Source organism: Gottschalkia acidurici 9a, from assembly GCF_000299355.1.
Taxonomy (GTDB): domain Bacteria; phylum Bacillota; class Clostridia; order Tissierellales; family Gottschalkiaceae; genus Gottschalkia; species Gottschalkia acidurici.
In genome coordinates this window covers 230,686-692,058 of the sequence record NC_018664.1, presented here as the reverse complement: position 1 = coordinate 692,058, position 461,373 = coordinate 230,686, and the positions used below count along the sequence as shown (strand labels likewise).

Here is a 461,373-nt window from a genome sequence, read left to right as displayed (position 1 = left end):
GTTCATACTCTACATATTCTAAATCTTTACCTTTCATTTCTTCTAATATTTCATATTCTGTATCACCAAATACTTTTTTAGCTAGTTCTTTTTCTACATAGAATATACCTTCATCTGTCTTAGCTTTTATATAAGTTAAATCAGCTCCCACAGTAAGAGATACGTTTGATGCAAGTGTCCAAGGTGTAGTTGTCCATGCTAAGAAGTATTCATCTGCATCTTTTCTTTTGAATTTTGCTATAACTGTATTTGACTTAATTTCTTCATATCCTTGTGCTACCTCATGTGAAGCAAGTCCTGTTCCACATCTTGAACAGTATGGTAATATTTTATGACCTTCATATATATATCCTTCTTTAAAGAATTTGTTTAATATCCACCAGACCGATTCTATATAGTTATTGTCTAATGTTATATATGGATTGTCTAGGTCTACAGCATATGCCATACGTTTAGTCATATCTTTCCAAAGACTTTCATATGTGAATACTGACTCTTTACATTTTTTATTAAATTTATCTAAACCATAGTTTTCAATCTCATGTTTATCTTTTAAATTTAGTTGCTTTTCAACTTCTATTTCTACTGGAAGTCCATGTGTATCCCATCCTGCTTTTCTTTTTACTTGATAACCCTTCATAGTCTTGTATCTACATACTGAGTCTTTAAGAGTTCTTGCTATAACATGGTGAATTCCCGGCTTACCATTTGCAGTTGGAGGTCCTTCATAAAATACGAATGGAGTTTTCCCTTCTCTTATTTCTATACTTTTATTTAGTATATCTATTTCATCCCAGAAATCTGATATTTGTTTTTCGTTCTCACTTACTGATAAGTTAGAGAGTTCTTTAAACTTTTCCATGTGATTCATCCTTTCAATATAGTGTTTCCTATAAATAAACTAAAAAAAGTCCCTAAGTTTATATCCTTAGGGACGAGTATATCGTGTTACCACCCATTTTATAGAAGTACACAGAACGACTTCTATTTCTCATTACACTTTAACGTATCTCTACGTGCTACTCTACTCCCCTTCAAGTAGCAGGCTCTAAGGTGATGTTCATAATAGTATAGTTGATAATCTTTCACCATATGATTATCTCTCTAAAAACTATTTTCTATTATTACTGTCCTCTTCATAGCTTTTTATATTCTTCTATTAATATTACTATAGTTCTATTTATTATTCAACTAAATTATAGTATTTTTTTAGCACCAATTCAAAACGTACTTCATAGTATGTATTAACGCTGAACTTATTGTACCTAAAAACTTAATCTTAATACGCACTAAAAATTATAATAAATATTTTTCAAAAAATTATGCACCAATTTAAAACTCCGTCATATATTGATATGGAGTTAACAAATTAAAAGGAGGTTTTTATAATGAGTGAAACTAAAGGACTATGGTGTGGTGGTGGAGGTAGAGGTATTGGTAGTGAATTACTATTCTTCTTCCTATTATTAGTAGTACTATTTTGCATCTGTGATGGTGGCTTTGGTAAATTCTAGTACATTTTGGAATATTCAACATTTAATTTTTAAAATTTAAAGGAGGTTTTTAGAATGAGTGAAACTAGAGCATCATGGTTTGGTGGAGGTTGTGGTGGTGGAGAACTACTATTCTTCTTCCTACTGTTAGTAATATTATTCTGCTGCTGTGGTGGAGGCTTTGGTAAGTGGTAATTACTTTTAAATATTGAGGACTTTTATCCTCTTTATTTAAATAATATATTGAATGCAAATTAAAGGGGGTTTTTAGAATGTCTGAAGTTAGAGCGAATAATTGCGGTGGTGGTGTAGGAGTAGGAAGTGAACTTTTATTCTTCTTCCTATTATTAGTAATAATATTCTGCATCTGTGATGGTGGATTTGGTAAGTGGTAGTTAATAATTAAAATAAACTATAATGATTCAGGAGAGTAGAAATACTCTCCTGAATTTTTTAAAATATATTTTCTATACCCCTACTACTTCTTTTTTATCCTTAATTCCATTTTCTATCAAATCTATTGCAGAATCTATAATTGAGTCGTAGTTTACATATCCATCTTTTTTCTTTTTATCTTTAGCATATTCTTTTATAATAAAACCTATATTTTCTAAAAGATATGATATAAACTCTATATCTACATTGTAGTATATACTTCCTTTGTCAACCCCTTCTTTAAGAATTGATTCAAAGGAGTAGTTATTTTCTAGGGATAGATCTTCTAATATTTCCTTTTTCAAATTTGAATCTGTATTTTTAGAAAATTTGTTTATTATAGATGACAATTTAGGTTTTTCAATAAAAAACTTTATATTTGCTTTGTAGCATTCTCTCATTATTCTAAAGTGATTTAAATAACTTTTGTTCTGATTGACTTCTTCTATGTATCTTACTCTCTCAGTTTCACAGATTTCAATCAAATATTTAAATAGATCTTTTTTATCTTCAAAATACTGATAGAAACTTCCCTTTGCTATTTCTGAGTTCTTAACTATTTTATTTATACTTGCACTTTCATATGGATTTTCAGCAAATTCATCTATAGCAGCTTCAAGTATTCTTTCTTTTTTTTCCTCTGAAAGATTAAAAAAAGTACTCTTTGGCATTTTCTCCCCCCTTCAATAGTTTGTTTTTATATATTTTATCACATTATAAGTCATATTTTTAAACATTTTAAAATAAAGTAGTATATAAGGGGTGATTTGGCTATGTCTAGAATAGTTGTCCTAACTAGAAAAACTCTATACATTATACTAGGAGTTATTTCAGTAGCTACACTTGCGATCTTATTTCTATCATTGCTTTAATTTTTTGTAATAGTTCTATACTTAAAAGCCCTAGATTTTTCTAGGGCTAGTTTTTTATTTTATTTAATCTGCTGGTGCAAGATCTGTTTTATTTTCTATTTCCAGATTTCTAAATGCTACAGATAACATTAATTTTATACGATTTATTTGATTTACTTCACTTGCTCCTGGGTCATAGTCTATTGGTGCCACATTTGCTAATGGATAGTTTCTTTTTAATTCTTTTATCATTCCTTTTCCTGTTATGTGATTTGGTAAACATGCAAATGGCTGTAAACAAAGCATATTAGGAACACCACTTTCTATTAGCTCTATCATTTCAGCAGTTAAGAACCATCCTTCTCCAGTTTGATTACATAAAGATAGATACTTACTTGCTTGTTTCGCCATCTCTTGTATCTCTATAGGAGCAGTAAATCTTTTGCTATTTCTTAATGCCTTTTTCATATCTTTTCTAAAATATTCTATAGTCTTTATAGCTAGATTCCCCATTACCATACTCTTATAAGTTCCTGATAACTTATTGTATTTAACTACATTATCATATGACGTATATAAGAAGAATTCTATAAGATCTGGAATTACTACTTCTACTCCTTCTTCCTCTAGCAATTCTACAATATGATTATTTGCCGCAGGATGATATTTTACTAATATTTCACCTACTATACCTACTTTTGGCTTTACTAAATCTTCGTTTATTTCTAAATTATCAAAATCTTTAACTATATTATATATGTTTTCTTTAAATTCGCTTCTTTTTCCATCTTTTATAGAAGCCTTGCATTTATCTACCCAATATTCATATAACTCATTAGCTGAATTTTTTTTCTTTTCATAAGGTCTTACTCTATAAAGTACTCTCATTAGTAAATCCCCATATATCATTCCCATCATTAATCTATCAAGCATAGATATACTTAATTTAAATCCTGGATTTTTCTCCATACCTACTGCATTTAATGATATAACTGGTATATGATCTATATTTGCATCCTTTAAAGCTTTTCTTATAAATGCTATATAGTTAGTAGCTCTACATCCTCCCCCAGTTTGGGACATTATAACTGATGTATGATTTAAGTCATATTTACCTGAGTTTAATGCTCTCATTATTTGACCTATGGTTATAATGGAAGGATAACATGCATCATTATTTACATATTTCAATCCCTCATTTATATCTTCTTTGTCCACGGTCTCTAGCACTTCTAACTTGTATCCATCATTTATAAGTGCTGCTTCTAAAAATTGAAAATGCATAGGAGACATTTGTGGACAGAGGATAGTATGAGTTTTCTTCATTTCTTTAGTAAATATTACTCTTTCATTATCTAATACATCTATCTTTGGCTCTATGTGTTTCTTATCTCTTTCTTCTATAGCAGCTATTAATGATCTTATTCTTATTCTTACTGCTCCTAAGTTATTGATTTCATCTATTTTTATAACTGTGCAAAGTTTTCCATGACTTTCTAAAATCTCATTTACTTGATCTGTTGTAACTGCATCTAGTCCACATCCAAATGAATTTAGTTGTATTAACTCTAAGTTATTTTCTCTTGATACATAGTTTGCAGCTCTGTACAATCTTGAATGATACATCCATTGATCTACTACTCTTAAAGACTGCTCTTCTTTATATAAATGACCTATAGAGTCTTCTGACAATACTGCAAATCCAAAAGAAGTTATGAGCTCTGGTATTCCATGATTAATTTCAGGATCTATATGATATGGTCTACCTGATAATACTATTCCTTTTATATCTTTCTCTCGGATATATTCTAATGTTTCTTCTCCTTTTTTCCTTATATCTTCTTTATATAGTTCTAACTCACCGTATGCTTTATCTAAAGCATCTGATATTTCTTTATACGTTAGTCCTTCTTCCTTTAGTTCTTCATAAGTTCTTTTTTTCATTCTCTTTATGTCATCTATAGGTAAAAATGGTTTGTATAACTTTACTTTATCAGACTTTATCTCGTCTATATTTGAATTTATAGCCTCTGTATAAGATATTACTATTGGACAGTTATAATGGTTATCCGCACTTTCCTCTTCTTTTATATTAAAAGGTATTCCAGGATAGAATATTTTATTTATACCTCTATTTATAAGATTAATTATATGTCCATTTACTATCTTACCTGGATAGCAAACTGATTCTGAGTGTATAGTTTCCATTCCAAGTTCATATATATCTTTTGTTGATCTACTTGATAGCTCTACCCTATAGCCAAGTTCATTAAAAAATGTAAACCAAAATGGATAGTCTTCATACATATTTAAAACTCTTGGTATACCTATAACACCTCGTTTTGCTTCTTCCTTTTTTAATGGCTTATAGCTAAATAGTCGTTTATATTTATATGCATAAAGATTTGGTAAGTCTTCTTTTTCTGACTTCTCTATTCCTAATCCTCTTTCACATCTATTTCCTGATATAAACTTTCTATCATTTGAAAATTTATTTATAGTTAAAAGACAGTTGTTTCCACACAGTCCGCATCTCGCCATAGATGAATCCGCTTTAAACTCCTTTAACTCATTTGAGTCTAATAGCTTTGTTTCATGACCTTCCACATATCTTTCTTTTGCTATTAAACTTGCTCCGAAGGCTCCCATTATGCCTGCAATATCTGGTCTTACTACCTCTCTTCCTATTATTTGTTCAAATGCTCTTAGGACTGCATCATTATAGAATGTACCACCTTGAACTACAATTTTTTCACCTAGTTCATCAGTATTTCTTATTCTTATAACCTTATATAGTGCATTTTTTATAACTGAAAGTGAAATACCTGCTGATATATCTCTTACACTAGCCCCTTCTTTTTGTGCTTGCTTTACTTTGGAGTTCATAAAAACAGTACAGCGAGTTCCTAAATCTACTGGTTTTTTAGACTTAAGCCCTTCCTTTCCGAATTCTTCAACAGGTACCTTTAACGAACTTGCAAAAGTCTCTATAAAAGATCCGCAACCAGATGAACAAGCTTCATTTAACATTATTGAGTCTATAGTTCCATTATTAATTTTTAGACTCTTCATATCTTGTCCACCGATATCCAGTATAAAGTCTACTCCTGGTAGAAAATGCTCTGATCCTTTGTAATGTGCAACTGTTTCTATTTCACCTATATCTATGTTTAATGCTGCCTTTAAAAGATGCTCCCCATATCCTGTTACCGTAGAGTTCACTATTTTAGTTTTATCATTCATATTAGAGTACATATCTTGTAAAGCACTTATAGTTGAATCTAGTGGCTTACCCTTATTACTTCCGTAGTATGAATATAGAAGGTTAGAATCTTCATCTATTAATGCCATTTTAGTAGTTGTCGATCCAGCGTCTATTCCTAAATAAGCCTTTCCTTCATAAGTTTTTAAGTCTCTTCTTTTTACTTTATGCTTATCATGTCTTTCTTTGAATACTCTATATTCCTCTTCATTTTCTATAAGTGGTGGTAAACCATCATCAAATATAGCCTCATCTTTATGAATTTGTGGAATTTTACTTAATAAATCATCAAAGTTTAACTCTTTTTCCGTTTTAGAGTACATGGCACACCCTAAAGCTACATAATATTGAGAATCTTCCGGGAATATTACATCTTCTTCTTTTAACTCTAATGTTTCTATGAATCTATTTCTTAACTCTGATAAAAAGTATAATGGTCCTCCTAGAAAAGCTATTTTACCTTTTATAGGTCTTCCCTGTGCTAAACCGCTTATAGTTTGATTTACTACTGCCTGAAATATAGATGCTGATATATCCTCTTTAAGTGCACCTTCATTTAAAAGAGGCTGTACATCTGTCTTAGCAAATACTCCACATCTTGATGCTATTGGATATATTGTTTTATATTTTTTAGCTAGGTCGTTTACTCCAGTAGGATCTGTCTGAAGCAGTGCTGCCATCTGATCTATAAAAGCTCCCGTTCCACCTGCACAAGTTCCATTCATTCTCTGTTCTATAGAATTGCCTAGGTAAGTTATTTTAGCATCTTCTCCACCTAGTTCTATTGCAACATCAGTTTCTGGAATAAATGTTTCTATGGCTCTAGTACAAGCTACTACTTCTTGAGTAAAACCAACGCCTAAATCTTCTGATATTCCTAATCCACCCGATCCTGTAATCATCATTGTAATGTTATTATCTTTTAAAACATCTTTTAGTTCTTTTAACATAGATATTACTGTATTTTTTACATCTGAAAAATGTCTAGAATACTTTTTATAAACTATATTGTTATATTCATCTATGACTACAATTTTAACTGTAGTTGACCCTACATCTAGTCCTACATTTAAAACACTTTTCATAATTTTCCTCCATTTCTAATGCATATAAACATGCAACCTATGAAAGCCTTCCTATTATATATGGAACAGCATTCTCTACTCTCAATATTCTATTTCCCAATGTAACTACTTCAAACCCTTGTTTTTTTAACATCTCTATTTCATAGTCTATGAAACCACCTTCTGGGCCTATAGCTAGTGTTACTTTAGAATTCATATTTCTTGGACATTCAATATCTGATATAGGATGACCAACTATTGCTTTAGTACCCTTTATTATATCAGGAATTTCATCCTCTACAAATGGTTTAAAAAGCTTTACTATCTCAATTTTGGGCAATATCGTATCTTTAGCTTGCTCTAGTCCTAGAATCATATGTTCAAATAATTTTTCTTCTTCTAATACAGGACTGTTCCAAAAACTTTTTTCAACTCGCCAAGTCTTTATTATATATATTTTTTTAATTCCCATAGTAGTAACATCTTGAATAATCCGTTTAAATACTTTAGGTCTAGGCATAGCTAATATTAATTGAATATTTGAAGGATCTGGTGGATCCTGTGTAAGTTCTATTTCCATTTCTATATACTCACCATTCATATTCACAATAGTGCCTGTTCCTATTTTTCCATTTAGCCTACCTACTCTTAAAGCATCTCCTATTTCCGCCTTATGAATATTTAGTATGTGTTCAAGTCTACGTCCTGATATATTAACTTTATTTTCACTTACAAAGTCTTCGTCTAATAATATTATTAAATTCATTTATAGATTCCCTTTCGACTTAATTATTAATCTAAATAAATTTCACACATCCTACCTTTATTTAATTAATTATAACACTTTTAATTTTTTTCAGTATTATATTTTTTTAATTACATTTATTACCTTAGCATTGATTTTGCTAAATTTACCTTACAATATATTGCTTTAGCTTGCTCCGTATCTGTTACAGCATGTAATTCAGAATTTAATACTACATATGAGTCATCTAATTTAATTGCACGATATAACTCTCCATCATATCTTACAGATATTTCATTTTTAAGTATTCTATCTTCAATTTGCTTCTTATATACTGCCTCTGGTAGTATATTCTCGAGATTTCTAGGATATCTATCATAAATTATTAGGCTAAAGAGTCCCTCAGATAATATATCCCATATATCAGCTAACTCTTCCTCTATTAAAATAGCCTTATCATCACTTCTATCATTGGATAGTATTGCTAGAACTTCTGATATATTTCCTCTCATATTTATAATTAAACTTTCAGATATTTTACCAGAGTAACTTATATTGTATTCAATTTCTCCTACATCATTTTCTATAGTATCAAATACAGCTAGTCTTGGTACTATGGTCATTTTATATGCAATAGTTTGAAAAATTAATTTAAGTTTTAAAATGTTTTTTATAGTGTATTTAACTAAATATTCTCTATAGTCCTTAAAGTATTCCTCAAAAGTCCATGACTCTGCTTTTCTTATGCTTATATCATAATCAAATCCTATTATATGCCTTTTTAGGATTTGGTCTTGATTATATTGTAAGCCTAATATTCCATTTTCATTTATAAACCCTTCTATTTTCAATATATTGTCCTTATTAGTAATATACTGAACTATATTTTCATTTTTTAAACCTAGTCTATCTATATAATTTTCCCAAGTATCAAGACTATATATTAGATACTGTTCTATAGTTTGTCGTTTAAGTTGATCCGTTAATTTATCTAGAAAACTATCTCCCATGCTAACCCTCCTTTACTATTTGATGTATCGTAGGACTATATTTAATGCAATAGATGTGCATATTTTGTAATTATCTCATCAAACTCTGGCAAGTCCATTTCAGTAAAAATTAGTCTGTTTATTAGTTCCTTATTTATTGAAGTTATTTGATGTATTCCTAAAACGAAATATTCTAATCCAATTTTTTCAGCAACATTGTTAAGGAACTTAACTATATTTAGCATATATTCTTTACCTTTTGGTCCAACTGTTTCTCCCATAAACTGATCTTTAGCTAAATCTATTAAGCTAGCTATAGTTAATGCTAGTTCATTTTCTTGATCTGATGTTATTGGTGCATATGGTCTTCCGTTCAATATGTCGTCTACGTTTGGTAGATTATTTCTACAGTGATAGAAATTTATAAACTGATTACCATGTATTGGTCCAACCGCAGACAGTACCATACCCTTAGCTTCTTCACTTAATTCCTTCTCTCCGCCTCTCTTTTTATCGAACTCTATTATGTCAGATAAAGCTGCCCATGATCTTGGAGTAGGAAATATAATCATACCTTCTTCATATAAATCTGGATCGAAGTCATGTAAACTTTTAGGAAACTTACGAACATATGCAATTATTTCTACCGAAATATTGTTTTTATATGCCCACCCTACCCATTCATCTAAAAATTCTGATCCTGAATTAGCAAGTTCGTATATTAGAAATCTATCTGCCAATGGCGCTGGCATAACATAAAACTCTCCATAATCCTCTTCTCTATTACCTGTTGCTACTACTAGCCATCCATCTGGTAACTTATATGTTCCTAGTTCTCTGTCTAGCACTAATTGGTACATAGTTGACATAAGATTTCTATTAGCAGATGTAAGTTCTTCTAAAAGTAGTATTCCTTCTTCTCCATCTCTCTCTGCATCTGGAAAAATATCCGGATGTAAAAATACTGCTTTTTTATTATCTTCGCTAGGAAAAGGTATTCCTTTTAATTCAGTCTCAGACATAGTTAAAAGTCTGAAGTCTATGAATTTACATCCCTTTTTCTTAGCTACACTTTGTGCTATTTGAGATTTTCCGATACCTGGTGCTCCTATTATTAATACAGCTTTTTTCTTTTCTTTAGGAAGAGATTTATTTAATTCCCAAATATAATCTAAACTTTTTTCCATTAGTCCTGTGTTAGTTGATTGAATTTTTACACCTGTATTCTTCATATTATCCCTCCACCTAATATTATCCTAGCTTACAAACCCTTGCCTTTTTAGCATAATCGCCTAATTTTTTATAAGCTTCATGTTTTCCAGATACAACCCATATTGTTTTCTTATCGTCATTTTTTGCTATAGATACTAGTTCTCTCTTTATAAAATATGCATCCGTTAGCATAACAAGTAACTCATACTTTATTTTATTCTTATATATATATTCATATACACTAGTTGGTCTTGTTCCACCTCTAGGTAACTCATATTCTCCATTAGGTTTAAACTTAGACAAATCTAAGTCAACTCCAACTTCTCCATCCCAAAGTAATACTCTTCCTTCTGCTTTATATTTCCTCATAATATTATTTATATGAAACCAAAACTTTTCCATAGCATCTTGATCTGACCAAACTGAGGCAGAGCAGTCCATAGCTATTATTATCGAATTGAGTTTATATGAGGTAGTCTTTGATGGTCCTTTATATATCCTTCTAGTATAAAGTAAACTCTTCTCAGGTGTACTATATGAGGTATCATATCTATATAACTTTTTTAAGAATCTATCAAAGTATATATACCATTTAGTCTCCGCTCTTTGCATACCTATCTCTTGTTCACTGAGTAATTCTGTTCCTATACCTGATAATTGTGAATGTACATTTGCTGAGGCACTCATTTCACTCATTTCTTTTATTAAGTCTGCAGAGCTTTCTCCAACATTTTCAGGCTTGATAATATCTGGATTATACTCTCCTAAGTTGAAGGTTTTAGATCCTGACTTGAGAGTTATACTATCATCCATTTTACCTTGACTACTATTATCTCCATTATTCTGCTCAGAGCCATCTTCAAAAGATGCGTTATTTTGTTGACTTTGTTTTCTGCTCTCAATTTGTTCTTTATATTGATCCATAAGTTCCTCATATATATCATCAACAGACATATCTGGTATTCTGTTATTATCTGAAAATAATTCGTCATCATATGGCTCATAGTCTATATCTCTACTTTCTTTATACTCTAATTGCTTCCTTTTTAATCTATCATTAACCCATAAGTCACTAGCCATATTCCATATCTTATCATTTCTTTCTATACCTCTAGCAGGATGCATTGCAATACAGTGCAACATTTGATGTAAAATGGCAAATAGAAATTGTTTAAAACTTAATTTATCTACATACTCTCTATTATAATAAAGCTTTGTACCAGTAGTAGCCATTGTTTTTAAATTCGCTAATGCAGAATAGTCATTTTTAGAATTATCTCCACCGCACTCTATAGGCTTATCTAGTAGTAATAAATACTTTCCTATAAATGGATCCCCTTTTAAAAGGACTATTCTAGCCCTAATAAACTTTTCTTCTACAGTCATGATCTCACCCATATACCTACCTCCTATATATCTAAGAGTCAAATAATAAATTTTATATAATTGTTTTAACTTCTTAATCTACCCTAGTACTTTATTACCTTTAGTCACATCTTACCACTCAATATACTGATGTCAAGTTGTAATTATATTCTTTATTATACACAAAAAGCGAACTTTTTAAAGTTCGCTTTTATATATTAATTTACTGTTTGGTTTTTTACTTTCTTTTATTAAGTCATTTATTTTATCTAAGAGTCTAGCAAGATTTTTCATAGATCTTATAGTATGGTATTTCTGATTTTAATATGCACGAGGTAGTTACAAGAAGAATGATTGTAGAAAGGTCAAAAAAGGTTTTTGTAGCTGCTGATAGTAGTAAGTTTGATAGAGATATAACTGTAAACATAGTAACTCTTGACAACATTGACTACATAGTTACGGATTCTAATTTAAATAAAAGTATAATAAATAAATTCAAGAAGTTAAAAACTAATATTATATTGGCTGAAGACTAGTGCCTTCAGCCAATTATTTTCTATCTTGCTTTTTCTTCTATTTCTTTTACTACTCTTGCTACAAATTCATCTACTTTTATAGATCCTATATCTCCTTCGTCTCTAACTCTTACAGAAACTTCTCCATTTTCAACTTCTTTTTCACCTATTATTAACATATAAGGAGTTTTTGCTATTTGAGCTTCTCTTATTTTATATCCTATTTTTTCAGCTCTAGTATCCATTTCTACTCTTATTCCTTTAGATTCTAATTGTTTTTTCACTTCGTTTGCATAGTCATTAAATTTATCTGATATTGGTAGTATATCTACTTGAACTGGTGCTAACCATGTAGGGAATTTACCTGCATAGTGCTCTATTAGTACTCCTATAAATCTTTCCATACTTCCTAGTATTGTTCTATGAATCATAACTGGTCTGTGTTTTTCATTGTCTTGACCTGCATATGTTAAGTCAAATCTTTCTGGCATTTGGAAGTCTAATTGTATAGTTGCACATTGCCAAGTACGTCCTATGCTATCTTCTAGATGGAAGTCTATTTTTGGTCCGTAGAATGCTCCATCGCCTTCATTTATTATATATTTTATTCCTTTTTCTTCTAAAGCTTCTCTTAAGTTATCTGTTGCTATTTCCCATTGTTCTTCAGTTCCCATAGAGCTTTCTGGTCTAGTTGAAAGTTCTACATGATACTTAAATCCAAATACCTCATACATATAGTCTGCTAGTTCTATTACTCCTATTAACTCATCTTTAACTTGTTCTGGTAGCATAAATATATGAGCATCGTCTTGAGTAAATGTTCTTACTCTCATAAGACCATGTAATGCACCTGCTAGCTCATGTCTGTGTACTTGACCTAGTTCACACATTCTAAGTGGTAAATCTCTATAGCTATACATTCCTGATTTGTATACAAGCATAGATCCTGGACAGTTCATAGGCTTAATAGCATAGTCACTTTCATCTATAGCTGTAGTATACATATTTTCTTTATAGTGATCCCAGTGTCCTGATTGAAGCCATAAGTCTCTATTTAATATAAGTGGTGTTTTTATTTCTCCATAACCTCTTTTTATATGCTCAGCTTTCCAGAAGTTTTGTATAGTGTTCCAAAGTACCATTCCTTTTGGATGGAAGAATGGGAATCCTGGTCCCTCATTATGCATTGAGAATAATCCTAGCTCTTTTCCTAGTTTTCTATGATCTCTTTTCTTAGCTTCTTCTAGCATTGTTAGATAAGCTTCTAGATCTTTATTCTTTTCAAATGAAGTTCCATATATTCTTTGAAGCATTGGTCTTTTTTCATCGCCTCTCCAATATGCTCCTGCTATTGAAGTTAATTTTACTGACTTAACTTTTTTAGTACTTGGTAAATGTGGCCCTCTACAAAGGTCTGTGAAATCACCTTGTTTGTAGAATGATATTTCAGTTCCTGCTGGTAAGTCTTGTACTAATTCTAGTTTATAGTCTTCTCCTCCCAGTCCCTTTAAATATTCAAGAGCTTCTTCTCTATCTAGAACAAATCTTTCTATTAAAAGATCTTCTTTTGCTATCTTTTTCATTTCTTTTTCTATTGCTTCTAAATCTTCTGGTGTAAATCTATGCTCAGTATCTATATCATAATAAAATCCATCTTTTATAGCTGGTCCTATTGCAAGTTTTGAATCTGGGAAAAGTCTTTTTACCGCTTGTGCTAGTATATGTGCACTTGTATGTCTGAAGATTTCTCTTCCTTCTTCATCTTCAAATTTTAATAAAGATACATCACTATCTTCATTTACTTCATCATTAAGACCTTTAAGCTCTCCATTAACTTTAGCTCCTAATACTACTCTTGAAAGTCCTTCACTTATATCTCTTGCTATATCTATAACTTTAACACCATTGTCAAACTCTCTAACTGATCCGTCTGGCAATGTAATTTTTATTTTTGACATTGAAATTCTCCTTTCTTAATAAAAAAACTCTCATCCCTAGAAGTTCTAGGGGTGAGAGTTATATATTCACACGGTACCACCCTAATTTAAAACTATATATTTTACATAGTTTTCTCTAATGATTATAACGTCATCAACGGATATCCCTTTCGGGCTCAACTCAAGGGTAGTTTTCAATCAGCTTCATCTAGGGTGCTTCCAGCCCAGGCAACCCCTCTCTATAGACTACATCTAATTTACTCGTCCTATCATAGCTTTAGCTTACTTTATATAATATCTTAAATTATAGATACTTTTTTTAATTATGTCAACCCTTCTATATACCCTTATTATTTTCACTTAAGTCGCTTCCTGGTCTTATATTGTCTTTAAATTTATCAACATAAAATTTTCCACTTCTATCTACTGTTGCATACATAACTTCAGAGACTTTATCTATTTTATATTTGTTTAGTTCTTTCATAAGCTGCTTTCCAGTTAGTTTTCTTTGTTTTAAATTTTCATATATTATTTGTCCACCTATTATTAATTCTGTAGGTATACTTTCATCTGATGGAGTTATATTTAAATCACCTAATGTTACATTCCTTTTCTCTCCTACTTTTATAATACTTAATGATCCGTTCATCTCTATTAAACCAAACTCAACATCATCAGGAGAGAAGCAGTCTTGCTGCCTTAATAACACCATAAGGTCATCTACGTTATATCCTAACCTTTTTAAATTTCTTTCTAATATCTGGCCATCCTGAATAACTAATACAGGTTCTCCTTGAAATACTTTGCTTAAACTTCTTTTTTTAAGTGCAACTTTATTTACAAAATAAGTAAGTGCTCCGAAAAGTATTACTCCTAACAAGTGTTGCCAAGTATGATTTTCTAAATCTGTAGCTAAGTTTGCAGCTATAGAACCAAATGTTATTCCATTTATATATTCAGCAACCGTAAGCTGAGACACTTGTTGCCTTCCTAAAATTCTAGTTATGTATAGTATCGAGAAAAAAGCTAAAAGTGTTTGTATCGTGATTTCAATTAATGACTTCATTTTCTCACCTCTCAATTTTATTTCATATATATTTTTATCTTATATTGCAAATACTATTCATAAGTAAGCAATTAGTTTTAACATATTGTAAGTTATATAAATGCCAACATCTTTTAGTTGGTATTAGTAAATTAGGATCTTTAGTATGGATTTCATTATATTTTAGAACTTGGTATCTAATTTCCTATCAAGGAAGTTAGTATCTAAATATCCCTATTTAATAATTAATATAACTATTATGTAAAAGAGGTGAAGTCATGGATTTAGTTTATGAAGTTATACTTTCAGCGTTGTTTATAGTTGTTGGTTTTGTAATAATTTGGATACTCTCTAAAAAGGAGATCATTTAGATGTCTCCCCGAGGATAAGATCAATTTGCATTTCTTTTTGCTCTCTTTTAACAGTAACTTTTATTTTATCGTTAGGATCGTATTTTTCTATAATAGAAGATAGTTCTACTGTACTTCTAACTCTATTAGTATTTATTTTTACTATTATATCGCCCACGGCTAAATTACTTTTGTCTGCTGGTCCATTTTTAGATATACCTCCTATGTATACTCCTTCTGGACTTTTGGAGTTTTTAAGTCCTAGTCCTAGCCATGGTCTTTTTATATAGCCGTTCACTATAAGTTCATCTACTATTGGTGTTACGGTATTTATAGGTATGGCAAATGCCATCCCTTCAATCTGTGATGATGCTATTTTTAAACTATTTATACCTACGATTTCTCCATTTTCATTGATGAGTGCTCCACCACTATTACCAGGATTTATAGCTGCATCAGTTTGTATTAAGTTTACTTTCCTATTACCTATATTTATACTTCTATTAGTGGCACTTATTATTCCTGATGTTACAGAGCCAGAAAACTCTTGGCCAATAGGACTTCCTATGGCTATGGCTCTTTCTCCTACTTTTAAGTCATCAGAATTACCAAAGTTACCTCTTTTAAGGTCATTTTTATCTATTTTTATAACTGCTAGATCCGTTTTAGCATCTTCTCCTATAATACGTCCTTCATATTCTTCTCCGTTATCTAGAACTATAGATATTGCTGAAGCTCCCCTTACAACATGTTGATTTGTTATTATATATCCATCTTTTTTATAAACTACTCCAGATCCAATTCCTCTATCTGTTAATATTTTTTGACCTTGTTTCTGAATATAAGCCTTATTTTTTACTACTACTATTGATGGAGATGCTTCCTTTGCTATTTTAACTATAGGATCCTGCTTAACATCTTTTTCACTTGAAGCTTCTAGAGCTTGTAATTGTTCCATATTGTCGCTTTCAACTAGTAAATATCCTAGAAAAAAACCAAATATAAATCCTGATATACATACCACTAGTAGTATGTTATTGCTATTTCCTTTTACGTACTCTTTGTATAATTTATTTACCTTACTTTTTATTTTCATATCTTTATACCTCCATATACTAGGATAGTATGTTCTATGCACTTATGATATGATTGTTGACTTATTTAGTTTTTCTATACAAAAAAGACCTACTTTCAATACTTCTTTGAAAATAGGTCTTCTATATATTTATATGATTATTTTCCTAATATATTTCTTGCAACTTGTAGTCCGTTAGCTGAGGCTTGTTGAAGTCCTCTTGTAATTCCAGCTCCATCTCCTACAGCATATAATCCTTTTATTTCTGTTTCAAATTTATCATCTACTACTACTTTACTAGAATAGAATTTAACTTCTACACCATACATTAATGTCTCATCACTTGCCATTCCTGGCACTACTTTATCTAGTGCCTCTATCATTTCCTCTAAATCTTTCATTATTCTATATGGTAAAACTAATGAAAGATCTCCTGGTACTGAATCTTTTAAAGTGTGATGTATATTGTTTCTTCTAAGTCTCTCTTCTGTTGTTCTTCTTCCTCTTTTAAAGTCTCCATATCTTTGAACTAATATTTTTCCACCTGAAAGCATGTTTCCAAGTTTAGCTATATGCTTTCCGTATTCTATTGGCTCTTCGAAAGGCTCAGTAAATTCTTTTGAAACTAATAGTGCAAAGTTTGTATTATTAGTTTTCATATCGTCAGATTTATATGCATGTCCATTTACTACTGCTAGTCCGTCATCATAATACTCTGTAGCAACTTCTCCTGAAGGATTTGAGCAGAAAACTCTAACTTTATCATCAAAAGTAGGAGTATAGTAAACTAGTTTACTTTCATAAAGTGTTTCGTTTATTTCCTTCATTATTTCATCTCTTACTTCTACTCTAACACCTATATCTACTGTACCAACTTTTACGTTGATTTTATTTGATTTACATACTTCTCTAAACCAACCCGCACCTTCTCTACCTATAGCTACAACTACTTTATCAGAATTATAAGTTTTTGTTTCTTCCTTACCTCTTTTAGCTACAACACCTTTAATTTCACCATTTTCGATTATTAATTCTTCTACCATTGTATCGAATAATATCTCTACTCCTTGGTTTAATAAATGTTTTTGTAGTTCTGAGTATATTCTATATCCTTCTTCCGTTCCTAAGTGACGAACTGGACAATCTATCAATTTTAAGCTTGCTTCTATAGCTTTCTTTTTTATAGCATTTATTCTTTCTTGATTATCTAACCCATATACGTTTGAGTCAGCTTCAAAGCTTAGATAGATTTTATCTGCTTCATTTATTAAATCTTGAGCTTTATCATATCCTAATATATCCGGTAACGTACCTCCAACGTCTGGTGAAAGTGATAATTTACCATCTGAGTATGCTCCTGCACCTGCAAAACCTGTAGTAATAGAGCATGGTTTACATTCTACACATCTGCCTAATTTTCTTTTAGGACAAATTCTTTTTTCTATACTTCTTCCTTTTTCTATCATTAAGACTTTTAAGTCTTTATTATTCTTAATTAGTTCATAAGCTGTGAATATACCTGATGGACCAGCTCCTACTATTATTGCATCATACATTGACATCTCTTCCCCTCCGTATTCAAACAGTATATATTAATATTACTAAAATAAGAGTATGAGGTCAATAGTATTACCGAATCTTTTTAGTACTTTTTTTATAAAAATTCATATAAACCCGAACTTTATAAGAATATTTCTTATTTAATGTTCGGGTTTTTGTTTTAAATTAGATTTATTATCTTTTCAGCTACTTCGTCTAAATTTTGTCCTACTATATCTGCATTTGGACTCTTTTTTCCAATTTTAGCTGTATTACATCCTGCATTTATTCCTGCATCGATATCAGTTTGTAAGTCTCCTACCATCCAACTATTTTTCATATCGATCTTATACTTATCTTTTAATTCCAAAAGCATACCTGGATTCGGCTTTCTACAATATGATTTTTTGTTGAAGTCTGGACAATACTTTATCTCTCTTATCTTGCAGTAGTCCTCTAGCTCTTTTTCCAACTTTGCATGTATCTTATCTAGATCACTTTCTATTAAGTGCCCCATTTCTATTCCACCTTGATTTGTGACTATAAATAATTCATAGCCTTTATCATAAAGCTTTTTCATACCTTTTTTGGCTTCCTCATATATAATAAGATCTTCCGGTTTATTCACATGCTTAGTATTATCGTTTATAACGCCATCCCTATCTAAAAAGATAGCTCTTGTCATTTAGGTCACTCCTTTTTGTATCTAATGCATGATACACCATACATATTTACTTTACTCAATCCATAATTGTAGTCAATAGTTTAATTACTTTATGATTATAGTTTAATACGTAATTTAATAATATTATGAACCAACTGAGGAAGCTTTGCCTCCTATTTATTTCAAATAAAAATAATTTCAAAATAAATTCTATAACTAATACATATCCTAAGTAGAGAAAGGAGTTTGTTTATATGATCAACAAATCCAGTAAAGTTCTCTTAATAACCCTTTGTATAGTCATTGTTTTTAGTTCCTTTAGCTTTAGCTCTAGCAGTCTTAGTGATGAATCTAAAGAGAATCTTTATAAAGACTTCCTACTAACTTTTCTTTCATCATATATAGCGGACTCTATTACTGAATACTATGGATATAGCAAGAGTTTTGACTTATGGGATGCAAAAGTCTTGTCTTTAGAAAGATTAGAACAAGGGTTATATTACTTTAAAATAATAGTTCAAGTTAAAACTTTTCAAGGGGCTCACAATCCTCCATATGGAATAGAAACAGTTACTATACAACAAGATGTTCATGGTATAAAGGTAATTGACTTTATACATGAAGATTTTAAAGATGATAAGAGTTAGCAAGCGAATATTTAAAAAGAAAAGACCATTTGTTTTTAGGTCTTTTCTTTTTTAAGAGAATATAAAGAAAAACCCTTAAGTTATCAATTTCTAACTATTGTGTACTTTACATCTGTTCATATAGCTTGCCCCTCAGAATTTCTAACTGCTCTTTTAACTTCATTAATTTTTACTTTTACTACTTTCGTAATTATATATATCCCTCTATAATCAGATTATATTTCATATATAAATTACTATAAAATTAATAATTATATATAAAGTAATCCATATTATATGTTTCCATAAGAGTGCTGCATAAAATACTATAGCTACTATTTAATTTCCTAAACTATATTTCTTATTCTTTATACTTTGAGTAGAATAATACTTTCTAGAGGCGGAACATTCACACATATATTTTCAGATATAGTTCTTATATTTTTATCGTCTAGAATACTATTCATATTTTCTATCTTATAATCCCTTACATCTATATTTACTTCTACTTCTTCTTTACTTCTATTTATAAGTATTATGCTTAGATTATCTTCTTTTTTCTGTTCAAAGGTATCTGTAGAGTTTTTTATCTCTCTTATATATCCATACACATCTTTGTTCAGATTTAACGATTTAAAACTTCCAGTTTTAAATATATCGTTATTGTTTCTAAGGGATGTTATTCTCTTATACCAATCTAATATCTCTTTATCCTCATTTCCCCATGGATAAGTTCTTCTATTTAATGGATCTGTGTAACCTTCTACCCCAGCTTCATCTCCATAATATATTGACGGAACTCCTGGAAATGTCATCTGAACTAATGTTATTAACTTTAGTCTCGATATGGCTAACTTTCTATTTTCCGTGTTTAATTTAAATCGTTCCTTTTCTTCTTGTGAAATATCATGTTCATTAGGTGATTCTCCTAATATAGTTAATATGCGAGGTGAGTCATGAGTTCCTACTAAATTCATCATAGAATAGAAGTGGTGAATCGGATAGTTTTCATAAATACTCATTATTTTAGAGTGAACATCATATGAGTCTATATTACCCATTATAAAGTTAATAAATATGTCTCTAAATGGATAATTCATAACAGAATCTAGTTCATCACCAAGTAGATATTCCCGTCTTTCTCCATAACTGATTTTATTTGATGCATCTTCCCAGACCTCTCCTATTAAAATAGATTCATCATTTATCTCCCTTAGCTTTCCTTTAAAATTCTTTATGAATTCTGCTGGAAGTTCATCTGCTACATCTAGCCTCCACCCTTTAATTCCACAATTCATCCACTTATTTAAAACACTGTCATCATTGTTTATTATATAATTCTGGTATCCTATATCTAATTCATTTACATTTGGAAGTACATCTACTCCCCACCAAGATTCATACTTGTTAGGATATTCCTCGAATCTGTACCAACTATAATATTCCGATTCTTTAGATTGGTAAGCGCCTAGTGAATTATATCTGTTTTCTTTATTAAAATAGATACTGTCACTACCTGTATGGCTAAATACACCGTCTAGTATTATACTTATTCCTTTTTCTTCTGCCGTTTTACAAAGTTCAATAAATGTTTCTTCATCTCCAAACATCTGATCAATTTTTTTATAGTCCCCTGTGTCGTATTTATGATTACTAGCTGCATCAAATATAGGATTTAAATAAATTATGTTTACACCTAGCTCTTTTAAGTAATCCAACTTTTTTATTATCCCTAATAAATTGCCTCCAAAGTAGTCAAAATATGTTACCCTGCCTTCATTATCTCTAATATACGATGGAGTATCGTTCCAGTCTGAACGTACTATCATATCTCTAGATGGTTTCAATAGTTTTCCGTCCTCATTTCCGTTATAGAATCTGTCCGGAAATATTTGATATATTACCCCATCTTTAAACCAGTTAGGTGTACTATTTTGTTTTTTATATACTGTTATTTGATAAGAAGGAGGAATAGAGCTGTATATTGCTCCTATTCCCCCTAATGAGTTTTTATTGTTTCCATAATAATAAGTGTTTCCGTCTCTTTTTATGGAAAAGTAATACCACAGTAATCCTGTTATCTCTCTTATATTTATATCACATGCGTATATATTAAAGCCGCCTTCAGTAGTTTCTAACTTCATACCTACTTCAGTTTTGTCTCCACCATCATTTGATATATTCAAGTTTAATTCTTCTATATTGTATGTTTTATTTATCTTTATTTTTATATTTATACTACTTCCACATTCCACCGCTCCAAATGGACTTCTGTAGAATAAGTCGTGAGAATTATGAAATATGTCTAACATTATTTTAGTACCTCTTCTATATTCCAAATCTCTTCAGCATATTCTTTAATAGTTCTATCACTAGAGAATATACCTGCATTAGCTATATTGACTATACAAGATTCCGCCCAACTGTTTTTATCCTTAAATTTTTGTTCTACTTTATTCTGAGTTCTTACATACTCTTCAAAGTCCTTAAGCACAAAGTATTGGTCATTATGATATAGTAGTGAATCATATATACATCTAAATCTGTCTTTCGTTCCAAATATACTTCCGTCTACTAAGCTGTTTAATATTCTCTTTATTCTAAAGTTTCTATCATATATCTCTCTAGAGTTATATCCTCCATCTGCATAATACTTCAGAACCTCTTGTACAGTTAAACCAAATTTGAAGAAATTTTCATCTCCTACTGCATTTCTTATTTCAATATTAGCTCCATCTAACGTTCCTATAGTAAGTGCACCATTTAGCATAAACTTCATATTTCCAGTACCTGATGCTTCTTTACTGGCTGTAGATATTTGTTCACTAACATCAGTGGCTGGAAATATTCTCTCAGCAAGAGATGCTCTATATCCCTCTAAATATATAACTTTTATTTTATCATTTAAGCTTTTATCATTATTTACTATCTTACCTACTGAATTTATAAGGTTTATAACTCTCTTAGCCATAAAGTAACCAGGTGCAGCTTTACCTCCAAATATAAATGTACGAGGATATATATCTAACTTAGGATTATCTTTTAATCTATAGTAAAGATCTAGTATGTGAAGTACATTTAATAGCTGTCTCTTATATTCATGTATTCGCTTTACTTGAACATCGATTATAGAATTAGTATCTATACTTATTCCATGCTTATCTTCTATTATCTTTTGTAATAACTCTTTATTTTCTTTTTTACTCTTCATTACTTGTTCTTTAAAAGAGTTATCTTCTTTAAACCTTAAAAGATCCGTAAGGTGAGATGGTTTAGTTATCCAAGTATCCCCTATTGCACTTGTAATTAATTTAGATAAACTTGGATTAGCTTTTAACAGCCAAGTTCTATGTGTTATTCCGTTTGTTTTATTATTGAACTTTTCAGGATAAAACTCATAGAAATTCTTCATAACTTGATTTTTTAGTATCTCTGTATGAACCTTAGCAACCCCATTTACGCTATGACTGCCGATTATTGCAAGATTAGCCATATGTACTTGCCCATGATACAATATTGACATTTCTCTTTTCTTGTTTTCATCTTGCCCATACTTTCTTTCAAGTTCTAAGTTAAATCTTCTATTTATTTCTTCTACTATCATATATATTCTAGGAAGTAATCCTTTGAACATATCTATACTCCACTTTTCTAACGCTTCTGGCATTATAGTGTGATTAGTATAAGATATAGTTTTAGTCACAATTCCCCAAGCTTCATCCCAACCTAATTTGTATTCATCCAGGAATATTCTCATAAGTTCTGGAATAGCTAAAGATGGATGTGTATCATTTATATGAATTGCTATATCTTTATAGAAATTTCTTATTGCTCCACCTTTTCTTCTATATCTTTTAATTATAGTTTGTAGTCCTGCAGATACTAAAAAATACTGTTGTTTAAGTCTAAGAACTTTCCCCTCGTGACTTTCATCATTAGGATATAGAGACTCTGATATTTTCTTTACTGCTACTTCATATTCTAGTGACTTTCTTGTTTCATCTCCGCTTAAAAGTGTATAGTCTACTTCTTCTTTTACTTCTGCACTAAATAACCTTAGTGTATTTACAGTATTGTTGTTGTATCCTATAACTGGCATATCATGAGGCACTGCTAAAACAGTATCATAATTTTCATGTATAAATACCGTTCTTCCATCCACATTATCCATTTTTACATTTCCACCAAATTTCACTTCTACAGCTCTGTTAGGTTTTCTTACTTCCCATACATTGCCATTCTCAATCCAATCGTCTATTACTTCAACTTGATCTTCTCCAATTATCTTTTGTCTAAAAAGACCATGCTCATATCTAATAGTACATCCATGTCCTGGTAGATTAGATGATGCCATTGACTCTAGGAAACAAGATCCAAGTCTTCCAAGTCCACCATTCCCTATACCAGGATCATTTTCTATACTTTCAAGCTCTTCTAAGCTTATATTTAAGTCTGATAATGCTTCTTTACATATATCTGTAAGCCCTAAATTTAGTAGATTAGTTCCTAGCTGTTTTCCTGGCAAAAACTCTATAGAAAGATAATATACTTGCTTAGCTTTAGCATCATTATATCTCTTATGTGTTTGAACCCAGTTTCTGTGAATATAGTCTTTTATCATGCTTGATAGTGCAGTGTATTGTTCTAAATCTGACGACTCCTCTAAAGATATTCCATATATTGTTTCTATCCTATCTACGAATATTTCTTTAAACTTCTCTTTACTTCTTAACATTAAACACACTCCTTATTTTACAGCTAATTTGTTGTATAGCTCTATATATTCAAGTGCTGAATTATCCCAACTATAATCCTCTTTCATAGCATTACTTATTATCTTATTCCACATATCTTCGTTTCTATAAGTATCTATAGCTTTCTTTATAGTAAATAACATATCATGAGCATTAAAGTTTTTAAACGTAAAACCGTTCCCTTCTCCTGTAGCTTTATTAAAAAACTTTACTGTATCATTAAGTCCACCTGTTTCTCTTACAATAGGTATAGTCCCATATCTTAAGGCTATAAGTTGACTTAGCCCACAAGGTTCAAGTCTTGAAGGCATCAAAAGCATGTCAGATGATGCATATACCTTATTTGCAAGTTCATTATTAAACATTATGTTTGCTGATATCCTGCCACTATATTTATACTCCATATATTTAAAAGTATCTTCATAGACTTTATCCCCTGTCCCTAATATAACTATCTGTACATCTAGTGTATTCATTATCTCCTCTATAACATGTATGACTAAATCCATTCCCTTTATGTCAACTAGTCTAGACACTATGCTAATAATCGGTGTGTTTTCATTTAAATTAAGAGATAGTTCCTCTTGAAGTTTCAACTTGTTTTTGACTTTATTCTCTATTGTTTCAAGATTATAATTATGGTAGATATATGGATCATTCTGAGGATCGTATAGCTTCTCGTCTATACCATTAACTATTCCCCTTAAGTCTCCTTCACGCTTTCTTAGTATTCCATCTAGTCCTTCTCCAAAGTAAGGGTAAGTTATTTCTTTAGCATAAGTTTTACTAACAGTACTTATTAAGTCAGAAAATACTATTCCGCCTTTCATACAGTTAACTGCTCCACTATATTCTAGTGTTTCTATTGTAAAGTTCTCTTCTCCCAAGTCTAAAATATCCCTTAGTATATCTTTTGAAAACACTCCTTGATAGTGTAAGTTGTGTATAGTAAAAAGTGTTTTCATATTTTTATAAAAGTCATTATGCATATAATGAGTTTTTAAGAACACACTTACAAGCCCAGTATGCCAATCATGACAGTGTAATATATCTGGTTTAAAGTCTAATATAGGTAATACATCTAAAACTGCCTTGCTATAGAATGCAAACCTTTCAGCATCATCATAATATCCATATACACCATCTCTTTTGAAATAGTATTCATTATCTATAAAGTAGAATATAACACCATCATATTCCATCTCAAATATTCCACAATATTGACTTCTCCATGAAAGTTGTACATTTTTATTAGTTTTGTATTTTAATTTTTCCCCATATTTAAAAATTATATCCTTATACAAAGGTAGCATTACCCTAACATCTATATTCTTATCTTTAAGTGCTTTAGGTAGTGATCCAATAACATCTGCTAGCCCTCCTGTCTTAATAAAGGGGACGGATTCTGATGCAACGATTAGAACTTTCAATTATCATACACTCCTCTTTTCATATTAGTATTTATATTGTAGTTTTCTTTCCTACCACTATTGGATAATTTAAGCATCCAATGATTTTTTGATTTTTACTTATATAACAATCTTTATCTACTATTACATTCTCTAAAACAACACCTTCTTCTATTTTGCATCCTTGCATTATTATACTGTTCTTAATTGATCCACCCTTTTCTATTTTTACTTCTCTAAACATTATACTGTTAGACACCTCTCCATCTATTACACATCCATTTGCCACTACAGTATTATGTACATTGGAGTACTTTCCATATTTAGCTGGCGCTAAGTCCTTCATCTTTGTATATATTAATCCAGACTTATAGAAAAGCTCTTTCCATATCCCAACATCTAATAATTCCATGCTGTGATGATAGTAACTTTGTATTGAGTTAATATTAGCGGAGTATCCATCAAATCTATATCCATAAACTTTTAATTTATTTAGATTCTTTACTATACCGTCTTTAACTAAATCATGCTCTCCTCTTCCTGTGCATCCATATACTATGTCTATAAGCAAATCTTTGCTCATTATATACATTTCTAATGAGACATTTCCTCCACTTATCTTATTAGTGTTTACTTCCATATCCATTATCTTTTCATCTTTATCTATTTTAATTTGAGTATAACTAGATATATCATTTATGTCTCCATCTAATTTCTTATATATAACTGTTATATCATTGTTATTTTCTCTATGAAATTCTACAGCTTTACTATAGTCTATATTGCATATTATATTAGCTCCCGTTATAAGAACGTATTGCTGTTTACTTCTTATTAAATAATCCATATTTCCTTGTAATACCTCTAAATCTCCTTTTAGATTAACCCATTCTTGATTTTCATTATCTGGTGGAAGTATAAAAATTCCATCTTTTTTTCTATCTAAGTCCCACTCTTTAGGTGAGCGAACATGTCCTAATAGTGATCTATAGTTCTTTCTGACTAATATACCCACATTTTGTATTCCTGAATTAACCATATTTGATAAGTGAAAATCCACTAATCTGTATCTTCCCCCAAATGGTATTGTTGCTAGTGATCTTCCTTTTATAATATCATTTAGTCTTTTTTCTTCTTTTGTGTTATTTATAATACTTAGAACATCATACACACTTTTTCCCCCTCAATTTAGACTCACTATATGATACTATTTTCTCCTATTACTAATATTCCACTTTGTGATATTTCATAGCTAGTCTCTTTATAGTCATTGTATTTTTGTCCAATTTTCTTTCCATCATAAATTTTACTATTTTCTCCTATTATAGCTTTCTCTATAGTCACGTTATCACCTATTTCTACATTCGGAAATATTAAAGAATCCTTTATCACAGAGTTTCTTCCAATACTAACTCCCTGAAAAAGAATAGAGTTTTTTACTTTACCTGAAACTGAACATCCTTCATTTATCAGTGAACTATTCACTTCGCTCTCTACGGCTATATGACTTGGGGGGTAGTTTGTGTTCTCAGAGTATATTTTCCAATTACTTTCATATAAGCTCAACTCAGGCATCTCAGATAGTAAGTCCATATTAGCTTCCCAGAAGCTTTCTATAGTTCCGACATCTTTCCAATATCCTTTGAACCTATATGCATAGATTTCTTTTCCGTCACTAACCATCTTAGGTATTATATCTTTTCCAAAGTCATGACTTGAATTGCTGTTATTTTCATCTTCTATTAGATACTGCCTTAGTACATCCCAGTTGAATATGTATATTCCCATAGATGCTAAATTATTTTTAGGCTCTTTAGGTTTTTCTTCAAATTCATATATTTTATCGTTGTTATCGGTATTCATAATTCCGAACCTACTTGCTTCGTCTAAAGGAACCTCTATTACACTTATAGTAGCATCTGCATTACTTTCCTTATGATAATTTATCATTTCTGAATAATTCATTTTGTATATATGATCTCCAGATAATACAATCACATATTCAGGTTTTATCTGATCTATATAATATATATTTTGATATATAGCATTCGCTGTTCCCTTGTACCACTCCCCACCTTTACCGTCTACATATGGTGGTAATAGTGTAACACCTTCTTTACGTCTATCTAAGTCCCATGGTCTACCTATCCCTATATGACTATTTAGTATAAGTGGCTGATACTGTGTTAAGATTCCAACTGTATCAATTCCTGAATTACTGCAGTTACTAAGTGTAAAGTCTATTATTCTATATTTACCGCCAAATGGTACTGCTGGTTTAGCTAAGTTCTTAGTTAGAGTTCCTAGCCTACTTCCTTGTCCCCCTGCCAGTATCATTGCTATGCACTCTTTCTTTTTAGTTTCCATTAAATATCCCGTTGCCAAAACCTTATAAAACTCTATAAAGCTTGTTTAATTCCCTGTTCATTATGTCCGATTTTATAGTTCTAAGAACCTACTACTTTCGTTTGATATAACACTCCGAGGGCTTAACTTCGGATACAACGTTTCCTACACCTCAAACATAACTGTTTTAGTAGTTATGCTGAATATCTGCTTAAATTAATTGATGCATTTAAATCTCTATCTATTATAGTTTTACATTCTTCACAGATATAGGTTCTTTCTGATAGTGATAATTTAGCTTTCAAATGACCACACTCACTACATGTCTTTGATGATGGATACCATTTATCAGCTTCAATAAATTCAATCCCATAGTATTCACATTTATATTGAAGTTGTCTTTTAAACTCATACAACCCTTGTTTGGCTATAGCTTTTGATAAATGTTTATTCTTCATCATTCCTTTTATATTAAGTGTTTCCATTACTACTCTTGATGGCTTGGTTTTCACTATCTTAGTAGTTGCCTGGTGTAAGTGGTTGTTTCTAATATTAGATAACTTTCTATGAAGTAATCTAATTTGCTTTTCAAGTTTTATAATGTTGCTTGTTTTGACGAACTTCCTCCCTTCTTTATTTAATTCATACTTTCTTGATACTTTACGTTGCAACCTACGTAATCTTTTTTCTAATTTCTTTACTAACCTTGTTTTATTAATATTTTTAAAAACCATTCCATTAGAGCATATGGCAAGATCTTTAATTCCAACATCTATACCTATGCTTTCACCAGTCAATTCTATTTTGGGATATTTTTTCTCAATTCCTACAGATATATACCAGTACTTCCCATCAAAACTTACTCTTGGATTAGTATACTTAACATCCATTGGTATTTGTTCTGATGTTTTAATCCAACCTACTTTTTCTATAAGAATCTGTTTATATTTAACTTTTAGTTTTTCATTGTCATTATAAAATGATGGCTTGCTTCTTCTTTTGCTTTTAAATCTTGGCTTATCTGCTAATCCTTTAAAGAATCTTTTATAAGCATTACAAGCATCTTTTACTGCCTGTTTTGCTATATTGTTAGACACTCCTTTAAGCCATTTATATTCTTCTGTTTGCTTCATTAAAGTGATTTCTTTTCTTAAATCTCCATCACTTATAAATTTATCACCATTTTCATAGTTCTCTTCTTGTCTTTTAAGTGTCCAGTTATATATAAATCTTGCAGTTCCAACAGATTTCCAAAGTTGTTGTTCTTCTTCTGTATTAGGTATAATTCTAACTTTCTTCGCCAGTATCATCCTCTAATAGCTCCTTAATCATTTTCTTTGCTTTATTTACTTTCTTACCTTCTAACTTACTAAAGAGTGTAACAGTTTGAACTAAATCCTAAACTAATTCTGTTCTTCTATCTTTTCAGTATTATCTATAATTTCAATAGTAGTATCATACTCATTACATAGATTTTCTATGATTTCAAAGTCAAATCTTAATTATCTATCTTTATATAGAATTACTATCTCTTCAACTTCTGAATTAGATATCATATATGTTTTAACATTTTCAATTTAACGTTCCAAATCATCTTTTTGTTCGTGAAAGCTGACTCTACAATACCCTATTATCTTTTTATTTAGTTGTCTTTCTCTTTTAATTCCCCCAAAATGATTAAGTTGTTCTTTGGAATATCATCTAAAACTACCTTTAGATATATGATGTAGCTTTAATTGTCCATCATTATCCAAACTTCTTAAAGTCTATACTGCCTTTACAGTTAATTTTGAAAACTCACCTATTGAATAATATTTCATTTGTATGACCATCTATATAAATAGCAAACAATAAACTTAAAATATTTATATAGTTTTATATATTTATCTTGACTGTTGCTTACCCCTTTTTTTCCGTACTCTTTTCAATTAAATTCTCTAGTTTGAAATAGGCTACCCCAAGAGGTGGTATATTTATTTCTAAGGAATATTTTTGATTATTCCATTTAGCATTATCTGATACTAATATTTCTTTGTTAATAAAGTTCGAGCCTCCATACTTTTCATAATCACTATTAAACACTTCTTGATATTCTCCTAGAAAAGGAACTCCTATCTTATATTTTTCATATACCTGAGGAGTAAAATTACACACTATAATTAATAAGTCTCTTTCTTTCTTACCTTTTCTCATAAAAGTGATTATACTTTGTTCACTGTTATTAGGATCTATCCATTCAAATCCCTCTTGCTTATGGTCTAATTCCCATAACGATCTTTCCTCTTTGTAAAGGGCATTTAAATCCCTAGTGTAGTTTTTAACTTTCTCATGCATATCATAATCTAGTAAAAACCAATCTAGCTCATCATCATATTTCCACTCTATAAACTGTCCAAATTCTCCACCCATAAATAACAACTTTTTACCTGGATGTCCCATCATATAACCATAGAGTAATCTTAAGTTAGCAAATTTCTGCCAATAGTCTCCGGGCATTTTATCTAGTAGTGATTTCTTACCGTGGACAACTTCATCATGAGATAATGGTAGTATGAAGTTTTCAGAGTACGTGTACATAATAGAAAAGGTAATCAAATTATGATGCCATTTTCTATGTATGGTTTCTTTCTCCATATACTCTAATATGTCGTTCATCCATCCCATATTCCACTTATAGTTATATCCTAGCCCTCCTAAATAAGTTGGACTACTTACCAAAGGCCATGCTGAGGATTCTTCTGCTATCATAAATGTGTTAGGATAATTTTCATATATTGTTTCATTCATTTTTCGCATAAATTCAATAGCCTCTAAATTTTCTCTTCCACCATATCTATTTGGTATCCATTGACCGTGCTCTTTACAAAAATCTAAATATAACATACTACTAACTGCATCTACCCTTAGTCCATCTATATGAAATACATCTATATAAAATATTGCATTAGATATCAGATAGCTAATAACCTCATCTCTTCCTAAATCGAAATTCAGTGTGCCCCACTGATAGTTTTCAGCTTTCATATGATTTCCATATTCATATAAACAAGTTCCATCAAATTTAGCTAGTCCATGTATGTCTTTACAAAAGTGGGCAGGTATCCAGTCCAATATAACACCTATACCAGCTTGGTGACACTTATCTACAAAGTACATAAAATCTCTAGGTTCACCGTATCTACTAGTCACTGAATAGTATCCGACACCTTGATAGCCCCATGATCCATCGTATGGGTGCTCTATAATAGGCATGATTTCTATGTGCGTATATCCCATGTCTAGTGTATATTCTACAAGTTCATCTGCTAATTCCCTATAAGTCATGAATTCTCCGTCCTTTTTCCTTTTCCATGATCCTAGATGAACTTCATATATATTTATAGGTCCTTCATACATTTTATTTACTCTTTTTCCTCTTCTGAACCCTACATCATTCCATTGATATTCAAATAAGTCGTATACTATAGAAGCTGTATTTGGTCTTTTTTCATGTAGAAATCCATACGGATCTGACTTTAAAACTCTTTTTCCATTTACATCTTCTATATCATATTTATATAAATCTCCTTCTTTTAATCCTGGTATAAATAGTGACCACATTCCAGTATCTTTGTCCTTTATCATTTTATGCTTACGACCGTTCCAATCATTAAAATCTCCAGCCACGCTTACTTGTCTAGCATTAGGAGCCCATACTGAAAATCTTACGCCATTCTGCTTGTTCTCAGTTCGTATGTGTGCTCCCATTTTCTTATAGTTTCTTATTTCTATATTATCCAATTAGTAACTCACACCCCTTTTGATCTAGCTTAGATGTATTCTCTTTCTAGTAAGTCAAACATATTTTTCTTATACTCTTCTACCCCTGGTTGATTAAATGGATTTATTCCTAATAGGTATCCGCTTACTGCACATGATTTCTGAAAAAAGTAGATTAGTTGTCCAATGTAATACTCATCAATTTTAGGTACATTTACAATTAAATTTGGAACTCCACCTGAAACATGGGCTTTTATGGTTCCTTCCATTGCTCTTTTACATATAAAATCTATGCTTTTTCCGCTTAAATAGTTTAGTTCATCTATATTGTCACTATCTTCAAACATATATATTTCTTTTTTAGGCTTTTCTATATTTATTAAAGTTTCAAATATATTTCTTCTTCCGTCCTGTATATATTGACCAAGTGAATGTAAGTCTGTTGTGTAGCATATAGATGCTGGAAATATCCCTCTTCCGTCTTTTCCTTCAGTTTCACCAAATAATTGCTTCCACCATTCAGAAAAAAAGTGCAAAGAAAATTCATGTGTTGCTAATAGCTCTATGTCCTTACCTCTTCTATTAAGAATATTTCTAATAGCTGCATACTTATAACAGTTATTTTTATGTAAGTCCTTTTCTTCATATTCCTTTACAGCATCATATGCACCTTCCATAAGTCTATCTATATCTACTCCTGCTACTGCTATAGGGAGAAGCCCTACAGGTGTTAGTACAGAATATCTACCTCCAATATCATCTGGTATAGTAAATGTTTGATATCCTTCTTGTATTGCTAACTGTCTAAGACTTCCACTCTCTTTATCTGTAGTAACATATATTCGCTCTTTAGCTCTATCTCCATAGATTTTTTTCATATAATCTCTTAATACTCTGAACGCTATAGCAGGTTCTGTAGTAGTTCCAGATTTAGATATAACATTTAGACTTATATCCTTTCCTTCTATAGATTCCATAAGTTCACTAATATAAGTGCTGCTTAAGTTATTTCCTACAAATAATATTTTAGTATTATTACTTTTTTCTTTTGGTAGTAAATCATGAAATGAATGTTGAAGTGATTCTATAACCGCTCTTGCCCCTAAGTAAGATCCTCCTATCCCTATTACAATCATAATATCAGAATCTTGCTTTATTTTTTCTGAAACCCTCTTTATATCTTCAAATTCTTTTTTGTCATAGTTTATGGGATAATCTACCCATCCTAAATATTCATTACCTATTCCGACTTTATTATGTATATTATCGTGTATAATATCTATTTGTTGTTTTAATGCTACAATCTCATGTTCTTTAATTAAAGAATTAGAATAATCAAATTCAACTGATCTCATGAGAAACATTCACCTACCTCTTTACATTTATTTTTAACTCTTATATTAGTATGCTATTATTCTAATTTTAATATCAATTTTTTAACGAACTGTGATTTTCTAAAACAATAAATCATTATATAGTTTAACTTGGATAAAATATACCCTATGTAAATAAGAGTAAACAGAGCTCTACATGTATACATTTGCTCTTCAAAGATTTATACTATATATTATTAGTGTAAATATTATTAGTTATGAGGTGATGTCTAATGAATAAAAATTATAAGTTTTTTCAAAATAAGAAATGCGAATATTTTCCTTGTCATAAAACTCATGACTTAGAACATTTTAATTGTCTATTTTGCTTTTGCCCGTTATATGCTCTTGGAAATAAATGTGGTGGTAATTTTAAATATAAAAATGATATAAAAGATTGCTCTGATTGCTTAGCTTCTCATGGTAAAAACGGATATGAGTTTGTTATGTCTAAGATAAAAGAAGTCATAGATTTAGGAAGTAAAAAGCAGTAGTTTTTTACTAAGACTTCTATTATGTTAATAGAATTTTTTCGTATATAAAAATAAAACTCCTTCTCAAATTATATTTTATTTGAAAAAGAGTTTTATTTTTTATATTTTTAAAAACTTTTCATTCTAATTTTTCTAAATATAAATTACTATTTAAATTTACACTTACTAAAAAACATGAATTTTATTTATTTTTAATTTTACTTTTCCTTTTATATTTTCTGAAGTCCAAGGTGTGACAGTAGTTATTGTTATGTCCTCTATTTTAATTATTAAATGTACTTCTTTACCTAACATCTGATAGTTTATAATTTCACCTTCAAAGTCGAAGTCATCACTTTTCACTATAGATATATCTTCTGGTCTTATCCCTATTTTAGTTACTGTATTATTTAATTCTGATTCCTCACAACAATTTCTTATATTTATGACTTTACTAAAACCTTTAACTTTTATTTTATCTTTATCTATTATTTCATCAACTTCTAGTAAGTTTATTTCTGGATTTCCTAAAAATCTAGCTACAAACTCATTTTTAGGTTTTAAATACATGTCTGACGGTGTATCAAACTGTTGAAGAACTCCATCTTTCATTAGTAGTATTCTATCTGATATACTCATTGCTTCTTCTTGGTCATGAGTTACAAACAATGTAGTTATATTTAACTCTTGTTGTATTCTTTTAATTTCATGTTTAAGTTGTATACGTAGCCGAGCATCAAGATTAGAAAAAGGCTCGTCCAATAATAGTATTCGAGGTTTCTTTATTAAGGCTCTTGCTATAGCTACTCTTTGTTGTTGTCCTCCAGAAAGTTGTGAAGGCTTTCTTTTAAGAAGTTCCGTTATATGTAAGAATTTCGACATCTCTTCCACTCTATGTTTAATATCATTTTTATTTAACTTTTGCATTTTTAACGGAAACCCTATATTTTTTTCTACGGTCATATGCGGATATAATGCATAGTTTTGAAATACCATTCCTATTCCTCTTTTTTCTATAGGAACATCATTTATTAATTTGTCACCAAAATATATATTTCCTGAAGTAGGAGTGTGAAGACCAGCTATTAAAAATAATGTTGTACTTTTTCCACATCCACTCGGTCCAAGGATAGATACTAGCTCTCCTTCTTTAATATTTGCATTTAAGTTTTTCACACCATAAACTTGATTGAACTTTTTTGTAAGATTTTGAATTGTTATTCCCATATACTTTTTACCCTCATATTTCTATATTATATTAGTTCTTTCTACATAAATACTTGTTTGTTTCCCTCTGCGTCATAATATCATGTATATCTACATTTATTCAAATATTTTATTCTTATCAACTTACATAAGTATATAGATTTTTCCTATTTTGATTCATTTAAACTATCCATCTCTTACTAAAAAACTTCTACAAATATTATTTCTATTGTAGAAGTCTTTTATATCTTTATGGTAGTCTTTTATAACATAAGTACCAATCTATACAATTTAGTCTAGGATCATTTTCTCTCTCTAATAATTCCTGATATGTCATTGGAGGTGGGACTAGTACATCATCACCTGGCATCCAATTAGCAGGTGTAACTACTTTGTATTTATCCGTAGTTTGTAAACCATCAACTAATCTTAGTATCTCTGTAATATTTCTACCATTAGTTAATGGATAAGTTAGTATAGCTCTTATAATCTGCTTGTCATCTATAATAAATACACTTCTAACTGTTTCCGTCGTACTAACATCTTCCGCTATCATCCCATAAAGTCTAGATATTTTACCATCTCTATCTGCTATTATAGGAAATGGTATTTTAACTCCTGTATTTTCATATATGTTATGAATCCATGCAAGGTGGGAAGGATTACTATCTATACTTAGTCCAAGTAACTCTACGTTTCTTTCTGTAAAACAATGATAATATTTAGAGAAAGAAATAAATTCTGTAGTACAAACTGGTGTGAAATCTCCTGGGTGTGAAAATAGAACTATCCACTTTCCACTTAAATTAGATAGTCTTAAAGAACCAAAAGTAGTAGTCGCTTTGAAATCAGGTGCTTTCATACCTATTTTAAGACATTTGCTACTATAACAATTTTCATTCAATCTAAAACACCTCCTGCCATATATTTTCTTTATATAATATGAACAGTATATGGTTATGTGATTATGTTACTTATTTTATGTTATAGTTATTAAAACACATATTATATTAGGAGTGATTCTATGGACATGAGATGGAGTATGGACGAACTATATAAATCTATCGATTCTAAAGAATTTGACAATGATCTTTCTTTATGTGATGAAAAGTTAAGCTACATAAGTTCTTGGACAAAATCTAATCTAAATTCATATAAGGATGCTAAAGACAAAATCGAAAATTTTTTAAAGATGAAAATTGACTTTTTAAAGGTATTTACTAAATTAATAACTTACGCTAACTTATCTATAAGTGTAAATGCTAGGAATGAAGAAGCTATTAAATCATTCGAAAAACTACAAATTAAGTATACTGAATTTACAAAGCCTTTAGTAACTTTTAAGTCTTGGATAAAATTATTAGATAATTTAGATTCTTTAGTAAATAGCTCTGACTTTCTAAAAGAACATGAATTTTATCTTAAAGAGATTAAACTTAAATCTAATTATCTTTTAAGTGATAGAGAAGAAATAATAATCTCTAAGATGATAAATACTGGTTCAAAAGCTTGGATGAAACTCTACGAGAAGTTAGTGTCTACATTATTAGTAGATATCGACAGTGAACAATTACCTTTATCTGTAGTTAGAAATCTGGCTTATGATAAAGACAAAGATATACGAAAAAAAGCTTATGAAATGGAGCTTAAGTCCTATAAAAGAATTGAGGATTCATCTGCATCATGTTTAAATGGAATTAAAGGTGAAGTAATAACTTTATCTAGTATGAGAGGTTTCTCATCTCCTTTGGAGGAAACTTTAATTAATTCTAGAATGGATGCAGAAACTCTAGATACAATGATGAGTGCAGTAGTCGAGGATTTATCTAGTTTCCATAAGTATTTTAAAAGAAAAGCTGAAATACTTGGTCATAAAAACGGACTTCCTTTTTATGATTTATTTGCGCCAATAGGAGATATCGATATAAAGTTCACTTATAAACAAGCTCAAGACTTTATAGTAGATAATTTTAGAACTTTTAGTACAAATTTATCTGATTTTGCCTATAAAGCATTTAAAAATAAATGGATTGATGCTGAACCAAGAGAAGGTAAAAGTGGTGGAGCTTTTTGTTCAAGTATTCATTCGATAGGTGAGAGCAGAATTCTTTCAAATTTTGATGGTAGCTTTAGTAGTGTAACAACTCTTGCTCACGAGTTAGGTCATGCTTATCATGGTTCCTTATTATCTGATCAGACAATATTAAATACTCGCTACCCTATGCCCATTGCAGAGACGGCTTCTACTTTTTGTGAAACTATAGTAATTAATGCTGCTCTAAGTGAAGCTAATGATAAGGAAGCTTTATGTATTCTTGAATCTTTAGTTTCTGATGCAGGACAAATAGTTGTAGATATCTATAGCAGATATCTATTTGAAAGTGAAGTTTTTAAAAGAAGGCAAGAGGCAGCTCTTTCTGTAGATGAATTTAAAGAAATTATGATTAATTCTCAAAAGACAGCTTATGGCTGTGGGATTGATGACAAGTATTTACATCCATATATGTGGATAGCTAAATCTCATTACTATAGTAGCTCTAGAAGTTTCTACAATTTTCCCTACACTTTTGGATTATTATTTGCTAAAGGACTATATAGTCAGTATTTAAAGTTGGGAAGTGATTTTGTAAAAGAATATGATAATTTATTGAGCTATACTGGGAAGGATAATATATATAATATATGTAAAACTGCAGGTTTCGATATTCATTCTATAGATTTCTGGAGAGAATCTCTTGCACTAGTTAAAGATAATATAGATAGTTTCATTATAAAAAGCAAATAAAAAATAAGGCTTTACTTTTATAAGTAAAGCCTTATTTTTTATTACCTATTATTTTTTATATAGTCTTCTACTAAACTTTCATATCCATTCATTATATTTATTATTGTTTTATTGTTCATCGAATCAAATTTAATATCATCTATAGTTACTATAGGCAATACTCCTATTGGCGTAGTTGACATAAATACACCATCTAAATCTTTTATTTCGCTTATATGAATATTCTTTTCTATGACATCTATTCTTAATTCTTTACATATATTCATTATCTTACTTCTAGTTATACCTATTAAAACATCTTTAGCTGGTGCCGTATAGACTTTATCTCCTTTTACAAAAAGCATATTCGATCTACTACCTTCTGTAATATATCCTTCCTCATTTTCTAATAGTGCCTCAAAGGCGTTATTTTCCTTGAGTGATTTGTTTATTTCCTCTCTCTGCTTTGCATTTATAATTTTTATGTTTGGATTATCTCTTTTAGTTCTATATACGATAGTGCTAGCACCTATTTTAGGAACGTCTTCTATGTTATAGCTAGATTTAGTAAAGTAAGTAAGAAAATTTTGATTTTCACTATCTAGGTTACTACATACCAATTTGATATTGTTATTTATAGCTTCGTTTATATTAACTAGTTTAATTATTTCCTCAGTTATTTCTTCTTTCGACTTTTTCATCTTATAACCTAGCATTTCCGCACTTTTTTCCATTCTGTTCAAATGTTCTTCCTTAAATAAAATAACACCATTTTTTACCCTTATTACTTCGTATATAGATAAAGTATCTGTTTTGTTGAATCCTTCGTTTTGTGAAGTATCATATACATTTCCGTTATATATATATTTCTTTAACATTGCATCGTTGTTCATATTATTTCCCACCTTTTTCACTATATTATATCAATTTATAGAGGAAAATAATACTACTGTCAATATATTAGTACAGCATAGTACTCTAAAATATATTATTCCCCAGGAAATACTTTATTTTTTATTTTTCTCTCATTGTTTTTATATTTTCATTTATAATCTCTTTCTTTATCTCAAGTAATTTTATGTCTTTGCTATTTAATGATTCTTTCATTGAATCTATTGCTAACCCTAGTTTTGATAACTGCTCTTTTTTCTTTTTATTTTCTTCTTCTTTCTTCTTCTTTTTCTTTTTTGCTTCTTCTTTTTCTTTTTTATTTTTAGGTTCTTTTTCTTTTTCAGCATTAGTATCCTGCTTTAATTTTTATCAAGTTCTTTAGAAACCTTTTTATATTGACTATCTACTTTTTTCATACTTTCATTAGTCTTATTCCAGTCGCCTTTAAGACCATCTATATAAACCTTATCTACATCATATTTCAGAGCTATAATCTCAGCATCATAATTCTCATATAATTTAAGAAAATAGTAAATTCCACTATACATCTCGTTATTATTTACTAAAGTTGATAAATAATCTTTTTTTCTGCGGATATAGTTAAATTATTTAATTTTTCTTCAAATTTTTTTACTTCTTCATTATTTGCTTTTTCTTTATTGCTTCTACCTTATAGTCACTCCATTTTTTATGAATACTTTCCACATTTCCATTTATGTCCTTCCACATATTATGAATTCTAACTTTTTGAATTTCTTCACTTTCCATTCCCTCTTCTTTGCTGCTTCCAGAGCTTCCAGAACTCGCAGGTGAACTACTTGAACCTTCAGAGCCTCCTCCTGAACTACCTTCCTCTCCGCCAGATCCACCTCCTGATTGTTCTCCACCTTGACCTTGCTGAGAACCACCTCCTGAACCACCTTCCTTACCAGATCGTAATTTCTGCTCTTCTTCTAACTTTTTTATTATTTTTTGTTTTTCCATTTCAATTTCTATTTCCGGAGATTTTTTCACTTTCTTTTTGTATTCCTTTTATTCCTTTCTCCACTTTCTCTATATCACCTAATATACTCCCTAATTTCTGTGGTACTTTATTCTCTTTTTTTACTTGATTTATCTTTTTCTGTTTTTGTTGACATCCCGATATAGATATAAGTAGAGTAATAGTTATTGCTATCATAAAAAGATTAATGATTTTATTTTTCTTATTCATAAACATCACCTCAGACTTATTATGTCCATAAGGTATTATTCTAAAACAATTCTAAATCATTTTATACTTGAAAATGAATGATATCTATAATACCATTTATGTTAAATTATAGTTTTAACTTTTATAGGAGGAGAAACATATGCAATTAATAGCTTTTTTAATTCTAAGTTTTATAGGATTCTTTATATCTTTGTCTATATCTGCAAATTTTGATGGAGGAAATGAAACAGCAGCTATAGTAATGTCAATTTGTATACTGATTGGAGTTATAGTAGGCTTCTCAACTTTAATACTTTGGAATTTGTCTGATATAAATAATGCTTTAAACAATAAAGATCAGAATAAAATAAAAAACGCAGAATAATATCTGCGTTTTTCATTATTTTTTTCTAGCTTTAGCTCTTAAGCTTTTATCTAGTATACTTTTTCTAATTCTTAAGCTAAGTGGTGTTACTTCTACTAATTCATCATCAGTTATAAATTCTAGTGCTTCTTCTAAGCTCAATACTTTTGGAGTTGTAAGTTTTAATGCATCGTCTGAACCAGATGCTCTAACGTTTGTAAGTTGTTTTTTCTTACAAACATTGACTTCCATATCTTCTGATTTTGCATTTTGTCCAACTATCATACCTGCATAAACTTTAGTTCCTGGCGTTATGAAAAGAGTTCCCCTATCTTGCGCTCCATAAAGACCATAAGCTACAGCTTCTCCAGTTTCAAATGAAATTAATGACCCTTGTGGTCTCATAACTATTTCACCTTTGTATGGCTCATACCCCTCAAATATAGTGTTTATTATACCATTTCCTCTAGTATCAGTCATGAATTCTGAACGATATCCTATAAGACCTCTAGCCGGCATCTTAAACTCTAGACGAGTATATCCTCCATTAGATGGAGTCATAGTTTCTAGTTCACCTTTTCTTTGTCCTAATTTTTCTATAACAGCTCCTACATATTCCTCTGGAACATCTATAATTGCTTTCTCAATAGGTTCACATTTTTTTCCGTCTATATCTTTGTATAGTACTTCTGGCTTAGATACTTGGAACTCGTATCCTTCTCTTCTCATATTTTCTATTAAAACAGAAAGATGTAGCTCTCCTCTACCTGATACTTTAAATGCATCTGTTTTCTCTGTATCTTCCACTCTTAATCCAACGTCTGTTTGAAGTTCTTTATATAGTCTATCTCTTACTTGTCTAGATGTTACGAATTTACCTTCTTGACCTGCAAGTGGACTGTCGTTAACTGAGAATGTCATAGAAAGAGTTGGTTCTGATATTTTAACAAATGGTAATGCTTCAGGATTACTAACATCACATATAGTGTCTCCTATATGAATTCCCTCTACTCCTGATACAGCTATTATATCGCCTACTGTTGCTTCTTTTACTTCAACTCTATTTAATCCTTCGAACTCATATATCTTAGTTATTCTTACTTTTTTGCTTTCGCCTTCTTTTTCTTTGTTTACTATAACTGCTTCTTGATTTAATTTTATAGTTCCTCTTTCTACTTTTCCGATCCCTATTCTTCCTACAAATTCATTGTAGTCTATCGTAGAAATAAGAAGTTGAAGTGGGTCTTCTTCACTTCCTGCTGGTGCTGGCACAAAATCTACTATCGTTTCAAATAGTGGCTTCATATCTTCTTCTTGTTTCTCCATATCTAATGAAGATGTTCCTTCTCTAGCTGATGCAAATATAAACGGACAGTCTAGTTGCTCTTCATTAGCTCCTAGTTCTATAAATAAGTCTAACACTTCGTCTATTACTCCATCAGGTCTTGCTTCTGGTCTATCTATTTTGTTTATACATACTATTACTGGTAAGTCTAACTCTAATGCTTTTTTTAGTACAAATTTAGTTTGAGGCATTGGTCCTTCAAACGAATCTACTACTAGTACAACTCCACTTACCATTTTTAATACACGCTCTACTTCTCCACCAAAGTCGGCATGTCCTGGTGTATCTATTATGTTTATTTTAGTATCTCCATAATAAATAGCTGTATTTTTTGCAAGTATTGTTATTCCTCTTTCTTTCTCTATATCATTAGAGTCCATTACTCTTTCTTCTACTACTTGGTTACTTCTAAAAGTACCACTTTGTCTCAATAATGCATCTACTAGTGTAGTTTTACCGTGATCAACGTGTGCTATTATGGCTATATTTCTAATATCTTTAATTTTATTCAAAATTACGCCTACTTTCTATTTTCAGTTTTCTTTTTTTACCATTGTTTATTCTAACATATTTACTTAGTATATTCAAAAGATTTTTGAGCAAATATCTGAAAAATCCCCATTTTTCGCAAAGTTAAAAAGTGTAGAACAATTACCTTTTCCTTCTATTTTTACTATCTTTAGTTCTACTAGTTTTTTTACTTCTATTATCCCTAACACTATTTTTCTTAGTGTTTTTGTTCTTTGTACCATTTCTACTGTCGGTATCATTAGGTTTGTTGTTATTTCTTGGTCTTATTAAGCATTTTGAACCAAAGCCTACTAAATCTAATCTTCCTGCTTTTCTTAATGCTTCTAAAACTAAATCATAATTTTTAGGATTTCGATATTGTATTAACGCCCTTTGCATTGCCTTTTCATGTGGAGATTTTGGAACATAAACTTTTTTCATAGTCATAGGGTCTAAACCTGTATAATACATACACGTAGAAAGCGTAGACGGTGTTGGATAGAAGTCTTGCACTTGCTCTGGCATATATCCAAGATCTCTTAAGTATTCAGCTAGCTCCACAGCTTCATTTAGTGTAGATCCTGGATGACTAGACATTAGATACGGAACTAGAAATTGGTTCATTCCTAATTCTTTATTTATTTTTTTATATTTATTTACGAACTTATCATATACTTCTCTATTAGGCTTTCCCATCTTTTCTAGTACTTTTGAAGATATATGCTCTGGTGCAACTTTTAGCTGTCCACTTATATGGTGTTCACACAATTCTTTAAAAAAACTATCATCTTTATCATGTATTAGATAGTCATATCTAATTCCTGAACGAACAAATACCTTTTTCACATTTGGAATATCTCTTAGCTTTCTTAATAGACTTAAATAGTCTTTGTGATCTATTTTTAAATTTTTACATGGTTCTGGGAAAAGACATTGTTTACTTTTACATACTCCATGTTCTATTTGCTTATCACACGCTCTATTTCTAAAGTTTGCAGTTGGTCCACCTACATCATGAATATATCCTTTAAAATCTGGCTCCCAAACTATTTGTTCAGCTTCCCTATATATAGATTCATGACTTCTAGATTGTAATACTCGTCCTTGATGGAATGCTAAAGCACAAAAACTACAGTTTCCAAAACATCCTCTATTACTTATCAAGCTAAACTTAACTTCTTTAATAGCAGGTATTCCTCCATCTTTTTCATATATAGGATGGTAGTCTCTCATGTATGGCAAAGAGTAAACTCTATCCAATTCTGACTGTTCCATAGGATCCTGTGATTTATTTTGTACTACATAAGTATTACTGTAGGATTCTATTAGTGGTCTACCTTGTATTGAATCTAAATTCTCATATTGAATTTTAAAACTTTCAGCATATTTTATCTTAGATTCTACTATTTCATCGAATGTAGGTAGAAATATAGGGTTATATGCTCTATCTTTGTCATTTGTTTTGTAAACAGTTCCGTTTATAAAAGTTATTTCTTCAACTGGAATTCCACTTGCTAATGCTTCTGCTATTTCTACTATAGGCTTTTCACCCATACCATATATAAGCAAATCTGCTGTCGAATCTAATATTATAGATCTCCTTATTTTATTATCCCAATAATCGTAATGACCAAGTCTTCTTAAGCTTGCTTCTATACCACCTATTATTATAGGAACTTTTTTGTAAGCCTCTCTTACTTTTTGGCAATAAACTATAGTGGCTCTATCTGGTCTGAGCCCACCTTTACCACCTGGTGAATATGCATCGTCTTTTCTTCTCTTTTTAGCTACTGAATAATGGTTTACCATAGGATCTATGTTTCCACCATTTATTAGAAACCCTAATTTAGGTCTTCCTAACCTTTTAAAGTCATTAGTATCTTTCCAAGAGGGTTGTGCTATTATACCTACTTTATAGCCATGTAGTTCCAACAATCTACTTATTATTGCAGTACCGAAGGAGGGATGATCCACATATGCGTCTCCTGTAATTAATACAAAATCTAACTGATCCCATCCCCTTTTTTTCATATCTTCTTTATTTATAGGTAAAAAGTCGTTCATCTTATCATCCTTACTTTTCTATCTTTTCTCATATAGTTTGAAATCTTATATATAAATTATGTTTTACTTATATATTGTTTTCTAATCTTATATATATTATTATAACTGTATATGTCTATCAAGTAAAATAGAAAGGAGTTTTCTCATGGATATTTTAAATCAATTTGTAAAATATATCGAGTTAGATGATGAAAAGAGAATTTTAGTGTCACTTCAAAGTCATCTAGAGCCTTATTTAAAAGATAAACAAACCAGAAGCATGCTTAAAGAATCTATTAAAGGTATATTAAAAGATGACTTTGTTCAACTTGAGGTTGGGAAAAACATCTGTAGAGTTACAGTTAAAGAAGGTACTGAGGAAAGTAATTTAGAACTTGTAAAGACTGAACTTATAAAAAATATTCAAATGGCTATGGAGTTCTTAAACCAAATGCAAGGTAATAAATAGTATTAATCTTGATATTAAAAAATACACCTATTTAAGTAAAAAACTCTTTTCTTAGAAAGAATTAGAATAACAATTCGAACTAGAAAAGAGTTTTTTATTATTATATTAACTAAGGGATCACCGAAATTTATAGTTGTAAATTTTAGTTTTAAGACACATTATAATTAATAAATTATTTAGACGGAATATTGATATTTATTTTTTCTATATTATACTTACCTGTGTCAGTATTACTACTGTCGATATCTAGTATTCGAATCTCATATTTTGAAGGATTCTTAGCCCAATTCATATCTTGTGAGAACAAAATTTTATTACTGTTATGGAAATATACAGGTCTACTAGCATGTGACTTAAGATCTGTTACTTGCTTAGATTCTTTTGTTTCTAAATTCATAATAAAGAGATCGTAATGGAAAATACCTCTTTCGTTCGAAACAGTAGAAAATGTTAAAAACTTATCATCTTGAGATAAAGCCGGATAATATAAACTACTTTTCTTAAGATTTTTTGGTTCAATAGTATCTATCTTTTTAGAACCATCTAATTGGAGTAAATAAATAGTCTCTTCATATTCTTCAAATTTAGTAAAAATTAAAGCATTCCCACCAGGCGTTATATTTAAACTTCCAAGATTATATGATTTATCAAATGTAAGTTGTTTTAAGTCTTTTCCATCGATACTTATAGAATATATATCAAAGCCATGATGGCTCTTACGAGCTATTGGTGAGAAATTTTTATAGCTTGTTGACTTTGAAAAGTATATACGATTTTGATCTGGCGAAAAGACAGCTTTGTTTATAAATCCATCAGCTTTCATAATCTCTTTTTTATTACTTCCATCTTGATCCATTATCCAAATAGAAGATTCTAAACTAGTCTGACTTTTTGGAGTTGATATAAACATAATCTTAGATCCGTCTGAAGAATAAACAGGATATAGATGAGAGTTTTTCTCTTCTTCATCCTTAGTCAGTTGAACAACATCCGTACCATCAATTTTGGAAGTATAGATGGATGCAACTCCTTTTTGATAATAAGAAAAAACTATTCTATCATCATTTGGAGAAATATCTATACTTGGATCTAATCCTACAAAGTTATTAGATGCAAATGTAATCGGCGATTGTAATATGCATACTATAGTAATAACAAAAATTAAAGTAAATGTAATATATTTTCTCATTTAACACTCCCCTTTTTGATTTTTACTTAATACTAAATGATAAGCAATAGATAAAAACCATATTTTAGACTAATTTACAGTTTACTCATGGTTAGTATATCAAATATATAAAAATAGTCAATCTTAAGAAGTGTGCTATTGAGAATAAGCTATGTTTTTACAAGGCGATTCACAAGCTTTTCATTTTAATAAAAATAAATAGAGATCATTAACAACCTCTATTTATTCTTTCACTATGAATCCATACTTCTCATATATTGCCTTACTTGTGTCTGTCTGTAGGTATTCTAATAATTTTTGTACTGTTTCTTTATCTTTACTAGAAACTATAATAGCAGCTGGATAAATTATTGGACTGTGTAAGTCCCCATCAAAAGTTTGTATTATAATAAAATTTAATTTCTTATTATTTTACTTGCCTCAACTACATCTGATTCATAAACTATTCCTGCCGCAGCTTCACCCTTATTTATTCTACTTATTACCTATCTAACGTTTTCTGTAAGTAATAAATTTGGCTGTTCCTTATCCCATAAATTTAAATTTCTACGAATTGTCCAATTTTCTCTTTTAAGGCTCTTTCATATATACGTCTAGCTGTAACTATATCAAGCACTCCACTGCCAACAGTTTTGAATAATGTGATTTCATCTTCATTTTCTCTAGACGATATTGAACCCATTATTAGTTCTCCCAGTTCCCCAGTAACTCTATCTTCAGAAAACTTATTTTGTCTTATTGGTATTATTAAATCACCACTCTCGTTTAAAGCACCATCCCTTGTATCTACGTATAATTTGTCAGCATTACATATTATATATTCATCTAATTCCTGCATGTCAGGTGTATATGATCCGACTCCATTTATGTGGGCACCTTTCTTAACAAGTTTACCATCGAATACTGGCTTTTTTGACGTAGTAACAGCAGTTATTATATCTGCATCTTTCACAGCTTCGTCTGGACTTTTAACAGAATTTATTTTGACCTTAAATTTATCCGCAAATTTTTCATTCATTGCTTTTACAAATGTCTCGGCATTTTCTGGATTAATATCATAAACCCTAACTTCTTCTATATCCCTAATCGTTAATACTGCTTCAAGCTGTTCTTCCGCCTGTCCACCAGTACCAAATAAACTAAAAATCTTCGAATCTTTTCTAGATAAAAGATCTGTAGCTGCTCCAGCTACTGCACCAGTTCTTATTCTTGTTAGATATGTTCCATCTATCAGAGAGCATACCTCTCCAGTCTCATTATCTAAAAGAACCATTGTAGCAGGTACTGTACTTATTCCTTTTTTTATATTGTTTGGATAAACAGATATTATTTTTACTCCCAATGCATTTGCATCAGCTGCATACCCTGGCATATAAAGACTCTGTGCATCTTGATTAGGTATGTCTATATTAATTCTTAAAGGTATGTCGCTTTTTCCTCTTGAATACAGTTCTAAAGCATCTTTACAAGACTGTATAGCATCTTTCATAGTAAATACTTTTTTATATCTTCCTTTTTTAAAACTATAATTTCCATTATAATCTATTCCTTTCACTAAACTGATTTTTTTATAAAGCTTCCCTCACTTATTTCTTTGAAGGCTAAATCTAGCTCTTCTTTTGTATTCATAACTATAGGCCCTCCCCAAGATATAGGTTCATTAAGAGGCTTTCCAGCTATAAGTAAAAATCTTCCTCCATTTTCTTTTGTATTTATTCTTACATAGTCTCCTTCTTTATAAAGTACACCTTTAGGATGACTTACAATTTCTTCTTTATCAGTGTTGAAATTAGCTTCACCACCTACTAAAAAAGTGAACACGTTAAAACTAGAATCTAATTGAAACTCAAACTCTGAATTTGGTACAAGTTCTACATCTAAAAATATTGGCTCTGCATCTATACCTTCTATTGGCCCTTCTATTCCTTTAAACTTTCCTGCTAAAACTTTTACAGTCATATTTTCATCTTTATACTCAGGTATCATTTCTTTTCTGATATCTCTGTACTTTGGATCTGTCATCTTATCTTTTTTAGGTAAATTGACCCATAGCTGTATTCCTAACATCTTCGGTGATGCCTTTGGCATTTCTTGATGCATTATACCTGACCCTGCTGTCATCCACTGGCAGTCACCATCATAGATAGTTCCTTTATTTCCGATACTATCTTCATGCTCTATTTCACCTGATATAAGATATGTTACTGTCTCTATACCTCTATGGGGATGCCAAGGGAACCCTTTTGTATAGTCTTCTGGGTTTTCTGAGTCGAAAAAGTCCATCATTAAAAATGGATCAAAATCTGGTATTTCATGATATCCAAATGTACGATACAGGCTAACCCCTGCTCCATCTTCAGCTTTATTTCCATTAAAATATCTATCTATCTTTCTTATCTCTCCCATTGTTATCTATCTCCTTTTTTTTAAAGTATTAATTAAATTATACCCAATATATCTATCGCTAATTAAATTAACACTTTAAATATAAAATGCACTGGTTTAAATTTAACTTTCAACCAATGCATAAGATACATAACTATAATACTTTACTGATAAAATAAGTAAAAAATAAGTACATAGTTTGTGATACCTCTATAGTAAATCCTATAGTGTCTCCTGTCATACCTCCTATTTTACCCTTTATATATTTAGTAAGGAATATAACTAAAATTTGAGTAAATAAAATTGGTATTATCATTAATAACTTTAGCTTTAATATTATAAAAACTAATAGAGTAAATGTAATCGCAAATATCACTTCTTTTCTCTTGCAATTCTCAACTATAATAGTTCCCATACCCATCTCACTTCTAGCATATTTGCTTAAAGAACAAGCTATTATAGAAGACAGTCTTCCAACTACAGGCGCTAGTATTAATATCTTATAATCTATATAGTAGCTTAGAGTTATATTAGACAATAAAATAAATAGTAAACCGATGACCCCGAAAGTTCCTATTCTACTATCTTTCATTATCTCTAAAATTCTCTCTTTATCTCTATTACTAAATATACCATCAAAAGTATCTGTGAGTCCGTCAATATGAAGCCCACCTGTTATCCAAATATAAGTAAGCCAAACTAGTATTATAATAATAGGTTTATCTAGATAACCTCTAAATAATGTTGGTGTGAAAATAGCTAGTCCTACTATTAACCCAATTACAGGGATTAACTTTACTCCTTTTATAAAGTCTTCATCTTTATATTCGTAAGGATATCTTATTGGTATCCTTGTAAGAAAAACTATCATAAGCAATAAACTTTTCATACAAAACCTCACTTAATTTTCATTGGTATTCCTGATACAGTTAAATATACTTCACTCGCAATACTTGCTAAATATTGATTTATTCTTCCTGCAATATCTCTAAATATAGATCCCAGTTTATATGATGGGACTATTCCCATACCTACCTCATTAGTAACTATTATGAGCTTCTTTTTATGTCTTTCCATAGTTGATATAAGCTCTTCTACCTCACTAAATATACTTTTCTCTATTTTATCTATCTCGTTATAGTCACAGTTATCGTAATCTATATTGTTCTCGAACATTAGGTTTGAAACCATCAAAGTCATACAGTCTAATAATATTAAGTCTGAGTCTATAAAACTCTCATGTTTATCTATCTCTTTAAACTCTTTATATTTTTCTATAGTATCCCAATCATTTGGTCTAGATTGTCTATGTTTTTTTATTCTATCTTTAGTCCCCTCATCAAAGGGTATTGATGTTGCTATATAAACTATACTTTTACCTATCTCTTTAGCCTTGCTTTCGGCAAATGTACTCTTTCCACTTCTAGCTCCACCTGTTACTAAAATAAAGTTTTTCATTTTTTCACCTTCTGATGTATTATACTTTACACTATCTAAATATGTCATCTATCAAACAAATATTATTTGATTTTTTTAAAAAAACATTTAATTTCTTTTAATAGTAATTCATTTTCCTCTCTTGTTCTTATAGCTAGTCTTAAATATTCTTGATTTAAACCATAAAAATCTTCACAAGTTCTAATATATATTTTTTTATCTAATAAGTACTCCTTAATCACTTTAGAATCTGACTTTTTTAACTTACATAAAAAAAAGTTACCATTACTTTCATATGTTTTTATATCTTCTATCTTTTCAAGATTTTCTTTTAAGTATTTCTTCTCAAATTTATACCAATCATTAGTTTTTCTAAAATAATTCTCATCCCCTAATAAAATAGGAATCGCTTCTAAGGCAAGTGAATTTATAGTCCATGGCTCTTTTTGTTTTTTCAACTTTTCTATAAGAGATTTATTTCCTAGCCCATATCCTAGCCTTAATCCTGGTATAGCGTAAGTTTTAGTCATTGAACGTAATATAAATGTAGGATAACTTTCTATAAATGATATATACGACTTTTTATCTGTAAAATCTATAAATGACTCATCTATAAATAAATACGAGTTTATCTCTTTTAACTTATTTAAAATTTTCATCATAGATTCTGCCTCTGTGAATATTCCTGTTGGATTGTTTGGATTGCACATTACTAGTAAATCTGGTCTTATCTTTTCTATTTCTTCTAGTAATCTCTCTATATTTATTTGAAAATTTTCTTTTTCTAGAGTTTCAAAATGATATATTTCACTTTCGTTTAGTTTAAACGCTCTTTCATATTCTGTAAACGTTGGTTCTATTATCATTACTTTTTTTGGCTTTAGTGCTCTAGAAAAAAGATATATAAGTTCAGTAGCTCCATTTCCAAGTATTATATTTTCAGTATTTATATTTAGTCTCCTTGATAGCTCTATCTTTCCAGATTCTCCATCTATCTCTGGATATCTTTCTAAATGTTTTAAACTTTCTTGAAGCCTATTTATTAATTTGTTTGGTACTCCTAGGGGATTTATATTAACACTAAAATCTATTATCTTGTTTTTATTTTCTCCAAAATAACCTCCATGTTTATTCACATTATCTCCTCTTTTCACATTGTAAATTTTAGTGACAGTATAGTCATGATTAGTATAACCAGTATAATTTCAGAAGCATACATTATTTTTATAGTATCTACTATATTGCTAGGGACAATTTCACTATTCTTGTCTCCAATAGTAGGCTTGTATACTTTTTCTCCAAAATAAGTATTTGTTCCTCCTAATTGAATGTTTAATAGTCCAGCTACTACAGATTCAGGATATCCGCAATTAGGACTCTTATGATTTCTATTATCTCTTTTTAATATTTTAAATCCATTTTTAAGATTGTATCCTAATAGAGATCCTCCTATTAACATTAGGAAACTGCCTAGTCTAGCTGGTATATAGTTAGCTATATCATCTAATTTTGCTGATGCAAAACCTATATCTTTATACTTTTCATTAATATATCCCACCATAGAATCTAAGGTATTTATAGATTTATATAAAAATGCAAATTGCACTGGCGCATCAAAGTACATACCCACCCCTATAAACATAAGTGGAGCTAGTACACCATCTATAGTATTTTCAGCTACTGTTTCAACAGCCCCTCTTGTAACTTCTTCCTTACTTAAACTAGTTGTATCTCTACCCACTAGATATGAAAGCATTTTTCTACTTTCATTTATATCATCCTCTGAAAGTGCTCTATATACTTTTCTAGTTTCTACGTCTAGGCATTTACTCGCGAGTGATGTATATAAAAAGTATATTGAGATTACAATGTTTAAGTTATGACTTATTTTTTCCGCCAACATAAGTATAGCTGTAATTACTCCTGTTACTGTTATTAGTGTTAATCCAGTTAGAAGGAATCCACCTATTTTTAAATTTATATTAGATTTTCTAATTATGTTTTCATACTTTTTTATGATCCATCCTATATATCTTATAGGATGTGGAAAATTTGGTGGATCTCCTATTATCATATCTAGTAGTACTGGTATTATTAATAGTAGTATATATTTCATAGTCTAAATCCCTATTATTTCTTTTATCATTTTAATATCTATATTGTTACTTATTATATCTGCTAGTTTGTCATACTCCTTATCCCTTAACTCGTCATCTTCTATTCTTTCGCCTCTTTTACCATCTACTATGCTGTCCTCTTCTTCTATATTAAGTTCGAAGTATGGCACAACACCTAAACATGGTTTATTTACTTTTTCCTCTATCATTTTTATTCCAGGCTTTAGAATTTCTATATCTCCTCTAAACTTATTTATTATAAATCCTTTTATCCTGTCCTTTTCACTTTCACTCATAAGCATTATAGTTCCATAAATAGATGCAAAAACCCCTCCTCTATCTATATCTCCAACTATTATAACCGGAGCATCTACCATCTCTGCAAGTCCCATATTTACAAAATCATTTTCTCTTAAATTTATTTCTGCTGGACTTCCAGCCCCTTCTATGACTACTATGTCATATCGTTCTTCTAGTGATTTATAAGACTGCTTTACTATTTCTCTGAACTTTGACTTTGTTTCATGGTATTCCCATGCATTAGTATTTCCGTAATCAATTCCATTCACTAAGATTTTACTTCCTGTGTCACTATTCGGAACTAATAATATTGGATTCATCTCAGGTAATGGCTTTGTCTTTGCAGCTTCCGCTTGAACCACTTGAGATCCTGCTATTTTAATATTTTCTCCTATGTCCACAGCATTTCTAGTCATATTCTGAGATTTAAATGGTGATACATTTATACCTTCATTTTTTAATATTCTACATAATGCTGTTACTAATGTACTTTTTCCAGCACTTGATGATGTTCCTTGAAACATTATATTTTTAGTCAAGACTATTCCTCCTTGAAGTACAAAATACATAAACAATTTTATACTCTTCTGTTTATGTATTCAAACAGTTGTTAAATATATTATAAACGTCTATATTCATCAATTATATACTTAACATCTTCTTTTTTTATATCACTGTACATTTTTCCGTTTATGCTTATAACAGGCGCAATTATACATGCCCCAGTACATTTAGTTGCTTCTATACTGAATCTTTCATCATTAGTCATTTCCCCTTCCCTTATATTAAGTAGGTTTTCAAGCTCACTAAGAATTTCTGGTCCACCTTTTAATTTACAAGTTGTACCTAAGCATACGCTTATATGAAACCTTCCTTTTGGCTCTTCTTTTAATGAATTATACTTTATTATTCCACGTACTTTTGCTTCTGGAATATCTAATTTTTCACAAATATAGTTTTGAACCTCTTTAGACAAACATCCAAATATTTGTTGAGCTTTAATAGTTATAGCTAAATAGTCTTCCTTATCCTCAATACTGTCTATATAAGTATCAAATTCTTTACGTTTTTTTGCTAACTTTCTATGACACATTTTTTCACCTCAAAGTAATAACGTATTTTAGTTAATTTAATCTATATGTATATTATTATCCTAATCTACTGGACTTAGTCTCTTTATAAATGCAAAGTTATTACTATATTCGATTTCTACAAATGAACAATTCTTACATTGAAAGTTCCACATCTTCTTTAAATCTAGATCTAGTAAATATGTTATTGCCACTTGCATAACCGCCGCATGAGTAACTAGTAGACAGTCTTTATCTCCTTGCTTAAGATTATCTATAAGGGGCCTTATTCTATCAAGTAAATCTATCAAATTCTCTCCTTGAGGTAGTCTAAAGTTAACATAATCTTTATGCCATGAATCCCAGTGTTCTCCATGCTCAGCTTGTATTTCCTCTCCTGTCTTTCCTTCGAATATTCCAAAGTTTACTTCCTTTAGATTATCTGTAACTATTATCTCTCTTTCTATAGACTTAGAAACTATATTAGCTGTTTTTAAAGCCCTGTCTAGTGGACTCGAGTATAGTTTATCTATGTTATAATTTTTTTTAAGCATATATCCCAATCGCTTTGCCTGCTTTATTCCCTTTTCAGTAAGAGGATAATCTGTCCATCCACTAAATATACGGTTTGCATTTGCCTCTGTTTCTGCATGCCTTGCTATTATAAATTTCAATATTTATCACCCTTTTATTTTTTTATCTATATATATATTATCATAAAGTAATAATTATTATATAACATAAAATAACTCCCCTTATAGTGTTAGATTTTTATTTTCAAATTTGTCTACTATAAAGGGAGAATATAATTTCCTATAAGTTTATTCTTTTAATTATCTTTGTTTATTTCTTTTAAAATGGCCTTTAATTTTTCAGGAATTGGTAACCCTATCTTAGATGAATTTTCTAATATACTTATTCCTTCATTTGAAATATAGAAAAAAACAATAGCTGTCCGAATAGTATTTCCATCTTTAATTAAATAGTCATCAATTACATTTCCTATCGCAATCATTGCAAATATTAAAACTTTTCTAAATATGCCCCTAAATCCTATATCACTTGATACTCGTTTATCTAATACTGAAACCATAACTCCTGTTATATAGTCAATTACAACAAACATTATCAGTGCATATATAAATCCATCGATTCCACCTACAACCCAACCTATATATCCGCCTATGGTTGTAAAAATGATTTGAAAGGTACTAATCATATCCTCCATTATTTCACCCTTTTATTTTCTTTATAGACTTAGAATATATTAAGTGCTTATACTGTATCTCAGAATTAATTTGAAGATAATTTTTCCATTTATAAATCCCCTTAATTATAAATATGCTCGTCTATAAAAAATGGTGACACTTTAAAGGTATAATTAATATGTATTTTGCTATATTCTATTTTCTATTTAATATATTATATATTAATACAGCTGCTTCATCTCTTCTTAAATTATCTTTCGGTCTGAAGTTTCCTTCTCCGCTTATAATTCCTAGTCCTTTAGCTATTGCAACATGTCCTCTTAGGCTACTATCAATCTGGTCTGCATCATTATAATCTATTCTATATATATCTCCCAAGTTACCCGACTGCTCTTGTCCAAAAGCTCTAACTATATACTTTATAGCTTCTTCTCTTGTTACTTTTCCTCCTGGGTTTTTTTCTTCATTACTTACAATATTTTCTTCTGCTAACACTTCATATAAATAGTCGTCATCATCCCAAATATAGAACATACCCTTAGTTTGTACAAGTAATTTTAGAAAATCTTTTTGTGTTATCTCTGACTTTGGTTTGAAGTCTTCACCTTTAAATAAAATTATACTTTCTTGTAATTTTTCTATCTGATTCTTTGCAAAGCTATTCCCTATATCTTTATATGCTTTATTACTGTATTTATCGCTAAACTCTTTTTTGTCGTCTATAATTTCTCCCGTTTTTGCATCTACTACTAAATGCTTATCTTTGAAGTCATAAACTAGTTTAATATTTTCTTTATCTTCATTTTCACCTTGATATTCTAACTCTAGTTCCTTACCATCGAATATTATTTCTTTGGCTTTGTCTTCACCTATAATATCCTCTGCTAAAGGAAACTCTGAATCATCCCAGCTATAGGAATAGTCAACTATGTTTCCTGTTACACCACTTATCATTACTCTAAAACCACTATTTTCAACTTTAATATCATTTAACTTTCTAATAAATATAAATTGATATATTTTATTTTCTTCATATGGATCTACATCAACACTTTCTATATACTCTATCTCTTTATATTTTTCAGGGCTATTCTTTTGTACGAAATCTTTTGCTTTTCTAAGTAACTCTTCCTTACTATATTTTATTTTTCCATTATCGGCTTCATTCCATGATCCTGGATCAGAGAAGTCTATAATCTCACCTGTCTTAGCATCTACTGCTGCACCTGTGGTACTACTTCCATTTCCTCTATATTTCGTGATCATTACTTCCCATATATACTGATCATCTTCTCGAACCTTTTCTAATTGAGATGTGTATATTTCATATCCATCTCCTAGATTAAATGTATCTACTATTTTTCTACTAGCATCTTCTTTACTTATTATTGATTTAGAGTTTATCAATTTACGTTCATCTTCACTTGATACGCTTTCTAGGCCTTTTTCGTATAAGGAGTACCTATCTAATGGATAATAGTATTTTTGAGAAGTACTTATTATTTCTTTAGTTTTAGCATCTATAGTCTTATCTGTATTAGTTATATTATATGCTAAATAACGTTCAAATTCATTATCTACACCTCTTAGTTTATATACTAGCTCTAATCCCACTTTTCCTTTATATAGTTCTTTAGCTTCATCTTCTGATATTATTCCTTCTTTACTTGGAAATTTTAAATCTTTTTGTCCATGAGAATAAAGACTTACTACTTCTCCACTCTGTCCGTCTACCATAACGTTTATAATTTCATCATTAACAGGAACTTTATTCTCAGTTCTTGTAAAGTTATAAGTATATCCCTCTAAATTATATCCGTCATACATTACATATCGTTCAGGATTATCTATAATTTCAATCTTGCCCGCTATTTCAGGCGATATTCTTTTTATAAGGTCTCTAGCTATTTTTTCTCCCTCTTCTTTGTTTATCTTAGGAAATCTATAAACTTTTTCATCTCTATTCATATTATGCTTCCAGTTATAGTACCTTAATATATTTCCTTCTGAATCAATAGATACATTTATTTCTCCTTTATCTCTACTAGACCATGATAGTTCTATTATATCTTCTCTTCTATATCTGTTTGTTCTAAAGTTATCGTAATCATCACTTATCTGAAAAATTGCTTTTATTTTAGGTATGTATTTATCAATATCTATACTTGAACTACTTATTATTGCTGTACTATTAGATTCCGCTAATGTTTGAACTGGAGATAGTGTAGTAAGCAATACCCCTACTGATAGTGCTAATGAAATTTTCTTTTTCATTTAAATCATTCCTCCTATTGTTACATATTTATATTACAGTTTTCTTATTCATAAATTGTATAATATTTCTATATACTTTTCAAACTTATGTAATATAAAAAACCACTATTTAAGAACTTTACATATCTTATCCTTAAATAGTGGCTCTTTATTACGTCATTGCTTAAAATCTCTGTACTAGTTACTTCTATTTAATATATTGTATATTAATACAGCTGCCTCGTCTCTTCTTAAATTATCTTTTGGTCTAAAGTTTCCTTCTCCACTTATAATTCCTAGTCCTTTAGCTATTGCAACATGTCCTCTTAGACTACTATCAATCTGGTCTGCATCATTATAATCTATTCTATATATCTCTCCCAAGTTACCCGACTGTTCTTGTCCAAAAGCTCTAACTATATACTTCATTGCTTCTTCTCTCGTTACTTTTCCATCAGGATTTTTTTCCTCATTTTTTACAATATTTTGTCTCACTAATACTTCATATAAATAATCTTCATCATCCCAACCATAGAACATCCTCTTAGTTTGTATAAGTAATTTGAAGAAATCTTTTTGCGTTATTTCCGACTTTGGCTTAAAATCTTCACCTTCAAATAAAGTTATATTTTCTTGTAGTTTTTCTATTTGATTCTTTGCAAAGCTATTTTCTATATCCTTGTAGGTTTTTTTACCGTATTTTCGCTCTAACTCTTTTTTATTATCTACAATTTCTCCCGTTTTTGCATCTACTACTAAATGCTTATCTTTGAAGTCATAAACTAGTTTAATATTTTCTTTATCTTCATTTTCACCTTGATATTCTAGTTCTAGTTCCTTACCATCGAATATTACTTCTTTGGCTTTGTCTTCACCTATAATATCCTCTGCTAAAGGAAGCTCTGAATCATCCCAGCTATAGGAATAGTCAACTACGTTTCCTGTTACACCACTTATCACTACTCTAAAACCACTATTTTCAACTTTGATATCGTTTGACTTTCTAATAAATTGGAATTGATACTCATTGCTATATCCATATTGATCTATGCCACTGATTTCTACATATTCTGTTTCTTTATATTTCTCTGGATTATTCTTTTGTATAAATTCTTTTGCCTTTTTTAATAGTTCTTCCTTGCTATATTTTACTTTTTCATTATCGTCTTCATCCCATGATCTAGGGTCAGAAAATCCTATAATCTCACCAGTCTTAGCATTTACAGCTGCATCTGCACTACTACTTCCATCTTTCTCGTATCTCATAATCGATACTACCCATATGTAATTATCTTCTTCTTTAATCTTTTCTATATGGGATGTAGATACTTCATATCCCTCACCTAGTTTAAATGTATCTAATATTTTTTTACTCGCATCATTCCTACTTATTATTGCTTTAGAGTTTATTAGTGTATTTTCCTCTGCACTTGATACATTCTCTACTCCTTTTTCGTATAAGTATTGTCTATATATTGGATACATATAATTTTCAGAAGTACTTACTATGTCTTTAGTTTTAGCATCTATTGTCTTATCCGTATTAGTTATGGTATATCCTAAGTAACGCTCAAAGTTATTATCTACTCCTCTTAATTTATACATTAACTCTAGCCCTACTTTTTCTCTATATAGTTCTTTAGCTTCATCTTCTGATATTATTCCTTCTTTATTTGGAAGCTTTAAATTTTTTTGTCCATATGGGTAATAGCTTATTACTTCCCCATTTTGACCATCCACTGTAACATTTATAGATTTATCACTAATAGGTACATTATTCTCGGTTTCTGTAAATATATAAGTATATCCCTCTAAACTATGTTCATTATATATTCCGTATCGTTCATAATCATCTTTAAGTTCAATTTTATCTGCTATTTCCGGTGATATTTTTCTTATAAAATCTCTAGCTATTTTTTCTCCCTCTTCTTTGCTTATCTTAGGAAATTTATAGACTTTTTCCTCTCTATTCATATCATTTTTCCAGTTATAATATCTTACTATATTTCCTTCTGAATCAATAGATACACTTATTTCTCCTTTGTCTGTAATATACCATGATAGTTCTATTATATCTTCGTCTCTATATTTATTCGTTCTAAAGTTGTCGTAATCATCACTTATCTGAAAAATTGCTTTTATTTTAGGTATATATTTATCAACATCTATACTTGAACTACTTATTATCGCTGTATTACTAGATTTTGCTAATGTCTGAACCGGAGATAATGTAGTAAGTAGCACCCCTACTGACAGTGCTAATGAAATTTTCTTTTTCATATTAATCGCTCCCTTTCATTGTAAAGTTTGTCTTATTACACATTTGTATTCCTAAATTGTATAATATTGCTAGAACGTTTTCAAGTTATTTAGTAAGAGGAATGCCAGATTAAGAGTTGTCTATATGCAAATCTTTAAATATATCTCTTTATTTCGCTATAAGTTGTAATCTTCTTAATGTTTAATCATTCATAATTTTATTTCATTTTTATTATAAAAATAGACTAACGAGTTTACCTTTACACTTCGCTAGTCTATACACTTAATTTAACTCTATTTTCTATTCAATATATTATATATTAATACAGCTGCTTCATCTCTTCTTAGATTATCTTTTGGTCTGAAGTTTCCTTCTCCACTTATAACTCCTAGTCCTTTAGCTATTGCAACATGTCCCTTTAAGTTTTCATCTATTTGATCTGCATCATTATAGTCCATTTTATAAATATCTCCTAAATTTCCCGACTGCTCTTGCCCAAAAGCCCTAACTATATATTTTATAGCTTCTTCTCTCGTTACCTTTCCTTCTGGATTTTTTTCTTCATTCTTTATAACATTCTCTATAATCAAAGATTCATATAAGTATTCTTCATCATGTGATAACCCTTTAACTTGTGCAAGTAAACTTAAAAAATCTTTTTGTATTATCTCTGACTTAGGTTTAAAATCTTCACCTTCAAATAGAACAATATATTCTTGCAGCTTATTTATCTGATCTTTTGCAAAGCTATTTTCTATATCCTTGTAGTCTTTTTTATCAAGTTTCTCCCCTAACTCTTTTTTATAATCTATAATTTCTCCTGTTTTTGCGTCTACTACTAAATGTTTATCTTTGAAGTCATAAACCAGTTTAGCACTACTCTCATCCTGATTTTCACTTTGATATTGTAGCTCTAGTTTATTACCGTTAAACAATATTTCTTTAGCTTTATCTTTGTCTATAATATTTTCTACTAAAGGAAGCTCTAAATCATCCCAATTATAATCATAGTCAACTATATTTCCTGTGATAGCACTTATTCCCACTCTAAATCCACTATTTTCAACTTTAATATCATTTAATTTTTTAATAAATTCAAATTGATATGTTTTGTTGTATTCATCTAGGATGTCTATACTCTCTACATACTCTACTTCCTTATATTTTTCAGGATTATTCTTTTGTATGAAATCCTCTGCTTTCTTAAGTAGCTCTTCTTTTTTATACTTTACTTCACCCTTCTTATCGTCTCCCCATGCTCCTGGATCAGAAAAGCTTATAATTTGTCCTGTTTTAGCGTCTATTGTTACTGTTGTACCACTGCCATTTCGTCCTTCATATTTCATAACATTTATGTCCCAGAAATATTTATCTTCTCCTTTAATCTTCCTTAGTTGACCTCCTGATACTTCGTATCCATCCCCTAAGCTAAATGTGTCTACTATTTTTTTGCTAGCATCTGTTCTACTTATTATTACCTTAGAATTTATTAAATTGCTTTCATCTTTACTTGATACACTTTCGACATAATTTGAATACCTACTTATAGGATATCGATATTGATATGAGGTACTTTCTATGTCTTTATTTTTAGCATTTATTGTTTTATCTGTGTCTACTATACTGTATCCTAAATAGGGTTCAAGATCACTGTCTATACCTCTTAGCTTATACATTAACTCTAGTCCTACTTTTTCTCTATATAGTTCTCTGGCTTCCTCTTCCGATATTATTCCCTCTTTGCCCGGGAACTTATAATTTTTTTGTCCGTGTAAATTAAAGTCTGTTACTTCTCCTTTTTGATTGTCTACACTAACATATATACTTTGATTATTAAAAGGTATATCATTTTCAACTCTTGTAAATTTATAAAAGTAACCTCTTAAGTTATACATATCATAGTCATAATTATCATTACTAATTTTTACCTTATCAGCCATCTCTGGCAATACCTTATTTACAAATTCCTTAGCTATTTTTTCTCCATCTTTTTTACTTAGTTTTGGGAATTGATAAAGTTCTCTATTACTATTTGTTCCATATTCGCTTTTATAATATCCTACTATATCTCCATCCTTATCGATAGATACCCCTATACTTCCACTACTGTTGCGCCATGTTAATTGAATTAAATTCATTCCATTAAATTGGTGTGTTTCAAATTCATTATATTCATCACCTATTTGAAAAATTGACTTTATTTTAGGTATGTATTTTTCTACATCTAATCTATCTACAACATTTGAAGTTCCTACTACTACTCTCACATTATCTGCATTCGCCACTGTTTGTAATGGAGATAGTGTAGTAAGTAATACCCCTACTGATAATGCTAATGAAATTTTCTTTTTCATTTTAATCGTTCCTCCTCTTGTAACATATTTAAATTATAGTTTTATTATCATAAATTGTATAATATTTCTATGTACTTTACAAACTTATGCAATATAAAAAACCATTATTTAAGAACATTACATATCTCATTCTTAAATAATGGCTATTTATTACGTCATTGCTTAAAATCTCTATACTAGTTACTTCTATTTAGTATATTGTATATTAATACAGCTGCTTCATCTCTTCTCAAGTTATCTTTTGGTCTGAAGTTTCCTTCTCCACTTATAATTCCTAATCCTTTAGCTATTGCAACATTGCCCTTTAGTTTCTCGTCTATCTGCTCTTCATCATTATAGCCTATCTTATAGATATCTCCTGGATCGTCTGATTGTTCTTGTCCAAAAGCTCTAACTATATATTTTATAGCTTCTTCTCTCGTTACCTTTCCTTCTGGATTTTTTTCTTCATCTTCTATAATGTTCCTCATAACCAATAATTCATATAAAAATTCTTCATCACTTCCTGGATAAAAAGATTCTTTAGTTTGTATAAGTAAACTTAAAAAATCTTTTTGTGTTATCTCTGACTTTGGTTTGAAATCTTCACCTTCAAATAAAACAATGTTTTCTTGTAATCTTTTTATCTGATCTTTTGCAAAGCTATTTTCTATATCTCTGTAATTACTTTTACCATATATATTCATTATTTCATTTCTATTATCTATAATCTCTCCTGTTTTTGCATCTATTGATAAGTGTTTATCTTTAAAGTCATATACTAATTTGATATTCTTTTGATCGTTATTTTCACTTTGATATTGAAGCTCTAGTGTTTTATCATCTAGTAATATACTCTTTGCTTTATCTTTGTCTATGATATTTTCTACTAAAGGAAGGTCTGAATCATCCCAATTATAATTATAGCCAACTATATTTCCTGTAACAGCACTTATCGTCACTCTAAATCCACTATTTTCAACTTTAATATCATTTAATTTTTTAATAAACTGAAAATCATATACTTTAATTTCACCGTCTACGTACATATCATTATTTTCTACATACTCTACCTCTTTATACTTTTCAGGATTACTCTTTTGTATAAAGTCTTTTGCTTTTTTGAGTAATTCTTCTTTACTATATTTCGAACTCTCTCTTTCGTAAACACCACTTGATCCAGGATCAGAGAAACTTATAATTTGACCTGTCTTAGCATCTAGCTCTGCTCTTGAAGCTGAACCATAGTTTTCTTCATTTTTTGAAACCATCATATACCATATATACTGATCTTTTTCTTTGCATTTTACCAGTTGATGTCCAGATACTTCATAACCTTCACCTAGCTTGAATGTGTCTATCATTTTTTCACTTGCGTCTTGCTTACTTATTATTACTTTGGAATTTACTAACTTACTTTCCTCTTCACTTGATAATTCTTCCTGTTGATTGTATTCATATAGATGATAATAGTATTGTTGTGAATTACTTACTATATCTTTTGTCCTAGCATCTACTACTTTATCTATGCTAGTTATACTGTATCCTAAATAGGGTTCAAATCCATTGTCTATTCCTCTTAACTTATACATTAACTCTAGTCCTACATTCTCTTTATATAACTCTTTAGCCTCATCTTCTGACATTATCCCTTCTTTACCTGGGAATCTAAGATTTTTTTCAATACTTGAGCTAAAACTAGTGACTTCACCTTTCTGATTATCTACTCGAACATATATAGTGTTATTTTCAAAAGGTACATCGTTTTCGGTTCTTATAAAGTTATATGAATACTCTCCTAAGCTATACATATTATAAGTGTCATAGCCATATTTCATATTTTTTTCAATTTTATTTGATATCTCTGGAAATACCTTATTTATAAGATCTTTAGCAATTTTTTCTCCCTCTTCTATAGTTATCTTAGGAAATTTGTAGACTCTTTCATCTCTATTTGTGTAGTTTTCATGCTTCCAGTAGCCTACTACATTTCCATCCCTATCGATATCTACACTTATATTTCCATTATCATTCACCCAATCTAGTCCAATTGTGTCACTTCTACCATTTCTAAGTACGTAGAAATTATCGTACTCATCACCTATTTGAAAAATTGACTTTATTCTAGGTATGTACTTTTCCACATCTACTTCTGAATTAAGTACTATTTCAGTATTATTGGTCTTTGCGAATCCTTGTACTGGAGATAATGTTGTAAGTAATACTCCTACCGATAGTGCTAATGAAATTTTCTTTTTCATGTTAATCACTCCTATTTTTATAGAATGTATGCATTATTACACTCATATTCCTAAATTGTATAATACTAGTACATGCTTTTCAAGTCTCCACGTTAATAAAAGCCACCGTTTAAGAAATTTATGTCTACTATTCTTAAACGGTGGCTCTTTATTATAATTTTTCTTGCTATTTAGAGTTTAGAACGTTATAAATCATTATAGCTCCTTGCTCTCTTGTAAGTTCTGATTTAGGATTAAAGTTACCTCCATTTGCTCCCTTAACTATATCTAAACCTGTAGCTATAGCTATATATCCTTTTAATTTTGGATCTATATTGTCTGCATCTTTAAAGTTTACATTATATATTCCTTGTATATCTGCTATTTTATCGTACTTTAACGATCTTATTATAAATTTAATAGCATCTTCTCTAGTTATAGTGGAATCAGCAGACTTCTCTCCTTTTCTTACTATATTTTCTCTAGAAAGAAATTTGTACAATTCCTCTGTGTCTTCATATTTAACATAATTATTTTTGCTTTTAGCTAGTAAATATAAGAAGTCTTTTTGAGTTATCTTTTCTTTAGGTTCAAACTTTTCTCCTGGTAGATAAATTTTTAGCTTTGCTAGCATCTCTATCTGGTTTTTAGCTATACTGTTCTCTATATCTGTATATTCAGATGCTTCTTCTATGTCTTCCATATATCCACCTAAGTTTATTGGCTTTCCTGTCTTAGCATCTATATCCAATTTATCTTTATTACTCAATACATATGCTAACTTCGTTTCTTTCTTTTTATTATCAGCATCTTCAGGAGATGTAATGTACTGTAATTCTAACTTACCTTCTTTTAGAAATGTATCGTATGCTTGTTCTTTGGAAACCACATTATCCTTTGAAGGTATTTCTCCTTTATACCATGATTGACTATACCCTAATATTTCTCCAGTTCTAGAGTCTACTCTTATGTAAAATCCGTCACCTTCAAATAGTACTCCATCTACACTTCTTGTAAATGAAAAATAGTACTCACTAGGTTCTTCTTCCCCATATGCTATCTCATTTAGAGAAGGTATATCAATATATTCTACTTGTCCTGATTTTTCTTTTTGCATTTTATTTAAATATTCTGTTGCTATTTTTAAGGCTTGATCTTTGCTATATTTAATTTTTTCTTTAGAATTATTGCCTCTATATTTATTAAAAGACAATACCTCTTTAGTTTTTCCGTCTACTAGAACATATCCAAAAGAATAGTTATCTTTCTCTTCTTTACTAAAGTGTAGATTCCATACATACTCATCACTTGATTTGTCCCTATCTAATCTTAAATAATTCAATTCAATGTCATTACTTATGTTAGCAAACTTTCTTGCTATACTTTCTGCTTCACTTTCACTCATTATCTTCTGAGACTTTTTAATAGCTTCTATCTCTTCCTTTGTTAGTTGTATTTCATTAGCTTGAGAAGATTTCAGATTATCAAACATTAAAGACTCTTTATATCTAAAATCATCTACTCCATAATAATCATTTGAATAGTCTAATACTTCTCCTGTTTTAGCATCTATTGATTTATTTTTGTCTCTAACAGAGTAAACCAATTGTGGTTTCATGTCTTTTCCATCATAATTATACTTATACATTAATTCTAAATTTACTTTTTCTCTATATGATTTTTCTGCTTCACTTTGTGATATAACTCCATCCTCACTGGGGAATTTTATATCTTTATCCCAGTTAAGTCTAAAACTTTTAACCTCACCTGTTATATTATCAACATTTACATTAACAGTGTCATTTACGAATGGAATATTCTTTTCTGTTCTTACATATCTAAAGTAATAGTCTGTTGTATATATTCCTATATCATATTTATTTCCTGTATATTTGATATTTTCAGCTATTTGAGGGTTTATTTTTTTTATAAATTCTTTAGCTATATTTAGTCCCTCTTCTTCAGTTATACTAGGTATTCTGTTTTCATAACTGTCATTATTACTATACTTATCGTAACTTAATATTTCACCTTCACTGTTTATGGCTGCCTCTATGTGACTTGTTTCATCAGCATTTAACCATCTTAAGTCATAAATAGTAGTTCCTTGATTTTTACTTATAGAATAGTCAAACTGTTCGTACTCTTCTCCTATTCCTAATAGTGATTTAGTCCTTTTAATAGCTGTCTGAAGTTGCTCATCTTGACTTGCCATCGAAATAACAGGCATAACCATAGTTATCAACATCACTATTACTAAGGATATTGAAATTCTTTTTTTCATTAGTTTCACTCCCTTTATTTATTTTTTTAAATTTGATTATTATACAACAGTTCTTCAAAGTAATTTATAGATTTTTTTATGATATTATCGGATTGTAATACTTAACTACCTCTACCCTATTACTTTCTATCAAAAGTTCATCACTTAAACCATCTACTATTACAAGTCCCCTTCCATTTGGGTTTAAATCTAAAGGATTGTATGCATTTTTATCATATGTAAAGCCTTCACCCTCATCTACTACCTCTACTTTTATAGAACTGTCATTTATCTCTATTTTTAATTCTATCTTCTTACTCTCATCTAAGTTGTTACCATGTATAGCACTATTTATCACTAGTTCATTTAGAATTAACCTTATATCAAAAATTAAATCTTCTTGTTTTAAAAATTCTCCCATGCTATGCAATATTCCTTCTATTGTATTTTTTATCTCTGATAAATTACTTCTGAGTATAACACTAGTCTTGAATTTCAAACTAATCACTTCCCATCATCTGCATTTTGTATTCATTTTTCTATTTTTTATTTTACCCACTATAAATACTATTAATCTGCATAGTAAACATAATTTCTTAAGAATTTTTAAATTTTTCTAAATAAATGTTTACAATCATTTATTTGGGATATTATTAGTATAGAAAATATATTTTTATGAGAGGAGAATTTTAATATGGATAAATACGTTTGTATACCATGTGGTTACATATATGACCCTGCTGATGGAGACCCAGATGGAGGTATAGCTCCTGGAACTGCTTTTGCTGATATTCCAGATGACTGGGTATGTCCTATATGTGGAGTAAGTAAAGACGATTTTGAATTATATCAAGACTAGTAAAAAAAGCTGCTCTTTAAATTATGAGCAGTCTTTTTTTATATCCCATTCCTTAGATTTCTATTCTATTCAGTTTCTTCTGTTATTTTCTCTATCTCAGCTAACGGATCATAGTCACTATTTATATCTAAAATTGTCTGTATAGTATCTAGAACTCCCTCAGTATTTTGCTTTTTCAACGATGAGAATGGTATTATAAAGTCTCTATCTTCTACACCTAGTTTTTTAGCTATTATAGATATATGTTTTTGCCAGTTACCTCTCGATATCTTATCTGATTTTGTTGCTACTATTATTCCATTAAACCCGCAAGCCTTGATCCAGTCATACATCATCTTGTCATGTTCTCCTGGCTCATGTCTTATGTCTAAGAGTAATATTACCTCTATTAAGCTCTTTCTATTTTTAAAATAAATTTCTATCATTTCTGCCCATTTTTGTCTTGCTGACTTAGAAACCTTAGCATATCCATAACCCGGTAAGTCAACTAATCTAAATTCTTCATCATTCATAGAATAGAAGTTAACTGTTTGAGTTTTTCCAGGCTGTCCACTAGTCCTTGCTAATCCTTTTCTATTCACTAAGGTATTTATAAGTGATGATTTTCCTACATTAGATCTTCCAGCAAACGCTATCTCTAATGGTCCTTCAGGTGGATATTGATCCAGTCTACCAGCAGTTATCAGTAGTTCTGCTTTTTTTATCTTCATTATTTATCATCCTCTTTAACTAAAGCATGTTCTAACACTTCGTCCATATTTTTAACAAACACAAACTCTATTTCTTTTTTTGTCTTATTAGGTACATCTTCCATATCCTTTTTACAGTCCCAAGGAAGTAGTATTTTAGTTATTCCTGCTCTATGTGCGGCTAGTACCTTTTCTTTTATTCCTCCAACAGGTAATACTCTACCTCTTAGAGTTATTTCTCCAGTCATAGCTACATTTTTATATACTGGTGTATTTGATAATGCTGATATTACTGCTGTAGCCATAGTTATACCAGCAGATGGTCCATCTTTAGGTATAGCACCTTCAGGAACATGGATATGGATATCTTTATTTTTATAGAATTCTACATCTATTCCTAACTCTTCAGCACGAGATCTTATATAGCTTATACCGGCCATTGCAGATTCTTTCATAACATCTCCAAGTTTTCCTGTTAGCTGTAGTTTTCCTACTCCATTCATTGGTGTTACTTCTATAGATAAAGTATCTCCTCCAACAGATGTCCATGCAAGTCCAGTTACTATACCTACTTGATTTTCTTCATTTATTGTATCATAACTAAATCTATATATTCCTAAGTAGTTTTGAAGGTTTGAACTATTTATTCTAACTACGTTTATATCTTCCTCTACTATTCTTTTAGCAGCTTTTCTACAAACATTAGCTATTTGTCTTTCAAGTCCCCTTACTCCAGCTTCTCTAGTATACTTACTTATTATATCTTTTATAGTATTCTCAGATATTTGAAGATTTTCTTCTTTAAGCCCATGTTCCTCTAATTGCTTTGGTAGTAAATATCTAATAGCTATTTGAAGTTTTTCTTCTTCTGTATATCCCGATACCCTTATTACTTCCATTCTATCTAATAGAGGTCCTGGTATAGTGTTTAGAGCATTTGCTGTAGTTATAAACATAACCTTAGATAAATCAAATGGAGCTTCTAAGAAGTGATCTGTAAAAGTATTGTTTTGCTCTGGATCTAATACCTCTAACAACGCAGATGCTGGATCTCCTCTAAAGTCACCACTTAGTTTATCTATTTCATCAAGTAAGAATACTGGGTTTTTAGAATCTACTTTTTTCATTGAAGATATTATTCTTCCTGGAATTGCTCCTACATAAGTTCTTCTATGACCTCTTATCTCAGCTTCATCCCTAACTCCACCAAGAGACATTCTTACAAATTTTCTACTTAATGCTGTAGCTATAGACTTTGCTATAGAAGTTTTACCTACCCCTGGCGGTCCTACTAAACATATAATTGGTGCCTTCATATTATTAGATAGTTTTCTTATAGCTAAATATTCTAATATTCTCTCTTTAACATCTTTAAGTCCATAGTGATCTTTATCTAGTACTTCTCTTGATTTTTTTATATCTACTGTATCTTTAGTTTCCTTATCCCAAGGTAACTCTATTATCCAGTCTAAATAATTTCTAATTATACCTACTTCTGATGAAGAAGGTGGTAACTTAGAAAGTCTATTTATCTCTTTTAATGCTTTTTCTTTAACTTCTTCAGGCATTTTAATCTTATTTATTTTTTCTTTTAATTCTTCAACTTCACTTAATATATCTTCGCCTTCACCTAGCTCACTTTGTATAGCCTTCAGTTGTTCTCTCAGATAGTACTCTTTTTGTACTTTATTTACTTGCTTTTTCACTCTTTCGCTTATCTTTTCTTCAAGCTTTAATATCTCTGTTTCTTCACTTAGTATCATTTCCAATGTTTCTAATCTTTCATATGGATGGAATGATTCTAGTATTCTTTGTTTATTTTCTGGAGTTAAAAATATATATGATGCTATAACATCGGCAAGTCTTCCCGGTTCTTGTATTTCTGACACCGAAACAAGTATTTCTCCCGATATTTTATTTCCGATGCTTATGTACTCTTCAAAGGAATCTACAACAATTCTCATAAGTGCTTCTGTTTTTCTATCTTTTTCAGTTTCCTCATCATAAATGAATTCTTCAATCTCTGCCTCAAAATAAGGCTCTTCTTCAATTATTTCTTTTATTTTCCCTCTATTTATTCCTTCTACCAATACTCTAATAGTATCGCCTGGTAACTTTAACATTTGTTTTATTTTACATATAGTTCCTGTCTCATAGAAATCACCTACTTCAGGTACATCTATTGTAGCTTCTTTTTGTGAAGTTAGAAAAACAAGTGAGTCATTTATCATTGCCTCTTCTAGGGCGTTGATAGATTTGTCTCTTCCTACATCGAAGTGTATTACCATATAGGGGAAAATTGAAAGCCCTCTAAGTGGTATCACTGGCATTTTTCTGAATTCAACTTTATAATTCATAATATCACTCCCTTAAAACTGTCTTTATCTTAAGTTTAAATAGTTTAAACCCTATACAGCACTATTATACATAGTAATGTAATTAAGAGTCTTTAGTCAATAGAGTATATTTACTTTGTGGTGAAATTTTATCATATGCCATTTTAGTAAATAAACAAAACACCTTCTATCCTAAATCCTATTTAAAAATAGAAGATGTTTTATATATTAGTATTAAATTATATCATACTACCCTAAGTTTTTTCTTAACAATTTAAGCTTACATCTTTTTTGAACTTATCAAGTCCTATTCGATCTATAAAGTCTCCCAATTTTTCACCTGGCTCTGCATTCTCCTTATAGTAATTAAATATATTGTCTATTAGAACCAGTGCTTTTTCCTCTGTTAAATCTCGTTCTACAATATCTGATAATCGTGGATTAAATCCTGCAGATCCTCCTGCTGTTACTATCAACAAACCATTAATATCTGCAACTACACCAATATCTTTACTATATACACTACCACACGCATTTCTACATCCTGCTACACCTATTTTAGTCCTACATGGTACTTCCATCTGGTGATACTTATTAAATAGCTTTACCCCTATACCAATAGTATTATACTTTACTCTTTTACAAAATCCTGCTGGACATATCTCAATATTTTTTACTGAGTTTTGAGTTACTACTGCTGGTTCCATATCCAGTTCATCCCATATCTTAGGTAGATCTTCTTCATTTAGGTTTGTTATAAGTATTCTTTGCCCTGATGTTAATTTTAATACTCCATTATATTTTTTAGCCACTTTTGCTATTCTCTCTAAATCTTCTGGCAATATGAATCCTCCTAATATATTTGGAGTTATACCATACTTTCTTTTTCCATCTACTATCCTCTGTAAGTTACCATAGTGTTTTTCCATAGTTTGCTCCTTTTGAATTATTATATTAATATAATTTAAAGCTTATTGTTGATGATTGAAGCTTTTATATAGCTTAAATATATCATCTTTGTGATTAATGAAACTTTCTACTATGTATGGATCAAAGTGTTTTCCTTTACCCTCAACAATAATATTAAAGGATTTCTCAAAAGAAAAAGCCTCTTTGTAAACTCTCTTACTTGTTAAAGCATCAAATACATCTGCCATAGCAACAATTCTAGCACTTAACGGAATATCTTCTCCAGATACATTATGAGGATATCCTGTTCCATCCCATTTCTCATGGTGACCTTCTGCTATCTCTATTCCTAACTTATAAAGACTTCTATGTTGCTTCATTATATTTTCTTCAGCAACTCTTAAAATTTCGCCTCCATAAATTGCATGATTTCTCATTGCTTTAAATTCTTCATCAGTTAATTTTCCTGCTTTAAGTAATATTCCATCAGGCACTCCGACTTTTCCTATATCGTGCATAGGTGCAAATTTCTCTAAGTCTTTAATATATGAAATAGTTAATTGTTCTAAATATAATCCGTCTTTTACTAAGCACTCGGCAATTAATTTAGTGTATTGTTTCATACCCTCTAAGTGTTCACCAGTGTCTTCATCTCTTGACTCAGCCATCTTAGCCAGTGCTAATGTACTACTATAAATAAGTTCATCTATGAATATACTTTTATTAAAGCTGATTGCAATACTGCTTGCAATAGTCTCTAAAAAGTTAATATGTTCTTCTTTATAAACATTTTTATTTACACTAGAGAAAAATATAACTCCTATAACTTTTCTATTAACCCTTAATGGTAAGCTAATTGAAGATTTTATACCTTCTGATAGCAATACTCTGTTATAATCTGTTTCTTTTCCATATACATACTTTTCTAAATCATTTATAGTTCTAGCCATACTGTTTTTTATAATATTCTCCAGGCTTGTATCACTTAATTTAGCTTTTATTCCAACTAATTTTTTTGGTAAATCGCCTATACTGGGTTCTGAAATACCATAAGAAGCCTCTAGCTCTTGTTTTTCTTCATTTAATAAAGCTATACCAATATGTTGATAAGGAATAAAAGGAGAGAATGAATTGTAAATATAGTTTAATACTTCATCAAAGGACATATCTTTACTTATATTTTCAATAAGCTCAATTAGCCCATTGAGCTTTTTAAATCCTTCATCAATTTCAGAAACTATAGGAGTTAACTCATTATTCACAAAATAATTATTTTTAAAATCCTTTTTTAAAACTCCTACCTTATCTATTTCTCCAAACAGCTTGTCCAATGGTGTAATAATATATTTTGTTAGTTCCCTTAAAGTTATAGTTATTAATACCGTAAATACAATAAGTAAAATAATCATTATACTTGTACTTTTATTTATTCTATCATTATTGTTCTCTAGTATTTTTTGAACTAAAAAGTCAGATTCATAAATTAACTTCTCACTATTTTCATTAATATATTCTAGTGCTTCTATTGTATCTTTACTAATTTCACTACTCTCTACAATTACTGAAACTGCCTCGCTATATTTCTCCCAATCCTTATTTATATGATCTAATATGTTTTCTGTATCATTAAGAGGATTATTAACACTAATAATACCCTTATTAGTGTTAATCTCACCTTTTTTTAATGAATCTAATGTAGAACTAAAGTCTCTTTTAGCTTTTTCAATTGAAGTGTTAGTTTCAATTATCTTGGCTTCAAGATCAGTTTTTGTTTCTATAGATAGTTCTCCTTCAAGTGCTTGAAGATTTTGAAATTTTTGATTTGCTTCCTTAGCAATTATCTGTGCTCGCATACTCTGTCTTCCAAATATATTAATTATATTCAACTGTCTCTTGCTATTATTGTTGTTTATGAAAAAGATTAATGACAATGTAGTAATAGTAATCAGGATCAATATGAAGATTATGTATAACTTTTTCCTTATTAATAATTTGAATTTTCTTCGATTAGCCATTTTGTCACTTCCTTTTACTTAAATTATTCATTTTCTTTTAGTAAACTTTTAAATTTAAGTGTGAAAGCAGCTACCGTAACTGTTGTTGCAATAACATCTGCGACGGGCTCTGCAAAAAATACAGCAAAAACTTTATTCGAGAAAAATAGTGGAAAAATATATATAAGTGGAATTAACAAAATGACTTTCCTTAAAAGTGCTAAGAAAAGTGAAATCTTAGCTTGACCAAGTGCTATAAATGTCTGTTGACAAGAAATCTGTGCCCCTAGTACCAAAGCAGCTCCTAAGTAAATTCTTATAGCCCAAACAGTAATCTTAATAAGTTCAGGATCACGAGTAAATAATGATACAAATACCTTTGGAAGCAACATCATAAGCAACCATAATACTGTTGAAAATACAATTGATGATATAAGTAATAATCTAAACGCTTCTTTTACACGACTATTCTTTTTAGCTCCATAGTTATAACTTATTATAGGTTGTGCTCCTTGTGTTAATCCTGTTAGAGGTAAAAACATAAGTTGCATTAAACTAGCTAATATAGTCATAGCACCAACTGCTATATCTCCTCCATATTTTTGTAATGAAGAGTTTAAGGATATATTCAATATACTTTCCGTACTCTGCATTATAAAAGGTGATATTCCTAGTAAAAGTATAGGAATTACTACTTCTTTTTTAATCTTTAAATTCTTTTTGCGAATTTTAAGTTTAGTTTTGTCTCCCACCATAAACTTAATAACCCAGATGGCCGATGCAGCCTGTGAAATTACAGTTGCTATAGCAGCTCCCTTAACTCCCATATTAAATCCAAATATAAGTATAGGATCTAGTATTATATTTATAATAGCCCCTATAATTACTGTTAGCATGCTAGTTTTAGCAAATCCTTGATTAGTTATAAAACTATTAAGTCCTAGTGTGGTCATTACGAATATAGTTCCTATTACATATATACTTAAATAACTATCTGCATATAATATGGTTTCACTACTTGCTCCAAATTTCATTAAAAGACTTTTTCCTGTAACTGAAAAGAAAACTGTAAGTATAATTGATAATAATACTATTAGTGAAACGCAGTTACCCAAGATCTGTTCAGCTTCTTCATCCTTTTTTTCACCCATTTTTATTGCAGCTCTAGGAGCGCCTCCCATACCTATAAGTGAACTAAATGCTGTTATTAATATAATAATTGGGAATGCAACTCCCACTCCAGTTAATGCAATTGCTCCTATTTCTGGTATATGCCCTATGTAAATACGATCAACTATATTGTAAAGCATATTTATTAGTTGTGCTATTATTGCTGGTAGTGCTAAGCTTAATAGAAGCTTTCCAATACTTTGTGTTCCTAATTTATCAGTTGTTTCATTACTCATTTAAAATATACTCCTATCTAATTTAAAATTCTTTTGCATACATAATTGTATCATAATTTCATGCTTGTATTTTCACAAATATATTTTTATTAATATATTTAAATTTATACTATAAAGTCTAAGTATATTAAAAAATAAAGAAATAAATCTCCCTTAGATACTCATAGGGAGATTCATTTCCGTTAAAACTTTAGCTTATATCATTAGCTTGCAAATATTATTTGTAAAGTCTATAGAATCTTCAACTGGTAGTCCTTCTATTAAAAGAGCTTGATTGTATAATAAGTTTGTATATAATTTTAACTTTTCTTTATCCTTATCATAAGCATCTTTTAAAGATTTATACACATCATGATTTACATTGATTTCTAATACCTTATCTGCTTTAACATCTTGGTCATTAGACATTGATTTTAATACCTTTTCCATTTCTATAGATATCTCGCCTTCATTTGAAAAACATACTGGATGATGTTTCAATCGCTTAGATACCCTTACATCTTTTACTTTGTCAGATAGTATATCTTTCATATATTCAAATAGTTCTTTACTATCGTCTTTATTATCATCATTTTTATCTTCATCTGTTTCGATGCCTAAATCACTACTTGACACAGATTTAAATTCTTTCTCTTTATAGTTCACTAGTGTCTTAATTATGAATTCATCTATATCTTCAACTAAGTATAGTATCTCATATCCCTCTTCTGAAACTAACTCTGTTTGTGGTAGTTTCTCAATTCTCTCGATTGATTCTCCAGATGCATAATATATATATTTTTGTTCTTCTGGCATTCTTGAAACATATTCATCTAGTGTTACAAGCTTTTTATCTTTAGATGAATAGAATAGCAGTAAGTCTTGTAGCTCTTCTTTATTCATTCCAAAGTCATTATATACTCCAAACTTTAATTGTCTACCGAAAGACTTAAAGAATGATTCATACTTTTCTCTTTCATTTTTTAATAATGATACTAATTCATTTTTGATTTTATTTTTAATATTTCTAGCTATTAACTTAAGTTGTCTATCATGTTGCAACATTTCTCTTGAGATATTAAGTGATAAATCTTCAGAGTCTACCATACCTTTAACGAAACTAAAGTAGTCAGGTAACAACTCTGAGCATTTATTCATTATAAGTACACCATTTGAATATAACTCTAAGCCTTTTTCATATTCTTTTGTATAATAATCGAAAGGTATTTTTTCTGGTATATATAAAATAGCACTATAGTTAATAGTTCCTTCTGCATCTATATGAATATGTTTTACAGGTTTATCAAATCCATAATGCTTTTCAGAGTAAAAATCTTCATAATCTTTATCTGTAAGCTCGTTTTTATTTTTTCTCCATATAGGAACCATACTATTTATAATTTGTTCTTCTTTATAGCTTTCGTACTCATTTTCACTACCATCTTTTAATTTACTCATAGTTACATCCATTTTTATTGGATATCTAATAAAGTCTGAGTATTTCTTTATAATGTTTTTTAATCTATATTCATTTAAATAGTCATCATAATTTTCATCTTCTGTATTATCTTTTATTTTTAATATAATTTCAGTACCAACTGAATCTTTTTCACATGGCTCTATAGTATATCCTTCTGCCCCTTCAGATTCCCATTTATATGCCTCATTACTACCTAAAGCTCTACTTATAACTATAACTTTTTCAGCTACCATAAAAGCTGAATAGAATCCAACTCCAAATTGACCTATTATATCATATCCATCTTTTAATTCATTCTCTTTTTTAAATGCAAATGATCCACTTCTAGCAATAGTTCCTAAGCTATCCTCTAGTTCCTCTTTAGTCATACCTATACCAGTATCTATTACTTTTAATTCTCTTTTTTCCTCATCTGAAACTATTTTTATATAATAATCATCTTTTTCAAAAGAAACACTATCGTCTACTAATGCCTTATAATAAATTTTATCAACAGCATCACTAGCATTAGATATAAGTTCTCTTAAAAAAATTTCTTTATGAGTATAGATTGAATTGATCATTAAATCTAAAAGTCTTTTAGACTCCGCTTTAAATTGTTTTGTTTCCAAGTAAAACTCCCCCTCTTAACTTTTGTAATAAAGTTATACTTATAATTTTCATCTGTTAGCACTCTGCGATATAGAGTGCTAAGTCTTAATCTTTATATATCATATTTTTTTAAACGTGTCAATAAAGTTTCTTAGTATATAAGTGCACTCTTAGATTACTTTTCCTAAACATATTTATTTGTTATCTGTATTATCTTTAGCCTTAAATCATAAAAGGATAGAGGAAGACTTATCAAGAGTAAATTTATAAAAAGTATTAAAATATAAAATCTTTAACGTATTATATATGTGTAGTATGTTGTGATAATAAAAAACTCCAATGAATTTAATCATTGGAGTTTTTGCTTTATATTTTTAATACTAATCTAGGGTATACTATCTTAATTTTTATTCTATTTTATTAGCTTTACTGATTTGTTTTTTGCTAAAATCATCAATATATTATCTTTATGTGCAAAGAAGTCAGAAACTTCATCTGTAACCGTTAATACCATCTGTCCATTTTCGTCAAATATTTTAATTCCATAGTCTTCTCCACTAACTAGTTTAGCTATCAGTTTTCCACTTAATATTTCAACTCTATCTACTTTTTCTTTAAGTAAAAGACTATCTTCTTTATCCATTTCTACTTTATATATACTTTGTTTGTTTTCTTCATTCGAAGTTGCATAGTATACATTTCCATTCAATTCTTCATACCATGCATCATACTCAGGCAAACTATTATCAGACAATTTTTTCTCACTCGTTCCATCTAGATTCGATGAGTAAAGATGTTTATCTATACTTTTTACGTAATAAAGTTTGTTATTTATAACTTTTAAACTCTCAACTCCAAAATCTGTAATCTGTAAAGTTTCATTTGTATTTATATTAACTTTGTAAATTTTATGTACCTTTTCACCTTCGAAAGGATACTTTGCTCCTAATACATATACATTATCTCCTTGTAGTGATATTTTGCTTCTATATAATAAACCTGTATCTCCTATTCTTTTCCCCTCTTCATAGTTTTTTCCTTTAGGTATATATATCAACATACTTCCTTGTGCTGTTGGTGGTTGACTTAAAGCTAAAGTACCTTCTGGTATTACTTCTATAAAGTTTATATGTCCTCTATATTCTTCTGTAGCTTTTCCATCATTATTTATCTTACAGAAGATATCTGACCCCATTACTGCTCCACCATAGTGATATGAGAACCAAAGTTCTCCATTTTTTATTTCAAATTTTAATAGATTTTGAAATCCATAGTGAGGGTCTATTTCATATGAGTATACTAATTCTTTTTTTGTAGTGTTACTCCCATGTACCCTATATATGTTATTTGTATGGTCTACTGTTTCCACAAAATAATAATATCCATCATACATAGCAACGCTGTTTTCTCCTGCATATTTAGGTAAATTTATTGTCATTAACTGTTTGTTATTAGAATTTATACTAAGTCCCTTTGAGTTGCTCCAATCATATTTCCAATTAAATTCATTGTGAGCAAATTTCCATGTAAGTGGAAAATAAGTTACATCTCTAAAGCTTAAAAGTGGATATTCTTCATTAGAGTTGTTTATCAACTTTCCATTTAATGTTATTTTAAAGTCTAGAGTTTTAGCATACTGTGTGTTAGCATTTTTTAATTTGGTACTATAGTCTTCAAAAGATGAAGTAATTTTCTTTTGTTCTATTTTAAGACCATTAGTCTGTGACCACTCTGTTTCAATTCCTAAAAGTCTAGAATCAAACCAAGTCATAGGAAAGTATGTGATATCTTTATACACTAAAAGAGGAAACTGTCTATACTGATTATTAACCTTATTTCCATTTAGTGTTACCGTAAAATTAGGTAGTGTAGTTTTTACAGTTTGCTCTTTTGCAAAACTCTTTTCTGTAGGTAATATAAGTATTGCACAAATCGTGACTATAATTGACATTGTAAATATTCTTTTTTCATAAGTATTACCCTCCTAGTTTCGTAATATCTTACTTTTGTGTACTACTATCATTTTAATTCTTTTCTTTCTTCTTTCTATATGTTTGCTTACCTTGTATTATATTTTTATGTCCTTAAAACTGTATGGTGCTTTTCTCTAACTGTCCATTTAATACTTTTCATATTATAATTAAATATAATGAAAGTTAGCCTTTCATTATATTTATTACTCGTACACAAAATCTTACTAATGCAAATTAATCCCTGCACTATAATTATAAAACAATTATAGTTATATATTCCATTGTATCATATGTTCTTATAAATATCTGCATAGTTGATTTTAACTTGCTCTTTGAGTTCTTTATTTTCTTCTTCTAATTTTTTAATTTTTCTTTTTAAACTTGATATGATAGCGTCTTTATTGTTATCATCCATTTCTCTTTTAACTTGTAATGGAGTAGGTACTTGTGATTGTTGATGTCTAAGATTTTTAAATACGTTCTCTAATATCTTTATTGTCATATAAAGTTTTTTAGTAACACCACTTTCACTTGCAACACTATTAAAATTAATAGGCTTTTGGGTTTTTATAAGCCTTTGAATTGCTTTATCTACCTTTTCTTGAGTTATAGCCTTACGTTTACTATGCAACTCTTTTAAATGCTCTGAACGATTATAGTCACTCAATTAATTCACCTTCTTTTTCAACTTATCTAATCTACTATAAATCATATTCCCTTGTGATATTTTAGAGTAAATATCTTCATATCGTTTTAGTAATTCTTCATTTTCACTTATCGTTTCAGTTCTATTATACATTTTAGCATTTTCAATCATATTTTTAGTTGAGTTAATCAATATCTCATATTTAATAATATCGCCTTCAAACGCTCCAACACACAGGTCTTTACAAGGATTTCCATTATTACAGGTTAAGCAAGGTGGTTGTTTTGCATAACTACATTTACCATTTGCTCTTTGCATACAAGTACCATAAGGTGTATCAAGAGCATTTAATTTATGGTTTGTATATAGCATATCTATAATATCATAAGGTATCTCACCATCATTTTCTTCTTTTAACTTATCACTTTCATCAAAACTAAATATGCCCTGTTTTACTGCTTTATCGAAGACTTTTCTCTTTGTATCATCAAGCAATTTAGCATATCGCATAGTCATCTCTGGTGAAGCATGAGCGAGTAATTCTTTAACTGTCAGTATATCAACACCACCATTAAGCATTTTGACAGCATAGGTATGCCTTAAAGAGTGATTTTTAAAGTGATATCTGTTGCCAAGTTCATCTGTTATATTATTATCTATTGCAAATAAATTAAGTTTGCCTCTATTAACTAACTTAATTCTATGACCTTTATTGTGGTCAAAAACAATATCTTCGATAAATAGAGATAAGGCTTCGCCTATTCTAAGTCCTGTTTCATACAATAATTTAATTAAAAATTCATCTCTTATGTTAGTAGTAGCATCATATACCTTTTGCATCTCTTCTTTAGTCAGAACTTTAACTTTACGTCTTGGTTCTTTTATTTTCAATATATTCTTGCTTGAAGGTTTATCTTTATTTACATGATATAGAAAGTCTTTATAATGTTTATGACCTCCTGCAAATACTTGCTTCATAAGTTTATCATCCATATCATTATTTATTTCTTCTGTTCTATATAAATAGTCATAAAAGTTTGTTACAACTGTTATAGTTAAATTTACAGTCTTTTCAGTCCTTTTTGCTTTAGTTGGTTTTAATGTAACGACTTTATTATTTTCGTATGGGTTTCTAAGCCATCCTACAAAGTTAGATAGTATATTGATATTAACATTCTTATAATCTATATCTATCTCTTGTAGGTACTCAAAATATAGTTTAAAAGAGTAAGCATATGTCTTTTGAGTATTAAAACTCTTTTCACTATTATCAATATACTTTAAATACTTTGCTACTGGTATTATTGGAAATCCATTATCGTCAACTAACAAATATCTTCTTTGGTTGTTGTCTAACTTAACCTCTTGTACTTTCAATAATCTTTCTCCTTTACAATATTATATATCTATTATGCAAACATATGTTCCTTGATACCATAAGTAAATTATACCAACTATACTATCTTTTTTACCTATATTTATTAAATATAATATAATAAAAAAAGATACAGAAAGTAGTGTATATTACACCATCTATTCTGTATCTATAATACTATATTTAAAACTTTCTCTATCCTTTTAGCTTTAAGTATATGTTGTTCTTAAATACTAAAATATTAAATAAATTATGATTGTTGTCCTAAGATTTTTATTAAATCTGCTCTACTCACTATTCCTACTAGTTTATCATCTCTTGTTATTGGAATACGATTAATCTTTTTATCTATCATAATAGACGCAATTTTATTTATATCTGTATCCTCTGATTCAGATATAACTTCAGTTGTCATAATCTCAGAAGCTTTCATAGCAGAAAGTTTCTTTATGTCTTCTTCATATTTTTTATAATCTCCTAAATAAGTAAAGCTTCCAAATGCAGATATAGGATAGATAGTTGGTATTCTTGGGTTAGCTTCTTTGTGTAGAAGATCTCCTTCGCTCACTATACCTACTATCTTATCATCGTCAACTACAGGAACTCCTGAAATATTATTATCTGATAATATCTTTGCTATTTCTTCTATCTTAGTATCTGGTCCTACAGTTATAACTGACGTTTGCATAATATCTTTTGCTTTCATAAAGAAATCATCTCCCCATAAGTATATATTATATGTTTACCCTAAAAGAAAGAATTTAAAGATATAATTACAATATTTTCACACAACGATTTTTATTTTCTACTCCAATCATTATTTCATTTAAGGTTATATATTATCCATGCGACCCCACTTCATTTCAATTCCTTCTTTATTATACTTTTTTCGTTTTCCAGTTATCTCTTTTATATCTATTCTTAGAACACAAGTCCTATTCAAACTAGCCTCTATAGCGTCTTCAAAATATGGCATATTTTCAGGTACATATTTTTCTGAAATTAGCTTCAAACCCAATATTTTTTCATTCTTATCTTCTACTATTTCTACAGTACCAAATATAACAGCAGATTCAAACTCAGTTGTGAATTTTTTACTAACTATCTTTCCAATTCCTCCGCCTTCACTTACAGCTTTTTCATACTCTTCTTTAGTTATTGGTGTTGGAACTTTTACATCTCCTACAAATGACATACTTATATTTGGATTTCTTTTTATATTTTCTATTTTTCTTCCTTGATAGGCGGAGTGAATATAGATTTTATCACCATATCTCGCAGTTGATATAGGAACACAGTAAGGAGTACCATATTCATTTAAAGTTGCAAGGGTTCCAAACTCAGATTTATCTATAATAGAGTATGCAAAATCTTTATCCATTTCACGATCTTTTCTTCTCATTTTACTTCTCCTCCTATATATTTATTTTTTAAATTTTAAAATCTATATCAAATGTATCTTGATCTAACTTTAATAATCTTTTTGCGGGCTTTGTTTCAGAAATTACTTTTCCTTTTCGAATTACGTACAAGCATTCGCTAGTAAGTCTTATAGATTCTTTTTCATCTCTAGCATCTAGTATTAAACAATCAGCTTGATTACCAACCTTTATATCATATTCTTCTTCATTAATAGTCTTAGCTCCATTCACGGTAATCATATCGAATAGTTTTAATATTTGCTCATTTCCACTTAAATGTGCAGTATGCAATAATAAATGAGCTGCTTGTAACATATTTCCCTTTCCTAAAGGTCCAAATGGATCCATAATATTATCATTTCCTATACTTACATTTACTCCTCTATCTATTAGTTCATCTACTCTCGTATGACCTCTTCTTCTTGGATATCCATCTAATCTATTCTGTAAGACTGTATTCGAAAAAGGATTTGTGACTATGTTTACATCTGCTCTTTTTAATATTCCTATTATTTTTGAAGCATAGTCATTATTATAGTTATGCATTGCAGTTGCATGACTTGCAGTAACTAGTCCTTCCATTCCACTACTAATTGTATGCTTAGCTATCACTTCTATAAATCTAGATTGATCATCACTAGTTTCATCTGTATGAATGTCTATGAGTTTGTTATATTTATTAGCTAGGTTAAAAATGTATTCAATAGATTTAATTCCATCTTCTCTTGTTAACTCAACTTGTGGAATTCCACCAACAACATCTGCACCCATCTTTAAGGCTTTCTCTATTTGCTTGTCCATATCTTTTATAGAGAAAATCCCATCCTGTGGAAAAGCTACTATTTGAATATCTACATACTCTTTCATCTCTTCTTTAACTTCTAAAATAGCCTCTAAAGTCATTAAGCTTGGTTCAGTTACGTCTGAGTGTGTTCTGATTCTAAGAACTCCATTTGCAATCTGCCACTTTATAGTTTCTATTGCATTTTTCTTAATATCTTCTTTAGTTAAAGTTCTTTTCCTTTCTCCCCAAATTTCTATACCTTCCAGAAGAGTACCACTTTCGTTATACCTTGGAACTCCTGCACTAAGTGCAGAATCTAAATGTATGTGAGATTCTACAAATGGGGATGTTAGTAAGTAGCCATTCGCATTTATTTCTTTTGAAGCTTTAGCGTGGATTTTCTCATTTATTTCTATAAATTTTCCATCTTTAATTCCTATATCTACTAAATTCTCCTGCCTTCTTATCTTCGCATTTCTAATAATTAGATCCATATAACTTCCTCTCCTTAATTAGTATCCTTTCTCTATTTTAACTACATTTAATAGTTCTTCATCATTCACATATCTCTTAAGATTTTCATAAAAAAGATTCCATCTTCGTTCCCCAATCATTTCGCTAATCCATGAATTATGAGAAGTTATTACTACTCTATCAATATCCCATAACCTACTCTTTTTAGATAGTGGCTCTTTTTCAAACACGTCTAGTGCAACACCTTTTAAGTTTCCACCATCTAAGTGTGAAACTAAATCATCTTCACTAATAATTGCACCCCTTGATACATTTATAAGATAAGCGTCTTTTTTCATCTTACATAATCTTTCTTTATTAAAAAGATGTTTAGTTTTATCAGTATTAGGTAAGCATATGACTACTATGTCACTTTCTTTTAAAACATCGTCTATATCATCAATTGAAAAGCATTTATCAAATCCATTTATATCTCTTCCATCTGTGTTGACTCCTAATATATCTACTCCGAAACCACTTAGTCTCTTAACAGACTCTTTTGCTATGTCTCCAGTCCCTATAAAAGCTATCTTTTTTCTATATACTTCTTTCACCGAAAAGTCCATATACCATCTTTTATTCATCTGATTTTGATAAGCACTTTTTCTATTCTTTATAAGCTCTAAAATATTAAGCACTACCCATTCACCCATAGGTATGCTATACCCGCCTTTATTATTAGTAACAGTTATATTTCTTTTTAATACTTCTTCTTTAGGAACTTGCTCAAACCCCATGCTAGTTAATTGAATCCATTTGAGAGAAGGAAAATCATTAATATCAGCCTTTTTAAACACGCTATGACACATCAATGCATCTATATCTTTCATATAGCTCTTATATTCAAATGTGGATTCATCCTCGTAATATACCTTATATCCTAAATCTTCTAAGATAGACTTTCTTTCTTCCATCTTTCCATCTTCGAATCCATATGTAAGTAATACTTTTTTCATATTTAAAGTCTCCTTTTTTTTGATTCTAACAATACTTTATCATTAAGGATGTTTTAAGTAAATCTCTTTACATAAATAGGTATATATTTTAGTTCATCATTTATTCTAGTACTCTCCATCCAAAAAATTTTATCTACTATTATATCTACGCTATCTATGTTGCTCTTTTCCTTTAACTTATGAAATTCTTCATTTAATACTACCTGTCTTCCAAGAGTAATGTGAGATGTAAAGCTCCTTTTTTCTTTTTTAATTCCTATTTTCTCAAGTAATGACTCTAAGCTCAAATGTATTTTTTCTAGATCGTTATTTAATTTTAGCCCAACCTAAACTACAGATTTGTTTCCTCTTAAAAATTGACCTATTTTATCTAACTTTAATTGAAAGCTTCTTTGGTTTAAAGATGCTCTATCAATGCATCCTTCTATTTTTTCTATATCAGATATTTTTACTTCTCTAATAAATTTAAGAGTTAAGTGAAAGTTTTCTTTACTAGTAAAGCTACCTCTTTTAGATTCCATGTAGAAAATCTTTTATGCTTTCTGTAAATTCTATTGCAATGAAAACTCTTTTAATATCATTAATAAGTAATTTGGACAATTATAATCACCTCTTTTATCTTTAATATTATCCACATTTGATGCTCCTATTCAGCTTATATTAAAACATAAAGTACTCGTCAAAGATTTAGTAATTACCTAGTATAGATAGTTAAGCTATGATATAATTAGTTTGATAATATAAAAAATAGAAAATATAGCTAGGGGAGCTTTTGCTGAGAAGGTTAAGTCCTGACCCTTTGAACCTGATGTGGTTAGTACCATCGTAGGGAAGCTTTTCATTTTATAAACGATAAAAGTATTTATATAGAAAATATAAGATTTATTACAATTTCTATACAATTAAACTCGTCTATAACAAATCAAAAGGCTTACCACTACGGTAAGCCTTTTTTTATTTTAATAATATAGGGGGAAGATAAAATGAGTTATACAACACAAATGGATGCTGCTAAAAAAGGAATATTAACTAAAGAAATGAAAATAGTAGCTGAAAAGGAGCAAATGGATTTAGAAACACTAAGAGAATTAATTGCAGAGGGTAAGGTAGTAATACCTGCCAACAAAAATCATAAAAGTTTAGATCCAGAAGGAATAGGGCAAGGACTTAAAACTAAAGTTAATGTAAACTTAGGTATATCTAAAGATTGTCAAAATATTGACTTGGAGATGAAGAAGGTAAAAAAATCTATAGAGCTAAAAGCAGAAGCAATAATGGATTTAAGCTCATTTGGAAAGACAGAAGAGTTTAGACAAAGACTTATAGACTATTCAAAAGCCATGATAGGTACAGTTCCTATTTATGATGCTGTAGGGTTTTATGATAAAGAACTACAGGACATAAGTGAGAAGGAATTCTTAAATGTGGTAGAAAAACACGCTAAAGATGGTGTAGATTTTATGACTATTCATGCTGGAATAAATAAAGCTACAGCTGAAAGATTTAAAAAGAACAAAAGAATTACACATATAGTATCAAGAGGTGGAAGCCTATTGTTTGCTTGGATGGAACTTAACAAGAAAGAAAATCCTTTTTATGAATATTTTGATAAAGTATTAGACATATGTGAGAAGTACGATGTAACACTAAGTTTAGGCGATGCTTGTAGACCTGGTAGTATAGCAGACTCTACAGATGCATCTCAGGTAGAAGAGCTTATAGTATTAGGAGAGCTCACAAAAAGAGCTTGGGAAAAAAATGTACAAGTTATGATAGAAGGACCAGGACATATGGCTATAAATGAAATAGCAGGAAATATGATGTTGGAAAAAAGATTGTGTCATGGAGCACCGTTCTATGTACTTGGGCCCCTAGTTACAGATATAACTCCAGGGTACGATCATATAACTAGTGCTATAGGTGGAGCAATTGCAGCATCTAACGGTGCAGATTTTTTATGCTATGTAACTCCAGCCGAACATTTAAGACTGCCTAATTTAGATGATATGAAAGAAGGTATTATAGCTAGTAAAATAGCAGCTCATGCAGCAGATATTGCAAATGGAATAAAAGGTGCTAGAGATTGGGACAATGAAATGAGTAAAGCTAGAGCAGATCTAGATTGGGAAAAGATGTTTGAGCTTTCTATAGATCCTGAAAAAGCTAGAAGATATAGAGCGGAGTCAACACCAGAGCATGAAGATAGCTGTACTATGTGTGGAAAGATGTGTTCAATGAGAAATATGAAAAAGATATTAAATGGCGAAGATATTAATATTTTAAGAGATTAGTCTAAAGTTTTATGAAGAGTGATATATTAAAAGTTCTACAAAAATTCGGAGCATTCCAAAGAGGACACTTTGTACTACCATCAGGAAAACATAGTGATATATATATACAATGTGCAAGATTGCTACAGTACCCTGATAAATCTATGGAGTTTATAGAAATAGTTGCAAAGAAAATTAAAAATTCTAATTTAAATTTCGATATTATTCTTGGCCCTGCAATAGGTGGTATTTTAATATCATACGAGTTAGCAAGGCAACTAAATAAACCTATGATATATATAGAAAAAGTATCTGGAAAAATGACTTTAGGAAAAGATTTTGAAATTAAGAATAGTCAAAAAATTCTTATAGCAGAAGATGTCATAACTAGTGGAAAAACAGTTTCCGAAACTATAAATCTAGTAGAAGAGTTGGGTGGAGAAGTTGTTGGGATCGCTTGTATGGTAAATAAAGAAAATATAACATTAGATAAGAAAATTTATAGCTGTATAAATCTAGATCTCAAAAGCTATGAAGAATACGAATGTCCTTTTTGTAAAAAAAACTTACCTATACAACCATGTAAAATATAGAACCGTGGAGTCAACTCTCCACGGTTCTATACTTTATTAGACTTTCTTTTATACTTTTATACTTTAGTGATAGTATTTGAGCAGCCAGTATTCCAGCATTATAACTATTGTTTATTCCTACTGTAGCAACAGGTATTGGTTTTGGCATTTGAACTATAGATAGTAGTGAATCAAATCCATTTAGCTCTACATTTATTGGCACTCCTATTACTGGTAGTATTGTATTTGAAGCTATAAATCCAGGTAAGTGAGCAGATAGTCCTGCTCCCGATATTATACATTCACAGCCTAACTTTTCAACTCTTTCTATAGTTTCTAATAGTAGTTTTGGATTTCTATGGGCTGAAATAACAAACACTTCATACTCTATACTAAACTTATCTAGTGCTTCACTTGCACCATTCATTACTTCTTCGTCTGACTTACTTCCGTATATTATTGCGACTTTCACTTCATCACCCCTAAATTCCATTCTGTATCTAGTGTTAATTAATAACCAAAATATTTTTTAATCTTAATATTTTAATGGAACTTTTTCAACTAAGAAACTTTTTTAACAATACCTTTATCTTTAGTTACATATATCTTATCATAATCATAAAGTATTTTTCGAACTTCTCCAGATAATATAAACAATGCTATAATGTTTGGTATGGCCATTATACCCATGAACATATCTGCTAACTTCCATACAAATGTAGCATCTATTAAAGTACCTATTACTAATGCTACTATAACTAAAAATTTAAATGTTTTTAATGTTTTAGCCTTAGAATTAAATACTAACTTAACATTGGATTCAGCAAAGAAGTAATATCCTCTGAACCAGAAATGTCTGTTTCCATATCTATATTTCAAGTCTGCAAATTTTTCAAATATCATAAGACTACTTTTTCCTTTTAAATATCATACAAAGCCTGACACACTCATCTTTGATGGAATAGATACTAACATATGTATATGATCTACACATGCATTAGCCTCAATTATTCGAACTCCTTTCCATTCACATAACTGTGTTAATATTTTTCCTATCTCTGTTTTCTTTTTACCATATATCACTTTTCTTCTAAACTTAGGTGCAAAAACTATATAGTACTTACAATTCCATTTTGTATGTACTAATTCTATTACTATCCACTTAGGATAACCTCCTTTTGATATTTGAATTGGTCGGTGAAACCTATTCTATTCTAATCAAATGGAGGTTTTTTGTGCAACGCTTAAGCTCTTCAGAACTCACCAGCATAGCTGGTGGTTTTCTTTATACAATAAAATAAAAACCACTTAACTTTTGTTAAGTGGTTAAAGTAGTATATAATTATTTATTCAAAACTCCAATTGATAATTGTCCATCTTCTGAGTAATCAACTTTGAAGTAGATATCACTATCTTCTTTTGAAAACTCAAGATATTTTTTATTTGTGTCAATCTTAATCCCTTGTTTTTCCGCTTCTTGTAGTTTTTCATTTGGAAGGTTACCATAAAAATCTTTAAACTCATAAGAATATGAATCAATATCTGAATACAAGCTTCCAATCATTGCTTTTGCTTGAAGAACAATATCTTCTTTACTCATTTCTTTATAGTTCTCATTCCAGTTATATCTGCCAACATGATGAAATTCACCTGTTGCATTATCAATATCAAATACAAATTTAAGACCATCTTTTTCTAATTGAATTGAACTCCAATTCATTATTTCATAATCTACTCTTCCTTCACCTGCATTAATACCTGTAATATCAAATTCTTTTAATTCAGGGAACGCTGTATAAATTTTGTTTAAAGCTGTTTGTTGAACAGAAGTAAGGTTAGAACTGTCTGGAATATATTCCGATAATTTCATATCAACATTTTCCTCTTGAATAATTACTGTTTTAAACGCTTCAATAATACGTGGCGCTGCAAGTGCCCCTAAAGGAAGTATTACTGCTATTGCTAAAGCTGCGGTACTTAATATAATTTTCTTTTTCATAAATCTTTGCTCTCCTTTTCTAATAACATTATTTATATACAAGTTTCGTGTTTTAAAATATGCTTGTTCAGGACACTCTATGCTGTCAGCATAGTTTGACAATTGTTCTTTTAATTTTTTTCAATATCCATTCTTTATCTTCGCGACCTCCATCCACATTATTTATTAAATCTATCCGCCTTTTTAACTGCTTCAAAGCCGAGTGATGTCTTGATTTTACCGTTCCCAAAGGTACTTCTAATATATCTGCAATCTCTTGCAGTGAATAATCATAACAGTATCTTAAAACTATTACTGCTTTTAGTTTATCTGATAAACTATTAATCAACTCCATTATTTTACTTTCTAATTCAGAGTGAACAATGTTTGGCTCATAACTCATATCCTCTCTACTTAGCATTGAACGTTGTTTTTCAAAGATCCGAAAAACACGCCAATTTTTTCTTCTAAAATTACTAATTTGACGAATAGTTATTCCATGAAGCCATGCTCGAAAAGGTTTATCTAAGTTATAATTATTAATTGAACTCCACAATTGAACATAAACTTCATTCATAATATCCTCTCTATCCATGTGATTATAAACAATCATTGAAATCAATCTATAAACATCACTACTAGTTTCATTATAAATAAAGTCAAAAGATTCGATTGAGCCATCTCTCATCTCTTTTATATGCTTATAAAGCTCGTAGTCTTTTTCTTTTGACTGGTCTGACAATATTTTTTCCTCCTTTCTAAGCATTTAAATTGAAAATTTGTTTTGCAAGCTGCTTACATAATGTATTGGTCTGATTTATATAAAAGGTTCACTTTTTATTTATTTTATAGGTTGTTAAATAATTTAACTTTTCTGAGTATAAGTTTTACTAATATAAATTGATTCTTATTTATTCAAAGAAAACTTATTACACTTAACCCCTTGATTTTTATCTAATAATTTTTCAATTAAATATAATAGTATAGTCCACATTACATGAGACTTATATTTGTTAAAACCATATAATCTTGGATTTTCTAATCCATAACTTATTCTTAAAATATTATATCCTGTTAAATAGCTAAATTTAGAAATAACGAAACGAGTAAATAACAATATTATATACTATAATTTTTTAAAGCTTTTATATTAAAGTTATGTAAAACTGTACTTTTACTGATGATAAAAATAGTTATTCAACAATCTAATTATATATAATAAAACCGCCTTTCCAAAAGTGGATTGGCGGTTTTGTTTATTAGTTTATTCAGAACGTAATGATTCAACAGGGTCTTTATTTGAAGCCATCTTTGCTGGAATAGCTCCACCAAGCATTGTCAGTAAAACACTGATAACAACTAGAAGAATAGCATGAAGCGGATTAAGTTGTGCTACATTAACTAAGTCTGTAACGTCTTCTAGTATTATATTAACTGGAATTGTCAGTAAATATGCAATTCCTATTCCTAGTAACCCGGAAAAAGTACCTATAATAAATGTCTCGGCATTAAATACACGAGTAATATCTTTCTTTCTACCACCGAGTGCTCTTAAAATACCTATTTCTTTCGTACGCTCGAGAACAGAAATGTAGGTAATAATACCAATCATGATTAATGATACTATAAGAGAAACTGCTGCGAAAGCAATTAACACTAATGTTATAGCATCCATAATCCCACCTGAAAGAGAAGAAAAAGTATGAGCCATGTCAGTATATAATACTTGCTCTTCAATAGGCTTGCCTTCATTCCAGTCATTAAGATACTTAATAACATCACCTTTTGCAGTAAAGTTTGTAGGATATAATGAAATCATATATGGAGTACCTTTTGCTCCAAGTACAGACAACATATCATCTTTTGTCATTGGTTTATTACTGCCACCAGCACTTTGCATCATTGTTACAGGGCTTCCTGATGGAATATTCGTATTTGCGCCTTTTAAATCTTCAGCAAAACTTTCTCCAGTTAAAACATTATAGTCAGCATTCATTTGACTTTTAACAATATCAGATTTTTTTGCATCTTCTATAAAAAACTTAGAAAGTTCATCAGAATAACTTATACCGGCTGGTAAAGCTTCTAACTTATTATCTTTGTTTGCACGAATTATACCTGAAATTTTTAGCGTAATAGCATTTTCACTATTATACAGTTCCTTCAATGCATCCGGAGAAGCATTCATTATAAAATGTGATCCGTTTTTAATATAAAAATCATCATTTAAAACTACTTTAAGTTCATGTCCTATAAGATCATCAAAACTAATACTTTCTGCATTAGAGTCTATACCCAATTCCTTTAAAACAGAAATATCTAACTTATTGTAGCCATCAACTATGAGCACTAAATCTTTCATATCCTTTGGATATTTTCCAGCAAGTAAATCATAATTCATTTCAAGATAACTTTTTTTGTTTTTATCAAGGTTTGTTGGATAAGCTGTAAAGTTAATTGAAGAAGATTTTACAACAGACACATCATCTCCACTTATATCCTTATTAAGCATATTCATATTTACAAGTCTTGTATAAGAAACTCCTGACAAAAGTGATGAATCTATGTTCTCTATATAATTCATATAATCATCTGTAATTACATTAGTGTGAATCATATTGTTGTCATTAGGATCGTATGGATAAATCACTTTATCAGTTGGATACTTGCCTTCTTTTTCAGTTTTTCCAAGTGCTTCTTTGTTTTGCTCTCTCATCTGTTCCATATCAATATTAGCAGTTGTCTGATTAATCATAATAGGAAAACCAGATAAAGTGGTAGATTCAAAGCTATCAATTTGCTTATTGAATCCATTTGATAAGGCTAGGACTAAAGCAATTCCAATTATTCCTATACTAGAAGCAAATGCAGTTAAAAACGTACGTCCTTTCTTAGTACGAATATTATTGAACGAAAGACTTAATGCCGTTAGAAAGTTCATGCTTGTTTTTTTCAGATTAAACCCTTCAGATTTCGTATCTTCCTTATATCGATTCGTATCAGATATAATATGACCATCTTTAAAACGAATAGTACGATCTGCATACTGTTCTGCTAGCTCAGGATTATGAGTAACCATAATAACTAGACGATCTTTTGCCACATTTTTAATAAGTTCCATGATCTGAACACTAGTCGCGGTATCCAGAGCTCCCGTTGGCTCGTCACATAGTAGAATTTCCGGATCGTTTGCTAGTGCACGAGCAATAGCAACACGTTGCATTTGTCCACCAGAAAGTTGATTTGGCTTTTTATGAAGATGATCCTTCAATCCAACTTGTTCTAATACTTCAATAGCACGTTCATTTTTTCTTTCTTTGGAAACTCCGCTTAGTGTCATACCTAACTCAACATTAGCAACGATACTTAAATGCGGAATTAGATTATAGCTTTGAAATACAAATCCTATAGAATTATTTCTATATGCGTCCCAGTCACTATCTTTAAAATCTTTAGTTTTCTTTCCCTTAATAATAAGGTCTCCCGAGTCATATCTATCTAGCCCTCCGATAATATTTAAGCATGTAGTTTTACCAGAACCACTTGTACCAAGTATGGCTACAAATTCTTTTTCACGGAATGCTACACTTATGTCATCGAGTGCCTTTGTTTCTATATCTCCTATTTTATAAGTTTTTCTAATATGTTTAAGCTCTAACATATCATCTATCCTTTCTAGCTTGTATTATCCAAAATGCATTGATTCCTTCAAATGATAACTACAGGTAGTATCATATGCTTTTGATATATGCTAAATTATATTTCATAAAGTTAAACTGAATATAAACTCAGCTGAAAATAATTATGAAATATTTTTAATATTACTCTTTAAATGGAAGAATTATAGTAAATGTAGTCCCAATATTAGGTTTACTTTGAACATCTATAGTTCCATAACATAAGTCAACAATACGCTTAACTAAGGAAAGACCAAGTCCATTTCCCTCTGTAGATCTATTATGATTTCCTTGGTAGAACTTTTCAAAGATATGTTCTTGTACTTCTGGTGACATGCCAACACCCGTATCTGAAAATATAATATATATATCATTATTCTGTACATATAGCTCAGCAAAAATTGATCCAAATTCGTTAGTAAATTTTATTGCGTTTCCAATGATATTTAGCCATATCTGCATCATTAAGTCAGCATTTCCACAATAAATAACTGGACTTAATTCAGGATAAACTCGAATATTCTTCTGACTCCACTGTGGCTCTAACATTAAAAATGCTTGTCTAATTTGCTCATCAAGTTGAAATGGAGCTTTATCCATCACGATTTCTTGATTCTCCAACTTGGATAAGCTCAAAATATTAGATGAAAGCTTAGAAAGCTGGTTAGTACTGTCTATAATCATTTGTGTATATTCATGCCGTTCCTCAGTTGAAATGTTTTCATCTTGAAGAAGAGTAGCGTAACCTTTAATTGAAGCAATTGGTGTCTTAAACTCATGAGAAACATTAGCTATAAAATCTGTTCTCAGCATTTCAATTCCCTTCAGCTCTAAAGCCATTTTATTAAAATCCTGAATCAGATGATCAAAGTTTATAGGTACAGGATATTCAGGTACAGAAACATCAAAGTTACCTTTTGCAATTTCTTTAGTAGCTTTTGTTAGTAAAATTATAGGAGACATAAGTCTTTTTCCCACTATAGCTGTCATAATTGTACCTAATAAAATACTAGTGATAGTAAAAGCAATTACGCCAGCAATAAAATTTGGCTCTCCTAGTGTGAACAGTTCAAGCTTTAATAGCATAAGTGAAACTCCAGCCATAATTAATGATGCTAGTATCATTAATACAAAGACATAGATAATCAGTGTCAACCACCAGTCAGGAAAAAGTCTATTAAATAGCTTCATTATGACCTCACCACCTTATATCCCAAGCCTCTAACAGTTATAATCTCAAATTCTTTACATTCTTTAAAACGTTCTCTAAGTCTATTAATATGGACATCTACTGTACGTATATCTGTTTCAGAGTCTATTCCCCAAATTTCATTCATCAGTGTTTGCCTAGTAAAAATCTTATTTGGATAAGACATTAGTTTATACAATAGTAGAAATTCTTTCTGTGGAAGTAATATCTCTTCTCCACTTGAACGGACTGTGAATGTATCATAATTTAACGTCAATTCTCCAAATGTAAGCTTATGTTCATTTGTAATCTTTGCCCTACGAAATAAAGCTCCTACTCTTAAAACCATTTCATTGACATCAATAGGTTTTACCATATAATCATCTGCTCCAACAAGAAATGCTTTCTTTTTATCCTGAAATGATTCTTTCGCAGTTATCATTAAAATAGGCATATTATAATTTGCTGATCGCAAGCTTTCCGTTAATTCAAATCCATTCATATTTGGCATCATAATATCTGAAACTATCAAATCAATATATTGCTTCTCTAAAATATTAAGTGCCTCCAATCCATCTTTTGCCGGAAAGGACTGATATCCATTTTTATTTAATACGGTACACATCAACTTTCTTAACTTAAAATCATCTTCTACAACAAGAATATTAAACACGTTATTACCTCTTTTTATTTTAAATTTATTAAATATAGTATTACCATATTTAATAATTCTAGTTAGTAATTGCATAATAGATTATAAAAATATAAAACCATGGTATTAAAATACCATGGTTTTATATTTTTGCTTTAATGTTATTTTCTATAAACATAATTTTTAAGTTTGAATTAACAATTTGTTTATTGTCCCTTATTATTTATACGATATTAGTCTTGGCTTTTCTGAAATCTTTGGTACTCCAAATCGTACTACCGCTGGAAAAGATGACGGTTTACATCCTTGGCAAATCTCAAAAGAACCTGCTGCTGACATATATAAGTAAGAGTCTGTTTTATCCCACCCATAAGCTTGAGATATTAACGTTTGTATTTGTTGTGATGAGTACTTTAAAGCCTTTTCAAATTCTTCATCACTTGCTATTGCATACCATGTATCTTCTGTTTCTAGTACTGGCCATTTTAGATCTAAGTCTTTTATTAGATCTAACTTTACAGTAACTTCGCCACCAATTTCAATTCCTGAACCACAAATTTCTCCATCTCCCATAGATGCGTGTAAATCTCCTAGTTGAAATAGAGCACCTTTTACATTTACAGGAAGATATAGTCTACTTTTTTCAATAACTTTATTACAGTCCATATTTCCGCCATGAGCCCCAGGAAGCCCACAAGGAATACTTTCTTCTTTTGGTGCAACTCCTATAACTCCTATCATTGGATTAGGTGTAATTTCAATATCATTAAATATTATCTTGTTATCTTGTATCGAGATTTTTTTAGTTCTAAGTCCATCTACTTCATCAAACAATGGGCCTGTTTCTGGTAAAGTAGATATAGTTCCTACATCTTCAACTTTAATTTCTAGTATATCTACTACTAGTACATCTCCCTCTTCTGAATCCTCTATAAACACTGGCCCTGTAGCTGGATTTACTTTATTAAAGTCAATTGATGTAACTAATTGTTCTTCTGAACGTACTTGATTACTAAAGCAATCTAGTGTTTTAAATATAACAACATCACCTTTCTTAACCCTTTTTACTGGTTTATTTTCTGAAGAAAAATGATATACATATTCTTTAATCATAAAATTTTCCCCCTTCTCTATTATTAAAGCTTTGTTTATAGTTATTTTATATATAATGTTTTTATATCTATATACATCCTTGTAGATTTTAATCTCTTGTTTTATTAGTTCTAATCTTTAGTTAACCTTCATTATATCACTCTTTCTGTAAAATAAAACCGTCTCTCCATAATGGATTGACGGCTTTGCTCATTATTCAATCATTTCAACCAAATATTTAACTCTTTTTTATAGTTTACATGCAAACTCTATTTTTCCCTTGGTTCTTTGCATTATAGAGTGCGACATCTGCTCGCTTAATTGCTGAGTTAAAGTCATTATCAAAATCATCAAAATAGGAAACTCCCATAGAGATAGTGACTTTATATTTGTTATCATTACTTTCATATTCAAACTGAGATATTGAATCTAATAATTTATTTGCAAATGAAAAGACATCATCAGCTTTTAATCTATCACAAATCAGTAAAAATTCTTCTCCTCCCCATCGACATAAGATATCTGTACTTCTTATATGCTTATTTAATATTTCAGCAATATTTATAAGGACAAAATCACCTGCATCATGTCCATAAGTATCGTTTATCTTTTTGAAGTCATCTACATCAATCATGATTATCGCAGGACTTAAACCTGTTTTTTTAAAATTTTTAAAAGCTGAGCTTATATGAGATACAGCTGCTCGTCTGTTATAAGCTTTAGTAAGAGGATCTATATATATTTCCTTATTTAGTGTCATATTATAATTTTTATAGTACCATTTTTCTAATAGTGTCAGAAAGAATATAATCAGTATTATTATCCATATGATCCATAAAGCTATGTGTGTAACCATTCTAGTAATAATCTGCTTACTTTCTGTTGTTGTCTTCTCGACATAAGATTCAATATCATCCATATAAACTCCCATTGCGATTATCCAATCATATTCTTTATATAGTTTTGCATAAGTTAACTTCTCTGAAATAATATTGCTATTTTTCTTTTGAAAATAGTAATTAAAGAATATCTCACCATTCTTTTTTACTCCATTAAGTTCAGTTAAGTACGGATGATTGCCTTTAATATCTTTTGTATTTGTAGATAATAATTCATTCTCTGTATCAGTTAAATTAGGATGTACACGTCGGATAGCATAATTGTCTCCACCCTCATAGTTCACAACCTCATTTATCCATATATAAGCATCATTTGAGAACTTTGAGTTATGAATTTCATCATGAATTTGCTTTTTTATTATATCGTCAATATAGTCTTTACTTACTCCCCAGAACACATCATACTGTCCATAACTATTTTGAAAGTATGAAGAGAGATTGTGTTTCATAAGACTTATTCTTTCAGTATAGCTGGCCTCTTTATTAGAGTTGGAGTAATCTCTATCATAAATTATTGTATTAGACACTTTATCTAATATTAAAACGGAAAAAATATCTTTATTATCTTTAAATTTAAAATATTCAATACATAAGTCTAAAAATATATTTTGTGAGTGTTGGTAGTATTCATCAAGTATTTCTGATGAATTATCAGTAAGCTGTTTATAATACTTAGTCTTCTTTTCTTTTTTTTGTTCAATATTTGATATTATATTATTTACATTATCTTTAATAAATGACTTTTTTACATCTATAATACTCTCTTCTGCGTATTGCTCATAGATATCTTCTACACTTTTCATACTATAAAGGTATATAACACCGATAATTATTCCCATAACTAATACTATAATTAAAATTAATATTTGATATTTTTTTCTGATATTATCCATGACATCACCCCTATGTACACTATATATAAAGTATATACTAATATAAACATAGTGATTTTTCCACTACATTTATTTTCAGGTAACAAATCACTATTTATAATTAATTTGTATATTTGATTTATCTGTAAACTTGGTATTCATCTCTTATATACTATTCTTTTTCATAAAAAATAGCATTTTTATACTAATTACAATGTGTATACTGACTATACTTGAAACCTATGAACTTAATACAAAGTATATGAATAACTATTTCATTTACTACCCTAGTACAAAAAATATAATTATATAATTTATTAAAACTTTTTCAACTACATGATGGTCTAATAAGTAGATAATAAAAATGAGCTCATATTTTGTTTATAAGGAGGAGGTTATCCTGAAAAAATTAGTTATTAAAGCAATAAAGGGAGACACTGAAAGCTTTACTACCCTTTTAAATAGTAAAAAAGAAGATTTATATAGAATTGCATATAGTTATGTGCACAATGAGCAAGACGCTCTTGATATTATCGGAGAAGCAGTATATAAGGCGTATATATCTATAAATAAGCTAAATCATCCAGAATATTTTAATACATGGCTTATCCGTATAGTTATTAATTGTTCAATAAACTTTATAAATAAGTCTAAAAAAACTTTATATTTAGATAATGAAACTATTGAAAATTTTAAAGATGAAGAAATAAATATCTTCGAAAATATAGACTTAAAAGAAGCTTTAGAAAAATTAGACTATAACTACAAGACCGTTATAACATTGAGATACTTTCAGGATTTGAAGCTGAAAGATATCTCCGATATTCTAGATATTCCTTTGAGTACGGTAAAAACTCGGCTTTATAAAGCTATTGAATTTTTACAGATAGAACTAAAGGAGGGCGAAAGTTTTGAAAAATAGTGTAGATGACTTAAAAAGAACTTACTCAGATATAAAAATACCTGATAACTTAGATGAAACAATTAACAGAGCAATATCAAAGGGGGAAAATGATATGAAAAAGAATACTAGAAATAAAAAAAGAATAGTTAATGGGCTTGTATCAGTAGCCGCATCAATAGGAATATTTACTCTAGGTATAAATGTCTCTCCATCTTTTGCACATAGTCTTGAAGATATCCCTGTTCTAGGCACACTAGTTAACATACTTCAATTTAATAATGGAAAATCCCAAGGCGGCAAAGTAACAGATGGCATTGATGTAAACTTTATATCTTTAGATCAAGAAAATAAGTCCGATATTATCACAATAAACTTTAGTGGGTTTGATAAAGAGAGTGAACAAATAGCTCCACATTTTAATGTTGATTATAAAAAAGCACCTTATACAATGGAGTTTTCTATATCTGGTGCAAGAGGATTTTCAGCAAAAGAATATTTTGAAGAACTTAAAAAAAGTAAATATATTAAAGATGTCTATGAGTTAATAACTCTAGATGATTCTCAACAGAGATTTAATATAGTATTTAATCAACCAGTTAATTTCAAAGTAGAAGAGTACAAAAATCCAGCTTATGTGCAGATAAAGATTTCAGAAAATACTGAAAAAGTTATAGAGCAAAAGCTATATTCTATAAGAACTAGTTCTTATGAACAAGGAGAAGAATTTGCATCTCTTGAGGAAGTATTATTTGAAATAGAGAACCTTAGAGTATTAAAGGATAACAAAGGAACATATCTCTATGAATTAGGTCAATATAGCTCAGATGAAGAAGCAAAAACAAAATTAAAGGATTATCAAAATATTCTTAAGGATAATGGCAAGTTGTATATTGAAGAAAGAAATCTTAATCAAATTCCTAAAAATATGAAGTAGGGAAATAAATAATTATTAACCTAAGAATCTTTATATTTTATTTTCAAAGTATATCTTTCTATATTCATTATATAAACTAAAAACACCTCAAAATCATATGATTTTGAGGTGTTTTTTTGTACTATACTTTATTGCTTATCTTTTAATTCCCCAAGTGACTCATGAATTTTAAATATAACTATCAGAAGTTCGCAATAAACTCTAACTATTATAGGTGAAATGACTAATACTATAATTCCAGTAAAAATTTGAATACTACCTCCACGAGAGGCTATTCCTGTAATAATTTGACCTAATCCTATTAGTACAGAAGCTGCCAAGCCTATGTAGAAAACAATTTGTATTATAGCAGGTGTAATCATTCTGTCAAATCTAAAAAAGTTCTTTAATGCTATATTTTCTTTCGAATCTTTTTTTACATCTTCCATATTTCACCCTCCTTTCTTACAACTATTGTATTATATGAGATTGTATCGAAATATAGAACATATAAACCTTTATAATCCTATTAGTTAGCATTTACTTATGACTGTCCTTTAATTAATCTCTAATGAAAAATCCCTCCAACTTAAGTAAAGTGGAGGGATTCTATATTAAAACTATAGTTTATAATTATAATTTGCCTTTATGATTATGCATGTCTAATATTTGTGAATTCTGAAATTTCTCTATTAATTGTACATAAGTCCTCAACTGACATGTCATGAATATTGTCATGTCCTGTTATTCTAGCAAAAGTTTTAAGCTCATTTAAGGAACAATTCAAGAAGTTTGCAACTCTCTTAGCTGCCGCTTCTCCTTTTAATCTTTCTCTTAGTTCTGGATCTTGTGTTGCCACTCCAACAGGACACATTCCTGTTCCGCAAATTCTATACTGCTGACATGCTGCTGCTATTAATCCAGCAGATGCTATTGCTACTGCATCAGCTCCCATAGCTATAGCTTTTGCAAAGTCTGCAGATACTCTTAGTCCACCTGTTATTATAAGTGAAATATCTGAACGAACTGAATCTAAGTATTTTCTTGCTCTGTATAGTGCATATATAGTTGGCATACTAGTAGCATCTCTAATTATTTTAGGACTAGCTCCTGTAGCTCCTCCTCTTCCATCTATAGTAATAAAGTCTGGATCTGCAAATACACAATACTCCATGTCTCTTTCAATACGTCCAGCTGCTATTTTAATTCCTATAGGTCTTCCACCAGACTCTGTACGCAGTTTTGAAACTAACTCCTTCAAGTCTTCTTTTGTATTAATATCTGAGAACTTTGAAGGGCTGATAACATCTTGTCCAAGTGGTTTATTTCTAATCTCTGCTATCTCAGGTGTTACCTTGCCACCAGGTAAATGTCCACCCATACCAGGTTTTGTTCCCTGTCCAATCTTAATTTCTATAGCATCTGCTTTTTGCAAATTTTCCTTCGTTACACTATAAAGGTTAGGTACATATTCAAATATATATTTATAGGATTCCTCCATCTCTTCTGGTAAAATTCCCCCCTCACCACTGCACATTGCAGTTTTAGCCATTGCACTTCCTTTTGCAAGAGCTATTTTAGTTTCTCTTGATAAAGCTCCAAATGACATGTGTGAAATATAAACAGGGTTACTTAATATCATTGGCTTTTTAGCATTTTTGCCTATCACTGTTGTTGTCATAACTGGAGCATGCTCATCTAGTGGTGGTGGGTTCAATTGTGCTCCTAATACTAAAATATCATCCCAACTAGGCATTGACATCTGTGTTCCCATTGCCTCAATAATTGACTCTCCTGTAACTGCCATCTTATGAATCTCTGACATATAGCGACATGATTTATCTTGACGAGCATATTCTTTTGGATATGATAAATCTGTAGTTTCCTCTGACATTATCTCTATATCTTCCTCAGACTTTTCTATGTCTTCTCCTACTTTTTCGAACACATTTACAGGTTGTTTGCAGATAGGACATTCCTCTAACTCCGAAAACGACCTTGATTCATTACTTTCATCGTGAATATGACCACAAACACTACACTTATATTTTGCCATGATATACCTCCTAGTATTTAATCCTTGTATTTTATTAATGTATTCACTACTGATGTGTTTTAGTAGTACAGCTATAAAGTTTAACCTTTGTTCTTAGCCCATCATATATGAACATTATAACAAAAATTTGATCTTTGTTTATAATGTTTACAACTATAAGTTCAATTAGCATGTAAACAATCCACTTGTACGTAATATGTCTTACATTTAAGGCTTATTGATTCACAAAATTATAATTTTAAAAGTAGCTATAAGATAATTTAAATTATCAGTAGCTACTTTTCATATAAAAATCAATAGAATATTCTTCTGTTATAAGTGCAATAACTCTTCAATAAGTTTTTTCTAGTTAAACACCTTTCTTAGCAAAATCTTTAGCTATATGCTTTTTATCGTAATCATCAAGTATTTTTCGAACCTCTTTAGATAATAGGAATAGTGCTATGATATTAGGTATAGCCATTATACCCATGAACATATCTGCTAGCTTCCATACAAATGTAGCATCTATTAAAGTCCCTATTACTAATGCTACTATAACTAAAAATTTGAATGTTTTTAATGTTTTAGCTTTAGAATTAAATACTAACTTAACATTTGATTCAGCAAAGAAGTACCATCCTACTATTGTAGTAAGTGAAAAAAATGATAAACATATAGATAAAAACATTCCACCAAACGAACCAAATCCTGAGGCAAATCCACTTTGTGTCATTATAGTTGCTGTTGCATTCATTTCAACTGCTGATATATTTGGATTATATGATTGTGATGTAAGATTAACCATAACTGTTGATAAGCAAATCAGGAATGTAGATATAAATACTCCTATCATAGCAGTAAAACCTTGTTCTGCTGGATGATCAGTATCAGCTACAGCATGTGAATGTGGAGTTGATCCCATACCAGCTTCGTTTGAAAAAAGTCCTCTTGATAAACCATATCTAATAGTTTGTTGAATTGTAATACCAAGTGCCCCTCCACCTATTGCTTTAGGTGAAAATGCTCCTATAAAGATACTTTTTATTGCAGGAATAAAATTTTCTATATTGAAAAAAATTATTAATAAACTTCCAAGTATATATGCCAGAGCCATAATTGGTACTACTGTTTCTGCAAAAGATGCTATTCTTCCCATTCCACCCATTAATATAAGCGCCACAACCATTGTAAGTACTATTGTAATACCAATAGTCGGTATTCCAAATGCATCACTAACTGATCCAGCTACTGAATTAGATTGTACCATGATACCAACTATACCTAATGCAAATATGCAAGCTATTGCGAAAAATAAGGATAATCCTTTAGAATTTAGACCATTTTTTATATAGTATGCAGGTCCACCTACTAATTGTCCATCTTTAATTTCTCTATACTTTTGAGCTAGAACTGCTTCACTAAATATAGTCGACATTCCAAAGAATGCAGATACCATCATCCAAAATGCAGCTCCAGGCCCACCTGATGCTATAGCTGTAGCTACTCCTACTATATTACCTGTACCAACTTGAGCTGCCACTGCCGTCGATAAAGCTTGAACAGGTGTCATTTTTCCTTCTTCTACTGGCTCTTTATTCATTAGTCCGGAAAACATTTTCCTCAACGCTGGAAATAACCTAGTAAACTGTGGAAACTTAAGTCTCACAGTCATAAAAATACCTATACCCATTAAAGCAACTATCAGTATATAGTCCCACAATATAGTATTTATGGAGTCAACTATTAGTTTGATTGTTTCCATAGTAGCAATCTTCCTCCCTTTTATAAATTTAAAACACGTTTTTTGAGATCTCAATTCAATTATAATTTATGACCTTCACAAACCTTCAAAAAGTTTCAAAAAATCACTCTAAATATTTATATCTTTTTGTAGTTAGCCATGTAATAAAAAAGTTGGATAAGAATTCTTGCTCTTATCCAACCTTTTTATTCATTTCTATTACTGTAGAAAACCATCCCATCAATAAATTTCTTCACGTTTACCGTTCCTCTTTTGTTACTCTTGCCCCTTATATAGTCCATCTCTATTTTTATTTGTTCAAAATTATATAATCCATTGGAGTATTCATTATATATCTCATTCATATAGTCCTCTATTCCTATATTTGCAAGATTTATCATACCAACAGTAGCTGTTCTTCTAATTCTTTGCTCCATAGTCTTGGGTTGGTCAGTGAATTTACTGCAAAGCTCTTTGGCAGTATATCCAAACGTACTTTGTTTTGTATCAATTAAATACTTCGTTATATTGATGATATCTTGACTTCCTGACTCACCCATAATTCCAATTCTTTGCATTATCTTTTTTATGTTTTCAACTCTATCAAATTCTTTTTCTATTTCACTATTGTTGTTGTCTTTAATAAACAAACTTTGGATTTGATTTAGTTTTCTATTCATATCTATTTTATCCTGTACTTTACGAATAACACTTTCAATCTCAATAGCGTTAATAGGTTTTGAAATAAAGTATTCTATCCCACTCTCATACGACTTACCTATCATATCTTTAGAGGATACTTGTGATATCATAATAAATTGTATATTAGGATGTATAGATCGTACTTCTCTTACTAAGCTTATTCCATCCTTACCTGGCATTAGTAAATCCACTAAAACTATATCAGGCTTTTGAGCTTGTATCTCTTCTAGACCAGTAACTCCATCATTAGCATAACCTAATAAAGTTCCTAATTCTCTATCTTTTATTATTTTCTCTAGAACTCTAATAATGTTATTATCATCTTCAACAATGAATATGTTCATCAGAATCCACCTCCACAGAGTTCCTTGGTATATAAACATGAAATGTTGTCCCTTTATCTTTTATAGAATCTACAGTAACTCTCCCCTCAAAGTGTCTTTCAACTATATCTTGAACTACACTTAAGCCTAGTCCTCTATTAATTTGACCCGTGTTATAATTTATCTTAGTTGAAAATCCAGGTGAAAAAATATGCTCTAAGTCTTCATAATCTATTCCACATCCAGTATCGGAAATTATGAAAATATGTTGTCCTTCTTGAACTTTATGAATAAAGTTAATCTTACCAACCTTGTCTGACTCAGGTATTGAATCTATAGCATTCATAATTAAGTTTCTAAATACTGACATAAGATAGTAGTGTTTTGAAGTATAAAAATTTTCTTCAACTTGAAAAACTAGTTCTATATTTTTATCTAAATGTCTTATTTCTCTCTTCATAGTCTCATCTAATATTCTAATGATATCTTTGAACTTCATTCCCTCATCTTGGAGTTTATTTTCTGTAAGTTCTTTTATACCACGAATAGCTAGTTCATATTCTTTTTTTATTTCATGAACATCTTTAGCAATAGTTACTGCTCTATTTGCCCAACTATCTTCATTTTCTCTAAGACTAATTTTTTCAAATAGTTCATAAGAGTTATACATAATTCTTTCTATATTATCCATATTCTTTTCCATCCAGTACATCTCTAGCTTTAACTGTGCAGTTAACCATAAAAGTTTTGTATATCTTTTCTCATGCTCTTCTTTTATAAGAAGCATTTTATAATACTTGAGTCCAGTTAATACAAGCCACACTATACTAGAACGTACTATGGCCACAAATAACAGGGTTATAATAATCTTCTGATTAAACTGTGCATCTTCTACTATAATTCTCACAAGGATCTCTATTAAGTTAGCACATAGATCACTAACTATTAAAACAAATACCAGTTTGTTGATTCTATCTCTATTGATTTTTTTAATTAATAATGAATATACAATTCCATAAAAAGTATAAAATAAAATCTCTAATTGGTATGAAAATATAACATCTTTAAGATCATCTTTTCCTAAGATACAAACTATCACTCTAAGAATGTACACTGCTATACCTGATATTAAACTCATTGGAATAGGTTTCATATCTTTATAGTGAAAAAGAAATAATGCAAAGAATATTATACCTGCTGAAACTCTAAAATCAGTATTTAGTATTCCAATATTAATTTGTGAAGCTAATGCAACTATAATTGAAGCACCTATTATTCTTTTTAAATGTTTCAAGTTACTCACTTCCAGTCTAATCTCTTGTTAAATTATGAATATACTTGTTATTTTAGTGGTAAGTTTTCTATTGCATAAATTAATTCCGATTCTCTTAAATCGTTTGTTACATTAAGCCTAGGAATTTCTCTAAGATCTTTTAAGTCTTTAAATTCACGCACCCCATTAGCTATAGTAACTGTTCCTTGAAATCCAAGCTTGGCCACAATATGCTCTGTATCTTTATTATATGCACCGTATGGATAAACTAAAAATGTCGGAGTATAGCCAAGCTTTGAGTTTATCTCCATATTAAGTTTCGTTAAATCTTCTTTTAGTCTTAATTCATATTCAGAAAACCCCTCATTTTGTAAAGGTAAGACACCTACTTCACAAGAATTAGAATAGCCATAACTTAATCCTGGTCGAGAATGTAAGTCAAATGTATGATTTTGAATATCTACTAACCCACTATCATACATTATCTTAGCTTGATCCCATGTGAAGTGAGGTGTTATAGGGTTACTATTATCAATAAAGGTACTTCTTCCTACAGACCAACCGATAATAGAAACTGTAAATTTCATTCCTGTTTTTTTAGCAACTGGAAAGGCATGTTCATAGTTTGAATAATATCCATCATCAAAAGTTATAACAATTGGTTTTTCAGGTAATTCTTTTGATCCTTTTAAATAAAGTGCTAGATCTTTTAGAAAAATTGCCTCATAGCCAGCTTCTTTAAGTGTAATCATATCTTCTAAGTATTTTTCTGGTGTAACTGCTAAAGTTGAATTTACTTCATTTGATATATGATGATACATCAATACAGGTATCTTTTTCTTTTCAACACTTTTAGTATCTTTCTTGCTATAAGCATCTACTTTTTTTTTCAGCATTAGCAGTATTTATGTACTTTCTATTAGCATTATTTCCTTCAGCAAAAGATACTCCAAAAAAAGATGCTGTTGTAATAAACACTGTTAATAAAATCATTATTTTTTTCAACTAAATCCTCCTCTTTAGTATGTAAACCATTATTCTTTTATAAAATAAGCCTAACTTTATGTATTTCTACAATAAAATTCTTATTCCTCTATTTATTCAGTCCTTTATTAAATATGACATATGTCAAATATGTATTAATTTTCTCTTTTACAAATTTGTATTATCCTATACAATGAATATATAATTGACTTTTCATATACTTTCGGATTGTCTTATAATTCTACTGTTTAAGAAAGTATCTATATTAAGTATATGAACAAAATAACATGACAAAGGAGTGTAAACATTGAGTAAATTTAGGATTAAGTTAAATTTATTAGCATTACTATTGACTTTGGTACTGTACTATATATTTCTACCACCAATTAATATATACTCGGAGAGCTTTTATATCAGTTTAATTCCTGTATTAGCTATCTTCGCAATAGTAAACTTACCAAATCCAACTTCAGCTGAAAGTAGCAGTCATCGAATATCAAAATATTTTTTTATAATTATTTTTGCTCTTATTATAGTTGTTGTATTTGGAAGGGTATTCTCATCACCTATATTTAATGCAAAGAAATATGCTAATCTATTAGATAAAAAAGAGAGTACGTTCTCAGAAGATGTTAAACAAGTTGACTTTAATCAACTACCTACTGTTGATAGAGATACAGCTCAAAAACTAGGTTCGAGAAAGATGGGAGAAATGGGTAATCTAGTCTCTCAATATAACATAGATAGTAGTTATAGCCAGGTAAACATAGCTGGAAAACCCGTAAGAGTTTCTCCTTTAGAATATTCAAGCTTGTTTAAATGGTTTTCTAATAGGAATAAAGGTATACCATACTATATAAGTGTTGATATGGTTACTCAGGAAGCTAATTTAAATAAACTAGATAAGCCAATAAAATATTCTTTTAGTGACAAATTTTCGAGAGATATATTAAGACATATAAGATTTGCTTATCCAACTTATATTTTTGAAGATGTAAACTTTGAAATAGATGATAAAGGAAATCCATACTGGATAGTTTCAGTATTAGAACCTAAGATAGGCTTATTTGGAGGTAAGGATCTAAAATCTTTACTTGTAGTAGACGCTACTAATGGAAAAATTGAAGAATATAATAAGGAGAATGTTCCAACTTGGATTGACAGGGTATATTCAGCTGATTTAGTTTTAGATCAATTAGAGTATAATGGAAAGTATCAAAATGGCTTCTTAAATTCAAAATTTAAACAAGAAGGAGTTACTGTTCCTACTGAAGGATATAACTATTTATCTATAGATGAAGATATATATCTATATACTGGTATAACTTCAGTTATATCTGATGAGTCTAACATAGGTTTTGTATTAGTAAACATGAGAACTAAAGAAACTAAGTTTTATCCTGTTTCATCAGCAGAGGAATACTCTGTAATGGATAGTGCCGCTGGATCTGTTCAAGAGAAAAATTATAAGGCAACTTTCCCTATATTAATAAATGTAAATGACAGACCGACTTATTTCATGTCTTTAAAAGATAATGCAGGATTAACAAAAATGTTTGCATTAGTAGATGCTCAAAGTTATCAGAAGGTAGCTACAGGCAACAGTATATCGGAAGTCGTTTCTAATTATAACAAGATAAACTCTTCGTTAGTTCAAGACAATAAGTCTGTAGAGGAAAAGACTATAGTTGTATCTGAGGTCAATAATGTAGTTATAGATGGAAATACAGTATATCTCATCAAATCACAACAAGATGATATTATATATATTACAAATATTTCAGTCTCAAAAGAACTAGCATTTATAAAGCCAGGAGATACAGTTAAGTTAAAAGGAGTTCTAGCTAAAAATCAATTTAATGTAACAGAATTTCTAAAATAGAAAGTTTAAAACACCAGTGACTACCGTTACTGGTGTTTTAGTATATTAGTTGAAAAGTTATTGGCTTGCTAAGTCTTTAAGTACATCTCCTGTAATTCTATATACCGTCCAATCCTCCATTGCCTCTGCACCAAGAGATAGATAAAAGTCAATGCTAGGTTTATTCCAATCCAAGCACCACCATTCTAAACGTCCACATCCTCTTTCTACCGCAATCTCGGCTAATTTCTTTAGAAATGCTTTTCCATATCCCTTACCTCTAAATTCTGGTCTTACATATAGATCTTCTAAGTAAATACCTGCACGTCCAAGAAATGTAGAAAAGTTATGAAAGAATAGTGCAAAGCCAACTGGAATTCCGTTAACCTTTCCAATAATAACTTCTGCTTTATTCTTTTCAAATAGCCATTCATGTAAGAGCTCTTCTGTAGCCACAACTTCGTCTAACATTTTTTCGTATTCAGCTAGTTCTTTTATAAATTTAAAAACTAGAGGTACATCTGCTCTTTCTGCATAGCGAAACTCAATTGTATTATTTTGCTCTACCTTACTCATGCTAGTTTACACCTCTTCCTATTAATAACTTGCTTTAATATAAAATCTTATGTTTTCTATACAAGTATACTATTCGAAAAAAGTTACTTCAACTCTAGCATATATCCTAGTAAAGACTAATAATTTAACTGATCTATTTTTTATTTAAATAATTATTTTTTCTAAATTATCTTATTTATAATCTTATTAATTCCACAAATTATTAGTGTCTATAATCTCTAGATCTTCGTTATAACAAACACTTCTACCTACTTTAGATAATGGATAGAATTTGCTATTCACTTTTACTCTTACAATATCTGCTGTATAATCATTATTTGTTCCGTTACAGCTAGAATTCTCAAGTAAACTTGATCCTACACCATAAATATCTACTGGAGCATTAATCTCTTCAAACCTGCTAATCTTATCTGCATTGAATCCACCTGTAACTGCTATCTTTATATCATTACAAAACACCTTAGCTAAAGCAGTTGCCTCACTCATATCAATATAGTTGTAATCCTTCACTAACTCTTCCCAATAAGCATCTATTGCCTTACGAATGTTATAAACTAATCTTGGAGTAACTCCGTTATCAAGTTCTTTAACGAATAAAGGCTCTACTGATTCGTCTCTCATATTTTGAGAAGTATCAGGTCTTACTCCAAACAATCTGTATCTTTCAGCTTCTTCCTTATTTCCTATCCTCCAATTTTTCCAAAATTCATTCCACATAGCTTTAATTACTTTTATACTTTCTCCTATGCAGTCATTATGAAAATCTACTAATGCTATTCTTGGAACTTCTATAGGCATTAGTCTTGCAAATTGTACCATAGTCTCAGCAGTATTTCCTAAAAAACAAGCTATTGTTGAATGAGAAATTGTTCCTCCTGCTTTTCCACCCCACCAGTCACCTTGCTCATGAGTGGATACAGAAGCTTTAGCATCTATTCCAAAATCCATTTTATATCTTTGAACTGCTATCCAGTAAGCGTATCCATCTATACCTTGCATTTTATAGTGATCAAATCTAGCAGGAAAAAATAATATTTGCTTTCCCTTAGACGCCATTAGTACATTATATACATTGGTAGCTACCCTTGTAGGTACTGACAATACCCCTAGTATAGTAGTTTCTAAATGTCCAAAATATCTATACTTTCCTCTTATTTTTAGTACTGGTTTTATATTTAGGGGATTTCCATCATAACTTACAATATTACCATCCTGGATAGCCTCTATCTCTAATTCTTCAAAGGTATTTATAAATATTCCATCTTCATCTCTATATCCTGTGCCCACTTTTAATATTGCTAAAGCTTCATCAACTCCTACAACTAAAGAAAATGGCTTTCTTCTTGTGAAAAATTGCATTTCTACAATAATGTCTCCATTTTCCACTTCTCTAACAGATACTATACCGTTCAAGTCATTTTCTTTATCTCCAAACTTATAGCCTTCTTTTGATAATGATGTTAATACTCTTAAAGTATTATTAAAGTACTCATCTGAATACCATCCACTTCTTATTTTATCTATAATCTCTTCTGTCATTTTAAATATTTCTATAGGCAATCTTTTCCCATTGAATACACTCATTCTCACTATCCCCCTTAGTTTTTTGATATTATCATATTGACAATATTGTTTTTCAAGAATAAGTATCAAACTTTTTATAAAATTATCTTATTATATGCTATTCATTAGAATCTGAGTGTATTTCTTTTCATTTAAAAATCTAATCATTAGACTAATTTGCTATTGATAAAATATTGCCGTAATTAAAAAGTTAGTTCCGTATTTTTCATTAGAGATTATTCCACATTCCGACCACTTTCCAAGTCCTGCTTCCACCGCCAAAGGTCTTAGATCTCCATATAATGAAAATATGCCTTTAGTCCAAACCTTATCATAACCATATAACTTTATAATCCTTTTTATTTCTTTTAAGTTTCTATTTGCAGCTCTGTTGACTTTGAAGGTATCACTAAGAACATTAAAAAATCTTTATAAAATAACGTACTCTTACAATAATGAGCAAATAATATACAATTAAGATCTCCTTTGATCTTGATATTTCCCTTTAATATAACATTATATTTATCACTAGTTTCATATACTTTTTTAATTAAATCATTGTTCTCCATTGTTAATCTCCTATTTAAACATTTGTTAGTAAATATAAATACTTTTATTATGTTTAGGATGAGCCTTTAACGTAGTTTTAATTCATATGACTTTCTTTGTTATATTTAAGGATTATAGTTAAAATTTCATATGTCAATATTTCCGTTCATTTTAAATGTGACATATATTCAAATGCTGTTACTCCATATATTCTTTTAAAGTGCTTATTTAAATGAGTTAAGTCAACAAAACCATATTCTGATATAGCAGAGTAAATATCTTTGTTCTTTTCTATTGATTGTTTTGCAAATTCTACCTTACAATTTAAGAAATATTGATATGGTGGGATTCCAGTGCTCGCTTTAAATAATCTAATAAATTTAAATTTTGACATATTAAGTTCTTTGCAAATGTCGTCCAGTCTTAGTGTACTTTCCAAGTTATAATATATCATTTCCTTTGCTTTTTTAATTGTAGCATCATCTTTTCTGTATACTGTACTAATGTCAGCCTTAGATAAATTGTCTGCAAGAGATAAAAGTAATTCACTGCATAAAGCTTCATCTTTTTCATTTAATATTGCATTAGATAAGTTTAATATACTCTGTTCAAGTCTACAGTCATAAACAATAGGAGAAGAAAAATAGACTATTTCTTTTTTCTCAAGTATATCTAGGAACATATTTGGATCAATATAAACCATTACATAGTCAATTCCTGTTTTGTCCTGTGATCTACCGTCATGAGACTGCTCAGGATTAAAAAGCATAATTCCACTTTGATATGATGACTGTAAGCTTCCATCTAAATTATATTGCTGTATACCGCGCAATGTTACACCTAGGGCGTACTCTTTATGACAATGTTTTTTATATGCAAAGTCCTTAAGGCTTGCTGATAGTACAGTAACCCCTGCCGACTTCTTATATATAAATTTCTCCATGCAAATCACCTCTTAAATAAGCTCAAATACTCCTGATATCATTATCGCAGAATAGACTAAAAATAACGCCATAATTATATTAATAATTTTTTCATATTTATTTAAAAATCTTTTGAATATTGTACCAAATAGCAACCAAGTGATAAATGATAGAAACCCAATAATTGTTATGGTTATAACAGATATACTTAGTATAACTGATGATTGATAGTATGGTGTAATAAACATTGGAATCACGGTCATTGTAAACATCAAAATTTTTGGATTAACAAACTGCATAAGAAAGCCAGACATAAAAGTAGCAGAATGTTTTTCAATTGATTTTGATGTATCATTTTTATATATTTTGTAAGCAAGATAAAGCATATATATACCTCCTATTATCTGCATAAAGACTAAAATCTTTGGTACTATAGTCATGAGGGTAGTATTTAATATAGCTGAAATAACAAGGAGTATACTAAAGGCAGTAGTGGCTCCATATGTGTATTCCATTGCCTTTCTCGCCCCAAAGTTATTTACTATATATAGTATCTCAATATTTGCGGGTCCAGGTGTGAATGTTACAATAATACAATATATTAAAAAAGATGTAATATTCATAAATAAAACTCCTCTCAAAGTATTACCATGAATTATACATCCTCGAATTTAAAACTGTATAGTACATTATTGCATTACTATAACTGCTGAATTTTAGCTTTCCCATTTCTATTTTTTTATTATTAGGTAACAATAGTGTCTTTTTTATATTTTCTTAATAATTCTATCTTTCTTTAAGATAAAGGATACAATATAGGATTTTAAAGAATTATTTCAATTTTAGTTCCTACTCCAATCTCACTTTCTATATTTATGACTCCACCGTGTGTTTCTATAATATCTCTTGCTATAGCCATTCCAAGCCCAGAACCTTTATGCCTTTTTCCTGTATTTGTTCCTCGATAATATCTTTCAAAGATATACTTAAGCTCTTCTTTTTTGATCCCTTTTCCATTATCTTTTATGAAAATATAAATTTTGTCTCTTTTCTCTACTCTAACTTCTATATCTACATTTTTATCATTATGCACTATAGCGTTATATAGCATATTAGTAATAACTCTTTTTATTAATATCTCGTCTACATCTTTTTCAATAACTTCCCTTGTTGCTGAAAAATCAATATTTACATTACTAGTTTGCGGATTATTTAGAATATCTATTATAGCTCCCCTAACTAAACTTACAATATTGGTGTTTTTTAAATTCAGAACAAGTACTTTATTCTTTAATCTAGTACTTAGATTTAGGTCATCTATAAGGTCTTTTATATAGTTAGACTTATCTTCTATTATTTTACTGTACTCTCTTACTTCCTCTTTAGTACAATTATATTCTTCACTAGATAAAATTTCAGCATAACCTTTTACTGATACCAGAGGGGTTTTTATATCATGAGAAATATTTGATATCCATTCTTCTCTCATTTTATCTAATTTTTTTCTTTCATCTTCGTTACTTCTAAGTTTTTCAGATAAGTTATTTATGCTGTAATAAATTTCTTTATAAGTTCCTCTTTCATCTCTTCTTAAATTATACTCTCCCTCTGACAGGGTCTTAACATCATCTATAATATTTACTAATGGTTTAGTAAGTCTTCTACTAAATAAATATCCAAATATTAAGGCTATAATTGCATCTACAAATAAAATTATATAAATTGCACTCTTAAAACTATTCCTTAAATTATACTTATCATAAGTAATAACATTTCGCTCTATCCTTTGGGATGGAAATCCTATGATATAACTATAACTTTTGTTTTCAAATTTCTTTTCTGCTACAAATATGGTAGACATACTATCTTTAGTAAGATATTTATATGAATGTATCAATTCCATAGGTGTATAGTGATCTTTAACTTTATCAGGCTTTTCATAACTATAAACTTCATTTCCTTCTTCATCTAGAATTTGTATCCATGCTTCTTCTTCTTTTAAAAACTTTTTTCCATCACTATTTACATATATTTTTTCTTTATCTCCTATCAGATACTCTGCAAACCCTCTTGTAAACTCCTCTGGTGAAGAATAGCTAGTGTCTTTTGTTATATTTATATCGCTTTTACTTTTCGTAATTAGAAAAGTGATTCCACCGATAATATTGATAACTATCACAATGATAGAAACTAAAGCTACAGTTATAATAAACCTTCCTGTTATCTTCCAGTTCATAATTATTCATCCTTTAAAACAAACTTATATCCTAAACCTTTTACATTAATAATATATTTAGGTTTAGATGGATCTTCTTCAACTTTCTCTCTTAACCTTCTTATATGCACCATTATGGTGTTATCAAAACCTATATAGTCTTCTCCCCATATTTCGTTACACAATTTCTCCTTACTCATAATTTGATTAGGATGCTTTGCCATATATAAAAACATTCTATATTCTTTTGGTTTTAAATCTATTAGTTCTCCATTTTTCCTTACTTCTATTTTCTCTTCATTTATTTGAAAAGGACCAAAATTTAATATAGTACTTTTATTTTCTTCTTCACCATTATAATTGCTTCTTCTTAAGTGAGCTTTTATTCTATAGGCTACCTCTTTAGTACTAAATGGCTTTGTTATATAGTCATCTCCACCTAGTGCAAATCCTAGCACCCTATCAATCTCTTCAGTTTTTGCTGATATAAATAGAATGGGAACATTAGATGTTCTTCTAATTTTTTTACAAACTTCATAACCTTCTGAGTCAGGTAGCATTATGTCTAAAAGAATAATATCTGGATTAACTCTTTCAAATAAATCAAGTCCGCTTTCTGCTTCTTCAGCTGTATATATATTTTCGAAACCTTCTTTTTTTAATACCATAGATAATAACTTCAGTATATCCTCTTCATCATCTATTATTAATATCTTTTTCTTATTTAGTGATGTTTCCATATTAAACACTCCTATTAATTTTTGTAATTATGTCCTAACATCATTATATCCTATAAAAAAAGAACCAAATAATATTTTTCAAAATCTGGCTCTTTTTCTTATTTTTTATGTTTTTAATAATTAATATGTTACCTTATTATTTATAAGGATAAAAAATATATACTAGCATTAATCCTAATATAAAAAATATGAAGCCTATGAGCAGATAAATTAACGTATTTCCATTCCATGCTTCCCTATTTGTAAAAGCTCTCCATCTATAGGATAGTCCACTCATTCCTATAAAAGCAAAACCTATAAATAGAATTATTAAGCTTAATAAGAATAAGTTATTTGCCATAAACACACCTCTTAACTTTACTATTTATCTTCTTCCTTCTTCAGTAAATGCATCATACGTTAGCTTAGGGAAGATTAAATATCCTGCTATAAACACAATCCCTTGCATTAATATTATTCCTATACTTGCTTTGTCCTTTATTAACTGGGAAGACATCATTCCCCATAATGGAGTCATAACAACAATTTTGCTAGGTAAGAGCCCTCCCAATACATACGGTATTCCCATGATTAAACCACCGAAGATAAATGGTACAGAAGCAGACTTACTTATAGATGACAAATACAGTCCTAACTGTGAAAAGAAAAAAGATCCTAAAACTACTGTAATGCTTACTATGATCATCATTTCTAGTACATTTAAATCTGAGTCTATCCCTTTAAAATACCAAAGATTTTTTAATGGCATTTCTAAATTTTTAAAATTTGTTTTTATAAGACCACTTAAATATATTGTAATTACGATAGATAAGTTTACTATAGATGTTGCTATACCAGATCCTATTCCTTTAGCCATAACTAATTTTTTCTTTCCGTTCTTCGTAGTATTTATTAAATCTCTCATGTTTGAATCATATTCTAGAGTATATGATCCAGATAAAATCATGAACATAATTAACCCAATTATCGGTGCATACCCATAACTTTTAGAAAAAATATCTGCATAGACTTCACTTGAAGTACCATTGTGAACTAGTAATGACCCTAACAGCAACGATGCTATCCAAGTTATTAAGATACTTTTCTTAAATAGCATCTTTCTTAATTCTGATTTTATAAGTGTGCTCATTTATTATACCTCCCTTGTATTTTCTAAGTCGAAGTAAAACATATAAACATCTTCAAATTTAGGCTCTATAATCTCTGCATTTGCATATGGTACAGCTTTATCACTTACAACTCTAAGTTCGGTAAAGTCTATTCCTCTTTGAAGATTTACAACTTTATATTTACGTTGTATTTCTGACAATTGACTTTCATCATTAGTTCTTATTCTATATACCTTTCCATTCATGTCAGAAAGAATTTCTCTATGGCTCCCTTGCATAATTACTTCACCATTTTTTATCATAATAGTTTCTTTAGCTATAGACTCTATGTCAGAAATTATATGAGTTGAAAGTATTATTATTTTATCTTTAGATATCTCTGATAGTAGATTTCTAAATCTTGTTCTCTCCTGAGGATCTAGCCCTGCAGTTGGTTCGTCCAATATTATAATTTGGGGATCATTCAATAATGCTTGGGCTATTCCTACTCTTCTTTTCATTCCTCCTGAAAATTTTCCAACAGCTTTATTTCTTACATCGTATAAACCAACTAATTTTAGCAATTCATCTATCTTTTTATCTGCATCTCTTTTATCTATACCTTTTAATGCTGCTACGTACTGTAAGAATTTTTTAGCCGAGAAGTTCTTATAAACTCCAAACTCTTGTGGTAAATATCCTATAACCCCTCTATATTGATCCTCTATATTATAAATATTTTTATCATTATAAATTATCTCTCCACTAGTAGGCTTATTTAGTGTGGCTATTTGCTTCATTAATGTTGTTTTTCCAGCCCCATTAGGACCTAAAAGTCCATATACACCATTTTCTAATGTAAGAGTTATGTTTTTATTTGCATTTTTATTTCCATAGCTTTTAGTCAAGCTTTTTATTTCAAGTTTATTCATAATTAACCCCTCCTAATTTATCTTGTTAAGAAACTTTTAAATATTCTCGTACATAAAAATATGCTTATAAATAAAATAGATATCATGATACCTATACATAAATTCGTTATATCTAAACTCATGTTAAATAAATTAATTCTTCCAAAGTACATTCCAGCAAATGTGTTGAAGTAAAACACCAAGTCTATATAATTAATTTTTGAGAATATTGCTAAGACTTCTTTTGGTAACACCTTCACTAAAGTTATTAACTTTCCTAAAATCACAAATATTAAAAATCCGCTCGTAGATTGAATAGAGTTTTTAGTAATGAAAGAAAATAAGCTTGCTACAACTCCTAAAGTCATTAAAATTATAAGAATTATACCTATTTTAAGTAGTATAAATTCATTTATCGTATATGCATCTTTAAGAAGAATTATATTATCTACTATTCTTATAGCCTGTAAGTCTCCATTGATAGGTTTTCCGTATTGTATATATGTGATTATAAATTGTGTCACTAAATGTACAATATATAGAACCGCCGGAATTCCTATACTCAAAGCTAGTTTTGAATACAAAGCTTTGCTTTTATTTCTTGATGATAAAATTAAATCATCAACATTTGATACAACTTCATCCGTATATATGTTAGAAAAAACTATTGTTATAATAACTAACATAATAAACATCATAAATGGATGAGACATCCTATGATTAAATACCTTCCAAAATTTAACATCCTTATATTCATTAGACTCTATTGCAGATAATTTCTTACTGGATATCTCTTTGATATCCTTTGAAACATCATCTTTTACTTCAGTTTTACTAAGTTCTCTTAGTTGTTCTACTTTCATCTCGAATTGCTCTTGCACTGTTATTGTCTTTCTATTTCCATCTTGAACTGACTGATAATTTTCATTTCCATAGTTATTTATATCTCCTGTTTGGGGCTTCATAAATACCATAGATACAGAAAGAATAAAGAATAATACTAAAGCAATTATTCCATTTCTTGACTTAAGTATTTTTTTTATCTCCCAAGTAATCATTATTTTTCCTCCTCCCTTTTCTTAACCGCAATACTATCTTAACTCCTCACTCTTAACTCTTAATAACATTAATCTTAATTAAATCTTACAATTTAAAAGTTATGATTTTATAAAATAAAAGGAGGTCGTAAACTAGTTTACGACCTCCTTTTATTTTATCTCTTCATCATTAAGCTTGAAGCAATGTAAAAAATATAAATGTGAGCTGGATAGAAAATATAGAATAAATACTTCATTCCTCTTCCTTTTTGACCATTATACAAATGCATTAGTGGTGCTGCGAAAACCATCATCCACTGATAATTATTAAATAGAATTGTTTTAATACTTAATTCGCCTGTAAACATAAGAGCTAAACTCATTATCGTGTATACTATAAATACGTTCTTTCTGTTTTCTCTTAATAAATACATGAATATACCTATAAGTATAAACAATGGTCCACCTTCAACAAGAATAGGTAATGGAATTAAACGCATTAAATATGATAAAATGCTTATGTTACTCATATTGCTCATAAGAATGATAAAAGCTACTGACAAAGCTATAGGTAATATGAGTAATACTACACCTAAAGCTATCTTCAAAGTGCTTTTTTTGTTCATAGCATTTTTAATAAAATCTATAATACATAAATACAAAGTAATTAAAAATAAAGTAGCAAATATATTATTTGATAATATTGCACCATCTGCTCTACTAAAGTATTTATAAACTAAATCATTTCCTATACTCATTAAAACTGATGCTAAATAAAGTCTAAGCATATATTTTTTCTTATTTCTGGTATGCACATACCCCTCTACTGTCATAAATATAAATATAGGTGCTACTATTCTTCCTGCCCATTTAAAAACTACAGGTATATTGCCTATAGCTCCAAAAAGCGAGTAAATATGATCAAATATCATAAGTATTAGTCCTATTATCTTTAATTGAAATCCCGTAAGTCCTTTTTCTTTCATTTTTATTATCCTCCTTCTAACTTATTATCTCATTTCAATTATAGATAAGTAAACTTAACTGATGATAACTTTAATATTAAATAAACCTTAATTATTTAACTAATAGTTGTTTAGGTTTAAAGTAGAGCTTAATTTTCCTATATTTATTTAAGTTATTCTATCTTTTAACGCTAAAAAACTCATGGGAAAACCCATGAGTTTAAAAGTAAAAACTTATTAATGCTTTATTATAATAGATACATTTTTATTACTGATTCTGTTTCATCTCTTGCTATTGCTATTAACTGTAGTGATTATTTCTGCTTGATATTCATAGTTTTAAGCTCCTTTGGCCATTCTCATAAATCTTTTTCCTCCAAAATACCCCATAATTAAGATACTTAGAACTATACCTAAAGTACTAAATTGTAATGGCATATGAGGTATTTGTGGAGTCAATATTGACCTTAAAGCTTCATTTACATATACTAAAGGATTAATTAATACCAACTTCTGAATAATTGGTGTTGCACTTAAGTCACTCCAAGAGAAGAATATAGCTCCTAAAAATACCATTGGCATTAAGAAACCCGGAAACATAGCTGCAATTTGCATTGGCTTAATAATAGTTCCTACCAGTAGTCCTAATGTTGCTGATGCAATAGATGTAAGCAATAATATAGGAATTAGGATTAGAATATTTTCAAGGTTTATTGTAACGTCTAAAGAACTTCCCATTAGAATTAAAGAAAAAGGTAGTACTATTAATCCACCAATCCAAGATTCTATAATACCTACAAACATTTTTGCTAGTGCAACTGTTCTAATATTAACTGGAGCCATCAGTCTATCTTCTATCTCCCTAGAGTTATTAAAATCCATTGTAAGAGGAACTCCAGTACCATGTATTCCTGTAACAATCATACTCATTCCAACCATTCCTGAGAACATTTGAGTTGGAAATGTGCTTGGTACTAAACCTATCTTTGGTAGTATATATCCGTATGCTAATATCAGTATGAATGGTAGCATTGCCACACGAAAAACAAACTCCCACTTATCGCGAGCCTGTATTACTAAGTCTCGTTTAACCATTGTTTTAAAAGACGTCCATGTCACATTTTTATATTTCTTATCATTATTTACTTTCGCCATTGCCTACACTCCCCTTTCCAGTTAAGTGAATAAACACATCATCAAGTGTACTTGTACTTAAGCTTATATTTTGTAATGAAGTATTTAGTGTTTTTACCCATTCAAGAATGTTATTGAAATCAGGATGTTCATTTTTCATATATAGAAGCAATAATCCATTTTGAATAACAGCATTTTTAACATCTGGTAATGTTTTAGCCTTTTTCACAAAATCGTTTTTCAATTCAGCTAATTTTATAGTTACTATATTGTTAGTAGGAATTAAAGCCTTCAATTCATCAGCAGTACCAATTCCCTTTAGCTCTCCCTGATCAACTATTGCAATTCTATCGCATAATTTCTCAGGCTCTTCCATATAGTGAGTTGTTAAAAATATAGTTGTACCTGCTTTGTTTAAAGCTAACATTTGTTCCCATAAAATAGTTCTGTAGCTAGGATCTAAACCAGTTGTCGGTTCATCTAGAAACAAGATATCAGGATTATGCATAATTGCTCTTGCAATCTTTAATCGTTGTGCCATTCCACCAGAATAACTTCTAACATAATCATGTTGACGATCTGTTAGACCAAACTTTTCAAGATATTCATCAGCTCTTTTATTTGCAGTTACATTATCTATTCCAAAATATTTCGCATGGTATATAAGATTTTCTCGTGCAGTTAATCCTCTATCTAAGTTATTATGTTGAGCTACGACACCAATCTTTCTACGGGCATGAGCTGGATTTTTCACTAAAGATTCTCCATCAATAAGAATATCACCAGATGTAGCCTCTTTCTGTGTTGTAAGCATACTTATAGTAGTACTTTTTCCTGCACCATTTGGTCCTAAAAATCCAAATACCTCTCCTCGTCTTACATCAAAGCTTATGCCTTTAACTGCTTTGATCTTTCGATCTTTACTTAATGTAAATTCTTTTCTTAAATTTTTTACTTCCAAAATATTGTTTGACATTATATCGCTCCTTTCTTATCTAGATAAATTTTATAGTTGAAGTTTTTATAATAATTTCATTTCGACCCCTCCCCCATAGGGGTCGGTGTTTATCTTTATAATAATACTTCTTTTTTCATATGTCAACAATTACTTTACATTTTTTATATCTGTATTCTAACCCTTATAGGTTATAAATATCCTACTATTGTTAATCATATATTCTCTAAATGATTAAGTTGTTTGCAATATCTTATTACTATAAAGTCTATAAATAACTCTAATCAAAACCGTCTTAATATTTTAAATCATCATCCACAAAAGCTACCCCTTCTAGATACAGCCTTATTGATAATTTTTATTCTAGTTTAATAAAATAAACAGAGTTAACTCTTTATACACATTGTATTAGGAGCTATTAGAACACTTTTAGTTTCTCATTCCATATCTCCTTTATTTAATTAATTACCTTGTTTAGTTTTAGACTCCTAAGTAAAAAAATAGTTTTTAGAGTAACTTAAACATTTCTAAACTATAAAGCACAAAAAACACCTATAGAAAAAACTATAGGTGTTTTTTATGAATTTTTATTATTTAACCAGCATCATTATCATAGGTAGTCACTCTATTTTACTTAAACTACGTGCGAAAAGTTCATAAGGAATATGAAATTTTTCATTATTAATCAGAAGCTCCTGAGTGTTACTAATAAAGTCATCGTCTTCCTTAATTTGCTTCATTTCCTTATGGATGTTCTCCATTTTTTGATCTAACTCTGCTACTGAGTCTGCTGCTCCCTTAAGTTCTATTAGCATTTTTTCAGGAATCTCTTTATCATACTTATAATAAATTTTATGCTCTAAGCTTGCCCAGAAATCCATAGCAATAGTACGAATTTGAACTTCAACACAAATATTCTCTACTCTATCAGACATAAAAATAGGAATTTCTAATATTAGGTGTAAGCTTTTATATCCATTAGGCTTAGGATTTTTTATATAATCCTTGCATTCTATTAATTTTATATCATTTTGTTTTTGTAGCATATTACTTATTTCATAAATATCAGAAATGAATGAACAAATAATTCTAATTCCAGCTATATCTCGAATGTTTTCTTTTATAGAATGTAATGAACACTCATATCCTTTTCTATAAACTTTTTTTAAAATACTTTCTGGTGTCTTAAGTCGCGAGTTTACATGTTCAATAGGATTATAGCTATGAATATACTGAAATTCTTGTTGTAAAATATTAATCTTTGTATTAATTTCATCCATTGCAAATTTATAATACATCATAAATCTAGTCAAGTCTGTTTTAAATGATTGTAGTTGCATAAGATCTATATCTTGAATCTCTTGCATTTTCAACAACTCCTTTATTCTTTACCATTTGTTATATTCTCTATATTTTTAATATTAAATTATATATCTTAACAATAGTCATTTTTCATGCTTTCTGGTTATTCTTTAGTTTATAAGGAATAGTATCTTTAGCTCTTAAGTAATATTTAATAAAAGTATGTTTCATAATTCTTCTCTCTAATATTAGCGTTATTCTACACAATTATTTTTATATATTTTCACTCACTATTTACTTATTTTAACTTAATATTTTTCAATTAATCATACAACAACCTATATTAGGACTCGACAACTATACTTCTATACTTCATATTAAGTATTTTTCTAACATTTCATGAATATATTGCTCATCCAATGTCATATACATAACTAAACCCCATATTCTAATCCCTAAATTTTTGCGCAGATCTAAACAAGTACATAAATAAGTTTAGTTCTGCGTAATTGTTATATCCAATAAAAAATGCTACTCTCGATATGCGGAAGTAACATTTTTATTCAAAAAGTTTATTACTTATCTTACCACTCTATATTTTTTCTTTACTAAGTACTTAATCTTTACAAGTTTCCTTTCATTAATCTTCGCAATTAATTTATCATTGATATTTATTCAATTTGTAATTAACTTAAATATTATTTCTTTCGATTAGATATATAATAGACTTATTTATTCTTCATCTTATCAATATTATAAAAGACCTCAGCTAACTCTAAATTTCTTTATCGTAAGCTGAGGTCTTTATATAGTATTAAACTAAATAACTATTCCTATAGTTTGGATAACATTTCACCAATTGTTTTTACACTTTTAGATTCTTGTTCAACAGATGTTTTAAGAACTTGTTTCTGTCTTTCTAAAGCTTCCTTTAATGACTTTAGCTCATCTGATACATCTGCATTTGTCTGATCGTATTTTTGTAAAAGAGAATTTATAGTGTCATATAAATCTTCATGATCTACTATTCTACCGTCACCCCACATTAATCTTTCTGAAGGTTGATCTAGAACATAATTAGTAAAGTAATTATAAACATCTTTATCAAAACTATATCCGTACCAGTTGTTATCGATCTTATATAAATGATCATCAACAGCAGTCTTTATATCACCTTTTTCTAATGATTCAATAGATAATATTAAATTCTCTATGTTACTCTGTGAATGCTGATGTGGAAAAATTGGCTCATCTTCCCATGTAAGTTTTACTAGATTATCTTGTGCAAATTTAAATACCTTTAAAAGTTCTTTGTTTAACGATCTACTTTCATCGTATAATCTTTTAGCAGTTTTAGTATCTCCACTATTTAATGATTCCATATATTCTTCATTTATTTTATTCACTTTACTATTTATATCTTTAGCAAATCCAGTTGCTTTATCTATTTCAGAGATAAGTCCATTTGAAGATACTTGAGATTTATCAAATATATCTTTATTTATACTATTCTTCAGTTCGCTTAATCTAACAGTAAAGTCCAGTGGAACCACTGCAGTTCTATCATAGTATATTGCTAACAACCCATATAGGTTTTGGTGGAACGATAGTGCATTTTGATTATAAGTATCTTCATTATCAAACTGTGAGTGATAATGAGTTCTCATAAATTCACTATCTTGAAAATCGTTTCTAAGTGCTGGAATACCTGCTATAGAAAATGAAAAGTCATCTGACCATGTTCTAAGTGGTGAAACTACTGATATTCCATCTTTATAAACTCCATCTATCTTAGGTACACTTGGTGTGAACTTCTCAAGATATTTTTGTAACTCATAAACTGATCGAATCTCATCAGCAGAAGTGTGCTCATAAGCTGGAAGTTCAAAATTCATATTTGCAACAGCTTTTCCCGCCCATTCTGGATGAACTCTGAATACTTGATTATATGCTCCAGTTGACCAGTCATAACGAGTATTTGATACTCCCCATTCTTCAGCTGCAAGCGCATTAAATATAATAGTTTTTTCTGGCTTATAACCACTATCTATAAGACCCTTTGCAACCCCTAACATAAGTCCAATAGCCGCATTGTCATCTTGAAAACCTGAAAAATAAGAGTCATAATGAGCTGATAAAATTATATATGAATCTGGATCCTTACCGATAATTTTACCATAGTGATTATATGTTTCTTGATTTAAAGTAACAGTTGATTTAGCATCGAAATTAACTGTTACTGAATCATTTTCACCTGATTCTATTGCGTCTTTTAGTACTTGTGAATCTACTTTAGACATAGAAAATGCTGGTGCATATGCTGGCCCACAAATATCTTGTGCGTTTAGTGCCTTTGGATCAATTTCAGCATATCCGCCTTCTTGCACAGTTATAACTGCAGCTGCTCCTTTTAAGTGAGCTTGATAGGTAGGATAATTTACCCACCATTCTTCATTTTGATTTATATCTATTAAAACTAGTTTATCTTTAACGTCAAGCTTTTCAAGATCATTTTTCGTACCTTTTCCAGCATAAATAATTTCATATTCTTTAACACCTTTAGTATCAAAATTAGTTTGATAACCTCCTAAAACAGCAATATGCTCTTTTCCATCCTTATCTTTAAACATCATTTCTGCTTTCTCAAATTCCCATTTATCAGTGTTAAACTTATCTCTTGTTACTTCTTCTAGTCCAATTTTTTTCATTTCCTCATAAATTTTATTTCCTGTTTTTATTTCTGCATCTGAACCAGATGTCCTATAACCTAGCTTTTCATTAGTTTTAAACTCCTCTAAACTTTTTGCAAAGCTAAAAGAATAGTCAACATCTACCTTTGATAAATAAGCTTTATTTACTTCCTCAATAGTTTTGCTCTTTGTATTGCTATTATTACATGCAGTAAAAAGATATGTTATGACAAGTAAAATAGCAATACCTTTTAAATTCTTTTTCAATTATTCACATCCTCCTAAATATAGTTTCATATTATTTAACTATATTTTTGTTTGGGTTTCAAGTTGTTTTTTGATGCTATAATAGATTTTTATTTGATCTTAATATTAGGCTATTCTCATAATTTTTCGTTCTATACTTCTATTGTTACTATCTAGAAGTATATATTCTAGAGTTATTTTAAAACTATATAAAGCAATAGCTTTTATTTACCTATCTATGATTTTTAAAAACCTTATTTTAATGTATTTTTCTTATAAGTATACAAGCATATATATGATACAATTAGGTAAATTATAATTATCAAGAAGGAAAATAAATCTATGAAATATATACCTAATTTAATTTCTTTTTTAAGAATCATTTTGTCATTTCTCATGATCTCTTCATTAAAAAAACCATTTTTTTTAATAACATTACTGTTTCTAGGTGGAATTAGTGATGTAGCAGATGGATATATAGCACGATCTTTTAATGTGAAGTCTAAACTAGGAGCAAAACTTGATAGCTTAGCTGATTTTTTCTTCTTCAGTGTTAGTCTATTCGTATTGTTATATAAAATGAAAGTAAAATTAGATAATTATATTTTTATATGGATAATTATAATTGCAGCAATTAAAGTATTTAATCTACTTTTGACTTTGTTTAAATTTAAGCAGTTAGGAAGCTTACATACCATTGGAAATAAACTTTCAGGTCTTGCTCTCTTTATAATTATAGCCACCAGTATTGCTCTTAACAATATTCATTATATACTCATGATAATAACTGGAGTTCTTGCTACTCTATCCTCTTTAGAGGAAAGCATATTATTATTAACTATGAAAAAGTATAGTGTGAACGTAAAGAGTATTTTGTCAGTAACAGATAAGTACCTTTAGTTCTAGTTTGGTATTGTCTTATGTTAAGTTTAGCTAAACCTCTTATAGCTTTTATTTTAAAAATAGTCTTACTTTGAATTATTGTTAATCTTAGTATAATAAATTCATTAAAAAGTAACTTTAGATATTATATTTTTTCGTATCCTATTACAAGAATAGCTTAAGTCTATATATAACATTAAGTATGCAAACAGCTTCACTGAAAGGCCTACTATAAAAGAATTAAACCTCTTCTAAATTTTCTGATATAAAAAAGGTTGTTATGTGACTAATAGTTTCATTAGTCACATAACAACCTTTTTTTCAATAGTTCAAATATTTTATTTAATACTAATACAAATATAATTTTTACTTTTTACATGACTTTGTTTCTTCCTGATTTTTTTGCCTTATAAAGATGATTATCAACTTCTTTTAAAATATAGTCAGAAGTAGGAAGATCATGAAATTGACTGAGTGTATAGACTCCAATACTACAAGTTGTCTTTATTTCATTTCCATCATAGACAAAGATTTTTTGCTCTATGGATTTTCTGATCTGATCCGCAATTGTTTTTGCTTTTGAGTTGTTTACTCCTATTAGGCACAGTAAAAATTCATCTCCACCGTAACGTGCTATCCAATCCACATCCTTACGAATGTTTTTCCTCAACTCTATTGCAAACTCATATAAAAAATAGTCTCCTGCTGAATGACCATAGTCATCGTTGATTTCTTTGAAATAATCTAAATCTGTAAATAGCACTGACAAGGGTATCTCCTGATTAACACAGTCAGCAATATCAAGTGGTAGAGTATGGTTAATATATCTTCGGTTATATAATCCTGTCAATTCATCAGTAACAGATAACCTATATGCGTTATTCAAAGCATTAGCACTTTCATCTAACGATCCATTTATTGTTATCCTTCCAGTTATATTAGCTATGCACTCCATAACAAGCTTCTCTTTATCTATGCTAACAGGTAGTACTGCAAAAAGCAGTAAAAGCTGTCCCTCTTGTTCAACTTGATAAATGGCTTTGTTTCTTGCAATACAATTGTTATATAACTCCTGTCTTTTTTTATAAACAAATGGTGGAACAGAAATTAAAGAAGAATTTATACGCTGTTCATAAAATACACTTTTATCTTTAATATCTATAATGCGTATATAATCAAACAGTTTGTCAACAGGCTCTATCTCCTTCAATTTTTCATAATATTCTTCCATTAGCTCCCTCCCTTCATATCATCAAAAGAAAGATACCATTTACTTTACTTCCAGACCTTGTAAGCTATTAGTTTATATTTTCTTATTATTCGAATATCTTCAGGAAATTCTATTTTTCTCTTAATTTCAGTATATTTCTTCCTATTTTTGTACATATTATTTATCTAATTATAAGCTATTAGCCTATTAAAATCAATATCTATAAGCTTATTTTGAAACTAATAGCTTAATATACAATATAGCTAAGGGGTGTTGAGATGAAAAAGAAAGATTTAGATATACAGATTGGACTTCGTGTCCGAGCTAAAAGAGAAGAACTAAAATTAAGTAGAGAGAAGCTCGCAGAAATCATTGATGTATCCCCACAATTTCTTGCACAAATTGAGCTTGGTAGAAGAGGTATGTCCTCAGCCACACTTTATAAAGTATGTAACTCTTTAAGCGCGTCAGCTGATTATATTGTTCTGGGCAAAAAAGGAAGCAACGATTTGTCTGTATTCAATGAAATGTTATCAAACCTTGACCCTAAATATCTCCCTTATGCAGAAGACCTATTAAAAACATTTATACTTGCAATTAACAAATAAAGAACCTTAACTAGCTATGCTAACTGTCTATGTATTTTCCTAGAGCATAAGAAAAAGGTTCAGATGTTTCAAAACACTCGAACCTTTCCCCTTTTTTATATCAATTTTAATTAATTTGATCTTATATCTAGTGAATTTTCACAAAATTAATTCTTTTTAATATGACTTCTATAGTAGACACCTATTGCTTATAATGCCTATCCATGTTTATTTCCTATTTCGATAAAATCTTTTCCTTTAAAAGTTCTCACTGCATTTCCTCTTTGTATATCTTTATGCTTTTTCCAACGAATTTTATCAAGATTTTTATCATTTTCAGCCTTTAATGCTTCAATCTTTTTAATTAATCTGGATATAGCAAGTTTTTTATTTTGGTATTGGCTTCTTTCTTCCTGTGCTATTGCAGTGATACCTGTTAGTATATGTGTAACCCTAACCCCTGTTTCTAGTTTATTCACATTTTGTCCGCCGTTCCCACTACATCTCATTGTTTCTATTTTAATGTCTTTGAAATCTATATCTATACTATCTTCTTCATCAAATATTTCAACTTCAATAAACCAGTTCTTTCTTTTGTTATTTGAACGAAATTCGCTTTTGCATATCCACTGTATACTTCCTTCAATTGACTTTGCATATTCTTTAGAATGTTCTCCACTTAACTTTAGAAATACAGACTTTATAGTTTCTTTTTTATCGTCTTCTATACAGTCAATAAGTTCTAACTTAATTTTTTTAGATTTGCATTCTTTCTCAACATATTTTAAAAACTTATATGCAAATCTACAACACTCTATTGGTGCTAATCCTGCACTTATCTGAACCCACATAATTACACCTTATAAGTTATAAGAGGATTTAAACTTGCTACAACTTTTATCATATTTTCATTAACCATATCCTCTATTACATTTTCAATATTCTTATAAGCTTCAGGTGCTTCTTCATACACTACAGATTTATCTTTATATATTAAATTATATACTAGTTTATTTTGTCTTACCGATTTTTTAGAGTACATATTCTCCAATTTTTCTTTGCATCCAAACCTCGACCACTTTCTTCCACTCCCATGAGAAATAGAAAAAGCATAATCGTAAAGATTTTCATAGGGTTTTACAATATAGGACTTAGTCCCTCTTGATCCTGCAACTATAACACACCCCTCATCTGATGGAGCTGTTCCTTTTCTATGAATATAGTGTTCTTGACTATCTATCTCTTTTTTACTTATACCGTTATGGACACTATCTAGTATCTTTTGATTATCTTTTGCACCAATAGCCTTCAAGATTCTATATGCTATCAACTCTCTATTTAATTTTGCGAACTCTAATGCCCTTTCATGATCTGCCATATACTTATTAAAAGCATCTGAACCTATATAGAGTCCATCTTGACAAGAGTAATCTTCTATAAACTTTCTTAGAATACTTTCTCCATAGCTTCTTGAACCACTATGAACTAATAGATATATTATAGATTTGTTCATAGATATACTATCTAGTTCTTCATTATCATATACTTCATCTATTTCTTGAAGTTCTGCGAAGTGATTTCCGCCTCCAATAGTTCCTAGCTTTTCTTTAAAAGGTAGATGTGTTTTTTCTAAAAAATCTTCTATACTTATATTTTCAATTCCATTTAAACCATCTAATTTCTTAATGATTTTATCTAGTTTAAATTTGTTTTTCTTTATACCTGTTGAAAAAATCCCCATTCCACATCCTATATCATTACCTATTATGTGAGGATAAATAATATCTTTAGTTATAAAACTTGCTCCAGCAGGAGTTTTTCCAGCATGTAAATCTGGTAGCCCTACACCTTTAAGAACTCCTTCTAAGTTAGTAACTTTAATAAGCTGTTCTACCGCATTGCTTTCGATCCAAGATTTATTACTTTTTACGATTTTAATTTTATTGTCCATATTCTCTCCTTTAATTTTTAAAGTCTGGTTTATGTGAGAGAATATAATTATTATTTACTTATATTTTCTCACCTTATTTTTTAATCTCATCATAAATACCACGTCCTTTCTGATAAATCTTAAATATAATATTAACATATATAGTAATATTATTCTATTAGTATAATTTATGTTTTGCTATAATAGCTTCTATGCATATTGAAGTAGTTTAATCAAATAATTAATTTTAAAAATCATTAAAATAAAAAAGACCATAGTGATACAAAGTCACTATAGTCTTTAAACCTTTAATTTATACAAAAGTATATCTTAATAATAACTATAAATTAAAAAAATCAAATAATTTATAGTTTTAAAATCATCTCATATTGACTAACACTATGCTTGAATCCTATTTTAGATAAAAAATCTTTAGTAGATTCAAATTTATTATCTACATTAAGAATACTTATTTTATGAGATTCTGTATTTTCTATCATATCTGTAATTATACTTCTAGCAATTCCTTTACGTCTATGACGCTTACTTACTGCTATCTGAGCAATATCTCCTGTTTTTTTATCAATAATTCCATAACCAACAATATCCTTGTCAAAGCGTACAATTGAATATATGAACGATTCCGATATAGCATCAATTGAATCAACAGAGTTCTGCCAAGAAGGTTTAAAGTCCCAAAATTCTATTAATTGACTCCATTCAATTCTGTCAACATGCTCAACCCTGTAGTTTTTTGTTGGACTATATTTATCTTTATCTAGCTGAAAGCACATGAACTCTCTTTGAATCTCGAATCCCTGTTTTTTGTAAAGTTGTACTGCGGATGTGTTAGATTTAATCACCTCAAGTAAATATTGATCTACTTGCTTTTCTTTAAACACTTCCTTAGCGCTCATAAGCATATTGCTAGTTATCCCTTGTCTTCTATACTCTCCTACAACACCTGTACCTATATCGTATGCAGTTCGATTTTCATTCCAGCTACGAAGTCCATTTAAAACAAATCCAACTAGTCTATCATTTTCAAATGCACCTATAGATATATCTGGCACATATCCTCTTCTTTTGAGCATTTGTTTAAACTTTAAAAGTGGCAAATCCATTTTAACTTGATAGTCAGAAAATGCATCTATGAATGTTTTATGAATTTCTTCAGCACTTGTTTTGTCCAATATTTTATAGCTGAACATTTCTCATCTTCTCCTCTATATTAACTAGAAAGTTTTTAAGTATTATCTTTAAAAATATGTATATAGTTATCTTCGGCTTATTTAATAGAATAAGCTAATATTAAGAATACCGTCTTTACTATGCATTCTCGTTACTCTTTTTAACAACAGGAATCCAAACTTCAAATTTTGCATTATGAGGATCTGGTGAAAGATATACCTCAATATCAGGTGCATTATCATATTCGTAACCTGATGTAGGAAGCCATTCTGTAACGATTCTCTTTTCAAGCTCTTGTATAGAATGTGGCATAGTGCCTTCTCCAGAAAAAACAGCCCAAATAAATAGTTATATGAGATTATTTGAACATCCCATAGTGATATAGCCTTATTGAACTCATTATATCATAGGTCTATTAATATCAAACATAACTTCATAAGCATTATAAATTATGATTATAGTATAAATATTAAAACAAATAAAATAAGGTAGATTATAAAATTTATAATCTACCTTATTCATATAGTTTTTATTTAAGAGTATACCACTATAGCTTGGTATCCCTTAGTCTTTAGTTCATTAACTAAACTATCTGCATTAGCTTTTACACTAAAAGCTCCAACTTGTACTTTATATAGTCCGTCTACTTGAACTACTATAGGGCTATATCCTTTAGTTTTAAGTTCATTTACAAGACTATCCGCATTTGCTCTTACACTAAAAGCACCTACTTGAACTCTATAAAGTCCTCCTGAACTTTCTTTGTAAGGTATTCCTAGATTATTTAATATTCCTTTTGATACTGCTATAGCTAATTCATTTTGTTTATTTCTTAGTATTTCGGCATCCTGAGCATTACTAATGAATGCTAACTCTACTAATGCTGCTGGCATATTAGTTAATCTTAATACTGCAAAGTTTGCTGTTTTAGTTCCTCTATTTGCGGTATATACTTTACTTGCAATTATACTATCTTGTATATTTTTTGATAACCTAGCTCCTGTTGTGCTACCTGGATAACTGTATGTTTCCACTCCTTTTGCTGATGAATCACTAAATGAATTGCAGTGGATTGAAACAAATGCGTTTACACCTAAACTATTTGCTTTTGCAGCTCTATCTGCGAGTTCTAAAAATACATCTGTAGTTCTAGTGTAACTTACACCTACACCATGATTTTTTAATATCTCTCCAATCTTTAATGTAACTGATAATGCTATATTTTTTTCCTGTAATCCATTACCTACTGCTCCTGGATCATGTGCACCATGCCCTGCATCTAAAAATACTTTTGCCATAAATAAAACCCCCTTAGTTTTTTTAAGACTATTTTAGTCGACTATTTTGTCTTATATATTAGAAAGCATTTCTAATAGTAAAAGTAAACTTTTCTATAAAATAAAAACACTTTCAATACGTATATAAGTATTAAAAGTGTTTTTTACTATCTTGATTTTCTTTTTATTTTAATTTGTTAAAATTCACTCGTAGTCTTCTCCTAAAAAAGTATCTTATTTATTACTAAAATATATACAGGACACTAGTGTTGCCTACTTAGGCTATATCCTTTCCATTGTTCATTTGTGTAGATGATTTCTTTCTATATATTTGAAATATTTTTTAAAACTATTATATTTCAAGTAACCACAAATACGTACATGCCTACTATAGTTTTAGAAGTCAATAGAACTCTATTATAATTATATTTAGACTTTCTATATAGCCATAGAGATATTGCTATGGGTACTAATATCTTTACGATTATAAACAATTTACTATCAACTATTAAGCTCATTATTGGATTAACTTCAGCTGCTCCTAAGTTTATAGCAATTTTTGTACTTATTAAATCCAAGATATTTAATATCACAATGAAAACTAAATAAAGCTTTAACAGCCATATCACCTCATTTTTATAATAAAAAGCACTCCTTATGGAGTGCACATTTCTAGATTAAGTCTTATACATATCACATTTTACCTATATGGTTAAGTTATCATTAATATACATTAAGTATTGGGAAACCAATATATGTATATATTAGAAAAGTAAAAAAGGATTAATTTCGTACCCTTTTTTATATAGCATTTATTCTTACTTTTTACTTAGCTTTGTTTTTTAATTTAATATTTCTATATTAAGTCCCACAAAAAGTTACATAAGGATGTGTAGATGATTCAGGCAACTTAGAATACTCGGCTTGTTCAGCCGAATGAGCATATGGAGTTGACAGAACATCAAGAAGACGATTCATCACGCTGTAATCTCCTTCTTTTACTGCTGCTTCTAATGCCTCTTCTACACGATGATTACGGGGAATTACAGCAGGATTAGATTTTTGCATTAATTGATTTGAGCAATCTTTTGATTCTTGTTGTCTATCTAATCTAGCTTGCCAAAGCTCATTCCACTTAGTAAATTCATCAGATTTAAAAACCTTCATATCTTCAAGTTTGCTGAAAGTTAATGCAAGAAAAGTATTTGTATAGTCAGCATTGTACTTATGCATTATACTAAGAAGGTCTTCAATAAGAGATTTATCCTCTAGCTCTTTATTAAATATTCCTAATTTTGCCCTCATTCCATCAAGCCAATCATTATGATATATTTCAGTGAAATCTGAGATTGCGTCCTCAGCCAATTTGATAGCCTGCTCATGATTAACATCTATTAATGGTAGTAGAGTTTCAGCAAATTGTGTAAGATTCCATATTGCAATGTGCGGCTGATTTCCATAAGCGTATCGACCATATCTGTCGATAGAGCTAAATACTGTTGATGGGTCATAGATATCCATAAAAGCACAAGGACCATAATCAATAGTTTCTCCACTAATAGTCATGTTATCGGTATTCATAACTCCATGAACAAATCCAACTAGTTGCCATTTTGCAATTAATTCAGCCTGACGTTTTATTACTTCCTTAAGTAAAGAAAGATAACGATTTTCGTCAGTATTAACATATGGAAAGTGTCTTTTTAATGTATAATCAGCAAGAGCTCTTAAGTCTTCAATACTTCCCCATTTCGAAGCATACTGAAAAGTACCTACTCGCAGATGACTGGCAGCCACCCGAGTCAAAATTGCACCAGGTTGTTCACTTTCTCGAATTATTAACTCTCCAGTTGTCACTACTGCTAGACTACGGGTAGTAGGAATACCAAGTGCGTGCATTGCTTCACTGATTATGTATTCGCGTAGCATAGGACCAAGTGCCGCTCTACCGTCACCTCCACGGGAATATGGTGTTCTACCCGAACCCTTGAGTTGAACATCAAATCTCTCACCTGAAGGAGTAATCTGTTCTCCAATTAATAAAGCCCTACCATCTCCTAACATGGTGAAATATCCAAATTGATGTCCTCCATAAGCTTGAGCAAGAGGTAAAGCTCCTTTAGGAGTTTGATTACCAGCAAGTACTTCCACACCATCATTGCTTCGTAGAATCTGAGCATTTAAGCCTAAAGATGTTGCCAACGAGTCGTTGAGAATTACTAACTCTGGTGATCTTACAGGGTTTAAACTAATGTTAGAAAAAAATGATTTAGGTAGACGAGCATAACTATTATCTAGATTCCATCCTGTTTCTATCTTTTCTTCTCTCTGTATCATGATATCTTCCTTTCTTCTGTCTTTCTGTATTCTATTTTTTATGTAAAATAAAAATCATAGATATTCTATAATGTTTGGATTTCTATATGATTTAGTATCTACTTCTATCAATTTATTATACCCTCGGTACCTTAAATACCATCATTTTCTTAATTACTTTAAGATATAAATATATGCAAAGTTTTCTTCCAAACTCCCCCTGTATAACTCTCTAAGAATAGGAGTCTAATACTTTAGTATGATGTATCTCTGTATCCTATATTGTTCTCTATAATTTTGTTTAATTTCTTAAATAAAGAAGTGTACCCGATCATCTACCTTATTTCAACCAATCTTTAACTTTGGTTTGCTGAATGAATTTACCCTTAGAAATAAATCTCAAATAATTCGGAGTAAATGTTTATCTATAACTCATACTAACCGGTTTGTATAAATATTTGACATACATATAAAAGCCTCTAAATTCAAATTTGAATTTAGAGGCTTTTACTATCTTATATTCAAAACATCTATTTTCGTAATGACTTTATTTTTATCTTACGTGGTAATTCATCATTTATACAAATATATTTGTTCTAACCTACTTCCAAGTCTGCTTAAAATTTCATTTGTTATAGTATTTGCTTGCTCTGCCATATCCATAGCTGTAATTCTTTCATCACCAGATTCTCCAATTATGGTAGCAATATCATTAGGTTGAACATCTGGAATGTCTGTAATATCAACTAACATTTGATCCATGCAAACGCGACCAATAATATTTGCACGTTTATTTCTTATAAGAACATGTCCCATACCATTTGATAAGCACCTTGGAATTCCATCAGCATACCCAATAGAAACAACAGCAACTTTCGTATTACGCTTTGCTGTAAATTGTAGTCCATATCCCATTGATTCACCACAGGAAAGCTGTCTCGTCATTTGGATCCTTGCTTTAACTGATAAAGCTGGTTTCAATGGAATACTATACTTTTCAGAATCATCCTTTTCACTAAAGACACCATATAGTGCAATACCTATACGAGCATAATCGCATTGTAAAAATGGGTAATTTATAGCACCATAACTACTTTGAATATGGACTTTAGGACATACAATACCTTGTTCTTCTATTGCTTGGACTACTGAATAGAACTTTTCAATTTGTAGCTTAGTAAATGCTTCATCATCAGATTGGTGACTATCTGACACACACAGATGCGTGTATATTCCTTTTACCTCTAAGTTCTTCATATGAAATATTCCCAGTATCTTAGGAATATGTTCACAGTTTTCACCCAAACGATGCATTCCAGTATCAATTTTAATATGCACTGGTAAGCTTTTTCCATAATCATTCAACTGATTTGCATAGTTATAGTCAATTACTGTTTGAGTTAAATGATATCTTTTAAGAAGATAAAACTGCTTTGGGTGGGTATATCCAAGTATTAATATTTCTCCACTAACTCCAGACTTTCTTAAAGAAATACCTTCCAAAATAGAAGCCACACAAAAAGCTTTTATCCCTAGTTTGTTTAGTTCTTTTGATACTCGTATTGCACCATGACCATATGCATTCGCTTTTACTGCTGCCATGAATTCACAACTTGGAGGCAATAGCTCCTTTATAGTATCTACATTGACCCTTAATGCATTTAAATCAATCTCTGTCCATGCTCTACCTTTATGAAAGGTATTCTTTTCACGGTGATTCATAGTGTAATAAATAAACGACGAAAAACATATAGAAAGACTGCTAACCGCTAGATAGTGCAGAAAGCTATTGTTAATCAAAATATTTCTTGTATTTGTAGCTTCAGCTATTCCTCGTACCACAACAATCATAATAGGATGAATTAAATAAATCCAAAGAGTAATACTTCTTATTGATTTTGACGTATTGCCTTTGTATTTAACCAAAAGTTGAAATAGAAAAAACATGCAAGGCAATAAGAGTAAATACATACTATTATGTCGTTGTATTTGAAATTTATATAATATCAAACCCTCAAGTACCATTAACAAAAGTGAAGTAAAGAAACAAGTCAAATATTTTGGCTTTGAAATTTTACTATCTCTTAATGCAATGATTTCACCCATTACCAGAAATATTGGTGCATAGAATATACCGTTTCTTGTGTAAGAAGATACTGAAAATATTCCATCATAAAATTTAGCTATATAAGGATTGTTACTGATTAAACCATAGTAACTATCTCCAAATAATCCAATCAAATATAGAAGTAAAGTAATAGTGAAGGTAGTTTTTAGGTTGAATTTTTTTCTAAAAAAATAAACAATTAAAACTCCAGTAATGACAGCAGGAAAGTACCATAGGTGATAAAAAGTACCATCAAATATGATTGCTTTTATTATATCTACTGGTAAGTTTCCTTGTACAAAATGTTTAGCATAAATATTGAGAGGAATATATAGTATGATAGCCATAAGATAAATCTTACTATTCTTTATTAGAAACTTAAGTAAAGTTTCCCTATCTTGTAAGCATTTATTCAGTGAAAAATATCCGGTAATCATTAGGAAAAAAGGAACAGCTATACGAGATATAACATACGTGAATATAAAATCAGCAGTAGTGTCTAGTGATGTAAATGGTGAGGTATGAATAGCCACAACCATAAGGGCTGCAACTATTCTAAAACTATCTAATCCATTGAAGCTATCATTTTTATTCATTAATGATCCCTCCAAATGGTTATAATAAAGCCATCAACGTTATTTCCAGAGATTAGGCAATTGTTAGTATTCCGAATATTTAGTGATATATCCTCTTGTGTCTTAACCTGCAAGTATGAAATTTCTATTAGTTCTTCTTGGTAGGCTATTTCTAAAGGATTCTTATCATGTTCATACTGTTTTATCCACTCAATATATTCCTCTAAACAAAACTTATGCTGTTCCATAATCATTGAATGTGGAAATCCAACATATCTAAAGTGCCAAGGCTCATGTGCTATTTTGGTTATATCTTCTTTTCCTAATGGATACCTCTCTATAAATCCAAATTGAATAGATTTCTTCCGGAACAAATTACATACTTCATTATACGGGAACTCTGGTCGTATAAAATCTATATTTGGTTTATCAATTGCTAGATCAACACAAAGTCCCGTTTGATGTTCACTATGATTGGGCAAAGCCACATATTTTTTTGTAAACTCTAATCCATTTTCTTTTATAGAATTTTGATATAAATTTTCTTGCTCTAATCTACTACGATATCCACTTACAGGTATTATTTTTCTAAAGTCCTCTGATTCTTCTAGTATATTCTTAAAAACAGTTGTGACTCTAGAGTTTAAAAGGATATTGCCAATTTTTGATAAGAGATTTTCAGGATAATTTGAATGAATAGGATACTTTTCATTTACTAAAATTAAATTACCAGTGAATATCTCTTCTCTAGTTAAAAGAACTTTTTTCATTCTTTCACCGCCAAGTCTAGAATATGTGCTATAACGTCTTCAAATGTCATTCCAATCCCCTTCATCATATTTGGATATCGGCTATGGGAAGTAAAACCTGGTATAGTATTTACTTCATTAAAAACTATTTCTCCATCTGGAGTTATGAACATATCTACTCTAGCAAAATCCTTACATCCTAAAGCTCTATATATTTTAACTGCTATGCTTTTTATTTCTTTTGACTTGCTTTCTTCAACTCTCGCTGGCATGTGGATTTCAGATGCCTTTAAGGTGTATTTTTGTATATAGTCAAAAAAACCATCTTCTACTTCTATTTCATCTAACTCTCCTACAGTCAAATCCTCATTCCCTAAAATCGCACACCCGACTTCAAACCCATATATATTTTCCTCTAATACTACCTCATTGTCATGCTGAAATGCTTCTAATATAGCAGGAATTAATTCATTCTCATTCTTTACTTTAGTAATTCCAAATGATGATCCAGCTTTAACTGGTTTTACAAAAAGAGGGTATCCTAGCTTTTTCGCCTCAGTATAAATTATATTTTCATCTATAATATTTTGTAATACATAGGATTCTGGCACTTTTATACCAGAAGCTTTTACAACTCGATGAGCCATATCCTTGTCCATGCATAGTGCAGAGGATAATGTATCGCACCCAATAATAGGTATGCCTGCCAGTTCACAAAGACCTTGTATCGTTCCATCTTCACCATTTTTCCCATGTAAAATAGGAAATGCCATATCAATCCAAACTTTTTTAATCTGATCCTTCTCAAATAATAAAATTCCATGATCCACTCTGTTTGGCGAAAACATTACAGGACAACAAGTATTATCTTCCATCCATGTGTTTTCAGCTATTTTTGATAACTCATTTTTGTAATGTAACCATGTTCCATCTTTCGTAATTCCTATTAAAAACAGATTATACTTATCTCTATCTATAGCCTGAATAATAGAGCTCGCAGACTGTAGTGATACTTCATACTCCGATGAACAACCTCCAAATATTATTGCTATCGTTTTTTTCATTTCTTATTACCTCCGCATTTTTATTATTGAGTAAATTTTTCATCCTGATAATTTATTGCTCATTGAATCGTATTTTTCATATAGGACTTAGATCTTACTGCCATCCTTATAGGCACTGATTAGTTTCATGCTACAGCTTCTTATAAAACTGTTATTAGTACATTCTCAAGAAGTCTCATCATAATTTATTAAAATATCTGGTGATAGCTCGTACCCTATTTCACAGTAATTATCATATAAATGGTCTCGAGCAATATACTCGCTTGAATCAACATGAATTTCATCTCTATAAATTGATACTTTTTCATAAACTTTATTTCTTTCTTTAATATAAGAAAGATTTTCAGTTCTTATTTCATACCTTTTATCAATAGATTTGTCAGTTAATAAGCTTCCATAAATCTTGTCTTTGTCAAATTCAATGCTAATTTGAAAAGTATAGCGTGTATTGTTAAGCAATTTTAAGTCAAGCCATCCCTCAGACACAGTAGCATCAACGCCTTTTGGAGTATCTATAGAAGGATCTGGAAACTTTTTTACTTTGTGTGTATGTCTTTCAACAATTACAAGTGGGGAATGTAGGAACATCCAGAATAATAAGTTACTCATTTGACAGATTCCTCCCCCATAAGTTGTTGTAAGCTTTCCATCTGTTATTGTTAGTCCATTTTTATAAGGTATTTCACGATCAGCATGTCTAACTGCTTGCCAGAATGAAAAAGTTTCATTAGGCTTTATGATCATGCCATTCAAAGTTTTAGCTGCTAATTTTAGATTAAAGACTTTATTCTTCTGATATGTCATATCAACACCTGTTTTATAATTGTAAAGAGGAGTGTTTGTTTCAAATAAAGTATGTGGTAATACAATAGATAGTAATGTTTTGGAATAATTCCTATTGTCTAGCTGCATTCCTAGATAAAAAGCTGCCTTTCTTTGAATTTTTCTAACAGGCAGTAGCCATGGAAATGTCTGTGTTAATCTTTTTCTTTTCACTTTATAAATCACTATCCTTTCAAAAAACAAAAAAGCTGCTTGTTTTAGTAATCTTATCTTACACAAAACAAGCAGGCTATTCTTTAATATAAAGTTGTTTAATTCCTAAGAATTTATTAAGAAAATATATATTTTTTATTAACATAGAATTTAAGACTGATTTTGCACTTAATCTAGACTTGTCAGTTTCCATGTTGAGAATATCTATCTTTAATCAATAGAACTTTACGAAATAGAAAATAGATTATATTCAAAAATTGTTTTTCCTATCCTTTTAGGTTAAATATATAGCCAAATCATCTTTTTTTATCTTTTAATCTATACATATATTTCATAACTTCTAATAATACATATTACTTTTTGTAGTTTTGTAAAAATATTTAATGGTCTAGGAAATAGTGCAGTAATAAATAATAAGAAAAATTAACAGAGTGATCACTCCTAATAGAATAGATAATTTTTGACGGAGAATCTATTAATAAATTACTCTTATCTCCATATTTATTAAACGGAAATTATTTTCTAAATAGCTTGATAAGTTAATTATCAAGTTTTTCTCTAAATAGATCTTTTAAAGCCATAGGAAATATTAAAATAAAGCTGTTATACAGAATTTTAGAAAGCAGTATACTTTTACTTCTCAATTTTATATCCTACTCCCCATATTGTCTTTATATATTTTGAATTTTCAATAGAGTCATTCATTTTTTCTCTTAAGTTCCTTATATGAACAGCAACTGTGTTATTACTTTTTGTAAAGTACTCATCTTTCCAAATTCTAATGAACAGTTCTTCCCCGCTCACTACATTACCTTTTTCTTCACATAAAATTCTTAAAATAGAGAACTCAGTTGGTGTAAGAATAAGGGGCTTTTCATTAAGTAAGCATTCATGTGTATTAACATTCAGAACTAATCCTGAATGAATAATTAATTTATCTTCTGGTTCTTGTGGAATATTATATTTTTTATATCTACGTAACTGAGCTTTAATTCTTGCCATCAATTCTAAAGGTATAAAAGGCTTATTAATGCAATCATCTGCGCCAAGTGTTAAGCCCATGATCTTATCTACTTCTTTTCTTTTTGCTGTAATGATAATAATAGGATAATTATATTTTTCCCTTATCTTTTGACAAATAGTAAGACCACTTATACCTGGCATAGTTATGTTAAGTATTACTAAATCAAGATCTGTAGTATCTATAAACTTCAAAGCTTGCTTTGCATCATAACATTTATATACAGTATAACTTTCATTTTGCAAATATAGATCAATTAAACCAGCAACTTCACGTTCATCATCAACTATAAGTATTTTATCGCTCATAAAATATCCTCCCAAGGCATTATAAAGTGATATTTAATTTTATCAAAACTAAGATAATAAAAACTGATTTAATTCTTAATAATTTATTAAGAATTTACTAAGACGTGTCATTCATACTATATCTTAATTATATCGAAAGAGTCATTTCTATGTATTTTATATGGAATAGAGTAAAGCATTCTAATGCTTATTTTAACTATATTTTAGTTAAACTCTAATAAAATGTACCTTTTCGTTTTTTTAATAGGGTAATGTTTGGAATAAGTTAAAGTGATATGGATTTATTGAAAATGCTAATATTATAACAGAGCATATAATATATTGAGGTAAAAGTAAGAAATATAATTTCATATTTTTTAATCATTTATACTTTAGTAATATCTATAATCATTGTTTTATGGTAATGAATAATAAAAAGCTATCTGTTCTGAAGAATTATTTTCCATATAGTAAATTATCCACAAGTATGGACACCTATTCTGAAGTTATTAACAAAATTAATCAGAATATTGTTAATACATTGGATTCTATCGTATCAAATATAAAAAAACTAAACTTCTACCAATCCAATTTTTCAATAAAGAATGGTAGAAGTTTAGCTTTTTTAGTCTCATCTAACAATTATAAGTTTGTATATTATAGTACTCGTTTATCTTCTCATAAAGTTAATCTGCCGGCATATGTTGGGTTATACAGTGTATTCCGCCTCCCCATAGATTTAAATCATCTGAATCAATACCAATAATATCCCGTCCAGGGAATACATCACGCAATATTTCTTTAACTCTATCTTCAGTTTGTTTTAGTTCACTTGATAATCCTGGTTTCCAATAAGTCTGCATAACTACGGATCCGTTCGTAACAGCATAGTTCAAATAACTTCGTATAGGTATTTTTCCTTCGCTATTTGGTCTTTGATAAATTGTAGAAGGCATTGGGACTCTTATTATATTAAAAGACTTACCGTCCTGATCCGTTGCATTTTTAAGAATGTTATAGTTTTCTTCAAGTCGTAAGTAAGATTCACTAGAAGCTTCATTTACATATCTGTCCTCTGGTAGAATTTGAGCTAAAAGTATCGTATTTTGATCTGTAAAACGTGCGATCTCATTGATGTGTCCACTTGTGATATGGTCATCCTCAGCTAGACCTTTTTTCAGCCATATTATTTTTTTTACTCCAAGAACCCTTTTATATTCATCCTCTATCTGTTGTTTTGTCATTTCAGGATTACGCTTTAAAACCACAGACTCTGTCGTCATTAATGTCCCTTGTCCATTTGACTCTATAGCACCACCTTCAGAAATAAGTTTTGTATCTACAACTGGCAGTTTATATAATTCAGCTACTGATTTGTCTATCTGACTCTCTATACGTATGTAGTCTTCACTACCACCTCTACTGTAATTATTAAAACCAAAGTCCACAACATTTAGTTTGTTTTCACTGTCTTTAATAAAAATAGGTCCAACGTCCCTTGTCCATATAGATGAGTGACTAATTTCATGAAAGTGTATGTTTGTACCAGAATAGCCACTGTTTTTAAGCATACTCTCTATTTTATTAATATCATCATTATCACGTACCATAACGTTGACCTTAATATATGACTCAAAAGCCTTCATGATATTAATAATAATAGGACTTACAGGATGAGCTTCATCTTGATCATATACTTCTGGTGGCCACTGCATCCAGATAGCCTGTTGCTTTTCGAATTCAGCTGGAAATCTATAAGTAGTCGGCTTCTCCTCTACATTTAATTCTAATTTACTATACTGGCTATAATCTTTATCATTTAGATTATTTTTAATATCTTTCTTGTTTCTACTACCCTGAGTATAGTTACATGCTCCTGCTAATAGTACTACAACTACACAAACAGAAGCTAATGCAATCATTGAATATTGTTTTTTCATTTTACTCCTACCTTAAATATATTTTTTATTAGTATACCTATTTTGAAGGTTATTAATGTATTGACTATTATTTAAGATAGACTAGTAAAATGAATATAATGTTCTGTTAATAGTAATTATTTATTTTATTTAATTTATTTAATTTGAATTTAGCTATTTTTCCTCATTTACTAACATAACTTATAATTAGCTTTAGCATGTATTTTCTGAATTCATTATTACAAAGTACATAAAAGACTGGACAAACACTTCCTATTTGTCCAGTCTCTTATATAAAAACGTATCATCTAATCTTTTTTCTAGTATCTTAAAATTCAATAATTTTATAAGACACCTCTACTATTAGTATTATAACTACTATATACTTTTGATTTTTACTATCTATGTATATACTTTTAATGCTTGTTTATGAGCAAATACTTTAACTTATCTACTATATTAATTTAAAAAATTCTATCTATTGAAATAATAAGAGTATCGATTGTTATAATGCCCTTATTATTATCTATCTCTTCAATTACTATATTTGTTGAATATATTTGTACAGTGATTCTAATTTTAAATTTATTTTTATAGTATCCTTTATATTTTTTACTTTTTAACTTCTTTCTTACTTATATTTATTTAATATCTCTTTTACATCATCTTTGGTAACTTCAGTATATCTATCGTCCATGTTTACACTAACAACAGGTGCCTTTCTACATCCTCCTCTACATCCCGATTCATACATGCTAAACTTACCATCCTTAGTTATCTCTCCTGGCTTTATGTCGAGAAGTCTTTTAAATTCTTCAAGATTTTCAGAATAACCTTTTCTAGTGCAGTGTAATCCCGTACATACTCTTATATCATATTTTCCTATTGGTCTTTCTTTTAGACGATTATTTTTTACCAGTCTTTGAATTTCCACTTCTGAAGCTCCTAGTTTTTGTGATATATAGTTCTGAACCTCTTTAGGTAAATATCCGAACATATCCTGTGCTTTTAAGAGAATAGATAAATAATCTTCTTCACTTTTATTATTATCTATATACTCACTAAGTTCATTATATTTTGTTTCTAAAGACTCATTACACACATATTTCACATCCTCTTTTAAATTTATATTAATTATTTCTATACTAGTTTTCCTCATTCCTTCTATGATAATTTTAAATTAATCATAGTGAATAGATTAAAACTTTAATCTTATGTTATCACATTTTTTATACCAATTTGCATTCCTTCCATAGAAGTATCTTACTTTATATATTGTTTTACATATCCCCAATATATCAGGCAGTAATACAAGTAGTAAATACATATAAGTTAAAATCCCGAATGTTTTGAAATTCGGGATTTTAATCAAATTATCTAACTCTATATACATTAAATAATTCCATATTCTTTTAATAACTCTTCAATTTCTGTTCCTGCTATTCGTTTTAAAACTTTACGTTTAGCCAGTGGTGATAATTTAATTTCTGGTTTTTCTCCATCTAGTAAGCTTTTACCTGCATTTAATAAATAACGGATATCATATCTCGAACCATATACTTCAGGAACTCCTTTTTCAACTCCAGTTAATACATATACTGCTTCCATTGCTGTACGTCCTGAGTACTCGATAGTAAATACAGTATCACGTCCTGGATCATCTAATGTTTCAGCAAATTGTCCGAGGAAAGCAAAGTTTACTGCATTCTTTGGTACAACATAAGGACGATCTCCAAATTCACGAGGCATAAATTGAGATGTTATAAATGGCATCATTACAGGAACTGCAGTACATGATTCTGCCAATTTCTCAATTTGATCTGTAGGAACACCTATATGATATAACCATTCTTTTGTAATTTCCTTACCAGTACAATCTCTCATAGGTTTTTTAATGTAGTCTCCAGAAACATCGGAAAATAAACCATATACCCAAACAGCAACATCTTTTTCAGGCTGTCCATAATATTGTTCTTGACGGTTTATAGTCCAACTCATCAGCCATGAAGAATCAAGAGCTGTAACTATACCACCTGTTACAGTACGTCCACCGTATGGCGAACGTTTTGTGATCTTTTCGATATACTTAGGGACACGTTCATCATGACAAGTTACTGTACAAGACTCCCAATTAGATTTTTCTGGGTCTGTACAGAATTTATCTGGATTCCCAAATTCATCTGATTGAGCCGCTATATTTCTCCACAACTCCCAACATCCTTCTGGTTCCTTATTGAATGGAGCAGGAGTATTGTCATCACCATATCCAGAGCCCTCAGTCATAGAACCATTAGTAATAAATACTAAGTCATTTTCTGTTAAGTCAATAGAAATATCCTTTCCATCTCTATCTGTTGCAACTATTCTCTTTGCAACCTTTTTATCATCTGAAATTGAGAACTCAACGTTATTGACAGTAATTCCATATTCAAATTTAGCACCATGATCTTCTAAATATTTAATCATAGGTTTTATAAACGAAGTATATTGATCATGTCTTGAAAATTGTAATGCCGAAAGATTTGGTAACCCGCCAACATGGTGAATGAAACGATTCATATATAGTTTCATCTCTAAAGCACTATGCCAGTTCTCAAAAGCAAACATCGTTCTCCAGTATGTCCAGAAATCACTATTTAAAAGTTCCTCAGAAAAAATATCTTCTATAGATTTATTTTGAAGATCTTCGTCTTTTATCATTACAAAAGCAGCTAATTCTTTTGCCAACTTTTGACCTAAATTAAATTTTCCATTATCATAGCGCTCACCTTGGTTTTTAGTAATACGACAATTGCTAAAGTTTGGATCATCATAGTTTGTATAATAAAAATGATCTAACACAGTCATATTAGGATCTTCTGTAGATGGTAGCGAACTAAATAAACTCCATAAGACCTCAAAATGATGTCCCATTTCACGTCCGCCACGTGACACATAACCCATATTCTGACGAACCTCAGCATCCAAAGATCCACCAGGAATATCTAATTGTTCTAGAAAGGTAATCTTACTACCATCCATATGGGCATCACGAATTAAAAAACAACCAGCAGCTAAAGCTCCAATTCCCGTACCAATCAAGTATGCTTTTTTGTCGTCAATTCCTTTAGGTTTTCTTGCATTTACTAAAGCATGATAAGTTCCATTTGTAAGTTTAAGTCTGTCATCATGTGTTTTTAATTTCATTTTATCTCCTTCTTTCTTAATTTTTTGATAGTTTTTTTAAATCTTCCTATTACACTTAGAGTTCTTCTATATTCACTCTATTAGTATTCCCCCAGGGTATAATAAATAATAAGCTCTTTTAACTTTGTGAATACTTATTATCTGTATTATTTGTATAAATACATAATATAGTTTTTTGGTGTCGTTTTCATTAGATAAACAAACTGCGGTGTTCGATTTTCGAACACCGCAGTTTGTTTATCTAACTTTTAGGCATTGAAGCTAAAATGTCTAATATAAAAGAAATATTCTATTATTTTTTAATAAACATCATTTAGATCAGCACTTCGTTTAAGAGACAACTCAATATTTCCATCAAAAAGTTGCCCGATTCGTCTAATAATAGTATTAGGGTCTTCCTTCATTCCTGAAGCAATCCAACGTAATACCATTTCAGTTAGGGCACACTGATAAAAGGAAGCAATCAGTTTTTTATCTTCTGAAGAAGCTGAGATACAATTACTTACTTTTTCAACGTATCGAATCATGACATTTCCTGATACATTGTATATATAGTCGACTAATTCTTCTCTCTGCATAGAATTATATACATGGTAGACAGCTGTTTTGTTTTCTAAAGCAAATTTAGCAGCTAAAACAAAGCTTTCCTCCCATGAAAATGTATCATTATATTCATCAATGACTGTCTGAAGTTCTGTTTGAAATATTTCTGACAGAAGTGCATATATATCTGTGTAATAATAGTAAAAAGTATTTCGGTTAATCTCACATAATGTAGAAATATCCTTAACCGTAATTTTATTAAGTGGACGCTCATTCAGCATCTTTATAAATACCTCACGAATCATCTTTCTGGTATATTGCTGTGCCAAGTGGCCACCTCCTTAACGCTTTATATGTATTAAAATTATAACATATGGTAAGTTATTTGAGAATAATCCATCATCATTATAATTCCTAGTAGTTAATACCTTTAATTTTCATGTTCTGTTTCCTCTAAAGCCCATATAGTGTAAGTCAAAGTAACCTTTCTATACGCTTTCCACATTTAGACTCAGTAAATTACTTCAAAAAACTAGCACTCTATTTTTAAATTTATTTTAGAGTGCTAGTCTTAAAATTACTAGTATTTATTATAGGTACTTTTTATAAAAATTATTATTCTATCTAGTGTTAATTCATTAAATTTACTATTTTGAATCTATATCAAGTATAGTAGATTTTTTTTCATTTTTAACAGTCAATTTACCATTTTTTATTACATATAATTTAGTTGCTTGACCTATTAGTGCATCAGCTGCAGATTCTGCATCGAGTATTACTATATCTGCTCTATCTCCAACCTTTAGTCCATAATTAGTATATCCCATTACCTTAGCTGGATTGTATGTTCCCATATCATAAACTGTATTTAGATCCGTTTTAGTTCCATACTGAATAATTTGTGCAGTAAGTAATCCCTCTTCTAGCATATCCCCATTACCAAATGGTCTGAATGGATCTCTAATATTATCAGAAGCATAGCTTACCGTAACACCTGCCTTTAACAGCCCATCTACTCTTGTAGGACCACGACGTATAATCCCAGTGTCACTTCTACCCATTAGATACATATTGCAAGATGTAAGTGAAGTTACATTTATTCCTGATTCTGCAGCTTTCTTTATTGCTTTAGCAGCTACGTCGTCATCAACTGCACTAAGTGCAGTTACATGACCTACAGTTACCTTTCCTTGCATTCCAGTCTCTATAGTCTTGTCAATAATATATAGAAAGCAGTCTATATTAGGCTCATCAGATTCATCTACATGGATATCTATTGGTAAATTATATTTTTGTGCTAACTCAAAAGCTTTATCTATAGTTCCATTTTCTATAGAGTTCCATTCAGGTTGTGCATAAGCACCTATACAATCTATCCATCCTTTTTCTATTGCTGGGCCTATTATATCCTCATCTGTTATATGTGTAGCAATTTGTATATCAATATAATCTTTGTATTTAACTTTTAGCTCGTGTACAGCTTCTATAGCCTCAATATGTAAATCTACATTTGTTCTTATTCCAGTAGTTCCATTTTTAATCATTCTTATAATAGTTTTTTCTGCTCTTTCTTTTACATCTTTTTTTATTTGTTCGCTATCTTTAAAGTTCTCCCAATATTCTTCAGTATCTTTTACAGCCTCCATTAAAGTCTTAGATTCTTTACCTGTATCAATGTTGGTTTTACCTAAATGATTATGTGTATCTAAATACCCTGGTGAAATAAATTTTCCATCAGCATTTATATTTAACTTAGCACTTCCTTTTATATTAGGCTTAACTGCAACTATAACTCCATCTTTAATTGCCATATCTAATTTATTGCCCTCTTTATACACATTTCCTGACTTTATAAGTATGTCGTAATCATAGCTATTACTTTGCTGTTGATTGTTTTGACTATTACTTGCTATTTGATAACTATCCATAACCAGAGCATTATCCGCAAAGCCAATAGTCGAAGTAAAAATCATAGTAGTAATTAACATTAAAATCCATAACTTTAATTTTCTCATATTATCCCCCTTTAGAATTTTTTAAAAGTATGTATATGTCTAAATTTTATCATTTTTATAAGTTTATGTAAACAAATGTTTTGTTTTTAATCATATATTTAGATAATTTAATATCCTCTTATTTAATTTCAATAAATATAATACTTTTAATACTATATTTTTCAGGAGCCATATAATTATAGTTACTAATGTTACACTAAAATAATAGTTATAATGTATGCTATATTTAAAGATTTCTTCATTATTAGTATTTTTCTACACTTATATATAAAGATTATAATCTTTTAAGTTTATTTTCTATTTACAATATATACATCTCAACACTATAATCGGCTTTAGCGATCTTAATGCTATGATTTTTATAATCCATAGTAAAGTTTACTATTGCTGATTGAAGGTCTATATTTTTCAAAAAATGAATTGTACAATAATTATTCTTATTATCATCTGTAAATCTTATAATGATATTTCTAACTTCTATAAGTTGAAATCTATCTGAAATATATTCTGGCATATTATTAATATGAAGGTTTACAACACGTAAATCTAATGGTATTAATAAGTCTATATCACTATTTTCCTCTCTAAGCTTTCTTATTTCAAAATCACTATGTATGACCAAATTGGATTTTTCATACTTATTCACTTTGATCCCTCATCCCTTTTAAAATTCTGTTTTGATAACGATATATAAAATGGTAATTTGAACTTAATTATAATCAGATACAGTATTTCTACTAATGGTAAAAAGCTTATTTTTTACACTATTTGCGTTCAACTATTTGAATCTCTATATATTTAAATTATTTTTAAAGAAAAAACTAATTGATGGATTTGAAGAAGTTATTATTCTTCTAATGATAATACCAATATATTTTGCATATACCATAGATAATACTTCTATAATCTACCTTCACAATAGTATATTATAGAAGTATTATCTATTTCATATAAATATCGTATATATAGTATTTATTATGCATTCTTTATTATTAAACCTTTTATTTCTCTTTTCTTCTTGTAAAATTTACTTTTTTTCAACATATTCAAATAAAAAAGAACTACCATTTCTATAAAATCTAGGATCATAAATACCAAGTTTATTTTGATCCTCAATAATTACTACAAAAGGTGACCACTGAGCTAAAACCTCTGCCTTTAAGTTTTCAGCGAATAAAGGTGTTAAGTCTGTTTCTTCTTTTGAATGTAATATCTGAATTTTTTTCTTCTCTGTCCAAACTGTCTTACTATAAATTTCTACAGTATCTCCATTTTTACCAATAATCGAAAAGTTCCATGGAACAAAACTAGCAGATATAGCAGACTTTTCATAGAATAACTTAGCTTCATTATGAATAATTTGTCCTTGTACAGATTGTATTGCAACATGAATAAAGATTACTATCCACACAATTCTCCAAATCTTATATTTCGGGTATGACTTCTTAACCTTAGTAAAAATAAGTCCAATAAGCATAATCACCCAAATAACCACATCTACTATTGGTATCAACCCAAGACTTACTCTAGTAGAAGCAAATGGTTCAAAAATTCCAGTTCCCCAGGTATTAAGTGAATCAAAACCAATGTGTAAAAAAACACTTAGCAATGCTATGCAAAAAATCATTTTATCTTTCACTTTCCATATAAGATAACAGATAGCATAAATTACTAAGGCCCAAATAGGAGCCATAATTAAGGAGTGACTTACTCCTCTATGCCACATCTGATACATTAGTCTTCCTTTTTCAGTGAGTTGAAGAATCATATCTATATCAGGAATTTGACTTCCAACAGCAGAAGCTACAAAAATTGACTTCTTTACTTTGGGATCTATATCTTTCTTCTTTACAGTACCATATACAGTAAGACCCATCAGCGTATGAGTTATCGAATCCATTACCATACCTCCTTCTAATCTATTAAAACTTTTTAGGTTTCCTATATGATTTTCTTATATTTTAACATAATAAGATTAAATAATAACTACTATGAATGAATACTTATATCTAATAGATTAGAATATACACCTATAAATTTAATTTATAATTGAAAAGCAGTTTACCAGTCTTTATCTCCAACTATTCATTAAAGTAGAAACAATGGAATATCTGAAAGTTTTTTTGACTCTATGATCTTTAAGTATTTAGATAAAATATCTTTATTATATACAAAAAGTAACAATAGCAGAAATATAAAAGATAGGCTGCAATAACATCAAGTCTTTCAGTAAATCTAACTTGTGGTAATGGATTATATCTTTTTTTCTTTATCATTATTCTTCTAATGTTTTTTCAGCCATTATAAGTCGTGGTATGTTCATTTTATCTATCTTTTATTTATATCATCTAAAAGATCTTTATAGTAAACTACCACTAGTACTATAAAAATAAAACACTCTTTTATAATTTGAATTTACATTTCAATTCTCGTTATAAAAGAGTGTTAATTTTCATATACTATTTTTTTGATTTCACTCTAATCTTCTTAACCTATACATATTCAAAATCTTCTTCTGCTTTAAACCATTTATTTCTATTAAGATGTAATATAAAGCTTATTACTGCGACAATTACATAACCAATTACAAATGGTGATTTAAAGTTGATGGTTAACTCAGCGCTATGAATAAATCCAAATAGTGAAAGTCCTGCTGCTACAAGTGCAGTCATTCCTACTTTATCTAATCTTCTATCAATGATAAATACAGTCATTGTACTTAATAATATACCAATAACAACTGCACCCGATTTAACTGCTGGGACTCCGTTCCACATTACTCCATTAGCAATAAGTGAGTCTGTTATTTCGCTATTATATCCACTTAAACCTGATGGAAGTGTTTCAGTCCAAATATTCGAAACTCCTAAAGCTCCTGTAACCTGTGTATACATGTAATCAGCAACAGGTGGAACCATAGCAATACCAACAGCTGCATAATGTTTTACATTACATGCTTTGAATGCTTGAGCTACCATTACAATAGAACACCATAAGAATGTAATTGCACATACTGCTGGTGGAACTAATCCACTTAATAGTGTAAAGAGTCCTAAAATACCCGCAAGCCCTAATATAACACCTGATACTAAAGAATATCCGATTCCTGCACCAGCTTTCTTAAGCCCTGCGTGACCTAACCATACTGTGTTTGGAACTACTCCACCAAATATTGCAGAAATCATAGTGCATATTCCATCTCCAAATAATGTTGCTCTTACTGGATAATTATCATCTGCAGCATGTGCAGCCTCAACATTATCCATAGTTTCTACAAAGTTATATATTTCGACAGGTATCACGATTGTTAAAAAAGGTATTACAACCACAAATCCATTAATTAATGCTTGTATTGAATTTACAGGGTTTGGGAAGTAAAAGCCTACTCCTGTAAAATCAACACTTGTTCTTCCTAAAAGGAAAGCATAAATTATTCCACCAACAATTGCAACAGTAAGAGGTGGTATTTTTTTAGGAAATAGGTAACCTCCAAAGACACCAAGCATAGCTATGATTAAAACTGGTAATCCAATCAATGGATCTGCATAAACATCAAGTACTCCTTGAGTCGCCATCCATATAAATCCAATACCTGCAACCGTTCCAAGAAGAGCTGCACGTGGTAGTTTATTCTTAAGCCAAGGACCAATAAACCCTCCCATAAACTCTATGAATCCACCGGTAAAGCATGCTGCCACTGCTGCTGACCATGCAAGTTCAGGATCATCTAGAGCATAATGAAGTGGCATTACAACACCATATAAAATTACAAACATCGCAGGAGTTGAAACTCCTGAAGGTAAAGCTGTGACATCACTTCTACCTTCTTTTACAGATAACTTATATCCAAGATAGGCATAGTATAATCCACCAACTAATAATCCTATTGACATCCCTGGTATTACTCTCCCATAAACTATTTCATCAGGCCAACCTAGTAAACCTGAAAGTGTGGCTATAACTATAAGATAGTTGATAATATTATTAGTTATAGTATATGTTAATCCCCCGATATCTCCTTTTCGAAAAAATGGTACTATCCCTGAATTTTCATCTTTTACTTTCGAACTACTACTCATAATTTAATACCCCCCTGTTTTCATATCACCCTTTAAGTGAGTTTACTTAAAAGTTATTTCATTAAATAACGTATTCTGTTTGGAAATCTACCTTTTGGCTATAATTGTTGAATTTTTTATTTCTCTATTAATTCAATAATAGGATCAAATGTTGTAAGTGCAACACAGTCAACAGGACCTACATCTGTAATAGCATAATCTTGTATAGCTGTTATAGGTAGAAAGAACATATACATTAAAGGCTCTGGTAATTCACACCCTAAACCACGAGCAGCCTTTGTCAGAAGATCTTCTCTATATGCAATTTCTTCAGGCTCTAAGTCACTAACAATCCCGCCAACTGGTAGTGATAGAAATTCAACAATCTCTCCATCTGATACAACAACTTGTCCTCCACCATTTTTAATTAAATGATTTACAGCAATTGACATATCTTCTGCATCAACACCCATTACAATTATGTTGTTATCATCTGGTGCAGCAGACGATGCCATAGCTCCTTTTTTTAGTTTCCAACCTGAACAAAAAGCTAAGGACTTATTCCCATTTCGTCCAAACCTCTCAAGAACCGAAACCATCGCAACATCTTGCTCAATATCTGGAAGTACAACTGAATTCTCTACTTTTAAAAGTACATCTCTTCTTTTTCTAACAAATGGTCCTTTTACATCCATAGAAAGAACTTTTGCTTGTCCATTTTTAATATCAACTTTATATTCAAAATCTTCTTTAGTTGTTGTTTTACACTTTAGTTCACTACTTAAAATAGGACTTCTTTTTGGTGCTTTAAGTTCAAAGGTAAGTTTTTTATCTCTTGCAACAAGTTTACCATTACTAATAACAGCTTCTACGTTGAACTTTTCTGGATCATCAACTATTAGTATATCCGCTAATCTTCCTGGAGAAATTGATCCAATAAGATGATCTATTCGATATGCCTCCGCACTATTTATCGTGCCCATTTGAATCGCTGTCATTGGCTCAACACCAGCTTTAATTGCTAATCTAACAACATTATCTAAATGGCCATTGTTAAGTACATCAGTAGCCGTAACATCATCTGTGCAGAAACTCACACGTCTTGCCATTCTTGGATTGACTTCTGTAATAGCTCTAATATTTTCTTCTAAGAAGTGCGTAACTGATGATTCACGAATAAGCATATGCATACCTTTTCTCATTTTCTCTACAACTTCTTCATGATCATAGCTTTCATGATCAAGTCTTACTCCAGAACATAAGTATCCATTTAAATCTTTTCCTCTAGCCATTGGCGCGCAGCCAAATACAGGTAATCTATTTTTATATGCTTCTACAACTGCACCTAAAGTATCTTCATCTTCTTCTATTATGAACTCTCTTACTACTTCCCATACTCCAAAGCACTCTTCCCATTTTTGAACTTCAGCATGAACTGATGGGTCAAAATTAAATGCAACTGTAGATTTTGGAATTGTATACGGTGTTTTGTAAGGTGCACCCCAAAATACTTTCAAAGGTGTCTGCTTAATTTCTTCAAAAATCTCTTTAAGTCCCTCAAGTCCTGAAACCGAAATGTATTCATCTAAACCTGAAATAATACTTGTTGTCCCACAAGGAACTACTGCTTTAGCAAAGCTTGTAATACTAAGTTTGCTGCATTCACTATGAATGTGTCCATCTATTAATCCCGGAGAAAGATATTTGCCTGTAGCGTCTATAACTTCAGTTTCTGAGCCAATATAGTCCTTCACATCTCCAGTCGCTACAATAGTATCACCATAAATAGCAATATCTGCTGGATAAATTTCACTAGTCATTACATTTATGAGTGTACCATTTAAAATTACTTTATCTGCGGGTATTATCCCCCTACCTGCGCGTATCAAAGTTTTAAGATTGTTTACTGTCTTTTCCATATTAAACCCTCCATATAAAATATTTGGTGCACTGACCTTATCTGGTGAGCCAGGTTTCCCGTCCTGCATATTGCACCTGAAGAATTTTTTAATATATAATTGACTATTCCTTGCTTCCCAACTTACAAGAAATAGTCAATAATATTCCAGTTATAACAGTAAAGATTTAAATTATATGTAACTATCTATACTTATAACAACTATGTTGACATCTCTTATGTAGCGAAATATATTATAAGTCCTCAATATTTTTGTAACATTATGTAATGTATTTAATATACTACCCTAATTGCAATTCTTTGTCAATAATGAAAGAAGATTCTTGCAGATAAACTAGTAAAATTTTCATAACTTATTTTTCATTTTGTAGAATTATGTATGCCTAAAATTAACTTTTCATAGTCTTAACAATAAAATATAAATGTTTATTTCCGTAATATATAGTAGTACAGAGCATTACATATATCACTAAAAAGTAATCTACAATGCCCATATCCATTAAATAATTTATTGCTATTATTCATATTTTGCTTTATATCCATTCCTTCATCGATAATAGTCTTATCAACACTTTAACTCATGTCATAATGGAATTTCTCATCTTCATCTAGCAATGCTTCTCTCAGTTCATTATCTTCTGAGCCATAAATAGTAACCTCTATTTTTGGTGAAAAACCATCATATTATAATCAACTCTTAGAACTCTTGCTCTCCAAGTCTTAAAATATACCACGAACATAAGGAATGTTAGATACTAAAAGAAACATACAAACTAAAATTAGCATATTTCTACTTTAAATTTAAATTCGACATGATATAAATTTCCCCTTCCATTATATCCAATTTTTTTACTTTTTCTAAAAAGTAACTATAATTTCTGCTATCATAACTGGTTCATTACATATTTCTGTAATTTTAACAACTGAGTAGTCATCACTTTCAAGTCTAAAATATCTTAGTCCAACAGAAAAATTAATTTTTTATGTTTTTAATAAAAAAGCCTAATTCAATTATTTATAAATAATTGAATTAGGCTTTCTTCTATAATCTGAGGAAAATTATTTTCATATTTACCTTTTTAGATTAACATATTATAAGTATTCTATCTTTTTCATTGCTAAATCACGTCTAGCATTCCATTTTACAAAATTAACTACTGCTATACTCAGTAAAAAAGTTAATACTAAGACATAATAAAGTTTAAAGTTAAAGTCTATTAATTGACCGTATATTAATTGTCCTGGTGCAATACTTACTGTAGCAACGGCAGTGGAAAAAGCACTGACTCTTCCAAGCATTTCTTCTTTAATTTCACTTTGAATATAAGTTAAAGACACAACATTTGACAATGCTAAAGATAACATTATTCCAAGACCACCCATTGAGTAAATACCTAGAATAACAAATTTACTTTCTGTAGTTAAATAAGTAGATATAGCCATAGCCATGATAGCGATTATCATAGGGTACATTGTTTTGTGTATGTCCTTCATCTTAAACATTTTCGGTTTAAAAGTTACTAATAATCCACCTATTATCATTCCTAAAACAAATATAGCTTCTACAAAACCATATACAGCTGAAGACATACTTAGTTCTACTTTTATAAAATATGGAGATACGATGCTTAAAATTGGCACTACAAATATATTTGTTAATCCATAAGAAGCAATGATTCCCAGTACAATTTTCTTTTTCTCTCTTAAATATATAAAGCTCTTTTTCATTTCACTGAACGACTTTAATATAGGATTTTTTATTTTTTCTTTTAATTCTAAGCTTGGAATTTGTAAAAACATTTCTAAAATAGCTGATATAAAAAAGCTAACAGCATTTATCATCACTATTACTTTGATATCAAAAAAACTATATAATATTCCAGCAACAATAGGCCCAAGTAGATTAACTATTGCTCCTACTTGTTGAATTATTCCGTTAGCTGATGCAAGTTTTTCTTTATCAACAATCTGTGGAATACATGCCGTAACAGAAGGGCTATACAGTGTATAGATAATAGATAATATAAACATTACAATTCCCACTATCATAACATTATCCATTCCGTTTATTAAGACTATTGAATATATTGCTAATAGTAAAGAACTAATAAAATCAAGATATACCATTATCTTTTTACGATTTACTGTATCAGCCAATAGTCCTGCAATGGGGGCAAACAATATATATGGAATATTTGATATCGCCAATATTGTTGAGAAAATAGCTGCGCTTCCTGTTAAATCTAAGATATATAAAGACATACAAAATCTTTGAATTGCATTACCAAATAAAGATATTATTTGTCCTATAACTACTATAATAAAGTTTTTATTTTTCATTTTACCCCCTTAATAAGCTCATAATCTACACATATAGGATATTTTTTATTCTCACTTAATTGTAATTTAGTCTCTATTCTATAGATTTCTTTTAAGTTTTCTTGTGTTATAACATCCATAGGATCCCCCTGGCAGATGACTTTTCCGTTTTTTAATCCAATAATGTTGCTTGCAAACCTACAAGCATTATTTAATTCATGTAATACCATAACAATAGTTATTTTCTTTTCTTTATTTAGCTTATCTAGTACTTGTAGAACTTCTAACTGATAAGACATATCTAAATAAGTTGTTGGTTCATCTAGCATAATAATGTCAGTCTCTTGTGCTAAAGTCATTGCAATCCAAGCTCTTTGTCTTTGTCCTCCAGATAGACTCTCCACTTCTCTATCTCTATAGTCTTTAAGTCCAGTTTCTTCAATCGCCCAGTCGATAATTTGCTTATCATGACTTTTCAATCCACCTATCATTTTCTGATGTGGAAATCTACCATATGCAACTAATTCTTTAACAGTCATTCCACTAGGACAGACTGGACCTTGAGGTAAGAAAGCAATTTGAGTAGCTAGAAATTTTTCTTTTTGATCCTTTATGTTTTTTCCATTAATAAAAATTTCTCCACCTTTAGGCTTTATAACTCTTGCTATACTTTTCAAAAGAGTTGATTTCCCACACCCATTTGAACCTATAATGATACTAACCTTTTCTTTAGGAATATCAAGAGTCATTTCATCGATTATTAAGTTGTCTTCATAGGCTACTGATAATTTTTTTACACTTATAGCTTCCATTTATTTCTCCTTCATCATTAAATAAATAAAATAAGGTACTCCAAATATTGAAATCATAATTCCTACTGGTATCTCAATTGGAGAAAACAAGTTTCTTGAAACAGCATCTGCAAGCAAAATGATAATTACACTTATCATTGCAGAGATTATTAAAAAGTTTTTATGATATGATCCTACTAACTTTTTAGCTATATTAGGAGATATTAGTCCAATAAATCCAACATTACCTGCAAAAGCTGTTGCTCCTCCAGCTAGTATAACTGAATAGGCTAAAAGCTTTTTTCTTTCATTATTTAAGTTTAGTCCAAGAGAAATAGCATGTTCATCAGATAAGTTAAGAACATCTAATTTTTTATAATTTAATAAAACTAAACTAAATAATATTATTACTAGTGGAACTATTACTTTTACATATTCCCATCCAGACCCCCAAAGACTCCCCGAAGTCCATATTAATACTCTATTATAGTCACCTACTCCACCTCTAAAAGTAAAAAACGTAATAAAGGCATTTAAACCGGCATTAATCGCAAGCCCCATAAGCAGCAATCTCTTTGGTCTTACTCTATCTCTACTTGATAAAGAATAGACTATAACTGCAGAAATTGCCGCACCTATAATAGCCATAAGTGGAAGTACATAAACTGATAATGAACCTAGTTCTCTGTAATAGTTTGCTGTTTTTAATGAAATAAATATAACAGCTGCTACCGCTGCACCAGCGTTAATTCCTATTATTCCTGGGTCTGCTAATTCATTTTTTGTTATTGTTTGCAATAATGCTCCTGCTGTAGATAAAGCTATTCCAACAGAAATACCTACTAACATTCTTGGAAATCTAATTTGCAAAATTGTTGCATTCTGAAATTTTGTTCCTCCACCAGTTAGTGTTTTTATAATGTCTAGTAAACCAACTTTATAGCTTCCCCAACTTAAATATATAGCTATAGACATTATTAGTAATATACCTAATACCAAAACCATTAGATTAAATCTGGTTTTCTTCATATTAGCCTCGCTCCTTTCTCGCAACAACTATAAAGAAGGGAACTCCAATTAGTGCTGTAAATATTCCAATTGGCACTTCATAAGGACTATATATAAGTCTTGCAGCTATGTCTGAATAAACTAAAAGAACTGCACCTAATAAGAATGATAATGGTATATTCTTTATATAGTCCTCACCAAATATTTTCTTACTATTTGTGGCATTATTAATCCTACAAATCCTATGTTTTTTCCAACTGCTACAGCCGCAGCACACATTGGTATCATTATAATAAATGTCAATAATCTGATTTTTTCTGGTTTTTCTCCAAGACTAATTGCCACATCATCACCTAAACTAAGTATGTTTATTTTCTTTGATAATAACATTGCTAAAATTAATCCTATTGTTCCAACAACCATAACTAATTTAAAATCTGACCAAGTTGCATTTCTAAATCCACCTGAAACCCAAAATGCAATAAATTGAGATTGATTTGATAAAAGTCCTATTATAGTTGTTAGTGAAATAAAAAAAGTACTAATAGCAGTACCTGCCAAAAGTATCTTCGTAATAGAACTGCCCTTTGTTTGCCTTGTTAGAAAACCTATTACTATTAGCCCGCTAAATACAGCTCCAATTAGTGAAGCAATCATAACATTTGTAGTATTTATTGTTATTCCTATTGCATAAAAAATAGCTATAACTAAGGTTGCTCCTTGACTAACCCCTAGTAGAGAAGGTTCTGCTATTGGATTTCTTGTAACCCCCTGAATCATAGCTCCAACTGCGCCCAAAATCCCTCCAGTAAATAGTACAGAGAGAACTCTTGGTATACGCACATCTCTAATTGTCATGAGATCAAGAGTTTCAGTATAGTTAAATATACTGTTCCATATATCTGAAATTCCAATATTAGTTGCTCCTAGCGTAATAGCTAGGAACAAACCAATTATTAAAAATATAATATTGAAGCTTACAAAAGCTTTTATACTATTTTGTTTCATTTAACATCTCCACAATCTCATCTAAAAGTAGATCTCTTCCTATAGGGCTATATCCTTGATTAAAATAAGGTGAAGCTCCTAGATGAATAACTTTTCCTTCTTTTACTTGAGGTAAGTTGTTCCAAATAGGATTTGCTTTAAGTGTTTCTAAATCTTCATCTGTTGCAATAGCAAATATATAATCTGATTTTATTGAAGCTAATCCTTCGTAAGTAACAACAGGTAAACTTATATCATTTTGTTCTGGCATACCTTCTGGTTTACTTAATCCCATGTCTTGATATAATACACTACCAAATCCAGCCCCATCAAATACATAGAATTGTCCACCACTTGCTAAAAATGCTAAATAGCTTGTATCCTCACCATAAGTTTCTTTTATTTTCTCTCCAGTTTCTTTTGCTTTTACATCATATTTTTCCAGCCATTCTTCAGCAACATCTAATTTATTAAATACTTTTCCTAATGCTTTCATGTCTTCTTTCCAATCTAATGCTTCTAACTGAACCATAACTGTTGGGGCTATATTACTTAATTGATCATACATTTTTTCTTGTACAGTAGATATAATAATTAAGTCAGGATTTAAGTTCATTATGGCCTCAACATCCATAGTGTCTTGCATACTATATCCAAGTATAGTAGCACCCTTTAATGTATCTTCTAAGTATGAAGGAAATTTTTTATAGTCGTAAGCATCACTATTTGCAGTTCCTGTTACCTTATATCCTAAAATTGATAAAATATCACTATTACCACTTAAGTCTACTATTCTCTGAGGTTTCTCTGGAATTTCAACTTCTCCTCTAACGTCATTTATAGTTATAGTTTTTTCTTCACTTAATTTTTCTTCAGCTGGACTGCTTGAACAACCTACAAAAGCAATCATTGCCATACAGATAAATAAAGCTATTTTAAAAGTTGAATTTTTTTTCATTTGATATCTTCCTTTCAAAATTTAAATTGTATATACTTCTGATAAAAGTTATTGTATATGATAACGATTATCATTTCAATTCATTCACCCAATTTAATTATTTTTGCATCTATGTGAATTATATTATTGAATAGTTTATATAATTTTTATATAATTTTATAAGAACTTGAAATTTATTTGTACGTAAAGGAGGACATTTATGATAGTAAAATCTAACGAGGAATTCAAAAATACAGTTTTAAAAGTACTGTCTTTTGATAAAACTGAGTACGATAACTATACCTTATTTACAAATAAAAAAGACCTGACCTTGGATACTTAATTAGCTATTCAAGAGACGGATACTATAATTTAGGCATTGCAGATTATACCATACCTAAAGATTTTTCCATCACTTTTGATAATCCCGAACATTTAATGCGCTTTGGTGTAGTGTATAAGGGTGTTACAAAATTCAAAATTGAAAACAATCCTGTGTCTTCTTTTAGTCCCTCCTCATTTTTTGTTATTGAGAAAGATTTAAAAGGACAACAAAGCTGGAAAAAAGGTCAGCATTTTCATGGAACTGAAATAACCATTTTCGAACGGTATTTTAAGGAGATCATAAAGCCTAGCTTTCCACATATAATAGATTTTGATACTTTTATGAAAAACTATACCTACACTTACCTTCCATTGGAGATTGTTGAAATTATTCATCAATTGCAAAGTTTAAATCATCAAAATTCTCTGAATAGTATTTATCTAGAGGGTAAGATTTTAGAGTGTATTGCTATTCTAATAAACGAAGTTACTAAATCTCCTAAAAATGCTTTTACTAATCAAATAGATTATGGAAATATTAATATTGGCAGTAATAGAGTAATCAAACTTACATCCTATGATATAAATGCTATACAGAAAGCTCATGATATTTTGCAAAAGAATTATATCAATCCTCCTAATATAAAAACTTTAAGTAAGATGGTGTTTTTAAGTGAACAGAAATTAAAGGCAGGTTTTTCAAAGCATTATCATATGTCTATTGGTGAGTATACTAATCATATAAAAATGACTGTTGCTGCAAACTTATTATCTACAACAGATCTAAGCATTGAAGATATAGCTAATAAAGTTGGATATAATTATTCCGCAAATTTTTCTAAGATGTTTAAAAAAACCTATGGAAAAACTCCTCTTAAGTTTAGGAAGACGAAATGAATTGTTAATAGTAAAAAAGATATTACCAGTGATTTTTCTGGTAATATCTTTTTTATAAATAGTATTATGTTATAAGAGTTTCAATTATTTTTACTTATGTTCAACTAGTTGAATCTCTATACCATTCGGATCATCTATAAAGAAAAATCTAGTTGTCGGAATTGGAGAAATAGGTCCTCTCTTAATAGAAATATTATTCTCTTTTACATACTCTATAGCTTTATCTAGTGAGTCAACTTCAAAGCCAATAGATATGCCATTACTTTGAACTTCAACTTTATTATCTTCACTGCATATTAGCTCTATTTTTGGCTTATCTTGTTCTCCAAGCATAACAATTTCTGTACCTTCTCCAGCATTAAATCTTTCTGAAATCTTTAAGCCCAGCAATTCATGATAAAACTTTAGTGATTCATCCATGTTTTTAACGTGTAACGTTATCCAGCAAAATTTCATAGTAAATACCTCCATAATATATTTCTTACCCTAAGCTTTTAATAAAATCTAATGTAATTCTATAACTATTAATTAATTATTTCAATAAGCTTTCCTTTTTATTAAACTTTTATTTTTCTTTTTTATTGAGTTAAATTGTTGAATAACTATTTTACTACTAAAAAACTACAAAAGGCAATTGGGAGCCATAAAACTATATTCTTTAATTACACCTTATTACTATTAACAGGTAATTTAATGTTTATTGTGATTATCTCTTCATCACGTTCAGCCCAAATCTGACCATCATGAAGGTCTACTATTTTTTTAGAAATTGCTAGTCCAAGTCCTGATCCCTTAACGTTACTTGACCTTGAAATGTCAACTCTATAAAATTTTTCAAACATTCTATTTAACTTATCCTGATCTATATGTCCGCCTCTATTAGATATAGATATTACAACATTAGATTCCTTATTATCTACCTTAACAATTATATCTGATGGTTTGGAACTATATTTTTCTGCATTGCTTAATATATTCTCAAAAACCCTAACCATTTTTTCAACATCTGTCTTTACGGGTAGTTCTGTCTCAGAGATCTGTGTTATAACTTTTAATCCTTTACTTTCAAGCATAGGAGCATATTCTCCTACTATTTGACTAATAATAGGACATATGTCTACCTCTACAAGCTCCATAACGACTCCTTTACTCGATAGCTTTGTATATTCAAAAAGTTCATCGATTAATTTTTTTAACTTCATAGAAAGATTATAAGACGAATTTAAGTATTCCTTTCCTTCTTCTTTGGTGCTAAATTTTTCATTTCTTAAAATATCTAAATATGCAATAATTGGTGTAAGAGGCGTTCTTAAATCATGAGAAACATTTGTTATAAGCTCTGACTTTGTTCTTTCTAGATCTCTTTCATATTCAAATTTATCTTTTAATTCTTTTGACATAGAGTTTATGTTTATGCACAATTCGGCAAGTTCATCCTTTCCTTTAACCTCAAGTGTTTTTCCTAAATTTCCACTAGCGATAAAGTTTACTTCTCTTGCTATATACTTAATATACTTTATATGTTTGCTTGACATTAATAAAAAGCATAAAACAAAAACTCCAATAGCAGATATCAAATATACTAATGTGAAATAATAAGCAAATGATACACTCAAATTATTTTGATTTTTTTCATAATAAGGGGCAAGTACATAAAAGGAGAAAATATATAGATACACTAATGTTAGTATAAAACTCAATAGTATCTCAATCAAAAGCTTTAATTTTAGACTTATAGTAATGTCATCTTTTTTCATATCTTATACCCAACTCCCCAAACTGTTTTAATATATATAGGTCTCTTAGGGTCTTCTTCTATCTTTTCTCTTATTTTAGTTATATGAACCATTATAGTATTATCAGATTTGTAAAAATCTTCACCCCATACTCTTTCATAAATCTTTTCTATACTAAAAACGATTCCTTTATTACTTGCGAGAAGATGTAATATATCAAATTCTTTTGGAGTAAGTCTAACGTCTTTATTACCCACAATCACTTGTCTTGTGTCAGTATTTATAGTTAAGTTACCAACTTCAATTATATTTTTAGGTGTTCTTAACTCAGTTGTATACCTAGTGTACCTTCTTATCTGAGATTTAACCCTTGCGATTAACTCCATTGCACTAAAAGGCTTGGTAATATAGTCATCAGCCCCAGAAGCTAGACCTTGAATTTTATCTAAATCTTCTGATTTTGCAGATAAAAAAATTATTGGCATAATACTATCTTCTCTAATCTTCATACAAACTTCTGTACCATTCATACCACGCATCATAATGTCCAAAAGTACAAGGGCAACCTCATTTTCAGCTATAAGTTTTAATGCTTGCTCTCCATTTTCAGCTTTAAGTATTTCATACCCTTCATTTTCTAAATATATTCCTATAACTTTCCTTATTTCTTCATCATCATCAACTATTAAAATTTTCTTTGACATAAATAAATTCACTCCTATTAAAAATTCTTACATTTTAAAACATAAGCGGGTGGCACATTAAGTACAACTCTTTTAAGTTCTATTTCTTTAAAATAGTTAGCAATAAATTCTTTCTTTAGAAGAGTGTACTGAAATGTTATAAATAATCCATCTTTTTTTAATATGGTTTTAGTTTTCTTTAAAATTTTATTTGAAATACTTTTGGGTAGACTGGCAAAAGGCAAACCTGAAACTACATAATCTACCTTCTTAATGTTATACTTTTTCAAATATATATATACATTTTCAGCAGAATCATTGATAATTATAATATTATTATTTCCACTATATCTATCTTCTAGTTGCTTGCAAAATCCTTTATTGTATTCTAACAGTATTAGTAATGTGTCTTTATTTTTTCTTTCAACAAGTTTATCGGTAAAAACTCCTGTACCAGAGCCATATTCAACTATACATTTTGTATTTTTAAAGTCCATGTCAGCAACCATTTTTACTGCCAGTCTTTCTGAGCTTGGTGCTACAGCTCCTACAGTTCTTGGTGATTTAATATATTCTACTAAAAATTTTATAAGTTTCATACTAAAGTCTCTCCTTATTTCTTAAATTATGAACATTTAACGATGTTCGGTTTTTGATAATCATTTTATGACTTTAGTATAAATATCAAATCTTAAAATTTTCTTTTAAAATATCTTAAGAATTCTTAAATTTTAAGAAAATATATAACCCAGACCTCTAATAAAAAGTAAAGAACCTTATCATGTAAGATTCTTTACTTTTTAATTAATGACTGACTTGGATTTCTCCGATGCTGGTGCGGAATCATCATCAGATTCCTCTACCTCAATTTAGTACTAATAGAACATTTCTAATCATATTCTTATAAAAGAAAATAATATAAAGGAGTGTAGAGTTAGTTGTTAAAAAAAATTAGAGTTAGTTTACGGCCTATTGCTGGTAAGATAAATATGCCTACCGTTTTGAAAACAGCTATACTTCCAGGTGACTCAATGGAAAGATTATTTATTGCAACCCAGGTAGGAGAAATCTTTTACATAGGAAACGGGGTTATAAGAACTTTTTTAGATATTCGTCCAAGAATCATAAAACTAGGTTTTTCTGGTGGCAAATATGACGAACGTGGATTGATAGGTCTAGCATTTCATCCCCAATTTTATTATAACGGGTTGTTTTACCTTCATTATTCAGTAGCTGGAACACAAGGTCCAGGTGCTCTTCCAAGTTCAGAAGTTTCACAAGATCTTCCTGAACCTTTTAAACCTAACCCATGTGACCCCAGAACCTTAGACCAGAAGTGGATAAATAGAGAAGTTAACTATGATCATATTGATACAGTTGAAGAATGGATTTTACTATCCTATGGTCAACCTCAAAAACGACGGACATTACTTAATTTAAGAAGACCATTTTTTAATCATAATGGTGTCAATAGCTTAAACTTTTCACCTGAAACAGGAAAACTTGTTTTAACAACCGGCGATGGTGGATCAGGCTATGATCCATTTAATTTAAGCCAGAATGATATGGAAATCGCCGGTAAAATAATTGAAATTGATGTGACTAAGAATACATTTATCAATAATCCACCGGTAGTCACACGTTTTGATGAACTTCCTGTACCTATTCAGGAAACACTTACGGTAATTGCCAAAGGGGTTCGCAATATACCTGGCATTTCATTTCAAAGGTTTTATAACCAGTATATCAAATATGTAGGATTTGTCGGACAGGATCTAGCAGAGTCGATTTTTTCATTCGTTCATTATAAGCCAATACCGGTTACTCAACTTATTCAAGCTTCTTTAATGAAATCTAATCTTGACCAAGAGGGATTTATTAACTTTGGTTGGCGGGGGTGGGAAGGTTCTTTTCCTACTTCGATCATAAGGGACTGCTCTACAAATCCAACTTTAGATGAGAAAACAGTTGCTTATTATAATGAAGCAGTAAAAACTTCAGTGCAGCGTCTTCAGCCTCTAACTAGTTACTTTCATAAAGATCCACGACCAGATAAGTTTGGAGGAACTGCACTTACAGGAGTCCAGTCATATATGGGGAATAGAATTCCCGGTTTAGCTGGAAGCGTTGTGTTTACTGATTTTGCCCGGAATGAAGGATCTCAACCTCCGATTAGAGGTGTTTTAGCTTATACCAGGATAAGAACAGATTGTAAACTAAGTGATTTTAGTGTCATTGAAACGGATTATAATTTTGGGTCACAATCAGCTTTTTATGCTAGTTTGGGAACGAATCTGGATCAAACCAGACTATATTTAGGAGTTTATGGCTCTATGAATGTGACTGATCTTAACCAGGGTACTGTTTTTGAAATTGTTCCATGATTCATAACTATAAAATTAGACTTAATACCAGATAAATTTCTTTCTAGGATTTATGGAATCGAAATATAAAACAAACAAGAGAGCAACCATATTCTCTCGTCAATTTTGAAACTGACTTGATGTAAATGATAAAAGCCTTCACTGAAGGTATAATACCTTCAGTGCTTATACAGAAATATGCGTGTATCAATCAGTATTTAAAATACTAGTATCACCTGATAGGGGGCATTTAAATTGAAAACAATGAATATAAGCAGGTTTATTTGTATTGGAGGTATATTAACAACAATAGCTGTACTATTTCAGTCAGCACCTGTATTTTTACCCGCGATTGGGTTGGCCTTAAGTCCATTAAGTACTCTGCCTATTGCAATAGCTGCTGTTTCTAATATTTCTCTTGGTTTTACTGTATTTTTTCTTCTGCATTAATTCTTGCTATAGTTAGTGCGCATGAGACAATAATACTACTTTTTACCACTGGACTACTAGGTATAGTTATCGGAACATTGCTCTATAGGAAGGGAATAATAATTTCTATATTATTTTCAAGCATAGCACTATCTCTTGGAATGATATTTTTAACTTATATAGTAGGTATTTCGGCATTTGTAGATTTAACTAGTTCATTATCAACTCCTTTAACTCTTTTAATTTTTTTCTCGTTTTCGCTTGCGTACGCGAGCATCTGGAATATTTGTTTTAGAAAATTCATGAATTATCTTATAAAAATAAAATTGATTAGCTAACTCAAATATCAATTTCTTATCATTTTGACTATTTAGAGTTTTCAACATGAAGGCGATATAATCAGAATTTATTATTTCATAATTGATTCTAATAAACAAAAGTCTTTCAATACTACATTGTTACATCATAAAATCCCTAGATATGATCTATAATCTGTCCTTTTCTTGTCGCAAGTAGCATAAAGGGCTTATCCTGAGTATCAAACCGATTGAACAGGCGAAGATTTCCTGTGCAAAAAAGCTGTTCAATGAGATTTTTACGAGTAAGGCTAACATGTGAACAGCTATCAAAGTTTTCTTAAAATCATGAGTACGTTGTAGCAAATCCGCTAATATTGTGAGGCTTTAGATGACAAAAACTGCTCATTTGAAGCTAGCAATAAATTTGACCAATTTTTTTTGTAAGTGAGGATTAGCATAGGCAATGAATCATATCCCGAGTTATACTTAACTCAGAACTGATTATAAAGATGTATATTGAGTTAATTTGAAAATAATAGCTTTTAGATTTTCATATTTGGAATTGCGTTTTAAGGTTGTCATCATCAAGAATACTGGATGTCATCTATAAAATGTCTCAAAACCAGAAGTACAAATGAAACCATTGAAATTCTAGAAAATATTATAAAATTATTGATCTTACTTGCTTAGGCATCAAATCCAACACGTCCTAAATTATCGGAAATAGTAATTGGATTGCAAAACCCTTTCCGTACTCAGACTCAACTTCAATTTCAATCTGTAATTCATCACACAATTTCTTTACAAGATATAGTCCTATTCCAGTAGACTGGCTTCGATTAGAATTATCTCCTGTAAATCCTTTGTCAAAAATGAAAGGAAGATCAGAATTCAACACTCCAATACCATTATCGGAGATTCTTAAATAATACCTATTCTCTACACTATCAAAACCAGTTTTTAGCCAGATAAAGCTCTCGATTTCTTCATTAGAGTATTTCACTGCATTAACCAATATTTGTGTAAAAATAAACTGAAGCGTCTTCTCATCGGATACAATTGGGACATCTTCTATCTGAGAAATAACTATAACTTCTTTTTCCTCAAATAATGCTTGGAGTTCCAAGCGTACGTCTTCACAGCAAAGATCTAACGAGACTCGCTCTAAGCGGTAGTCAACGTGTGATGCCTGTAATCTTGCATAAAATAGTATTTGTTCAACATCATCACTAATATTAATTCTTGCATGCTCAAGTCTTTGATACACCAGCTTTGACATTTCTTCTTTACGATTTTCCAAAACAAACGTTGCTAAAGAAATAGGTGTTTTTATCTCATGAACCCAACTTTCAATAAACTCTTCATAGTTTATTGATTGCAGTTTCGCATCATCTAATTGATCATTTTGAATCCGCAATTTATTAGCTAGATAATTCACTTCTTCTTTATGCAAATCACCAATGAATTCTATCAATCGACATTCATGCTCAGGCGAGGGTTCTTGAAGAAAATCATAGAATATTTTTCTTTGTTTTTGCTTATTTTTCCAAACAAATAACATACCAATGACAACACTAATTACAGAAAAAATAACCATGATACCAACCAGAAGTCCGAATGTTTCTGGATATGCTAACCAAGCCAGAAAAATGAAAAAAATATCACTTATACAAAGAAGTAATATCCAAGGACGTGATTCGTTTAAGACATTAAGCCAATCTCTTGGCTTCATTCGCAGTCACCTCCTTTTAATTGATAACCAATTCCTCTTACCGTCTTGATTAGATTAGACAATCCAACCTCATCAAGTGTCTTACGTAATCTGGTCATATTTACTTGTAATATATTCTCATCAACATAGTCACTACTTCCCCATAGCAGGCTAAAAAGTTCCTCTTTTTCTACTACAGAAGGAGCAGCTTTCACCAAAGCTTTAATAATAATTCCTTCATTCTCCGATAATGAAATGGAATTCTCACCAACATATAATATATTTGTATTCTCATCTAACTGAAAATCACCAACATCTAACAGTACCCGCATATTTGCATAGAGATGAATTAACTTTTGAATTCTAGCAACTAGACGTTGGGGATGACACGGTTTCGTTAAGTAATCATCCGCACCTAAATCTAGTGCATGCAACTCATCACAAAGTTGATTACGTGAAGTCAATACCAGAATAGGCCCTATTCCTCTAGCCTTAAGCGTCCGACAAATATCGAATCCAGAAATCTTGGGCAAATTCAAATCTAATACAATTAGTGAAGGAGAAGTCGAGGTAATATCCTCCAAAACGGTATCGAAAGAAGAGATACACTCTACAGAGTATCCCTCTTTCTCTAATATATTTTCTAACTCGACACGTAGAAAGATATCGTCCTCAACAATGACTATCTTTTCCACGCTTTCACCTCCTATCGAACCTCTTCTAATTTCTTGATTTCTTCATCACTCTTCCTCTGAATCATCAGTATATAGCAAAGCTCAAAAACAGTAAAGATAATAAGTGTAATTCCTACCAGCAAAATAATGGTTCTATTGTCTGATGTTTTTGGAATAACCCTGAAACTTTTTAACATCGACCAAATACCAAAAATTGAACTAATCAGTGCTACAGAAATAACCAAACCAAAATACCACCATATTTGTATTCTTCCTGATGAACACAGAGATTTAACACTTGCTCCTAACATAGACAATGTGGAATATCTATGCCTTGTACTTCTTTGCTGCATAAGAAGCTCCAATCCTAGCACTGTGTTTGCAATGATAAGGAACATCACACCTAAATAAAGTGTCGTATAACTCCCTGCGACTATATAAAACAACTGTCTTGCCATGCTAGCAAGATAGCTTTCATAGTTTAAGCCAGATGTACTGAGTAACTCATCTACTTGATACATAGCTTGCATCAGACCTTTTTCACGAACAAAATCAGAATCTAGAACCATATTCCAGCGTAATGTTTTTTCAGAATTTCCACTCAACGCATTGTACATATCGTCGGGAACAATCAAAGCATACAAAATAGTAATCGATCGATCTGCAACAAGGTTACTTGTGTATAATGTTGATGTTAATTCGTATTGTTTTTCATCAATATAAATTGTTGGATTAGTTTCCAATACTTTTCTTAATATATCATGATAGAATGAATACCCACCATTAGAATACATTGAAACTTCATTATCTCCTAATACAATAGGAGATTTATTGTTAGATTCAAGCAGTGTATTGTAACTTGTAAGCGAAATTAAATAAGGACTGTCTTCATAAGATAAATGGCTTAATAGATTTTCTTTTTCTTCTGAATTTTTTTCTCTCGAAACTGCTTCTTCTAATCCTGCCCAAGAAAATGTGTATGCTACAGTATCTTCAGGCATACCTGTATAAGGTGTCCTTAAAAGATCAAGCTTCATAGGATAATAATCCTTTACATAGGGGGTCAATTTATCAGACGTCAGTACAGAGACAATTTCTTTTTCTGACCCTTCAAAAGTAAAATCTACGGTTCTGCCTAATGCTCCACCTCGATTTAAAGATATAGAAATACCATAAGCAAAACAAACCATCGCTAAAAGTATTAAGAGTGAAGATATAGCAAGAGAACTAGATTGATTTAAAACATTCTCTTGAAGTTGCCTTCCTGTAAACGTAAGTAATCCGGTAGATGAACTGTTTTTATGCCTTATCCATCGTCCAATCAAACTTCCTAACCCACGAAATAGCATAAAAGTTCCACTGATGCCAGCTAACAATATTAATGCAAACATTAGAACATCAAAAGTACGCAAATATAAAATTGCCAATACATAAGCTGAACATAGCAAAACTGCTCCCAGTAGTAAACTAACCCAACCCCATACAGTCGGAAGAATTCTTTGTGATTCTTCTTTCTGTTCATCTAGCAAATCTACAGGTTCCTTCTTGCTCATTCTCAAGCTAAGAATAAACACTGCTAATAGTTGCACCATAATGAAACCAAATACTGTTAATCCTAGACCTGTCCAGGAGATACGAAACTGATGACCAATGATGCCCATTCCAACAAGTCTAGAAGTTGTCAAACTAATTAGCTCTGTTAAAAATAAGGAAATTGGAATTCCAATGAGCAGAGCGACTAAACCATTCCACAATGTTTCCCCCATGATCATTGCGAACAACCTGCTTCGTTTCATCCCCATCATCAAATAGATTCCAAATTCATGACTACGACGTTGTAATTGGTATCTGTTAGCAAAATAAACCAGGAAAAATACGAAGAACAGTGAGACGGCATAGAGCACCGGAATCATTAACAAAAGCTTAGCTACCGCTTCACTCTCAACCGTCTTTAGATACACTATAACATCCTGTTCGCCAAGGGAAAGGATGACATAAAAAGAAACAATAGAAATAACGAGTGAGGCAAAATAAACCCCATTTTCTTTTCGAATCTTACTACTGTTTCGTTTGATGAAATCAAAGAACATTAGCACTGCCCCCTCCCACCTGTGCCATAACAGTTAAAATACGTTCATAAAACGAATTTTTAGTTTCTCCAGGCACCTTCTTTCGAAGCTCATGAAAAATCACACCATCTTGGATAAATAAGATTCTTGAGCAAAAGCTTGCTGCATTGGCATCGTGAGTAACCATCAAAATCGTGGTTCCATCTGTCTGATTGGTTGAAGATAGTTTTTCCATCAAATTTTTTGCATTTTTGGAATCTAGGGCACCGGTTGGCTCATCTGCTAATACAATGCTTGGATTCGAAATTAGTGATCTTGCTGCTGCAACTCTCTGCTTCTCGCCTCCTGACATTTGAGAGGGAAATTTATTTAATACCTCCTCAATATCAAATTGCTTCGCTAATTTTTGAAGTTGTTCCTCTTCATTTTTGGGGTTCTCTCCATGTATCGACAACGGCAAAACGATATTTTCTCTCGCAGTTAAGTTATCTAATAACTCAAATTCTTGAAATAAATATCCAATTTTACTCCCTCGATATTTTGCTAGTTGAGATCCTCCGAATGAAGAAATATTCTGTCCCTCTAATAAGACTTGTCCAGATGTTGGTTTAAGCATAGTTGCAATGCAATTAAGCAATGTCGTCTTGCCTGACCCACTTGCACCCATGATTCCAAGAAACTCTCCTGGAAAAACATCAAAAGTAATTCCCTTTAATGCAACGGTTTCACTTTGTCCCTTACCATATGTCTTATGTACTTCCTGAACTCGAAGCAACTTATTTGAAATTTTCATATCATACCTCCCTATACTTTTTCTTTATCTATTAGTACTATATAATGAAAATTTACTAATTAACACTTACAATTGTTGTAAGATTCGTAATGAGAGGAATATTTCCTTTATTAAGTTAATAATCAGGCACCGTCTACATTCTGATGTTTTATACATCAAATTATAAGCAGTGAGACCATCAAGTATATTTTTTATTTTGAAAACTTTATTTTTCACGATTATACTTCTATATTTTTACTTTTATTCAATACTTAATATATAATCTTTAAGTATCAATAAAACCCATAATCCCTTCCAAAACCTTTATGCTCTATTTACTAGAAAGAAGTCTAATTTCACATCCTATTTTTCTTTATATAACTTTATCTTCTGTAGTAATATATAACCTAATATAAATACTAAGCTAAATACATATTCACCTATCATTTACTTGATTCTTAATTATTTCAATCAGCGCTTTAAAACTCTTTGTTTGAAATTTGTCTTTATGAAATACAATATGATTTATATTAACTAACTCAAAATCATTTACCTTTATTTCGAATATTTCGCCACTAGCAATTTCTTCTTGGACTAATATTTTAGGCAACACACTTATTCCTAGATTTTGTTTTACTACATGAATAAGAGCTTGTGAATTTATGCTTGTCCATTCTGGGTTTGATCTTAAATTGTGTAGCAATAATGCACTATCAAAGACATCACGAATTGCACTGCCTTTTTCTCTAAGTAATAATCTTTCTTGTATTAATTTATTGATATCTATAGGTTCTTCTAAAGCTAATTTATGTTTAGGAGAACATATTATTGCTAATTTATAAGATGAAAATGGAATTTTTATTAATTCTTCATTATAGATAACTCCTTCAATTAGGCCTAAATCAATTTCATTATTATATAGCATCTCTTCGATTTTTCTAGCATTTGCAACTATAACCTTTGTCGGAGTATCCTTATGAATTGTTTCAAATTCTACTATTGCTTTAGGCAAAATAAAGTTCGCAATAGTTATGCTTGACCCGACTTTGATAGTTGCATTGTCTTCTAATTCTTTAACATTTTGTTCTAAGTCATCATAGAAATCTAACAATTTTATTACCTTTACTAAGAATAACTTACCTGTCTCATTTAAATAAATCCTTCTTGAAATTCTATCAAACAAGCAAATACCTAAGTGATTTTCTAATTCACTAATTGCATTAGAAACTGCAGGTTGTGTCATAAATAATTTCTCTGCTGCCTTTGTAATACTTTCTTCCTCACATACCATTTTAAAAATACGCAAATGCCTTATTTTCATATCTATCTCCTTACTCATAATCATTTAGTTATGTATTTCATAAAATTATATTATTATACTTATGTTAAATCAAGATGTATACTAACAATGTTGAAGATTAGTCTATTGGAGGTATCACTATTATGAAGATTAATAAATTAAAACTTTACTTTTTGCTCTTTAGAATCACATTTTATATAAGCGCTTTTACTTTTGGAGGAGGTAACTAACAGTTACAAATAGATTATAAAAGGATATATAACACTATAAAATTTTTATAATTTAGAAAATTGTTGACAGCCTCCCATGTTCATAAAGAGCATGGAGTTGATAGGAAAAATCTATCCAAAATCCTTTGAATTGCTGGGAACTCGTAAAGACACGTTGACTACAGCATAATCTGAAAAGATAAGTGCGAATGTTGCGAAAGCAGAAAAAACTAATGTGTATAGCATAAGGTTAAATCCTAAGTGCAGAAACAATCGACAATCAGCAGGTAAGACTCTAAGTCGAAAGATAAGAGTAAACTTCAACGACTATCCCAAAAGGGAGTACACTATAAGCGATTGATAGTGGAAGCGGAGGACACCAAACAGGTGATGATATAGTCTACGCTTATGTGAAAGCATAAGAAGTTCATGGTCAAAGACCTGAGAACTGTATATGTCTAGCGAACATATATGAATAAGCATAAAGCTTATAGAATTTTATAAATATATAATTAAATACAACGATATGGAACGCTTGTTCAATTCATATTTCATTAAATCACTAACTTGTATTATAATGGATATAAGGAGGTGAGGAAATGATAAAGTCAGTAAAAATAAGACTACTACCTACAAAAGAACAAGAAATATTAATGTTTAAATCAGTTGGTGTATCTAGATTTGCATATAACTGGGGATTAGCAAAATGGGAAGAAGAATATAAAAGTGGTTTAAAACCCAACAGCAGTTCAATAAAAAAGAAGTTTAACAATGATATAAAAAAGCAAGAACAATACAAGTGGCTATATGAAGTATCAGCACAAATAACTTCACAAGTATTTAAAGACTTACAAAATGCTTTTAATGGCTTCTTTAAGAAAACAGCTAAATACCCTAGATTTAAATCCAAGAAAAAATCTAGACAATCTTTCTATGTTAGACATGATGCATTAAAAATAAAAGACAACACAGTAAACATAGAAAAGATAGGGAAAGTAAAATTTGCTACTAGCTACGATATACCTATACTAGATAGCTACAACAACCCCAGATGTAGCTATGACGGCAAATACTGGTACCTATCATTTGGTTATGAACAAGGCGAAAATCAAGCTAAGTTAAATCAAGATTTAAGTATAGGAATAGACCTAGGAATATCAGTATTAGCAGTAGTAAACAAACTAGACAAACCAATAAAAAATATTAATAAAACAAAAACAGTAAGAAAGTTAAAAAAGAAGTTAAAAAGACAGGTAAGTAGAAAATATGAAATGAACAAAGAAGGAACTAAGTTTATAAAAACTAGTAATATAATAAAACTAGAAAAGAAAATAAAACTAATCCATAGAAGACTATCAAATATAAGACAAAATCATATACATCAGGCTACAAACAAAATAATAAAGTTAAGACCAATAAGAATAGTTATGGAGGATCTTAATATTAGTAGAATGATGAAAAACAAATACCTATCAAAAGCAATAGCAGATGTGGAGAAATAAAAAAGATCTAAAGCTTTCAGATAGAGTATATAAATGCATCTGTGGATTAGAAATAGATAGAGATAAAAATGCTAGTATAAACTTAGGAGAATATAAATTGGTATAAAATCAACAAAAAAGATGATACCAATATGTACCATGCGTTGTATGGGAATTTAAGCCTTTAGAAAAAGCATTTGCTCAGTGCCACACAAACTAGAGTAGATTATCTTAGTATAATCAAAATAGGGTACTATGAAGAAGGAATTAAAGTAAAACTTATATATTTATAAACTTTTATAAGCTTTATGCAACGGATATGTGGTTATACCTATGATGCGTAAATACTTCGTTAATGACCTAAAATTAATTAATGAGCAAGAACTATTAGACATGGCTGCAATCGCGCAGTCAACTCCAGGTGCTATTGCAGTTAATATTTCTGTATTAGTGGGTTATCGCATTTCTGGAATTATAGGTGCTATTATTAGTTGTATTGGGACAATCCTACCTCCCTTGCTAATACTATCAATCATCTCTTTTTTTTACAAAGCCTTTAGAGATAATAGATTTATTTCTGCAATTTTAAAAGGTATGGAAGCAGGAGTTGCTGCTACAATTGTAGATTTAGTAATCGATATGGTTCAAGGAATTTTAAAAGAAAAAAACTTGTTATTAACATTAATGACTCCCTTTACGTTTTTAGCTAGCTTCATTTTTAATGTCAATGTGTTAATTATAATCATTTTCTGCTCTATTCTATGTTTTATTCAAACTTATATTAAAAGTAGAAGAGGAGGAATAGAAGGTGAGTAAAACTATTTTCACTTTATTTATTAGTTTTTTACAGATTGGTTTATTCAGCATTGGTGGCGGATATGCTATAATACCATTGATACAGGAGCAAGTGGTGAATTCTTATGGCTGGCTTACATTGAAGGAGTTTACAGATATTATTACAATTTCTCAAATGACACCTGGTCCCTTAGCTGTTAACACTGCATCTTTTGTGGGAACACGTATAGCTGGTATCTCTGGGGCTATAGTAGCTACTTTAGGATGTATTATATCTGGATTTATTATTTCTATATTTTTATATAATTTTTTAAAAAATATAAAAGTATAGATAGTGTTTCTAACATATTAAAAGGACTACGTTCTAGCTCTGTTGGGCTTATTGCATCTTCTGCATCTACTATTATTTTGATTGCTTTCTTTGAATCTTCATCATTTAATATTAAAGCTGGTAACCTAAATATTACTGCTATAATTGTATTTATAGTTTCTCTTTTTTTACTCAAAAAGTATAAAGTAAATCCAATATCGATTATGATCTTAACTGGTGTAATGGGCTTGTTTTTTATTAATAACACAAATCAAATAGATCTACCTAAATTTCTTTTGAACTATCGTCCCAGAGAATATAAAGCAACTAAATGGGAAGACATATAAGTTGTTCCATTTAGTTGCATTCAACCTATTTCTTTTCTATCAACACCCAAAGTGGACTTTCACCACCAAGCTGCCCATGCTAGCACACAAGTAAAAGAATTTATTAGGTTTTGTCCAAAACGAAGGGGTTAATCCACATTAATATAATTCTAACATAGATACATTCTAATATATAAGGGCTTGCAATTGTAACATGTTTAGGTTATAATCTGCAACTGTAAAGTCTACCATGGAACATAACGAAACCTTCTGTAAATTGTGTCATCTGATTGTTCTGGTAATTCTCTCTCATCGTTATCAGGTAAATAGGATTTAATTGGATCGCGATGACCTTTTGTTGCTATTAAGCCCTGAGGAAATGAAAAAATATTTTCGGGATCATATTTTAGTTTTATCCTAATCAGTTCTTTTACATGCTTTCCATAGTACTCCATTCGATAGTCAGGAAGTCTTCCATAGGGAAAGTTTACATAGGAACCTGTGGTTATTGATTCAATATATGGAAACCGATTATTAATCCACTCCCTATTCTCCGCAGCATATCGATTCTTCTCCCAGATTGTCTCCAGCCATATAATATACTTTGCCCGGCGATAATAAAATGCCGTATCATTGGTATCTACATCTGCCACTCTTCCGCCCAGAGCATACAAGGATATTCCAGCAAAAACAGAACCCTGAGAACGCTCTTTGACTAACCCAACAATCTCTGATATCTCGTTACAGGAAAAATCCTTTAGTACAAAACGACTGACCGACTGAAATTTTTCAAAAGGAGGATATACACTTCCAATAATTGTTACTGCCTCTAGGAAGGTCATATATTCAAAATTATATACTGCTTCTTCAAGCTCTAGGAAATCGGCTAACATTTCTTCCGCCTCATACGGATCACCGTAGAAGATTCCCCTAACCAGCATAGCCAGGTCATCATTAACCGAATTGTAGATTCGTGAAATCAATGTCATCCTTCTATCACCTGTATTAAGCCATTCCTGCCAAGTTTGAAGGAATTTCTTCTGTTCCTCTGAACTGACCTTTCGATAATCAATTTCTATCAGAGTAACTTTATTTACTGGTTTAGGAAGTCTGAATGACATAGATACGATTATTCCATAATTTCCTCCGCCTGCACCACGACAAGCCCAAAAAAGGTCAGAATTTACAAAGCAGTTTGCTTTAATAACAGTTCCTTCGTAATTTACCATTTCAATCTCATCAAGACTGTCACAACCAAGCCCAAGGTAACGGCAGGAAAGTCCCCATCCTCCTCCAAGTGCATATCCACTCAAACCAACTGTAGGACATGTACCTCCCGGAAAGGGATATCCCTTTGAGGCTACGAACTCGTATAATTGCTTGTTGTTTACTCCAGCCCCAACACATAACCGGTTATTGTAATCATCGATACACATGCTATTTAATGCACTTATATCAATAACCAGGGTACAGTCTCCATTGGAATAGCCTTCATAATTATGTCCTCCACTTCGTATTCGAATCGGTACCCTATGCTTTCGTGACCAGATCACTGCATTTGATACATCCCGCTTATTCTTACAGTACACAATTATTAATGGATATTGTTGAATTGCCCTGTTAAACCCCTGTCTTGCCTCATTATATATCGGTTCGAATGGCGTAACAATATCTCCTGTTAATCCATATAAAAAATCATTCATAATTTGCATCTCCAGTCTATATAATTTATTTTTTAAAAGAATCTCAAAATTTGAGCTAATATTATTATATGACTGTGATTAGTTTTTGCTGTATATGCAATAAGGGGAGGCTCCACAATCATTACACACAAGCAAATTTCCTAAGAGATATTTTCCGTTATATTTGCTTTTACTGAAGTTCACTGTGTCATCCTTTTCATGAACAAACCTTGCCTAACTTGCCACTTCTTCCTGAACCTTATCAAATACTTCGACTGAAACTATGGTTGGTTGACTATTCGTTACATAGTAGTGACCCCTTTGCCCAACACTCTTGCTTTTTCTGCCTGTTATGAAATCTTCAGTATGGGGCTTTTGCAGCATAGTATCTCCCTTGTATTTCTCATTCTTGAGTATTTTCTGAATAGTAGTTGTATCCCAATGATCATTACCTGTAACAGCTTTAATTCCCATTGACTCTAGGTAATCTTTTATCTGTCCAAATGATAAACCTTGTAATACAAGTCAAATATCCTTCTAACAACCTCAGCCTGTTCTGGAACAATTACCATTTCGCCATCAACACATGTATATTTCATAAAATTCTTATACTTTATAAAAATATCACCTCATCTAATCTGATAGAGTCTAAGGTTTCATTTTCAAACAGGATTTCTTGGTACATGTCATTAATAACTACAAGATACCCAATTCCTTTATTAATCAACATTACGCAATCTTGAAACCAGACTTTCCTTCTGAAATAGTCTTACTAGAACACTGGAAACAACTAAAGGCACTATAGTAATAATTATAATATATATAATAAAGTACCATATCGGAAAACGGTAGTGAGCGTATTTTACTCCAGAGTTCTGTATTATTCGTACTAATCCATATCCTAATGCTGTCCCAAATACCAAAGTTATTACTAAATTCCCAAAAGATAAGCCTAGTCCTTCAAATTGAATCATTCTTGCTAATTGCTTATTGCTTAATCCAATAGATTGAAGCATTGCAAATTCTTTTTTTCTTGAAATAATATTAGTTATTATTGTATTAACTAGATTGATTAAACTAAATAAGATGATAAATCCACTTAATCCTACTATCACTTTATTTCTTAAGCCAAATGACTCTTTGTCTTCTGCTAATCTTTCCCTTAATGTATTCATCTCAAGTAAAGGACTTCTTTCTATTAAATTATATATATTTTCTTCTACTTTATCCCCTTCCTTCTCAAAGTCATTTACAGATATTATTAATGTATCTATTGTATTAATACTTGGAAATAACTGTTTTAGCTTTTCAATTGGCAGTACAAATATACCATAATTAGTTGTAACTTTACTGTCATCTATAGACCCTATAATCTTAAAAGATTTTTCAACCTCTTTCTCTCCATCAAAGAATCTAAGATTAACTTTATCTCCAATGTCAAATTTCCATCCATAGAATTCTTTAATAAAATCATTTAATGTAACGAGGATTTCATCATTTTTTATCATTTCATCATAATTAAAAGATCCTTCTAGCAATGTTTTATTTATTATATCAATGTCTTCTCTATTAAATGCTGATAGATAATCTTTTTTATTAACTACTTCTTTATAATCATATCTTATAGATGTTCTATGAAATTTAATGATTTCATTAATTTCCGGTATTGATTCTATCTTTTTTATCAATTCTTCATTCATTGGGTTTTTCAATTGGGCTCCTGTTATTCCCTTATCAATGGTCTGTACTGTATTATAATCAAAACCAATAATATATTCTCCCAATCCATACATGCCTTGTCTTGAATATTGTTCCAAAGAAGTAGATACTATCAAAGTTGTACTCATAATAAATAAAGCTCCACCTATTCCAAGTGAAATTAGTGTTAAAAGAGATTTATTCTTATTTCTTTTTAAACTAATTTTCGCCATAGAAAAGGAAGATAATTTTCTATGCAATTCATTAGTTTCCTTTAGTTCTCTTTCTTTGTATCCTGAAAATTTCGATGCCTCTACAGGTGAAATAGCAGAAGCTATTTTTGCCGGTTTTTGAACTGATATGATAATAGTGATTAGTTCAGTAATTGCTATCATTAAACTTATAATAAGTGTATACTTCAAACTCCATCCTTCTGGAATAATCCAGTATGAAATTATCCAAGCTATTAAAAGTCCTATAGGGGTTCCCATATAAAACATGATTTTTCCCTCTCTTCTTACAATAGCTTTAATTTGTTTTTTAGAAGTTCCTATTGTTCTAAGTTGACCGAATCTTTGAATATTCTCTAAAACTGAAATATAGAATATACTATATACAACCAATATGCTCACGAATAGAACTCCTAAAGATACGACAATTATGACTAAACCATCTTGTATGGATAGGGTTAGATAATTTGCAAAAAAGTTATTTGGATTTATGTCTTTTCTTTCAATCCCTGCATTTTTTCCAATTCCTCTTACAGTATCTAAAAATTGATTTTCTGACATCATATCTGCATTTTTTATTTTGCAAAGAATCGTATAAGGTATATCTTTCAGCTGTTGTCCATTTTCTGAATATTCTTTAGAAAATAATACTCTATAGACACTAGAATTCTCGTTTCCTTCCATAAATCCACTAATAATAAATTCCTCTTCTCTACCATCTAAAAATTTTATCTTTATATTATCTCCTATGTTTTTTACATTATCAAATAAGTTTAACATAGGCTTATACACTACAATTTCATTTGATTTTTCAGGATAATTTCCCTCCGATATTGCTATTGTCTTTATGCTCTTTGTATCCTTTTCAAAATAAACTGGATAAATCATCTCATTCTGTATCTTAAAACTATCACCAAACTTCGCTACAGTTAAAAAATCTACTTCATCAGAAGCTTTTAATTTCTCAATGTTCTCTTCATTTACATTCTCATACATAACATGCTGTGACATATTAAGTTGACTTTTCATTTTCTGTTGTCTTGCTGATTGAGTAAGGGATATAACACCTACTAATGAAACGGATAATATAATAGTTATTAGTATAAAAATATTTCTTGTTCCATTAAATTTTACACTTCTATTAGCTAATTTTTGTATGACTTTTTTATTATTATTTGCTATCATGACCATCCTCCTATCTATTAGAAATTCTCCCATCTTCAATTCGGATTATACGATCGGCTAATTGGGCAATTTCATTATTATGGGTAATCATCACGATAGTTTGATTAAATTGTTTACTTGTTCTTTTTAATAGACCCAAAACTTCAGAGCTAGTTTTGCTGTCCAAATTCCCAGTAGGCTCATCTGCTAAAATGATGGATGGCTTAGTTGCCAAAGCTCTTGCTATTGCCCCTCTTTGTTGCTCTCCTCCTGATAAATAATTAGGAAACCTTTGTTTTTTATCTTTTAAATGTAATAACTTAATTATTTCTTCTATATACTCTTCATCAATTGTTTCTCCGTCTAGATCCAGTGGTAGAACAATATTTTCATAAAGATTTAACATAGGTATTAGATTGTAGTTTTGAAAAACAAATCCTACATTTCTTCTTCTAAATATAGTTAATTCGTCATCAGACAGTTGAGAAATATCCTTTTCAGCTACAATCACCTTTCCTTTAGTAGGATTATCTAAACCACCTAATATATTTAACAAAGTAGACTTACCTGATCCTGAGGTTCCCACAATTGCAAGAAACTCACCGTTTTTCACAGTTAAGTTTACCTCATCTAAAGCTTTTACAATATTGGGTTCTTCTCCATAGTATTTTTTTAAGTCCATTGCTTCTAATATATTCATTCTGTTTTCCCCCTTTCTTAAGATAACTTTATCAAGTAAAACTAACAGAAATATAACAAAAAATCTTATTTTGCTAAAAAAATAGTACCAATTCTAACTTTTTTGTTAGAATTGGTACTAGATATAACCTTTAAAAATCATTTGGCAAAAAAACAGAAAAAGTTGAACCTTCTCCTACAATGGATGCTACCTTTATATATCCATCTTGTTTTTGAATAATCTCTCGTGATAAATAAAGTCCAATTCCTACTCCTTCTTTGTCATAACTACTTTCTTGTCTAAAAAACCTTTGAAATACCTTCCCAAAATCCTTTTCATGAATGCCTATACCTTCATCTATAATATCTATCTTTGTGTACATCTTCCACTTTTGTACCTTAACTTCTATTCTTGTATTCTCTGGCGAGTATTTAATTGCATTTTCTAATACATTAAATAAAGCTTCTGCTGTCCACTTTTTGTCATGTGACAAAATATATTTTTCTGGACAATCTACAATAATTTCTATACCTTTCTTTTCAGCGTTTACTGTAATACCAGATATAGCTTCAGCAATAGTGTCAAATAAATTCAATTGGATCTTTTTTAATTGAATTAATCCTGTTTCTAATCTTGATGATTTAATCATAGAATCTAGTAGAAAATGTATTTTGTCCAACTGACCATCCATAGATTTTAATAGTTTTTCCTTATCTTTTTTAGATACTTTATCATTACCTAAAGCTAGTTGTAGCATCTTCAGATTAGTTATAGGAGTTTTTACTTGATGAGATACATCTGAAATTAAACTTTGTAAATTCTTTTTTTCTTTTAATCCTTGCAAAGATTCTTCCTGCCAAATTTTCGATAATCTCAATATCTTTTGATTTACTTTTGAATCAAAGGTTTCGTCTAAAGTTCGTAGTTTATTAAGTTTTTGATAATCTCTATTAATTAAATAAGTTAGTGAGTCATTTAAGATATTGATAAAATTCATATACTTATTAATAGTCTTTTTCTTGTTAGTATAAAAAATCAATATGATGATAAGATAAGTAGCTGATGAAAATAATAGTAATTTTATACTATTCTCCATAGGTATCTCCCACCCATTGATATCCCATTCCATAGATTGTCTTAATGTATTTTTTATCTTTAGTCTCAATCTTTGATCGAATACGACTAATCATCATAGTTAAGGCGTTTTCATCCACATATTTTTCATTTTCATCCCATAGCTTTTCCAATAACAGTCTTCTTGTTAATACCATTCTATAGTTCGCAACAAGTAGATATAATAGATTGAACTCCCCTGTAGTCATTTCAAGATTTTCGCCTTGTAGCATAGATGTTCGCTTAGTAAAGTTTAAAAACAAATTTCCATCATCATAGATATGTTCTATACTCTTTTTACTAGTATTTTTTAATAAAACTCCTACTTTTTTAAGAAAAACACTAACATGGAATGGTTTTGTAATATAATCCTCTGCGCCTAGCTCATATCCCTTTAGCATATCACTTTCCATGTCATTTGCAGTTAAAAATATAATAGGTGCTGTTGTTTTATCACTCCACATTTTACATAAATCAAAACCGTTTCCATCAGGAAGATTTATATCTAGTATAATCAAGTCAAAATTATCTCTTGAGAAATATTCTATAGAAGATACTGTATTATGTGAAGAGATTACTTCATATCCTTCTGTTGTTAAATGAAAAGCTAAAGTTTGATTCAATAACCAATCATCTTCCACTAATAATATCTTTTTCATTCTCTTCACCATCCTTATATTTTTTCTCAATACATAAGGTTTATGTATTTATAACACCGTACATACATCATCTCAATAGAAAAGTTAAGGTTTTGTTGAATAAATATTGTCTTTATACATTTTTATTCGATGATACTTGACCACTTAATTTTAAAATTATTTATCTTGTCAACTCTAATTATATTCTAAGCGTGTAAGTTTCTCAAACAAATATAAGAAATATTTCCAATTATTTTTACTCGTATTTAACCATAACAAAAGACATCTACTATAATTACTGTAGATGTCTTTTATTATACCTAAACATTATATTCATTCTATATTAAACTTACTTCTCCATATCTTTTATAACTGCAAGATTTATTTAATACATTTTTCTCTTTAACAAATTAATCTTAAAGCTATCATAGAACTAAAATTCCTGACTGAAAGTTTATTTCTGAGCATCAAGTATAAATAAAGATGCATCATGATTCATAAATATTTTACTTCCGGTATAAAAAATTTTGGATTGAGTTTCTTTAAATCCTAATTTAGTCATAAGCTTAATAAGCTCTACTTGATCAAATCCGTTATGGACCATATCTGAAACTACTTTCTCATTTTTATTAAAATCTACTATTATTAAATGTCCTCCTACATTTAAAATTTCATATAGTCTTGATAAAACTAACTCTATATCATTAATATGAAGTAGAACCTGAGACATAAAAATATAGTCCACACGTAAATCCAATAAGCTTTCTTTTTCCAAATCAAAACATAATGTATCTACATTTTGAATGTTAAAGTCAATAATTTTTTGTTTTATCTGATCAATCATATTCTGTGACGTATCCATAAAAATCATAGAATTGAATTCATTTAATAAGTTCCTTCCAACAAGACCAGTTTCACATCCAAAATCAATAGCATTCTTATTATTAGAATCGATTAAGCATTCACGAATGGCATCTGATGTTAACTTTGCAATTTGAATCCTTTCAAAAGTATCATATCTGCTAGCCATCATATTAAAGGTATGGGTATTTCCCATATTTAATTCTCCCATCGGTCTTATTCTTAAGATCCCAAATACATACTACGACATCAAAATTATAGTTTCATACTCACAAAGCATTAGAATTTTATCCATCACTCTATCTATTTTGTTCTTTGTCAAAAGAACAACCGTCTCCGCATGCCTTGAGGATACAAAATAGATGCGTTAGAATCCAGTACTTGCTTGGTGAGAGGTGCCTTTCTTAAAAAGACTCATCATTTTTTTAAGTTTAAATCAGATAATCTTTCAGAGAAATATGTTTAATTTTTATATCATTTTACGTCTCCTCTAATTTTAGATACATTTTGATTCATAAGCTTTCTACCAATATTCTGATAAAACCATTTCTTCAATGGCGAGAATTCTTGACTATGCTTCCTGAAGAATTCATCCGGAGAGTTAAATATTCCATAGTCCTGATTGATCCCTTCCTTTTGTATATAGGTATCATTTTTATTCCAATAGATTTGTGGTTTTTTAAAATCATTGGTTGCTACACAGTATCCACAAAAATTTCCATTACATTCATAAAACTTTTCTTGGAGTTTGTTTAAATAAGGAACATCAAGTATAAACCCCTCTATATTTAACCAGTTTCCTTCAAAAAAAATCTCCACCCAACTATGGACAATATTTTGGGGAGCAACACTGTACATTAAACCTGTCATAGCGCCTTTTTGAAGAGCTTTGTTGATAGTAAACCCATGAATTCGGCATGGGATACCAACAGATCTAAGCAGAGCCATAAATAAAGTCCCTTTAGTATTACACTGCCCATAACCGTCTTCTAAAACTCTACTTGCTTTTATGGTGTCATCAACATTATAGCCAAATTTTATTTCATCCCTAACAAAATTATATATCTCAAGTATCTTTTGAAACTCATCTTTATCTTTCCATTTCCTGTTTTTAACTAACTGCTGTATCACATTACTATCATAATTCAACATAGGTGTTACCTGTAAATACTCTTTCATAATATGACCTCCTTATATCTTGATAATCATATTATACAAATTTATTTATAGACTTAATTTCAAAAATCTGCTATCTGCGATAATATCCCTTGCTGACATACCCGTCATTTTTTTATTGATAAAAGCAAAATGTGACGATGAATTAAATCCTGATTCTATTGCTGCATCTGTAATACTTTCACCGTCAAATATCTTTTGGTATACTCTTTGTAGCTTATGAAGAACAATATAACTTTTCAGTAGAATACCAGTTTCTTCTTTGAAAAGATGCGAGAGCCTGCTTTCTGATATGGACATTGCTTTTGCGATATATTTCACCTGATGAAGTGTCTCATCACAATCACAGGTATCTATCATTCTTAATAACATCTCTATTCTTTGATCAATTGCAATTGGTGTATAGCCATCGAAATAGCTGACAACGTTTTTTATTAACACCGAATAGTTATGGCTTTTTCCATAATTAATTGCATTTAATAGATGCATTTGTAATTTGACTGCTCTATCCTCACAAATAATATAATACGGATTATCTTTTAGTAAGTATACTCGCATAAATTTCCCTAATTGAGTTGTTGGATCTACCAACATTGTAAAATGAATTAAATTTCCAGAATAAAACTCATGCATTGTATTCACATTCACAGCTATGGCTCGGCAATTTATTCTTTGACCCTCTACGTTAATTATTAGTTTTTCATCAGCGCCAATAAATAGCTGTAACAGCCAATGCTTATGCAAGTCTGATTTTATACTATTTGTTATAGCACCGAAATTTTGTCCAAACATAAAAATATCATTCATTTCCTCAGCTCCTGTTCAAAAATCAGCCTCAGTAATCTGCTTTTTAGAATTTCCACATCCGCGCATTCACATCGAAAGTATCATTCTTTTTTCCCAGCACTTTGAAGTGCTGCTACAACTTATATCTTTTCGCTTTCTCTTTTAATTTTAATATTTGATCTTCCATTTTAGAGAGTTTTTCCATAGTCAAGTCAAAATGTCTTCTTACAGGAGTACCAAGTTCTGTAAAATAAAAATTGCAAAATCAATCTCTCTTGTATTTATCTGCAATAGCATTTTAAAATCATTAAATCCTTTCATACTAAAAAAATTTGTTATTTTATCAATATCTGTTTTTACCATATTATTTACCTAAAGATATTGTTCGTATCTATCCCATGTATCAAGAATATTAAGAGATATGTACCTATACGTTCATATCTTTTAATATTTAACTTACAATGTCTAACTTATTCTTATTTTAGAATAATTAAAGGTATGATCATAACAAGAAGCTAGAGCGCATATTCTAGTTGGCAATCACAAGGTTCTTCAGCAACTAATTTTAAATTGTATTCTGTTGCCTCATTACAGCCAATAGCTTTATAAAAAGCCCGTGATTCTTCCGACGAATGAGCCGATATATACAACTTCTCAGCACCCATCTGTTTTGCTTTTTCACACACAAGTAAAAACAGTTCTTTACCTATTCCTATACAACGTTTCCCATAAGAGGTGTATATATTTGAGAGCTGCAGATATTTTGATTTTGAACCAAACAATTGATTTTCAATAGAGGCAAATCCCACAAGTATATCGGCATAAAAAGCACCAAATACTACACCTCCTGTTTTAATAGTACTATGTAAACATTTTATCAAGTGATCATATTCAGGTAAGTCCCACTGTTCTGTAAAGGAAATATCTTTTAATATCCACTCATTGTTTTCCTTGCGCCAACATTTTTTCACATCTTGATAACGGTTAAAGTCTGCAAATAACTGTAAATTTATTTCGGATATTTTTAATTCTTTGTAGCTGATAGTTTGCAAAATGTTTCCTCCTATTATATAAATAATCTATTTATGAATGTCTCTTTAAACATTTCAATAAATTCATCTTCTGTTGCATCCAATGATCTAATTACTAATTGAAGATTACCATAGAACAATAGTCTCAACGTGTCTTGAGAATACAAAGAAGATCCTCTTTGAACATAGTATGACCTTGCTTTCTGATAATATAGACATTAAAAAATAAGATGAAATAATTTTCTGTTGATTCATTTTTTACTATCCGTTCTATAAAACTTTAAATTCAATAACATATAATACTAACTTAAATGAAAAACACCACTGTTTCCAAATTCAAATTTTCCTCCTGCCCCTATCTCGAAATGTTTCTTTGCAATACCTAAATCAATCAGATCCATTGAATAATCATCCACAATTCGAGCACTTAAGATGTTGCTCTCATACTTAAACATTGCTTTTTGTGTGTTTTTAGCACTTGGTGCAAGTAATACAGCTTTCATTCCGTTTTGTACCCATTGAGGCAAAGGTTGATCGCTTATGATTCGTTCTTCCATGCTCTTTATTTTTCTATGTGTAGCCAACCGAATCATTTTTTCTGTTAGTGAAGGAGCTGCCACTTTGCCTACTAAAATAACACAAACCAACTCCTCGCTGTCATCAACAATTAATTCGTCTTTATCAAAGGTACCTCCAACCCAACAGGTTCCCAAGCCTAAATCAGTTATAGCAAGAACTAAATCTTCTCCGTAATAACCAACCTTTTCCTTCAAGTCTTTGAGATCTTTTTTTCCTTTCATCAATATAACTGAACGCACATTCGTAAATAAACCATAACTCTTTCTTAATTTCTGAAAAGCATTACTTCCGTCCTCCAAGAATTCGATTGCTAAGTCAGATGCTTCATTTAATTCATTAATAAGAAAAATGATTTTTCCCTTTTCCTGATCTGTAACCGGCTCTTTTTCAAACTTTCTTCTTGAAATTCTATTTTCCATTGTACTGCTCATAAAATCACCTCCAAATTATTCATCAGTTTCCTTGATAAAATTCTTTCATAAAATCTTCAATATCGGATACAAGAATTTTTGACAATTCATAAAATTCTCTCTTATCAACTTAAGTTGCTCGTGTTTATCCATATAGGCACCTCTTAAATCTTGTTAAATAGTTCAATCCAATAAACCATATGTAAATCATATAACAGCTTTTAGCCCTATGCAATATTGGGAGAGAAAATTAAGACTAATTTATTCCAACTAGACATTTAAAATCATCGTCCGAAAGTCATATTAGTTTTTGGTCGGTATATAAAAACAAAGGCATCAAGATTTTTTGATCCTGATACCTTTGGATTTTATGTCTAAAATTTCTACTTTGGAGGCTGTGTCTCTTCGAATATCCTATGGCCATGCTCTTTTATTTTTATCTCGACCACAGTTCATTATTACTACTGTCTCAACATGTAAGGATTGCTTATACAAATGTAATTTTTCAAAATTTATTATTTTTAAAAACTACTTAGAAAGCAAGTTAAGTCCCATATTTCCTGCTTCCACTTCAGCAATTATATCATTAGCAATTATAGCATCTCCCGTAACACTTTCTAGTGTTTTTACTTTAGTACCATCAGATACTCTTGTATATGCTCCATCACTACATGTCATTATAGAATACTGATCTTCAACTCCACCTCCATAGTATGGAACTATCAATTCTCTTGCACCATTTGTAACAGTATCACTAATAACAACTGGAGTATGAACTAATTTGAAATCTTGATTTACATGCAGCTTACCACCATTTTCAACTACCCATAGTGCACTACTTCCACCAGTTCCACTTGTATAAGGACCCATAACAACTACAAATATTTCGTTTACTCCATCCTTATTTAAGTCTACATAGTTATAATAATATCTTGTAGTTTCATAATACTCTTCTGGAATTTGATAATATTCGATAATAAGATCTCTCAAGCTTTGGTTGACCGAAGTCTCTGACTTAATCCCTCTAATTCCTTTTGGTAAATTAATCATAGGTATTTCGTCTAACTTACCTACTTTGTCTTGTAACTTCATAATTTCTTGTTTCTTACTGCCGTTATTCAAATCTCCATCTTCTTTTAAATAATCTTTAATACTATTAGTCAATTTTACTCCTACATCGCTTCTGTAATTATATGCATAAGCCCCTGCAGAAGCTATCGTAACTAAAATCAAAGAACAACCTATTACACTTTTAAAATATTTTGTTTTCATAATTTTTCCTCCTAGTTTAACCTTTTAAATGTTAAAGCATTTTATATATTCATTATTACATTTAGTTGTATCACATTTGTATCATACTACTTGTTTTGAATATATTCTTTCCATTCTTTTTGCAATGTGTTTAGGTGTTTTTCTTCGTCATCTTTTAGTTTTTCTTGTGATTCTATTTTTATTATTTTCCCATATTCCTCTTCTAACACAATACTATAAACTATATCCTTAATTTTCACAGTACCTTTCCAAATAATCATTGTATGAGATGGGGTCTGAGAGTTTATTAAAAGAAATGGCTTTATATCAATTTCTTCTTTAATAGGTCCATAGATATCCATTTTCAAAGAAGAAATTTTACATAGTTCCCTATAACTCTGCATTCTAGCTTCATATAAACTATAAGTATCTCCTGTATCAAGAGATATCCATTCAATATTTCCTTCTTCCAAATTCACCATCTTTATTTTGTCTTCAAGACTCATTGAGAATTCAGGTGTTGTATGAATATTCGGAGATTCAACTTTTATACTAACTTCTTTATTCAATAATTTTTTATCCTGTATAAAGAAGAATGTGCGTGGTAAAAACATTATAATAAACATTAATAATATAGTTATTGCACCTTTTAGCAGATGATTAGTTACGTTCTTCATTCTTCATCTCCTTCCACACCAAAGATACTTTTGTTCCTTTGTTCAACTCACTTTCATATATCATATCTCCATTATGCAATTTCATTATCTGTGTACATATAGTTAATCCTAGTCCAGCTCCACCTTCTTTTCTAGAGCGTGACTTGTCCACCATATAGAAAGCTTCTTTTATTTTTTCTAAATCTTTTTTTGGAATGCCTTTACCGTTATCTATAATATCTATCTTTATATTTTCCTCTTCTTTTTGCGCTTTAATTCTAATAATGCCTTCGATATTTATAGCTTTTCTTGCATTATCTATTAAGTTAATTAAAACTGTTTTCATAAGATCCTCATCTACATTCACGTAAAAAGAATTTATATCTAAGTCAACTTTAATTTCTTTCTCTACTAAGCTTCTATCTGTTATTTTCAATACATCATCTATCAATTTTGTTATCGAAATTTTTTTATATTTAATTTGTGTTTTTCTTTCTACAATTAATTCTAGCAACTTTATAGACAGATTTTCTAATCTTTTTCCTTCTGAAAAAATGTAATTAGCTGCAGTAAACGTAGTACTTTCATCTAGTTTTTTGCTTCTAAGAATGTCTGCGTATCCAATGATTGATGTCAATGGGGTTTTTATTTCATGTGCAAAACTTCCCACAAAATCTTCCTGTCTTCTTGCGGCTTCTTTTAAGTCATTCATATTTTTCTCTAATGACTCTGTCATTGAATTAAAATAGTTAGCTAAAGTTCCAAGTTCATCCGTGCTTTTATTTTCAACTCTAACAGTCAAATTACCTGACATAATCTTTTTCATTGCTTTTGTCATTTCATTAATAGGTTTTGATATCCAACGAACAACTACCCAGTTTATTAATCCACCTATTCCTCCTATAACAAGTGCCACTTGTAAAAAAATAGTCTGTTGTTCTTTTCTATATGAAAATACAGATGATAAATTTTTAGAATTTTCAATTATAATTTCTTTTTCATTTAATTTAAGAAGTGTGTTTACTTGTACATAGTATGATTCTTTATCTCTATAAATTTTGTAATTTAACTCTTCTTCAATATTAGCCACATTATTCATATTAATAAAATCAGTAAATCCTTGGCTTTCAGTAATTACTCTATTATTTTTATCTATAATCCTAAACTGTCTTTTTTCTTTTTTCCAGTTTTCACTCAATGTTTCTAGAACCGAATCTAGAGCTTCCCTTTCATTTCTATATATTGCTCTATTGTAGTTTCTCACAAGTGTAGCAATTTCCATTCTCATCATCAAATTTTCACGTTGTGCATGTTCTATCTCACTATCAATAGCATTATTAAAAGTTACTGTTAGCATTATTGTTTCACCTATACTTAGTGTGAACATAATCAATAGTAGTGTACTAATAAATATCTTATATGAAAATTTCATTTACGCCTCCAATCTATATCCAACTTTATGAACTGAAACAATCTTTTTTTCCCAACCCATTTTTTTTCGTAAGCGTTGTATATGCAAGTCTACAGTTCTACTATTTTCTTGATATTCACCTTCCCATACTCTTTCGTAAATTTGTTCACGAAACATTGCCATATTCTTATTTTCAATAAAAAATATTAAGAGTCTATATTCTTTTTCTGTTAATATAATTTCTTTTTGACCTTTTTTTATCATATGAGCTTTTGTGTCAACAATTACATCCTCGAATTCAACTTTATTTGAAACTTTATGAAATCGCCTTAATACAGCTTCTACCCTAGCTAATAGTTCTAATACTTCAAATGGCTTTGTTAAGTAGTCATCTGCACCTAATTTAAATCCTTTTATCTTATCCTCTAATCTTCCTTTTGCAGACAAAAATATAACTGGTATATCCATATGCTTAATGAATTCTATTAGCTCATATCCATCTACTTCCGGAAGCATTATATCTAATAGAATCAAGTCATATCTCTTTTCTAGCAACTTATCTGATGCTTCCATACCATCATATGCCATATCGCAAATATATCCTGAGGAACTTAAGCTTAATGCTATTAGATCCGATATGGGCTTTTCATCTTCTACAATTAAAATCGTAATCATTATTTTCCTCCTTATTCTATTTGAAAATTTCTTACCTTGAAAATATCTGATATTAGTAGCATAGTACATGCTTATTTTTCTCTATTCGATAATAATCCTATTAAGTATAAATTTTTTATAGCTTTGTACTTCGGTTTTAATTATAACTTTTTATATATTAATTATCTATCCTAAAATATTTAAGAAAAATCAGTATTATAGGTACCAAATCCAAAATTTGATTCATCATTTTTGTAATTGTAGTTAGCAAACACACTTCATTCTCTATTACCATAATTAACCCTTTTAATATAATTTTAAAAAAAGCACTAGATACATTTTAATTTATATCTAGTGCTTTTTTAAATTATATTTTTTATTAGTAAAATCATTTTTTTAATATCTATTTTTTCTAGTTATATTAGTCAAAAAGTTTATTTCTGAGCATCAAGTATAAATAAAGATGCGTCATGATTCATGAATATTTTACTTCCAGTATAAAAAGTTTTGAATTGAGTTTCTTTAAATCCTAATTTAGTCATAAGATTAATAAGCTCTACTTGATCAAATTCATCATGAACCATATCTGAGACTACTTTTTCATTTTTATTAAAATCTACGATTATTAAATGTCCTCCTACATTTAAAATATCATATAGTCTTGATAAAACTAACTCTATATCATTAATATGAAGTAGAACCTGAGACATAAAAATATAGTCCATATGTAAATCTAATAAACTTTCTTTTTCCAAATCAAAACATAATGTATCTACATTTTGAATGTTAAAGTCAATAATCTTTTGTTTTATCTGATCAATCATATTCTGTGACGTATCCATAAAAATCATAGAATTGAATTCATTTAATAAGTTCATTCCAACAAGACCGGTTCCACATCCAAAATCAATAGCATTCTTATTATTAGAGTCAATTAGGTATTCACGAATAGCATCTGATACTAACTTTGCAATTTGAATCCTTTCAAAAGTGTCATATCTACTAGCCATCATATTAAAGATATCAGTATTTTCCATATTAAATTCTCCCGTCTGTCTTATTCTTAAGATCACAAATATATACCACAACATCATTAACATGAATAAAGCGCAATCCCTGTTCTCATTTTCGTAAGCAGCAGCGCAGTCAATATGTCGATATCCTGTCTTGATTGCATTTAATGCAGACTTCTCTATTTCCTCTCCACTAGGTGTACGGAACGTACTGAATCCTATATTCAGAATCTTATAATCATTGCTTAATGAGTAAAAGTTTCCCTCATAATTATCTTACTTCGTTATCTATTATCGTATAAAGTTTGTCATAACACGATCTTCTTCTACAGGAAAAGGTACTTTTTCTTTTCCAGCATCAATTGTCTTAAGGAGCCAAGCCATTGATCTTGCATTTTTATGGATGGTCTGAATACCCTCTCCGTCCTGATGAACTTCTCCTTTTTTAGCACCATATGCTATTGTCCAGTATTGAGACGGCGGCATGACTGTCTCAGCTAAGTTAAGATAGTTATTTAGTTGATGTACTACATCTACACCACCTGCACGTCTTACAACTGAAATGGAAGTTGCAACTTTATATTTAAAATAAGATGAACTCGTGTAGAATACTCTGTCTAAGAAAGACTTCATTGTTCCTGCTATTCCTGCATAATAAGTAGGAGATGCAAGAATAAGGCCATCTGCTTCACGCATTTTTTTCGCAACCTCATTGACAATATCATCTTTGAAAACACAGTGATTTTCCTCAGACGTCCAACAATATCCACAACCAATACACCCATGAATATTGAGCTGACCAATTTGAATAGTTTCAACTTCTATACCTTGTTGTTCTAACTCATCTGACATAACCTTTAGTGCCTGACTTGTGTTACCATCTTTACGAGGGCTACCGTTAATAGCTATTACTTTCATAAATCCACACTCCTTTTTCTTCTATATGCCAAGTATAGACCTTACACTTAACTCTAAGTCAATAGTATATGTGAAAATTTTTTTCATATTCATAAATGCATACCCCTTCTTCCAAGGCAGGACAGATATAGCATTGCATTTAACAATTTTCATAATCATCCTTGACTTAAAGCTAAGTGTAAGTTATATAATATATAAAAACTATCTGAGGTGATAAACGTGAACTATACCATAGCGCAGGCCGCTAAAAAAATGAATTTAACAACATACACATTAAGATACTATGACCGTGAAGGACTACTCACTAATGTTAAAAGAGATAAATCAGGCAACCGTATTTTCACAAGGGATGATATGGAAATGCTCTCACTCATATGCTGTCTTAAGAATACTGGAATGCCTATTAAGAAAATAAAGCAATTTATGGATTGGCAAAATGAAGGAAATGATACTCTTCATGCACGTAACGATATGTTAATCAACCACAAAGATGATGTCTTGAAGCAAATCGAAGACTTAAAAAAATATCTTCGCTCGATTGATCGAAAACTTGATTATTACCATGATGCCTGCCAGGCATATGATACAGACTCGCCAATTCCAACCTGTTGCGAATATACGGATAATGATTCAGATTTTTAAGTTTAATTTTAACAACTGTTTCTATCTTTTTTATGAATTATACGGAATCTGTATTTTTGTCTTTAAGAAACGAAAAAGGAAGCTGTTTCTCTACTCATTAATCAATTAGTTTTGAAACAGCCCCCTTATTCATTTTTTTAAACATGCTAGTTAATAAATCGATTCGACACTACACTCATTTTAAATAACAACATTATTTTACACATACCTCATTCAATTAAAAACCTTCAAGATCTAAAATGAGCCTATTTTTTTACTCAAGTATATATCTTAAAACTAACATTATAATTCATTTTCATAACACAACTGTCCACAAGCAGCACTAATCTCAGAACCAAATTGTGTTCTAACAGTTGCATTAATACCAGCTTTCTTTAGTGTACTATAAAATTGCTTGATATCACTTGAAGGTTGAAATTTAAAAGTTGTTTTGTCCGTAGAATTATAAGGTATCAAATCAATATGATATAAATGCTTCCATGAACCTCGACTTTTCAATAGACCTATAACTGCCTCTGCATGTTCTTTCGAATCATTAATTCCTTTAAGCATAATATAAGCAATAAACACTCGCCGTCCCGTATGAATGACATGTTCATCTAATGCCTTCATTACATCATTCAATGGAAATGTTTTATTTATAGGCATTAAATCACTTCGTTGACTTTCAAATGGTGAATGAAGTGAAAAAGCCAGATTCACTTGTGGAAATTCTTTGGTCAATCTTTGAATTCCTGGTATAATACCAATTGTTGAAATAGTAATTCTTCTTTGACTTAATCCAAATAAATTTCGATCAGTCAAAATTTTTACTGCATCAAATAACTCTGGATTTGCAAAAGCCTCACCCATTCCCATAAATGAAATACTATTCAGTCTATGGTTATTAAAATAGAAATAAAGTAATTGGTCAGTTATCTCATCAGCAGTAAGATTGCGCTTGAACCCAGCACTTCCCGTTGCACAAAAACTACATCCAAAGCCACAACCACATTGGGAAGAAACACAAAACGATTCCCACCCCTGCTTATATTTTAGCGCAACAGCTTCTATTCTTTCTCCATCAGTCAATTCGAATAACAATTTTTGAACTTGTTTAGAATCTTGTGAAAAAACAGGTATTATACTAGATACATTCTTTCCAAACTCATTTACTAAAGCTATCCTTAAAGCCTTTGGCAGTATACGCATATCATCAAAATTATCTATTCTTTGATGAAAAATAGCTTTTGTAACTTGTTCGTACCTATAGTCAGGTAATTTTAAATTTGATACTATTTGTTTTATTTTCTCATATTTCGTTTTTGTCTGTTTCATGTAGGCTTCCTCCTCACTATTAATAGTTAGGAAGCAAAGCCAGTATAATTAGTGCGACTTATATTACTCCATGCAAGCGTCGCCCAAAACATCTGGCTTTGCATGGAGCCTATTATGTGTTATTTTTATATTTCCATTAAACATGTTAATTGTCATTCCTACCTTTATAATTTTATTATTTTTGTTGCAACATTTTCACAAAATGCGCTATCATGCTCAACAAACAAAATTGTAGGTTCATGTTCAATTAACAATTGTTCAATCTGCATACGAGAAATGACATCAATAAAATTCAATGGTTCATCCCAAATATACAAATGTGCCCGTTCACACAAACTTTGGGCAATCAATACCTTTTTCTTCTGCCCTCCGCTAAAATCTTCTATATTCTTTTCAAACTGTTCTCTTGAAAAATCAAGCTTTCTAAGCATAGATTTAAATAGACTCTCGTCAATACAGTGTTTACCTGCATACTCGGATAAGTTACCATATAAATCTGAAGTATCTTGTGAAACATATGAAATGATTAACTTATTATTTTTTCTTACATTTCCACTATGGGGGATGTCTTCTCCATAAATTAATTTCAATATACTTGATTTTCCGCTGCCATTCTTTCCTTGAATAGCAATTCTTTCACCTTGTTCTATAGTAAAATTTACTCCTTCACAGACAATTCTATCATCGTATTCAATTGCAACATCCATAAGCTCTACAAGCTTTTTATCATGGAAAGTAAGTGGTACTATTTTTAAACTTTCATTGGATTCAATATTTTTAAGAAGCTTTGATTTTTCCTCAATCATGTTTTGTTGTCTAGCTTCTATATTTTTAGCACGCTTCATCATTTTTGCAGCTTTATGTCCAACAAATCCTTTATCTAATTTGCTTCCAGAATTAGTAGTTCCATGCTTGCTGCTTTCAACGCTATCTGACCACGTAGACGTACGTTTTGCCGATCTGGAAAGTCTGTTAATATCCTTTTTCAATTTTTCGTTTTCTGCTAGCTCAAAACCATCTTGTAATTCTTTGTTTCTCCACCATGAAGAAAAATTTCCTTTTTGTATTTCAATATTAGTTTTATTAATAGATAAGATATGATCAATACAATTATCTAAAAAAGATCTATCATGTGAAATCAGAATAAATCCTTTCTTTTTTTTCAAGTAACTACATAGTTTTTGCCTAGCTTCAGTATCCAAATGATTAGTAGGCTCATCAATAAGCAAGAAGGAGTTTTCTTTCAAAAACATAGCAGCCAACAATGCTTTGGTTTGCTCTCCTTTAGATAGTGTATAAAACTCTCTATATAAAGCATCGTAATCCATATCTAACAAAGATAATTCTTTTACTATTTCCCAATCCATTGAATTTGGACTAATCTCCCTTATAACATCTATGGTGAATTTGCTTTGATCATGCACCTCATAAGGAAAATATTCAAAAGTCACATCAGCTGAAATGTTTCCACTATATTCGTATTTTCCAAGCAAAAGATTCATAAAAGTAGTCTTTCCTCTTCCATTCCTTCCAGTGAATCCTAATTTCCAATCAGTATCAATTTGAAAACTTACATTTTCAAAAATATTATCATAGCTACCTTCATAAGCAAAGGTTAGGTTTGTAACACTTATTAAAGACATATTTTTGTCCCCCTCTGTATTTAATAGTATAAATAACAAAGTCGGAACAATAGGCGACCTCGTTATTACTCCATATGAGTGTCGCCTGCAATATCCGACTCTATATGGAGATTATCATGTGTTATCAAAGTGTCTTTATTTACCATAGTATTATTCATCCTCCTTATTTGAATTATTTATAAAAAATAAGAGCTGCAAGAATTAATTATTCTTACAGCTCTTAAACATGCGTAGTTAAGCTAATCATTATAGCATAACACAAGTTTGTATATTAAGAGAAAAAAGAATAACTTTCTTGCACAAGTACAACAAAACAAACAGAACACACCTGTTTATTTTTGTATTAAATGTACTTTAAAAATTAGCAAGAAAAATTAATCATTTTTTCACCTCAAATTTCAAATTTTCTATTATTGTACTATAATACGTCTAAAAAGTCAATAAAGGGTGAAGTTTCTGTTAAGTGTTTTAAAAATAAGATTTTAAATAACTGATTAAATACAGATATCCAATTTAAAGCTTCGTTTTAATCCCGGTTTTTAAATATAATGTTACGTACGATATAATAAAATCTTATCAATTAACCCATATTCTTTTGCTTGCTCAGCCGTCATATAACAGTCTCTTTCCATGTCTTCATTAATCTTTTGGATTGGCTGGCCTGTAAGCCTACTATATATTCCATTCAGAGTTTCTTTTGTTTTTTCAAGCCAGTCACTATGAATTTTAATATCTGTGGCCTGCCCCTGTAGTCCGCCAGATATTGATGGCTGATGAATCATCACTTCACTGTTTTTCAGGGCAAAACGTTTACCTTTCTTCCCCGACGCCAGAAGTAATGAAGCTGCGCTCCCTGATTGGCCTACACTGATTGTAGAAACATCGCATTTAATATAATTCATTGTATCTATAATAGCAAAGCCGTCTGTTACTGAGCCACCTGGACTGTTAATGTAGAAATGAATGTCCTTGTCACAGTCAGCAGATTCCAAGAAGAGCATTTGGGCAATAATTAAACTCGCAGACTCATTTGTTACCATGCCGTTAAGCATGATAATCCTATCGTTTAACAACCTCGAAAAAATATCGTAAGAGCGTTCTCCTCGAGATGTTTGTTCAATTACCACTGGTATAAGATTACTCATATTAACCTCCATTCGCTGCTTATGCAGCCATATTCGTGATTCTGTTGAAGTCAGAACTGAATTCGATAACATTATTGAATTTGCCACTTCTATATACTCTCCGATATTTTCCAGGTGTCAAATCATAAATCCTCATAAAGGCTCTAGAAAAGGATTCCTGAGAAGCATATTGATACTTCAGTGCAATATCAATAATCGGCTGTTCTGTTTGAACAAGCTCTTCTGCAGCCTTCTCCATACGCCTCTTAGTAATATATCTGGTGACGGATTCACCTGTTATTCTGCGAAAAAGTCTATGATAATGATATTTTGACAGATAAGCTTTTTGAGCAAGGTCATTAAGTTTAATCTTATTATCCAGATTTTTTTCAATATACTCAAGTGAATCACGTACTTTTAAGTGATAATCCATATGCATTCTCCTTTCCAAGAATATATCATATATTATATACTCAGTCATAAGTTAATTCTTGATAATTCTTGCTCAAATTTCATCTAATAAAGTGGGGATAAATGTCAATGTTAGAATGTAACTTTTTACTCATCCTCTTCTTTAAGATGATCTTTTAAACGATATGATTTGCCATTAAATATGCATGATGTAAAATATTATCTAAGATAGTGTTAGCTATGATAGGATCATAAAATACACTGGCAAAAATCCAGTCCAGCTGCTCTGATATCATCATTGTATAAGATTTGATTTACCAATCAAGACTACGCTTCTGAACCAAGCTTAATGTGCCAACTCAATAACATGCTGTGACTCTCAACTTTTTATATTCTGGCGATTTAGCTGGTATGACTATTATCTTTTCTATAAATCAATCACCAACTTCTATACATAATGAGTATCTCATATATTTTTATATAAAAAAGACATGAAAGCCTTTACTCTCATGTCTTCAATTGTAACTCATTTTATTAATTTTTTCGCAATATTTTAACTGTTTTTTCTATGCAACAACACTATGAATATCCACATGTAGTGTTTGTTGACACTTAATACTGTGCTATATTTGTAAATGTTTTAACGTTATTTAATGTCAAGGTTAAAGCCACATATAGAAGTATATAGATTTAAGTATTTTGATTATGTCACAGCAAGAATAAAACTATTTGAGTATACCGAGGTATGGTGCAATAGAAAAAAGAATTCATAAAAGGATAGAATTTATAACTCCATGAATAGGAAATCTTATCTAGAGTAAATTAAAATTCGATTTTTTGTGTCTATGATATTGACATAGATCCAGTACCATACATAAATAATTTTGATATTGTTTCCATTCCTTTCTTTCTTTTTTGAGTGTAAAAAAGAGGCTAAGTTTATAAATCATAAGATCGATCTAGAACTTAGCCTCTTAATTTTTAAAAATATACTTCTGATGAGTAACTTTGTCAATGAGTAAATTAGAATAATCATATACTGATATTCGTGGTGTTAAATACAAATATAAAGAATAATCTAATTTTATATTTGGTCTCTTAAGCATACTCATTTTTTTGAGATGCCTCTCTTTTTTTATTTAATTTTATAACTAATAAATTGCTACTGGCCCATACGGACCATCAATAATTTCTATTTTTGTTTCAAAAATATCCGACAAAATTTCCGAGTCCATAACCTCTTCTGCTGTTCCAAAAGCGGCAATTTGTCCATTTTTCATAGCACAAATTCTATCAGAATATTTGGCTGCAAAATTTATATCATGGAGAACAGTCAGAATTGTTCTTCCAAATTCATTAGCAGCACGCCTTAAATGCTCCATCATTTGAACAGAACGAGCAACATCAAGATTGTTCAGCGGCTCGTCCAAAAGTACATATTCAGTCTCTTGGCACAAAACCATTGCTACATATGCCCTTTGCCTTTGACCACCAGAAAGCTCATCTAAATATCTATTTTCTAGATCAGTCAAGCCTAAAAAGTCGATATATTTAGAAATAATAGCCTCATCCTCTTTCGTTAATCTTCCCTTTGAATAAGGAAAACGTCCAAATCCAGCTAATTGTCTAACAGTAAGCCTGGTTACAAAATGATTTTCTTGTCGCAAAATAGTCAAAATTTTTGCTAAGTCTTCTGATTTAGATTCAGAGACATCTATATTTGCCACCTTGATTTGACCTTCATCCATATCTAAAAGTCTTCCGATCATCAAAAGTGTGGTAGACTTTCCAGCACCATTTGGCCCAATTAAAGCAGTAAGACCAGCTTTTGGTATCTTAATATTCAAAGGTCCTATTTTTACCTCATCAGAATATGCCTTTTTAACATTATCAATTTTTATCATAGAGTCCCCTTCCTTAAAATTACAATTAAAAACGTTATACCACCAAACATTTCGATAATAACTGAAACTACACCTTGAGCAGAAAATACATGATTCATAAAAAAGTATGCACCCGTTAATATCAAAAATCCTATAGCAAGAGCCATCGGAAAAACATATCTGTGATCATAAGTTGGCGCCACTTGATAACTCAAAGTTGCAACTAAAAACCCATAGAAAGTAAGTGGTCCAATCAAAGCTGTGGAAATTGACATCAAAACAGAAACTAATACAAGAGTATAAATCACACCACGCTGATGATTAACTCCTAAAGAAGCACATATATCCTTTCCAAGTGATAATACGTTTAATTTCTTAGAATAAATAAGAATGAGTAATGCTGCAATTACTACAATTGGAATTGCAATAGAAAAATATTCAGATTCTGCATTGTTTACAGAACCAAACAATCTTGCCTGTAATATATCAAACTCAGACGGCGAAAGGACTCTCCTCATAAAAGATGACAAAGACCTTAGCCCAGTTCCAATAATAACTCCAACTAAAAGCATAAGTTGTAAATTTCCATACTTTCCAGAAAGCAACCACCCATAAAGTATCAAGCACATCAGAACCATAGCAACAACTTGAAATACAAATGATTCAATTCCACTAAAATTTATAAATGTATTAGCTCCAAAGAAAAATATTGTACTGGTCTGAATTGTTGAGTAAAGAGCTTCAAAACCTAAGAGTGAAGGGGTTATAACTCTATTATTCGTAGTCGATTGGAAAGCAACGGTTGACAAGCTCTGACAAATTGCAGCAATAATCATTGCAACAAGAGCTACCACCCTTCTTCTAACAACTGGAATAAAAGAAGGAGAATCTATTGGAACTGGATTGTTGTAAACCAAAAGTCCATAGGAAGAAAGAGCACCCAAAGCAATCAATGTTATCAGCAAAATCCAATAACGCTTTTCTTCTTTCTTAGAACGAAAAGCTCTAGCTGATCTATTTTCATTATTAAGATATTCTAATCCGCTCATCTTAGCCTCCTTTTTCTCAATAAAACAGTAATAAATACGACTGACCCTACTGTTCCAAGTATCAAAGAGACAGGTACTTCAAAAGGCTTTATAATCGTTCGAGAAATTATGTCACAAACAGTTATCGTACCCATTCCTAATACACATACCCAGGGTAAATTAGTCCTAAGATCATCTCCTCTATACATTGAAACAATATTCGGTACAATTAACCCTAAGAAAGGTAAGTTTCCAATAACAGCTGCAACAATTCCAACTGCAAAAGAAATAAGACCAGTACCCAAAAGAACTATCCTATTATAGTTTAAACCTAGACTTGTTGTAACATCTTCCCCTAGTCCAGCTAAAGTCAATCTATTAGCATAGATAAAAATAAGAACAGTAACTATAACAATTAGCCACAAGTATTCATACCTTCCAATTTGAACTGATGCAAAAGAACCTACAAACCAAGATTCAATATTTTGCGTCATTTGAAAAACAAGTCCAATAAAAGTGGAAATTGCAGAGATCACAGCTCCAAGCATCATACCAATGATCGGTACAATTAAAGACGAACGAAGTCTAATTTTTCTTAAAAATAAAAAGAAAATCATAGTTCCTATAAAAGAAAACAAGATTGCACCAGTCATTCGTTGAACTAAAGTTGGTGCAGGAAATAATAAATAAACAAAAACAAGCCCTAAGCCTGCCCATTCAATAGTTCCTGTTGTAGTAGATTCAACTAAACGATTCTGTGTAATAAGTTGCATTACCAATCCTGCCATTGACATTGCAGCTCCAGTAAGCATTAGTGCAGCTGTTCTTGGAACACGAGTTATGAAAAACATATTAATTCCATCCTCTTGTCCTAATATGTCATATACTCCAGTAAACAGTGATATAATACCTAATATAATAACAACCATAACTGTTAATATAAAAGGTTTCGTCCATATTTTATTGTGATTATAATGTTGGGGCTGAGAATTCTCAGCCCTATACATTTTTTTTATTGTACTCTTCAACACTATGTTATACTCCTTTATGCTATTTAGCTAAAGCATCCTTAATTTCTTTAAATAACTCTAAATAAGTTTGTATTGACTCATTTGTGTAAGTGTCATCTGGTGCATAAACGATTTTCCCTTCAGAAACAGCAGTTGTGCTTTTAAGGGCAGGTGAATTATCGATAACATCCTGAGCAGGAACTTTATCAGTCGTAGAAGATACTGCAGCATCACGATCTAGTACGAAAATCCAATCAGGATTACTTTGTGCAATAGCTTCAACAGAAATATCATCACCTTTATGATCTGAGGAAGCACCATTAACTTCTAATGACGAAACCCATCCAAAGATTTCATACATTGGTCCCCAAACACGTCCAGAACCAGGAGCTGAAAAACCAATATCTCCACCAGAAACTACAACACTCATAACTGTATCCGTTCCATTATATGCAGACTTAGCATCCTTGATAGCTTGATCAAAATCAGCTACCAATTTTTCAGCCTCTTTATTTTTATCAAAAATTTGTCCTAAAGCAATTGTAGAATTTTTAAGTCCATTTACTAAGTTTTCTCCGGGTTTATCAGTTTCCTCAGAAATATCAAAATTAAGATCAATAACAGTTGCATTTGGCACTAATTTTTTTATTTCCTCATAGTAATTAGCAAATCTTTGACCTACAATTACAAGTTCAGGATCTGCAGCTGCTATAATTTCAAGATTTGGTTCACGATGATCTCCAATATCTTGAACTGACTCATCAGCCACATATGGTGAATCTGCAGGCATTACAGCCTTTGGAGCAGCTGCTAATTCGATTCCCCAATCAGCTAAAGTTTCAAAAGCTCTACTATCCAAAGCAACTACCTTTTTTGGATTTACAGGAACAGTAACCTTTCCATGAAGATCTGTGATTTCAACTGTTGAAGCTTTAGTAGACCCACTTGTTTGCTCGGAATTATTATCTTCATTACTTGAATTTGTACAAGCTGTCAGCATCAAAGTAAAGATTGACATAACAATAGCTAATTTGAAAAATTTAGATTTTTTCATACATAATCTCTCCTTTATATAATTTATATAATTATGATAGAATTGATAAAATCAATATCTATGTTATATTTTTATATTTGATTTAAGTAATAATTATCCCTATTTCACTATATTGAACAGAGACAATATAAACGTTTTGATAGTGATTCTCAATTCTATTTGAGTATAACCTATAAAAAAATATTGTCAACTATTCTTTTATAGCTTTAATTTTTTAAACTTCGGAATATAGCCTGAGATTGTTTTTATTTTTATTTTAATACTAGGAATAAGTCTTTTTTCAAAGGATACTGATACTTCAAGCTTTCCACTTCTTCTTGAAGGAAAATTAGGTGTCATCAACAGTAGCTATGATGTTAGTATAATAAGCTACATTTAATCGAACTGACTATAATAAAGCTATGTTGGAAAGGATGGGTCAAAAGTGAGTAATAAAAAAGAAAAATATACAAAAGAATTTAAAGATATAATTATTGAATTATATAAATCTGGTAAATCGTTAGCAGAGCTTAATGCTGAGTATGGCATTTCAACATCAACAATATCTACTTGGGCTAAGGAAAATTCACCAGTGGTATCATCTTGTGAAGATTCTATGGCTCTAAAAGAATTTAAAGCACTAGAAAAAAACTAAGCAAAATTAAAGAGGAAAACGAAATATTAAAAAGACTATGATCATACTAGCAAAAAACTAGGCTCTATAGTTGATCTGATTGATAATTCTAAAGAAGAACATAATGTATATTTAATGTGTAAAGTATTAGGAAGTGCAAGGAGTACATATCATCATTTTAAAGGGAATAAAGCTAGTAAAAGAAGCCTCAAAAATACTATCTTAAAACAAGAAATAAAAGCTATCTCTTTCTATCACCTTAATTTTTATGGTAATTCTACACTAGCTTTCTGCTTTATAATTACAAATTCTATTATTATCATTTTTCATAGAAGAGAAATCATACTTTTATAATAATAAGTTAAGATTTACCAACTCCAAATTATGCTCGTTATCAGAAACATATTTCTTTTATAACAAGAATATTCACCACTAGTGCTTAATAAATAGATAAAATATCTATTGACGAATCCTAACTGCTATTTAATTAATGAATTACCATAGACTTAGATTACCTTGTTGAATAGCTAAATTTGGAAATAACAAAACAGGTAATTATCCACACCTTATATACTATAATTTTCTTAAAGTTTTTATATTAAGCTTAGCTAATCTTGCGTTTTCACCATTGGTAAAAATAGTTGTTCAACAACCTAAAATAATAATAAAGAAGAGATAGAAACAGTCTATCTCTAAAGGAAAGTATATCCTATTATTTACTCTACCTTACATATGCTGAAAAACAAAGCAATTAGAAATAAATATAGCTATCTTAAAAAAGAACTAAAAGAAGATTATGATATAGCAATTGGTCAGTTAAAACTAAAATTTAACATATAAAAAGTTTCAGTTAATAGAAATAAAAACGAACTTTATGTTCCAAAAAGAATAAGAATATAAACAGTTGGATAAACAAGAATTGAAATTGAAGTAATTATATACATTGTCATTTCACCTTTAGTAAGCTTTCTTTTCCATTTAGTTAGTTTAAGTTCTCTATTATAAACAACACTAGAAATAAACATTAATAAAAAAGATAATTCTTTTATACTTTTTAAAAAAGTAATCAAGCTAATCACTCCTTTAAGTTTCATTATATTAAAATGACAAAAAGCAGATGGGTAGTTTTACTGAAAAAAGCTGGTACTTATGAAATCTATGGCTAATGATATTATAAAATAAGGGAAAAAGCAAAAGTGATAATTTCAAACAGATAGAAGCTTTTTACAGCCATATTTGATCTTATGCAATCTTCTAGTTATTCCCTCTTTTTTGCTTAAAACCAGACTGCGATACCTATGTTACCTTTTTGTATGTTATTTGGTGAATAAAGCTTTTTCATTTTCGTACTTTAGTTGTTTTGAAACGGAAAAATCAAGTGATAAATGTGCAAATCATTCAACAAAATCAGATTTATATTCATTCTTCAAAATACTCATAATAATGATATCATGCCAATTCCCAGCACGATAAAGTGCCTGCCTTAATCTTCCTTCATGTACAAATCCTATTTTCTCATAGAGCTTAATTGCTCTTTCATTGAATGAGAATACTTGCAAATATATTCGATGCAAATTTAACTCATTAAAGGCAAACTCAAGAATTAAAGAAATAGCTGATGTTCCAATACCCTTTCCCCACATATCTTTTTCGCCAATATCAATAATACATTCAGCAGAGCGATTTTTATAATCTATATTAATTAAAGAAACAATACCAACTGATTGCTCAGTTTTTTTATATTCAATAATATAACCTTTGGCATTAGGTTGAGAGGCTATCGTTGAAATGTATTGTTCCGTTTCTTCTAAAGTATATATTTCAAGTTGAGGACTAGTGCTTTGCATGACCTCCGTATCGTTACGCCAATTATGATAAGTAGTGTAATCATTAGGAGATAATCTTCGTAGCTTAATAATTTTATTTTCAAACATTTAATAACTCTCCTTTAAGATAGAATATTCTCAATCATCGTATCTATTAAATCAAATATTCCCGAAAGATTAATACTCAAAGAATATTGATAATATTGATGCAGCATAACCCCATCAATCATTGCAATAATCAGCTCAGAAAAAGAACTTACATCAATTTGATTTTTAAATTCTCCTGTCTTAATCCCCATACTAATAAATAGTTGAATATCCTGTGCAAGTTTTTCATGTCTTTCTCGTAAATATGGAACTTCTACAACATTATGAGAAAGAAAAAATTCGGATTTTGCACGTACTAAACTTGCTTCATTATTTTCAATTGACAACCTCATTTTATAAATCCAGTATTTTAATTGAGGTAATAAAGGTTCTTTTGGATTAGGGACTAATAACTGATCACATGATAAAGAATCATCATATTTTAATGCAGCTATAAAAACAGAATCAATATTTTTAAAATGTGCATATAAACCGCCTCTTGACACTTTTGCCTCATCCATAATATCTTTCATTGAGGCATTAGAGTAACCTTTCTTAGAAAATACGTTAATAGCAGCCTTTGCTATCTTATTCTTTCGAGCTTCTAAATACTTCTCACTTACCTGTGGCATGAAATACACCCCTATACTAAAATAGATAACACTGTCTATTTTAGTATAGGGGTGTATAATTAATTTGTCAATATATAATATAAAATTATAAGTTCTTACAAGCGACTTGTGGTGCTTTTATTTTACCCGATTAAAATTTTTCTAATATTTTTAGCTTATCCATAAAAAATACCGGTCAAAGTGAATTCCACTAACCGGTATTTTTTAATCTATTCAATTCTATATTAAATTTCTGTCTTATCTAATTATGCTTAATTTTTCAATAGCCTGCTTTTCATTAGGTAAGAAAAATATATCTTTTCCATTATTACATTCATAGATAAAATCATTCAAACTCTTACTCGTATACACAGAGAAATCTCCTACAATGACTATCTTCACATAATAGTTGATAAACTTTTGTAGTATTTCTCCTGCAAGTTTTGTTCTTAAATGAAAAAATCTTCACATATTGCTGACTTATTTAAAACTATACGATCACATCCAGTCTCATATCTTACTGTTGCTATAAAGTCTAAAGCTGACTGAACATCTGTTATCAATAACTCATTACTTTTTATAATGGCAATTTCTATATTATTTTCTCTTATAGTACTTATTTCCATGATAATCCTCCAATTTTCTATTATTTTTAAGCTACCTATTACATAACAGTTCCATCATCGAAACTTTAGCAGAAATTCAGCCTTTTCATCATTAAACTATTTCTTAATAGATTCAGCTGAATTCCAACCATATATTGTATATAACTTAGAGTATTTTACCACAGTTGAGCTAGCAGCAATAGTAGTCGAGAGAATAAATTCTACATGTACAAATACGTTTATCTTTTTCCATAACTCTCACTACTACTTTTCAAAGTCTATGTATATTTGTTCTGTCTTACGCTGTGATTCTCTTAGCATTATTACTGATTCTTGTACTACTTCACTTCCTTTTTCCTGTAATAACGTCAATACCGTGGATACATCAGCAAATATGGAATCATACATTTTTCGATAAACTATATCTGATGTCTCATCTATGCAATCATCTCTATCAATATCCATCTTTTTCATCATATCCAGCATAATTAAAAAACCTACTTTTATAACTATTTCTGTGTAAACATCGGTTATCTCACTGGCTAATCTATTCATAGAGTTTATCAGTTTGGATTTTCTATCATCGTCATAGGTTAATGCTACTTTCTCAAACTCTTCAAATGCTTTATCCATCCTTATTTCATAGTCTTTATCTTCCCCCTGTGTCTTCTCTTGATAAAGTAAATAGTCTATTATGCCCTTTATTGTAGCTCGCTCAAATATTTGATCTACATATCCCATTTTTTCTCCTCCAATTATCGGTATACGGTTAATCTATCATAGTTTCATGCACAAGTCAACGGTACACCGTTAATATTGTTTAACAAAACATCATATACTTTTGTTAACCGTACAAAGTTAAGGAGGAGACTATGACTTATTCTGATGCTATTATCAAGAGATTAACTGAATTATGTGCCAAGCGTAATATAACTATAAATAAACTTGCAACTTTATCCGGCATTACACAGTCCACTGTAGATAATTTGATGAAAGGTAAAACTAAGAATCCTAAGTTGAAAACTCTACATAAACTTGCTGTAGGATTAGATATGACTGTTTCTGAGTTACTCGATTTTCCGGAGATGAATGAAGCTGCTTTTGAGGATGAATAAAGACAAGCTCTATTAACCTTGATGGAAAATAGAGCTTGTCTTTTCAATACTTTAACAGAATCTATTAATACTGTATTCTATATTTTCAGAAATTTTTCTTAAAAACCATTCCTACTGCTTGGGCTTCATGAATAGAAAGTCAAACAGTTCCTCAATCAACTTCAAAATAAAATCCCAACAACATTCATTTAAACAATGAATGTTGTAGAAGAATCTATGAAAAAAGCGGGGATTTAACATCTTTTAATTATATTGAGTCTTTCTTGTGATATATATTTATAAAATCATTAGCTATGTATTCAAATAATACTTATCAATTTGATGATTATTCAAAATATAAAGCAATACATAGACAAAAAAACTCTCTTACTTGAAAAGGCTTCTTTGTCGTTAATCTACATATCAACTTCAGTGTCATGCTCAACTTTTATCATAATGACCTTATCATCTTCTAAGAACAATGTATCACCATCCGGAACAATTATGTCATTACTATTACGTTGCACCATAATGATGAGGCGATCATGTGGCAATTCTAACTCTTTGATATGTTTGTTTTCCCATTGGTGACCACTTGGAATAGTGAATTCAATGAGGTCTTGTCCACTTTCATCAAAGTGTGTTTCACCACCTAAAACAAGCAGGTCATTTTCCTCAATGATTGTTTTTCCTCTAGGAACAATTGTTGTGCCATTGCGTTCAATCTTAGCTACGATTAAGTCTAATGTAAGATTCAAATCCTTTACCTCACTACCAATTAAACTACTATTCGGATGAATTCTTGTTTCTAAGAATCCAATTTTAGCTTTATACTGATAGTAGTTAAAGGTTTTTAAGACAGTATCACTAGGGTCAAGCATATTCCATCTTTTTGCTGCTGGTGACATTAAGTAACCTTGTGCCAAGGAAGAAAGCACACATATACCAAATACAATATGATAAATGTCTACAGAAATAATGGCATCACTATTCACAGCCATTATTGCAAAGGCAATGGCAGCAGCACCTCGTATACCCGCCAATGAAATAATGTTCAATTTATTACGTTCGAGGCGAAATGGCAACATAAGACCATAAACGGTTACTGGTCGTGCAATGATGGTCATAAATAACATAATAGCAAGCGCTATGGGGAATGTCGCAATAAAATCTGTTAAGTTAGATAATAGACCTAATATGAAAAATAGACCAATCTGCATGATTTCGGTAAAACCGTCAAAAAAGAAAACAACATCACGCTTACCTTGAAATTCCATATTACCAAGATAAATACCTAAGATATAAAGAGCTAGGTAACCATTTCCGCCTATAAGACTTGTAGCATCATAAGTAATTAGCATAGCTGCGGCCATAAAGACAGCATAAAGACCATCAGCTTCTAGACGAAGATTCTTAAGCAGTTTTCCAATAACAAATGCAAAGACAAAACCCATAACAACACCAAGGGCTACCTGAGATAAAATCAAAATTGGGATAGACACTTTCGACCCTATAATTACAGATAAGAATACCATTGTCATTGTATAAGCAGTCGGATCGTTTGATCCGCTCTCAAGTTCTAGTAGAGGTGCTGTGCTGTATTTCAAGTTCAAATTTCTTGAACGCAAAATATTTGAGACACTCGCATAGTCGGTTGATCCAACAATAGAACCAATTAGCATACCTTCCAATAATTTGAAACCTAGAACATAATGACAGAACAAACCTGTGACTAAAGCGGTGGCAATAACACCCAAGGAACTAAGAACAATCGCTTCTTTTGCAACTGGTTTAGCCATCCTCCAGTTAGTACCAAACCCGCCATAAAACATAATGACCATAAGTGCGACGGTAGCAAATTTATCAGCAAATTCAAAATTCTCAAATTCTAACCCCAGTACACCAAAGACCATACCCAGCACAATAAATAATAATAGTGCAGGAATTCCATGTTTATTGGAAAAACGAATGGCGAAGAGTGCAAGTATAAAAACAATACCTATAAATAAATAACTCATAATAAACTCCTTTCTCACTTTATTATTAAAACACAAAAAAAGATTGAAACTTTTAATTCCAATCTTAAGATTATCTAGTATTCTCACCAATTTTCATTATATCATAAATTATGCAAAGCCTCAACAACTTATAGTTACTCACATTTAAACTGAGTAATACAATAAACTTATTAAACTCCTTAAAAAATCAAAAATTTTAAATGACGAATGATATTTTAAAGCAGGCAGAGCTGATAATAGCACAAAAATAGAATGATTGAATATTTTACCATTTACAAGTCCATTATAACGCCATTCTTCTTTATCAAATATAGCCAGTGCTTCTTCAGAAAAATTATATATACCATAATAATCCACTACATATCCACATTGCTTTATTATATTCTTTTTTATATCCCCTAAGCATAAGTTCTATTTATCCTTATATCCAAGTTTATTAAGAAATGCTCTAAATTTAATATTTAATTTTTCCATTTTTTCTCTTTTTAATATCTTGTTTTAATTTCAGTATTACTTGTTGTACCTGCTCAATAACCCAACCTCTTACTCAATTTATTTTAATATTCCTAATATATCCAAAGTCTTTATCTCTTTCAAAGTACTATCTATATTATTAAATTCTTTAATAATATAGATATCTTTTTTACCCATCATACTCTGATTTCCATTATACAACTTCATTCTACGTTTGTCATATATTACATAAGGCATGGTAAAAAGCTATAACTATTTCAACTGTATTTATTTTTTACCTAACTCCTAATCCCTCAAATCTTAAAGATAAGAAGGTATCTCCCGTTTAATTCTACGGCTTTATTCTTGTTCATATTTTTTAACCCTTCTTCGTTACCTACTATGAACCGTCATAATAAACTTTTGCTTTTTTACACACCTCAAATTCTGATAACTTCGTCAAATTTAATAATAAAGTCTTGCTTTTGTTCAATCATTTTCTCAGTTCTATCCTCTTAATTCTTAACCCTTGCCCTTTCCCCTTCCTTATCTCTACAGCTCTATATACGTTGGATTTCCAAGCTCTTCTCCTACTCTTCCCCCTTGAACCTTTTCCCTTAATCATAATTTTCCTCTCTCTTTTTGGAAAAGAAAAAGGCTCATTGGGCAAAGCCCATGAGCCTAAGCAAAACTTTATTATGTTTAAAACAAAGGCTTATTGTTGAAAGCAAGGGTTTATTTTGGAGTTATAAGCTTTTTTTGATTGACACAACCATCTCCACATGTGGGGAGTGTTTATCACAGATGCTTTTTATAAATTAAAACTGATAATTCTTTCTCATACTTTCGAAAGAACCAGTATTATCTTAGCATTAATAACCCTCTACTTGACAGGGTTCAAATCAAATAATAATTCAAACTAGATAAGAGCTTTTAAAATTTATATCCTATATTTGGTTCAGTTGTTCTTTTTATTTTATATACATTATTTAATTTTTCATAATATAGATATATACTATCTATAAACCTTTGTAGCTCATATGCATTGTAATCAATCTTATCATTCATACTATCTAAAAATATTTTAGACACTATTAGTTCATATTCTGCTACTTTTCTCTCCATAATTTCTATCTCTTGATTATTTAAACCCTCCTGTTGTAAGTAATAGTTTAAACTAGCATCTATTCCTATTGTCATTCTATTAATCTCTTCTTTAGATTTAGTGCCCTCATTATAGTCATAATTAGGATAATACTGATTTGAGAACTTTCTTAATTCAATATTATTCATATATTTATCAATTATTTCTTTAACTTCCTTATTCATAATTTATCCCCTTTAAGTATAGTTTGCCATTATTCATTTTTACCAATTTATGCAATTTGCTTCTAAGCGTCTTTATTAAATTCAATAGATAATATAATATTAGTTTCATTTAATTGTTTACTCATAATTTCAAAGCTATCTTCAGATTGTTTTTACAACCAACTTTCTATGATATTGCTAAGGTTTTTGATAAGTCAGTAGAAGAAGTATTAACTTTAACTTTCTTCCCTAGTAGAACAAAATAATCAGAGATATGTTCCTATATTTACAGAACTTAGTGCTTTTCACTAATGTTCTTCTCTTTTAAATCTAGATCAAAAATTATCCCATATATACATTCACTATATAAAAAGTCATCTATTTTACTATAATCATTGGTATTGTAAAAATCCGTAAGCCTTCTATTAAACCTTGCCAATTTTTTTCTTCAATCATTGATATTCCTTTACCTTGTGATATTAAAAACTTATTTGCACTTATTATGCTAGTTCTTTTATTTCCATTCCAGAAGGGTTGACTTCTACAACTCCGCTTTCAGTTTATAATTATAAATTATATCATACCATTAACTTTTAACCCTTATTTTTTTCCAAGTTAGAAATTCTATCATCTAGTGATTTTAACAACTCCATCTACTCTTGTTGAATTACCTTAATTGGCTCTAATTTACTATCTATAATTTCTGATATAGCATCTAAAAGTTTTTCATGTTCTATATTAATCCCTATATACTCATTTTTTACATAAGGCTTATATGAAACATTTCTTTCACTAGACTCATCAGTAAATACATTAACTTCTTCTATGCCTATCATTTTAAAAGTCGGCTTGAATATTTGTGAATATCTAGATTCTATTATACCTTTGGTAAATTCATTGGGAACAACTATAATTAGAGTATTTCCTTCTCTATACATTTTTTCAATAGACTCTATCCAAGTTTTGAAACTAACCTCTGTAAGCTCTCTTTGTATATCTCTTATTCCCTGCTCTAGCTCTGTAGATATGACTGATTTCCACATATTACCCATAGTTGTGAACCTTCATATTCTATTTAACTTTATTATATTTCAATTTATGTTAGTTACCAAATTTTCGAATTTGTTTCAATACAGTAGACACAAAAAGATTAATGAATATGTTGAATCCTATGCAGCTTCATGAGCTGCACTTGGAGTCATATTTGAATCTATAATAAGATAAAACTCCCACCAAATAAAATTCCTAGTGGAAAAATGGTGGAAGTTTGCTATGTTTTTAGTTTAAAACAATTCATAAACATGTATTTTATCGAGTTAGTTTAACCATGGTCTCCACGTGGCACGAGAGGATTTATATGATGTCAAACCTGTTTAGGTAACATTCGAGAATAAATTCGACTGCTTTTTGCCCTTATATTCTCCATATTGTGTAATAAATACCTCAAGTTCCTAAGGCATATCGTTGACCTCCTAAAGGTTGCGGCGATAGGCATAATTTCATATTTGCTCACAATAAATTAGTACTTAAAACTTAAACTCAATTCTTTCAACAATTTCAGTTTTACGGAATTTTTTATCTTCCCAAAACTTCACAGGCAGCTCAATATACTTAGGTGTTTCACTATCGATCTCATATACCAGAAACAGCTTAAACTGATTCGGGTTTTGTTTTGCGAATTCCAATTCACCAGGACTGATCATGAAAGATTTTCCGTCACCTGTTTTCACTTCAACAAAGAATTCTGTTCCTGACTCATCCTTATAGGAAAGATCATACTTTCCAGAACTCGCCTGACCAGGTTTTAATATACCAACTTCAACAAATGCTTCCGATTTCGGAAATACATTTTCTTCCCCGAACTGTTCGCATAATAGATTATATATAACTAATTCGCCTTTGTTACCAAACACCTTTTGGTTTCTATTTCTACGCTCCGCTGAACCTTGAGTATAGGTGCCATTCGATCTAGGTTTACTTGGACTCTCCATGCTACCAGGGTCTCTGAATACAGCTTCTTCTTTTTGAGGAATAACACCCTTATATTTTGAATAAATATCTGCCGGTTTGTTTGTATTTGATTGTTGGGCATTCTTTTGTGCATCTAACCAAGTTTCAAATTTCTTAGCTTTATTAAAATAAATCATTTGTTGGACATTAGAATTATTTGAAATTTCATCTTCAAAGAGTCTATCTAGGTTAAGTAATTCGTAGTTTTTTGAGTATTCTGTATTCGAGTCTAATAATTTGTTACCCTCAAACTCGTCATTGTTCCAATTACCAAAGAACCCTCTTACGAATGTCTCAACATCGAAATAAATTGAATTCTCGTACTTCTCAATTTCAAAGTTTTCAAATCTTCTTACATTTTCTAAGAAGCTGCCCTGCAAACTTTCGTCCTTAACCGCCTTGTTATATAAACTGTTTTTAAATCTTCTTTTTTCGTTGTTTATGAAGTTCATTAACTTGACTTTGTAGTGTGGAATTAAATTTATTGTAAATACAAAACCTGCCTTCTTAAATTGATCTATATCCGTTTCAATATCTAAAAGTAGTTTTATTAGCTTTTCAGAATTTTGTTCACTGGAGAAATTCTCAAAATCAATATCAATTTCGTCGATAGGATAGTTTTTATTCGTTTTTTGAATAGTTTCAATAAAGTTATTCCTAATCTCATTTTTATAAGATTCGTCTGCAATTACATCCAACGAACCAAACTCCTTTTTAATAAGAAATTCTCTGTCTGCTTTTTCTTTAGCTCTGAATAGCTCTCCTAGCTTGCCAGATTCAAATCCTGGTGTATTTGCAATGTTGGCACAAATATTTTCTATTGCTTCGGAAATTTGGTTAATGCCATATTCATTTCCCAATACCGTGATATACCAGCTTGTAGCACTTTCTCTGATGCAGACATATTCATCGGTAATTTTTACCACTTGATCATTTTCAATAATAGTAATTTTATCCACTAAGATTATAGAAAGCTTTCCAATATCACGTTCAAAATTTTCATTTCGCTCACTATAAGCCCTGGCATACTTTAGAAACTCACTAAAATAATGCTGAAAAACTGGATTGCTTTTGCCCTCTGAAATAGTTTCTTTTTTAATAGAGTATTCTTTATTATATTGCTGACATCCAAATATTCGTACAAAATTATCAGTATTCGTACGTTGTCCCTTTTCTACGATTGGAACATTCTGTTTACTAATAATCTTAGTGCTTGGCAGATACGATTCTTTAGATGCATAATATTGAAGTTTTCCCTGGTATTGAACTAAAACATTACCACTTTTAAAGAACTTATTCTTGTTTTCAGATGCTTCATAGTTTTTTGTAAAATTCGCTTGTTCGATAATTCTGTATATCATTTTCGATAGTTCAACACTTTTTTGAAAATCATACTCTGGAAGCTGTAACATCAACCCATAAAAATCATCAGAATTCAAATCAGTAACCCTATCACAAAAATCAAAGAGTTCCATAATTTTAAGGACTTCAATATAATCTATTTTCAGACATTGAGCTATATCTTTCAAAAATTCAGTGTTTATCACAGGTAGCAACTCAGAAAATTTTTGATTATTCCTTGAGTTTATATCTTTTAATATTTGTTTCGGCGAATATCTTTTTCCATCTATTTCAAGCCATTTTATCTCATTAAAAACAGCTAAAATATAATTCCTAACTTTACCATAATATTTACGAGATAATTTTTGTAAATTCCCATAATAACTTATCTCCGCATTCTCTGAATAATACGGACTACTTAAATAAGAATTAAGTGTATAATCCTCATAAATCCATTTAACAATTTCTGCTGTAGTCAATTCTTTTAACTTGTCTTCAAGTTGTTTAATAAACGGTATATTATAAGTAATATATATATAAGATGATGAACCAATATCACCGTTTAACTTTATTATTTTATCATATTCCACTTGATACGAATCTAACGGATAAACTTTCTGTTTTTCAATTATAGGGAATTTTTTAACCCCAAACTTTGCTATAAACTCTTGAAATATATCAAGGTCTTTTTTATTTACTGAAAAAGTTTCTAGATTAGGAAATGCGTTATAATTTCCATCGAACAATTTTTCAGATAAATCATTTCCATAATCAGAACCAAAATATAAATTTTCGCTGTTTTTCACAGCTTTTTCATCGGCACTTGGAAACTTATATTTAAATGAGAAATTGTCAGAACGTCCTGGTGGTGTCCAATCTTCACTTTCTTCTCGATAATTACTCCAAAGCCAATTTACAAAGTCTATCGATTTGTTATAGCTATCTACGGAACTATTTACCGTAGAGATAATGTTGCTACGATCACGATAAGCAAATTTGACCAATGGATAAACGTTTTTTTGAGAAATCAAGCGCGAAATATGTGTTACTTTATCATTTTCTCTCACTTTTTGTATTTCTTCTGACGTTTCTGCATGCCTAAAAAGTAATTCTTGATATTCATCGTCCAATGACGGTACTTTTACCCAAGATGGAAGCCCTTTGTTAGTAAAATCTCCAACCAGAAAATAGCACTCCTCACCATACTCTAACCATTTTCCTGTTTGAGTTTTTAACAATTTCGGCAAAGACTCCTTATAATTGCGATTCCACCAGTCAAATACTTCAATCTGCTGAGATGGTTTCCAAATATTTGTTAGGTTATTAATAATCGGCAATAATTCACTTTCGGTTATCTTAAGATTTTTGCTAAGACGATTAGATATTGTTTGAATTAGTAAAATAGCTTTTTCATTTAACACTGGTTTGAGCAAAGTGCTAAACTCAGAACCAGTAAAAAAATGTGGGAAATCACAATCGAACATTTTTGGATTGCCTTCCACAGATATATACTCATCATTCACTGTTAGAAGCATCTTTACTTTTTCTATCAGATTTAAGTAAACTTCCTCTACTTCAAATTTTGAGAAAGCCGAAAAAAATTTCCAATTTTTTCCTGTAAAATTAATTGGTGTTAGTAAAGATAAAGCGATGTTATGCTGCTGACATTCTATGAATTGATTTGCAATTTCAATTAGGAAATACAGCTGTTCAATCACTATCCTCTTATTTACAGCATCTCTATTAATTGTATCACGATGATCCCCCAAAGCATATGAAGCATGCATTACACAATTGAATGGAGATTCTGTATCTAATAAAGGAAAAAACGAATATAAATATCCACTTTGAAATGAGTCAAAATTTCTTGGAACTGCTATTGCAAGTCGTATATCTTTCTTTGTGTTATCTTCCTCAATTGCTTTTTCAATTGTTTTATTATATAAATAAAATTGCTCTTTTGTTTTAATTTCATTGTTAACAAGTTTTTGCAAAGTGATATATTTAAGCTCAGTTTCAGATCTTGTTCGTTCATAAATAATTTGCATATCTTCTGTTACAATTTCAATTTTTCTTATATTGGGCAGAAACAATAGGATTCTCAAATCAATATTTTCTATTTGCTTTGATACTCCATAATCGTCATTTGATTTTTTTGGATTTATAGTAATTTCAATTGTAGTTCTATCTTTATTTCCGTTTCCCTCTATATTCGCAGGCACTGCCAACATCGGAATATATAGATCAGATTGTTTTAACATTTGTCTTTGAATTTGTTTTTCATTCTTAATTTCTCGTAATTTGGCTGCTGCAATTTCTTTAGAAAATTCAATATTAAAATCGCCTGAATAAATCTTTACTTTATCCGCCCAATTCAAAATTGAACGAAACCCCGTTCCTTTATTTCCTATATATTTACCTGATTTTGGACTATTGTTTCCTTGAACAATAGCCTTGATTCCTTCTTTATCAAAAAATGTTCCTGTATTCGAAACCGTAAGGATATTATTTTTATACTCTATTAATAACTCTAATTCACATTCAGGCTTTTCACCCATGTCAATGCTCTTTTGATATGCATCGTCTGCATTCTGCAAAAGTTCAAGTATTTCACGACCGTGATACCCTTTAATATCTCTCTTTTCAATGTTATTTTCAGTTATAAGTTCATCACGTTCTTGTTCTCTTATATGATTAGCAATGTACTCATTACATAATTTTTCAATATATTTCTGACTTTCCCTCTTTTCTTTGTAATTATAAAAACACAACTCCATAGATATATCTCCCCCAGACTCAGTTGCAAAAACTGTTTTTGCATTTCATAAGCATATCTTCAACTCCTGCCAAATAGTTACTGTTTGGCATCATCCTCAAATATTTTACCACGACTCTTAGGTCCGTCTAATTTCATTTGTGAATAGTTATTAATTAGTGAATTAAAGAATACCACAAATCTGAAGAATATTAAGTATTAAAGACCCTGCTGCAACAACAGCAATCCCAATCTTCCAACCTAATTTACTTGTTATAGCATCAAGGCTTTCTATTCTATCTTTTAAATCTGTGAGTTTATTATAAACTTCTTTATCTTTATTTAAAATTTCTTCCTTTAACTCGGTAATAGTATTTATTAACTTTTCCTCAACGGAATTAATTTCATCTGATAAATCAACTTCTACTTTAGATAGGTCCTCTTTAACCGAAGATATTTGAGTATTCACACTTTCCAAAATCGAGGAAATATTTCCCTTAATTGTTTCACTATCTTTATTAGTAGTATCCGTTAAATTGGATAATTCATCTTTTATCTGTTTTGTTGTATCTGCATACTTTTTATCCAATGTACTAATTTTTTCTGTCAATGCTTGTTCTTGGTGTTTTAAAGAGTTTTTAAGACCTTTTATTTTATCTGTATTATGACTAGTTTCCTGTTCAAGTTTAGCATTCTTTTTCTGTTGTTCTTCAAAATCTTTGTCATGCTTCAACAGTTTTTCAAAATGGGAGACTATTATGTTATCCTGCTGCTCGTCCAATTTCTCAATATTATCCAACTGTCTATTTATGCTTTCAAGTTGACCTTGATGTTTTTTAACCTTAACTGTTAATTCCGCTTGTTTCTTCATCATATCTTCTTGAGCTTTAAGCTGTATAATAACATTCTTTAACTCTTGCCTTGCCAAATCAGAGATTTCCTCTTCTGACGCGCCCTTTAATTTCAACTCTAATTCTCTTACAACACTTCTATTCATTGCAAGGTTACTTACACCAAGACCAAACAAAAACTTTGAAATTTCAGTAAGTTTTGTCTGATACTCAAAAGAAACTTTCTGCGCTTCTGCTGCTGTCATTAGCCCCTCTGCTAATCCTTCAGATGCTGACTGAAGCAAATTTATTGCTTCTTTTTTGCTGAAATCAAACAAACCTATTTTCACCTGTGCATTTTCAGCTTTATTTTTCGCTTCTACTGCCATATTTACTGCCTTTTGCACATTGGTTTCTAAGACAACAAGTTTGTCAAACTGTGAGGTGAGTATGGAAGGCAACTCTTGATGGTTTACGGTACTTACGTCTAAAACGTTTACTTCTTCACTCATACTTCATTACCCCCACTCAATCAAATCTAATAGTTCTTGTGCAAAGTCACCATCATCTTTATTTATCTTATCAATGTATTCTCTTCTTTTTTCTGAACCTTCTCTTATTTCATTCCATGTGTCTACAAAATCTTCTGCAGCTTTCTCCATAATAACATAGACTTCTTCAATTGCCTTATCGATGTTTTCTGCAGCAATCCACATATCAGCTTCTTTATAAAATACTTTTGCATTTAAGAGTTGTAATCCCTCTCCCCTTAAACGTATCCTCTCATTTTCCTTTTTGCTTTTCTTTATGCCCATTGCTACATCAGTAGTAACAGCAATAGCAAAACGTCCAATGCCAACAAAGTTTACTCTTAATATAAAATTACCCAATGTTGCCGGATTAAAACCACCAGACTTAATTACAGCACGAATACCTGCATCTGCTAAATCTATTGCTGTAAATGTGCCTGTTGCAATTGTCATCATTCTAACAATAGTTCTATTTTTAAATGGTAATGTCTTCTTCCATTCAATATGCTTTAAACTTTCCTTTTCTTTTAATTGCTGTATTAAGCGACGAAGAAAATAGAAACCTCTTACCAAAGCTTCATTTACAACAACAGGAATGGCTTGTCTTCCAATTTCGTACGCTACACCCACTTCTGTTCTTAAATCAAACTTTTCAATTAATGGCTTTCCATCAGGACCTTTCATAATCTTACCGTTTTCATCTCGTTTTGCTAATAATGTTCCATTAAACAATTTGGATATGTTAACCCTTAATTCTTGAATTGCCTTACTGTTATTAAAGATGGGAAGAGAAGATAATTCTTTCACAAGAGATAATATAGGACCCGGCAACCCTGTTCCTGCACCTGCATTTACATTAGAACCCACCATATCACTTGCCATATGTAAAAACCAATATACAAGTCCAAAAGTTATCTTTTCAGGGAAGTTTTCCCCTATGAAAGACTTATTCTCAACGGGAACAACTTGAAATGCACCCAAGGTATTTGTACCATAAGCCATACCTGTAAATTGAGTAAGTAATGAAAATGTTAAACCAACAGGAGTTGGATGATGAGCAAAATCCCTTAAATGATGTTGCTTACCTCCACCAAATTGTGCTGTTACACTATCACTTGGAGTTCCAAACTGTTCAAGGTGTCTTATAGCACCTTGAAGATCATCTCCTTTGTAGCCTTTCTTCTTTGCTAAGTTCATGACAAAATTATTTACTTTGCCATTACTCCATTCCTTACCTCTGTCAAGTGAAAACTCCCTCACATAAAAAATATCAATGGCACCTGCAATAATACCACTTGCAACAGCAATAGTATAGTCTAACCCATCTGCATGATTCGTTAATCTATCAATTTCTGCGTTTAATTCTTCAACCTTGTGGTTTATTATTGCTAATCTTTCGTCAACTTCAGCAATGCCATTATAGATCTCAACTTTTCTTCTATCGGAAAAATCTATAGGAGTTATCATTTCAAATTCAATTCCTTTTAAATCAGTTGAAGTTTCATCCTCATACACATCATTAGGTAGAGTAGTGTAATCATCTATTTCCAACTTAATCAAAGATTTCTCTTGTGTTGTTGTCAACATATTAAATCTCCTTTTGACAAATAAATTATAATATAAAGTTGTCTTTCATTTATACCCGTATATATATAAGTTTTTATAAATTATTTTTTATCCGTTTTACCTATTATTTTTTTTAACCAATAAGCTGTACCACCAGCAATCGATCCTATTGGTCCTAACAACCCCGCACCTATTATTCCAATGGGAGCTAATAATCCAGCAAACATAGACGCAAGAGTAGCTCCAGTAATGCCTCCAGCAGCAGAAATCGAAACTGCTGAAATGGCTTCTTTTAATTTATTATAATCTTTTTCATCAAACTCGTCCGCTTTATCAAGTAAAATAGTGACCACTTGTGGAAGTACTGTATTTTCTTTGTTATTGGCAATCTCATAATCTAATATTGCTCGAATAGCTATATATTGTGTAAGATTCATAGGAGTTCTTTTGTTTTCTAAATTACTGATTGTTTGTTTAGTTACACCTATTTTCGCACCAAACTCTTCTGCTGTCCAACCTGCTATTTTTCTAATAGCCATAAGATTTTGTTGCAAATGATTTATTTGTATTTGAGTATTTTTTTCCATAGTCTACCTCCTAATAATCTAATTATATATAATGCTTTTATTATTGTCAAATTATTTTACCTAATTAACTTTATTTTATTTAAGCAAAATAACACCCTGCTAGTTTATTACAAACTACCAGGGTGTTATCACTATATTTTGATATTGAATTTTACACCTCCACGTCTATCTCCATTCCTGATTTAAATTCTACTGTGATTTTCTCATCGTAAACCGTAATTTTTTCTATCAGCTTACGCACAATCTACTCGTCATACTCCTGTAGGACGCCTTTCTGCTCTTTAAGAAATTTTGTCATTTCGCCCATTCGCTGTTTCTGACTTGCAAATCCCGCATTCTTAGCCAATGCAGCCTCTTTCTCATCTCGAAGTCGATAAATCTCATCAGTAAGAATAGAATAATCCTGATTGTTATTCGCTAGTTTGAGCAGTTCCTTCTGCAGCTGTTCCAACTTCTGATTAATCAGTTCTACCTCACCGCCATCAACCTGGCTCATGACTACCGCAATTTTTCGACTCAGAATACTCGTGAACTGTGTCTTGGATTCGAAAACCTTATTGACCGCCTGCACCACCGCATTCTGCAAATCTTCTTCTCGCATAGTTCGTGCTGGACAATCCACCTCTGTTTTATCAAGCCTGCTCGCACACCTCCATACAATAGATTTACAACCATGATTATTCCAGTGAATTCTTTGAAAAATATCTCCACAATGTCCGCAGACTACTATGGTGGATAAAGCATATTTACTGCTGTAGACTCGTTTCTTTCCACTTTTTCCACTGTGTATATTGATCCTACGCTCCATTTCCTCCTGCACCTGCATAAATAAATCTCTCGGTATGATTGCCTCATGGTTGTTCTCTACATAATACTGAGGAACAATGCCATCATTCTTTACTCGATTTTTGGTAAGAAAATCTACTGTGTAAGTTTTCTGCAAAAGAGCATCGCCGATATACTTCTCATTCTGAAGGATTTTTTATGGTTTCTGGTCGCCACTTCGCTTTCCCGGCAGAAGTCAGAATATTATCAGCCATCAACCCTCTTGCTATTTCTATCAGACTTGCACCTTCTAAATACTCTCGATAAATTCGTTTTACAACCTTCCCTGCTGTTCTATTGCTTCTAATTTCATTCGGTATGCAAATGCTTTCTCACTTGGCCTAATGTTCTCTCTCTGTAAGTTGCTATCAACCTTCGCAATGGCCGCCTGACAATTATCAAGTTCACGAATAATAACAGGCACTTCCGTCACCCCTGTCCACTCACAAGCAGCTTTTCTTCTATGACCAGAAATCAACTCATAGCCTTCTCCATTCGGATTAGGTCTGGCTAGCAGTGGAACGAGAACTCCATCCTTTTCTATGCTCTGCATTAATTCAAACAACTCTGTATTCGTCTCTACCTTAAACGGATGATCTTTAAAATTTACAAGCTGATTTAGCCTTAAATTCTTGATTTTATCCACCTGTGTATTCGTTTTGCCTTCTATCACAACCTCTTCTTGCGAAGAAGAATACTCCTTCATTTTCCTACCCATACCTGAAATCACATCCTTTCTAAAATAAATTTCTGAAAACAAAAAGAGACCGTCCATTCTCAATTTAGCTTGAAAATGAACGATTTCACGACATGTTCTTATTTAGTTGAATAATAAAAAAATAGTAAAAATGTTAACCTTACTTAGATGTGTTCCCAGACACCATATCAAGAACCACTGACACGTTCATACCGTCAGAAATTGTTTTTTTCTTCCCTTTTCGGTCACTTTGTGAAAATTGAAAAAACCCCTCAAAGTGCCTAAAATCAAGGACTCTTAGATACTTTTCCGATGTAGTAGTATCACACTCTCCACATGTGGCGTCATAGGAAACATATCCACACACTGGACTTTCTCTACTTTATATCCTCTTTCTATAAACACTGGTAAGTCTCTAGCTAGTGAAGTAGGCTTACAAGATACATATACGAATTCCTCTGGTGCGAAGTCTATTATCTTGTGTATAGCTTTTGGATGTATTCCATCTCTTGGTGGATCTAGTATTATTATATCCGGTTTTTCTGTTAGTTCCTTAACCTTTTCCATAACATCTCCAGCTATAAATTCACAATTATCTAGTCCATTTAATTCTGCATTTTCCTTAGCTCTTTCTACAGCTTCTTCAACGATCTCTATTCCATAAACTTTCTTAGCTATAGGTGCTACTATCTGAGCTATAGTTCCAGTTCCACAATAAAGGTCAAATACTACTTTATCTTTAGTCTCACCTGCGAAATCTCTTACTACTGAATATAGCTTTTCAGCTCCTAGTGAATTTGTCTGGAAGAATGAAAATGCGGATATTTTAAATTTAAGTCCTAGCAATTCTTCAGTTATATAATCTTGTCCATATAGTATTCTAGTTTCATCGCTTTGAACAGTATCTGATAGTCCGTCATTTATAGTGTGTAGGATTCCTTTTAACTTACTATTTAATTTTAGATCTTTAATCTTTTCAACTAATTCATCTAATTGTAACTCTCCTTGTGAGCTAGTTACTAAGTTTATTAGTATTTGCTTTTCTTTTATAGCTTTTCTAACCACTAAGTGTCTTAATATTCCTTCATGTCTATTTTTATTATAGAATGGTGTCTTCTTTTCTCTGAAGTATTCTAGAATAGTAGTTAGTATGCTAGTGAAGTCTTCATCAACTATTTTACAGTCATCTACTACTACAATTTCATAAAATCTACCTTTCTCATGCATACCCAAGGCTAGTTCTCCACCCTTTTCCACATCTCCAAAAGTAAATTCCATCTTATTTCTATATTCAAATTTATTCGGACTAGGTACTATATCTAAGAATTCATAATCCCCTATGTCCGCACTATCTAAAAGCTCTTTAACTTGACTTTGTTTTAATTTAAGCTGTTCTTCGTATGGTAATGTTTGATATGAACAACCTCCACATTTACCAAAGTGAGTACATTCTGAATCTACTTCTATTGGTGATTTTTCTATCACTTCTAATATTTTAGCTTCTACCTTGTCCTTCTTATTCTTAGTTATTCTCGCTCTAACTTTTTGATCTTTAATAGCATTTTTTACAGTTATCTCTTTGTCATCTACATATGCTAAACCTTTGTTTGGAAACTTTACTTCTTTTATATATAGATCTATTATTTCATTTTTTTTAACCATTTAACATTCCTCATTCCTGTCTATTTATATATAATTTAACCGTTATTTTCTATATTATTTTAACAATCTTTTCATATGATTTTACCATAGTTTTAAAGCAAAGATAAGTCTTCATTTTTACTTTTAGTCTTACTTATCATTGTTATCTTCCATAATGTCATTAATCTAGCTTATTTGGGTTTTACTACATATTATGATAAGATATAATTGGACTACTTTAATTCGCAACCGCACTTAACTTAAATGAAGGAGGAACTTTGGATGGATAGAACTATCAAAAGAAGGCAAATAGCTCTTGATAGAGCTAAAGAACTAAAGTCTAGAATTCAAGATTATCTTGATGCGAAAAAAAATATTTCGAAAGGAATGTCATTAGAACAAGAGAAAAAAGTAAAAGAAAAACAAAAACTACTCTCTATCTTAAATGCAACTGAAGATGATTGGAATAATTATAAATGGCAGTTATCTAATAGAATCTCAGATGTAAATATATTAACTCAAGTTATATCACTTGATGCAGAAGAAATTGAAGGTATAAAAAATGTAGAGAAAAGCTATCGTTGGGGAATTTCACCCTACTATTTATCATTAATAGACGATGATAATAAACTTGATCCAATCAAACTACAATCAATTCCAACAAGTCTTGAACTATTAGGTGAAGGTATAGATGATCCTATGGGTGAAGAGTTCACCAATCCAGCAGGCTCTATAACTAGAAGATATCCTGATAGACTTATCATAAACGTTACTAATGAATGTGCTATGTATTGTAGACACTGCCAAAGGAGAAGAAATATAGGTTCATGTGATAATGATACCTCAATCGAAGCTCTTAAAGAATCTATAGATTATATAAAAGAAAATCCAGAAATAAGAGATGTTCTAATTACTGGTGGGGATGCCCTAGCTCTTTCTGATGAAAGACTCGATTGGCTTTTGGGAGAGATTCATGCCATTCCTTCAGTTGAATATATTAGACTTGGAACTAGAACTCTAGTCACATTACCTCAAAGAATTACTGATAATCTAGTAAATATTTTAAAAAAGTATCCCCCACTGTATATAAACACTCAGTTCAATCATCCTATGGAAATAACTAAAGAAGTAAAAAAAGCCTGTGATAAATTATCTCTTTCAGGTATTCCACTAGGAAATCAAGCTGTTCTTCTAAATGGTGTCAATAACGATAAATATGTAATGCGACTTTTAAATCATGAACTTTTAAAATGTAGAATTAGACCTTATTATATATTCCATGCTAAAGAAGTAATTGGAACTACGCACTTTAATACATCTGTTGATGATGGAATAGAAATAGTGGAATACTTAAGGGGTTATACTTCTGGTATGGCTGTGCCTACTTATATTTTAAATGCTCCTGATGGAGACGGAAAAACTCCTATTGCTCCACAGTACTTAATTTCAAGAGGAAAAGATTCGATAAAAATAAGAACATGGGAAGGAAAAGTTGTAGACTATCCAAATAATCCTACGCAAAATCTAGAAAAATTACTATAAAGCTAGCTAACTCATAAATATATTATAAATTTACTAACAGCATAAAATTAATAATTTTATCTTTTTAATTTTTTCTTACAGTATCTAAAAATTAAAATTCTAAATTCTCTACTATGCTCACTATTTGATTTCTTGCCCATTCCCTTTTTCTATACATATTTTGATACCTATAAGTTTTTTCTATTAGACACCAAACGACTTATTTTAATAGAATTAGATATAAGTAGATGTTTAAATAAATATGTATTTTTTATAAAATATAATGAAAAGGGGTGAATGCTGTTAGTAAAGCTTATTATTCATCTTATGAGTTTTATATAACGGCTGACATATGAATTTTAATTTACCAAAAGCTTTTAATGAATTTGATGAAGCTAGACAACAAGGATTTATGAACATAAAAGAGTTGAAGGAACAAGGTAAACATATAATAGGAACTTATTGTGTATATACTCCTTATGAAATAATGATAGCTGGAGGAGCTATTCCTATATCACTTTGTTCTATGAGCGACGAATCTATACCTGCGGCAGAAAAACACTTACCAAGAAATCTTTGTCCTCTTATTAAAGCAAGCTACGGTTTTGCTATCACTGATACATGTCCTTATTTCTATTTTGCTGATCTTATAGTTGGAGAAACTACTTGTGATGGTAAAAAGAAAATGTTCGAATATATGAACGAAGTTAAACCTGTTCATGTAATGCAATTACCTCAAGTTTCTGACACTGAAGATGCTTTTAACTTATGGCGTAACGAAATGGTTAGATTAAAAGAGAGAATTGAAAAAGAACTTAATGTTACTATAACTGATGAGGATCTAAAAAAAGCTATAAAATCACGTAATGAAGAAAGAGTAGCTCTTAAAGAATTTTATGAATTATCTAAGCTTTGTCCTCCTCCAATGACAGGTATGGAAATGCTTAGTGTACTTTTCGGATCTACTTTTAAAACTGATCAAGCTGAGAAGATAAACAGTATAAAAGAAGTTTCTAAAAATATAATGGATGAATACAATAGTGGAGTTAGAAAAGTTAGTGAAGATGCTCCTAGAATCCTTATAACAGGATGTCCTATAGGTGGTGCTACTCAAAAAGTAGTTAAGCTAATAGAAGAAGCTGGTGGTGTTGTAGTATGTTACGAAAACTGTACTGGAGTTAAAAGTTACGAGGAATTAGTAGATGAAACTATAGAACCATACGATGCTTTAACTAAAAAATATCTAAATATACCTTGTTCTTGTATGTCTCCTAATGATGGTAGATTAAAACTACTTGATAATTTAGTTGATGAATATAAGGTTGATGGTGTTATAGATATGATTCTTCAAGCTTGCCACACTTATAACGTTGAAACTTTTAGAATTAAAAACTTTGTTAACGGTGAGAAAAATATCCCTTACATGAGTTTAGAAACAGACTATTCTCAATCTGATATCGGACAACTTCAAACTCGTATATCTGCATTTGTTGAGATGCTTTAGGAGGTGTTATAATTGTACTCTGTAGGTATTGACTCTGGATCAGTTGCTACTAAGGGAGTCTTATTCGATGGTGAAAACTTTGAATATATTATTCTTCCTACTGGATGGAGTCCAAAAAATGCTTGTACTGAAGCCTTAAATTCTTTATTATCTAAAGCTAATCTTAAAAGGGAAGATGTTTTTATAGTCTCAACTGGTTATGGTAGAGTTTCTATTGATTTTGCGGATAAGGATATTACTGAAATAACTTGTCATGGTAAAGGAGCCCATTATTTAAACAGTGATGTTAGAACTATACTTGATATTGGGGGTCAAGATAGTAAGGTTATAAAGCTTGATAGAGACGGTAATCTAGCTGATTTCCTTATGAATGATAAATGTGCTGCGGGTACTGGTAGATTTCTTGAAGTTATGTCTAATCTATTAGGGTCTGATATAAGTGACATTGATAGTTTAACTAAAGGAGCAACTCCTGAAAATATTAACAGTATGTGTACTGTATTTGCAGAATCTGAAGTTATAAGTTTACTTGCTAGTGGATCTACTAAAGAGTCTGTTGCTTGTGGAATTCTTCACTCTATAGCTAATCGTATAGCTAATTTAGCTAACAAAATGGGTGTTGAAGAAGGTATTGCTTTTACTGGTGGACTAGCTAAAAGTAAAGAGCTTACTAATATTATAAGCGAGAAACTAGGTAATAAGAAAATTTATACTTCACCTTATTCTCAATATAATGGAGCTATAGGGGCTGCTGTTATAGGTCAGGATATGCTTAGAAGAAAACGTAGATAATAAAATAGCCTATATCTTTATTTACAAATAAAGATATAGGCTTTATGTTTGTCTTCATTATGTTCATCTCATAGTATTTAATAAGTTATAATTAATGAAGCAATTAGTTATAACTTATTAACCAAACTTAAAGTCATTATAAATCTTGAATATTCATCTTATCAATTTCTCTATTCTTTTTAAACTTCTTACGGCATCCAAAATAAATTGCTAATAGTATCATTGTTGGAATATTGCACATTAAAAATAACATTACATTCTGTATCACAATTATACCAAATGCTTCATTTGAGTAAGAAACTATCCCTAGTAATACCATAATTGAAAGTATTACGTTTATAATTGGAAGTATAAGTCCAAGCCATTTATTTTCTTTCTGTGATAAAAATATTTGTAAAATTACTACTCCTGCAAGGAGCAATAGTGAAATTATTATATTACTTATAATAAACATTTTAGTCGTTCTCCTTTTTAACTTTTTTATACTCTGAAATTAATAACTTAGCTGTATCAAAATCAATTTTCTCGTCCAATGCCAATCTCTTAACCAAAGAAATATATGGTTCATTTATATTCTCTTCATTAGTTTGAATCTTTTGTATAAGTCTATCAAGTCTAAGTCTTACTGTTGGATAAGTAACGCCATACTGCTTCGCTATTTCTTTTAAAGACCCAGACGTAAGAAGAAAATTCTTTATAAAGTTAATATCTTCATCATCTAAATTAATCATCCATTCAGGTACAACTTCAATTGTCATAATGCATCTCCTTTTAAATTAGTCATTTAATCTTTTGTTCTAGTTAAAGTTAATATCTATAAAAAATATAATAATGAATAAGATTAAGTTAGTTCAGAACATATTCATTATATATCGCTACTATAATTTAGCTTTTAATTGAATAAATACTTTACTTTAAATTATTAATTATAATTTCAGCTTGCTGACTAAAATTATCATATCCATACTCATTTTTTATATATTCTAAGCTTTTTTCACTATCACTTTTTTGTATAAGTACTTCATCTCTAAGAACATCATAAATTAATTCATTATTTTCTACTCTATCTTTCCAGTTAACTTGTAGTTTATCTAAAAGCATTCCTTCTAAAGAACCTACATAATAGTATAGATCTTTATCCATAAAACCATTTAAGCTACTTTTACTAGTGAAATCCTGTAATGATTTTTTACTAAATACATCTGTAAATTTATAGGTTTTCCCATTTGCAGTAAGTGGTGGCGTAACAATATCTCCTACTTGATTTGAATATTTATATTCTGTATATTGGGCACATCCTTCCAAAGTTTCAACAGATTTTTCTTGTTTCATATATTCAAATTTACTATAGCGATCATCTCTTATAGTTATAAAGTCACTTAAAATATTTATTAACTCATTTTTATTACTTGTAGCCCACGCTTTATCTAAAATAGAAAGCTCTGTTAGTAAAAGTTGATATTGTTCCTTATTTCTTTCTTCTACATATATACTTGAACTTAACTCATTCACATTCTTCCATACTGGAACCTGTCTATATTCATGAAATACTTCATGCATTAAAAAATATTTAAAAGATCTTTCTGTATTTGATGTTTGAATAGTAGTAGGATTATATTTAAAAAATGTAACATGCTGCTCTCCTATGTTCTTAAACGAGAAATTAGCTGGTATCCACGACCGAATTAACGATGGAGATAAAGATGATACCCTATATATTGGTGGCAACTTTACTTCTTTTGGCACTTCAATTCTCTTAGAAAATATAGATTTTTCTAATTTATCCACCCCTATCACATATGAATATGCATGTATCATTCCTTTATCTTTATTAACAGGTGTCAGTACAAGAGGAATATTATTAAAGTTATATCCTTCTTTCCATATATTTTGAGATTCATTATTATATGTTTCATAAACTTGTGAAATTTGCTTTAGCATATTCTTGTCCATATCATTTAATGATTGATACTCTGTGTTAACTAACTTATTAAAACCTAAGTTAATCCCAATCAATAAAAACATACCTATTAAAATAACCTTAAAAATTTTTTAGATTTTTGTTTCATCTTAAACTCTCCTTATACTACTCTATATTAGCTTTATAGCATTGTAGATTTTTGAATAAGTACTTCATATAAAATGTTGCTATTTGCCTACCGTCACTTAAAACTTTAGTTATTAAATAAACTAATACAATATATTAGTTAAACATTATCTTTAATAAAATTAAATATAACATTTAACTTTATTAAAGTCAATATGTATTTTATGTTTAATAAAGTTAAAAAGAGCCATCATTAATGATAGCTCTTTTATCTACTTTTATGGATAAATTCTAATTTTACACATCTAACAATTATATTGATTTTTACGATAAATGCATTATATAATTCATATCTATACCAGTTATTGATGTAGTATTGCAAGGGCATGGTCATAGTCATTCTTATGAACATAGATATAGTATAAGTTTGAATAACTCATGTTTTCCCCAAATGTACCCCTTCTTCCCCTTCCTGATCCAAACACATATGGATTGCTATTATTAACTATCTTGTATTCATACTTAATTTGATTTGCATTAAGAATCTGACATACCTCATTAAAGCTCTGCAATGAATGTCCAACAAAAACTTCTTTTCTATTCCAAATCATAATCATAAAACTACCCCTTTGACTTATAATTTTTTAATGAAGCTTCGATTTGCCTTTACGCTTAATATTCGTGGCTTAAATTCCCAATGTAGTTTTACATTAAAAGTTATAATAGTTTAAGTATCTAAACTTCAATAATTTTAGATACTTTTAAGTACTATTTATTAAACACTATTGGCTTTTTTCTTTTAGATGGTGTTAGTTTATTTTCCATATACCCCATGCTCATAGGACAAACTAATTCATATTGTTCTGGTACCCCATATTTTGCTTTAAATTCTTTAGTATTTAAAGTATGTTCCGCAAAACCAATCCAACAAGTTCCAATCCCCATATTATGAGCAGCTAACATGATATTCCCTGCTGCCATACTACAGTCATAAACATACCAGTGTGATTCTGTATTTCCATAAATAATTAATAACGTATTTGAATGATTAAAAACACTGTATTTAGGATTTTCTAGCCAACTTTTATACTGATGTAAATATGGATATTCTTCAAAATTATCTAATAAATATTTTTTCGTCATTTCAGATAAAGAGTCGATTTCATTTTTATCTTGAATTATCACAAATCCCCATGGTTCCATTCCAGAACCAGTAGCAGACTTTGTACCAAGTTCTATAATATTAGTTAAAGTTTCCTCAGGTATTAGTTTATCTGTATATTTTCTAACACTCCTTCTACCATTAATGCATTCTAATATGTCCAATATACTATCTCCTTTCTATATTTTAAATGATTATAAAATAAAGAATAGAGGATATATACTTATCCTCTATTCTGGCTTCTTAATTATACTTTATCATAATTTGGTAATTTTGACTGTTATATAGAATTTATTTAAAAATTTATTTTCCTCAAGGCTTTTTATTATTTAAAATTACTTATTAAACTCTGGTAGAGACTCTCTTTCTCTTCTATTTATTCCTGTAGGAGCTTTAACATCATAAGTTAGTGTTTTTGGTAACTCCTGAATACTTTGTCTTTTTACTAATTGTCCGAATCCAGGCTTAACCATTATTCCTTTTATTCTTCTTACATCTTCATCTATTTTTTCAGGGTGCTCTTTTCTATAGCTTCTATCGTATTCAGCTGAGTGTAAGTTAGGGAATTGTTCGAATATGTCTGCATAATCTTCTTCAACTCCTGCTGGATAGTTATGAACTATTGTTTTCATTTCTTCATCAGTTAATGATGGTAATACACCTTCTTGTGTATCATCAAATACTATATTTCCACGAACTATTGTTTTAACTATTCTACCTTTTAATTTCATTCCTTCAAGTGGAGTATATCCGCACATTGAAGCTTGGTTTTCTTTTGAATCTATTACCCATTCTTTATCAAGGTCAACTATAGCAAAGTCAGCATCCGAACCTATTTCTAATGCACCTTTTTTAGGGTATAGTCCATATTGTTTTGCAGCACTTGTTGATAACACTTCTATAGTTCTACTAAGTGATAATCTACCCTTATTTAATCCTTCTGATATTATTATTGGAGCCATAGTTTCTGTTCCAGGGAATCCTGGGAACGCAGTCCAAATATTCATTCCTTCTTTCTTTTTCTCTGATTCTATCTCGTAAGGAGCATGGTCAGTAGCCATAAAGTCTATACTTCCATCTCTTAATCCTTCCCATTGTTCTTCAATATCCGCTGAAGTTCTTAGTGGAGGAGCAACTTTAGCAAATGAACCAAACTTAGTTAAAGTATCTTGATAATTAAGTGTTAAATAGTGAGGACAAGACTCTGCAGTTACATTAATTCCTCTTCTCTTAGCATCTGCTACTAGTTTTGCACCAATTCCTGTGCTCATATGAACTACATGGTATCTTGCTCCTGTAGCTTCAGCAAAACTTATTCCTAATTCTATAGCAACCTTTTCTGCTAACTCATTTCTTGCTTCTGACCAAGCTGGAGCATCCATTCTTCCTTCTTCTTGAAACTTCTTAACGTAATAATCACATATAGCAAAGTTCTCAGCATGAACTCCTACTGGAAGTCCTGTTTTTGCAACAGCCTTAAAAATTTCAAGCATTTCTGGATCAGTAACTCTTGGATAAGTTGGCACTGATGGAGTCATATAAACTTTAAAACCAACTACTCCGTAATCAGCTTGTTCTTTAACATTGTGAAGCCAACCTTCTCTAACATCTTCTCCAGTTACTCCTCCCCACATAGCATAGTCTATTACAGCTTGTGGAGCACAAACATCTATTTTTAGTTTTAATTGATCAACACTTCTTGCTGATGGAACTGAACAACATGGCATATCTACAACTGTTGTTATTCCTCCTCTTGCAGATGCTGCTGACCCTGTTAAGAAGTTTTCTCTGTGAGGAAATCCTTGATACATATAGTGAGTGTGTGAATCTATAAATCCTGGAGCTGTTAAATTTCCTTCTGCATCTATTATATTTTTTGCTTCTATTCCGTCAATACAGTTGATAAAACCTGCTATTTTCTCATCCTTAACTAAGATATTAGTTAGTACAGTATTATCTCCTTGCGGTATTCTAGCATTTTTAATTATTACATCATAACTCATTTTAATTCCTCCTAATAATTTAAAGTATAACTTTTATTCTTCCTAGAGCTTAGTTTTAAATATTTTACTATTCCTCCAGTAGTGCTACTGCACGAATAGGTGAAGCAGTTCCTCCAGGTATTTTTAATGGAAGACCAAAGTATAAAAATCTCTTATTTACAAGTTGATCTAAATTGCAAAGGTTTTCCGTATTGGTAATACCATATTCTCCACAAACTTTATGTCCTGCAAAAGTTAAGTCATCTGGAGTTTGGTCTATAGCTGGAGAATCAACTCCTATATTTACTACTCCGTTTTCTGCTAACCATTTAGCAGCTTCATATGTTAAACCTGTATAATGATTTCTATATCCTGCACCTGGATATTCTCTGTCATATAGTCCAGTGTACATAAGGAATATGTCACCTTTTCTTAACTCTTGCCCAGACTTAGCAATAGCTTCCTTTAAATCTTTAACCTCTATATATTCAGGATATCTTTTGTGAGTTAAGTCTACACATATTGCGCTACCATAGAAACATTCCATAGGCATTTCCACTATATCCATACCACCTGGCTTGAATTCAAGTACAGCATCACTATGAGTTCCACAATGCTCGCTTATGAGAAGATTTCTAGCATAAAATCCTAAATCACTTCCTGTAGCAGCTTTACTTTGTTCATGAGTTTGATTCGTCATTATAAATGTTTTTTGATGTATTCCATATAGAGGCATACCTTCATAAATATCTTGCGTTAAATCAACCATACGTAAGCCCATAATAATTTTCTCTCCTTTCTAATGTATTTTTAACTTATCTATCTGTTATAATTATATTATTATAAACTAGTTGAAAACCATAAGTATATTACCCTAAAATAAAACTATATTAGCGAGGTGCTTAGTATGCGCTTGAATAATTTGGATGTTGATAGTAATTTACAATCAGAAATAGAATATGGTTCTTTCGAATTCCCCTTAGAAGTTTTTTTTGACGAGCCATATAAATATGATATAGGTTTTATTCGTTGGCATTGGCATAAAGAGGTACAGTTTGCATTTGTAAAGAGAGGTGTCGTTGAACTATCATTTTTTGATAGATCTTTTACCTTACCAGAAGGAAGTGGCATATTTATTAATTCAAATGTACTTCATCAAGTAAAACCTATAACTCAGGATAGTATAGTAATTGATATAGTATTTGATCCAGTTTTGATAAGTGGACACAATTTGTCTGTTATAGATAAAAAGTATGTATATCCTATTATAAGTAACGATAGTCTTGATTTTATGATTTTCGATAATAGTATCGACTGGCATAAAGATATAGTTATGAAACTATTTGAGATTTACGACTTATATGAAAAAAAAGAATTTGCATATGAACTTTCAATAAAGAACTCTCTGTGTAGTTTGTGGCTAACTCTAGCTTCCAAATTAGTTCCAAACTTAAATTCAAAGTCTACACCACATAATAAGCTTGATGGAGAACGGATTAAAACAATGCTTGAATATATTCATAATAATTTCTCAAACAAAGTTACTCTTGAAGACATAGCCACATCAGTTCATATTAGTAAGTCAGAGTGCTGTAGATGTTTTAAAAAGTACCTAAGAATGTCACCATTTGAATATCTAATGCAATATAGAGTTATAGAAGCATCTAATATTCTTAAGACTACCAGTAAATCTTTATCTGAAGTTATGAGCTTAGTGGGATTTAATGATGCAAGCTATTTTACAAAAATATTTAAGAGATTTACTGGTTATACTCCTACAGAGTATCGTAAAAAATGTGATTAGTGTTTAGCATATAAATGATTTTTATTATAGGAAAACAATAATGAATGGAATAAAAAAAGGGTTGAAATAATAAATCAAGTAATTTTGATTTATCATTTCAACTCTATATACTAAATGAAAATATATTTTAAGAATTATTGTGATGTTAGTATAATAAGGCAATCATTATCTTTTATCTAAATACAACGTACTGTCCTTCATACTCCGCTAATAGGGTTTCTTGTTTGTAGCAATAAACATTAATATTTATTCTACTTTTTTTATGTCTTTCATACATATTTAAAAATTTTCTTTTGCTCTCTTCATCGGTTAAACTGCACTCTGCAACAAAGTCCTCTCTAATAGGTTGAACATAATTTATATTGCTTTTTTGAATAACTATATGTGCATATGGATCTATTTCTTTAATATTTTTAAACACTAATGCCCATCCACATACAGTCATTAAGCTATTTATACTTCCCCCAAATGCTGTTGATTTATGATTAATATTTGGTTCTAGCCTTGCTGATATCCTTACTTTTGATTGTGTAAATTCTAAAATATTAAATCCCATTTCTTTTGTTATTGGTATTTGTTGATATAGAAACTCTTCAAATTCACCTTTATTCATTTAGTGACCACCTCTATTCTTATCCCTTAATAAATTACTTCCATAATAATTAAATTTTTTTACATTCTTCATCGTAAAAGAAACATGCCTAAGCCTCTGATATTGTCTATATAGTATCTTATCAAAGATTTTAACTTTACTTTGGATTCTGCACTATAACTACAATCCCTTTTCTTCAAGTATCTTTTCAAACTTTTTATCACTTAAAATATCATTTGTTATAAACTCACCATTATAAAATAAACTATATGTAGTAAATGGAGCTGGCGCATTTTGTGCTTGTTCTGTTGTCTCATATTTTATAACTTTAAATTCAATTTTCTTATCCTTAGCTATTTCTTCAATCAATGGAACATACTTAGCAGTAAAAGGACATTGATTACTGTAGTAAAGCACGAATCCTTTTTCTTCTATTTTTCCTGCTTTTGCACAAGATTTAAAATAAGGTTTTTCTTCATTTTCTTCAAATGGAAGATACATAAGTTGATAGTAAGGTTCTGCATTATCAGCTACTATAAATCCTTTATAACTTAAAAACTTAGGATCTGATATATAAGGGATTTTTTTCTTTGAAGACAAAATAACTAATCCTTTTTTACCCTTACTTTTACTATCAATAATACACTCATTTAACAACTTAGTAGAGATTCCCTGTCCTTTATATTTCCCTGACACCCATAAGCAATTAATAAACATATATCCATCAGCAACAATTGGACACCATGCATTTTCAGCAGGAATATACTCAATAAAAACTTTTCCTCTAACATCTGCTTTCTTAAAAGTAAGTCCATCTTTAAATCTTTCTTTCAACCAGGCCTTCTTAGAAGCTACTTGACACTCTCCTTTTTTATCAGCTATAGCACAGCATATATGCTCTTTCTCAAGGTTTTCACTATCTACAGTAATAATGTTCATATTCTCACCTTTTTTCTCCTAGATAAAATATAAATAATTTTAGTTTTAAATCCTTCTTTATAACCAAATAATACCTTATATCTTTTAAGCAATCAATGATCTACTACAAAATATTCATTTTACTGAAACTAAAAAACTCTTAATAACAGTATTAACTTTCCTTAAGAGTTCTTTCAATGATTACAAATATTTAATCCTAAATTTTTAAGTTTACCTGATCTATAGCACCTTTCATTGCCCTTGTTCCTCCACCTTGACTTATTATATCTAGTAGCTCAAGAGGTTTTCTTACTATTGCTCCAGCTAAAACACTTACACCATATTTTTTAAATACCTCTGGGCATAGGGGTGTAGAGGATCCCACTATATATACTTCTCTAGCATTTTTAGTTTTTTTCAATACTTCATCTATAGTTTTATTTATAATACTAGTAGCTGTTATTAGAACTACATCGCATTTAGTCAAATATTCATCCATTGCTGACTCTGGATATATTTCAGGATTGTCAGTTTTCTGTCTTTCAAATATGTATATGTTTTCTGTCCTTTTTTTTACCTCTTTCAAAATAGGTTTAAAATTACCTACCATACCGAATCTCTCATTTTCTTTTACATCTATTAAGTCTACTATTCCACTTTTCTCAATTACATCAATCTTACTATTAATAATTGCATTAATTGTTGCTATTCCTATAGTAGACTTTGCTAAATTCTCATCTCTACCCCACAGTATAAGTTCCTCAGCAGACCTTCCTTTCATTTTTCCAGCTTGTCCGAAAACGCTACAACAAGAACCTAGCTCACTTCTAAAAGTATATGCTAATCCACAGCTATTATCATCTAAAAGAACCCCTGTATAGCCTAACCCTAAGCGTAAATCAGCTACTTTTTTATTACCGCAACTTTCTAAAGCTACTTTTATAAGTTCATCAATAATCAACTCATCATCCCCTTATCAAAGTATTAAAGTTTTATATGCAATAAAACTTAGTATTTAGACTAATTATTAACCTGCCTAAATACTAAGTTTTAGTTTATATACTTTCACACCATTTATGACATTGTTTATTGTTTTTATTACAAAGAACTTCCTCAGATCCACACGAAGGACATGAATCTCTGTCTTGCTCGTAGCTTATATCATATGTTTTTCCACAGTGTTTACATTTAAACTTGCAATCTCCTGTAGTGTAGTGCCCTCCGCTTATTTCTATCGCTTTTCCTTCCGTTAATGCTATAGCTATTTTTTTGTGGGCATTATATATTATATTTTGAAATGTCTGTCTAGATACTTCCATACTTTTAGCACACTCTTCTTGATTTAGCCCTTCCATGTCTTTAAGTCTTATAGCCTCAAGTTCTTCTATTTTTAAAGTTACGCTTTCTATACTGCACTTAGGTTTTCCTAATGGTATAAAGCTAGTATTCTCTGGGAAAAATTCTACTCTTCTACATTTTTTAGGTCTAGCCATTATTTCATCTCCCTTACTCTATATACAGATATAGTATATCAAAGAGTGATGATCATTTTCTAGAATCTTTACATATATCTCTTTCATTATGATAATGAAGAAACTATTTGTTTAGTAATATCTTTTATAGTAGCATCTACATCTGCACTTAATTTTTCTTTATTTATATTATTTACTTCTCTAGTCATAGGTAATTCACCTAATAGTTTTAAATTCATATCTTTTAAGAATGCATCTATATCTTCGTTTTCAAACATTCTTATCTTTTTATCACAGTCTGGACAAATTATATAACTCATGTTTTGAATTAGTCCTATTACGTCTATTTTCATAGTCTTAGTCATATTAACTGCTTTAGCAACTATCATTGAAACTAAGTCTTGTGGAATTGAAACCATTACTATTCCATCTATAGGTATTGACTGCATTGCCGTAAGTGCAACATCTCCTGTTCCAGGTGGCATATCTATAACTAAATAGTCAAGTTCTTCCCATATTACGTCTTTATAGAATTGTTTAACTATTTCACCGATCATAGGTCCTCTCCATATTACAGGGTCACTTTCTTCCTTAATTAACAGATTTAAAGACATTACTTTTATGCCTTCTTTTGTTTCAACTGGAATTAATGTTCCATCTTCTTTACCGTAAGCTCTTTCTTCACTTATATCTAAAAGTCTTGGTATACTAGGTCCTGTTATATCTGCGTCCAATACACCTACTTTATATCCTTGTTTTTTTAATTCTTTAGCTAAAAGAACTGATACTGTAGACTTACCTACTCCACCTTTTCCACTCATAACTCCTATTATTTTTCCTATTTTGCTATGTGGATTATTTACTATCATGCTTCCGCAGTTTTCTTTATCTTGTTCACTACAACTACTACTTGATGGGCATGTTTGACACTCTGACATATTATCACTCCTCATTAGTTATACTTATAATAGTTTAACCATTTAATTATAAGTTAAAACAATAGTTACTGTCAAATGCCAATAACTATTGTTCTACTCTACTTAATGATTTCCACAACTACCTGAATGTTCGTGTTTATTACATACGCTACCTGTTGATTTTAGATTTCCGCTTATATATTCTTTAACTGCTTCTTCGATATTTCCCTGTACTCCAACTACTACTTTTATATTATTTTCACTAAACAGTGCTTGAGCCTTTTCTCCCATTCCACCAGTTATAATTACATCTACATTTTGTTCACCTAAATACTTAGGTAAGAATCCTGGTTTATGCCCTGGGTTGTCAAGAAATACACTTCCTAATATATCTCTATCTTTAACTTCATATATTGTAAAACCTTCACAATGTCCAAAATGTCCACTTACTTTATTTTCTTCACTTGCTACTGCTATTCTCATTACTTATCCCTCCAAATTTAATTTGTTTTTTATAGTTTCCCACATAAATCTTATTTCTTTGTTAGCTTTACTATCTGGATAGTATACTATTGGCCTAAAGCTATTAATTGATTCTAATACCATATCATCAAATGATATTCTTCCAACTATATTGATATCACCCTCTTTACAGTATTCTTCTATTTGTTTTGAAATTTCTTTGTTCATATCGTATTTATTTATGCAGACTAAAACTGGCATACTAAAGTGATCACAAAGTTCTTTAATTCTAAAGAAATCACTTAAACCCGACTTAGACGGTTCTATAACTAATAGAGCTATATCACTTCCTGTAATTGATGCTATAACTGGACATCCGATTCCAGGTGAGCCATCTATTATGGTTATATCGTTTTCAGAAGTATATTTTTTTGCCATTTGTTTAATTTCATTTATTAGCTTACCAGAGCCTTCAGCTCCTATATCCATATCTGCTTTAGATATTATTCCATTATTAGTTTTTATTATAAATGTATCTGCGTTTCTAATTTCCTTTAGTTCTATAGCATCATTAGGACATACTATCTTACATACTCCACACCCTTCACAAGTAAGACTATTTACTTTACCTGAGTTTATGCTATCAAACTTACAGTAGTCAGTACATTTACCACACTCAGTACATAAATCTTTATCTACAAAAGATATCTTGTTCCCCATATATTGTCTTTGTTCTATTATTTCTCCGTTATAATATAAGTGCATATTAGCCGCATCTACATCACAGTCTATCTTAATTGTATTTCCTATAAGTTCAGATAAGGCAATAGCAATTGTAGTTTTTCCAGTTCCACCTTTTCCACTTAAAACTACAATCTTCATATTATACCCACCCCCTTAACTTTTCGCCTAGGTTTATAAATATATCCTTATATTTATCTGTTTCTACTAATAGTTCTCCTTTAGAATAAATTTCAGCGATTTCTTTGCTATAAGGTATAGTGGATAATATCTTTATATTTTCATCTTCACAATATTGGTGAATTAGTGTTTTGTCATCTGTAGATCGATTTATAACTACTCCATATGATACATTAAGCTTTTTACAAAGCTCTACTGCTCTTTTTAAGTCATGCAGTCCAAATTCTGTAGACTCTGTTACAAGTATAGCTTTATCTATATATTCAAGAGAGGTTACAACATTGCAAGACGTTCCAGGAGAACAATCTATAATATTTAATTTATCTGGTAAGTTTCTTAGTAACTCTTTTACAACAGGTACAGCCATTGCCTCGCCTATATTTAAAGTTCCTTGGATACACTTAATATCTTTGTATTTTCCCTCGTCTATTTTTCCTATTCTTCTCTTTTCATATTTTAAAGCATTTGTTGGACATATCATTTCACATGCACCACAGCTATGGCAAAGTGTTTCAAATATAAATATTTTCTTTGATTTAGCAAGTGCATTAAACTCACAGATACTTACACATTGTCCGCACAACGTACACTTTGTACTGTCTACAGTTGGATAGTCGACTAGCACATCTTTGCTATCTATGTTCGTAGGATTTAAAAAAATAAATCCGTTGGGCTCTTCAACATCACAGTCTATATAATTTCCGCTCATGGCTAGTGCTAAGTTTGTAGATATTAGAGTTTTTCCTGTACCCCCTTTTCCACTTAAAACACCTATATTCAAAGTTTTCTCTCCCTTCTAGTTATGCTCTATGTGGTGACCCTGCTTTATTTATTTTTTCTAGTTTATTTTCAATATATAGATTTATGGCTTGTTCTACGCTTCCCTCATTGCAGCTATAAGTTTCTATATTAGATTCAGATAAAAGATTATATGCATTTGGTCCAAGATGGCCTGTTATAACTACATCCACATTTTCATCTATGACTTGTTGTGAGGCTCCTATACCTGCTCCATGGTCTGAACTTTTTCCTACATTCTCTATTGCTTTATACGCTCTAGCTTCTGTATCAAATATTTGAAAATAATCACCTCTACCAAATCTAGGATCTACTGAATCTGTACTTTGTTTACCAACCGATGAAACTAATATTTTCATATTTATTCCTCCCATAAGTTATTGGCATATGACATTTACTTTTTGATTATAAATCAAGAAATAGTTATTGTCAAATGCCAATAATAAAAAAAGATGATTTCCATGTTTAATGGAAATCATCTTTTTTTATTATTAATAAGTGCATTTTATCTTTTTAAAAAATTATTATCATAATCCTTAATTATCGCTGATGCTTGTGGTGCTAAGATCAACAGTGCTATTAAGTTTGGAATAACCATTAGACCATTAAACATATCTGCCAATTTCCATACAAAATCTACATCTAAAAAAGAACCTAATACTATGAAAACTAGTACTAATACTCTATAAGCTTTTATTCCTTTAATTCCAAATAAAAATTTTATATTTGCCTCGCCAAAAAAGTACCAGCCAATTATAGTTGTAAGTGCAAAGAAGAATAGCCCTATAGCAATAAAGGTTAATCCAAAACTACCCAAACCTAATTCAAAAGCTTTTTGAGTCATTTCAATACCCGTAAGTCCTAAAGTGTTTGCCTGCGTAACTAAATTTATTAGTGCTGTAACTGTACATATAATAACTGTATCTATTATAACTCCAACCATAGCAACCATACCTTGTTGTGCTGGATGAGCTACTTTTGCTACAGCATGAGCATGTGGAGTTGAACCCATTCCTGCTTCATTTGAGAAAAGTCCTCTTGCAATACCGAATCTTACTGCATTTTTAACAGTTATACCTAATGCTCCACCGACTGCAGCTCTAGGAGAGAATGCCCCAACAAATATACTTTTTAAAGCTATTAATACTTGGTCATGAAACTTAAATAAAATTACAATACTTCCTAGTATGTAGAATCCTGCCATTATAGGTACTACTAATTCTGCAAAATTAGCTATTCGCTTCATTCCACCCACTAATATGAGAGCTACTATTATAGAAGTTATTATTCCTACAACTATTTTATTAACTCCAAAAGCTGAATATACCGCTGTTGATATTGAATTTGATTGTACCATACTTCCTACAAATCCTAGAGCTATAATTATGGTTACAGCAAAGAATGTCGCTAAAAATTTACTCTTCACACCTTTAGATATATAGTATGCAGGTCCCCCTGTTCTTTCCCCATCTATTTCAGTTGAATACTTTTGCGCTAGTACAGCTTCTCCAAAATTTGTAGCCATTCCAAGTACAGCAGATACCCACATCCAAAAAATAGCTCCCGGTCCTCCCGAAGATATGGCTGTTGCTACCCCTGCTAAATTTCCTGTACCTACTTGTGCAGCTACTGCTGTTGATAATGCCTGAAAGGAAGTCATTCCACTTACATCCGAATCTTTGTCTTTCTTAAATATACTCCCAAATGTTTGCTTAAATCCTGGTACTATTTTGCTTAATTGCGGAACTTTAAGTCTTATAGTGTAGTAAATACCTATTCCTAATAGTGCATATATTAAGAAATTATCCCATAAAAATGTATTTACTACATCTACGAATTTATCCATATTATTTAATCCTCCCTAATTTATTATTTTCTTTTAGTTTTATTATACCCTTTTCCGATAAGTTAACTTATTTATTTGAAATATTTTTACTCTGTTCACTTAGTAACATTTACTCCATTCTTGACATAAACATTTAAATAAATTAATATGTAATCATCAGATATTGATTATGATTATCATTTATAACATCTAATCATTATTAACTTGCTAATTTAACAACATAAAAAGTAGCTTATTAGTACTTATTTATAAATACATATGATAAACAAAAGGAGGCATTTTATGGAGGATTATGGAGGTCAATGCTTTTATAAGATTTGTCACGATATTATTGAATGCCTTGTTGGTGCATTAGAAGCAAAAGATTCCTACACTTGCGGCCACTCTTCTAGAGTGGCTGATATGTCATATAAACTAGCTAAGCATATGGGGATTGATGGGAAACACCTCGAAGAGATTCATATATCAGCCCATCTTCATGATATAGGAAAAATAGGTGTTCCTGATATGATTCTTAATAAACGCGGAAAGCTTCTTCCCGATGAATGGAAGTACATACAAGAGCATCCTGCTATAGGCTATAATATTTTAACCCGCTCTAAGGATCTGAAAAGTATGGCTAAGATAGTTCTTTACCACCATGAACGTTGGGATGGATCAGGCTATCCTTGGGGACTTAAAGGTAGTGACATACCTCTCGGCTCAAGAATTATTGCCGTTTGTGATGCTATTGATGCCATGACCTCTAATAGACCGTATAGAAAAGCTTTGTCATGGAATGAATGTAGAGTAGAGATAATTAAGAATAAAGGAATTCAATTTGATCCTACCATTGTGGAAAGTATGGAATCCTTATGGGGTGAATTGACCTTAGAGCACGCATGATTTCTCATACAATATACTTTAATTGATTAAAGTGTAGTGATATAATTTATATTATCTAAACTAGTTAGTTGATTTGTTTAAAGTTATGGAGGGAAAAATATGAAAATAGAAACAAAATGTTTACATGAAGGATATCATCCTGGAAATGGTGAAACTAGAGCTCTACCTATATATCAAAGCACGACTTATACTTATGATTCTACTGAACATATTGGAAAGCTGTTTGACCTTACAGCTGAGGGACATATGTATTCCCGTATCTCAAATCCAACAGTTGGAGCAGTTGAAGATAAAATAGCAGCACTTGAAGGTGGAGTAGGTGCCTTATGTACTACTTCTGGACAAGCAGCTTCACTAATTAGTATTCTTAATATTATGAGTGTCGGAGATCATTTTATAAGTGTATCTACAATATATGGAGGAACTATAAACCTATTTGCTGTAACTCTTAAAAGGTTTGGTATAGAATGCACTTTTGTTGATACTAATGCGTCTGAAGAAGATATTCAAAAAGAATTTAGACCAAATACAAAAGCTGTATTCGGCGAGACTATTGCAAATCCAGCCTTATCTGTTTTCGATATTGAGAAGTTTGCTAATATTGCTCATAAAAATGGTGTTCCTCTTATAGTAGATAATACTTTTGCTACACCTATACTTTGTAGACCATTTGAATTTGGAGCTGATATAGTTATTCACTCTACAACTAAGTATATGGATGGACACGCTATTCAAGTTGGAGGAGTTATTGTAGATAGCGGAAAATTTGATTGGACAAATGGTAAGTTCCCAGAGTTTACTGAACCTGATGAATCTTATCACGGAGTAGTTTATACAAAAGAATTTGGTGAATCCGCATATATTGTTAAAGCCAGAGTTCAACTTATGAGAGACCTTGGCGCATATCCATCTGCTAATGCAGCTTTTCTTTTAAACTTAGGTCTTGAAACACTTCCAGTTAGAATGGAAAAACACTGTAGAAATGCTGAAAAAGTAGCTTCTTATTTAAATGAATGTGATAAAATTGAATTTGTGAACTATCCAGCATTAGAAGGCAGTAAGTACCATGATCTTCAGCAAAAATACTTACCTTCAGGATGTAGCGGTGTTATCTCATTCTCTATTAAAGGTGGAAGAGAAACTGCAGTTAAATTTATGGATAATTTAAAACTTGCCTCAAATGTTGTTCATGTAGCGGATATTCGTACTTGTGTACTTCATCCAGCTAGTGCAACTCACAGACAACTTTCAGATGAGCAACTTATAGCAGCAGGTATAACTCCTGGACTTGTTAGAATTTCTGTTGGTCTTGAAAATATAGATGATATAATTGAAGATATAGATCAAGCTTTAAATATTGCGTTTAAATAAATAAAAAAACCAGTACATTGACAACTTCTCTGTACTGGTTTTTTTATATCTTAGTCTACTTTAAGTATATACACTTTTTTATTTTATTTACTTATCTAATAAATCTACTTTCAACTCAATATTTTATATTTAATTCATCTTAGTACCTACTATATACTAAATTATTTTATTAGATAATTATAGTTTGTAACTTATAATTTATTATTTTTCTACTTTTAAAAAAATGTTCCTTGGGTATATTAATCATATAATTACTAGTATTGGAATACCAGAGAGGAGATTTTTTAATGGATAATATTAAGTTAGCTATAATATATTATAGTATGGGTGGCACAAACTATCAGCTAGCAAAGTGGGCTGAAGAAGCTGGAAAAGAAGTTGGTGCAGAAGTTAGATTACTAAAAGTACAAGAATTAGCACCAGATTCAGTTGTTCAATCTAATGAAGTCTGGAGAGCTACAACTGAGATGACTAAAGATATTCCTGTTGCTACATCACAGGATTTAGAATGGGCAGATGCTATTATATTTTCATCACCAACTCGCTTTGGAAATATAGCATCTCAAATGAAGCAGTTCTTAGATTTACAAGGTGGATTCTGGGCTCAAGGAAAAACTATAAACAAAGTAGTTTCTGCAATGAGTTCAGCTCAAAATCCTCATGGAGGACAAGAGCAAACTATTCATGCAATATATACGAGCATGATGCACTGGGGAGCTATAATAGTACCACCAGGATATACAGATGATTCTATATTTAAAGCTGGCGGTAATCCTTATGGAACTAGTGTTACAGTTGGCCAAGATGGTAAAATGATAGAAGATGTAGAAGCATCTGTTAAGCATCAAGCTAAACGTACTATAGAAATTGCTAAAGCATTAAAAGCTGGAAGTAAATAATTGTAGATATTTTTATTTTGACTATTGCTAGAACACACTATTATATAAGTGAGTTTTGGCAATAGTCTTTTAATTTGTTTAAAACTTTATATTTGAGTTATTATACTACCCATCCCTTAGCCTCTTCTTGCTCTTTATACATATTATAGTAACGTCTTTTATTTTTAACTAGTTCTTCATGATTACCTATCTCTTCTATTTTCCCATCATTTAGAACTATTATTTGATCTGAGTTTACTATTGTATTTAACTTATGTGCTATTACTATTACAGTTTTTCCTTCAGTTAGTTTCTCTAGTGATCTTTGTATCTCTATCTCATTATCTGCATCAAGAGATGCTGTTGCCTCATCTAAGAGTATAATAGGAGAATCTTTCAATATTGCTCTTGCTATTGATATTCTTTGCTTTTCTCCTCCTGATAGAGTAGATCCTCCTTCTCCTATCATGGTTTCGTACTTACCTTTAAGTTTTTCTATAAATTCATGACAATTAGCAAGTTTTGCAGCCTTTACTACTTCCTCATAACTAGCATTCGGTCTTCCAAGCTTTATATTGTTGTATATAGTATCATTTAAAAGATATACATCTTGAAATACCACACTTATATGCTGAAGTATATAATCTGGATTTATATTAGATATATTATTTTCTCCAATCTTAATTTCACCTTTGTCATTGTCCCAAAATCTAGCGATTAGGCTAGTTATAGTAGTCTTTCCAGACCCCGAAGGTCCTACTAATGCTGTAGTTGTTCCTTCCTTTACTTTAAAACTTATATTTTTCAGTATATCTTTTTCTTCTTCGTATCCAAATGTAACATCTTTAAATTCTATATCAAAGTTTTTAAAGTCTACTTTGTCCTTACTAAACTCTAGTGACTTTTTATCATAAGTGCTTATTATCTTTTCTGCTGCAAGCTTTAATGCTTTGTACTCAGGATACTGCGCTGATAGTCCTTTTAATATATTAGTTAATGAAATACTTATAATTAAAAAAGCTATGAATGTTTTTTCATCTATATTTCCACCCAAAAGTATATATGACCCTGTAAGTAATACTACAGGAAGTATGAAGTCAGATAGTATCTGAAATGCTAATACAAATGGAGCTACAGAAAGCTCTATCATTATACTCTCTTTTTTAAATGTCCTAAACGAATCTTCTAATCTTTTAAACTTATCTCCTGTTTGATTATATGATTTAAATACTTTTATTCCATTTATATATTCTATTATTCTAGATATTACATCACTTAAAACTGCTCTTTTTCTTAATCCAAATTTTTGTGCCATTTTACCACTTGCTATTAAGATTGGTGCTGCTATTAATATAGTTATAAGCTGTGCTAAAGCAATTCTAGTATCTATAAAGAAAGATATTATGATTATATAAGGTATTAGTACAATTGCTTTTATAATATCTCCTAAACTATGTGTTAGAATCCTTTCAAAGTCGGTAACATCAGCTGTCAATATATTCATTAAATTCCCGATACTATTCTTATTAAAGTAACCTAAATTTAAACTTCTTATATGATCTCCCAAGCTAACTCTCATATCTTTTATAATGTCTGAGCCTCTAAGATGATTTAATTTATATCCTACACTTATCATAATGCATCTAAATATGAATGACCCTATAAGTATAGATGTGTATATTTTGAGTTTATCCATAGTAAATGAGTCACTACTTATATCCATTAGTAGTTTATAAAGAACTCCTATAAATGTCATCATCCCTAAACTATCTAAAAACATAAGAGTAATAGGTAAATATAGCTTTTTTATATCTTTTCCTATTATAGCCTTTATAGTACTTATCATCTTAAGCACCCCCTTTTATTGCTAGCTTTTCACTCTCTACATAAGTTTCCCACATCTCTTTATATAACCCATTTTTACTTACTAGCTCATCATGACTACCTTCTTCTTTCATCTGTCCTTCACTAAATACAACTATTTTGTCTACATTCTTTATTGTATGGAGTCTATGAGCTATCATTATAGTTGTTTTATTTTTCAACATATTTTCAAGTGCTATTTGTATTTTTCTTTCGTTTTCTATATCTGCATAAGATGTAGCTTCATCAAATATAACTATAGGTGAATCTTTAAGTATCGCTCTTGCTATTGATACTCTCTGTTTTTCTCCACCACTTAGTTTTATACCATTCTCACCCATTTTAGTGTCGTATCCATCGGGTAAAGTCATTATAAAGTCATGAATTTGAGCTTTCTTAGCTGCATCTATGACATCTTCTGTATTAACATTCTCATTACCCATTCTTATATTTTCATATATGGTATCATTTAGCATGAATATATCTTGAAATACAAATGCTAAAGAATCCATTAAATCTTCTGTATTTATATCTTTTATATTCTTACCGTCTATCAATATTTCTCCATCATTTACATCCCAAAATCTCCCTATAAGTTGAGCTAACGTGGTTTTTCCTGCACCCGATGCTCCTACAAATGCATTTATAGTTCCTTTTTTAAGAGTAGTATTTATATTTCTTAATACATTTTTATCTTCATATTTAAACGAAACATTTTTAACTTGTATATCGTAACTTCCACTTTTAGATAGTGAGCTCTTGCCTGATTCTTGATTAGATATTTCTAGAATATTTCTAACTCTTTTTACACCTTCAAATATCATAGAAAAGTTTGACCCTAACTCTAGTAACGTTTTAAATGAATTAAAGAGACCCATACTTATAACTATAAATAGTAAATATGTTCCTAAATCTATACCACCGTTAAGATAAAAATATCCTCCCAAAGGTATAGTAAACAATAGTCCTGAATCCATAATAGCTAAAAATATTGAGTGTGATTGTGAATTTTCCTCAGTTATCTGTTTCCAGTAATCTGCATACGACTCTATAGATTCCCTATATTTTTTAAACGATAAAGATGATACGTTAAACGCCTTCATTACTGATATACCTTGTATAAACTGAACTATAGTAGAGTTCATATTCTCAAGTAAACTATAGTAGTGATCCATTCTTTCTTCAAACTTTTTAAACATTATATTTTGAATAATTACTCCTATGATTATAGGTATTAATAAGACTAGTGCCATCTTATAATTCAAATATAGAAGATATATAAACATGATAAAAGGTGCTATGGCAGCTGATGATATGTCTGGTATATGATGTGCTAAGAAATTTTCCATTTTTTCTATATCTTCATTTATAACTTTCTTTAGTTCCCCTGAAGTTTTATTTGTAAAGAAACCTAAATTTAAATTACCCATATGCTTTATTATTTTCATTCTTATATCATAAAGAATATTAAATGCCGCTACATGAGATAGTGCACCTGATGCTACAAAAAATATTATTCTTAGTACAATAAATACTACGGCTGTTATTGCTAACCTATACACCTCGCTATAGTTTACGTTGCCTCCAAATAAAGTCATTATCATATTATATATAATAATATAAGGTGCGAAAGCTAGGATTGAGCTGATTACACTTAGAATAACTGATAAAAATAATTTCTTTTTTCACCTCCGGCTAAATATAAAAGATAGCTTACATTTGATTCTTTTTTCATCTTGTCAACTCCCTTCTATGATTAACTTTATATCTATTGATAATGATTATCAACTCTTAGGGGTATTCTTTTTACTCCTAAAAGAAGAAGGAAATAAGTAATGGTTAATATTAATGAATTAAATTAAGAGCTAGTATTTACATTAAGCATGAGTCTTTTAAAGAAACTATAAAGTTACATAAAATAAAACCCGCTTATTTTAGTAAGCGGGTTTTATTTTATGCTTTTTTAATTAGTTCTTCGACTTTGGCATTTGCCTCATGTACTATTTTTTCTTCATCTATAGTTATAAGTTTTCCATCTTTCACTACAATGTTTCCTCCAACTATAGTATAGTCTACACTTCCTTTTACTCCTACAGTTCCTAGAACTGACTTAGGATCATATTGAGTTCCTACAAATTCAAGTCTATTAGTATCTATCATAAATAAGTCTGCTGCTTTTCCTACTGAAAGTTCTCCAATATCTTTTCTTCCAAGTAATCTTGCCCCACCTTTTGTAGCAAGTTTTAATATATCATATCCTGTTGGAGCCTGACGGCTTGAGTTTAATCTGTGAAGAAGATATGAAACTCTTATCTCTTCAAGTAAATTTGATCCATCATTACTTGCACTTCCATCTACTGCAAGCCCTACTGGTATGTCAAGATCTATCATTTCTGGAATTCTAGCTATACCTGAAGATAGTTTCATGTTAGATATAGGACAATGAGCAACTCCAGTTTTAGTTTCAGCTAATCTTCTTAGTTCTTTGTCATTAAAGTGTATTCCATGAGCATACCATACATCTTCTCCAATCCATCCCAAGCTTTCCATATACTCAAGAGGTCTCATATTAAACTTTTCTAGTGTAAACTCCTCCTCATCAATAGTTTCTGCCAAGTGAGTGTGAAGTCTAACACCAAGTTTTCTTGCTAGTATGGCAGATTCTTTCAATAGTTCTCCAGTTACACTGAATGGAGAACAAGGAGCTAAAACTACCTGTCTCATTGAAAACTCACTATTATCATGATACTTTTTAACAAGCCTTTCTGAATCATATAATATTTTATCTAACTCTTGAACTACTGAATCCGGCGGAAGACCACCATCTTTTTTACTTAGAGACATACTTCCTCTCGAAGCATGCATTCTAATTCCAAGTTCTGATGCAGCTTGAAACTGAGTATCTATAAGCTCATCACTTGTATTTTGAGGAAATACATAATGATGATCAAAGCATGTAGTACATCCGTTCTTAAGCAAATCCCCCATACCTACAAATGAACTGTATCTTATAACATCAGGATCTAATCCCTTCCAAATTTCATATAATGTAACAAGCCAATCAAATAGCTCCATGTTTTGAACTTGTGGAAGATTTCTTGTAAATGTTTGATATAGATGGTGATGAGTATTCACAAGTCCAGGATAAGCTATCATACTCTTACCATCTATAACTTCATCAGCATCAAATTCTTCTTTACTTATGTTTTTAATTATACCATCTTCTATATAAATGTTAACGTTTTCTAGTACAGCATCATTCTCATCACATGTAACTATTGTCTTAATATTCTTTATAAAAAGTGATTTAGTCATAATTTTAACCCCCTTAATATTATCATCTAATAATGAACTTCTCACTAATATTATATATTAGCCAATATTCTGTTCTTTCCTTCTTTTTCTATCATCTATCATATCTTTAAATGTATAATGTTTTTCAACATCAAAGTCATAATTTAGTACCTTAGCTGCCAATTGTATGAAATATCCTAGTGTTAAAGCAGCTATTATTGTTCCGATTCCCATAGGTCCTTTTAAAAATATAGCTCCTATTACAGCAAATATTTCTAATGCAGCTCTTATATATTGAACAGATACTTTTGTTGCATTTATGAGATACTCCATAAGCCCATCTCTAGATCCTACTCCTATTCTAGCTTTTAGTGCAATTATTATTCCAAATCCGAATAATACAAGACTTGCAAGTAGCATAAGAGCTTGTAAAGGAATTGCACTAGGTGTTTCAATTCCAAACTTCATCGAGACGTCTATAAAGAAACCTATAAAATAAGCGTTCAAAACTGTTCCCACACCTGGTATTACTTTTCTAGTCAGGTTAAATACTAAAATTACAAACGCTATTATTTGAGAAGCCTGCCCTAAAGTTATGGGCAGATAGTTGGTCATTCCCACTTGTAATGCATCCCAAGGATTTGCTCCAAGTCCGCATTTTACAGCTAATACAATCGCAAGTCCACATAAAAACAAGCCAAATATATTCATAACTATTTTAATTATCCACTGAGTTGCCGAAGGTCTTTGCTTTTCCATATTCCTTCCTCCTTAAGATACGTTTTCCTATAACTTAAATAAACTAACTTAGTTATATTTGCATGATACGTCTTAATCTATACAACTTATTAACTTATTCTTTATAGGCTACATTTCTACATATTGTAAACTTTATGAACTTGTCAGTGTAAAACTCTGTATTATACATCAAAGCTATACTATCAGAAGTATATTCAAGTACATCGAACTTTAATATCGGTGTATTTATCTCAATATCAAATAGTTTTGCCAAATATTCGTCAGCCCCACAAGGATATAATTGGACTACATCATGAGTTATTGATTTCTGACATAGGTTCTCTATAATTGGGAAGATATGAGGTCTTAAGTCCTCTGCAGTAAAGTCTTTTGTCTTTAAAAGCTTCTCTGGTACTCTATCTATATAAACTGCTGCAACCATATCATTCGCATATAGTATCTTCTTTACTACAAGAATATTATCTTCAGAGTCTATTTCAAGCTTAGTCTCTTCTATCTTTGTAGGTTTTCTAAATTCTAGTCCATCAACTTCAAATCTAACATCATATCCACTTTGTCTAAGACGACCTTCTATATCACTTCCACAATCTATTCTATTTTCAAGCTTTGTTACAAAAGAATTAATTAAAGTTCCTTTACCCTGTACCCTAGATACTACCCCCTCTCTTTCTAAAACTGTTATAGCTTCTCTCAATGTAAGCCTGCTTACTCCTAGATATTGAGAAAGCTCATCTTCATTTGGAAGAACTTCGCTCTCTATACTTCTTATATACTCTCTGATATTTTCTAGTGCTTTTTGCACTGCCGTAGTTTTACTAACCCTTCTAATTCTTTTTATCTGATCCATTATTTTGGTCTCCCTTAAATTTAGATTTTTATATTAGAGATTTATTTATATTCAATACTAATATAATATCCTAAATTTAAGAATTCTTAAACGGTATTAGTAAAAACATACAGAAGAATCACTACTGGAAGAACATAATATGAGCTAATCATAAAGTCATCAGATGATTTTACTATAGCTTATTTTCATTATATACAAATTTGCAAGTTATACCACTACTTTTTTATCTATAAATATTTTTTTGTGATTAACCTACAATTTGTTATGTTTTCAGATAAGACTAGTTTATAACTATTATTCATTGCATGTAACCGATGATATCATGAAGTTTTGAAAATATCATAAAGTAATAAAACCTGTCATTAACTGACAGGTTCTACTTAAGCACAATTGTATACTTTTTATAAGATTTATTTTCTTAAAAGAGTGCTAGGTTTACATATAATTACTTTTTATTTTCAAATTTATTCTTTATTAGTTATCCACTAAAATCTTTTTGAATACTTCTTGTGCTTTTTTAATATCATCTTCATCTGGATGACTACTTGCATCTTCATGTCTTTTTCTTCTTTCTTCTGTCATACCATGTGGATGATCTTTAGGTAATTTTTCAAACATTTCTATTAACTTAGGGTCAACTTTACCTTGGCATAAAAATTCTGCTATTACTTCGTTTTGTGGCTCCAAAAGTTCTTTTGTTCTTATTATAGATTGCCTACCATGCTCTGAATCAGGATATGCACCTAGTGTTCCGAAAATCCCTACTTTTTTACCTTTTATCTTATCAATGTATTTCATTGCCTTTGCATCTGCTATACCTTTATCTACCCAAAAACCAATTAATATTATATCGAATTCATCTGGTTCTATATTTTCTTCTATAGGTAAAATAATGCTATCCTTAGGCAATATTTCTAGTATTCCTTCAGCAATTTTTTTTGTATTACCTGTTTTACTTGAATAGGTAACTAAAATCTTCATATGCTTCCCTCCATATATTAATAATATTAATATTCAATATCACTAATATATAATATTTTTCATATGATGTTTTTTAATATATTGCTGTTTTTTACTTTATTTTTATATTTTTATTTCTTATTTATCGTATTTGATACTTCTATAGTGTTTAGATTTTTAAGCTAATGCTTTAAGAACATCATCAATTTTCTTACTATGTGATATTACACCATAATTCATCCAAGTCATAAAATCAACCTCATACACATGGTTATTTTTAACTGCTAAAAGTGACTTCCATAATGGATTATTAAGTATTTTTCTTTCATCACCCTCGGATTGACTGTAATGCTTATCAAAGGTAATGAATAGGTGATCTGCATTAAGTTGAGAAAGTAACTTTGGTGTTAATCTTACTCTCCTTTCTTTAAAAGCTAGTTGCTGCACTAGTGGATGTGGTTTTAACTTTAGGTCTCCATATAGTATTGGTCCAGTATAACCTTGATTCTCACCAGAATAAAGGTCAACACCAATTGAAGATATCCTTAAACATGCTACCGTTTGTTCCCTAACAGATGCACCAAGAATTCTTCTCGCTAGACTTACCTTTTCTTCGTAATGACCTATTACATCTTCTACTTTTTGTATTTTTCCCACTAAATCAGCAACTGTATAAAGTATAGAGCGCCAATCTTCACCAGGATGAGATAGGACATAAGTTGGTGCAAGTTGTTTAAATCTGTTATTATCCTGATGCTTAATTACTTCATCAATCATAATAAAGTCGGGTTTATTATTTGATAAAAGCTTCAGATCCTCCCTGAGAATATCTAAAGCAGGAATATCATTTAAACCTAGATAATCTTGCTTTCCACAATTAGAGTGTAAACACTGAGCAATAGGTGTAACCCCTAGAGATAAAAGAAAGTCTTCAAGATATGGGGCAAATATTCTAATATTTTGCCTATTATTATATCTATATTGACCAGGAGAAATCCCAACTGTTTGCTTAAATCGTCTACTAAAATAATATTCATCATTAAATCCAACATTTCGAGCAATATCAAATAGTTTATCATCTGTCATTAATAATAGTCGCTTAGCTCTATTAATTCGAATTTCATTTATATAATTAAGAGGAACTTGACCTGTTATTTTTTTAAACAAAGATGTATATCTATTTCTATTAACATCAGAAATTATAGATAATTCATCTACGGTTAAAATATCCTTAAAATTTTGTTTTATATATTCAATAGATTCGCTTACTCGCACATATATATCTGTCTCTTTTCTAGAATCATTATGTTGAAAAATATAGAGTAATAATTGCTGAAATCGAACATGATTATTGAAAGCTACTATTTCATTTTTACGATAACAATCTTTGAATATATTCTCTACTAAATCAATACATTGAGAAAATGGAGCACAGTCAACTTTTCCTTCACAAGGAAGTTTAATCTTTAGATTCCCTACAGTATCATTTGATTTAATCTCCTCTGATATCACTACATCAAATGTGAGTAAATAAAAACAAAGTTCATCCGCTTGCTCTTTTATATTATTTGTCATGTCTGGTGTAAGAATAAAACAGTCCCCTCTTTCAAGACTGAATATCATATTATCTATGCTTACTACTCCTTTTCCACTTGTAATAATTAATATATTATAGCCTGTAGGAATTTTGTCCTCTTCGTTCCACTCGGTGAAGTATTTGATATCAATCAATTTATAAAATAAACTAGGATTGACTATAGATGTGGCTATTTTTTCCTTCATTTATTTTCCTCCAATTAATAATGATTATCATTTTATATTATAAATCAAAAAAGGAAGCTATTCAATAATAATTGAATGACTTCCTTTCCATTAATCTCATGAAGAACCCCTTTATTCTATTTAGTAAGTTCCTTAAGTACATCATCTATCTGCATTGACTTTGCTTTAATTGCTGTCGTTTGCCAATGTGATCTATCCACCTTATAAACATGTCCATTTTTAACAGCAGGTAGGTTCTGCCATAGCTTTCCTTCCTCCACACTCTTTATTGCCTCTTTATTTTCTGGTGAAGACCAGTCTCCGTTAGATGGAAAGATAAAAATATGGTCTGCATCAAGTTGTGGTATAATTTCTAATGATAGTACACTGTGATAGTCTTTCACGTCTTTAACCATTTGATGTGGTGTTAGACCAAGATCATTATACATTGTCGATCCTATGAATCCTTTCTCTGAACTGAATAAAGCTAATGATTTGTCCCCTATATTTACACGAATAACAGCTACCGTTTCATTTCCAACTGTCTTTTTTAATTCTTCTTTTGCCTTAGCTGCTTTTTCCTCATAACTTTTTAGAACCTCTTTTGCTTTCTCTGGTACTCCTAGTATATCTCCTATAGTTTGAATAGTCTTTGACATGTTTTGATTTACATCTTTAGGCAACCAGTAAGTTGGGGCTATCTTTGAATATTTTTCATATTTCTCCGCATCAGGCTCCCCTTCTAGTATAATTAAATCTGGATTAGAATCTAATAATACTTCTATATCTCCGTTTATATCAAATAAAGGTACATCTAGATTTAAATAATCCTGTTTACCCCAAGTTTGAGTATACCACTGTACTACCGGTTCCTTTCCTAAAGCAACTAGATAGTCTTCTAAATAAGGTGCTACTATACGCTCAGCTTTTACAGGTATCTCAACTTCACCAAAAGCATCTCTCACAGTCCTAGTTTTTATTTGTCCTTTGTCTATACTCTTCTCCTCTCCTGTCATGTTGTTTTGAGACTTCTGTGAATCTTCTTTATCTTGTTTCCCACATCCCACTAGTCCTATAATCATAACGGATACTAATATTATAATTCTAAATGACTTAATCATTATATAATTCCTCCTTCAAGATATCCTATTAATCGTTAGATAAGGATTATCATTATCGTTTGATTTATTTGAATTATATCATTTGATATTTACTGACACAATGTACTTTCTCATTTCGATTTTTGTACAAACTCATCTTATACAAAACATAAAAAATACTCTCCTTTTAAAACAGATTCCCATTTTCTAATCTGTCGTTAAAAGAAGAGTATTTGGATTTATAATCTATACCAATAGTTGTTATATCAGCTTTTTTATACAATTTTTAAAGATTTGTTATTCTTTATATCAATGTTACTATGAGCTAGCTCATAAGGTAAGCATAAAGGTACACCTTCTCTTGGATCCATTATTATATCGGCTTCTATACCAAATACCTCTCTCAGAACTTCTTGAGTCATAACTTTTGCTGGTTCTCCCTCACTAATTACAGTTCCTTTTTTGATTGCTACCATATGGTGGGCATACCTAGCGGCATGATTCAAATCATGAACCACCATAATAATGGTCCTTTTTTCTTCCTTATTTAACTTCTCTAATAACTTTAATACTTCTAGCTGATGAGCCATATCTAAAAATGTAGTAGGTTCATCTAGAAATAAAATCTCTGTCTGCTGTGCAAGTGCCATAGCAATCCAAGCTCTTTGTCTCTGCCCCCCAGAAAGCTGATCTGCTGGTCTATCATAAAATTCTTTCATTCCTGTCATCTCTAATGCCCAATAAATAATATCTTTATCTTCAGAAGTTAACGATCCAAACCCTTTTTGATGTGGAAAACGCCCATAGGCAATAAGCTCATAAACAGTCAATCCATTAGGTGCAGTAGGATTTTGTGGTAATATTGCTAGCTGTTTAGCTACCTCTTTAGTCGACTGTGAGTGTATAGATTTACCATCTAATAATACATTACCATTCTTAGGATTCATAATTCTTGCCATAGTTTTTAATATTGTTGATTTTCCAGAACCATTAGATCCTACTAAAGCTGTTATCTTGCCTGTAGGTATTTTTAAGTTTAGCTGCTTTACAATTAACGATCCGTCATACCCTATATCGAGTTCCTTTGTACTCAAACGATCTAACAATGTTATCACCTCTCTATCAGTTGTTTTCATCCCTTTAATACTTTATTCTCTTGTCTTAGCTAGTAAATATAGGAAATATGGTGCTCCAACCACTGCTACAACTATACCTGTCGGTATTTCTGATGGCTGTAAAATCCAACGTGCCAAAGTATCAGATACAATAAGTAGTAATGATCCTATGAGCGCAGATGCAGGAAGCAAATATGCATGTTTTGGACCTACAAGTCGTCTAGCTAAGTGAGGACCTATTAATCCTACGAAGCTTATTCCTCCACTTACAGCAACACAAGAACCTGCTAATGCAACTGCACTTGCTAGTAAAGCTCTTCTTTCTTTTTCAACAGGAACACCAAGACCCGTTGCAATTTGGTCTCCCATACTAAGTGCATCAAGAGTTTTTCCTTTATAAAGTGTATATGGAATAAATACTAGTAGCCAAGGTAATAGAGCAAGTACAAACTTCCAATTAGACCCCCAAATGTTTCCTGCTAGCCAAACAGCTACAAACTTATATTTCTCTGGATTTAAACGAAGGGTAAGAACAATCATTGCTGCGCTTATTCCAGCTTGAACAGCTATTCCTGTTAATAAAAGTCGTGTTGGTAACAATCCTTGATGTCTTTTATAAGCTAACGCATAAATTAATATAGCTGTTAATCCCGCACCTAATAAGGCTAAGAATGGTAGTAAAAAAATAGAAGAAATCGAGTTAGTTGAAAAAAATGAAACAAATATTACTACCATTAATCCTGCACCAGAATTAATTCCTAAAATACCCGGATCAGCCAAAGCATTTTTAGATATACCCTGCATAATACATCCTGATAAAGCAAGTCCTGCTCCAACCATGACAGATATTACAATACGCGGTAGTCTAAATTCAAAGAGAATTAAGTTTTCTTTATCATTCCCATTTCCAAATAAAGTTCTTAGTACATCTAAAGGAGCTAGTCTAATATATCCTGTATTCATGCTTATAATAAGTGTTATTATTATTAGAACAGTAAGTATACTAAGTATAGTAATACCTCTTATTCTTTTCTTTTTTCTTTTAAAGAAATATCCGCAATATTCAATTATAATTCCCTCCTTTCCTTTCGTGCTAGATATAGGAAAAAGGGTACTCCTATAAGTGAAATAATAGCTCCTATAGGCGTTTCATATGGAGGATTAATTCCTCTTCCAACAAGGTCTGCTAGTACTACTAATAGACTTCCGAGTACTCCAGAGCATGGAATAATATATCGATAATCAACTCCTACTAAATATCTAGTAAGATGAGGAATAATTAACCCTACAAATCCTACTGCACCAACAACTGATACTGCTACACCTGCTAACATAAGAACAATAATTGTGGCTATTATTTTTACTAATTTGGTTTGTAGTCCAAGACCTTTGGCAACTTCATCACCTAAACTTAAAAGAGTTATTGAAGGTGATAGAATAATAGCTCCAGCTATTGCGATAGCCACCCAAGGAGCTATTATCTTAAGTTGTATCCAAGTAGTACCAGCTACTCCTCCAGCTGTCCAAAATGCTAAATCCTGTCCAATATCAAAGTAAATAGCTATACCCTGACTGAATGCACTTAACAGGGTACTTACAGCAGCACCAGCTAATACTAACCTTACTGGTGTTAGTCCATTTTTGGAAAGTGAACCTACTCCAAAAACAATAGCTGCTCCCATCCCTGCACCTAAAAACGAATATAGGATTAAGTGCAAGTATGGAGTTCCTGGAAAGAATGCAAAACAAACAGCTAATGCAAACCCAGCTCCAGAGTTTAATCCCATTATTCCAGAGTCAGCTAGAGGATTTCGTGTCATTCCTTGCATTATAGCCCCTGATATAGCAAAGCAAGCACCTACTATAGCACCCCCTAGTACCCTAGGTAATCTAAGATCTTGTATAATTATATGTTCCGTCAGATTAGGATTAAAGTTAAATATAGCTTCCCATACAGTAGATACTTTAATATTTGCAGCTCCAAATGATACCGATAATGCTATTCCTAATACTAAAGCAACTATTCCACCGACTATAATAAACGATGCTAACAATGGACGACTCCTGATATTTAATTTATCATTCACTTCAATCTCATCTGTTTTTGTTTCTACCATCATAAATACCTTCCTTAATACTACAATATTTAAAATCCAAATTGTGCTTTATAAAGATTACTATATACACCATCTCTATCTAGAAGATCATTGTGGTTACCTTCTTCTATAATTCCTTCTTCAGTTACTACAACTATTCGATCTGCATTTTTTATAGTTGCTAATCTATGTGCAATAATTAGTGTTGTTCTTCCATGAGACAATTCTTCAAGTGCTTTTTGAATTGCTGCTTCAGTTTCTGTATCTAATGCTGAGGTAGCCTCATCTAAAATAAGTATAGATGGATTTTTAAGAAACATTCTAGCTATAGAAAGTCTCTGTTTTTGTCCTCCAGACAATTTTACTCCACGCTCTCCAATAACAGTATCTAATCCTTCCGGTTGTGATTGTATTAATTCCTCAAGTTGTGCTCTTCTCAAAGCTTGCCAGATTTCGTCCTCTGTAGCATCTAACTTTCCATAAACTATATTTTCTCTAATAGTTCCATTAAATAAAAATACATCTTGTTGAACGATCCCTATATGACTACGTAAAGACTCTAATGTCATTTTTCTTATATCTATACCATCTATGGTAATTGCTCCCGATTCAACTTCATAAAAACGTGGAAGTAAACTACATAAAGTTGTCTTTCCAGCTCCAGAAGGTCCAACTAAAGCAATGGTTTCTCCTGCATTGATAGTTAAATCTATATTTTTAAGTATCTTATGTCCACCCTCATATCCAAAGTCAACTTGACTATATTCTATATTTCCTTTTAAATTATCAACATGAATAGCATCCTCAGAATCTTCTATATCTGGAGATGTTTCTAAAAGATCTATATATCTTTTAAATCCAGCTATTCCCTTTGGATACATTTCAATGACAGAGTTAATTTGTTTAATAGGTTGTAAGAATACATTTGACAGTAGCACAAATGCCATGAACTCTCCATATGTCATATCTTCTCTAATTACGAACCAAGTTCCACATACTAAAACAAATAAGGTTACAAATTTCATAAGAACATAACTAATAGAAGAGTTCCAAGCCATGATTTTATAAGAGTCTAATTTTGTTTGACGAAAGCGTTCATTATTTACATTGTACTTATCTATTTCATATTTTTCGTTAGCAAAAGCCTTTACAACACGTATACCACTTACATTATTTTCTACTCTAGCGTTAAAATCAGCAATATCAGTATACATACGATCAAATGCCCTTGTCATTTTACGACTAAAGTATATTGACAGGTATATTAAGAAAGGAATTGTGATAAAGGTAAGTAGTGCTAGCCTCCAGTTTATAGAGATCATTAATCCAAAAGCTCCTACTAGTGTCATAACTGCAATAAACAATTCTTCTGGACCATGATGTGCAATTTCACCTATATCCATTAAATCATTAGTCATTCTAGATACTAAATGACCAGTTTTCTTATTATCAAAGAAACTAAAAGATAACTTTTGTACATGAGTAAAAAGTTTCTTTCTCATATCCCCTTCAATATTGATTCCTAGCTTATGTCCCCAATATGTGACTACATAGTGTAAGATAGAGCTAAACATATATATCCCAAGTAAACCCATGCAACCCCATAAAATTAAGCTCCAATCTTGACCAGGTAGTAAATCATCAACTACCTTATTAAGAGCTAATGGAAATGTAAGCTCTAATAATGCAGCGATAATAGCACATGAAAAATCCAGTATGAATAAGCTTTTATAAGGTTTGTAGTATGAAAAAAATCGCTTAAGCATTCATTAATCCCTCCATTTATTAAGATGTCTATGATATTGATTATCATTATATTTCTTCAAATGTTATTATAGGCTCATATTTACATCTTAGTCAATGGACAAATAGGAATGTTTTTTGTACAAAACATAACATTTAATCTTATTTACTCTTATTCTTTTCAACTAGCATGTCTGCAACCTTTTCAGTTTGATTGATTACAGCTATTGGATCATAAGGCCAGAAAAAGTCTGGTTCCATATAAAGTACTTTGTCATTTTTTACGACATCGAGAGATTGCCAAACTTGACTATTTTTATCAAAAGCCCCTTCTCCTGATTCATCAATAAAAAATACATAGTCCCCAGAATAGTCTTTCATTACTTCAAGGGATATTTGCTTAAAAGTTTCACCAGCATCTATTAATTCTTTTTGTATAACTTGTGGTGGTGTTAATTCGAGATTTCTATAAATAGCCTGTCCACCTCTATATCCACCATTACCGTATACATAACAAGATTTATTGAAAGCTCCGAGTATTGAAACTGTTTCTTTCTCATCAATTACTGATTTAACTTTTTCTTTAGCAACGTTAACTCTTTTATCATATTCTTTAAGCCACTCTTCAGCTTCTTTCTCCTTACCAAGTATTTCTCCGAATGCCTTCATTTCCTCGTGAACATTCTTATAAGTATCAAATGGAATTGTAATAGTTGGAGCAATTTTTGAAATATTATCATGTTTCTCCTTGTCGTCACCAAATCCTAATGTAATAATTAAATCAGGTTTCAAGCTTAAAATTGCTTCAGGAGATACTTGTCCTCCTAAGCCCTCTCCTATACTTTCAATTCCAGAAACCATATCCTTTATGTGTATATTCTTAGTATCTTGCTTAGTAGCACCTACTGGATTTACACCCAATGCCAATACAGTAGGTAAGTATCCGTGTACTACTACTCTCTTTGGCTCTGCTGGTATTTCTATATCTCCATCTACTGTTTTTATAATTTTAGTTTTACTTTCTTTACTTTCCTGTGAAACTTTTTCTTCATTTTTTCCACTGCAGGCAGTAATAAATAAAGAAAGGATAATAGTTAAAACAATTAACAACTTACTTGATCTCTTTTTTAACATAAGTACACCCCTTATATGATAATGATTATCACTCTTGTTTTTTCTATTTCATTCTATCAACCTACTACTAAGAAGTCAATATAAAAAGCTATAATTCTAATATTGTATTTCTTACATATTAAAAATAGGTTCCCTCAGTATTTAAATATACATAAGAGAACCTATTTTCATATATTGCTATTTATTTTTTAAAAGAACATCTACTATAGTCTCAAGTTGAAGCTCTAAAGAATATGGATCTTCCATTACAAATTCATCATCAAACTGACCGTATATATAAAGCTTTCCCTGCTCAACTGCGGGAACCTTTTTCCAGATAGAACTGTTTAAAATCTTTTCTGAATCTTCTTTAGAATTTACATATACAAATATTGATTTCTCACTTATTTGAACTACCGATACTGTTTCTCCCTCTTTAACAATACCTTTAATATGTAAGTCAATGTAACAAATATAATATAAAAATTAATATCTTATATAAATTAAAAAGGCCAAATGCTCCGTTCTTATATAGACTCGAGATATTTCGCCTTTTATTTTTACATTTTTTATATAATAATTATATATTTACTTTTTCCTGTAAGATTTTTAACAATGAGTTCAAGCTGTTTATCCAGAGAAACAGGATCATTGAAATACCATATATCATCATCTATAGTAAACACTCTATTGTTTTTTACTGCTGGTAGTGACTTCCATAAATCATTTTCTCTAATTTCTTCTTCCAGATTTTCTGCTACAAATATATAATCTCCAGCATACTCTGGAAGTTTTTCGAGTGAAAGAAGGGCATATCCTTCTTTTTTATCCATTGTTGCTTCTTGAATAATCTTTGAAGCTTTTAATTGAAATTCTCCATAAAGTATTTCTCCACCCCTACCAAAATTTTCTCCATATGCATAAATTCCTTTAGAACTTCCCACTAAGATAGTAACTGTTTTATCTTTCATAATCTCTTGAATAGTAGGTTTATATTCTAAAACTTTCTTATCCCAATTTGTAATCCATTCTCCGGCTTCTTTTTCTTTTCCAAGTATCTTTCCAAATTCACGTAACTGTTCTCTAAAGTCTTTCTCACCATATTTTATTGCAACTGTTGGAGCTATTTTTTCCATCTTGTCTAGCGCTTCCATATTATCAAATGTAAAAATTAAATCAGGTTTTAATTCTAAAATTTTTTCTACTGATTGATTATCTCCATAGCTTTCTATTCCGTCAACTTTTCCTTCAAAAAATGGGTGTCCTAATGCATAGTCTGACATTCCAACTGGCTTGATACCTAAAGCTAGTAGATATCCTACGTAACTATCCGATACAGTTAGCACTCTTTGTGGATTTTCTGGAATTTCAATTTCTCCATTTTCAGCTTCATACATAACCATTTTTCCCTTAGGTTGTATATTTTCATTTATTGAAGTATTATTAGTAGTTCCAGAACAAGCACTTAACAATAAAGTAAAACAAAGAGATAAAGTTAACACCATTGATTTTATAAGCCTTTTATACATTAATAAATCATCCTTTCCATCGTACTGATCCAGATTCTCATTCTCAATTTTATTGTAACATCGTATATTTTTATTCACAATGGACGATATCAACTTATCATTTGTACTATTGGACACCTTTTTCTGATTTATTGTATATTCTTTAAATTTCCCTGGAGTTATTCCTGTATGTTTTTTAAAAATACGAGTAAAGTAAAACTTATCTGAATATCCTACATACTTTGCAACCTCTTCAATCGTAGCGTTAGTGCTTCTCATTATTTCTTGTGCCTTTTCAATTCTAACATCAGTTAATAAAGTAATTGGACTTTTTCCCGTCTGACTTTTAAATTTTCTAGATAGATACTTATGATTATAGTTTAGTTCCTTTGCCATAGATTCGAGTGTAATCTGTTCATTATATCTTTCACATATATATTGTGTGGTTTGTTCAACTAAATCAAGTTTAGTCTTATTAGCCTTTTTATTACTTATTTGATGTAAAATCTCATATACAAATTCATATAACAATGCCTTAACGTGAAGCTTTTCCAATGAATTTCCGCTGTTCCATTTTTGGTTCATTAGACTCACCTTATCAAACAAAAAAATTGGATTGTTAGGGTAAATTAAGTATGGAATTTGAGATATATTTTCTTTTCTAAAATTTAACGGAGTTATTAGCTTGTACAAAATCAAATAGCACTCAAAGCTATCCACTTCCATAATATCAAGATACATTCCTTTGGCTCCATGAAATACATAAAATCTTTCAGTCATTTTTATTATATTATCAATACTCACTTTTGCATTACCCCTAGTTGCATATAGAAATGCACTTGCAGGTAATCTGTATGATCTAAGTTCTTCACCATATTCCATGGTTATATGACGTATATCAAGTACTTTGATTGATGTGCGATTCCAGAGCAGAATATGGTCATCTATTTTCACCACTTCATCTCCTCTTTTAAAATATTTATATCTGCAAATGATAACAATTATCATTTTATTGTATTTTTTATTCTATCAACTTACTATTAATAAGTCAACGTAGCAAGTCATGATTCTAATTAGTTAATTCATGTTTTGTTCTATCAAAAAAATAGATATTCTCATGCTACTACATATCTCATGAGAATACCTTAAAATTCAATTTATTAAAATTGTTTATAGTAAACATAAGGGTTGTTTTTTAAATAACAAGATTCAAAATATTTAACATATTAAGCAAATATTTTACAATAATTTTAATTTTTACTTCGCTTTTTTGAAGCAGTCTCTACAATTTTATCAGCTAGTTCTTCTATCTGGTACATCACAGATATTGGATCTGAAGAAAAATATCTTTTTACATCTAATTCTATTACTTCATCATTTTTCACCGCATCAAGTTCTGTCCATGTTGCTGGTAAATCTTCTTTTTTATCAGAACGAACTGTTGCCAATACATAATCTCCTATATAGTCACCAATAACCTCATGTGATATCTCATAACTACCACCAGAAGATTTTTCAGTATCGTATTTTTTTTGAACATTTTTTTGTGGCTTCATATCTAAAACTTGAAATAACGCTCTACCTCCATTCACGCTATCATTACCAACCACAAAAGCACTTTTCTCATTTATACCAAGAATACTAAATGTATCATCTTCACTAATAACTTCATTAATTTTAGTCTTTGCTTTTTCAGTTCGTCTATCAAATTCCGCTAAAAATTTTTTTGCTTCTTCATTACGATTTAAATATTTTCCCATTGCAGTGATTTCTTCGTGCACTGTCTTGTACTTAGCTTCTGAAAACACAATTGTTGGTGCTATTTTTGAGTACCTCTCTACAGCGTCCTTGTCCCAAGTAATAATTAAGTCTGGATTTACATCCACTAATTTCTCTAAAGATGCTTTAGTATCACCTATATCACTAATATCGCCATCGTTGTAATAATTTTTTAAGTAAAGTGAATAGTCTACATACCTCATATCTGCTCCAACTGGTACTACATCTAGTGAAAGTACTTGTCCTACAAACCAGTCTGTTGCAATACGTTCTGGTTTTTCTGGTATTTCTACTTTCCTACCCGCATCATCAGTAATTGTTATTGTTTTATTTTTAGTTTGTACAACATTTTCTTTATTCTCTGTTAATGTAGTTTCACCTGTCCTACTAGAACAAGCACCCAACAATAAGATAAAGCAAAGTAATAAAGTTGCTACCATTGGTGTTTTGATTTTTCTGTACATTGGTAAATCATTCCCTTCATAGTATTGATTATGATTATCATCTTCACAAATACTATAGCATTGCATATTTCCATTTACAATGGGGGATATGGACCTATTATATATACAATTAGACTCTTTTTTATTTGCTATCATGTAATCTTTAAACTTCATAGGAGTCATTCCAGTATGTTTTTTGAAAATACGACTAAAGTAAAACATGTCTGAATATCCTATATGTTCCGCAATCTCCTGAAGAGATGCATTTGTGCTTGTTAGTAGGTGTTGTGCTTTTTTAATTCTTATCTGAACTAAAAATGCAATAGGACTCATTCCTATCTGTTTCTTAAATTTTCTAGATAAATAACGAGTACTGTAATTTAAGTCCTCAGATATAGAGTCCAGTGTAATCTGCTCACTATATCTATCATGTAGATAACGAATAGCTTGAGTAACTATATCAGGCTTACTCAGTTCAATATTTTGATGATTTAACTGCCATAGTAAATCATGTACAAATTGATATAATAATGTTTTAGTGTGCAACTTTTCTAACATACCTCCCACGACCCATTGCTGGTTCATCAATTCTACCTTGCCCAATAATGAAAGTGGATATTGAGGGGAAAAGTTATACTGGGATTGAAATATATTTTCATTATCTATTAATTTAAAAATCCTTTTCTCAGAATATGAAGGAATTGTTGCTTTATATATAATTAGATAGTACTCAAAGCTATCTCCTGCCATAATATCAAGGTACATGCCCTTTCCCCCATGAAAAACATGAAATCTTTCTACTATCTGTACGACTCCATCTATCCATACTTGTGCACTGCCATTAATTCCATATAAAAATGTACTTGAAGGTAATTGGTAAGAAAGAAGCTTTTCCTCATGCTTCATATTTACATAGCGTACATCTAGTACTTTGATTGATGTGCGATTCCAGAGCAGAATATGGTCATCTATTTTCACCACTTCATCTCCCATTTTAAAGTATTTATATCTATATATGATAACGATTCTCATTTCATTGTATTTTTTATTCTATCAACTCACTATTAATTAGTCAACTCATGTTTTGTTCTATAAAAAATAAGATATTCTCAGGACGCTACATATTCATGAGAATATCTTAAAATTTAATTTTTGTTTCGCTTTTTTGAAGTAACTTCTACGATTTTATTAACTAGTTCTTCAGCTTGGTACATTATTATATTAGGTCTAAGATAAAACAGTTTTTTGTTTCTAATTTTATTACTTCATCTTTTTTCACTATATCCAACTCTGTCCACGTTGCTGGGAATTCTTCTTTTTTATTAAAATCAGCTAATTTCAAATACTCAGTCTCCTATATAGTCACCAGTAATCTCATAACTAACACCAGAATATTTTTCAGTATTATATTTTTTTGCGACTTCATATCTAAGACTTTAAATAACACTCTACCTTGATTCATGCTATTATTAACAATCACAAAAGTATTTTTCTCATTTATTATTAAAGTAGTAAATGTGTCATCTTTACTAATAACCTCATTCATTTCAATCTTTGCTTTTTCAATTTATCTATTAAATTCCTCTAAAAACTTTTTTACTTCTTTTCTACGACTTAAAATCAACTAGTATGAATATATGTTTCGTAATTAAAAGTAAACATAGATATAATTAATATTACTATATTAAAAATTTTAATTTAAATATCCATAAACACTTTGAATTGGAGACCATACTGACCATATCTTATTGCCCTCTTTCAGTGCCATCTCTGTTCTCGTGTCACTAGAGTAGATCTCATATGTTTCTATGATATCATCTTTTTTACTGTTATTATTTCATTTTTCTCATCACATTCTATAACTTCATAAGCTTGCGTTTCTACATAGCCCGAATTAGGTGTAAAGAAAATCATATCATTTTCATTTACTTTCAATACAATTTTACCTTGTTCTGAGTCATCTTTTTTCATATCCCAGTATCTTATTAATAGGTTTTTTCCATATTCTATCGAATCGTATTTTTTGCCTGATAAGCTACTAACTATCTTTACTCCTTCTTCCGGAGTGAATTTAAAATCTTTATAAGTTACCTTCCCATCTTTATATTCATATGTAACTAGTAGTTTTCCATATGTGCCATTGCCCCAAAGAGTTATTGGAAGTTCTAATTTTGCTATGTTTCGAATCCTATCTTTAACTACCTTATATTCTCCCATATTGAAGCGCTGGTACTCTGTGTCAAATATGTTCATTTCCCAATCAGTCTGTAGTATATAAGACTTTCTTTTATCCTGTGAAAAGATTTTCAACTGATTATCACTTATTGTTGATATATCTAAATCTAATAGTACAGAATCAGAATCATATATATTTTTAACCTTGTTATTTCTAAAATCCAATATTTCTATTTTATTTATCGTAAAGTTTGATGAATGTGCTCTATTATAGTAAAGCTCTGGTTTACCATCACCAGTAAAATCACCTAATTCAATATGTATATCTGCAATCTCATGTGACATTGGTTCATCAGTTTCATATATTACTTTAGATTTATTATTAAAAACTTTAAGATTAACTTGTACATATGAATCTTTATTATATTCTATTCCTTTATTTCCAAGGGCAACTGCGATCTCATTTTTCCCATCATCATTTAAATCTTCAACTATAATATCTATTATTTCAGAATTACCTATATTATCATTTATTATATATTCTCTATATATATCAATAGGAAGTTTTATATTCGAAAATCCATCTTCAACTAAATATCTTATTGTTTTTTCATCACCTATTGATTTATAATAATCAAATATTTTATTATATGTATTTTCATCTTGATATTTTAAACCTTTTTTTGTAGACTCTTCTAATACTTCTTTTAATTTTTCTATATCATCTAGTTCATCATATATTTCTATTAGTCCAAGGTATGCCTTTTTCGAATTCTGTATATCCTTATCATTTGACACTTTAATAAATATATCTTCAGCCTTTTTATATTCTTGTGCTTTTAAATATTCGTATGCTTTGTTTAGTTGTCTTTCATTACAACCAGTTAAAGATAAAATTAAAATCAAAGCTAATAATACTTTTTTCATAAGTCAATTTTCTCCTTTTGAAAGAAATATCACATCAGTTATTTAATATGATGTTTCTTTTTTCTTTGTTAACATTAAATTTTGAACTATCTATTTCAAAATAAAGCCATCTGTCCTATAGTTAATTTATTGATTTCTTTAATAACTTTCAAATGATTTGTACTGATATTGGTATATCGACCATATGAAGCAATTCATCTTCTGAAATAGATAAAGCTTTGTATAGTTTTTCATCTAAATAAAATATTTGTGTTTTCTGAAGTATTGATCCCAGAGTAAGTTGAATCAATTTTATCTTCAAGTTGTTTAAAATTAAAATGAATAAATCCTAATTTGAAATTAGCCTAAGTATCTGTTATGTTTTATTTCTTCTGATATTTTCTTATGTAAACAGTTTTACTTTTATTGTCCCAATCCACTTTCTTCTTCATAGCTTCATCAACTGTTCTAACTGGTAAATATGTAGTTTCATTGTAAATGAAAGGTTCTATTTTACTTCCAATTAAATTTACTTTAAAAGTTGCTAGATTTCCATATGCAACTAGTCTAATATTACTATAAAGAACATATATGTTTTCTTATTGATTCTGATTCAAATCTAGCTATTGAACCTGTCAATATAGGCGCGAAATACCTCCTATGATAAACCCTATAATATTAAATTTATTTATCATAAAACTCCTCCCTAATATATTTTATAAATTCTAATACATTATAGCATTTTATGATAAATTTTTCTAACTTTCCTGTTATTTCTACCTATTGCTACATAATCAATAGTTGTCATCATTCTATGTTTAGAATTTATCTTCTGTTGTGTTGATCGTATTGCAAAGAAAGTAGTGCATAATTTTTCTTATAATTTTCTAAAATACTTTAAATTTTTTATGTTAGAACTCCACTTCATTTCTAAAACTACTGTACTTATGTTTCTATTTTTTTGTGGTTTTTATTTTCATTTAACTTTATGGTAATATATAAAAGCACTATCAATATAGTATTTTTTACTAATATTAATAGTGCTAATTCTAAATATTTTTCAATATGGATTCATCTTATCTATTAATTTCATAATCTCTTTATTAGATTTTGGAGGAATCATTGCTTTATACATAATTAAATAGTACTCAAGACTTTCCTTTGGGATAATATCAAGACACATTCCCTTGCCACCATGAATTATATGAAATGATTCAGTAATTTGCATATCTCCGTCCATATATATTTTCGCACTACCCCTTGTAATATATAAGAATGTACTTGTAGGTAAATAGTAAGAATCTAATTGTTCTCCAAGTTTCATTGTCATATAACGAACATCAAGAATCTTAATTGATGCATAATTCTAAAGTAATATTTGATTATCTGATTTTTTCAATAAGTTACCTCCTTTCTATTTATTTTTGTACAAAAAAAATTTATGCTATTTATCTTTGTCCATTGATACAATGATAAACTATCTTTATAATAAATGATAATGAATTTCATTAGTATTATCTTATAAACTTGGAGGTATTTAATTATGAAGTATGCAAAAAGAATGATTTTATCTTTCTCTCTCTTACTACTAGTGAGTGTGTTTATAACTGCATGTAACTCTAAAACAGTGGAAAAGGATAATGAAATATCAACTCAAAATGAATCTGAGAAATCAAAAACTCGCAAATATAAAGATTATATGGGACATGAAGTTGATATCCCTGCTTCACCAAAGCGAGTAATTTTTCATGGCGAAAATTTTGGTGACCTTCTAGCCATTGGTGTAGATGCAGTTGGTACAGGTAATGTATGGATTAAAGATCATATCTATGAAGATCGTGCGAAAGATGTGGAAGATGTGGGGTTTCCAGTTAACCTAGAAAAAGTATTAGAACTTAAGCCAGACTTATTTGTTTTTGCAGGTTCAGATGAAAAAGTCTATGAACAGCTATCAAAAATTGCTCCAACAATAGTGTTTGATAGTTTTGCCCCACTAGAAGATAGATTATCTGAGCTAGGAGATATATTAGGAAAGAAACAAGAAGCAGATAATTGGTTGAAAGAATATAATAAGAAATTATCACATATGTGGCAACAACTTATAGAGGATGGAACGATACAACCTGGAGAAACAGCTACAGTACTTACCTACTATCCTGGAAATAGATTATTTATTATGGGAACTACTGGTCTTTCTCAAGTGCTATATTCTCCTCAAGGTTTTAAACCAGGAGATAAAATTCAAAAGTTTCTTGATGAAAAAAAGGGTTTCGCAGAAATATCCTTAGAACTCCTTCCTGAGTATGCAGGAGATAGGATTTTCGTTCTTAATCCTGAAACTAACTTGCACGATGCAAAGGAATCAACAGCTAAAATGATAAATAGTCAGCTATGGAATGATCTACCTGCTGTTAAAAATGGACATGTTTATTTCATAGATATTCAAAAAAGTAATAGTGATGCATCTACTAGAGAATGGTTATTAGAAGAAGTTCCTAGAATGTTAAAAAAATAGTTATAAGGAGGCTTTCATCTTAAAGTTGAAATGCCTCTTTATTTTTTATATAATTTTAGTAACTGATAATTACTTTCATTTATGTAAGGAGAGAATTTGTTTATGACTAGTAATCAAAGTCTATTTAAACAATCACTATTTTTTCAACTAATTGATATTAGCTATATTAAGTGGGATAGTAACTGGAATTTTAACAATTTTAATTCTAACTTTCACACTTTATTTATTTTTATAGATGGAAGCGCAACTGTTTCTATCGAAAGTGAACCTTTTTTTGCAACGCAGGGTAAATGCTTCGTATTAAAACCAGAAACTCTGCTAGAGATGGTAAATGTAGATAAAAATTTTCTAAGCTTCTATAAACTTACGTATAAAGTTATTCAAAGTAATGAAAATCAAGAGCCATCACTTTATTCGGAAGATGTATTTCATAATCAGATTGAGTTTTCTATCTACCCACTTACCCGCTTATATCGCTTGACCGAAGAATTATATAAGAATAGAGATAATAAAAATAGTTTAGAACATTTAAATAAACAAATACAGTTTTATGAACTATTAAAGATATTAATTGAATACCAAGTAGATAATGATGATACTAAAGATAATACAACAGCGGTTCAACAAACAATTAAGTTCATCAATGAACAATATTGTCAAGATTTAACAGTTAAACAACTAGCAGATAGAGCTAAAATCCCTTCATGGCAGTATAGTCGTATTTTTAAAACCTTAACCGGCCAAAAACCACTCGACTACTTAACAACCTTAAGAATTAAAAATGCCAAGCACCTACTTCATGAATCTGATGAGCCCTTGAGAAAAATTGCACAGCGTGTTGGATTTAATGATGAATACTATTTTAATCGTCGTTTTCGTCAAGTAGTAGGTGTTCCACCAAAACAGTATGCCCATTTCATGAGACAAAAAGTTTTGATAAGGGATTGGACAGGTCATAATGTAGAAATACCTTCATCACCTAAACGAATAATTTATCATGGTGAATCATTGGGTGATTTATTAGCACTTGGAATATGCCCTATAGGTAGTAATATAGAAAATACTTTTTATAAAAATTATGTTCGCTCTGTCCACGATATAGGATTTCCTTTTAACACCGGAAAGTGTCTTAAACTTGATCCAGATTTAATTATCTTCACAAATGATGATGAAGTGCAATATAAAGAGATCTCTAAAATTGCTCCTACAGTTACTCATAATTCTTGGGCATCATTAGAAAACCGTATGAAGACTTTGGGAAAGTGGCTTAATAAACAAGAAGAGGCGGAAGACTGGATTAGTCGTTATAATATGAGAGAAAATATTATGTGGCAGCAACTTCAATCAACATTAAGATATGGCGAAACAGCTTCCGTTTTTACATTTGATCATGGAAAGAGATTATTTGTTATGGGGCTTAAAGGTCTTCCATCCTCTCTCTATCATAGCTATGGATTTCAACCAGTAGATCCTGTTAAAAAAATTATAGATGATGGTTTAGGCTATATGGAAATATCCTTAGATTTATTATCTGATTATGCGGGTGATAGGGTTTTCATTCTATTCCCTGAAGCAATAGAATCAAGATTAGCTACAGAAGAACTAATAGAAACTTCTCTTTGGAAGAGTCTTCCCGCTGTGAGAAATGGACACGCCTATCTCGTTAATAATGCAAAATGGAGCTCTGGTGATGCATTTACAAGAGAAAGACTATTAGAAGAGCTACCTAAAATCTTATTAGAATAAAGTTATTCTAATAAGATTTTTCGAACTTTAGATATTTCTCAAAATCTATCTTTACTTTGTAAGTCATTTTTTGATTAGAGAAAGCTAATGTATTTACCTGCTTTCTCTAATTTAGATAAATTATCTTTTATTCTTTCAAATATAGCTTCTCTTCGTAGTTGAAAGAATACACTTTCCATATAAATCATATATTTAATCGATATAATAAAGTCTTTATATTCTACTAATAAATTTATTATATTAAAAAACCTCTTAAGGATTTAGTGATGATATCAAATATGTAACATCTTAAAATATTAATTTCACCATTTTTTAATCAATAATAATTCCCCTAAGCTTGGTAACTCATTGCTTTTTTTCTAAGTATCCTCCATCGTAATAAATTAAATAATATTTTACTATAATATTATTTCTAGCATAGTCGTTACATATGTCTATTTGGTTTTTATAAATTCACCTTTCATAGTTTATTTTGATTTTCTTACATAAATGGCTGTAATTTTCACTTTATCGCCTTTATATGTTATTTGCTCTGTGGGATAATATTTATTATAATCTTAATTAATAAATTCATAGTATGGATAACTTAAATATAAAGTCTTGTAATGTATATTAAAAGTATAAATTACAAGATAGATTATAGAGATTAGGAGAGATAAAATGCAATATAAAAAAATAAAAGACTTCACTGTAAATGAACGTATAGATGGATTTTTTATGTTGAAGTCTGTTGAAAAAAAAGTAGCTTCAAATGGAAATTGCTTTTTAGATATAACATTATCAGATGATACAGGAGAAATGAACGGAAAACTATGGGATTATAAGGGAGATGATAATGCTTATATCCAAAATAGTATAATAAAGATAAGAGGCGATATTTTAGAATGGCAAGGAAAAAAGCAATTAAAGATAATGAAATTAAGAAATATAAATGATGAGGATGATTTAAATATAGAAGACTTTGTTCAATCTGCACCTTTAAGTTCAAAAGAAATGTATAATTGTATATTAATTTACATAGATCAAATGGAAAATGAGGATATTAAAAGATTAGTTCACAGGATAGTTACTGAGAACAAGGAAAAATTACTATACTATCCTGCAGCTAAAAAAAATCATCATGCTATACGTTCAGGCCTTATGTATCATATTCTTAGAATGATTAACTCTGGTGAAAAGCTTTCTGAAATATATACTTTTATAAATAGAGACTTATTATATGCAGGTATAATATTACATGATATGGCTAAGTTAGAGGAAATGAATTCTAGCAATTTAGGAATAGTTTCTGAATACACTATAGAAGGACAACTTCTAGGACATATTATACAAGGAATAGAAAATATAGATAGGGTTTGTAGAGAATTAAATATAGATCCGGAAATTAATCTTCTCATTAAACATATGATACTTACACATCACTATCATCCTGAGTATGGAAGTCCAAAAAAACCAATGATACCAGAAGCTGAACTTTTACACTATCTAGACACTATAGACGCATCTATGTATGATATGGAGAAAGCTCTCAAAGATACTAATCAAAGTGAATTTACAGAAAGAATATGGTCTTTAGATAATAGACAGCTTTATAAGTCTGGTATTAATAAAGAAGATACAGATGAATTATAAAAATGTAAATGGGGATGAAATATTTCATCTCCATTTACATTTGAAATAGAATGAGTCATATATACTTTTTATCATAGCTATACCCCTCTAGAGCTAAATCATATAGTACGTGGTTTTCTGAATTTAAAACAACACTTTATTGATAATAATATTAATTATCAATAAAGTGTTGTTTTGGTACTAATTCTAAGTTGCATAGTAACTTTCAATTATATTTTTATTCTAGTAAATATGTCTTTATTCTATATCTTAAATCTATTAATTATTTCTTTAAGCTTTAATGATAATTCTGATAAATTATTGCTGAAGCTAGCTAACTCTTCTATAGAAGAACTTTGTTCTTCAGTTGTAACAGAAACTTGCTGAGTACTATCTGAGTTATGATCTGCAACTACTGAAAGCCTATCGAATGCATTCATAATATCACTTTTGTTAGACATTATTTCTCCTTCTAGTAGATTTAATTCATCTACCTTTTTTCTAGATTCTTCAATTTCATCTGCTAAATTCAGAAATACTCTTTTAGTATCATCTATAGCTATTGTTTGTTCTTGTATGATTTCTTTAACTTTCTCCATTGTCTCTACAGTTTGAGTCGATTTACACTGTAATTCATTAGTTATGTTCTTAATATCACTAACTGAGTTAGATGACTGTTCTGCAAGCTTTTTGATTTCTTCCGCTACTACTGAGAATCCACGACCAGCCTCTCCTGATCTTGCTGATTCAATAGAAGCATTTAATGCAAGTAAACTTGTTTGACTAGCAATATCATTAATCACACTAATAATATCATTAATTTTTTTAGTGCTTTCATTGGTTTCACTTACCATCTTAGATATTTCTTCTATTGATAAGTTACTTAAGTCTGACTTATCAGTCACATTCTCGTTGTCTATAATTCCTTTATCTTTTAAGGATTCTATTTTATCAGATATATCTCTTAATTCTTTTGTAAGCGAGCTTAATTTATACGTATTTTGTTCTAGCTTCATAGCTTTCTCTAAACCACTCTTAACATCCTCTGCTTGTTTTACTGAACCTGTTGCTATATCTTCAATAACCTTAGATATTTCTTGTGATGTATCTGATAGTTGATATGAGCTAGCAGCTAGCTCTTCACTGCTAGAAGTAACTATTTCGGCAGATGATAGTACTTCTTTTATTATATCCCTAACACTATTTACTGTATTATTAAAACTTTTGAACATAGTTCCCATTTCATCATCAGAGTCTAAATGAATGTTTCTTGTTAAATCTCCTCTACTTACAAAGTCTAGTTCAACTAAAAAGTTTTTTATCTTTTTGGCGATAAGCTTTTGAAATATCATGTATACTCCAAGTGCAACTATTATAAGAGTTATTATAGAAAAGATCATAGAAGTTCTTTGTACTATCCAAGTTTTTTCTTCAACTTCCTTAATTCCCATTGCTGCTGTAATATATAATCCTAATCTTTTTTCATAAATACCATAATACTCTATACCTTTTTCTACAAATTTAATTTCTCCAGATTCATTTTCTACAACTGTCTTTAGAAAATCTTTATTTTCTATAGATGTACCTACAAGTTCTTGATTAGAGTGTACTTTTATTTTACCATCGCTGTTAAAAGCCATTACTACACCTGTTTTACCTATCTGTGTTTGACCTATCGAGCTTTGAGGATTAGAGTCTTCGTGTATTTTATTATGTGGCTTAGAACTAAATCCTATTTGAATGGCACCTTTTTTATCTATACGGGGTACACTAATGTACTGAATTAGATCTGTACCCATAGCAGGAGCTGGTCCAACCACAACCTCTCCATTTAATGCCTCTAACCCTGATGATATTTTCTCTTCACCTTTTACATCTTTTCCAATATTACTTTCTACTGTACTGCTAATTATAATGCCTTGTTCATCAATAATATTGATTTCTTCAGCCCCCATATTTTGTCCAACTTCTTTGACCTCTTCTACAGAGTAGTTGCTCTTTGATAAAAAGTTAGCAATTGCTTTAGAAATTATCACGGTACGCTCATTCATAGCCTCATTTGCAGACTTATTTGTAACACTAGCGGATGTGAATGTATCATATACTGTTGAATGTGCATTCTTCACTTTCTCTAATTCCATATTATACACTATATTTTTTACGTATTTGTATAAAGAGGCCTGAGTCAGGAAAGATATCAAAATAAAAATTACTACTGTAAAGAAAATAATTTTTGATATAATACTTCTATTTTTTATTGATAAATTTCCTAAAAGTGTTTTAGAAACGCCCTCATTGTTCATGTTTTTATCACTCCCTTTCATATTTTATTGTTAATTGCATCTTTTAAAATTTTACATTTACTATATATTTTCTATATTGAAATATTGATATGTTCATTAAAGAACTTTTCCCCAAACATAACACGATAGATTTCACTCATTTCTTGATAAATTTCTTTATCATTTAATTCTTTACTCAAGTTTAAAGTTATTATTATATAATCATCTACTGAAACACTACTTTTCACACTACTTACTTTAAATCCATTTTTTAAATAAAATGCAATACGACGTTCTCTCATAGATCTATCATTATCATCACATGCAAACTCTGGATTTTCAACTTCACCAAGTAATAATGAATACTTACCATGAAGTTTGTCTTTTATAGATCCAATAATTTTACTACCAATACCATTAGATCTATATTGCTTGTTAACAGCAAAATAATCTAATAATAACGTATTAGAACTTTTAGTTTTTACAAAGTATGTATATCCTAACAGATCCTCACCCTCAAAAAAGCCATAGCAAACATAATTATCTTTCTCAATTAAACCTTCAATCTGTTTAAGTGGTTTAACTTCACTCTCAGGAAAGTCTACCGTTAAGTGATTATTATAAACATTCTCTCTTTGATTTATTGATAATTCTTCTATTCTCATTACTCATTCTCCTCGTATGATTATTTAATTTTTCACAAAAAACTCTGTGAACATTTCTTTTTTATTCTTTTATATAATTGTAATTTAACATTTCAAATATACTTAATATTTATTATAAATATCTTTATATTATAAAGTACAAACTATCTATTTTTTTATAAATCATAATAATATTTTACGTTTCCTTCTAAAATTATCTTTTATTTTCTAAATATTCTTTGATACTCTATAAATAACAAAATATAAATATATTCAAAAGATTTTAAGAAGTAATATTCTCTATGTTCTGTAAAATTATACTTTCTTCTCAACTTTCTCCTTATTGTACTGTATATCATTTATAGTTTTTTATGTCAATAGGAAGTGATATATTTTAAGTTATACACAAGGTTTGAGGCTTTTAATTTTACTCTACTATATATATTGGTACTAAGTTAATTGATTTAATTTAAAAGCTTATAAAGTTTTATTAATTATCTCACTATATTATTATAATATGAAACTTTTTAGTTATATATAACGAGAGACATTTTATGAGCTCTATCTCTTGTTAACATAGACTATAATAAAACCCTACACTATAACACCAGACTTCTATTTAATGCTATGATGTACAAAAATATTGGAGGTGAGATTACAGAATGACGGTATATAGAACATCTGAAATTGCAAAAATAATCGGCATACATCCCAATACTGTGAGACTTTATGAGAGATTAAATTTAATATCTAAGCCAGAACGACAGTCAAATGGATACCGTATATTTACTGATCTTCACTTAGAACAATTCAAACTCGCAAGAACTGCTTTAAAAGTAGAGATTCTGCAAAATGGATTGCGAAAGAAAGTAATTGATATTATCAAAGCTTCAGCTAATAAAAATTTTGATAAGTCCATTATCCTTGCAAAAAGTTACTTGCAACAAATTAAGACTGAACAGAAGAATGCTGAAGAAGCTATAGAAATTGTGACAAAAGTATTATCTAAAACTAATCAAAGAACTAACAAATTGTATCTCACTAGAAAGGAAACAGCTAATTATCTGCAAATCTCAATAGATACCTTAAGAAATTGGGAAATGAACGGTTTGCTGACTGTGAAGAGAAAACACAACGGTTATCGTGTATATACTGATAAAGATATTGATCAATTAAAAATCATTCGCTCTCTTCGCTGTGCAAATTACTCACTTTCTGCTATTTTGAGAATGCTAGGAGCTTTATCTAACAATTCCAAAGTTGACATAAGAAAGATAATTGATACTCCAAATGAAAATGAGGATATCGTCTCTGCATATGATAAGCTACTCACATCTTTGTCTCATGCTGAGCAAAATGTACTAGATATAATTGCTCGCCTTGAAAAGATGCAAGAAAAATTCAAAACAAACCCTACACCTTAACACCAGACTTTGATCTGGTGTTATCCTTTTTGTATAAATAAAAAGAATAGGAGGTAGTTGTAAGAATGGAAACAACAATCAAAGTGGAGAATTTAAGCAAGTCATATGCTGGTATAAGCGCAGTTGAAAATGTTAATATTTCAGTTCGTCGTGGTGAAGTATTTGGTCTACTTGGAGCAAATGGTGCAGGTAAAAGTACAACTATTGAATGTATCTTAGGTATTAAAAAGTGTGACAGTGGAGTCATATCAATTTTAGAGATGAACCCCCAAACAGAACGAAAACAGCTATTTAGCAGAATAGGTGTTCAATTTCAGGAGGTAGTTTATCAAGATAAAATAACAGTAGCTGAGCTTTGTGAAGTCACACAATCGCTTTATAAGAACTACTTGAATTATGATACCCTATTAAATCAATTTGGTCTTTCCAACAAATTGAAAAGTCAAGTAAATCAACTTTCTGGTGGACAGAAACAGAGATTGTCCATTGTCCTTGCTCTAATTCCTAATCCTGATGTTGTGTTTTTAGATGAGTTAACTACAGGACTAGATGCTAAAGCAAGGCGAGATGTATGGAAATGCCTTTCTGATCTAAAAGATAAAGGTTTAACTATATTCTTAACATCTCATTTTATGGATGAGATAGAAGCTTTATGTGACAAAATCAGTATTCTAAGAGACGGAAAAATTATATTTTCAGGAACAGTACAGGAAGCAATTACAGATAGTCCTTTCGAGAGTTTTGAGGATGCTTACCTTTGGTACACGGAAGAGGAGGATAAAGAGAATGAAAGCATTTAACACATTGTTTAAAACTGAATTGAAGCTATCTATACGTAACATGGATATGGTCATCTTCGCGGTTTGTATGCCAATTGTGATAATGATAATTCTCGGAATTATTTATGGGAACAAGTTGGCTTTTGATGGAGCTAAATATACATTTTTTAGCTCAGTCATTCGGTGCAGTAGTGTCTATTGGAATATGTGCTGCAGGAGTTATGGGACTTCCCCTAGTAATCTCAGATTATAGGCATAAAAAAATACTCAAGCGTTTTAAGGTAACACCAATAAGCCCAGCTTTACTTTTGATTGTTCAGGTTGCAATTAATGCACTTATGTCTATAGTTTCCTTAGTTCTTGTCTATATAGTGGCTGTTATTTTCTTCAATTATCAAATGTATGGTTCATGGCTTTCATTTATTGGAGCTTATTTTTTGGTAATGATATCAATCTACAGTATAGGAATGATGGTCGCAGGAGTTGCATCTAATATTAAAATAGCTAACCTATTGTGTTGTGTACTATACTTTCCAATGCTTATTTTTTCAGGTGCTACGTTGCCTTATGAAATTATGCCCACATCACTTCAAAGGATATCAGATATATTACCTTTGACACAAGGAATTAAGCTACTCAAAGCTACTTCTTTGGGTTTACCAATCCATGCCTCCTTATCTTCAATCATTATAATGGTATCAATTATGGTTGTTTGCGTAAGTGTTTCTATACGTTTTTTCCGCTGGGAATAAAACTGACATTAGATATTCTAATAGTTATTTTACATTAAAATATATAAACCTGGTAAATACAAAAGAAGTCATAAGTAATAATAATTATTACTTATGACTTCAAGTGTTCTTATTAACGATTCTATACTTGGTAACTTCTAATTAAACTTTATCTTACAGTTTTAACTATATGAAAATAAGATATTATACGTTTTTATTATCTCCTTCTATATTAATGTATACTTCTCTCAAAAGATCATCACTTACATGAGTGGTTATAACTGTATTGTTTCGTTTGTTATTTAAGTTATTTAATTTTTCAAGACTCTTCTTTCTAATATAATTTACGTTACTATTTGTAGATATTTCATAAGGATATTCAGTAGCGATATCGTCGTTTTCTATATGACTGTAATTTGACTCTTTTGGTAGGTTAATAGTTATATCATTAAGAGTAGTTGCCGTTATGATTGAATTAACGTTATCAATGCTCGATAAACTTATATTTATTCCTTCATTTTGTAACTTTGGAATGTTACTTATAAAAGTTGCTGTATCTAATGGATTCAGATCAGTGCCTACAATGCTTCCGATATTTGTTTGAGCATATATTTTTGAAGAAATATTGTTTAACTCTATATCACCAATCTCGTTGTAAACACGAAGTTCTTTAATTGTATCTGGTATTTGAATATCAAAATTAATATTTATACCGTTACCATTTAACTCAGATGAAATCCATTCCCAATAATTGCGACTTGTATCTTTATTGTAGAGAGGTTCAAAGTAAATTACACCATTACGAATTTGTGGTTGGATTACAAGGTTTTCAAGCTTTTTATCTATATCCTTAAGTTCTTTTGTTTGTTCTAGTTGAGCGATCACAATAACTTTATCACTTTCAGATCGTGATATTTTTATATCTCCTACTGTATTAAATATTGATAACACTTCTGCTTCTGTAGCTTCTTCATAATTAAATGTTTGATGTAGAATAGAATTAGATAGTTTGCTATTAGTTAACTCTGCTTTTAATTGATCTGAGTCACAGCCTCCTATCATAAACACCAAAACACATGCTATTGCTATTACTAAGAGTTTACGAGTTCTCATAATAATTTATCCTCCTTTCTCTATTTAACAACTTTATTACTTATGTATATTATTAAGTACATTTAAAAAATGATTTGTATAGTACTTAAAATCATATAAAAATCTATCTATTGTAACTATAATACATTTATGGTGTAACGTTGCCTAGTTGGTACCATTATATGCATATGATATTTATACTGTCAAGTTATTCTACTAATTGCTACTATATTATAAAAGTTTATATAAAAATAAAGACTCCCTGAAACTGCTACTATTAATACTGAAAGTAGCACCACTTCAAGAAGTCTTATTATCTACACTATATACTATTAATTATAATAAATAACTTATTACTCCTTTATTATTTACTATAATCTTAAAGTTTAATATGCTTGCTTTGATCTTAATGCGTTAAATTCTTTTTTAACCATAATAATAGTTCCCATTACAATAACTACGTCTATTCCAAATGTTCCATAATATATACCTAGAACCCCTATCATTTTAGGCAAAATTATCATTACTGGTACATAGAAAACTAGCTGTCTTACAATCCCTATTATAGCTGATGGTCTTCCTCTATCTATAGCAGGGAAAAATGTCATTGCCATAAAAATTGTTGATAATAATGGAAGTATCGCCATATAAATTCTAAAACACATTAATTGAGTTCCCGAGAATATTTGATCTGGTAGCATTAGTCCTAAAATAGAATTTGGAGATAACATAGAAATAATCCAAAATGGTAATGTTAATATTGTAGATGCAACTATAAAAGTTTTAAAAGAACTAATAACACGCTCGTATTGCTCTGATCCATAGTTAATACCGGCTACTGGTTGTAATGCGCGCATTAGTCCAAATATAGGTGTTAGTAAAAATGTGAATATACGATATACTGCGCCATAAAATGCTATATCTGCAACTGTACCATATTTAGCTAGCGCATTAAAAACAATAACTGCTTGAACTAAGTTCATTATAATCATAATAAGAGATGACGTACCTAAACGTATAATTGAACTTATAATATCTTTGTCTCTATAGATTGAAAAAACTTTTGTTTTAAAAGAAGAAAATCCCTTTCCAAAATAAATCCAACCCAAAAGAGTATATACAAACATACCGATATTTGTTCCCCATGCAGCTCCTTCTACTCCTAGCCCTAAATTTACAATTAAAATATAGTTAGCGATTATATTAACAACTAATCCTATTCCCATCATTAATGCTGCTGACTTCATTTTTCCTTCAGACCTTACAATCATATTCCCTGCTAGTCCATATATCCAGAAAATTGAACCAAAGATTGTAATTCTAAAGTAACTATCTCCTAAAACTAAAGATTCTCCTACCCCTCCCATAATTTTTACTAGCTGAGTCGAAAAAAATAGTCCTAATACCATGTATATAAGTGTTGATACAATAGAAAGGTAGTTAACATTTCCTATTAGACGCTCTTGTGTTCTTTTATCTTTACTACCTAGCGCTATACTAAGAACTGAACCAGCTCCGACTCCAATTAGAGATCCTAGCCCTACACTAATTTGAGATCCTAGCCCTACACTAATTTGAGAAAGAGGATAAGCTACTGAAACACCTGCTAGTGCACTTTCTCCCACAAACTTTCCGACAAATATACCGTCTATTACTGAATTTAGACCGTATAAAACCATAGCTATAACTGCTGGCCATGATAATTCAAACATTACCTTCCACATGTTACTTGATAAAATAAATTGTTTTTGCCTTTCTTTTTGATTTGTTACAGCTTCACTCAAATTAATCCCTCCTCACGTTTTATGTAAATTGTATCCGTATTGATAACAATTATCAACTCTGGTTAGTATTCTTTCTGCTCCAAAAAGAAAAAGTCATAAATAATATTTTCTATTACTTATGACTTTAAATATTTTTATTAACTTTTCTACACTCACTAGGCGTTATATTATATTTAATCTTAAATGCTTCTGAGAATTTGCTTGGATTAGTATAACCTACACTACTTGCAATCTCTGATATAGTCATGTCTGTATTCTCAAGTAGATATTTTCCTTTATGCATTCTAGTTTCTCTTAGATATCCGTAAGGAGTATTATTAAATAACTCTTTAAATCCTTTCTTTAACTTATATGTGTTTGTGCTACAAAGGCTTGCTAACTCTTCTATACTAGGTGGTTCATCTATATTATTATTCAATATATCTTTAGCTTTATATATTTCTTCTATATCTGATTTACTTAGATTTATTTCTTTTCTTTTATTAATTCCATAGTTTAAACTCTTTGATATAATCTCCATAAGTTTACTTTGACATAAGAGTAAGCTTGTAACATCTTCAAATTTATAGTTATAATTAAGAAGATCTTTTATATCCCACTCTATACTAGATGGAGCTTTTACTTTAAAGTGAGTGCTTCCCTTAAATATAGACTCTATAGATCTATCCCACTCTTCTAACATTTCTTTCTCACGTTCAGGAAAGAAAATCTTTTTAAGCTCATCACCATCTAGTCCTATTATAACTCCAGTATAGTTATTAAGCTCCATACTAAATCTTTCTGTCTTCTCCAACTTATCGTTTCTGTAAAACATTAAGTCTCCTTTTTCTAGGTTAATGCAGTTTTTTTCACTTGCTAATTTTATACTTCCTTTTCCGCTTATACAGTAGTTAATTTCTATAAATCGCTTCTCGTTAAGTTCAGAATTTAGTAACTCTCTATTAAGAGTATGATCTCTACATATACAAAATTCTAAGCCTTTATTTAGTATCACCCGACTTATCATTCCAGTACCTAAGTCGTCCTTTACTCTATACTCAATAAGCGTAGGCTTATCCATAGTTCTAGTTAAAAATTTCTTTTCCATCAGATTAAAGTATACTTCATTTATATTTTTCTCCATTTCCTATCCCCATTCTTTACATATTAGAAAATGCAAATAATATTCATTATCATTATTATATGATATAATTTGAGTTTAATAAAGATAGTATATTCTAGTTAGGATACTTTTCTTTTTCTTTATAATCTCTTTTAGGATTCTTAGGAAATCTTCCTGCTAGTACCCTTTCTTCCTGCTCTATGACTTCTTTTATACTCCAGAAGCAACAAAATGCGAATATACCAAAAGAGTTTGATATAATACTTTCTGTATTTAGTGAAGCAACTAAGGAAAATATACCTGCTATTATGAAAATAACTATACTTTTTCTTCCTAAATAATACTCTGCTTTTATTACAATAGGATGAAAAACTCCTATTAGTATAAATGCAACTAAACCATGTAAGATTCCTAAATAATTCATTTCTTCTCTCCCAATAAATATATTTTATTATAATTTTTTCTTTCTAATTGTAATGTACACCATTTAGAGTTTTCATGTCAATTAAAAAAATCATACACTCTAAGATATCATATACATCTTATTGACTATACATATTCTCGATTTAAGTTAACTTAATCCTTCTCTGATTAGATAAAGTATATAAACCCTTATCCTTAAACATTAACATTAATCTCATTTAATATGATTTATATAAGTTGGGCTATTACTATACTGGTATGACCAACTCATCGTATGGCTGCAATATGAACTCTCTGATAAACAAAAATTCTGAGAACTACGTTCTTATATCCTTGTATCTGTCAAGCAAACTATGAAGACTAACGAACAATTTAATAATATAGCTTCTATATGTCTAATCTTATAACCTTCAGTACCTTTATTATTCTAGTATGTAATTTTATAAGTCTGATATAATTAAGTTATATATAAGTTAAGGAGGATAATTTTATGAGTAGAAATATAGTACTCTACATTGCAGCAAGTTTAGATGGATATATAGCAAGAAGTAATGGTTCTATTGATTGGTTAAGTGGAGATAGCGATAACGATAATACTGATAACGGATATGATAAATTTTATAGTACTGTAGATACGATTGTAATGGGTAGAACTACATATGATCAGGTTATTAATGAGCTTTCTCCTGATATTTGGGTATATGAGGGGAAAAAGTGTTATGTAGCAACTACAAAGAAATATGAACCTGATAACAATGTAGAGTTTATATCAGAAAATATTACTGAATTTATCAAGAATCTAAAGAAGCAACAAGGAAAAGATATTTGGCTCGTTGGTGGCGGAAAGTTAATTGACCAGTTTATCAAGCAAGATTTAATAGATAAGTATATTATATCTATAATTCCAACTATTTTAGGTGATGGCATTCCTCTATTTTTAAGAAACAATCCCCAAATCAAATTAAAACTTATTGAAACAAAAAATATTAATGGAATAGTTGAACTTACCTATGTAAAAAATGATTAATATATTAAAGGAAGGTAATTAGCTTTCTATATAGCTATCAGTCATAGTTTTATCTATCCTACTTACCTAAAACGCATAATTAAAGTCATAAGTATTACTTATAGTATATCTTATGACTTTAATTATTCTTATTAACTTTTCTATATTTACTAAAAGCTATATTACCTTTAGCTTCAAATAATATTGAGACCATCTTTTTATGATATCACTATTACATTCCGTCCATATCAACATAGTCTCATTATACTTATTCATCCTTTCCGATTTAGATGAATTTCTTTTTACTTAATTTGAGCTAAGGCATTATCTAATGTTTGAATGCTACTATTGTGTAGCCTTAAGCTAGGTATATTTTTTTTCTTCATTATCTTGTTAGTAGTATTAACTAGTTTGTGTGAAACTACATCAGTGAACATCACGATATAGTCAGGGTTTCCTATTCTTTTACATAGGTCACCTTGCATTTTTGTAAATATTTTAATCTTATATCCATGCCTTTTTCCTACATCTATATAATCCCTCTCCATTCGTTCATGTCCTCCTACAATAACTATACTCATACTTATCTCTCCTTTCGTATTTGATAACGATTATCATTATTGTTCTTATTTTATCATATGTACTTTGTTTGTCAAGTATACATCGTATTTTATTAAAAAGAGTAAGTAATTAACTAAAAAATAGAAAGTAACCTTTTAAATCACTTTCTATTTTAAAATTTAATATTGTTAAATTATCTTATCTCTAACGCTAACAGTCAGCCGTTATCCATACTTTCTCTTTATCAATTTTAGAAAGTATTCTTCTATTACATTAGTAAACTCTTCTATACTTTGTACTCTAAGTGAGTGAACATCATAAGTTCCTAATCCAACCACTGTCCTAAAATTCTCAGCTTTAAGAATATCTATGAGCAATAACTTCTAACGTGATGCTCCAAATATGATTACATCTGCTTTCTATATTATTAGAATAAAGTTTAGCTAAAAATAGATTTTTCTTATTTATATTATGTTTTATCATAAGTTAACCCGTTGTGCTAGTAAAACTTACTAATAAAAAAACTCTAGCAATTATGTTAGCCTATCATTGATAGCTAGCTATTGAAAAAGGTGTTCCTGATGATAGTATAATTGCTACACCTAAAGATAAGATAAAGGCTAAAGATGATAAGATAAAGCAGCTATATGAAGAAATTAAGAAACTTAAAGAAGATAAGCCAAACTTAATTATTCAATTAGTTGAAATGGAAGATCTAAAAGATGAAAATAGAAGACTTAGAGAACAGTTAGATAAATTGAAAAGTATGAAGTAAGTCACAATCGTAATCTTTTGTGACGTAATTATATATTTAAATGTATTTAAAATTAGTTACGGTGAACCGTACCACAAATGACGTAGACTTTTTCAATATCCTCATAATAAGATTTATAGGATAGGCTTAATATAAGGTTTGAAGGCCTTACTTTACTAGAGTAAGACCTCTTATAGATTTGCAAAGATATTGTAATATAATAATTCACTTACATACTTTTACAAATTAGCCTGTTTAACAAATCTTACGCCCATATCGAAAGCAGATTGACAATCTATAGGAAATTGCTCTTTTCTAACTTTTGCCTTTTTCTTTTCATCGAATACTGTTACAACATATTTTGAATAATCATTAAATTGATATGTGTCGTTTACAATTAATGATTCAAAGGATCCAAAAAGTCTCGACGTATATTCTTCTACGAATTTAAGACCTTGTTCATATTCTAAATTTTTCATTTGTTCATTAGTTACATTCATGGAGTAAATGGCCCCAGTTGGCATTTTTCTTCCGAAAAGACTTGGATAACCAGGAGCATACATTGAATATGGAAACATGAACCTTTCTAAAAAAGACTTCATAGCTCCCGAAATTGTATTAAAATATATTGGAGAACCAAGGATAATGGCATCAGCATTTGAAGCCTTTTCAAGGATAGGTGTTAAATCATCCTTGAAAGCACATTTACCATAGCTTTTACCATTTTTCATTTTGCAAGCAAAACAGCTTACACAACCTTTATAATTCAGATCATAAAGATGAATAAGCTCTGTTTCAGCTCCTTGTGAAGCTGCTCCTTCAAGTGCTTTATTAAGAAGAGTAGCAGTATTTTTATCTTTTCTTGGACTTCCGTTAATTGCTATTACTTTCATTAATTCAACCTCCATTTATATATACTTGACTTCATAATATGGATTATATATTATTATAGGAAAATAGATAAGTATGCACTTATTTGTTATATACTAACCTAAAAGTGAGTAAAGGAGGTATTATATGAAAAGCTTTGAAAGTAAATATAACAGTTGTCCACTGTACTATACAATATCTATCATTGAAGGAAAGTGGAAATGGATTATATTATGGGAAGTATACCAAGCTGAAGTAATAAGATATAACAAGTTAAAAAATACGTTAGAACCAATTGCACACAAAACATTAAGCAACCAACTAAAAGAATTAGAAAGCAGCAACTTAATTCACAGGGAACAGTATAATGAAATTCCACCAAAGGTTGAATACTCGCTAACAGAAGAGGGTAAAACATTAGTACCAATACTTAAACTTATGTATCAATGGGGTGAGAAACATATCACTAAATAGGCATATTTTTATAAATGGATATAATATTGCATTAATTAAATATTATTAATAGTTGCTGCAGTCGAAAAGCAGATAGTAATTCCTAGCGCCTGATATAAATAAAAATAATACGAGAGTAAAAGTATGTTGATTAATTTATTAAAGAACGTCATAGTTGAAGTATTAACTCAAAAAAATAAGTATTGATAAATGAGTATAATTACTTAGTCACTTCTCGAATTTCTTCTTAAATAAATCTAAATCGCCGAATTTTGCTAACATAAAAATATCTGCTTTTTCTGTTGGCATTTAAGACACTCCTTTATTCATGTTTATGACTCCCATTTGCTGATGGACTCTCAGGTCTATAGTTTTTGACATTCTATATCAATCTTTAAATTCTTGTTTAGTAATTTCATCGTCTATGTATTTCTTATGCCATCCGCTATATTTATTTTCTGTGTGTGCCCCATATACCATTGACCTTTTCTCGATTTCGTTTTGTCTCAGAATAATTTTTCAAATGAAAAACTTTGAAAGACTAAAAGCCAATCAAGGTTTCATCAATCTTAATTTTTAAAGACTCAATGGTTTTGATTAATATTTATATCATATACCCTCATCCACATATTTATTTCATCATAGCCTAGAGCTCTTCCCTTAACCCATCGACCATAACTTAAATCATATTCACCACTATAAATACCAATCAAATCTTCTACTTTTAAAATCCATCCATGAGGATAATAATAAGCTACTTTAATGTAATTACCATTTACATCAAATTTATAGTGTGCTTTTTTCTCACCTGTAATTCGGTGTCCATTCTTACTCGTCTTATATTTCTCGATCTATCAAGATGCAGGTTAAGTTATATAATTAAGAAATTATATATAAAAATAGAGAGACATATATGCCTCTCTAAAATTTTCATTCTTTATTTTATTAATGATAGTATTAACTACTTAGAATAATACTCAATAATTAAGTAGTCATTTATAATTATAGGAATGTCGTTTCTATCAGGTATAGATAAAAGTCTGGCTTTTAAATCTTCTTTATCCTTTTCTATATAAGATAAAGTATTTAGGTTGCTTTCAAAGTTTTCTTTGAATAAATCTATTTTCTTAGACTTCTCTTTCATGCTTATCTCGTCACCTGGCTTTACCTCAAATGATGGTCTGTCTACTTTTGATCCGTTTACAAGTATATGTCCATGATTTACCATCTGTCTAGCTTGACGGATAGATGAGGCGAACCCCATTCTGTAAACCATATTATCTAGTCTACATTCTAACAATTTAACTAACTCTTCACCTGATATTCCAGGAGCTTTCATAGCTCTATCTGCATATTTTTTCATCTGTTTTTCCATGACTCCATAATATGCTCTTAGTCTCTGCTTTTCTAAAAGCTGCTCTCCGTAATTTGATAACTTTTTATCTGCTCTACTAGTTCCTCTTCCTGCACGATCCATTGCTTTTGGGTGTCCAATTACATTTAGTCCTAGCCTTCTACATAGCTTAAAACGTGGTCCTTTCATGTTTGCCATACTCATATCTCCTCCATTACTTTCTATTAATTTTTATCAAACTAAGCATCCTACTTTATGATTTAATATATCAATAAATCTATTTTTCAAGAATTTATTATCATATATATTTTCACATGTTTCCTTCCATTGTATTTTTGTCATACCTATGTCTTCTTCCATTATTTCTTCAAAAAAGTTATTCTCTTCTCCTGTAAACACGAACTCGCCTATTTCTGTAGACCTTTGAAAAACTCTAAAGTATAATAATCTATCATCGTATTCTTTCCATTGCTTATTAAATTCTTTTGAGAAGTTTTTAAGTTCTCTTATATTATCAGAATCATCCATTAACCATAATGTTCTTAAATCTTTTATCTGTTCTCTCATGGTCAATATATCAGATTCAGGTCTGTCTTTTTCAACCATTACATTCAAAACTTCATCTACGGTAGCTATAGGAGTTTTAAATCCCTCCGTTTCATTATCAAGCCATGTGAAGAAAGCTGTTGGTAGAAAAACATACTCAATAAATCCTAGCAAAGATTTAATATCTGGATAATATGCCCAACTATTTTTAAATACATCCTTATTTTTATCCATTATGAATGAATATATGAATATAGAATCTTTAGTTAATGATAGATTTTTAAATGAACTATTCCACAAGGGTTGATCTGTTAAGACCATGTTTCCCCAATACCAGTATTCCTTATATTTTGAACTCATTTTTTATCCCCCTACTCAAATAGAATGTAAATGATATTCATTATCTCATAAGGTTAATTTTATTATAATCTAAATGAGATTGTTTATAAAAAATACTGTTGTTTTTTAAGAAAATAATATACTAAAAGCACTATCAAATTAGTAATTCATACTAATATTAATAGTGCTCATATTAACAATTTTAAATACATATATGTTTTGTTATACTGCTAGCTTCCCTTTTTCCAGTTCATATAAACATTGTATAAGATATAGTGCTCCACTAAATCCTACGAAAGGTGTATATGGATAAATATTATGTTTCAAAAGATTTGGATTTGAGATTTGGAACTTTAATTCACTTTTATTCTGAAGCTTTAAAGTACCTCCATCCCCTAGTAGAAGGTATATTTCTTGAGAGTTTAAATATTTTTCTATCTCCATTTCACTTAAATCAAATTCTATTATTTTCTTATATCTTTCAGGTACAGTTTCTTTCACTTTTTTAGAAGTGCTATGCTTAACTATGATTTTTTCAACTAAAAGCCCTATCTCCTCTACAAATGAAGTTAGTCCAACTACTACGTCTAAATCTCCTACTAAAATTACTTTTTTGTTTTTAAGTTCCCTCGTCATCATTTTATAGCTAATCATATTTCTTCTTAGCCTAGATACTTCATCTTTTATATACTGTTCATTTATAATTAAATTATGTTTCTCACTTATATTTGTTATCCAATCCATTGTTCCTTTAAGTCCATAAGGTCTTCCATAGTGATAAGGAATACTATTTGACTTTTCTAATATTTTAGCTCCCTTTATTCCTTCGTTTCTTAAAATTAAGTTTATCTCAGCGCTACCTGCATTTTCTATTTCATCTATTGATGTATATGCTGTAAATGTAGTATTTACATCCATATTAAATGCACATTTCATCATCTTTTTTATTTCCTCTGTATCGGATAAAAAGTTATACATATCTATATTACTTCCTATGATATTATAAGTATTTTTCTTTTTAGTATCACTCGTTCTTACAATTTCTTTGCATAACATTTCAAGTGTTTTCTCTATACCTAAAGAATAATCACCGTTATATCCCCCTGTAGTTATAGGAATTAGCCTTGCATTCACTTTGTCTTCAAGATTAATACATACGTTTTCAATATCTGTCCCTATTATTGCAGATATTGAAGATGCCATTACAAATATTACTTTGGGATTATGATTCTGATCAACTTCTACTATAGCTTTTTCCAATCTTTCAGTTTTTCCAAAAGACACATCCGACTCATCTAAGTCTGTTGTAAATACACTAGCCTTACTTTCTCCATTTAACTGCATCATACCTTCAATAGCAAAGTGAGTAGTTCCAGCTGGGCCAAACTCTACTATATATACTTCATCTATAGAGCTAAGAGTCCATATAGTTCCCATTCTATCTGACGGTTTAGGAAAAAATTTATATAGCTCCATGTTTTATACCTCCCATCGATTTACTCTGTTCTAAACATAGCAATATCTTCTTTATACTAGTCATACATACTTCATATCCTAACCCCTTAGTTGCCTCATCTAATGTTACTTGAACTATACCTCTTCTAGCTAATTCCATAGGGTTTTCATGACCTATATAAAAGTCTGGCTTAAATTCATCATAAAGCTTTCTTAAAGGTGATATATTAGCTATTTTAGTTACGTATGGATTATAATTTCTTGCTCTTATTTCTTCTATATATATTTTATCATTCTCATATAAGTCTCTTGCTTGTATAACTATAGGTTCAATACCTATACTACTTAAAAAGCTTGAAACCTCAAATGCGTTCATAGGAGTATTTCCATACATGAAGGTTTTTCCACTTAACTTTTCTCTAGCTTCTTCAATCATTAATTCAAGTTCTTTTTCTTTTGCCTTCAATCTGTCTGATATATTTATATCGAGAACATTTTGTATCTTTGTATATCCTTCTTTTATCCTTTCCATAGACAAATACTTGTCAAAATATATAAAAGGTATATCAAACTTCTTCTCCATTTCTCTAGCTAAAGGTAGTGCTACAAAATCTGTTACTAAGTTTAGTTCCCCTCTTGGTGCTATTTCTAAACTTTCTATACTTGATTCTGATGGTATTATAGTATTTATTTTTATATTTTCATCTTTTAAAATTTTAAACAATTCTGTCTTTTCTATATCATGCTGTCTATGACCTAGTATATTTATGCTTCCCTTTTCTTTTTGCTGAGGTTCCATTAGGACTATTAGTTCCTCTAGCGCATCTTCCATGCCCACAATATGATTATTGCATTTAAAGTGTTCTGTCTTTACTACTAAAAGTTTAGCATTTATATCGTCCTGTAATAAGTTCTTTATCCCTTCTGTATCTTCACCTATAACTTCTAATACACAAGTTGTTACCATCATTATTGCTTTTGGCTTCATATTCATGTCTATATATTTTATAGCTTCTTTTATCTTTTCTTCACAGCCAAACGTTATATCATGCTTGTTAACAACTAAAGAATAGAAATTATCTTTTCCTTTTTGTCTCAAGTATGCAAAGTCTTTAGAGTAATAAGTGCATTCCTGTGTTCCTAAAACTACGACTACTAAATCTTCTATAAATGATGCTATCATAGTCACACCAAATAATGGACAGTGAGTTCCTGGAAACATTGCATAAGACAATGGTTTAATATCTTCTCTGGTATTTATATCTGTTAATTTTAGTATAGTATTTAAACTACTCATAAGCTTCACGTCCTTCTTCTCTTTTACAAACTTCTATAGGATATATCATAAGCTCACCCTTTATGATATCTTTTCTTATACATGTGTCTACATTATAGACATCCTTTATAAGTTCTCTAGTTAAGACTTTCTCCGGAGAACCTTCTACTACTAAGTTACCTCTTTTAATTACTATAACTTTGTCGCTATATTTAGCAGCGTGGCCTAAGTCATGTAAGACCATAATTACTGTAAGGTTTAAAGTTTTATTCAACTTCCTTATAAGTTCCATTACCTCTAACTGATGGCATATGTCTAGATAAGTGGTAGGCTCATCTAGCAAAAGAATTTTAGGTTTTTGTGCTAAAGCCATCGCTATCCAAACTCTTTGTCTTTCACCACCAGAAAGTGAAGATACCTTCTTATTCTCATATCCTCCTAATGAGGTTTCCTTGATGGCCCAACTTATTATATCTTCATCTTCAGAATTTCTTTTTTCATACCACTTCTTATGAGGTACTCTTCCGTAGTAAATTAACTCTTTCACTGTTATATCTTCTGGGCTTCTATTATACTGTGATAGCGATGCCATTTCTTTAGCTATATCTTTTATGTTCATTTTACTCATATCTCTTTTATCAAAATAAACTAAACCTTCTTTAGCTTTTATGAATCTTGATATAGCTTTTAGTAAAGTAGATTTTCCTGATCCATTAGGCCCTATTATAGATATAACTTCTCCTTTTTCTGCATTAAACGAAAAATCATTTACTATAATTTTCTCTTCATACCCTATGCATAACTTCTCAGCACCTATCATTGCTTTTGCCCCTTTCTTAATAAATATAGGAAGAATGGACCGCCAATTATAGCCATTATTATACCTACAGGCAATTCTATAGGACTTGCAACTGTTCTAGCAAATGTATCTCCTAATACAAGTAATATACTTCCGATTATTATGCTTAAAGGTAGTAAATATTTATAGTCTGAACCTATAAGAAGTCTTGATATATGAGGAACTACAAGACCTACGAATCCTATAATACCTACTAATGATGTAGATACTGCTGCTATAAATACTGCAACTAAAGATATTATTAATCTATACTTACTTATATCTACACCTAAGTTTGTTGCCATTTCATCTCCCAGCTGAAGTATATTAGCCTTTCTTATACAAAGTATGGACAAAATTAGTCCTATAAAACTATATATACTTATAAGCTTTATATCTGCCCAATTCTTTCCACTAATACTTCCGTTTACCCATAAAAGTATCCCTTGTATTTTATCGTTGTATAATATTGACAGAAGGTTTGTACCTCCACCTAGCATAGCATTCACAGCTACACCTGCTAATATTATTCTTACTGGTTTTATACCATCTTTCCAAGCTAGCATATAAACTAGACCACACGCTATTGTACCACCTAAAAATGCAACTAAAGGAACTAAATTAGAATACATTGGGAACATTAACATTACAATTATAGCTGCTAAGCTAGCACCTGATGACACACCTGTTAGTCCTGGATCTGCTAATGGATTTTGCATAACTGATTGAAGTAGTGCTCCGGATACTGCTAAGTTAGCTCCTAATATCATTGAAAGTATGATTCTTGGAAGTCTTATATATAAAATCACATTTTTATCGGGAGTCATTTCACTGCTCTTCATTAAATTTATTATTTCACCTAGAGTATAATCTACGCTTCCAAGTCTAATTGAAAGTACAATTGAAAATATCAATAGCATTATAGAAATACTAATTATTATTATTTTATTCTCGCTTTTTTCCACCAGTTTTGTTGCCATATTAATCTCCTATTTATAAAGTATATCTGCTAGTCTTTCTAAACTTTCACTTGCTCTACTATTTGCAGTTACTCCAAAGTACTCAGGATCTAAGCTATATACTTTATTATTTTTTATTACGTGCATATTTTTCCACAGCCCTTTAGAGAACTCTTTATCAAATGCAGCTTTACTCGCCTCTACTTCCATATGAGTTAAACAAAGTATCATATCAGGATCTAACTTAGCCACTTGCTCTAGACTAAACGGAACGTAAGGTGTAGTTCCCTTTTGGTCAATTTCTTCTGTTATGTTAGTAGCCCCTAGTTTCTCCACTAAACTTCCTACAAAAGAATCTTTAGTTGCTAACATAAAGCTTTCTGTTGTTCCAAATATAACCATGACTTTAGGACTCTTCTTACCTTCTATCTTTTTCATAATTTGCTCTTCTTTTTGCTTCATATCTTTTATAACCTTTTCAGCTTTATCTTCTTTTTCAAATGCTTTTCCTAGTGATTCTATAGTTTTGATTAAATCTTCATAAGAATTATTGTTCATGTATATTATATCTATATCTTTTCCCTTTAATTGTACGTCTAACGATTCCTTTAAAGTTGAATCTGTTACTAACACATTCGTTCCTAATGAAACTATTTTTTCTATATCTGGCTTCATAGACATCCCTATTTCTGTTAGTCCATTATATCTTTCTGGTAAGCCTTTTTTTGTACTAGGAACTCCTACTAATTCTATATCTAGTAAATCTAGTAGTTCTGAGGCCATAACTGTACCTGCTACTATTTTTGCATCTTTAGGTATCTTTAAATTACTAGCTTCACTAGACTCACTTTCTTTCTTTGGTGATGCTGTACTCTGTGTATCTGCTTTACCTGACTTATCTGCGTTTTGTACATTTATACCACAACCTGAAAGTAAAATAGCTGTCGAAAGCATCAATACTAGTATTTTTTCATTTTATCCCTCCATTATTTTTTAGCTAATTCTATATAAATATTTGACATTTCCGAATCAGCAAAAGCCTCTACTACTGTATTTCCTTCATTTTCCGCTTCTTGCACAAGTTTATTTCTAGGTATATAGTGAAATATTCTTGTGTCTATTTCCTTACATAACTTTTCAACTAACTCAACCTCATTTTCTACATTCTTAGCATTTAAAATAAGTCCCTTTAATCTTGCATATCCTCTCTTTTTAAACTGATTTACCGCGCTTGATATATTAGTAGCTGCATACATAGACATCATTTCACCCGATGTAACTACATATACTTCTTCAGCATAGTTATTTCTAATTGGCATAGCAAATCCACCACATACTACATCTCCTAAAACATCATATATAACTATATCTGGTTGATATTCTTCAAAGACTTCTAGCTCTTCCAACTTCTCAAAAGCTGTTATTATTCCTCTACCTGCGCACCCAACTCCAGGAGTAGGTCCTCCCGCTTCTACGCATAAAATATCGTTATAACCCTTAAATACTATATCTTCTATCTCTACATTATCTTCTTTTTCTTTTAGAACATCTAAAACTGTAGGTATGAACTTACCCTTCATAAGGTTCTTAGTGGAGTCAGCTTTAGGATCACAGCCTACTTGCATAACCTTATATCCTAAAGTAGAAAGTGCTGCTGATAAATTAGAAACTGTAGTTGATTTTCCTATACCGCCCTTTCCGTATACTGCTATTTTCTTCATTAGTAAATCTCCCTTCCATGATAATGATTCTCAATATTGTTTATGTATAAAATATATCATTTCTAATATCTATGTTTTTATAAAATCCTTACTTTCTTTTATAATATATTGTGACTGCATATATTTTATAATTTAAATTACACTTTACAGTTTTTTTATGATATAATGATAATTATTATCATTTTCATTTTGAGGTGTATAATATGCTTGATAAAATTCATTTTCCTAAACATAATAGAGATAAGTACTACCATGATCATGACTTTGAAACTAGTTTATTAAATAGTATTTTGAGTGGTGATTCTAATACGAGCTTAAATATATTTAATAAATTTTTTAATAAAAATCGTTTCTGTGATTCGTATGAAAGTCATGACTTAAGATCTGTAAAAAATCATATGATTTCTTTATTATCCGTGATTTGTCATAATGTAATAAAGAAAGGCGTGTCACCATATAGTGCTAAAGCTATGCATCAAGATTCAATAAAGTATATTGAGAAAGCTACTGATATTGGTGGAGTTATTGATTTATGTGGCTACGCAATTGTCGGATTTAGTGTTCAAACTATAACTGGATTAACTAAATTTAAAACTAATAATCCTTATATAAGAAAAGCCCTAAATTACATACATGATAATTTAGGACAACCATTAAGTTTAGATGAGATATCTGATCATGTTCATTTAAATAAATACTATTTCTGTAATTTGTTCAAAGAGGAAATGAAAATGCGTTTCTCAGACTATTTGAATCATACTCGCATAGAAAAAAGTAAGTTCTTTCTTTGTCATTCTCAAAAATCTATTTTAGATATAGCAATCCTTTTAGGCTTTAGTAATCAGGCTTACTTTACATCCGTTTTTAAGAAGTACACAGGAACTACCCCTAAAAACTTTAAACTAAAAATAAGTCTTATTACTAAAAAATAAAATCCTAATATATAATATATTAGGATTTATTTTTTAACTTAGTTCATCTAACAATCTACTTATATTTTTTATAGTAAAAGTATTTTTGTTGTATTCAATCATACCATCTTTTTTATACTGCATTAATATTTTTAGAAACTGCTGGCCTAGTACCATTAAGAAAATCCGCCATTTCCTCTCTATTCATATCTATACTAAACGTATTTGACTTATATCTTTCGAATTCATCAAGTAAGAATGTAGCTACTCGCTTTTTAAGAGATTTAATTCCCATATACTTCATCTTAGTATTTATAAATATGCTATATTCAGCTAATCTTCTCAACATATTAAGATTTACTTTACTTCTATATTTACAACTGGTGCTCTCATCACTTGAAATCTTCTTACCATCTATATATATAATAGTAGTATGTTTTTTAGCTCTAAGTGTATATAGCGAACTCTTTAACCCAGAATAAATTATATCTTCTCCAAAGGTATCGTACTTTTTTAGAACATCTACAATAGCATAATCACCATCTGGCCTATCTTTAGTTACTATTACTTCACCTTCAATAATTATTCCTATTTCCTTTAGTTCATCTCCCTGTAAAATTATAAACTCATTTTTATCATATTCACGTTGATAATATGATAAGCAATTCAATACTTTAGCTATTTCATCACTTTCCATATCTTTAAATAATAATACAGGCTTTAACTTGTGAGCATATTTAAACATACAACCATACACCTCATTATTTAACTAGTATATTAAATGACTTTGAATCTTTCGTTGCATATATTCCATAATTTAAGTTACTTGGTAGAGCTATCAATTCTCCTTCTTTTAGGGTAACTTCTTTTTTCTCGTTTTCTTCATCATATAAAACTTTTAACTCTCCTTCTATTATATAAATAATAGAATCTTCCTCTTGAAATTCTTTACTTATGCTTTCATCTTTTGCGTAAGAAAAAAACCTAATATCTGTACTTTCAGTATTACATATTGCTTTACTTGCAATAGATCCACTACTATTACTAATTATATCATTAATTTTCATTGGGTTGATAGGGCTTATATTTTTAATAACTTTCATCTTAATTATCCTCTCTAACTACTACTAAAAGCATTTTCATATCTTCCTTAGCTGTAACTTGATGCGGAATTCCTGTAGGCATTAAAACTACTTGCCCCTTAGTAGCTTCCTGCACTTCATCCCCTATAGTTACAGTTGCAACTCCTTCATGAATATATATAAGTGCATCTCCATTAGCTGTATGTGGTCCTACGCCCTCACCTTTTCCAAATGCTAGTGCAGTAAGCCCTACTCCTTTTTTCTGAGCTAGAGTTTTAGTTTCTATTTGCCCCTCATTAACACTTACTAAACTATCAAAATCTATTGCTTTTCCCCTTACAATATTTTTTATTAATTCCATATTAATTCCTCCTTAAATATTATTATTAATATCTTTATTTTTCCTCTTTAACTGTTATTTTCTTAAATATATCATGATCTTCTTAAACATTACGTATCCGTGGATACATATTCTAAATATTCTATTAATCTGCCCTTAAGCTTGCAGTTTATACTAAAATAATGAGAAGTCATGGTTAAAATATTTTATTTATCTATAACTTTAATATCTCTTGTCATCTTAATTTATTTTATTGTGCTGTTTTTTATCACCCTAATAATACCATCCAGAATAGCTGCTATTACAACAGCTATTATTGACCATGCAAATACCCCTGATGTATTTAAATTTGCTTTTTCAATATAAAAACTTGTACCTATTGAAACTTTAGGTTGGCTTAGAACTTCTGCTGCTATTATTACCTTTAAATTAAGTCCCATAGCTAATGAAGATCCAGTAATTAAATGAGATTTAATTGATGGAAGATATATATCTTTTACTATTTTTAACTTTCTTATTTTATATAGTCTAGCCATTTCTAATAGTTTTTTATCTATATTTCTTATTCCATGAACAACATTGCTATATAGTATTGGAAATATAACTAAAAATCCAACTAAAATAGGTGCTATTTCTGACTTCAGCCATATAAGTGCAATAAGTATAATAGACATAGTTGGTATAGCTTTGTTTAATAATATTACAGGTCTTAATAAGTAATATATAGGTTTAAAAAAGCCAGCTATCATACCAAGGACTATAGATAAAATAAATGCGAATGAAAATCCTATTACAGTTCTAGTTAATGTATTTATTATTGAAGGTAAAAACTTATCACTTTTAATAATTACTATCATCTCTTTAAATGTGCTTTCTGGAGAAGGAATAATTATTTCCTTCCCCACCCAAATAGATATGACTTTCCATAAAATTAATAGTAACATAACAGAGATAGTGGTAATTGCTATTTCCCTATGCTTTTTATTTTGTATAGTAAAATTCCTCATCTGGTAGTTTTCCTCCTAATAAGTCAGGTGAGTAATCCATTAATATATTGAAGTAAGCTTTTATAGATTCTTTAGCATTAAGAGCATCTACATATTTTATATTTGTTCTTTCTATTCCACTTTCAACTACCTTTGCATTAAGTTCAGTTTCTAACTCTTCACTGTAATTTCCCGCTTGTGTTGGATTTTCATTAGCCCAGTTTATACTGCTTTTAAACTCTTTAAGAAAAGCCTCTACAACTTCTGGATGATTTTCTATAATATCTGATTTTATTATTAAAGATGCTTGTGGATAACCATTTTCCATTTTAGTAGCCTTAGACCACTCTTCTTGAATATCTAATACTACTTTTATATCCTTTTTCTTCATAAGAACTTTTGAAAGCACAGGTTCTGGAATTAGAGATGTTTTGCTTTCACCTGCTATAAGACTAGATGCTAGTTCTGTTCCTCCAGTAAGATATTTTAAACTTACATCTTTTTCAGGATCTATTCCATTTTGCTCCAATAAATACCTAAATACTATATCCGGTGTTAGTCCGCGTCCCATAGTATAAATTTCTTTTCCTTTCAAGTCATCAAAAGTTTTTATATCCTCAACACTTGATAAGTACAATGATCCCCAAACATTAGATGCCACAAGTCTATATGGAAGCCCTTTGTTATAAATAGTAGCTGCTAAATTAGTTGGTACTATTGCTATATCTGCTTCATTTGCCATCAATTTAGAGGACAATACATCTGGTGATTTTATATTTTCATAGTCAATTTCAACATTTTCACCTATCACAGGTTTTTCTTTAAACATTTTTATCATACTTAATGTGGGCGCTCCCTCTGGTGATACTACCTTAATATTAATCTTTTCATTACCATTACTCTTTATTTTAGACTTATCTATTGCTTGTCCAGTTTTTTCAGTATTCTTAGTATTTGTACATCCTCCTAGTATCCCTATTGATAGTACTAGAATTAGTAGTAAGCCAGCAATCTTTTTCATTTTTTATATTCCTCCTCTTTTTGTGTAATAAATATTTCTATTATTTCATTACGAATTCTATTAAGATTTTTATCATTTAGCTTTCTCTCTGTTTGATTAGTGCCTATATTAAAAATCTTTTTTACAGACGTTGGTCTATTAGACAACACCATTATTCTATTTCCTAGAAGTAAGGCTTCATCTATCTCATGCGTTACAAACACTATAGAGTTTTTACTCTTTACCCATATATTTATTAAGTGATTTATCATACTAATTCTTAAGTTATAGTCTAAAGATTTAAAAGGCTCATCCATAAGCAATAGTTCTGAATTATAGTTAAATGCTCTTGCTATGGAACATCTTTGTCTCATTCCTCCACTTAATTCTCTAGGATACTTATTTTCAAATCCTTTTAAATCCATATCATCAATTAAGTTAATTATTTTAGCTTTGTTATCTCCAACTATTTGTATATTTTCATATACCGTTTTCCATGGAATAAGTCTATCCTCTTGAAAAACATATCCTATTTTTTCAGCTTCATTTTTTACAAGTCCTATATCAGGACTAATTAGTCCTGATATAAGATTTAAAATTGTAGATTTTCCACATCCAGAAGGTCCTAGTACACAAAATATCTCTTTTCTATTTACACCAAAGGACATGTCTTTTAATACTTTAATATCACCATAGTCTTTATATACTCTATCCATTACTAAAACCAATTTATCACTCCTTATGTCTATATATAATACATAAAAGACTCTACTTTCATTTCATCACTCTTATTTTTATTTCCGTCGAATGTTAAGTTTAGAATTGGTTTTGATTTATCTTGATTAGTTTCTTTTTCAATTATATTTAATATAGTATTTGTGTTCTCATACATAGATGCTAACGTTAAAATCCCATCTATATTCTTTAAATTTCCTAGAGTTTTAGCTTGTCTATATCTACCGTTTCCTCCTGAATACTTCTTTAAATTTTCATCAGCTATACATACTAATTCTTCTAAATCTTTCTCAAATGAAGTCTCTTCTAGTAACATATCCGATATATTACTCATATATAATTTTAATTTATTTAATCTTTGTTCTATAGTTTTTTGTAACGACTTAACCTTTTTATCTTTAGTGTTACTTAAAAAGTCTTTCCATACAAACCACATGTATTCACTCATTGGTGCATATACTACTCTATTTTTCTGGTCTTCAATATCCTTAAGTGTATAGTTACTTAAAAAATCATTAAAAAGTATCATAGGCTCTCCTATTACTAAGATTTTCTTTTTCATTTCTACACTTTTTAAATCTAGATATATTTCTTTTGAAATATCTTTTAAGTTCTCTATACTAAATTTGTTATTATTTATTAAGCTTAATATTTTCTTTAATACTATTTCTCTATTAGATACATCTGATAATCTAACTATATCTCCTGCTATAAATCCTAAGAATATCTTCTCTAAATTCTCTTCACTTTCAAGTATCAAATCTTCTATAAATGGAGATATCACATTTATATTTTCAAATCCTTCTTCATCTAGTTTTGTTCTTACTAGCCTACTATATTGGCGACTCGCTTCTGTTCCTTCAGATGTTGGAATTATGAAGTTTATATTTTCACTTGAATTTAATTCTCTTATTTTTTTAAATACATCTCCTAACATGCTTGTAAGTGAAAGGTACTCTTTAGTTATAGTAAACTCTCTACCTATCTCAATAGATTTTTCATCTGTCATAGGTAATATCTTAGTATCTATACCTTCTTTAACTAAAATCTCTTTAAAAATATCAGAGTAAGGATACATATATGGTATAAAAGCTAAGTCTTCCTCTTTTATATTGTTTAAGTTATTATGCATATTAACTTCTTTGTGAGCTACCATGTCTGAATAAACCTTTAAGCTCTTTGCCTTTTCACTACTAGCTTTTTCAGTGCCTATACTATTAATAAATGCCTCTACTCTAGTTATTACTCCTACACTTGAAGAATGTTCATCTACCTCTATAGCTAAATACGGTTTTTCTTTCATCTCTTCTTTGAAGTAGTGTGCTAAGATTGTATCAGGTCCACAACCATGATTCGTTAGATATATAGCATATAGGTTAGGATGCTTGTTCACAATTTGAGCACCTGACAATATATGTTGTCCGAAAGGCCAGTACATATTAGGATGTTCTTTAGATGTATCATGATCATGTGCCGGTAAGTTTGATAATGTTATCACCTTATATCCCATTTTCATAATTTTTTCTGCTATTCCCATGTTAAGCACTGGATCTATTACACCATAAGCTCTAGTAATTATTACGAAAACTTTTTCATCAGGTTCTAAGTTTTCGATTATTCTATCTCCTATTTTCTCAACACTTTTTTCAAAAGTTTTTAATGCAACCATTCCTTTTTGAATAGCTCTAGCAGTTTGAATGGTTTTTTTATCTAAACTTTTCCCTAAATCTAATAATGTTTTCATCATATATCTTTTGCCAAAGTTGAATGATAGAACTGGAGACAATAGCTTAATTCCTCTTTCTTCAAGTCTCATGGTTTGTTGAACTATTTTGGGTGCTTGTTGCATATATGCACATCCATAGTCTTGTCTAGTAGTTGATACATCATGCTTCATAGTATAAAGACTTGGCAAAAATATATAGTCTACATTTTTACTTATTAGTTCTGCAACGTGTCCATTTATCAATTTCACTGGATAACAAGTTTCATCTAATGAATTTTCTTGACTTAAAGCTACTGTTTTTTCATTAGTTTGATCTGAAAGTATTACGTTAAATCCTAGAGTTTTAAAATATATATTAAACATTGGGAATAGTTTGTGTAAAAATAATACTCTTGGTATCCCTACTGTTTGTTTCTTATCATCTATTATTCCATCATAGTTTTTTAGATATAGTAATTCTGTTTCTTCATATATGTTTGACTCGTTCTTTTTAAGTTCTTTATTAGTATTTTCTTTTATCCAATCGTAGTTTTTATCTATTTTAAATCCTCTAAAACTAGTTTTCCTATCCATCATTTGTTCTTTAGCTAAAATAGCTACCCCTAAAGCACCTGTCACACTGAAGAATGGTGGAACAATCACTTCTTTACCAATTGTTTGTCTAAATGCATTTACTATCCCCTGATTATAAGCAATACCTCCTTGTAAGAATATTTTTTCTCCTATTTTTTTCTGTCCTACTACTCTATTAAGGTAATTTTTAACTATCGAATAGCAAAGACCTGAAACTATATCTTCTATCTCTGCTCCTTTAGCTAGACTAGTAGCTACATTTGTTTCTATAAATACTGTACATCTCTCTCCTAGATTTATAGCAGAATTACTCTTAAGTGATAACTGGCTTAACTCATTTAAAGGAACGTTAAGCTTCTTAGCTTGTTCTTCTATGAATGAACCTGTTCCAGCAGCACATATCTTATTCATTTCAAAATCTGTTATTACTCCATCTTTACAGCTTATATATTTAGAATCTTGGCCACCTATTTCAAATATAGTGTCTACATTTTTATCTATAGTAGTTGCGGCTTTCCCTTGAGCAGTTATTTCATCCTTTATAATGTCTGCCCCTATAAGCTTTCCTACCATATATCTTCCTGAACCTGTAGTTCCTACTCCCGCAACTTTTATTTTATTTTTAAATTCACTTTCTAATTCTTTCAGCCCTTTATTTACTGCTTCAACTGGATCACCTAGTGTTCTTAAATATTTATATGATAGAACTTCATTATTACTATCTATAAGAACTAAATTTGTACTAGTTGAACCTATATCTACTCCTAAGAAACAATCTAATTTATTTTCACTGTTATCTAGAGATTTACATATATGTTTGTTTACACTATCACCATCTCCAAATAGTTTTAGCTTAGGTAATGTATTGATATGTTCTTGTATTTGAACTTTATCTAATTTCTCTATACTTTCTATTATTTGTTCCATACTTATCTTTTTGTTTTCTTTTTTAGCTATTATAGATGCTCCTAAAGATGCTATATTACTAAAGTATTCTGGTACAATTAATTCATCTTCATCTAATACAAGTACGTCTTCTAATGCTCTTATAATACTAGTATTACTCGCAACACCTCCAATAAATAATATAGGTTTCTTAATTGGTAGTTTCTTTATAATAGTTCCTTTATAGTTCTTAATTACAGAGTATGAAAGCCCTAATAATATATCTTCAACCGAAACCCCTTCTTGTTGATGATGTATTATATCTGTTTTAGCAAATACACTACATCTTCCAGCTATTCTTGGTATAGTTTTCGCTCTGTCTGTTAACTTTGAGTAGTCCTCTAGTTTTAGATTTAGTCTATATATTTGTTCTTCTAAAAATGCCCCTGTTCCAGCTGCACAGTTTGAATTTATAGAAAATTTTATTTGTGATTTATCATTCTCACTAAAATCAGTTATATATTTAGCACTTTGTCCACCTATTTCAATAATTGATCCTATATTTTTATCTATATTTAAACTTCCTTCTATAATGGATGTTATCTCATTAACAGCATCTATTTCTTTGCTTTTAGTTAAAATTTCACTTCCGCTTCCTGTTACAGCTCCAAATCCTATATCTTCTCTATCATATTTTAATAGTAAGTCATGGATAGATTTTCTAAATGCTTCTTTTATATTTCCCTTATGAAGTAAGTATTCCTTATACTTAACCTCATTGTTTTTATTTATAAGTGTTAACTTAATAGATGAATAGCCTATATCTATTCCTAAACTGTACACATCTTCACCTCTTTTCAATATTGAATCTCATTATCATTTACTTCTTTCATAGATTATACTATAATATATTTCAGAAAGAAGTATCTACGGAAACACTTTATTATTTTTAGAAAGGAGAGTTAAGTAATATGTTAAATATTCTTAAAGAATGTAGTCTATTCAAAGGCCAAGCTTTAAGTCATATAGAGCATCTTTTGGGAAGTATAAATTATAGAGTTGAACATTTTAAAGAAAATGAAATTGTCTTCTCCTATGAAAAGATTGCTGATACAATAGGAATTATCTTATCTGGATCTATAGATGTTCAAAAAATATTTCCTTGTGGAAAGGTTGTAACAGTAACTACGAGAACTGCACCTGACCTAATTGCTAATGCCTCAATGTTTTCTAAAATTGAATATTACCCATCTAACATCTCTGCATGTAGTCCGTCTGATATATTGCTTATTCATAAGAATGAACTACTAAAATTGTTTTTAATTGATAAGAGAATAATGATAAACTTTTTAGAGTCTGTATCTAATCGTATACTAGAATTAAATAAAAAAATCGAAATACTTTCTTTAAATTCTATTAAAGAAAAGATAGCTTTCTTTCTTATCAATGAATGTGAAAAAAATAATTCTAATAAGATAACTTTATCTTTTTCAAAAAAATCTTGGTCTGAGCATATGAATGTTTCAAGATCTTCACTTTCAAGAGAGCTTAGAGATTTAAGTGATAAAGGTATATTAACATTTGACAAAAGAACTATTATAATTAAGGATTTAGAAGAGTTGAACTTAATTCTTTATGAAAGCTAAAAAAAGTCATACTTAGTTGTTATAGTTTAACTAAGTATGACTTTTGAAATTTCTTTTATACACTTAAAGTCTTCAATTTCTTTTTAGTTACTTTAAATATTTGATGAATTAACAAATAAGCAGCACTTATTAAAAATACAAACCAGAAAGTAACAAATCTTAACATTATAGAAATTGCCATTCCATTGTATGATGGTACCCCGATAGACGTAAGCAGTAAAATCATAGTTCCTTCAAAACTACCAGCACCACCTGGTAATAATGGAATCATAGATACCATATATGTAAGATAAGTTATAACAGACATTTGTATAAGACTAACATCTACATTTAGTCCTTTTGCTATAAGATAAGCTTTTACTCCATAAAACTGCCATATAATAATCGAAAGTATAGTTTGTAAAATGAGTAATCTTTTATTCTTTATCATTTCTCTAAAAGATTTATTAAAACCATCAATTCCATCTTCTATTTTTTGTTTAAATCTATTTTCATTTTTCATAAATTTGGTGATATATTTAATCTTCTGTGGGTAAAATAGCATTAGGCTTATAAGTGCGAATATCACCGTTAATACTATAAAACTAATTACTATTACATTAATAATATTAGAACTTAAATTAGTACTTTGAATTATAAATAAAAGTAATGATATTATATTGAGTACTATGAATGTGAAGATACTAATTGTCTTTTGAACTCCTACTATTGCTGTTGACTTGCTTGTCGATATGTTTGCAATTGACTTTATCATAAGTATCTTTGTTAGTTCTCCTCCAAATTTTACTGAAGGAGTTATACTTTCTGTAAATGTTCCAGCCATATTTATATGAAAAATGTTTTTAAAAGATATCTTCTGTCCAATTTGTATACTAATTGTATACCATTGTATATTAAGCAACATCACAGTTATTATCTGTAGAACACATCCTATGATAATGATACTCATATCAAAAGATTTTATAGCGTTAAATACCTTATTAAAGTCAGCTAACCATAATATCATTACTACCGATGCTATGCTTGCTAGCAGAAGAAGGTATTTTTTCACACTTATTCACTCCTTTATTTTTCTAAATAATAGAGTCGCATTCATTGTACAGTTATCTTGATCTATAGATTGATTCTGATATTGATTATCAGTAATTTCGAATTCCTTGAAGTATAATGACTTAAGATGCTCTTTGGGACTACGAACTAGCACTCTGGTTTCACTAGAACATCTTTTTAAGATATTTTTAAGTATTTTATCTTTAGGGAATACTTGTAATGCCATATGTATTACTGAATATTTTGAAGGATCTATATCTTCTCCTCTTGATATAAATACGCGTACTCTTTCTGACATATTAAGTTTGTCTATAACTCTTTGAGCACAACTTACAGCCACAGGATCACAGTCTACTACGCAAACCTTTGCTCCTGTCTGGTAAGCTATTTCTAATGCTGTGCATGGAAATGGTCCTCCTCCTATGCAAAGCACTTTATCTTCTTCAGTCAATTGTCCTAACTCAACTTCTTTTTCTACTATATCTTTATAATAAAGACTATAAAAGTACACTAGTCTTGGAAAGAAGGACGTTATTCTTTCCAAGGACTTAGTAAATCTAGGTATTATGCTCATCTTTTTTCCTCCATTTATCTATATTATTTGTAACACGAAACTTCCTATTTGGTTTACTATTCCACCAAATAAAAACGCTAATATTATCGTTATTGCTGATATAGTTAAAGCTATTTTCATGCCAAATTCTTTTATAAGTACGCCCACAACAGATAAGCATGGTATATAAAATAGTGCTACTATTGATCCTACTAATAATTGTAGAGTGTTTAAGTTTAACTCTAGCATAGGAAGTACTGCAAGTTCTCTTCTTATAATTCCTAAAATAAGTCCTAATGTTGCTTCCTTAGGTAATCCTAACCATCCTTCTATAACAGGTTCTAACACTTTACTAGCCGAATTTAGAACTCCTGTCTCAGCCACTAAGGCTGCAAATGCAACTCCAATTAACATTGGTACTTCAGCTTCAATCATAAAACTTTTTGTACGTATCCATATTTTCTTCACCATAGATTTTAAATCTGGTTTAAGTAAGTTCGGAATTTCTAGTAGTATAGGATCTGACTTTCCTGGTATCATTTTATTTAATATAAGTCCACCACAAATCATAACTATAAAAGATATAATGTATACTAAAACTAATAACGCAGCTGAATGAGATCCTAGTAATGCTATAAATGCACCTGTCTGAGCTACACATGGAATTCCTAACGACACTACAGAAGCTACTATTATTCTTTCTTTATAAGATGTAGCAGCTCTACTTCCTAATATAGCTGGAACTGCACATCCATATCCCATTATAAGTGGTACTACATTTCCACCTTGAATTCCTATTTTTCTAAATATACTATCTACTAAAACTGCTATTCTTGGTAAATACCCACTATCTTCTAAGAACGCTAATACTATGTAGAATAAAAACACATACGGTAATATAAGTGCGAAAGGCCATTCTATACCCTTAATTAAAACTCCATATTCACCAACTAATACGTTATATATTAGACTACCTTCTGTAGCAAATTTAGATACTATACTAGTAAAGAAAGGTGTTACAAAATTATTTATAAGAGGCAAGAGTAATCCTGCTCTTAATCCTTTACCTATACCAACTACTATTGCTAATGATAGTAGTAAAACTAAAGCTGCTATTGGTATTCCCGGCATAGGCCTTAGGGTGTATTCACCCATTTTTTCCATGAATGTAGGTTCTTTGTCTTCTATAGTCTGCACTTTTTCTACTATCTCCCCTACTTTCATCCATCTATCACCTTGTGACATCTTTTTTACTTCTTCATTATTGTTACCTTTGTCTTCACATAACTCTGAAATCTTATTTATTATGTCTCTAAGCCCTATATTTCTAGTAGCAACAGTAGGTATAACTGGTGAATTAAGTTCCTTACTTAGTTTTTGCACATCTATTTTTATTCCTTGTTGCTCGGCCACATCCGTAAGGTTTAGTGCAAATATGATAGGTATATTGTATTCTTTTATTTGCAGAGCTAAATTTAAGTTTCTTTCTAAATTTGTAGAATCTAGTACACACAGTACCACATCCGCTCCTTGATTTAAAAAGTCTATTGCTACTTCTTCCGCTGGAGATGTAGCCTGTAAAGAATATGTACCAGGTACATCTATAAGAGTTCCCTCTTTCCCCTTTACATTAACTGATCCATGAGTGAACCCTACTGTTGTTCCCGTATAATTTGATGCTATAACTTCCTTTCCAGTAAGTTTTGAGAACATAACACTCTTACCTACATTGGGATTTCCCATTAAAAGTATTTTTATACCTATGGAATCGTCTAATGGTAATGCTTTAGCTTCATCATGACAACTCATTATTATTCCTCCTCGATTTCAATCTGACACGCTATGTCTTTTGATATAGCTATATTTCTTTTATCCACTTGTACCACAATTGGTCCTCCTAGTGGTTGTTTTGTAACCATTGATACTTTCTTGCCTTCTCTTACTCCTATTGAATTTAACAGTGAGTTACCTGGAGTTTTCGCAAGAATACATTTCCTAGATTTGTCTAATTCATATAAAGTCATATAATCCCTCCATTGATAGATATTATCATTATCATTGTTATATCATGCTTTCATTGCTAAGTCAACCCAATTGATAATTAAAATCACTTGCACTCATTACAAAAATAAAAGCTCATCTTTCAAAACTTGAAAAAGATGAGCTTTTATCTTTATTATTATTTTCTATTATAATTTTTTGCTATTCAAAAACCTTCTCCACATCTTCTACCATTTTTAAAGCTGTATTAAGTCCTCCTGGTGCAACATACCAAACATGTGAGTCAAGGTATATAATTTTATTATTTTTTATGCTTCTGTTTTCTTAACTATATCATTTTCTAAAGTCTCTTTATCCGATGTATTTCCACCTACAACTGCAGCTCTATCTATAACAAATATATAGCTATATACTCATAAGTAAAATTGACAACGAGTAGTCCTAAGAAAGTTATAGATCCAACTAATGCTGTAGATATTGCCACAAGTATAGATATTATAATAAACATCTTTTTTATATTATTCATTTCATAATTCACTTACATAACTGTATATTTTCTGATTCTTTTAAAATAGAGTTATTTCTTATATATTCTATCCCATTATCATTTATCTTCAGTAAGTCATCTTCAATGCTTATATATTTATATTTACTTAAACGCTCTATAATCTCATTTAAAAATTGTTCTTCCCATCTCAAGTGCTCTACTATAGTTGGCTTTTTCAACTCTATCTCTTCATACTCAATCTCTTGATGATTAAGTAAGTGCATTAGTAGAGATAATTCTGCAAATTCATATTTTTGTCTTTTTCTTCTCTTTAATATAGTTAATAATCCTTTCTTAGGACTGAATATGAATACTATTAAAAATATAACTCCTGACATTACAGACATAGAGCCCGCAATAGATATATCCAGTCTAAAGGCTATTAAAAGTCCAATTATGGCGCTTAGAGCTCCAAAAATCGTACTCCATATAATCATCTTCTTTAGATCTTCCACCCAGAAATAAGCTGTACTAGGTGGTACTATCATTAAAGCTACTACTAATATTGCCCCAACTGCATTAAACGCTCCTACAGTTGTAACTGATACTAAAGTCATTAATGAATAATGTACTATAATAGGTGAAATACCTATAGCAGTTGCTAATGCACTGTCGAATGTAACTATTTTTAACTCCTTATAAAATAACACTATATATATCAAGTCTAATAAAAATATTACACCCATTACATATATAGATTTTGCCCCTAAGTCTAATCCTCTTATAACTAATCTATCAAAAGGCGCAAATGCTAACTCACCAAGTAAGACTGAGTCTATATCCAAATGAATATTCCCTGCATACAAACTAATCAAAATTATTCCTATACTAAATAGAAAAGGAAATATGGTTCCGATAGATGCATCTTCACTAACTAACTTAGTTTTCTGCAGCATTTCTACCAAGAATACTGTTGCTAATCCCGTTAGTGTAGCTCCAATAATTAATAGCGGTGAAGATAAGTCTTGAGTAATAAAAAAAGCAACTACAATTCCCAAAAGAATAGTATGACTTATGGCATCACTCATCATTGCCATTTTTCTTAGTATAAGAAAACTACCTATGAGTGCACAAGATGCAGATGTTAGAACTGCAATTATTAATATTTCTACTTGTGCTAAATTCATTTTCTCCCCTCCTTATATGGCTAATTTATAAAGCTGATATCTTTTCTTTACTATTTAGTTCGTTTAATGCTCTTTTTTATTTACTGTTTCTTTGTTTTTTCTATTCTTAATCTTATTCCAAATTACACCTCTGCTAGGTGCAAATAAGATTGATATAAAAACTATACAACTCATAATAATTACTATTACAGGTCCTGTTGGCATTTTGGGAATAAAGAAGCTTACTAAAGTTCCGCTAATACCAGATACAGAACCAAATATAGCTGATAGTACAGTCATAAGCCAAAGTTTATCTGTCCACTGTCTTGCAGCTACTGCTGGTGCAATAATCATAGCACTCATTAATATTACTCCTACAGTCTGAAGCCCCATAACTATAGATAATACTAATAAGCAAGTTAATAAAAAATCTAATTTTTTCATAGGTAAACCCAAGCTTGCACCAAATTCACTATTAAAGCATAATATTTTAAATTCTTTCCACAGTAGTGAAGTTATAATTATCACTATAATAGCTACAGCACCCATAATCTTAACATCTATTTTCAATAGTGTAGATGCCTGACCGAATAGAAATTTATCTAGTCCAGCTTGATTTGCATTAGGTATTTTTTGAATATAAGTTAAAAGTACTAACCCTAATCCAAAAAACACTGACAAGATCATTCCTAAGGAACTGTCATACTTAACCTTAGATACTTTAGTTATATACATAACTATTACACTAGCAACTATTCCTGATATCAGTGCACCTATAAGAAATAATGGTGTACTCTTAGTTCCTGTCAGAAGAAACATTATACATATTCCGGGTAAAGTAGCATGAGATATAGCATCTCCTATTAAACTCTGTTTCCTAAGAACTGCAAACGTACCTAATATACCACTAATTGCTCCGAATGCAGTGGCTCCTAAACCTACTGTAATAAAAGTATGATCCAATAAAACATCTTTTAAAAAATTCAACACTATCACCTCCAGTTTAAATATAGTCACTTTAGTTATTAACAGCATAAGTCTTTAATATTTTTTCATCAGTAAATACTTCTTTTACAGGCCCTGATTCTATTACTTTCTTATTTAACAATGTAACATAGTCAAAGTACTTATCTACTGTTTGTAAATCATGATGTACTACTACTACTGTTTTTCCTTGAGAACGAAGTTCTTTTAATAAATTTATTATAGCTTCTTCTGTCTTTGCATCTACTCCTTGGAAAGGTTCATCCATGAAGTAAATTTCAGCACTTTGTGCTAAAGCTCTTGCTAAAAACACTCTCTGTTGCTGTCCTCCTGATAGTTGACTAATTTGTCTGTCTGAGAATTCAGTCATACCTACTTTCTCAATTGCTTCTATCGTAAGTACTTTATCTAATCTCTTCGGTCTTTTGAACCATCCTAGGTCTCCATATCTCCCCATCATTACTACATCATATACATTCGTTGGAAAGTCCCAATCTACTGACCCTCTTTGTGGTACATAAGCTATATTTTTTATCATTTCTTCATAAGGACTACCCCAGAATGTTACTCTTCCAGCTACTGGTTTTATCAGATTCAGCATAGTTTTAATAAGTGTCGACTTTCCTGCTCCGTTAGGCCCTACTATAGCCATTAATATTCCTGAAGGTATTTCTAAATTTATATCCCACAAAACAGGCTTTTCTTCATAAGCAACTGTTAAGTCTTCAACTTTTATTATTTTACTCATCTAAAACTCCTCCTTCTTAGATCATTTCTCAAAATTCTTAGTTATGGTATCTATATTATGTTTAACCATTCCTGCATAATCTCCACCTTCTGTACCTACTTCTCCAAGTGAGTCTGAGAAAAGTTCTCCTCCAATTTCTACATCAAATCCTCTAGCTTTTACAGCCTCTTGTAATGCTTCAACATTTCTTCTAGGTAGGGACGACTCTATAAATATTGCAGGTATCTTTTCTTCTACTATAAATTCAGCTAAATTTTTAACATCAGAAGTTCCAGCTTCTGAGGCTGTACTTATTCCTTGAAGTCCTTTTACCTCAAACTTATATGCTCTTCCAAAATAATTGAATGCATCATGAGCTGTTATAAGTATTCTTTTTTCTTGTGGAACCTTCTCTACCTTATCTATTACATATTGATTAAGCTTTCTTAATTGTTCCATATATTCTTCTGCATTTTTTTCGTATTCTTGCTTGTTAGCCGCGTCTAACTCTATGAGAGAGTTTTTTACTGTTTCAGTAGCCTTTATCCACAATGACACATCAAACCATATATGCGGATCAAAGTTTCCCTCGAATTCTTCTGACTGAAGTAGTTCTGACTTATCTATGTCTTTACTTATAGCCACAGTTTTTATATTAATCTTCTCCAAGTTCTCAAATATTTCTCCCATCTTTCCTTCCAAATAAAGTCCATTATAGAAAATAGCATCAGCATTTTGCATTTTATTTACGTCCCCTGCACTAGCTTTATATAGATGTGGATCTATTCCCGGTCCTACTAGCCCTTGTACTTCTATATTTTCTCCACCTATAGCTTTTACTAGGTCTGTTATCATTGTAGTTGTAGCTACCACTTTAATCTTTTCATTTTCTTTACTATCTGTTATCTCATCTTGTGGCTTATTATTACAACCTATTAATGTTAAAACAAGTAAACTAAGAATCATAATAATAGATATAAAGCGTTTCATTTCACACACTCCTTTTATATAGTTAATCCTTTAATTGATAATCATTTTCATTTCATTTTATATATACTATAATATTGCTTTAAATATGAATAATAAAAAATATCGAACTTTTTATAATTTATACTAGTCTACTATATGATTACATACTTGTACTTGGTTCTGCCTAACTTACAAAAAATAAAAAAATCCTAATTATTTAGGATTTTTTATTTTTATAGCTATATTTATTGTTCCTTATATAGCCCTACTATAGGATGAAGTATAAACAACATATTTAATTGGGCTGGCTTGTATTTTCTTTATTATTTTCTTCTTTTATATTTTCTACCAACTCGTTATTATTTATATCTTCAACCTTTATCTTTTCTTTTTTCTCAACATCTTCTCCTAGTAATTCATCTATATTTTTTTGAAGCATGTTAATTTGTTTAAGTATTTTATTAATTTCATTCAGCAATGAATCAGACGCATCTGAAAGTAATGCTAGTGCCTCGAAAGGATTATTTTTTATGTCTATATCTTTAAAGTCAATTTTATCTTTACTTTCTTCTTTTTCATTGACTTCTTCTTTTTCAAGAGATGGTAATTCTATGTCGTTATATTCACTCATATTATTATCTTTATCTTTAATATCTTCAGTATTATTAACATTAGTTTTCTGATTGTTTTTAACTGCTTCATCCACAATATGTTGAATATCTTCTAACATGTCTTTTACTTCTGAATCTATATTCTCCTTTTCCTCTGTGGAGACATTATCTTTCATAGACTCCAGAATTAATTTTCTAGCTAACTGTATAGTAGATTGTGCATCTTCAAATATTTTAAGTCTTTGTTCTAAAACCTCTTTATATTCATCTTTTCTCTTTTCTAGTTTATCAGCTTGTGTAAGATTTCTTAGTTTAAGTTTTAGCATTCCTTCGTCAGATATCTCTAACATATCTTTTTTCATATTTATATTTGCCTGAACTTTTTCTCCTAACTTGTTCGCACTTTCTACATACTTCCCTGACTTATACATTTGATTAGTAAATAAAGTTGAATTCTCGTTTAGTTTAATATCCATAAAGCTATCCCCCTATAAGCTATTCTCCTATATTTTGTACAATTAACCATATTATCGACTTATATTCCCTATTCTTTAATATTAACTTTGCTTTGATACTCTAGATATACTTTTATATCAATCTAGATTAATCTTTAAGTTTTAAAAAATAAAAGTCATAAGACTTAGACTTATTGCCTTTATCTTATGACTTTTGTTTTAAATAAAAATATATAAATGATTAAACTTCCCTAGTACTTATTTTTAACCACTCTTTTTCTTCTTCATTTAAATAAACTGATAGCTTCTCATATACATCTTTATGATATTCATTTAACCATCTTTTTTCTTCTTCAGTAAGTAGTTCTACAGATACTCCATTTAAATCTATAGGACAAAATGTAGTAACTTCAAACTTCATAAACTTTCCGAACTCAGTTTTTTTATCTTCTGTAACTAACAAAATATTTTCGGTTCTTATACCATGCTTATTTTCTTTGTATAGTCCTGGTTCGTTAGTAATAAGCATTCCTGGTTCAAGTTTAATGTCATTATGTGCATATGAAATCCTCTGTGGACCTTCATGTACTCCTAACAGATAACCTACACCATGTCCTGTGCCATGTTTAAAATCTAGACCCTGTTCCCATAAAGGAAGTCTTGCTAATATGTCTAATCTTGAGCCTGTTGTTCCATATAAAAATTTAGCTTTACTTAATGAAATATTTCCTTTCAGAACTAATGTAAAGTCTCTCTTTTCTTCTTCTGTCACCTTACCTAAGACTATAGTTCTTGTTATATCAGTAGTTCCATCTAGATATTGTCCTCCTGAATCTAGCAGGAGCATCCCTTCATTTTTTAATATGTATTGACTATCTTCACTCGCACTATAATGGACTATTGCTCCATGATCTTTATATCCAGATATAGTCTCAAAACTTGGTTCTATATAATTTTCACCTAGTCTTCTGAATTCTTCTAACTTTTCACTTACAGATAATTCTGTTATCTTCTCTTTTCCTATATTTTTATCTAGCCAACAAAGAAATTTAACCATAGCTACACCATCTCTTATTTGGCATTTTTTAAAATTCTCTATTTCTATGTCATTTTTTATAGCCTTTAAATTCATTACTATATCTTTTCCATATATTTTTTCACATGTTGAAGGAATACTGTCATGAAGCCATACACTCGTTTTAGAAGAATCCAGATATATATTTGACTTCCAATCTAGCTTTTCCATAACAGTTTTTATATCACTATATTCTTTTATTTCTACTCCATTTTTACATAAATATTCTTTAACACTAGACGTAAGCTTTGTATCGTCTATAAACAATGTGGCATTATTGGTAGATACTAAAGTATAGGATATAGCTATAGGATTACAAGGTATATCTCTACCTCTTATATTAAAAAGCCAAGCTATATCGTCTAGTGAACTTAGCACATAAAAATCTGCATTTTTTTCCTTCATTTTTTTTCTTACTACTTCTAATTTTTCCTTTACGCTTTTTCCTGAGTATTTTACATCATGTGTAAATATCTTTTCATTAGGTAGTTGAGGTCTCTCACCCCATAGTTCTCCAATTAAATCATAGCTTGAGTTTATTTTTATATTTTTCTTTTTGAAAGTCTTCTTCATATTCTTTACCTGATCATATGAAAATAATTTTCCATCAAATCCTACGCATGATGAAGATTCCAGCTGATCTTCTAGATATTTATTGATACTTGGAACTTTATCTTGACCCATTTTATATAGTTTTATTTCACTACTCTTTAACTCTTTCTCAGCTTGTATAAAATATCTACCATCTGTCCATAGTCCACTTTCTTTCATAGTTACAACTACAGTTCCAGCTGAGCCTGTAAATCCAGAAATCCATTCTCTCCCTTTCCAATAGTCTGGAACATATTCACTTTGATGTGGATCAGAGGTTGGTATTATGTATGCATCTAAATTTTTTTCTTTCATCAGCTTTCTAAGTGATGTTATTTTTTCATTTACTTTCAATTTCTTATCCTCCTTTATATTGAGATAAATTAAGTTTAAATATTAATTTATCTCAACATATTTTAATTTCCCAGGAAATGCGACAAAATTTATTTGCATATTTCCCTATATATCTTCAACTATATTTTTAACCCACTTCTTAGATATTAATCTTGGCATTCCTAATAATGTCTTTATTATTTCTTCAGTATATGCACAAGCCACAACCCAATATACAGGTAGCTTAAATACTAGTGCACCTATAAATGCAAATGGTACTCCTATTAACCATACACATCCTACTTCAAGCATCATAGAATACTTAGTATCTCCACCACCTCTAAATACTCCTACTATCATAACAGTAGTGAATAGCTTACAAGGTATAAAGACTGATATGACTGCAAGAACCTTTTTACTAGTTTCATAAAGTTGAGGAGATGTACTACTAAATATCTTCAGTATATACGGAGATGAAAGATATAAAATTAATCCTAAACATATTCCGGCAATTGCACCTATAACACAAAACTTCTTCGCATATAGTATTCCTTCCTCTTCTTCACCTGATCCAATTTTATTACCTATCATTGTAGCACATGCACTTGCTAATCCCAGTGAAAGTACCATAAATATATTTTGTATAGTGATAGCTACTTGAACTGCTGCCGTAGCTTCTTTTCCTCCAGATGCATAAGCAATAGAGTACATTACTACTCCTAGCGACCACATTCCTTCATTCATTATAACTGGCAGTGTTGTATGGATAAACTTTTTTACAAAATTTGATGATATATCTGTAAGTTCTCTTATCTTTGCTTTTAGTACATTTCCTTCATCTCTATATATTATTGATACTATTAGAAAAGATTCTATCATTCTAGCTATTACTGTTGCTATAGCTGCTCCTTCTATTCCCATTGCCTTAAATCCAAAGTTACCAAATATAAAAGTATAATTTAGTAACGTATTTAATAGTATAGAGATGAAACTTATAAGCATAGGTAACTTTGCTTGTCGTACACTTCTACAGGCACCACTATATGCATAAGTTATAGCTGTAAATATATAACTTATACAAACTATCTTCAAATATTTAGAACCAAGTGCTATAACTTCTGCGTCATTTATTAAAATTCTCATTATCTGTTTCGAAAAAAGTAGAGCTGCAAAAGTAAATATTAGACTTAATGATACTCCTAAAATAATTGCTAAACCTAATACTCTTCTAATATTTATTCTATCTCTTTTACCCCAGAACTGTGCTATAAATATAGACGCCCCACTGCTTATTCCAAATAAGAGTAATGTAAGTAGAAAAAACACTTGATTAGCTTGTCCCACCGCTGCTACATTTGTTGATCCTAATTTAGTAACCATGAGTGTGTCTACCATATTTAGTGATGATGAAATTAAATTTTGAATAGTTACAGGTATCGCTATAGAAAACATAGCTTTATAAAATGTTTTGTCTTTTTTTATTAGATCCATATTTCTCCTCCGTTCATTAGTATATATTATATTGTAAACTTATATCAGTATTTTATAGATACAAGATATCAATAAAAATAAGTAAACTGCTTACTCCAATAAAATGGATTTAATAATCTTACTATGTTAACATTTGTGAAGAATATTATGTAGTTAAATGGGTATATCAATGTCAACTTAGCTTTAAATATCCTTCTTATAATAACTTAATATATCAAAAAACTATATATATCTCCCATGAATAATTTACCAATATATTTTTTGTAACCTCTATAATCATTTATTTTTACCGTTTTGTCATACTTTTTTCATTTTTAGTCCACAATTTTCCACTTTTCTTTTGTTTCTTTTCAATGTTATACTGAAAAAAAGCTAAGCACACTAAGCTTATAAAATACTAAGGAGGCAACATATATGAAAAATTCTATCAAGAAAATATCTATATCGTTAATGGCAGGAACAGTTATTTTAGGAAGCGTAGGTAGTGTTAATGCACAAACTTTAAACTATAACACTAAGTGTGATATATCTAAATTACCAAGTAACAATAAATTTGTGTATTATTTAAAAAATAACAAAAACGATAACTGTCCGAATAAAACACCTAATAAGCCAAACACTAACGATCAAAACCAAAAACCAAGTAAACCAAACACTAATGATCAAAATCAAAAACCATGTAAACCAAACACTAATGATCAAGCTCAAAAACCAAGTAAGCCAGATACTAGTGACCAAACTCAAAAACCAAATAAACCAGATACTAACGATCAAACTCAAAAACCAAGCAAACCAGATACTTCTACTCCAACTGAGAACAATCAAGATCAAAGTACTCCATCTAATGTTTCAAGTATAGAATCTGAAGTTGTAAGATTAGTAAATGTTGAAAGAAGTAAACAAGGTTTAGCTCCATTAAAAATGAGCGCTGAATTATCAAAGGTAGCTCGTACTAAATCTCAAGATATGGCCGATAAAAATTACTTTAGCCATACTTCACCAACTTACGGAAGTCCATTTGACATGATGAAACAATTCGGAATTAAATACAATACAGCAGGAGAAAATATAGCTAAAGGCTATGACTCAGCTCAAAGCGTAGTTACTGGATGGATGAACTCTCCAGGACATAGAGCTAACATTCTTTCATCTAACTTTGGAACTATTGGTGTAGGATATGTTGAGAAAAATGGTACTACTTACTGGACTCAAATGTTCACTAACTAATTAGTTGTAACTATAAAGCACTTCCTAGAATACTATAAAATAAGTATGTTTAGGAGGTGTTTTTTTGTTAAATATAAGATGTCCTGAGGGCACCAGAAAATATAGAGTTAGACCTGGTGACACTCTATCCAAAATCGCGATGGATTTTAACATATCTGTTCCAATTCTATTAATCCTGAATCCTACGATTAATCCGTACAACTTATCTGTAGGTCAGGAGATATGTGTGCCATTAGGTGGTGAGTCTACTTGTCCGAATGGATTTTTCCACACAGTTAGAAGAGGTGACGACTTCTATAGAATTGCTCAGCAATATGGATTAACTGTTAGAGAACTTAGAGAGGCTAATCCTTTCGTAGATCCTTACGCATTGCATGTAGGTCAAAGGATATGTATACCTAGAAGAGAAAGACGATGCCCTGCTGGAAGTAGAGAATATGAAGTAAGAAGAGGGGACACTTTGCATAAAATCGCTATAAACTTTAATGTCTCATACAATTCTTTAGTTCAGGCAAACCCAGGCGTAAACTTTAATAATTTAAGAGTTGGTCAGAAATTGTGTATTCCACCATCAAGACCATCAACAGTTTGTCCTAGAGGAACTACCTCTTATATAATCAGAGCAAATGAAAACTTAACTAGTATTGCAGAGAAGTTTACAGTTTCAGTTTCGGATTTATTAAGAGCTAACCCTCACCTATCACCTAGTGAATTTGTTCAGGGAAGGCATATATGTATACCTAGAGCTACCAATGTTTAGAAGTGAAAAACATAAAAAGCCCACAGGTCGTGGGCCTTTTATTAAGCTGTTTCTTCATCTGTTTCTTCTGTTGATTTGTTTTTTCTTTTTTCTGAAAGAACTAGTGTTGGTTCTTTATTTTCTTTTATAGTATCTTTAGTTATAATACACTTTTCTATATCTTCTCGTGATGGTATCTCATACATAATGTCTAGCATTATTTCTTCTATGATTCCTCTTAAACCTCTTGCACCTGTTTTTCTCTCTATTGCCTTTTCTGCAACTAATTCTAGTGCTTCTTTTTCTATCTCTAATTCCACACCATCCATAGCTAATAGCTCTTTGTATTGCTTAGTTAGTGCATTTTTAGGTTTAGTAAGAATATCTACTAATGCATCTCTATCTAGTTGTTCTAAAGTCACCATTATTGGTAATCTTCCAACAAACTCTGGTATTAGACCAAATTTTAAAAGGTCTTCCGGTTGAAGATTCTTTAAAAGTTCACTTGTATCTTTATCATTTTTACTTTGAATCTCTGCCCCAAATCCCATAGATTTTTTACCTATTCTTTGTTGTACTACATCCTGTATTCCGTCAAATGCTCCGCCTACTATAAACAGTATATTAGTAGTATCTATTTGTATAAACTCTTGATGAGGATGCTTTCTTCCACCTTGTGGTGGTACACTTGCTACTGTTCCTTCTAGAATCTTTAGTAATGCTTGTTGTACTCCTTCACCACTAACATCCCTAGTTATAGAAGGGTTTTCTGATTTTCTAGCTATTTTATCTATCTCATCAATGTAGATTATACCTTTCTCTGCTCTTTCTACATCATAATCTGCCGCTTGTATCAGCTTTAAAATAATATTTTCAACATCTTCCCCAACGTATCCTGCTTCTGTTAAAGAAGTTGCATCAGCGATAGCAAATGGTACATTTAGTATCTTAGCTAAGGTCTGAGCAAGTAATGTCTTTCCTGATCCTGTTGGCCCTATCATTACTATATTACTTTTTTGTAACTCTATATCATTGTTTGAAGATTTCTTATTTATTCTTTTATAGTGATTATATACTGCAACAGCTAATGCACGCTTTGCTTTTTCCTGTTGTATTACATATTCATCTAGAGTTTCTTTTATTTCCGATGGTTTTGGTAATTCAGTAAAATCAACTTCGAAATCAACTTCAAACTCTTCTTCTATTATCTCTTGACATAAGTCTATACATTCATCACATATAAACACATTTGGTCCTGCTACAAGTCTTCTAACTTGCTCCTGAGTTTTTCCACAAAAAGAGCATTTTAGTTGCTTTTCTTCAATCTTTGCCATCGTTAATTCACCTCTTTTTTAAGATAATAGTTAGTTTCACTAACTATTTTCCACGAACTATAACTTCATCTATTAGTCCATATTCTTTTGCTTCTTCAGCACTCATGAAGTTATCTCTATCAGTATCTTTTTCTATTCTTTCTAGAGGTTGACCTGTTCTTTCACTCAGTATCTGGTTAAGTTGCTCTCTTGTTTTGATTATTCTTTCTGCATGTATCTTGATGTCTTCAGCTTGACCTCTAGTTCCCCCAAGTGGCTGGTGTATCATTACTTCTGCATTTGGTAATGCAAATCTCTTACCTTTAGCTCCAGCAGCAAGTAGGAATGCTCCCATACTAGCTGCCATACCTATGCATGTAGTTGAAACATCAGGTTTTATATACTGCATAGTGTCATATATAGCAAACCCAGATGTTATAGACCCACCAGGACTGTTTATATACATCTGTATATCTTTATCTGGATCTTCAGATTCTAGGAATAAAAGTTGTGCTACTACAAGGCTAGCAGTTACGTCATTTATTTCGTCACTGATAAATATGATTCTATCTTTTAGCAGTCTAGAGTAAATGTCATATGATCTTTCTCCTCTGCCGGTTTGTTCAACAACTACTGGTACTAAAGCCACAATATCCCCTCCTGTAATTTATTTCTTTAGTAATATTTAGGCTATTTTAACATTTTCCATTAATAGTTCTATAGCCTTTTTCTTAATTATTCCCATTTTTATATATTCTAAATCTTCATCTGTAAATGTTTTTTAACTTGTTCTAATTCTTGTTTGTATTGTTTTGCAATATTTTCTAGTTCTGTATTTAATTCTTCCTCACTAGCTTCAATTCCTTCTTTTTCTGCTATAGCTTCTAGAACTAAATCACCTTTTACTAATTTTTGTGCATCTTCTCTAAATTGCTCTCTGAAATCTTGTATTTTTGTTCCAGTTAACTCTAAGTATCTCTCTAGCTCTAAACCTTGGAATCTTAGTCTATAAGCAAAATCTTGTACACTACTATCTATTTGTCTTTCAACTAAAACCTCTGGAACTTCAACTTCTGATAATTCACAAACTTTTTCTATAGTTGAATTTTCAAATTCAGCTTTCTCTCTTTTTTCTGCTCCTTCTTCTAGCTTACTCTTTAGATCAGCTTTTAATTCTTCTAATGTATCAAATTCACTTACATCTTTAGCTAATTCATCATCAAGTGATGGTAGCTCTTTTAATTTTATTTCGTGAATTTTTACTTTGAATATAGCTTCTTTTCCAGCTAGGTCTAGTGCATGGTAGTCTTCTGGGAAGTTTACTTTAACGTCTACTTCTTCACCAGCATTTTTTCCAACTAGTTGTTCTTCAAATCCTGGGATAAAGCTGTTTGAACCTAGTTCTAGTGGTTGATTTTTAGCTGTACCACCTTCAAATTGCTCTTCTCCGATGAATCCTGAGTAGTCTATAGTTAAAGTATCTCCTTCTTGAGATGCTCTGTCCTCAACTTCTACAAGTCTAGCATTTCTTTCTTGGATATTTTTAAGCTCTGCATCTATATCTTCTTCTGTTACATTATATTCTTTTTTCTCTACTTCTATACCCTTATATTCACCTAATTTAACTTCAGGTTTTACTTCTACTTCTACTATGAATACTACTGGCTTTCCTTTTTCTATTTGGTCTAAGTCTAAAGATGGTCTATCTATTGTATCTAGTCCATGTTCTTTTATAGCTTCGTCATATACTTTAGGGAATATACCATTTATAGCATCTTCGTAGAATACACCTTCACCATAGTTTGTTTCTATAATTTTTCTTGGAACTTTTCCTTTTCTGAATCCTGGTATATTGAATCTTCCTTTACTTCTGTTATATGCTTGTTGTACTTCCTTTTCGAACTCTTCGTAACTTACTTCGATTTTTAAAGTTACTTTATTATTTTCTTTTTTTTCAATTTTTGAACTCATTTATGTTCCTCCTCATTCATAGGTAGTTTATAATTTAATAAGTATCATATACTGTGATCTTCTATTTTATCTGCAGTTTTTTAACCATTCTATTATATCATAAAAATCACCAGTGTCTATCCTTACCCTTCATTATATCATAAAAGTAATCTAAATATTGCTATTATTATATGCAAAAAAACCAATGGATCATCCATTGGTCAACTGGTGCGGAAAAGAGGACTTGAACCCCCACGCCTTGCGGCACTAGATCCTAAGTCTAGCGCGTCTGCCAATTCCGCCATTTCCGCATATTATTTTTTAATTGCCTTACCGACAAAAATAATTATAACATTTTTGTCGAAAAAGTCAATACTATTTTTTAAAAAACTCTAATTTAATAAGTAACATTTACAAAAAAATTTCTAAGTTTATACTGTTATATGCCAGAAAAAATACTCAATATTTATTACGAAAGGAATATGTTAAGATGGTGACAAAAAACAAAAGATCATTAGCAATAATAAGTGCAATTTTTACGACCATTCTTTGGGGACTATCTTTTTTGAGTATAAAAACCTCAGTTAAGGTAGTACCCCCTATGACTCTAGGATTTAGTAGGTTTTTAATTGCATCATTGGTATTATTTATAGCTACAAAATTAATGAAAACAGATCTAAGTGTAAGCAAAAGAGATTTACCTTACTTAGCCTTAGCAGGTCTTATAGGTATAACTTTATATTTCGCATTTGAGAATAATGGTGTCAAGATACTTCCTGCCTCTAGTGCTTCTTTAATAACTGCTACGGTGCCTATAGCTACATTGATACTTGAATCTATATTCTTCAAAACTAAATTAAGTAAAGTAAAAGTAATAAGTATAATTTTATCTTTTATAGGTGTTCTTTTAATAGTTGATATAGATTTTAAAAATCTTTCCTCTGTAGCTTCTCATAACTATACTAAAGGTTATATCCTTATGTTTGGTGCCGTTGGATGTTGGGTTGTTTACACCTTATCTACGAAAAAACTCTATGAAAAATACTCACAATTAGCTGTAGTATTTTACCAAGAGTTATTTGGAACTATATTTTTTATACCATTCATATTTTTCGAAAAAACTAATTTATCAGATATAGATGGAGTAATCGTTCTTAACATACTTTATTTAGGAGTATTTTGTTCTGCTCTTGGATATTGCACATATGTATACGCCTTAGGTCAATTAGGTGCATCTTCTACATCACTATTTATAAATATAATACCTTTAGTTGCTGTGGTAGCTAGTTTCTTTATATTAAAAGAAAGTATCAACATTACTCAAATTTTAGGTGGAATACTTATAATACTATCTGTGTATTTTGTTAGCTTTTTTCGAAAAAGAAGAAAAATCTCTATCCACAGAATAAAAGTTTTTTGTAAAAGAAACGTTTAGGATGATTAGAAAATAATAGGCATTAAAAAAGGTCATAATTGACTACTTAAGATTAGTTAATTATGACCTTTTTATATCCTTTAGTATTATTGTAATATAAAATTAATCCTCTCTCTGAAAGCTCTTTAATAATCTTACAAAGTAATTCGCTTCACGAAGTACGTGATCTCCTAGTAAAGGTATTATTATAGATTTGATTTTACAGTCTAATATTCCTTCTATACCTTGTGTATTAAAATCAACCTCTTTATTTGCAGCTTTAAGAATTGAATCAGTAATATCATCAATTGGCAAGGATTTATCAATAGCTTCTTTCAGTTCTTTTGTTAATTCATCAAATTCATTAGCGAGGTTATTAGCTATATTTATTAAATCATCTTCATCTGGGTCTAATAATCCGCGTATGAATTTGGAATGATCCGCCATAATCCTATTCCAGAATAATTCTTGACCATAGTTTTCTTTTTTCAAGTCAATCCTTTCTCTTTTTTGAAGTTTAATAATCATTCGTAAGTATAACTTAGCCTCTCTCATAATATGATCAATTAGAGAAGGATAGTTGGATGTAAACATATTGCATGATAAGACATTCGATAAAACATTAGACTTAAAGTCTATTATATCCCTTATTAATTTTATTGCCTTATCATTGAGTGCACATATAGCACGTTCAAATGCAGGGTCAAAATTTTTACATGTTCCTGCTCTTAACTCCATTTCTGCCTTTGTAATATACTCTGGTATGTTTACGCCAGTAAGATATGAAGATACATTTTCAGCTCTTAATGTATATGGCGTTACTATTTCTCCTGAATTAATAACACTGGAACTTACAACACCGTTTGATAAACAAACAACCTCCCATAGAAGCTTATCAAACTCCATTCTAAGTTCATCTGCACGTCTAGAAAAACTTGCATCTCTTGGTGTAAAACTTAATTGTAAAAAAAACGAATGCTCTTTCATAATTCTAGCAAAGAATAGATGTATCTCTAAAGATCGTCTTATAAATTCATTACTTGATAGCATATTATTCCTCCCTTTTAATTTAAACAAATACATTATGCTATCATATGTATTAATATTTTTTAGTATTTATTCCTTGTTCTGCTCTTGAATATTGCACATATGTATACGCCTTAGGTCAATTAGGTGCATCTTCTACATCACTATTTATAAATATAATACCTTTAGTTGCTGTGGTAGCTAGTTTCTTCATATTAAAAGAAAGTATCAATATTACTCAAGTTTTAGGTGGAATACTTATAATACTATCTGTGTATTTTGTTAGCTTTTTCGAAAAAGAAGGAAAATCTTTGTCCACAGAATAAAAATCTTTTATAAAAGAGATATTTAGGACGATTAAAAAATCATAGACATTAAAAAAGGTCATAATTAACTACTTAAGTAGTTAATTATGACCTTTTTTATCTCCTTTAGTTTTATTGCAATACAGAATTAATCCTCTTCCTGAAAACTTTTTAATAGTCTTATGAAATGATTCGCTTCACGAAGTACGTGATCTCCTAGTAAAGGAATTATTATAGATCTTATTTCACAGTCTAGTATTCCTTTTGTACTTTGTGTATTAAAATTATGAACTTTCTTTGTAGCTTCAAATATTGCATCAGTAATCTTATCCGTTGGCAGAGACTTGTCAATAGCTGCTTTCAGTTCTTTTGTTAATTTATCAAATTCTTTGGCAAAGTCATCAGCTAATTTGATTAAGTTTTCTTCAGTAGGATCTAGTAATCCACGTATAAATTTAGAGTGATCTGCCATCATTTTATTCCAGAATAACTCCTGACCATAAATTTCTTTTTCTATGTCGATATTTTCTCTTTTCTGAAGCTTAGTAATCATTCGTAAATATAACTTAGCTTCCCTTAAAATATGATCTATCATCAATGGATAGTTAGTCGTAAACATTTTGCATGATAAAACATTAGATAAGACACTAGACTTAAATTCTATTATCGATCTTATCAAATCTATTGCCCTATTATTAAGTGTACATACACCTCTTTCAAATGCAGGGTCAAAATTCTTACATGTTCCTGCTCTTAACTCCATTTCTGCCTTTGTAATATACTCTGGTATTTTTACACCCGTAAGATATGAAGTTATGTTCTCCGCTCTTAATGTATACGGTGTTACTATTTCACCTGAGTTAATAACACTATTTCTTATGACACCATTTGATAAACATACAACGTCCCATAAAAGTTCGTCAAACTCCATTCTAAGTTCATCTGCACGTCTAGAAAAACTTGCATCTCTTGGTGTAAAGCTTAATTGTAAAAAAAGTGAATGCTCTTTCATAATTCTAGCGAAAAAGATATGTACCTCTAAAGATCGTCTTACAAACTCATTGCTTGATAGCATATTATTCCTCCTTTTTAATTTAAACAAATGCATTATGCTATCATAGTATTAATATTTCTCAGTGTTTATTCCTCAATGTTGCTTACATATTCAATTAGTGTATTCTCAGATATCTATTCTTTCTATTTCTATATACTTATACTTTTCCATCTTCCTCTTTTATATCTTATCCTCATCAATATAGCTTCTGCTACATATTGCATTGCTGTAGCCAGCCACACATATTCTATTCTTGCTTTTGCTATAAACACAATTATAAAGATCAAAGGTAGTCTCACAAATAAATTTATTATAAGTGCTATCTTAAATGGCCCTTTAGTATCTCCAGCACCTTTAAGTGCCCCAGAATAAACCATAGCAATAGCTATAGGTATCTGTTCAAGTGCTCCAACTCTTAAACATCTTGCTGCTATGCTTACTGAATCAAGATTATTACTATATAATCTCATTATTGGATATGGAATAGTGAAAAATATAATTGCTATAGCTGCCATCATGATTACTGCATATTTTTGTGATTTTTTAACAGTCAACTCTGCTCTATCTATGTTTCTAGCTCCCATACTCCGTCCAATTAAAGCAGTAGTTGCAATAGTGAATCCATTGCCCGGCATATATGATACTGACTCTGCAGCTGATGCTAGTGAATGACCTGAAAATGCTAGCGTTCCTAGTTGTGCTACCCAGAATGCAGATATTAATCTACTTCCTTCATTCATTGTAACTTCCAATGTAGCTGGTAAACTAAGATTTACTATACTCTTTATATCTCTAAGCTTAAATTTAAAAATATTTTTTAGCTTCACTTTAATGTCAGTTTTCCCTAACATTAAAAATGTTAATGTTATTGTAAGCCCTAATAATTGTGAACCTGCTGTAGCAATAGCCGCTCCTCTTACTTCTAGTCTTGGAAATCCGAACTTACCAAATATAAGTATATAGTCCCATACTATATTGAATATATTTGCAACCACAGCTGATATAAGTGGTATTACTGTATTTCCACTACCTCTTATTATTGCATTTGTTATAAGTAAAGGAATTAAAAATATACTTCCTATAAATAAAATTTCCAAATACTGTGTACCAAGAGTTACAACTTCTGGATCTTTAACAATATTTCTAAATATCATGTTTGAAGTTAATATTCCTGTTATACCAATTAATAAACTTATAATTATACCTATTCCTATAGACTGTGTAGCTATTCTTTCTGCCTTTTCTTTATCATTTGCACCTATGTATCTAGCAACTAAAGCTGTCGCTCCTATACCTAATCCTCCTAAAATACTACTTATAGTAAATACCATTTGAGAACCTAAGTTCACAGATGAAATAGATGCTGGATCAAGTCTTCCAACCATAGCTGTATCTGCAGTCCACACTAAAGTATGTAACATCATTTCTAATATAGCTGGTATTGCTAATGCAAATATATCTCTTCTAATGCCTCTAACTTGTTGTTTTTCCTTTTCCATGCTTGCTCCTTTTCTCTAACTGCTTGATTTTATACACTATAAATAACCTAAATATATTATGTGGCAAAATAGAACTTAATTCAATAAATTTTCAAACAAAAAACCACTCATTAAAATTTCAATGAATGGTGTCTCAGTGTACTGTTTTCTTTAATTTTTCATATATATTTAATAGCTTATCTAACTTTTGACTTTCTAATACCATGGTTTTATCCGTAAAGTCATAGTTATCATCAATTAAACTATATAAGCTTTTTCTACGCATTTCTATTTTTCTTTCTATTTCCTGTAGTTCAATATTGGATATTACCTCAGTCATAGCACAGTCACATTTCTTATGAGCCAATGTAATCTCCCCTTTCTATTATAGTTAACTACTATTTATATGATACCCATATTTTGATTTATCTAAAAGTAAAAAAGGTGAAACTTTTAAGATTTCACCTTTTTTCTAATATTTGGCCTTCTCTCATACATCTAATTTTCATATAAATACATCAGAAGTATATTAACCGTACTTTTTCAACACTCCCTAGTATATAATATTAATTTAATATTTGCAACTTATTTATAAATTTAATAAAATCTATTTTTTCCATATCATTACTATACCTATTTCTCTATTTTCCTCAGTGTCTTTCTAATATTTTAAAAATTATTAAAAATTAAGACCTCACAAGTATAAATAATTACTTCAATAGAATTATAGTCATTAATTAAGTAGTATTTATACATAGACTATATTTATGTTATTTGCGTTTCATGCTACGAATTAATGTTTTCGTTTCTTTATCTATCCTTAATGACTCCGTAATTTTTTGTAACGATTTATTATAAGTAAAGTCATCTAAATTATTCTTTTGTAAATATTTCATAGTTCTTTCTGGAAACTTTATATAGCAAATAGATATATTCCACGCAATTGCCATTTTAACATAGTAACCCTCATGTTTTATTGTGTCTAGTAGCTGTAACACTCTATCTATATAGTCTTCTTCAATATAATAATTAAGAAGCATTACAATACCAAAGCGTACATCAAATTCTTCTTCTGAATACAAATATGGATTTAAGAAGCTCCAAACACGCTCCATATTCTGTTTTGTGAACTTTAGTCCATTACAGAAGCTATCACAAACACCCCAGTTATTGATTTTAGGAACAAATTCCTCAATATAACCTAGCAACTCTTCAATGTAGACCTTTACATATCCCAAAACTATGCCTTGTAACATCACTTCTTCATAGTATTCATCTTGAGCCATTTTCATATACTCTCGCCAATCACCTTTAGCAATTTGCTTAGCGAGGTTTCTTAACAGTGGCATTCTAACTCCTACAATATTATCAACTCCAGGGCATAGTTTACTATGAAACTTTCTATATTCTTCATCTGCTAATTCAAATATTTGATCTCTTATTGTCTTTTCCAACGTCACATGCTCCTTTATGAGTATACTTTCTTCATATTCATAAGTTATTCTTTAGTGAAACTATATAAGATTAAGATACTTAACTTAACTTATCTATATTTTGTTTTTCTATTTGTAAAAGCTTTTCTTTCATATCTAGTCCACCTGCATAACCAACTAACTTACCGTTAGATCCTATCACACGATGACAAGGGATAAATATCATAATTGGATTTTTATTGTTTGCCATTCCCACAGCACGACATGCCTTTACATTACCTATATTTTCTGCTATATCTTTATAACTATAAGTTTTGCCATAAGGAATTTCTTTTAATGAGTTCCAAACCTTTTGCTGAAATTCTGTGCCATTTGGCTCAAGAGATATATTAAATTTTTTTCTTTTTCCATCAAGATATTCTATTAACTCATTTTTTGCTTGTTTTAATAAGGATGTTTCTATAATGTCTACACCATTAGGTATATCTTCTCCCAAGTATGCATGAGTAATTGCCGTTCCATTCTCTATAATTACTATTTTACCAATCATAGTTTCATAACAAAATGCATTCTTCATGTTATTCCCTCCCTAGAATCTATGTTCTCTTTATAATATATTTTATCTTATTTATTTAAAATTGTCTTTCAAATTATTATCTTGTAATTGATTATCTTGTTACTGAGAATTATCAATTTTACTATATTCGTTCTAAATAGTTTAAAAAGTCTATTACCTATTTATATTTTTAAACCATGCTTTATTTAATATATTAACCCCCTCAACTATTTCTTTCTCGCTTAATGAACTAAATCCTAAAAGAATTATGTTTTTGGGACAATTGTCTTCGTTTATCCAGTATGGATATGTAGGATATACTTTTACCTTATATTCTTTAGCCCTTTTTATCAGCCAGTCTTGACTCTCTCCATTTAAAAACTCTAATAGGATATGTAGTCCTGCATTATTTCCATATATATTTACCTTGTCACCCATAACATCATTAACTGTTTTAACTAAAATATCGTGCTTATTTTTATTCAATAAACATGATTTTCTAATGTATCTCTCAAAGTGACCTCTTTCAATATATAGGCTAACGACTTTTTGTTGCAACCATGAAACTGTAGAATAATATCCTGAAAATATATCATTATATCTAGCTATTAATGAATTTGGCAATACCATATAGCTCATACGTAGCCCTGGAGATAACGCCTTTGAAAAAGTGCCTAAGTAAATTACTCTATCATTAACATTAATAGATTGTAGTGATGGAATTGGTCTTGAATTATATCGAAATTCACTATCATAGTCATCTTCAATAATAAAAACATTGTTTTGAGTTGCCCAATTAAGCAATTCATTTCTATTCTGGATAGGCATAATTGCACCTGTAGGAAATTGATGTGATGGCGTAATATAAACAGCTTTTACATTCAAATTTACTAGTTCTTTCAATCTTATTCCATCAATTCCTACTGGTACAGGAAAAATTTCAAACCCATTATTGTTGAAGACAATTTTTGCTCCATTATATCCTGGTTCCTCCATTGCCAATTTACGTTCTTCAAATGGTATGAGCTTACATATCAAGTCAATTGCATGTTGTACTCCACTGCACAATATAATTTGATTAGGACTACAGCGTATTCCTCTTGACTTCCTTAAATGTTTCATTATTTCAATTCGTAAACTAATGTCACCTTGCTTATCACTATAATTATTAATATCTCTAATGTCTTCTGAATTTAAAGCTTCTGAGGTTAAGCGTCTCCATAATGAGTACGGAAATCCTTCACTATCAAGACTTCCATACTCAAAGTTATATTTATAATATTTTTCACTTTCTACAGCCTCCAAATTGAATATTTCATTCTCATTATGACTTTCATTAGCCGTTGTGTCACTTGTACCTTTAGATTCTACAAATAAGTTATCATCAATAGTTTGAACTACAAATCCTGATCCGACTTTACTAATAACATAACCTTCTATACAAAGTTGAAAATAAGCTCTCTCTACTGTATTTCTAGATACACATAGTGTCTTTGCTAGCTCTCTCGTAGAAATTAACTTATCCCCAGCTTTAAGATTTCCTATGATAATCTCACTTTTTATCTGTTGATATATCTGTTGATATAGTGGTGTTTTTATTAAATTATTTATATAAATCATATTATCACCTCATATTTAACTGTATCCTATTTTTATTACAGAAGTGGTTCTTTTTATATGTCCAATTTATAGTATAATATTGCCAATGGAATAAATCCAACAAATATTTAAAATATGAGGTGATATGCTATGCAAAATAGAATGAAAAAGCATCAATTAACTTCAGATCAAATAGTTTCTCTATTTAACAGAGCTCATATAGGTACACTTGCAACCTTAAATTCTGATGGATTCCCCTATGCAATTGCAATGCACTTTGTTTACCTAAATGAAAAAATATATCTACATGGTCTTCCTAAAGGTCAAAAAATTGATAATATAATCAGAAACCCTAAGGTTTGCTTTGAAATTAATGAAATGCTTGGACTCATAGCAAGTGATACTGACCCTTGTGATACTAATACTGAATATAATAGTATTGTTGCATTAGGATACGCTAAGATAGTAGACGACTTAAGTCTTAAAAGAGAAGTATTAAACAAAATAATAAATAAATTTACACCAAACTTTTCTGGCTATGATCTGCCTGAAAATATGGTGAAAGGTACTGCTGTTATAGAAATTGAGATTAAAGAATGCACAGGTAAGTACTATAAATAAAAAATAAGATCAGAATTGAATTCAATTCTGATCTTATTTTTTATTGGCACATCCTGAGGGACTCGAACCCCCAACCAACTGGTTCGAAGCCAGCTACTCTATCCAATTGAGCTAAGGATGCATGGATATTTTCGCCGTAATACAAACAAACATTTGCCTTAACAAAAGCAAATGTTCATTTATTCGTTTTATATGTAATTGGTGCGGGAAAGAGGACTTGAACCCCCACGCCTTGCGGCACTAGATCCTAAGTCTAGCGCGTCTGCCAATTCCGCCATTCCCGCATAAGTGGTGACCCATCCGCGACTCGAACGCGGGACACCCTGATTAAAAGTCAGGTGCTCTACCGACTGAGCTAATAGGTCATTTGGGGTGGATAGTGGGACTCGAACCCACGGTCTTCGGAACCACAATCCGACGCGTTAACCAACTACGCTATACCCACCATGTTTAATCGCTAACAATAATAAATTATACTAGCTTTTGTTTCTTGTGTCAATACTTTTTTTAAAAGATATTTAAAGTTTTTAAACGACATTTAATATCTTTTAACCTCTCTGTCCGACAAAATTCATTCTATCATGTAATCTAGTATCATGTCAACAACTTTAATTTATTTTTTTATATTTTAATCAATATTTATTATTTCACTTTTTATTTCTCCATTTACTATCTCTATAATTCCTATACTCTTTTTACTTCCACCCCTTGGTATAGTTGGGCTACCTGGATTTAATATTAGTATATTTTCACTTTCAATTTTCATAGATGCGTGACTATGTCCAAATAGTATCATGTCCGCATCTAACTCTTTTCCCCTGTAAAAAACTCTATTCATATCACTTTTCACATTATATAAATGTCCGTGAGTTATAAATATTTTTTTACCTTCTATTTCTATTAATTTATCTTCTTCTACATTATTTTCTGAAAAGTCACAGTTGCCTTTTACATATATAACTTTCTTACCTAATTCATTTTCTATTTTTATCGCATCTTTCACATAGTCACCTAAATGAATTATAATATTTAAATTATCTATCTGCTTTAATTTTTCTAGGCATCCATCAATATAGCCATGTGTATCACTTATAACACCTATCTTCAACTTAACTCATCCTTTGTAATATGTTTTTTAATTCTACTTTCAACTTTTTTAAAGCATCTGCTCTATGACTAATACTATTTTTATTTTTGAATCTAGTTCTCCAAAAGTTTTGTCATATCCGTCTGGAATAAACAGAGGATCGTATCCAAAGCCATTGTCTCCTCTTTTCTCCCATATTATCTTTCCACTACAATCTCCAACTACAGTTTTTATACTTTTATCCTCTAATACTATAGCTATAGCTGTTTTAAACTTTGCAGTTCTCTCTTCTAGAGGTACACCTTCTAAGTTTTTTAGTAATTTAACATTATTAGCATTATCATTTCCTTCTTCTCCAGAATATCTAGCAGAGTATACTCCCGGCTCCTCATTCAATTTGTCCACGAACAGTCCACTGTCATCTGATATTACTATGCCATCAGTATACTTAGATATCTCTACTGCCTTTTTTATAGCATTATCCTCTAATGTATTTCCATCCTCTATTACATCTAAGTTTTTTAAACCTATTTCATCTTTTGATAGTACATTTATATTTAGATCACTTAAAATATCTTTTATTTCTTTAATTTTATTAATATTTCCGCTTGAAACAATCAAATTTTTCTTATTCATTACTCTCATCTACTCCTATAAGATTCGCTATTTCTCCTAGTGCTTCTTTTTGTTTTTCTATAAGCTCTCTATTTCCTTTCTGACCTAATTTTATTAACTCATTTAACTCATCAAATGTAAAAGGTGACTCCTCTCCCGTCCCTTGTAATTCTACAAATTCTCCTTTATCTGTCATAACTACATTCATGTCAACTTTAGCACTTGAATCTTCTTTATAGCATAAATCTAGCATACTTTCTCCCTGTACTACCCCTACGCTAATCGCTGACAAAAAACTCTTAAGCGGAATATTATTTATACTCTTTTGTAAATAAAGTTTATGTAGTGCATCTGCTAAAGCTACAAATGATCCAGTTATAGAGGCTGTTCTAGTTCCACCATCGGCCTGTATTACATCGCAATCTATCCATATAGTTTTCTCCCCTAATTTCTCTAAATCCACTACTGATCTTAGTGCTCTTCCTATTAGTCTTTGTATTTCCTGTGTTCTACCCTCTATTCTTCCTCTACTAGATTCTCTTACTTTTCTACCTATAGTAGATGATGGTAACATAGAGTATTCTGCTGTTATCCAGCCCTTTCCACAGCCTCTTAAAAAATGTGGTACTTTATCTTCTATCATAGCCGTACATATTACTTTAGTATCTCCCACTTCTATAAGTACAGATCCCTGAGGATGTTTTAAATAATTTCTTGTAATCTTAACACTTCTAATTTCATCATATTTTCTTTCGTCTATTCTCATTCGTATCACCTTTCTACTATTAGTATCTTAAGAATTATTCCCATATTTATCTTAATAATAACAGATATCTTTTCTTTTTTCTACTTATTACTAGTCTCTAATATTCATTAGCGAATGCAGGTACAGTATCCTGTAATTTTTTACCCTCCACCAGCAGTTCTATATTTTTTATATCTTTAAACTGATTTAAAGTTAATCCTATATTTTTAGTCATTTTATCAACAACATCTTGCTCTTTCAGAGCCTCTTTATCTTTTAAGTCTAAACTTAAATATATAGTATCATCTGTTACCTTTGCTTCCTTAAACTCTACACCATTAGGTATATCTGTATATAAACCAGAGAGTTCTTTAGAAGGTTTCTTAAATAGTTTCTCTACTGCCATTTCTGGATTTACTATTGGTGCAGATACTGGAATTGTAATTGGAACATAATGATCATACTTTTTATCATTAGTACCCTTATAGTATACTAATATTTTAGAATATCCTCCATCATTATTTACTTCTGAAGTTTCTATTAAATTTATATTTTCTCTTTTTAAAGGTTTTGATATGTCAGTCCCGTGCTTTAGCGTACTACCCTCTTTTCCGTCTATCATTATCTGAACTTCTTTTATATTAGGAAACTCTGTTAATGTATATACTATTGCCTTTACTAAATTTGCCTCTTGCTTTTTTGTTTCATAATTAAGAATATCACTACTAAAGTCAACTTTACAAAGACCTGTTGTTTCACTTACAGTCATTCCTAAAACTTTAGTTCCTGATGGAATTATAGGTTTAAATCCTATCTTCTCTATATCTTCCCTTATAGCTGAGCTGTCTATCATATTTTTTAAGACAGACTTCCCTATACCTTCTTCCCAGGGTATTTCCCTCTTTACAGGAACTAGATAACCTTTATCGTTTTCATAGTATATAATCGTTTCTCTTAAGTTAGATTCCATACTAACTTTTATGTCCTCCTCATCACTTCTTATGAACTCTACGTCAGGATCTTCTTCGAATATCATACTTTTAACCTTATCTATAGAGCTACAACCGTATAAGCTTAGAGATATTAGTCCTATTGAAACTATAGATACAATTCTTTTAATTTTTCTCATACCTTGAGCCTCCTTTTAAATGCATTAGTAATTTATATTAAAGAGGTACAGAAAGTATGAATACTTAAAATAAAAAACTCCTTTATAAAGGAGTTTTCTATTTGTTGCTATTTACTTAAAAAGCTGTGTATACCATTTGCTATTGCTTGTGCACACTTATCTAAGTAATCTTCTGTTACGATAACTAACTCGTCCTTAGGATTACTTATAAAGCCTAATTCTGTTAATACAGCGTAAGTATTTGTGTTTCTAGTTACTGAGAGATTCTGTTCTTTTACTCCCCTATTTACTACACCTAAAGTTCCTATTAATTCATTTTGTATAGCTTGGGCAAGAGGCTTGTCCTTAGCTTTACCTGGTTGATAAAGAGTCTCTATACCTGTAGCTGAAGTTGCAGTAGCTGAGTTAAAGTGTATACTCACAAAAGCACTTGCATTATTATTATTAGCTACATTAGCTCTTGCTTTTAAATCTTCAACAGTACTTTCATTAAGTCTAGTATCTGCACTTCTTGTCATTATAACTTTATATCCTAAATCTTTAAGTTTTTGTTCAGTTTTTAAAGCTACTTTAAGAGCTAAGTCTTTCTCTCTATGATTTCTACTAGCTGATAATGCTCCTGAGTCTGACCCTCCATGACCTGCATCTATAACAACGATTTTTTGATTACCATTATTATTATTATTGTTATTGTTGTTATTGTTGTTATTATTGTTATTATTGTTATCTATAGGAGGACTAGTTTTTTTAGTTGCTTCAACATATAGTATTAGCTTGTCCCCTGATGCTTCTATATTAACCTTGGCATTTGAATAGTTTTCGCTAATATCAAGAACTACTCTTGTTACCTTCTCTCCACTTGCATATTCTCCTCCATCATACTGACCTAATCTAACTTTTTTTACTACATCTGTACTTATATTTTTATCAACATTGTTTAAGTCAGTATCTCTAATATCTACTACTATCCTATCAGGATTAGATAATGTAAATGAATTAGTTTTAGGAAGATAAGCATTCTCTATTACTATAGCTTCTTTTCCATTTATGGTTTCCTTTTTTACATCTTTAATAGTGTTTAAGAATGTAACTGTTATATTTTTACTATCTGGTGATTTAACAATCTGAGGTTGAATAGTTTTTTGTAAATCTATTATGACTCTAACTGATTCTTTTCCACTATCTTCTGTTAACTGTATTGCTCTTATAGACTTGAATATATTATTATTTGATTCTACCTGGAATTCTCCATTTTTATTTAAAATATTTTTACTTAATTTTGCATCAGCTATATCTATAAGTAATCTTGAAGGATTCTCTAAATTCGTAGTTGTATAATCTAGTTGCCCACTTCCATTTATATGTATTTGCGGCATACTGCTATTACTTATATTTTTTGTAGATATTGATGTTATTTCTTTAGAAGTTGTTTGTGATGGCTTTTCATCTACTTTGTTTTCCTTTTTTATGTTCGCCGTTAGTGTTTTCTGATCCCAATCTACTTCACATCCTAATGTTTCTGAAACGAATCTTAATGGAACCATAGTTCTTGCACTAGCTGAATATGCTGTACTTACTAACTTTGCTGGAACATTATAAGGTATGCTTTGTACTTTTCCATTGACACTTACCTGTGAGCTGTTTGCTTTTAAGATGATATCTTTATCTGATGTCTTTATAGTTGCTTCTTGAGATTCTTGATTCCAAGCAACTTTTGCATCTAGATTCTCCGCAACAAATCTAATAGGTACTAATGTTCTTTCATCGTACATTATAGGTGGTACATCTGAGTTTAAAAGCTTGTCATTGAAGTTTACATTAACTTTTTGTAAACTCATACTTTTTCCATCTACAGATACATTTATTGATGGATTGCTATTAGCTGCTGCTAAAGTAGTAGTCACTGTTCCAATTAAGATAATAAGAGAGAATAGCGCCACTAATATCCTTTTCATAATTATCACTCCTAGCTTATTGTATTTTTTATCCTTCGTTTGTATCTACTCTATTTATATCATTTCGTGAAAGTTAATGTCAATCTATTGATACCGTTTGTAATGTTTATTTAATATTATGGTAACATACTAGAAATAATAACTCCCTATGAAATCTATTCCTTCATAGGGAGTTATGTCTATATAACTTTGTACAGCTCATCACTTCCTGGTGGATCTATATTTAATATTTGATCTTTTTCTTTCATCTTTATTCCGTCTTCTACAATTTCACCAATAACTGTACATTCTATATTTTCTTTTTTAAGTTCTTCTTTTAATATATCTACATTTTTATTTGGTGCCACTATAAGCATACTTCCACTTGAAATAAGTCTATATGGATCTATATCTAACACTTTACATATTTCTATGGTAGACTTTTTTAGAGGTATAGAGTCTTTATTTACTAAGACTCCTTTACCTGTAGCTTTTGATGCTTCCCATATGGCTCCCATCACTCCGCCCTCTGTGATGTCATGCATATATCTAACTCCTATTTTAGAAGATATCATACCTTCTTTAACTACACTTATACTATCGTTTAGCTCTATAGCTTCCTCTAGAAGTTCTACTGATACTTTTCCTTCTAATTTTTCTTTCAATTCATTAGCTATTATAGCTGTTCCTTCTATACCAGCAGATTTAGTTATAAGTATTTTATCTCCAATAATACTTTCTTCTGCATTCAATACATTTTCCTTCAGTTGTCTTCCTATAACAGTAGTAGTTATAACTACCCTATTTACAGCATCTGTTACTTCAGTATGTCCACCTATTATTTCTATATTTAATTTTTTTGATGTTTCCCCTGCTTGTCTCATTATATCTTCTAGTTCTGCTTCTGTAGTCTTAGGTGGTACTAAAATAGTCATCAACACACCTATAGGCTCTGCCCCACTAGATGCTATATCATTACATGATATATTTATCGCCAAACTTCCTATATTATGAGTTGCTCCCGTTATAGGATCTGTTGATACTACACAGCCATACTTTTCAAAATCTAACACTGCACAATCTTTCCCTATTCCAGCAGAAACTAATACTTCTTCTCTCTTATTCTTTATATTTGAAAATACTAATTTTTCTAACACTTCATTAGGTACTTTTCCTATTTCCATTTCCATCCTACCTTTCAATCTGTATGGTTACAATTTGATAATTAGAGCGTATTTTAAACTTTGTCATTATATTTTTCTACTTATAGTTTATCAGATATGGTTACAATTTTCACTGTATATATAAAAAATTACCCTACTAAATTCTCTCTATAAGACATATATTATTGTCTTCTTTATTTAGTAGGGTTTCTTATTGTAATACAAATACATTTTTATTTAGTTTTTCGAAATACAGTTCTATAGAAGTTCTCTCCTAATTCAGTATTTTCTTCAAGCTTCAGATCATGTTTATCACATAATTTTTTTATATCGTCATTAGATAGTCTTTCCTCCAATGGAGGTCCAAAATCTGTTTTTTGTTTCTTAAATTCTATTATTAAAAACTTTCCATCTGGCTTTAATATTCTATTTACTTCACTTATTATATTATCTTTTTCATCTATCTCATGTAAAACAGTTACCATTATAACTATATCACTTGACTGATCATCTAGCTTTATTCTATTTTCATTTACATCTTGCTTTATTATATCTATGTTTTTAATATTTCTCTCTTTAATTCTTTCTTCTTGAATCTCTATCATAATATCTGACATCTCTACAGAGTATATTTTACTATTTTCATATTTACTAGCCTCAAATAAAAATAATCCTGTTCCTGAACCTATATCACATAGCGTCATATTATCAGAAAAACCTACAGCTTCTAAATTACCTCTTGGATCTAATTCTCTTGTTCTAGTTTCTGATTCAAATTTATTAATCTTGCTATTTTTAATATCTTTCATATCTATACACCTCACTATACTTGTAAAATTATTAAGTTAATTATATCATACGTTCTTTGAAAAGTACTCAATCCAACCTTCTACAGTAGTGAACTCATGATCAGAAACTATATACATTGGAGTTATGTCTTCCGGCTTTATATCGTGAAATACTAATACTTCCTCGTCATAGTCTTCAACTCTATCTTTTCTTAGCTTTAAGTTATCTAAAAAACTAAGTGATGTTTCCCAATATCTCTTACACATATTTTCTCCATTTTTATCTAGATAATCTTTGGCACAATTAAATATTTCTACATCTTTTAATATAAATGGCTCATATATTTTATTTGCTAAGCTTTCATTCGCAATCCAACATCTTTCAGGATTAATTTTCAAACCCAATATAACGCTATGGGAATGCCAGTCATGATCTTTAGGATAATTCATAGTTGCATATATTGCATGTTCTCTTTTTACCCAGTCAGGTATATCTACCTTTTTATGATTATCTATATATTTATGAAAGTCTAAGTATTTGCTTAAATATGTTGATTTATCATTATATTTTATTCCATTTTCCAATATTTCTTTTAAATCCGTAATTGGTGCTACATGGTATATATTTCTTGTATCCTCATAATCTGAAAAAAACACTTATTATCACCCTTTTTCCATTTATTATAATAATATTTTTATATTTTCTGGTTAAAATATTTTCTATAAGAAGTTATAATCCTTGTCAGTCGCTAATTATCCAAAGAATAAGCAACTTCTACAATTTTAGAAAATCACTAAAATTGGTTCACTGCTTATAGTATGTTTAATTAATTAGAACTTAATTCAAATATCATTATAAACAAAATTATTTGGCTTGAGTTTTACTTGATGGAGGTGATGGTTTTCAATATAAATTGTACCGATAACTGCTTACACCAAGATGATGGTGTATGTATGCTAAATCATATCACGTCCTCTAGTGGAGATACTTCTAGTAAATGTCCTTACTTTAGGGATAAAGAAAAAAGTGAAGAATATAAAGATAAAGAAAAAGCTTTTAAACTACTAGATTTGTGGTAGTTTAAAAGCTTTCAATTTTTATTTTATTAAATTAATGTTTTACTACATAAGCATTTTTAAAGCTCATATCCGCTCCTGCAGCATGTCTTTCTACACCTTTTACATAATCTTTTTGAAGATATAGTTTAGTTGCTTGATAAAGTGGGAATATTGGTAAATCCTTAGCTAGTAATTTCTCAGCCTCAATCATAGTATTCACTCTTTCATCTCCACTACTTTCTATAGCCTTTTTAACTAAAGCATCATATTCTTGACTTGAATAAGAAGCATAGTTGTTTCCTCCGCCTGTAACAAATAGACTTATAAACGTCATTGGATCATCATAGTCCGCACCCCAACCTGACATAGTCATTGAGAAGTCTTTTCTTATATATCTATCTAATCTTAATTTAAACGATACAGTTTCTATTTTAACTTCTACCCCTAATGCTTGCTTCCACATTTGTTGTAATGCTTGAGCTTCTTTTATAGCATTTGGTTTATCTTCTGTTAAGTAGCTAATATTTTTTTCTAATTCTTCTTTAGTTACACCTAATTCTTTTAATCCTTTTTCAAATGATTCTTTAGCTTTTTTAGCATTATAATTATAATCTTTTAATGCATTACCACGAACTTCCCCAAACATTTCTCCCTGTTTAGATTGAATACTATCTGGTACTAGTCCTTGTGAAACTATTGAACCATCTCTTCGAACATTATCAACAAGTGACTTTTTATCTATAGAAAGAGCAAATGCTTCTCTTATATTTTTGTTAGCCATATATTTGTTTTCTAGATTATATTGCATATACCATGTTACTGAATCTGGCTCTATTAGATAATCTGGGCTATCTTTATATTTATCTACAAGTACAGGCGGAACTCTCATTACGTCTAACTCGTCTGTATCATAAAGATTAGCCATACCATTAGCATCTGTTATCATATCGCCTTCTATTCTTTCAAGTTTAACATTAGCAGCATCCCAGTATTTTGGATTTTTCTCTAATGTTAACTTTTGTTCTTTAGTCCATTCTTTAATTACAAATGGACCTGAGTATACCATTTTATCTGGTTCTGATGCAAATTTATCTCCAAAGTTTTCCACAGCAGCTTTTTGCACTGGTAAGAAAGTTATATATGAAGTTAAGTTTAAGAAAAATGGTGTTGGTCTTTCAAGTGTTACTTCTAATGTCTTTTCATCTAGTGCTTTTACTCCTACCTGACTAGCATCTGGTGTTTTTCCTGTATTAAAGTCTTCTCCACCTTTAATATGGTAGAATAGATCAGCATATTGTGATGCTACTTTTGGATCTAATGCTCTCTTCCAAGCAAATTCAAAGTCTCCTGCAGTTATTGGAGTTCCGTCTGACCACTGTGCGTCTCTTAAAGTAAATGTGTAAACAGTTTCATCTTCATTTACCTTCCAACTTTTAGCTAAACCTGATCCTTGTTTGATTTTTCCGTCTTTATCCACTCTTACAAGACCTTCATAGATGTTGTTTAATATCCATCCTGATACTTGGTCTGTAGAAATTTGTGGGTCTAAACTTGGTGGTTCAGTCTCCCAGTTTACTTTAACTACTTGTTCCTCTGCTAATTCAGTCTCTACTTTAGATGGATTTTTATCACCAGTTCCGTTATCTTTACCCCCACATCCTGTTAATACCATAGAAAGTGATAGAACAGAAACTAGCCCTAGTGATAGAAGCTTTTTAAATTTCATCTTTTTATATACCTCCCATTTTTTATTTAAAGACTTAGTTTTATTTAAGCCTAAATAACTATAATATATGACATGCTACAAAATGATCTGGCGAAACTTCTCTAAGCTTTGGTGTTTCTTTACCACAAATATCTTTAACATACTTACATCTTGTTTTAAATTTACATCCTTCTGGAGGATTAATTGGGCTTGGTACATCTCCTTCTAGCATTATCCTACTTCTACTTCTCTCCACTTCTGGATCTGGTATAGGTACCGCAGATAATAATGCTTGTGTATAAGGATGTTTTGGATTATCATAAAGCTCATTACTAGATGCAAGCTCTACTATATTACCAAGATACATTACTGCAATTCTGTCTGAAATATGTTTAACCATACTTAAGTCATGGGCTATAAATATATATGTTAGTCCAAACTCTTTTTGTAAGTCTTCTAATAAGTTAACAACCTGTGCTTGTATAGAAACATCTAGCGCAGATATAGGCTCATCACAAACTATAAGTTTTGGTTCTATGGCTAATGCTCTTGCTATACCTATACGTTGTCTTTGTCCTCCACTGAATTCATGTGGATATCTATTCGCATGCTCCCTATTTAATCCAACCAATTCTAATAGTTCGTATATCTTCTTTTGTCTGGCCTCACCGGAGTATAATTTATGAATATCTATTCCTTCTCCTATGATGTCTGTTACAGTCATTCTTGGATTAAGTGACGCATAAGGATCCTGAAATATCATTTGAACTTCTCTTGTAAATTGTTTTTTCTCTGCTCTACTTAACCTACTAGTACTTTTTCCATCAAATATTACTTCTCCCTCAGTAGGTTCATAAAGACCTATGATAGTTCTTCCCGCTGTAGATTTTCCACATCCTGACTCACCTACAAGTCCTAGTGTTTCCCCTTCTTTAATTTGTAGGTTTATACCATCTACTGCTTTTAGTATCTGACCTTTGCCTACATTGAAGTGTTTCTTTAGATTCTTAATATCTATTAATATTTTTTCTTTATTTTTCATCTTTATGGCCTCCTTTGGTTATAGGGTTTGTCACCTTAGGGGCTAATTCATGTTTTAACCAACAATTTACATGATGGGTATCTGTAATTTTAGTTTGTTCAGGATAAGCATCTATACATACTTTCATAGCATGTTCACATCTAGACGCAAATGGACATCCTTTAGGTGGTGCTATTAAATCTGGAGGAGTTCCCTCTATTGGTATAAGTCTCTCTCCCTCTTCAGTATCTAGTCTAGGAACTGATTTTAATAGTCCCCAAGTATATGGATGCTGTGGGTTATAGAACAATTCATTTACAGTTCCTGTTTCTATAATAACACCTGCATACATAACTACTACTCTATCTGCTATATCGGCAACTACTCCTAAATCATGAGTAATCATTATTATAGAAGTATCTAATTTTTCCTGTAAATCTCTCATAAGATCAATAATTTGAGCTTGAATAGTAACATCCAATGCCGTTGTTGGCTCGTCCGCTATAAGAAGTTTGGGATTACAAGCTAGTGCTATAGCTATCATAGCTCTTTGTCTCATACCCCCACTAAACTCATGAGGATATTGCTCTACACGTTTTTCTGGTGTAGGTAGTCCTACTAGTCGTAACATTTCTATGGCTTTTTCTTTGGCCTCTTTCTTTGACATGTCCTGATGTTTCATAAGAACTTCCATTATCTGTTTTCCAATTTTCATCGTAGGATTTAGAGATGTCATTGGATCTTGGAATATCATACTTATATCCTTACCTCGTATTGATTCCATTGCTTTATCTGTAAGTTTAGTTAAATCTTTTCCTTCAAACTCTATAGAACCACTTTTTATTTTTCCTGGAGGCATAGGTATAAGTCTCATTATAGTTTGAGCTGTTACCGATTTCCCACAACCTGATTCTCCTACTATAGCTAGAGTTTCTCCTTTATTTACATAAAAGCTTGTTCCTCTAACTGACTGTACCTCGCCAGCATAAGTTTCAAAAGATACTGCTAAATCTTTAACATCTAGTAACTTTTTATCCATAATTTTTCTTCTCCCTACTTTCTAAGCTTAGGATCTAGAGCATCCCTAATTCCGTCTCCTAGTACATTAAATACAAGCATAGTTAAACTTATTAACAATGCTGGAAAAACTATTTGATAAGGATACATTGTAAGTGCTAATGTTCCCTCGTTAGCTAATGTTCCCCAGCTTGCAAGTGGCGCTGGTACTCCAAGTCCTATATAACTTAAGAATGCTTCTGTAAAGATAGCATCTGGAACTTGGAAAGTTAAGTTTATTATTATAGGTCCCATAGCATTTGGTATTAAGTGCTTAAATATAATTCTCCATGAACTTGCTCCTAATGTTTGAGACGCTAATACATATTCTGTTTGTTTTAACTGTAATACTTGTCCTCTAACTAGACGTGCCATTCCACCCCATCCAGTTATTGATATTGCAATTATTATTGTAGCTAATCCTTGTCCCATTATAAGCATTAATAAAATAACCCATAAAAGTGATGGTATTGAGTAAATTATTTCTACTATACGCATCATTACGATGTCTACATATCCACCACGATATCCTGCTATTCCTCCATATATGATTCCTATGGTAACATTTATTACTGCTGCTACAAGTCCTATAAATAGTGATATTTTAGCCCCTTCCCAGCATCTTACGAAAAGGTCTCTTCCCAGTGAATCAGTTCCAAACCAATGAACTGAATTTGGTGCTTGATTTATAACCATAAAATCTTGATAGTCATAAGCAAACGGTCTAATTTTAGATCCGATAAGTGCCATAACAACTATACCAATTAATAGTGCTAAAGACACTATTGCTAATTTATTTTCTTTTAATCTTCTCCAGGCATCTGCCCAATAAGTTAAACTTGCTCTAACTATTTTTTGAGAATCCTTGATATCTTTTTCAACTGGTTTAAACATATCTTCAGTCAAATTCATATTAGAAATCTTTTCCACCATTTTCACCTGCTTTCCATTACTTATCTAGTTTAATTCTAGGGTCTACCAATCCATAGACTATATCTATTACATACATCATCACTACTAGTATTGTTGAGTAGAATACAGTTGTTCCTAATATAAGCGTATAGTCATTCTGCTGAATACTTTGAACATAGTATTTACCTATTCCAGGAATTGCGAATATTGATTCAATTACGAATGATCCTACAACCACTCCTGCTATAAGTGCTCCAAGTATAGTTATGATAGGTAATATTGCATTTCTGATAGTATGTTTTATTATTATGCTACTTTGCGAAAGACCTTTAGCTTTGGCAGTTTTTATATAATCTTGCCCTAAAACATCAAGCATACTAGTTCTCATCATTCTAGCTATATATGCTACCATACTAAATCCTAATGCCATTACAGGTAATACATAGTGTGCTATTGTTCCCCATCTAGCAACCGGGAACCATCCTAGCTTATTTCCAAACCAGTATTGAAATAGTGCTGCGAACACGAAACTGGGTACGGATACCCCTATAACTGCAAGAATTATTATAAAGTAATCAAACTTTTTCCCTCTATTAAGTGCTGCTATTATACCGCCTACAACTCCTAAACCTGCTCCAACAACTGCTGACACAACTCCTAATTTAGCCGATACAGGAAATCCAGTTGTGAGTATACTTGTTACAGATCTTGACTTATACTTCATTGAATCTCCTAAGTCACCTTGTAGTAAATTTTTTAAGTAAATACCATACTGAACTATAAGTGGCTTATCTAACCCATATTTAGCCTCTAAATTCGCCATTATCTCTGGTGGTATCTTTTTCTGGTCTGTAAAAGGATCACCAGGTATTGAGTGCATTAGAAAAAAAGTTATAGTTATAATAACCCATATTGTTAGTAAAGATATTACGCCTCTTTTAAGAGAATACTTTAACACATTGAAACACCTCCAAGTCTTTTTTTATATTTTTTCATATTTATATGTCTTTTTCATATCATAAAAGTTAAAAAATGACATTTAAATCATACAGATAAATTTAGAACATACTAAGTTTAATGATATAATATTGATAATTGCCAGTCAATCTTTTTTTAGCTTTTAAAAATTTCCTTATGTTAACTACTGAATATTTACTCATATTTTTAGTATATTTTATCGTTTTTTGTCGTTTGATATAGTTTTTTATATATTTGATGACATAATGTCGTTAATATTTTCTCAATATTACTTATAATAATTCATCAATTGATATACGATAATAAGATTTTATTTACTTTTTTAGGATTAGCCTTTCCTTTAGTTTCTTTCATTACTTGTCCTATTAAAAATCCCAATACTCTTTCTTTTCCATTCCTGTATTCTTCTACTGATTGTTCATTTTCTAAAACAATTGCTTTTACTATATCTTTTAGTTTTTCCTCATCATTTATTTGAGATAATCCTAGTCGATTTATTATTTCTCTTGGCTTTTTATTTTCTTCAAACATTACTTTTAAGACCTTTTTACCTGCGTTATTACTGATCTCTCTATTATTAACCATATTTATAAGTTCCGCTAAGTCTTCTGGCTTAAATTTTACATCCAAAACGTCTATATTGTCTTCATTTAGTCTTCTAATTACATCTCCCATTATCCAATTGCTCGTACTCTTAGGGTCATTTGTATATTTATTCGTGCTTTCAAATAGTACAGATAAATATTTATTATTAGTTAATATTTCAGAATCGTATTCTGGAAGATTGTAATATTTAATAAAACGCTCTTTTTTTTCCCAGCTAAACTCTGGTAACTTCTTTCTTATATTAGATATTAATTCTTTATCTACCAATACTTCTTTTATATCACCCTCATGGAAGTACATATAGTTTTCTACACTATCTTTTTTTCTCATTAAATAAGTTTTGCTTTCACCTTCATCCCATCTTCTAGTTTCTTTATTTCCTATTTCTCCGTTTTTCAATAAAAGCGTATGCCTATTTATCTCATATTCTGTGGCTCTTATTATAGATCTAAAAGAGTTCAAATTTTTGAGTTCTGATATTTCAGTCTTTTTATTAGTATTTTTATCTATGAGATTAATATTTACATCACATCTAAGTGATCCCTCTTCCATCTTACAGTCAGATATTTCAGTATACTCTATTATTGACTTTAATTTATTTAGAAAAAGTTGTAACTCTTTAGAAGAATTTATATCTGGTTCAGTTACTACTTCTATAAGGGGAACTCCACTTCTGTTATAATCTAAGTATAAGTTTCCCTTTTCATCATATATTGTTTTTCCTGTATCTTCCTCTATATGTATTCTCTTTATTCTTATTTTTTTATCTATGTCTTCACTATTTAGTTCTATGTATCCATCTTTGCATAATGGGTTAAAGTATTGAGTAGTTTGAAATCCTTTTACTAAGTCTGGATAAAAGTAATTTTTTCTATCCATATCTATTTTTTCTGATATGTTGCAATTCAAGGCTAATCCTGCCATTATACCATACTCTACTACTTTCTTATTGAGCATGGGAAGTATCCCAGGTAACCCTAGACATACTGGACAAGTCTGAGTATTTGGCTCTCTTCCAAATTCAGTAGAGCATCTACAAAATATCTTACTTTTAGTTTTTAGCTCTATATGTATTTCAAGACCTATTAATACTTCATAACTCATTATTTTTCATCCTCTCTTCTTTATGGTAAGCTTAATATATCTTAGCTATTGAAATTCTTCGTGAAGAGCTTATCGCATAAGTAAGCTATTCTTAATATTTCTTTTTCTCTAAATTTATCGCCTGTTATCTGCATACTCACATCTCCACATGGAATAGATATTGTCGGTATTCCTGATAGACTCGTATAGTTCATATTATCACCAGGACATACAATTACATCTATTTTATTGAATATATTATAAATTTCTTTCGTTATCATATTTTTTAATTTAATAGCCCTATCGTAATAATCATTATTATTACATGAACTCAAAAAGTAAGTTCCTAATAATATATTTTTTTTAACTTCATTACTTAACCCTTCACTTCTAGTCTTTATTATTAAATCATCTATAGATTCATAGCTCTCTGTCCTAGTTCCGTATCTTATACCATCAAATCTAGATAAATTTGAGCTTGCCTCTGCACTTGATATTATCTTACATAATTGTTCTGAGTATTCTATATATGGTAGTGATATTTCTTCTATTTTTGCCCCTAACTTCTCTAGATTTTGTACAATATTTAATACTTTTTCTTTTTTCTTATTGCCTATCTCACTATCAAAATATTCTTTAGGTAATCCTATCTTCATATTCTCTATTTTTTTTAGTGAATCTTCAGAAAACAAGCTTATATAATCTATTTTTTCTGTTTTTATTGAAGTTGAGTCTAACTCATCATATCCTGATAATATATCTAGAACTAACCCTAAATCCTTTACATCTTTAGTTTTAGTCATTATATAGTCTAATGTGTTAGAGTAAGGGACTACTCCATACCTAGAGATAAGTCCATATGTGGGTCTGAACCAATAACCTGAGGCATCAGCTATAGACCCATCTGTAAATGAGCCTATAAAAAGTGGAGTTTGACTAGAGTTAATACTATATTTAGAAATATCACGAGCTGAACTCCCATGTGATGGTATGTCAAATTCATTCATATTAGTTTTTCCTATTATTATTGCACCTTGATTTTTTAATCTTTTAACTAATGTAGCATCATAAGGTGATATAAAATTTCTTAGCAGTTTAGATCCACAAGTTAATTTCATACCTTTTACTGATATATTGTCTTTTATAGATACTGGTATTCCTTCTAGTAGTCCTATGTTTTCCCTATTTTTTATTTTCATATCGGACTTTTTAGCATTTGATATTGCTTCTTGTTTATTTATTGTAATAAACTCTTTAGTTCTATCATTATTTACCTCAATCTTAGATAAATAATGTTTTACTATTTCTACTGAGGATACTTCTCTTTTCATAAGTTTTTCTTTTAAATTATATATAGTACTATTCATCAAGGTATCCAATTTATTACTCCTTTCTTGCTAGAACCTTAATATATCCATTCTCTACATCTATAGTATTGGATAAAATATCTTCTCTTTTCATTGATTCTAAAACTTTATCTTCTCTTAGAAATTCTTCCATATTTCCGCTATTATTAAATCTGTCATTACAATCTTCTATTTTTTTATCTAGATCAATTTCCTTGATTTTATCAATATTCTTTAAAAGATCATTGAAATCTTTATAATATTCTTCTAATTCTGTTTCATTTAACTCTAGTTTAGCAACTTGAGCTAAATTTTTTATATCTTCTTTAGTCATATTAGAAGTGGTTACTCCTTTCACATATCTATTGAATTTCACTTATTATCTGTTTTAGCTCATCATTTTGAATTATTCTAATTCCTAACTCAACAGCTTTCTCAGCCTTAGATCCTGGATTTTCTCCTACTATAACTATATCTGTCTTTTTACTTACACTGCCTGTTACTTTGCCTCCTAATCTTGTTACTATTTCACCTGCTTCTGTCCTACTAATACCATCCAATGTTCCTGTTATTACTACTGTTTTTCCATTAAATATACTATCCTCTCTTATTATTTCAGTCTCTTCATGGCTAATCTTCAAGCCCTCAGACAATAGTTTCTCTATACTTTCATGTATCTTATCATCGTGGAAAAATTCTACTATACTTTCTGCTACTATATCGCCTATATCCGGTATTTGTATAAGTTCCTCATGTTCTGCATTCATAACATTTTCTAATGACTTAAAATTATTAGCTAGTTCAGTAGCTGTTTTCTTACCTACATTCGGTATTCCTAGTGAATATATAAATGAATCCAATGCACAGTCTTTACTTTTTTCTATAGCATATAATAGGTTTTGAGCTTTTTTAGGTCCAAATCTTTCTAAGTTGATTAAATCTTCATATTTTAATTCATAAAGATCCGATATATTTTTCAACTCTAGCTCTTCAAATAGTTGATTAGCTGTTTTTTCACTAAATCCTTCTATATTCATAGCGTCCCTACTAGCGAAGTGTACTAGTCTAGATACTAATTGTGGCTTACATGATAATGAATTTGAGCAAAACAAATGGACTCCTTCATGTTGAAGTTCACTTTCACAGTAAGGACAATGTTCTGGTTTTATTATTTCTTCATGTTTTTCACAATCTTCTACTGCTCCCATTATTTCAGGTATAACATCATTTGATCTTCTTATCCAAACTCTACAACCTAAAGCTACCTTTTTTCTTTGTATATCGTCCCAATTATTTAATGTAGCTCTTTTTACAGTAACTCCACCTATATCCACAGGTTCTAAAAGAGCTGTAGGAGTTACCTTCCCTGTTCTTCCTACGTTCCAATCAATTCCTAGCAATTTAGTAGTTACTTCTTCCGCCTCAAATTTATATGCAATTGCCCATCTTGGGAATCTTTGAGTATATCCTAATATTTCTCTAGTTCTTATATCATTTATCTTTATAACTATCCCATCAGTTAGTACATCTAGTTTATTTATGTTTTCCTTTATCCCTTCAATTTCTTTTATAACTTCTTCTATGCTAGAATACGCTTTCAAATAATCATTAACAGGAAATTTATTTTCCTTTAAAAAGTTCATCATATTTATATGACTATCAAATCTTATATTGTCTGAATAGCCAACATTATAAATATAAGATATAAGATGTCTTTCTCTCGTTACTTTTGGATCTAAATTTCTTAATGCTCCAGCAGCTGCATTTCTAGCATTTTTTAAAGGCTCAAGTGCCTTTTCATTATACTTTTCTAGCGCTGATAAAGGCATCAATCCTTCACCTTGAACTTCTATGGTTCCATCTTTATACGGTATACTTAGTGGAATATTTCTTATAGTTTTTATTTGGGGAAGTATGGCCTCTCCCTCTATTCCATTTCCTCTAGTAGCTCCTTGTATTAGTTCACCATTTTCATATGTAAGGTTTATAGTAAGTCCATCAAACTTATATTCCATAACATATGTTGGATATGGTATCTGCTCTCCATACTCCAAATTATATTGGTCTATAAGCTTTTTTACCCTATTATCCCAGCTTCTAAGTTCTTCCACGCTCTGACTCTTATCTAAACTCCAAAGACTGCCTAAGTGTCTATGCTTGATAAATTTATCTAAAACTTCTCCCCCAACTCTTTGCGTTGGAGAATCAGAAAGTACAGTGGCTGTCTCCTTTTCTAACATGACCAATTCGTCATATATTTTATCATATTCCTTGTCACTAACTTTTGGGTTATCTAATGTGTAATATTGGTAGTTTAAATCATTTAATATTTCGATTAATTCTCTCATCCTAGATATCTTAGTATCCATTTCTATCTCCTCTTTATCTATTATCTTTTTTATAATCTCATATAAAGTATAAGGAAGAATCTTAAGTAGCCTTATAAGTTCATGAACGCTAGAAGTTCACTGATTCTAAAAAATAATAAAACTAATCGTACACTCAAGATTCTTCCTTCATTTATAATAATAACTTTTTAAATTTACATTATATAACTTCTATAGGTGCATAGGCTAACATAATCTTTTTAATTCCCTGACTTTCAAATGCTACAGTTACCTCGGTACTGTCTCCTTCACCTTTTACTTGTACTACAGTTCCTACTCCCCATGATTTATGCTTTACTTTTGAACCCGTGCTTATTTTTCCCGCTCCACTTACTTTCTTAGGTTCAGGTTTTTTATATTCAATAGCAAATCCTTTAAAATATTTACTACTTGTACTTCCCATATTACTCGCCTTATTTATATCTTTAATAATGGATTTATCTTTATTACAACCTTCAACTAAGTTTTCTGGTAACTCTCTTAAAAATCTCGAAGGTATATTATAGTTAGTTTTTCCATATAGCATACGTTGGTTAGAGTAAGTCATGAAAAGCTCTTGTTCTGCTCTAGTTATACCTACATAACAAAGTCTTCTCTCTTCTTCTAATTGATTTTCATCTGTAAGTGCTCTTGATGAAGGAAATAGACCTTCCTCCATTCCGACCATAAATACTATTGGGAATTCAAGACCTTTCGCACTGTGTAGAGTCATAAGTGTAACTGTATCTGTTTCTTCTTCATCTAATCTATCTATATCTGAAAGAAGTGATATATTAGCTAGAAAATCTTCTAAGTTGCTTTCCTCACTGCTATTTTCATAGTCTATAGCAACAGATAAGAACTCTTCTATATTTTCTATTCTACCTCTTGCTTCTATTGTATCTTCTTGTTCTAGTTCTCTTATATATCCAGTTGAATCTATTACATTCTCTATCAAAGATTTTACTCCTAATAATTCTTTCATAGCCATGAATTTTCCGATATTTGATATGAAGTCTTTTAAGTTATTAACAGCTCTTTGAGAAAGCCCTGGTATTTCTTCTGCATCTATCATAACACTATACATGCTTTCCCCTTTTTCTACACTATAGCTCTCTACTTTATCTATTGTAGTTTTACCTATCCCTCTTTTAGGAGTATTTATTATTCTTTTTAAACTAATATTGTCCACAGGATTTTGAATAACTCTTAGATAAGCTACTATATCCTTTATTTCCTTTCTATCGTAGAATTTTAATCCTCCTACAATTCTATAAGGTATATTGGATCTCATCAAACTTTCCTCTACTACACGTGATTGGGCATTTGTTCTATAAAGTATAGCAAAGTCATTTAAGCTTTTTTCTTCTACTATTTCCTTTATCTTTGATACTATGAATTGCGACTCACTATGCTCGTCTGATGCATTATATATATTGATACAGTTACCATCTTCATTAGAAGTCCACAGATCTTTTCCTTTTCTACCTAAGTTATTTCCTATAACTGAATTCGCAGCATTTAATATAGTTTTTGTTGAACGATAGTTTTGTTCTAATTTTATAGTTTTAGATTGAGGATAGTCTTTTTCGAAATCTAGTATATTTCTTATATCTGCTCCTCTCCATCCATATATTGAGTTATGAACTACTATTCCCTGAGATATATATTGTCTAAAGTTTGGCACTGATATATCATAAACGAATCCATTATATTCTTCTATAATAACTTCTTCTACTATGTCCTCTTTTATTTTATTGTCTTCAAGTACTGCAATACTCATAGAAGGCTTTATATGAGAAGCCGGCATATAATTAAATGCTGTATCTTCTGTTAGTTTAGTCCTTCTATCTACTTCTAAATCATCATGCAAAGCCATTAGCTTTTTAGCATATTCATTTATCTCATCATAATCTTTTCTTTCAGTCTCTACCCTCCATGTTTCTCTTTTTCCATCTCTTACTGGAAATTTTGAAGATTCTGCCTTTTCTCTTAATTCTTCCCCTGAAGTATTCAAGCATATTCTATGACTATGCCATCCTGATTCTTCCCCTGTTACTCTGCCTCCAAAAAACGTTAGTTTTACTAATCTTCTAAAGGTATTATTTCTTATTACAGCACCTGCCCTATGATGTGGGTATTCTTCAAATACCATTAAATCTTCCATAAGTTTTATCACGTTATTGTGAGTATCTATCTCACTATATAGACGATTTATATACTCTTGATTAAAGTTAATTCTTCTTGATCTTGGATGGAATAAAACTGTAGGTATATTGTATTTGAAAGCATATAATTGTTCATAATATGATGCATCTTCTTTGCTTTCACAAACTTTTAATATCCATATCTTGTCTGCATTTTCCTGATTAAGTCTAACAGCTAATCCATTACAGATATCGCCTTTTCTTTTAGATCTTACCCCTTGAGTTTGTCCAATCCTATATCCTAATTCCTTCTTATACATTAAATATACATAATATATTCCTACTTCAGGATTTAATTTAGCAAAAGTTATATGATTTGGAGTAAGTTTTATCTCTTTTCCGGATTTAGTTTTTATATTAACTATAGATCCATTATATTCTTTTTTTATAACTTTATTAATACTTCCTTCCATAACTTTTCCCCATCCAGAAGGAGAATACACTTTATCGTTTTCTAAAAGCTTTTCTATAGGAATTTCACCATTTGGAGTGTTAACTTTCATGCCCTCAACTAAGCATTGATCGTCATCGCCAACTACGCAAATATTCTTATATCTTTCTGATAATAGTCTTATTAAAGTGTATTGAGCTCTATTAGTATCTTGGTACTCATCTACAAGAATATATTTAAACTTATTTTGGTAGTATTCTAATACATCTGGATTATCTTTTAGTAGCTCTATAGTTTTCCCTATAAGATCATCAAAATCTAGTGCATTATTTACTTTGAGTTTCTTCTGATAGAGCGCATAAAGTTCTCCTTTTTGTCTTTCTCTAAAATCTCCATCGTTTTCCTTTATATACATCTCTGGCGAAATAAGCTTGTCTTTCTGAGAACTTATAAAATTTAGCATTGAGTTTGGATCATACATTTTTTCATTCAGATCTTTTTCTTTTATACAGTCTTTAACTAAAGTTTTTTGATCTGTAGTATCATATATTACAAAACTTCTATCATATCCAATCTTATCTATATCTCTTCTTAAAATTCTCACACAGATAGAGTGAAAAGTTCCTGCCCATACGTCATCTACTCTATCACCTATAAGTTTTTTTATTCTTTCTTTCATTTCATTAGCAGCTTTATTTGTAAATGTAAGTGTTAATATACTATAAGGACTTACACCTTTTTCTTCTATTAAGTGTGCTATTCTATAAGTTAACACTCTAGTTTTACCACTACCTGCTCCTGCAAGGACTAAAAGGGGTCCCTCAGTAGCAAGTACAGCTTCCTTTTGTCTGTCATTCATTCCATCTAGAAAATTCATTTGATTTTCTCCTTTCGTAACTCGTATATATGATATTATATATAATTTTATCTATTTTTGCATTTTAAAAAACATTTGTTCTAACTCTATATTTATATTTAACTAACTATAGATTATTTAAGTCCACTTATACATTCTATTTTTAATTATCTTTTCCTGTCTATTACTCTAATATATCTTTTATATGTCGTTGTTATCAGCTACAATATGTAATATAATACTTGTAAGTTTATAGTTAACTAATATTTTTTAAGGAGACTTTACCATGAACCTTGAATACTTATATCTCCTAAGTTTTATACTGTTCTATATATGTTTTATTTCTATAGGATATATTGCAATAAGCTCTATGAAATCACCAATTATATTTAAAAATATAATTAACTATGAAGCAGAGAGTAATAGATTCTTAAATTACAATATATATCTAGAAAAGATGGACTATATACCGTATGAAAAGTATGAGATTTGGCGCTTTTATTTTCCAGCTTAACTATTAGATATAATATTTCTTACTCAAAATTAATTTAGGAGGAGATTTTTATGTCTAATTTATTAAGTAGTATTTTAAATATATTATTTACCTTTACTAACGACTGGGGTTTATCAATAGCTTTGCTAACTATCTCTGTAAAATTTTTATTAATTCCATTATCTATAAAGCAAAAGATATCTATGTCTAAACGAGGTGATTTTTCAAATGGAATTAATAAGATAAAAGAAGAATATAAAAATGACGAAAAGAAAATGAATGAAGAACTAAGTAAATATTATACTGAAAATAGCAAAAGCTTATTTGGTTGCTTCACTATTTTACTTCAAATACCTATTCTAATGAGTTTGTTTAAAATTGTTAAAGCCATAAATATAGATTCAGGCTCAATATTAGTTCCATGGGTCTCAAGTTTAAAAAGTTATGACACATATTATATAATTCCCATTATATATGCTTTAATTTCTATAGCACCTTCTTTATTAAACTATATAAGTTTTTTAAAGTTATCTAATCCAAATATATCTTTAAAACAGAACATAATAAGTATTCTTATAATGTCAATTATGTTAACGTCTAGAAGCCCTGTGGCCTTAGGAATATATTTTATAACTAGTAGTCTAGTAACCCTTTTAGAAGAGATTATATACAGGTTAGTTTTTAATAAGGGATTACAAAAAATATAGTTTTCTATATAGCATTAAATAAAAATAAGTCTCCGTTTTTACTGCGGAGACTTATTTTCTATTTTAGGATATTGACTTCATTAAAAAGTCTGCTAATTGTACAGGATCAATATCACTTGAATACTCTTTGTTATAGTTTAATTTATCTACATAGTATTGATTTATTGTTGACATAATAGATATCCATGCAATTTCTTTATTTATATCACTTCTGATATCTCCGCTTGCAATACCATCATCTATAAACTTATATAAAAGATTTTTTAATCTCTCTCTTTTAATATTAGCCATAGACTTTATTTTATCCGAAGATATTGGACTTGATTGACCAATCATTGTATGAGCTAAATTAATATATTGCAATAAATATTTATGATGGAATTTTGCTAATTCTATTAATCTTTCTCTTATGGTTATATCTTTTAGTAATATTTCATTTATACCACTGTAGTATCTGTCTAAAGAGTATTCTATCATTTGTTCAAATAATTCTTTTTTACTTGAAAAATATAAATAAACTGTTCCTTTTCCTATACCAGCTTCATTTGCGATATCCTCAATGGTAGCCTTATGATATCCTTTTTGAGAGAATACTTTAATACATGCCTGTAGTATACTGCTTCTTTTATCTTTTATATTAGACATATATTGGTCACCCTCTCTAAGCTTCTACTGTCTTGTTTCTAAATATCTTTCTTTTTATAAATTTAGTTAAGTCATCAAACATAGTATACATAACAGGTACAAATACAAGTGTTAAAACTGTAGATAAAGTTAATCCTCCTACAACTACTGTTGCCATTGGAGCCATTGCTTCAGCCCCATCTCCTATACCTAAAGCCATTGGAATAAGACCAAGAACAGTTGTTAATGTAGTCATAAGTATAGGTCTAAGTCTTATTGGCCCTGCATTTATAATGGCTTCTTGTCTTTCCTCTCCACTTTTTCTTCTAATTTCAATATAGTCAATTAGAACTATCGCATTATTAACAACTACACCGGCTAGTGTAATTACCCCTATAAATGCTGGAACACTTAAAGATCTTCCAGTTACAAATAGCCCCAGAGCTCCACCTGAAAAAGCAAGTGGTACTGATAGCATTATAGTAAACGGATGTAATAATGATTCAAACTGTGAAGCAATAACCATGTATACTAGCACAAGTGCAAGAAGTAAAGCTAACAATAGACTTTTAAATGATTCCATCATTTCTTTATTTTCTCCACCCGATTCATAAGTATACCCTTCTGGCATATCATATTTTGATAGTTTTTCTTCTATATCATTCGTTATACTTCCTAAATCTCTATCTACTATTTGACTTGAAACACTTATTGTTCTTACTTGTGATTCTCTATCTATAGTAATAGGACCTTTTTCTATTACTACATTAGCAACTTGCTCTAGAGGAATAGTTATTCCAAGTGGTGTATTTATAGATGACTGTCTTAAATTTGATATACTCTCTTTATATATACTGTCCCCTTTTATAAATACATCTATTTCCTCTTCATTTAATTTGTATCTTGTAGCTAATTGTCCTGATATATTTCCTTTTACTGATGACGCAATTTGTGCTGCTGTTAGTCCGTAATGCGAAGCATTTTCTCTATTAACTACTATTTGAACTTCTGGTATTCCTTCTTCCATACTACTTTTAACTTCTCTAGTTCCTTCAACAGATTCTACTATTTCCTTTACATCTTCTCCAATTATTTCAAGCTTGTCTAAGTTGTCTCCTTTAATTTTTATATTAACAGGACTTCCTCCACCAAATCCTGAAGTCATAGAACTTACTTGAACGCTTATTTCTGCTCCAGGTATATCTTTAACAAAATTTCTAGCTTCATCAGCTACCTGATCTACAGACCTATTTCTATCTTTTAAATCTTTCAATCTTACATTAATAGTTCCATTATTAGATCCATTACTTCCCATTTGCATTTGATTTCCGGAAGATCCTACACTAGAGAATATAGCATCTATTTCTTTTATTTTCTCAAGATGACCTTCAATTTGCTGTACTATATTATCAGTCTTATCCAGTTCAGACCCTTCTGGTAATTTTACATTTATCGTAAATTCACCTTGATCCATGTTAGGAAAAAACTCCATACCTATAGCTGGAATCAAAGATATAGTTCCTAGGAATATTCCTAATGCAATCAATATTGTTGATTTTCTATGGTTTAATGCCCATCTTAATATTCTCTTATAAATATTTTCTACCTTTTCAAATACCTTATCAAATATATCATGGAAGAAATCAAATATTCCTAATATTTTAAATATTCCACGACGTTTTTTTTCTTTTGTTTCATCAATTTCTAGTAACTTTGATGATAACATCGGAACTATAGTTATCGATACTAATAGTGATGCTATTAAAGACATACTTATAGTTAGCGCAAGTTCTTTAAACATAACAGCTGCCATACCATCCACAAAGGCAATTGGAAGAAATACTGCCAGTGTTGTTAAAGTTGATGCAATTACTGCCATGCCAACTTCGCCAGCACCTTTCACTGCTGCTTCTATCTTTGAATGTCCCTCTTCTCTGAATCTATATATATTCTCAAGAACAACTATAGCATTGTCAACTAGCATACCTATCCCTAATACTAGTCCCCCTAAGGTCATTAGGTTAAGAGTTATACCATTAAAGTACATAAGTATGAAAGTACATATTATAGACATAGGTATTGATGTAGCAACTACAAGCGTTGATCTAACGTTTCTTAAAAATAAATATAGTATAGCTACAGCTAATACAGCACCAGATATAGCATTATCAACTACATTGTTAATTGAATCTTTTATATAAACTGACTGATCCATAACTACATCTATTTTCACACCCGGTAGATCTTTTTGAAGTTTCTTTATTTCATCATGTATAGCTTCTACTACTTTTACAGTATTAGTTCCTGATTGTTTTTGTATTGAGACACTCATACTTCTTTTACCATCAGATTTAACTATTGAACTAATATCTTTGTAAGTCATATTTACTTCAGAAACATCTTTTAAAGCTACTACTCCACCACTTGACAATGGAATAGAAAGATTTTTTATCTCATCTAAAGAAGTGAACTGTCCTTTAGTTCTAATCGTAAGCTTCTGAGAACCCTTCGTCACTTCTCCACCCGGTAAGTTCAAGTTCTCTGCTCTTAAAACTTGAGATATACTATCTATTGATAATCCATATCCTTTTAATCTTTCTTCATTTACGATTATCTCTATCTGATTCTCATATCCACCTGATATACTTACAGATGCAACCCCTGCAATCCTTTCTAGTCTAGGCTGTATAGTATCTTCACCTATAGTCTGTAACTCAGATAAGTCTTCATTACCTGTAATAGCAAGTTGTAATACTGGCATAGAGTTAGGATCGACTTTAATAACCATTGGATCTTTAGCATCTTGTGGTAAAAATCCTTTTACTAAGTCAATCTTTTCTCTCATTTCTAATGCTGCAAAATCCATGTCCGTGCCTTGAGTAAATTCTGCTATGATAATTGAAGCTCCCTCTGAAGATGTAGAGCTTACTTGCTTTATATTAGACACTGTAGATACTGAGTTCTCTAGAGGTTTAGTAATGAGCTCTTCTATTTCTTGAGGTCCAACACCTTCATATGTAGTCATTACAACACTTACAGGGATGTCCATTTCAGGAAGTAAATCTATAGGTAATCTTGATAAAGATATAGCTCCAAGAATCACTACAATTAGGGCAACCATTATAGTAGTTACTGGTTTATTAACTGATATCTTAGATAAATTCATTATTCCTCACCCCTAATGACTTTTACTTTAGAGCCATTTTCCACGTATTGTTGCCCTTTTGTTATGATAGTCTCTCCTTTTTTAAGTCCTTCTACCACTTCAATATATTCTCCTGTATCAAATCCCACTTTTACATCTCTTCTTACAGCTTTATTGTCTTGAAGTAAGTATACGTAAGTTTTTCCGCCATCTTCTAATACTGCATCACTCTTTACTGCAGTAACATTTACTTTGGAATAAGTGTTTAAAGATACTTTAGCAAACATCCCTGACTTTATAGCTTTACCATCATTATTTATAAGAACTTTTACTTGATATAGTTGAGTTCTAGGGTCTGTAGTAGGACTTACTACTTCAATTACACCAGTTAACTTTTTCTCAGCTGATGATGGAACCTCTATGTCCACCTTTTGTCCTACAGATACTTTACTTATGATATTTTCAGGTACATCTATTTGAACATATAGTTTACTAACGTCTACTATAGTCACTGCTGGTTGTGCCCCTGATGCCATCTCACCTTGATTTATATTTACTGCTGAAACCACTCCACCAATAGAAGCCACCGTCGTTGTATCTTTTAAAGAGTCCAATGCCTGATTATATGCGAGTTCTGCTTGTTCACACTGAATCCTAATAGTATTTAATGTAGAGTCAGAAGCTGCAAGTTCTGCTTGCTCATATTGTGATTTAGGTATAGCTCCCTCTTCATAAAGCTCTTTCGTTCTCTCAAAGTTTACTTTTGCGTTGTCTATTTGTTCTTTAGCTTTTTCATAATTAGACCATGCTATGTCTACTGACTTCTTAGCTTGATCAACTTGTTTTTGTATATCATCTTGCTCTATTGTGAAAAGCACTGAACCCGCACTTACGGTTTTACCAACCTCAGCATTCAAACTAGTAACTTTTCCTGGTATCTTAGGAAACACCATTACTTCTTTATTAGGAATGATTTTACCACTAAAGGTGGTTTTTTCTGATATTGTTCTAGCATCTACATTTTCCACATTAACTGGTATGTATTTTTCCTGCTCAACAGCTTCACTACTAGTTTTTTTTGCTTTTTCTTTGCATCCAGATAGGATTCCCATAGTTAAAGCTATTATCAGAATCAGCGATACAATTCTCTTCAAATTTTGTTCCCCCTTGCTTAGTTTATTGTTCTAAATGTTATATACTTGGTGCACTAGTTATGGATCTACCTATCCCAGTTACCTCATCAAATTTTAAAACTGCGAGATTATATTCTAATATTGAGTTATATAATCCAAGTTCTGCTTGCATAAGAGTATTCTGAGCCTTCTCTAAGTCTGTAAAAACACCAACACCTGCTTCATAAGATAATTTTGATAATCTCAATCCTTCTTTAGCTAGTTCTAATGATTTTTGTCCTTTTTTAATTTCTTCTTCTTTTTGAAGCATTTCTAAATAAGTACTTCTAACTTCCATCTCTATGTTCTTTTTAGCATCTTCAAATGATTGCTTGGCTTTTTCTAGTTTTACTTCTTGCTCTCTATACTTATAAGTTATATTTGCATATTCCCCTTTAGTAACTTCCATATTAAACTTTTCTAATTCGTAGTTGAACTCTGCTGCTTTAATTTCATTTCTGTTTTCTAGTGCTTTATTTACAGCATCATCTATACTTTCAACTTTAAATTCTTTATATTTTAACTCATCTGTAAGTTTTGTATCTTGTAAAACATCATATCCTAACTTCGTATTAAATAGCATTTTAGCATTCTTTAAATTCTTTACTGATTGATCATAATCATTTTGCGCATTTATCTGGTTTAATTCACTACTTAGAACTTCTTGCTTAGTTGTTACACCTAAGTCTAACTTCTTTTTCGATATATTGTATAGTTCTTTAGATAAGTCTATATTATTTTTATTGATTTCTGTTAACTTCTCCGCCTGTAATAATCTGAAGTATTGCTCTTCTATATCACATTTAATATTTTCAATTGTAGCATTATGATTTCTTTCAGCATTCACTAATGAAAAGTCACTCGTGATTTCTAAAAGCTTTACACCTTTAAGATACTCAAGAGATCTCTCTTTATCATCATTGATAAGTCTTCTATTTTTTCTCATAAGAGATCTTGTCTCTTCAAAGTTTACCTGTGCTTGTTCAACACCGAGCTTGCTTTGCTCTATAGTTGGATTATTAGTTAGAGCTTCTTCTATAGCTTTATTAAGAGTAAGCTCTACTACACCCTTTTTAGATGATTCAACTTTTACGTTATCTTGTTCTGCATATGCTAAAGTTACAGAACCAGATAAAGATAATGCTAATACTGTTATTGCTATTACTCTCTTTGCTTTCATAATATATTCCTCCTTGATTTTTTATCGTCTCATTTACTGACTGAACAGTCAGTCATGATTTCATTATATATGTTTTAAAAATTAAAGTAAAGAGTATACAATTCTAAGTATACTCTAGTATAGATTATAATTTTTAGTTAAATACTCCATAAATTCTAGATTTATATATTCTTTTAGCTTTTTATATTCATTTATATCTGTATTTATATCTGTATCATGTTCATATATCCAAAGTCTATTAGCTAACTTAGATAATTCTTTTAAACAAATATATGGAGTGTAAATTTTTACCCTCTCTACTATATCCCTATCACGTTTATCTAGGTACATTATATAAGTTTTAAAGAAATCATCTTTTTCATCTTCAGAAAATGCATAATCACCTGTCCACATTGTAGTTATAGGTGATAGAAAATAAGATAATTCTATAGAAGGATCTGCTATCACTGGTTTTTCCCAATCTAATAGATATGCCTTTCTATTTCTATCTGATATTATAAAGTTATCTAAATGAGGCTCCGTATTATTTATAACCTGCCATTTATCTTTTTCGAAAAACTTCTTACATTTCTTATTTTTTTCTCCCCATTCTAAGAAATCATTAATCTTTATCTTCACATCAGCGTCTATTTTAGGAGATTTGAAAAAGTTTTTCAGATTAATTCTACTTTTTTCCAGACAATCTTCAATAATATCATCTCTTACTATAAAATTAGATACGTCTATTTTATCTAAATTTAAAGAATGAATTTTTCCAAATGTTTTTGCAACTTCATGAAAATCTCTTTGATATTCTAATCGTCTTCCCTTTATATATTGCATAATGAGTACTCCATAGTCGAAAAAGGTTGTGGAGTCATCTAGGAAAAATGTTCTTGGGGTAACATAACTTTTCTCTAAAATTTTCAAAGCATCATATTCATATTTTATCTGATTTTTTAATCCCAATTGACTATTTTTGCTTAGTCTAAATATGTACTTCTCCAATCCTACATCTATTAGAAAATTTATATTACTTTCACTTTCTGTTAGAAATATAACCTTATGTTTATCGTCTAAAAGATTGCTATATCCTAAATACATATCTATATCATTCGTCAATTCATCAATTAACATCTATAAATTACCTCTTTTCTTATCTAGGATTCTAATCTTTATCCTTATGTTTACTATATCCTAGTCTATCAAGCACCATATCATAGCCTTCAGCACCATAGTTTAATACTCTATTAACCCTACTTATTGTAGCTGTACTTGCTCCTGTTTTCTCTTCTATATCATTATAAGTCTTTTCAAGCTTTAGTAATTTTGCTACTTGTAATCTTTGACTAATCGATTTTATTTCCTTTATAGTACAAACATCTTCAAAGAACCTGTAACAATCATCTATATTTTTTAATTTCAATATACCTTCAAACAGTTCATCTATATATTCATCTTTAATTTTTGAATGATGCTCCATTCTCCTCAACTCCTCAAGTAATCTATATCTCTATTTTAATATTAATGTATGTACATGGCAATAGCTTAAACTAATAAAAAAACTATCTAAATATTTGCATACTTAGATAGTTTTTTATATTTTTAACAGATTAATTCATTAATTAGAATAATCCTATTATTTCTCCGTTTGGAAGAACGTCCATTCTGTTTGCAGCTGGAACTTTTGGAAGTCCTGGCATTCTCATTATATCTCCTGTTAATGCTACTATGAATCCTGCTCCTGCAGCTAACTCAAGATCTCTTATAGTAAGTTCAAATCCTTCTGGTGCTCCTAGTAAAGCTGGGTCATCAGAGAATGAGTATTGTGTTTTAGCCATACAGATTGGAAGTTTGTCTAATCCTAATTTTTCTAATTCAGCTATTTGTTTTTTAGCTGCTTTAGAGAAGTTAACTTTGTCAGCTCTGTATATTTCTTTAGCTATTTTAGTTATTTTTTCTGGTATTGACTCTTCTACATCGTAAAGCACTTTGAAGTCTGATTTTTTGTTTTCACAAACATCGATTACTTTTTGAGCTAATTCAACTCCACCGTCTCCACCTTTAGCGAATACGTCAGATATAGCAACGTCTACTCCCATTTCTTTACACTTATCGAATACTAATTGCTTTTCAGCTTCAGTATCAGTTGGGAATGCGTTTATAGCTACTACTGATGGTACACCAAATTTAGCTACGTTTTCTATATGTCTTTCTAAGTTTGTCATACCTTTTGCTAATGCATCTAAGTTTTCAGTTCCTAGATCTTCTTTAGCTACTCCACCGTGCATTTTTAATGCTCTTACAGTTGCAACTATTACTGCAACGTCTGGGTTTAAACCTGCATATCTACACTTAATATCGAAGAACTTTTCAGCTCCTAAGTCAGCTCCAAATCCAGCTTCTGTAACTGCATAATCTCCAGTTTTAAGAGCTAATTTAGTAGCTAATACAGAGTTACAACCATGTGCAATGTTTGCGAATGGTCCACCGTGTATGAATGCTGGTGTATTTTCTAATGTTTGTACTATATTAGGGTTTATAGCATCTTTAAGTATTAATGTAAGTGCACCTTGAGCTTCTAAATCTTTAGCTCTTACTGCATCTCCATCTACGTTGTAAGCTACAACCATGTTTCCTAATCTTTCTTTTAGGTCTTCTCTATCATTAGCTAAACAAAGTATAGCCATTATCTCAGATGCAACAGTTATGTCAAATCCGTCTTCTCTAGTTATACCTTGAGCTTTTCCACCTAAACCAACAACTATTTTTCTTAGTGCACGGTCGTTCATGTCTACTACTCTTTTCCATACTATTCTGTTAGTATCGATTCTAAGAGCGTTTCCATGATGTAAGTGGTTGTCCACTAATGCAGCTAATAAGCTGTGTGCTGAAGTTATAGCATGGAAGTCTCCTGTAAAGTGAAGGTTTATGTCTGCCATTGGAACAACTTGAGCATATCCACCACCAGCAGCTCCACCTTTAACACCAAAGCTTGGTCCTAATGATGGCTCTCTAAGTGCTGTACTAGTTTTCTTACCTAATTTGTTAAGTCCCATTGATAATCCGATGTTAGTAGTAGTTTTTCCTTCTCCTGCTGGAGTTGGGTTTATAGCTGTAACTAATACTAATTTTCCGTCTGGCTTATCTTTTAATTGATCTAAAACGTCTAAAGATACTTTAGCTTTATATTTACCATATAACTCTAAATCATCCTCATGTATATCTATTAATTCAGCAACATCTTTAATATGTTTCATTTGAGCTTCTTGAGCTATTTGAATATCTGTTTTCATATTTGTTCTTTGCCTCCCCGGTTCAGAATTATAGTTGTTTTTATTCTGTCTATCATCTAATTATTAGACAACAGACAGAATATTATTCATAATTGTATAAATATTATTATTCCTTAAAATAAATTAGTCATATAAGTGAGTTTCTAATATTTGATCTATTCTAAATCCTTGTAGTCCTAGGTAGTACTCTAAAGAATTTACAACATATGCTAATTTGATTGGTCCAACTAATTCTGAACCAGTTACAGCTATTCCGTATCTAGCCGCTTCTTGTTTAACTAATTCGAATACTCTGTATACTGGAGTATTTTCACAGTCAAACATGTTTACAGAAACAACAACTCCTTGGTATTCAGGGAATTTGATTCCAACTGCTCTTGTAGTTGAGAATCCACCACTTGGTCCTCTAACAGCTTTAGCTATTTTCTTAGCTATATCAACATCTTCAGTGTTTAAGAATACGTTGTAAGCAGTTAATCCTTCTGCTTCAGCTGAACATATAGTAGCTCCTGATTTATCTGATAATAAACCATCTGTACTTAAGTCTGGTTTTCTTGACTCATATTCGTCTTTTCTTGAAGCATCATCTTTGATTTCTTTTAATAAATCTCTTAATCCTTCATATTGTCCTTTTCTTATGAATGCTAATGCTTTTCTATCTTCTGTAGTAGCATTGTCCGCAGCATAGAATATAGGTACTCCAGTTTTTTCGTGTAATTCTTTACCGATTTCATCAGCTAGTTTCACACACTCTTCAACTGTAGCATTCATTAATGGGAATAGAGGTATAGTATCTTGAGCACCAATTCTTGGGTGAGTACCACTTTGCTCTCTCATGTCGATTAATTCAATAGATTTAGAAGCCATTTTTATTAATGCTTCTTTTAATGGTGCTGGCTCTCCTATTACAGTAACAACTGTTCTGTTGAAATCATGCTCTGGCTCAACACTTACTAGTTTAACTCCTTCAATTCCTTTAAGTTCACCAGTAACAGCTTCGATTACATCTTCTCTTCTACCGTCACTAAAGTTAGGCACAGCTAAAATATATTGTTTTTCTTGTGACATTATAACTCCTCCTCTTTATTGTTATATATAAAAAAATATAAACCTATGTAAGAAGCCCAAGTCTATATTTTTTTCAGGCTACTTCACAATGTCATTATATCATAAAATTATATATATGCAAAACATTATAATAGCGTTTTTTTATAAAATAAAAACCCCCTTGACCAATTGTTAACAAGCCTTAGCATACCTTGGTATTGAAAGAACTATATGTATCCTCAAAATCAAATAAATACCTTATAGTTCTTCCAAATAAGTGCCCTCTTAAACACTGAACTTTGATATAGAACTTTCTAAACTATTAGAAAGTTGTCTTAGTGTTTGAATTGACGATGTTATAGTATGAATAGATGAGGTTTGCTCTTCAGACGATGCTGTAATTTCTTCTGAAGTGGCAGCTGTCTGCTGTGAAGATGAAGTTATTTTATAAATAGCTTCCGCTGTATGATCTTTTTCTCTAGCCATTTTCTTCATAGCGTTGTTTAGTACTTCAGCCTCTTCCTTTATATCATCTATATTGTTAACTATATTTTCAAATACATTTTTGGTATTTACAACTATCTTACTGTTCTCTGCAATTAAATCATTAGATTTTTCCATAGCTACTACTGACTTCTCTATTTCTTTCTGAATCTCTCCAATTATTTTTTCAATTTCATCAGTAGATTTTTTAGACTCTTCTGCTAACTTCCCTATTTCAGTTGCAACTACGCCAAATCCTCTACCTGCATCACCTGCTCTTGCTGCTTCTATAGATGCATTTAATGCAAGTAGACCTGTCTCATCCGATATATGTTTTATCATATTTACTATATCTTCTATATGAGTAGATTTTTCGTTGAGTATTGATACAGCGCTAGATACTTGCTCAGATGAATCTACTGTTTCCTTCATAGTTTTATCTAAAATGTTTACTGTTTCTATACCTTGAGAAGTTAAACTTTCAGCATTATTTGTTTTCTCTGATATAATAACTGATACTGATTCTACTTCTTGAGTGATTTGCTCTATAGCTTCAACTATACCTTCTGTTTGTGTTGATTGTTCATAAGTTTCTGTTGCTAAATCAGATATTGCCTGTGTTATCTCTTCTGCTGATATAGAGACCTGATCTGACATCTGAGAAAGTACATTTGCCGAATCTATTATGTCGTCTGAGATAACTTTTGAGCTTTGTATTAGTGTTTTTATATTTTCTGTCATATTATTAAAGCTTTCAGATAATTGAGCTACTTCATCCTTTCCTTTTATTTCAGACCTGACATTAAAGTTACCTTCTTCAACCTCTTTCATTAAATCTCTTATTCTCTGAATTGGTTTAGATATTCCTTTAGATATTATAATAGAAACTATTAATGATATTAATAATATAGCTACTCCCAGAGAAATTATAGAATAGTTTATAGCATTAGTTTTTTGTAATAGTTCACTCTTAGGTATTACTGATATGTATTTCCATCCATTTACTTTAGATATGTGTGTACTCATTATGTAGTCTTCTTTATCATCTTTAATTTCTATTATTTCTTCATCTTTGGTTTTTAGTTCTTTTAAATTTGTTTCTGATATGTTTTTAAAGTTCAAGTCACTTTTTTTAGGATGTGATAATATTGTGCCTGTATCTTCAATAAGGATGATATAGCCTTCTTTTCCTACTTTTATGTCAGATATCATGTCTGTCAGTCCACTTAGAGCTATATCCATAGCCTGAACACCTATAGTTTCACCTGCATTGTTGGTTACAGTTGACACTACGCTCACGTTTGCTGCGTTTGCTCCTGCCCAATAATATGCTTCTGTCTGCAAAGGTTTTCCCGGTTCTGTCATTGCTTTCTTAAACCACGGTCTTTCAGTAGGATTATAATTGTTTTTTACTGAACCTTCCGCATATTGAACATACCTACCATCTGTTGTAGCAAAGTATACATCCGATATACCAGGATGTGTCTTAGCAAAATTTTCATATACCTTATACATTTCTGTTTCTATTCCACCATTTTCTCTAGGTGTCATCTTTATTTCTCCACTTGGATCTGTCTTATCTATGTAACTAACTATAGTATCATCAGCTTGCTTTACTATTTCATTCTCGGCTAGCATACTAATATTATTAAACATTTCATTAAAATAGGTATTCACTAAGTTCTCTACTTTCAATATTTCATTTTTGTTGCTAAACACAAATTCATCCCGCATAGTCTTTTCCACTACTTGGCTCATTATAATAGACATAGCTAATACACATACTGATATACTGACTAGAAGTGATGATATTAATTTACTCTTTATGCTTTTAAACAAAACAATTCCTCCTGTCTTTTGAATATTTATTATTTCTAAATTATATTTGGTATTGTGAATTTTTTAACATTGAATTATGTGTCTATGCACATTTCAACACCATTTAGAATAACTATATTTTTTAGTTTTCCTTTTTTATTATGTATATGATATATATCCAGAACTGTTAGTGTTTAATCATATTTTTAATTTTTTAAAATTAGAAGTAAAATAAAAGTCAGTAGAATTTTCTTACTTGACTTTTATTTTACTTCTAGTGTTTAAAATGTCTAATTCCTGTAAGTATCATTGCAATCCTGTACTTGTTCGCTAGCTTTATAGATTCCTCATCATTTATGGATCCCCCAGGATGTATAATGGCAGTTATACCTGCTAAGTGAGCTTCTTCTACACAGTCTGAAAATGGGAAAAACGCATCCGATGCTAATACACTTCCTTTTATTCGCTTCCCACCCTGTCTTATTGCATTTTGCAGTGACCATATTCTACTTACTTGACCAGGTCCAACTCCTGTAGTTCCTTTATCTTTAGCAACAACTATAGCATTCGATTTTACTCCTTTTACTGCTTTCCATGCAAAATATAAATCTTCAATTTCTTTTTCTGTAGGCTTTCTATCTGTTACTACTCTAATTTCTTCATCATTAAATAATTTTGTATTTCTTTGTTGTAATAAAAGTCCTCCCAAAGTTTTTGTCATACTAAAGCTTTCATAGTCTTTTTTATCTATGTTTGAAAGTTCTAAAATTCTAATATTTTTCTTTGATTTAAGTATTTCTAGTGACTTCTCATTGTACGAAGGGGCTATAACTATTTCTATAAATATATCATTTATAAGTTGTGCAGTTCTCTCATTAACTTCTCTATTTAATGCTATTACTCCCCCAAATATAGATACTTTATCACATTCATATGCCTTTATAAATGCATCTTCTATATTTATTGCACTTCCTATTCCACAAGGATTTCCATGTTTCACAGCTACTACTGTAGGTTCTTCAAATTCCTTTAAGATTTCTATAGCACCATTGCTATCTCCTATATTATTATAAGAAAGCTCTTTTCCATGCAATTGTCTAGCATTAGCAATAGTTCCTTCAACATCTTTGATTTCAGTATAATAAGCTGCTTTTTGTTGTGGATTTTCTCCATATCTCAAATCTTGTTTTTTCTCATATGTAAGAGAAATTACTTCTGGAAAGTCTATATTAGCAATCTTATTAAAGTAACTAGAGATTAAAGCGTCATAGTGACTAGTTTGACTGAAAACTTTACTAGCAAGATATAGTCTAGTTTCTTCTTTTGTGTCTTTATTGTCAGCAAGTTCATCTAAAACCATTTGATAGTCTTTAGGATCTACTAGAACTGTTACAAACTTATAATTTTTTGCAGCAGCTCTAAGCATAGATGGACCACCTATATCTATGTTTTCTATTATTTCTTCATGACTTACTCCTTCTTTTAAAATTGTTTCTTTAAACGGATAAAGATTATTTACAACCATGTCTATTGAATCTATATCTAACTTCTTCATCATGGATACATGATCTTCATTATCCCTTAATGCAAGTAACCCTCCATGTATTTTAGGATGAAGTGTCTTTACTCTTCCATCAAAGCACTCTGGAAACTCTGTAATATCTGAAACATCTACTACTTCTATTCCTTCTTCTTTTAATATTTTTGATGTTCCGCCTGTAGATAAAATCTCCCATCCCAATGAAACTAATCTTTTAGTAAACTCTACTATACCAGTTTTATCATAAACACTTATTAAAGCTCTTTTCATTTCTAGCAACGTCCTTTCATACTTTAATCCTTTATCTCATTAACTTATTATAACATATATAATACTATACTTGTTCTACTCTATGCTTCATTAATATAAACATTAAATAAAAAATGGTGGCTATAACCTTATAATAAGTTATAGCCACCATTCTTTATTCTCATATTTGCTTTAATTTTATTCCCACTCAATAGTTGCAGGTGGTTTTGTTGTTATATCATAAACTACTCTACTTATTCCTTTTACTTCAGTTACTATTCTTCTTGAAACTTTTTCAAGTATATCATATGGTATTCTTGCCCAATCTGCTGTCATAGCATCTTCTGTGTGTATCGCTCTAAGTGCTATAGTGTGGTTATATGTTCTTTCACCTTCTGTCATACCAACACTTCTGATGTCTAGTATTGCTGCAAAGTATTGCCATATCTCTTTGTTAAGTCCTGCATCTTCTAATTCTGTTCTGAATATCCAGTCTGCTTCTCTTAATGTATCTAACTTTTCTTTAGTTATTTCACCTATTACTCTTACTCCTAGTCCTGGCCCTGGGAATGGTTGTCTGTCTACTAGTTTATCTGGTATTCCTAATATTCTTCCAACTTCTCTTACTTCGTATTTGTATAGCGCTTTAACTGGCTCTACTAGTTCAAAATCCACATCTTCAGGAAGCCCACCTACGTTGTGGTGACTTTTTATAACTTGACCTTCATCCGTTTTACTTTCTACGATGTCTGGATATATTGTTCCTTGAACTAAAAAGTCCGTTTTTCCTATTTTTTCTTTTTCCTCTTCAAATACTCTTATAAACTCTTCACCTATTATTTTTCTCTTTTGCTCTGGATCAGTTACGCCTTTTAGTTTTCCTAAAAATCTATCTTGAGCATTTACTCTTATAAGGTTCATATCAAAAGTTTTTTTGAATATCTCTTCAACTTGGTCTCCCTCGTCTTTTCTCATAAGACCATGATCTACGAATATACAAGTTAAATTAGAGCCTATTGCTTTATGAACTAAGACTGCCGCTACTGATGAATCTACTCCACCTGATAGTGCACATATAGCTTTTCTGTCTCCAATTTGCTTTTTAATTTCTTCTATAGTTTCTTTAGCAAATACTTCTGCGTCCCAATTTGCTTCTACTTTACTACGTATGTCTTGATTTGTTTCCATATTTTACCTCCTCTTAAAGTAAAAAGTATTTATTCCGCTACACTTAAGTTTTACCCATCCTCAAACTTATTATGTCCAATAATTATTATAGTTTATATGAATAAATTTTAAAAGTATTTTTTTTCAAAAAAATATCATTTTTTTCTTGTTCATATAATAAGTTCGATGTAAACAATCATTATACAACAAAACAACAAAGAAACAAAGTCTTATTATGTATATAAAAAAATAGATTTGTAAACGGACACTAGTTACATTCTCATCCCGTTTACAAATCTATAGTTTAATTTTCTAAGAATGTTTTGCTCAACGTACTTTTTTAAAGTTTGTTTTACATCATCGGCATTCCGCCAGGCATTCCTCCACCCATTGGCATTGCATTGTCTTCTTCAGGAAGATCTGTTATAGCACTTTCTGTAGTTAATACCATTGAAGATACTGATGCAGCGTTTTGTAATGCTGATCTTGTAACTTTAGTTGGATCAACTATTCCTGCTCCTATCATATCTACATATTTTTCATTTAATGCATCAAATCCTATTCCTACATCACTTGTTTTAACTTTTTCAACTATAACTGAACCTTCAAGTCCTGCATTTATAGCTATTTGTTTTACTGGCTCTTCTATTGCTTTTAGAATTATAGATATACCTGTTTTTTCATCGCCTTCACTTGACTCTAATAATTTTTCTATTGCCGATGAAGTATTTAATAGAGCAGTTCCACCTCCAGGTACTATACCTTCTTCAACTGCAGCTCTTGTAGCAGCTAATGCATCTTCTATTCTTAACTTTGTTTCTTTAAGTTCAGTTTCTGTAGCAGCTCCAACTTGAATTACTGCAACTCCACCTGAAAGCTTAGCAAGTCTTTCTTGTAATTTTTCACTATCAAATTCTGAAGTAGTGTCTTCTAATTGAGCTTTTATTTGGTTTATTCTGTCTTTTATATCTTGTTCTGCTCCTCCACCACTTACTATAGTTGTATTGTCTTTATCAACTTTTACAGTTTGAGCAGTTCCTAACATATCTAGTGTGGCTTCTTTTAAGTCATATCCTAGTTCTTCTGATATAACTTCTCCACCTGTAAGAATAGCTATGTCTCTTAACATTTCTTTTCTTCTATCTCCGAATCCTGGTGCTTTAACAGCAACACAGTTGAAAGTTCCTCTTAATTTATTTACTACTAATGTAGCTAAAGCTTCTCCTTCTATATCATCTGCTATTATTAGTAATGATTTTCCTTGTTGTACTATTTGCTCTAATACTGGTAATAACTCTTGAATGTTTGAAACTTTTTTATCAGTAACTAATATATATGGGTTGTCTAACTCTGAAACCATTTTTTCAGTGTCAGTTACCATATATGGTGAAAGATATCCTCTGTCAAATTGCATTCCTTCAACTACCTCTAGTGTAGTTCCCATTGATCTTGATTCTTCTACAGTTATAACTCCGTCTTTTCCTACCTTTTCCATAGCTTCGGCTATTAGGCTACCTATATTTTCATCTGCCGCTGATATAGATGCAACTTGAGCTATAGCTTCTTTACTTTCAACAACTTTTGAGAATGTTTTAATTTCTTCTACAACTGTCTCTACTGCTTTTATTATTCCTTTTCTAAGTATCATTGGATTAGCTCCAGCAGCTACGTTTTTAAGACCTTCTCTAATTATAGCTTGAGCTAAAAGTGTAGCTGTAGTAGTTCCATCACCTGCTACATCATTAGTTTTAGTAGATACTTCTTTTACTAATTGAGCACCCATATTTTCAAATGGATCTTCTAATTCTATTTCACGTGCTATAGTTACACCATCATTAGTTATAAGTGGTGATCCAAACTTTTTATCTAATACTACATTTCTTCCTTTTGGTCCTAATGTAACTTTAACTGTATCTGCTAATTTATTTATTCCTCTTTCCATTGAACGACGTGCGTCTTCTCCGAATTTTATATCTTTAGCCATTAAATTCACACTCCTATTTATATTTATAAAATTTTCATTCCAAATAACTTCATTTCAAAACACAATATACAAAAATTATCTTGGTAATTTAATCTTTAAATCTTTCTTATAAATATTTTTAAGTACACAAATAACAAGTAATTTATAAACTAAATTACTATTGAATTTATTTGCTTATCCTAATACAGCTAGTACATCTGCTATTTTTAGTATAGTATATTCTTCCCCATCCACTTCAACTTCTGATCCAGCATATTTCGAGAATATTACTTTATCCCCAACTTTAACTTCATTTTTTAACTTTTCATCATTAAGTACTCCTGCTCCAATAGCAACTATTTCTGCTACCTGTGGCTCTTCTTTTGCTGATCCAGTAAGGATTATACCACTTTTAGTTTTTTCCTCAACTTCAACTTTCTTAATAACTACTCTGTCTCCTAATGGTTTTATGCTCATTTAAGACCCTCCTTATATTTATATTAATATTATTTTCACTTCGTTATTAGCACTCATTATTAGAGAGTGCTAATCCTTATGAGTACTATGTTACTTAATAAATTTTATCTAATCAAGCTTCATTTTTAATTATATCAAACTTTTATATGTATTTATATATGATTAATTTAATTTATATTAATTTTATATTGTTTTTCTTAATTTATTATCCATATACATCATCTTCCATGCAATTAATAGTCATATTTTTATATTATATACTCTTATTTAAAGCATTATACCAATATAAAAATTCTCAATCAACTATCTTACCCTTTACTATTAGTCTATGTGTTGGATTAATCATAGGATGACATGTAATTAATGTTATTTCTTTATCTTTATTATTTCCTTCTAATACACTTACCTCTTCCGGTTCAACATAAAGCTTTTCTGATACAATAAATATATATTTTTCTCTTTCAGTCTCTACTTCTATGCTATCTCCTTTTTTAAGTTCATCTAGTCTGTTAAAGTTTCGTCCATAGGTATGACTTCTATGTCCAGCTATAGAATAATTTCCGACTTCACCTACCTTAGTTGTGTCATTTACACTTGCCACTGTGCTGTTAAGGTTTTTCGGTGTTGCTCCTTTAAGTATTGGTAACTCTAAGTTGATCTTTCTTATCCTCAGTATTCCATCCATGTTTCTATTACTATATTCCTTATTATCTTCTTTCTTACTACCTTGTTCCTGCACCTCTTCTATATCTCCACTATCTATTAGACTTAAACTTTTACTCCACTCACTTTTAAGTCTTTGCTGCTTATAGTCATTTCGTATCTCCATAGATTTAGGATATGCTATAATGGATAGTCCAACTATTATAAAAATTGTTGAGATTAACCTCCTCTTCACATTCAACTCTCCTTGTTTTTATTAAAAAAGACAGATTATACAATCTGCCTTTTAAAATTTAATTATATGTTCTCTTTCTTATTAATATTCCTGATAATATTAATAATGTTCCTAATATATAAAATACTGTTTTTTTCATTTCACCTGTTTTAGGTAGTACTTCTTTGGCTTTTGTCTCATCTTGAATCTGAGCGTTAGCATTAAGCAGCCCCTTTGTTTCTTCTAATTTTATTTGTTTCTCTATTTCACTCGGCTTTATTGATTCTTCTATATTCTCTATATCTACAGATTCATCTTGGTCATCAGTCTCTAGTTGATTATTCGGATTTTCTGAATCTATCGGGTATAATGGATGTTCTGGATCTGTCGTTTCCTCTGGTATTTTTTCTTCCTGTGGATTTGTTGGTTTATCTTTTTCTTTTGATCTTCGTTTTTCTCTCGGTCTCTCTTTGTTTTCTGAATCTGTCGGATCTACTGGATCTATTGGTGGTGAAGTTAACTTTATATTTTTTACTTCTAATAAAGCTATCTTATCAATATTAGTGCCGTTTATAGTTACATTATGTTTAGTGGTATTTAGCTTATATCCAATAGGTGCTTTTGTCTCTACTACTGTATAATTTCCAAATGACAACTCTTCTGATATGGCTACTCCATCATTATCTGTAATCAATGTTTGTATTAAATATCCATCAGAATCTCTAATCTCGAATACTGCTCCGAATAAAAACGTTGCAAGGTCTTTACTGTCTACCTTAGTTATCTTTAGTCTTCCAACGCTGTCTTGTGATTTCTTAAAGTTTTTCAATTCAATTTCAAGTGCATCAGTAACATTACTTCTATCTATAGTTACAGTGTACTCTGTATCATCCATCTTATATAGATTTGGTGCCTTTGTTTCCTTTATTAGATATTCTCCAAATGGTAAGTTTTCTATAATGGCCATTCCATTCATATCTGTAACCACTGTTTTTATAAGTTTACCACTAGAGTTTCTAACCTCAAATTGTGCTCCTTGTAGTTTTATGTCTATGTCTTCACTGTCTACTTTAATTATTTTTAATTTACCAAATTCACTTTCTGGATTCTGTGGTGTCTCTGGTCTTTTTTCGTTCTGTATTTTTAGTTCAATTAATTTCGAACTATTTTCATCTACATTTAGTTCATATCTTGTAGTATCTAACTTGTATCCACTAGGTGCTTTTGTCTCTATAAATGTATATTTTCCTAGTGATAAGTTATCTATCTTACCTTTACCATTCGTATCAGTAATAACAGATCCTACTCTTTTTCCACCTAAATCTCTAACTTCAAATACCGCGCCTGATAGTAATTTACTTTCATCTTCGCTATCTACTTTTAAAATCTCTAGTGAAACTTGGCTATAGTTCTTTACCTCTAGCAATATAGGTTTATTCACCTTTTCTTTTGTCACTTCTATAGTATATTCTTTAGTATCTAGCTCATAGCCTTGTGGTGATTTTGTCTCCTTTACCGTATATGTTCCAAACTCTAGACCGTCTAGGGTAGCCTTTCCATCAATACCTGTAGTTATTGTACCTATAACATTTCCTTCAGAATCCTTAACTTCAAATTCACCTCCTGAAAGTTTAGTATCATCTCTACCATCTATTTTTAGAACTTCTAATACTCCTAATTTATAGTTTTTAATTGTTTGCTCTGTATCCTTTTTATTTATAGTTACTTTTATATCTTCTTCGAGAGCTTGATATCCATCTATCATTTTAGTTTCTCTTAAAGTGTATTCACCGTAAAAAAGACTCGGTAAGTATATGACTCCCTTATTATTAGTGTTAAGCGTCTTCATGCTTTTTCCTCTTGAGTTATATATAGTGAATTCTACTCCTTCTAAAGCAGTTTCATCATGTCCGTCAACTTTATTTATAGTTAAACTTCCAAACTCGCCTATGGCAGAGCCATCTCCACTTGTTAAACGAATTTGTACATTACCTTGGTCTGGACTACCTAGCTGATTTTGCCCTTCACCTTTAAAATAAACCTTATTTGTAAGATTTGTACCGTTTTCTAGCACTATAATCTCTGTTTGATATTCAACTGTGTACATAGTATCTATTGTATTTGTAAAGTTTAATTCAAAATTTTGAGTCTTTGATGTATCTGTCCATACCTCTTCACTGACATCTAGATTATAGTCTACTCCTTTTTCAAGAATTTTTGTTGGATTCTTAGTTTCGTAAACTTTAAAGCTATCTTCTTTTACTAAATGTCCACCTGTTGATTCATCTATTAGTGTTGCATCTTGTATCCTAGACAAACTCTTATTAACATCAATTTTCCAATCTATATTTTTACCATTTTGCTTTCCTGACTTTTCTACAAACTTTTCTGAATCATTGTAGCTTACTGAAGCTGAATATCCAATATTACCTACATTAGCAGTATTCTCATAATTACTTTGTGTTATAGATTTGATAATTTTAGTCTTAAACACTACTCTATAAGGCTTATTTACGTCTTTAAATGTAATATCAAAACCTTTTTTATTGTTAGTATTTATTTCATATTCACTTTTATCTACTGAATTTCCACGAGTCCTGTCTCCAGTACTGACAACACTATATTCATAGATTTCTATAGAGTCAGTAATCAATTCTTGATCATCTGATATATTATCATTTAAAGTTATTGAGCCTAAATTTTCAGACAAATAGTTAAGATCTACAGTCCACTCAATCTCTTTAGATTCACGACTCATAAGCCTACCTGATTTTTCACCATTATTTCCTGCTACGTCAATTATAGTTTGATTTGCATTTCTAGATGTTGAACCACCTTCCCATGCAAAGCTTGCAGTATTCTCATATCTTAACTTTCCGTTTAGTGCATTCTCCCTATAATCTTTATGTGAAGGACGATCAAATTCAGTTTTATATGTTATTTCATATATTGCTTCATTTACTTCATAGTTGTTAAATTTCAATATAAAACCTTTCTTCCAATCATCATCTGTAGCCTCAATAGTATATTCTGTCCCTTCAGTAAGAGTAGTGCTTCCTTTTTTAACAATCAGAGTATCTTCTAACATCTTAAGACCATCTTTGGGGAATGTATCCGTTATAGTAAGTCCTTTTATACCAACCTTAGTAGGATTTACTCTAATTCTCCATGACATAGTATTATTTGAATAATCTATGCCTCTTCCACTCTTTTCAAAAGTGTTTTGTATAGTTGGTGTTACTGTAGCTTTCTTGTCTATCCCTATACCAACTCCACTTAAATTAACATCATTTTCATATATAGATAAACTATCATGATCTGTAATTTTTGTTTCATATTCTATCCTATATGCCTTATTTATATCTCCTAGCTTTAGGTTAAATCCCTTCTTATCACTATTTTCATTTATTGTAAAGCTAGTAGTAACGTTACTTCCGACATTTACACTCCCATTACTAGAATAACTTATTTCTTTAACTGTTATTGTTCCTGGTACTAATTCTAGACCATTTCCTATAATATCGATAAGTTGTGCATCGTTTATAGAAAGCTCTCTTCCGTTCATATCAATAGTCCAATTAATATACTTCGCATCATTGTAGCTTATATTTGCAGTTCCTGATTTTTTCAGTTTCTCACCTATACTTATATTTATAGTCTTAGAAACTTTTCCACCCTCAAATTCTGCATTGTTTTTAAATGATGTTTTTTCTTTATCTATTATTTCAGTCTCGTATATTATCTTATATGCCTTATTTATTTCTCCACCGAATTCTATTTCAAGTTTCTTTTCATTTTCATAATGATTTTTAGTGAATCCTGTAGTTATTTGATTCGCACTATTCTCATTACCATTGTTGTCTAAAGTTAGTTCATAAACTTTCACAGTACTTTCATTTAATTTTAGTCCTTCTCCATAAATATCTGTAAGAACACCACTATTTATTTTAGATTCTGATTTGTTTACATACACCGTCCATGTAATCTTATCAGCATTAAAACTTCTGTCTGTCTCTCCATTTTTCTCTATCACACTACCCCTATTTATAGTTACTGTAGGACTAGATGATCCACCATTAAACTTTGCAACATTTTTGAAACTGGTCTTTTCAAAATCTTCTATTTCCGTTTTGTACTCTATTCTGTATGCATCACTTATATCTCCGAGATTTAAGGTAAATCCATCTCCAGATATCTGCGGAGTCAATCCTGAGATTTCCTCTCCTAGTGTAGCCTTTCCATCTAAGTCCACTTTTAATTTATTAATTCTCATGGAGCCTGTTTTGAAACTCATACCTGTATCAAATGTATCTTCTATTAATGCATTTTTAACCCCATTTAAAGACTTATTTACATCTATAGTCCAAGTTATCTCATTAGCATTTACAGTTTTATTAGGTACTCCTGATTTTTGCACCGGCCCAGATACATTATTGGGTTTAAATTTAATTGTAATACCTGTAGTTTGAGATTCATTTATTGGAAACTTTATTACCTTAGGATTTTCTCCTTTTAAGTTTCCTCTATCAAAAGAAGTCTCAAAGTTTACGTACCCCTCCACGCCATATAAATTATCTGCGTAATCATTAAATGTCAGTCTAAGAGTTCCATCTTTGCTAAGCTTATAAGTTCCGGCAGACTCTCCACCTGATACAGAAAGCCGTCCATTCACTTCATTGTAGATTTCAAATATATCTGGTAGTTTAACCTCTGTATAGTCACCATCATTAACTTTTTCTTGATCTGATAGTTCCCAAATATACGATATTTTAACTTCTACATTCTGATCTAAAGGTTCATCTGGATTTAGCACTATTTCCTTGCCATTGCTATAATAGCTTAACTTTACGTTCTTTATAGAATCAATATACTTCGGGGATTCTAATAAGCTATTGATATCATAGTTCATTAAACCCAAGTCATTTGGAACTTGAATATCCTTTTCTTCTATAGTTTCTTCTTCACTATACTCTTCACTTGTAAATTTCCCCACTGTAGATTCTTCTGAATCATCCTCACCTTCTGGTGGTTCACTTTCTAGTTCTGAATTATCAATCTCCGTATCTTTAGCTACATCTTCTTCCTCTAAGTCTAAGTTATCATTAGACTCGTTAACTTCAGAATTTACTGATTCTGCAAATGAATTGTAACTAAAAGTAGGAGCTACTAGTTGGAGTACTAGCGCTATAATCATGATAATAATATGCAGGTTAAACCTCTTATTTTTAATAAACTTCAATTCAATCCTCCTTTATATATTAGTTAGCATCTACAGGTTTATAGTTATGATTATTTCTATGATTATAAAGTAACTTATTCAAGACAAACCCTTAACCTTATGAAGCTTTGTCCCCTCCTTTTTAAATTGTTATCTAAATTCTACCAAAACCCATCTGAACAATTTCTGAACAATTTTACTTTTGTTTCTATATAAGTTATTTAATCCATTTCATATTATTCAAGTTATTTTAGACGAAAATAAAAATCCCTCAATTTAAATTGAGGGATTTTTATTATATCTATGGATTTTTATAGTTAACTTTCTTTAATGAATGAATTTAGTATAAGTATACTTTAGAACATAAAATATATTACAGGTATTAATATAGACGGCAACATATTTCCTATTTTTATATTTTTTATATTTAGTACATTAAGTCCTATGGCTATTATAAGTATTCCACCTACTGCTGATATTTCCGTTATCATTGGGTCTGTTAGAAAACCCTTTATAAGTGATGCAGCAAGTACTATTGACCCTTGATATATCAGTACTGGTATAGTTGAAAATAATACTCCTATCCCTAGAGTGGAACTAAATATAGTAGATGAAACTCCATCTAAAATAGATTTAGCATATAAAGTTTGATGGTTTCCAGACAATCCACTTTCAAGAGAACCCAAGATACCCATAGCTCCTACACAAAATATAAGTGAAGTTGTCACAAATGCTTTTGAAAAACTAGAGTCATTAGAGCTATCTTTGCTAAATTTACTACCCATAAACTCTCCAAGTTTATTAAGTTTTCCTTCTATATCTAGTATTTCACCTATTAAACTTCCAAGTACGATACTCACTATTACTAATAAGAACTCTTTAGATTTAATGGCACTCATAATACCCATTATTATTACCGAAAGCCCTAATCCGTTCATAATAGTCTCTTTATAAGATTCTTTTATAAATCTTTTAAATATAAGACCCAAAGTTCCTCCTACAATAATTGCTAAGACATTTACTATGACTCCTAACATTTTTTTCCTCCCAATTTTAAGTTTATATAATATATTAACATAAACATAATAAAGACACTATATGCATGTTGATTTTATTAATACATATAGTGCCTCATAATGAATAAATTTAACTTTACTTGTAAGAAACTTTACTTCTTTTTGGCTACTTAGATAATAAAGTTCTGTCTGATAGCATTCCTTGAACATCATCAAAGCTAGAAAGTAGTTTTTCTACAGTCAATGCTTTCTTTTCTTCCCCTCTAATATCTAATACAACATTTCCCCTATGCATCATTATTACTCTATTACCAAGCTTAGTAACATGACTTAAATCATGAGTAACCATCATTGTAGTAATATTGTCTCTATTTACTATTTCAGATGTAAGCTCTATTATTCTAGCTGAAGTTTTAGGGTCTAATGCTGCTGTATGCTCATCTAATAGAAGAACTTTAGGTCTGCACATCGTAGACATTATTAACGATAGTGATTGTCTTTGTCCTCCAGATAGCAATCCTACCTTTTCATCCATCTTATTTTCTAATCCTAAATTTAAAGTTGAAACTAACTCTTTAAATAAGCCTATATTTTTTTTACTTACACCTCTAGTTAATCCAAAAGTTTTACCCTTATTATATGCCATAGACATATTTTCAAGTATACTCATTGAAGGAGAAACTCCTTTAGATGGATCTTGAAATACTCTAGCGATTTGTCTAGTTCGTTTGTACTCCGGAAGATTAGTTATATCCTTCCCATCTAATATTAACGTCCCTTCATCCATTGAAAGTACACCTGAAATTACATTTAAAAGAGTAGATTTTCCCGCTCCATTACTTCCTATTATAGTAATAAAGTCACCCTTATTTATTTCTATTGAAAAATTATTGAATATTACATTTTCATTCACAGTATTTTTATTGAATACTTTTACAAGATTATTTACTTTAAGCATTAGACTCACCTCTACTTTTAGCAGATTTCTTAAAGAGTCCTTTAAATATATCTCCTCTATTATTAATTCCTAGAAGTATTATAACTATTATCGCAGTAATAAGTTTTAAATCATTAGCATCAAATCCTAATTTAAGTGCTAAAGCTATACAGTATTTATATACGATAGATCCTACTAGTACTGCCATAGTGATTTTTACAGCTCTAAGTCTACTAAACATAGCCTCTCCTATAATTATAGAAGCTAGTCCTATAACTATAACACCTGTTCCCATTCCAACATCTGCAAAGCTATTCCTTTGAGCAAGTATTGATCCAGATAATGCAACTAGTCCATTTGAAATTGCAACTCCTAATATTTTAGCCTTTCCGATATCTACTCCTAAAGAAGTTACCAACTGAGGGTTGTCTCCTGTAGCTCTTAATACAAATCCAGACTTTGTAGATAAATATAAGTCTAGTAGAATCTTAACTACAGCTACAATTACCAAGATTATTATAAGTGGAACTATGTTATATCCTAGAAAGTCTATTGAAGGAAGGTCATATGAAAAAATACTCTTAACATTAAATAACGATGTATTTGGTTTACCCATTATTCTTAAATTTATAGAATAAAGCCCTGTCATAACTATAATTCCAGATAATAAATTTGTAATTCTTAATCTAACATGAAGAAATCCAGTTACATATCCTGCTATTACTCCTGCCATTATAGATAATATTATTGCTAAAAAAGGATTCATTCCTTGTGTAAGACAATAAGCAGTAACGGAAGCTCCCAAAGGGAAGCTTCCATCAACTGATAAGTCTGGAAAGTCTAATATTTTATAGGTTATATATACTCCAAGAACCATTATTCCAAATATAAGTCCTTGCTCTAATGTGCTTAATAAATAACTAATCACCTTTCACACTTCCTATCATTTCTGCTTTTGCTTTTAATTCTTCAGGTAATTCTATTGATAATTTTCCTAAAGTTTCTTTATTAACATTTAATATATATTCATTAGCTGTTTGAACAGGCATATCAGCTGGTTTCTTTCCTTCTAATATTTCTACTGCCATAAGTCCTGTTTGATATCCTAGTTTATAGTAGTCAATTCCTTCCGTAGCTAACGCTCCATTCTCTACTTGACCTTTTTCTGATCCTATTATAGGTATTTTTTTATCTATAGTTTTAGAGTATATTAAAGGCATTGAATTAACTATGATATTGTCTGTTGGTATATACATAGCATCTATTTTTCCTATTATATGTTCTAATGATTGTGCTACATCATTAGTAGTTGCAACACCAGCCTCAACTATTTTAAAACCAAATTCAGGCGCTTTTGCTTTTATTTCTTTTAATTGTACTTCTGAGTTTGATTCACTAGTAGTATATAGTACTCCTATATTCTTAGCATTTGGTGCTAGCTTTTTAAGTAGTTCAAATTGTAATTTTAAATCTAATGCATCTGAAGTTCCTGTAACATTAGTCTCAGGTTTTTCCATTGATTTTGTAAGTCCAGCTCCTACTGGATCAGTTACTGCTGTTATAAGAATTGGTGTGTCCTTAGTTGCATTGTATAACGCTTGTGCTGAAGGTGTACCTATACCTAATAGCAAATCTTTTTTATCTGCTACAAAGTTTTGTGCTATAGTTTGCATAGTCGCTGAATCTCCTTGAGCATTTTGCAAATCTATTTTTATTTTTTCTCCATCCCTGTATCCTTTTTCCTCAAGTGCTGCCACAAATCCCTCTCTAGTAGAATCTAGAGCACCGTGTGATATGACTTGAGATATACCTATCTTTATCACTTTATCTTGTGCATTATTATTTGATGCTTTTTCACTAGTATCTGTGCTTCCATTTCCACACCCTACCAACATAGTTCCAGCTAGGGCTGATGTTAGGGCTAGTGCTACAGCTTTTTTTCCTAGTCTTTTAAACTTATTTACCATTCTACCGTCACTCCTAAATATTTTTATTTTGAAACCTACTATACTACAATACTACAATTTTTATCACTATAAAGTGATAAAGTACAGGGTCGCTACCTATCCCACCGTACTTTTTATATACCTGAAATTATATATAAAAAACCTTTGCAAGTCAATATACGGCACGCCTTTCCCAGATTCTTCAAAATAACTAATTATCTGATATTGACCTATGACCTATTCCTACTACCACTTCATCTAAATGAAGTAATCCAACGCTTAGAAAAATACATACTGTTAGATGTCCTTTGCATCTAGCTATACCTATTTTACCGCCTATATTTAGACCTATAGTCTTAGAAGATACTTGTATTATAGCTTCTCTTGTAGCCCCTGCTACTGCTCCATCATGTACAAAGCACTCCTTTGTTACTCCACTACGTCTTGAAGCAACTACAGCTCTCTCTATTATCTTAGGTATAGAAGCTACCAAATCTCCTCCAATATCTACTCCTGCACCTAAAATATTTTGTTTCTTAAACTCTTTTATAAGTTCAACTTCTTCTCCTCTAGTTGACATAGCTATTTTTATAGCCGCTTTTGCGACTTCTATTCCTGCATCCTTCATCTTAACAACTCCTTGTATTTAATATATCTATATTATAAATGATTTGTTATTATAAGCAAAATTAATAAAAAATATATCTGCCACTGTAGTTTTATTCTACAGCGACAGATATATTCTACTCCATACATTTTATTCTTTTTATATACATGCCTCTTATTATGAAAAAATATCCTATCTGAAAAACTAAATATCCTATTGCTACTAAAATTCCATTAGTAAAAAGATTTCTGCCCATTAAATTTGATAATGATTTTAATGCAAATAGTGAGTGTGATGTACTTACTAAAAATGGTAGGAAGAAAATAACTGCTATTTGTTTAGTTATAATTCTATTTATCTCACTTCTAGTAGTTCCTATTTTTCTTAAAATATTGTATTCCATACTATCTTGTTTTAACTCATTAAATAACTTAAAGTATATTATACTTCCTGCCGCAATAAGGAATAAGAATGCTATAAAGAATCCTATAAATAAACTCATTCCAAAACTATTTCTTATCATTCTATATACTATAGATTTTGAATAATAATTATCCTGATACTTTTCTCCTAATACTTCTCCTATTTCTTTTGAAGCATTGTAAGACTGTCTCCAGTTATCTAACTTTATCTCATTATATAAGACTTTATTTTCATCTTTAGTTTTCTGAGATATATCGTTAAACTCAGAATCATTCATCACAAGAATATGACTATATCCTTTCATGCTTAGTCTACTAAGATTTTCATATATCTCTTTATCCAGATTAAATTCCTTTGACTCGCCATTTAGATTTATTTTTAGTTTATTATTTTTAAATATCTTATTTTTTTCATTTAATTCTACTCCTGATAAATATTTATATGGATAGTTGTAAACCACTTCATTTTCGTTAACTTTTATTTGCTCTTTTCCTAGTGATTTAGCAAGCTCATTATATTTTGAGTTAGATATTAAAAGAAAATTCTCTATAGTTTCTCTAGAGTTATTTCCCTTTATTTCTTGTGCAGTTTCATTCTTAGCTATAATACCTTCTACTTCTCTAGACTCCATTATACTTACTTTATGCTTTTTAAGTATCTCTTCTATCATTACTATAGATTGTTTATCTCTTACATTTTCTTTTTCTCTAAATAAGGTAATATCTTGATTGCCAACCTCTTCAGTCATCATAGTTGCTTCTTGTAAAAGAGAGTACATTGTTTCCGTAGCTGTAACTGTAATAGCTCCTAATATGGATGCTAAAAAAAGTACTTTCGCTGTATCTTGAAGTTTAAATATCATTTGAGAAAAAGCAACAATATTTATTTTATTATATAGTACTTTTTTGCTTTTAAGAATTTTATTGGCAACTGCTATGCTAAGCTGAGTAAATGTAAAATACGTTCCTATGGACACTATAAATATTACTGGTAACATAGCTATTATCACAACTACATCATATGCATTCCAGGCTACTATATATCCAACTACTATAAGTGCTATTCCTAATATTGCTTTCGTTTTAGAAAACTCAGGTACTACTTTAGGTACTTTATCAGACTTTAATTGTTGAGATATTTCTTTTCCCTTTATTTGAAAAGTCATGATGGCACTTATTATTTCAAATAGAGCTAAGAATATCAGAGAAGTAATTCCTACTGCTTTTAATGATACATTAAACAGCATTTCTGCATCTAAAAATACCTCCATTATCATAAGAAACAATTTTAGAAAAATAACTCCTGTCACTAATCCTGTTACTAAAGATAATATAGATATTATAGTATTTTCTATTAAAACATATTTTCTTATTTGACTTTTAGTCATTCCAAACAATGATAGAAGTCCAAACTCTTTTCCCCTTGACTTTATAAATATAGATGTAGAATAGCTTACAAATAGTATTGAAAATATTACTATTATGATTTGACTAGCTATCATACCCTGTACGGCTCCTAGCTTAATAGTTTCACTTTGAGCAATAGTATCGCTGGTTAAAGATGGATGAAATATGAAATTAGCAAATAAAAAAATGCACTTACTGCAAAGGAATTGCTTAAATAATACATTATATATCTATATAAGTTCCCCTTCACATTATTTATAGCTATATTAGATATTTTCATTATACCCACCTCCGAGAAGGGATAATGCGTCTAATATCTCTTTAAAAAACACTTGCCTACTAGAACTTTTATTTATTTCTAAAAAGAACTTTCCGTCTTTTATCATTATTATTCTATTACAGAAGCTTGCAGCAAAAGCATCATGAGTTACCATTACTATAGTAGCTTTCTTTTCTGCATTTATCTTTTCTAATGATTCCATTAAGTCATAAGATGACTTTGAGTCTAAATTCCCAGTAGGCTCATCTGCCAATATCATAGATGGCTTATTTATAAGTGCCCTTGCACAAGCAGTTCTTTGTTGTTGACCCCCTGAAACTTCATAAGTTCTTTTATTCAATATTTCTTTTATATTCAATACAGATGATATTTCTTGCAACTTTTCTTCTATTTCTGTATTTTTTGCTCCCTCTAGCACTAATGGAAGTATTATATTTTCTTTTATTGAAAGAGTATCTAAAAGGTTAAAGTCCTGAAATATAAAACCCAGATTTTGTCTTCTAAACAGTGCTAATTTATCTTCATTTAATTTATGAGGATTTTGTCCCCCTATTAGAACCTCTCCCGATGATGGTGAATCTATAGTGGCAAGAATGTTCAAAAGAGTAGTCTTTCCGCTTCCCGATGGACCCATTACCCCTACAAATTCTCCCTCTTTTATGTTCATATTAAAATTATCTAATGCTTTTACAACTATTCCTTTTCCCTTACTACCATAAACTTTAGACAATTCTTTAGTTTCTAAAACTAACACGATATTACCCCCTATATAAAATATAATCTTTAGAAATCAATCTTTGCTTCATAAAGATTATAATAAAACAAGAGAAATCATAGTATTGATTTCTCTTTCAATTTAATAGTTATATCTTACAATATTGTAATGATAGCACTACTCACTTATATTATAAATACTTTTTCCATCGTAAAAAGTTATATTTACTCTTGTCCATTCTCCTTCTATAGATTCTACACTTATATCATGTCCTAGTTTATCGCATACATCTTTTGCAAGATATAGTCCCATACCCGTAGATTCTTTATATTTTCTTCCATTTTTACCTGTGTAAAAAGAATTAAACACTCTTCCTATATCTTCTTTAGGTATTCCTACCCCTTGATCCGCTACTGAAAGTATCGTTCTATCACTTGATCTATCTAAACTTATCTTTATAGCTTTATTATCACTTTTCTTTACTTTAGAGTATTTTATACTATTACATATAATTTGGCTTAAAACAAATTTAATCCACTTTTTATCACTCTTTACTTTTATATTTTCACTTGAAGTTATTTTAGGATAAATTGAGTTCATTATAAAAGTATTTTTATTTTCATTTATAATTCCTCTTACTACATCTAGTATTTCTACTTCCTCTACTTTAAAGTCTAGCTCAAAATCATTTACTCTTAAAGTGTATAATGCCATTTCAAGCCCATGAGATAGCTTTTCTATCTCTTCTTCTATACTTTCATAACTTCTTCTGGTGCTTTTCTCCGTAGTCTTATCCTTTTCATTTTCAAGCATAAGTTTTATAACTGATACAGGTGTCTTCATTTGATGTATCCATCTACTTTTAAAGTCCATTTGAGTTTTATAGTTTTTCTTATATTTTTCTAGTGTATCTTCATAGTTCATATAATTATTGACTAATAGTTTTTTAAAAATATCATGCTCATGGCTAATGTTATCTGGAATATTAAATATATGTCCCATATCATATTCTGCATCTAATCCATAATTTATAGAATCATAAACACTTTTCTTCTTCATATAGTCTAAAATTATTGCAAATACCAATAATACAAATACCAATATAAAAGAATAAATTATATTCTCTATCATTATTTTTCTTTTATAATTATCAGATCTAACATCATTATAATTATAGTTAAAGCTGAGCTTAAAAAGTAAAGTAATATATATATTAACCTATCTTTTAAATAGAATCTTAAATTCATTTCTTCACCTAATCCCAAGTTTTAGTCATAATATAGCCTTGACCTCTTTTTGTTTGAATCGAATCATAAATTCCTATCTCTTCTAGTCTCTTTCTAAGTCTAGCAATATTTACTGATAGAGTATTATCGTCTACAAATTCTACATCGTCCCATAACTCTGCTAAAATAGATTCTCTAGGTACTATTTCATTTAAGTTAGCTATAAGTATATATAACAAAGCGAACTCTTTTTTACTAAGCTCTATCTTTTTTTCATTATACTCAACTATATTTTGCTTTATATATAAATAAACTCCTTTACATTCATATATATCCTTTGATTCACTTTCAGCATATTCCCCATAACTTCTTCGAATAACACCTTTAATTTTTGCCAAGAGAAGATCAAAAGAAAATGGTTTTATAATATAATCGTCTCCACCATTTTCTATTGCCATAACTTGATCCATATCAGAGAATCTAGCTGAGATGAATATAATAGGAACTTTAGATATACTTCTTATCTCTCTACACCAGAAAAAACCATCAAAGTTTGGTAAGTTAATATCTAATAGTACTAGATGTGGCTTTTCTGATATAAACTCTCCTCTAATATTAGAGTAGTCTTTAACAGTAACAACTTCATATCCATATCTTTTTAGTCTCTCTTTTATAAGATCTATCAATTTCTCATCGTCTTCAACAACTAGAATTTTATACATAAATTATCTTACTCCCTATTTTTTCTTACCTATTCCTAGTTCCCTAGCATAGTAAAATAAGTACTGCTGTGCAAATCCAGCTAATTCTCTGAATTTATCTCCTGCATATTTCTGTATGTCATTTAATTTTGTATCTTCTTCTAAGTAAAAATGTTCCATAATTCTTTTCACCCACACATCTATAGGAAATGCATCTGCTTTTCCCATGGAAAATAGCATTATACAATCAGAAACTTTAGGCCCAACTCCCGAAAAAGTCATAAGTTCTTCTCTAGCTTCTTCTGTAGAAAGATTTTCTAATTTATATATGTCTATCTCCTTATCTAAAACTCTATTTATGGCAGCTGATATATACTTAGCTCTGAAACCTGTTTTACAGTTTTCTATGTCCTCTATAGATGCATCTTTTAAGTTTTCTGGTGTTGGAAATGCATAATACTTTTTCCCATTAAACTCACCTATAAACTCACCGTACTTTTCACTTAATATATCTATTGCCTTTTTTATCATAGGTATTCTATTATTTGCTGATATTATAAATGAAATTAAGATTTCCCACTCGTCTTGTCTTAATATCCTTATCCCTTCTCCAAATTTTATAGCCTCTTTTAGTATTGGATCATTGCTTAATTTCTCTTTAACTTCACCATAATTCCTACCTAAGTCTAAATAATCGTACCATATATCTTCAAACTCTTTTATATTAGTGTTAGATATTATTATATTATCTTCTTCTTTTTTTATATTTACAACCTTACCAAAAGCAACTCCTGTAAAACTACCGTCACCTTCATCATTCCATCTAAAACATTGTCCACATTCAAATATATGTTTAGGTTCAAAATCTTTTACATTTTCTATTATCACTTTTCCGTCTTTTTCATAAGTATTGTACTTCAAATTAATTTCTCCTTTCAATATCTATTGTATAACAAGCTAACTATATCTTACACTTTTAGCAGTATACTTAATACCCTTTTGTTTCAATTAATCTTCAAAAACAAAAAAGAATCTCGATATACAAAGATCCCCCATTTCTTTGTATATTAAGATTCTTACCTATAAACAAAATTAATATTATTTATTTTATATTATTCATTGTTTAAACTATTCAAGTTAGTGTTAAGATATAGTTCACTTTTATATATAGTGTTTTCTTTTTCTAATTTCCCTGCTGATGTTCTTTCTCCATAAACAGTTATACCAATTGCTAATAAAGTTGATAGTGCTATTATTAAAATTGTTTTTTTATCTTCCAATCCCATTACCCCCAATAACTATAATTTATAAAGTTCTCTATTAAAAATATACTACTATTTTGTTATATGAAAATTATGCTTTAGTAAATATTAAGTTAACTTATTCTTATTTATCCCGTATATTTACTTGGTTTTATTACACCCATTGCATTTATCTCAATTTACTCATTAGTATTTAACATTTAAAATATTTTCTACAACGAAATAAAAGTATACTCTAATTTGTTATTTTTGACAATTGTATATTGTAACTAAAAATTTCTCTAGGAAAACATTTGATACTTTGAATCGTTTGTGTAGTATATATTAAAGCAAAATAAAACCCTAAAGTTTGACAGTTCATTCATTAAATATAACTTCAACTTTAGGGTTTTATACAACTTTATATTATATTTTAATTATACTTTTTCTAGTATATTCCTTGTGCATACATAGCTTCTGCTACTTTTAAGAATCCTGCTATATTAGCTCCTGCAACTAAATTATATCCGAATCCATAATCTTCTGCTGCTTTCATAGCACTATTATGAATATTTATCATTATTTGATGAAGCTTTTCATCAACTTCTTCTTCTGTCCAAGCGAGTCGCATGCTGTTCTGAGTCATTTCTAATGCTGAAGTAGCTACTCCACCAGCATTAGCTGCTTTTGCAGGTCCTATTATTGTGTTATTATCTTGAAGGTATTTTATAGCTTCATTACTTGTAGGCATGTTAGCAGCTTCAACTAAATATTTTACTCTGTTATCTACTAATTTCTTAGCTTCTTCCATTCCTATTTCATTTTGAGTAGCACATGGAATAGCTATATCTACTTTAACTCCCCATGGTTTTTGAGCTTCAAAGAATTCTACTCCAAATTTGTCAGCATAGTCTTTAACTTTATCTCTACCTGATAGTCTCATCTCTACCATATAATCTATCTTTTCTCCAGATACTCCGTCTGGATCGTATATATATCCATCTGGACCTGATAGTGTAACTACTTTTCCGCCTAATTCACTTACTTTTATACATACTCCCCAAGCAACATTACCGAATCCTGAAACTGATACAGTTTTTCCCTCTATTGAATCTCCCTCATGCTTAAGTATCTCATTACAGAAGTAAGTAACTCCATATCCTGTAGCTTCTGGTCTTATCAAACTTCCACCATAAGATAGTCCTTTACCTGTCAATACTCCGTTCTCAAAAGCTCCTCTAAGTCTTCTATAGTATCCATATAAATATCCTATTTCTCTAGCCCCTACTCCTATATCTCCTGCTGGAACGTCAACATCTGGACCTATATGTCTATATAGTTCTGTCATGAAGCTTTCACAAAATCTTCTTATTTCGCTATCAGACTTCCCTCTAGGATCGAAGTCTGAACCACCTTTTCCTCCACCTATTGGAAGTCCTGTAAGTGAGTTTTTAAAAGTTTGTTCAAAACCTAAGAATTTTAATACACTTAAGTTTACTGTTGGGTGAAATCTCAGTCCACCTTTATATGGCCCTATAGAACCATTAAATTGAACTCTAAATCCACGACTTACGTGAACTTTTCCATTGTCATCATCCCATGGTACTTTAAACATTATAACTCTTTCAGGTTCACAAATTCTTTCTAATATGTTTGTATCTACATATTCAGGATGCTTTTCTATAACTGGGCTTAAAGAATGTAGAACCTCTTCCACTGCTTGTATAAATTCAGGTTCATGCTCATCTCTTTTTTTAACTTTTTCAAGAACTTCTTCTATATAGTTTGTCATGTTTTCGTCTCCTTTTTTATTTTATTTTATATTATATTTTTAAAATCCAAAAAAATCAACTAATTCTTATTCATTATATTGAATTTTAACACGCTATTTTACAATTAATTTTTTTACAGTTACATTTATGCCTAGTATATTTAAAGAAGTCATGTTCTCTATTTCACTAGCTATCCTTTTCTGCATATATTTTACTGTATCTAATATACTATATCCATAAACCATACTTACTTCTATATTTATGAATAGTCCTTCTTTATAGTTCCTAATATATATATTTGAAACTTTATGTAGTCCGTCTACTTTTCTTGTAACATATTTAATTATATCCTTTATTACACTATCTGATATAGTATACTTCCCTAGGTAACTGAAAGTAGGTCTAACTACAGTTTTTTCATATACATGCTCTTTTATACTATCTCTTTTTCGAAGTATTTTCAATGTATCTAGGAAGTATCCTGAAAAATCTTTTTTCACTTCAAAAGTTGGTACTGGTATCACGTGCTTTCCTTGCTTCTTTCTTTCTTCACTAGCGATTCTTATTTCTTCTTCCGAAGATATTTCTTGTATATATATTCGTTCTTGTATTTTAGGTAAATCTAGTTCTTCAGTTATTCTCTCTATCATTTTGTCTGAAGTTCCAAGTATCAATATACTATTAGGACTTAAAATTCTAATTACGTCTTTTACTTCTTTTCTATGATTATAATCTGTAAATACTGCCCTTTTAACTGCACTTATAGTTGTGCTTTCTCCTTTTGCAGATTTACCAGCAATTATCTTGTTTCCTTGTATGAGTAATCCATCATCTATTATATATTCAATATCTAAATCTTTAGCTAACATTATAGCTTTATAGCTTTTACCACTTCCACTTTGACCTACTAAACTTACTACACGCATACTCTCAACTCCTATTATAAAGACCACTAAAAAGTATGCTTAAGATTAATACTTCTTGGTGGTCTTTATAGTTTTACTTATTATATTTTAAACTTGCTCATCTCTTCACTCAACTTATCTGCAAGCTCATTAAGCACTTCTGCTGACTTTGCTACTTCTTGTGTTGCTGATGTCTGCTGTTGTATAGATGCTACCACTTCTTCTGACGCTGCTGCTGTCTCTTCTGATACGGCAGATATATTCTCCATTGAACTTACCACTTTATCTTTATCTTCGTTTATTTCATATATATACTTGCCTATACTCTCTATCTTAGCAGTTATATCTTCTATTAGGTTATTTATGTTATTAAATGATTCATTTACTTGCATTACTATATCATTTTGTTCTTGATTTCGGTCTTTCACATCTTTCATTACTTCTACTGTCTTTTTACTTTCTAATTGAACATTAGTTATTATATCCTTTATATTGTCAGATGATAGCTTAGACTCACTTGCAAGTTTTCTTATCTCTTCTGCTACTACAGCGAATCCTTTTCCATGTTCTCCAGCTCTTGCTGCTTCTATTGACGCATTTAGTGCTAGTAAATTTGTCTGCTCTGCTATTTGATCTATTGTAAATAGTATATTTCCTATTTCACCAATCTTATTATCTAATTTTACTATTTCTTCTTCTACTTTATTTGTATTTTCATTATTTATTTCAGTCTTTTCCTTAAGATCTTCTACTATTTTAGTGCTTTCTATACTCGTATGTCTTACTTCTTCAACTGAATTTAACATAACTTCTGAGTTGTTATTAAGCTCTAATAGCTTATCAGATAAACTTGCAATAAGTTGTACGCCTTCTTCTGTATCATTGGCTTGTTCTGATGATCCCCTAGCTATTTCATCTATAGCTCTAGACACCTCTTCTGAAGATGCACTTGTTTGTTGCGATGTTGCTGCTAATAGGCCTGATGATGAACTTACTTCACTTGAGATATCTTTAATGTTTGAGATAAGTTCACTTAATTTAATCATCATATTATTAAATATATCTCTTACCTCACCGAACTCATCATTATTTTTTATACTAAGTCTTTCTGTAAAGTCTCCACTTTCCATTTTCTTTATACTTTCTAAGACTCTATATATAGGTTTTGTAATAGTTCTAGCAAATAGGATTGATATTATAACCCCTACTATCATAGTTAATATTCCTATTAAACTTGTATTTTGTAGCATCAACTTAGTTCCTTCTTTAACATTGTCAATAGGAACTATAGTTATTAGTTTCCAGTCTAACTTTTCTATATTATTAATAATCGTAAATTGTTCTTGAACTTTATCATTATTTTTATATACATTTCTTATGACTTTATTTTTCTCAGTCATTCCTACAAAGTTTTCTTTTCCATTGAATTCAGTTCCTATTTGATCAGTATCTTTAAGAGCTATCTTTACTCCATTACTATCAACAAGTATTGGGAATCCTCTTCCACCTATTCTGATTTTAGATAATACTTCATCGAATAAGTCTATTGAAACGTCTATACCTAGTACTCCTATTAATTTATCTCCTGAATATACAGGTTTACTAGTAGTCAAGTACCATGATCCATTAGAGTTGTCTTTTTTTATGTTACTCCACACTGTTTCATTTTTTTCTATGGCATTATTATACCATTCATTTTGAGTATTATTGAACTCATTACCATCATTCGATTGAGCGTATATCTCTCCCTGTTCAGTTACAAAGTATATACTCTTTAATTTATATTTATCTATAAATCTTCCAAATTCCGCTAACATAACCTGAGAGTTTTCTGGTTCTGTAACTATACTACTTATAGCACCTGATGAAGATAAGTATTCTAGACCTTTTTCAATCTCACTAATCTTAACCTGTGTCCCGCGAGTTATTTCAGTTCCAATGGTTTGTCCTAAATCTCTATACTGGTTCGTCATCATGTTTGAAAATAATTTATAAGATATACCCCCTACTATACTTATTGGGGTTACAATTAGTATTAGCATGATGATGATTATCTTGGCTTTAACTTTTAGTTTAAACATCCGCCTTTTCTCCCCTCTTCTGTCTAGACAAAATTCAACTAATTTATATCTAATTTTAATTTACTTTAAGTTCACTTTAAATTCACCTAGTTTTTCATTTAAAGCATTAGCTAATTCATTAAGCTTTTCTGCATATCGTGATACTTCTTCAGTTGCTGTTGTTTGATCTACTACTGATGTTACTACAGATTCTGATGATGCTGCAGTTTGCTCTGATATCGCAGATATATCTTCAATTGAATTTACTACTTTATTTTTATCTTCATTTATATCATGTATATATTTACCTATGCTTTCTATTTTGACTGTTATGTCTTCTATAAGGTTGTTTATGTTTCTAAATGACTCATTTACTTTAAACACTATATCTGTTTGCTCTTGGTTCATCTCTTTTACATTTTTCATTACTTCCACAGTTTTTTTACTCTCTAACTGAACATTAGTTATTATATCCTTTATATTGTCAGATGATAATTTAGATTCACCTGCAAGTTTTCTTATCTCTTCTGCCACTACAGCGAATCCTTTTCCATGTTCTCCAGCTCTTGCTGCTTCTATTGATGCATTTAGTGCTAGTAAGTTTGTCTGCTCTGCTATTTGATCTATTGTAAATAGTATATTACCTATCTCACCAATTTTATTATCTAAATTTATTATTTCTTCTTCTACTTTGCATGTATTCGTATTATTAGTTTCAGCCTTTTCTAAAAGATTTCCTACGATACCAATACTATCTTCACTTGTTTGTTTTACTTCTTCAACAGATCTTAGCATTACTTCTGAATTATTATCGAGCTCTATTAATTTATCGGATAGTCCTTCTATAAGGTTTACACCTAATTCTATATCTTTTGCTTGTTCTAAAGAGCCTTTCGCTATTTCTTTTACTGTTGTCGATACTTCCTCAGAGGATGCACTTGTTTCCTCAGACATTGCTGCCAATGTTTCTGATTCTCCACTTACTTGTCTTGCAATATCTTGAATATTTAATATCATTGTGCTTAATTTATCCATCATACTATTAAAGCCATTTCTAACTTCACCAAATTCATCTTCATTTTTTATATCAAGTCTTGCTGTAAAGTCCCCCTCTTCCATCTTTCTTACACTTTTTAATGTTCTGCCTATAGGTTTTAATATAGTTCTAGCAAATATTATGGCAATAATTAATCCCGCTATCGTAGTTATAACCCCTGTGATAATGGTATTAATCATAATACGACTTGAGTTTGACTTGATATTATCTATAGGTATTATATTTATAACTTTCCATCCTACATTTTTCATATTATTTACTATTACTAATTGTCTTTCAACTATTCCATTATTCTCATATTCCTTTTCTATTATTTTATTTTCTTCAGTCATATTCATAAACATTTCTTTTCCTTCAAAGTCTTTTCCTATAAATGAATTGTCTTTATAAGTAATTACTTTTCCATTTCTATCAACTAATATTGGATAATCCGCTGTTCCCTCATATGTTTCTTTTATACTGTTACTAAATATTGAAAATGGAATGTCTATTCCTATAACCCCAACTAGTTGGCTATCTTTATATACAGGTTTGCTTACAGTCACAAGATTTTCTTTACTTGCTTCATCCATATATACATTACTCCATGATATGCTATCTTTTTTAATAGCATCTTTATACCAATCTCTGTCTAATGGATTATAGTCTGACGGTAAGTTCACATTAGGATACACATAAAGATCTCCATTAACAGTGGCTAAATATGCATTTTCAATTTCATAAGTATCTTTAAATCTTCTAAGTTCATCTAATAAAATGCTACTTACTTCTGGATTTTCTATAATCATATGTACATTATTTGAGCTAGCTAGAAATTCCACTTCTTTCTCTATCTCGTTTATTTGATTTTCTATAGTACGCTTTGTCTCCTCTCCAATAGTCTTACCTAACTCTTTATATTGATATTCCATAGATTTTGAGGAGAATAGATAGGATATACTTCCAAGTATAAGTATTGGAACAACTACTATAAATATCATCATAGCTACTATTTTTTGCTTTATTCTTAAATTGAAAAATTTCAACCCCTCACTTCCCTTCCCTTAAATTTATATATTGCTATAGTTAGTATATTCTTCATCTGTAAGTAATTATATAGAAAAGAAACGTTTTCTGTCAACAAAACTCAGCGAAAAACTACATGCACAGACTTTTACATGTCGTATGAACAATAGTAATATTATTATTTTTAATACTATATGCAAAAAAAAGCTAATAGGTGATGATTCACCCATTAGCTTTTATAAGTTTATATCTTGAATATATTTATTTCTTCACCAAGAGTATTTGCAAGCTCATTTAGTTTATTAGCTGAATTTGCTACATCTTCCGTAGCAGCTGTCTGCTGTTGAATTGAGGCTGTTACTTCCTCAGATGCAGCTGCTGTTTCTTCCGAAACTGCAGAAATATTTTGCATTGAATCTACTATATTATTTCTATCTCTATTCATTTTATCTGATTGTTCTCCAATATTATTTATCTTTGATACAATATCTTCTATAAGCTTACTTATAGTGTCAAACGACTCATTAACTTTATAAACTGCTTCGGCTTGATCTTCACTTCTCTCTTTTACGTCTTTAACTACATCCACTGTCACTTTACTTTCAGCCTGTACGTTACTTATTATGTCTTTTATATTATTAGATGATTCTTTAGATTCCTGAGCAAGCTTTCTTATTTCTTCTGCTACAACTGCGAATCCTTTTCCATATTCTCCTGCTCTTGCTGCTTCTATTGATGCATTTAATGCTAGTAAATTTGTCTGCTCAGCGATAGCATCTATTGTAGATAGTATGTTGGACACTTGACTAATTTTTTCATCTAAAGTTATAATTTCTTGCTGAACTCTATCAGTACTCATATTATTCATTTCTGTCTTTTCTTTAAGTTCTTCTACTACTTGGAAACTATCTTGGCTAGTTTTTCTAATATTATCTACTAGCCCTAACATTTCTCTTGAAGAATTGTCTAATTCTAAAAGTTCTTCTGATAGTTTATTTATTATACCTACACCTTTTTCTGTATCTGATGCTTGTTCTGATGCTCCTCTTGCTATTTCCTCAGCCGTTGATGATACTTCAAGCGAAGCTGCGCTAACTTCTTCAGATATGGCTGCTAAGTTTCCTGAATGCTCTCCTAGATTTATTGAGACTTCTTTGATGTTCTTTATAAGTGATCCAAGCGTGACTATCATTGTATTAAAACTATCTCTGACTTCTCCAAATTCATCCTCACTTTTTATATCAATTCTTGATGTTAAGTCTCCTTTTTCCATTTTTCTTAAAACTTCTAACACCTTATTTATAGATATAGATATACCTCTTCCAAAGATAACCGATACTATAACTCCTGCAATACATGCTATTAATCCTACAACTATGATATTTTTAATTATACTGTTTTTACTTTCTACTATTGAGTCTAGTGAAAGTATAGATGCCGTTTTCCAACCCGTCTTTTCTATATTCGTCAAGACTATAAGTTCTTTTTCCTCTACTCCATTCTGTTTATCTACAAAAGTATATTCTAATAACTTTGTTCCTGATTTCAGATTTATTGCTTCTTCTTTGGGCTGAAACTCTTTTCCTAGTCTAGATTTGTCTTTGTGACCAATTACAACTCCATTTTTATCTATAAGCATAGGATAGCCTTTTTCTGAAATCTTTATCTTACTCATAATTTCTATAAAACTTTCTAAGGATATATCCATTCCTATTACACCTAAGAACTCGTCTCCTTTATATACAGGTTTACTTAATGTAACAGCCTGTATTCCCGCTATTTCGTCTAGATATACATCACTCCATACTATATCATTTTTCTCAACTGCACTTTTATACCAGTCTCTCTCTAAAGGATTTAAATTGTTATTTGTTGATTCTTTTATGGATTCTGTATACATGTTACCTTCTTTAGTTCCAAAGTATATGTTTTCAAGGTTATAGTTTTCTAGTGACCTTCTAAGTACATCTCTCATCATATCTATTTCTTCTGGGTTATCTAGCAAGTTAACTATACTTGGTGATGAACTTATATAGTTTGCTGCTCGTTCAATATTGTCTATTCGCTCTTCTAATATGTAACGAACTTCATTTCCTATAACCTCTCCTAGTTCTCTATATTGTTTAGTCATTACTTTAGAAGACGTATTGTAAGAACTTAGTCCCAAGGAAGTTATAGGTATAATTATTACTAATACCATAATTCCTATAATTTTATTTCTAATATTTAATTTAATTTTTCTCAACTTAACAGCCTCCTACATCCATAATATTTTAGTTCTAGATAATATACCCTTATATATGGATAGAAAACGTTTTTATTATTTAAATGTTGAATAATTAAACATAAATATAAAGACCTTGAATAGTCATAATCTATATATTATGAATCTTCAAGATCTTTATATGTAATATTTAAGCTCTTTATTTTATATTTTGTTTTAGTAGAAATGATAAAGTATATAAACTCTCATTTAAGTCTACGTTTTCTACTATTATATCTTTATCAACTTTTAAATCTATAGGTGCAAAGTTCCATATAGCTCTTATACCACAACTCACTACCTTATCTGCCACATCTTGTGCCTGTTCTTTAGGAGTAGTTATTATAGCTATATCTATTTCATTTTCTCTAGTGAACTTTTCTATATCGTCCAAGTCCTTAATTTCTATGTCCCTAATTTTTAATCCTATAAGTTTAGGATTCTTTTCAAAAAGTGCTAAGGTTCTAAACCCTCTATCCTCAAAGCTCCTATAGTTTGCAATTGCTTGCCCTAAGTTTCCCGCACCAACTATTATAGCACTATAACCTTTATCTAGTCCTAGTATTTTAGCTAGCTCATCTTTAAGTACTTCTACACTATAGCCGTACCCTTGTTGTCCAAAACCTCCAAAGTTGTTTAAGTCTTGTCTAATTTGAGAGGCTGTGAACCCTGTAAGTTTACTTAATTCATATGAAGATATTCTTGACACGTCTTTTTCTATCAATTCGTTTATATATCTATAATACTTTGGTAATCTTCTTATAACTGCCATAGATACATTTTCATATTTATTCATATTTTTTATTCACCCACTTAATTTATTCCCACTAATTCTATACGGTTAATCTTATGTACTTGTTGTATGTTATTTTATCATTAACTTAAATACCTGTCAATTCAAGTAAACAAGAGTTTTTCAAGGTTCCATTAGTATACAAAATACTGTATAGACCTTTTATATTTTCACCTTATTTCTTTTAGTATGATTTTTTGATAAAATTATATACATAAATGAATATTAAAAATTCATTTATTTAGTATGTAGGTAAAGGAGGATTCTTTATGATAGTTTTATCATGTAGTAATATATCCAAAAGTTATATAGTCGATAAAATTCTTGATGATATTAATTTTTCTATAAATCATGATGAAAAAGTTGGACTAGTTGGGCTTAATGGAGCCGGCAAATCTACACTTTTTAATATATTAATTGGTGAACTTTCTCAAGATAGTGGAAACATATATATTTCTAAAGATTGCAAGTTAGGATATTTAGAGCAACAAACTGGAATAGAAACTGAAAACACTATATTTGAAGAAGTACTGGAAGTATTTAAACCATTATTTGATATGGAAAATAAACTCAGATCTTTAGAGCAGGAAATAAGTATAGAAGGACAGAATCAAGATTCTAAACGATTACAGACTCTAATGGATGAATATTCAAAAGTTTCGGAGGAATTTCAAGACTCAAATGGATATGGATTTAAAAGTGAAATAAAAGGCGTATTAAAAGGACTAGGCTTTTCTGAGGAACAGTTTGATACCCCTCTGGAGAAACTTAGTGGTGGACAAAAAGCAAGAGTAGCTTTAGCAAAAATCTTACTAGAAAAACCTGATATACTTTTATTAGACGAGCCTACCAATCATTTAGATATAGAAGCTATAGATTGGCTTGAAAAATATATTAGGGAGTATAAAGGCGCAGCAATTATAATTTCTCATGATAGATATTTCTTAGATAACACTGTATCTAAAATATTTTATTTAGAAAACTCTAAACTTAATATATATACAGGAAACTACACTAAGTTTATGAAAAAGAGAAAAGATGAGTTAGAGTTACTTGAGAAAAAGTATGAAGAGCAACAGAAAGAAATCTCAAGACAAGAGGATATTATAAGAAGATTTATATCCAATGGTGGAGAGAAGTTTGCTAGACAAGCTAAAAGTAGACAAAAAATGCTTGATAAAATGAATAAAATAGAAAGTAGTGCTATTTCATCTAAAAAATCTAAACTAAGATTTGAACCACAAATTCAAAGTGGTAGAGATGTGTTGTCTGTTGTAGATATCGGCAAACAGTTTGAAGATAGTGAACTTTTTAAAAATATAAGTTTTAATATATATAAAGGAGAAAGAGTTGGTCTAATAGGTCCAAATGGAATAGGTAAAACTACTCTTTTTAAAATAATAATGAATAGCATAGAACCTTCTGGTGGAAAATCAACTTTAGGTCACCAAGTAAATATAGGATATTATGATCAGGAACAGTCTAATCTGAATAGTGATAAAACTATAGTAGATGAAATATGGGATGATCACCCTTATTTAGATCATTATCAGATAAGAACTCTCTTAGCTCAATTTCTATTTATTGGTGATGATATATTTAAAGATATTTCCGACCTAAGTGGTGGAGAGAAATCTAGAGTTGCACTTTTAAAACTTATGCTCTCTAAAGCAAACTTTTTACTTATGGATGAGCCTACAAACCACTTAGATATTGATTCTAAGGAAGTTTTAGAAGACGCTCTACTAAATTATGACGGCACTTTACTAGTAATATCTCATGATAGATATTTTTTGAATAAAGTTACAGATAAAATTCTAGACTTATCTCAAGATGGTGTAACAGAATATCTTGGAAACTATAGCTATTATTTAGAAAAGAAAAACGCACCTTTACTAGATGATGAAGATGATACATCTTCTGTAACCAAAACTCAAATCAAAGCAGACCGTAGAAAAGAAAAAGATAGGGATAGGGCAGAAAGACAAGTAAGAAAAAACATTAAAAAACTTGAAGAAAACATTGCTAATCTTGAAGAAGAAATTTCTAGTCTTGAGGAACTTATGTGTAGTCCCGAAGTTTATTCGGATCATGAAAAAAGTCAGGAAATACATGAAAAAACACTCAATCTAAAAACTAAACTTGAAGAACTTTATCTTCAGTGGATGGAACTTACTGAAGGTGAAAATGTATAACTAAATTTATCTTTGAGCAAAGTGAGCTGAAAAATAATCTTTATGTGTAAATAATATTCTAAATATTTTAGAGCTTGCTTTGCTCGTAAAAGATACTTATCTTTCTATCTAATAAGTATTTGATTTACTCTTTTAGCTTTTCCCTAACATTTTCATTAGGCTTTATTGTTACTTCTTTTATTTTACTAAGATTATTATTTTTCCATTTGTAAAGTTGTGCTATAGATTTACCTTCTCTCTCATCATCTTTTATAAGAATAACTTCTTGTTTCCCATCGCTATCTACATCTTCTACAACATACTTAGAATAATAGTCTTCAAATATCTCCTCTGTCTTTCCGTCTTTGTATCTATATATACTTAATCCCTTACTAGTATTTTCTCCTACTTTAAATCCTGCAACTATTTCTAAGTTTCCATCACCAGTAATATCCTTGTACAATATCTTATCAAAGCTTTGCCCTACATTCTTTATTTCATTTTTTACAATCCAGTTATCTTTTTCTTTAGAGAGAACTAAAATTCTGAGTGGTTCTTTCTTAGTCTTAACTTTGTAATTTATTATACATTCATCTTGTCCGTCCCCATCTAAATCTATAGTTTTAACATTTTCCTCTATACTTATGTCTTGTGATAGTTTTCCGTCTATAAAGTGTTCTATGTCTTTTAAATCAATATCATTATCTTTAGCCATATTATATATCTCAGTATTAGATGCATTCTTACTACATCCTACCATTATTGTTGTCGTAGAAATTAAAGTTAAAATTATGGTCAGTAATTTTTTTATCATAAATTTATCCCCTTTCTTAATAGACAAGGAAAACTTAATTAGTAAAATAATATACTATCATAATTATAATAATATTTAAGCATAAAATAAGTTACAAAATGGTTAAAATACTATTATCCACAGTTATCAACAATGATATCAACATTATCCACAACTTTATCAACATATATTTCCCTTTTATAATGTAGTTTATTAGTACATTTCCACATTATCAACATATCTGTTGATAAGCAGTCTGTTTATTTGTGGACAAGATGAAATCTGTAAAATTATAAGTTATTTTTCAAAAATATTGTCGTTTGGTACTGCATTTAAGTCTAAATCTGCAACTTTTCCTCTAATATAATTATAGTATGCTACACATCCTATCATAGCGGCATTATCTGTACATAATATTCTAGATGGATATTTTAATGTTAAGTTTTCAGACTTACATCTTTCTTCTAGTGCACTTCTCAGTCCCTCATTAGAAGCAACTCCACCTGCTATTGCTATAGTCTTAGTTCCATTTTCTTTTCCAGCTTTTATAGTTTTTTCTACTAATACATCAACAACTGCTTGCTGAAAACTTGCTGCTATATCTTCTACTTTTATATTCAAACCCTTTTGTTTCGCACTATTTATGTAGTTTAGTACTGCTGACTTTAAACCACTAAAACTAAAATCATAAGTATCATCATCTAAAAAAACTCTCGGGAATTTTATAGCATCCTTATCTCCTTCTTTAGCTAATTTATCTATAATAGGTCCTCCTGGATATCCTAATCCCATTGTTCTTGCTACTTTATCAAAAGCTTCACCAGCAGCATCATCACGAGTTCTTCCAAGTAATTGATATTGCCCATAGTCTTTTACGTATACCAGATGAGTATGTCCACCAGATACTATTAAACATGTAAACGGAGGCTCTAGTTCCTTGTGCTCTATAAAGTTAGCAAATATATGTCCTTCTATATGATTTACAGGTACTAAGGGAATTCCTTTTCCAAATGCTAATGCTTTAGCACTAGATAATCCAACCAATAGTGCCCCAACCAGTCCTGGTCCATAAGTTGCTCCTATATTATCTATATCGTCTAAAGTAACTTTAGCTTCATCTAATGCACTTTGTATTATTCTATTTATACTCTCAATATGTTTTCTTGAAGCAACTTCTGGGACTACTCCCCCAAATTTCTTGTGTATATCTATCTGAGATGAAATCACATTAGACAAAACTTCTCTACCATTTTTAACTACAGCTACTGATGTCTCATCACAAGAAGTTTCTATAGCTAAAGTTATTATTTGTTTTTCATTAATTTTCAATCCTATCCCTCCAAATCAAGTAAAACTAATATTCTTATTATAACTCAGCATAGTAATGTTTTGTTAATATATAAGCAAAAAATCTCCTAATTTAATATATAGGAGATTTTTATTATATTCACACTTTTTCATAAATTTTTTTAGTTAATTGAAGACCATACTACACGCATTAGATCAACTTGACATCTATCTTTATATAAGTGTGCACAGTTTATACAACTTTTTGTACCTTCTGGTGCACTCAGAGATGATGTGAAATTATCTTTACCTTCGTAGTTATATCCAGTACAATTATTTGCTATATTTATTAAATCTTCTTTAGTTTCTACATAGTTTTTATTCTTCATTTTTATTACCTCCTTTTAATATGATACACACATATTATTTGGCTAAAAGGAGAATTTTATTCTTTATAATCTAACTGATTTGTTAATTGAAATTAAGTACTTGCACTTGCTATAAGTATAGCAACTAACTAGATTGGTAATACTAATATAGTAAAATTTTTTGATATCAAATTGACTTTAGAAGTCCCTATATATTAAGTATTTAATTCCATATTGAAAATATAAATATTTGATTTAATACTATATAAATAAAAATTTTGCTCATAGATTCTAGCATTAATACTGAAAAAGATGCATTTATAGGTTAAATTTCTCCTATTTCAAATTCTATGAGTAATAATATCACTTCACCTATATATGCCGACAGGTAGTATATAACAACCTGATAATACTCTTTCTAATTCAGTTTGTTGTCCACTGAAAAAGTTGCTGATAAGTTTATAATAAATACTTGTAGTGATTTTGCACCAATTATAATTCTAATAGTGGCTATTATAGTTAAATTACCTATAACTTTCAGTAATTTCGGGATTTGGCATTGTAAATTCTATTACTAGTCCTATAATAGAAACTATCTAAATTATTACAATTGGTAGTGCAAGGTTGGGATTTTTTTATGTCTTCAAACACTCTGTTTGCATTTTTCAATAATTTAGTTAACTCCTTATTTTTTTACTACTCTACTCATATCTTAAAGCTTCAATAGGATCTAGTTTTGCAGCCTTATTTGCAGGATAGATTCCAAAAAACACTCCTACTATACTTGAAAATCCAACTGCTATAAGTATGGTAGATATAGATATAGACGGTTTTACACCTAGTATTGTAGTTATAACTAATTGGATACTTATTCCTAAAATAGTTCCTATAAGTCCACCCGTTCCAGATATTATAACTGACTCTATTAAAAATTGAACTAATATGTCTTTTCTAGTGGCACCTATAGCTTTTCTTATACCTATTTCCCTAGTTCTTTCTGTTACAGAAACTAACATTATATTCATTACTCCAATTCCTCCAACTACTAGAGATATAGCAGCTATAGCACCTATTACTGTTGATACTATTCCTAAAACTCCATTTACCATGTCTAATTGTTGTTTTGCACTCTCACTACCGTATACTCCCTTGTCAGCATTTTTGTGTCTAATTTCTATAAAGTCTATAATCTTTTCAGCTACTTCATCTATCTTTGAGTTATCCTTAACAGATATCCATAAGTTGTACATACTACCGTCCCAGCCTAAATTTTTCATATATGAATATGGTATATAGCTGGTTGTTGTATCCCTATTACCTCCACCCATGCTTTCAAACAATCCTGGCTTGTTCTCATAAATACCTACTATAGTAAACTTTTTCTTTTCACCAGATATATTAACTGTTAGCTTTTCTCCTAGTACATCTGTTGTTTTATATAACTTCTCTGCTAATTTTTTATCTATAATTATTACATTTCTACCGCTTCTTACATCCGATTCTAATAAGAATCTTCCTTTTATCATATTTATAGATTGTATCTTATTAAATTCATCACTTACTGGCTGTAGATATAAGCTGCTCTTTTCATTTTCATGTACAGCTTCTCCAGATTCCCATAACTGAGGACTTATAGCATTTATCTCTGTTGCAAATTTATCTTTTATAGCTTCCATATCATTCACAGTCATAAAATCTTCTTCTCTAACCTCATCACTACCACCAACATATATAATTGTAGTATTAGTTCCGAATTGCTCAAACTCGCTTCCTATCTGTGATTGACTCACTTGACCTAAAGATACTATAGTTATAACAGAAGATATTCCTATTATTATTCCCAGCATAGTTAAAAAAGATCTCATTTTATTTCCCCACAAGCTAGATAAAGCAACTTTTATACATTCTAAGAAATTCAAATCACTTCACCTCTTATAGTTCTGTTTTCTACTAATCTATCTTCTATTATTTCGCCGTCTCTAAACACTACTATTCTTTTTGTATACTCTGCTATCTCCAGTTCATGTGTTACGAGCACTATAGTAACCCCTTCATTATTTAACTGTTGAAATATTCCCATAACTTCATCACCAGATTTACTATCTAGATTTCCCGTTGGTTCATCAGCTAATAATATAGATGGATTATTTACTAATGCTCTAGCTATTGCAACCCTTTGTCTTTGTCCCCCTGAAAGTTCATTTGGCTTATGTTCTATCCTATTTCCAAGTCCTACTTTTTCTAAAACCTCTATAGCTTTTTCTCTTCTTTCTTTAGGTGAAACTCCAGCATACATCATTGGGAGTTCAACATTTTTTAAAGTAGAGATACGAGGAAGCAAGTTAAACGATTGAAATACAAACCCAATTTTTTTATTTCTCACTACTGCTAGCTCATCCTCTTTTAAGTCTTGAACGTCTACTCCATCTAATATATATTTTCCTGAAGTTAAGCTATCTAAGCAACCTAATACATTCATAAACGTAGACTTTCCAGATCCAGACGGTCCCATTATAGATACAAATTCCTTGTTACCAATACTCAAATTAATATCTTTTAAAGCTCTTAGCTCTATAGCTCCATTTTTATATACTTTATCTAAATTTTCTATCTTTATCATAAGATCACCTACTTACTTTCAGTATTATTTACTCTTTTTTTCATCATTCTTCTTATTATTTTCAGAGTCTTCTATCACATTAACTTTCATACCGCTTTTAGTACTTTCATTTGGAGCCAATATTATTTTATCTCCTGCTTTAATCTTATCACTTATTATTTCTTGTTTTATATCTCCTGATATACCTGTTCTAACACTTATCTCTTTTACTACATTGTCTTTGCCCACTAAAAATACAACATCTTTACCATCTTGTTTTTTGTATATAGATTCATAAGGAACTACTAATGCTTTGTCTTTATGGGAAGTACTTATAACAGTATTTGCATTATATCCTGGCTTAAGACCTTTTGTGTTTCCCTCTAAATCAATTTTTACTGTTACTTTAGATTCTTTCGATCCGCCAGAAGCTTGATTATTTGTCGATGCAGCAACTATATCGCCTGCACTTGGAGCTATATATGAAACTGTTCCAGATAGTTTTTTATCTTTAAAAGCATCCCCTGTTATTTCCGTTTTTTGACCTAGTCGGATACTAGATATATCGTATTCCCCTACTTCAACCTCTACTTCAAGCTTATCAGTATTACTTATTGTAAATAGTGGATTAGCAGTTGTAGCTAGTATACCTACTTTTGTATTTGATAATGTTATAGTTCCGTCTATAGGGCTTTTTATTACTGCATTATCTAAAGACTCTCTTTCTTTCTTTAAATTTATCTCCTGAAGTTCTATAGTCTTCTTTTGAACCTCTATACTACCTTGTATTTCATCCTTACTTCTTCCATTACTATCTCCATTTTCTCTTACTTCTCTTAATCTACTTTCTGTAATTTCTAGTGTATTTTTAGCACTAAGCATTTTCCTCTCATCTGAATCCATTTTTTCTTTACTAACAGCTCCTGATTCAAACAACTGTTTTGAAGTTTCATAATCATTTTTAGCACCTGAATAATCTATTCTTGCATTCTCTATATTTTTCTCTAACTCTAATGTATTACTAGGTTTAGACGCTCTTGCTAAGTCTGTTTGTAAGCTTTTAAGTCTTTCTTTTTCTAAATTTAGATTTACTTCAGCACTAGATATTTTACTTACTATATCTTGTGTTTCAAGTTTAGCAATTATATCTCCTTTTTTTACTACATCTCCTTCTTTAACAAGTACCTCTATGACTTTAGATGGGATATCTGTTGTTATACTTACTTCTTCTTTAGACTTTATAACTCCATCTATATCAAGAGTAGAGCTAAAGTCTTTTGCACTTTCCACCTTTACAGTTTCAACTACCATATCAGATGATTTAGCCTGATTTTTAGATTTGGCAACCCCTAGTCCAATAAGTGAAGTACTTAGAATAATACCAGCTGTTATTCCGACAATCTTTTTATTAAATTTCAAAATTTTTTTCCTCCTTTATTAAAATATATATTATATTATTATATTTAATGCTTGTCTTATTTTATTATACTATAATATCATGAGAATTCCTTCAAATACCTTTTATATCATATCTTACAATATTGTAACTTTATTTTTGTCCTTATATATGTAAAAATAGAAGGTATCTAATTAATTAGATACCTTCTATTTTCTATCCTAAAATCTATATAAACATATCTCTTATGTTATTATTTGTAATAAGTCTTATTCCTAAATAAATTCCACACACCATATCCGTTCCTGACATATCCCCGAAGCTAATTGCTTCTCTTATTGATTGACAAACTTCTTCTTTATCTTCTTCATATATAACACTGTGTATAAGATTTATTATCATTTTTTGAGCTTTACCTTCTGCTGAGCTTATGAGTAAATCATGGCTTATTTCCTCTTTATTTATCTCTATCTTACTAATCATGTCTTTATTAAGCTTATATATTTTTTCTAAATCTAGATTATAGTACATACCGATATATACTAGTGAATTCATAAATCCACAAAGAAAATCATCAGAAGATGGAGTTACTCCAGGTCCAAATCCTATAAATTCTTTAACAGTATTAGATATATTCTCAATATCTTTATCTACAATTTCAAATATAAACTCGATTATTCTATTGGATATAAATGAGCTATACAAATTATTATGTATATTCATTTCTGACAAGGGCTTTAACTCTTCTATATATTCCCCTATATTAAATATGAGTGGAGCTATCCCTTCATGTTTGCCATGTTTGAAGATACCTTCTTCAAGGGTTAGCAAATTATTTTTAATAATTTCTTCAGAAGTTTCTTTCGATGGTAAAGATGGGCTAGCATCCCATGGTAAACAGTTATCTATCTCTATCTCTATCTTATGAGAGTCGATTGTGATTTTATCTTTGTTAAAAAGAACTTTAGTATCTTGAGTAAGATTTAAGTCCTTAAAACTTCCTATATCCTCTAATACTACAGACATTGGTGCTATATACTTTTTATTATTTAAAAAATAGATTAAATCATTATCTTCAGTAATTACCGTAAATAAACATTTATATACAGATGATATATTTCCTTCCAGATGATCACCGTTATCTAATCTATTCATTAAGTCTATACACATATAATTAGCTTGCATAAAATCATTCCTCAGTCTTCTATTTTATTCAGTTGCATATAATAAGTATTATTATCTATTCTCATTAGAATGTCAACCACATTATAATTGCATCTTCGTTATTATCTGAATAATATTTAGGTCTTATTCCTATTTCTTCAAAATTAAATTTTTTATAAAGATTTTTAGCTGCTTCATTAGATTTTCTAACTTCTAAAGTCATACTTGTCATATTTTTCTGTTTACACAATCTTATAAGTTCATCTAAGATAAGGCTTCCTATTTCTTTTCCTCTATATTGAGTATGTACTGCGATATTAGTAACATGACCTTCATCTATTATAAGCCATACGCCTCCATAAGCTACAACCCTATCATCATCCTTAGCAACTACATATACTGCTAACTTATTTTTTAGTTCATTCTCAAAAGATTCTTTTGACCATGGTGTCACAAATGACATGTTTTCTACTTCCACAACTCCATCTATGTCTTCATAACTCATTTCCTTAACTATTATATCGTTCATAATTATGCTCTCGTCTTTTCATCATACTCTCTTTGAGCCTGAGATTCTCTTAAATATTCTGGTACTAGATCAAAGTAGCTTTGTGTTTCTCCATTTTTTGCTTTTTCCATTACTATGTCTGCTACAGAAGATGCTCTTGCAGCATTAGAACTTTTCGGGGCAAAACTCGCTATCTCCTCTAGTTCCTGTATTAAAATATCCTTATATACTAAAGTTCCATCTCCATTAAATACAGCAGATTCTCTTTTTCTTTTAAAATAGTTATGAGTTCACTAAGTTCTATAACATCTGGTTCCATAATAGTTTTAAGTTCTTCAGTTTCCCATTTGTATATAGCTGTAAATACCCTATCTCTTCTTGCATCCATTATTGGTACTATTAAACTTTGACTAAATGGAATATTTAGTGCAAGTGCTTCTAGTGAAGATACTCCAACTACTCTTTTTTCCACAGCGTGTGCTAAACTCTTGATAGTAGCAACTCCTATTCTAAGCCCTGTAAATGATCCTGGACCAATTGCTGCTCCATATATATCTATATCTTCAGGTTTCAACTTACAATTTTCTAATACTTGCTTTATCATAGGTAGAAGTTTTTGTGAATGGGTAGTCTTATCGTTTAATATAACTTCTCCTAAAAGTTTTTCATCATCCATTATGGCACAACTAGCTACGGTACTTGATGTATCTATTGCTAACACTTTCACTAATAATTCAACTCCTTAATTAAGTCTTCGTACTTTTGACCTGTTCCATCTATTATAATATCCCTCGTGTTATCATCTATTCCTCTTTTTATTTCTATAGTGATTCTTTCCTTAGGTAGTATATCCTCTATCAAGTTTGACCATTCTATTATGCATACTCCATCTGAATAAAAGTATTCTTCATATCCTAGGTCATACATTTCTTCTACGTCTCCTATTCTATATACATCGAAGTGATATAGTTTTAGTCTACCTTCGTATTCATTAACTATAGTAAATGTAGGACTAGTTATATAGTCTTCTATTTCAAGTCCTCTTGCTAATGATTTTGTCATAGTGGTTTTTCCCGCTCCTAAATCCCCTACCATACAAATTATCTCTCCACCACTAAGTGATTTTCCTATATTATATCCTATTTCTTCAGTTTCTTCAGGACTTTTAGTGCTAATCTTCAACAATTTTTTCATCCTTTCAAATGATAATCTTTTGAATGTTTATTTCAAATATTTTTCTTTTTAAAAAAATTTATCTATATCTTATTATATATAATGATATCATTTTTTAGAGTTTTATGAGTAAAAAAATTTCAAAATAAAAAAGAAATCCCTACTTAAATAGGAATTTCTTCTTACGATTTACTTTACTTGTGTAATATTGCAGACAATCTTTTATATATAGGTAAGGTTATTATAGATACTACTGCACCCTTTAATAAGTTAAATGGCAGTACTGCAAATATAACAAGTGTTTTTAAATCAACCACCAATGAATTTACTGCTTTAGCCCACTGTAATATTTCTTCTACTGGCATCACTTTACTATAAATTGGTAACAAGACATAGTAGTTTAGAAGTGAACCAATTATAGACATTACTATAGTTCCTAATATCATTCCCTTTATAGCAGTCGATTTTGTTTTATTTTTATTATATATATATCCTGCTATCCCTACATATAATGCTCCAATTAAAAAGTTAGCGAATTCTCCTATACCACCTGTTATGCTTCCTGTAAATACTACATTTAATAGATTTTTTATAAGTTCAATCATTATTCCTGCTACTGGGCCTAATGAAAGTGCTCCTATCAGTGCTGGTAAGTCACTAAAGTCTATTTTATAAAATTCAGGTGCAAACCATAATGGAAATTCAACCATCATTATGATAAATGATATAGCCCCCAAAAGTGATACTTTTACTAATGTTGATAATGACAATCTTTTACTCATTATACCACTCCTTTTAGTCTGTGTTTTGTAACTCCAGGGATTATGCAATATAAAAAACCCTGATATTTCATATCAGGGTGCCATTCATTAATTATATCCACTTTTAAAATATATTTTCTGAAATAATAACTATATAATAAGTATTATTCATATAATATAAATTATAAGATGGATTTTTCTTCTTTCATCCAGACTTTACTGTCGGTCTTGGAATTTCACCAAGTCAACTGCATTAGCAGCTCGTGGACTTTACCACCGGTCGGGAATTACACCCTGCCCTGAAGATTTAAAATATATTTAATTGTTATCAATATTATTTCATATTAAAAATATTATGTCAATGCTAATTTTTTAGCCGTCTATCTGATTATAAACAATCTTTCCATCTATAATAGTCATAAGCACTTTACACATAATATCTCTTAGTGGGTGTCCATCAAATATTACTATATCCGCATCTTTTCCTACTTCTATACTTCCAACTCTTTCATCTATTCCTAGTATCTCAGCTGGATTTATTGTTATGGCTTTTAGTGCCTCCATCTCATCTAATCCTGATTTTACTGCTAGGCCTGCACATAGTGGTAGATAGTATACAGGTGTTTCTGGAGAGTCTGTCATTATTGCTATTTTCACTCCAGCATTATGTAATACACCTGGTGTTTCAAAAGTTAAATTTCTAAGCTCAATTTTTGATCTATCTGATAAAGATGGTCCAACTATAGCATATTTACCTTCTTGTTTTATATACTCAGAAATTAAGTGACCTTCTGTACAGTGATCCAACGTTATTTCTACATCGAATTCCTTCGCTATCCTAAGCGCTGTAAATATATCGTCAGTTCTATGGGCATGAACTTTTAGCGGTATCTCTTTTGTTAGTACTTTTGCCATCGCTTCCATCTTCATATCAAAATTTGGTTTTTCAGAATTCATATACTCCCTAGCTTTGAATAAAGTTTCCCTCAGTATAGCGGCTGTTGCCATTCTAGTCATTGGATATCGTTTTTCTTTACCGTATATAGTCTTTGGGTTTTCTCCAAGTGCTACTTTCATGGCTACAGGTTCTTTTATTATCATATCATCTATTCTTTTCCCATAAGTTTTTATGGCTGCAAATTGACCACAGATTACATTTGAACTTCCTGGTCCTGTAGCTACAGTAGTAATTCCATTCTGATATGCTTCTTCAAAACCTCTATCCATAGGATTTATTCCATCTATTGCTCTTAACTCAGGAGTGACTGGATCTGACATCTCATTGGTATCATCCCCTTCAAATCCCATTCCATCCTCTATCATTCCAAGATGGCAGTGGGCATCTATAATTCCAGGCATGACTATACAGTCATTTGCATCGATTATTTCTACCCCATCTAAGTCATCTATGCCTTTAGAATACGCTTCCTTCTTTATTATCTCTTTTATCTTACCTTCCTTTATTAAGATGCTTCCATTTTCTATTACTTCTTCTTGCATTGTATATATTTTTGCATTTTTTATAAGTATCATTTGTTTTTCCTCCGTAATAGTACATAAACTGTTATACTATGTCCGTTCTATATCTTTTCATGTAAATCTTAAATGTTGTTCCTACTCCTATCTTACTGTCTACTTCGATAGTACCGTTATGCTTCTCAATTATTTTCTTACATATGCTAAGTCCTAGCCCTGTTCCTTTTTCACCTTTTGTACTAAAGAATGGTTCAAATATATTAGACATAGTTTCTTCATCCATACCAATACCAGTATCTTGTACTTTTATTACTACTTTGTCACCCTCATCATATGTTTCTATTTTTAACTGTCCACCACTTTCTAAAGAGTCTATGGCATTCAAAATTATATTAAGGGTAATCTCTCTTATTTCTCTAGCATTACAATTTATTTTGCTTTTAGATTGAAGATTTTCTATAACTTCTATCTTTACACCCTTTTTCTCATTGATATTCTTCCATTTGATACTTGCCATTTTAATTGTACTTTCAACTACATCATTAACTTCTACAAGGGACATATTATCACTTTTTTCATTTTTACTAAAATTCTTTATTCTACTTACTATGGCTTCTCCATCTAATGCTGATTCATATATCATTTCCATATAGCTCTTTAAATCTTTATCTAACCTCTTATCATTCATAATAATTTGTGTAAATCCTAATATGGTCGTAAGTGAATTATTAAAGTCATGAGATATTTCTCCAGCTAACTCCCCTAGTGTACTTAATCGTTGATATCTAAAATCTTTATCCATTGAAAAAAAGTCTTTAGATTTTTCCATTTTGATCCCCCTCTATTCCCAAATTACATAATGTGTTATTTTATGCCCATTCTTACTATATACCCTTCATACTCAAAGCTATTCTTCCTTTAGGAATATCTACCTCTATTATTTTTACTTTAACTATATCTCCTACAGATATTATATCCATAGGATTCTTTACAAATTTATCACTTAAATTAGATATATGAACTAGTCCATCTTCTTTTACGCCTATATCTATAAAGGCTCCGAAGTCTACTACATTTCTAACTGTACCAGTCAAAATCATATCTTCCTTTAAATCCTCTATTTTCAGAACATCACTTCTAAATACTGGTATCGGCATATCTTCTCTTGGATCTCTTCCCGGTTTTTTTATCTCTTGAACTATGTCCCTAAGTGTTGGTACCCCCGTTTCCAACTCTTGGGCTATAGCTTCTAAACTTTCTTCGGTAGATACTTTACTGTCTATACTCTTAAGTTTACCCCCTTTTATATCTTCTTTACTATATCCTAATTTCTCCACTAATTTTAGAGTCACATCATAACTTTCAGGATGTACAGAAGTGTTATCTAGTGGATTCTCACTATCTGCTAGCCTTAAGAAACCTGCACATTGAGTGTATGTGGCTTGTCCTAGCCTTTTAACTTTTAGTAGTTCTTTTCTATTTTTAAATCTTCCTGCTTCTTCCCTATAGCTTACAATATTTTTAGCAACACTTGGTGATATACCAGATACGTAGCTTAATAGTGACACTGATGCCGTATTTAAATCTATTCCGACACTATTTACACAGTCTTCTACTACACCCTTTAATGTTTCATCTAATTTGCCCTGATTTAAATCATGTTGATATTGACCTACTCCTACATGTTTTGGATCGATTTTTACAAGCTCAGCTAGTGGATCTTGAAGTCTTTTGGCTATAGATATAGCACCTCTTATAGATACATTTATATCTGGGTATTCCTCATTTGCTACCTTTGAGGCAGAATAAATAGATGCTCCAGCCTCACTTACTATAGTGAAATACACTTTTTTATCTATCTCTTTTATCATATCGGCTATTATTGTCTCAGATTCTCTAGATGCAGTTCCATTTCCTATTGCTATCATGTCTATATCATACTTATTTATAAGGTTTATAAGTTCTTTTTTAGTTTCTTCTACTTTATTTTGAGGTTCTGTAGGATAGACAGTAGTAAAGTCTAGTAGTTTTCCAGTATCGTCAACTACCGCAACCTTGCATCCGGTTCTAAATCCAGGATCAAATCCCATTACTACTTTTCCTTTTATAGGTGATTGCATTAAGAGAGGACTTAAATTTTTTCCAAACACTTTTATAGCGTGTTCTTCAGCTCGTTCAGTCAATATGTTTCTTATTTCTCTTTCTATGGATGGGAATATTAATCTTTTATAACTATCTTCTATACTTGATAATAAGTATTCTGTAGTTATAGCATCTTTATTTACTATAACTTTACTGTTTAATATACTTACTATGTCCTCGTCTAAGCTGTCTATTTTTACTCTTATAAACTTTTCCTTCTCACCCCTATTTATAGCTAATATTCTATGGTTAGCTATATTTCTAACGGGTTCACTATATTCATAATACATCTCATATACTGACTTTTCTTTATCATCTACAGCTTGAGTTAATATATCGCTTTTATTATATAATCTGTTTCTTATAGTTTCTCTATACCCTGCATTGTCAGAGATAATCTCTGCTATGATATCCATTGCTCCTGTAAGTGCATCTTCCACTGAATTTACTTCTTTTTCATCATTTATGTACTTAGACGCTATATCTTTTATGTCTCCTTCTGTCAGACTTTGATCCAGTATAATATCTGCTAATGGTTCCAATCCTTTTTCTTTGGCTATAGTTGCTCTAGTCCTTCTCTTTGGTCTAAATGGTCTGTATAAGTCATCTATTTTTTGTAATGTATTCGCACTCCATATATCTTTTTTTAATTCTTCTGTAAGTTTGCCTTGTTCTTCTATGAGTCTAATTACTTCTTCCTTTCTAGACTCTAAGTTTCTTAAATATATAAGTCTTTCATAAAGTTCACGAAGTACTACGTCGCTAAGCTCCCCTGTTTGTTCCTTTCTATATCGCGCTATGAATGGTATGGTATTTCCCTCATCTATAAGCTTTATAGTATTTTCTACCTGGAACTTTTTTATGTTAAATTCTTTTATTAGTATTTCGTTTATATTCATAGTTGCACCCCTTATATATAAATTTTCTTAGACTAAAGTTATTTTAGCTTTTAAATTTTATTTTATATATGATTTAAGATAGAAAAAAGAGAACCAATCTTAATGATTAATTCTCTTTATCTATTCGGCAAAACCATATAAAAATCCTCTAACTTATTGATATATCATCAATCTATATGTTTTTTGATCTATATTTTAGATATTCATTCATAAAAATATCTATACTACCATCCATAACTCTGTCTGTGTTTCCTACCTCTGCATTAGTTCTGTGATCCTTTACTAAATTATATGGGTGAAATACATAACTTCTTATTTGAGATCCCCAAGATATCTGATTATAGGTGCCTTGTAGGTCTTCTATCGTTTCTTTTCTTTCTGTTTCTTTAAGCTCTATTAGCTTTGCCATTAACATTCTCATAGCTGTAGCTTTATTAGAGTGTTGTGACCTTTCATTTTGACACTGAACTACTACCCCTGTAGGTATATGAGTTATCCTAATTGCTGAATCTGTAGTGTTTACATGTTGCCCACCAGCACCACCAGATCTGTAGGTATCTATCCTTAAATCATTTGGATTTATATCAACTTCTACGTTTTCATCTAACTCTGGGAATATATCTACTGATGCAAATGAAGTATGCCTTCTTCCTGATGAATCAAATGGAGATATTCTTACTAATCTATGAACACCTTTTTCACTTTTTAGGTATCCATATGCATTTATACCTTTAACTAGTATAGTAACACTCTTTATACCCCCTTCAGTATCTGGAAGTATATCTAAGGTCTCGACAGTATATTCTCTATGATCAGCCCATCTCGTATACATTCTTAAAAGCATTTCCGCCCAATCTTGTGCTTCTAATCCACCTGCTCCTGAGTGTATAGAGAGTATAGCATTGTTTGAATCATAGTCTCCACTTAGAAGAGTAGCTATCTTAAAATTATCTACTCTTTTTTCTAAAAAAGATATTTTTCTCTCAAGCTCTTTACATATATCATCATCTTCACATTCATTTAATAACTCTATAGTAAACTCTACCTCTTCTATAGAGTTTACTATTTCATCATATTCAGTTACTTTATCTTTTTTAAATTTAATCTCTTGCAATATCTTTTGAGCATTTTCACTATCATTCCAGAAGTCTGGTTTCATAGTGTTATCCTCTAGTTCACAAAGTTCTTTATTTAACTCATCTATGTCAAAGAGAAACCCTGATTTCTTCTAAAGTCTCTTTAACGGAATTTATCATTTCTTTATAAGTTTCCAGTTCTATTAACAAAAGGTTCAGCTCCTTTTAGTCTATAACCTGTTATTTCCCACAACAAACTTTATATTTTTTACCACTTCCGCAAGGGCATGGATCATTTCTTCCTATCTTTTCTTTAACTACCACAGGTTTCTTTTTAACTTCCTCATCTCCATGACTTGTAGAGATAGGTTCTGCTACTCTTTCTCTTTCTATATTTTCTGCTCTTTGTAGGTGATAAAGATTTTTAAGAGTATCTTCCTGAATACTATTTATCATTTCTTCAAACATATCAAATCCTTCTGTTTGATATGCACGAACAGGGTCCTGTTGTCCCATAGCTCTTAAACCTATACCTTGTTTTAATTGATCCATAGCATCTATATGATCCATCCACTTAGTATCAACCATTCTAAGAAGAATAACTCTTTCAAGTTCTCTTAAAGCTTCTTCTCCTACTTCTTCTTCTTTTTGTTCATACAGTAGTCTAGCCTTTTCTTTTAATGTATCAACTAAGCTTTCTTTAGTTAAACTTTCTACATTCTCTATATTAAGTTCACCCATTGGTATTACATTATTTATATAGTTTTCAAGTCCAGCAAAATCCCATTCCTCAGGATATTTTTCATCTTTAGTATATATATCTATTCCACTTTGTAAGAAGCCCTCAACCATACTCATTACATGCTCTTTTAGGTTTTCACCTTCTAAAACTCTTCTTCTCTCAGCATATATAACTTCTCTTTGTTTGTTCATAACGTCGTCATATTGAAGTACATGCTTTCTTATACTAAAGTTATTACCCTCTATTTTCTTTTGAGCATTTTCTATAGATTTAGATAACATTCTATGTTCTAATGCTTCATCATCTGGCATTCCAAGTGACTCTATCATACTTTTTACTCTATCTCCACCGAATAGTCTCATAAGATCATCTTCAAGAGATACAAAGAATCTTGATGAACCTGGATCTCCTTGACGACCAGAACGACCTCTTAACTGATTATCTATACGTCTAGATTCATGTCTTTCTGTACCAATTATGTGAAGTCCACCAGCTTCTATTACTTTTTTATTTTCTTCATCAGTTTGTACTTTAACTTTTTCTAACGTTTCTCTATATACTTTTCTTGCTTCTAATATTTCTTCATCTTCTGTGTCTACAAAGCTATCTACTTCTGTTATTAATTCTTCACTGTATCCTTTTTTTCTCATCTCTACTTTAGCTACAAATTCAGGATTACCACCTAAAACTATATCAGTACCACGACCAGCCATATTAGTAGCTATAGTAACTCCACCAAATCTACCAGCTTGAGCTACTATTTCTGCCTCTCTATCATGTTGCTTAGCATTTAAAACTTCATGCTTTACATTAACTCTTTTTAAAAGTTTGCTTAAAACTTCTGACATCTCTATAGAAATAGTACCTACTAAAACTGGTTGACCTTTCTCATTTTTTTCTTTTATGTCATTAACTACTGCGTTTAATTTAGCTTCTAAAGTTTTATAAACTGCATCTGGATTATCTTCTCTTATAATTGGTTTGTTAGTTGGAATCTCTATAACATCAACATTATATATTTCTCTAAACTCGGCCTCTTCTGTTTTTGCAGTACCAGTCATACCAGATAGCTTTTTATACATTCTAAAGTAGTTTTGGAATGTGATAGTAGCCAAAGTTTTAGATTCTCTATTTACTTCTAATCCCTCTTTAGCTTCTATAGCTTGGTGTAATCCCTCACTATATCTTCTACCATGCATAAGTCTACCTGTAAATTCATCAACTATAAGGATTTCTCCGTCTTTAACTACATAGTCTATATCTCTTTTCATTGTGTTTTGTGCTTTTAAAGCTTGATTTATATGATGTAAAATTTCCATATTTGTAGGGTCTGAAAGATTCTCTACTGAGAAATATTTTTCTGCCTTCTCTACACCAACTTCAGTAAGTGTTACTGTTTTTGCTTTTTCATCTATAACAAAATCTACTGTTTCTACTACATATTCACGATCAAACATATCTTTCTTTTCATTTGGATCCATTGATCTACCTTTTAGAGTCTTAACAAAATGGTCTGCAATACTATAAAGTTTGGTAGATTTATCCCCCATTCCTGAGATTATAAGAGGCGTTCTCGCTTCATCTACTAAGATACTGTCTACCTCATCAACTATACAATAGTTTAAGTCTCTCTGAACCATCTCATGTTTATATATGACCATATTGTCTCTTAGATAATCAAAGCCAAATTCATTATTAGTACCATAAGTTATATCTGCACCGTATGCTATTCTTCTTTCCGAACTGTCCATGCTATTTAGTATGCAACCTACAGAAAGTCCTAAAAACTCATAGACTTTTCCCATCTGCTCTTTATCTCTCTCCGCTAAGTAATCATTTACAGTTACAACATGTACACCTTTTCCTGAAAGTGCATTTAAATATACTGGTAATGTAGCCATAAGCGTTTTACCTTCACCTGTTTTCATCTCTGCTATTCTTCCTTGGTGAAGAACTATACCAGCTATTAACTGCACTCTGTAATGTTTCATTCCAAGTACTCTGTAAGCTGCTTCTCTCATAACCGCGAAAGCTTCTGGTAATATATCGTCTAGACAACATTCACTTCCTGACAGCCTTTCCCTAAACTCGTCAGTCTTTCCCCTAAGTTGCTCATCTGATAGTTTTTGCATCTCACTATCTAAGCTTTCTATTTTGTTTACTATAGGCTCTATTCTTTTTATTTCTCTATCACTGTGGCTTCCAAATATCTTTTCTAAGAATGTTTTCAATTTTCCCCACCTCATAACATTTTATCATTACTCTATTTTATCATTAATGTTTTTGAGTTACAAGTGCTGGGAAAATACTTCAAATGTGCATAAAATTTTTAACTTTATGTTTTAAATATTCCTCTTTAATATGATATATATCAACTATTTATACATGAAATATCACATAAAAATATCGGATATAAGCTTTTACACTTATATCCGATATTTCACACACTATATTTTAAATTTATTAAAAGGGTTAATAGGGCTTTTTTAAGTTTAATACTGTGGCTCTATTAGGCCATAGTTTCCATCTTTTCTTTTGTATACTACTTTTACTTCATCTGTCTGTCCATCTATATATACGAAAAAGTTATGTCTAAGTAACTCCATTTGAAGAATAGCTTCTTCTTCATCCATTGGTTTTATTGTAAACTTTTTAGTTTTTACTATTTTTGACTCTTCATCTTCATTATATGGAAGTACTTGGATGTTTTCAAATCTTATAGTCTCTCCAGCTTTAGTTCTTCTTTGTAATTTAGTTTTATGCTTTCTCACTTGTCTTTCTAATACATCTATAACTTTATCTATAGAAGCATACATGTCTGGAGTTGCTTCTTCTGCTCTTAACATTGCACCTGAAAAAGGAATCGTAGCCTCAACTATTTGTCTTCCTTTCTGAACACTTAATGTAACATTCACTGGAATCTCCTTGTGGAAATATTTATCTAATCTTTCGAATTTTTCATCTATAACAACCTTTAAGGCATCAGTTACTTCCATTTGTTTTCCACTAATAGTTAGTTTCATATAATACATCCCCTCTCAATGTGTTTGGTGACTTTACCATTTGTTAATAAAAATTTAACTTTATCTTAATTATATGATACCCCGTGATTTCTATTACTAACATTTTTTTTGAACTATTTTTTATAAGCCTCTAGACATGATAAAGAGTAAAAAAATAGTCTAAAGTATATTCTTCTACCCTAGACCACACGCGCCATTCTATCTTGCTGCTTTAAGCTTCGCTATATCGCTCCAATTATCAGCAGTATTTATTTCAATTCTTGATATAGTTGACTTAATATTCTTAAGTTCTTCTTTTACTTCTTCTCTAAATTCTGTTAAATCAGCAGTTTGATTTATAACACAATTCAATTTACTTATTATTTCTTCTTGTCCTTCTTCTAAGCTCTTCTGTCTTGTCTCTAAGTTCTTCTGTCCTACTTCCAAGCTCCCCTGCCTTGTTTCAAGACTCTTCTGTCCCTCTTCTAAATTCTTTTGTCTTGTTTCAAGATTTTTTTGTCCTTCTTCCAGGTTCTTTTGTCTTGCTTCAAGACTTTTCTGCCCATCTTCTAAGTTTCTCTGTCTTGTTTCAAGACTTTTTTGTCCTATCTCTAAGTTTTCTAGTTTCTCTATTACTATTCTTTGAAACTCTTCATTAGTCACAGTAATCACCTCGCTAACTAAAATATTTTCTAGTTCTATTACAACCAGTATATACTAAAATTTAGTACTAAACAATAATAAAATACAATAGATATGTATTGAGCACCTATATCACTTACAACATATTTAGATTTTAATATCTTAGTTTCTCTAATTTGATAGCATAATTCCAGAAGATTTATCACAAATCTTTTCATAAAAAACTTCATTCTCTTTTACTCTCTACTTATCTACATATTTATCCTCAACTGTTGATATTATATTATCTGAATTTATACTTTTTCAAAAATCTTCTCAATTTTTGTTGCATTTCTATAAACTTATGTTATACATTAAAACACCAAAATATAATATCTTTTGTCAAATTACTTTCATAGTTGGATTACCTGAGATGTTTATTCTAAATATAATATGTCGAAATAACATTGGCTATTTGTTTTATTATTCGTTCATATGAATATAATTACAATAGTTTGTCCACATAGCTGTGAAGTGTATATGTGGATAGTATATGCTCATTTCTGTGGATAATGTTAATAACTCTGTGGACAATTGTATAATGGACAAGTATTCATGTGGAAATATTGTGTATACATTTTGGACAAGTTGTTTATAATGTTACTCATTGCACTATGTAATTATAGTTATTCAAAAAAGCACTGTCAGCATTATTAGAGTTAACCTCAATAATTGACAGTGCTTTTCTTTATTATATTTCTTTAATTGTCTAATAATTTAATATTGAATGTTAAAAATACTTTATTCTCTACTTAAGAATCTTGATCTATAAATAGTGTTCCACCTTGTGCAGTAAATGATGCATAAGGATCACTATTACTATAGCCTTTCATAGCTCTTTGACCTTGTCTAACTTCTTTTAATTTTCCACCCATATCTTCTATAGCTCTATTTAGATTTTTATTGTTTTCATCGTCTACTAACTTTATATTGTTCAGTAAAGCTTGAATAATTTTTAACTTTTCTGTTAAAATATCATCTTCTAATAGTTTGTTTAAGCTTTTTTCTTTATATATACTGTCTATTTCATCTATATTCCGTATCAAAATATCTTTTTTATCTAAAAGAGATGATAATCTTTCAACATCTTCATCTGTTATAGCTTGTTTTTGCTGACTTGTTATAGACAAAATTTCCTCTAAATAATTTAGTTTCTTATCTACCAACATCATTAGTTCATTTAAAATATTTTTTTCCATATTATCTCGCACCCTGAGCAAACTTCTGTCTCTTTACTTCTTCTATAACAAGCTTCCAAGTATCTCTCATTTCTTCTATTATAGGAAGGATTTCTTCTATTATCTTAATATCTTTTTGTATATTCGCATCTATTAATTTCTCTAGTATAAATGTGTATAATGTTCTTAGATTTTCTGATATAGGATAATTCATATTTAATGATCCATTTAATTCTCGAATTATATCTTGAGATCTAACTATAGCTTCATTAGTTCTTTCTATATTTTTTGCTTCCATCTCTATTTTAGCTATATTTACAAATTTTATAGCACCATTGTAAAGCATAAGAGTGAGTTCTTCTGGTGAAGCTGTTGTTACTGAATTTTGTTTATATTGATTATAAGGATTATTTATAGCCATATTCAATTACTCATCCTTTCATTTACATATCTTATTAAGTGTTAATTTCACCCACCTAGCTGTTGTGCTAACCATGAGCTTTGAGAATTCATCTGCTGCATAGCTTTTTCCATTGCAGTAAATCTTGAATAATAAGACATCTCTCTTCTATATAAAATTGTATTTAAATCATCTATTCTTTTTTCAAGTTTAAGTACTTCATCCTCTAAGTAACCTACACTACCCTTTTTAGATAGATTATTAGTACCAGTAACAAAATCTATTAGTAAATTGCTTTTTACCTGTCTAAAAAGATCAGGTTCACTACCTGTTCCTGCTCTATCAACTAAATCTTTTATTCCAAGAGTCAAGTTATCAAATATTCTAGTAACTATACCACTATTAGCTCTTTTCTCTTTAAGTTGAGTTTCAGATAATTTAGTATCGTCACTATAGAAATATTCGTCACTTTCCTTAAATAACATTTCCATAACACCATCTGCATCTCTATCTATTGCTGCTCTTAGTGCCTCTTCATTAAGCTCTAGCTTTCCACCTGTTGATCCAGACGAGTATTTCTGTGTGGATATACCTATATCAGTTAGTAGCTTAAATACACCACTACTTGTTTCCACCTTTTCGTATATATCGCTCCTCATGCCAGATAGTGTATTATTTAATGTATTATCATTGCGTAGAATTCCATTTCTAGCTTTCTTTTCCCATAGTTCTATATCCTTCTCAGTCATAGCTTCTTTTTCTTCAGAAGTAAGGGGTTTATAATTCCTGTCAACCTTTTCAACTAAAAGAGATCCTGCTTTTTCTATTATTTTATTGTATTCATCTATAAAGTTTTTAACTTTTTCTACTATAGTGTCTGCATCTGTAGTTACATTTACAGAAAATTGACCTTTATCTTTTATGTTGAAAACAACACCGTTTATTTCAAAGTTATTGGACTGTTTTTCTATGTTATCTACTCCATTATAACTCAGTTTTGCATTTATACCCTTATATATCCCAGTATTTAATACTAGAGATCCTTCTAGCTTTCTTGGTATTTCCTCACCATTAACATTATCATATATAAGTTCATTATTTGAATCATACTCATAGCTTTTTACATTTAAATTAAGAGCATTGAAAAAAGTCTCTGCTGGTTTTCCCGCTTCAGCTTCTATACTCAAACTAGCATCTGATCCTGTAGATGTAGTTTGCATAAAAAACCTATCTATTCCACTATCATAGCTAGTTTTCATTCCTAGTCCAGATAATACAGTTCCTTTATCATCCTTTATGCTTGCACTATTTATAGTACTTACTATATCACTTAATTTTAACTCGTCTAAAGACTTGTTTATGTGTATGGTATCTACTCCATTCACTTTTCCATCTTCAAGTCCGTCTATAGTTGTCTCTCCAAATACAAATCTAACTGTACCTTTATCAGTAGTTATTTTAAAGTCTATAACATCGTTAGACTCTAAACCAAACTGTTCTTTAACATTACCTGTAAGTTTTTTACCATCTTTAACTTTTGATATGTCACTCTTACTTACAGCAGAAATGCCTTCAGCTATTCGTTCGACATTTATATCATGTTTTCCTGTTATTGTTCCTAGCTTAGCACTTGCAGTAGCTATATTCTCATTTGAAGACATAGCTTTCTTATGCCAACTAATTCCACTAGATCTTACTCCACTGTATCCAAAATCTTTTCTAGCATTTAGTATAAAGTTTGCAAAACTTTTATTCAAAGAATTGTATATCTCTGTTTTCCATAATAATGTCTGTTTTTGCTGTTCTACTCTATCTACTTTTACTCTTTCAGCTTTCATAAGCTCTTTTACCATACTATCTGTATCAATACCAGATGCAAGCCCTGATAATCTCAAAGCCATATCGATCACCTCTTCCTATATTTTTTTATCCATCAGTAATCCTAGCGTTTCTTTTCTTTTAGCAACAATATCTAACACTTTTTCTGGTGGTATTTCTCTTATAACTTCATCCGTATTCACATCTATGACTTTCACCATTATTTGTTTTGTTTTCTCATGTATCGATATATCTAATCTTCTGTCGTACATAAGCATTTGCTTATTAGATTTGTTTAGTATAGACTCTATCTGTTCTATATTTATATCTTTTTCTTTATTTCTTTCTATGCTATCTCTAAGTTGTAAATCTATTTCTTTATCAGTACTATCTGCTATAACACTTATATCTCCTACAGAGTGTTGTGATTGTTCGTAAGTCACTGAGTTTGAAATATTCATATCCCATCCCTCCTTTAAGCTCTGTTTTATGTAATTTATATCGGCATAATAATACTTTTTTTAAGCTAAACTATATTTTTATTTGCTATAACTTTCTAAAAAATGATCTATTATATCTTCAAAAGATATAACCCCTACAACTTTCTTATCTTCTAACACTGGCATAGCAACTATATTATTTTCTCTTAGTCTTCTAGCAACCTCATCTATATATTCTTCCGATTCACAAGTTATGGGACTCTTACTCATAACCCAGTCTACTGGACAATCTGCTATATGTCCTGGTTCTATCATAAATCTATATATATCTGCTTTAACAATCATTCCTATCAAACTATTTTCTTTATCTATTACTGGAGCTCCGTTTATGTTATTTTTACTCATTATATATAAAATGTCTCCTATAGTATCATTAGCACTAACTGTAATAGCCGGTTTAGTCATAATATCTTTTATTAGCATATTCCTTCCTCCCTAGTTCTATATTTAAATTCAGTTATTTATATGCATATAATATCGTCAGATCATATTAAAGCTTAAATTTATTTATAAAAATAAACTCAGTAAAGCAATTACTGAGTCTCTTTATCCGCTTATATTACCAATCATCCGTAATACTTGTATGAAATTTACCTCTTCCTTTTAGTATCCTACTTATAATTTTAAGATACTCACCTGACTCTATATCTTCAGGCTTAATATTGCTTTCAGTATAGCTCAATCCACCTTCTTCTACAAATCTATTAAGTGTTTTTAGTGATACTCCTGTTTTATCTATAATCTCTAGCACTATTGCATCTGGATTTTTCTTCAGGTACTCTAGTATTAAATTATATTCTTTTTCATTCTTATCGTAACATTTATCACAGTATCCTACCTTATTTCCATCAAAAATACGATTGCACCTCTTGCATACCTGTCGGCTCATAAAAATCACTCCCTATTATATGCTGTAGACATTATATGTAATATATAACCTTATATTATCTCCTTAAACTTCTAGGGACAAATTTATTTCTTATTTTTGCTCTTTCTTTTTTATTAAATTTATCTATTTCTTTATTTATTTCTTCTTCTCTTAAATTTAAAGATATATTTTCATTAAAAACCTCACTATAAGTTGCTCCACCTTCTGCTAAAAATATGTTCACATCTTTTAGTTTGACTCCAGTATTGTTAACTATTTCCAAAATAGATGAGTTTGGAAATTCTTCTAAGTACTCTTTTATCTTACTATGAGAAACGTTTAGCTTTTCATCACACTCATCGCAATAACTTTTTCCATTTTCACTAAAAAACCTTTGGCATTTTTTGCAAATCTTATATGCCATATTATTCATCTCCCATTCGTCTTATAGATTAGTATACAAACATTATACCATTTAATATAATCTGTAAGACAAAACAAGTCTAGAATTTATTTAGTCTAGACTATTATCGTTTATTTATTTCTATAGCTTAATATCTATACTTCCTCCAATATGAGGATTTACTGATTGTTCCATCATTTTAGTATTAATATCCATCATTTGCGTTAAATCTGATGTCTGTATCTTAACTGAATCCATAGCCATTTTCATTATCGAAAGATTAGCCTGTTGAGCTATCTTTATTTGGCTTAATCCTATTGATAATGCTGCTATATCCATAATATCAGCTCCATTCTATATGATTAATAAAGATTCTAATTTTTCATTCATTTTCTTAAATATAGGAACTATTTTTTGTGATAATAAATCTCCAATGTTTGTAATATTATTATTTTTCATAGCTTGTTCAATTTCTATTAGAAGGTCATTTAATGAGCGTACTTCTTTAACATATTCATTCCAAATTTCATAGCTAGAAATTATATTATTAAGATCCTCAAGACTGTCTATATTTTGATATGACTCTAAAAGCCAACCTACACCTTCGAATAAATCTCCTATCTCGTGCCAGTCCTCTTCTCTAGGTTCTGTATGAAATCTTTCTGATAACTTGTTTAAAGATGGTATAGCTCTATCTATATAATCCTTTGTAGTAACTATATTATCTTGTATAAGCTCTTTCAATGTTAGCACTATTACTTTTATTTCACTTATATTCTTGATATTATCTTCTATATAATATTCAAATTCATCATATATATCTTTACCATCTATTATCATATAGCTAAAATTATAATCTTTTTCATTTTCATACAATGCTTCATTTATCATATTAAAGATTGTCTCTATAGATTCTAGTTTGTTTTCAAGTACTACTTCTTTATCTAGTATATAAATTTTCATTTTATTCCTCCAATTAACATAACTTTTTGTATTAATAATATCGACAAAATTACGGATTTATTTATCTTTTCCATTTACTTTTAGCAAGTAGTATGATGTTTAATTTTTATTTCTCCTATTTACTTTTATGCAAATATCCTATCTTCATGTCTATTTTTTGTACATTTCATAGTAATCTTCTTACACTATTAACTATGCTTAAGTTCACTATATATACTTATATAATTAGCATTCAAGCATAATTATGAATTTCTTTTTTTAGTAATTTTTTTGTTAAATTCTTTTCGGTATTCACTAGGTAATTTACCTATAAAATTAGCTAATGATATAATTGTCATTACTAAGCCTGAAACAACTTCAAGTATAGCTATACTAGATAGCACTTGATACTGACTTTTAGCCATACTAGCCACAAGCTCATAGTTCAAGGTAGTCAAGCAAAGAAAACTAGATTCAATATAATACTTATATCTTGATATGTCCTTACAATTTGATAACTTTAATATAGCAACTATCATAATAACATACCAAAAGATAATTTCTATATAGTTATATAATAATAAAATCACAGTGCGAGTAGGTGACTTTATTCTATAGTCTTTGTTCCTTAATTTGCTCCGATATCTATCAAATAGATTTACATTAATTTGATAAACAATAATTTCAAAAACACGCAGGAATGCATAAAAAAATGCTAATGATAATATTACTTTATTGTTGATAAACTTAACAATAAGATATGACATTATTATAGAAAGTAATATGTTGCTAATAACCCATGAGTCTACAAAGTTATGCATATCTTTTATTTTTCTGTTTCTTCTAAGTAAGGTGAATAAGGATATTTTTCCCAAGTAGTAAAACAACCTTTCATTTAAATCAACTATTAAGCCTTCACTTCTAGAATGTTGACGATTCTTTAAAAAATCCTTCATAATGAGTTTACTCCTTAAAATAAAACAACTATATTTATAAAATAGCTACATAATCTAAACTTAAATAAAAGTATTTCTCTTCAAAGCATAAAAATATTTATAGATATAAGTAAAAAATAATATAATAAAAAACAGTTAAGAATTTAAATGCATATTACTCTAAAGATAATAATCATATACGAACTCACAAAAGCATAAGTTCGATATTTTAAGATAGTTCTATATTCTCACATATGAAATATAACTTACTTTTGTAAGCTGTGTAGCTACTGAGAATATACTATTTTTCGTTTAGAGTAATCTACTTTAATTATATCTATATTCTTACAGCTATAATTTTTCATATACTTAATTTAAATATTAAAGTTTCTTTCTTAATTTTTTACTAGTATTGACATGTAAGCTAAACTATCATATCCATTGTCTTTTAATAATTTTATAATGCCTTGTATATAAGCACTATTGTGAAGAACTACTTTCGAAAAAGACTGTATAAGCTTTATAGTTATATCGTCATTTAACCCATCATTGTATCCTGCCATTCCTATTAGATGTAGCTTTACCATACTATATAGCACACATAAGAATATATATGAATCCCATATAGACTTATAACTTCCAAAAGGCATTAATTCTTTAAAATACTCATTTACTAAGTAATTTTCTAAAATATATTCTTTCTCTTCTAAATATGAAGCCAAATATTTACTATAATTTTCATCATATTTTTGTATCACTTTTTTTAGGTCTTCTCCTTCTATATATCCTATACCTAATAAAGTTTCTTTTAAACACTCTAGATATCTATTACTCATTATTCCCTGAACTACTTTTCTATCTGTTAATTCTTTTGCTAATCTCATCTGTATTTGAGTATTTGTAGGAATCTTTTCTAGCTCCTTCTTTAAACTCCCCGATTCTATAATTTCGTTCATCTTTGTCAAAAAATCAGGTATATCTTTTGATAAATTACTTGTTGATAATTCTTCTAGCTTTTTATATACCATGCCTAAAATTATAAGTCTTTCTCCTAAGTTATAATCCCTATTTTGTAATAGTGAAAGACCAAATAATCTAATTTCCCAAAAATATCTTTGAGGTCTATTTAAGTATAGATGCCCTTCAGTATCAAAAACATTATGTATCTTTATTCTTATATCTGCATCTTCTTCTATTTGTTCAAAACCTATTCCATCTAGATTTAATAATACTAATCTTGCTATTTCTGGACATGACACAGTGGAACTTCTTTCAAATTTTCCATCTACTTTATTCAGGTAACGTGGATATAGTGCACAAGTATTTGATAAGTAGTCCTCTCCTAGTTTACTATGTATATAACACAAACTTTGTTCATCTAGAAATGGACATTTCCCATCTGACTTCATCCTTATTTTTCCATGAGAAATATCATTTTTTTCATTATGCTTTCTATTTACCATTTTATCAAATATAGATTTTAAATCTTTATCTTGAACTTTCTTATACTTTAAATAAGTTTCTTTATCTAAATCTACTCTCCAACCTATGCAACAGCTATCCTCACATTCTTGTCCAATGCAACTAAATGACTTCATATACTCTGGTTGTAGTACATTTCTTTTTTTATATGACATAGGATTTTTTCCTCCCTCAAACTTTCTGTATCTTTGATATCGACATATTTATATAAATTGTTTAATAAAAAAGCCAGAGGAAAAATCCCCTGACTTTCTATCTTTATATATAAAGATTCAATTATCTTAATAATTGAAGTACTCCTTGTGGAGCTTGGTTTGCTTGCGCAAGCATTGCTTGAGCAGCTTGCTGTAGTATGTTTTGTTTTGTTAAATTCATCATTTCTTTAGCCATATCTACGTCTCTAATTCTTGATTCTGCAGCTTGTAAGTTTTCTGCTGAAGTATCTAAGTTTTTGATAGTATGCTCTAATCTATTTTGAACAGCTCCAAGCTTAGATCTTTCTGCTGAAACTTTTTCTATAGCATTGTTGATAACTGTTACAGATGCTGCTGCTGCTTTATGGCTTGATACGTCTAGTGAATATTCTGCAGCTGTATTGTCAGTTCCGTCAGTAACAGATTTATCACTAGCAAAACCTGCTCCAGCTTTTGCTGAAGATATTCCAAGAGCTACAGATCTCATATCATTTATGTCTAATGACATTGCTTGATTTTCGTTAGCTCCAACTTGGAATGTAAGTGAACGATCTTCTGTATCAGCTGGTGTAGTTACTGTTGGTTCACTCACTACATCTTTAGTTTCAGTTTTAAGTTCAAATGATCCATTAACAGTAGCTGCGTTAGTTGCACCTGCAACAGCATTAAATGTGAAAGAAATTCCATTTTCATTATAGTTTAAAGTCTCTCCTGCAGCTAGTGAAAATTCTGTTTTAGAAACTTGAGTCCCTGCACCGTCATATGAAGTTGCTGTGAATTTTCCTGCTGCCTCATCCCAAGCTATATCAAGTTTAGCAACATCTTGAAGTGCAGCAGCTTCTGTTACAGTTATTGATGACATGCTTGAAGTAGTTGTATCAGGATCAGTTACTGTTAAAGCCACCTTTTGAGCAACAGAAGTATGTGTTCCTGTTGCATCAGCACCAATAGTATTTAAATCTAATGTAAATGAATCTGTGTTTGCCCAATTTGCAACATCTTCTGCAGTGAAAGAGAATTCAACTCCTTGGTTTTTATATGAATATGTTGAAGTAGAAGCATCAAACACCATTTTTTCGGCATCAATTTTTAAAGTTTTACCACTTCCATCTTTTCCATCAAAGTCAACTGTAAAGTCATCACCTGAACGTGACACAACTATTTTATTTGTACCAGTTGCGTCAAGTGTAGACCAGTCAAATCCATTGTCTCCATTACCACTAATTTTTACATCAAATTTTGATTGTGAAGTATCATTACTCCATGCAACTGGCTCATCTCCAACTAGAACTGTTTGATCTACAGCTTTTGTTACTGAAACAGTTTTTCCAGGTGTAGTTACTGCAGCATTTACTTCATAATCTTTTGATCTGCTACCATCTACTAGTTTCATTGTATTGAACTCTGTAGTATTTCCGATTCTGTTGATTTCTGAAGTTAATTGGTTGATCTCTTTTTGGATTTCTCCTCTATCTTGAGTTACGTTAGTATCGTTCGCTGCTTGAACTGCAAGCTCTCTCATTCTTTGAAGGATTGCGTGAGTTTCGTTTAATGCACCTTCTGCTGTTTGGATAAGAGATATACCGTCTTGAGAGTTTTTAGAAGCCATGTTTAAACCTCTGATTTGTCCTCTCATTTTTTCAGAGATCGCTAATCCTGCTGCGTCATCTCCAGCTCTGTTGATTTTAAATCCTGAAGATAATTTCTCCATTGATTTCGATTGATTTGTACCTGTTATACCCATTTGTCTATGAGTATTCATAGCTAATAAGTTGTTATTAATTCTCATTGTAATTTCCTCCTTGAATTTTATTTTGAAGGCTTCCTTGCCTTCTTAATATACTTATCGGTGTTTTAAAAAGTATCTTTAATATATTTTTAATTTTTTTGAAAATCTCCTTAAATATATTTAAGTTTACATTCTTATTACTTATAGCTTCTTTATTTTCTTTTTGTATTGCTTCATAAACTTCACGTCTATGTATATCTACATCCTTAGGTGCTTCTATTCCAATTCTTACTTTTCCATCCTGTATATCAGCTATAGTTATTTCTATATTTCCATTTATTATTATGCTTTCACCTTTTTTTCTACTCAATATAAGCATATACTTAGTCTCCTATTCTTTGTTCATTTCTTCTAGTATATAGTGCTTCGTAGTATATATATTTTCATTAAGTATTACTTGTTTACCTATCATATTTTTAGTGTTTATTATGATAGGTGCTTGTAAGTTCGCTGTCATTTTTGTATAATCTTCTGGCACTACTACTATTGAGTATACTAATATATCGCTTTTGTCCCGTATTTCTAGTCTTTCTATAGCTGATTTAGGTATATCAAATTCATAGTCTTCCTTAAATAAAAAAGGATTTACTATAATAAATGAAAGCTCTGGCTCATCTACTGATTGTAATTTATGAAATGGATTTTCGCTGTCTTCATTTAGTTCTATTATATAGTTTTTATATTCAACAAATCCCGGTATTCCGTCTATAAACTTTATTTTTTTATCCTCAATAGCTTCCTGTTCATCATCAATCTTTGCTATAGCATTCATTTTATTCACTCTCCAACTTAGTAGATTTTTTATATTTTATCATCTATATATTGATATTTTATTTCTGGGTACTGTTTCATATATATATTCACTTTTCCTAAGTTATAATCAATTTCATGTTTTTTAGGAGAATAACTTATTTCTGCTCCTCCCAGTTCCCAATTTATATTCAGGTATCCTTCTACATCTATCTTTGGTCTACTAGTTGGTATCAACTTAAAATTAAACTCGTACTGAGTTGGTCTAGAGTTTTTTTCTGCTAGCTCTGGTATGGCTGGCGGCATTCTTTTCTGTATCATAGCCATACGATTTCCATCCTCTACTATTCTTCCTATAGCTTTTATTGCCGCTTGCTTACCTAATTGGGCCACTTCTGTTATAAAATCTATATTATTTTTTAAACCTACCTCCGCAAAACAGTCGTATTGGTCTATTATTACTTTAGGAGCTTGTTTATCTATATTCATTTTTGCAGATTTTTGAGTTATACTTTGCTCTCCCTTAGGTTGTCTTATACTATAACTACCTCTTGCTGTGTCTATACCTATCTGACCTTTTACAGTTGTTATACTAAGGTTATTCATATTTATCATCCTATCTCAAGAAGTCTACAAGTGTAGGTTGTATAATCTTACTTCCAACTGCTAATGAAGCATTATATACTGCTTCTGCCATTTTAGCTTCCATTATAACCTCTGCTTCATCTACATCTTCATTTAATGAAAGAACTTTCTTAAAGTTTAGCTTTTCTGATGATAGTCTATTTTCAGTCATTTCAAGTCTATTAGTCTTTGCACCTATTTCTGCCCTTATTGCAAGTACACTCTCTTTAACTTTATCTACATCTTCTATCATACTACTTATTTTTTCATGTTCACCTTTTTCTAAGTTTTTAATTAAGTTGTCAAAAACTTGAACTAGAGCACTCTTTGAACTTTCATCATTTCCTTCTGTAGATATATCATCTACTTGGACTTTATCTTTAGAAAATCCTAAGTCTGTTATGTCAACTTCTCCATATTCTTCTATCATATTGTTCCACAATTCACCAAAGTTTGTTGCATCTCCAGTTTTTATATTTGCAGATTCTAGCTCACTTTTAATTACATCATAGTCATTTGAAAGTGCAAAGTTATCTACTAATTCAGTAAGTGTTTTAGGATCTCCTTGTACGCTTACTCCTACCTCTTTTAAACTAGATTTAAATGCATCAAAATTAGGAGGATTCATACTATCTACTAGTTCTCTAAGTGTTGTTGAATCTTCTTTTATAGTTATTCCTGAGTTCTTTAAGCTAGTTTTAAGCTCACCAAGTTTATCATCAGGAACAGATGGAAGAGTAATATTGTCTACTAGTCCTGCAAGTGTTGTCTGTGTTCCAACTATCTCTATTCCCGAATTATTTAGTTCATTTACAACTTTATTAAAAGCAGAAGCATCTACACTAATAGCTAACTCTGCAAGTGTCTTTGGATCTCCGTTTATAGTTATTCCAGCCTCTGTTAACTTTCCTTTAATCATATCTAAATTATCGCTTTTTATTTTACTATTTGACAATACCCCAAACACTTTTATTCCTACTGTATTAACTTCTATGCTTTCTGATATTCCTACGTTATATATTGAAGTATCAGTGCTATTTAAGTCTATAATATAGTTTCCATCCTTATCCAAAAGGTCTTTGTCTGTTTTAAATCCTGTAAAGATACTTCTCCCTGCATGTCTACTATTAGCCAGTTTTATAATTTGCTCTCTTAGTTGTTTTATTTCCTCTGATATTTTTTGTGTATCTTCTGGTGTTTTCGGTCCATTTGCAGCATCAACACATAGTTCCCTAGTTCTTTGCAATATTTCTCCAAGTTCTATAAAGGCATTTTCTGTACTATGCATCCATGAAGTTGCATCTCTTAAGTTTCTTTCATATTGTTCTGTTTTAGATACATCTGTATAAAGTTTTAAGCTCTTAGACATACCTATAGGGTCTTCTGATGGTCTCTCAAATTTTCTTCCTGATGCTATCTGTCGTTGATACCTCTCCATTCTATTTAAGTTGCTGTTTAGATTTTGCATCATATTATTTATAAGCATTCCATTAGTTATTCTCAAATTTCTCGCTCCTTTCTATCATATCTCTTCATGATTGTAAGAGGACTACAGTACTTACAGATATTAAATAAACGACTAATATAATTCGAAAAAATAATTTATTCTATTTATCAATTACCTACCTACTATTCCTAATCTATTTATAGTAGTTTCATATATTTGATCAAATGTTGTTATCATTCTTGCTGATGCATTATATAATTGTTGAAACTTCAACATATCTGCCATTTCCTCGTCTAAATCTACTCCCGAAACTGAGAGCCTATTTTTTATTACTCCATTAACTATCGATTTTTGAATTCCACTCATCCTATTGCTTTGCTGAGAATCTGTTCCTAGTGTTGAAAATATAGATGTCATGAAGTCCTCTGGCCTACCTTGATATTTAGCTGTTCTATCAAAAAATGTTGTGCTTTCTCTTGCTTCTAATATTTCTTTTAAAATTTTATTGTCTTCTATATTTTCGCTATCCTCAGAGTCTATAGTAGCTATATTGTTCAAGTCATTTATTATATCATCTGATAATTTAATATTATCAGCTCTCATATTTTCCTTCACAAATTTTTCATATGACGTATTACTTATAAGTAGGTTTCCTGCTGAGTCTTTCGTAAAGTTATCCGATGAACCCTTTACATCTCCATCCTTATCCATTATAGTGGTTTCTGTTCCATCAGAATTAAGTTTAACGATGTTCCCGTCTGTTTTCTTCACTAACTTATATTCATCAGCACCTGTCCCTAGAGTTATTTCTACATTGCCATCCCCATTTTTTATAATCTTAACATCACTTGAGATAGTCCCTAGTACATTTCCATCTACATCTACTAGTTTACCATCAGCATCTGGAACTCCCCAGTTTTTATTATTCGCATCTACTATTTCTCCATCTTCATTGATTGTCCCCAGTATTTTTCCATTTTCATCTCTTATTTTTATATTTCCAGTAGTATCTATTAATATATTTCCATATTTTTGTTTTATACTATCATCTACATCAAACAGAAGGACTCCAGTACCTTTATTTAAATTTATACCTTTACTGTGAATTTCATTTATTTTACTAGCAAATCCACTAGCAAACTCATCTAATCTTTTTATATAATAAGGTATCCCGTTATACCCTTTAAATTGATATTTAGCATCTGAAGTATTCTTTATATTATCACCAGCTATCTCATCTGAGGCTTCATACCCTCCGTCTCTTATCTGTAATAGTCCCTTTAACTCACCACTTTTAAGTTTCACTTCTCCACCACTTGCCCATTCTACCTTATATAGTGGTTCTTCTGGATTTAATGTATTCTGCATTACGTCTGGAGGATATTTTAATTTACTAGTTCTATTATGGTCTACTAAAGTCATTCCTCCTATTCGTACTTCAAATTGCCTTACTTCTATTTTTCCTTTTTGTTTGCTCTCTTCTAAATTTACTACTTTTTCTTCTACTTCTATATCTACTATTTGTGATAATTTATCTACTATAATATCTCTTTGATCTCTTAAATCATTCGCTTTATGGCCATCCACTTCCATCACGAATATTTGATCATTTAGAGACTTTATTTGATCTGCTAAATCATTTATTTCTTTAACTTTCGTTTTTACTTCAAAGTTTATATCTTTTTGTTGTTTATATAATCTTTTAACTGTTTCATTTATAGTAACATTAAGTGTATTTGTCTTTTCTCTGAATGCAGTTCTACGTGACATATCACTTGGATCTGTACTAAGATCTCCTATTGCCTTAAAAAATTCATCTATATTTACATTTATACCTTCTTCTTGACTTCCTCTTAGTACATTTTCTATTTCACTTAATCCTAATTGCTTTATGTTCCATTCTCCAAGAGATGCACTTTCTGTTCTGTACTTTTTATCTAGATATATATCTCTTATCCTATCTACTGAATTTATGCTTACCCCTGTTCCTATATATCCCATTCCTGTTATATGTCTAGGTATACTCGAACTTTCATTTACTTTTTGTCTCGAATAACCCTCTCTACTTGCATTTGCTACATTATGATTTACTGTATACAACTTTCTCTGACTTCCAAACAATCCTGATACCGCCGTATTAAGTCCTAACCAAGCCAAAACTCATCCCCCCTATTTTATCTTCCCATTCTATTAATTATCACATCTAACATTTCATCTATTGCATTTATAAACCTTGTATTTGCCGAATACGCATGCTGAAACTTTAGCATATCTGACATTTCTTCATCTAGTGAAACTGCTGATATAGATTGTTTCTTATTGTCTAATTCTATTATTATTCTTCCATGTGACTCCATCATATTGTATGCTGCTTCTCCGCCTATTCCGAAGTCTGATATTACGTCTCTATAATAATCATCTATATTTAACTTTCCACTATTATATAGTAGTTGTTTTCTAATTTTAAGGATTGCTTCTGCATTCTTGCTATTTCCCTTTACTCCAGCTTGATCGGATGCTGCTATATCATTTAAACTCTCTATATTTAATCTTATATTACTCGCATCTATATCTCCTCCATCCTCAGAAATAAAAAATAATTTATCCGTCTTAGGATCTCCTTCTACACTATCCAATGTATATCCATTTGTTTGTTGTTCATTTATAGCTGTTGCTATAATCCTTACGAGTTCATTTAATTTTTCTTTCATAGTAGGTATTACTTCTATAAATTCACCTGAATTAGGATTTGGCTTTTTTCCTTCTCCGCTCCCCCTAGCCTGCAATACTGCTAGTAATTCTCCACCCTTTAAGTCCTTTCCTAGAACTAGAGGATCTTTTTCATCTTTCCAATGTACATTTACTAGGTGTCCTTTATCAGGTGGCATAGGTGTTTTATACTCTAGTTCTTTAGCTGACCCTTCAAGTACTATATGAGTTCCAGCTATGGCTACATTCACATATCCTTTTGAATCTTCACTTACTGATATATCTACTATCTGAGATAATCTATCTATTAGTCCATTTCTTTGATCTCTATAGTCATTTGCCTTTACTCCACTTGCTTCCCCTGATACTATTTTTTTGTTTAAATCTGCTATTTCTCTAGCTATCTTATTAGTTTCATCTACTAAATCTATTACTTCTGTGTTTAAGTTTTTTTGTAATGTATCTAACTGGTCATACATATGTCTTACAACAGTAACAAATCCTTCGGAGCTTTCTTTTAGAACTCCTCTTACTGTTAAGTTACTTGGATCTTTGGCTAGTTCATCCCATGACTTCCAGAAGTCATCCATTGTTTTTGCTAGTCCTCCTGTTACCTTGTCATTTATTTGACCTTTTTCATTTATTATGCTTTCAACTTGACTAAAGATACTGTATCTTTGTCCCCAGTATCCATATTTAGAAACTTCATTTCTAAGCTTTGTGTCCAAAAACTCGTCCCTTATTTGATTTATAGATTGAACACTTACTCCTGTTCCACGCTTTTGACTTCCAACATTTATATACGGTGAATCCGCACTTGTAACTCTCTGTCTAGTGTATGTTGGATTATCTGCGTTAGCTATATTATGTGACACTGTTTCCAATGCCCTTCTATTCGCTAATAATCCTGATATCCCTATAGATAAACTTCCAAAAGAACTCATATTCTCACGCCTCTCCCTCTTTTTATCTTTCTATCCTTTTATGTCAAATAAATTTCTATTTTGTGTTTCTATTTCTCCACTTTTAGACCCATATGTTCCTTCACTGGTTGCTGCTGTCATTAGATTCAAGCTTACCCCGATATATTCTAGTGCATCCTTTATTAATATATTATTTAAGTCATTTACAGTTTTTAATTGTGTAAGTGTTTTTGCAAATTCATCTTTTGTACTTTGTAGCTCTTTTCTTAATTCTTCATCTAATATGTGACTTAAAAGTGTAGATATATCTATTACTTTTTCTATACTCAACTCTTTTTCTATTTCTGCTATTCTATCTTCTCTTTTATATTCTAGTATTTTTGCATCTTGTACATATTGTTCTTCTAATTTAGTTATTTTTTGTATTTCATCTATATTATCTTCTGATATAAGCTGTGTTTTTTTGTTTGCAAGTTCTAGTATTTTTTTATATATTTCATTTTCTTGTAAAAGTATATCTTTAAGCATTTGTATTTTTTTCACTTGTTTCACTTCCTAGCTTTTAAATTAATAAAGAAAATTTACTTCTTAGCTACCACTTATAGTTTAATATCTATCTTAGAGCTTTCTACTATTTTCTCTGCTATTTTATCTGCATTTATTTCGTACGTTCCTGTTTGTATTTGTCTTTTTATCTCTTCAACTTTTTCTGTTCTTATGTCTGGTAATTTTTTAACTTCATTTTTTGCAAACTGACAATCCCTTGCCATATTTGATATATTAACTTGGTCTGGTTTCTTAGATTGTTGAGCTTTATTTACTTTTTTTGTATTTCCATTATTTCTATATATGTTAAGAATATTTTCTATTCTATTTCCAAATATCTTCATAAAAAACACCCCATTCCTACCTGTACTCTTATACTTCTTATCGGTAAAAACGGGGCATACTTTAAATTTATTTATTTTTTATATCTAAATACTACATGCATCTTCTCATCAGCCTTTTTAGAGTCCTTTTTCTCTTGCTTTGGTGCCTCTGGCTTTATTTCACCTATAGCTCCCTTAAATTCTTTTTCCATTTCAGCTACACATTTCTTACAGAATCTACCTGTATTTACTGCTTTCCCACATCTTTCACACGAAAGCAATGTGTTAGCACTTCCTTCTGCTATTTCTATTCTACCTTCTTTTAAATATCGTAATATTTTTTTTAGATCTACTCCTGTTTCTTTTGTTACTTTGTTTACATCTGCTCCTGGATTATCATATAAATATTCTTTTACTATTTTAAAATCTTCATCATCTTCATATCTACACTTTGGGCATAAATCCTCACCATCATATGAGAATGCTCTTTCGCATTTTAAACAGCTTCTTATATCCATATTTATTCCTCCTATCTGTTATATAGCCTTTATTGTGAGGCAATCGCAATAGTTGCCACAAATACTTCTTTTGCTCCATTATCTAATAGTAGTTTTGAACATTCATCTACTGTTGATCCTGTTGTATATATATCGTCTATTAACAGTACTCTCTTTTGGATAAATATATCTTTCTTTATTATTTTAAAAACTCCTTCTACATTTCTTATTCTTTCGCTTCTCTTTAGTTTATTTTGTTCTTGTGTTTTGGTTATTCTTATTAGATTTTCTTTATCTATTGGTAATTCTAATTTTTTTGATATATATTTTGCCAATAGATAGGACTGGTTAAATCCCCTTTTTCTTTGTCTATACTTATGAAGTGGTACTGGTACTATCATATCTATGTATTCTAGGTCATTATCAACAACCGACTTAACCATGAGTTCCCCAAACAACTTGTACATATATGGTTTGTTATTATATTTAAAGTCGTATATAGCCTTTTTTATTGCCTCATTATATACTAACGGTGCTACTGTCTTAGTAAAGTAGTGTGGAGTCTTTAGACAGTTTCTACATTTTATTAGTTTATCACTATTCGTATCTATTTTTCTTCCACATGTTTTGCACTTACTTTCTTTTATAAACACTAGCTTCGATATGCAGTCTGGACACAGGTTGTTTTTTATAGTGATATCATATTCATCACATATAAAACATATATTTTTTTCTGGAAATACTAAGTTTATTAAGGTTTTAAAAATCTTCATCACCTCATTAAATACTCAAAAACTTTAAACAACCTCTTATTGAGCCCTGAATATCTCTTAGTTATTTTATTATTATTTATCATATACCCCAAACATTTTTGATCTCCCACTAAAACTACTAGTTCCTTTGCTCTAGTTATTGCTGTATATAATAGATTTCTCATTAATAGCATTGGTGGTCCCCAATATATTGGCATTATTACGACTGGAAATTCACTACCTTGACTTTTGTGAACTGTGGTTGCATACGCTAATCTTATCTCATCTAATTGACTAAAATTATATATTACTTCTCTGTTATCATCAAATAATACTACTAATTCATTTTCTTCTTCATCTATATCTGTTATTAATCCAAAATCTCCATTAAATACGCCTTCTCCTTCTTGTGTGATCCTATCCCCCTCTAATAACTTCCACTTTGTATTATAGTTATTTTTTATCTGCATTATCTTATCTCCGACTCTTAGTATCTGGTCACCTATTTTTCTCTCACTTTTATACCTTGCTTTTGGATTCAATGCCTCTTGTAGTTTATCGTTTAGTATATTAACCCCTACGTCGCCTTTTCTACTACATGAAAGTATCTGTATATCTTTTATTGGGTCATATCCATTATATTTAGGAAGTCTCTCCTTCGCTAAATCTATTACCGTTTTTACTACAACCTCCGGTTTTTGTCCATTTAGAAAGAAGAAGTCCTTATCTTTTACATTCAACTTAGGATGTTCTCCCTTATTTATCTTATGTGCATTCACTATTATCATGCTTTCCTGTGCTTGTCTAAAGATCTCATCTAACTTTACTACTTTTACTATTTTACTTTCTATTATATCTTTTAGTACATTTCCTGCTCCTACTGATGGTAACTGATCTGTATCTCCCACTAATATTACTCTAGTTCCTGGCATAATTGCCTTTAATAAATTGTTCATAAGTAATATATCTACCATTGACATTTCATCTATTATTATCACATCTGTTTCTAGCGGAGTTCCCTCGTCCTTTGAAAATATCATCCCAATACTCTCGTCCACAAATCCATACTCTAATAGCCTATGTATTGTTTTAGCTTCTCTTCCAGTAGCCTCGCTCATTCTCTTAGCTGCTCTTCCTGTTGGTGCCGCTAAATGTATTTTTAAATCCTGACTTTCAAATAGCTGTATTATTGTATTTATAGTCGTGGTCTTACCTGTTCCAGGTCCTCCTGTTATTACTAATAATCCGTTTTCTACTGATTGTCTAATAGCTTCTTTTTGATTATCTGCTAAACTTATATTATTTTCGCTCTCTAGTTCTTCTATTTCATTTTCTATATTTACTTCTAACTTTTTTATTTCACTTTGTGATAATTCTATTATCTTTTTGCTTACATTAGTCTCTGCGTAATAGTATGGCATATAGTACACGCATATTTCATCATCAAAGTTTTCTAATTGTACTTCTTGCCTTAATGCTAAATCCATAAGTCCTTCTTCAACTAATGTATTATCTACTTCCAGTAATCTTGAACATTTATGTATTAGTTCTTGCCTTGGTGCATATGTATGGCCTTCTGATGCAAATCCAGTTAAACAAAATTTAATTCCCGCACTTATTCTATAACTAGAGTTTGGTTCAACACCCATGCTTTTTGCTATTTTATCTGCTAACTTAAATCCTATTCCTATTATTTCTTCTGATAATCTATAAGGATTTTCCTGAACTTTTTCTATGGTCTCCGTACCATACTTTTTATATATCTTTATTCCTAATGCTGGAGTTATATCATACTGTTGTAAAAATACCATTATATCTTTTAATTCTCTTTGTTCTTCAAATGATGCCACTATCTTTTCTAACTTTTTGTCCCCGATTCCCTCTATTTCTTTTAACCTATTAGGATTATACTGAAGTATGTCCAGTGAATCTGTTCCAAATCTTTCTACTATTCTTTCTGCCGTTTTAGGACCTATTCCCGGTATTAAACCTGATGATAAATATTTTATTATTCCATTAATTGTAGCTGGTGCTATTAGCTCATATGCTTCTACTTTTAGCTGTTCTCCGTATGTAGGGTGATTTATTATTGTTCCATGTACTTTCAATGATTCTCCGTCTCTGATTAAAGGGATATTTCCTACTATAGTTACTACATCATCTTCTGTTCCTAATATGGCTACAGTGTATCCATTATCCTCATTATGAAATATTATTTCTTCTATATCTCCCTGTAGTGTTATCACGCTATCCCTCCATTTTACTCAGCTACTATCATCTGATAAAACATTAAAAACTAATGTAGTATTTAAATACAATTTATTTTTAAAATTCTTAACTTAGTCTAGTATACCACTTATAACCCACATTTCACTTAACTTCTTTTATCATATACAGTATATCATTTCTAAGGGCTGCTATGTCGCCTTTTGTTGCTGGAGTATTGTAATCTTGATAAAAATCGATATTTCTTTCTGATACTATAACGTTACCTCTACCATTATATATACTTTCTACCAACTTTCCGTTTCTTATGTGTTTCTCTACAGTTTCTAGTCTTTGATATGTATCTATCTGTACACCATCATTAAGATAAATTACTCCTAGTTCATCTTTTTCTTTTATCTTCTCTATATATTTTATATTTATATATCCAAATGAACTATCATTTTTACTTATTGCCGCTCTTACTTTTATAGGAGCAAATATATTTTCTTTACTAAAAGGTATTGGAATTAAGTTTTTACAGCCTATCTTATTTCCATAAAATCTTCTAGTTTCCTTCAAATCAATATGGTTATATCTTGCTAGAAGATTTATTATTGCCCTTATACTTTTATATATGTAATATTCGTTAGAGTTTTTGGTTATAACTTTTGTTGAATCTCCTATCATTTCTATATAGGTCGGGATTAAAGCCATTATGCCATTTTTATAGTATTCTTTCATTTTATCCAATATTATCAACTCCTTTTTTAAACATTTTAATCGAACATGTGTTCGATGTCAAGCTTGTTTGAATTTTTTAGGAGTTTCAGAGCATAAAAAAACATTAGAGTATAATACTCTAATGTTTTCTATATTTAATATTTACTTTTCTTTATGTCCTAAGAATAGTCCTAATAAGTTTTCCATTAACATTGCGTTAGTTGTAGTTCCTACTCCTCCTGGTACTGGAGTTATTAATGATGCTTTTTTCGATACTTCTTCAAAGTCAGCATCTCCTACTATTTTTCCATCTTCTAATACGTTTATAGCTGCATCTATAACTACTACGCCTTCTTTAACTGCATCTCCAGGTATTAATCCTGCTACTCCTGCTGCCCCTATAACTATGTCTGCTTGTTGTAGGTGTTTTTTAAGATCTTTTGTAAATTGGTGACATACTGTTACAGTTGCACCCTCATGTAATAATAATTGAGATATTGGTTTTCCTACTGTACGTCCGTTTCCTACTAGTGTAACGTCTTTACCTTGTAGTTCTACTCCTGATTCTTTAAGGATTCTTACCATACCTTTTGGAGTACAAGGAACCATTCCTTCTATTCCCATTAAAAGTTTTCCTAAGTTTACTGAAGTTATTCCGTCAACATCTTTGTCTGGTGATAGTGTATTAGCTATTTTGTCTTGATCTATGTGTCTTGGTAGTGGGTATTGGATTATTACTCCGTGTACTTTTGGATCATTGTTTAATCTTTCTATTTCTTTTATTAATTCTGCTTCTGTTATGTTTTCATCGTATTGTGCAAAGTTATGGTTTACTTCCATATTGTCACAAGTTCTGATTATACTTTTTACATATGAAACTGATGATGGATGAGCTCCTACTTGTACTATTTCAAGAAATGGTTTTTCACCATGTTTTTGTGTTGCAGCTGCTATATCTGCTTTTACGTTCTCTCTTAATTTTGCTGCTATTGCTTTACAATCTATTGTTGCCATTTTAATATCTCCTCCATTTATATAATTTATATTTTTTATTCACATTTTCACTATGTATAAAGTGCAGTTTTTCTTATCATATATATATTATCATAAATTTTAATAAAGTCTATTAGTTTTCTACAATTATATCAACATACTATCTAACATTATATACTAAAAAAGCCATATAGTTAAATAGTATTTTAATACTGTTATCAATATGACTGTCTGAAAAATCGTTTACTTTATTAATTTTTTGAAGAAATTATAGCTTTTAAAAGATTAGCTATGATTTCCGTAAATACTATTAAGTTCGAATAAGAATTAGATAAAATGAAAACGAGCAACCAACTTAATAGTCAGGTTGCTCGTTTTCTATATATATCTTCATACTCCTTATGTTACAATTCTAAGCTTCGGCCTTCTCTCTATTTCTAATTTTACCTGCTAGACAACTTAAGACTGTAAATATAACAGATAGAGTTATAAATTTATTTAATGTGAAAATATTTGTTATAAGAAATATTGTTAAAGCTATCATTCTTTGCTTTTTGAATCACTCCTTATACCCTACTTATTTAAAACTTTCGGCATTTTAGTTTCTACAAAAGATTATGAACAAACTAAAGCTTATTATACAACCATAGTAAATACACCTACTAATGCAACTAAGCCTGTCCCTAATATCTTTGCAAATCTTTTATTCATTTGATTCCGCCTCTTTTATAGACTTTTCTAAATATGCTTCACATACTCTTTTATATCTTTTTATAGTATCACTATCATCTGTTGCATCTAATAATCTTAGTAACAACTCATCACCTTCTTTTAGTAAAGTTTCTTCATACTTATAGTAATCTTTTGTTCTATTTAAGATATAAACTGTTACTGCTATAAATAATAGATTTTCTATAAAATATATAGTCATATTTAGATTCAAGTCTTTTGGATCTAAAATGTTCATATTTATCTTTAAGTATAAATCTGTATAGGTTGAGTTAAATATAAGAAGTATCATTATGATTTTTTCATTAGCTTTTAATCTATAACAACCTCTACTAACTACACTATTATTAGTTAGTGAAATTTCAAATTTATGTAAGCATATTAAAATTATAATTTGTATAATTCTAGTAATTAAAGTTACGTTAAATCTATCTTCAAAGTATTTACCTTCTGCAATGTATTTCAGTATAGGAAAGGTGATTATTTCAGTTGAAAATATTATAAACATTACTAAACTTCCAATTATTATACTTTTTCTTATATTCATTCTAAATAAACTTCTGAAAGTCACTATATAAGCTAAGAGGCTAGATATACCTATAGCTTGTATGTTAGTCAATCTACTTCTAGCAAAGAATATAATGCAAAGTATTAAGACATTTGCTATTACAACTCTAAATATTAAAAAGTTTAATCTTTTATAAAACTCTTTACCATAACCTAGCAAAAGTCCTATAATTAACATAATAGTTATTTCTGGTACTCCGACTAGTACGATGTCGATGAACTTCATCTCATCCATATAATACCCCCTCTACTATATGCTAACATTAATCTAGTTACCTGGGAACCCATTCATTTATATTATATTTCATCATTTTATTACAAATTTGTCTATAAAACTTATTTTTTATACTTTATATTACAGTTATTTAAAATCCAGGCGTAAAATATAATAATACATTTACTAGTTTTGCATCTGAAGCTAGAAATAATAGTACTGGACTTTGGAATGAATCTGCTAAGGCTCAATATAAAGCTAGTAAAAGTGTTACTAATACTGCTAATAGTAATTACAGTACAAATACTCAATCACAGCAAAATACTAGTTGAAATCTTGTTACAACTATGACAGGTAAAAAGTATCACAAGGCTAATTGTAGGACTGTAAAACAAATGAGACAATATATTACAGCAAGTGAAGATCAAAATATGGGATGTACTTCCTGTAAAGTTTGTAATCCTTAGAATTCTGATATTAATTTGATAAAATGAAAACGAGCAACCAACTTAATAGTCAGGTTGCTCGTTTTCTATATATATCTTCATACTCCTTATATTACAACTCTAAATTTCAGCCTTCTCTCTATTTCTAATTTTACCTGCTATACAACTTAAGACTGTAAATATAACAGATAGAGTTATAAATTTATTTAATGTAAAAATATTTATTATAAGAAGTATTGTTAAAACTATCATTCCTTGCTTTTTGAATCTCTTCTTAGCTTCTATAGTTAATTGTCTGTTTTTATTATCAATTGTTCCTAATTTAAATAATATAAGTGCAGAAATTAAGTAAGTGCTTAGGATTGTAATTTTGCTTATATGTATGTCTTTGAAGAAGAAGTATACTGAAAATGGAAATATTACACTTGCAACGAAACATAAAAGTTCACTTTCTAAGTGTACACCTCCAAACTTCGCTCTTAATAATAAAAAACTACCTGTAAATACATATATGTTCATATCTAACTTAAAAATATATATCAGTATAGCTAATGATAGTATAAACAGTGTAAATACAGTCATTCTATGAAACATATATTCTAGAATTTCAATCCAATCTTCCTTACTATACTTGCCACGACTAAATTCATATGTATCATTAGCTATCTTTTTTACTACTCTGCTCATCTATTCTCACCCTCATTTTAAAATAAAGGTTGAGGGGATTTCCCCCCATACTCTATTTATTTAAAGCTTTCGGCATTTTAGTTTCTCCAAAATTTACTGCACAAGCTGAAGCTTGTTGTACAAACACAGTAAATACACCTACTAAAGCAACTAAGCCTGTCCCTAATATCTTTGCAAATTTTTTATTCATTTTATTTCACCTCCTTTATAGACTTTTCTAAATATGCTTCACATAATCTTATATACCTTCTTATAGTATCACTATCATCTGTTGCATCTAGTAACCTTAGTAACAACTCATCCTCTCCTTTTAATAGAATTTCTTCATACTTATAGTAATCTTTTGTTCTATTTAAGATATAAACTGTTACTGCTATAAATAATAAGTTTTCTATAAAATATATAGTCATATTTATATTCAAGTCTTTTGAATTTAAAGTGTTCATATTTATCTTTAAGCATAAATCAGAATAGCTTGTGTTGAATATAACACATAGCATAAGTAATAGCATAACAAATATCGATGTGATCTTTTCATTGGTTTTTAATCTATACCACCCTCTACTAACTGCGCTAATATTAGTTAGTGAAATCTCAAATTTATGTAAGCATATTAAAATTATAAATTGTATAATTCTAGTAATTAAAGTTACGTTAAATCTATCTTCAAAGTATTTACCTTCTGCAATGTATTTCAGTATAGGAAAGGTAACTATTTCAGTTGCAGATATTATAAAGATCGCTAGACTTCCAGTTACTATGCTTTTTCTTATATTCATTCCAAACAAACTCTTGAAAGTTACTATATAGATTAAAAGACTAGACATACCTATAGCTTGTATACTAGTCAATCTGCTTCTAACAAAGAATATAGCACAAAGTATTAAGACAGTTGCTATTACAACTCTAAACATTAAAAAGTTTAATCTTTTATAAAACCCCTTACCATAACCTAATAAAAGTCCTATAAGCAACATCATAGTCGTTTCTGGCACTCCTACTAGTGCGAAGTCAATAAACTTCATTATATCCATATAATTACCTCCTTACTACACTATAACATAACTTTAACTATTTATGAACTCATTGATTTATATGGTATTTCAACATTTTACTACAAAATTATTTACAAAACTCATTTTTTATACTTTATGTTACATTAAAAGAAGCAACAGCATTTTCAGTTGCTCCAAAGACTTTTTTATATTTAATTTTGTTTTATCTATAAAAAACACTTCAATTTGCCATCTGATTTTATATATTTAGACTATAACTTCAACAGAAATATTCATGAGATTTATACATACTCTTATTTCTTCTCCGTTATAGTCTTTTAAAAAATGACCCTATATCTTTGAAGAAATTATAACTTTTGAAAGATTATCTATGCTTTCCGTAAGGTGGTCTAATTTTCCTTCAATCCTAACTAGCAAATAGATAGAAACTACTATAGGAAATCCTAGATTTGCTACATTAGTGTATATATTCTCCATGTTTATCAGCCTCGCTTTCAATTTGGATGTTAGAAAGGAGCTGATAATCAGCTCCTTTCTCCTTTTTTTATTGTACTTCTAATTCTCTAGTCTCAGTTGTTACTATTTTTGCTCTTGATATTGAAACTATATTTCCGGTTTTAGTTCTAAATACATCTTCGCTTACTATATCTTCCATAGCAGCTTTTACTTCTAATTCAGTTAATTCATTACTTGGATCTTCTACAGTTAGGGTTACGTTTGAGTTACTTTCATTCTTAAATATTAGTTGTAGTTTTTCAGTCTTCACTATATCACCTTCCTTTCTACTGTGTAGTTACTTATTGTTTCGAGATTACTACTTCATCTACTCTTGATACCTCTATAAGGGGTAGCTTTTGTAGCTTAGATATTGTATCTGCTACTTGATAGATGCTTTCATTTGTTGCTTCTGGTTTTAGATTTGAGAAAGTTTTAGATTTTGCGATTGGTTCACCTTTATCGTTTTTTCCCTTCTCTAAAATAAGTTTTAATTTTGAACTTTTAGTTTCTGTTGTTATTGGCATGTTGTCACCTCCTTTAATCCCTATATAGAAATAAGGAGATGTATTTACTATAAGAAGAAAATTAAATTCAAAGTTTCTTTAATTTAGGAATTGATTATATAGTAACCATAAAGGATTGAGTGTGCTTACGAACAAAGCTAGGTATCTGATACATCTATCTTTCATTTAAAGTAAAAAGCTTTTTTAATGCTGTGGTTTTTGTATTTACAACTGTTCTGTAAGATATACCCAACTTTTTTGCTATATAATTTATGGACTTTTCCTCTACATAAAAAAGTATAACTATATCTCGTTGTCTTTCCGTAAGTTCTAATAAACTATTCCAAAGTTCTCTTTGTTCTTCTTTTTTTACTATGATGTTGTCCTGAGTTAAGTTAGGATCTTCTAACATATCTACTAGTTCTAAATTTTCACCATCACTTATATTGTGATTTATAGATATAGAACTTTCCTTTATTTTATGTTTGTCTAAGTAATGAAACCTTAAAGCATTCTTTATATATCCTAAGAAGTGTTTTCCACTTTCTAGTTTCTTTTCTTGCAATATAGTTAATATAACTTCATATCCTTCTTGAATAAGGTCATCGTACATTTGATAATTATTATAGTATTTCTTTATTGACGATATTATCAGTGGTTTCAAATCTTCTAAAATCTCCTCTTTATATTTACTATCTATTGGTCCTCCACTTTTAATCTGTTCGTAAAAGTGATTTATCTTTATATACATACTTACCTCCGTTAGGAGTACTCCATTGTTTATTCCTAGGTAAGTATAGTTTATATATGTAGACTTATTTGGTAAATTTAGGAGTTGAGTAAAAGTCCGCTTAAGATATCTTTCAAGTCCGTTCTTTTCTATTTAGTGTATATATAAAGTCGTGCTAACTATGTAATAGAGTTTCATTAACTACTTGTATTTTTTTGCAATAAAAAAGAGCCTTGTATAGGCTCTTTTTTATTGTTTTATTGGTTTATTATTGTCCTAGTCCTTCTTTTCTTAAGATTTCAGCTTTATCTGTTTTCTCCCAAGATAATCCTAAGTCTTCTCTTCCGAAGTGTCCGTATGCTGCTATTTGTCTGTATACTGGTTTTCTTAAGTCTAAATCTCTTATTATTGCAGCTGGTCTTAAGTCAAAATGTTTTTTAACTAGTTCTTCTATTTTAGTTTCTTCTATCTTATTAGTTCCGAAAGTATCTACAAGTATAGATACTGGTTGTGCAACCCCTATAGCGTATGCAAGTTGAAGCTCACATTTATCTGCAAGTCCTGCAGCTACTATATTTTTTGCAACGTATCTTGCAGCATAGGCAGCTGATCTATCTACTTTTGTTGGATCTTTTCCTGAGAAAGCTCCTCCTCCATGTTTTGCATATCCACCATAAGTATCTACGATTATTTTTCTTCCTGTAAGTCCAGTATCTCCTTGTGGCCCTCCAACTACGAATCTTCCAGTTGGGTTAATATAGTATTTAGTATCTTCATCTAATAATTCTTTTGGTATTATTGGACTTATTACATTATCTTTTAAGTCTTTCTCTATAGTCTCTTGATCTATTTCTGGTCCATGTTGAGTAGATATAACTATAGCGTCTACTCTAACTGGTTTATTATCATGGTATTCTACTGTTACTTGAGTTTTTCCGTCTGGTCTTAAGTAGTCTAGTGTTCCATCTTTTCTTACATCTGTTAATCTCTTTGCTAGTTTATGAGCTAATGATATTGGAAGCGGCATAAGCTCTTTAGTCTCATTACAAGCAAAACCAAACATTATACCTTGGTCTCCTGCTCCAATTAGATCTAATTCATTTTTTTGCCCTTCTCTATGTTCTAAAGCTTCATCTACTCCTTGAGCTATATCTGCTGACTGTTCGTCTATAGTAGTCATAACTGCACAAGTTTCTGCATCAAATCCATACTTCGCTCTAGTATACCCTATCTCTTCTACAGTCTTTCTTACTAACTTAGGTATGTCCACATAAGTATTTGTAGTTATTTCCCCTGCTACCATCACAAGCCCTGTAGTTACTGTAGTTTCACAAGCAACTCTTGACGATGGATCTTTTTCAAGCATAGCATCTAGTATAGCATCTGATATTTGATCACACATTTTATCTGGATGTCCTTCTGTTACTGACTCCGATGTAAATAACCATTTTCTCATTTTAACATATCACTCCTTATATTTATTATTCACAATAAGACGCATATTGAGTATCTTATCCTTCTCATTGTTTATAATTCTTAATCCCCTATGTCGATAGTTTCTTCTATGTCATTGATAAGAATATTAATAACTCATGTAATTTCAAAAGTACATTGAAATTGGTTTGTTAACTAAAAAGGACCCTTCTAAAAGAAGAGCCCTTATTTCTTATTATAATAAGACCTCATCTTCCAGAACTCTAGTCCTGCAGGATTTAGCACCAAATAATTTAAATTATCGGTTGCCGGGTTTCATAGGGCCTGTCCCTCCACCTCTCTTGATAAGGTAATCAAGTTTTTTATTCTATTTTCAATAGAGTAATGTTACCACATAGTTTTTTTATGTCAATAGCTATCTCAAACTCACATGCTAATTACAGTCCTTCTTTCTTCATATACTTTCTTGAACTCCCAACAATACATGCAACATCGGCTTTTTTATAATAAGTTTTGTATTTGACTTTTAATCTATAAGTTCATCTCTACTTACAGGTACTGCTCTAAGTGTTCTGTTGATGCTTCTATTATCTTGCTTTCAGTTCTTACTAACTAATAATCTAACTTTAATATTCCAATACTAGTTTTACATCAGAAGCCAAAGATAATAGTACAGGACTTTGGAACGAATCTGCTAAGGCTCAATACGAAGCTAAAGTACTGCTAGTAATAACTATAATGCGAATACTCAATCACAGCAAAACACCAGTGTAGATCTTGTTATAGTCATGACAGATAAAAAGTATCACAGAGCTAACTGTAGAACTGTAAGACAAATAAAGCAATACGTTACGTCAAGTGAAGCTCAAGTCACGGTATATACTGCCTGTAAAGTTTGTAACCCTTAAGAGATGTATTAATTGCATATCTTTTTTTATACCTAAAACCCTCTCACTGCAACCTCTCTTCCATGATTATTATAAAAAGATCATGTAAGGATAATTTGCTCCACAGGCTTAAAAGACAAGGCTTTACTCTAGTATTCAGATAACCTATAACCTTTTTTAAAAAATTAACTAAAACTTTATTTCCCTTCAGGAACACTCGCGTGAGCCAGAAGGATAACTGAGAAAAACATTCGGTTGATCTTCGGTTCTTAGTGTAAAACTCTACCTTGATTACAATCTAAACATTTTAACCTGTAATAGGTATTTAAATAAAAAATAGTTTAATTTGACACTTAATTCTTTATGTCATATGATTGATTTATGCTAGCATTTGTAAATTTAATATTTCAACGTTGAAAAAACAAATGGAAAGGGTGCATATTTATATGAGAATGATTAAATCGTTAACCAAATATCTATCACTTTTTTTAATTGCTACCATACTCACTTTATCAGTTTCTATTGATTCTTATGCTTCTAATGACACGATTGATTCCACACAAACTTTGGATTTAAATAACTCTGATGTTACAATTAGTGATCCTAAAACACTAGATGAATTAGCAGAAAGCTTATCTGAAAAATCTAATATTAGTAAAAATGAAGCTAAAGAAATGCTTCAAAATAGTTTAGAAACAGATGCTATATCTTTACGTACTGCTAGTGGAACAGAATATAGGGAGATTTCTCAAACTATATTCGTAAAAGGTAAATATTACGTTCAAATGGTTTTTTACTGTGAAGTAAATAAATCTGGCCCTATGGTTATTCATAGAATTTTGAACTATACTTTAGATAGGGGTTATAGGGGTGGTACATATGGATTCCAGGGTGATATTTATGTTAATTTAGAAAATAGCAAGTCTATATACTATTCTATCAATGGCGATTTTTATAGGAATAGCCAATTAGGTGTTGAAGTTGGTGGAGGACTTGGTATTGGAGAATCAGGTACATTATCACTTAAAGTTTCAGGTAAACTAGATCACTTTGCTTACTTATACAATAGTGATAGAATCTCTTGGTGAAAGTAGGTAAATCTTCATGTCTTATATGGGATATCAAAATTTTATAAAAAACAATGCTCATATTTTACTACTTATAACACTAGCATTTTGGATACTTTCTTTATGGGTTGAAAAAATATTCACTCCTAATCATTTATGTCAAAAAATTTTATTTTCAATCTATATTGTAGTTGTATTTTTCTATTTAGTATCTTATTTAGTATATTAAAAGAAAATATTAATGAGTAAAATTCTTGTGTATATAAGTAAAAACAGAAAAATGGACAATAAGCTGAATATAGCTTTTTTTGTCCATTTTTTTACTTAATCGGGAATTAAATCGCTGCATGATTTATATATACCCTCTGGAAGAGTTCTGTTGTTTAAAAGTTATAAGTTGTCAAGAAGCTAATATTTCATAAAAAATGGGAATGTTCTAATAAAGCATATTCCTGTTTCTTATGCTCTAGAACCTCTTACAAGACTTATATTTAGTTTTCTAACCCAAGTTAATATAAAACTATACTTTATTCAATAAAAACGATTAAAATTTAGATACGTTCATTTAAATTATTAAATAAATTCTCAATGTATTCAATATCTAAAGCATCATCTTTAACCTTTAAAAGAAATATCTGATCTTTTCCTCTCTGTATATATACCATTATTTCATTTTCGTTATAAACATGAATACTCTTTTCTTCACCTGTTTTAGTATTCTCAAACATAAATTTAGTGACTTCATCATCAAAGTTAAATTCCTCACATTTTTCATATTCAAAAGAATTAAAGTATTCAAGTATTTTGTTTATGTGGTCTATATCATTGTCTTTTCTATAATCAGAATCTTCTCTATTATCAAAAGATAGTTTCAATCCTATGACTTGATCAAAACTATTTAGCTTAAAATCGTTAAAAATTACTTTTACATATTTATTAAAATCATAATATTTACTTATTAGTAATAATAAAGTTATTGCGACTGCAGCTAACTTAATTTTTTTTTGCAATAGACTAGACCCCCTTTTTCAATTAAATACTCTAGTAGCACTATTCGCACACTCATCACTCATATAATATCACACTATTACATCTTATTTCTAAAAGGTCAATACCTTCAACTTATAGACATAATCATAGTAAGTTATAAACCTCTAAAAAATACATATACTAAATAGATATAGAATCACTAACTCTCAGAAACTAGTCTGATAGTTCAGTACATCTAATTTATTAGTAATTTTAGATATCGGTTAATATAGAAAAAGACAAAAAAGCTAGATGCAAGCATTATCAACAATTATAAGAGTTATGTTAAAAACTAAGTCAGACTAGATAAGTATAAAACTAAGGCTAACATTATATAAACTCTGACTTAATATTAATAATAAAAATCTCTGTTAATGTCAAAAGATTTTAGTTAAAAATAGTTATAAAATTAGTTTAAATATTAAATTAAAGCATGAAGAAACAGAAGATCCGTATCCTTCTATTTTAAAATATTCAATTGTGTAAATTCATTTTTTATTCTTACACGTGTCTATAAATGCTTCTACAGAAGTTCTAAAGTATGCACATAGTTGTTCTATTTTACTTCCATCTGCATCTAGTAATTCTCCATGATTATTATGTAAAACTCCTTATAGTGCTGCAATCCCCGCATTGAAATATAAATCTCCGTATTCCACGTACATTTGAGTCATATCCTCTAATGCTTCTTTATCTTTAAAGAACTTATATAGACCTATATTAGCTAATATCTTATCAACTATATTGAAAGCTAAAGGATTATTTTTTATATGTGACTTAGATATAAAAGGTCTAAATAACTTGCTCAAAGCATTTTGATTAATACCTATAACATACCCAGTAACTTTAGATACATTATCTTTAGTCCTTTTAACTATATTAGTTACACTAAGACCTATATCTTTTATTTTACATACAATTCTATCAAGATCCTTTGAATTAACTCTTTTAATTTTTAGTTACCAAAGTATCTTTTAAGAATGGTCTGCCGAACTCTGCTTATCCTATCAATTCATAGTTTTGTTTATCTTTAGATACTTTTATACTTCTTAACTTTTTGAAAGAAGCAGCAGTATTTAAAAAAGCTAAATAGAATGATGTTAGTACCTCTAAGACTTCATCCTTACTATACTTCAAGAACTTATCATTAAAAACTAAGCCAGCAAATATTTTTATGTAATAATCATCTAATTATGCTACAACTCTATAGTCCTTTTAAATCT

The 461,373-nt window shown here is 30.2% G+C and carries 409 protein-coding genes, 5 tRNA genes, 10 pseudogenes, 3 riboswitches and 2 other annotated features (2 of these 429 cut by a window edge); of the genes and pseudogenes, 54 read left to right on the top strand and 370 right to left on the bottom strand.

Annotated elements, in window-relative coordinates; translation table 11 throughout:
- Positions 1 to 862, bottom strand: the beginning of a protein-coding gene (gene ileS, locus CURI_RS03100) for an isoleucine--tRNA ligase (RefSeq protein ID WP_014966825.1). The gene continues 2,246 nt to the left of window position 1, outside the view; the window shows 862 of its 3,108 coding nt (coding positions 1–862); the start codon lies at positions 860 to 862; its stop codon lies beyond the left edge, outside the window.
- A 65-nt stretch (positions 863 to 927) separates the two neighbouring features.
- Positions 928 to 1,149 (bottom strand) — a binding site (T-box leader).
- A gap of 239 nt (positions 1,150 to 1,388) precedes the next feature.
- Between ileS and CURI_RS16300 the strand changes: the two genes are divergently transcribed.
- Both CURI_RS16300 and CURI_RS16295 read left to right on the top strand, forming a co-directional pair.
- Complete coding sequence (locus CURI_RS16300) at positions 1,389 to 1,514, top strand: hypothetical protein (RefSeq protein WP_266353769.1); 126 nt, start codon at positions 1,389 to 1,391, stop codon at positions 1,512 to 1,514.
- A 251-nt stretch (positions 1,515 to 1,765) separates the two neighbouring features.
- Positions 1,766 to 1,888: a hypothetical protein gene (locus tag CURI_RS16295; RefSeq protein WP_266353767.1), complete on the top strand. Its 123-nt coding sequence runs from the start codon at positions 1,766 to 1,768 to the stop codon at positions 1,886 to 1,888.
- Positions 1,889 to 1,960: 72 nt separating this feature from the next.
- Here the strand turns inward: CURI_RS16295 and CURI_RS03095 are convergent, their stop codons facing one another.
- The 6 genes from CURI_RS03095 to CURI_RS03070 all read right to left on the bottom strand — a co-directional run bounded on the left by CURI_RS03095 (position 1,961) and on the right by CURI_RS03070 (position 11,449).
- Positions 1,961 to 2,599, bottom strand: a complete 639-nt coding sequence (locus CURI_RS03095; protein WP_014966824.1) for a TetR/AcrR family transcriptional regulator — start codon at positions 2,597 to 2,599, stop codon at positions 1,961 to 1,963.
- A gap of 264 nt (positions 2,600 to 2,863) precedes the next feature.
- Positions 2,864 to 7,126, bottom strand: coding sequence for a 2-hydroxyacyl-CoA dehydratase (locus CURI_RS03090; protein ID WP_014966823.1), 4,263 nt, complete (start codon positions 7,124 to 7,126; stop codon positions 2,864 to 2,866).
- Between the two features lie 37 nt (positions 7,127 to 7,163).
- The gene (locus CURI_RS03085) at positions 7,164 to 7,871 is read right to left on the bottom strand and encodes a 16S rRNA (uracil(1498)-N(3))-methyltransferase (protein WP_014966822.1); all 708 of its coding nucleotides are present in this window, start codon (positions 7,869 to 7,871) and stop codon (positions 7,164 to 7,166) included.
- A 119-nt stretch (positions 7,872 to 7,990) separates the two neighbouring features.
- Complete coding sequence (locus tag CURI_RS03080; RefSeq protein ID WP_014966821.1) at positions 7,991 to 8,860, bottom strand: hypothetical protein; 870 nt, start codon at positions 8,858 to 8,860, stop codon at positions 7,991 to 7,993.
- A gap of 41 nt (positions 8,861 to 8,901) precedes the next feature.
- Positions 8,902 to 10,071 (bottom strand): AAA family ATPase, encoded by a 1,170-nt coding sequence (locus tag CURI_RS03075; protein WP_014966820.1) that lies wholly within the window; start codon positions 10,069 to 10,071, stop codon positions 8,902 to 8,904.
- Positions 10,072 to 10,090: 19 nt separating this feature from the next.
- A complete protein-coding gene (locus CURI_RS03070) occupies positions 10,091 to 11,449 on the bottom strand; it encodes a DUF2201 family putative metallopeptidase (RefSeq protein ID WP_014966819.1) in 1,359 nt (452 codons plus the stop codon).
- 278 nt (positions 11,450 to 11,727) lie between these two features.
- Between CURI_RS03070 and CURI_RS03065 the strand changes: the two genes are divergently transcribed.
- Complete coding sequence (locus CURI_RS03065) at positions 11,728 to 11,952, top strand: DeoR/GlpR family DNA-binding transcription regulator (protein WP_228370475.1); 225 nt, start codon at positions 11,728 to 11,730, stop codon at positions 11,950 to 11,952.
- Between the two features lie 20 nt (positions 11,953 to 11,972).
- Here the strand turns inward: CURI_RS03065 and thrS are convergent, their stop codons facing one another.
- The 5 genes from thrS to CURI_RS03040 form a co-directional block, all read right to left on the bottom strand.
- Positions 11,973 to 13,889, bottom strand: a complete 1,917-nt coding sequence (thrS, locus tag CURI_RS03060) for a threonine--tRNA ligase (RefSeq protein ID WP_014966818.1) — start codon at positions 13,887 to 13,889, stop codon at positions 11,973 to 11,975.
- A 44-nt stretch (positions 13,890 to 13,933) separates the two neighbouring features.
- Positions 13,934 to 14,150 (bottom strand) — a binding site (T-box leader).
- A 55-nt stretch (positions 14,151 to 14,205) separates the two neighbouring features.
- Entirely contained in the window at positions 14,206 to 14,934 is a 729-nt protein-coding gene (locus CURI_RS03055; RefSeq protein WP_014966817.1) for a YetF domain-containing protein, read from the bottom strand.
- A gap of 342 nt (positions 14,935 to 15,276) precedes the next feature.
- Positions 15,277 to 16,359, bottom strand: coding sequence for a S1C family serine protease (locus tag CURI_RS03050; protein WP_051003958.1), 1,083 nt, complete (start codon positions 16,357 to 16,359; stop codon positions 15,277 to 15,279).
- Positions 16,360 to 16,496: 137 nt separating this feature from the next.
- Entirely contained in the window at positions 16,497 to 17,900 is a 1,404-nt protein-coding gene (locus tag CURI_RS03045) for an NAD(P)/FAD-dependent oxidoreductase (protein ID WP_041701459.1), read from the bottom strand.
- A 158-nt stretch (positions 17,901 to 18,058) separates the two neighbouring features.
- A complete protein-coding gene (locus tag CURI_RS03040; RefSeq protein WP_014966814.1) occupies positions 18,059 to 18,562 on the bottom strand; it encodes a D-glycero-alpha-D-manno-heptose-1,7-bisphosphate 7-phosphatase in 504 nt (167 codons plus the stop codon).
- Positions 18,563 to 18,795: 233 nt separating this feature from the next.
- Here CURI_RS03040 and CURI_RS14915 point away from each other — a divergent pair, with 233 nt between their 5' ends.
- Complete coding sequence (locus CURI_RS14915) at positions 18,796 to 19,188, top strand: DUF3888 domain-containing protein (protein WP_014966813.1); 393 nt, start codon at positions 18,796 to 18,798, stop codon at positions 19,186 to 19,188.
- A 347-nt stretch (positions 19,189 to 19,535) separates the two neighbouring features.
- On the opposite strand, the gene CURI_RS03030 is transcribed toward CURI_RS14915, so the two are convergent.
- From CURI_RS03030 to CURI_RS02995, 9 genes and pseudogenes are all read right to left on the bottom strand, one after another.
- Positions 19,536 to 21,479 carry a glycoside hydrolase family 13 protein gene (locus CURI_RS03030; RefSeq protein ID WP_014966812.1) on the bottom strand — a complete coding sequence of 648 codons (1,944 nt, stop codon included), beginning with the start codon at positions 21,477 to 21,479 and terminating at the stop codon, positions 19,536 to 19,538.
- Complete coding sequence (locus CURI_RS03025; RefSeq protein WP_014966811.1) at positions 21,479 to 23,902, bottom strand: glycogen/starch/alpha-glucan phosphorylase; 2,424 nt, start codon at positions 23,900 to 23,902, stop codon at positions 21,479 to 21,481. The genes CURI_RS03030 and CURI_RS03025 overlap by 1 nt, the downstream gene beginning before the upstream one ends.
- A gap of 12 nt (positions 23,903 to 23,914) precedes the next feature.
- Complete coding sequence (gene glgA / locus CURI_RS03020; protein ID WP_014966810.1) at positions 23,915 to 25,351, bottom strand: glycogen synthase GlgA; 1,437 nt, start codon at positions 25,349 to 25,351, stop codon at positions 23,915 to 23,917.
- A 31-nt stretch (positions 25,352 to 25,382) separates the two neighbouring features.
- Positions 25,383 to 26,501 carry a glucose-1-phosphate adenylyltransferase subunit GlgD gene (gene glgD / locus CURI_RS03015; protein ID WP_014966809.1) on the bottom strand — a complete coding sequence of 373 codons (1,119 nt, stop codon included), beginning with the start codon at positions 26,499 to 26,501 and terminating at the stop codon, positions 25,383 to 25,385.
- A gap of 26 nt (positions 26,502 to 26,527) precedes the next feature.
- Positions 26,528 to 27,697, bottom strand: coding sequence for a glucose-1-phosphate adenylyltransferase (locus CURI_RS03010; protein WP_014966808.1), 1,170 nt, complete (start codon positions 27,695 to 27,697; stop codon positions 26,528 to 26,530).
- A 173-nt stretch (positions 27,698 to 27,870) separates the two neighbouring features.
- The gene (locus CURI_RS03005) at positions 27,871 to 28,986 is read right to left on the bottom strand and encodes an RNA-guided endonuclease InsQ/TnpB family protein (protein WP_014966807.1); all 1,116 of its coding nucleotides are present in this window, start codon (positions 28,984 to 28,986) and stop codon (positions 27,871 to 27,873) included.
- Positions 28,964 to 29,496 (bottom strand): annotated as a pseudogene (locus CURI_RS15225) (IS607 family transposase). Before CURI_RS15225 ends, CURI_RS03005 begins: the two are co-directional and overlap by 23 nt.
- Positions 29,497 to 29,575: 79 nt before the next feature.
- Entirely contained in the window at positions 29,576 to 31,456 is a 1,881-nt protein-coding gene (gene glgB / locus CURI_RS03000; protein WP_014966806.1) for a 1,4-alpha-glucan branching protein GlgB, read from the bottom strand.
- Positions 31,457 to 31,485: 29 nt separating this feature from the next.
- Positions 31,486 to 32,790: a glucose-6-phosphate isomerase gene (locus CURI_RS02995; RefSeq protein ID WP_014966805.1), complete on the bottom strand. Its 1,305-nt coding sequence runs from the start codon at positions 32,788 to 32,790 to the stop codon at positions 31,486 to 31,488.
- Between the two features lie 251 nt (positions 32,791 to 33,041).
- On the opposite strand from CURI_RS02995, the gene CURI_RS02990 reads away from it, so the two are divergent.
- On the top strand, positions 33,042 to 33,302 hold the full coding sequence (locus tag CURI_RS02990) for a cysteine-rich small domain-containing protein (protein ID WP_014966804.1): 261 nt from the start codon (positions 33,042 to 33,044) through the stop codon (positions 33,300 to 33,302).
- Between the two features lie 165 nt (positions 33,303 to 33,467).
- Here the strand turns inward: CURI_RS02990 and CURI_RS02985 are convergent, their stop codons facing one another.
- A complete protein-coding gene (locus CURI_RS02985) occupies positions 33,468 to 34,508 on the bottom strand; it encodes an ABC transporter ATP-binding protein (protein ID WP_014966803.1) in 1,041 nt (346 codons plus the stop codon).
- Positions 34,509 to 34,737: 229 nt separating this feature from the next.
- Positions 34,738 to 35,391 (bottom strand): peroxiredoxin, encoded by a 654-nt coding sequence (locus tag CURI_RS02980; protein ID WP_014966802.1) that lies wholly within the window; start codon positions 35,389 to 35,391, stop codon positions 34,738 to 34,740.
- A 120-nt stretch (positions 35,392 to 35,511) separates the two neighbouring features.
- Between CURI_RS02980 and CURI_RS02975 the strand changes: the two genes are divergently transcribed.
- Positions 35,512 to 37,272: a M3 family oligoendopeptidase gene (locus CURI_RS02975; protein ID WP_014966801.1), complete on the top strand. Its 1,761-nt coding sequence runs from the start codon at positions 35,512 to 35,514 to the stop codon at positions 37,270 to 37,272.
- A 41-nt stretch (positions 37,273 to 37,313) separates the two neighbouring features.
- Here the strand turns inward: CURI_RS02975 and CURI_RS02970 are convergent, their stop codons facing one another.
- The 4 genes from CURI_RS02970 to CURI_RS02955 form a co-directional block, all read right to left on the bottom strand.
- The gene (locus tag CURI_RS02970) at positions 37,314 to 38,144 is read right to left on the bottom strand and encodes an aminotransferase class IV (protein WP_051003957.1); all 831 of its coding nucleotides are present in this window, start codon (positions 38,142 to 38,144) and stop codon (positions 37,314 to 37,316) included.
- Positions 38,145 to 38,501: 357 nt separating this feature from the next.
- A complete protein-coding gene (locus CURI_RS02965; RefSeq protein ID WP_014966799.1) occupies positions 38,502 to 38,690 on the bottom strand; it encodes a hypothetical protein in 189 nt (62 codons plus the stop codon).
- A gap of 82 nt (positions 38,691 to 38,772) precedes the next feature.
- Positions 38,773 to 39,156: a hypothetical protein gene (locus tag CURI_RS02960; protein ID WP_041701458.1), complete on the bottom strand. Its 384-nt coding sequence runs from the start codon at positions 39,154 to 39,156 to the stop codon at positions 38,773 to 38,775.
- Positions 39,128 to 39,355: a hypothetical protein gene (locus tag CURI_RS02955; RefSeq protein ID WP_041701456.1), complete on the bottom strand. Its 228-nt coding sequence runs from the start codon at positions 39,353 to 39,355 to the stop codon at positions 39,128 to 39,130. The genes CURI_RS02960 and CURI_RS02955 overlap by 29 nt, the downstream gene beginning before the upstream one ends.
- Before the next feature lie 139 nt (positions 39,356 to 39,494).
- Here CURI_RS02955 and CURI_RS02950 point away from each other — a divergent pair, with 139 nt between their 5' ends.
- The gene (locus tag CURI_RS02950) at positions 39,495 to 39,719 is read left to right on the top strand and encodes a hypothetical protein (RefSeq protein ID WP_014966798.1); all 225 of its coding nucleotides are present in this window, start codon (positions 39,495 to 39,497) and stop codon (positions 39,717 to 39,719) included.
- Positions 39,720 to 39,734: 15 nt separating this feature from the next.
- Here the strand turns inward: CURI_RS02950 and typA are convergent, their stop codons facing one another.
- Both typA and CURI_RS02940 read right to left on the bottom strand, forming a co-directional pair.
- Positions 39,735 to 41,555, bottom strand: coding sequence for a translational GTPase TypA (gene typA / locus CURI_RS02945; protein WP_014966797.1), 1,821 nt, complete (start codon positions 41,553 to 41,555; stop codon positions 39,735 to 39,737).
- A gap of 139 nt (positions 41,556 to 41,694) precedes the next feature.
- The gene (locus tag CURI_RS02940) at positions 41,695 to 43,617 is read right to left on the bottom strand and encodes a YgiQ family radical SAM protein (protein WP_014966796.1); all 1,923 of its coding nucleotides are present in this window, start codon (positions 43,615 to 43,617) and stop codon (positions 41,695 to 41,697) included.
- Between the two features lie 145 nt (positions 43,618 to 43,762).
- Between CURI_RS02940 and CURI_RS02935 the strand changes: the two genes are divergently transcribed.
- Complete coding sequence (locus CURI_RS02935) at positions 43,763 to 44,065, top strand: hypothetical protein (RefSeq protein ID WP_014966795.1); 303 nt, start codon at positions 43,763 to 43,765, stop codon at positions 44,063 to 44,065.
- Positions 44,066 to 44,237: 172 nt separating this feature from the next.
- Here CURI_RS02935 and CURI_RS02930 read toward each other — a convergent pair whose 3' ends face one another.
- The 18 genes from CURI_RS02930 to CURI_RS02850 all read right to left on the bottom strand — a co-directional run bounded on the left by CURI_RS02930 (position 44,238) and on the right by CURI_RS02850 (position 65,628).
- Positions 44,238 to 45,254 (bottom strand): TolB family protein, encoded by a 1,017-nt coding sequence (locus tag CURI_RS02930; RefSeq protein ID WP_014966794.1) that lies wholly within the window; start codon positions 45,252 to 45,254, stop codon positions 44,238 to 44,240.
- A 222-nt stretch (positions 45,255 to 45,476) separates the two neighbouring features.
- Positions 45,477 to 45,638 (bottom strand): molybdate ABC transporter substrate-binding protein, encoded by a 162-nt coding sequence (locus tag CURI_RS16505; RefSeq protein ID WP_420805152.1) that lies wholly within the window; start codon positions 45,636 to 45,638, stop codon positions 45,477 to 45,479.
- Positions 45,639 to 45,792: 154 nt separating this feature from the next.
- A complete protein-coding gene (locus CURI_RS02925) occupies positions 45,793 to 46,809 on the bottom strand; it encodes an ornithine cyclodeaminase family protein (RefSeq protein ID WP_014966793.1) in 1,017 nt (338 codons plus the stop codon).
- Positions 46,809 to 47,660, bottom strand: coding sequence for a pirin family protein (locus CURI_RS02920; protein WP_014966792.1), 852 nt, complete (start codon positions 47,658 to 47,660; stop codon positions 46,809 to 46,811). Before CURI_RS02920 ends, CURI_RS02925 begins: the two co-directional genes overlap by 1 nt.
- A gap of 133 nt (positions 47,661 to 47,793) precedes the next feature.
- Positions 47,794 to 48,528 carry an adenosylcobinamide-GDP ribazoletransferase gene (gene cobS, locus CURI_RS02915; protein ID WP_014966791.1) on the bottom strand — a complete coding sequence of 245 codons (735 nt, stop codon included), beginning with the start codon at positions 48,526 to 48,528 and terminating at the stop codon, positions 47,794 to 47,796.
- 8 nt (positions 48,529 to 48,536) lie between these two features.
- Entirely contained in the window at positions 48,537 to 49,097 is a 561-nt protein-coding gene (cobU, locus tag CURI_RS02910; RefSeq protein ID WP_014966790.1) for a bifunctional adenosylcobinamide kinase/adenosylcobinamide-phosphate guanylyltransferase, read from the bottom strand.
- Positions 49,098 to 49,159: 62 nt separating this feature from the next.
- Positions 49,160 to 50,212 carry a threonine-phosphate decarboxylase CobD gene (gene cobD / locus CURI_RS02905; protein ID WP_014966789.1) on the bottom strand — a complete coding sequence of 351 codons (1,053 nt, stop codon included), beginning with the start codon at positions 50,210 to 50,212 and terminating at the stop codon, positions 49,160 to 49,162.
- Positions 50,213 to 50,226: 14 nt separating this feature from the next.
- Positions 50,227 to 51,192: an adenosylcobinamide-phosphate synthase CbiB gene (gene cbiB / locus CURI_RS02900; protein WP_014966788.1), complete on the bottom strand. Its 966-nt coding sequence runs from the start codon at positions 51,190 to 51,192 to the stop codon at positions 50,227 to 50,229.
- Between the two features lie 3 nt (positions 51,193 to 51,195).
- A complete protein-coding gene (locus CURI_RS02895) occupies positions 51,196 to 52,032 on the bottom strand; it encodes a cobyric acid synthase (RefSeq protein WP_014966787.1) in 837 nt (278 codons plus the stop codon).
- A gap of 80 nt (positions 52,033 to 52,112) precedes the next feature.
- Positions 52,113 to 52,586: an NADH-quinone oxidoreductase subunit NuoE family protein gene (locus CURI_RS02890; protein WP_014966786.1), complete on the bottom strand. Its 474-nt coding sequence runs from the start codon at positions 52,584 to 52,586 to the stop codon at positions 52,113 to 52,115.
- Positions 52,587 to 52,646: 60 nt separating this feature from the next.
- The gene (locus CURI_RS02885; protein WP_014966785.1) at positions 52,647 to 53,237 is read right to left on the bottom strand and encodes a histidine phosphatase family protein; all 591 of its coding nucleotides are present in this window, start codon (positions 53,235 to 53,237) and stop codon (positions 52,647 to 52,649) included.
- Positions 53,238 to 53,392: 155 nt separating this feature from the next.
- Entirely contained in the window at positions 53,393 to 53,791 is a 399-nt protein-coding gene (locus tag CURI_RS02880; RefSeq protein WP_014966784.1) for a phage holin family protein, read from the bottom strand.
- A 175-nt stretch (positions 53,792 to 53,966) separates the two neighbouring features.
- Positions 53,967 to 56,045 carry an S-layer homology domain-containing protein gene (locus CURI_RS02875; protein WP_014966783.1) on the bottom strand — a complete coding sequence of 693 codons (2,079 nt, stop codon included), beginning with the start codon at positions 56,043 to 56,045 and terminating at the stop codon, positions 53,967 to 53,969.
- 177 nt (positions 56,046 to 56,222) lie between these two features.
- On the bottom strand, positions 56,223 to 58,304 hold the full coding sequence (locus tag CURI_RS02870) for an S-layer homology domain-containing protein (RefSeq protein WP_014966782.1): 2,082 nt from the start codon (positions 58,302 to 58,304) through the stop codon (positions 56,223 to 56,225).
- Between the two features lie 273 nt (positions 58,305 to 58,577).
- Positions 58,578 to 60,638 carry a YcdB/YcdC domain-containing protein gene (locus tag CURI_RS02865; protein ID WP_014966781.1) on the bottom strand — a complete coding sequence of 687 codons (2,061 nt, stop codon included), beginning with the start codon at positions 60,636 to 60,638 and terminating at the stop codon, positions 58,578 to 58,580.
- A gap of 176 nt (positions 60,639 to 60,814) precedes the next feature.
- On the bottom strand, positions 60,815 to 62,878 hold the full coding sequence (locus tag CURI_RS02860) for a YcdB/YcdC domain-containing protein (protein ID WP_014966780.1): 2,064 nt from the start codon (positions 62,876 to 62,878) through the stop codon (positions 60,815 to 60,817).
- Between the two features lie 166 nt (positions 62,879 to 63,044).
- On the bottom strand, positions 63,045 to 65,141 hold the full coding sequence (locus CURI_RS02855; protein WP_014966779.1) for a YcdB/YcdC domain-containing protein: 2,097 nt from the start codon (positions 65,139 to 65,141) through the stop codon (positions 63,045 to 63,047).
- A gap of 76 nt (positions 65,142 to 65,217) precedes the next feature.
- A complete protein-coding gene (locus CURI_RS02850; RefSeq protein WP_420805143.1) occupies positions 65,218 to 65,628 on the bottom strand; it encodes an ATP-binding protein in 411 nt (136 codons plus the stop codon).
- Between the two features lie 186 nt (positions 65,629 to 65,814).
- On the opposite strand from CURI_RS02850, the gene rd reads away from it, so the two are divergent.
- Positions 65,815 to 65,979, top strand: a complete 165-nt coding sequence (gene rd, locus CURI_RS15215) for a rubredoxin (RefSeq protein WP_081580395.1) — start codon at positions 65,815 to 65,817, stop codon at positions 65,977 to 65,979.
- 65 nt (positions 65,980 to 66,044) lie between these two features.
- On the opposite strand, the gene yihA is transcribed toward rd, so the two are convergent.
- The 15 genes from yihA to CURI_RS14905 form a co-directional block, all read right to left on the bottom strand.
- Positions 66,045 to 66,689: a ribosome biogenesis GTP-binding protein YihA/YsxC gene (gene yihA / locus CURI_RS02845; RefSeq protein ID WP_014966777.1), complete on the bottom strand. Its 645-nt coding sequence runs from the start codon at positions 66,687 to 66,689 to the stop codon at positions 66,045 to 66,047.
- Positions 66,689 to 69,025 carry an endopeptidase La gene (gene lon, locus CURI_RS02840; protein WP_014966776.1) on the bottom strand — a complete coding sequence of 779 codons (2,337 nt, stop codon included), beginning with the start codon at positions 69,023 to 69,025 and terminating at the stop codon, positions 66,689 to 66,691. The genes yihA and lon overlap by 1 nt, the downstream gene beginning before the upstream one ends.
- A 245-nt stretch (positions 69,026 to 69,270) precedes the next feature.
- Entirely contained in the window at positions 69,271 to 69,933 is a 663-nt protein-coding gene (locus CURI_RS02835; RefSeq protein ID WP_014966775.1) for a nitrite/sulfite reductase domain-containing protein, read from the bottom strand.
- Between the two features lie 42 nt (positions 69,934 to 69,975).
- Positions 69,976 to 71,766: an HD domain-containing phosphohydrolase gene (locus CURI_RS02830; RefSeq protein WP_051003956.1), complete on the bottom strand. Its 1,791-nt coding sequence runs from the start codon at positions 71,764 to 71,766 to the stop codon at positions 69,976 to 69,978.
- A gap of 185 nt (positions 71,767 to 71,951) precedes the next feature.
- Complete coding sequence (locus tag CURI_RS02825) at positions 71,952 to 73,313, bottom strand: MATE family efflux transporter (protein ID WP_014966773.1); 1,362 nt, start codon at positions 73,311 to 73,313, stop codon at positions 71,952 to 71,954.
- 195 nt (positions 73,314 to 73,508) lie between these two features.
- A complete protein-coding gene (htpG, locus tag CURI_RS02820) occupies positions 73,509 to 75,383 on the bottom strand; it encodes a molecular chaperone HtpG (protein WP_014966772.1) in 1,875 nt (624 codons plus the stop codon).
- Between the two features lie 392 nt (positions 75,384 to 75,775).
- Positions 75,776 to 77,314 (bottom strand): DUF5050 domain-containing protein, encoded by a 1,539-nt coding sequence (locus CURI_RS02815; protein ID WP_014966771.1) that lies wholly within the window; start codon positions 77,312 to 77,314, stop codon positions 75,776 to 75,778.
- Positions 77,315 to 77,622: 308 nt separating this feature from the next.
- Entirely contained in the window at positions 77,623 to 78,003 is a 381-nt protein-coding gene (locus tag CURI_RS02810) for a DUF6262 family protein (protein ID WP_014966770.1), read from the bottom strand.
- Positions 78,004 to 79,359, bottom strand: a complete 1,356-nt coding sequence (locus tag CURI_RS02805; RefSeq protein WP_014966769.1) for a tyrosine-type recombinase/integrase — start codon at positions 79,357 to 79,359, stop codon at positions 78,004 to 78,006.
- Between the two features lie 248 nt (positions 79,360 to 79,607).
- The gene (locus tag CURI_RS02800) at positions 79,608 to 80,063 is read right to left on the bottom strand and encodes a CBS domain-containing protein (protein WP_014966768.1); all 456 of its coding nucleotides are present in this window, start codon (positions 80,061 to 80,063) and stop codon (positions 79,608 to 79,610) included.
- Positions 80,064 to 80,189: 126 nt separating this feature from the next.
- The gene (locus CURI_RS02795; protein WP_014966767.1) at positions 80,190 to 80,759 is read right to left on the bottom strand and encodes a pyridoxamine 5'-phosphate oxidase family protein; all 570 of its coding nucleotides are present in this window, start codon (positions 80,757 to 80,759) and stop codon (positions 80,190 to 80,192) included.
- 28 nt (positions 80,760 to 80,787) lie between these two features.
- On the bottom strand, positions 80,788 to 82,056 hold the full coding sequence (gene codA, locus CURI_RS02790) for a cytosine deaminase (protein ID WP_014966766.1): 1,269 nt from the start codon (positions 82,054 to 82,056) through the stop codon (positions 80,788 to 80,790).
- Between the two features lie 18 nt (positions 82,057 to 82,074).
- Positions 82,075 to 83,031, bottom strand: a complete 957-nt coding sequence (locus tag CURI_RS02785; RefSeq protein WP_014966765.1) for a phosphoglycerate dehydrogenase — start codon at positions 83,029 to 83,031, stop codon at positions 82,075 to 82,077.
- 53 nt (positions 83,032 to 83,084) lie between these two features.
- Entirely contained in the window at positions 83,085 to 83,318 is a 234-nt protein-coding gene (locus tag CURI_RS14910; protein ID WP_051003953.1) for a 2'-5' RNA ligase family protein, read from the bottom strand.
- A 39-nt stretch (positions 83,319 to 83,357) separates the two neighbouring features.
- Positions 83,358 to 83,552: a 2'-5' RNA ligase family protein gene (locus CURI_RS14905; protein WP_051003951.1), complete on the bottom strand. Its 195-nt coding sequence runs from the start codon at positions 83,550 to 83,552 to the stop codon at positions 83,358 to 83,360.
- A gap of 231 nt (positions 83,553 to 83,783) precedes the next feature.
- Positions 83,784 to 83,880: riboswitch (TPP riboswitch) on the top strand.
- Positions 83,881 to 84,014: 134 nt separating this feature from the next.
- Between CURI_RS14905 and thiC the strand changes: the two genes are divergently transcribed.
- Together thiC and pyrE are read left to right on the top strand one after the other, a co-directional pair.
- On the top strand, positions 84,015 to 85,322 hold the full coding sequence (thiC, locus tag CURI_RS02775; protein WP_014966764.1) for a phosphomethylpyrimidine synthase ThiC: 1,308 nt from the start codon (positions 84,015 to 84,017) through the stop codon (positions 85,320 to 85,322).
- Between the two features lie 11 nt (positions 85,323 to 85,333).
- Positions 85,334 to 85,894 carry an orotate phosphoribosyltransferase gene (pyrE, locus tag CURI_RS02770; RefSeq protein ID WP_014966763.1) on the top strand — a complete coding sequence of 187 codons (561 nt, stop codon included), beginning with the start codon at positions 85,334 to 85,336 and terminating at the stop codon, positions 85,892 to 85,894.
- Positions 85,895 to 85,904: 10 nt separating this feature from the next.
- Here pyrE and purE read toward each other — a convergent pair whose 3' ends face one another.
- From purE to CURI_RS02725, 11 genes and pseudogenes are all read right to left on the bottom strand, one after another.
- The gene (gene purE / locus CURI_RS02765; protein ID WP_051003947.1) at positions 85,905 to 86,345 is read right to left on the bottom strand and encodes a 5-(carboxyamino)imidazole ribonucleotide mutase; all 441 of its coding nucleotides are present in this window, start codon (positions 86,343 to 86,345) and stop codon (positions 85,905 to 85,907) included.
- An 89-nt stretch (positions 86,346 to 86,434) separates the two neighbouring features.
- Positions 86,435 to 86,653 (bottom strand): annotated as a pseudogene (locus CURI_RS16500) (alanine:cation symporter family protein); the annotation flags it as partial.
- Positions 86,654 to 86,704: 51 nt separating this feature from the next.
- A pseudogene (gene tnpA / locus CURI_RS16495) lies at positions 86,705 to 87,031 on the bottom strand (IS200/IS605 family transposase); the annotation flags it as partial.
- A gap of 184 nt (positions 87,032 to 87,215) precedes the next feature.
- Positions 87,216 to 87,974 (bottom strand): hypothetical protein, encoded by a 759-nt coding sequence (locus tag CURI_RS02755; RefSeq protein ID WP_014966760.1) that lies wholly within the window; start codon positions 87,972 to 87,974, stop codon positions 87,216 to 87,218.
- The gene (locus CURI_RS02750) at positions 87,958 to 88,593 is read right to left on the bottom strand and encodes a sigma-70 family RNA polymerase sigma factor (RefSeq protein ID WP_051003942.1); all 636 of its coding nucleotides are present in this window, start codon (positions 88,591 to 88,593) and stop codon (positions 87,958 to 87,960) included. The genes CURI_RS02755 and CURI_RS02750 overlap by 17 nt, the downstream gene beginning before the upstream one ends.
- Before the next feature lie 165 nt (positions 88,594 to 88,758).
- Positions 88,759 to 88,914 (bottom strand): annotated as a pseudogene (locus CURI_RS16050) (ISNCY-like element ISAcar1 family transposase); the annotation flags it as partial.
- Positions 88,915 to 89,115: 201 nt separating this feature from the next.
- Positions 89,116 to 91,512, bottom strand: a complete 2,397-nt coding sequence (locus CURI_RS02745; RefSeq protein WP_014966758.1) for an ABC transporter ATP-binding protein/permease — start codon at positions 91,510 to 91,512, stop codon at positions 89,116 to 89,118.
- A 160-nt stretch (positions 91,513 to 91,672) separates the two neighbouring features.
- A complete protein-coding gene (locus tag CURI_RS02740; RefSeq protein ID WP_014966757.1) occupies positions 91,673 to 92,719 on the bottom strand; it encodes a sensor histidine kinase in 1,047 nt (348 codons plus the stop codon).
- A complete protein-coding gene (locus CURI_RS02735) occupies positions 92,719 to 93,390 on the bottom strand; it encodes a response regulator transcription factor (RefSeq protein WP_041701445.1) in 672 nt (223 codons plus the stop codon). The genes CURI_RS02740 and CURI_RS02735 overlap by 1 nt, the downstream gene beginning before the upstream one ends.
- Positions 93,391 to 93,588: 198 nt before the next feature.
- Positions 93,589 to 94,482: an acetamidase/formamidase family protein gene (locus CURI_RS02730; RefSeq protein ID WP_014966755.1), complete on the bottom strand. Its 894-nt coding sequence runs from the start codon at positions 94,480 to 94,482 to the stop codon at positions 93,589 to 93,591.
- 235 nt (positions 94,483 to 94,717) lie between these two features.
- Positions 94,718 to 96,253 (bottom strand): sensor domain-containing diguanylate cyclase, encoded by a 1,536-nt coding sequence (locus CURI_RS02725; protein ID WP_014966754.1) that lies wholly within the window; start codon positions 96,251 to 96,253, stop codon positions 94,718 to 94,720.
- A 343-nt stretch (positions 96,254 to 96,596) separates the two neighbouring features.
- Between CURI_RS02725 and CURI_RS02720 the strand changes: the two genes are divergently transcribed.
- Together CURI_RS02720 and CURI_RS02715 are read left to right on the top strand one after the other, a co-directional pair.
- Positions 96,597 to 97,154: a sigma-70 family RNA polymerase sigma factor gene (locus tag CURI_RS02720; RefSeq protein WP_014966753.1), complete on the top strand. Its 558-nt coding sequence runs from the start codon at positions 96,597 to 96,599 to the stop codon at positions 97,152 to 97,154.
- Positions 97,144 to 98,070 carry a DUF4179 domain-containing protein gene (locus CURI_RS02715; protein WP_014966752.1) on the top strand — a complete coding sequence of 309 codons (927 nt, stop codon included), beginning with the start codon at positions 97,144 to 97,146 and terminating at the stop codon, positions 98,068 to 98,070. The genes CURI_RS02720 and CURI_RS02715 overlap by 11 nt, the downstream gene beginning before the upstream one ends.
- Positions 98,071 to 98,198: 128 nt before the next feature.
- Here CURI_RS02715 and CURI_RS02710 read toward each other — a convergent pair whose 3' ends face one another.
- From CURI_RS02710 to CURI_RS15720, 7 genes are all read right to left on the bottom strand, one after another.
- Positions 98,199 to 98,498 carry a DUF4282 domain-containing protein gene (locus CURI_RS02710; RefSeq protein ID WP_014966751.1) on the bottom strand — a complete coding sequence of 100 codons (300 nt, stop codon included), beginning with the start codon at positions 98,496 to 98,498 and terminating at the stop codon, positions 98,199 to 98,201.
- A 203-nt stretch (positions 98,499 to 98,701) separates the two neighbouring features.
- Complete coding sequence (locus tag CURI_RS02705) at positions 98,702 to 100,105, bottom strand: glutamate synthase-related protein (protein WP_014966750.1); 1,404 nt, start codon at positions 100,103 to 100,105, stop codon at positions 98,702 to 98,704.
- 349 nt (positions 100,106 to 100,454) lie between these two features.
- The gene (locus CURI_RS02700) at positions 100,455 to 101,849 is read right to left on the bottom strand and encodes an alanine/glycine:cation symporter family protein (protein ID WP_014966749.1); all 1,395 of its coding nucleotides are present in this window, start codon (positions 101,847 to 101,849) and stop codon (positions 100,455 to 100,457) included.
- Between the two features lie 185 nt (positions 101,850 to 102,034).
- Positions 102,035 to 102,874: a response regulator gene (locus CURI_RS02695; RefSeq protein WP_014966748.1), complete on the bottom strand. Its 840-nt coding sequence runs from the start codon at positions 102,872 to 102,874 to the stop codon at positions 102,035 to 102,037.
- The gene (locus CURI_RS02690; RefSeq protein ID WP_014966747.1) at positions 102,855 to 104,156 is read right to left on the bottom strand and encodes a sensor histidine kinase; all 1,302 of its coding nucleotides are present in this window, start codon (positions 104,154 to 104,156) and stop codon (positions 102,855 to 102,857) included. The genes CURI_RS02695 and CURI_RS02690 overlap by 20 nt, the downstream gene beginning before the upstream one ends.
- A 38-nt stretch (positions 104,157 to 104,194) precedes the next feature.
- Entirely contained in the window at positions 104,195 to 105,022 is an 828-nt protein-coding gene (locus CURI_RS02685) for a polysaccharide deacetylase family protein (RefSeq protein WP_014966746.1), read from the bottom strand.
- Positions 104,994 to 105,131: a hypothetical protein gene (locus CURI_RS15720; RefSeq protein ID WP_187287415.1), complete on the bottom strand. Its 138-nt coding sequence runs from the start codon at positions 105,129 to 105,131 to the stop codon at positions 104,994 to 104,996. The genes CURI_RS02685 and CURI_RS15720 overlap by 29 nt, the downstream gene beginning before the upstream one ends.
- Before the next feature lie 286 nt (positions 105,132 to 105,417).
- On the opposite strand from CURI_RS15720, the gene CURI_RS02680 reads away from it, so the two are divergent.
- Positions 105,418 to 106,992: a hypothetical protein gene (locus CURI_RS02680; RefSeq protein ID WP_014966745.1), complete on the top strand. Its 1,575-nt coding sequence runs from the start codon at positions 105,418 to 105,420 to the stop codon at positions 106,990 to 106,992.
- Between the two features lie 57 nt (positions 106,993 to 107,049).
- Here the strand turns inward: CURI_RS02680 and CURI_RS02675 are convergent, their stop codons facing one another.
- From CURI_RS02675 to CURI_RS02600, 16 genes are all read right to left on the bottom strand, one after another.
- The gene (locus tag CURI_RS02675; protein WP_014966744.1) at positions 107,050 to 107,547 is read right to left on the bottom strand and encodes a GNAT family N-acetyltransferase; all 498 of its coding nucleotides are present in this window, start codon (positions 107,545 to 107,547) and stop codon (positions 107,050 to 107,052) included.
- 186 nt (positions 107,548 to 107,733) lie between these two features.
- Complete coding sequence (locus CURI_RS02670) at positions 107,734 to 109,131, bottom strand: nicotinate phosphoribosyltransferase (RefSeq protein ID WP_041701442.1); 1,398 nt, start codon at positions 109,129 to 109,131, stop codon at positions 107,734 to 107,736.
- Between the two features lie 347 nt (positions 109,132 to 109,478).
- Positions 109,479 to 109,679, bottom strand: coding sequence for a hypothetical protein (locus CURI_RS16045; RefSeq protein WP_014966742.1), 201 nt, complete (start codon positions 109,677 to 109,679; stop codon positions 109,479 to 109,481).
- A 146-nt stretch (positions 109,680 to 109,825) separates the two neighbouring features.
- Positions 109,826 to 110,602: an AraC family transcriptional regulator gene (locus tag CURI_RS02660; RefSeq protein WP_014966741.1), complete on the bottom strand. Its 777-nt coding sequence runs from the start codon at positions 110,600 to 110,602 to the stop codon at positions 109,826 to 109,828.
- Between the two features lie 12 nt (positions 110,603 to 110,614).
- Entirely contained in the window at positions 110,615 to 111,205 is a 591-nt protein-coding gene (locus CURI_RS02655; RefSeq protein ID WP_014966740.1) for a LysE family translocator, read from the bottom strand.
- 200 nt (positions 111,206 to 111,405) lie between these two features.
- Positions 111,406 to 112,818 (bottom strand): sensor histidine kinase, encoded by a 1,413-nt coding sequence (locus CURI_RS02650; protein WP_014966739.1) that lies wholly within the window; start codon positions 112,816 to 112,818, stop codon positions 111,406 to 111,408.
- A gap of 2 nt (positions 112,819 to 112,820) precedes the next feature.
- Positions 112,821 to 113,537, bottom strand: coding sequence for a response regulator transcription factor (locus CURI_RS02645; RefSeq protein ID WP_014966738.1), 717 nt, complete (start codon positions 113,535 to 113,537; stop codon positions 112,821 to 112,823).
- A 136-nt stretch (positions 113,538 to 113,673) separates the two neighbouring features.
- A complete protein-coding gene (locus CURI_RS02640) occupies positions 113,674 to 113,877 on the bottom strand; it encodes a hypothetical protein (RefSeq protein WP_041701440.1) in 204 nt (67 codons plus the stop codon).
- Positions 113,878 to 113,901: 24 nt separating this feature from the next.
- Positions 113,902 to 114,666 (bottom strand): ABC transporter permease, encoded by a 765-nt coding sequence (locus tag CURI_RS02635; protein ID WP_014966737.1) that lies wholly within the window; start codon positions 114,664 to 114,666, stop codon positions 113,902 to 113,904.
- A 3-nt stretch (positions 114,667 to 114,669) separates the two neighbouring features.
- On the bottom strand, positions 114,670 to 115,557 hold the full coding sequence (locus CURI_RS02630; RefSeq protein WP_014966736.1) for an ABC transporter ATP-binding protein: 888 nt from the start codon (positions 115,555 to 115,557) through the stop codon (positions 114,670 to 114,672).
- A 17-nt stretch (positions 115,558 to 115,574) separates the two neighbouring features.
- Positions 115,575 to 116,594: a membrane protein gene (locus CURI_RS02625; RefSeq protein ID WP_014966735.1), complete on the bottom strand. Its 1,020-nt coding sequence runs from the start codon at positions 116,592 to 116,594 to the stop codon at positions 115,575 to 115,577.
- 155 nt (positions 116,595 to 116,749) lie between these two features.
- On the bottom strand, positions 116,750 to 117,559 hold the full coding sequence (locus CURI_RS02620) for a TraX family protein (protein WP_014966734.1): 810 nt from the start codon (positions 117,557 to 117,559) through the stop codon (positions 116,750 to 116,752).
- A gap of 318 nt (positions 117,560 to 117,877) precedes the next feature.
- Positions 117,878 to 118,693, bottom strand: coding sequence for an ABC transporter permease (locus CURI_RS02615; RefSeq protein WP_041701438.1), 816 nt, complete (start codon positions 118,691 to 118,693; stop codon positions 117,878 to 117,880).
- Positions 118,677 to 119,648, bottom strand: coding sequence for an ABC transporter ATP-binding protein (locus CURI_RS02610; protein ID WP_014966732.1), 972 nt, complete (start codon positions 119,646 to 119,648; stop codon positions 118,677 to 118,679). The genes CURI_RS02615 and CURI_RS02610 overlap by 17 nt, the downstream gene beginning before the upstream one ends.
- Before the next feature lie 599 nt (positions 119,649 to 120,247).
- Positions 120,248 to 120,994: a GTP pyrophosphokinase gene (locus tag CURI_RS02605; RefSeq protein ID WP_014966731.1), complete on the bottom strand. Its 747-nt coding sequence runs from the start codon at positions 120,992 to 120,994 to the stop codon at positions 120,248 to 120,250.
- A gap of 768 nt (positions 120,995 to 121,762) precedes the next feature.
- Positions 121,763 to 123,886 (bottom strand): M28 family peptidase, encoded by a 2,124-nt coding sequence (locus tag CURI_RS02600; RefSeq protein WP_014966730.1) that lies wholly within the window; start codon positions 123,884 to 123,886, stop codon positions 121,763 to 121,765.
- A gap of 321 nt (positions 123,887 to 124,207) precedes the next feature.
- Between CURI_RS02600 and CURI_RS02595 the strand changes: the two genes are divergently transcribed.
- Positions 124,208 to 124,765 (top strand): CDP-alcohol phosphatidyltransferase family protein, encoded by a 558-nt coding sequence (locus CURI_RS02595; protein ID WP_014966729.1) that lies wholly within the window; start codon positions 124,208 to 124,210, stop codon positions 124,763 to 124,765.
- A gap of 355 nt (positions 124,766 to 125,120) precedes the next feature.
- Here CURI_RS02595 and CURI_RS14890 read toward each other — a convergent pair whose 3' ends face one another.
- Positions 125,121 to 125,978, bottom strand: coding sequence for a GGDEF domain-containing protein (locus CURI_RS14890; RefSeq protein WP_014966728.1), 858 nt, complete (start codon positions 125,976 to 125,978; stop codon positions 125,121 to 125,123).
- Between the two features lie 257 nt (positions 125,979 to 126,235).
- Here CURI_RS14890 and CURI_RS02585 point away from each other — a divergent pair, with 257 nt between their 5' ends.
- Positions 126,236 to 126,565, top strand: a complete 330-nt coding sequence (locus CURI_RS02585) for a helix-turn-helix domain-containing protein (protein WP_041701436.1) — start codon at positions 126,236 to 126,238, stop codon at positions 126,563 to 126,565.
- 197 nt (positions 126,566 to 126,762) lie between these two features.
- Here CURI_RS02585 and prfH read toward each other — a convergent pair whose 3' ends face one another.
- From prfH to CURI_RS02460, 27 genes are all read right to left on the bottom strand, one after another.
- On the bottom strand, positions 126,763 to 127,395 hold the full coding sequence (gene prfH / locus CURI_RS02580) for a peptide chain release factor H (protein WP_014966727.1): 633 nt from the start codon (positions 127,393 to 127,395) through the stop codon (positions 126,763 to 126,765).
- A 2-nt stretch (positions 127,396 to 127,397) separates the two neighbouring features.
- On the bottom strand, positions 127,398 to 128,495 hold the full coding sequence (locus CURI_RS02575; protein WP_014966726.1) for an RNA ligase RtcB family protein: 1,098 nt from the start codon (positions 128,493 to 128,495) through the stop codon (positions 127,398 to 127,400).
- Positions 128,496 to 128,839: 344 nt separating this feature from the next.
- A complete protein-coding gene (locus tag CURI_RS02570; protein WP_014966725.1) occupies positions 128,840 to 129,685 on the bottom strand; it encodes a GNAT family N-acetyltransferase in 846 nt (281 codons plus the stop codon).
- A 118-nt stretch (positions 129,686 to 129,803) separates the two neighbouring features.
- On the bottom strand, positions 129,804 to 130,007 hold the full coding sequence (locus CURI_RS15205; protein WP_228370474.1) for a GyrI-like domain-containing protein: 204 nt from the start codon (positions 130,005 to 130,007) through the stop codon (positions 129,804 to 129,806).
- Between the two features lie 191 nt (positions 130,008 to 130,198).
- Positions 130,199 to 130,963 (bottom strand): N-acetylmuramoyl-L-alanine amidase, encoded by a 765-nt coding sequence (locus CURI_RS02565; RefSeq protein WP_014966723.1) that lies wholly within the window; start codon positions 130,961 to 130,963, stop codon positions 130,199 to 130,201.
- Between the two features lie 338 nt (positions 130,964 to 131,301).
- Complete coding sequence (locus tag CURI_RS02560; RefSeq protein ID WP_041701434.1) at positions 131,302 to 131,535, bottom strand: DUF5658 family protein; 234 nt, start codon at positions 131,533 to 131,535, stop codon at positions 131,302 to 131,304.
- Positions 131,536 to 131,803: 268 nt separating this feature from the next.
- Positions 131,804 to 133,279, bottom strand: a complete 1,476-nt coding sequence (locus CURI_RS02555) for a protein adenylyltransferase SelO (protein ID WP_014966721.1) — start codon at positions 133,277 to 133,279, stop codon at positions 131,804 to 131,806.
- A gap of 552 nt (positions 133,280 to 133,831) precedes the next feature.
- Positions 133,832 to 135,961 (bottom strand): serine racemase VanT catalytic subunit, encoded by a 2,130-nt coding sequence (gene vanT, locus CURI_RS02550; RefSeq protein WP_014966720.1) that lies wholly within the window; start codon positions 135,959 to 135,961, stop codon positions 133,832 to 133,834.
- Positions 135,961 to 136,710 carry a D-alanyl-D-alanine carboxypeptidase family protein gene (locus tag CURI_RS02545; protein WP_014966719.1) on the bottom strand — a complete coding sequence of 250 codons (750 nt, stop codon included), beginning with the start codon at positions 136,708 to 136,710 and terminating at the stop codon, positions 135,961 to 135,963. The genes vanT and CURI_RS02545 overlap by 1 nt, the downstream gene beginning before the upstream one ends.
- Positions 136,707 to 137,753, bottom strand: coding sequence for a D-alanine--D-serine ligase VanG (gene vanG / locus CURI_RS02540; RefSeq protein WP_014966718.1), 1,047 nt, complete (start codon positions 137,751 to 137,753; stop codon positions 136,707 to 136,709). The genes CURI_RS02545 and vanG overlap by 4 nt, the downstream gene beginning before the upstream one ends.
- 165 nt (positions 137,754 to 137,918) lie before the next feature.
- Positions 137,919 to 138,749, bottom strand: a complete 831-nt coding sequence (gene vanW / locus CURI_RS02535; RefSeq protein WP_041701433.1) for a glycopeptide resistance accessory protein VanW — start codon at positions 138,747 to 138,749, stop codon at positions 137,919 to 137,921.
- Positions 138,750 to 139,382: 633 nt separating this feature from the next.
- Positions 139,383 to 140,078, bottom strand: a complete 696-nt coding sequence (locus CURI_RS02530) for a response regulator transcription factor (RefSeq protein WP_014966716.1) — start codon at positions 140,076 to 140,078, stop codon at positions 139,383 to 139,385.
- 665 nt (positions 140,079 to 140,743) lie between these two features.
- Positions 140,744 to 141,997: an agmatine deiminase family protein gene (locus CURI_RS02525; protein ID WP_014966715.1), complete on the bottom strand. Its 1,254-nt coding sequence runs from the start codon at positions 141,995 to 141,997 to the stop codon at positions 140,744 to 140,746.
- Positions 141,998 to 142,607: 610 nt separating this feature from the next.
- Complete coding sequence (locus CURI_RS02520; RefSeq protein ID WP_014966714.1) at positions 142,608 to 143,135, bottom strand: NADH-quinone oxidoreductase subunit NuoE family protein; 528 nt, start codon at positions 143,133 to 143,135, stop codon at positions 142,608 to 142,610.
- 233 nt (positions 143,136 to 143,368) lie between these two features.
- Positions 143,369 to 145,162, bottom strand: coding sequence for an oleate hydratase (locus tag CURI_RS02515; protein ID WP_014966713.1), 1,794 nt, complete (start codon positions 145,160 to 145,162; stop codon positions 143,369 to 143,371).
- Positions 145,163 to 145,461: 299 nt separating this feature from the next.
- Positions 145,462 to 146,034: a TetR-like C-terminal domain-containing protein gene (locus CURI_RS02510; RefSeq protein WP_041701431.1), complete on the bottom strand. Its 573-nt coding sequence runs from the start codon at positions 146,032 to 146,034 to the stop codon at positions 145,462 to 145,464.
- A gap of 318 nt (positions 146,035 to 146,352) precedes the next feature.
- Positions 146,353 to 147,720, bottom strand: a complete 1,368-nt coding sequence (locus CURI_RS02505) for an amidohydrolase family protein (protein ID WP_014966711.1) — start codon at positions 147,718 to 147,720, stop codon at positions 146,353 to 146,355.
- A gap of 301 nt (positions 147,721 to 148,021) precedes the next feature.
- Positions 148,022 to 148,366, bottom strand: coding sequence for a hypothetical protein (locus tag CURI_RS02500; protein ID WP_014966710.1), 345 nt, complete (start codon positions 148,364 to 148,366; stop codon positions 148,022 to 148,024).
- Between the two features lie 381 nt (positions 148,367 to 148,747).
- Positions 148,748 to 149,620, bottom strand: coding sequence for a metal-dependent hydrolase (locus CURI_RS02495; protein WP_014966709.1), 873 nt, complete (start codon positions 149,618 to 149,620; stop codon positions 148,748 to 148,750).
- Between the two features lie 592 nt (positions 149,621 to 150,212).
- A complete protein-coding gene (locus CURI_RS02490) occupies positions 150,213 to 151,799 on the bottom strand; it encodes a hypothetical protein (protein WP_014966708.1) in 1,587 nt (528 codons plus the stop codon).
- A gap of 116 nt (positions 151,800 to 151,915) precedes the next feature.
- Positions 151,916 to 153,697: an adenine deaminase gene (locus tag CURI_RS02485; protein ID WP_014966707.1), complete on the bottom strand. Its 1,782-nt coding sequence runs from the start codon at positions 153,695 to 153,697 to the stop codon at positions 151,916 to 151,918.
- Positions 153,698 to 154,788: 1,091 nt separating this feature from the next.
- The gene (locus tag CURI_RS02480) at positions 154,789 to 156,036 is read right to left on the bottom strand and encodes an MFS transporter (protein WP_014966706.1); all 1,248 of its coding nucleotides are present in this window, start codon (positions 156,034 to 156,036) and stop codon (positions 154,789 to 154,791) included.
- Entirely contained in the window at positions 156,033 to 156,827 is a 795-nt protein-coding gene (locus CURI_RS02475; RefSeq protein WP_014966705.1) for an ABC transporter ATP-binding protein, read from the bottom strand. The genes CURI_RS02480 and CURI_RS02475 overlap by 4 nt, the downstream gene beginning before the upstream one ends.
- Positions 156,828 to 157,835 (bottom strand): FecCD family ABC transporter permease, encoded by a 1,008-nt coding sequence (locus tag CURI_RS02470; protein ID WP_014966704.1) that lies wholly within the window; start codon positions 157,833 to 157,835, stop codon positions 156,828 to 156,830.
- A 1-nt stretch (position 157,836) separates the two neighbouring features.
- On the bottom strand, positions 157,837 to 158,091 hold the full coding sequence (locus CURI_RS16490; RefSeq protein ID WP_420805142.1) for an iron chelate uptake ABC transporter family permease subunit: 255 nt from the start codon (positions 158,089 to 158,091) through the stop codon (positions 157,837 to 157,839).
- The gene (locus CURI_RS02465; protein WP_014966703.1) at positions 157,998 to 158,822 is read right to left on the bottom strand and encodes a FecCD family ABC transporter permease; all 825 of its coding nucleotides are present in this window, start codon (positions 158,820 to 158,822) and stop codon (positions 157,998 to 158,000) included. Before CURI_RS02465 ends, CURI_RS16490 begins: the two co-directional genes overlap by 94 nt.
- Positions 158,809 to 159,759: an ABC transporter substrate-binding protein gene (locus CURI_RS02460; protein WP_014966702.1), complete on the bottom strand. Its 951-nt coding sequence runs from the start codon at positions 159,757 to 159,759 to the stop codon at positions 158,809 to 158,811. Before CURI_RS02460 ends, CURI_RS02465 begins: the two co-directional genes overlap by 14 nt.
- Before the next feature lie 199 nt (positions 159,760 to 159,958).
- On the opposite strand from CURI_RS02460, the gene CURI_RS16280 reads away from it, so the two are divergent.
- Together CURI_RS16280 and CURI_RS02455 are read left to right on the top strand one after the other, a co-directional pair.
- Positions 159,959 to 160,081 carry a hypothetical protein gene (locus tag CURI_RS16280; protein ID WP_266353722.1) on the top strand — a complete coding sequence of 41 codons (123 nt, stop codon included), beginning with the start codon at positions 159,959 to 159,961 and terminating at the stop codon, positions 160,079 to 160,081.
- 110 nt (positions 160,082 to 160,191) lie between these two features.
- The gene (locus CURI_RS02455; RefSeq protein ID WP_014966701.1) at positions 160,192 to 160,959 is read left to right on the top strand and encodes a helix-turn-helix domain-containing protein; all 768 of its coding nucleotides are present in this window, start codon (positions 160,192 to 160,194) and stop codon (positions 160,957 to 160,959) included.
- A 90-nt stretch (positions 160,960 to 161,049) separates the two neighbouring features.
- Here CURI_RS02455 and CURI_RS02450 read toward each other — a convergent pair whose 3' ends face one another.
- From CURI_RS02450 to CURI_RS02435, 4 genes are all read right to left on the bottom strand, one after another.
- The gene (locus CURI_RS02450) at positions 161,050 to 161,415 is read right to left on the bottom strand and encodes a VOC family protein (protein ID WP_014966700.1); all 366 of its coding nucleotides are present in this window, start codon (positions 161,413 to 161,415) and stop codon (positions 161,050 to 161,052) included.
- 206 nt (positions 161,416 to 161,621) lie between these two features.
- On the bottom strand, positions 161,622 to 162,716 hold the full coding sequence (locus CURI_RS02445; protein WP_041701429.1) for a HAMP domain-containing sensor histidine kinase: 1,095 nt from the start codon (positions 162,714 to 162,716) through the stop codon (positions 161,622 to 161,624).
- Entirely contained in the window at positions 162,713 to 163,399 is a 687-nt protein-coding gene (locus CURI_RS02440; RefSeq protein WP_014966698.1) for a response regulator transcription factor, read from the bottom strand. The genes CURI_RS02445 and CURI_RS02440 overlap by 4 nt, the downstream gene beginning before the upstream one ends.
- Positions 163,400 to 163,416: 17 nt before the next feature.
- Positions 163,417 to 163,977: a class I SAM-dependent methyltransferase gene (locus CURI_RS02435; RefSeq protein WP_014966697.1), complete on the bottom strand. Its 561-nt coding sequence runs from the start codon at positions 163,975 to 163,977 to the stop codon at positions 163,417 to 163,419.
- A 339-nt stretch (positions 163,978 to 164,316) separates the two neighbouring features.
- Between CURI_RS02435 and CURI_RS02430 the strand changes: the two genes are divergently transcribed.
- Both CURI_RS02430 and CURI_RS16040 read left to right on the top strand, forming a co-directional pair.
- Positions 164,317 to 165,762: a PQQ-dependent sugar dehydrogenase family protein gene (locus CURI_RS02430; RefSeq protein WP_041701428.1), complete on the top strand. Its 1,446-nt coding sequence runs from the start codon at positions 164,317 to 164,319 to the stop codon at positions 165,760 to 165,762.
- Positions 165,763 to 165,996: 234 nt separating this feature from the next.
- Complete coding sequence (locus tag CURI_RS16040; protein ID WP_228370451.1) at positions 165,997 to 166,191, top strand: hypothetical protein; 195 nt, start codon at positions 165,997 to 165,999, stop codon at positions 166,189 to 166,191.
- Between the two features lie 987 nt (positions 166,192 to 167,178).
- On the opposite strand, the gene CURI_RS02420 is transcribed toward CURI_RS16040, so the two are convergent.
- From CURI_RS02420 to CURI_RS02400, 5 genes are all read right to left on the bottom strand, one after another.
- Positions 167,179 to 168,201: a sensor histidine kinase gene (locus CURI_RS02420; RefSeq protein ID WP_014966694.1), complete on the bottom strand. Its 1,023-nt coding sequence runs from the start codon at positions 168,199 to 168,201 to the stop codon at positions 167,179 to 167,181.
- Positions 168,198 to 168,875 (bottom strand): response regulator transcription factor, encoded by a 678-nt coding sequence (locus CURI_RS02415; protein ID WP_014966693.1) that lies wholly within the window; start codon positions 168,873 to 168,875, stop codon positions 168,198 to 168,200. The genes CURI_RS02420 and CURI_RS02415 overlap by 4 nt, the downstream gene beginning before the upstream one ends.
- Positions 168,876 to 168,886: 11 nt before the next feature.
- Complete coding sequence (locus CURI_RS02410; protein WP_014966692.1) at positions 168,887 to 170,944, bottom strand: FtsX-like permease family protein; 2,058 nt, start codon at positions 170,942 to 170,944, stop codon at positions 168,887 to 168,889.
- Positions 170,934 to 171,716 carry an ABC transporter ATP-binding protein gene (locus tag CURI_RS02405; protein ID WP_014966691.1) on the bottom strand — a complete coding sequence of 261 codons (783 nt, stop codon included), beginning with the start codon at positions 171,714 to 171,716 and terminating at the stop codon, positions 170,934 to 170,936. Before CURI_RS02405 ends, CURI_RS02410 begins: the two co-directional genes overlap by 11 nt.
- Positions 171,717 to 172,131: 415 nt before the next feature.
- A complete protein-coding gene (locus CURI_RS02400; protein ID WP_041701423.1) occupies positions 172,132 to 173,016 on the bottom strand; it encodes a LysR family transcriptional regulator in 885 nt (294 codons plus the stop codon).
- A gap of 787 nt (positions 173,017 to 173,803) precedes the next feature.
- Here CURI_RS02400 and CURI_RS02395 point away from each other — a divergent pair.
- From CURI_RS02395 to CURI_RS16485, 4 genes and pseudogenes are all read left to right on the top strand, one after another.
- Positions 173,804 to 174,706, top strand: a complete 903-nt coding sequence (locus CURI_RS02395) for an RNA-guided endonuclease InsQ/TnpB family protein (RefSeq protein WP_014966689.1) — start codon at positions 173,804 to 173,806, stop codon at positions 174,704 to 174,706.
- Positions 174,693 to 174,812, top strand: coding sequence for a transposase (locus tag CURI_RS16035; RefSeq protein WP_228370450.1), 120 nt, complete (start codon positions 174,693 to 174,695; stop codon positions 174,810 to 174,812). Before CURI_RS02395 ends, CURI_RS16035 begins: the two co-directional genes overlap by 14 nt.
- 194 nt (positions 174,813 to 175,006) lie before the next feature.
- Positions 175,007 to 175,501 (top strand): chromate transporter, encoded by a 495-nt coding sequence (locus tag CURI_RS02390; protein ID WP_228370449.1) that lies wholly within the window; start codon positions 175,007 to 175,009, stop codon positions 175,499 to 175,501.
- Positions 175,494 to 176,137: pseudogene (locus CURI_RS16485) on the top strand (chromate transporter). Before CURI_RS02390 ends, CURI_RS16485 begins: the two are co-directional and overlap by 8 nt.
- 224 nt (positions 176,138 to 176,361) lie before the next feature.
- Here CURI_RS16485 and CURI_RS02380 read toward each other — a convergent pair.
- From CURI_RS02380 to CURI_RS02300, 18 genes and pseudogenes are all read right to left on the bottom strand, one after another.
- Positions 176,362 to 177,819, bottom strand: a complete 1,458-nt coding sequence (locus CURI_RS02380) for an FAD-binding oxidoreductase (RefSeq protein WP_144275987.1) — start codon at positions 177,817 to 177,819, stop codon at positions 176,362 to 176,364.
- A gap of 213 nt (positions 177,820 to 178,032) precedes the next feature.
- Positions 178,033 to 178,308 (bottom strand): annotated as a pseudogene (locus CURI_RS16020) (recombinase family protein); the annotation flags it as partial.
- Between the two features lie 209 nt (positions 178,309 to 178,517).
- A complete protein-coding gene (locus tag CURI_RS02370) occupies positions 178,518 to 180,911 on the bottom strand; it encodes an ABC transporter permease (protein WP_014966684.1) in 2,394 nt (797 codons plus the stop codon).
- 10 nt (positions 180,912 to 180,921) lie between these two features.
- Positions 180,922 to 181,590, bottom strand: coding sequence for an ABC transporter ATP-binding protein (locus tag CURI_RS02365; RefSeq protein WP_014966683.1), 669 nt, complete (start codon positions 181,588 to 181,590; stop codon positions 180,922 to 180,924).
- Positions 181,591 to 181,720: 130 nt separating this feature from the next.
- Positions 181,721 to 182,665, bottom strand: a complete 945-nt coding sequence (locus tag CURI_RS02360) for a sensor histidine kinase (protein WP_014966682.1) — start codon at positions 182,663 to 182,665, stop codon at positions 181,721 to 181,723.
- Positions 182,655 to 183,341: a response regulator transcription factor gene (locus tag CURI_RS02355; protein WP_041701421.1), complete on the bottom strand. Its 687-nt coding sequence runs from the start codon at positions 183,339 to 183,341 to the stop codon at positions 182,655 to 182,657. Before CURI_RS02355 ends, CURI_RS02360 begins: the two co-directional genes overlap by 11 nt.
- Before the next feature lie 433 nt (positions 183,342 to 183,774).
- Positions 183,775 to 184,377 carry a class I SAM-dependent methyltransferase gene (locus CURI_RS02350; protein ID WP_041701418.1) on the bottom strand — a complete coding sequence of 201 codons (603 nt, stop codon included), beginning with the start codon at positions 184,375 to 184,377 and terminating at the stop codon, positions 183,775 to 183,777.
- Positions 184,378 to 184,655: 278 nt separating this feature from the next.
- The gene (locus CURI_RS02345; protein WP_014966679.1) at positions 184,656 to 185,360 is read right to left on the bottom strand and encodes a transglutaminase-like domain-containing protein; all 705 of its coding nucleotides are present in this window, start codon (positions 185,358 to 185,360) and stop codon (positions 184,656 to 184,658) included.
- A 45-nt stretch (positions 185,361 to 185,405) separates the two neighbouring features.
- Positions 185,406 to 186,164: a helix-turn-helix domain-containing protein gene (locus CURI_RS02340; protein WP_014966678.1), complete on the bottom strand. Its 759-nt coding sequence runs from the start codon at positions 186,162 to 186,164 to the stop codon at positions 185,406 to 185,408.
- 494 nt (positions 186,165 to 186,658) lie between these two features.
- Positions 186,659 to 187,195, bottom strand: a complete 537-nt coding sequence (locus CURI_RS02335) for a GNAT family N-acetyltransferase (protein ID WP_014966677.1) — start codon at positions 187,193 to 187,195, stop codon at positions 186,659 to 186,661.
- Positions 187,196 to 187,209: 14 nt separating this feature from the next.
- Positions 187,210 to 187,341, bottom strand: a complete 132-nt coding sequence (locus CURI_RS16275) for a hypothetical protein (protein ID WP_266353714.1) — start codon at positions 187,339 to 187,341, stop codon at positions 187,210 to 187,212.
- A 135-nt stretch (positions 187,342 to 187,476) separates the two neighbouring features.
- Entirely contained in the window at positions 187,477 to 188,184 is a 708-nt protein-coding gene (locus tag CURI_RS02330; RefSeq protein ID WP_041701416.1) for a nitroreductase family protein, read from the bottom strand.
- A 507-nt stretch (positions 188,185 to 188,691) separates the two neighbouring features.
- Positions 188,692 to 189,435: a hypothetical protein gene (locus CURI_RS02325; RefSeq protein WP_014966675.1), complete on the bottom strand. Its 744-nt coding sequence runs from the start codon at positions 189,433 to 189,435 to the stop codon at positions 188,692 to 188,694.
- An 86-nt stretch (positions 189,436 to 189,521) separates the two neighbouring features.
- Positions 189,522 to 190,091, bottom strand: a complete 570-nt coding sequence (locus CURI_RS02320; RefSeq protein WP_014966674.1) for a hypothetical protein — start codon at positions 190,089 to 190,091, stop codon at positions 189,522 to 189,524.
- On the bottom strand, positions 190,075 to 191,502 hold the full coding sequence (locus CURI_RS02315) for a sensor histidine kinase (RefSeq protein ID WP_014966673.1): 1,428 nt from the start codon (positions 191,500 to 191,502) through the stop codon (positions 190,075 to 190,077). Before CURI_RS02315 ends, CURI_RS02320 begins: the two co-directional genes overlap by 17 nt.
- Positions 191,503 to 192,156 carry a response regulator transcription factor gene (locus CURI_RS02310; protein WP_041701413.1) on the bottom strand — a complete coding sequence of 218 codons (654 nt, stop codon included), beginning with the start codon at positions 192,154 to 192,156 and terminating at the stop codon, positions 191,503 to 191,505.
- Positions 192,157 to 192,569: 413 nt separating this feature from the next.
- Positions 192,570 to 193,172 (bottom strand): class I SAM-dependent methyltransferase, encoded by a 603-nt coding sequence (locus CURI_RS02305; protein ID WP_041701411.1) that lies wholly within the window; start codon positions 193,170 to 193,172, stop codon positions 192,570 to 192,572.
- A gap of 267 nt (positions 193,173 to 193,439) precedes the next feature.
- A complete protein-coding gene (locus CURI_RS02300; protein WP_014966670.1) occupies positions 193,440 to 194,066 on the bottom strand; it encodes a flavodoxin family protein in 627 nt (208 codons plus the stop codon).
- Positions 194,067 to 194,285: 219 nt separating this feature from the next.
- On the opposite strand from CURI_RS02300, the gene CURI_RS02295 reads away from it, so the two are divergent.
- Entirely contained in the window at positions 194,286 to 194,708 is a 423-nt protein-coding gene (locus CURI_RS02295) for a MerR family transcriptional regulator (RefSeq protein ID WP_014966669.1), read from the top strand.
- 282 nt (positions 194,709 to 194,990) lie between these two features.
- Here the strand turns inward: CURI_RS02295 and CURI_RS02290 are convergent, their stop codons facing one another.
- The 8 genes from CURI_RS02290 to CURI_RS02255 form a co-directional block, all read right to left on the bottom strand.
- Positions 194,991 to 196,025, bottom strand: coding sequence for a Cfr family 23S rRNA (adenine(2503)-C(8))-methyltransferase (locus tag CURI_RS02290; RefSeq protein WP_014966668.1), 1,035 nt, complete (start codon positions 196,023 to 196,025; stop codon positions 194,991 to 194,993).
- 164 nt (positions 196,026 to 196,189) lie between these two features.
- Complete coding sequence (locus CURI_RS02285) at positions 196,190 to 197,668, bottom strand: Lsa family ABC-F type ribosomal protection protein (RefSeq protein WP_014966667.1); 1,479 nt, start codon at positions 197,666 to 197,668, stop codon at positions 196,190 to 196,192.
- Positions 197,669 to 198,219: 551 nt separating this feature from the next.
- Positions 198,220 to 198,825 (bottom strand): ATP-dependent Clp protease proteolytic subunit, encoded by a 606-nt coding sequence (locus tag CURI_RS02280; protein WP_081580469.1) that lies wholly within the window; start codon positions 198,823 to 198,825, stop codon positions 198,220 to 198,222.
- Between the two features lie 7 nt (positions 198,826 to 198,832).
- Complete coding sequence (locus tag CURI_RS02275) at positions 198,833 to 199,225, bottom strand: helix-turn-helix transcriptional regulator (RefSeq protein ID WP_051003939.1); 393 nt, start codon at positions 199,223 to 199,225, stop codon at positions 198,833 to 198,835.
- Between the two features lie 1,129 nt (positions 199,226 to 200,354).
- Positions 200,355 to 201,107: an iron ABC transporter ATP-binding protein gene (locus CURI_RS02270; RefSeq protein ID WP_014966664.1), complete on the bottom strand. Its 753-nt coding sequence runs from the start codon at positions 201,105 to 201,107 to the stop codon at positions 200,355 to 200,357.
- Entirely contained in the window at positions 201,104 to 202,135 is a 1,032-nt protein-coding gene (locus tag CURI_RS02265) for an iron chelate uptake ABC transporter family permease subunit (RefSeq protein WP_014966663.1), read from the bottom strand. The genes CURI_RS02270 and CURI_RS02265 overlap by 4 nt, the downstream gene beginning before the upstream one ends.
- Positions 202,132 to 203,145, bottom strand: a complete 1,014-nt coding sequence (locus tag CURI_RS02260; protein ID WP_014966662.1) for an ABC transporter permease — start codon at positions 203,143 to 203,145, stop codon at positions 202,132 to 202,134. The genes CURI_RS02265 and CURI_RS02260 overlap by 4 nt, the downstream gene beginning before the upstream one ends.
- 19 nt (positions 203,146 to 203,164) lie before the next feature.
- Complete coding sequence (locus CURI_RS02255; RefSeq protein ID WP_228370445.1) at positions 203,165 to 204,124, bottom strand: siderophore ABC transporter substrate-binding protein; 960 nt, start codon at positions 204,122 to 204,124, stop codon at positions 203,165 to 203,167.
- Positions 204,125 to 204,602: 478 nt separating this feature from the next.
- Between CURI_RS02255 and CURI_RS02250 the strand changes: the two genes are divergently transcribed.
- Positions 204,603 to 204,812, top strand: a complete 210-nt coding sequence (locus CURI_RS02250) for a transposase (RefSeq protein WP_014966660.1) — start codon at positions 204,603 to 204,605, stop codon at positions 204,810 to 204,812.
- Between the two features lie 851 nt (positions 204,813 to 205,663).
- Here CURI_RS02250 and CURI_RS02245 read toward each other — a convergent pair.
- From CURI_RS02245 to CURI_RS02225, 5 genes and pseudogenes are all read right to left on the bottom strand, one after another.
- Positions 205,664 to 205,870, bottom strand: coding sequence for a hypothetical protein (locus CURI_RS02245; protein ID WP_420805141.1), 207 nt, complete (start codon positions 205,868 to 205,870; stop codon positions 205,664 to 205,666).
- A gap of 315 nt (positions 205,871 to 206,185) precedes the next feature.
- Positions 206,186 to 206,725 carry a GNAT family N-acetyltransferase gene (locus tag CURI_RS02240; RefSeq protein ID WP_014966658.1) on the bottom strand — a complete coding sequence of 180 codons (540 nt, stop codon included), beginning with the start codon at positions 206,723 to 206,725 and terminating at the stop codon, positions 206,186 to 206,188.
- A 14-nt stretch (positions 206,726 to 206,739) separates the two neighbouring features.
- Positions 206,740 to 207,336 carry a TetR/AcrR family transcriptional regulator gene (locus CURI_RS02235; RefSeq protein WP_014966657.1) on the bottom strand — a complete coding sequence of 199 codons (597 nt, stop codon included), beginning with the start codon at positions 207,334 to 207,336 and terminating at the stop codon, positions 206,740 to 206,742.
- A gap of 237 nt (positions 207,337 to 207,573) precedes the next feature.
- Positions 207,574 to 207,941 (bottom strand): annotated as a pseudogene (locus CURI_RS02230) (DUF4180 domain-containing protein).
- A 243-nt stretch (positions 207,942 to 208,184) separates the two neighbouring features.
- On the bottom strand, positions 208,185 to 208,661 hold the full coding sequence (locus CURI_RS02225; protein ID WP_014966655.1) for a hypothetical protein: 477 nt from the start codon (positions 208,659 to 208,661) through the stop codon (positions 208,185 to 208,187).
- A 131-nt stretch (positions 208,662 to 208,792) separates the two neighbouring features.
- Between CURI_RS02225 and CURI_RS02220 the strand changes: the two genes are divergently transcribed.
- Positions 208,793 to 209,035: a helix-turn-helix domain-containing protein gene (locus CURI_RS02220; protein WP_041701409.1), complete on the top strand. Its 243-nt coding sequence runs from the start codon at positions 208,793 to 208,795 to the stop codon at positions 209,033 to 209,035.
- A gap of 395 nt (positions 209,036 to 209,430) precedes the next feature.
- Here the strand turns inward: CURI_RS02220 and CURI_RS02215 are convergent, their stop codons facing one another.
- The 13 genes and pseudogenes from CURI_RS02215 to rlmD form a co-directional block, all read right to left on the bottom strand.
- Complete coding sequence (locus CURI_RS02215) at positions 209,431 to 211,032, bottom strand: potassium/proton antiporter (protein ID WP_041701407.1); 1,602 nt, start codon at positions 211,030 to 211,032, stop codon at positions 209,431 to 209,433.
- Positions 211,033 to 211,176: 144 nt separating this feature from the next.
- Positions 211,177 to 211,389, bottom strand: coding sequence for a hypothetical protein (locus tag CURI_RS02210; protein ID WP_041701405.1), 213 nt, complete (start codon positions 211,387 to 211,389; stop codon positions 211,177 to 211,179).
- 589 nt (positions 211,390 to 211,978) lie between these two features.
- Positions 211,979 to 212,110 carry a hypothetical protein gene (locus CURI_RS16270; protein ID WP_266353705.1) on the bottom strand — a complete coding sequence of 44 codons (132 nt, stop codon included), beginning with the start codon at positions 212,108 to 212,110 and terminating at the stop codon, positions 211,979 to 211,981.
- A gap of 308 nt (positions 212,111 to 212,418) precedes the next feature.
- Positions 212,419 to 212,814, bottom strand: a complete 396-nt coding sequence (locus CURI_RS02205; RefSeq protein ID WP_014966653.1) for a hypothetical protein — start codon at positions 212,812 to 212,814, stop codon at positions 212,419 to 212,421.
- Between the two features lie 632 nt (positions 212,815 to 213,446).
- Positions 213,447 to 213,845: a DnaA N-terminal domain-containing protein gene (locus CURI_RS02200; protein ID WP_041701402.1), complete on the bottom strand. Its 399-nt coding sequence runs from the start codon at positions 213,843 to 213,845 to the stop codon at positions 213,447 to 213,449.
- A gap of 474 nt (positions 213,846 to 214,319) precedes the next feature.
- Complete coding sequence (locus CURI_RS02195; RefSeq protein WP_014966651.1) at positions 214,320 to 218,921, bottom strand: sacsin N-terminal ATP-binding-like domain-containing protein; 4,602 nt, start codon at positions 218,919 to 218,921, stop codon at positions 214,320 to 214,322.
- 162 nt (positions 218,922 to 219,083) lie between these two features.
- Complete coding sequence (locus CURI_RS02190) at positions 219,084 to 220,241, bottom strand: coiled-coil domain-containing protein (protein WP_014966650.1); 1,158 nt, start codon at positions 220,239 to 220,241, stop codon at positions 219,084 to 219,086.
- A gap of 6 nt (positions 220,242 to 220,247) precedes the next feature.
- Positions 220,248 to 221,846 carry a hypothetical protein gene (locus CURI_RS02185; RefSeq protein WP_014966649.1) on the bottom strand — a complete coding sequence of 533 codons (1,599 nt, stop codon included), beginning with the start codon at positions 221,844 to 221,846 and terminating at the stop codon, positions 220,248 to 220,250.
- Positions 221,847 to 221,926: 80 nt separating this feature from the next.
- The gene (locus tag CURI_RS02180) at positions 221,927 to 222,412 is read right to left on the bottom strand and encodes a helix-turn-helix transcriptional regulator (protein ID WP_014966648.1); all 486 of its coding nucleotides are present in this window, start codon (positions 222,410 to 222,412) and stop codon (positions 221,927 to 221,929) included.
- Between the two features lie 244 nt (positions 222,413 to 222,656).
- Positions 222,657 to 223,220, bottom strand: coding sequence for a recombinase zinc ribbon domain-containing protein (locus CURI_RS16015; protein ID WP_228370471.1), 564 nt, complete (start codon positions 223,218 to 223,220; stop codon positions 222,657 to 222,659).
- 48 nt (positions 223,221 to 223,268) lie between these two features.
- A pseudogene (locus tag CURI_RS16265) lies at positions 223,269 to 223,467 on the bottom strand (recombinase family protein); the annotation flags it as partial.
- A gap of 44 nt (positions 223,468 to 223,511) precedes the next feature.
- Positions 223,512 to 223,997: a ParB/RepB/Spo0J family partition protein gene (locus CURI_RS02170; RefSeq protein WP_228370443.1), complete on the bottom strand. Its 486-nt coding sequence runs from the start codon at positions 223,995 to 223,997 to the stop codon at positions 223,512 to 223,514.
- A 234-nt stretch (positions 223,998 to 224,231) separates the two neighbouring features.
- Positions 224,232 to 225,596: a 23S rRNA (uracil(1939)-C(5))-methyltransferase RlmD gene (gene rlmD / locus CURI_RS02165; protein ID WP_014966645.1), complete on the bottom strand. Its 1,365-nt coding sequence runs from the start codon at positions 225,594 to 225,596 to the stop codon at positions 224,232 to 224,234.
- 261 nt (positions 225,597 to 225,857) lie between these two features.
- Here rlmD and eam point away from each other — a divergent pair, with 261 nt between their 5' ends.
- The 3 genes from eam to CURI_RS02150 all read left to right on the top strand — a co-directional run bounded on the left by eam (position 225,858) and on the right by CURI_RS02150 (position 229,392).
- Positions 225,858 to 227,117, top strand: a complete 1,260-nt coding sequence (gene eam / locus CURI_RS02160; protein ID WP_041701399.1) for a glutamate 2,3-aminomutase — start codon at positions 225,858 to 225,860, stop codon at positions 227,115 to 227,117.
- A 331-nt stretch (positions 227,118 to 227,448) separates the two neighbouring features.
- The gene (locus tag CURI_RS02155) at positions 227,449 to 228,600 is read left to right on the top strand and encodes a double-cubane-cluster-containing anaerobic reductase (protein WP_014966643.1); all 1,152 of its coding nucleotides are present in this window, start codon (positions 227,449 to 227,451) and stop codon (positions 228,598 to 228,600) included.
- 12 nt (positions 228,601 to 228,612) lie between these two features.
- The gene (locus tag CURI_RS02150; RefSeq protein ID WP_014966642.1) at positions 228,613 to 229,392 is read left to right on the top strand and encodes an acyl-CoA dehydratase activase; all 780 of its coding nucleotides are present in this window, start codon (positions 228,613 to 228,615) and stop codon (positions 229,390 to 229,392) included.
- Between the two features lie 136 nt (positions 229,393 to 229,528).
- Here the strand turns inward: CURI_RS02150 and CURI_RS02145 are convergent, their stop codons facing one another.
- The 7 genes from CURI_RS02145 to CURI_RS02115 form a co-directional block, all read right to left on the bottom strand.
- Positions 229,529 to 229,846 (bottom strand): hypothetical protein, encoded by a 318-nt coding sequence (locus CURI_RS02145; RefSeq protein ID WP_014966641.1) that lies wholly within the window; start codon positions 229,844 to 229,846, stop codon positions 229,529 to 229,531.
- Position 229,847: 1 nt separating this feature from the next.
- Complete coding sequence (locus CURI_RS02140; protein ID WP_014966640.1) at positions 229,848 to 230,150, bottom strand: DUF2089 family protein; 303 nt, start codon at positions 230,148 to 230,150, stop codon at positions 229,848 to 229,850.
- A 151-nt stretch (positions 230,151 to 230,301) separates the two neighbouring features.
- The gene (locus tag CURI_RS02135; protein WP_014966639.1) at positions 230,302 to 231,417 is read right to left on the bottom strand and encodes a hypothetical protein; all 1,116 of its coding nucleotides are present in this window, start codon (positions 231,415 to 231,417) and stop codon (positions 230,302 to 230,304) included.
- 384 nt (positions 231,418 to 231,801) lie between these two features.
- Positions 231,802 to 232,056, bottom strand: coding sequence for a hypothetical protein (locus tag CURI_RS02130; protein ID WP_041701395.1), 255 nt, complete (start codon positions 232,054 to 232,056; stop codon positions 231,802 to 231,804).
- A gap of 151 nt (positions 232,057 to 232,207) precedes the next feature.
- Complete coding sequence (locus CURI_RS02125; protein ID WP_014966637.1) at positions 232,208 to 232,765, bottom strand: nitroreductase family protein; 558 nt, start codon at positions 232,763 to 232,765, stop codon at positions 232,208 to 232,210.
- A gap of 171 nt (positions 232,766 to 232,936) precedes the next feature.
- Positions 232,937 to 234,604, bottom strand: a complete 1,668-nt coding sequence (locus CURI_RS02120; RefSeq protein WP_014966636.1) for a dihydroorotase — start codon at positions 234,602 to 234,604, stop codon at positions 232,937 to 232,939.
- Positions 234,605 to 234,671: 67 nt separating this feature from the next.
- A complete protein-coding gene (locus tag CURI_RS02115) occupies positions 234,672 to 235,364 on the bottom strand; it encodes a cyclase family protein (protein WP_041701393.1) in 693 nt (230 codons plus the stop codon).
- A 132-nt stretch (positions 235,365 to 235,496) separates the two neighbouring features.
- Here CURI_RS02115 and CURI_RS02110 point away from each other — a divergent pair, with 132 nt between their 5' ends.
- The gene (locus CURI_RS02110) at positions 235,497 to 236,387 is read left to right on the top strand and encodes an AraC family transcriptional regulator (RefSeq protein ID WP_187287414.1); all 891 of its coding nucleotides are present in this window, start codon (positions 235,497 to 235,499) and stop codon (positions 236,385 to 236,387) included.
- 172 nt (positions 236,388 to 236,559) lie between these two features.
- On the opposite strand, the gene CURI_RS02105 is transcribed toward CURI_RS02110, so the two are convergent.
- The 10 genes from CURI_RS02105 to CURI_RS02060 all read right to left on the bottom strand — a co-directional run bounded on the left by CURI_RS02105 (position 236,560) and on the right by CURI_RS02060 (position 244,313).
- The gene (locus CURI_RS02105; RefSeq protein ID WP_014966633.1) at positions 236,560 to 237,000 is read right to left on the bottom strand and encodes a YiiD C-terminal domain-containing protein; all 441 of its coding nucleotides are present in this window, start codon (positions 236,998 to 237,000) and stop codon (positions 236,560 to 236,562) included.
- Positions 237,001 to 237,159: 159 nt separating this feature from the next.
- A complete protein-coding gene (locus CURI_RS02100) occupies positions 237,160 to 237,918 on the bottom strand; it encodes a GNAT family N-acetyltransferase (RefSeq protein ID WP_014966632.1) in 759 nt (252 codons plus the stop codon).
- Between the two features lie 196 nt (positions 237,919 to 238,114).
- Positions 238,115 to 238,858, bottom strand: a complete 744-nt coding sequence (locus CURI_RS02095; RefSeq protein WP_014966631.1) for a DUF364 domain-containing protein — start codon at positions 238,856 to 238,858, stop codon at positions 238,115 to 238,117.
- A 94-nt stretch (positions 238,859 to 238,952) separates the two neighbouring features.
- The gene (locus CURI_RS02090) at positions 238,953 to 239,390 is read right to left on the bottom strand and encodes a DUF134 domain-containing protein (RefSeq protein WP_014966630.1); all 438 of its coding nucleotides are present in this window, start codon (positions 239,388 to 239,390) and stop codon (positions 238,953 to 238,955) included.
- Between the two features lie 86 nt (positions 239,391 to 239,476).
- Positions 239,477 to 240,307, bottom strand: a complete 831-nt coding sequence (locus CURI_RS02085) for an Mrp/NBP35 family ATP-binding protein (protein WP_014966629.1) — start codon at positions 240,305 to 240,307, stop codon at positions 239,477 to 239,479.
- 102 nt (positions 240,308 to 240,409) lie between these two features.
- The gene (locus CURI_RS02080) at positions 240,410 to 240,769 is read right to left on the bottom strand and encodes a NifB/NifX family molybdenum-iron cluster-binding protein (protein ID WP_014966628.1); all 360 of its coding nucleotides are present in this window, start codon (positions 240,767 to 240,769) and stop codon (positions 240,410 to 240,412) included.
- Between the two features lie 3 nt (positions 240,770 to 240,772).
- The gene (locus tag CURI_RS02075; RefSeq protein WP_014966627.1) at positions 240,773 to 241,630 is read right to left on the bottom strand and encodes an ATP-binding protein; all 858 of its coding nucleotides are present in this window, start codon (positions 241,628 to 241,630) and stop codon (positions 240,773 to 240,775) included.
- A 1-nt stretch (position 241,631) separates the two neighbouring features.
- Positions 241,632 to 242,450 (bottom strand): nucleotide-binding protein, encoded by an 819-nt coding sequence (locus CURI_RS02070; protein WP_014966626.1) that lies wholly within the window; start codon positions 242,448 to 242,450, stop codon positions 241,632 to 241,634.
- Between the two features lie 19 nt (positions 242,451 to 242,469).
- Entirely contained in the window at positions 242,470 to 242,826 is a 357-nt protein-coding gene (locus tag CURI_RS02065) for a NifB/NifX family molybdenum-iron cluster-binding protein (protein ID WP_041701391.1), read from the bottom strand.
- A 146-nt stretch (positions 242,827 to 242,972) separates the two neighbouring features.
- Complete coding sequence (locus CURI_RS02060; RefSeq protein WP_014966624.1) at positions 242,973 to 244,313, bottom strand: alanine/glycine:cation symporter family protein; 1,341 nt, start codon at positions 244,311 to 244,313, stop codon at positions 242,973 to 242,975.
- A 282-nt stretch (positions 244,314 to 244,595) separates the two neighbouring features.
- On the opposite strand from CURI_RS02060, the gene CURI_RS02055 reads away from it, so the two are divergent.
- The 3 genes from CURI_RS02055 (at position 244,596) to wrbA (ending at position 247,468) form a co-directional block, all read left to right on the top strand.
- The gene (locus CURI_RS02055) at positions 244,596 to 245,198 is read left to right on the top strand and encodes an HD-GYP domain-containing protein (RefSeq protein WP_014966623.1); all 603 of its coding nucleotides are present in this window, start codon (positions 244,596 to 244,598) and stop codon (positions 245,196 to 245,198) included.
- Positions 245,199 to 245,297: 99 nt separating this feature from the next.
- Positions 245,298 to 246,569, top strand: a complete 1,272-nt coding sequence (locus tag CURI_RS02050) for an O-acetylhomoserine aminocarboxypropyltransferase/cysteine synthase family protein (RefSeq protein WP_014966622.1) — start codon at positions 245,298 to 245,300, stop codon at positions 246,567 to 246,569.
- 287 nt (positions 246,570 to 246,856) lie between these two features.
- A complete protein-coding gene (gene wrbA / locus CURI_RS02045) occupies positions 246,857 to 247,468 on the top strand; it encodes an NAD(P)H:quinone oxidoreductase type IV (protein WP_014966621.1) in 612 nt (203 codons plus the stop codon).
- A 100-nt stretch (positions 247,469 to 247,568) separates the two neighbouring features.
- On the opposite strand, the gene CURI_RS02040 is transcribed toward wrbA, so the two are convergent.
- From CURI_RS02040 to CURI_RS01960, 20 genes and pseudogenes are all read right to left on the bottom strand, one after another.
- Entirely contained in the window at positions 247,569 to 249,293 is a 1,725-nt protein-coding gene (locus tag CURI_RS02040; RefSeq protein WP_014966620.1) for an ABC transporter ATP-binding protein, read from the bottom strand.
- A gap of 1 nt (position 249,294) precedes the next feature.
- Complete coding sequence (locus CURI_RS16260) at positions 249,295 to 250,134, bottom strand: ABC transporter ATP-binding protein (protein WP_266353981.1); 840 nt, start codon at positions 250,132 to 250,134, stop codon at positions 249,295 to 249,297.
- A 48-nt stretch (positions 250,135 to 250,182) separates the two neighbouring features.
- Positions 250,183 to 250,974, bottom strand: a pseudogene (locus tag CURI_RS16255) (ABC transporter transmembrane domain-containing protein); the annotation flags it as partial.
- 289 nt (positions 250,975 to 251,263) lie between these two features.
- Complete coding sequence (locus CURI_RS02030) at positions 251,264 to 252,625, bottom strand: 8-oxoguanine deaminase (RefSeq protein WP_041701388.1); 1,362 nt, start codon at positions 252,623 to 252,625, stop codon at positions 251,264 to 251,266.
- 57 nt (positions 252,626 to 252,682) lie between these two features.
- Positions 252,683 to 253,363, bottom strand: a complete 681-nt coding sequence (locus CURI_RS02025) for a YczE/YyaS/YitT family protein (RefSeq protein ID WP_014966617.1) — start codon at positions 253,361 to 253,363, stop codon at positions 252,683 to 252,685.
- A gap of 94 nt (positions 253,364 to 253,457) precedes the next feature.
- Entirely contained in the window at positions 253,458 to 254,210 is a 753-nt protein-coding gene (locus CURI_RS02020; protein ID WP_014966616.1) for a GntR family transcriptional regulator, read from the bottom strand.
- Between the two features lie 474 nt (positions 254,211 to 254,684).
- Complete coding sequence (locus CURI_RS02015) at positions 254,685 to 255,191, bottom strand: flavodoxin family protein (RefSeq protein WP_014966615.1); 507 nt, start codon at positions 255,189 to 255,191, stop codon at positions 254,685 to 254,687.
- 156 nt (positions 255,192 to 255,347) lie between these two features.
- Positions 255,348 to 256,952 (bottom strand): helix-turn-helix domain-containing protein, encoded by a 1,605-nt coding sequence (locus CURI_RS02010; RefSeq protein WP_014966614.1) that lies wholly within the window; start codon positions 256,950 to 256,952, stop codon positions 255,348 to 255,350.
- 116 nt (positions 256,953 to 257,068) lie between these two features.
- The gene (locus CURI_RS02005; protein WP_041701386.1) at positions 257,069 to 258,052 is read right to left on the bottom strand and encodes an ABC transporter substrate-binding protein; all 984 of its coding nucleotides are present in this window, start codon (positions 258,050 to 258,052) and stop codon (positions 257,069 to 257,071) included.
- A gap of 254 nt (positions 258,053 to 258,306) precedes the next feature.
- On the bottom strand, positions 258,307 to 259,146 hold the full coding sequence (locus CURI_RS02000; protein WP_420805151.1) for an ABC transporter ATP-binding protein: 840 nt from the start codon (positions 259,144 to 259,146) through the stop codon (positions 258,307 to 258,309).
- A gap of 33 nt (positions 259,147 to 259,179) precedes the next feature.
- Positions 259,180 to 260,127, bottom strand: coding sequence for a FecCD family ABC transporter permease (locus CURI_RS01995; RefSeq protein WP_228370469.1), 948 nt, complete (start codon positions 260,125 to 260,127; stop codon positions 259,180 to 259,182).
- A gap of 86 nt (positions 260,128 to 260,213) precedes the next feature.
- A complete protein-coding gene (locus CURI_RS01990) occupies positions 260,214 to 261,266 on the bottom strand; it encodes a FecCD family ABC transporter permease (RefSeq protein ID WP_014966610.1) in 1,053 nt (350 codons plus the stop codon).
- A 26-nt stretch (positions 261,267 to 261,292) separates the two neighbouring features.
- Positions 261,293 to 263,008, bottom strand: a complete 1,716-nt coding sequence (locus CURI_RS01985) for an ABC transporter ATP-binding protein (RefSeq protein ID WP_014966609.1) — start codon at positions 263,006 to 263,008, stop codon at positions 261,293 to 261,295.
- A 139-nt stretch (positions 263,009 to 263,147) separates the two neighbouring features.
- A complete protein-coding gene (locus CURI_RS01980) occupies positions 263,148 to 264,119 on the bottom strand; it encodes an ABC transporter substrate-binding protein (protein ID WP_014966608.1) in 972 nt (323 codons plus the stop codon).
- A 548-nt stretch (positions 264,120 to 264,667) separates the two neighbouring features.
- The gene (locus tag CURI_RS01975; RefSeq protein ID WP_051003935.1) at positions 264,668 to 266,560 is read right to left on the bottom strand and encodes an AraC family transcriptional regulator; all 1,893 of its coding nucleotides are present in this window, start codon (positions 266,558 to 266,560) and stop codon (positions 264,668 to 264,670) included.
- A 296-nt stretch (positions 266,561 to 266,856) separates the two neighbouring features.
- Positions 266,857 to 268,806, bottom strand: coding sequence for an AraC family transcriptional regulator (locus CURI_RS01970; protein ID WP_051003932.1), 1,950 nt, complete (start codon positions 268,804 to 268,806; stop codon positions 266,857 to 266,859).
- A 238-nt stretch (positions 268,807 to 269,044) separates the two neighbouring features.
- Complete coding sequence (locus CURI_RS16250) at positions 269,045 to 269,170, bottom strand: hypothetical protein (protein WP_266353695.1); 126 nt, start codon at positions 269,168 to 269,170, stop codon at positions 269,045 to 269,047.
- A 464-nt stretch (positions 269,171 to 269,634) separates the two neighbouring features.
- The gene (locus tag CURI_RS01965; protein WP_014966605.1) at positions 269,635 to 270,930 is read right to left on the bottom strand and encodes a VCBS repeat-containing protein; all 1,296 of its coding nucleotides are present in this window, start codon (positions 270,928 to 270,930) and stop codon (positions 269,635 to 269,637) included.
- 362 nt (positions 270,931 to 271,292) lie between these two features.
- On the bottom strand, positions 271,293 to 271,421 hold the full coding sequence (locus CURI_RS16480) for a stalk domain-containing protein (protein ID WP_420805150.1): 129 nt from the start codon (positions 271,419 to 271,421) through the stop codon (positions 271,293 to 271,295).
- Positions 271,422 to 271,969: 548 nt separating this feature from the next.
- Positions 271,970 to 272,239: a hypothetical protein gene (locus CURI_RS01960; protein WP_014966604.1), complete on the bottom strand. Its 270-nt coding sequence runs from the start codon at positions 272,237 to 272,239 to the stop codon at positions 271,970 to 271,972.
- 213 nt (positions 272,240 to 272,452) lie between these two features.
- Between CURI_RS01960 and CURI_RS01955 the strand changes: the two genes are divergently transcribed.
- From CURI_RS01955 to CURI_RS01945, 3 genes are all read left to right on the top strand, one after another.
- Positions 272,453 to 273,424, top strand: coding sequence for an ABC transporter substrate-binding protein (locus CURI_RS01955; protein WP_014966603.1), 972 nt, complete (start codon positions 272,453 to 272,455; stop codon positions 273,422 to 273,424).
- A 102-nt stretch (positions 273,425 to 273,526) separates the two neighbouring features.
- The gene (locus CURI_RS01950) at positions 273,527 to 275,170 is read left to right on the top strand and encodes an ABC transporter substrate-binding protein (protein ID WP_014966602.1); all 1,644 of its coding nucleotides are present in this window, start codon (positions 273,527 to 273,529) and stop codon (positions 275,168 to 275,170) included.
- Between the two features lie 660 nt (positions 275,171 to 275,830).
- Positions 275,831 to 276,802 (top strand): 3'-5' exoribonuclease YhaM family protein, encoded by a 972-nt coding sequence (locus CURI_RS01945; protein ID WP_014966601.1) that lies wholly within the window; start codon positions 275,831 to 275,833, stop codon positions 276,800 to 276,802.
- A 242-nt stretch (positions 276,803 to 277,044) separates the two neighbouring features.
- On the opposite strand, the gene CURI_RS01940 is transcribed toward CURI_RS01945, so the two are convergent.
- Together CURI_RS01940 and CURI_RS01935 are read right to left on the bottom strand one after the other, a co-directional pair.
- The gene (locus tag CURI_RS01940; protein ID WP_041701381.1) at positions 277,045 to 279,084 is read right to left on the bottom strand and encodes a methyl-accepting chemotaxis protein; all 2,040 of its coding nucleotides are present in this window, start codon (positions 279,082 to 279,084) and stop codon (positions 277,045 to 277,047) included.
- Positions 279,085 to 279,155: 71 nt separating this feature from the next.
- A complete protein-coding gene (locus tag CURI_RS01935) occupies positions 279,156 to 279,728 on the bottom strand; it encodes a GNAT family N-acetyltransferase (protein WP_014966599.1) in 573 nt (190 codons plus the stop codon).
- A gap of 641 nt (positions 279,729 to 280,369) precedes the next feature.
- Here CURI_RS01935 and CURI_RS01930 point away from each other — a divergent pair.
- The 3 genes from CURI_RS01930 to CURI_RS01920 all read left to right on the top strand — a co-directional run bounded on the left by CURI_RS01930 (position 280,370) and on the right by CURI_RS01920 (position 282,662).
- Positions 280,370 to 281,131 (top strand): MerR family transcriptional regulator, encoded by a 762-nt coding sequence (locus CURI_RS01930; protein ID WP_014966598.1) that lies wholly within the window; start codon positions 280,370 to 280,372, stop codon positions 281,129 to 281,131.
- A gap of 65 nt (positions 281,132 to 281,196) precedes the next feature.
- A complete protein-coding gene (locus CURI_RS01925) occupies positions 281,197 to 281,931 on the top strand; it encodes an ABC transporter ATP-binding protein (protein WP_041701379.1) in 735 nt (244 codons plus the stop codon).
- 104 nt (positions 281,932 to 282,035) lie between these two features.
- Positions 282,036 to 282,662, top strand: a complete 627-nt coding sequence (locus CURI_RS01920; RefSeq protein ID WP_014966596.1) for an ABC transporter permease — start codon at positions 282,036 to 282,038, stop codon at positions 282,660 to 282,662.
- A 183-nt stretch (positions 282,663 to 282,845) separates the two neighbouring features.
- Here the strand turns inward: CURI_RS01920 and CURI_RS01915 are convergent, their stop codons facing one another.
- From CURI_RS01915 to CURI_RS01900, 4 genes are all read right to left on the bottom strand, one after another.
- Complete coding sequence (locus CURI_RS01915; protein ID WP_041701377.1) at positions 282,846 to 283,754, bottom strand: hypothetical protein; 909 nt, start codon at positions 283,752 to 283,754, stop codon at positions 282,846 to 282,848.
- A gap of 365 nt (positions 283,755 to 284,119) precedes the next feature.
- Positions 284,120 to 285,517 carry an MATE family efflux transporter gene (locus CURI_RS01910; protein ID WP_014966594.1) on the bottom strand — a complete coding sequence of 466 codons (1,398 nt, stop codon included), beginning with the start codon at positions 285,515 to 285,517 and terminating at the stop codon, positions 284,120 to 284,122.
- Positions 285,518 to 285,641: 124 nt separating this feature from the next.
- Positions 285,642 to 286,640: a helix-turn-helix domain-containing protein gene (locus CURI_RS01905; RefSeq protein WP_014966593.1), complete on the bottom strand. Its 999-nt coding sequence runs from the start codon at positions 286,638 to 286,640 to the stop codon at positions 285,642 to 285,644.
- A gap of 94 nt (positions 286,641 to 286,734) precedes the next feature.
- The gene (locus CURI_RS01900) at positions 286,735 to 287,043 is read right to left on the bottom strand and encodes a DUF4491 family protein (RefSeq protein WP_014966592.1); all 309 of its coding nucleotides are present in this window, start codon (positions 287,041 to 287,043) and stop codon (positions 286,735 to 286,737) included.
- A gap of 489 nt (positions 287,044 to 287,532) precedes the next feature.
- Between CURI_RS01900 and CURI_RS01895 the strand changes: the two genes are divergently transcribed.
- Positions 287,533 to 288,069: a dihydrofolate reductase family protein gene (locus CURI_RS01895; protein ID WP_014966591.1), complete on the top strand. Its 537-nt coding sequence runs from the start codon at positions 287,533 to 287,535 to the stop codon at positions 288,067 to 288,069.
- 281 nt (positions 288,070 to 288,350) lie between these two features.
- Here CURI_RS01895 and CURI_RS01890 read toward each other — a convergent pair whose 3' ends face one another.
- The 3 genes from CURI_RS01890 to CURI_RS01885 form a co-directional block, all read right to left on the bottom strand.
- Positions 288,351 to 288,629 (bottom strand): DUF2325 domain-containing protein, encoded by a 279-nt coding sequence (locus tag CURI_RS01890; protein ID WP_014966590.1) that lies wholly within the window; start codon positions 288,627 to 288,629, stop codon positions 288,351 to 288,353.
- Positions 288,630 to 288,833: 204 nt separating this feature from the next.
- Positions 288,834 to 288,986 (bottom strand): hypothetical protein, encoded by a 153-nt coding sequence (locus tag CURI_RS15605; protein WP_144275984.1) that lies wholly within the window; start codon positions 288,984 to 288,986, stop codon positions 288,834 to 288,836.
- A 616-nt stretch (positions 288,987 to 289,602) separates the two neighbouring features.
- Positions 289,603 to 290,256 (bottom strand): flavodoxin family protein, encoded by a 654-nt coding sequence (locus tag CURI_RS01885; RefSeq protein WP_041701376.1) that lies wholly within the window; start codon positions 290,254 to 290,256, stop codon positions 289,603 to 289,605.
- A 124-nt stretch (positions 290,257 to 290,380) separates the two neighbouring features.
- Between CURI_RS01885 and CURI_RS01880 the strand changes: the two genes are divergently transcribed.
- Complete coding sequence (locus CURI_RS01880) at positions 290,381 to 290,707, top strand: winged helix-turn-helix transcriptional regulator (protein WP_014966588.1); 327 nt, start codon at positions 290,381 to 290,383, stop codon at positions 290,705 to 290,707.
- Between the two features lie 940 nt (positions 290,708 to 291,647).
- Here the strand turns inward: CURI_RS01880 and rpsD are convergent.
- The 8 genes from rpsD to CURI_RS01840 form a co-directional block, all read right to left on the bottom strand.
- Positions 291,648 to 292,238 carry a 30S ribosomal protein S4 gene (rpsD, locus tag CURI_RS01875; protein ID WP_041701374.1) on the bottom strand — a complete coding sequence of 197 codons (591 nt, stop codon included), beginning with the start codon at positions 292,236 to 292,238 and terminating at the stop codon, positions 291,648 to 291,650.
- A 36-nt stretch (positions 292,239 to 292,274) separates the two neighbouring features.
- On the bottom strand, positions 292,275 to 292,946 hold the full coding sequence (locus CURI_RS01870; RefSeq protein WP_014966586.1) for a hypothetical protein: 672 nt from the start codon (positions 292,944 to 292,946) through the stop codon (positions 292,275 to 292,277).
- A gap of 201 nt (positions 292,947 to 293,147) precedes the next feature.
- Entirely contained in the window at positions 293,148 to 294,401 is a 1,254-nt protein-coding gene (locus CURI_RS01865; RefSeq protein WP_014966585.1) for a nitrogenase component 1, read from the bottom strand.
- Entirely contained in the window at positions 294,388 to 295,677 is a 1,290-nt protein-coding gene (locus CURI_RS01860) for a nitrogenase component 1 (RefSeq protein WP_014966584.1), read from the bottom strand. Before CURI_RS01860 ends, CURI_RS01865 begins: the two co-directional genes overlap by 14 nt.
- The gene (locus CURI_RS01855; protein ID WP_014966583.1) at positions 295,670 to 296,476 is read right to left on the bottom strand and encodes an ABC transporter ATP-binding protein; all 807 of its coding nucleotides are present in this window, start codon (positions 296,474 to 296,476) and stop codon (positions 295,670 to 295,672) included. Before CURI_RS01855 ends, CURI_RS01860 begins: the two co-directional genes overlap by 8 nt.
- Positions 296,473 to 297,474 (bottom strand): FecCD family ABC transporter permease, encoded by a 1,002-nt coding sequence (locus CURI_RS01850; RefSeq protein ID WP_014966582.1) that lies wholly within the window; start codon positions 297,472 to 297,474, stop codon positions 296,473 to 296,475. Before CURI_RS01850 ends, CURI_RS01855 begins: the two co-directional genes overlap by 4 nt.
- 9 nt (positions 297,475 to 297,483) lie before the next feature.
- A complete protein-coding gene (locus tag CURI_RS01845; RefSeq protein ID WP_014966581.1) occupies positions 297,484 to 298,407 on the bottom strand; it encodes an ABC transporter substrate-binding protein in 924 nt (307 codons plus the stop codon).
- Positions 298,408 to 298,439: 32 nt separating this feature from the next.
- Positions 298,440 to 299,174, bottom strand: a complete 735-nt coding sequence (locus CURI_RS01840; protein WP_014966580.1) for a nucleotide-binding protein — start codon at positions 299,172 to 299,174, stop codon at positions 298,440 to 298,442.
- A gap of 203 nt (positions 299,175 to 299,377) precedes the next feature.
- Here CURI_RS01840 and CURI_RS01835 point away from each other — a divergent pair, with 203 nt between their 5' ends.
- On the top strand, positions 299,378 to 300,106 hold the full coding sequence (locus CURI_RS01835; protein ID WP_014966579.1) for an AraC family transcriptional regulator: 729 nt from the start codon (positions 299,378 to 299,380) through the stop codon (positions 300,104 to 300,106).
- A 112-nt stretch (positions 300,107 to 300,218) separates the two neighbouring features.
- On the opposite strand, the gene CURI_RS01830 is transcribed toward CURI_RS01835, so the two are convergent.
- The 7 genes from CURI_RS01830 to CURI_RS01800 form a co-directional block, all read right to left on the bottom strand.
- Positions 300,219 to 300,830 carry a Crp/Fnr family transcriptional regulator gene (locus CURI_RS01830; RefSeq protein ID WP_014966578.1) on the bottom strand — a complete coding sequence of 204 codons (612 nt, stop codon included), beginning with the start codon at positions 300,828 to 300,830 and terminating at the stop codon, positions 300,219 to 300,221.
- Between the two features lie 16 nt (positions 300,831 to 300,846).
- Entirely contained in the window at positions 300,847 to 301,188 is a 342-nt protein-coding gene (locus CURI_RS01825; RefSeq protein WP_014966577.1) for a cupin domain-containing protein, read from the bottom strand.
- A 1-nt stretch (position 301,189) separates the two neighbouring features.
- Positions 301,190 to 301,528 (bottom strand): cupin domain-containing protein, encoded by a 339-nt coding sequence (locus CURI_RS01820; protein ID WP_014966576.1) that lies wholly within the window; start codon positions 301,526 to 301,528, stop codon positions 301,190 to 301,192.
- A gap of 224 nt (positions 301,529 to 301,752) precedes the next feature.
- Entirely contained in the window at positions 301,753 to 302,514 is a 762-nt protein-coding gene (locus CURI_RS01815) for an ABC transporter permease (RefSeq protein WP_041701371.1), read from the bottom strand.
- Positions 302,489 to 303,514 (bottom strand): ABC transporter substrate-binding protein, encoded by a 1,026-nt coding sequence (locus tag CURI_RS01810; protein ID WP_014966574.1) that lies wholly within the window; start codon positions 303,512 to 303,514, stop codon positions 302,489 to 302,491. Before CURI_RS01810 ends, CURI_RS01815 begins: the two co-directional genes overlap by 26 nt.
- Positions 303,511 to 304,221 carry an ABC transporter ATP-binding protein gene (locus CURI_RS01805; protein WP_014966573.1) on the bottom strand — a complete coding sequence of 237 codons (711 nt, stop codon included), beginning with the start codon at positions 304,219 to 304,221 and terminating at the stop codon, positions 303,511 to 303,513. Before CURI_RS01805 ends, CURI_RS01810 begins: the two co-directional genes overlap by 4 nt.
- Positions 304,222 to 304,238: 17 nt before the next feature.
- Complete coding sequence (locus tag CURI_RS01800; RefSeq protein ID WP_228370441.1) at positions 304,239 to 308,273, bottom strand: acyl-CoA dehydratase activase; 4,035 nt, start codon at positions 308,271 to 308,273, stop codon at positions 304,239 to 304,241.
- Between the two features lie 110 nt (positions 308,274 to 308,383).
- Between CURI_RS01800 and CURI_RS01795 the strand changes: the two genes are divergently transcribed.
- A complete protein-coding gene (locus CURI_RS01795; protein ID WP_014966571.1) occupies positions 308,384 to 309,058 on the top strand; it encodes a Crp/Fnr family transcriptional regulator in 675 nt (224 codons plus the stop codon).
- 55 nt (positions 309,059 to 309,113) lie between these two features.
- On the opposite strand, the gene CURI_RS01790 is transcribed toward CURI_RS01795, so the two are convergent.
- The 12 genes from CURI_RS01790 to CURI_RS01740 form a co-directional block, all read right to left on the bottom strand.
- On the bottom strand, positions 309,114 to 310,109 hold the full coding sequence (locus CURI_RS01790) for a lysylphosphatidylglycerol synthase transmembrane domain-containing protein (RefSeq protein WP_014966570.1): 996 nt from the start codon (positions 310,107 to 310,109) through the stop codon (positions 309,114 to 309,116).
- Between the two features lie 6 nt (positions 310,110 to 310,115).
- Complete coding sequence (locus tag CURI_RS01785) at positions 310,116 to 310,682, bottom strand: class I SAM-dependent methyltransferase (protein ID WP_014966569.1); 567 nt, start codon at positions 310,680 to 310,682, stop codon at positions 310,116 to 310,118.
- An 18-nt stretch (positions 310,683 to 310,700) separates the two neighbouring features.
- Entirely contained in the window at positions 310,701 to 312,470 is a 1,770-nt protein-coding gene (locus tag CURI_RS01780; protein WP_014966568.1) for a ferrous iron transporter B, read from the bottom strand.
- 2 nt (positions 312,471 to 312,472) lie between these two features.
- Entirely contained in the window at positions 312,473 to 312,685 is a 213-nt protein-coding gene (locus tag CURI_RS01775) for a FeoA family protein (protein WP_014966567.1), read from the bottom strand.
- Positions 312,686 to 313,050: 365 nt separating this feature from the next.
- Positions 313,051 to 313,188, bottom strand: a complete 138-nt coding sequence (locus CURI_RS15195; RefSeq protein ID WP_228370440.1) for a hypothetical protein — start codon at positions 313,186 to 313,188, stop codon at positions 313,051 to 313,053.
- Positions 313,189 to 313,196: 8 nt separating this feature from the next.
- Positions 313,197 to 314,336 (bottom strand): metal ABC transporter permease, encoded by a 1,140-nt coding sequence (locus CURI_RS01770; RefSeq protein WP_014966566.1) that lies wholly within the window; start codon positions 314,334 to 314,336, stop codon positions 313,197 to 313,199.
- Between the two features lie 63 nt (positions 314,337 to 314,399).
- Positions 314,400 to 315,305 carry a metal ABC transporter permease gene (locus CURI_RS01765; RefSeq protein ID WP_014966565.1) on the bottom strand — a complete coding sequence of 302 codons (906 nt, stop codon included), beginning with the start codon at positions 315,303 to 315,305 and terminating at the stop codon, positions 314,400 to 314,402.
- A 28-nt stretch (positions 315,306 to 315,333) separates the two neighbouring features.
- The gene (locus CURI_RS01760; RefSeq protein WP_014966564.1) at positions 315,334 to 316,047 is read right to left on the bottom strand and encodes a metal ABC transporter ATP-binding protein; all 714 of its coding nucleotides are present in this window, start codon (positions 316,045 to 316,047) and stop codon (positions 315,334 to 315,336) included.
- Between the two features lie 21 nt (positions 316,048 to 316,068).
- Positions 316,069 to 317,016 carry a metal ABC transporter solute-binding protein, Zn/Mn family gene (locus tag CURI_RS01755; RefSeq protein WP_014966563.1) on the bottom strand — a complete coding sequence of 316 codons (948 nt, stop codon included), beginning with the start codon at positions 317,014 to 317,016 and terminating at the stop codon, positions 316,069 to 316,071.
- 274 nt (positions 317,017 to 317,290) lie between these two features.
- Positions 317,291 to 318,082 carry a hypothetical protein gene (locus CURI_RS01750; RefSeq protein ID WP_014966562.1) on the bottom strand — a complete coding sequence of 264 codons (792 nt, stop codon included), beginning with the start codon at positions 318,080 to 318,082 and terminating at the stop codon, positions 317,291 to 317,293.
- 220 nt (positions 318,083 to 318,302) lie between these two features.
- Complete coding sequence (locus CURI_RS01745; RefSeq protein ID WP_014966561.1) at positions 318,303 to 320,081, bottom strand: aminopeptidase P family protein; 1,779 nt, start codon at positions 320,079 to 320,081, stop codon at positions 318,303 to 318,305.
- A 105-nt stretch (positions 320,082 to 320,186) separates the two neighbouring features.
- Entirely contained in the window at positions 320,187 to 321,551 is a 1,365-nt protein-coding gene (locus tag CURI_RS01740; protein ID WP_014966560.1) for an MATE family efflux transporter, read from the bottom strand.
- A gap of 414 nt (positions 321,552 to 321,965) precedes the next feature.
- Between CURI_RS01740 and CURI_RS01735 the strand changes: the two genes are divergently transcribed.
- Together CURI_RS01735 and CURI_RS01730 are read left to right on the top strand one after the other, a co-directional pair.
- Positions 321,966 to 322,778 (top strand): CAP domain-containing protein, encoded by an 813-nt coding sequence (locus CURI_RS01735; RefSeq protein ID WP_014966559.1) that lies wholly within the window; start codon positions 321,966 to 321,968, stop codon positions 322,776 to 322,778.
- 64 nt (positions 322,779 to 322,842) lie between these two features.
- Positions 322,843 to 323,538, top strand: a complete 696-nt coding sequence (locus tag CURI_RS01730) for a LysM peptidoglycan-binding domain-containing protein (RefSeq protein WP_014966558.1) — start codon at positions 322,843 to 322,845, stop codon at positions 323,536 to 323,538.
- Positions 323,539 to 323,579: 41 nt separating this feature from the next.
- Here the strand turns inward: CURI_RS01730 and clpX are convergent, their stop codons facing one another.
- The 4 genes from clpX to CURI_RS01710 form a co-directional block, all read right to left on the bottom strand.
- The gene (clpX, locus tag CURI_RS01725; RefSeq protein WP_014966557.1) at positions 323,580 to 324,851 is read right to left on the bottom strand and encodes an ATP-dependent Clp protease ATP-binding subunit ClpX; all 1,272 of its coding nucleotides are present in this window, start codon (positions 324,849 to 324,851) and stop codon (positions 323,580 to 323,582) included.
- A gap of 43 nt (positions 324,852 to 324,894) precedes the next feature.
- A complete protein-coding gene (clpP, locus tag CURI_RS01720; RefSeq protein WP_014966556.1) occupies positions 324,895 to 325,479 on the bottom strand; it encodes an ATP-dependent Clp endopeptidase proteolytic subunit ClpP in 585 nt (194 codons plus the stop codon).
- A gap of 107 nt (positions 325,480 to 325,586) precedes the next feature.
- Positions 325,587 to 326,801, bottom strand: a complete 1,215-nt coding sequence (tig, locus tag CURI_RS01715) for a trigger factor (protein ID WP_014966555.1) — start codon at positions 326,799 to 326,801, stop codon at positions 325,587 to 325,589.
- 205 nt (positions 326,802 to 327,006) lie between these two features.
- Positions 327,007 to 327,091: transfer RNA gene (locus tag CURI_RS01710), tRNA-Leu, on the bottom strand.
- Positions 327,092 to 327,270: 179 nt separating this feature from the next.
- Here CURI_RS01710 and CURI_RS01705 point away from each other — a divergent pair.
- Positions 327,271 to 328,215 carry a DMT family transporter gene (locus tag CURI_RS01705; protein WP_014966554.1) on the top strand — a complete coding sequence of 315 codons (945 nt, stop codon included), beginning with the start codon at positions 327,271 to 327,273 and terminating at the stop codon, positions 328,213 to 328,215.
- 102 nt (positions 328,216 to 328,317) lie between these two features.
- Here the strand turns inward: CURI_RS01705 and CURI_RS01700 are convergent, their stop codons facing one another.
- Positions 328,318 to 329,244, bottom strand: a complete 927-nt coding sequence (locus tag CURI_RS01700; RefSeq protein WP_014966553.1) for a DUF2935 domain-containing protein — start codon at positions 329,242 to 329,244, stop codon at positions 328,318 to 328,320.
- A 68-nt stretch (positions 329,245 to 329,312) separates the two neighbouring features.
- On the opposite strand from CURI_RS01700, the gene CURI_RS16475 reads away from it, so the two are divergent.
- Complete coding sequence (locus tag CURI_RS16475) at positions 329,313 to 329,546, top strand: EamA family transporter (RefSeq protein ID WP_081580390.1); 234 nt, start codon at positions 329,313 to 329,315, stop codon at positions 329,544 to 329,546.
- Between the two features lie 127 nt (positions 329,547 to 329,673).
- Here CURI_RS16475 and CURI_RS01695 read toward each other — a convergent pair whose 3' ends face one another.
- From CURI_RS01695 to pdxR, 6 genes are all read right to left on the bottom strand, one after another.
- Positions 329,674 to 330,600: a DUF2935 domain-containing protein gene (locus CURI_RS01695; RefSeq protein WP_014966552.1), complete on the bottom strand. Its 927-nt coding sequence runs from the start codon at positions 330,598 to 330,600 to the stop codon at positions 329,674 to 329,676.
- A 128-nt stretch (positions 330,601 to 330,728) separates the two neighbouring features.
- A complete protein-coding gene (locus tag CURI_RS01690; protein ID WP_014966551.1) occupies positions 330,729 to 332,078 on the bottom strand; it encodes an MATE family efflux transporter in 1,350 nt (449 codons plus the stop codon).
- A 133-nt stretch (positions 332,079 to 332,211) separates the two neighbouring features.
- Entirely contained in the window at positions 332,212 to 332,424 is a 213-nt protein-coding gene (locus tag CURI_RS01685) for an aspartyl-phosphate phosphatase Spo0E family protein (protein WP_041701367.1), read from the bottom strand.
- Positions 332,425 to 332,827: 403 nt separating this feature from the next.
- Complete coding sequence (locus tag CURI_RS01680; protein WP_420805140.1) at positions 332,828 to 333,517, bottom strand: DNA alkylation repair protein; 690 nt, start codon at positions 333,515 to 333,517, stop codon at positions 332,828 to 332,830.
- Positions 333,518 to 333,590: 73 nt separating this feature from the next.
- Entirely contained in the window at positions 333,591 to 334,067 is a 477-nt protein-coding gene (locus tag CURI_RS01675) for a methylated-DNA--[protein]-cysteine S-methyltransferase (protein ID WP_014966548.1), read from the bottom strand.
- 153 nt (positions 334,068 to 334,220) lie between these two features.
- A complete protein-coding gene (gene pdxR / locus CURI_RS01670; protein WP_014966547.1) occupies positions 334,221 to 335,666 on the bottom strand; it encodes a MocR-like pyridoxine biosynthesis transcription factor PdxR in 1,446 nt (481 codons plus the stop codon).
- 129 nt (positions 335,667 to 335,795) lie between these two features.
- Here pdxR and CURI_RS01665 point away from each other — a divergent pair, with 129 nt between their 5' ends.
- On the top strand, positions 335,796 to 336,266 hold the full coding sequence (locus CURI_RS01665; RefSeq protein ID WP_014966546.1) for a pyridoxamine 5'-phosphate oxidase family protein: 471 nt from the start codon (positions 335,796 to 335,798) through the stop codon (positions 336,264 to 336,266).
- A 44-nt stretch (positions 336,267 to 336,310) separates the two neighbouring features.
- Here CURI_RS01665 and CURI_RS01660 read toward each other — a convergent pair.
- From CURI_RS01660 to CURI_RS01605, 12 genes are all read right to left on the bottom strand, one after another.
- Positions 336,311 to 336,387, bottom strand: a tRNA-Arg gene (locus CURI_RS01660).
- A 78-nt stretch (positions 336,388 to 336,465) separates the two neighbouring features.
- Positions 336,466 to 336,550 (bottom strand) — tRNA-Leu (locus tag CURI_RS01655).
- A gap of 5 nt (positions 336,551 to 336,555) precedes the next feature.
- Positions 336,556 to 336,631, bottom strand: a tRNA-Lys gene (locus CURI_RS01650).
- Positions 336,632 to 336,634: 3 nt separating this feature from the next.
- Positions 336,635 to 336,711 (bottom strand) — tRNA-His (locus CURI_RS01645).
- 183 nt (positions 336,712 to 336,894) lie between these two features.
- Complete coding sequence (locus tag CURI_RS01640; protein ID WP_014966545.1) at positions 336,895 to 337,374, bottom strand: metallophosphoesterase; 480 nt, start codon at positions 337,372 to 337,374, stop codon at positions 336,895 to 336,897.
- A gap of 48 nt (positions 337,375 to 337,422) precedes the next feature.
- Positions 337,423 to 337,989 (bottom strand): RdgB/HAM1 family non-canonical purine NTP pyrophosphatase, encoded by a 567-nt coding sequence (gene rdgB / locus CURI_RS01635; RefSeq protein ID WP_228370439.1) that lies wholly within the window; start codon positions 337,987 to 337,989, stop codon positions 337,423 to 337,425.
- Complete coding sequence (rph, locus tag CURI_RS01630; protein WP_014966543.1) at positions 337,982 to 338,734, bottom strand: ribonuclease PH; 753 nt, start codon at positions 338,732 to 338,734, stop codon at positions 337,982 to 337,984. The genes rdgB and rph overlap by 8 nt, the downstream gene beginning before the upstream one ends.
- A gap of 97 nt (positions 338,735 to 338,831) precedes the next feature.
- A complete protein-coding gene (locus tag CURI_RS01625; protein ID WP_014966542.1) occupies positions 338,832 to 339,842 on the bottom strand; it encodes a GerMN domain-containing protein in 1,011 nt (336 codons plus the stop codon).
- 107 nt (positions 339,843 to 339,949) lie between these two features.
- The gene (locus CURI_RS14885) at positions 339,950 to 341,797 is read right to left on the bottom strand and encodes an N-acetylmuramoyl-L-alanine amidase (protein ID WP_014966541.1); all 1,848 of its coding nucleotides are present in this window, start codon (positions 341,795 to 341,797) and stop codon (positions 339,950 to 339,952) included.
- 179 nt (positions 341,798 to 341,976) lie between these two features.
- A complete protein-coding gene (locus CURI_RS01615) occupies positions 341,977 to 342,960 on the bottom strand; it encodes an AIR synthase family protein (RefSeq protein WP_041701365.1) in 984 nt (327 codons plus the stop codon).
- Between the two features lie 212 nt (positions 342,961 to 343,172).
- Positions 343,173 to 343,748 (bottom strand): class I SAM-dependent methyltransferase, encoded by a 576-nt coding sequence (locus tag CURI_RS01610; RefSeq protein ID WP_014966539.1) that lies wholly within the window; start codon positions 343,746 to 343,748, stop codon positions 343,173 to 343,175.
- A gap of 45 nt (positions 343,749 to 343,793) precedes the next feature.
- Positions 343,794 to 344,384 carry a hypothetical protein gene (locus CURI_RS01605; protein ID WP_014966538.1) on the bottom strand — a complete coding sequence of 197 codons (591 nt, stop codon included), beginning with the start codon at positions 344,382 to 344,384 and terminating at the stop codon, positions 343,794 to 343,796.
- Positions 344,385 to 344,624: 240 nt separating this feature from the next.
- Between CURI_RS01605 and CURI_RS01600 the strand changes: the two genes are divergently transcribed.
- Complete coding sequence (locus tag CURI_RS01600) at positions 344,625 to 344,807, top strand: hypothetical protein (protein WP_041701363.1); 183 nt, start codon at positions 344,625 to 344,627, stop codon at positions 344,805 to 344,807.
- Positions 344,808 to 344,838: 31 nt separating this feature from the next.
- Here the strand turns inward: CURI_RS01600 and CURI_RS01595 are convergent, their stop codons facing one another.
- From CURI_RS01595 to CURI_RS01550, 10 genes are all read right to left on the bottom strand, one after another.
- The gene (locus CURI_RS01595; protein WP_014966537.1) at positions 344,839 to 346,512 is read right to left on the bottom strand and encodes a peptide ABC transporter substrate-binding protein; all 1,674 of its coding nucleotides are present in this window, start codon (positions 346,510 to 346,512) and stop codon (positions 344,839 to 344,841) included.
- A 58-nt stretch (positions 346,513 to 346,570) separates the two neighbouring features.
- The gene (locus CURI_RS01590; protein WP_014966536.1) at positions 346,571 to 347,533 is read right to left on the bottom strand and encodes an ABC transporter ATP-binding protein; all 963 of its coding nucleotides are present in this window, start codon (positions 347,531 to 347,533) and stop codon (positions 346,571 to 346,573) included.
- The gene (locus tag CURI_RS01585) at positions 347,523 to 348,551 is read right to left on the bottom strand and encodes an ABC transporter ATP-binding protein (RefSeq protein WP_014966535.1); all 1,029 of its coding nucleotides are present in this window, start codon (positions 348,549 to 348,551) and stop codon (positions 347,523 to 347,525) included. The genes CURI_RS01590 and CURI_RS01585 overlap by 11 nt, the downstream gene beginning before the upstream one ends.
- A 14-nt stretch (positions 348,552 to 348,565) precedes the next feature.
- Positions 348,566 to 349,501 (bottom strand): ABC transporter permease, encoded by a 936-nt coding sequence (locus CURI_RS01580; protein WP_420805139.1) that lies wholly within the window; start codon positions 349,499 to 349,501, stop codon positions 348,566 to 348,568.
- Between the two features lie 16 nt (positions 349,502 to 349,517).
- The gene (locus tag CURI_RS01575; protein WP_014966533.1) at positions 349,518 to 350,438 is read right to left on the bottom strand and encodes an ABC transporter permease; all 921 of its coding nucleotides are present in this window, start codon (positions 350,436 to 350,438) and stop codon (positions 349,518 to 349,520) included.
- 305 nt (positions 350,439 to 350,743) lie between these two features.
- Complete coding sequence (gatB, locus tag CURI_RS01570; RefSeq protein ID WP_014966532.1) at positions 350,744 to 352,168, bottom strand: Asp-tRNA(Asn)/Glu-tRNA(Gln) amidotransferase subunit GatB; 1,425 nt, start codon at positions 352,166 to 352,168, stop codon at positions 350,744 to 350,746.
- Positions 352,169 to 352,209: 41 nt separating this feature from the next.
- The gene (locus tag CURI_RS01565; RefSeq protein ID WP_014966531.1) at positions 352,210 to 353,526 is read right to left on the bottom strand and encodes an amidase family protein; all 1,317 of its coding nucleotides are present in this window, start codon (positions 353,524 to 353,526) and stop codon (positions 352,210 to 352,212) included.
- Positions 353,527 to 353,530: 4 nt separating this feature from the next.
- The gene (gatC, locus tag CURI_RS01560; protein WP_041701361.1) at positions 353,531 to 353,827 is read right to left on the bottom strand and encodes an Asp-tRNA(Asn)/Glu-tRNA(Gln) amidotransferase subunit GatC; all 297 of its coding nucleotides are present in this window, start codon (positions 353,825 to 353,827) and stop codon (positions 353,531 to 353,533) included.
- Between the two features lie 28 nt (positions 353,828 to 353,855).
- On the bottom strand, positions 353,856 to 355,862 hold the full coding sequence (gene ligA, locus CURI_RS01555) for an NAD-dependent DNA ligase LigA (RefSeq protein ID WP_014966529.1): 2,007 nt from the start codon (positions 355,860 to 355,862) through the stop codon (positions 353,856 to 353,858).
- Positions 355,863 to 356,040: 178 nt separating this feature from the next.
- Positions 356,041 to 359,334: a UvrD-helicase domain-containing protein gene (locus CURI_RS01550; protein ID WP_014966528.1), complete on the bottom strand. Its 3,294-nt coding sequence runs from the start codon at positions 359,332 to 359,334 to the stop codon at positions 356,041 to 356,043.
- A gap of 265 nt (positions 359,335 to 359,599) precedes the next feature.
- Here CURI_RS01550 and CURI_RS01545 point away from each other — a divergent pair, with 265 nt between their 5' ends.
- Positions 359,600 to 359,827: a hypothetical protein gene (locus CURI_RS01545; RefSeq protein WP_014966527.1), complete on the top strand. Its 228-nt coding sequence runs from the start codon at positions 359,600 to 359,602 to the stop codon at positions 359,825 to 359,827.
- Between the two features lie 50 nt (positions 359,828 to 359,877).
- Positions 359,878 to 360,513, top strand: coding sequence for a YidC/Oxa1 family membrane protein insertase (locus tag CURI_RS01540; protein WP_014966526.1), 636 nt, complete (start codon positions 359,878 to 359,880; stop codon positions 360,511 to 360,513).
- Positions 360,514 to 360,576: 63 nt separating this feature from the next.
- Here the strand turns inward: CURI_RS01540 and CURI_RS01535 are convergent, their stop codons facing one another.
- From CURI_RS01535 to CURI_RS01385, 32 genes are all read right to left on the bottom strand, one after another.
- Positions 360,577 to 361,158 carry a TetR/AcrR family transcriptional regulator gene (locus CURI_RS01535; RefSeq protein WP_014966525.1) on the bottom strand — a complete coding sequence of 194 codons (582 nt, stop codon included), beginning with the start codon at positions 361,156 to 361,158 and terminating at the stop codon, positions 360,577 to 360,579.
- A gap of 16 nt (positions 361,159 to 361,174) precedes the next feature.
- Complete coding sequence (locus tag CURI_RS01530; protein ID WP_014966524.1) at positions 361,175 to 364,303, bottom strand: efflux RND transporter permease subunit; 3,129 nt, start codon at positions 364,301 to 364,303, stop codon at positions 361,175 to 361,177.
- The gene (locus CURI_RS01525; RefSeq protein WP_014966523.1) at positions 364,303 to 365,436 is read right to left on the bottom strand and encodes an efflux RND transporter periplasmic adaptor subunit; all 1,134 of its coding nucleotides are present in this window, start codon (positions 365,434 to 365,436) and stop codon (positions 364,303 to 364,305) included. The genes CURI_RS01530 and CURI_RS01525 overlap by 1 nt, the downstream gene beginning before the upstream one ends.
- Positions 365,437 to 365,473: 37 nt before the next feature.
- A complete protein-coding gene (locus CURI_RS01520) occupies positions 365,474 to 366,634 on the bottom strand; it encodes a TolC family protein (RefSeq protein WP_014966522.1) in 1,161 nt (386 codons plus the stop codon).
- A 114-nt stretch (positions 366,635 to 366,748) separates the two neighbouring features.
- Positions 366,749 to 367,750 carry an aminoglycoside phosphotransferase gene (locus CURI_RS01515; RefSeq protein ID WP_014966521.1) on the bottom strand — a complete coding sequence of 334 codons (1,002 nt, stop codon included), beginning with the start codon at positions 367,748 to 367,750 and terminating at the stop codon, positions 366,749 to 366,751.
- Between the two features lie 31 nt (positions 367,751 to 367,781).
- Complete coding sequence (locus tag CURI_RS01510; protein ID WP_014966520.1) at positions 367,782 to 368,096, bottom strand: YerC/YecD family TrpR-related protein; 315 nt, start codon at positions 368,094 to 368,096, stop codon at positions 367,782 to 367,784.
- A 142-nt stretch (positions 368,097 to 368,238) separates the two neighbouring features.
- Complete coding sequence (locus tag CURI_RS01505) at positions 368,239 to 369,909, bottom strand: formate--tetrahydrofolate ligase (protein WP_014966519.1); 1,671 nt, start codon at positions 369,907 to 369,909, stop codon at positions 368,239 to 368,241.
- Between the two features lie 123 nt (positions 369,910 to 370,032).
- Positions 370,033 to 370,977, bottom strand: a complete 945-nt coding sequence (ftcD, locus tag CURI_RS01500) for a glutamate formimidoyltransferase (RefSeq protein ID WP_014966518.1) — start codon at positions 370,975 to 370,977, stop codon at positions 370,033 to 370,035.
- A 264-nt stretch (positions 370,978 to 371,241) separates the two neighbouring features.
- Positions 371,242 to 373,278: a methyl-accepting chemotaxis protein gene (locus CURI_RS01495; protein ID WP_014966517.1), complete on the bottom strand. Its 2,037-nt coding sequence runs from the start codon at positions 373,276 to 373,278 to the stop codon at positions 371,242 to 371,244.
- A gap of 253 nt (positions 373,279 to 373,531) precedes the next feature.
- Entirely contained in the window at positions 373,532 to 375,067 is a 1,536-nt protein-coding gene (gene purH / locus CURI_RS01490; RefSeq protein WP_014966516.1) for a bifunctional phosphoribosylaminoimidazolecarboxamide formyltransferase/IMP cyclohydrolase, read from the bottom strand.
- 177 nt (positions 375,068 to 375,244) lie between these two features.
- Complete coding sequence (gene guaA / locus CURI_RS01485; RefSeq protein WP_014966515.1) at positions 375,245 to 376,234, bottom strand: glutamine-hydrolyzing GMP synthase; 990 nt, start codon at positions 376,232 to 376,234, stop codon at positions 375,245 to 375,247.
- Between the two features lie 331 nt (positions 376,235 to 376,565).
- Positions 376,566 to 378,197 carry a chaperonin GroEL gene (groL, locus tag CURI_RS01480; protein ID WP_014966514.1) on the bottom strand — a complete coding sequence of 544 codons (1,632 nt, stop codon included), beginning with the start codon at positions 378,195 to 378,197 and terminating at the stop codon, positions 376,566 to 376,568.
- Positions 378,198 to 378,371: 174 nt separating this feature from the next.
- On the bottom strand, positions 378,372 to 378,653 hold the full coding sequence (locus CURI_RS01475) for a co-chaperone GroES (RefSeq protein WP_014966513.1): 282 nt from the start codon (positions 378,651 to 378,653) through the stop codon (positions 378,372 to 378,374).
- A gap of 295 nt (positions 378,654 to 378,948) precedes the next feature.
- The gene (locus CURI_RS01470; protein ID WP_014966512.1) at positions 378,949 to 379,551 is read right to left on the bottom strand and encodes a class D sortase; all 603 of its coding nucleotides are present in this window, start codon (positions 379,549 to 379,551) and stop codon (positions 378,949 to 378,951) included.
- Positions 379,552 to 379,609: 58 nt separating this feature from the next.
- Positions 379,610 to 384,769 (bottom strand): collagen binding domain-containing protein, encoded by a 5,160-nt coding sequence (locus CURI_RS01465; RefSeq protein WP_014966511.1) that lies wholly within the window; start codon positions 384,767 to 384,769, stop codon positions 379,610 to 379,612.
- Between the two features lie 335 nt (positions 384,770 to 385,104).
- A complete protein-coding gene (locus CURI_RS01460; RefSeq protein WP_014966510.1) occupies positions 385,105 to 385,785 on the bottom strand; it encodes a DUF554 domain-containing protein in 681 nt (226 codons plus the stop codon).
- A 145-nt stretch (positions 385,786 to 385,930) separates the two neighbouring features.
- Entirely contained in the window at positions 385,931 to 386,722 is a 792-nt protein-coding gene (locus CURI_RS01455; protein WP_014966509.1) for an ABC transporter ATP-binding protein, read from the bottom strand.
- Positions 386,715 to 387,629 (bottom strand): ABC transporter permease, encoded by a 915-nt coding sequence (locus CURI_RS01450; RefSeq protein ID WP_014966508.1) that lies wholly within the window; start codon positions 387,627 to 387,629, stop codon positions 386,715 to 386,717. Before CURI_RS01450 ends, CURI_RS01455 begins: the two co-directional genes overlap by 8 nt.
- Complete coding sequence (locus CURI_RS01445) at positions 387,622 to 388,668, bottom strand: ABC transporter substrate-binding protein (RefSeq protein ID WP_014966507.1); 1,047 nt, start codon at positions 388,666 to 388,668, stop codon at positions 387,622 to 387,624. The genes CURI_RS01450 and CURI_RS01445 overlap by 8 nt, the downstream gene beginning before the upstream one ends.
- A gap of 190 nt (positions 388,669 to 388,858) precedes the next feature.
- Positions 388,859 to 389,275, bottom strand: a complete 417-nt coding sequence (locus CURI_RS01440) for a HutP family protein (RefSeq protein WP_014966506.1) — start codon at positions 389,273 to 389,275, stop codon at positions 388,859 to 388,861.
- A gap of 115 nt (positions 389,276 to 389,390) precedes the next feature.
- Positions 389,391 to 391,178 (bottom strand): ABC transporter permease, encoded by a 1,788-nt coding sequence (locus CURI_RS01435; protein ID WP_014966505.1) that lies wholly within the window; start codon positions 391,176 to 391,178, stop codon positions 389,391 to 389,393.
- A 171-nt stretch (positions 391,179 to 391,349) separates the two neighbouring features.
- A complete protein-coding gene (locus CURI_RS01430) occupies positions 391,350 to 392,117 on the bottom strand; it encodes an ABC transporter ATP-binding protein (protein ID WP_014966504.1) in 768 nt (255 codons plus the stop codon).
- Positions 392,118 to 392,255: 138 nt separating this feature from the next.
- The gene (locus tag CURI_RS01425) at positions 392,256 to 393,209 is read right to left on the bottom strand and encodes a sensor histidine kinase (RefSeq protein ID WP_014966503.1); all 954 of its coding nucleotides are present in this window, start codon (positions 393,207 to 393,209) and stop codon (positions 392,256 to 392,258) included.
- Positions 393,210 to 393,333: 124 nt separating this feature from the next.
- A complete protein-coding gene (locus CURI_RS01420; protein ID WP_014966502.1) occupies positions 393,334 to 394,026 on the bottom strand; it encodes a response regulator transcription factor in 693 nt (230 codons plus the stop codon).
- A 15-nt stretch (positions 394,027 to 394,041) separates the two neighbouring features.
- Positions 394,042 to 394,926 carry a DNA-3-methyladenine glycosylase family protein gene (locus tag CURI_RS01415; RefSeq protein ID WP_014966501.1) on the bottom strand — a complete coding sequence of 295 codons (885 nt, stop codon included), beginning with the start codon at positions 394,924 to 394,926 and terminating at the stop codon, positions 394,042 to 394,044.
- Between the two features lie 191 nt (positions 394,927 to 395,117).
- Positions 395,118 to 395,285, bottom strand: a complete 168-nt coding sequence (locus tag CURI_RS15715) for a hypothetical protein (protein ID WP_187287413.1) — start codon at positions 395,283 to 395,285, stop codon at positions 395,118 to 395,120.
- 409 nt (positions 395,286 to 395,694) lie between these two features.
- A complete protein-coding gene (gdhA, locus tag CURI_RS01410) occupies positions 395,695 to 397,038 on the bottom strand; it encodes an NADP-specific glutamate dehydrogenase (protein WP_014966500.1) in 1,344 nt (447 codons plus the stop codon).
- A gap of 93 nt (positions 397,039 to 397,131) precedes the next feature.
- Positions 397,132 to 397,944: an Asp23/Gls24 family envelope stress response protein gene (locus tag CURI_RS01405; protein WP_041701357.1), complete on the bottom strand. Its 813-nt coding sequence runs from the start codon at positions 397,942 to 397,944 to the stop codon at positions 397,132 to 397,134.
- A gap of 80 nt (positions 397,945 to 398,024) precedes the next feature.
- Complete coding sequence (locus CURI_RS01400) at positions 398,025 to 400,004, bottom strand: methyl-accepting chemotaxis protein (protein WP_014966498.1); 1,980 nt, start codon at positions 400,002 to 400,004, stop codon at positions 398,025 to 398,027.
- Positions 400,005 to 400,064: 60 nt separating this feature from the next.
- Positions 400,065 to 402,065, bottom strand: a complete 2,001-nt coding sequence (locus CURI_RS01395) for a methyl-accepting chemotaxis protein (RefSeq protein WP_014966497.1) — start codon at positions 402,063 to 402,065, stop codon at positions 400,065 to 400,067.
- A gap of 224 nt (positions 402,066 to 402,289) precedes the next feature.
- On the bottom strand, positions 402,290 to 404,290 hold the full coding sequence (locus tag CURI_RS01390; RefSeq protein ID WP_014966496.1) for a methyl-accepting chemotaxis protein: 2,001 nt from the start codon (positions 404,288 to 404,290) through the stop codon (positions 402,290 to 402,292).
- 178 nt (positions 404,291 to 404,468) lie between these two features.
- Positions 404,469 to 405,104 carry a redox-sensing transcriptional repressor Rex gene (locus tag CURI_RS01385; protein WP_014966495.1) on the bottom strand — a complete coding sequence of 212 codons (636 nt, stop codon included), beginning with the start codon at positions 405,102 to 405,104 and terminating at the stop codon, positions 404,469 to 404,471.
- 266 nt (positions 405,105 to 405,370) lie between these two features.
- On the opposite strand from CURI_RS01385, the gene abc-f reads away from it, so the two are divergent.
- The gene (abc-f, locus tag CURI_RS01380; RefSeq protein ID WP_014966494.1) at positions 405,371 to 407,296 is read left to right on the top strand and encodes a ribosomal protection-like ABC-F family protein; all 1,926 of its coding nucleotides are present in this window, start codon (positions 405,371 to 405,373) and stop codon (positions 407,294 to 407,296) included.
- A gap of 124 nt (positions 407,297 to 407,420) precedes the next feature.
- Here the strand turns inward: abc-f and CURI_RS01375 are convergent, their stop codons facing one another.
- The 52 genes from CURI_RS01375 to metK all read right to left on the bottom strand — a co-directional run bounded on the left by CURI_RS01375 (position 407,421) and on the right by metK (position 457,189).
- Positions 407,421 to 408,089 (bottom strand): hypothetical protein, encoded by a 669-nt coding sequence (locus tag CURI_RS01375; RefSeq protein WP_014966493.1) that lies wholly within the window; start codon positions 408,087 to 408,089, stop codon positions 407,421 to 407,423.
- Between the two features lie 276 nt (positions 408,090 to 408,365).
- Positions 408,366 to 409,397 carry a tRNA (adenosine(37)-N6)-threonylcarbamoyltransferase complex transferase subunit TsaD gene (tsaD, locus tag CURI_RS01370; RefSeq protein ID WP_014966492.1) on the bottom strand — a complete coding sequence of 344 codons (1,032 nt, stop codon included), beginning with the start codon at positions 409,395 to 409,397 and terminating at the stop codon, positions 408,366 to 408,368.
- 140 nt (positions 409,398 to 409,537) lie between these two features.
- Positions 409,538 to 409,744 (bottom strand): hypothetical protein, encoded by a 207-nt coding sequence (locus CURI_RS01365; RefSeq protein WP_014966491.1) that lies wholly within the window; start codon positions 409,742 to 409,744, stop codon positions 409,538 to 409,540.
- Between the two features lie 680 nt (positions 409,745 to 410,424).
- A complete protein-coding gene (locus CURI_RS01360; RefSeq protein WP_014966490.1) occupies positions 410,425 to 411,642 on the bottom strand; it encodes an ABC transporter permease in 1,218 nt (405 codons plus the stop codon).
- Positions 411,639 to 412,343: an ABC transporter ATP-binding protein gene (locus tag CURI_RS01355; RefSeq protein ID WP_014966489.1), complete on the bottom strand. Its 705-nt coding sequence runs from the start codon at positions 412,341 to 412,343 to the stop codon at positions 411,639 to 411,641. Before CURI_RS01355 ends, CURI_RS01360 begins: the two co-directional genes overlap by 4 nt.
- Positions 412,344 to 412,367: 24 nt before the next feature.
- Positions 412,368 to 413,741, bottom strand: a complete 1,374-nt coding sequence (locus tag CURI_RS01350; RefSeq protein WP_014966488.1) for an efflux RND transporter periplasmic adaptor subunit — start codon at positions 413,739 to 413,741, stop codon at positions 412,368 to 412,370.
- A gap of 205 nt (positions 413,742 to 413,946) precedes the next feature.
- A complete protein-coding gene (locus tag CURI_RS01345; protein ID WP_014966487.1) occupies positions 413,947 to 414,903 on the bottom strand; it encodes an oxamate carbamoyltransferase subunit AllH family protein in 957 nt (318 codons plus the stop codon).
- Positions 414,904 to 414,967: 64 nt separating this feature from the next.
- Positions 414,968 to 415,411: a ribosomal protein S18-alanine N-acetyltransferase gene (gene rimI, locus CURI_RS01340; protein WP_014966486.1), complete on the bottom strand. Its 444-nt coding sequence runs from the start codon at positions 415,409 to 415,411 to the stop codon at positions 414,968 to 414,970.
- Between the two features lie 208 nt (positions 415,412 to 415,619).
- Positions 415,620 to 416,117: a tRNA (adenosine(37)-N6)-threonylcarbamoyltransferase complex dimerization subunit type 1 TsaB gene (gene tsaB, locus CURI_RS01335; protein ID WP_014966485.1), complete on the bottom strand. Its 498-nt coding sequence runs from the start codon at positions 416,115 to 416,117 to the stop codon at positions 415,620 to 415,622.
- Positions 416,117 to 416,584: a tRNA (adenosine(37)-N6)-threonylcarbamoyltransferase complex ATPase subunit type 1 TsaE gene (gene tsaE, locus CURI_RS01330; RefSeq protein WP_014966484.1), complete on the bottom strand. Its 468-nt coding sequence runs from the start codon at positions 416,582 to 416,584 to the stop codon at positions 416,117 to 416,119. Before tsaE ends, tsaB begins: the two co-directional genes overlap by 1 nt.
- Positions 416,585 to 416,757: 173 nt before the next feature.
- Positions 416,758 to 417,345: an ECF transporter S component gene (locus tag CURI_RS01325; protein WP_014966483.1), complete on the bottom strand. Its 588-nt coding sequence runs from the start codon at positions 417,343 to 417,345 to the stop codon at positions 416,758 to 416,760.
- A gap of 172 nt (positions 417,346 to 417,517) precedes the next feature.
- Positions 417,518 to 417,635: riboswitch (FMN riboswitch) on the bottom strand.
- A gap of 61 nt (positions 417,636 to 417,696) precedes the next feature.
- Positions 417,697 to 418,857, bottom strand: a complete 1,161-nt coding sequence (locus CURI_RS01320) for an amidohydrolase (RefSeq protein WP_014966482.1) — start codon at positions 418,855 to 418,857, stop codon at positions 417,697 to 417,699.
- Positions 418,858 to 418,888: 31 nt separating this feature from the next.
- Positions 418,889 to 419,629, bottom strand: coding sequence for a sensor histidine kinase (locus CURI_RS01315; protein ID WP_014966481.1), 741 nt, complete (start codon positions 419,627 to 419,629; stop codon positions 418,889 to 418,891).
- Positions 419,630 to 419,684: 55 nt separating this feature from the next.
- Positions 419,685 to 421,841, bottom strand: a complete 2,157-nt coding sequence (locus CURI_RS01310; protein WP_014966480.1) for a Tex family protein — start codon at positions 421,839 to 421,841, stop codon at positions 419,685 to 419,687.
- Positions 421,842 to 422,013: 172 nt separating this feature from the next.
- A protein-coding gene (prfB, locus tag CURI_RS01305; protein WP_144276048.1) for a peptide chain release factor 2 occupies positions 422,014 to 423,097 on the bottom strand; the annotation gives its coding sequence in 2 pieces (ribosomal slippage) (positions 422,014 to 423,048 and positions 423,050 to 423,097; 1,083 coding nt in all).
- Between the two features lie 60 nt (positions 423,098 to 423,157).
- Positions 423,158 to 425,905, bottom strand: coding sequence for a preprotein translocase subunit SecA (secA, locus tag CURI_RS01300; protein WP_041701355.1), 2,748 nt, complete (start codon positions 425,903 to 425,905; stop codon positions 423,158 to 423,160).
- 246 nt (positions 425,906 to 426,151) lie between these two features.
- Positions 426,152 to 426,682 carry a ribosome hibernation-promoting factor, HPF/YfiA family gene (gene hpf, locus CURI_RS01295; protein WP_014966477.1) on the bottom strand — a complete coding sequence of 177 codons (531 nt, stop codon included), beginning with the start codon at positions 426,680 to 426,682 and terminating at the stop codon, positions 426,152 to 426,154.
- A gap of 198 nt (positions 426,683 to 426,880) precedes the next feature.
- Positions 426,881 to 427,324: a hypothetical protein gene (locus CURI_RS15515; RefSeq protein WP_014966476.1), complete on the bottom strand. Its 444-nt coding sequence runs from the start codon at positions 427,322 to 427,324 to the stop codon at positions 426,881 to 426,883.
- A 770-nt stretch (positions 427,325 to 428,094) separates the two neighbouring features.
- Positions 428,095 to 428,541: a flagellar export chaperone FlgN gene (flgN, locus tag CURI_RS01285; protein ID WP_014966475.1), complete on the bottom strand. Its 447-nt coding sequence runs from the start codon at positions 428,539 to 428,541 to the stop codon at positions 428,095 to 428,097.
- Position 428,542: 1 nt separating this feature from the next.
- On the bottom strand, positions 428,543 to 428,941 hold the full coding sequence (gene fliS / locus CURI_RS01280; RefSeq protein WP_014966474.1) for a flagellar export chaperone FliS: 399 nt from the start codon (positions 428,939 to 428,941) through the stop codon (positions 428,543 to 428,545).
- Positions 428,942 to 428,988: 47 nt separating this feature from the next.
- Entirely contained in the window at positions 428,989 to 430,821 is a 1,833-nt protein-coding gene (gene fliD / locus CURI_RS01275; protein ID WP_014966473.1) for a flagellar filament capping protein FliD, read from the bottom strand.
- Between the two features lie 15 nt (positions 430,822 to 430,836).
- Positions 430,837 to 431,199 (bottom strand): flagellar protein FlaG, encoded by a 363-nt coding sequence (locus tag CURI_RS14875; protein ID WP_014966472.1) that lies wholly within the window; start codon positions 431,197 to 431,199, stop codon positions 430,837 to 430,839.
- 78 nt (positions 431,200 to 431,277) lie between these two features.
- Positions 431,278 to 431,661, bottom strand: coding sequence for a CBS domain-containing protein (locus tag CURI_RS01265; RefSeq protein WP_014966471.1), 384 nt, complete (start codon positions 431,659 to 431,661; stop codon positions 431,278 to 431,280).
- Positions 431,662 to 431,797: 136 nt separating this feature from the next.
- A complete protein-coding gene (locus CURI_RS01260) occupies positions 431,798 to 432,127 on the bottom strand; it encodes a flagellar protein (RefSeq protein ID WP_014966470.1) in 330 nt (109 codons plus the stop codon).
- A gap of 55 nt (positions 432,128 to 432,182) precedes the next feature.
- Positions 432,183 to 432,530, bottom strand: a complete 348-nt coding sequence (locus tag CURI_RS01255) for a flagellar protein (protein WP_014966469.1) — start codon at positions 432,528 to 432,530, stop codon at positions 432,183 to 432,185.
- Between the two features lie 120 nt (positions 432,531 to 432,650).
- Positions 432,651 to 432,848: a YjfB family protein gene (locus CURI_RS01250; protein ID WP_014966468.1), complete on the bottom strand. Its 198-nt coding sequence runs from the start codon at positions 432,846 to 432,848 to the stop codon at positions 432,651 to 432,653.
- A gap of 15 nt (positions 432,849 to 432,863) precedes the next feature.
- Positions 432,864 to 433,472, bottom strand: coding sequence for a hypothetical protein (locus CURI_RS01245; RefSeq protein WP_014966467.1), 609 nt, complete (start codon positions 433,470 to 433,472; stop codon positions 432,864 to 432,866).
- A 242-nt stretch (positions 433,473 to 433,714) separates the two neighbouring features.
- The gene (locus CURI_RS14870; protein WP_014966466.1) at positions 433,715 to 434,407 is read right to left on the bottom strand and encodes a hypothetical protein; all 693 of its coding nucleotides are present in this window, start codon (positions 434,405 to 434,407) and stop codon (positions 433,715 to 433,717) included.
- Positions 434,408 to 434,781: 374 nt separating this feature from the next.
- Complete coding sequence (gene fliB, locus CURI_RS01235) at positions 434,782 to 436,023, bottom strand: flagellin lysine-N-methylase (protein ID WP_014966465.1); 1,242 nt, start codon at positions 436,021 to 436,023, stop codon at positions 434,782 to 434,784.
- 121 nt (positions 436,024 to 436,144) lie between these two features.
- Positions 436,145 to 437,851 (bottom strand): flagellin N-terminal helical domain-containing protein, encoded by a 1,707-nt coding sequence (locus tag CURI_RS16435; protein ID WP_014966464.1) that lies wholly within the window; start codon positions 437,849 to 437,851, stop codon positions 436,145 to 436,147.
- Positions 437,841 to 438,170, bottom strand: coding sequence for a carbon storage regulator CsrA (gene csrA / locus CURI_RS01225; RefSeq protein WP_014966463.1), 330 nt, complete (start codon positions 438,168 to 438,170; stop codon positions 437,841 to 437,843). Before csrA ends, CURI_RS16435 begins: the two co-directional genes overlap by 11 nt.
- A gap of 12 nt (positions 438,171 to 438,182) precedes the next feature.
- Entirely contained in the window at positions 438,183 to 438,623 is a 441-nt protein-coding gene (gene fliW / locus CURI_RS01220; RefSeq protein WP_051003930.1) for a flagellar assembly protein FliW, read from the bottom strand.
- A gap of 29 nt (positions 438,624 to 438,652) precedes the next feature.
- Entirely contained in the window at positions 438,653 to 439,207 is a 555-nt protein-coding gene (locus tag CURI_RS01215) for a DUF6470 family protein (RefSeq protein WP_041701352.1), read from the bottom strand.
- 10 nt (positions 439,208 to 439,217) lie between these two features.
- Positions 439,218 to 440,729: a flagellar hook-associated protein FlgL gene (gene flgL / locus CURI_RS14865; RefSeq protein ID WP_051003928.1), complete on the bottom strand. Its 1,512-nt coding sequence runs from the start codon at positions 440,727 to 440,729 to the stop codon at positions 439,218 to 439,220.
- 114 nt (positions 440,730 to 440,843) lie between these two features.
- On the bottom strand, positions 440,844 to 442,829 hold the full coding sequence (gene flgK / locus CURI_RS14860; RefSeq protein WP_014966459.1) for a flagellar hook-associated protein FlgK: 1,986 nt from the start codon (positions 442,827 to 442,829) through the stop codon (positions 440,844 to 440,846).
- 17 nt (positions 442,830 to 442,846) lie between these two features.
- On the bottom strand, positions 442,847 to 444,325 hold the full coding sequence (gene flgK, locus CURI_RS01195) for a flagellar hook-associated protein FlgK (RefSeq protein WP_014966458.1): 1,479 nt from the start codon (positions 444,323 to 444,325) through the stop codon (positions 442,847 to 442,849).
- A gap of 30 nt (positions 444,326 to 444,355) precedes the next feature.
- Positions 444,356 to 444,847, bottom strand: a complete 492-nt coding sequence (locus CURI_RS01190) for a flagellar protein FlgN (RefSeq protein ID WP_041701349.1) — start codon at positions 444,845 to 444,847, stop codon at positions 444,356 to 444,358.
- Between the two features lie 56 nt (positions 444,848 to 444,903).
- Positions 444,904 to 445,194 carry a flagellar biosynthesis anti-sigma factor FlgM gene (gene flgM, locus CURI_RS01185; protein ID WP_014966456.1) on the bottom strand — a complete coding sequence of 97 codons (291 nt, stop codon included), beginning with the start codon at positions 445,192 to 445,194 and terminating at the stop codon, positions 444,904 to 444,906.
- A 71-nt stretch (positions 445,195 to 445,265) separates the two neighbouring features.
- Positions 445,266 to 445,691 carry a flagellar protein gene (locus CURI_RS01180; RefSeq protein ID WP_014966455.1) on the bottom strand — a complete coding sequence of 142 codons (426 nt, stop codon included), beginning with the start codon at positions 445,689 to 445,691 and terminating at the stop codon, positions 445,266 to 445,268.
- 29 nt (positions 445,692 to 445,720) lie between these two features.
- Positions 445,721 to 446,443, bottom strand: a complete 723-nt coding sequence (locus tag CURI_RS01175; RefSeq protein ID WP_014966454.1) for a ComF family protein — start codon at positions 446,441 to 446,443, stop codon at positions 445,721 to 445,723.
- Complete coding sequence (recD2, locus tag CURI_RS01170; protein WP_014966453.1) at positions 446,443 to 448,668, bottom strand: SF1B family DNA helicase RecD2; 2,226 nt, start codon at positions 448,666 to 448,668, stop codon at positions 446,443 to 446,445. The genes CURI_RS01175 and recD2 overlap by 1 nt, the downstream gene beginning before the upstream one ends.
- 124 nt (positions 448,669 to 448,792) lie before the next feature.
- Positions 448,793 to 449,371, bottom strand: coding sequence for a hypothetical protein (locus CURI_RS01165; RefSeq protein ID WP_014966452.1), 579 nt, complete (start codon positions 449,369 to 449,371; stop codon positions 448,793 to 448,795).
- 141 nt (positions 449,372 to 449,512) lie between these two features.
- Positions 449,513 to 450,364 (bottom strand): bifunctional 5,10-methylenetetrahydrofolate dehydrogenase/5,10-methenyltetrahydrofolate cyclohydrolase, encoded by an 852-nt coding sequence (locus tag CURI_RS01160; protein ID WP_014966451.1) that lies wholly within the window; start codon positions 450,362 to 450,364, stop codon positions 449,513 to 449,515.
- 682 nt (positions 450,365 to 451,046) lie between these two features.
- Positions 451,047 to 451,874, bottom strand: coding sequence for a hypothetical protein (locus tag CURI_RS01155; RefSeq protein WP_014966450.1), 828 nt, complete (start codon positions 451,872 to 451,874; stop codon positions 451,047 to 451,049).
- A gap of 545 nt (positions 451,875 to 452,419) precedes the next feature.
- On the bottom strand, positions 452,420 to 452,986 hold the full coding sequence (locus CURI_RS01150) for an accessory gene regulator ArgB-like protein (RefSeq protein WP_014966449.1): 567 nt from the start codon (positions 452,984 to 452,986) through the stop codon (positions 452,420 to 452,422).
- A 52-nt stretch (positions 452,987 to 453,038) separates the two neighbouring features.
- Positions 453,039 to 453,176, bottom strand: a complete 138-nt coding sequence (locus tag CURI_RS15710) for a hypothetical protein (protein WP_187287411.1) — start codon at positions 453,174 to 453,176, stop codon at positions 453,039 to 453,041.
- A gap of 1 nt (position 453,177) precedes the next feature.
- Positions 453,178 to 454,020, bottom strand: coding sequence for a hypothetical protein (locus CURI_RS01145; protein WP_014966448.1), 843 nt, complete (start codon positions 454,018 to 454,020; stop codon positions 453,178 to 453,180).
- Positions 454,021 to 454,332: 312 nt separating this feature from the next.
- Entirely contained in the window at positions 454,333 to 454,479 is a 147-nt protein-coding gene (locus tag CURI_RS15180; protein WP_081580388.1) for a YvrJ family protein, read from the bottom strand.
- Positions 454,480 to 454,546: 67 nt separating this feature from the next.
- Positions 454,547 to 454,768 carry a DUF2922 domain-containing protein gene (locus CURI_RS01140; RefSeq protein ID WP_014966446.1) on the bottom strand — a complete coding sequence of 74 codons (222 nt, stop codon included), beginning with the start codon at positions 454,766 to 454,768 and terminating at the stop codon, positions 454,547 to 454,549.
- A 31-nt stretch (positions 454,769 to 454,799) separates the two neighbouring features.
- A complete protein-coding gene (locus tag CURI_RS01135) occupies positions 454,800 to 455,024 on the bottom strand; it encodes a DUF1659 domain-containing protein (RefSeq protein WP_014966445.1) in 225 nt (74 codons plus the stop codon).
- A gap of 154 nt (positions 455,025 to 455,178) precedes the next feature.
- On the bottom strand, positions 455,179 to 455,754 hold the full coding sequence (locus CURI_RS14855) for a sigma-70 family RNA polymerase sigma factor (RefSeq protein WP_014966444.1): 576 nt from the start codon (positions 455,752 to 455,754) through the stop codon (positions 455,179 to 455,181).
- Between the two features lie 247 nt (positions 455,755 to 456,001).
- Positions 456,002 to 457,189, bottom strand: a complete 1,188-nt coding sequence (gene metK / locus CURI_RS01125; protein ID WP_014966443.1) for a methionine adenosyltransferase — start codon at positions 457,187 to 457,189, stop codon at positions 456,002 to 456,004.
- Positions 457,190 to 457,412: 223 nt separating this feature from the next.
- Positions 457,413 to 457,518, bottom strand: a riboswitch (SAM riboswitch).
- 982 nt (positions 457,519 to 458,500) lie between these two features.
- Between metK and CURI_RS01120 the strand changes: the two genes are divergently transcribed.
- Positions 458,501 to 459,142: a hypothetical protein gene (locus CURI_RS01120; RefSeq protein ID WP_041701345.1), complete on the top strand. Its 642-nt coding sequence runs from the start codon at positions 458,501 to 458,503 to the stop codon at positions 459,140 to 459,142.
- 530 nt (positions 459,143 to 459,672) lie between these two features.
- Here the strand turns inward: CURI_RS01120 and CURI_RS01115 are convergent.
- The 3 genes and pseudogenes from CURI_RS01115 to CURI_RS15995 all read right to left on the bottom strand — a co-directional run.
- The gene (locus CURI_RS01115) at positions 459,673 to 460,131 is read right to left on the bottom strand and encodes a hypothetical protein (RefSeq protein ID WP_014966441.1); all 459 of its coding nucleotides are present in this window, start codon (positions 460,129 to 460,131) and stop codon (positions 459,673 to 459,675) included.
- A gap of 630 nt (positions 460,132 to 460,761) precedes the next feature.
- The gene (locus CURI_RS01110) at positions 460,762 to 460,959 is read right to left on the bottom strand and encodes a hypothetical protein (RefSeq protein ID WP_014966440.1); all 198 of its coding nucleotides are present in this window, start codon (positions 460,957 to 460,959) and stop codon (positions 460,762 to 460,764) included.
- 393 nt (positions 460,960 to 461,352) lie between these two features.
- Positions 461,353 to 461,373: pseudogene (locus tag CURI_RS15995) on the bottom strand (IS200/IS605 family transposase); its annotated part runs 109 nt beyond the window's last position; the annotation flags it as partial.

What these genes read in the sequence shown, in the direction of transcription:
- CURI_RS16300 (WP_266353769.1), top strand. Translation starts at nt 1,389, where the DNA reads ATGAGTGAAACTAAAGGACTATGGTGTGGTGGTGGAGGTAGAGGTATT.
- CURI_RS16295 (WP_266353767.1), top strand. Translation starts at nt 1,766, where the DNA reads ATGTCTGAAGTTAGAGCGAATAATTGCGGTGGTGGTGTAGGAGTAGGA.
- CURI_RS03095 (WP_014966824.1), bottom strand. Translation starts at nt 2,599, where the DNA reads ATGCCAAAGAGTACTTTTTTTAATCTTTCAGAGGAAAAAAAAGAAAGA.
- CURI_RS03090 (WP_014966823.1), bottom strand. Translation starts at nt 7,126, where the DNA reads ATGAAAAGTGTTTTAAATGTAGGACTAGATGTAGGGTCAACTACAGTT.
- CURI_RS03085 (WP_014966822.1), bottom strand. Translation starts at nt 7,871, where the DNA reads ATGAATTTAATAATATTATTAGACGAAGACTTTGTAAGTGAAAATAAA.
- CURI_RS03080 (WP_014966821.1), bottom strand. Translation starts at nt 8,860, where the DNA reads ATGGGAGATAGTTTTCTAGATAAATTAACGGATCAACTTAAACGACAA.
- CURI_RS03075 (WP_014966820.1), bottom strand. Translation starts at nt 10,071, where the DNA reads ATGAAGAATACAGGTGTAAAAATTCAATCAACTAACACAGGACTAATG.
- CURI_RS03070 (WP_014966819.1), bottom strand. Translation starts at nt 11,449, where the DNA reads ATGGGTGAGATCATGACTGTAGAAGAAAAGTTTATTAGGGCTAGAATA.
- thrS (WP_014966818.1), bottom strand. Translation starts at nt 13,889, where the DNA reads ATGTCAAAAATAAAAATTACATTGCCAGACGGATCAGTTAGAGAGTTT.
- CURI_RS03055 (WP_014966817.1), bottom strand. Translation starts at nt 14,934, where the DNA reads ATGAAGTCATTAATTGAAATCACGATACAAACACTTTTAGCTTTTTTC.
- CURI_RS03050 (WP_051003958.1), bottom strand. Translation starts at nt 16,359, where the DNA reads ATGAAAATAAAAAGTAAGGTAAATAAATTATACAAAGAGTACGTAAAA.
- CURI_RS03045 (WP_041701459.1), bottom strand. Translation starts at nt 17,900, where the DNA reads ATGTCAATGTATGATGCAATAATAGTAGGAGCTGGTCCATCAGGTATA.
- CURI_RS03040 (WP_014966814.1), bottom strand. Translation starts at nt 18,562, where the DNA reads ATGACAAGAGCTATCTTTTTAGATAGGGATGGCGTTATAAACGATAAT.
- CURI_RS14915 (WP_014966813.1), top strand. Translation starts at nt 18,796, where the DNA reads ATGATCAACAAATCCAGTAAAGTTCTCTTAATAACCCTTTGTATAGTC.
- CURI_RS03030 (WP_014966812.1), bottom strand. Translation starts at nt 21,479, where the DNA reads ATGTTAGACATATTTCATAATTCTCACGACTTATTCTACAGAAGTCCA.
- CURI_RS03025 (WP_014966811.1), bottom strand. Translation starts at nt 23,902, where the DNA reads ATGTTAAGAAGTAAAGAGAAGTTTAAAGAAATATTCGTAGATAGGATA.
- CURI_RS03010 (WP_014966808.1), bottom strand. Translation starts at nt 27,697, where the DNA reads ATGGAAACTAAAAAGAAAGAGTGCATAGCAATGATACTGGCAGGGGGA.
- CURI_RS03005 (WP_014966807.1), bottom strand. Translation starts at nt 28,986, where the DNA reads ATGATACTGGCGAAGAAAGTTAGAATTATACCTAATACAGAAGAAGAA.
- CURI_RS02995 (WP_014966805.1), bottom strand. Translation starts at nt 32,790, where the DNA reads ATGAGATCAGTTGAATTTGATTATTCTAATTCTTTAATTAAAGAACAT.
- CURI_RS02990 (WP_014966804.1), top strand. Translation starts at nt 33,042, where the DNA reads ATGAATAAAAATTATAAGTTTTTTCAAAATAAGAAATGCGAATATTTT.
- CURI_RS02985 (WP_014966803.1), bottom strand. Translation starts at nt 34,508, where the DNA reads ATGGGAATAACAATTCAAAATCTTACAAAAAAGTTCAATCAAGTTTAT.
- CURI_RS02975 (WP_014966801.1), top strand. Translation starts at nt 35,512, where the DNA reads ATGGACATGAGATGGAGTATGGACGAACTATATAAATCTATCGATTCT.
- CURI_RS02970 (WP_051003957.1), bottom strand. Translation starts at nt 38,144, where the DNA reads ATGAACAACGATGCAATGTTAAAGAAATATATATATAACGGAAATGTA.
- CURI_RS02965 (WP_014966799.1), bottom strand. Translation starts at nt 38,690, where the DNA reads ATGTATAGTGGAATTTACTATTTTCTTAAATTATATGAGAATTATGAT.
- CURI_RS02955 (WP_041701456.1), bottom strand. Translation starts at nt 39,355, where the DNA reads ATGAATAAGAAAAATAAAATCATTAATCTTTTTATGATAGCAATAACT.
- CURI_RS02950 (WP_014966798.1), top strand. Translation starts at nt 39,495, where the DNA reads ATGCAATTAATAGCTTTTTTAATTCTAAGTTTTATAGGATTCTTTATA.
- CURI_RS02940 (WP_014966796.1), bottom strand. Translation starts at nt 43,617, where the DNA reads ATGAACGACTTTTTACCTATAAATAAAGAAGATATGAAAAAAAGGGGA.
- CURI_RS02935 (WP_014966795.1), top strand. Translation starts at nt 43,763, where the DNA reads ATGGATATTTTAAATCAATTTGTAAAATATATCGAGTTAGATGATGAA.
- CURI_RS02930 (WP_014966794.1), bottom strand. Translation starts at nt 45,254, where the DNA reads ATGAGAAAATATATTACATTTACTTTAATTTTTGTTATTACTATAGTA.
- CURI_RS02920 (WP_014966792.1), bottom strand. Translation starts at nt 47,660, where the DNA reads ATGGGAGAGATAAGAAAGATAGATAGATATTTTAATGGAAATAAAGCT.
- cobS (WP_014966791.1), bottom strand. Translation starts at nt 48,528, where the DNA reads ATGAAAAGTTTATTGCTTATGATAGTTTTTCTTACAAGGATACCAATA.
- cobU (WP_014966790.1), bottom strand. Translation starts at nt 49,097, where the DNA reads ATGAAAAACTTTATTTTAGTAACAGGTGGAGCTAGAAGTGGAAAGAGT.
- cbiB (WP_014966788.1), bottom strand. Translation starts at nt 51,192, where the DNA reads ATGAAATATATACTACTATTAATAATACCAGTACTACTAGATATGATA.
- CURI_RS02890 (WP_014966786.1), bottom strand. Translation starts at nt 52,586, where the DNA reads ATGTGTCATAGAAAGTTAGCAAAAAAACGTAAAGAATTTGATACTTAT.
- CURI_RS02880 (WP_014966784.1), bottom strand. Translation starts at nt 53,791, where the DNA reads ATGGAGGATATGATTAGTACCTTTCAAATCATTTTTACAACCATAGGC.
- CURI_RS02875 (WP_014966783.1), bottom strand. Translation starts at nt 56,045, where the DNA reads ATGAAAAAGAAAATTTCATTAGCACTATCAGTAGGGGTATTGCTTACT.
- CURI_RS02870 (WP_014966782.1), bottom strand. Translation starts at nt 58,304, where the DNA reads ATGAAAAAGAAAATTTCATTAGCACTGTCAGTAGGGGTGCTACTTACT.
- CURI_RS02865 (WP_014966781.1), bottom strand. Translation starts at nt 60,638, where the DNA reads ATGAAAAAGAAAATTTCATTAGCATTATCAGTAGGGGTATTACTTACT.
- CURI_RS02860 (WP_014966780.1), bottom strand. Translation starts at nt 62,878, where the DNA reads ATGAAAAAGAAAATTTCATTAGCACTATCGGTAGGAGTATTACTTACA.
- CURI_RS02855 (WP_014966779.1), bottom strand. Translation starts at nt 65,141, where the DNA reads ATGAAAAAAAGAATTTCAATATCCTTAGTAATAGTGATGTTGATAACT.
- rd (WP_081580395.1), top strand. Translation starts at nt 65,815, where the DNA reads ATGGATAAATACGTTTGTATACCATGTGGTTACATATATGACCCTGCT.
- yihA (WP_014966777.1), bottom strand. Translation starts at nt 66,689, where the DNA reads ATGAAGATAAAAAAAGCAGAACTACTGATAACTGCTGGTAGACTGGAT.
- lon (WP_014966776.1), bottom strand. Translation starts at nt 69,025, where the DNA reads ATGAATTATAAAGTTGAATTCAGAAAAATGCCAGTGATACCACTTAGA.
- CURI_RS02835 (WP_014966775.1), bottom strand. Translation starts at nt 69,933, where the DNA reads ATGGAAAAACACTATGGTAACTTACAGAGGATAGTAGATGGAAAAAGA.
- CURI_RS02830 (WP_051003956.1), bottom strand. Translation starts at nt 71,766, where the DNA reads ATGCGAGCACAGATAATTGCTAAGGAAGCAAATCAAAAATTTCAAAAT.
- CURI_RS02825 (WP_014966773.1), bottom strand. Translation starts at nt 73,313, where the DNA reads ATGAGTAATGAAACAACTGATAAATTAGGAACACAAAGTATTGGAAAG.
- CURI_RS02815 (WP_014966771.1), bottom strand. Translation starts at nt 77,314, where the DNA reads ATGTCAATTATAGTCACGATTTGTGCAATACTTATATTACCTACAGAA.
- CURI_RS02800 (WP_014966768.1), bottom strand. Translation starts at nt 80,063, where the DNA reads ATGAAAGCAAAAGATATTATGCAAACGTCAGTTATAACTGTAGGACCA.
- CURI_RS02795 (WP_014966767.1), bottom strand. Translation starts at nt 80,759, where the DNA reads ATGAGAAGAAAAGATCGTGAAATGGATAAAGATTTTGCATACTCTATT.
- codA (WP_014966766.1), bottom strand. Translation starts at nt 82,056, where the DNA reads ATGGATCTAATTATTAGAAATGCGAAGATAAGAAGGCAGGAGAATTTA.
- CURI_RS02785 (WP_014966765.1), bottom strand. Translation starts at nt 83,031, where the DNA reads ATGAAAAAAGTATTACTTACATATGGATTCGAAGATGGAAAGATGGAA.
- CURI_RS14905 (WP_051003951.1), bottom strand. Translation starts at nt 83,552, where the DNA reads ATGGAATCTAAAAGAGGTAGCTTTACTAGTAAAGAAAACTTTCACTTA.
- thiC (WP_014966764.1), top strand. Translation starts at nt 84,015, where the DNA reads ATGAGTTATACAACACAAATGGATGCTGCTAAAAAAGGAATATTAACT.
- pyrE (WP_014966763.1), top strand. Translation starts at nt 85,334, where the DNA reads ATGAAGAGTGATATATTAAAAGTTCTACAAAAATTCGGAGCATTCCAA.
- CURI_RS02745 (WP_014966758.1), bottom strand. Translation starts at nt 91,512, where the DNA reads ATGTTAGAGCTTAAACATATTAGAAAAACTTATAAAATAGGAGATATA.
- CURI_RS02740 (WP_014966757.1), bottom strand. Translation starts at nt 92,719, where the DNA reads ATGAAGCTATTTAATAGACTTTTTCCTGACTGGTGGTTGACACTGATT.
- CURI_RS02730 (WP_014966755.1), bottom strand. Translation starts at nt 94,482, where the DNA reads ATGATTAAAGAATATGTATATCATTTTTCTTCAGAAAATAAACCAGTA.
- CURI_RS02725 (WP_014966754.1), bottom strand. Translation starts at nt 96,253, where the DNA reads ATGGATAATATCAGAAAAAAATATCAAATATTAATTTTAATTATAGTA.
- CURI_RS02720 (WP_014966753.1), top strand. Translation starts at nt 96,597, where the DNA reads ATGAGCTCATATTTTGTTTATAAGGAGGAGGTTATCCTGAAAAAATTA.
- CURI_RS02710 (WP_014966751.1), bottom strand. Translation starts at nt 98,498, where the DNA reads ATGGAAGATGTAAAAAAAGATTCGAAAGAAAATATAGCATTAAAGAAC.
- CURI_RS02705 (WP_014966750.1), bottom strand. Translation starts at nt 100,105, where the DNA reads ATGGCAAAATATAAGTGTAGTGTTTGTGGTCATATTCACGATGAAAGT.
- CURI_RS02700 (WP_014966749.1), bottom strand. Translation starts at nt 101,849, where the DNA reads ATGGAAACAATCAAACTAATAGTTGACTCCATAAATACTATATTGTGG.
- CURI_RS02695 (WP_014966748.1), bottom strand. Translation starts at nt 102,874, where the DNA reads ATGAACATATTCATTGTTGAAGATGATAATAACATTATTAGAGTTCTA.
- CURI_RS02685 (WP_014966746.1), bottom strand. Translation starts at nt 105,022, where the DNA reads ATGCTGAAAAAAAAAGTAGATGCTTATAGCAAGAAAGATACTAAAAGT.
- CURI_RS02675 (WP_014966744.1), bottom strand. Translation starts at nt 107,547, where the DNA reads ATGAGTAAGGTAGAGCAAAATAATACAATTGAGTTTCGCTATGCAGAA.
- CURI_RS02670 (WP_041701442.1), bottom strand. Translation starts at nt 109,131, where the DNA reads ATGAGTGTATTCAATGGGAAAAGATTGCCTATAGAAATATTTAAAATG.
- CURI_RS16045 (WP_014966742.1), bottom strand. Translation starts at nt 109,679, where the DNA reads ATGGAGAACAATGATTTAATTAAAAAAGTATATGAAACTAGTGATAAA.
- CURI_RS02660 (WP_014966741.1), bottom strand. Translation starts at nt 110,602, where the DNA reads ATGGAGAAATTTATATATAAGAAGTCGGCAGGGGTTACTGTACTATCA.
- CURI_RS02655 (WP_014966740.1), bottom strand. Translation starts at nt 111,205, where the DNA reads ATGAATATTACATCTTTTTTAATATATTGTATTATTGTAACATTCACA.
- CURI_RS02650 (WP_014966739.1), bottom strand. Translation starts at nt 112,818, where the DNA reads ATGAACTGGAAGATAACAGGAAGGTTTATTATAACTGTAGCTTTAGTT.
- CURI_RS02645 (WP_014966738.1), bottom strand. Translation starts at nt 113,537, where the DNA reads ATGGAAACATCACTAAATAAGAAAAAGATATTAATAATAGATGATGAA.
- CURI_RS02640 (WP_041701440.1), bottom strand. Translation starts at nt 113,877, where the DNA reads ATGGCAAATAACTTATTCTTATTAAGCTTAATAATTCTATTTATAGGT.
- CURI_RS02635 (WP_014966737.1), bottom strand. Translation starts at nt 114,666, where the DNA reads ATGAGCACACTTATAAAATCAGAATTAAGAAAGATGCTATTTAAGAAA.
- CURI_RS02630 (WP_014966736.1), bottom strand. Translation starts at nt 115,557, where the DNA reads ATGAATAAACTTGAAATAAAAAGCTTGACTAAAAGCTATGGAAATAAA.
- CURI_RS02625 (WP_014966735.1), bottom strand. Translation starts at nt 116,594, where the DNA reads ATGATTACTTGGGAGATAAAAAAAATACTTAAGTCAAGAAATGGAATA.
- CURI_RS02620 (WP_014966734.1), bottom strand. Translation starts at nt 117,559, where the DNA reads ATGAAAGAAAAAGGACTTACGGGATTTCAATTAAAGATAATAGGACTA.
- CURI_RS02615 (WP_041701438.1), bottom strand. Translation starts at nt 118,693, where the DNA reads ATGGCGAAAGTAAATAATGATAAGAAATATAAAAATGTGACATGGACG.
- CURI_RS02610 (WP_014966732.1), bottom strand. Translation starts at nt 119,648, where the DNA reads ATGTCAAACAATATTTTGGAAGTAAAAAATTTAAGAAAAGAATTTACA.
- CURI_RS02605 (WP_014966731.1), bottom strand. Translation starts at nt 120,994, where the DNA reads ATGCAAGAGATTCAAGATATAGATCTTATGCAACTACAATCATTTAAA.
- CURI_RS02595 (WP_014966729.1), top strand. Translation starts at nt 124,208, where the DNA reads ATGAAATATATACCTAATTTAATTTCTTTTTTAAGAATCATTTTGTCA.
- CURI_RS14890 (WP_014966728.1), bottom strand. Translation starts at nt 125,978, where the DNA reads ATGGAAGAATATTATGAAAAATTGAAGGAGATAGAGCCTGTTGACAAA.
- CURI_RS02585 (WP_041701436.1), top strand. Translation starts at nt 126,236, where the DNA reads ATGAAAAAGAAAGATTTAGATATACAGATTGGACTTCGTGTCCGAGCT.
- prfH (WP_014966727.1), bottom strand. Translation starts at nt 127,395, where the DNA reads ATGTGGGTTCAGATAAGTGCAGGATTAGCACCAATAGAGTGTTGTAGA.
- CURI_RS02575 (WP_014966726.1), bottom strand. Translation starts at nt 128,495, where the DNA reads ATGGACAATAAAATTAAAATCGTAAAAAGTAATAAATCTTGGATCGAA.
- CURI_RS02570 (WP_014966725.1), bottom strand. Translation starts at nt 129,685, where the DNA reads ATGTTCAGCTATAAAATATTGGACAAAACAAGTGCTGAAGAAATTCAT.
- CURI_RS02565 (WP_014966723.1), bottom strand. Translation starts at nt 130,963, where the DNA reads ATGGCAAAAGTATTTTTAGATGCAGGGCATGGTGCACATGATCCAGGA.
- CURI_RS02555 (WP_014966721.1), bottom strand. Translation starts at nt 133,279, where the DNA reads ATGATACAGAGAGAAGAAAAGATAGAAACAGGATGGAATCTAGATAAT.
- vanT (WP_014966720.1), bottom strand. Translation starts at nt 135,961, where the DNA reads ATGAATAAAAATGATAGCTTCAATGGATTAGATAGTTTTAGAATAGTT.
- CURI_RS02545 (WP_014966719.1), bottom strand. Translation starts at nt 136,710, where the DNA reads ATGAAAAAAGTTCTTTTAACTAGAGAAGAGATATTCACTGGTAATTTA.
- vanG (WP_014966718.1), bottom strand. Translation starts at nt 137,753, where the DNA reads ATGAAAAAAACGATAGCAATAATATTTGGAGGTTGTTCATCGGAGTAT.
- CURI_RS02530 (WP_014966716.1), bottom strand. Translation starts at nt 140,078, where the DNA reads ATGAGCGATAAAATACTTATAGTTGATGATGAACGTGAAGTTGCTGGT.
- CURI_RS02525 (WP_014966715.1), bottom strand. Translation starts at nt 141,997, where the DNA reads ATGAAAAAACAATATTCAATGATTGCATTAGCTTCTGTTTGTGTAGTT.
- CURI_RS02520 (WP_014966714.1), bottom strand. Translation starts at nt 143,135, where the DNA reads ATGAGGAAAACTAGTATAGAAATAATTAATATAAATTTAAAAGAGGAT.
- CURI_RS02515 (WP_014966713.1), bottom strand. Translation starts at nt 145,162, where the DNA reads ATGAAATTAAAAACACATGATGACAGACTTAAACTTACAAATGGAACT.
- CURI_RS02505 (WP_014966711.1), bottom strand. Translation starts at nt 147,720, where the DNA reads ATGAGAAAATTAAAGTTATGGATTTTAATGTTAATTACTACTATGATT.
- CURI_RS02495 (WP_014966709.1), bottom strand. Translation starts at nt 149,620, where the DNA reads ATGGATTCGATAACTCATACGCTGATGGGTCTTACTGTATATGGTACT.
- CURI_RS02490 (WP_014966708.1), bottom strand. Translation starts at nt 151,799, where the DNA reads ATGAGTAGTAGTTCGAAAGTAAAAGATGAAAATTCAGGGATAGTACCA.
- CURI_RS02485 (WP_014966707.1), bottom strand. Translation starts at nt 153,697, where the DNA reads ATGGAAAAGACAGTAAACAATCTTAAAACTTTGATACGCGCAGGTAGG.
- CURI_RS02480 (WP_014966706.1), bottom strand. Translation starts at nt 156,036, where the DNA reads ATGAAAAATAAAAACTTTATTATAGTAGTTATAGGACAAATAATATCT.
- CURI_RS02475 (WP_014966705.1), bottom strand. Translation starts at nt 156,827, where the DNA reads ATGGAAGCTATAAGTGTAAAAAAATTATCAGTAGCCTATGAAGACAAC.
- CURI_RS02470 (WP_014966704.1), bottom strand. Translation starts at nt 157,835, where the DNA reads ATGAAGAAAACCAGATTTAATCTAATGGTTTTGGTATTAGGTATATTA.
- CURI_RS02465 (WP_014966703.1), bottom strand. Translation starts at nt 158,822, where the DNA reads ATGAAACAAAATAGTATAAAAGCTTTTGTAAGCTTCAATATTATATTT.
- CURI_RS02460 (WP_014966702.1), bottom strand. Translation starts at nt 159,759, where the DNA reads ATGAAAAAAAATTCAACTTTTAAAATAGCTTTATTTATCTGTATGGCA.
- CURI_RS16280 (WP_266353722.1), top strand. Translation starts at nt 159,959, where the DNA reads ATGATAGTAAAATCTAACGAGGAATTCAAAAATACAGTTTTAAAAGTA.
- CURI_RS02450 (WP_014966700.1), bottom strand. Translation starts at nt 161,415, where the DNA reads ATGAAATTTTGCTGGATAACGTTACACGTTAAAAACATGGATGAATCA.
- CURI_RS02445 (WP_041701429.1), bottom strand. Translation starts at nt 162,716, where the DNA reads ATGAAAAAAGATGACATTACTATAAGTCTAAAATTAAAGCTTTTGATT.
- CURI_RS02440 (WP_014966698.1), bottom strand. Translation starts at nt 163,399, where the DNA reads ATGTCAAAGAAAATTTTAATAGTTGATGATGATGAAGAAATAAGGAAA.
- CURI_RS02435 (WP_014966697.1), bottom strand. Translation starts at nt 163,977, where the DNA reads ATGAAACTTATAAAATTTTTAGTAGAATATATTAAATCACCAAGAACT.
- CURI_RS02420 (WP_014966694.1), bottom strand. Translation starts at nt 168,201, where the DNA reads ATGAAGCCAAGAGATTGGCTTAATGTCTTAAACGAATCACGTCCTTGG.
- CURI_RS02410 (WP_014966692.1), bottom strand. Translation starts at nt 170,944, where the DNA reads ATGTTCTTTGATTTCATCAAACGAAACAGTAGTAAGATTCGAAAAGAA.
- CURI_RS02405 (WP_014966691.1), bottom strand. Translation starts at nt 171,716, where the DNA reads ATGAAAATTTCAAATAAGTTGCTTCGAGTTCAGGAAGTACATAAGACA.
- CURI_RS02400 (WP_041701423.1), bottom strand. Translation starts at nt 173,016, where the DNA reads ATGAAAATAAGGCATTTGCGTATTTTTAAAATGGTATGTGAGGAAGAA.
- CURI_RS02395 (WP_014966689.1), top strand. Translation starts at nt 173,804, where the DNA reads ATGATAAAGTCAGTAAAAATAAGACTACTACCTACAAAAGAACAAGAA.
- CURI_RS16035 (WP_228370450.1), top strand. Translation starts at nt 174,693, where the DNA reads ATGTGGAGAAATAAAAAAGATCTAAAGCTTTCAGATAGAGTATATAAA.
- CURI_RS02380 (WP_144275987.1), bottom strand. Translation starts at nt 177,819, where the DNA reads ATGAATGATTTTTTATATGGATTAACAGGAGATATTGTTACGCCATTC.
- CURI_RS02370 (WP_014966684.1), bottom strand. Translation starts at nt 180,911, where the DNA reads ATGATAGCAAATAATAATAAAAAAGTCATACAAAAATTAGCTAATAGA.
- CURI_RS02365 (WP_014966683.1), bottom strand. Translation starts at nt 181,590, where the DNA reads ATGAATATATTAGAAGCAATGGACTTAAAAAAATACTATGGAGAAGAA.
- CURI_RS02360 (WP_014966682.1), bottom strand. Translation starts at nt 182,665, where the DNA reads ATGGAGAATAGTATAAAATTACTATTATTTTCATCAGCTACTTATCTT.
- CURI_RS02355 (WP_041701421.1), bottom strand. Translation starts at nt 183,341, where the DNA reads ATGAAAAAGATATTATTAGTGGAAGATGATTGGTTATTGAATCAAACT.
- CURI_RS02350 (WP_041701418.1), bottom strand. Translation starts at nt 184,377, where the DNA reads ATGGGAAATACCCATACCTTTAATATGATGGCTAGCAGATATGATACT.
- CURI_RS02345 (WP_014966679.1), bottom strand. Translation starts at nt 185,360, where the DNA reads ATGAAAGAGTATTTACAGGTAACACCTATGTTGAATTATGATAGTAAT.
- CURI_RS02340 (WP_014966678.1), bottom strand. Translation starts at nt 186,164, where the DNA reads ATGAATGATATTTTTATGTTTGGACAAAATTTCGGTGCTATAACAAAT.
- CURI_RS02330 (WP_041701416.1), bottom strand. Translation starts at nt 188,184, where the DNA reads ATGAGCAGTACAATGGAAAATAGAATTTCAAGAAGAAAGTTTGAAAAA.
- CURI_RS02325 (WP_014966675.1), bottom strand. Translation starts at nt 189,435, where the DNA reads ATGAAAACAAAATATTTTAAAAGTGTAATAGGTTGTTCTTTGATTTTA.
- CURI_RS02320 (WP_014966674.1), bottom strand. Translation starts at nt 190,091, where the DNA reads ATGAAGAACGTAACTAATCATCTGCTAAAAGGTGCAATAACTATATTA.
- CURI_RS02315 (WP_014966673.1), bottom strand. Translation starts at nt 191,502, where the DNA reads ATGAAATTTTCATATAAGATATTTATTAGTACACTACTATTGATTATG.
- CURI_RS02310 (WP_041701413.1), bottom strand. Translation starts at nt 192,156, where the DNA reads ATGATTACGATTTTAATTGTAGAAGATGAAAAGCCCATATCGGATCTA.
- CURI_RS02305 (WP_041701411.1), bottom strand. Translation starts at nt 193,172, where the DNA reads ATGGAAAATACTGATATCTTTAATATGATGGCTAGTAGATATGACACT.
- CURI_RS02300 (WP_014966670.1), bottom strand. Translation starts at nt 194,066, where the DNA reads ATGAAAGTAATAGCTATTAACGGTAGCCCTCGTAAAGATGGTAACACA.
- CURI_RS02290 (WP_014966668.1), bottom strand. Translation starts at nt 196,025, where the DNA reads ATGAAACAGACAAAAACGAAATATGAGAAAATAAAACAAATAGTATCA.
- CURI_RS02285 (WP_014966667.1), bottom strand. Translation starts at nt 197,668, where the DNA reads ATGTCTTTAATAAGTGTTACAAACCTAACCTTTGCTTATGAAGGTAGC.
- CURI_RS02280 (WP_081580469.1), bottom strand. Translation starts at nt 198,825, where the DNA reads ATGGAGGTTAATATGAGTAATCTTATACCAGTGGTAATTGAACAAACA.
- CURI_RS02275 (WP_051003939.1), bottom strand. Translation starts at nt 199,225, where the DNA reads ATGGATTATCACTTAAAAGTACGTGATTCACTTGAGTATATTGAAAAA.
- CURI_RS02270 (WP_014966664.1), bottom strand. Translation starts at nt 201,107, where the DNA reads ATGATAAAAATTGATAATGTTAAAAAGGCATATTCTGATGAGGTAAAA.
- CURI_RS02265 (WP_014966663.1), bottom strand. Translation starts at nt 202,135, where the DNA reads ATGAGCGGATTAGAATATCTTAATAATGAAAATAGATCAGCTAGAGCT.
- CURI_RS02255 (WP_228370445.1), bottom strand. Translation starts at nt 204,124, where the DNA reads ATGCTGACAGCTTGTACAAATTCAAGTAATGAAGATAATAATTCCGAG.
- CURI_RS02240 (WP_014966658.1), bottom strand. Translation starts at nt 206,725, where the DNA reads ATGTTTGAAAATAAAATTATTAAGCTACGAAGATTATCTCCTAATGAT.
- CURI_RS02235 (WP_014966657.1), bottom strand. Translation starts at nt 207,336, where the DNA reads ATGCCACAGGTAAGTGAGAAGTATTTAGAAGCTCGAAAGAATAAGATA.
- CURI_RS02225 (WP_014966655.1), bottom strand. Translation starts at nt 208,661, where the DNA reads ATGGGATATGTAGATCAAATATTTGAGCGAGCTACAATAAAGGGCATA.
- CURI_RS02220 (WP_041701409.1), top strand. Translation starts at nt 208,793, where the DNA reads ATGACTTATTCTGATGCTATTATCAAGAGATTAACTGAATTATGTGCC.
- CURI_RS02215 (WP_041701407.1), bottom strand. Translation starts at nt 211,032, where the DNA reads ATGAGTTATTTATTTATAGGTATTGTTTTTATACTTGCACTCTTCGCC.
- CURI_RS16270 (WP_266353705.1), bottom strand. Translation starts at nt 212,110, where the DNA reads ATGATTAAGGGAAAAGGTTCAAGGGGGAAGAGTAGGAGAAGAGCTTGG.
- CURI_RS02205 (WP_014966653.1), bottom strand. Translation starts at nt 212,814, where the DNA reads ATGAATAAGGAAGTTAAAGAAATAATTGATAAATATATGAATAATATT.
- CURI_RS02200 (WP_041701402.1), bottom strand. Translation starts at nt 213,845, where the DNA reads ATGGGTAATATGTGGAAATCAGTCATATCTACAGAGCTAGAGCAGGGA.
- CURI_RS02195 (WP_014966651.1), bottom strand. Translation starts at nt 218,921, where the DNA reads ATGGAGTTGTGTTTTTATAATTACAAAGAAAAGAGGGAAAGTCAGAAA.
- CURI_RS02190 (WP_014966650.1), bottom strand. Translation starts at nt 220,241, where the DNA reads ATGAGTGAAGAAGTAAACGTTTTAGACGTAAGTACCGTAAACCATCAA.
- CURI_RS02185 (WP_014966649.1), bottom strand. Translation starts at nt 221,846, where the DNA reads ATGTTGACAACAACACAAGAGAAATCTTTGATTAAGTTGGAAATAGAT.
- CURI_RS02180 (WP_014966648.1), bottom strand. Translation starts at nt 222,412, where the DNA reads ATGGAAAAAAATACTCAAATACAAATAAATCATTTGCAACAAAATCTT.
- CURI_RS16015 (WP_228370471.1), bottom strand. Translation starts at nt 223,220, where the DNA reads ATGGAGCGTAGGATCAATATACACAGTGGAAAAAGTGGAAAGAAACGA.
- rlmD (WP_014966645.1), bottom strand. Translation starts at nt 225,596, where the DNA reads ATGGTTAAAAAAAATGAAATAATAGATCTATATATAAAAGAAGTAAAG.
- eam (WP_041701399.1), top strand. Translation starts at nt 225,858, where the DNA reads ATGGATAGAACTATCAAAAGAAGGCAAATAGCTCTTGATAGAGCTAAA.
- CURI_RS02155 (WP_014966643.1), top strand. Translation starts at nt 227,449, where the DNA reads ATGAATTTTAATTTACCAAAAGCTTTTAATGAATTTGATGAAGCTAGA.
- CURI_RS02145 (WP_014966641.1), bottom strand. Translation starts at nt 229,846, where the DNA reads ATGTTTATTATAAGTAATATAATAATTTCACTATTGCTCCTTGCAGGA.
- CURI_RS02140 (WP_014966640.1), bottom strand. Translation starts at nt 230,150, where the DNA reads ATGACAATTGAAGTTGTACCTGAATGGATGATTAATTTAGATGATGAA.
- CURI_RS02135 (WP_014966639.1), bottom strand. Translation starts at nt 231,417, where the DNA reads ATGTTTTTATTGATTGGGATTAACTTAGGTTTTAATAAGTTAGTTAAC.
- CURI_RS02130 (WP_041701395.1), bottom strand. Translation starts at nt 232,056, where the DNA reads ATGATTATGATTTGGAATAGAAAAGAAGTTTTTGTTGGACATTCATTG.
- CURI_RS02120 (WP_014966636.1), bottom strand. Translation starts at nt 234,604, where the DNA reads ATGAGTTATGATGTAATAATTAAAAATGCTAGAATACCGCAAGGAGAT.
- CURI_RS02115 (WP_041701393.1), bottom strand. Translation starts at nt 235,364, where the DNA reads ATGGGCTTACGTATGGTTGATTTAACGCAAGATATTTATGAAGGTATG.
- CURI_RS02105 (WP_014966633.1), bottom strand. Translation starts at nt 237,000, where the DNA reads ATGAATAAAGGTGAATTTGAAGAGTTTCTATATCAACAAATACCAATA.
- CURI_RS02100 (WP_014966632.1), bottom strand. Translation starts at nt 237,918, where the DNA reads ATGAACATTATTACTGTAGATAGTGAAAACCTTGAGAAAGAGCATATA.
- CURI_RS02090 (WP_014966630.1), bottom strand. Translation starts at nt 239,390, where the DNA reads ATGGCTAGACCTAAAAAATGTAGAAGAGTAGAATTTTTCCCAGAGAAT.
- CURI_RS02085 (WP_014966629.1), bottom strand. Translation starts at nt 240,307, where the DNA reads ATGTCAGAGTGTCAAACATGCCCATCAAGTAGTAGTTGTAGTGAACAA.
- CURI_RS02080 (WP_014966628.1), bottom strand. Translation starts at nt 240,769, where the DNA reads ATGAGAATAGCAGTAGCAAGTGAAGAAAATAAAGTAAGTGGACATTTT.
- CURI_RS02075 (WP_014966627.1), bottom strand. Translation starts at nt 241,630, where the DNA reads ATGAAGATTGTAGTTTTAAGTGGAAAAGGTGGAACTGGAAAAACTACA.
- CURI_RS02065 (WP_041701391.1), bottom strand. Translation starts at nt 242,826, where the DNA reads ATGAAAATATTAGTTTCATCGGTTGGTAAACAAAGTACAGATTCAGTA.
- CURI_RS02060 (WP_014966624.1), bottom strand. Translation starts at nt 244,313, where the DNA reads ATGGATAAATTCGTAGATGTAGTAAATACATTTTTATGGGATAATTTC.
- CURI_RS02055 (WP_014966623.1), top strand. Translation starts at nt 244,596, where the DNA reads ATGGAGGATTATGGAGGTCAATGCTTTTATAAGATTTGTCACGATATT.
- CURI_RS02050 (WP_014966622.1), top strand. Translation starts at nt 245,298, where the DNA reads ATGAAAATAGAAACAAAATGTTTACATGAAGGATATCATCCTGGAAAT.
- wrbA (WP_014966621.1), top strand. Translation starts at nt 246,857, where the DNA reads ATGGATAATATTAAGTTAGCTATAATATATTATAGTATGGGTGGCACA.
- CURI_RS02040 (WP_014966620.1), bottom strand. Translation starts at nt 249,293, where the DNA reads ATGATAAGTACTATAAAGGCTATAATAGGAAAAGATATAAAAAAGCTA.
- CURI_RS16260 (WP_266353981.1), bottom strand. Translation starts at nt 250,134, where the DNA reads ATGATATTTGAAGGTGTAAAAAGAGTTAGAAATATTCTAGAAATATCT.
- CURI_RS02030 (WP_041701388.1), bottom strand. Translation starts at nt 252,625, where the DNA reads ATGACTAAATCACTTTTTATAAAGAATATTAAGACAATAGTTACATGT.
- CURI_RS02025 (WP_014966617.1), bottom strand. Translation starts at nt 253,363, where the DNA reads ATGGAAAAGCAAAGACCTTCGGCAACTCAGTGGATAATTAAAATAGTT.
- CURI_RS02020 (WP_014966616.1), bottom strand. Translation starts at nt 254,210, where the DNA reads ATGGATCAGATAAAAAGAATTAGAAGGGTTAGTAAAACTACGGCAGTG.
- CURI_RS02015 (WP_014966615.1), bottom strand. Translation starts at nt 255,191, where the DNA reads ATGAAGATTTTAGTTACCTATTCAAGTAAAACAGGTAATACAAAAAAA.
- CURI_RS02010 (WP_014966614.1), bottom strand. Translation starts at nt 256,952, where the DNA reads ATGAAGGAAAAAATAGCCACATCTATAGTCAATCCTAGTTTATTTTAT.
- CURI_RS02005 (WP_041701386.1), bottom strand. Translation starts at nt 258,052, where the DNA reads ATGATTAAGTCATTTAGAATTATAATATTAGTATCCGTTATGATTATA.
- CURI_RS01990 (WP_014966610.1), bottom strand. Translation starts at nt 261,266, where the DNA reads ATGATGGTAGAAACAAAAACAGATGAGATTGAAGTGAATGATAAATTA.
- CURI_RS01985 (WP_014966609.1), bottom strand. Translation starts at nt 263,008, where the DNA reads ATGCTTAAGCGATTTTTTTCATACTACAAACCTTATAAAAGCTTATTC.
- CURI_RS01980 (WP_014966608.1), bottom strand. Translation starts at nt 264,119, where the DNA reads ATGTTAAAAAAGAGATCAAGTAAGTTGTTAATTGTTTTAACTATTATC.
- CURI_RS01965 (WP_014966605.1), bottom strand. Translation starts at nt 270,930, where the DNA reads ATGAAAAAAGTATTATTAGCTTTGATTTTAATTTTATCTTTAACTGGT.
- CURI_RS01960 (WP_014966604.1), bottom strand. Translation starts at nt 272,239, where the DNA reads ATGACAATGAAACTTGGAGAACAATTAGATTCTTACTATTTACCTACA.
- CURI_RS01955 (WP_014966603.1), top strand. Translation starts at nt 272,453, where the DNA reads ATGAAGTATGCAAAAAGAATGATTTTATCTTTCTCTCTCTTACTACTA.
- CURI_RS01950 (WP_014966602.1), top strand. Translation starts at nt 273,527, where the DNA reads ATGACTAGTAATCAAAGTCTATTTAAACAATCACTATTTTTTCAACTA.
- CURI_RS01945 (WP_014966601.1), top strand. Translation starts at nt 275,831, where the DNA reads ATGCAATATAAAAAAATAAAAGACTTCACTGTAAATGAACGTATAGAT.
- CURI_RS01940 (WP_041701381.1), bottom strand. Translation starts at nt 279,084, where the DNA reads ATGAACAATGAGGGCGTTTCTAAAACACTTTTAGGAAATTTATCAATA.
- CURI_RS01935 (WP_014966599.1), bottom strand. Translation starts at nt 279,728, where the DNA reads ATGAGAATAGAAGAATTATCAATAAATCAAAGAGAGAATGTTTATAAT.
- CURI_RS01930 (WP_014966598.1), top strand. Translation starts at nt 280,370, where the DNA reads ATGACGGTATATAGAACATCTGAAATTGCAAAAATAATCGGCATACAT.
- CURI_RS01925 (WP_041701379.1), top strand. Translation starts at nt 281,197, where the DNA reads ATGGAAACAACAATCAAAGTGGAGAATTTAAGCAAGTCATATGCTGGT.
- CURI_RS01920 (WP_014966596.1), top strand. Translation starts at nt 282,036, where the DNA reads ATGGGAACAAGTTGGCTTTTGATGGAGCTAAATATACATTTTTTAGCT.
- CURI_RS01915 (WP_041701377.1), bottom strand. Translation starts at nt 283,754, where the DNA reads ATGAGAACTCGTAAACTCTTAGTAATAGCAATAGCATGTGTTTTGGTG.
- CURI_RS01905 (WP_014966593.1), bottom strand. Translation starts at nt 286,640, where the DNA reads ATGGAGAAAAATATAAATGAAGTATACTTTAATCTGATGGAAAAGAAA.
- CURI_RS01900 (WP_014966592.1), bottom strand. Translation starts at nt 287,043, where the DNA reads ATGAATTATTTAGGAATCTTACATGGTTTAGTTGCATTTATACTAATA.
- CURI_RS01895 (WP_014966591.1), top strand. Translation starts at nt 287,533, where the DNA reads ATGAGTAGAAATATAGTACTCTACATTGCAGCAAGTTTAGATGGATAT.
- CURI_RS01890 (WP_014966590.1), bottom strand. Translation starts at nt 288,629, where the DNA reads ATGAGTATAGTTATTGTAGGAGGACATGAACGAATGGAGAGGGATTAT.
- CURI_RS01885 (WP_041701376.1), bottom strand. Translation starts at nt 290,256, where the DNA reads ATGAAAGTAATAGCAATTAACGGAAGTCCAAGAAAAGATAAAAATACT.
- CURI_RS01880 (WP_014966588.1), top strand. Translation starts at nt 290,381, where the DNA reads ATGAAAAGCTTTGAAAGTAAATATAACAGTTGTCCACTGTACTATACA.
- rpsD (WP_041701374.1), bottom strand. Translation starts at nt 292,238, where the DNA reads ATGGCAAACATGAAAGGACCACGTTTTAAGCTATGTAGAAGGCTAGGA.
- CURI_RS01870 (WP_014966586.1), bottom strand. Translation starts at nt 292,946, where the DNA reads ATGAGTTCAAAATATAAGGAATACTGGTATTGGGGAAACATGGTCTTA.
- CURI_RS01865 (WP_014966585.1), bottom strand. Translation starts at nt 294,401, where the DNA reads ATGGAGCTATATAAATTTTTTCCTAAACCGTCAGATAGAATGGGAACT.
- CURI_RS01860 (WP_014966584.1), bottom strand. Translation starts at nt 295,677, where the DNA reads ATGAGTAGTTTAAATACTATACTAAAATTAACAGATATAAATACCAGA.
- CURI_RS01855 (WP_014966583.1), bottom strand. Translation starts at nt 296,476, where the DNA reads ATGATAGGTGCTGAGAAGTTATGCATAGGGTATGAAGAGAAAATTATA.
- CURI_RS01850 (WP_014966582.1), bottom strand. Translation starts at nt 297,474, where the DNA reads ATGGCAACAAAACTGGTGGAAAAAAGCGAGAATAAAATAATAATAATT.
- CURI_RS01845 (WP_014966581.1), bottom strand. Translation starts at nt 298,407, where the DNA reads ATGCTTTCGACAGCTATTTTACTTTCAGGTTGTGGTATAAATGTACAA.
- CURI_RS01840 (WP_014966580.1), bottom strand. Translation starts at nt 299,174, where the DNA reads ATGAAGAAAATAGCAGTATACGGAAAGGGCGGTATAGGAAAATCAACT.
- CURI_RS01835 (WP_014966579.1), top strand. Translation starts at nt 299,378, where the DNA reads ATGCTTGATAAAATTCATTTTCCTAAACATAATAGAGATAAGTACTAC.
- CURI_RS01830 (WP_014966578.1), bottom strand. Translation starts at nt 300,830, where the DNA reads ATGTTTAAATATGCTCACAAGTTAAAGCCTGTATTATTATTTAAAGAT.
- CURI_RS01825 (WP_014966577.1), bottom strand. Translation starts at nt 301,188, where the DNA reads ATGAAAGTTATTAAAAATATAAGCCCTATCAACCCAATGAAAATTAAT.
- CURI_RS01820 (WP_014966576.1), bottom strand. Translation starts at nt 301,528, where the DNA reads ATGGAATTAATAAAAAATATTGTAAGGGGAAAAGCAATAGATTTTGAT.
- CURI_RS01815 (WP_041701371.1), bottom strand. Translation starts at nt 302,514, where the DNA reads ATGAGGAATTTTACTATACAAAATAAAAAGCATAGGGAAATAGCAATT.
- CURI_RS01810 (WP_014966574.1), bottom strand. Translation starts at nt 303,514, where the DNA reads ATGAAAAAGATTGCTGGCTTACTACTAATTCTAGTACTATCAATAGGG.
- CURI_RS01795 (WP_014966571.1), top strand. Translation starts at nt 308,384, where the DNA reads ATGTTAAATATTCTTAAAGAATGTAGTCTATTCAAAGGCCAAGCTTTA.
- CURI_RS01785 (WP_014966569.1), bottom strand. Translation starts at nt 310,682, where the DNA reads ATGAGCATAATACCTAGATTTACTAAGTCCTTGGAAAGAATAACGTCC.
- CURI_RS01780 (WP_014966568.1), bottom strand. Translation starts at nt 312,470, where the DNA reads ATGAGTTGTCATGATGAAGCTAAAGCATTACCATTAGACGATTCCATA.
- CURI_RS01775 (WP_014966567.1), bottom strand. Translation starts at nt 312,685, where the DNA reads ATGACTTTATATGAATTAGACAAATCTAGGAAATGTATTCTTGCGAAA.
- CURI_RS15195 (WP_228370440.1), bottom strand. Translation starts at nt 313,188, where the DNA reads ATGAATAATATAAAAAAGATGTTTATTATAATATCTATACTTGTGGCA.
- CURI_RS01770 (WP_014966566.1), bottom strand. Translation starts at nt 314,336, where the DNA reads ATGAATTTAGCACAAGTAGAAATATTAATAATTGCAGTTCTAACATCT.
- CURI_RS01760 (WP_014966564.1), bottom strand. Translation starts at nt 316,047, where the DNA reads ATGAGTAAAATAATAAAAGTTGAAGACTTAACAGTTGCTTATGAAGAA.
- CURI_RS01755 (WP_014966563.1), bottom strand. Translation starts at nt 317,016, where the DNA reads ATGAAACGCTTTATATCTATTATTATGATTCTTAGTTTACTTGTTTTA.
- CURI_RS01750 (WP_014966562.1), bottom strand. Translation starts at nt 318,082, where the DNA reads ATGGATATTAAACTAAACGAGAATTCAACTTTATTTACTAATCAAATG.
- CURI_RS01740 (WP_014966560.1), bottom strand. Translation starts at nt 321,551, where the DNA reads ATGGATCTAATAAAAAAAGACAAAACATTTTATAAAGCTATGTTTTCT.
- CURI_RS01735 (WP_014966559.1), top strand. Translation starts at nt 321,966, where the DNA reads ATGAAAAATTCTATCAAGAAAATATCTATATCGTTAATGGCAGGAACA.
- clpX (WP_014966557.1), bottom strand. Translation starts at nt 324,851, where the DNA reads ATGGCAAAGATTGAAGAAAAGCAACTAAAATGCTCTTTTTGTGGAAAA.
- tig (WP_014966555.1), bottom strand. Translation starts at nt 326,801, where the DNA reads ATGAGTTCAAAAATTGAAAAAAAAGAAAATAATAAAGTAACTTTAAAA.
- CURI_RS01705 (WP_014966554.1), top strand. Translation starts at nt 327,271, where the DNA reads ATGGTGACAAAAAACAAAAGATCATTAGCAATAATAAGTGCAATTTTT.
- CURI_RS01700 (WP_014966553.1), bottom strand. Translation starts at nt 329,244, where the DNA reads ATGCTATCAAGTAATGAATTTATAAGACGATCTTTAGAGATACATCTA.
- CURI_RS01695 (WP_014966552.1), bottom strand. Translation starts at nt 330,600, where the DNA reads ATGCTATCAAGCAATGAGTTTGTAAGACGATCTTTAGAGGTACATATC.
- CURI_RS01690 (WP_014966551.1), bottom strand. Translation starts at nt 332,078, where the DNA reads ATGGAAAAGGAAAAACAACAAGTTAGAGGCATTAGAAGAGATATATTT.
- CURI_RS01675 (WP_014966548.1), bottom strand. Translation starts at nt 334,067, where the DNA reads ATGAAGAATGCATTTTGTTATGAAACTATGATTGGTAAAATAGTAATT.
- pdxR (WP_014966547.1), bottom strand. Translation starts at nt 335,666, where the DNA reads ATGATTTATATAAATAATTTAATAAAAACACCACTATATCAACAGATA.
- CURI_RS01665 (WP_014966546.1), top strand. Translation starts at nt 335,796, where the DNA reads ATGCAAAATAGAATGAAAAAGCATCAATTAACTTCAGATCAAATAGTT.
- rdgB (WP_228370439.1), bottom strand. Translation starts at nt 337,989, where the DNA reads ATGAATAAGAAAAATTTGATTGTTTCAAGCGGAAATATTAATAAAATT.
- rph (WP_014966543.1), bottom strand. Translation starts at nt 338,734, where the DNA reads ATGAGAATAGACGAAAGAAAATATGATGAAATTAGAAGTGTTAAGATT.
- CURI_RS01625 (WP_014966542.1), bottom strand. Translation starts at nt 339,842, where the DNA reads ATGAGAAAAATTAAAAGAATTGTATCTATAGTTTCAATAGGACTAATA.
- CURI_RS14885 (WP_014966541.1), bottom strand. Translation starts at nt 341,797, where the DNA reads ATGAAAAGGATATTAGTGGCGCTATTCTCTCTTATTATCTTAATTGGA.
- CURI_RS01615 (WP_041701365.1), bottom strand. Translation starts at nt 342,960, where the DNA reads ATGGAAATAGGAAAAGTACCTAATGAAGTGTTAGAAAAATTAGTATTT.
- CURI_RS01610 (WP_014966539.1), bottom strand. Translation starts at nt 343,748, where the DNA reads ATGAAAGATATTAAAAATAGCAAGATTAATAAATTTGAATCAGAAACT.
- CURI_RS01600 (WP_041701363.1), top strand. Translation starts at nt 344,625, where the DNA reads ATGGTTTTCAATATAAATTGTACCGATAACTGCTTACACCAAGATGAT.
- CURI_RS01595 (WP_014966537.1), bottom strand. Translation starts at nt 346,512, where the DNA reads ATGAAATTTAAAAAGCTTCTATCACTAGGGCTAGTTTCTGTTCTATCA.
- CURI_RS01590 (WP_014966536.1), bottom strand. Translation starts at nt 347,533, where the DNA reads ATGAAAAATAAAGAAAAAATATTAATAGATATTAAGAATCTAAAGAAA.
- CURI_RS01585 (WP_014966535.1), bottom strand. Translation starts at nt 348,551, where the DNA reads ATGGATAAAAAGTTACTAGATGTTAAAGATTTAGCAGTATCTTTTGAA.
- CURI_RS01580 (WP_420805139.1), bottom strand. Translation starts at nt 349,501, where the DNA reads ATGGTGGAAAAGATTTCTAATATGAATTTGACTGAAGATATGTTTAAA.
- gatB (WP_014966532.1), bottom strand. Translation starts at nt 352,168, where the DNA reads ATGAGTTATGAAGTATTAATAGGTCTTGAAATACATATAGAGCTAAAA.
- gatC (WP_041701361.1), bottom strand. Translation starts at nt 353,827, where the DNA reads ATGACTAAAGAAGATATAAAAAATTTAGCTCAAGTTGCTAAACTAGAG.
- ligA (WP_014966529.1), bottom strand. Translation starts at nt 355,862, where the DNA reads ATGGATACTAAGATATCTAGGATGAGAGAATTAATCGAAATATTAAAT.
- CURI_RS01550 (WP_014966528.1), bottom strand. Translation starts at nt 359,334, where the DNA reads ATGAATTTTCTAGATGGAATGAATGACAGACAAAAGGAAGCTGTACTT.
- CURI_RS01545 (WP_014966527.1), top strand. Translation starts at nt 359,600, where the DNA reads ATGAACCTTGAATACTTATATCTCCTAAGTTTTATACTGTTCTATATA.
- CURI_RS01540 (WP_014966526.1), top strand. Translation starts at nt 359,878, where the DNA reads ATGTCTAATTTATTAAGTAGTATTTTAAATATATTATTTACCTTTACT.
- CURI_RS01535 (WP_014966525.1), bottom strand. Translation starts at nt 361,158, where the DNA reads ATGTCTAATATAAAAGATAAAAGAAGCAGTATACTACAGGCATGTATT.
- CURI_RS01530 (WP_014966524.1), bottom strand. Translation starts at nt 364,303, where the DNA reads ATGAATTTATCTAAGATATCAGTTAATAAACCAGTAACTACTATAATG.
- CURI_RS01520 (WP_014966522.1), bottom strand. Translation starts at nt 366,634, where the DNA reads ATGAAAGCAAAGAGAGTAATAGCAATAACAGTATTAGCATTATCTTTA.
- CURI_RS01515 (WP_014966521.1), bottom strand. Translation starts at nt 367,750, where the DNA reads ATGTTAATTGATGAATTGACGAATGATATAGATATGTATTTAGGATAT.
- CURI_RS01510 (WP_014966520.1), bottom strand. Translation starts at nt 368,096, where the DNA reads ATGGAGCATCATTCAAAAATTAAAGATGAATATATAGATGAACTGTTT.
- CURI_RS01505 (WP_014966519.1), bottom strand. Translation starts at nt 369,909, where the DNA reads ATGAAAACAGATATTCAAATAGCTCAAGAAGCTCAAATGAAACATATT.
- ftcD (WP_014966518.1), bottom strand. Translation starts at nt 370,977, where the DNA reads ATGTCACAAGAAAAACAATATATTTTAGCTGTGCCTAACTTTAGTGAC.
- purH (WP_014966516.1), bottom strand. Translation starts at nt 375,067, where the DNA reads ATGAAAAGAGCTTTAATAAGTGTTTATGATAAAACTGGTATAGTAGAG.
- guaA (WP_014966515.1), bottom strand. Translation starts at nt 376,234, where the DNA reads ATGGAAACAAATCAAGACATACGTAGTAAAGTAGAAGCAAATTGGGAC.
- groL (WP_014966514.1), bottom strand. Translation starts at nt 378,197, where the DNA reads ATGGCTAAAGATATAAAATTCGGAGAAGACGCACGTCGTTCAATGGAA.
- CURI_RS01475 (WP_014966513.1), bottom strand. Translation starts at nt 378,653, where the DNA reads ATGAGCATAAAACCATTAGGAGACAGAGTAGTTATTAAGAAAGTTGAA.
- CURI_RS01460 (WP_014966510.1), bottom strand. Translation starts at nt 385,785, where the DNA reads ATGTTAGGAGTCATAGTAAATGTCTTAGCAATTATTGTAGGAGGAACT.
- CURI_RS01455 (WP_014966509.1), bottom strand. Translation starts at nt 386,722, where the DNA reads ATGCTTAAAGTAAATAATCTTGTAAAAGTATTCAATAAAAATACTGTG.
- CURI_RS01445 (WP_014966507.1), bottom strand. Translation starts at nt 388,668, where the DNA reads ATGGTAAATAAGTTTAAAAGACTAGGAAAAAAAGCTGTAGCACTAGCC.
- CURI_RS01440 (WP_014966506.1), bottom strand. Translation starts at nt 389,275, where the DNA reads ATGAAGGATGCAGGAATAGAAGTCGCAAAAGCGGCTATAAAAATAGCT.
- CURI_RS01435 (WP_014966505.1), bottom strand. Translation starts at nt 391,178, where the DNA reads ATGATAGCTAGTCAAATCATAATAGTAATATTTTCAATACTATTTGTA.
- CURI_RS01425 (WP_014966503.1), bottom strand. Translation starts at nt 393,209, where the DNA reads ATGATAGAGAATATAATTTATTCTTTTATATTGGTATTTGTATTATTG.
- CURI_RS01420 (WP_014966502.1), bottom strand. Translation starts at nt 394,026, where the DNA reads ATGTATAAAATTCTAGTTGTTGAAGACGATGAGAAATTGATAGATCTT.
- gdhA (WP_014966500.1), bottom strand. Translation starts at nt 397,038, where the DNA reads ATGACAAACTATATAGAAGAAGTTCTTGAAAAAGTTAAAAAAAGAGAT.
- CURI_RS01405 (WP_041701357.1), bottom strand. Translation starts at nt 397,944, where the DNA reads ATGCGTGTAGTAAGTTTAGTAGGTCAAAGTGGAAGTGGTAAAAGCTAT.
- CURI_RS01400 (WP_014966498.1), bottom strand. Translation starts at nt 400,004, where the DNA reads ATGTTTAAACTAAAAGTTAAAGCCAAGATAATCATCATCATGCTAATA.
- CURI_RS01385 (WP_014966495.1), bottom strand. Translation starts at nt 405,104, where the DNA reads ATGAATAAATATGAAAATGTATCTATGGCAGTTATAAGAAGATTACCA.
- abc-f (WP_014966494.1), top strand. Translation starts at nt 405,371, where the DNA reads ATGATAGTTTTATCATGTAGTAATATATCCAAAAGTTATATAGTCGAT.
- CURI_RS01375 (WP_014966493.1), bottom strand. Translation starts at nt 408,089, where the DNA reads ATGATAAAAAAATTACTGACCATAATTTTAACTTTAATTTCTACGACA.
- CURI_RS01365 (WP_014966491.1), bottom strand. Translation starts at nt 409,744, where the DNA reads ATGAAGAATAAAAACTATGTAGAAACTAAAGAAGATTTAATAAATATA.
- CURI_RS01355 (WP_014966489.1), bottom strand. Translation starts at nt 412,343, where the DNA reads ATGATAAAGATAGAAAATTTAGATAAAGTATATAAAAATGGAGCTATA.
- CURI_RS01345 (WP_014966487.1), bottom strand. Translation starts at nt 414,903, where the DNA reads ATGCAAGCTAATTATATGTGTATAGACTTAATGAATAGATTAGATAAC.
- rimI (WP_014966486.1), bottom strand. Translation starts at nt 415,411, where the DNA reads ATGAACGATATAATAGTTAAGGAAATGAGTTATGAAGACATAGATGGA.
- tsaE (WP_014966484.1), bottom strand. Translation starts at nt 416,584, where the DNA reads ATGAAAAAATTGTTGAAGATTAGCACTAAAAGTCCTGAAGAAACTGAA.
- CURI_RS01325 (WP_014966483.1), bottom strand. Translation starts at nt 417,345, where the DNA reads ATGAGTAAAAGATTGTCATTATCAACATTAGTAAAAGTATCACTTTTG.
- CURI_RS01320 (WP_014966482.1), bottom strand. Translation starts at nt 418,857, where the DNA reads ATGATACTTATAAAAAATGCAAAAATATATACAATGCAAGAAGAAGTA.
- CURI_RS01315 (WP_014966481.1), bottom strand. Translation starts at nt 419,629, where the DNA reads ATGGAAAAATCTAAAGACTTTTTTTCAATGGATAAAGATTTTAGATAT.
- CURI_RS01310 (WP_014966480.1), bottom strand. Translation starts at nt 421,841, where the DNA reads ATGAATATAAACGAAATACTAATAAAAGAATTTAACATAAAAAAGTTC.
- secA (WP_041701355.1), bottom strand. Translation starts at nt 425,905, where the DNA reads ATGAGGTGGGGAAAATTGAAAACATTCTTAGAAAAGATATTTGGAAGC.
- hpf (WP_014966477.1), bottom strand. Translation starts at nt 426,682, where the DNA reads ATGAAACTAACTATTAGTGGAAAACAAATGGAAGTAACTGATGCCTTA.
- flgN (WP_014966475.1), bottom strand. Translation starts at nt 428,541, where the DNA reads ATGGAAAAAAATATTTTAAATGAACTAATGATGTTGGTAGATAAGAAA.
- fliS (WP_014966474.1), bottom strand. Translation starts at nt 428,941, where the DNA reads ATGGCTATAAATAATCCTTATAATCAATATAAACAAAATTCAGTAACA.
- fliD (WP_014966473.1), bottom strand. Translation starts at nt 430,821, where the DNA reads ATGGCTTTGAGATTATCAGGGCTTGCATCTGGTATTGATACAGATAGT.
- CURI_RS14875 (WP_014966472.1), bottom strand. Translation starts at nt 431,199, where the DNA reads ATGAATATTTCAAACTCAGTGACTTACGAACAATCACAACACTCTGTA.
- CURI_RS01265 (WP_014966471.1), bottom strand. Translation starts at nt 431,661, where the DNA reads ATGCTAATAAAAGATATTATGACTAAACCGGCTATTACAGTTAGTGCT.
- CURI_RS01260 (WP_014966470.1), bottom strand. Translation starts at nt 432,127, where the DNA reads ATGAGCCGACAGGTATGCAAGAGGTGCAATCGTATTTTTGATGGAAAT.
- CURI_RS01255 (WP_014966469.1), bottom strand. Translation starts at nt 432,530, where the DNA reads ATGGCATATAAGATTTGCAAAAAATGCCAAAGGTTTTTTAGTGAAAAT.
- CURI_RS01250 (WP_014966468.1), bottom strand. Translation starts at nt 432,848, where the DNA reads ATGGATATAGCAGCATTATCAATAGGATTAAGCCAAATAAAGATAGCT.
- CURI_RS01245 (WP_014966467.1), bottom strand. Translation starts at nt 433,472, where the DNA reads ATGAAAATTTATATACTAGATAAAGAAGTAGTACTTGAAAACAAACTA.
- CURI_RS14870 (WP_014966466.1), bottom strand. Translation starts at nt 434,407, where the DNA reads ATGAAGGATTTTTTAAAGAATCGTCAACATTCTAGAAGTGAAGGCTTA.
- fliB (WP_014966465.1), bottom strand. Translation starts at nt 436,023, where the DNA reads ATGTCATATAAAAAAAGAAATGTACTACAACCAGAGTATATGAAGTCA.
- CURI_RS16435 (WP_014966464.1), bottom strand. Translation starts at nt 437,851, where the DNA reads ATGAGAATTAATAACAACTTATTAGCTATGAATACTCATAGACAAATG.
- csrA (WP_014966463.1), bottom strand. Translation starts at nt 438,170, where the DNA reads ATGCTTATATTGAGTAGAAAAAAAGGTGAAAGCATAATAATAAATGGA.
- fliW (WP_051003930.1), bottom strand. Translation starts at nt 438,623, where the DNA reads ATGAATGCTATAGCAAAGATTGATGATGAACAGGAAGCTATTGAGGAT.
- CURI_RS01215 (WP_041701352.1), bottom strand. Translation starts at nt 439,207, where the DNA reads ATGAATAACCTTAGTATAACAACTGTAAAAGGTCAGATAGGTATAGAC.
- flgK (WP_014966458.1), bottom strand. Translation starts at nt 444,325, where the DNA reads ATGAGTTCTTTTGGAAGTTTATCTATAGGGATATCAGGATTATTAGCG.
- flgM (WP_014966456.1), bottom strand. Translation starts at nt 445,194, where the DNA reads ATGAAGATATTTGGAAATAGAATAGAAAATATTCTTAACATATATAGA.
- CURI_RS01180 (WP_014966455.1), bottom strand. Translation starts at nt 445,691, where the DNA reads ATGGATATAAGAAGCTGTTTAAAATGCGAAAGAGCATTCTCATATGAT.
- CURI_RS01175 (WP_014966454.1), bottom strand. Translation starts at nt 446,443, where the DNA reads ATGAAGATTTTTAAAACCTTAATAAACTTAGTATTTCCAGAAAAAAAT.
- CURI_RS01165 (WP_014966452.1), bottom strand. Translation starts at nt 449,371, where the DNA reads ATGAAAGAATACTATAAAAATGGCATAATGGCTTTAATCCCGACCTAT.
- CURI_RS01160 (WP_014966451.1), bottom strand. Translation starts at nt 450,364, where the DNA reads ATGGCAACAATAGATTGTAAAGCAATAGCAGCAAAATTAAGAGAGAAC.
- CURI_RS01155 (WP_014966450.1), bottom strand. Translation starts at nt 451,874, where the DNA reads ATGGATGAGATGAAGTTCATCGACATCGTACTAGTCGGAGTACCAGAA.
- CURI_RS01150 (WP_014966449.1), bottom strand. Translation starts at nt 452,986, where the DNA reads ATGAGCAGAGTAGTAAAAAAGATAGCTAATGATACATATGAATTTAGT.
- CURI_RS15710 (WP_187287411.1), bottom strand. Translation starts at nt 453,176, where the DNA reads ATGAATAAAAAATTTGCAAAGATATTAGGGACAGGCTTAGTTGCTTTA.
- CURI_RS01145 (WP_014966448.1), bottom strand. Translation starts at nt 454,020, where the DNA reads ATGGATATAATGAAGTTTATTGACTTCGCACTAGTAGGAGTGCCAGAA.
- CURI_RS15180 (WP_081580388.1), bottom strand. Translation starts at nt 454,479, where the DNA reads ATGGAGAATATATACACTAATGTAGCAAATCTAGGATTTCCTATAGTA.
- CURI_RS01135 (WP_014966445.1), bottom strand. Translation starts at nt 455,024, where the DNA reads ATGCCAATAACAACAGAAACTAAAAGTTCAAAATTAAAACTTATTTTA.
- CURI_RS14855 (WP_014966444.1), bottom strand. Translation starts at nt 455,754, where the DNA reads ATGTATATAAAGATAAATCACTTTTACGAACAGATTAAAAGTGGAGGA.
- metK (WP_014966443.1), bottom strand. Translation starts at nt 457,189, where the DNA reads ATGAGAAAATGGTTATTTACATCGGAGTCAGTAACAGAAGGACATCCA.
- CURI_RS01120 (WP_041701345.1), top strand. Translation starts at nt 458,501, where the DNA reads ATGAGAATGATTAAATCGTTAACCAAATATCTATCACTTTTTTTAATT.